The 452804-nt window shown below is 66.4% G+C and carries 399 protein-coding genes, 10 tRNA genes, 3 rRNA genes, 1 other RNA gene, 4 pseudogenes and 9 riboswitches (2 of these 426 cut by a window edge); of the genes and pseudogenes, 183 read left to right on the forward strand and 234 right to left on the reverse strand.

Translation table 11 applies throughout. From position 1 onward, the window contains the following. On the reverse strand, positions 1–835 hold the 5' portion of the coding sequence (locus AC6JAM_RS04590) for an ABC-F family ATP-binding cassette domain-containing protein (protein ID WP_497934162.1). It extends 833 nt beyond the left edge of the window; 835 of the gene's 1668 nt are visible here — the first part of the coding sequence; it begins with the start codon at positions 833–835; its stop codon lies beyond the left edge, outside the window. A 250-nt stretch (positions 836–1085) separates the two neighbouring features. Between AC6JAM_RS04590 and AC6JAM_RS04595 the strand changes: the two genes are divergently transcribed. Continuing rightward, positions 1086–1817: a hypothetical protein gene (locus AC6JAM_RS04595; RefSeq protein ID WP_144601281.1), complete on the forward strand. Its 732-nt coding sequence runs from the start codon at positions 1086–1088 to the stop codon at positions 1815–1817. Then, on the forward strand, positions 1814–2551 hold the full coding sequence (locus AC6JAM_RS04600; RefSeq protein WP_497934163.1) for a hypothetical protein: 738 nt from the start codon (positions 1814–1816) through the stop codon (positions 2549–2551). The genes AC6JAM_RS04595 and AC6JAM_RS04600 overlap by 4 nt, the downstream gene beginning before the upstream one ends. A gap of 212 nt (positions 2552–2763) precedes the next feature. Here the strand turns inward: AC6JAM_RS04600 and AC6JAM_RS04605 are convergent, their stop codons facing one another. The 10 genes from AC6JAM_RS04605 to AC6JAM_RS04650 form a co-directional block, all read right to left on the reverse strand. Beyond that, complete coding sequence (locus AC6JAM_RS04605) at positions 2764–5796, reverse strand: alpha-mannosidase (RefSeq protein WP_497934164.1); 3033 nt, start codon at positions 5794–5796, stop codon at positions 2764–2766. Positions 5797–5920: 124 nt separating this feature from the next. Further along, positions 5921–6799 (reverse strand): formate dehydrogenase accessory sulfurtransferase FdhD, encoded by an 879-nt coding sequence (gene fdhD, locus AC6JAM_RS04610; protein WP_495635317.1) that lies wholly within the window; start codon positions 6797–6799, stop codon positions 5921–5923. A 50-nt stretch (positions 6800–6849) separates the two neighbouring features. After that, a complete protein-coding gene (locus AC6JAM_RS04615) occupies positions 6850–8343 on the reverse strand; it encodes a molybdopterin molybdotransferase MoeA (protein WP_223993883.1) in 1494 nt (497 codons plus the stop codon). After that, on the reverse strand, positions 8340–8636 hold the full coding sequence (locus AC6JAM_RS04620; RefSeq protein ID WP_018769556.1) for a DUF6457 domain-containing protein: 297 nt from the start codon (positions 8634–8636) through the stop codon (positions 8340–8342). The genes AC6JAM_RS04615 and AC6JAM_RS04620 overlap by 4 nt, the downstream gene beginning before the upstream one ends. Next, complete coding sequence (gene mobA, locus AC6JAM_RS04625; protein ID WP_223993881.1) at positions 8633–9307, reverse strand: molybdenum cofactor guanylyltransferase; 675 nt, start codon at positions 9305–9307, stop codon at positions 8633–8635. Before mobA ends, AC6JAM_RS04620 begins: the two co-directional genes overlap by 4 nt. Before the next feature lie 95 nt (positions 9308–9402). After that, the gene (locus AC6JAM_RS04630; protein WP_018769554.1) at positions 9403–9903 is read right to left on the reverse strand and encodes an HNH endonuclease; all 501 of its coding nucleotides are present in this window, start codon (positions 9901–9903) and stop codon (positions 9403–9405) included. A gap of 268 nt (positions 9904–10171) precedes the next feature. After that, a complete protein-coding gene (locus tag AC6JAM_RS04635; RefSeq protein WP_018769553.1) occupies positions 10172–10939 on the reverse strand; it encodes an NlpC/P60 family protein in 768 nt (255 codons plus the stop codon). Positions 10940–11102: 163 nt separating this feature from the next. Beyond that, positions 11103–11780, reverse strand: coding sequence for a C40 family peptidase (locus AC6JAM_RS04640; protein ID WP_134165666.1), 678 nt, complete (start codon positions 11778–11780; stop codon positions 11103–11105). A 70-nt stretch (positions 11781–11850) separates the two neighbouring features. Beyond that, a riboswitch (cyclic di-AMP (ydaO/yuaA leader) is annotated at positions 11851–12030 on the reverse strand. A 128-nt stretch (positions 12031–12158) separates the two neighbouring features. Continuing rightward, entirely contained in the window at positions 12159–12980 is an 822-nt protein-coding gene (locus tag AC6JAM_RS04645) for a M23 family metallopeptidase (protein WP_134165667.1), read from the reverse strand. Positions 12981–12992: 12 nt separating this feature from the next. After that, positions 12993–13217, reverse strand: a riboswitch (cyclic di-AMP (ydaO/yuaA leader). 125 nt (positions 13218–13342) lie between these two features. After that, on the reverse strand, positions 13343–14044 hold the full coding sequence (locus AC6JAM_RS04650) for an iron-dependent transcriptional repressor DtxR (RefSeq protein WP_018769550.1): 702 nt from the start codon (positions 14042–14044) through the stop codon (positions 13343–13345). 293 nt (positions 14045–14337) lie between these two features. On the opposite strand from AC6JAM_RS04650, the gene serC reads away from it, so the two are divergent. Next, positions 14338–15468, forward strand: a complete 1131-nt coding sequence (gene serC / locus AC6JAM_RS04655) for a phosphoserine transaminase (protein ID WP_056389141.1) — start codon at positions 14338–14340, stop codon at positions 15466–15468. Between the two features lie 79 nt (positions 15469–15547). Here the strand turns inward: serC and AC6JAM_RS04660 are convergent, their stop codons facing one another. Both AC6JAM_RS04660 and AC6JAM_RS04665 read right to left on the reverse strand, forming a co-directional pair. Further along, a complete protein-coding gene (locus tag AC6JAM_RS04660) occupies positions 15548–16096 on the reverse strand; it encodes a DUF3027 domain-containing protein (protein WP_144601287.1) in 549 nt (182 codons plus the stop codon). A 7-nt stretch (positions 16097–16103) separates the two neighbouring features. After that, complete coding sequence (locus AC6JAM_RS04665; RefSeq protein ID WP_018762148.1) at positions 16104–16487, reverse strand: cold-shock protein; 384 nt, start codon at positions 16485–16487, stop codon at positions 16104–16106. A gap of 226 nt (positions 16488–16713) precedes the next feature. Here AC6JAM_RS04665 and AC6JAM_RS04670 point away from each other — a divergent pair, with 226 nt between their 5' ends. Genes AC6JAM_RS04670 through AC6JAM_RS04680 form a run of 3 tightly spaced genes read left to right on the forward strand, consistent with a single transcriptional unit; the run spans position 16714 to position 21091 of the window. Next, positions 16714–16947: a hypothetical protein gene (locus tag AC6JAM_RS04670; RefSeq protein ID WP_144601288.1), complete on the forward strand. Its 234-nt coding sequence runs from the start codon at positions 16714–16716 to the stop codon at positions 16945–16947. Between the two features lie 10 nt (positions 16948–16957). After that, on the forward strand, positions 16958–19432 hold the full coding sequence (locus AC6JAM_RS04675; RefSeq protein WP_497934165.1) for a helicase-associated domain-containing protein: 2475 nt from the start codon (positions 16958–16960) through the stop codon (positions 19430–19432). A gap of 12 nt (positions 19433–19444) precedes the next feature. Further along, the gene (locus AC6JAM_RS04680; RefSeq protein ID WP_018769544.1) at positions 19445–21091 is read left to right on the forward strand and encodes a DNA repair helicase XPB; all 1647 of its coding nucleotides are present in this window, start codon (positions 19445–19447) and stop codon (positions 21089–21091) included. A gap of 19 nt (positions 21092–21110) precedes the next feature. On the opposite strand, the gene AC6JAM_RS04685 is transcribed toward AC6JAM_RS04680, so the two are convergent. Further along, complete coding sequence (locus AC6JAM_RS04685) at positions 21111–21980, reverse strand: FHA domain-containing protein (RefSeq protein ID WP_224084287.1); 870 nt, start codon at positions 21978–21980, stop codon at positions 21111–21113. 5 nt (positions 21981–21985) lie between these two features. Continuing rightward, the gene (locus AC6JAM_RS04690) at positions 21986–22243 is read right to left on the reverse strand and encodes a hypothetical protein (protein WP_018769542.1); all 258 of its coding nucleotides are present in this window, start codon (positions 22241–22243) and stop codon (positions 21986–21988) included. Positions 22244–22488: 245 nt separating this feature from the next. Here AC6JAM_RS04690 and AC6JAM_RS04695 point away from each other — a divergent pair, with 245 nt between their 5' ends. The 4 genes from AC6JAM_RS04695 to AC6JAM_RS04710 all read left to right on the forward strand — a co-directional run bounded on the left by AC6JAM_RS04695 (position 22489) and on the right by AC6JAM_RS04710 (position 25681). Continuing rightward, complete coding sequence (locus AC6JAM_RS04695; RefSeq protein ID WP_497934166.1) at positions 22489–22989, forward strand: DUF427 domain-containing protein; 501 nt, start codon at positions 22489–22491, stop codon at positions 22987–22989. Positions 22990–23062: 73 nt separating this feature from the next. Beyond that, positions 23063–23773 carry a response regulator transcription factor gene (locus AC6JAM_RS04700; protein ID WP_018769540.1) on the forward strand — a complete coding sequence of 237 codons (711 nt, stop codon included), beginning with the start codon at positions 23063–23065 and terminating at the stop codon, positions 23771–23773. A gap of 2 nt (positions 23774–23775) precedes the next feature. Continuing rightward, positions 23776–25287, forward strand: coding sequence for a sensor histidine kinase (locus tag AC6JAM_RS04705; protein ID WP_488315051.1), 1512 nt, complete (start codon positions 23776–23778; stop codon positions 25285–25287). Between the two features lie 106 nt (positions 25288–25393). After that, entirely contained in the window at positions 25394–25681 is a 288-nt protein-coding gene (locus AC6JAM_RS04710; RefSeq protein WP_497934167.1) for a WXG100 family type VII secretion target, read from the forward strand. 25 nt (positions 25682–25706) lie between these two features. Here AC6JAM_RS04710 and AC6JAM_RS04715 read toward each other — a convergent pair whose 3' ends face one another. Beyond that, a complete protein-coding gene (locus AC6JAM_RS04715) occupies positions 25707–26828 on the reverse strand; it encodes an RNase H family protein (RefSeq protein ID WP_497934168.1) in 1122 nt (373 codons plus the stop codon). Positions 26829–27120: 292 nt separating this feature from the next. Between AC6JAM_RS04715 and AC6JAM_RS04720 the strand changes: the two genes are divergently transcribed. Beyond that, positions 27121–28431 carry an ABC transporter substrate-binding protein gene (locus AC6JAM_RS04720; protein WP_018769536.1) on the forward strand — a complete coding sequence of 437 codons (1311 nt, stop codon included), beginning with the start codon at positions 27121–27123 and terminating at the stop codon, positions 28429–28431. A gap of 150 nt (positions 28432–28581) precedes the next feature. Here AC6JAM_RS04720 and groL read toward each other — a convergent pair whose 3' ends face one another. From groL to AC6JAM_RS04745, 5 genes are all read right to left on the reverse strand, one after another. Next, on the reverse strand, positions 28582–30216 hold the full coding sequence (gene groL / locus AC6JAM_RS04725) for a chaperonin GroEL (protein WP_018769535.1): 1635 nt from the start codon (positions 30214–30216) through the stop codon (positions 28582–28584). 290 nt (positions 30217–30506) lie between these two features. Further along, the gene (locus tag AC6JAM_RS04730; RefSeq protein WP_497935911.1) at positions 30507–31820 is read right to left on the reverse strand and encodes an ABC transporter substrate-binding protein; all 1314 of its coding nucleotides are present in this window, start codon (positions 31818–31820) and stop codon (positions 30507–30509) included. Then, entirely contained in the window at positions 31820–32026 is a 207-nt protein-coding gene (locus AC6JAM_RS04735) for a cold-shock protein (protein WP_134165653.1), read from the reverse strand. Before AC6JAM_RS04735 ends, AC6JAM_RS04730 begins: the two co-directional genes overlap by 1 nt. A 53-nt stretch (positions 32027–32079) precedes the next feature. Further along, entirely contained in the window at positions 32080–32718 is a 639-nt protein-coding gene (locus AC6JAM_RS04740) for a LytR C-terminal domain-containing protein (RefSeq protein WP_056389168.1), read from the reverse strand. A gap of 51 nt (positions 32719–32769) precedes the next feature. Next, positions 32770–33099 carry a DUF3263 domain-containing protein gene (locus AC6JAM_RS04745; protein ID WP_018769531.1) on the reverse strand — a complete coding sequence of 110 codons (330 nt, stop codon included), beginning with the start codon at positions 33097–33099 and terminating at the stop codon, positions 32770–32772. 140 nt (positions 33100–33239) lie between these two features. Between AC6JAM_RS04745 and AC6JAM_RS04750 the strand changes: the two genes are divergently transcribed. Both AC6JAM_RS04750 and AC6JAM_RS04755 read left to right on the forward strand, forming a co-directional pair. Next, on the forward strand, positions 33240–34010 hold the full coding sequence (locus tag AC6JAM_RS04750) for a uracil-DNA glycosylase (RefSeq protein WP_018769530.1): 771 nt from the start codon (positions 33240–33242) through the stop codon (positions 34008–34010). 14 nt (positions 34011–34024) lie between these two features. Beyond that, on the forward strand, positions 34025–34864 hold the full coding sequence (locus tag AC6JAM_RS04755) for a siderophore-interacting protein (RefSeq protein WP_018769529.1): 840 nt from the start codon (positions 34025–34027) through the stop codon (positions 34862–34864). On the opposite strand, the gene AC6JAM_RS04760 is transcribed toward AC6JAM_RS04755, so the two are convergent. From AC6JAM_RS04760 to AC6JAM_RS04770, 3 genes are all read right to left on the reverse strand, one after another. After that, positions 34861–36348, reverse strand: a complete 1488-nt coding sequence (locus AC6JAM_RS04760; protein WP_018769528.1) for a threonine/serine exporter family protein — start codon at positions 36346–36348, stop codon at positions 34861–34863. The genes AC6JAM_RS04755 and AC6JAM_RS04760 overlap by 4 nt on opposite strands. Positions 36349–36382: 34 nt before the next feature. Then, positions 36383–37699, reverse strand: coding sequence for a peptidoglycan bridge formation glycyltransferase FemA/FemB family protein (locus tag AC6JAM_RS04765; RefSeq protein WP_134165655.1), 1317 nt, complete (start codon positions 37697–37699; stop codon positions 36383–36385). 132 nt (positions 37700–37831) lie between these two features. Beyond that, on the reverse strand, positions 37832–38965 hold the full coding sequence (locus AC6JAM_RS04770; protein ID WP_497934169.1) for a lipid II:glycine glycyltransferase FemX: 1134 nt from the start codon (positions 38963–38965) through the stop codon (positions 37832–37834). 121 nt (positions 38966–39086) lie between these two features. Between AC6JAM_RS04770 and AC6JAM_RS04775 the strand changes: the two genes are divergently transcribed. Continuing rightward, the gene (locus tag AC6JAM_RS04775; protein ID WP_495635680.1) at positions 39087–39632 is read left to right on the forward strand and encodes a tryptophan-rich sensory protein; all 546 of its coding nucleotides are present in this window, start codon (positions 39087–39089) and stop codon (positions 39630–39632) included. 46 nt (positions 39633–39678) lie between these two features. Here AC6JAM_RS04775 and AC6JAM_RS04780 read toward each other — a convergent pair whose 3' ends face one another. From AC6JAM_RS04780 to AC6JAM_RS04795, 4 genes are all read right to left on the reverse strand, one after another. Next, entirely contained in the window at positions 39679–41118 is a 1440-nt protein-coding gene (locus AC6JAM_RS04780) for an L-serine ammonia-lyase (protein ID WP_497934170.1), read from the reverse strand. 143 nt (positions 41119–41261) lie between these two features. Further along, the gene (gene gcvT, locus AC6JAM_RS04785; RefSeq protein ID WP_497934171.1) at positions 41262–42410 is read right to left on the reverse strand and encodes a glycine cleavage system aminomethyltransferase GcvT; all 1149 of its coding nucleotides are present in this window, start codon (positions 42408–42410) and stop codon (positions 41262–41264) included. Positions 42411–42421: 11 nt separating this feature from the next. Further along, positions 42422–45280 (reverse strand): aminomethyl-transferring glycine dehydrogenase, encoded by a 2859-nt coding sequence (gene gcvP / locus AC6JAM_RS04790; protein ID WP_497934173.1) that lies wholly within the window; start codon positions 45278–45280, stop codon positions 42422–42424. A gap of 53 nt (positions 45281–45333) precedes the next feature. Continuing rightward, positions 45334–45441: riboswitch (glycine riboswitch) on the reverse strand. 26 nt (positions 45442–45467) lie between these two features. After that, positions 45468–45565: riboswitch (glycine riboswitch) on the reverse strand. Positions 45566–45658: 93 nt separating this feature from the next. Beyond that, a complete protein-coding gene (locus AC6JAM_RS04795) occupies positions 45659–46195 on the reverse strand; it encodes a TetR/AcrR family transcriptional regulator (protein ID WP_142068613.1) in 537 nt (178 codons plus the stop codon). An 85-nt stretch (positions 46196–46280) separates the two neighbouring features. Between AC6JAM_RS04795 and AC6JAM_RS04800 the strand changes: the two genes are divergently transcribed. Continuing rightward, on the forward strand, positions 46281–47840 hold the full coding sequence (locus AC6JAM_RS04800) for an MFS transporter (RefSeq protein ID WP_497934174.1): 1560 nt from the start codon (positions 46281–46283) through the stop codon (positions 47838–47840). Positions 47841–47921: 81 nt separating this feature from the next. Here AC6JAM_RS04800 and AC6JAM_RS04805 read toward each other — a convergent pair whose 3' ends face one another. Further along, positions 47922–48401: a Dps family protein gene (locus AC6JAM_RS04805; RefSeq protein ID WP_018772030.1), complete on the reverse strand. Its 480-nt coding sequence runs from the start codon at positions 48399–48401 to the stop codon at positions 47922–47924. Between the two features lie 221 nt (positions 48402–48622). Between AC6JAM_RS04805 and AC6JAM_RS04810 the strand changes: the two genes are divergently transcribed. Beyond that, complete coding sequence (locus tag AC6JAM_RS04810; protein ID WP_018772031.1) at positions 48623–50179, forward strand: APC family permease; 1557 nt, start codon at positions 48623–48625, stop codon at positions 50177–50179. Between the two features lie 79 nt (positions 50180–50258). On the opposite strand, the gene AC6JAM_RS04815 is transcribed toward AC6JAM_RS04810, so the two are convergent. From AC6JAM_RS04815 to araB, 7 genes are all read right to left on the reverse strand, one after another. Further along, a complete protein-coding gene (locus AC6JAM_RS04815; protein ID WP_018772032.1) occupies positions 50259–50804 on the reverse strand; it encodes an AMIN-like domain-containing (lipo)protein in 546 nt (181 codons plus the stop codon). 159 nt (positions 50805–50963) lie between these two features. Further along, positions 50964–51266, reverse strand: coding sequence for a DUF4193 domain-containing protein (locus AC6JAM_RS04820; protein WP_026266196.1), 303 nt, complete (start codon positions 51264–51266; stop codon positions 50964–50966). Positions 51267–51358: 92 nt separating this feature from the next. Continuing rightward, positions 51359–51562: a hypothetical protein gene (locus AC6JAM_RS04825; RefSeq protein WP_018772034.1), complete on the reverse strand. Its 204-nt coding sequence runs from the start codon at positions 51560–51562 to the stop codon at positions 51359–51361. A 107-nt stretch (positions 51563–51669) separates the two neighbouring features. After that, positions 51670–52683, reverse strand: a complete 1014-nt coding sequence (locus AC6JAM_RS04830; RefSeq protein ID WP_018772035.1) for a LacI family DNA-binding transcriptional regulator — start codon at positions 52681–52683, stop codon at positions 51670–51672. Positions 52684–52731: 48 nt separating this feature from the next. Beyond that, the gene (gene araA / locus AC6JAM_RS04835; protein WP_497934175.1) at positions 52732–54252 is read right to left on the reverse strand and encodes an L-arabinose isomerase; all 1521 of its coding nucleotides are present in this window, start codon (positions 54250–54252) and stop codon (positions 52732–52734) included. A 56-nt stretch (positions 54253–54308) separates the two neighbouring features. Next, positions 54309–55025 carry an L-ribulose-5-phosphate 4-epimerase gene (locus tag AC6JAM_RS04840; protein ID WP_488315067.1) on the reverse strand — a complete coding sequence of 239 codons (717 nt, stop codon included), beginning with the start codon at positions 55023–55025 and terminating at the stop codon, positions 54309–54311. Then, a complete protein-coding gene (araB, locus tag AC6JAM_RS04845) occupies positions 55022–56776 on the reverse strand; it encodes a ribulokinase (RefSeq protein WP_156400198.1) in 1755 nt (584 codons plus the stop codon). Before araB ends, AC6JAM_RS04840 begins: the two co-directional genes overlap by 4 nt. A gap of 266 nt (positions 56777–57042) precedes the next feature. Here araB and chvE point away from each other — a divergent pair, with 266 nt between their 5' ends. From chvE to mmsB (AC6JAM_RS04860), 3 genes are all read left to right on the forward strand, one after another. Beyond that, on the forward strand, positions 57043–58170 hold the full coding sequence (gene chvE, locus AC6JAM_RS04850) for a multiple monosaccharide ABC transporter substrate-binding protein (RefSeq protein ID WP_142068633.1): 1128 nt from the start codon (positions 57043–57045) through the stop codon (positions 58168–58170). Positions 58171–58276: 106 nt separating this feature from the next. Continuing rightward, positions 58277–59806, forward strand: coding sequence for a multiple monosaccharide ABC transporter ATP-binding protein (gene mmsA / locus AC6JAM_RS04855; RefSeq protein ID WP_056391196.1), 1530 nt, complete (start codon positions 58277–58279; stop codon positions 59804–59806). 4 nt (positions 59807–59810) lie between these two features. Continuing rightward, complete coding sequence (mmsB, locus tag AC6JAM_RS04860; RefSeq protein ID WP_018772041.1) at positions 59811–61085, forward strand: multiple monosaccharide ABC transporter permease; 1275 nt, start codon at positions 59811–59813, stop codon at positions 61083–61085. Between the two features lie 77 nt (positions 61086–61162). Here the strand turns inward: mmsB (AC6JAM_RS04860) and AC6JAM_RS04865 are convergent, their stop codons facing one another. From AC6JAM_RS04865 to AC6JAM_RS04885, 5 genes are all read right to left on the reverse strand, one after another. After that, positions 61163–62416, reverse strand: coding sequence for an MFS transporter (locus AC6JAM_RS04865; protein ID WP_056391193.1), 1254 nt, complete (start codon positions 62414–62416; stop codon positions 61163–61165). Positions 62417–62455: 39 nt separating this feature from the next. Next, a complete protein-coding gene (locus AC6JAM_RS04870) occupies positions 62456–64636 on the reverse strand; it encodes an elongation factor G-like protein EF-G2 (RefSeq protein WP_497934176.1) in 2181 nt (726 codons plus the stop codon). Positions 64637–64721: 85 nt separating this feature from the next. Beyond that, complete coding sequence (locus AC6JAM_RS04875; RefSeq protein WP_134166099.1) at positions 64722–65147, reverse strand: ChaB family protein; 426 nt, start codon at positions 65145–65147, stop codon at positions 64722–64724. Positions 65148–65215: 68 nt separating this feature from the next. Then, positions 65216–65292: transfer RNA gene (locus AC6JAM_RS04880), tRNA-Thr, on the reverse strand. A gap of 149 nt (positions 65293–65441) precedes the next feature. Further along, on the reverse strand, positions 65442–66329 hold the full coding sequence (locus AC6JAM_RS04885; RefSeq protein WP_497934177.1) for a DsbA family protein: 888 nt from the start codon (positions 66327–66329) through the stop codon (positions 65442–65444). 178 nt (positions 66330–66507) lie between these two features. Between AC6JAM_RS04885 and otsA the strand changes: the two genes are divergently transcribed. From otsA to AC6JAM_RS04905, 4 genes are all read left to right on the forward strand, one after another. Continuing rightward, complete coding sequence (otsA, locus tag AC6JAM_RS04890) at positions 66508–68010, forward strand: alpha,alpha-trehalose-phosphate synthase (UDP-forming) (protein WP_497934178.1); 1503 nt, start codon at positions 66508–66510, stop codon at positions 68008–68010. Further along, positions 68000–68833 carry a trehalose-phosphatase gene (otsB, locus tag AC6JAM_RS04895; protein WP_056391189.1) on the forward strand — a complete coding sequence of 278 codons (834 nt, stop codon included), beginning with the start codon at positions 68000–68002 and terminating at the stop codon, positions 68831–68833. The genes otsA and otsB overlap by 11 nt, the downstream gene beginning before the upstream one ends. A 218-nt stretch (positions 68834–69051) precedes the next feature. Then, positions 69052–70134, forward strand: a complete 1083-nt coding sequence (locus AC6JAM_RS04900; protein ID WP_018772048.1) for an ABC transporter ATP-binding protein — start codon at positions 69052–69054, stop codon at positions 70132–70134. Positions 70135–70317: 183 nt separating this feature from the next. Further along, positions 70318–71736, forward strand: coding sequence for a DUF4032 domain-containing protein (locus AC6JAM_RS04905; RefSeq protein ID WP_018772049.1), 1419 nt, complete (start codon positions 70318–70320; stop codon positions 71734–71736). Between the two features lie 3 nt (positions 71737–71739). Here the strand turns inward: AC6JAM_RS04905 and AC6JAM_RS04910 are convergent, their stop codons facing one another. Beyond that, positions 71740–73110 (reverse strand): FAD-binding oxidoreductase, encoded by a 1371-nt coding sequence (locus AC6JAM_RS04910; protein WP_497934179.1) that lies wholly within the window; start codon positions 73108–73110, stop codon positions 71740–71742. 177 nt (positions 73111–73287) lie between these two features. Here AC6JAM_RS04910 and AC6JAM_RS04915 point away from each other — a divergent pair, with 177 nt between their 5' ends. Further along, positions 73288–75021: a glycoside hydrolase family 13 protein gene (locus AC6JAM_RS04915; RefSeq protein ID WP_497934180.1), complete on the forward strand. Its 1734-nt coding sequence runs from the start codon at positions 73288–73290 to the stop codon at positions 75019–75021. A gap of 2 nt (positions 75022–75023) precedes the next feature. Next, positions 75024–76109, forward strand: a complete 1086-nt coding sequence (locus AC6JAM_RS04920; protein ID WP_056391180.1) for a LacI family DNA-binding transcriptional regulator — start codon at positions 75024–75026, stop codon at positions 76107–76109. On the opposite strand, the gene AC6JAM_RS04925 is transcribed toward AC6JAM_RS04920, so the two are convergent. The 7 genes from AC6JAM_RS04925 to AC6JAM_RS04955 form a co-directional block, all read right to left on the reverse strand. Continuing rightward, complete coding sequence (locus AC6JAM_RS04925; protein ID WP_478222328.1) at positions 76106–76633, reverse strand: SRPBCC family protein; 528 nt, start codon at positions 76631–76633, stop codon at positions 76106–76108. The genes AC6JAM_RS04920 and AC6JAM_RS04925 overlap by 4 nt on opposite strands. 131 nt (positions 76634–76764) lie before the next feature. Beyond that, positions 76765–76881, reverse strand: a 5S ribosomal RNA gene (gene rrf / locus AC6JAM_RS04930). A 172-nt stretch (positions 76882–77053) separates the two neighbouring features. Beyond that, positions 77054–80182 (reverse strand): 23S ribosomal RNA (locus AC6JAM_RS04935). A 516-nt stretch (positions 80183–80698) separates the two neighbouring features. Further along, a 16S ribosomal RNA gene (locus AC6JAM_RS04940) occupies positions 80699–82221 on the reverse strand. The 16S, 23S and 5S rRNA genes sit together here, the layout of an rRNA operon. 458 nt (positions 82222–82679) lie before the next feature. After that, positions 82680–86384, reverse strand: coding sequence for a 1,4-alpha-glucan branching enzyme (locus AC6JAM_RS04945; protein WP_223993859.1), 3705 nt, complete (start codon positions 86382–86384; stop codon positions 82680–82682). A 1-nt stretch (position 86385) separates the two neighbouring features. Then, complete coding sequence (treS, locus tag AC6JAM_RS04950) at positions 86386–88179, reverse strand: maltose alpha-D-glucosyltransferase (RefSeq protein ID WP_018771179.1); 1794 nt, start codon at positions 88177–88179, stop codon at positions 86386–86388. Next, positions 88176–90218: an alpha-1,4-glucan--maltose-1-phosphate maltosyltransferase gene (locus AC6JAM_RS04955; RefSeq protein ID WP_134165860.1), complete on the reverse strand. Its 2043-nt coding sequence runs from the start codon at positions 90216–90218 to the stop codon at positions 88176–88178. The genes treS and AC6JAM_RS04955 overlap by 4 nt, the downstream gene beginning before the upstream one ends. A gap of 192 nt (positions 90219–90410) precedes the next feature. On the opposite strand from AC6JAM_RS04955, the gene glgP reads away from it, so the two are divergent. Continuing rightward, positions 90411–93029, forward strand: a complete 2619-nt coding sequence (gene glgP, locus AC6JAM_RS04960) for an alpha-glucan family phosphorylase (protein WP_208324298.1) — start codon at positions 90411–90413, stop codon at positions 93027–93029. A gap of 63 nt (positions 93030–93092) precedes the next feature. After that, positions 93093–94880, forward strand: a complete 1788-nt coding sequence (locus AC6JAM_RS04965) for a thiamine pyrophosphate-requiring protein (protein WP_497934183.1) — start codon at positions 93093–93095, stop codon at positions 94878–94880. Positions 94881–94934: 54 nt separating this feature from the next. On the opposite strand, the gene AC6JAM_RS04970 is transcribed toward AC6JAM_RS04965, so the two are convergent. From AC6JAM_RS04970 to AC6JAM_RS05005, 8 genes are all read right to left on the reverse strand, one after another. Beyond that, positions 94935–95291 carry a barstar family protein gene (locus AC6JAM_RS04970; RefSeq protein ID WP_018771183.1) on the reverse strand — a complete coding sequence of 119 codons (357 nt, stop codon included), beginning with the start codon at positions 95289–95291 and terminating at the stop codon, positions 94935–94937. A 7-nt stretch (positions 95292–95298) separates the two neighbouring features. Beyond that, positions 95299–95787 (reverse strand): guanyl-specific ribonuclease, encoded by a 489-nt coding sequence (locus AC6JAM_RS04975; RefSeq protein WP_018771184.1) that lies wholly within the window; start codon positions 95785–95787, stop codon positions 95299–95301. A 5-nt stretch (positions 95788–95792) separates the two neighbouring features. Continuing rightward, positions 95793–97898, reverse strand: coding sequence for a glycogen debranching protein GlgX (glgX, locus tag AC6JAM_RS04980; protein WP_134165807.1), 2106 nt, complete (start codon positions 97896–97898; stop codon positions 95793–95795). Between the two features lie 90 nt (positions 97899–97988). Then, positions 97989–98978, reverse strand: a complete 990-nt coding sequence (gene rlmB, locus AC6JAM_RS04985; protein ID WP_018771186.1) for a 23S rRNA (guanosine(2251)-2'-O)-methyltransferase RlmB — start codon at positions 98976–98978, stop codon at positions 97989–97991. A 105-nt stretch (positions 98979–99083) separates the two neighbouring features. Next, positions 99084–100541: a cysteine--tRNA ligase gene (cysS, locus tag AC6JAM_RS04990; protein ID WP_478222333.1), complete on the reverse strand. Its 1458-nt coding sequence runs from the start codon at positions 100539–100541 to the stop codon at positions 99084–99086. Positions 100542–100550: 9 nt separating this feature from the next. Then, a complete protein-coding gene (gene ispF, locus AC6JAM_RS04995; RefSeq protein ID WP_018771188.1) occupies positions 100551–101051 on the reverse strand; it encodes a 2-C-methyl-D-erythritol 2,4-cyclodiphosphate synthase in 501 nt (166 codons plus the stop codon). Positions 101052–101059: 8 nt separating this feature from the next. Further along, positions 101060–101842, reverse strand: coding sequence for a 2-C-methyl-D-erythritol 4-phosphate cytidylyltransferase (gene ispD / locus AC6JAM_RS05000; protein WP_056389214.1), 783 nt, complete (start codon positions 101840–101842; stop codon positions 101060–101062). Between the two features lie 108 nt (positions 101843–101950). Further along, positions 101951–102433 carry a CarD family transcriptional regulator gene (locus AC6JAM_RS05005; protein ID WP_011690592.1) on the reverse strand — a complete coding sequence of 161 codons (483 nt, stop codon included), beginning with the start codon at positions 102431–102433 and terminating at the stop codon, positions 101951–101953. A 272-nt stretch (positions 102434–102705) separates the two neighbouring features. Here AC6JAM_RS05005 and AC6JAM_RS05010 point away from each other — a divergent pair, with 272 nt between their 5' ends. Continuing rightward, positions 102706–103305, forward strand: coding sequence for a hypothetical protein (locus AC6JAM_RS05010; protein ID WP_495635679.1), 600 nt, complete (start codon positions 102706–102708; stop codon positions 103303–103305). Positions 103306–103391: 86 nt separating this feature from the next. Here AC6JAM_RS05010 and AC6JAM_RS05015 read toward each other — a convergent pair whose 3' ends face one another. Both AC6JAM_RS05015 and AC6JAM_RS05020 read right to left on the reverse strand, forming a co-directional pair. Beyond that, positions 103392–104072, reverse strand: coding sequence for a response regulator (locus tag AC6JAM_RS05015; RefSeq protein WP_026266060.1), 681 nt, complete (start codon positions 104070–104072; stop codon positions 103392–103394). Next, positions 104069–105301 (reverse strand): sensor histidine kinase, encoded by a 1233-nt coding sequence (locus AC6JAM_RS05020; protein ID WP_497935914.1) that lies wholly within the window; start codon positions 105299–105301, stop codon positions 104069–104071. The genes AC6JAM_RS05015 and AC6JAM_RS05020 overlap by 4 nt, the downstream gene beginning before the upstream one ends. Before the next feature lie 205 nt (positions 105302–105506). Between AC6JAM_RS05020 and phoU the strand changes: the two genes are divergently transcribed. Then, positions 105507–106169, forward strand: coding sequence for a phosphate signaling complex protein PhoU (gene phoU / locus AC6JAM_RS05025; RefSeq protein ID WP_018771193.1), 663 nt, complete (start codon positions 105507–105509; stop codon positions 106167–106169). A gap of 72 nt (positions 106170–106241) precedes the next feature. On the opposite strand, the gene AC6JAM_RS05030 is transcribed toward phoU, so the two are convergent. Then, positions 106242–106988 carry a phosphoglyceromutase gene (locus AC6JAM_RS05030; protein WP_018771194.1) on the reverse strand — a complete coding sequence of 249 codons (747 nt, stop codon included), beginning with the start codon at positions 106986–106988 and terminating at the stop codon, positions 106242–106244. 99 nt (positions 106989–107087) lie between these two features. Between AC6JAM_RS05030 and AC6JAM_RS05035 the strand changes: the two genes are divergently transcribed. After that, positions 107088–107942: a class I SAM-dependent methyltransferase gene (locus tag AC6JAM_RS05035; RefSeq protein WP_497934187.1), complete on the forward strand. Its 855-nt coding sequence runs from the start codon at positions 107088–107090 to the stop codon at positions 107940–107942. Here the strand turns inward: AC6JAM_RS05035 and AC6JAM_RS05040 are convergent. Together AC6JAM_RS05040 and AC6JAM_RS05045 are read right to left on the reverse strand one after the other, a co-directional pair. Continuing rightward, positions 107927–108280: a DUF2516 family protein gene (locus AC6JAM_RS05040; protein WP_026266062.1), complete on the reverse strand. Its 354-nt coding sequence runs from the start codon at positions 108278–108280 to the stop codon at positions 107927–107929. The two genes, AC6JAM_RS05035 and AC6JAM_RS05040, sit on opposite strands and share 16 nt — an antisense overlap. A gap of 9 nt (positions 108281–108289) precedes the next feature. Then, entirely contained in the window at positions 108290–109480 is a 1191-nt protein-coding gene (locus AC6JAM_RS05045; RefSeq protein ID WP_497934188.1) for a trans-sulfuration enzyme family protein, read from the reverse strand. 135 nt (positions 109481–109615) lie between these two features. Here AC6JAM_RS05045 and tmk point away from each other — a divergent pair, with 135 nt between their 5' ends. The 7 genes from tmk to AC6JAM_RS05080 all read left to right on the forward strand — a co-directional run bounded on the left by tmk (position 109616) and on the right by AC6JAM_RS05080 (position 117027). Next, complete coding sequence (tmk, locus tag AC6JAM_RS05050) at positions 109616–110290, forward strand: dTMP kinase (protein WP_018771198.1); 675 nt, start codon at positions 109616–109618, stop codon at positions 110288–110290. After that, positions 110287–111450, forward strand: a complete 1164-nt coding sequence (locus AC6JAM_RS05055) for a DNA polymerase III subunit delta' (protein ID WP_134165811.1) — start codon at positions 110287–110289, stop codon at positions 111448–111450. Before tmk ends, AC6JAM_RS05055 begins: the two co-directional genes overlap by 4 nt. After that, a complete protein-coding gene (locus AC6JAM_RS05060) occupies positions 111447–113012 on the forward strand; it encodes an alpha/beta hydrolase (RefSeq protein WP_478222334.1) in 1566 nt (521 codons plus the stop codon). Before AC6JAM_RS05055 ends, AC6JAM_RS05060 begins: the two co-directional genes overlap by 4 nt. A 105-nt stretch (positions 113013–113117) precedes the next feature. Next, a tRNA-Thr gene (locus AC6JAM_RS05065) sits at positions 113118–113190 on the forward strand. A gap of 493 nt (positions 113191–113683) precedes the next feature. Continuing rightward, positions 113684–115660 carry an APC family permease gene (locus AC6JAM_RS05070; protein ID WP_134165815.1) on the forward strand — a complete coding sequence of 659 codons (1977 nt, stop codon included), beginning with the start codon at positions 113684–113686 and terminating at the stop codon, positions 115658–115660. 282 nt (positions 115661–115942) lie between these two features. After that, a complete protein-coding gene (locus AC6JAM_RS05075) occupies positions 115943–116089 on the forward strand; it encodes a hypothetical protein (protein ID WP_186447769.1) in 147 nt (48 codons plus the stop codon). Then, positions 116086–117027: a polysaccharide deacetylase family protein gene (locus AC6JAM_RS05080; protein WP_261377377.1), complete on the forward strand. Its 942-nt coding sequence runs from the start codon at positions 116086–116088 to the stop codon at positions 117025–117027. The genes AC6JAM_RS05075 and AC6JAM_RS05080 overlap by 4 nt, the downstream gene beginning before the upstream one ends. A 110-nt stretch (positions 117028–117137) precedes the next feature. Here AC6JAM_RS05080 and AC6JAM_RS05085 read toward each other — a convergent pair whose 3' ends face one another. Continuing rightward, complete coding sequence (locus AC6JAM_RS05085) at positions 117138–118379, reverse strand: NAD(P)/FAD-dependent oxidoreductase (RefSeq protein ID WP_497934189.1); 1242 nt, start codon at positions 118377–118379, stop codon at positions 117138–117140. Positions 118380–118501: 122 nt separating this feature from the next. On the opposite strand from AC6JAM_RS05085, the gene AC6JAM_RS05090 reads away from it, so the two are divergent. The 3 genes from AC6JAM_RS05090 to AC6JAM_RS05100 all read left to right on the forward strand — a co-directional run bounded on the left by AC6JAM_RS05090 (position 118502) and on the right by AC6JAM_RS05100 (position 120946). Further along, positions 118502–119506, forward strand: coding sequence for a hypothetical protein (locus tag AC6JAM_RS05090; protein ID WP_224084278.1), 1005 nt, complete (start codon positions 118502–118504; stop codon positions 119504–119506). Between the two features lie 62 nt (positions 119507–119568). Continuing rightward, the gene (locus AC6JAM_RS05095) at positions 119569–120660 is read left to right on the forward strand and encodes a hypothetical protein (protein WP_134165819.1); all 1092 of its coding nucleotides are present in this window, start codon (positions 119569–119571) and stop codon (positions 120658–120660) included. 100 nt (positions 120661–120760) lie between these two features. Continuing rightward, the gene (locus tag AC6JAM_RS05100; RefSeq protein ID WP_018771206.1) at positions 120761–120946 is read left to right on the forward strand and encodes a hypothetical protein; all 186 of its coding nucleotides are present in this window, start codon (positions 120761–120763) and stop codon (positions 120944–120946) included. Between the two features lie 218 nt (positions 120947–121164). Here AC6JAM_RS05100 and AC6JAM_RS05105 read toward each other — a convergent pair whose 3' ends face one another. From AC6JAM_RS05105 to AC6JAM_RS05150, 10 genes are all read right to left on the reverse strand, one after another. After that, on the reverse strand, positions 121165–122010 hold the full coding sequence (locus AC6JAM_RS05105; protein ID WP_224084277.1) for an aldo/keto reductase: 846 nt from the start codon (positions 122008–122010) through the stop codon (positions 121165–121167). 117 nt (positions 122011–122127) lie between these two features. Continuing rightward, the gene (locus AC6JAM_RS05110; RefSeq protein WP_018771208.1) at positions 122128–122571 is read right to left on the reverse strand and encodes a hypothetical protein; all 444 of its coding nucleotides are present in this window, start codon (positions 122569–122571) and stop codon (positions 122128–122130) included. A gap of 7 nt (positions 122572–122578) precedes the next feature. Then, entirely contained in the window at positions 122579–123205 is a 627-nt protein-coding gene (locus tag AC6JAM_RS05115) for a bacterial proteasome activator family protein (protein ID WP_018771209.1), read from the reverse strand. Between the two features lie 91 nt (positions 123206–123296). Further along, the gene (locus tag AC6JAM_RS05120; RefSeq protein ID WP_018771210.1) at positions 123297–123500 is read right to left on the reverse strand and encodes a YbdD/YjiX family protein; all 204 of its coding nucleotides are present in this window, start codon (positions 123498–123500) and stop codon (positions 123297–123299) included. Then, positions 123500–125797: a carbon starvation CstA family protein gene (locus AC6JAM_RS05125; RefSeq protein WP_056389249.1), complete on the reverse strand. Its 2298-nt coding sequence runs from the start codon at positions 125795–125797 to the stop codon at positions 123500–123502. Before AC6JAM_RS05125 ends, AC6JAM_RS05120 begins: the two co-directional genes overlap by 1 nt. Positions 125798–126023: 226 nt before the next feature. Next, entirely contained in the window at positions 126024–126308 is a 285-nt protein-coding gene (locus AC6JAM_RS05130) for a DUF1540 domain-containing protein (RefSeq protein ID WP_018771212.1), read from the reverse strand. 93 nt (positions 126309–126401) lie between these two features. After that, a complete protein-coding gene (locus tag AC6JAM_RS05135; protein WP_497934192.1) occupies positions 126402–129266 on the reverse strand; it encodes an ABC transporter permease family protein in 2865 nt (954 codons plus the stop codon). Further along, a complete protein-coding gene (locus AC6JAM_RS05140) occupies positions 129266–130003 on the reverse strand; it encodes an ABC transporter ATP-binding protein (protein WP_056389255.1) in 738 nt (245 codons plus the stop codon). The genes AC6JAM_RS05135 and AC6JAM_RS05140 overlap by 1 nt, the downstream gene beginning before the upstream one ends. Continuing rightward, positions 130000–130605 carry a PadR family transcriptional regulator gene (locus tag AC6JAM_RS05145; RefSeq protein WP_018771215.1) on the reverse strand — a complete coding sequence of 202 codons (606 nt, stop codon included), beginning with the start codon at positions 130603–130605 and terminating at the stop codon, positions 130000–130002. The genes AC6JAM_RS05140 and AC6JAM_RS05145 overlap by 4 nt, the downstream gene beginning before the upstream one ends. A gap of 123 nt (positions 130606–130728) precedes the next feature. Beyond that, complete coding sequence (locus AC6JAM_RS05150; RefSeq protein WP_018771216.1) at positions 130729–131712, reverse strand: NAD(P)H-quinone oxidoreductase; 984 nt, start codon at positions 131710–131712, stop codon at positions 130729–130731. Positions 131713–131820: 108 nt separating this feature from the next. Between AC6JAM_RS05150 and AC6JAM_RS05155 the strand changes: the two genes are divergently transcribed. Continuing rightward, positions 131821–131908 (forward strand) — tRNA-Ser (locus AC6JAM_RS05155). 93 nt (positions 131909–132001) lie between these two features. On the opposite strand, the gene AC6JAM_RS05160 is transcribed toward AC6JAM_RS05155, so the two are convergent. Next, positions 132002–133930 carry an FAD/NAD(P)-binding protein gene (locus tag AC6JAM_RS05160; protein ID WP_134165827.1) on the reverse strand — a complete coding sequence of 643 codons (1929 nt, stop codon included), beginning with the start codon at positions 133928–133930 and terminating at the stop codon, positions 132002–132004. Positions 133931–134014: 84 nt separating this feature from the next. Here AC6JAM_RS05160 and AC6JAM_RS05165 point away from each other — a divergent pair, with 84 nt between their 5' ends. From AC6JAM_RS05165 to AC6JAM_RS05175, 3 genes are all read left to right on the forward strand, one after another. Then, positions 134015–136258: a prolyl oligopeptidase family serine peptidase gene (locus AC6JAM_RS05165; protein ID WP_018771218.1), complete on the forward strand. Its 2244-nt coding sequence runs from the start codon at positions 134015–134017 to the stop codon at positions 136256–136258. A gap of 189 nt (positions 136259–136447) precedes the next feature. Then, a tRNA-Ser gene (locus AC6JAM_RS05170) sits at positions 136448–136536 on the forward strand. 205 nt (positions 136537–136741) lie between these two features. Next, on the forward strand, positions 136742–138223 hold the full coding sequence (locus AC6JAM_RS05175; RefSeq protein WP_497934194.1) for an MFS transporter: 1482 nt from the start codon (positions 136742–136744) through the stop codon (positions 138221–138223). Here the strand turns inward: AC6JAM_RS05175 and AC6JAM_RS05180 are convergent. Next, complete coding sequence (locus AC6JAM_RS05180) at positions 138147–140351, reverse strand: RecQ family ATP-dependent DNA helicase (protein ID WP_497934196.1); 2205 nt, start codon at positions 140349–140351, stop codon at positions 138147–138149. The two genes, AC6JAM_RS05175 and AC6JAM_RS05180, sit on opposite strands and share 77 nt — an antisense overlap. A 140-nt stretch (positions 140352–140491) precedes the next feature. Between AC6JAM_RS05180 and AC6JAM_RS05185 the strand changes: the two genes are divergently transcribed. The 4 genes from AC6JAM_RS05185 to AC6JAM_RS05200 all read left to right on the forward strand — a co-directional run bounded on the left by AC6JAM_RS05185 (position 140492) and on the right by AC6JAM_RS05200 (position 144178). After that, positions 140492–141910, forward strand: coding sequence for a phosphomannomutase/phosphoglucomutase (locus AC6JAM_RS05185; protein WP_497934198.1), 1419 nt, complete (start codon positions 140492–140494; stop codon positions 141908–141910). A 6-nt stretch (positions 141911–141916) separates the two neighbouring features. Further along, positions 141917–142414 (forward strand): hypothetical protein, encoded by a 498-nt coding sequence (locus AC6JAM_RS05190; RefSeq protein WP_497934199.1) that lies wholly within the window; start codon positions 141917–141919, stop codon positions 142412–142414. Between the two features lie 15 nt (positions 142415–142429). Next, positions 142430–142879, forward strand: a complete 450-nt coding sequence (locus tag AC6JAM_RS05195; protein WP_497934201.1) for an RrF2 family transcriptional regulator — start codon at positions 142430–142432, stop codon at positions 142877–142879. Positions 142880–143017: 138 nt separating this feature from the next. Then, positions 143018–144178, forward strand: coding sequence for a globin domain-containing protein (locus AC6JAM_RS05200; RefSeq protein ID WP_497934203.1), 1161 nt, complete (start codon positions 143018–143020; stop codon positions 144176–144178). Between the two features lie 90 nt (positions 144179–144268). Here the strand turns inward: AC6JAM_RS05200 and AC6JAM_RS05205 are convergent, their stop codons facing one another. Beyond that, complete coding sequence (locus tag AC6JAM_RS05205) at positions 144269–146101, reverse strand: phosphoenolpyruvate carboxykinase (GTP) (RefSeq protein ID WP_497934205.1); 1833 nt, start codon at positions 146099–146101, stop codon at positions 144269–144271. 277 nt (positions 146102–146378) lie between these two features. Here AC6JAM_RS05205 and AC6JAM_RS05210 point away from each other — a divergent pair. The 5 genes from AC6JAM_RS05210 to AC6JAM_RS05230 all read left to right on the forward strand — a co-directional run bounded on the left by AC6JAM_RS05210 (position 146379) and on the right by AC6JAM_RS05230 (position 151432). Continuing rightward, positions 146379–146455: transfer RNA gene (locus tag AC6JAM_RS05210), tRNA-Arg, on the forward strand. Between the two features lie 76 nt (positions 146456–146531). After that, positions 146532–147986, forward strand: a complete 1455-nt coding sequence (locus AC6JAM_RS05215; protein WP_497934207.1) for a dihydrolipoyl dehydrogenase family protein — start codon at positions 146532–146534, stop codon at positions 147984–147986. Positions 147987–148053: 67 nt separating this feature from the next. Continuing rightward, positions 148054–148755: an ABC transporter ATP-binding protein gene (locus tag AC6JAM_RS05220; protein ID WP_497934209.1), complete on the forward strand. Its 702-nt coding sequence runs from the start codon at positions 148054–148056 to the stop codon at positions 148753–148755. Next, entirely contained in the window at positions 148752–150788 is a 2037-nt protein-coding gene (locus AC6JAM_RS05225; protein WP_497934210.1) for a YhgE/Pip family protein, read from the forward strand. Before AC6JAM_RS05220 ends, AC6JAM_RS05225 begins: the two co-directional genes overlap by 4 nt. Next, on the forward strand, positions 150785–151432 hold the full coding sequence (locus AC6JAM_RS05230; RefSeq protein WP_018771229.1) for a TetR/AcrR family transcriptional regulator: 648 nt from the start codon (positions 150785–150787) through the stop codon (positions 151430–151432). Before AC6JAM_RS05225 ends, AC6JAM_RS05230 begins: the two co-directional genes overlap by 4 nt. Positions 151433–151925: 493 nt before the next feature. Here AC6JAM_RS05230 and AC6JAM_RS05235 read toward each other — a convergent pair whose 3' ends face one another. Beyond that, on the reverse strand, positions 151926–152930 hold the full coding sequence (locus tag AC6JAM_RS05235) for an EamA family transporter (protein ID WP_497934211.1): 1005 nt from the start codon (positions 152928–152930) through the stop codon (positions 151926–151928). 72 nt (positions 152931–153002) lie between these two features. On the opposite strand from AC6JAM_RS05235, the gene AC6JAM_RS05240 reads away from it, so the two are divergent. Then, positions 153003–153932: a LysR family transcriptional regulator gene (locus tag AC6JAM_RS05240; RefSeq protein ID WP_497935916.1), complete on the forward strand. Its 930-nt coding sequence runs from the start codon at positions 153003–153005 to the stop codon at positions 153930–153932. Between the two features lie 24 nt (positions 153933–153956). Here the strand turns inward: AC6JAM_RS05240 and AC6JAM_RS05245 are convergent, their stop codons facing one another. From AC6JAM_RS05245 to AC6JAM_RS05255, 3 genes are all read right to left on the reverse strand, one after another. After that, positions 153957–154484 carry a SixA phosphatase family protein gene (locus AC6JAM_RS05245; RefSeq protein ID WP_026266065.1) on the reverse strand — a complete coding sequence of 176 codons (528 nt, stop codon included), beginning with the start codon at positions 154482–154484 and terminating at the stop codon, positions 153957–153959. Between the two features lie 131 nt (positions 154485–154615). Then, entirely contained in the window at positions 154616–155482 is an 867-nt protein-coding gene (locus AC6JAM_RS05250) for a winged helix-turn-helix domain-containing protein (RefSeq protein ID WP_056389294.1), read from the reverse strand. A gap of 568 nt (positions 155483–156050) precedes the next feature. Next, the gene (locus AC6JAM_RS05255; RefSeq protein WP_497934213.1) at positions 156051–156740 is read right to left on the reverse strand and encodes a hypothetical protein; all 690 of its coding nucleotides are present in this window, start codon (positions 156738–156740) and stop codon (positions 156051–156053) included. A gap of 523 nt (positions 156741–157263) precedes the next feature. Between AC6JAM_RS05255 and AC6JAM_RS05260 the strand changes: the two genes are divergently transcribed. From AC6JAM_RS05260 to AC6JAM_RS05285, 6 genes are all read left to right on the forward strand, one after another. Beyond that, positions 157264–158004, forward strand: coding sequence for a response regulator transcription factor (locus AC6JAM_RS05260; RefSeq protein WP_018771234.1), 741 nt, complete (start codon positions 157264–157266; stop codon positions 158002–158004). A 13-nt stretch (positions 158005–158017) separates the two neighbouring features. Further along, positions 158018–159493 carry a sensor histidine kinase gene (locus tag AC6JAM_RS05265; protein ID WP_144600268.1) on the forward strand — a complete coding sequence of 492 codons (1476 nt, stop codon included), beginning with the start codon at positions 158018–158020 and terminating at the stop codon, positions 159491–159493. Positions 159494–159648: 155 nt separating this feature from the next. Continuing rightward, positions 159649–160995 (forward strand): bifunctional glycosyltransferase family 2/GtrA family protein, encoded by a 1347-nt coding sequence (locus AC6JAM_RS05270; protein ID WP_018771236.1) that lies wholly within the window; start codon positions 159649–159651, stop codon positions 160993–160995. Then, positions 160992–163133: an ArnT family glycosyltransferase gene (locus tag AC6JAM_RS05275; protein ID WP_056389299.1), complete on the forward strand. Its 2142-nt coding sequence runs from the start codon at positions 160992–160994 to the stop codon at positions 163131–163133. Before AC6JAM_RS05270 ends, AC6JAM_RS05275 begins: the two co-directional genes overlap by 4 nt. A gap of 6 nt (positions 163134–163139) precedes the next feature. Further along, entirely contained in the window at positions 163140–165203 is a 2064-nt protein-coding gene (locus tag AC6JAM_RS05280) for an ArnT family glycosyltransferase (protein WP_497934214.1), read from the forward strand. 207 nt (positions 165204–165410) lie between these two features. Beyond that, positions 165411–165571, forward strand: a riboswitch (cyclic di-AMP (ydaO/yuaA leader). A gap of 5 nt (positions 165572–165576) precedes the next feature. Beyond that, a complete protein-coding gene (locus AC6JAM_RS05285; RefSeq protein ID WP_018771239.1) occupies positions 165577–166290 on the forward strand; it encodes an aggregation-promoting factor C-terminal-like domain-containing protein in 714 nt (237 codons plus the stop codon). Positions 166291–166376: 86 nt separating this feature from the next. On the opposite strand, the gene AC6JAM_RS05290 is transcribed toward AC6JAM_RS05285, so the two are convergent. The 3 genes from AC6JAM_RS05290 to AC6JAM_RS05300 form a co-directional block, all read right to left on the reverse strand. After that, the gene (locus AC6JAM_RS05290) at positions 166377–166802 is read right to left on the reverse strand and encodes a VOC family protein (protein ID WP_223993820.1); all 426 of its coding nucleotides are present in this window, start codon (positions 166800–166802) and stop codon (positions 166377–166379) included. A 61-nt stretch (positions 166803–166863) separates the two neighbouring features. Beyond that, positions 166864–167499, reverse strand: coding sequence for a uracil phosphoribosyltransferase (upp, locus tag AC6JAM_RS05295; RefSeq protein WP_018771241.1), 636 nt, complete (start codon positions 167497–167499; stop codon positions 166864–166866). 12 nt (positions 167500–167511) lie between these two features. Beyond that, positions 167512–168315 (reverse strand): phosphatase PAP2 family protein, encoded by an 804-nt coding sequence (locus AC6JAM_RS05300; RefSeq protein ID WP_043425400.1) that lies wholly within the window; start codon positions 168313–168315, stop codon positions 167512–167514. 55 nt (positions 168316–168370) lie between these two features. On the opposite strand from AC6JAM_RS05300, the gene tadA reads away from it, so the two are divergent. Further along, on the forward strand, positions 168371–168877 hold the full coding sequence (gene tadA / locus AC6JAM_RS05305; RefSeq protein WP_134165856.1) for a tRNA adenosine(34) deaminase TadA: 507 nt from the start codon (positions 168371–168373) through the stop codon (positions 168875–168877). Here tadA and AC6JAM_RS05310 read toward each other — a convergent pair. From AC6JAM_RS05310 to AC6JAM_RS05325, 4 genes are all read right to left on the reverse strand, one after another. Then, a complete protein-coding gene (locus tag AC6JAM_RS05310; protein ID WP_018771244.1) occupies positions 168874–169977 on the reverse strand; it encodes a glycosyltransferase family 4 protein in 1104 nt (367 codons plus the stop codon). The genes tadA and AC6JAM_RS05310 overlap by 4 nt on opposite strands. 2 nt (positions 169978–169979) lie before the next feature. Beyond that, on the reverse strand, positions 169980–170375 hold the full coding sequence (locus AC6JAM_RS05315; RefSeq protein WP_018771245.1) for a 6-pyruvoyl trahydropterin synthase family protein: 396 nt from the start codon (positions 170373–170375) through the stop codon (positions 169980–169982). 7 nt (positions 170376–170382) lie between these two features. After that, positions 170383–171417 (reverse strand): zinc-dependent alcohol dehydrogenase, encoded by a 1035-nt coding sequence (locus AC6JAM_RS05320; RefSeq protein WP_497934216.1) that lies wholly within the window; start codon positions 171415–171417, stop codon positions 170383–170385. A gap of 271 nt (positions 171418–171688) precedes the next feature. After that, positions 171689–173209: an HNH endonuclease signature motif containing protein gene (locus AC6JAM_RS05325; protein ID WP_497934217.1), complete on the reverse strand. Its 1521-nt coding sequence runs from the start codon at positions 173207–173209 to the stop codon at positions 171689–171691. A 149-nt stretch (positions 173210–173358) separates the two neighbouring features. On the opposite strand from AC6JAM_RS05325, the gene AC6JAM_RS05330 reads away from it, so the two are divergent. Further along, a tRNA-Ser gene (locus AC6JAM_RS05330) sits at positions 173359–173448 on the forward strand. 233 nt (positions 173449–173681) lie between these two features. On the opposite strand, the gene AC6JAM_RS05335 is transcribed toward AC6JAM_RS05330, so the two are convergent. Together AC6JAM_RS05335 and AC6JAM_RS05340 are read right to left on the reverse strand one after the other, a co-directional pair. After that, the gene (locus AC6JAM_RS05335) at positions 173682–174599 is read right to left on the reverse strand and encodes a hypothetical protein (protein WP_497934218.1); all 918 of its coding nucleotides are present in this window, start codon (positions 174597–174599) and stop codon (positions 173682–173684) included. A 755-nt stretch (positions 174600–175354) separates the two neighbouring features. Further along, positions 175355–176275 carry a tyrosine-type recombinase/integrase gene (locus tag AC6JAM_RS05340; RefSeq protein ID WP_497934219.1) on the reverse strand — a complete coding sequence of 307 codons (921 nt, stop codon included), beginning with the start codon at positions 176273–176275 and terminating at the stop codon, positions 175355–175357. Between the two features lie 440 nt (positions 176276–176715). On the opposite strand from AC6JAM_RS05340, the gene AC6JAM_RS05345 reads away from it, so the two are divergent. Beyond that, positions 176716–177033, forward strand: a complete 318-nt coding sequence (locus tag AC6JAM_RS05345; protein ID WP_497934220.1) for a hypothetical protein — start codon at positions 176716–176718, stop codon at positions 177031–177033. A gap of 383 nt (positions 177034–177416) precedes the next feature. Here AC6JAM_RS05345 and AC6JAM_RS05350 read toward each other — a convergent pair whose 3' ends face one another. Then, positions 177417–178454 carry a DUF6414 family protein gene (locus tag AC6JAM_RS05350; protein WP_497934221.1) on the reverse strand — a complete coding sequence of 346 codons (1038 nt, stop codon included), beginning with the start codon at positions 178452–178454 and terminating at the stop codon, positions 177417–177419. A 363-nt stretch (positions 178455–178817) separates the two neighbouring features. Between AC6JAM_RS05350 and AC6JAM_RS05355 the strand changes: the two genes are divergently transcribed. Next, complete coding sequence (locus tag AC6JAM_RS05355; protein ID WP_497934222.1) at positions 178818–179789, forward strand: DUF6602 domain-containing protein; 972 nt, start codon at positions 178818–178820, stop codon at positions 179787–179789. 492 nt (positions 179790–180281) lie between these two features. On the opposite strand, the gene AC6JAM_RS05360 is transcribed toward AC6JAM_RS05355, so the two are convergent. Next, positions 180282–180587: a helix-turn-helix domain-containing protein gene (locus AC6JAM_RS05360; RefSeq protein ID WP_497934223.1), complete on the reverse strand. Its 306-nt coding sequence runs from the start codon at positions 180585–180587 to the stop codon at positions 180282–180284. Positions 180588–180855: 268 nt separating this feature from the next. Between AC6JAM_RS05360 and AC6JAM_RS05365 the strand changes: the two genes are divergently transcribed. The 5 genes from AC6JAM_RS05365 to AC6JAM_RS05385 all read left to right on the forward strand — a co-directional run bounded on the left by AC6JAM_RS05365 (position 180856) and on the right by AC6JAM_RS05385 (position 187179). Beyond that, positions 180856–181491 (forward strand): hypothetical protein, encoded by a 636-nt coding sequence (locus tag AC6JAM_RS05365; protein ID WP_497934224.1) that lies wholly within the window; start codon positions 180856–180858, stop codon positions 181489–181491. Between the two features lie 723 nt (positions 181492–182214). Beyond that, complete coding sequence (locus AC6JAM_RS05370) at positions 182215–182889, forward strand: helix-turn-helix transcriptional regulator (RefSeq protein WP_497934226.1); 675 nt, start codon at positions 182215–182217, stop codon at positions 182887–182889. 459 nt (positions 182890–183348) lie between these two features. Further along, a complete protein-coding gene (locus AC6JAM_RS05375; RefSeq protein ID WP_497934227.1) occupies positions 183349–184086 on the forward strand; it encodes a sensor histidine kinase in 738 nt (245 codons plus the stop codon). Beyond that, entirely contained in the window at positions 184083–185063 is a 981-nt protein-coding gene (locus tag AC6JAM_RS05380; protein WP_497934229.1) for a DUF8320 family protein, read from the forward strand. Before AC6JAM_RS05375 ends, AC6JAM_RS05380 begins: the two co-directional genes overlap by 4 nt. A 1717-nt stretch (positions 185064–186780) precedes the next feature. After that, positions 186781–187179, forward strand: a complete 399-nt coding sequence (locus AC6JAM_RS05385) for a hypothetical protein (RefSeq protein ID WP_497934230.1) — start codon at positions 186781–186783, stop codon at positions 187177–187179. A 31-nt stretch (positions 187180–187210) separates the two neighbouring features. Here the strand turns inward: AC6JAM_RS05385 and AC6JAM_RS05390 are convergent, their stop codons facing one another. The 17 genes and pseudogenes from AC6JAM_RS05390 to AC6JAM_RS05470 all read right to left on the reverse strand — a co-directional run bounded on the left by AC6JAM_RS05390 (position 187211) and on the right by AC6JAM_RS05470 (position 206218). Then, positions 187211–188611 carry a deoxyguanosinetriphosphate triphosphohydrolase family protein gene (locus AC6JAM_RS05390; protein ID WP_497934231.1) on the reverse strand — a complete coding sequence of 467 codons (1401 nt, stop codon included), beginning with the start codon at positions 188609–188611 and terminating at the stop codon, positions 187211–187213. Positions 188612–188757: 146 nt separating this feature from the next. Further along, positions 188758–189006 carry a hypothetical protein gene (locus tag AC6JAM_RS05395; RefSeq protein ID WP_497934232.1) on the reverse strand — a complete coding sequence of 83 codons (249 nt, stop codon included), beginning with the start codon at positions 189004–189006 and terminating at the stop codon, positions 188758–188760. A 199-nt stretch (positions 189007–189205) separates the two neighbouring features. Then, positions 189206–189694, reverse strand: coding sequence for a hypothetical protein (locus AC6JAM_RS05400; RefSeq protein WP_497934233.1), 489 nt, complete (start codon positions 189692–189694; stop codon positions 189206–189208). A 122-nt stretch (positions 189695–189816) separates the two neighbouring features. Then, a pseudogene (locus tag AC6JAM_RS05405) lies at positions 189817–190197 on the reverse strand (alcohol dehydrogenase catalytic domain-containing protein); the annotation flags it as partial. Between the two features lie 176 nt (positions 190198–190373). Next, complete coding sequence (locus AC6JAM_RS05410) at positions 190374–190910, reverse strand: GNAT family N-acetyltransferase (RefSeq protein ID WP_223993809.1); 537 nt, start codon at positions 190908–190910, stop codon at positions 190374–190376. A gap of 49 nt (positions 190911–190959) precedes the next feature. Beyond that, positions 190960–191709, reverse strand: coding sequence for an SRPBCC family protein (locus tag AC6JAM_RS05415; RefSeq protein ID WP_223993808.1), 750 nt, complete (start codon positions 191707–191709; stop codon positions 190960–190962). A 266-nt stretch (positions 191710–191975) separates the two neighbouring features. Beyond that, on the reverse strand, positions 191976–194255 hold the full coding sequence (locus AC6JAM_RS05420; RefSeq protein WP_497934234.1) for a gluconokinase, GntK/IdnK-type: 2280 nt from the start codon (positions 194253–194255) through the stop codon (positions 191976–191978). Between the two features lie 28 nt (positions 194256–194283). Further along, the gene (gene manD, locus AC6JAM_RS05425; protein WP_478222362.1) at positions 194284–195513 is read right to left on the reverse strand and encodes a D-mannonate dehydratase ManD; all 1230 of its coding nucleotides are present in this window, start codon (positions 195511–195513) and stop codon (positions 194284–194286) included. Positions 195514–195578: 65 nt separating this feature from the next. Continuing rightward, complete coding sequence (gene uidB, locus AC6JAM_RS05430; RefSeq protein WP_018772185.1) at positions 195579–196967, reverse strand: glucuronide transporter; 1389 nt, start codon at positions 196965–196967, stop codon at positions 195579–195581. Between the two features lie 198 nt (positions 196968–197165). Further along, on the reverse strand, positions 197166–198515 hold the full coding sequence (locus AC6JAM_RS05435; protein ID WP_018772184.1) for a mannitol dehydrogenase family protein: 1350 nt from the start codon (positions 198513–198515) through the stop codon (positions 197166–197168). A gap of 77 nt (positions 198516–198592) precedes the next feature. Beyond that, positions 198593–199996, reverse strand: a complete 1404-nt coding sequence (gene uxaC / locus AC6JAM_RS05440) for a glucuronate isomerase (protein WP_497934235.1) — start codon at positions 199994–199996, stop codon at positions 198593–198595. Between the two features lie 3 nt (positions 199997–199999). Beyond that, positions 200000–200905 (reverse strand): sugar phosphate isomerase/epimerase family protein, encoded by a 906-nt coding sequence (locus AC6JAM_RS05445; RefSeq protein WP_223993800.1) that lies wholly within the window; start codon positions 200903–200905, stop codon positions 200000–200002. A 3-nt stretch (positions 200906–200908) separates the two neighbouring features. Beyond that, positions 200909–202072 carry a Gfo/Idh/MocA family protein gene (locus tag AC6JAM_RS05450; RefSeq protein WP_056391229.1) on the reverse strand — a complete coding sequence of 388 codons (1164 nt, stop codon included), beginning with the start codon at positions 202070–202072 and terminating at the stop codon, positions 200909–200911. Then, positions 202069–202917, reverse strand: a complete 849-nt coding sequence (locus AC6JAM_RS05455) for a sugar phosphate isomerase/epimerase family protein (RefSeq protein ID WP_056391232.1) — start codon at positions 202915–202917, stop codon at positions 202069–202071. Before AC6JAM_RS05455 ends, AC6JAM_RS05450 begins: the two co-directional genes overlap by 4 nt. A gap of 2 nt (positions 202918–202919) precedes the next feature. Further along, positions 202920–203843, reverse strand: a complete 924-nt coding sequence (locus tag AC6JAM_RS05460; protein ID WP_018772179.1) for a carbohydrate ABC transporter permease — start codon at positions 203841–203843, stop codon at positions 202920–202922. Next, positions 203840–204850 carry a carbohydrate ABC transporter permease gene (locus tag AC6JAM_RS05465; protein WP_018772178.1) on the reverse strand — a complete coding sequence of 337 codons (1011 nt, stop codon included), beginning with the start codon at positions 204848–204850 and terminating at the stop codon, positions 203840–203842. Before AC6JAM_RS05465 ends, AC6JAM_RS05460 begins: the two co-directional genes overlap by 4 nt. 6 nt (positions 204851–204856) lie before the next feature. Then, positions 204857–206218 (reverse strand): ABC transporter substrate-binding protein, encoded by a 1362-nt coding sequence (locus AC6JAM_RS05470; RefSeq protein WP_223993798.1) that lies wholly within the window; start codon positions 206216–206218, stop codon positions 204857–204859. Positions 206219–206436: 218 nt separating this feature from the next. On the opposite strand from AC6JAM_RS05470, the gene AC6JAM_RS05475 reads away from it, so the two are divergent. Beyond that, entirely contained in the window at positions 206437–207489 is a 1053-nt protein-coding gene (locus tag AC6JAM_RS05475; protein WP_223993796.1) for a LacI family DNA-binding transcriptional regulator, read from the forward strand. A gap of 165 nt (positions 207490–207654) precedes the next feature. Here the strand turns inward: AC6JAM_RS05475 and AC6JAM_RS05480 are convergent, their stop codons facing one another. After that, positions 207655–208914 carry an FAD-dependent oxidoreductase gene (locus AC6JAM_RS05480; protein ID WP_497934237.1) on the reverse strand — a complete coding sequence of 420 codons (1260 nt, stop codon included), beginning with the start codon at positions 208912–208914 and terminating at the stop codon, positions 207655–207657. Further along, positions 208907–210193, reverse strand: a complete 1287-nt coding sequence (locus AC6JAM_RS05485) for an MFS transporter (RefSeq protein ID WP_497934238.1) — start codon at positions 210191–210193, stop codon at positions 208907–208909. The genes AC6JAM_RS05480 and AC6JAM_RS05485 overlap by 8 nt, the downstream gene beginning before the upstream one ends. 48 nt (positions 210194–210241) lie before the next feature. Here AC6JAM_RS05485 and AC6JAM_RS05490 point away from each other — a divergent pair, with 48 nt between their 5' ends. The 8 genes from AC6JAM_RS05490 to AC6JAM_RS05525 all read left to right on the forward strand — a co-directional run bounded on the left by AC6JAM_RS05490 (position 210242) and on the right by AC6JAM_RS05525 (position 219972). Next, positions 210242–211048: an IclR family transcriptional regulator gene (locus AC6JAM_RS05490; RefSeq protein WP_018772173.1), complete on the forward strand. Its 807-nt coding sequence runs from the start codon at positions 210242–210244 to the stop codon at positions 211046–211048. A gap of 109 nt (positions 211049–211157) precedes the next feature. After that, on the forward strand, positions 211158–212288 hold the full coding sequence (locus AC6JAM_RS05495) for a cupin domain-containing protein (protein WP_497934239.1): 1131 nt from the start codon (positions 211158–211160) through the stop codon (positions 212286–212288). Next, positions 212288–213112 carry a fumarylacetoacetate hydrolase family protein gene (locus tag AC6JAM_RS05500; RefSeq protein ID WP_497934240.1) on the forward strand — a complete coding sequence of 275 codons (825 nt, stop codon included), beginning with the start codon at positions 212288–212290 and terminating at the stop codon, positions 213110–213112. Before AC6JAM_RS05495 ends, AC6JAM_RS05500 begins: the two co-directional genes overlap by 1 nt. After that, entirely contained in the window at positions 213112–213864 is a 753-nt protein-coding gene (locus AC6JAM_RS05505; RefSeq protein ID WP_223993785.1) for a maleylpyruvate isomerase family mycothiol-dependent enzyme, read from the forward strand. Before AC6JAM_RS05500 ends, AC6JAM_RS05505 begins: the two co-directional genes overlap by 1 nt. A 235-nt stretch (positions 213865–214099) precedes the next feature. After that, positions 214100–215698, forward strand: a complete 1599-nt coding sequence (locus AC6JAM_RS05510) for a PucR family transcriptional regulator (protein ID WP_478222368.1) — start codon at positions 214100–214102, stop codon at positions 215696–215698. Continuing rightward, complete coding sequence (locus AC6JAM_RS05515; protein ID WP_018772168.1) at positions 215695–216651, forward strand: glutaminase; 957 nt, start codon at positions 215695–215697, stop codon at positions 216649–216651. The genes AC6JAM_RS05510 and AC6JAM_RS05515 overlap by 4 nt, the downstream gene beginning before the upstream one ends. Positions 216652–216698: 47 nt before the next feature. Then, on the forward strand, positions 216699–218216 hold the full coding sequence (locus AC6JAM_RS05520) for an amino acid permease (RefSeq protein WP_224084268.1): 1518 nt from the start codon (positions 216699–216701) through the stop codon (positions 218214–218216). Between the two features lie 40 nt (positions 218217–218256). Next, positions 218257–219972, forward strand: coding sequence for a thiamine pyrophosphate-dependent enzyme (locus tag AC6JAM_RS05525; RefSeq protein ID WP_144601243.1), 1716 nt, complete (start codon positions 218257–218259; stop codon positions 219970–219972). A gap of 59 nt (positions 219973–220031) precedes the next feature. On the opposite strand, the gene AC6JAM_RS05530 is transcribed toward AC6JAM_RS05525, so the two are convergent. Continuing rightward, entirely contained in the window at positions 220032–220379 is a 348-nt protein-coding gene (locus AC6JAM_RS05530) for a hypothetical protein (RefSeq protein ID WP_018770854.1), read from the reverse strand. Positions 220380–220594: 215 nt separating this feature from the next. Here AC6JAM_RS05530 and AC6JAM_RS05535 point away from each other — a divergent pair, with 215 nt between their 5' ends. The 7 genes from AC6JAM_RS05535 (at position 220595) to AC6JAM_RS05565 (ending at position 230904) form a co-directional block, all read left to right on the forward strand. Further along, positions 220595–220804, forward strand: a complete 210-nt coding sequence (locus AC6JAM_RS05535) for a hypothetical protein (RefSeq protein ID WP_497935917.1) — start codon at positions 220595–220597, stop codon at positions 220802–220804. 150 nt (positions 220805–220954) lie between these two features. Next, positions 220955–221587, forward strand: coding sequence for a hypothetical protein (locus AC6JAM_RS05540; RefSeq protein ID WP_497934241.1), 633 nt, complete (start codon positions 220955–220957; stop codon positions 221585–221587). A gap of 83 nt (positions 221588–221670) precedes the next feature. Next, positions 221671–222441 carry a YcnI family copper-binding membrane protein gene (locus tag AC6JAM_RS05545; RefSeq protein ID WP_497934242.1) on the forward strand — a complete coding sequence of 257 codons (771 nt, stop codon included), beginning with the start codon at positions 221671–221673 and terminating at the stop codon, positions 222439–222441. A 101-nt stretch (positions 222442–222542) separates the two neighbouring features. Then, entirely contained in the window at positions 222543–223196 is a 654-nt protein-coding gene (locus AC6JAM_RS05550; RefSeq protein WP_497934243.1) for a DUF4232 domain-containing protein, read from the forward strand. 90 nt (positions 223197–223286) lie between these two features. Further along, positions 223287–224894: an FAD-dependent oxidoreductase gene (locus AC6JAM_RS05555; protein ID WP_497934244.1), complete on the forward strand. Its 1608-nt coding sequence runs from the start codon at positions 223287–223289 to the stop codon at positions 224892–224894. 165 nt (positions 224895–225059) lie between these two features. Next, positions 225060–230081, forward strand: a complete 5022-nt coding sequence (locus AC6JAM_RS05560; protein WP_497934245.1) for an ATP-dependent helicase — start codon at positions 225060–225062, stop codon at positions 230079–230081. Beyond that, a complete protein-coding gene (locus AC6JAM_RS05565; RefSeq protein ID WP_134165137.1) occupies positions 230074–230904 on the forward strand; it encodes an Fpg/Nei family DNA glycosylase in 831 nt (276 codons plus the stop codon). The genes AC6JAM_RS05560 and AC6JAM_RS05565 overlap by 8 nt, the downstream gene beginning before the upstream one ends. A 22-nt stretch (positions 230905–230926) precedes the next feature. Here AC6JAM_RS05565 and yczE read toward each other — a convergent pair whose 3' ends face one another. Further along, a complete protein-coding gene (gene yczE / locus AC6JAM_RS05570; RefSeq protein WP_497934246.1) occupies positions 230927–231562 on the reverse strand; it encodes a membrane protein YczE in 636 nt (211 codons plus the stop codon). A gap of 61 nt (positions 231563–231623) precedes the next feature. On the opposite strand from yczE, the gene yczR reads away from it, so the two are divergent. After that, complete coding sequence (yczR, locus tag AC6JAM_RS05575) at positions 231624–233105, forward strand: MocR-like transcription factor YczR (protein ID WP_497934247.1); 1482 nt, start codon at positions 231624–231626, stop codon at positions 233103–233105. A gap of 151 nt (positions 233106–233256) precedes the next feature. On the opposite strand, the gene AC6JAM_RS05580 is transcribed toward yczR, so the two are convergent. Continuing rightward, complete coding sequence (locus AC6JAM_RS05580) at positions 233257–233949, reverse strand: SRPBCC family protein (protein WP_497934248.1); 693 nt, start codon at positions 233947–233949, stop codon at positions 233257–233259. Continuing rightward, positions 233946–234584 carry a helix-turn-helix domain-containing protein gene (locus tag AC6JAM_RS05585; protein WP_497934249.1) on the reverse strand — a complete coding sequence of 213 codons (639 nt, stop codon included), beginning with the start codon at positions 234582–234584 and terminating at the stop codon, positions 233946–233948. Before AC6JAM_RS05585 ends, AC6JAM_RS05580 begins: the two co-directional genes overlap by 4 nt. Before the next feature lie 110 nt (positions 234585–234694). Here AC6JAM_RS05585 and AC6JAM_RS05590 point away from each other — a divergent pair, with 110 nt between their 5' ends. After that, positions 234695–235669 (forward strand): RluA family pseudouridine synthase, encoded by a 975-nt coding sequence (locus tag AC6JAM_RS05590; RefSeq protein ID WP_497935919.1) that lies wholly within the window; start codon positions 234695–234697, stop codon positions 235667–235669. Here the strand turns inward: AC6JAM_RS05590 and AC6JAM_RS05595 are convergent. Next, positions 235641–236209 (reverse strand): annotated as a pseudogene (locus AC6JAM_RS05595) (macro domain-containing protein). The gene AC6JAM_RS05590 and the pseudogene AC6JAM_RS05595 sit on opposite strands and share 29 nt — an antisense overlap. On the opposite strand from AC6JAM_RS05595, the gene AC6JAM_RS05600 reads away from it, so the two are divergent. Then, positions 236208–236867 carry a DedA family protein gene (locus tag AC6JAM_RS05600; RefSeq protein ID WP_018770839.1) on the forward strand — a complete coding sequence of 220 codons (660 nt, stop codon included), beginning with the start codon at positions 236208–236210 and terminating at the stop codon, positions 236865–236867. The pseudogene AC6JAM_RS05595 and the gene AC6JAM_RS05600 overlap by 2 nt on opposite strands. On the opposite strand, the gene AC6JAM_RS05605 is transcribed toward AC6JAM_RS05600, so the two are convergent. The 3 genes from AC6JAM_RS05605 to AC6JAM_RS05615 all read right to left on the reverse strand — a co-directional run bounded on the left by AC6JAM_RS05605 (position 236864) and on the right by AC6JAM_RS05615 (position 240754). Next, complete coding sequence (locus tag AC6JAM_RS05605) at positions 236864–237169, reverse strand: hypothetical protein (RefSeq protein ID WP_056392155.1); 306 nt, start codon at positions 237167–237169, stop codon at positions 236864–236866. The genes AC6JAM_RS05600 and AC6JAM_RS05605 overlap by 4 nt on opposite strands. A gap of 124 nt (positions 237170–237293) precedes the next feature. Beyond that, positions 237294–240101 (reverse strand): phosphoenolpyruvate carboxylase, encoded by a 2808-nt coding sequence (gene ppc, locus AC6JAM_RS05610; protein WP_134165142.1) that lies wholly within the window; start codon positions 240099–240101, stop codon positions 237294–237296. A gap of 113 nt (positions 240102–240214) precedes the next feature. Further along, positions 240215–240754: a hypothetical protein gene (locus AC6JAM_RS05615; protein ID WP_018770836.1), complete on the reverse strand. Its 540-nt coding sequence runs from the start codon at positions 240752–240754 to the stop codon at positions 240215–240217. A 132-nt stretch (positions 240755–240886) separates the two neighbouring features. Here AC6JAM_RS05615 and AC6JAM_RS05620 point away from each other — a divergent pair, with 132 nt between their 5' ends. Then, a complete protein-coding gene (locus tag AC6JAM_RS05620; RefSeq protein ID WP_497934251.1) occupies positions 240887–241747 on the forward strand; it encodes a DUF1684 domain-containing protein in 861 nt (286 codons plus the stop codon). On the opposite strand, the gene AC6JAM_RS05625 is transcribed toward AC6JAM_RS05620, so the two are convergent. After that, a complete protein-coding gene (locus AC6JAM_RS05625; protein WP_134165143.1) occupies positions 241744–242949 on the reverse strand; it encodes an acyl-CoA dehydrogenase family protein in 1206 nt (401 codons plus the stop codon). The genes AC6JAM_RS05620 and AC6JAM_RS05625 overlap by 4 nt on opposite strands. After that, on the reverse strand, positions 242946–243740 hold the full coding sequence (locus AC6JAM_RS05630; RefSeq protein WP_056392160.1) for an SDR family NAD(P)-dependent oxidoreductase: 795 nt from the start codon (positions 243738–243740) through the stop codon (positions 242946–242948). The genes AC6JAM_RS05625 and AC6JAM_RS05630 overlap by 4 nt, the downstream gene beginning before the upstream one ends. A 124-nt stretch (positions 243741–243864) precedes the next feature. Here AC6JAM_RS05630 and AC6JAM_RS05635 point away from each other — a divergent pair, with 124 nt between their 5' ends. Further along, positions 243865–245163 carry a glycoside hydrolase family 76 protein gene (locus tag AC6JAM_RS05635; protein WP_497934252.1) on the forward strand — a complete coding sequence of 433 codons (1299 nt, stop codon included), beginning with the start codon at positions 243865–243867 and terminating at the stop codon, positions 245161–245163. On the opposite strand, the gene AC6JAM_RS05640 is transcribed toward AC6JAM_RS05635, so the two are convergent. Beyond that, positions 245160–246800, reverse strand: a complete 1641-nt coding sequence (locus tag AC6JAM_RS05640; RefSeq protein WP_497934253.1) for a glycoside hydrolase family 32 protein — start codon at positions 246798–246800, stop codon at positions 245160–245162. The two genes, AC6JAM_RS05635 and AC6JAM_RS05640, sit on opposite strands and share 4 nt — an antisense overlap. 125 nt (positions 246801–246925) lie before the next feature. Beyond that, entirely contained in the window at positions 246926–247534 is a 609-nt protein-coding gene (locus tag AC6JAM_RS05645) for a YdeI/OmpD-associated family protein (protein WP_497934255.1), read from the reverse strand. 125 nt (positions 247535–247659) lie between these two features. On the opposite strand from AC6JAM_RS05645, the gene AC6JAM_RS05650 reads away from it, so the two are divergent. From AC6JAM_RS05650 to AC6JAM_RS05680, 7 genes are all read left to right on the forward strand, one after another. After that, entirely contained in the window at positions 247660–248418 is a 759-nt protein-coding gene (locus tag AC6JAM_RS05650; RefSeq protein ID WP_497934256.1) for a VOC family protein, read from the forward strand. Positions 248419–248427: 9 nt separating this feature from the next. Continuing rightward, entirely contained in the window at positions 248428–248967 is a 540-nt protein-coding gene (locus AC6JAM_RS05655; RefSeq protein ID WP_018770827.1) for an NUDIX hydrolase family protein, read from the forward strand. An 88-nt stretch (positions 248968–249055) separates the two neighbouring features. Continuing rightward, on the forward strand, positions 249056–250051 hold the full coding sequence (locus tag AC6JAM_RS05660; protein WP_018770826.1) for a DUF6707 family protein: 996 nt from the start codon (positions 249056–249058) through the stop codon (positions 250049–250051). Positions 250052–250123: 72 nt separating this feature from the next. After that, the gene (locus AC6JAM_RS05665; protein WP_056392168.1) at positions 250124–250852 is read left to right on the forward strand and encodes an SRPBCC family protein; all 729 of its coding nucleotides are present in this window, start codon (positions 250124–250126) and stop codon (positions 250850–250852) included. Between the two features lie 51 nt (positions 250853–250903). Next, on the forward strand, positions 250904–252199 hold the full coding sequence (tgt, locus tag AC6JAM_RS05670) for a tRNA guanosine(34) transglycosylase Tgt (protein WP_478222381.1): 1296 nt from the start codon (positions 250904–250906) through the stop codon (positions 252197–252199). A gap of 22 nt (positions 252200–252221) precedes the next feature. Further along, on the forward strand, positions 252222–252971 hold the full coding sequence (locus AC6JAM_RS05675) for a dienelactone hydrolase family protein (RefSeq protein ID WP_134165149.1): 750 nt from the start codon (positions 252222–252224) through the stop codon (positions 252969–252971). A gap of 163 nt (positions 252972–253134) precedes the next feature. Next, on the forward strand, positions 253135–254073 hold the full coding sequence (locus AC6JAM_RS05680; protein WP_268002566.1) for a type IV toxin-antitoxin system AbiEi family antitoxin domain-containing protein: 939 nt from the start codon (positions 253135–253137) through the stop codon (positions 254071–254073). A gap of 122 nt (positions 254074–254195) precedes the next feature. Here the strand turns inward: AC6JAM_RS05680 and AC6JAM_RS05685 are convergent, their stop codons facing one another. Then, positions 254196–254867 (reverse strand): queuosine precursor transporter, encoded by a 672-nt coding sequence (locus AC6JAM_RS05685; RefSeq protein ID WP_497935921.1) that lies wholly within the window; start codon positions 254865–254867, stop codon positions 254196–254198. A gap of 65 nt (positions 254868–254932) precedes the next feature. On the opposite strand from AC6JAM_RS05685, the gene AC6JAM_RS05690 reads away from it, so the two are divergent. From AC6JAM_RS05690 to AC6JAM_RS05705, 4 genes are all read left to right on the forward strand, one after another. Next, positions 254933–255589: a TetR/AcrR family transcriptional regulator gene (locus AC6JAM_RS05690; protein WP_018770820.1), complete on the forward strand. Its 657-nt coding sequence runs from the start codon at positions 254933–254935 to the stop codon at positions 255587–255589. A gap of 22 nt (positions 255590–255611) precedes the next feature. After that, positions 255612–256523, forward strand: a complete 912-nt coding sequence (locus AC6JAM_RS05695) for a TIGR01777 family oxidoreductase (RefSeq protein WP_497934258.1) — start codon at positions 255612–255614, stop codon at positions 256521–256523. Then, on the forward strand, positions 256520–256930 hold the full coding sequence (locus AC6JAM_RS05700; RefSeq protein WP_018770818.1) for a hypothetical protein: 411 nt from the start codon (positions 256520–256522) through the stop codon (positions 256928–256930). Before AC6JAM_RS05695 ends, AC6JAM_RS05700 begins: the two co-directional genes overlap by 4 nt. Before the next feature lie 71 nt (positions 256931–257001). Next, on the forward strand, positions 257002–257859 hold the full coding sequence (locus AC6JAM_RS05705) for a hydroxymethylpyrimidine/phosphomethylpyrimidine kinase (protein WP_268002562.1): 858 nt from the start codon (positions 257002–257004) through the stop codon (positions 257857–257859). Between the two features lie 93 nt (positions 257860–257952). On the opposite strand, the gene AC6JAM_RS05710 is transcribed toward AC6JAM_RS05705, so the two are convergent. Together AC6JAM_RS05710 and AC6JAM_RS05715 are read right to left on the reverse strand one after the other, a co-directional pair. Next, on the reverse strand, positions 257953–259701 hold the full coding sequence (locus tag AC6JAM_RS05710; RefSeq protein WP_268002561.1) for a pyruvate dehydrogenase: 1749 nt from the start codon (positions 259699–259701) through the stop codon (positions 257953–257955). 162 nt (positions 259702–259863) lie between these two features. Continuing rightward, positions 259864–261255: an MFS transporter gene (locus tag AC6JAM_RS05715; RefSeq protein WP_497934259.1), complete on the reverse strand. Its 1392-nt coding sequence runs from the start codon at positions 261253–261255 to the stop codon at positions 259864–259866. A 231-nt stretch (positions 261256–261486) separates the two neighbouring features. Here AC6JAM_RS05715 and AC6JAM_RS05720 point away from each other — a divergent pair, with 231 nt between their 5' ends. From AC6JAM_RS05720 to AC6JAM_RS05730, 3 genes are read left to right on the forward strand one after another with little or no spacing between them, the layout of a single operon-like run. Further along, positions 261487–262158 carry a response regulator transcription factor gene (locus AC6JAM_RS05720; RefSeq protein ID WP_497934260.1) on the forward strand — a complete coding sequence of 224 codons (672 nt, stop codon included), beginning with the start codon at positions 261487–261489 and terminating at the stop codon, positions 262156–262158. Then, positions 262155–263606: a sensor histidine kinase gene (locus AC6JAM_RS05725; RefSeq protein WP_018770813.1), complete on the forward strand. Its 1452-nt coding sequence runs from the start codon at positions 262155–262157 to the stop codon at positions 263604–263606. The genes AC6JAM_RS05720 and AC6JAM_RS05725 overlap by 4 nt, the downstream gene beginning before the upstream one ends. Beyond that, on the forward strand, positions 263590–264612 hold the full coding sequence (locus AC6JAM_RS05730) for a TAXI family TRAP transporter solute-binding subunit (protein WP_497934261.1): 1023 nt from the start codon (positions 263590–263592) through the stop codon (positions 264610–264612). Before AC6JAM_RS05725 ends, AC6JAM_RS05730 begins: the two co-directional genes overlap by 17 nt. A gap of 140 nt (positions 264613–264752) precedes the next feature. On the opposite strand, the gene AC6JAM_RS05735 is transcribed toward AC6JAM_RS05730, so the two are convergent. Then, positions 264753–266264, reverse strand: a complete 1512-nt coding sequence (locus AC6JAM_RS05735) for a helix-turn-helix transcriptional regulator (protein ID WP_056392189.1) — start codon at positions 266262–266264, stop codon at positions 264753–264755. A gap of 149 nt (positions 266265–266413) precedes the next feature. On the opposite strand from AC6JAM_RS05735, the gene aceA reads away from it, so the two are divergent. Further along, on the forward strand, positions 266414–267730 hold the full coding sequence (aceA, locus tag AC6JAM_RS05740) for an isocitrate lyase (RefSeq protein ID WP_018770809.1): 1317 nt from the start codon (positions 266414–266416) through the stop codon (positions 267728–267730). A gap of 217 nt (positions 267731–267947) precedes the next feature. Further along, positions 267948–269600 (forward strand): malate synthase A, encoded by a 1653-nt coding sequence (aceB, locus tag AC6JAM_RS05745; protein WP_497934262.1) that lies wholly within the window; start codon positions 267948–267950, stop codon positions 269598–269600. A gap of 206 nt (positions 269601–269806) precedes the next feature. Here the strand turns inward: aceB and AC6JAM_RS05750 are convergent, their stop codons facing one another. Further along, the gene (locus AC6JAM_RS05750; protein WP_018771875.1) at positions 269807–271000 is read right to left on the reverse strand and encodes an MFS transporter; all 1194 of its coding nucleotides are present in this window, start codon (positions 270998–271000) and stop codon (positions 269807–269809) included. Between the two features lie 130 nt (positions 271001–271130). Here AC6JAM_RS05750 and AC6JAM_RS05755 point away from each other — a divergent pair, with 130 nt between their 5' ends. Together AC6JAM_RS05755 and AC6JAM_RS05760 are read left to right on the forward strand one after the other, a co-directional pair. Then, entirely contained in the window at positions 271131–272090 is a 960-nt protein-coding gene (locus AC6JAM_RS05755) for a D-2-hydroxyacid dehydrogenase family protein (RefSeq protein ID WP_056392191.1), read from the forward strand. 14 nt (positions 272091–272104) lie between these two features. Then, complete coding sequence (locus AC6JAM_RS05760) at positions 272105–272638, forward strand: GNAT family N-acetyltransferase (RefSeq protein WP_056392192.1); 534 nt, start codon at positions 272105–272107, stop codon at positions 272636–272638. 31 nt (positions 272639–272669) lie between these two features. Here AC6JAM_RS05760 and AC6JAM_RS05765 read toward each other — a convergent pair whose 3' ends face one another. Next, positions 272670–274838 (reverse strand): amylo-alpha-1,6-glucosidase, encoded by a 2169-nt coding sequence (locus AC6JAM_RS05765; protein WP_056392194.1) that lies wholly within the window; start codon positions 274836–274838, stop codon positions 272670–272672. Between the two features lie 57 nt (positions 274839–274895). Further along, positions 274896–275957 carry a glycosyltransferase family 4 protein gene (locus AC6JAM_RS05770; RefSeq protein WP_056392196.1) on the reverse strand — a complete coding sequence of 354 codons (1062 nt, stop codon included), beginning with the start codon at positions 275955–275957 and terminating at the stop codon, positions 274896–274898. A gap of 213 nt (positions 275958–276170) precedes the next feature. Between AC6JAM_RS05770 and AC6JAM_RS05775 the strand changes: the two genes are divergently transcribed. Then, positions 276171–276869 (forward strand): DsbA family oxidoreductase, encoded by a 699-nt coding sequence (locus tag AC6JAM_RS05775; RefSeq protein WP_056392197.1) that lies wholly within the window; start codon positions 276171–276173, stop codon positions 276867–276869. Positions 276870–276904: 35 nt separating this feature from the next. Next, a complete protein-coding gene (locus AC6JAM_RS05780) occupies positions 276905–277591 on the forward strand; it encodes a TetR/AcrR family transcriptional regulator (RefSeq protein ID WP_134165163.1) in 687 nt (228 codons plus the stop codon). An 18-nt stretch (positions 277592–277609) separates the two neighbouring features. Here the strand turns inward: AC6JAM_RS05780 and AC6JAM_RS05785 are convergent, their stop codons facing one another. Both AC6JAM_RS05785 and AC6JAM_RS05790 read right to left on the reverse strand, forming a co-directional pair. Beyond that, positions 277610–278272, reverse strand: a complete 663-nt coding sequence (locus tag AC6JAM_RS05785; protein WP_056392200.1) for a LytR C-terminal domain-containing protein — start codon at positions 278270–278272, stop codon at positions 277610–277612. Further along, positions 278265–278564, reverse strand: coding sequence for a type II toxin-antitoxin system VapB family antitoxin (locus AC6JAM_RS05790; protein ID WP_026266165.1), 300 nt, complete (start codon positions 278562–278564; stop codon positions 278265–278267). Before AC6JAM_RS05790 ends, AC6JAM_RS05785 begins: the two co-directional genes overlap by 8 nt. A gap of 148 nt (positions 278565–278712) precedes the next feature. Here AC6JAM_RS05790 and AC6JAM_RS05795 point away from each other — a divergent pair, with 148 nt between their 5' ends. Together AC6JAM_RS05795 and AC6JAM_RS05800 are read left to right on the forward strand one after the other, a co-directional pair. Next, a complete protein-coding gene (locus tag AC6JAM_RS05795; protein WP_018771866.1) occupies positions 278713–279642 on the forward strand; it encodes a hypothetical protein in 930 nt (309 codons plus the stop codon). 95 nt (positions 279643–279737) lie between these two features. Continuing rightward, positions 279738–281363 carry a stealth family protein gene (locus AC6JAM_RS05800; RefSeq protein WP_018771865.1) on the forward strand — a complete coding sequence of 542 codons (1626 nt, stop codon included), beginning with the start codon at positions 279738–279740 and terminating at the stop codon, positions 281361–281363. Positions 281364–281380: 17 nt separating this feature from the next. Here the strand turns inward: AC6JAM_RS05800 and AC6JAM_RS05805 are convergent, their stop codons facing one another. Together AC6JAM_RS05805 and AC6JAM_RS05810 are read right to left on the reverse strand one after the other, a co-directional pair. Beyond that, entirely contained in the window at positions 281381–282310 is a 930-nt protein-coding gene (locus AC6JAM_RS05805; protein ID WP_018771864.1) for a phosphodiesterase, read from the reverse strand. Between the two features lie 159 nt (positions 282311–282469). Further along, positions 282470–282982, reverse strand: coding sequence for a glutathione peroxidase (locus AC6JAM_RS05810; RefSeq protein ID WP_018771863.1), 513 nt, complete (start codon positions 282980–282982; stop codon positions 282470–282472). Between the two features lie 65 nt (positions 282983–283047). Between AC6JAM_RS05810 and AC6JAM_RS05815 the strand changes: the two genes are divergently transcribed. Then, entirely contained in the window at positions 283048–283758 is a 711-nt protein-coding gene (locus AC6JAM_RS05815; RefSeq protein ID WP_497935990.1) for a hypothetical protein, read from the forward strand. Positions 283759–283832: 74 nt separating this feature from the next. On the opposite strand, the pseudogene AC6JAM_RS05820 reads toward AC6JAM_RS05815, so the two are convergent. Continuing rightward, positions 283833–284687: pseudogene (locus tag AC6JAM_RS05820) on the reverse strand (M23 family metallopeptidase); the annotation flags it as partial. 102 nt (positions 284688–284789) lie between these two features. On the opposite strand from AC6JAM_RS05820, the gene AC6JAM_RS05825 reads away from it, so the two are divergent. Further along, positions 284790–285725, forward strand: a complete 936-nt coding sequence (locus tag AC6JAM_RS05825; protein WP_478222400.1) for an oxygenase MpaB family protein — start codon at positions 284790–284792, stop codon at positions 285723–285725. 80 nt (positions 285726–285805) lie between these two features. Here the strand turns inward: AC6JAM_RS05825 and AC6JAM_RS05830 are convergent. After that, positions 285806–285890, reverse strand: a tRNA-Ser gene (locus tag AC6JAM_RS05830). 391 nt (positions 285891–286281) lie between these two features. On the opposite strand from AC6JAM_RS05830, the gene ffs reads away from it, so the two are divergent. The 3 genes from ffs (at position 286282) to recR (ending at position 290517) form a co-directional block, all read left to right on the forward strand. Further along, an RNA gene (ffs, locus tag AC6JAM_RS05835) (signal recognition particle sRNA small type) lies at positions 286282–286378 on the forward strand. 21 nt (positions 286379–286399) lie between these two features. Further along, positions 286400–289825 (forward strand): DNA polymerase III subunit gamma and tau, encoded by a 3426-nt coding sequence (locus tag AC6JAM_RS05840; RefSeq protein ID WP_497934263.1) that lies wholly within the window; start codon positions 286400–286402, stop codon positions 289823–289825. Positions 289826–289917: 92 nt separating this feature from the next. Further along, positions 289918–290517 carry a recombination mediator RecR gene (recR, locus tag AC6JAM_RS05845; protein ID WP_018771859.1) on the forward strand — a complete coding sequence of 200 codons (600 nt, stop codon included), beginning with the start codon at positions 289918–289920 and terminating at the stop codon, positions 290515–290517. 32 nt (positions 290518–290549) lie between these two features. Here recR and AC6JAM_RS05850 read toward each other — a convergent pair whose 3' ends face one another. Further along, the gene (locus AC6JAM_RS05850; RefSeq protein ID WP_497934264.1) at positions 290550–291683 is read right to left on the reverse strand and encodes a hypothetical protein; all 1134 of its coding nucleotides are present in this window, start codon (positions 291681–291683) and stop codon (positions 290550–290552) included. Positions 291684–291929: 246 nt separating this feature from the next. Here AC6JAM_RS05850 and AC6JAM_RS05855 point away from each other — a divergent pair, with 246 nt between their 5' ends. Beyond that, positions 291930–293288, forward strand: coding sequence for an aspartate kinase (locus AC6JAM_RS05855; protein WP_018771857.1), 1359 nt, complete (start codon positions 291930–291932; stop codon positions 293286–293288). Positions 293289–293372: 84 nt separating this feature from the next. Here the strand turns inward: AC6JAM_RS05855 and AC6JAM_RS05860 are convergent, their stop codons facing one another. Further along, entirely contained in the window at positions 293373–293588 is a 216-nt protein-coding gene (locus AC6JAM_RS05860; protein WP_018771856.1) for a hypothetical protein, read from the reverse strand. Between the two features lie 118 nt (positions 293589–293706). Further along, positions 293707–293949, reverse strand: coding sequence for a hypothetical protein (locus AC6JAM_RS05865; RefSeq protein WP_018771855.1), 243 nt, complete (start codon positions 293947–293949; stop codon positions 293707–293709). 77 nt (positions 293950–294026) lie between these two features. On the opposite strand from AC6JAM_RS05865, the gene AC6JAM_RS05870 reads away from it, so the two are divergent. The 4 genes from AC6JAM_RS05870 (at position 294027) to AC6JAM_RS05885 (ending at position 296396) form a co-directional block, all read left to right on the forward strand. Beyond that, positions 294027–294515, forward strand: a complete 489-nt coding sequence (locus AC6JAM_RS05870) for a MarR family winged helix-turn-helix transcriptional regulator (RefSeq protein ID WP_018771854.1) — start codon at positions 294027–294029, stop codon at positions 294513–294515. Between the two features lie 78 nt (positions 294516–294593). Beyond that, positions 294594–295157 carry an SSI family serine proteinase inhibitor gene (locus AC6JAM_RS05875; RefSeq protein ID WP_018771853.1) on the forward strand — a complete coding sequence of 188 codons (564 nt, stop codon included), beginning with the start codon at positions 294594–294596 and terminating at the stop codon, positions 295155–295157. Then, positions 295135–296067, forward strand: coding sequence for a hypothetical protein (locus tag AC6JAM_RS05880; protein WP_056392205.1), 933 nt, complete (start codon positions 295135–295137; stop codon positions 296065–296067). The genes AC6JAM_RS05875 and AC6JAM_RS05880 overlap by 23 nt, the downstream gene beginning before the upstream one ends. After that, positions 296064–296396 carry a subtilase-type protease inhibitor gene (locus AC6JAM_RS05885; RefSeq protein WP_056392206.1) on the forward strand — a complete coding sequence of 111 codons (333 nt, stop codon included), beginning with the start codon at positions 296064–296066 and terminating at the stop codon, positions 296394–296396. Before AC6JAM_RS05880 ends, AC6JAM_RS05885 begins: the two co-directional genes overlap by 4 nt. 92 nt (positions 296397–296488) lie before the next feature. On the opposite strand, the gene AC6JAM_RS05890 is transcribed toward AC6JAM_RS05885, so the two are convergent. Together AC6JAM_RS05890 and AC6JAM_RS05895 are read right to left on the reverse strand one after the other, a co-directional pair. After that, positions 296489–299620 (reverse strand): S8 family serine peptidase, encoded by a 3132-nt coding sequence (locus AC6JAM_RS05890; protein WP_497934265.1) that lies wholly within the window; start codon positions 299618–299620, stop codon positions 296489–296491. A 261-nt stretch (positions 299621–299881) separates the two neighbouring features. After that, positions 299882–300067, reverse strand: a complete 186-nt coding sequence (locus AC6JAM_RS05895; RefSeq protein WP_018771849.1) for a hypothetical protein — start codon at positions 300065–300067, stop codon at positions 299882–299884. A gap of 269 nt (positions 300068–300336) precedes the next feature. On the opposite strand from AC6JAM_RS05895, the gene purS reads away from it, so the two are divergent. The 3 genes from purS to purL are packed head-to-tail and all read left to right on the forward strand — an operon-like array spanning position 300337 to position 303669. Beyond that, complete coding sequence (purS, locus tag AC6JAM_RS05900; RefSeq protein WP_015935902.1) at positions 300337–300588, forward strand: phosphoribosylformylglycinamidine synthase subunit PurS; 252 nt, start codon at positions 300337–300339, stop codon at positions 300586–300588. 1 nt (position 300589) lies between these two features. Beyond that, a complete protein-coding gene (gene purQ / locus AC6JAM_RS05905; RefSeq protein WP_018771848.1) occupies positions 300590–301363 on the forward strand; it encodes a phosphoribosylformylglycinamidine synthase subunit PurQ in 774 nt (257 codons plus the stop codon). After that, positions 301360–303669 carry a phosphoribosylformylglycinamidine synthase subunit PurL gene (gene purL / locus AC6JAM_RS05910; RefSeq protein WP_268002550.1) on the forward strand — a complete coding sequence of 770 codons (2310 nt, stop codon included), beginning with the start codon at positions 301360–301362 and terminating at the stop codon, positions 303667–303669. Before purQ ends, purL begins: the two co-directional genes overlap by 4 nt. 74 nt (positions 303670–303743) lie before the next feature. Here the strand turns inward: purL and AC6JAM_RS05915 are convergent, their stop codons facing one another. The 4 genes from AC6JAM_RS05915 to AC6JAM_RS05930 are packed head-to-tail and all read right to left on the reverse strand — an operon-like array spanning position 303744 to position 305317. Continuing rightward, positions 303744–304037, reverse strand: a complete 294-nt coding sequence (locus AC6JAM_RS05915) for a DUF503 domain-containing protein (protein WP_018771846.1) — start codon at positions 304035–304037, stop codon at positions 303744–303746. 14 nt (positions 304038–304051) lie between these two features. Continuing rightward, entirely contained in the window at positions 304052–304372 is a 321-nt protein-coding gene (locus AC6JAM_RS05920) for a putative quinol monooxygenase (protein WP_018771845.1), read from the reverse strand. After that, positions 304369–304911 carry a DUF1990 domain-containing protein gene (locus AC6JAM_RS05925; RefSeq protein WP_268002549.1) on the reverse strand — a complete coding sequence of 181 codons (543 nt, stop codon included), beginning with the start codon at positions 304909–304911 and terminating at the stop codon, positions 304369–304371. The genes AC6JAM_RS05920 and AC6JAM_RS05925 overlap by 4 nt, the downstream gene beginning before the upstream one ends. Beyond that, on the reverse strand, positions 304904–305317 hold the full coding sequence (locus AC6JAM_RS05930; RefSeq protein ID WP_268002548.1) for an MmcQ/YjbR family DNA-binding protein: 414 nt from the start codon (positions 305315–305317) through the stop codon (positions 304904–304906). The genes AC6JAM_RS05925 and AC6JAM_RS05930 overlap by 8 nt, the downstream gene beginning before the upstream one ends. Positions 305318–305362: 45 nt before the next feature. On the opposite strand from AC6JAM_RS05930, the gene AC6JAM_RS05935 reads away from it, so the two are divergent. Then, complete coding sequence (locus tag AC6JAM_RS05935) at positions 305363–306391, forward strand: isopenicillin N synthase family dioxygenase (protein WP_497934266.1); 1029 nt, start codon at positions 305363–305365, stop codon at positions 306389–306391. Here the strand turns inward: AC6JAM_RS05935 and AC6JAM_RS05940 are convergent. The 10 genes from AC6JAM_RS05940 to AC6JAM_RS05985 form a co-directional block, all read right to left on the reverse strand. Then, on the reverse strand, positions 306388–306813 hold the full coding sequence (locus AC6JAM_RS05940; protein ID WP_018771841.1) for a CoA-binding protein: 426 nt from the start codon (positions 306811–306813) through the stop codon (positions 306388–306390). The genes AC6JAM_RS05935 and AC6JAM_RS05940 overlap by 4 nt on opposite strands. 37 nt (positions 306814–306850) lie before the next feature. Next, the gene (locus tag AC6JAM_RS05945) at positions 306851–307819 is read right to left on the reverse strand and encodes a hypothetical protein (RefSeq protein ID WP_497934267.1); all 969 of its coding nucleotides are present in this window, start codon (positions 307817–307819) and stop codon (positions 306851–306853) included. Next, the gene (locus tag AC6JAM_RS05950) at positions 307816–308367 is read right to left on the reverse strand and encodes an RNA polymerase sigma factor (RefSeq protein WP_497934268.1); all 552 of its coding nucleotides are present in this window, start codon (positions 308365–308367) and stop codon (positions 307816–307818) included. The genes AC6JAM_RS05945 and AC6JAM_RS05950 overlap by 4 nt, the downstream gene beginning before the upstream one ends. Before the next feature lie 296 nt (positions 308368–308663). Then, positions 308664–309035, reverse strand: coding sequence for a YegP family protein (locus AC6JAM_RS05955; RefSeq protein WP_497934270.1), 372 nt, complete (start codon positions 309033–309035; stop codon positions 308664–308666). 187 nt (positions 309036–309222) lie between these two features. Further along, positions 309223–310512, reverse strand: coding sequence for an adenylosuccinate synthase (locus tag AC6JAM_RS05960; protein ID WP_026266160.1), 1290 nt, complete (start codon positions 310510–310512; stop codon positions 309223–309225). A gap of 238 nt (positions 310513–310750) precedes the next feature. Then, positions 310751–311842 carry a M14 family zinc carboxypeptidase gene (locus tag AC6JAM_RS05965; protein WP_497934272.1) on the reverse strand — a complete coding sequence of 364 codons (1092 nt, stop codon included), beginning with the start codon at positions 311840–311842 and terminating at the stop codon, positions 310751–310753. Between the two features lie 167 nt (positions 311843–312009). After that, positions 312010–313737: a choice-of-anchor G family protein gene (locus AC6JAM_RS05970; protein ID WP_134165177.1), complete on the reverse strand. Its 1728-nt coding sequence runs from the start codon at positions 313735–313737 to the stop codon at positions 312010–312012. Beyond that, entirely contained in the window at positions 313734–314450 is a 717-nt protein-coding gene (locus AC6JAM_RS05975; protein WP_497934273.1) for a hypothetical protein, read from the reverse strand. Before AC6JAM_RS05975 ends, AC6JAM_RS05970 begins: the two co-directional genes overlap by 4 nt. Positions 314451–314463: 13 nt before the next feature. Continuing rightward, positions 314464–315078, reverse strand: a complete 615-nt coding sequence (locus AC6JAM_RS05980) for a S24/S26 family peptidase (RefSeq protein WP_488315133.1) — start codon at positions 315076–315078, stop codon at positions 314464–314466. Between the two features lie 18 nt (positions 315079–315096). Further along, a complete protein-coding gene (locus AC6JAM_RS05985) occupies positions 315097–315792 on the reverse strand; it encodes a SipW-dependent-type signal peptide-containing protein (protein ID WP_134165179.1) in 696 nt (231 codons plus the stop codon). Positions 315793–316048: 256 nt separating this feature from the next. After that, positions 316049–316152, forward strand: a riboswitch (SAM riboswitch). A 13-nt stretch (positions 316153–316165) separates the two neighbouring features. Here AC6JAM_RS05985 and AC6JAM_RS05990 point away from each other — a divergent pair. Together AC6JAM_RS05990 and AC6JAM_RS05995 are read left to right on the forward strand one after the other, a co-directional pair. Next, positions 316166–317374, forward strand: coding sequence for a cobalamin-independent methionine synthase II family protein (locus AC6JAM_RS05990; RefSeq protein WP_497934274.1), 1209 nt, complete (start codon positions 316166–316168; stop codon positions 317372–317374). Positions 317375–317575: 201 nt separating this feature from the next. Then, a complete protein-coding gene (locus AC6JAM_RS05995; protein WP_134165181.1) occupies positions 317576–318205 on the forward strand; it encodes a uracil-DNA glycosylase family protein in 630 nt (209 codons plus the stop codon). Between the two features lie 12 nt (positions 318206–318217). Here AC6JAM_RS05995 and AC6JAM_RS06000 read toward each other — a convergent pair whose 3' ends face one another. From AC6JAM_RS06000 to AC6JAM_RS06015, 4 genes are all read right to left on the reverse strand, one after another. Then, positions 318218–318358 carry a hypothetical protein gene (locus tag AC6JAM_RS06000; RefSeq protein WP_166673119.1) on the reverse strand — a complete coding sequence of 47 codons (141 nt, stop codon included), beginning with the start codon at positions 318356–318358 and terminating at the stop codon, positions 318218–318220. Positions 318359–318553: 195 nt separating this feature from the next. Beyond that, the gene (locus AC6JAM_RS06005; protein WP_018772228.1) at positions 318554–318976 is read right to left on the reverse strand and encodes a DUF3151 domain-containing protein; all 423 of its coding nucleotides are present in this window, start codon (positions 318974–318976) and stop codon (positions 318554–318556) included. Further along, positions 318977–319996 (reverse strand): class II fructose-bisphosphate aldolase, encoded by a 1020-nt coding sequence (gene fbaA, locus AC6JAM_RS06010; protein WP_018772229.1) that lies wholly within the window; start codon positions 319994–319996, stop codon positions 318977–318979. A gap of 122 nt (positions 319997–320118) precedes the next feature. Continuing rightward, positions 320119–320793: a TrmH family RNA methyltransferase gene (locus tag AC6JAM_RS06015; RefSeq protein WP_018772230.1), complete on the reverse strand. Its 675-nt coding sequence runs from the start codon at positions 320791–320793 to the stop codon at positions 320119–320121. 40 nt (positions 320794–320833) lie between these two features. On the opposite strand from AC6JAM_RS06015, the gene AC6JAM_RS06020 reads away from it, so the two are divergent. Next, on the forward strand, positions 320834–321676 hold the full coding sequence (locus AC6JAM_RS06020; protein ID WP_018772231.1) for an HAD-IIA family hydrolase: 843 nt from the start codon (positions 320834–320836) through the stop codon (positions 321674–321676). Between the two features lie 2 nt (positions 321677–321678). Here AC6JAM_RS06020 and AC6JAM_RS06025 read toward each other — a convergent pair whose 3' ends face one another. The 5 genes and pseudogenes from AC6JAM_RS06025 to AC6JAM_RS06045 form a co-directional block, all read right to left on the reverse strand. Then, the gene (locus AC6JAM_RS06025; protein ID WP_018772232.1) at positions 321679–322719 is read right to left on the reverse strand and encodes a thioesterase domain-containing protein; all 1041 of its coding nucleotides are present in this window, start codon (positions 322717–322719) and stop codon (positions 321679–321681) included. A gap of 69 nt (positions 322720–322788) precedes the next feature. Next, complete coding sequence (locus AC6JAM_RS06030) at positions 322789–323409, reverse strand: hypothetical protein (RefSeq protein WP_026266219.1); 621 nt, start codon at positions 323407–323409, stop codon at positions 322789–322791. An 82-nt stretch (positions 323410–323491) separates the two neighbouring features. Beyond that, positions 323492–324265, reverse strand: a complete 774-nt coding sequence (locus AC6JAM_RS06035; RefSeq protein WP_056392235.1) for a GAF and ANTAR domain-containing protein — start codon at positions 324263–324265, stop codon at positions 323492–323494. Positions 324266–324375: 110 nt separating this feature from the next. After that, entirely contained in the window at positions 324376–324960 is a 585-nt protein-coding gene (gene pyrE, locus AC6JAM_RS06040) for an orotate phosphoribosyltransferase (RefSeq protein WP_196804802.1), read from the reverse strand. 48 nt (positions 324961–325008) lie between these two features. Beyond that, positions 325009–326268: pseudogene (locus tag AC6JAM_RS06045) on the reverse strand (FAD-dependent oxidoreductase); the annotation flags it as partial. 75 nt (positions 326269–326343) lie between these two features. Between AC6JAM_RS06045 and nadE the strand changes: the two are divergent. Further along, positions 326344–327198 carry an NAD(+) synthase gene (gene nadE / locus AC6JAM_RS06050; RefSeq protein WP_018772237.1) on the forward strand — a complete coding sequence of 285 codons (855 nt, stop codon included), beginning with the start codon at positions 326344–326346 and terminating at the stop codon, positions 327196–327198. Positions 327199–327312: 114 nt separating this feature from the next. On the opposite strand, the gene AC6JAM_RS06055 is transcribed toward nadE, so the two are convergent. Further along, on the reverse strand, positions 327313–328107 hold the full coding sequence (locus AC6JAM_RS06055) for an IclR family transcriptional regulator (protein WP_478222410.1): 795 nt from the start codon (positions 328105–328107) through the stop codon (positions 327313–327315). Between the two features lie 165 nt (positions 328108–328272). Between AC6JAM_RS06055 and AC6JAM_RS06060 the strand changes: the two genes are divergently transcribed. Genes AC6JAM_RS06060 through AC6JAM_RS06075 form a run of 4 tightly spaced genes read left to right on the forward strand, consistent with a single transcriptional unit; the run spans position 328273 to position 332405 of the window. Then, positions 328273–328989 (forward strand): CoA transferase subunit A, encoded by a 717-nt coding sequence (locus AC6JAM_RS06060; RefSeq protein WP_497934275.1) that lies wholly within the window; start codon positions 328273–328275, stop codon positions 328987–328989. 46 nt (positions 328990–329035) lie between these two features. Then, complete coding sequence (locus AC6JAM_RS06065; RefSeq protein WP_235509820.1) at positions 329036–330493, forward strand: short-chain fatty acid transporter; 1458 nt, start codon at positions 329036–329038, stop codon at positions 330491–330493. Positions 330494–330525: 32 nt separating this feature from the next. After that, on the forward strand, positions 330526–331215 hold the full coding sequence (locus AC6JAM_RS06070; RefSeq protein ID WP_134165185.1) for a CoA transferase subunit B: 690 nt from the start codon (positions 330526–330528) through the stop codon (positions 331213–331215). Then, complete coding sequence (locus tag AC6JAM_RS06075; RefSeq protein ID WP_497934276.1) at positions 331212–332405, forward strand: acetyl-CoA acetyltransferase; 1194 nt, start codon at positions 331212–331214, stop codon at positions 332403–332405. Before AC6JAM_RS06070 ends, AC6JAM_RS06075 begins: the two co-directional genes overlap by 4 nt. Before the next feature lie 54 nt (positions 332406–332459). On the opposite strand, the gene AC6JAM_RS06080 is transcribed toward AC6JAM_RS06075, so the two are convergent. Then, the gene (locus tag AC6JAM_RS06080) at positions 332460–333038 is read right to left on the reverse strand and encodes a GlcG/HbpS family heme-binding protein (protein WP_056392243.1); all 579 of its coding nucleotides are present in this window, start codon (positions 333036–333038) and stop codon (positions 332460–332462) included. A gap of 197 nt (positions 333039–333235) precedes the next feature. Between AC6JAM_RS06080 and AC6JAM_RS06085 the strand changes: the two genes are divergently transcribed. The 5 genes from AC6JAM_RS06085 to AC6JAM_RS06105 all read left to right on the forward strand — a co-directional run bounded on the left by AC6JAM_RS06085 (position 333236) and on the right by AC6JAM_RS06105 (position 336741). After that, positions 333236–334465 carry a sensor histidine kinase gene (locus tag AC6JAM_RS06085; protein WP_186447832.1) on the forward strand — a complete coding sequence of 410 codons (1230 nt, stop codon included), beginning with the start codon at positions 333236–333238 and terminating at the stop codon, positions 334463–334465. Beyond that, entirely contained in the window at positions 334462–335088 is a 627-nt protein-coding gene (locus AC6JAM_RS06090) for a response regulator (RefSeq protein ID WP_056392244.1), read from the forward strand. The genes AC6JAM_RS06085 and AC6JAM_RS06090 overlap by 4 nt, the downstream gene beginning before the upstream one ends. Positions 335089–335220: 132 nt before the next feature. Then, positions 335221–335424 carry a cold-shock protein gene (locus tag AC6JAM_RS06095; RefSeq protein WP_009357211.1) on the forward strand — a complete coding sequence of 68 codons (204 nt, stop codon included), beginning with the start codon at positions 335221–335223 and terminating at the stop codon, positions 335422–335424. Between the two features lie 149 nt (positions 335425–335573). Further along, positions 335574–335903 carry a hypothetical protein gene (locus AC6JAM_RS06100; protein ID WP_018771687.1) on the forward strand — a complete coding sequence of 110 codons (330 nt, stop codon included), beginning with the start codon at positions 335574–335576 and terminating at the stop codon, positions 335901–335903. Between the two features lie 55 nt (positions 335904–335958). Next, positions 335959–336741 (forward strand): MerR family transcriptional regulator, encoded by a 783-nt coding sequence (locus AC6JAM_RS06105; protein WP_497934277.1) that lies wholly within the window; start codon positions 335959–335961, stop codon positions 336739–336741. 19 nt (positions 336742–336760) lie between these two features. Here the strand turns inward: AC6JAM_RS06105 and AC6JAM_RS06110 are convergent, their stop codons facing one another. The 4 genes from AC6JAM_RS06110 to AC6JAM_RS06125 are packed head-to-tail and all read right to left on the reverse strand — an operon-like array spanning position 336761 to position 340414. Beyond that, positions 336761–337444: a DedA family protein gene (locus AC6JAM_RS06110; RefSeq protein WP_018771689.1), complete on the reverse strand. Its 684-nt coding sequence runs from the start codon at positions 337442–337444 to the stop codon at positions 336761–336763. Between the two features lie 27 nt (positions 337445–337471). Then, on the reverse strand, positions 337472–338248 hold the full coding sequence (locus AC6JAM_RS06115; protein ID WP_018771690.1) for an enoyl-CoA hydratase: 777 nt from the start codon (positions 338246–338248) through the stop codon (positions 337472–337474). After that, the gene (mmsB, locus tag AC6JAM_RS06120; RefSeq protein WP_497934278.1) at positions 338245–339261 is read right to left on the reverse strand and encodes a 3-hydroxyisobutyrate dehydrogenase; all 1017 of its coding nucleotides are present in this window, start codon (positions 339259–339261) and stop codon (positions 338245–338247) included. Before mmsB (AC6JAM_RS06120) ends, AC6JAM_RS06115 begins: the two co-directional genes overlap by 4 nt. Further along, positions 339254–340414, reverse strand: coding sequence for an enoyl-CoA hydratase/isomerase family protein (locus AC6JAM_RS06125; RefSeq protein WP_497934279.1), 1161 nt, complete (start codon positions 340412–340414; stop codon positions 339254–339256). Before AC6JAM_RS06125 ends, mmsB (AC6JAM_RS06120) begins: the two co-directional genes overlap by 8 nt. Positions 340415–340575: 161 nt before the next feature. Here AC6JAM_RS06125 and AC6JAM_RS06130 point away from each other — a divergent pair, with 161 nt between their 5' ends. Next, the gene (locus AC6JAM_RS06130) at positions 340576–341382 is read left to right on the forward strand and encodes an exodeoxyribonuclease III (protein WP_026266132.1); all 807 of its coding nucleotides are present in this window, start codon (positions 340576–340578) and stop codon (positions 341380–341382) included. 34 nt (positions 341383–341416) lie between these two features. After that, positions 341417–342307, forward strand: a complete 891-nt coding sequence (locus AC6JAM_RS06135) for a DUF8083 family protein (RefSeq protein ID WP_018771694.1) — start codon at positions 341417–341419, stop codon at positions 342305–342307. 4 nt (positions 342308–342311) lie between these two features. Here the strand turns inward: AC6JAM_RS06135 and AC6JAM_RS06140 are convergent, their stop codons facing one another. The 5 genes from AC6JAM_RS06140 to AC6JAM_RS06160 form a co-directional block, all read right to left on the reverse strand. Continuing rightward, positions 342312–343364 carry a LacI family DNA-binding transcriptional regulator gene (locus AC6JAM_RS06140; protein ID WP_018771695.1) on the reverse strand — a complete coding sequence of 351 codons (1053 nt, stop codon included), beginning with the start codon at positions 343362–343364 and terminating at the stop codon, positions 342312–342314. A 125-nt stretch (positions 343365–343489) separates the two neighbouring features. Beyond that, positions 343490–343738 carry a hypothetical protein gene (locus AC6JAM_RS06145; RefSeq protein ID WP_497934280.1) on the reverse strand — a complete coding sequence of 83 codons (249 nt, stop codon included), beginning with the start codon at positions 343736–343738 and terminating at the stop codon, positions 343490–343492. Further along, the gene (locus AC6JAM_RS06150; protein ID WP_018771697.1) at positions 343735–344634 is read right to left on the reverse strand and encodes a carbohydrate ABC transporter permease; all 900 of its coding nucleotides are present in this window, start codon (positions 344632–344634) and stop codon (positions 343735–343737) included. Before AC6JAM_RS06150 ends, AC6JAM_RS06145 begins: the two co-directional genes overlap by 4 nt. After that, positions 344631–345668, reverse strand: coding sequence for a carbohydrate ABC transporter permease (locus AC6JAM_RS06155; RefSeq protein ID WP_026266134.1), 1038 nt, complete (start codon positions 345666–345668; stop codon positions 344631–344633). The genes AC6JAM_RS06150 and AC6JAM_RS06155 overlap by 4 nt, the downstream gene beginning before the upstream one ends. A gap of 7 nt (positions 345669–345675) precedes the next feature. Then, a complete protein-coding gene (locus AC6JAM_RS06160; protein WP_018771699.1) occupies positions 345676–346968 on the reverse strand; it encodes an ABC transporter substrate-binding protein in 1293 nt (430 codons plus the stop codon). 140 nt (positions 346969–347108) lie between these two features. Here AC6JAM_RS06160 and AC6JAM_RS06165 point away from each other — a divergent pair, with 140 nt between their 5' ends. Next, positions 347109–348911, forward strand: coding sequence for a glycoside hydrolase family 13 protein (locus tag AC6JAM_RS06165; RefSeq protein WP_488315142.1), 1803 nt, complete (start codon positions 347109–347111; stop codon positions 348909–348911). A gap of 84 nt (positions 348912–348995) precedes the next feature. Here AC6JAM_RS06165 and AC6JAM_RS06170 read toward each other — a convergent pair whose 3' ends face one another. The 9 genes from AC6JAM_RS06170 to AC6JAM_RS06210 form a co-directional block, all read right to left on the reverse strand. Then, a complete protein-coding gene (locus AC6JAM_RS06170) occupies positions 348996–349607 on the reverse strand; it encodes a hypothetical protein (RefSeq protein WP_134165193.1) in 612 nt (203 codons plus the stop codon). Further along, positions 349604–350242 carry an Asp23/Gls24 family envelope stress response protein gene (locus tag AC6JAM_RS06175; protein ID WP_224084256.1) on the reverse strand — a complete coding sequence of 213 codons (639 nt, stop codon included), beginning with the start codon at positions 350240–350242 and terminating at the stop codon, positions 349604–349606. Before AC6JAM_RS06175 ends, AC6JAM_RS06170 begins: the two co-directional genes overlap by 4 nt. After that, positions 350239–350619, reverse strand: coding sequence for a hypothetical protein (locus tag AC6JAM_RS06180; protein ID WP_018771703.1), 381 nt, complete (start codon positions 350617–350619; stop codon positions 350239–350241). The genes AC6JAM_RS06175 and AC6JAM_RS06180 overlap by 4 nt, the downstream gene beginning before the upstream one ends. Beyond that, the gene (locus AC6JAM_RS06185) at positions 350616–350807 is read right to left on the reverse strand and encodes a membrane protein (RefSeq protein ID WP_018771704.1); all 192 of its coding nucleotides are present in this window, start codon (positions 350805–350807) and stop codon (positions 350616–350618) included. The genes AC6JAM_RS06180 and AC6JAM_RS06185 overlap by 4 nt, the downstream gene beginning before the upstream one ends. Then, positions 350804–351253, reverse strand: coding sequence for an Asp23/Gls24 family envelope stress response protein (locus AC6JAM_RS06190; protein ID WP_026266136.1), 450 nt, complete (start codon positions 351251–351253; stop codon positions 350804–350806). Before AC6JAM_RS06190 ends, AC6JAM_RS06185 begins: the two co-directional genes overlap by 4 nt. 198 nt (positions 351254–351451) lie before the next feature. Next, a complete protein-coding gene (locus AC6JAM_RS06195) occupies positions 351452–353047 on the reverse strand; it encodes a glycoside hydrolase family 68 protein (RefSeq protein WP_497934281.1) in 1596 nt (531 codons plus the stop codon). A 693-nt stretch (positions 353048–353740) separates the two neighbouring features. Beyond that, positions 353741–353816: transfer RNA gene (locus tag AC6JAM_RS06200), tRNA-Phe, on the reverse strand. Positions 353817–353864: 48 nt separating this feature from the next. Then, positions 353865–353938, reverse strand: a tRNA-Asp gene (locus AC6JAM_RS06205). Between the two features lie 91 nt (positions 353939–354029). Continuing rightward, a tRNA-Glu gene (locus tag AC6JAM_RS06210) sits at positions 354030–354102 on the reverse strand. Between the two features lie 164 nt (positions 354103–354266). On the opposite strand from AC6JAM_RS06210, the gene AC6JAM_RS06215 reads away from it, so the two are divergent. From AC6JAM_RS06215 to AC6JAM_RS06235, 5 genes are all read left to right on the forward strand, one after another. Next, entirely contained in the window at positions 354267–355283 is a 1017-nt protein-coding gene (locus AC6JAM_RS06215; protein ID WP_018771707.1) for a PHP domain-containing protein, read from the forward strand. 89 nt (positions 355284–355372) lie between these two features. Next, the gene (locus AC6JAM_RS06220; RefSeq protein ID WP_497934282.1) at positions 355373–356347 is read left to right on the forward strand and encodes a DMT family transporter; all 975 of its coding nucleotides are present in this window, start codon (positions 355373–355375) and stop codon (positions 356345–356347) included. Between the two features lie 9 nt (positions 356348–356356). Further along, positions 356357–356785 (forward strand): metallopeptidase family protein, encoded by a 429-nt coding sequence (locus tag AC6JAM_RS06225; RefSeq protein WP_497934283.1) that lies wholly within the window; start codon positions 356357–356359, stop codon positions 356783–356785. 10 nt (positions 356786–356795) lie between these two features. Next, on the forward strand, positions 356796–357716 hold the full coding sequence (locus tag AC6JAM_RS06230; RefSeq protein WP_134165195.1) for a cation diffusion facilitator family transporter: 921 nt from the start codon (positions 356796–356798) through the stop codon (positions 357714–357716). 192 nt (positions 357717–357908) lie between these two features. Then, positions 357909–359399: a C40 family peptidase gene (locus AC6JAM_RS06235; protein WP_497934284.1), complete on the forward strand. Its 1491-nt coding sequence runs from the start codon at positions 357909–357911 to the stop codon at positions 359397–359399. Between the two features lie 79 nt (positions 359400–359478). Here AC6JAM_RS06235 and AC6JAM_RS06240 read toward each other — a convergent pair whose 3' ends face one another. The 5 genes from AC6JAM_RS06240 to AC6JAM_RS06260 form a co-directional block, all read right to left on the reverse strand. Next, a complete protein-coding gene (locus AC6JAM_RS06240; protein WP_056392266.1) occupies positions 359479–360363 on the reverse strand; it encodes an ABC transporter permease in 885 nt (294 codons plus the stop codon). Beyond that, the gene (locus tag AC6JAM_RS06245; RefSeq protein ID WP_497934285.1) at positions 360353–361423 is read right to left on the reverse strand and encodes an ABC transporter ATP-binding protein; all 1071 of its coding nucleotides are present in this window, start codon (positions 361421–361423) and stop codon (positions 360353–360355) included. Before AC6JAM_RS06245 ends, AC6JAM_RS06240 begins: the two co-directional genes overlap by 11 nt. A 45-nt stretch (positions 361424–361468) precedes the next feature. Next, positions 361469–362584 carry a LolA family protein gene (locus tag AC6JAM_RS06250; protein WP_018771714.1) on the reverse strand — a complete coding sequence of 372 codons (1116 nt, stop codon included), beginning with the start codon at positions 362582–362584 and terminating at the stop codon, positions 361469–361471. A 60-nt stretch (positions 362585–362644) separates the two neighbouring features. Beyond that, positions 362645–365488: a PEP/pyruvate-binding domain-containing protein gene (locus AC6JAM_RS06255; protein ID WP_497934286.1), complete on the reverse strand. Its 2844-nt coding sequence runs from the start codon at positions 365486–365488 to the stop codon at positions 362645–362647. Positions 365489–365551: 63 nt separating this feature from the next. Continuing rightward, complete coding sequence (locus AC6JAM_RS06260) at positions 365552–366592, reverse strand: universal stress protein (RefSeq protein ID WP_224084250.1); 1041 nt, start codon at positions 366590–366592, stop codon at positions 365552–365554. 428 nt (positions 366593–367020) lie between these two features. On the opposite strand from AC6JAM_RS06260, the gene AC6JAM_RS06265 reads away from it, so the two are divergent. After that, complete coding sequence (locus AC6JAM_RS06265; protein WP_018771717.1) at positions 367021–367659, forward strand: NAD(P)/FAD-dependent oxidoreductase; 639 nt, start codon at positions 367021–367023, stop codon at positions 367657–367659. Between the two features lie 49 nt (positions 367660–367708). Here the strand turns inward: AC6JAM_RS06265 and AC6JAM_RS06270 are convergent, their stop codons facing one another. Next, entirely contained in the window at positions 367709–368362 is a 654-nt protein-coding gene (locus AC6JAM_RS06270) for a copper resistance CopC family protein (RefSeq protein ID WP_018771718.1), read from the reverse strand. Between the two features lie 111 nt (positions 368363–368473). Between AC6JAM_RS06270 and AC6JAM_RS06275 the strand changes: the two genes are divergently transcribed. Further along, positions 368474–369913, forward strand: a complete 1440-nt coding sequence (locus AC6JAM_RS06275; RefSeq protein WP_056392274.1) for an NCS2 family permease — start codon at positions 368474–368476, stop codon at positions 369911–369913. Positions 369914–369945: 32 nt separating this feature from the next. Here AC6JAM_RS06275 and AC6JAM_RS06280 read toward each other — a convergent pair whose 3' ends face one another. Further along, positions 369946–371250, reverse strand: a complete 1305-nt coding sequence (locus tag AC6JAM_RS06280; protein ID WP_497934288.1) for a cation:proton antiporter — start codon at positions 371248–371250, stop codon at positions 369946–369948. Between the two features lie 229 nt (positions 371251–371479). Between AC6JAM_RS06280 and hutG the strand changes: the two genes are divergently transcribed. Further along, positions 371480–372469, forward strand: coding sequence for a formimidoylglutamase (hutG, locus tag AC6JAM_RS06285; protein WP_497934289.1), 990 nt, complete (start codon positions 371480–371482; stop codon positions 372467–372469). A 19-nt stretch (positions 372470–372488) separates the two neighbouring features. Here hutG and AC6JAM_RS06290 read toward each other — a convergent pair whose 3' ends face one another. Continuing rightward, entirely contained in the window at positions 372489–373157 is a 669-nt protein-coding gene (locus tag AC6JAM_RS06290; RefSeq protein WP_018771722.1) for a response regulator, read from the reverse strand. Beyond that, positions 373154–374734 carry a sensor histidine kinase gene (locus AC6JAM_RS06295; protein WP_018771723.1) on the reverse strand — a complete coding sequence of 527 codons (1581 nt, stop codon included), beginning with the start codon at positions 374732–374734 and terminating at the stop codon, positions 373154–373156. Before AC6JAM_RS06295 ends, AC6JAM_RS06290 begins: the two co-directional genes overlap by 4 nt. A 309-nt stretch (positions 374735–375043) precedes the next feature. Between AC6JAM_RS06295 and AC6JAM_RS06300 the strand changes: the two genes are divergently transcribed. Genes AC6JAM_RS06300 through AC6JAM_RS06315 form a run of 4 tightly spaced genes read left to right on the forward strand, consistent with a single transcriptional unit; the run spans position 375044 to position 378546 of the window. Next, complete coding sequence (locus tag AC6JAM_RS06300; RefSeq protein ID WP_018771724.1) at positions 375044–376054, forward strand: Bug family tripartite tricarboxylate transporter substrate binding protein; 1011 nt, start codon at positions 375044–375046, stop codon at positions 376052–376054. Next, positions 376051–376554, forward strand: coding sequence for a tripartite tricarboxylate transporter TctB family protein (locus AC6JAM_RS06305; protein ID WP_018771725.1), 504 nt, complete (start codon positions 376051–376053; stop codon positions 376552–376554). The genes AC6JAM_RS06300 and AC6JAM_RS06305 overlap by 4 nt, the downstream gene beginning before the upstream one ends. Beyond that, positions 376555–378093 (forward strand): tripartite tricarboxylate transporter permease, encoded by a 1539-nt coding sequence (locus tag AC6JAM_RS06310; protein WP_018771726.1) that lies wholly within the window; start codon positions 376555–376557, stop codon positions 378091–378093. A 57-nt stretch (positions 378094–378150) separates the two neighbouring features. After that, complete coding sequence (locus tag AC6JAM_RS06315; protein ID WP_018771727.1) at positions 378151–378546, forward strand: universal stress protein; 396 nt, start codon at positions 378151–378153, stop codon at positions 378544–378546. A gap of 2 nt (positions 378547–378548) precedes the next feature. Here AC6JAM_RS06315 and AC6JAM_RS06320 read toward each other — a convergent pair whose 3' ends face one another. Continuing rightward, entirely contained in the window at positions 378549–379430 is an 882-nt protein-coding gene (locus AC6JAM_RS06320; RefSeq protein WP_056392281.1) for a fumarylacetoacetate hydrolase family protein, read from the reverse strand. A 207-nt stretch (positions 379431–379637) separates the two neighbouring features. Here AC6JAM_RS06320 and AC6JAM_RS06325 point away from each other — a divergent pair, with 207 nt between their 5' ends. Continuing rightward, positions 379638–379898 (forward strand): hypothetical protein, encoded by a 261-nt coding sequence (locus tag AC6JAM_RS06325; protein WP_144601200.1) that lies wholly within the window; start codon positions 379638–379640, stop codon positions 379896–379898. A 70-nt stretch (positions 379899–379968) separates the two neighbouring features. On the opposite strand, the gene AC6JAM_RS06330 is transcribed toward AC6JAM_RS06325, so the two are convergent. From AC6JAM_RS06330 to AC6JAM_RS06345, 4 genes are all read right to left on the reverse strand, one after another. Then, positions 379969–380214 (reverse strand): hypothetical protein, encoded by a 246-nt coding sequence (locus tag AC6JAM_RS06330; protein WP_018771730.1) that lies wholly within the window; start codon positions 380212–380214, stop codon positions 379969–379971. 162 nt (positions 380215–380376) lie between these two features. Continuing rightward, positions 380377–381969 carry a histidine ammonia-lyase gene (gene hutH, locus AC6JAM_RS06335; protein ID WP_056392285.1) on the reverse strand — a complete coding sequence of 531 codons (1593 nt, stop codon included), beginning with the start codon at positions 381967–381969 and terminating at the stop codon, positions 380377–380379. A 3-nt stretch (positions 381970–381972) separates the two neighbouring features. Continuing rightward, positions 381973–383670: a urocanate hydratase gene (gene hutU / locus AC6JAM_RS06340; RefSeq protein WP_497934291.1), complete on the reverse strand. Its 1698-nt coding sequence runs from the start codon at positions 383668–383670 to the stop codon at positions 381973–381975. Positions 383671–383809: 139 nt separating this feature from the next. Further along, a complete protein-coding gene (locus AC6JAM_RS06345; RefSeq protein ID WP_497934292.1) occupies positions 383810–384652 on the reverse strand; it encodes an IclR family transcriptional regulator in 843 nt (280 codons plus the stop codon). A gap of 334 nt (positions 384653–384986) precedes the next feature. Between AC6JAM_RS06345 and AC6JAM_RS06350 the strand changes: the two genes are divergently transcribed. Both AC6JAM_RS06350 and AC6JAM_RS06355 read left to right on the forward strand, forming a co-directional pair. Then, on the forward strand, positions 384987–386474 hold the full coding sequence (locus AC6JAM_RS06350; protein WP_497934293.1) for an amino acid permease: 1488 nt from the start codon (positions 384987–384989) through the stop codon (positions 386472–386474). A gap of 48 nt (positions 386475–386522) precedes the next feature. Further along, positions 386523–387158 carry a LysE family translocator gene (locus tag AC6JAM_RS06355; protein WP_497934294.1) on the forward strand — a complete coding sequence of 212 codons (636 nt, stop codon included), beginning with the start codon at positions 386523–386525 and terminating at the stop codon, positions 387156–387158. Between the two features lie 143 nt (positions 387159–387301). Here AC6JAM_RS06355 and AC6JAM_RS06360 read toward each other — a convergent pair whose 3' ends face one another. Continuing rightward, positions 387302–388165 (reverse strand): SDR family oxidoreductase, encoded by an 864-nt coding sequence (locus tag AC6JAM_RS06360; protein ID WP_488315147.1) that lies wholly within the window; start codon positions 388163–388165, stop codon positions 387302–387304. 139 nt (positions 388166–388304) lie between these two features. Between AC6JAM_RS06360 and AC6JAM_RS06365 the strand changes: the two genes are divergently transcribed. Beyond that, a complete protein-coding gene (locus AC6JAM_RS06365) occupies positions 388305–388691 on the forward strand; it encodes a winged helix-turn-helix transcriptional regulator (RefSeq protein ID WP_018772206.1) in 387 nt (128 codons plus the stop codon). A 167-nt stretch (positions 388692–388858) separates the two neighbouring features. After that, positions 388859–389125, forward strand: coding sequence for a hypothetical protein (locus tag AC6JAM_RS06370; RefSeq protein WP_018772205.1), 267 nt, complete (start codon positions 388859–388861; stop codon positions 389123–389125). Between the two features lie 22 nt (positions 389126–389147). On the opposite strand, the gene AC6JAM_RS06375 is transcribed toward AC6JAM_RS06370, so the two are convergent. Both AC6JAM_RS06375 and AC6JAM_RS06380 read right to left on the reverse strand, forming a co-directional pair. Next, positions 389148–389897: a 3-hydroxybutyrate dehydrogenase gene (locus AC6JAM_RS06375; RefSeq protein ID WP_018772204.1), complete on the reverse strand. Its 750-nt coding sequence runs from the start codon at positions 389895–389897 to the stop codon at positions 389148–389150. 63 nt (positions 389898–389960) lie between these two features. Continuing rightward, positions 389961–391340 carry an MFS transporter gene (locus AC6JAM_RS06380; protein ID WP_018772203.1) on the reverse strand — a complete coding sequence of 460 codons (1380 nt, stop codon included), beginning with the start codon at positions 391338–391340 and terminating at the stop codon, positions 389961–389963. 127 nt (positions 391341–391467) lie between these two features. Here AC6JAM_RS06380 and AC6JAM_RS06385 point away from each other — a divergent pair, with 127 nt between their 5' ends. Next, entirely contained in the window at positions 391468–392364 is an 897-nt protein-coding gene (locus AC6JAM_RS06385; protein ID WP_018772202.1) for a LysR family transcriptional regulator, read from the forward strand. Here the strand turns inward: AC6JAM_RS06385 and AC6JAM_RS06390 are convergent. The 11 genes from AC6JAM_RS06390 to AC6JAM_RS06440 all read right to left on the reverse strand — a co-directional run bounded on the left by AC6JAM_RS06390 (position 392361) and on the right by AC6JAM_RS06440 (position 404361). After that, entirely contained in the window at positions 392361–393272 is a 912-nt protein-coding gene (locus tag AC6JAM_RS06390) for a spermidine synthase (RefSeq protein ID WP_497934295.1), read from the reverse strand. The genes AC6JAM_RS06385 and AC6JAM_RS06390 overlap by 4 nt on opposite strands. A 32-nt stretch (positions 393273–393304) precedes the next feature. After that, positions 393305–394837 (reverse strand): D-glycero-beta-D-manno-heptose 1-phosphate adenylyltransferase, encoded by a 1533-nt coding sequence (gene rfaE2 / locus AC6JAM_RS06395; protein WP_497934296.1) that lies wholly within the window; start codon positions 394835–394837, stop codon positions 393305–393307. Further along, positions 394834–396291: an aldehyde dehydrogenase family protein gene (locus AC6JAM_RS06400; RefSeq protein ID WP_497934297.1), complete on the reverse strand. Its 1458-nt coding sequence runs from the start codon at positions 396289–396291 to the stop codon at positions 394834–394836. Before AC6JAM_RS06400 ends, rfaE2 (AC6JAM_RS06395) begins: the two co-directional genes overlap by 4 nt. A gap of 95 nt (positions 396292–396386) precedes the next feature. Then, positions 396387–397103, reverse strand: coding sequence for an SDR family oxidoreductase (locus AC6JAM_RS06405; RefSeq protein ID WP_018772198.1), 717 nt, complete (start codon positions 397101–397103; stop codon positions 396387–396389). 44 nt (positions 397104–397147) lie between these two features. Next, positions 397148–398563 (reverse strand): D-glycero-beta-D-manno-heptose 1-phosphate adenylyltransferase, encoded by a 1416-nt coding sequence (gene rfaE2 / locus AC6JAM_RS06410; protein WP_497934298.1) that lies wholly within the window; start codon positions 398561–398563, stop codon positions 397148–397150. Continuing rightward, positions 398560–399270, reverse strand: coding sequence for a D-sedoheptulose-7-phosphate isomerase (locus tag AC6JAM_RS06415; RefSeq protein WP_495635177.1), 711 nt, complete (start codon positions 399268–399270; stop codon positions 398560–398562). The genes rfaE2 (AC6JAM_RS06410) and AC6JAM_RS06415 overlap by 4 nt, the downstream gene beginning before the upstream one ends. Continuing rightward, positions 399267–400532, reverse strand: a complete 1266-nt coding sequence (locus tag AC6JAM_RS06420; protein WP_018772195.1) for a glycosyltransferase — start codon at positions 400530–400532, stop codon at positions 399267–399269. Before AC6JAM_RS06420 ends, AC6JAM_RS06415 begins: the two co-directional genes overlap by 4 nt. Then, positions 400529–401563: a glycosyltransferase gene (locus AC6JAM_RS06425; RefSeq protein ID WP_497934299.1), complete on the reverse strand. Its 1035-nt coding sequence runs from the start codon at positions 401561–401563 to the stop codon at positions 400529–400531. Before AC6JAM_RS06425 ends, AC6JAM_RS06420 begins: the two co-directional genes overlap by 4 nt. After that, positions 401560–402648: a glycosyltransferase family 9 protein gene (locus AC6JAM_RS06430; protein ID WP_018772193.1), complete on the reverse strand. Its 1089-nt coding sequence runs from the start codon at positions 402646–402648 to the stop codon at positions 401560–401562. Before AC6JAM_RS06430 ends, AC6JAM_RS06425 begins: the two co-directional genes overlap by 4 nt. Next, a complete protein-coding gene (locus AC6JAM_RS06435) occupies positions 402648–403184 on the reverse strand; it encodes a D-glycero-alpha-D-manno-heptose-1,7-bisphosphate 7-phosphatase (protein WP_018772192.1) in 537 nt (178 codons plus the stop codon). The genes AC6JAM_RS06430 and AC6JAM_RS06435 overlap by 1 nt, the downstream gene beginning before the upstream one ends. A 229-nt stretch (positions 403185–403413) precedes the next feature. Beyond that, complete coding sequence (locus tag AC6JAM_RS06440; protein WP_488315153.1) at positions 403414–404361, reverse strand: sigma-70 family RNA polymerase sigma factor; 948 nt, start codon at positions 404359–404361, stop codon at positions 403414–403416. 151 nt (positions 404362–404512) lie between these two features. On the opposite strand from AC6JAM_RS06440, the gene AC6JAM_RS06445 reads away from it, so the two are divergent. Next, positions 404513–405553 (forward strand): NAD-dependent epimerase/dehydratase family protein, encoded by a 1041-nt coding sequence (locus AC6JAM_RS06445; protein ID WP_497934300.1) that lies wholly within the window; start codon positions 404513–404515, stop codon positions 405551–405553. A 56-nt stretch (positions 405554–405609) separates the two neighbouring features. On the opposite strand, the gene AC6JAM_RS06450 is transcribed toward AC6JAM_RS06445, so the two are convergent. Then, on the reverse strand, positions 405610–406326 hold the full coding sequence (locus AC6JAM_RS06450) for a hypothetical protein (protein WP_144601192.1): 717 nt from the start codon (positions 406324–406326) through the stop codon (positions 405610–405612). Between the two features lie 187 nt (positions 406327–406513). Here AC6JAM_RS06450 and AC6JAM_RS06455 point away from each other — a divergent pair, with 187 nt between their 5' ends. The 5 genes from AC6JAM_RS06455 (at position 406514) to AC6JAM_RS06475 (ending at position 410509) form a co-directional block, all read left to right on the forward strand. Beyond that, a complete protein-coding gene (locus tag AC6JAM_RS06455; protein WP_223993596.1) occupies positions 406514–407503 on the forward strand; it encodes a hypothetical protein in 990 nt (329 codons plus the stop codon). Then, positions 407503–407934: a phage holin family protein gene (locus AC6JAM_RS06460; protein WP_026265945.1), complete on the forward strand. Its 432-nt coding sequence runs from the start codon at positions 407503–407505 to the stop codon at positions 407932–407934. The genes AC6JAM_RS06455 and AC6JAM_RS06460 overlap by 1 nt, the downstream gene beginning before the upstream one ends. Then, positions 407931–408593, forward strand: a complete 663-nt coding sequence (locus tag AC6JAM_RS06465; RefSeq protein WP_134164841.1) for a DUF3618 domain-containing protein — start codon at positions 407931–407933, stop codon at positions 408591–408593. Before AC6JAM_RS06460 ends, AC6JAM_RS06465 begins: the two co-directional genes overlap by 4 nt. A gap of 104 nt (positions 408594–408697) precedes the next feature. After that, positions 408698–409927, forward strand: a complete 1230-nt coding sequence (locus AC6JAM_RS06470; protein WP_223993591.1) for a YihY/virulence factor BrkB family protein — start codon at positions 408698–408700, stop codon at positions 409925–409927. A 324-nt stretch (positions 409928–410251) separates the two neighbouring features. After that, complete coding sequence (locus AC6JAM_RS06475) at positions 410252–410509, forward strand: hypothetical protein (RefSeq protein WP_018772209.1); 258 nt, start codon at positions 410252–410254, stop codon at positions 410507–410509. A gap of 99 nt (positions 410510–410608) precedes the next feature. Here AC6JAM_RS06475 and AC6JAM_RS06480 read toward each other — a convergent pair whose 3' ends face one another. The 5 genes from AC6JAM_RS06480 to AC6JAM_RS06500 form a co-directional block, all read right to left on the reverse strand. Next, on the reverse strand, positions 410609–411385 hold the full coding sequence (locus AC6JAM_RS06480; RefSeq protein WP_488315157.1) for a glycosyltransferase family 2 protein: 777 nt from the start codon (positions 411383–411385) through the stop codon (positions 410609–410611). After that, positions 411382–412761: a PIG-L family deacetylase gene (locus AC6JAM_RS06485; RefSeq protein ID WP_497934301.1), complete on the reverse strand. Its 1380-nt coding sequence runs from the start codon at positions 412759–412761 to the stop codon at positions 411382–411384. The genes AC6JAM_RS06480 and AC6JAM_RS06485 overlap by 4 nt, the downstream gene beginning before the upstream one ends. Beyond that, positions 412755–413843 (reverse strand): acyl-CoA dehydrogenase family protein, encoded by a 1089-nt coding sequence (locus tag AC6JAM_RS06490; RefSeq protein WP_497934302.1) that lies wholly within the window; start codon positions 413841–413843, stop codon positions 412755–412757. Before AC6JAM_RS06490 ends, AC6JAM_RS06485 begins: the two co-directional genes overlap by 7 nt. Before the next feature lie 55 nt (positions 413844–413898). Beyond that, on the reverse strand, positions 413899–414588 hold the full coding sequence (locus AC6JAM_RS06495) for an O-methyltransferase (RefSeq protein WP_497934304.1): 690 nt from the start codon (positions 414586–414588) through the stop codon (positions 413899–413901). 86 nt (positions 414589–414674) lie between these two features. Beyond that, positions 414675–414998, reverse strand: coding sequence for a thiamine-binding protein (locus AC6JAM_RS06500; RefSeq protein ID WP_497934305.1), 324 nt, complete (start codon positions 414996–414998; stop codon positions 414675–414677). A 124-nt stretch (positions 414999–415122) separates the two neighbouring features. Between AC6JAM_RS06500 and AC6JAM_RS06505 the strand changes: the two genes are divergently transcribed. Together AC6JAM_RS06505 and AC6JAM_RS06510 are read left to right on the forward strand one after the other, a co-directional pair. Continuing rightward, a complete protein-coding gene (locus AC6JAM_RS06505; protein ID WP_144601442.1) occupies positions 415123–415782 on the forward strand; it encodes a TetR/AcrR family transcriptional regulator in 660 nt (219 codons plus the stop codon). Positions 415783–415879: 97 nt separating this feature from the next. Next, positions 415880–416104 carry a hypothetical protein gene (locus AC6JAM_RS06510; RefSeq protein ID WP_018772216.1) on the forward strand — a complete coding sequence of 75 codons (225 nt, stop codon included), beginning with the start codon at positions 415880–415882 and terminating at the stop codon, positions 416102–416104. Positions 416105–416185: 81 nt separating this feature from the next. On the opposite strand, the gene AC6JAM_RS06515 is transcribed toward AC6JAM_RS06510, so the two are convergent. The 7 genes from AC6JAM_RS06515 to AC6JAM_RS06545 all read right to left on the reverse strand — a co-directional run bounded on the left by AC6JAM_RS06515 (position 416186) and on the right by AC6JAM_RS06545 (position 421033). After that, positions 416186–416566: a hypothetical protein gene (locus AC6JAM_RS06515; RefSeq protein WP_488315161.1), complete on the reverse strand. Its 381-nt coding sequence runs from the start codon at positions 416564–416566 to the stop codon at positions 416186–416188. Between the two features lie 81 nt (positions 416567–416647). Next, the gene (locus tag AC6JAM_RS06520) at positions 416648–416785 is read right to left on the reverse strand and encodes a hypothetical protein (RefSeq protein WP_223993586.1); all 138 of its coding nucleotides are present in this window, start codon (positions 416783–416785) and stop codon (positions 416648–416650) included. A 233-nt stretch (positions 416786–417018) separates the two neighbouring features. Beyond that, the gene (locus AC6JAM_RS06525) at positions 417019–417330 is read right to left on the reverse strand and encodes an AzlD domain-containing protein (protein ID WP_018772219.1); all 312 of its coding nucleotides are present in this window, start codon (positions 417328–417330) and stop codon (positions 417019–417021) included. After that, the gene (locus AC6JAM_RS06530; protein ID WP_497934306.1) at positions 417327–418127 is read right to left on the reverse strand and encodes an AzlC family ABC transporter permease; all 801 of its coding nucleotides are present in this window, start codon (positions 418125–418127) and stop codon (positions 417327–417329) included. Before AC6JAM_RS06530 ends, AC6JAM_RS06525 begins: the two co-directional genes overlap by 4 nt. Continuing rightward, entirely contained in the window at positions 418124–418681 is a 558-nt protein-coding gene (locus AC6JAM_RS06535) for a DoxX family protein (protein ID WP_497934307.1), read from the reverse strand. The genes AC6JAM_RS06530 and AC6JAM_RS06535 overlap by 4 nt, the downstream gene beginning before the upstream one ends. Positions 418682–418740: 59 nt before the next feature. Continuing rightward, the gene (locus AC6JAM_RS06540; protein ID WP_497934308.1) at positions 418741–420126 is read right to left on the reverse strand and encodes a CoA transferase; all 1386 of its coding nucleotides are present in this window, start codon (positions 420124–420126) and stop codon (positions 418741–418743) included. A gap of 7 nt (positions 420127–420133) precedes the next feature. Next, positions 420134–421033 (reverse strand): glycerophosphodiester phosphodiesterase, encoded by a 900-nt coding sequence (locus AC6JAM_RS06545; RefSeq protein WP_018772223.1) that lies wholly within the window; start codon positions 421031–421033, stop codon positions 420134–420136. A gap of 49 nt (positions 421034–421082) precedes the next feature. On the opposite strand from AC6JAM_RS06545, the gene AC6JAM_RS06550 reads away from it, so the two are divergent. Next, on the forward strand, positions 421083–422444 hold the full coding sequence (locus tag AC6JAM_RS06550; RefSeq protein ID WP_156400176.1) for a DUF445 domain-containing protein: 1362 nt from the start codon (positions 421083–421085) through the stop codon (positions 422442–422444). 215 nt (positions 422445–422659) lie between these two features. On the opposite strand, the gene AC6JAM_RS06555 is transcribed toward AC6JAM_RS06550, so the two are convergent. The 3 genes from AC6JAM_RS06555 to cycA form a co-directional block, all read right to left on the reverse strand. Then, the gene (locus AC6JAM_RS06555; RefSeq protein ID WP_497934309.1) at positions 422660–423409 is read right to left on the reverse strand and encodes a LamB/YcsF family protein; all 750 of its coding nucleotides are present in this window, start codon (positions 423407–423409) and stop codon (positions 422660–422662) included. Then, on the reverse strand, positions 423393–424193 hold the full coding sequence (locus AC6JAM_RS06560) for a hypothetical protein (protein WP_026266216.1): 801 nt from the start codon (positions 424191–424193) through the stop codon (positions 423393–423395). Before AC6JAM_RS06560 ends, AC6JAM_RS06555 begins: the two co-directional genes overlap by 17 nt. 172 nt (positions 424194–424365) lie before the next feature. Next, complete coding sequence (gene cycA / locus AC6JAM_RS06565) at positions 424366–425907, reverse strand: D-serine/D-alanine/glycine transporter (RefSeq protein ID WP_223993577.1); 1542 nt, start codon at positions 425905–425907, stop codon at positions 424366–424368. 50 nt (positions 425908–425957) lie between these two features. After that, positions 425958–426053: riboswitch (glycine riboswitch) on the reverse strand. Beyond that, a riboswitch (glycine riboswitch) is annotated at positions 426054–426152 on the reverse strand. Between the two features lie 291 nt (positions 426153–426443). Further along, a riboswitch (glycine riboswitch) is annotated at positions 426444–426544 on the forward strand. Positions 426545–426704: 160 nt separating this feature from the next. Between cycA and gcvP (AC6JAM_RS06570) the strand changes: the two genes are divergently transcribed. The 6 genes from gcvP (AC6JAM_RS06570) to lipA all read left to right on the forward strand — a co-directional run bounded on the left by gcvP (AC6JAM_RS06570) (position 426705) and on the right by lipA (position 435277). Next, complete coding sequence (gcvP, locus tag AC6JAM_RS06570; RefSeq protein ID WP_497934310.1) at positions 426705–429578, forward strand: aminomethyl-transferring glycine dehydrogenase; 2874 nt, start codon at positions 426705–426707, stop codon at positions 429576–429578. Between the two features lie 9 nt (positions 429579–429587). After that, positions 429588–430736 carry a glycine cleavage system aminomethyltransferase GcvT gene (gcvT, locus tag AC6JAM_RS06575; protein ID WP_224084231.1) on the forward strand — a complete coding sequence of 383 codons (1149 nt, stop codon included), beginning with the start codon at positions 429588–429590 and terminating at the stop codon, positions 430734–430736. A gap of 49 nt (positions 430737–430785) precedes the next feature. Next, positions 430786–431169: a glycine cleavage system protein GcvH gene (gene gcvH, locus AC6JAM_RS06580; protein ID WP_018772259.1), complete on the forward strand. Its 384-nt coding sequence runs from the start codon at positions 430786–430788 to the stop codon at positions 431167–431169. After that, a complete protein-coding gene (glyA, locus tag AC6JAM_RS06585; protein ID WP_497934311.1) occupies positions 431166–432488 on the forward strand; it encodes a serine hydroxymethyltransferase in 1323 nt (440 codons plus the stop codon). The genes gcvH and glyA overlap by 4 nt, the downstream gene beginning before the upstream one ends. Positions 432489–432776: 288 nt before the next feature. Continuing rightward, positions 432777–434216 (forward strand): L-serine ammonia-lyase, encoded by a 1440-nt coding sequence (locus AC6JAM_RS06590; protein WP_497934312.1) that lies wholly within the window; start codon positions 432777–432779, stop codon positions 434214–434216. 47 nt (positions 434217–434263) lie between these two features. After that, positions 434264–435277 (forward strand): lipoyl synthase, encoded by a 1014-nt coding sequence (lipA, locus tag AC6JAM_RS06595; protein WP_144601432.1) that lies wholly within the window; start codon positions 434264–434266, stop codon positions 435275–435277. Positions 435278–435302: 25 nt separating this feature from the next. Here lipA and AC6JAM_RS06600 read toward each other — a convergent pair whose 3' ends face one another. From AC6JAM_RS06600 to AC6JAM_RS06610, 3 genes are all read right to left on the reverse strand, one after another. Further along, positions 435303–437648, reverse strand: coding sequence for a glycoside hydrolase family 65 protein (locus AC6JAM_RS06600; protein ID WP_018769663.1), 2346 nt, complete (start codon positions 437646–437648; stop codon positions 435303–435305). 140 nt (positions 437649–437788) lie between these two features. Further along, complete coding sequence (locus AC6JAM_RS06605) at positions 437789–438526, reverse strand: HAD family hydrolase (RefSeq protein WP_497934314.1); 738 nt, start codon at positions 438524–438526, stop codon at positions 437789–437791. Between the two features lie 218 nt (positions 438527–438744). Then, positions 438745–439362 carry an alpha/beta hydrolase gene (locus tag AC6JAM_RS06610; RefSeq protein ID WP_056391027.1) on the reverse strand — a complete coding sequence of 206 codons (618 nt, stop codon included), beginning with the start codon at positions 439360–439362 and terminating at the stop codon, positions 438745–438747. Between the two features lie 172 nt (positions 439363–439534). Between AC6JAM_RS06610 and AC6JAM_RS06615 the strand changes: the two genes are divergently transcribed. The 5 genes from AC6JAM_RS06615 to AC6JAM_RS06635 all read left to right on the forward strand — a co-directional run bounded on the left by AC6JAM_RS06615 (position 439535) and on the right by AC6JAM_RS06635 (position 444341). Beyond that, on the forward strand, positions 439535–439792 hold the full coding sequence (locus AC6JAM_RS06615; RefSeq protein ID WP_018769660.1) for a DUF6458 family protein: 258 nt from the start codon (positions 439535–439537) through the stop codon (positions 439790–439792). 267 nt (positions 439793–440059) lie between these two features. After that, on the forward strand, positions 440060–440866 hold the full coding sequence (locus AC6JAM_RS06620) for a DeoR/GlpR family DNA-binding transcription regulator (protein WP_056391029.1): 807 nt from the start codon (positions 440060–440062) through the stop codon (positions 440864–440866). After that, on the forward strand, positions 440863–441900 hold the full coding sequence (locus AC6JAM_RS06625) for a 1-phosphofructokinase family hexose kinase (RefSeq protein ID WP_018769658.1): 1038 nt from the start codon (positions 440863–440865) through the stop codon (positions 441898–441900). Before AC6JAM_RS06620 ends, AC6JAM_RS06625 begins: the two co-directional genes overlap by 4 nt. Positions 441901–441902: 2 nt before the next feature. Further along, positions 441903–443999, forward strand: a complete 2097-nt coding sequence (locus AC6JAM_RS06630) for a PTS fructose transporter subunit IIABC (protein WP_056391033.1) — start codon at positions 441903–441905, stop codon at positions 443997–443999. A gap of 66 nt (positions 444000–444065) precedes the next feature. Further along, a complete protein-coding gene (locus tag AC6JAM_RS06635) occupies positions 444066–444341 on the forward strand; it encodes an HPr family phosphocarrier protein (protein WP_018769656.1) in 276 nt (91 codons plus the stop codon). 142 nt (positions 444342–444483) lie between these two features. On the opposite strand, the gene AC6JAM_RS06640 is transcribed toward AC6JAM_RS06635, so the two are convergent. From AC6JAM_RS06640 to ku, 3 genes are all read right to left on the reverse strand, one after another. After that, complete coding sequence (locus AC6JAM_RS06640) at positions 444484–444915, reverse strand: SRPBCC domain-containing protein (protein ID WP_497934315.1); 432 nt, start codon at positions 444913–444915, stop codon at positions 444484–444486. 3 nt (positions 444916–444918) lie between these two features. Next, on the reverse strand, positions 444919–445761 hold the full coding sequence (locus tag AC6JAM_RS06645) for a class I SAM-dependent methyltransferase (protein WP_018769654.1): 843 nt from the start codon (positions 445759–445761) through the stop codon (positions 444919–444921). 131 nt (positions 445762–445892) lie between these two features. Next, complete coding sequence (ku, locus tag AC6JAM_RS06650; RefSeq protein WP_056391040.1) at positions 445893–446990, reverse strand: non-homologous end joining protein Ku; 1098 nt, start codon at positions 446988–446990, stop codon at positions 445893–445895. Positions 446991–447030: 40 nt separating this feature from the next. Here ku and AC6JAM_RS06655 point away from each other — a divergent pair, with 40 nt between their 5' ends. Further along, a complete protein-coding gene (locus AC6JAM_RS06655; RefSeq protein ID WP_497934316.1) occupies positions 447031–449574 on the forward strand; it encodes an ATP-dependent DNA ligase in 2544 nt (847 codons plus the stop codon). Between the two features lie 125 nt (positions 449575–449699). Here AC6JAM_RS06655 and AC6JAM_RS06660 read toward each other — a convergent pair whose 3' ends face one another. Continuing rightward, positions 449700–449957, reverse strand: coding sequence for a hypothetical protein (locus tag AC6JAM_RS06660; RefSeq protein WP_018769651.1), 258 nt, complete (start codon positions 449955–449957; stop codon positions 449700–449702). Positions 449958–450394: 437 nt separating this feature from the next. Here AC6JAM_RS06660 and AC6JAM_RS06665 point away from each other — a divergent pair, with 437 nt between their 5' ends. Together AC6JAM_RS06665 and AC6JAM_RS06670 are read left to right on the forward strand one after the other, a co-directional pair. Beyond that, complete coding sequence (locus AC6JAM_RS06665) at positions 450395–451984, forward strand: MFS transporter (protein WP_497934317.1); 1590 nt, start codon at positions 450395–450397, stop codon at positions 451982–451984. Between the two features lie 208 nt (positions 451985–452192). Continuing rightward, positions 452193–452804 carry the 5' portion of an FUSC family protein gene (locus AC6JAM_RS06670; protein ID WP_497934318.1) on the forward strand. Its footprint extends 504 nt past the window's final position, so 612 of the gene's 1116 nt are visible here — the first part of the coding sequence; its start codon is at positions 452193–452195; the stop codon falls past the right edge of the window.

The raw sequence follows: 452804 nt of genomic DNA on the forward strand, positions 1-452804 counted from the left end.
CCCGCTGCGTCCGTGCCCGCGAGACCAGGTCTGCCTTGGTGGCGGCAAACTCCTCGTACTTCTCGCGGGCGTGCCGCCGCATCACCGCGCGCTCCTCGAGGAAGGCGTCGTAGCCGCCGTCGTAGACAGCCACACTGTTCTGTGCCAGGTCAAGTTCGACGACGCGGGTCACGCAGCGCGCCAGGAACTCGCGGTCATGGCTGACCAGCACCACGCCGCCGCGCAGCCCCGTTACGAAGTCCTCCAAGGTGGCCAGCCCCGCGAGGTCGAGGTCGTTGGTGGGCTCGTCCAGGAGCACCACATCGAAGCGGCTCAGCAGGAGGGCCGCCAGGGCCACCCGGGCGGCCTGGCCGCCCGAAAGACCCGTCATCAGCGCATCGGCGCCGGCGTCCAGCCCGAGGTCTGCCAGCACCGCCGGGACACGGTCGTCCAGGTCAGCGGCGCCGGAGGCCATCCAGCGGTCAAAGGCACGGGCGTAGGCGTCATCCGCCCCCGGAGCGCCGGAACCGAGTGCTTCCGCGGTGGACTCCATGTCGGCGGTCGCTTCCGCGCAGCCGGTCCGGCGGGCAATGTAGGCCGCCACTGTTTCGCCGGCAATGCGCTCGTGCTCCTGTGGCAGCCATCCAACGAAGGCATCGGACGGCGCAAGGTTGACCGAGCCCTGCTGGGGCTGGTCGACACCGGCCAGGAGGCGCAGCAGCGTCGATTTACCGGCACCGTTGGCACCCACCACGCCCACCACGTCGCCGGGGGCAACCGTCAGCGAGAGCCCGGAAAAGAGCACCCGGTGGCCGTGGCCACCGGAGATGTCCTTTGCAACAAGGGTTGCAGTCATCGAATCGTCCTTTCGCCGCTGCCCGGACAGCCGCCGACGGCCGGCAGAGGCGGCGAAAACCGGGCCGCGGCGCCGCTGGGGCTGCAGGACATAGAAGAACCCGCTGGTCCGGACTTGGGGGGTGTACGGACCAGCGGGCTCGACCATCAACTATAGGCGAAGGTGGACCATGGGCAAAATCGGCGGCACGGCCGGGGCGGGGACGGCACGGTAAAATCGTCCTCACCACCCGTTCTGCAGAGAGCACTCCATGACCCTTCCTGCCAAGGCGTTCCAGCGCTGGCTGCAAGGCATCGCGCCAGATGCCAGCACTGCAGACGTCTGCAGGGTCTCCGGAATCAAGCGGACCACGCTGGCCCAGCAGCTGGTCCGGGGCAAAGTCTCCGTGAGCACGGTGGTCAGCATCAGCCGCGCGTACAACATCAACCCCGTCGACGCACTGTCTGGGTTTGACGCCTACAGCGCCCTGGGAAGCCCGCCGCGTCCACCCACCCGCAGCGAGCTGGTCAGCCAGATTTCCACGCCGGACCTCCTGCGGGCGCTCCTGGCCCGCCCCGCAATGGACGCGGCCCGGGGAGCAGCCTCTCCCGCCCTCACTCCTGCCCCGCACGCCACCTCCGTGAAGAACTGGGTCGATGCCGTAGACGACGGCGAGGTCCGGCACCGCGTGTCCGCCTCCACGGGAGTGGCGCCGCAAAACTATTCCGCCCAGTTGACCGCCAACCGGCTGTCCCCGGAGCTCGCCTTAGCGACGGCATTGGCGGCCGGAGTGGGACCCGCCGGCGGACTGGTGGCCACGGGAATCATTACGGAGGAGGAGGCCGGCTGGCCTCCCGGTGCCCGGCAGGCGGCGCTGGACAGCCTCACCGACGGAGAACTCACAGCCCTTGCTGGAGACCGGCTTCAGGCAATGGGCAAAGTACTGCGCCGCCAGGAGCAGGACCAAGCGCAGACAGAAAAGATTTGGGAGAACCTGGGATGATCGAAACCCTTCAATGGAGCACGCTGGCCATTTGCGCCCTTATTGCGGTGGCCCGCGTCCCCAGCACACTCAGAGGAGAAAACCGCTCCCTTTTCGGCATCTTTGCCTTGATGACCTTGGCCATCCTGTTGAGCATCCAGGGGCCGTACATCGTCATCGACCAGGCGCTGGGCGGGATCAACCTGGCAAACCTGTTGCTGCGCTTCGTCATTTTCGGCGCCATCTTCTTCATGGGTATCCGCATTTCCAGGGGCTTCGGTGCCGGCAGTGCCTACCGTCTCATAACCGGAAGGGCCGGCATCATCGTCCTGCTCGCTGTCTCGGCTGTCGTGATTTCACTGTTCTTCTCCATGGACACCGCCGGGTCATCGGCAGGACTAAGCGCCATCTCGGGTAAGGATGCGCGTCATTTCGCGCTGGTTGAGTACTACGGTGCGGCTGGACGCGCCTATCCCGCCTTCGTCGCCCTGGTCCTCGTGCCGGCCATGGTGCGGGCAGTGCGGGAACGGCTGCCGGTCCTGGTACGCATCGCCGCTGCGTTACTGGCCCTGGGCGGAGTGGCGGTGGCCCTTACGCTGCTCTTCCCTCTTATCCCGCCCAGCCTCGGCCAGATAGAATTCATCATCAACTACACGGCCGTGCTGTGCTTCGTCGTTGGGCTGGCCCTGATCTGGGCCTCGAGGGTGGTTAACCGGCGGACTGCGGCACGCCGGAGGACATCTACCGAAATGTGACCTTCGTGAGCTTTCACAAAATCATTAGAATGTGAAACAATCATGAATGTGTGAAGGCGGGGCTGCCAAGCGTTTTCGAACGGGGATAAATTCCAAAGCGCAGGCCGCCCCGGGGGCCTTTGCACGCATTGGGGGGATGAGTGGTGGCGGATCGTTGGGGACCGCCCCCACTCAGCCTATTTAAGGACCCTGGCCCCCAAGGGACACTGATCCTATTTCCTGGCAAACCTCAATGTCACCAACTGGAACGGCCGGAGCGCGAGCTCGGCACCGGTATCTGCCGGAACAATTCCGGGCGCCTCGGCGGCACGCTCCAGGAGATCCGTCGACACCACGCCATTGACAGGGAAGTTGGCTGTGAGAGTTCCCACGGACCGCTGCCCCAACGATTCATAGAGCCGGACCACCACATCGCCCGACCCGTCCTGGGCCAGCTTCACCGCTTCAATGACCAGGGCCGGATTGCTGACGGAGAAGAGCGGCTCCACCGCGGTGCCGCCGCTGACCAGCCGGGGCGCCAGGTTGGTGCGGTACCCTTCCTGGACGGCGGCCGCAATGTCAGCACCTGGGCGGACGGTCACCGTCAACTCCTGGTGTCCGCGGTCGGCGTCGGGGTCGGGGAACTTAGGAGCCCGCAGCAGGGACAGGCGCACCGTAGTGGTGGTTCCGCCGTCGGATTCCCTGATGCTCCTGCCCACGTCGTGGCCGTACGTGGAGGAGTTGGCCACCGCCACCCCGTAACCGGGCTCCCCCACGTGGATCCACCGGTGGGCACAGATTTCGAACTTCGCGGCTTCCCAGGAGGTGTTGGTGTGGGTGGGCCTGAAGACGTGGCCGAACTGTGTTTCGGCAGCTGACCGGTCTGCCCGCACGTCGAGGGCAAAGCCGAGTTTCAGCAGCTTTTCGCGCTCCTGCCAGTCCACGGCCGTGGTGATTTCCAGTGACGGGCTGCCGGGGGCCAATGTGATGCGCTGGGTCAGCGGCGAGCTCCCTGCCAGCCGTTCCACCACCACCACGGCGCTGCCGTCTGCATTGGCCAGCCGGACCGACTCCGCGTGGACCAGCGGAGTGACATTGCGGCGGTAGAACTCGTCGATGTCCCAGGCGTCCCATTCGTTGGGGGTGTCGCGGTGCAGTTCCAGCAGGTTGCCGCGCTGGCCAGGGGCGATGGCCTCTCGTCCGGTGGCGTAGTCACGCAGGGACGCGAGGAGTCCATCGGCGTCCACCTCGACCCGGATAATCCCGTTGTCCAGGATGTAGCCGCCGTGGTGTGGCGTGGCGAGCACCGGCCCAGGGAGCGGCGTTGGTTCCGCTGCCGCAAGGGCGGGCACTCCATTCCTTGCGTGCGGCGCAGCGTTAAGCAGGAACTGCCGGTCCCCGGAGCCCAGCATGGCGGCAGCTGCCTGGCTGATGATTGCTTCAAGCGCCTTTTCGATGGCCTGGTAGTTACGCTCGGCGTCCTGGTGGACCCAGGCAATGGAGCTGCCGGGAAGGATGTCGTGGAACTGCTGCAGCAGTACCAGTTGCCAGAGCCGCTTGAGCTCGGCATCCGGATAGTCGTATGCGCCGGCCGACCGGATTGCAGCCGTGGAACACCACAGTTCCGCTTCACGCAGCAGGTGCTCGCTGCGCCGGTTGCCCTTCTTGGTCCGCGCCTGGCTGGTGTACGTGCCGCGGTGCAACTCCAGGTACATTTCGCCCACCCAGACAGGCAGTGCCGGGTAGTCTTCCTCGGCCTGCCGGAAGAAACTCTCCGCAGAGCCGATCCTGACCCTGGGCGATCCCTCCAGATTCGCGGTGCGGGCAGCCGCCGCAAGCATTTCGCGGGTGGGTCCGCCGCCGCCGTCGCCATAGCCGAAAGGCACCAACGACACCGTTCCGCGGCCGTGGTCCCGGTAGTTGCGCTCGGCGTGGGCAAGGTCCCTGCCGCTGAGGTCCGAGTTGTAGCTGTCCACTGGCGGAAAGTGGGTGAACAGCCGGGTGCCGTCGATTCCCTCCCAATTAAAGGTGTGGTGCGGCATCCTGTTTGTCTGGTTCCAGGAGATCTTTTGGGTAAGGAACCAGCGGCTGCCCGCGGCTTTCACGATCTGGGGCAGGGCGGCACTGTATCCAAACGAGTCCGGGAGCCACGCCTCCCTGCACTCAATGCCGAACTCCGCCAGGAAGAAGCCCTTGCCCTCCACGAACTGCCGCGCCATGGCTTCGCCGCCGGGCATGTTGGTATCCGATTCCACCCACATGCCGCCGACGGGCACGAACTGGCCTGCCCGGACCTTTTCCCGGATCCGGCTGTACAGCTCCGGGTACAGCTCCTTGATCCATGCCAGCTGCTGCGCGGACGAACAGGAGAAGACAAAATTCGGGTCTTCATCCATCAGTGCCACCACGTTGGAGAACGTCCGGGCGCATTTGCGGATGGTTTCACGGACCGGCCAGAGCCAGGCCGAGTCGATGTGGGCATGGCCCGTGGCAACCAGTTGATGCGCGGATGCGTAGGCGGGGCGGGCAAGGACTTCGGCGAGCTCCTGCCGTCCTGCCGGCGCGGTCCCGGCAACATCGTCAGGGTCCATCACGTCCATCATGCGTTCGAAGGCCCGGAGGATCTCATGGCGGCGGGGAAGCTCCAGGGGGAGTTGTTCCATGAGGCCGGCCAGCGTCCACACGTCCTGCTGGAGTTCCCACACGCACTGGTTGAGTTCAGCGATGGCGATGTTGCCCAGCCGGTACTGGGGTGCTCCCCCGGCGGTCGCCTTGTCTCCCAGCGGGGTGGCGGCAAAGGTCCAGCCTTGCGCCATGTCCGGGTTCGCGGCCGCCTCCACGTAGAAGTCCACGGCCATGCCGCCGCCCAGCAGCTTCAGGGGAATGTACTGGTTGCGGGGTGAGATGGCCTTGATGATGGTCCCGTCAGGCCGCCAGGCGATGCCCTCGCACTGAAACCCGGGCGCTTCGGTGGTGAACCCAAGATCCACCACCACCTCCACGGTGGTTTCCGGGCCGCCGCCCCAGGATTCCGGCACCTCCCCTTGCAGCCGGAGCCAGGTGGTCCCCCACGGCCGGCCCCAGGCGGAGCCGTGCTCCTGCGGCTGGAACTCCTGCCGCATCGCTTCGAGCGCGGGGACCGGTTCACCGGGGGCCTCCCAACTGCTCAGGGCAAGCGGGACCGTCCGGCTGTAGACGGCAGGGGCGATGCGCTCGCGCACAAACCTGGCCAAGCGGACTTCCGTGATCCTGCGGTCGTCATGCAAAATAAGTCCTCTTTAGGCTCGGGGCTGGATCATCGCGTCCATTCGATGGACAAATCTACCCTCCGGCAGCATTGCATCCAACCCCCTGCCCGGGGCAGGCACGTCCCAGCCTTGCATTGACCCCCTAGCCACTGGGCACGGCTGGTGCAGGGCGCAGGATCCGCGAGACCCCGGCGTAGACGTTAAAACTGGTGTGCCGGCTGAAACCCGCCAGCGTCAAGCCGTTCGCCTCGGCCAGTTCCACGGCAAGACTGGAAGGGGCACTCACGGCAGCCAGGACGGGAATGCCCGCAAGGGATGCTTTCTGGACCAGCTCGAAGGACGCCCTGCCAGATACTTGGAGGACGGTTCCGGTAAGAGGCAGGAGGCCCTCGCGCAGTGCCCAGCCCACCACCTTGTCCACGGCATTGTGGCGTCCCACGTCCTCACGCAGGCACAGGAGCTGCGGCTCGCCGTCGTCATCGATCCTGAACAGGCCTGCCGCGTGCACGCCGCCGGTGTCCTCGAAGACACGCTGGGACTTCCGCAGCATCCCCGGCAGGGCGGCCAGGACTTCCGCGTCCACAGTCAACGGGTCCGTCCGGGGGCTGAAGTGGGAGGACTTTTGGACAGCTTCGATGGAGTCCGTTCCACAGATGCCGCAGGAGCTGGACGTGTAGACGTTGCGGCCGGTGTCGGGAACTGGCACATCCGGCCGCAGCTGGGCCTCCACCACGTTGAATGTCTGGACACCGTTCTCGTCCTCGCCGGCACAGAATCGCAGCGAAACCAGCTGTTCGGGGGCCCATATGACCCCCTCGGACACCAGGAATCCAGCCACCAGGTCAAAGTCGTCCCCCGGGGTTCGCATGGTGACCGAATAGGAAAGCTTTCCCAGCCGGATCTCCAGCGGTTCCTCGACGGCGAGGACGTCTTCGCGGTGGCGGACCGGGTACTCCAGGGCTCCCGGCGAACCGTCCAGGACATACTTGTGCACCTTGCGGCGCTGGGTTACGCGTCCCATGTTCCACCCTGCTTGTTCATTACTCCATCATGGCACCAACAGGGGCCGCCTCAGCCCAGGAGGGCGCTCCAGTCCACGGGTCCGCTGGGTGCCGGCTTACCCTTGGGCTGGCCTGTCCGTGCGGCACTTCTTGGCTTGGCTTTGGCCGGGCCGTCCTGGGTAGGAGGTATTGGCGGCCCCCATGGCAGGGCGAACGCGGGCACCGGCTCGCCGAGCTGCACGCCGTGCGGTGGCACTACCAGCACACCGTCCGCGGCGGCGAGCCCGCGCATCATCCCTGGCCCCGTATGCTGCGCCGGGGACGCCATGCCGTACAGCAGCCGGAACGGCATCAGCCGGGTACGCCCGGGGTCCGGCTCGATCATGGTCCCGCACGGCACCTCCTCCACCGCCGGCATGGGACGGTGCCCCAGTGCGGCCAGCAGCGGGGCCCCCACAGTGGAAAGGGCCATCATGGCCGCGAGCGGGTTGCCGGGAAGCCCCAAAACGAAGCGTCCGTCGGGCAGTTCGGCGAGCACGGCGGGGTGGCCGGGCCGCATGGCCACGCCATCGATGATGAGCCGGCCGCCGAGTTCGGCCACTGCCCTGCGGAGGTGGTCCGTTCCCGAGCGCCCGGTGCCACCGGTAGTAATGACGACGTCGGCCGGCAGGTCCGGCGCGTCCGGCACGTCCGGCAGTACGTCTTCGAGCGCCGAAAGCCATTCGTCATAGGAGTCGCCGATTCGCTGCTGCCCGCCGGGTATGCCGCCCAGCATGGCGACGACGTCCGGCAGCTGCGGGCCGAAGGTGTCGCGGACCTGGCCCGGGGCCGGCGTGCCGCGTTCCACCACTTCGGACCCTGTCAGGACCAGGCGCACCACGGGCTTTCCCTGGACCTGCACATCGTCGTAGCCTGCCAGCGCGGCAAGTGCCAGGTGGGCGGGATTGAGCTCCACCCCCGCCTTGACCAGGATGTCCCCTTCCAGGGCTTCCTCCCCGGCTTTCCTGATGTGCTCTCCCGCGCGGGGCTCGCCCGGGCGGGCCTTGCCTCCGGTCATCAGGAGTGGGAGTCCTTCATCGTCCTGGCCAAGGACTGCGCTCTCGGTGCGAAGAACTGCCTTGCCGCCTGCAGGAATCAGGCCGCCGGTGGCGATGGGGCTGGCCTGGTGCGGTGCCAGCCGGGTGCCGGGTTCCACCGGGATCCAGGGGCCGCTTCCGTTGACTACCCAGCCGTCCATGGCCGAGGACGCATAGTGGGGCATGTCCTGGAGGGCCACAATGTCCTGGTCCAGTTTGCGGTCCAACGCGATACGCAGTGCCACTGGTCCGGGAGGAATGGGGGTTGCGGCGTCGAACGCCGCCTGCCGGGCCTCTTCCCACGTGTGGGCGGCATGGTGCTGGCCCGCATGCCCTGCTTCCGCCGTCCCGGCTTGGACTGCGCCGGAGTCAGTGGTTCCGGGTTCAGTGGGTCCGGGTCCAGTGGGTCCGGGTCCAGCTATGCCGGCCGGCCCTTCCGCTTCGCTGCCAGGTGGCGCTTCCGGATCGCTTTGGGGTTCAGCGGTCATTCGCCGGGAGTCCCGGCGGCAGCCTCAGCCTCGTAGTCCTTTGCCAGGGTGCGGGCAACGGCCAGGGCCGCATCCATTGATTCAGCGTCCATCTCCCTGCCGGGAGCCGAAGCCAGGCCCGCAGCGAACCCGGCGATGAAAGTGGTGAGCGGAGCGGCTGGCCGGACCACAGCATGGGCGGCGACGCCCGCAAGCGCCAGCACCGCGTTGACGTCCACCTGGACGTCCTCAAGCTTGTACGCCTGGAGAAGTGCCCTGCACCACTCTTCCAGAGTTTCGTCCTGGCTCTTCACGAATTGCCTCCCACGTTTGCTCCGCCCGTCTGCCGGTCCTGGCGTTCGCTCTGGTTCCCGGCGGCAATCCCCAGCGCGGCAGCGTCATCCCAGGTATCCACATCGGAGGTGGACCCGGCAGGGACTGTGACAAGCTGCACGTCCAGATTAGCAAGGAGCGACCTGACAGAGCCGTTGACCAGCGCCCCGCGGGCAGCGAGGTCCCTGCACGCCTTTGTTAACTCAGGCGTGCGGTAAAAACCCACCAGTGGCTGTGGGCGGTCGCCTTCGGCAGCCATGACATTTGCCGGGTCGGCCGCCGTGGACATCTGCAAAGCTTCCTGAAGCGCTGCCACCGCTTGGGATGCCAGCGGCATGTCGCAGGCCAGCACCAAGAGGTAGGGCGCACCCTCGCCGATGTCCGCCAGCGCATCCAGCCCGGCCGCTATGGCTGCCGCCGGGCCCGCGAAGTGCGGCTGCTCCCTGCAGCTCAGCAGGTTGGGAGGCCAGATTGGCAGGGAAGCCATCTCGCCCACAACTGCCACATGCCGGGCCCCCGCGGCGGCAGCGACAGCGCGTTCGAGGAGGGTTTGGCCTTGGAAGACGAGCGACTGCTTGGGTACGCCGCCCAGCCGCGATGACCTCCCCCCGGCCAGGATCACGGCATCAAAGGCAAGCCCGTTCACTTCCACTCCCCCAGCCTAGCGACCGGCAGCGTAGGGGCCGCACTGCGGGTCAGAACGTCCGGCGCACCGGAGCATCACGGCAACTCAGGCAGCGCGGGGTGTCAGGCGGCGCGTTCCGGAAGCAGGAAGGGGTCCCAGGCCGGCGTGGGCTTCTCCAGTTCCTTGATCTGCCAGATGGTTCCGTGCGGCGGTTCGGGCACGAACCGCAGGGTCCATCCCATCTCCGCTGGAGTGTGGTCGCCCTTGACGTTGTTGCAGCGCAGGCAGGCGGCCACCAGGTTCTCCCACGAATCGGCCCCGCCCCGGGACTTGGGGTGAACATGGTCAATGGTGTGCGCCGCTTTCCCGCAGTAGGCGCATTTATGCCCGTCGCGCCGGAGTACGCCCCTGCGGCTGACGGCCGTGGAGTGGTTGTACCGGGGCCGGATGTAGCGGTTGAGGAGGATCACGGACGGGCGGCCCAGAATGTCAGTAGGGCCCACCACGGGGTCGTCACCTTCGGCCACCACACTTGCCTTGCCTGTGAGCACAAGCACCAGCGCCCGGCGGAAAGTAATAACCGCCAGCGGTTCATATCCAGCATTCAGAACGAGAGTGCGCATGCACTTACCTCTTCACGGCCGCACCCGTCAGGGGCACGAGGGCCGGCTGCCCTCGGCATGTCCGGGCTATGGATCGACATCACAAGAGTAAACAAAGAAGTGCAGAATCGGGTAATCGCCACTCTGGAGCAGGACAACGGCTGGACACCGCGGGAGGGTCGGCCGCGGGCGGCGCGGGCCGATTAAGCGCGAAGGACCCCCACCGGGATGGCGGGGGTCCTTGGGGGCATTGCCAGGCCTGCGGCCGTTCAGGCCTGCCTTGGGATGCTTAGTTGACGCGGATGAACACGGGGCCGGAACCCACGTTTGCGCTGAAGACCACAGTCTGGTTTCCGTTGTAGCCGCCGTGGACTGCCATGCCGTTTCCGGCGTAGACAGCAATGTGGGCCATGCCCGCGCCGCCGTCAGCGTAGTAGATCAGGTCGCCCGGCTGCGCTTCGGCTGCACTCACGGTGCGGCCCAGGGACAGGTAGCCGGCGGGCCAGTCATGGAAGTGGATGCCGACGGCGGCCAGCGAGTTGGTGACCAGCATGGTGCAGTCCTGCATAACGCCGAGCTGGGCGTAGGCGGCCGAGAGGATTGCAGCGCCCTTGCCGCTGGCGGAAGCCTGGGCAGCGGGAGCGGCCGGAGCAGCAGCGGTGGCAACCTTGGCGGTGACCTTGGGAGCCGCAACGGGCTCGGCGGCAGGAGCAGCTTCCTGCACCTCGACCTGGGGCTCAGGCTCGGCGACGGGAGCCGGCGTGGTGGTGACAGCGGGCTTCTCGTAGCTGATGGCGATGGTGGAAGCCGCGGAAATCGGGGCGTCGATTGCGGATTCAACTTCCAGTGCGGACGCCGGAGCGGAATCACGCTTGACGTTGGCGTCGGCAGCGTTGGCCGCGATGCCGCTGGTCAGGACCAGGCCGGAAGCGGCAGCGATAACCGCAGCCTGGCGGCCCATGCCGCCTGCGTTGTCGCTGACGGCCTTTGCAATAACAGCGATCGAGTTGGTTTTGGTGACCTCGGCGCGATGCCGTGCGGTGGCACGAGTCGTCATCAGTTCTCTCTTTCGTTTTTCCCTCAAACCGCTTGTAGGCAGGCGAAGGTTGTTGGACGCGCCGGCATCTTGGGGGTACGTCGGCGCGTCCCGAACGGGGATGTGGTTTCTAGCGAAAAAGCCTTGGGCAAAGAAATAGCCCTTGGAGCGTTAAGCCCAAGAACTAGTTGCCGTAGTGGTAGTACGAGGAGGTGCCAGTGGCTGCAGGCGAGTGGAGCAGCGTGCCCTGGGAGGGGTTGAGTGCGCTGATCATCATGCCGTTGCCGACGTAGATGCCGACGTGCGCGCCACCGTTCTGGACAACCAGGTCACCCGGCTGCGGGGTGGAGGTGGGAGTCATGATGCTCCACGCATTGGTGCGGGGGATGCTGATTCCGGCCTGGGCGTAAACCCACTGCACGAACCCGGAGCAGTCCCAGCCGGTGACCGGGCTGGTGCCGCCCCACACGTAGGAGTGGCCGATGCCGGTGTAGGCGATGGCAGCGATGCCCGAGGTTGCCGCAGCGGATACGGTCTCCGCCGTCTTGGCGGCCGGAGACGCCTCCTGGCCTGCAGTGGTGGCGCGGTTCGCCGAGGCCGTGGACTGGGTACGCACCGCTTCCACCTTCGGAGCAGCGGTGGTCTTGACGACCGGACGCTCGAAGGACACCGTGGCCGTGGGTGCGGCCGTGACAGCGAGGGCTGCCTGGGACGAGCCGGACTCGGTGGAGGCAGAGACACCGGCCGTGGTGTCAGCTGCCGTGGCGGGCAGGCCCATGCTCAGGATGAGGCCGGAAGCCGCTGCCACAACGGCAGCCTGGCGGCCTACGGTCCCGGCATTTGCACTGACGGCCTTGGACATGGCGTCCAGGGGGTTGGTGCGAACCGTTTGCGCACGGTGGCGCGCAGAATGATGGCGTGAAGACACGAAGGTAGCCTCTCCCAATGCCTGCGAGGTGAGCTGTCGGATTCGGATGGGAGTCACCCGGCCACGCTGCTTCCTGGGAAGCTTGTGACTTAACCCCAAGGCCTTCTGAACATGAAGGCCAAAATTGGTTCCCCCGCCCCTGCCAGACGATGAAATGCGAACGGACCTTGAGCGGTGGCAGAGTTAGGCAATCCACTCAAGAGCGTCAACTTCGGAAAAGTTGACGCGAGTTAGACGGTACAGCAGTTTTGCTTCAATGTCACATTCAGGTCACGGCGCGTCGCGGACATGTGAGAGCGGGCAACCATTTGGCTACAGCCAGCCCATGGGATCGACAACTTCGCCATTGACCTGCACCTCGAAGTGGAGGTGGCAGCCAGTGGATGCGCCCGTGGTACCGCTCAGTGCCACCACGTCCCCGCGGGAGACGGTCTGGCCCACCTTGACGTTGAAGGACGAGAGATGGTTGTAGGTGGTCTCCAGCCCGTTGCCGTGGTCAATGACCACGCGGTTTCCGCCACCGAACTGGTGCCAGCCGGCAAAGGTCACGGTACCTGTCGCGGCGGCCAGGACCGAGGTCCCGCACTGCGCCACGAAGTCCTGGCCCCGGTGGAAGTCTCCGGAGCCTCCGGTGATCGGACTGACCCGGTAGCCGAAGGGGGAAGCGGTGGTGAGGGAGGCGAGGGGTGCAGCCAGGGTGCCGGCCGAAGCGGCACGCGTGACGGAGCCGGCGGACTGGGCGCTCAGGAGTTGCTTCAGCTTCCCGTCCGGGTCGGCCTGGGTCACCACGGCCGACCGGCTGAAGTCGATCTGTGCTCCGACATCGGCCGAGATCTGGGGCTGGGGGCTGACGGCGGACGCGGCCATGGGGGCACTGCCGGCGGCATCCGTGGCCATGACGGGACTCGTGGCGGGCACCGTGACCGTCAGCACCAGGCCTGTGGCGGCAAGGGCAATGCCGGCTTTTTGGCCAATACCGCTGGCGGCGGCAAACTCCGTCATCTGCCGGAAGGGACCCCGGCGGCGGCGCGCGTCACGATGCAGGTCGCGGGGGCGCTCCGCTGCGACAACTTCGGCAACCCGGGGTGCCGAAGGGGGGCCGGCCGCGCGGCGGCGGCCCCGGGAGGTCTGCATGGTCAAGAAGGGTTCCTCTCTGGAAGAAGCCTGCGGAGTTAGCTGTCGGATTCGGGTCAGAGAGATCAAAGACCCGGTCCGCCTTAGGCAAGCTTCTGCACAGGGGGTATTCCCGGAAGAATCCTTCACTGGAGAGGCTTGCTGCTGACGGACTTCACCCCAAGGCAGTCCCCCGCTGCCGCTTGTGGTTCCCCCGCCTCTGCCAGTAACGACTCGTGCACCTGGCCCGCTGGCAGAGCTCGGCTCCGGATCAGGTAACGCTTATGTATCAACGCTTGGTTCCACTATAGGGGCTTAAGACCCTAGGTAACAATTCCGTTACCTTTGCGTGGTTGCCCCTCTGTGGGGTATGGGCGCCCCGATCAGGGCTGGCTGATGGCCACAAAGACGTGGGCGGCAACCTCGGGCGGCAGCTCCAATGCGCCTTCGATTCCAGGGACCCGCACGGAGATGTATTCGCCCACGCGTTCCAGCGCCACGGCGGCACCCGGCCGGATACCGCCCTCGTCCAGCTGCGCCAGCAGTTCCGGTTCCACCTGGATCGGCTCCGCCAGGCGGCTGATGGTCACTCCGGAGGCGGGCCCGTAATTCTTCATCGCTTCCACCAGGCTGATGGCGCCGTCGGCAAAGCCGGGCCCCGCCTGGCCGCCCAGCGCCGCAAGGCCAGGGATGGGGTTGCCGTACGGCGACTCGGTGGGGTGGTCCAGCATCTCGTAGATGCGGCGCTCAACGCGCTCGCTCATGACATGTTCCCAGCGGCAGGCTTCGTCGTGGACGTAGGCCCAGTCCAGGCCAATGACGTCTGCCAGCAGGCGTTCGGCCAGCCGGTGCTTCCGCATGACCTCCGTGGCGCGCTTGCGGCCCGTGTCCGTGAGTTCCAGGTGCCGGTCGCCGGATACGACCACCAGCCCGTCCCGCTCCATGCGGCCGATGGTCTGGGAAACGGTGGGACCGGAGTGGCGCAGACGCTCGGCGATACGGGCCCGAAGGGCAACGATGTTTTCTTCCTCAAGCTCCAGAATGGTCCTGAGGTACATCTCCGTAGTGTCGATCAGATCCGTCATCCAGCTCAGCTCCTCGAGCGCAGTACCTTGCGTTGTCCCACCGTATCGCCTCTTCGCGCAAAGTAGTCCGGGGGAAAGCTTAGCCTATTTTGACTTTGTCCGAATAGCCGCGCCCCGAGGGGCTGCGCGGGGACGGCACGTCTCACTGTCCGGACTATGACGGGCCTGGCTCCCGCCCCCGGCGGCGGTTCAGGCAGAATGGGAATGGCCCGCAGCGCAGCCACCGGCGCTGCCGGCCACCGACCGCCCGCCCTTCCGGACCAAACTTTTGTCCCCGCCGAATTGGAGCACCTGTGAGCGACACCAGCATCACGATCCCCGCCGACCTCCTGCCCCAGGACGGGCGGTTCGGAGCCGGCCCGTCAAAGGTCCGGCAGGAGCAGATCGACGCGCTGGCAGCAGCTTCCAAGACGATCCTTGGCACATCGCACCGGCAGGCCCCGGTCAAGAACCTGGTCGGAGCGGTCCGTGAAGGGCTGAGCCAGTTCTTCCGCGCCCCGGAAGGCTACGAGGTGGTCCTCGGCGTCGGCGGCTCCACGGCTTTCTGGGACATCGCGAGCTTCGGCCTCGTGGAGAAGAAGGCCCAGCACCTGTCCTTCGGTGAGTTCGGGTCCAAGTTCGCCGCCGCCACCAACAAGGCGCCCTTCCTGGAAGCCTCCTCCATCATCAAGTCCGAGCCCGGCACCCGGCCCGCAGCCAAGGCCGAGGCCGGCGTGGACGTCTACGCCTGGCCGCAGAACGAGACCTCCACCGGCGTCGCCGCCCCCGTCAAGCGGGTAGCCGGAGCCGACGAGGGATCACTGGTCCTCGTGGACGCCACATCGGCGGCCGGCGGACTGGACGTGGACGTTGCCGAGAGCGATGTCTACTACTTCGCCCCGCAGAAGAACTTTGCCTCCGACGGCGGCCTCTGGCTTGGCCTGTTCTCCCCCGCAGCGCTGGAACGCGCCGCGCGCATCAAGGCCAGCGGCCGCTGGATCCCGGATTTCCTGGACCTGCAGACCGCGATCGATAACTCCCGCCTGAACCAGACCTACAACACCCCGTCGCTGTCCACGCTGGTGACGCTGAATGCCCAGGTCCAGTGGCTGAACTCCAACGGCGGCCTGGACTTCGCGGCTGCACGGACGGCCGATTCAGCCGGCCGCATCTACAGCTGGGCGGAAGCGTCCGGCTTCGCCACCCCGTTCGTGGCCAAGCCCGAGGAACGCTCCAACGTGATCGCCACGATCGACTTCGACGAATCGATTGATGCCGCCACCGTGGCCAAGGTCCTGCGCGCCAACGGCATCGTGGACACCGAGCCTTACCGGAAGCTGGGCCGCAACCAGCTGCGCATCGCCACCTTCGTGGCCATCGAGCCCAGCGACGTCTCCGCCCTGCTGGCCAGCATCGACTACGTGGTGGGCGAGCTGCGCAAGTAACCCGAGCTGCGCAAGTAACCACAGTTAAAGCACGACGGCGCCGCCCGGGTTTCCCCCGGACGGCGCCGTTTGTTTGTGGTCAGGAAGTCCTTGTTTCGGCGTCAGGCTCCGCGCCGTCGTCGGCCGGCCCTTCATCCCCGGGTTCCCGCTCCGCTGCCCGAAGCCCATCCGGGGTCCCCTGCCCGGGCTCCTGCTGTTCCGGTTCCTGCTGTTCCGGCTCCTGCTGCTGTTCGTCCTCGGGACGGACGCGTTCGGCCCACGGCACCCACTCCGGGGCCAGGACGGAGTCCCCGGACGGCAGCAGGCCCAACTCGTTGACCGTGACCACCTTGGAGCGCGAGTTACGGGTCAGTACCGCATACCACTGCCAGCCCACATAGCCGGGCAGCCGGGATTCGAACAGGTGCGTGACCAGCCGGTCGCCCTCGCTCTTGGCTGCCAGGTGCGGCCCGATGGTGCCGGCCGGAGTGATGCCCTCCACTGCAGCCCGGGCGGTGTCCACCGCCGCGGCCAGGAAAGCATCGGGCTTGCCCGTGCGCCACACGGGCACGCCTGCCTTGCGCTTGGGCTGGGTCTTGGCAGCCTGCTCCTGCACTGGCGTGCCCGGCTGATCAGGTTGGGGGTCCATGGGCAGCCTAAACGTCCAGCTCGTCGGCAACCTTACGCAGGGCGGCAGCAATGGCCTTGCCCTTGTTGCCGTCCGGGTACTTGCCCTTGGACAAGGTTCCGGACAGGTTGTCCAGGACGGTCACCAGGTCCTGAACCAGCGGGGCGAGGTCCTTCGCGCTGGGGCGCTTGGCCTTGGCGATGGACGGGGTCTTGTCCAGCACCCGCAAGCCCAGGGCCTGGGCGCCCTTGCGGCCGTCCGCAACCCCGAACTCCACCCGGGTGCCCGCTTTCAGTTCCGTCACGCCCTCGGGCAGCGACGACTTGGGCAGGAAGACCTCCTGGCCGTCTTCGCCCGCGAGGAACCCAAAGCCCTTGTCCTTGTCATACCACTTGACCTTGCCGGTAGGCACGTAATCAACCTTCTTCGTTCTGCTGTCATGAGACACGGCCGGCTGCCACCGCGTCCGCATTGTTGTGCGGGTTCAAGGTATGGCCAGCGCAAACCGTGTTGGTCTGTATCCTTCAAGGTTATCCTGCCGCGTGCCCTAATCACGCTTCCGGCCGCACCGTTCCGCCCCGGGCGCAAGCTCCCGGTGCTTTCACTTGCGGCGCTGCTGCCGCTGTAGCGTTACGTCCATGACTCCCTTGCGTTACCGGCGGCCGCTGATGGTCCTCGCCGCTGTTATAGCCGTGCTGTCCCTCATTGCTGTGGGAACTGTGATGGCGCTTGCCTTCGCCAACACGGTCGCCCCCGCCTGGGTCACCTACTCGGCCCTTTACGGCCTGCCGGCGGCCTTCATCCTGATGCTCCTGGTGGTCCTGGACGGCGTTGCCGCCCGGCGGCGGGCGGGGAAGCGGGAGCCGCGGTAACGTTGGACTGATGTCCCTCATTCGAGCGCTCGGCAAGGACCTGGAGGCGCGCAGCGACGACTCGTTGCGCGTGTTGTTCGCCGCGCGGCCGGACCTCATTTCCCCCTCTGTTCCGGACTTCGCCGCGCTGGCGGCGCGTGCCAGTTCACGGGTCAGCGTCCAGCGTGCGCTGGAGCGCCTCACCCGGCCGCAGATGCAGGTGCTTGAGACCCTCCATCTGTGCACCAACACGGACACCGGGCACAGCGCCTCGGCGGAGGGCCTGCACCAGTTGATCCGGGGTTCATCCCTGGCCGTCATCGAACAGATCATGGACACCCTGCAGGAACTCGCTTTGGCGCATCCTGCGGTCCCCCCGCATGGCGCCCCCGCCCAGGCTGCCGGGCACCACTACTACCTCCCTGTCGGCTCCCTCAAGGATGTGGTGGGAATCTATCCCGCCGGGCTGGGCCGCAGCTACACGGAGCTGGTCCGCCTGCAGCCGGCCTTCGCCCAGCGGGTTGTCCAGCTGGTCTCCGAACTGCACCGCGGTGGATTCGCGATCCACGATGCCAGCACGCCCATGGAGGCGGCGCTGGCGCTCCAGCATTGGACCTCCTCCCCCGAGGCACTGCGGGACATCCTCGCCAACGCCCCGGAACGGACGACGGCGTTGCTCGCCAGGTTCCGCAACTGGGCCATGGGTGCCGTCCCCCAGGCGCAACGGAAAGCGTCGGTCACCACGGAGGGTGCCGACGTCGGGCCCGTGGACTGGCTCCTTGCGCGCGGGCTGCTGGTTCCGCTGGATGCCGCCCACGTGGAGTTGCCGCACAGCGTGGGGCTGGCCCTGCGCGGCGGGGCGATCATCGACGACTTCACCCTGTCCCCGCCGGTCCCGGAACTTGGCCGGACCACCGCGGCGCTGCGCAGGAATGCAGCGCTCAGCGCCATCTCGGAAACCCTGCGGCTGGTCTCCGAACTGCTGCATGCCGTCAGGGAGAACCCGCTGGCCACGCTGCGCAGCGGAGGCGTGGGGATACGCGAGATGCGCCGCCTGTCCGACCAGCTGCGCGTCGACCAGGGCGTGACGGGCCGGCTGCTGGAGCTGTGCGGCCTGGCGGGCCTGATCCGCCTCGACGTCGACTCGTCCTCATGGGTGCAGCCGCCGCAGCTGGAATGGCTGGTACTGCCGAGGCAGGAACAATGGCTGTGGCTGGTCAACGCCTGGCTGGCCAGCGAGCGCGTGCCATCGATGGTGGGCCAGCCCATGAACACGGCAGCGGCAGCACCATCCCGGGGACCGTCAGGAGCCACCATCCCGGCGTTGTCCGCCGGTGCGCAGCGGCCTGACGCCCCGGTGGTCCGCAAGCGCATCCTGGAGATCCTGCACGAACTCACGCTCGAAGCTGCAGGACCGGACGGCACCGTGCCCGTGCTGGATGCCGCCGCGGTCCTGCAGCGTGCGGAATGGTCCCAGCCGCGGATGGCCCGGCGGTTCAGTTCCCTCATCCGGGGAGTCCTCGCCGAGGCGGAGATGCTGGGCCTGGTGGGCTCAGGTGCGCTGAGCCAACTCGGAAGCGCGTTCGCCGAAGACCAGCCCGATGCTGCCCTTGCCATCCTTGGCGAGCACCTGCCGGCAGCCCTGAACCATGTGCTGTTGCAGGCAGACCTGACCGCCGTTGCCCCCGGCTACCTCGCTCCAGCCCTGACCGAAAAGCTCCTGGTCATGGCGGACGCCGAGGGGCAGGGCCCGGCCACCATCTACCGCTTCTCGGCGACGTCCATCAAACGGGCACTCGATGAGGGCTACGACGCCGCAGGCCTGCTGGCGTTTCTCCGGGAACACTCCGCCACCGCTGTCCCCCAGCCGCTGGAGTACCTGGTGGAGGACACGGCCTCCCGGCACGGCCAGCTCCGGGTGGGCCAGGCCGCAAGCTTTGTCCAGAGCGATGATGAAGCCGCACTCCGCGAGTTGCTGGCGGGGCCCAAAGCGGCGCAGCTCGGCCTGGCCCGCCTTTCCCCCACGGTCCTCACGTCGTCGGCACCGCCCCGCGAACTCGCCGCCGCACTTCGGAGCCTGGGCCTGTCCCCTTCTGTGGACGGCGTCGAACCCGCCGCCCACGTCCGCCGGTCTTCCGTACCGCAGGAAAGCCTGCGTCCCGTCTATACCGCCCCGCGGATGGCGCCCGCGGCGGAGGAGGTTGACGCCCAGCTGGACGTCCTGCGGCGGCCGGGCCCCGCCGTCGGACACCACCCCGGTACCGCCGCCGGCGGCGAGGCAGCAACCCAGCTGGGGCTTGAGGCACTGCAACGGGCCATCCGGCTGAAGCAGCGGATCCACATGAACGTGGTGGACAATCTGGGGAATGCAAGCCTGGAAATTGTTGTTCCGCTTTCTGTGAGCGGGGGCCGGGTCCGCGTGTTCGATCCTGCCAAGGACACCGAGCGGGTCCTGTCCGTCCATCGCATCATCGACATTGAGGCCGCAGAGGAACTGCGCCAGTAAAGGATTCCCCGCGTGACCGACGGACCCCTGATCGTCCAAAGCGATAAAACCATCCTCCTCGAGGTGGACCATGAGCTGGCCACCGAGGCCCGGCACGCCATTGCGCCGTTCGCCGAGCTGGAGCGGGCGCCCGAGCACATGCACAGCTACCGGCTGACCCCGTTGGGGCTGTGGAACGCCCGGGCCGCCGGGCTGGATGCGGAGAAGGTGCTGGATGCGCTGCTGAAGTACTCGCGTTTCCCGGTTCCGCATTCGCTGCTGATCGACGTCGAGGAGACCATGTCCCGGTATGGACGCCTCCGCCTCGAAAAGGACCCGCGCCACGGACTGGTCATGCGGACCGATGACTACCCCGTGCTGGAGGAAGTGATCCGGGCCAAAAAGATCGCACCGCTGCTGGGTCCAAGGATCGATGGCGAGACGGTGGTGGTGCATGCCTCCCAGCGTGGGCAGCTCAAGCAGCTGCTGCTGAAACTCGGCTGGCCGGCGGAGGACCTGGCCGGTTACGTGGACGGCACGCCGCACCTGATCTCCCTCAACGAGGACGGGTGGAAACTGCGGCCCTACCAGCGCCTGGCCAGCGAAAACTTCTGGGCGGGCGGCAGCGGGGTGGTGGTGCTGCCCTGCGGCGCCGGCAAAACCCTGGTGGGGGCCGCGGCCATGGCCACCGGTTCCACCACCACACTGATCCTGGTCACCAACACCGTGGCCGCCCGGCAGTGGAAGGACGAACTGCTCAGGCGCACCTCCCTTACAGAGGAGGAAGTGGGCGAATACTCCGGCGCCCTGAAAGAGGTCCGGCCGGTGACCATCGCCACCTACCAGGTGCTCACCACCAAGCGCGGCGGCATCTACCCCCACCTGGAACTGGTGGACGGCCACGACTGGGGACTCATCATCTACGACGAGGTCCATCTCCTGCCCGCACCGATCTTCAGGATGACGGCCGACCTGCAGGCCCGCCGCCGCCTTGGGCTGACCGCCACCCTGGTCCGGGAGGACGGGCGCGAGGGCGAGGTGTTCAGCCTGATCGGACCCAAGCGGTATGACGCACCCTGGAAGGACATCGAGTCCCAGGGCTACATCGCGCCGGCCGACTGCGTGGAGGTCCGCGTCGACCTGCCAAAGGACGAACGCGTGGCCTACGCCATGGCCGACGACGCGGACAAATACCGGCTGTGCGCCACCTCCGAATCCAAGACACACGTGGTGGAGCAGCTGGTGGCGCTGCACGCCGGCGAGCAGCTGCTGGTGATAGGCCAGTACATTGACCAGCTGGACGATCTGGGCGAGCGGCTGCAGGCACCGGTGATCAAGGGCGATACCTCCGTCAAGGTACGGCAGAAGCTCTTTGACGCGTTCCGCGCCGGGGAGCTGCAGACCCTTGTGGTGTCCAAGGTGGCCAACTTCTCCATCGACCTGCCGGAGGCCTCGGTGGCCATCCAGGTCTCAGGCTCCTTCGGCTCGCGGCAGGAGGAGGCGCAAAGGCTGGGCCGGCTGCTGCGGCCCAAGAAGGACGGCAGGGCGGCCCGCTTCTACTCACTCGTGGCACGGGACACCCTGGACCAGGAGTTCGCTGCCAGGCGCCAACGGTTCCTGGCCGAGCAGGGGTATGCCTACCGGATCATGGACGCCAAGGACGTGCACGCCGCGGACTGACCCGCAGCGTGCACGCCGTTCACGTCACGCCCTCGGAACTGTCGCGCTCCATGGTGCCCGTTCTGGGATCGAACTGCGGGCGTTCGTAGGCCAGTTCCCCGCCGCTGCGGCCGCCGTAGGGACGGCCGTGGTCCGCAAATTCCTCCCGGAAGAAGGCCAGGCACCATTGCCCCATCTGGATCCTTGCCCCGGTCCGCAGGACGGATGGTCCCGTCCGGGAGACGCTGCCGCTGACGGGACCGTTCGGTACCAGGACGTATTCATCCTGCCCGTCGTGCCTGATTTCGGCGTGCAGCTCCGCCAGGCCCTCGAGCCGGACGTCCGCGCCTGCGCCGCTCCCTATCGTTGTAACGTCTGCCGTGAGGGCCACCTCCCGCGGAATCTGCCCGGTCCAGGTGGCGGCGTCCTGGACAAAGATCAGCCGCGGCCGGCCACCGCCCCTGGCGTAGTGGGTGGTGGTGATGCGGCGGGTGATCTTCCGCTGGACAGTGGGCACCAGCGGCAAGGGCGTCGACGGCGGCAGCAGCCGCATTCCTTTGGGCCTCCGCCTGCCCTGGCGGACCAACGGCAGCAGGGAGCCGAGTTTGCCGAGCTTGATGTGGGGGGAACGCGTGACCAGCCGCTGGGAGGCAGGGCTGGCCACGTTGCCCAGGCTGAGGATGTTTCCGCCGGGGCCGGCCACGGTGATGCTCACCCCCTTGCGGGCCAGCAGCTCCGCCAGCGGTTTGATCTCCTCCAGGGAGGGCAGCCCGCCGCCGGTCAACGGCGCCAGGCCTTCCAGGGACACTGTTACCTCGGTGCCGGCGGCCCTGGCGCTGCCCGAGGTGACGGCACCGGACTCGTCCGTGTAGGAGAAGTCCAGATCAACGTCCAGACGGTACTGGGGCATGTCCGTCAGCCGCGGTTCGCGTCCGACCCGGCGGCATCCCTGTCGCTGGTGGTGACGCGCAGGCCGCCGTTGAGCTTCCATGTGGCGCGCGGCGCGTCCGGGCCGATGTCGCGTGGAACTTCAATGGTCATATCGACGAACTGGTAGTTGATCGCAGCACCCTTGCCGGTGAGATAGGACCACATCTCCTCGGCAAGGTCTGCCCAATCCCGGATGCTGCGTTCGTTTACAGCTGCGTTTTCAGAAGCACTCAGGTCAGTCATGATGGTCTATCCCCTTCGATGGGCCAGGAACTATCGGGTTACTACCGTTGTTGGCGCGGGACCACCAGGGACGGGACGAGGCGGCAGCCGGTGATCCGTTGGAACGCTGGTGCCGGGCTTGACCGCCCGGCAAGCATCACTGTATTCCCGGCCGCAGGGCGGGGGAAGATGCGGGGCGCGGAACGTTCTTGCCGTGAATTGGGTTCCCTGGTGCGTAACAGCGGTCTGCGACGCACACTGGAAGCATGAGTCCACGAATCATTCCCGCGGTCCCCGGGCCAGGCCAGGAATCGGTCTGGGACTACCCCCGCCCGCCCCGGATCGAACGCAGCACGGAACGCATACGCATCGTCCTTGGAGGCGAGGTGATCCTTGACACCACCGACTCGCTGCGCGTTCTTGAGACCAGCCATCCACCGGTGTACTACGTCCGGCAGTCAGCATTCGTCTCCGGCGCGCTGGAGCCTGCTGCCGGCAGCAGCTTCTGCGAGTTCAAGGGCGCGGCCAATTACCTGACGGTGCGCGGCGGGGGTAAGGAGGCGGACGGCGCTGCCTGGTCCTACCCCGAGCCGGCGTCCGGGTTTGAGGCGCTCGCCGGGCGGGTGGCCGTCTACGCCGGGAGGATGGATTTCTGCGAAGTTGACGGGGAACGGGTGCAGGCGCAGCCGGGCCGCTTCTATGGTGGCTGGATCACCAGCCGCGTGGTGGGTCCCTTCAAAGGCGAGCCGGGAACAATGGACTGGTAAGCCCAAGCGGGCCTTCATCATGCTCACAACGAATATCCAGACAACTCCCAGAGACTGGGAGCATGATGGGAACATGAACAAGAACGGTCCAGAAGCCAGGCTGCTCGTCGTCGACGATGAACCCAACATCCGCGAGCTCCTCTCCACGTCATTGCGGTTCGCCGGCTTTGAAGTGGTCTCCGCTGCCAACGGGCGCGATGCCCTCGCCGCGGCCGACACGCACGCCCCTGACCTGGCCGTGCTGGACGTCATGCTGCCTGACATGGACGGCTTCACCGTGACCCGCCGGCTCCGTGCCGCCGGGAAGCACTTCCCGGTCCTCTTCCTGACCGCGAAGGACGACACCGAGGACAAGGTCACCGGCCTCACCGTGGGCGGTGACGACTATGTCACCAAGCCCTTCAGCCTCGACGAAGTGGTGGCCCGGATCCGCGCCGTCCTGCGCCGGACGCAGCCCCTGCTGGACGACGATGCGGTGATCCGCGTTGACGACCTCGAACTCGACGACGACGCCCACGAGGTGCGGCGCGGGGGCACTGTCATCGAGCTCTCCCCCACGGAATTCAAGCTGCTGCGCTACCTCATGCTCAATCCCAACCGGGTGCTGTCCAAATCGCAGATCCTGGACCATGTGTGGGAGTACAACTTCAACGGCGACGCGTCCATCGTGGAGTCCTACATATCCTACCTTCGGCGGAAAGTGGACATCGACCCGGAGGCGCCGGCCCTGATCCAGACCAAGCGCGGCGTGGGCTACGTGCTCCGGACGGCTGAAAAGCGCTGACCTTGCTGAAGCGGTGGAAGTCGGCCTCGCTCAGGTCGCAGCTGGTGGCCATGATCATGGCCCTGCTGATTGTGGCCCTGACGGTGACCGGAGCGGTCACACTGACGCTGCTGCACAGCTATCTCCAGGGGCAGGTGGACGACAAGCTGAATGCCGCCGTCGACTCTGCCCGGAAACAGCGCTCGTTCACGCAGTTGCAGGCGCCCAGCTCCATTCCCACCGACTATTCGCTGATGCTCTTCGCCCCGGGTGAGCAGCCGTACACCTTCGGCGGTGATCCGGACGACCACCCGGACATCAGCGCCATCTCCGTGGAGCAGGCGCAGGCACGCGGGCTGGTTCCCTTCCAGGTCCGTGGAACGGACGGGGAAAACTGGCGGGTGGTGGCAGTGACCGTCCAGAACGGCCAGACCACCGCAGTTGTGGTCATCGGCCTGCCCCTGGAGAGCGTTGACGATGTCCTCAAGCATGCCACTCTGGTGGTCACCGGGGTGGGCCTGTTGACGCTGCTGCTGGCCTCGCTTATTGCCAGCTGGACCGTGTCGAGGTCCTTCCGGCCGCTGGCCCGCGTGGAGAAGACTGCGGCAGCGATTGCCGCCGGTGACCTCTCCCGCCGTGTGGAGGTGGAGAACCCTGCCACCGAGCTGGGCCGGTTGAGCAGCTCGCTGAACGCCATGCTGGCGCACATCGAGACCGCGTTCGCTGCACGGACCGCCTCAGAGGCACGGATGCGCCGCTTCGCCGCCGACGCGTCCCACGAACTGCGCACTCCCCTGGTCACCATCCGCGGGTTCTCCGAGCTGTACCGCCACGGCGCCCTGGCGACGGACGAAGACGTGGCCACAGCCATGGGTCGGATCGAAAGCGAAGCCAAGCGCATGGGTTCGATGGTTGAGGACCTGCTCCTGCTGGCACGCCTCGACGAACAGCGGCCGCTGCAGCAGAAGCCCGTGGACCTGCAACTGATTGCGCACGACGCCGTGGTTGATACCCAGGCCAGCGACCGGTCCCGGCTGATCACGCTCACCGGGCTCGACGGCGGTCCGGCGGCACCGGCCCCGGTCCTTGGGGATGAGGCCAAGCTGCGCCAGGTGGTGGGCAACCTCGTGGGCAATGCCCTGCGCTATACCCCGGAGGGCAGCCCCATCGAAGTCGCCGTCGGGGTCCGCGGGACGGACGGCGAAGAACGTTCCATCATCGAAGTCCGGGACCATGGGCCGGGTATCTCGGAAGAGGACGCAGCCAAGGTCTTTGAACGCTTTTACCGGGCTGACACGTCCCGGACCAGGGAGACGGGCGGCAGCGGCCTCGGGCTCGCCATCGTGGCGGCCATCGTGGGGTCGCACGGCGGTTCGGTAAGGGTGGAAAAGACCGACGGCGGCGGCGCCACGCTGGTGGTGAGCCTTCCGCGGCGTGAGGATTCCGCCCGCACTGGCGGCGTGGACGGGCAGGAAACCACCGCCCGCAGTGCCGCAGGGGCCAAGGGCAGCGACGGGTCGGTTATCCACATATAGTCCTCCGGCCATGGCTGCCGCCCGGTTCTGCTCCATAGGCTCGTCCCAGCAGCCCGGATCCGCCGGGCGCGGGGGCGCTCCGCCCGCCGTATCGAAAGGCACAGCCATGAGCATTATTTCCGTCGACACCGAATTACTGCAGCTGAAGTCCGCGAACGTCCAGGCCACCGTGGACCGGATCAGCGCGGACGTGCACGCAATGAAGCGTGGCCTCGACGAACTGCAGGGATCATGGCGCGGTGCAGCGGCCACCAACTTCCAGGCGCTCATCACCGAATGGACCATCACCCAGGGCCGGGTGGAGGCGTCGCTGGCGTCCATCAACGCGGCCCTGACCTCTGCAGCGGCCACGTATGCCCAGGCGGAGCAGGGAAACACGCAGCGGTTCAGCTGACGCCCGTGTGAGCTGAACGGTTCGCCTACGCTTCCGGCGTTCCCTGATGGAACCGTAGCCGCCACCGGCCGCCGTCGAGGACCCACAGCGAGCTGCGCAGCGTGGTGCCTGAGCGGGCGAAACTGCGGTAGGTCAGCAGGACCGCGCTGGTGCCGATGCGGTCAGCGCCCAGGATTTCGATATCGGTCCGTTCACCGGGATCCTCTTCGAGGGCCATCATCATGGCGTCCCGGGTCCAGACCCTTCCCGAGCTGCCAATCTCCATGAAGTCCGGGTGCAGCAGGACAGCTGTCCGGCCGATATCCCCCCGCACCAGTGGGCCCAGCAGCTCACGTTCGAGCTCTTCCACCAGCGCCTCAGGCGGGATGGCGCCGGCCTGTTGCGTTGCCTCGGCCATGTCAAGGGCGTCGCTGTCCAGTTCGCTGAACAGGTCAAGTTCATCGAAGGCCGGGAGCGGTTCAGGGGTGGCGCGCGGCCTGCCGGCGCCCGCGGCCGGTGCGCCGCCGCCGGCCCCTGGTACCGGGCGGCCAGGAGCAGCGGTCGGGATGTCCAGGGTGGCGGGCGGGAAGCCAATACCGGAGGGCTGCCCGTCGGCGGCATGTCCGGAGCCGGATGGGGTCGCAGCAGGTTGGTGTGCGGCTGCGTGGTGTGCAGCTGCGTGGTGCGCGCCAGGGTGGTGTCCGCCGGGGAACCCGGGCCCGGACCTGGCTGCCACGCCCTGCTGGTACGCCGTTGCCGCGGCCCTGGCCCGTTCGTCCGCAGCCTCGTTCAGTTCATGGCCGGCGTGGCCCTTGACCCACTCAAATGTGTAAACCCGGCCGGCCAGCTCGCGGTCGAGTTCCTTCAACAGTTCCACGTTCAGGACGGGTTTTCCGTCTGCCTTGCGCCAGCCCTTGCGCTTCCAGCCCGGCATCCATTTGGTAATTGAGTTGATCACGTACTGGCTGTCGCAAAGGATGCGCAGGTCCTCACCGGGCAGGTGGGCGGTGGCGCGCAGGAGGTCAAGGACAGCCATCAGCTCACCCTGGTTGTTGGTCCCGTGCGGCCAGCCCCCGGCCCGCCAGCAATCGTCATTCACATACCAGGCCCAGCCGGAAGGACCGGGATTTCCCAAGGCCGAACCATCAGCCGCTGCAATAATCGTCACCAAACCATCCTGCCAGAAGCCACCGACATTGGACCGACGCCACAGCATCCCAGCCTGGCCGGGCTGCCGCACCCCTTCGGTGCCCCGGCAGCGGGCTGTGCGAATGGTCGTAAGCGCAACTTTGACGGCCGAAGCGACAGGGGTTGGGAAAACGCTTACCGAAACTTCTTGACGTGAGCATGCCGGGCGCGACACAATCACTTCATCACTCGAGAAAACGGTTTCTGATCTTCGCCGGTCAGCGCATCACGGCGACCCCGGCGCACAAGGAGCCCATCCGGAAGGAACATCAATGACGATTCCAGTCGTAAGCCGGCGCCGCTTCCAGCTGGGCGCGGCCGCGCTGGCACTCTCCATCCTGGCCACCGGCTGCGGGGCCCCCGGCGGTTCAGGCGACAACGGCCAGGTGACCTTGCGGTTCGCCTGGTGGGGCAATGAATACCTGAACGCACAGACAAACAAGGTCATCGCGGCCTTTGAGGCATCGCACCCGAACATCAAGATCAAAGCGGAGCCGGGAGAATGGTCCAGCTACTGGGACAAGCTGGCAACGAAGACCGCCGCCAACGATGCGCCCGACGTCGTCCAGATGGACCAGAAATACATCGCCGAATACGGCGGCCGCGGGGCGCTGATGGACCTGTCCAGGCAAAACGGCATCGATACCTCAAAACTGGACAAGGAAGCGCTTGCGTCGGGCCAGTACGGCGGCGCCCAGTACGGGTTGAGCACAGGCCGGAACGCCTATGTCATCATGGCCAACACGAAAGTGTTCCAGGCAGCGGGAGTGCCCGTGCCGGACGACAAGACCTGGACGTGGAAAGACTTCGTGGACACGGCGGCGAAGATCAGCGCAGCAGGTGACGGGAAGAGTTACGGGGCCGCTTATGGCAGCAACGAAGCCGACCTGATCATCTGGCTGCGCCAGCACGGCGAGAATCTGTACTCAGGGGACGGCAAGCTCGACTTTGAAGCCGCGACTGCAGCGTCCTTCTGGGAACGGATCAAGGAACAGCGCGACTCCAAGGCCAGCCCGGCGGCCACCGTGGCAACCGAGGATGCAGGGGCAGGACTGGAGGAAAGCCTGTTCGGAACAAACCGGGTGGCCATGGCCTGGTGGTGGACCAACCAGCTTGGTTCCCTTGAAGCCACCACCGGCAGCAGCATAAAGATACTGCGGGCCCCCAGCGTCGACGGCGCCTCGGCCGGCAATGGCATGTACTACAAGCCCACCATGTTCTGGTCTGCATCCTCCCGTTCGAAGCATTCCCAGCAGGCCGCGGAGTTCATCAACTACCTCACCAACAGTCCGGAGGCGGGTGCCATCCTGATGACCGACAGGGGCGTCCCCACCAATCCGGACATCGTTTCGGGCATCACCCCGCAGCTTAAGCCGGCTGACACCACCGTGGTTGGATTCCTGAAGGACATAGCCCCGGACATCAAGGACGCACCGCCTGTCCCGCCCGTGGGTGCAGGGAGCGTCCAGAACGTCATCAGGAGGTACACGGATGAAGTGCTGTACGACCGGATGACCCCGCAGGCCGCGGCGGAAGCCTTCAAGAAGGAAGTCCAGGGGATGCTGGATTCGGCCCGGAAGTAACTCCCCTCCCACAGCTCCTTGTCCGGGCGGCCAAGCCGGCACAGGCCGCATCCGTGGCCGGGAACAAAACCTCCGGCACAAAAGTGCGGCCCCCTCGCAAACGAGGGGGCCGCACTTTGCGGTTGGCGGGAGAGGTCCCGGCAGGAGGGCTTAGAAGCCGCCCATGCCTCCCATGCCGCCCATGTCGTCTCCGCCTGCGGGGGCGGCGTTCTTCTCCGGCTTGTCAGCCACCACTGCTTCGGTGGTGAGGAACAGGCCAGCGATGGAAGCCGCGTTCTGCAGGGCAGAGCGGGTTACCTTGACGGGGTCGTTGACGCCGGCAGCCAGCAGGTCGACGTATTCGCCGGTGGCTGCGTTCAGGCCGTGGCCTGCGGGCAGGCCGCGGACCTTGTCCACCACGACGCCCGGCTCGAGGCCGGCGTTGAAGGCGATCTGCTTCAGCGGGGCGTCGATGGCAACGCGGACGATGTTGGCGCCGGTTGCTTCGTCGCCGGAGAGCTGCAGGTTGGCGAATGCCTTGGCACCGGCCTGGATGAGGGCCACGCCGCCACCGGCCACGATGCCTTCTTCAACTGCAGCCTTGGCGTTGCGGACTGCGTCCTCGATGCGGTGCTTGCGCTCCTTGAGCTCAACCTCGGTGGCGGCACCGGCCTTGATGACTGCAACGCCGCCGGCCAGCTTGGCCAGCCGCTCCTGCAGCTTCTCGCGGTCGTAGTCGGAGTCCGAATTCTCAATCTCGGCGCGGATCTGGGAAACGCGGCCGGCGATCTGGTCGGCGTCGCCGGCACCTTCAACGATGGTGGTCTCGTCCTTGGTGACAACAACCTTGCGGGCCTGGCCCAGGAGTTCCAGGCCGGCGTTCTCCAGCTTGAGTCCAACCTCTTCGGAGATGACCTGGCCGCCGGTGAGGACGGCGATGTCGGCCAGCTGGGCCTTGCGGCGGTCGCCGAAGCCCGGAGCCTTGACGGCGACAGACTTGAAGGTGCCACGGATCTTGTTGACGATCAGGGTGGCCAGGGCCTCGCCCTCGATGTCCTCGGCAATGATCAGCAGCGGCTTGTTGGACTGCATGACCTTTTCCAGGACAGCAACCAGTTCCTTGACGTTGGAGATCTTGGAGTTGACGATCAGGATGTACGGATCCTCAAGGACCGTTTCCTGGCGCTCGGCGTCCGTGACGAAGTAGGCGGAGATGTAGCCCTTGTCGAAGCGCATGCCTTCGGTGAGCTCGAGCTCCAGGCCGAAGGTGTTGGACTCCTCGACCGTGATAACGCCTTCCTTGCCCACCTTGTCCAGGGCTTCGGCGATGAGGGCACCGATTTCGTCGTCACCGGCGGAGATGGAGGCGGTGGCCGCGATCTCTTCCTTGGTTTCGATTTCCTTGGCGGAAGCCAGGAGTTCGCGGGTGACAGCCTCGACGGCCTTCTCGATGCCGCGCTTGAGGGACAGCGGGTCGGCGCCGGCGGCAACGTTGCGCAGGCCTTCCTTGACCAGGGCCTGTGCCAGGACGGTGGCCGTGGTGGTGCCGTCGCCGGCAACATCGTCGGTCTTCTTGGCAACTTCCTTGACCAGCTCAGCGCCGATCTTCTCGTAAGGATCGTCCAGCTCGATCTCCTTGGCGATGGAAACACCATCGTTGGTGATCGTGGGGGCGCCCCACTTCTTTTCGAGGACGACGTTGCGTCCACGCGGGCCGAGGGTGACCTTAACGGCGTCGGCGAGGGTGTTCAGGCCACGCTCAAGGCCGCGGCGTGCCTCTTCATCAAATGCAATGATCTTGGCCATAACGGCAGTAGTCCTTTCGGGACAGTCGTTAAGAATGAACCTTCGCTGCAGTGCCCGCGACGGACGATCCTTTGACGGCGGCCTCTGTATGCCTCCGGGAGGGGATCTCACTGAAGTGAGGTGTTTCTTTCGCTCCTCGTCCGGTGCCCCGCGCCGCCGGCCGGAACCAGGCTTTGCTTTAGCAGTCGGTACGTCAGAGTGCTAACTCAATAATTAGCACTCCCCAGGTGAGAGTGCAAGCGAAAAGACGCCGGACGGGCGGGTAGGGGCAGCGGCTTCGCCCAGGGCGATCAGCTTGAATGTCCGGCCGTCTCCCGGCCGGTGGGGGTGGGGTTGTTCTCGGGGCCGTAGGTGAATACGGAGAAAACGGCGGTGGTGATATCCCCGTTGGAGTCGAAGGCAACCGGTCCTGACTCGCCGTCGTAATTGATGTCCGGATTGGCAGCAAGGCCGCCCAGGCACTCCTTGTACGTCAGGCACGGGGCGGGCGGGACCGTTGCCCCCGGGGCAGGTGTCCCTGCGGAGGGCATCCCCTGGGATGTGGTCCTGCCTGATGCGGCGCCACCCGAAACCGGAACCAGGTTGGCGGCGATGGAGCGTCCGGCATCGTCCTGGGCCCTTGCCGCCGCCAGGGCCGCCAGGGTAACGGCGTCGTAGGTTTCAGCAGCATACGAGACGTCCTTCAGGGAAGGATCAACGGCCAGGAGCTTTCCCTGGAAGGCGGCGGTGGGCAGTTGGCCCGGGACGACGGCGCGGGCGCCGTCCAGGGTCCGGGAGGCGAGCCCTGATCCGTAGCGGGCAAAGGCGCCATCGCTGAGGAGAACTTTTGAACCCCTGAGGCCGGAGTTGTTCAGCTCGGCCAACGCGCCCTGCGCCCCTTCCCGGGCAACCAGGACCACGGCGTCAGGGCTGGCCTTGGCTGCGGAGCGTGCGGCTTCGGCGGCGGCGCCGGGCTTGAAGGCGGCTCCGGGCAGGACCGTCAGGCCGGACTGTTGCGCGGCTTTCGTGACGGCAGCCGACAGGTCCTTGCCGTAGGCACCTTCCTGGTACACCACGGTGATGCTGGCGGCCCCGGCGTCCTTGGCGAGTTTGGCCAGCACAGGACCTTGCGCGACGTCGGCCGCGGCCGTGCGGAAGTAGTAGCCTCCGCTGGCGATCCCGGAGAGGGCGGCAGCGGTGTTGGCCGGCGAGATGAGGGGTATGCGTGCGTGGGACAGGATGTCCACGGCGGCGGCCGCGTGGCTGGAATCGGTGGGTCCAATGACCACGTCCGCCTTGGCGGCCACCAGGTCCTTGGCCTGGCCTGCGGCTTCCTGGTCCGGATGCGCCAGCAGCAGCTCCACCGGCCGGCCTTTGTGTCCGCCGGCGGCGTTGATTTCCTGGACGGCCAGCTTGGCGGCCGCCAGCTGGGGCGCATTAAGGAAGGCATTGCCGCCGGTGTTGTCCAGGATCAGGCCCACCCGGAGGACGCCATCGCCGGAGGCTTCGACCGGGTCCACCCTGGCGTTGCCGCCGGCGCCCGAACATGCTGTGACCGCGAGGACTGCCCCCAGGGAAACGGCCAGCGCCGCTCGGCCGCGGACCGGGAAACGGTAAAACGGCATCACTGGGCGGGCCGGACGTTTTCTGCCTGGGGACCTTTTTCGCCCTCCCCGACTTCCAGCTGCACCCTCTGCCCCTCATCCAGTGCGCGGTAGCCCTCCCCCTGGATCGCGGACCAGTGGACAAAAACGTCATCACCGGAGCCGTCAACGGTGATGAAGCCATAGCCCTTTTCAGCGTTGAACCATTTGACGGTTCCCAGTGCCATGATGAACAACTCTTTCCGTTGGGGTTATGCAGCCGTGGGCGGAGCGGGTGCGGCTAGCGGTATCCGGGGCCAAGCACCACCACGAGCGGCACCTGGAATTCGGTGCTGTTCACCACGGTGGGGATGTTGAGCAGCCCGGCAAGCGCCTGTGCGTTTGCCAGTTGCTGGGGGCCGGAGTAGAAGATCACGGAGGATTTCTGCGGGGCGCCGGACCAGTTGCCTACCTGGCCGAGGCGCCATCCGTCCGCCTGGACGGTTCCGGCCACCCGGCTGGCCAGCCCTGCCGTGCCTGCCGCGTTGTAAACCGCCACTGCCTGCGTCCTGTCGACGGCTGCCTCCCGGGTGGCGGAAGGTGTGGCCTGGGGCTCCGGGTCACTGCTTTGGGTTGGTTCAGACGAAGCAGACGGAGACGGCGAAGCAGGAGGCGCGGATGCCTGCGTGGCCGATGGAGTGGTTCCGGTTCCGGCCAGCGGAGCTGACTCCACGCTCGCCGATGCCTGGCTCGCGGTGGCGCTGAATCCCAGCTTGGGAAGGATCAGGAAGGACACCAGCCCTATGGCAAGGGCCGCCATCCCCACTACCAGGATGGGCCACAGCCGCACCCGGGACGGGGCCGAGGCCGTCCGGTGGACACCTTGTCGCGACGCGGCCTCCGGGACCTTGTCGAATTCATCGCGGGCGTATCTGGTCATGGTGGAAGGACATCCTTGTTGATTGCGGCTGTTGTCCCGGCCTGGGGGTTGTTAAGCGTCGGATCCCAGGCGCCGGGCAGTGCGCGCACGGTGGCGCGACGTACGTAGTCTACGCAATCTCTTCACCAGCATGGGATCGTGTGCCAGCGCATCCTCGCGGTCGATCAGTGCGTTCAGGAGCTGGTAGTAATGGGTCGCGGAGAGGTCAAAGAGGTCGCGGATGGCCTGCTCCTTGGCCCCTGCGTACTTCCACCATTGCCGTTCCAGGGCCAGCATCTGCTGTTCGCGCTCGGAGAGGGAGGACTCACGGAGGGTGAAATCCGCCAAAAGGGACTTCCGTGGATCCTGCTCCGGCAGGTGTTCCCGGGCCGGTTCCGCCACGGCACACTCCTTCGCTGGTTACGGTAAATGTCTTACCCTCATGCTACCGGTCGAATAACACCGGTGTCATTCGCGCCCCGCGCCTGCACCGGCCCGGTGCCGCGGGCGGGCGTCCCCCGACGGCCTGCAAGAATGGAACGATGTTTGAATCGGATGCGCTGTTCGAGCTGCAGCAGGACCCGGCGGACGGCACCCGCTTCGCTGACCTGGCTGACCTGCCCCTGGCGGAGCTCATGGCGCCGGACTGGGCCGCGGCCCTGCAGGGAGTGGAGGGCAAGCTCCGGTCGGTCCTGGCCTTCCTGGCTGCCGAAGAGGCGGCCGGGCACCAACTCCTGCCGCCGCCGTCGAACGTCCTGCGCGCCTTCCGCCAGCCGCTCGCCGACGTCAAGGTCCTCATCGTGGGCCAGGACCCCTACCCCACCCCGGGGCACGCAGTCGGGCTGTCGTTTTCCGTCGATGCCCGCACGCGCCCCCTCCCCCGCAGCCTGGTGAACATCTACCGCGAACTCGAATCGGACCTCGGCATTCCGCCGCGCGTCCATGGCGACCTGTCGGCATGGACGGAGCAGGGCGTGCTGCTCCTGAACCGGGTACTCACGGTCAGGGCAGGATCTGCTGGGTCCCACCGGGGCAAAGGCTGGGAGGACATTACGACGGCGGCCGTCACCGCCCTGGCATGCCGCCGGGCCGCGGATGGGTCCAGGATGCCTTTGGTGGCGGTGTTGTGGGGCAAGGGGGCGGAGGGCCTCCAGCCGCTGCTGGCAGGCGCCCCCGCCGTCATCAGCCCGCACCCCAGCCCGCTGTCCGCCTCTCGCGGGTTCTTTGGCTCCAGGCCATTCAGCCGGGTGAACCAACTGTTGCGCGAACAGGGTGCAACGGCCGTAACCTGGGAACTCCCGCCGTCGCCCTAGCTTAGGCTTGCCTTATGAGCACCGTCCCCGCCGCCACCAGCGCCACGAAGAAGAGCCGCCCCCAGGTCACCCTGACCGTGCTGCGCAAGGAACAGCTGTCCCCGCACATGGTCCGGATCGTGGCCGGCGGGGAGGGCTTCAGCGACTTCGCCAACAACGGCTTCGTGGACCGGTACGTGAAGATCGTTTTCCCGCAGCCCGGGGTTGACTACCCCTCCCCGCTGGACCTGTGGGCCGTCCGGGAAACCATGCCGCGCGAGCAGTGGCCGTTCACCCGCACCTATACGCTGCGCTGGGTAGATCCGGAGGCGAGCGAACTCGCCATCGACTTCGTGGTCCACGGCGACGAGGGCCTGGCGGGTCCATGGGCGGCAGGGGCACAGCCGGGCGAGACACTGACCTTCACCGGACCCGGCGGCGCCTACAACCCCAACCCCGAGGCCGACTGGTACCTGTTCGCCGGTGATGAGGCAGCGCTTCCTGCCATCGCCGCATGCATCGAGGCCCTGCCCGCGGAGGCAACCGGGCTTGCCTTCCTGGAGGTAGGTTCCGAGGCCGACATCCAGTCCGTTTCCGCCCCTGCCGGGCTGGAGATTACCTGGCTGGCCCGCAACGGCACACCGGCAGGTGCCAGCGACCTGCTGGTCAGGGCGGTGGCGGAGGCCGAATGGCCCACCGGCACCGTGGATGTGTTTGCACATGGCGAACGCGGCTATATGAAGGCCCTCCGCGAAATCTTCTTCAAGCAGCGCGGCCTGGACCGCCGGCAGGTGTCCCTCTCCGGTTACTGGGCGCAGGGCCGCGTGGAGGACGTGTTCCAGGCCGAGAAAAAGCTCCCGGTCGGCCAGATCTAGCGGCGGCGCGCCCGGCGCCGCTCGTTGCTTGCCAGGCTGCGGGTCAGGGGCCGGGCCAGCACGTCGCCCAGGACGATCCCGCCGGCCGTTCCCAGCACGATGGCACCGGCGCTGAGCATTCCTCCGGCGCCGGCCAGGATCTCGGACTCCTCAACGGTGAGGACGTACATGGACCGGAATATCGTGAGGCCGGGCAGCAGGATCAGGGCTGCGGGAACTGCCACCACCAGCTGCGGCGCACCCATCCGCAGCGCCACCACCCGTGCCAGCAGGCCAATGACGACGGCGGCCATGGCAGGGGCGAAACGGTCCCCGATGCCCAGCAGGCCGCAGCCCAGCAGCACCAGGTAGCCCGCCACGCCTACGGCTGCGGTTGGCAGCAGGAGCTTCCAGGTGGTCTGTTCCGTAATGCCGATGGCCATCACGGCGGCGGCTACGAAGATGATGAGGACCCACAGATCGTAGGCGGGCGGGAAGGTCTGGGTAACGTCGATGCGCTGCAGCCCGGTCAGCTCCCCCACCACGAAGGCAACAGCGATCCCTGCCACGATGGCGCCGAACGTCAGCAGCGTGGACAGGAACCGTCCGGCCGCCGTCACCGGGAAGCCGTTGATGGCATCCTGCACGGAGGACACCAGGCGCCCGGTGGGAAGGAGCAGCAGGATGCCGCCCACCACCACGATGGACGGCGATGCGGTGAGCCCGAACTGCCAGAGCAGCAGCGCCAGCATGGTGACCACGAAAGAGCAGCTGGCGGTGATGAAGAAGTCCGGTACGCGCCAGCGTCCCAGCTGCCGGGCCAGCAGGCTGATGCCGATATTGGCCACGAACGCAACTGCCGAGGACACCGGACCGCCGCCCAGCACGCCAACGAACACGGCGGCGAAGATGCCGAAGGCGGCCGTGACCATCCAGCGCGGATAGGGTTTCGGGCTGGTGATGGCCTCGTTCAGCCGGCGGATCGCCTCATCCCGGCCCACGCCGCCGGCCACGATGTCCGTGACCAGTTGGTGCACCTTGGCCAGGCCCGCATAGTTGTTGGTCCAGGAGCGCACCACGCGCAGCAGGGCGATCGGCGTCTGGTCCTTGGGTGCGTAGTTGATACCCACGGACTGGTTGGTGATGTCCACCTCGATGTTTTTCAGCCCCAGGGCCGCGGTGACGGCAATGATGCTGGTTTCCACTTCCAGGGCGCCGGCGCCATACCGGAACATGGTCTCGGCCAGGTGCAGGGCGAAATCCAGGGTCTTCCGGGCGGAGGTGTCCACGCCACCCACCTGGATGGTGGGGTTGGCGTAGGGACTCCCCGCCAGCCGGTCCACGATGCTCAACGGGGCGGTTGGTGGATTCTCGCCCTGCACCAGGCGGCGCAGCATCCTCTTGGCGGCAGCGTCCTGCCGAAGCTGCGCAGGGGTCAGCGGTTCAGTCTTGGGCAGGCCGTCAGTCTTTGGCCTGTGCCCTGGCCGTTCGTGCCGTTCGGTCATGCCCGCTTCCTCCCTGTACGCGGTTTATGGACGGTCAGGCTGCACGCTTCAGCGGCAACTTGCCCAGCAGCGTGCGGGCGGCGGCCGCAGCGGACCTGGCGAGCCTGTTGGCATGGAAGACGGCGGGCCGCACCGGCACGACGAAGTCTCCCACCAACTGGACCACTTCGCCGCCAAAGCCCTTCTTGAATTCGTAGCCGCCGTGGCCTTCCTCGTCCTGGCCCGAGATGCCGAAGGTGCCGTAGAAGTTGTACCGCGGGTATCCCTTCTCGAGGGCATGCAGCATCATTCCCCAGTACAGGGAGGTTGCGCCGTTGAAGTAGATGTAGTCCTGGACGGTGCCGCCGATGACGCACACCACCTCATCGCCGTAGCAAACGAAGTGGATGGCTGCCACGGTGGCCGTCCCCACGGAGTCGGGGAACCTTTCGATGTCCTTCAGGCTCCGCTCGTAGCTGTCCACCAGGTCCTGTACCACTTTGAGCCGGTTGGCCTTCTTTTTGCTGCCGGTCTCCTCCACCTCACGGCGGAGATCTGCTGCGGTGGCTGACTCCGTTGCCAGGCGCTCAGTGATGGATTTCCGGTAGGCCGGGATGTCGATCTTCGCCATCATCAGCTTGGTGAATTCCGGGGTGGTAGTCCGGAGCAGGTGTTCGTAGTAGGCGCGTTCGCGGTAGACGAATCCTTTTTCGTCACCGGCCCGGCTCAGGGCCCCGTAGAAGTCGTCCAGGGTGTCCAGGGTGGCCTGTTCCAGGAAGACGCCGTTCTTTTCCGCTTTGCGGATGGCTTTGCGCGTCCGGTAGCTGGTGCTCATGATCAGTTCTTCGGCGTCCTGGATGCCCACCAGGTTCTTGATGAACATCCAGTTGACGTTGACGAAGTTCATGTCCAGGCCCTGGTGCTCGAACCCCAGCCGTTCCAGGTCGGCCACCAGGGGCCGGTTGTCCTCGACGTCGGGGTGCTCGGCGCCGTCGGCGTCCCGGGCGATGTACCTGACGTTCGGCGAGATCCGCAGTTCAGCGGCTTTGCGGCCTGCCGCGTGCTTGCGGAGAAGCTCGACGACGGCGCCCACCAGGTTCCGGTCCGTGTAGTCCATAAGGGGGCCCTTGGCGCATTCACAGACGGTGTAGCCGAGGCGGTTTGTGGTGTAGTTGAGCTTTCCTGCCGCCACGAGTTCCCCGTTGCGCCGGACCCCGAAGAGTTCCACCTGCTGGCCGCGTGCTCGCTGGAAACGGGCAAAATCAATGGACTGTAGGAAGCTGTTCTGCGGGTGCTTCAGGGCGAAGGCCTCAAAGTCGGCGTCGCTGAGGTTGGCGTATTCAAGCCCGGTAGCGGCGGAAACTGGATTCAAGGGGTGACCTTCTTCTGGACTCTTCGCGGCCTGGTGGGCGCGCGATGGGCGGGCGGTGTTCGGGGCGGCCGGCACGCGGGCGTGCTGGCCCGGCGGGGGTCGCGGGAGCTTTGCGGGTCTGGCGGCTGCAGGTCAGTAGAACTGCTGGCCGGTCCGTGCGGTTTCAATCCGGCGGAAGATCTTTTCGCCGCCTTTGACCCAAAGCCGGTGCCGCAGCGGGGACAGGACGTAGTCGTGGCAGCCCACGAAGTCGGTCACTGTCTTGGTGAAGCTGGTCTTGAACATGCCCATTCCGTAAAGGTTGTGGGTCTTGTCCTTGATGCGCGCAGCTGGAGGCGTGCCGCAGAAGTCGTACTCGGTGCAGCCGAGTTCCTGCATCCGGCGGATGGCCGCCCACTGGACCAGGTGCGAGTCACCGTACTGTTTGCGGTTCTGGGTGGAACCGCCGTCCTTGTAGGTTGCCTTGGCACCGTAGTTGATGACGAATGCGCCCACGCTGGGCTTTCCGTCCTCGTAGGTGAAGAAGAAGTTGCCCTGGCCGCGGTTGCTGAACTCATCCCAGAACTGTGCGTAGTAATCGTAGCTGCGCAGGGGCATGGATCCCTTGGCGCTGACGGTGTTGACCATCAGGTCGTACAGGGCGCGGTAGGTTTCAGGTCCGGGTTCCTGCCGGACCACCTGGCAGCCTTCGCGTTCGGCACGCCGGATGGCATTGCGGGCGCGCGAGGAGATGGCTTTGAATACTGTCTCTTCGGAGCCGGAGATATCCAGCAGGGCGGTGGAGTCGTTGGACTGGATATTGGGCGCTTTCACCAGGTTGGCCGCGCGCAGTTCCTTCTGCACCTCGTCGGAGTCGATAATGTCCGGTTCCACTTTGATGGTGAAGACATTCAGCTTCCTGCCGCGGACAAACGCGGCAACGGATTCAAGGACGGGGCCGAGGTCCGCTGCATCGGCCAGGTCGGGGCCCTTGATCAGGTACCACAACCGTCCCAGGACGGGGAAGCTCTTCTCCAGCACCAGGTTGTAGCTGGAGTTTCCGGGGCTTTCCAGCACCAGGAACCGGACTTTCCAGCCGCTTCCGTTCTTGACCGATGCATAGGCGGCGGACTGCAGCATATTGCCGCCGTTCGGATTGGCCGTGACGTGCTTGTCCCAGTTTTCAATTTCCTCGGCGGTGGCAAAACGTGCGGTGAATTGTCGCAAGGGGGCCTTGTCCAATCGGGTCTGTGCGCGGTTTCGGTAGTTCTGGGTGCGTGCGGACATGCAGCCTCAAGTCTAAAGCCTGATGTGCTTCCGGCTTTTCGCCGACCGGCGGTGCACGGGCGGCATCCGGGTTCAGGATGCCCGCTTGACGCCGCTGTTGGCGGTCAACAAGGGTGTAGGCATGAGGCCGGATGGGGAAGAGACTACAGCCCGCACGGGGAGCGACGGACAGCCATACAGCGCCGGGGTGCAGGTGGCCGCGCTTATCGGATTCCTGGTGGCGTCACTGTTGGTGGCGGCGCTGGGCGGCCTGGCCTCGGCGGCCAATGTCTCCGGCTGGTACGCCACCGCAGACAAGGCGCCCTGGTCCCCGCCCAACGGCGTGTTTGGTCCCGTCTGGACCGTCCTCTATGCGGCAATGGCTGTCGCAGCGTGGCTGGTCTGGCGCCGGCGGACCAGCAGGACACGCCCGGCAATGGCCGCCTACGCCGTCCAGCTGGTCCTCAATCTTGCCTGGACCCCCGCGTTTTTCGCCCTTTACCCCGCCCTTGGCACGCCGGCCCTGTGGCTGGGGCTGGCCATCATCCTTGCCCTGATCGCCGCCGTCGCAGTAACCGTTGCGTATTTTGGTCCCATTAGCCGCACGGCCGGGCTGCTCCTGCTGCCCTACGTGTCATGGCTGGTGTTTGCGGCCAGCCTGAACTGGTGGGCCGCGGCGCATAACTAAGCGATGGTCTCCGCGTGGCCTGTGGCGTCGCGTTGCCAGGTGGGGATCAGCATTCGACGACGCTGACGGCGAGGCCGCCCATGGCGGTTTCTTTGTATTTGGAGGACATGTCCTTGCCGGTTTCGCGCATGGTGATGATGACTTCGTCCAGGGACACGCGGTGGGTGCCGTCGCCCCAGAGCGCCATTTTCGCGGCGTTGATCGCTTTCGCGGCCGCGATCGCGTTCCGTTCGATGCAGGGGACCTGGACCAGCCCGCCGATCGGGTCACAGGTCAGGCCCAGGTTGTGTTCCATCGCGATTTCCGCGGCGTTCTCCACCTGCGCCGGGGTCCCGCCCATGACCTCGGCCAGGCCCGCGGCCGCCATCGAGGACGCCGACCCCACCTCGCCCTGGCAGCCGACCTCGGCCCCGGAGATCGAGGCCTGTTCCTTGTACAGCACCCCCACCGCGCCCGCGGCCAGCAGGAACCGCACCACCACAGCGTCCCGGTCCTCCTGGGTGGCCTTGTCCATGCCCGGGGCGAAATGCAGGGCGTAGAACAGCACCGCGGGGATGATCCCGGCCGCCCCGTTCGTCGGGGCGGTGACCACCCGCCCGCCGGAGGCGTTCTCCTCATTCACCGCCAACGCCACCAAATTAACCCACTCCTGCCAATACCTGGCATCGAACGGGCCCGCGTCCCACGCCGCATCCGTCTCCTCGACCGGGCCGCCCGCGGATTCCTTCTTCAACCGGTCGTACCAGTCAGGGGCGCGGCGGCGGACCTTCAACCCGCCCGGCAGCACCCCCGCCCGCCTCAACGAGGCGGCCACGCAGCCCTCCATCACCGACCAGATCTGCAGCAGCCCCGCCCGGATCTGCTCCTCGTCCCGGGAGACTTTTTCGTTCACGAGCATCACATCGGCGATGCCCAACCCGGTCGCCGCGCAGTGCCCCAGCAGCTCCGCCGCGGTCCGGAACGGCAGCGGCAGTTCCTGTTTGGACGCGTCCAGTTCCTGCTGCGCCGCGTCCTCCTCGCCCTCCCGGACGATGAACCCGCCACCCACCGAGAAAAACGTCGCCGCATGCAGCACCTCCCCGGCCGCATCAGTGACCGTGAACGTCATCCCGTTCGTGTGCCGCGGCAACACCGTCAACGGCCGCAGCACCATGTCCTTCACCCCGTACGGCAAGGCCACAGCACCGGCCAGGTTCAGCACCCCGGTCTCCGCGATCGAGGCCAGCCGCTCCTCCACCTCGGCGGGCAGGATCAACTCCGGATGGAACCCCTCCAACCCCAACAAAACGGCGGTCATCGTCCCATGCCCATGACCCGTCGCCGCCAACGACCCATACAAATCAACCCGCAACCCCGCCACATCACCCAGGACACCCAGGCCCTTGAGCTCCTCAGCGAACACCGCAGCAGCCCGCATCGGCCCCACAGTATGCGAAGACGAAGGCCCAATCCCGATCGAAAACAGGTCAAAGACACCAACAGCCATAACGGGGTATTTCCTAACTAAATCTGGTTCGGTTGCCGCTCAACCCACTTCCTGTACGTCCTGTCAGCCTCGACACACCGGTCCATGCGCACCAGGGGCCGGCAGAGCCGGACCCGAAGCCCGGCCACGGTGCGGTACAGGGCTTACTTTTGGCGTTTGTAGAACGGGAGGTCGACGACTTCGAATGGCTCCGCCTTGCCACGGAGGTCCACGTCGAGGGCGGTGCCGGGTGCCGAGTATTCGACGTCGACGTAGGCCATGGCGATGGGGTAGCCAAGGGTGGGCGACGGCTGGCCGGAGGTGACTTCGCCAACCGTGGCGCCGTCCTTGAGGACGGGGTAGTGCGCGCGTCCGGCGCGGCGGCCCTGGCCTTTGAGCCCCACGAGGCGGCGGCCGGAGGTGCTGCCGGCTCCGGCTTCCTTTTTGGCGGCCAGGGCGGCTTTGCCGACGAAGTCGCCTTCCTTGGAGAGCGCGACGACGGGGCCGAGGCCGGCGGCGAACGGGTCGCCCTGCAGCGACAGTTCGTTGCCGTACAGGGGCATTCCCGCTTCGAGGCGCAGGGAGTCACGGGAGGCGAGGCCTGCCGGGGTCAGTTCCCTGTCGTCGGCGACGGCGATCAGTGACTGCCACAGCGCGGGGGCATCGTCGTTGCCCACGAAGATTTCGAACCCGTCCTCACCCGTGTACCCGGTGCGCGCAAGCAGGAGTTCCTTTCCGGCGCCGCCTACCAGGAGCGGCACGCTGACGGCGGCGTAGTACTTCAGCTCGGTGACCAGTGCGTGCTGCGCGGCCGGGACCAGGCGCAGCAGGAGTTCCTGGGCCTTGGGGCCCTGGACGGCGATCAGCGACGTGCGGGCTGAGGCATCCTCCACTACAACATCGAACCCGGCGGCCCGTTCCTGCAGGGCAGCGGCTACCACGGCGGCATTGCCCGCGTTGGGCACCACCAGGAAGACGTCGGTACCATCCTGCGCGGCAGGGCGTCGGTACGTGATGAGGTCGTCGACGATGCCGCCGTCCTCATTGCAGATCAGCGAGTACTTTGCCTTGCCCACGGCCATGGCGGAGATCTTTCCCACCAGGGCGTAGTCCAGGAACGCGGCGGCGCCGGGGCCGGTCACCCAGACCTCGCCCATGTGGGAGAGGTCGAACAGGCCGGCGGCCCTGCGCACGGCATGGTGTTCAGCAAGCTCCGAGCTGTACTTCAGCGGCATCTGCCACCCGCCGAAGTCCGTGAAGGAAGCTCCAAGCTTCTTGTGCTCGTCGAAAAGAGCGGTGTATTTCTCGGTCATGGCGCCGGTCCTTAGTTTTCGAAGTCTTCCAGCGGCGGGCAGGAGCAGATCAGGTTCCGGTCCCCGGCGGCGCCGTCGATGCGTCCCACGGGCGGGAAGTACTTGTCCTGCTTGTGGTGGGCAGGGAACGCCGCCTGCTCCCGCGGGTAGGCGCGGTCCCAGTCAGAGCTGACGACGGCGGCCGCCGTGTGGGGTGCGCGGCGCAGGGGTGAATCCGCTACAGCAAAGTCGCCGTTGGCCACCTGGTCGATTTCCTTGCGGATGCTGATCATGGCCTCGATGAAGCGGTCGATCTCGGCCAGGTCCTCGGACTCGGTGGGCTCCACCATCAGCGTGCCCGCGACAGGGAACGAAAGGGTGGGGGCGTGGAAACCGAAGTCGATCAGCCGCTTGGCCACGTCCTCGGCCGTGACTCCCGTCTTCGCCGTGAGTTCGCGCAGGTCCAGGATGCACTCGTGCGCCACCAGCCCGCCTTCACCGGTGTACAGGACCGGGAAGTATTCGTTCAGGCGGGACGCGACGTAGTTGGCCGCCAGCAGCGCGGACTTGGTGGCCTCGGTCAGGCCCTCACCGCCCATCAGCTTCACGTACGCCCACGAAATCGGCAGCACACCGGCCGAACCGAACCGGGACGCCGAGATCGCCACACCGTGCCCGGCTTCGTGCGCCGCCTTGTTCGCGTCGCCCGGCATGAACGGTGCCAGGTGCGCCTTGGCGGCAACGGGCCCGACGCCGGGTCCCCCGCCGCCGTGCGGGATGCAGAAGGTCTTGTGCAGGTTCAGGTGGGACACGTCCCCGCCGAACTGGCCCGGCTGGGCCAGCCCTACCAGGGCGTTGAGGTTGGCGCCGTCGATGTAGACCTGGCCGCCCGCGGCGTGCACAGCGTCACAGACTTCGCGGACATCCCCATCGTAGACACCGTGGGTGGAGGGGTAGGTGATCATGATGGCCGAGAGGACGTCCTTGTTGGCCTCGATCTTGGCCGTCAGGTCGTCGTGGTCGATGGTGCCGTCGGCAGCCGTGGCCACGACGACCACCTTCATGCCCGCGAGCACGGCGGAGGCGGCGTTGGTGCCGTGCGCCGAGGCCGGGATCAGGCACACGTTGCGCTGCTGCTCGCCCCGGGAATGGTGGTAGCCGCGGATCGCGAGCAACCCGGCGAGCTCGCCCTGCGAGCCCGCGTTGGGCTGGATGGACACCTGGTCATACCCGGTGATCGTGGTCAGGTCCGCTTCCAGGCCGGCGATGAGTTCGCGCCAGCCTTCGGTCTGGGAGTCCGGGGCGAACGGGTGGATCGAGGCGAACTCCGGCCAGGAAATGGCTTCCATCTCGGCCGTGGCGTTCAGCTTCATCGTGCATGAACCCAGCGGGATCATGGTGCGGTCCAGCGCCAGGTCGCGGTCCGAGAGCTTGCGGATGTAACGCAGCAGCTGGGTTTCAGACCGGTGCGTGTTGAAGACCGGGTGCTGCAGGTAGTCGGAGGAACGCTCGACGGCGGCCTCCAGCCCAAAGCCCTGGCCCTCGCCCTGGACCTCGGCAACCGTGGCGCCAAAGACGTCGGCAACCTGGGCGACGATGGCCGCCGTCGTGGTTTCATCGAGGGCGATGCCTACGGTGTCGGCGTCGACGCTGCGCAGGTTGATGCCCCGCGCCTCGGCGTCGGCGATGATGCCAGCAGCCCGTCCGGGGACCCGGACCGTAAGGGTGTCGAAGAAGCTCGTGTGCAGCACCTCGACGCCGGCGGCCGCAAGCGAGGCCGCCAGGCTACGGGCGTGGCGGTGCGCCGTTTGGGCAATCGCCTTCAGTCCGTCGGGGCCGTGGTAAACGGCGTACATGGACGCAACGATGGCCAGCAGCGCCTGGGCGGTGCAGATGTTGGACGTGGCCTTCTCGCGGCGGATGTGCTGCTCGCGGGTCTGCAGGGCCAACCGGTAGGCAGGCGTGCCGGCGTCGTCCTTTGACACCCCAACCAGGCGGCCAGGCAAGGAACGCTCCAGGCCTTTGCGGACAGCCATGTAGGCGGCATGGGGGCCGCCGAAGAACAGCGGCACGCCAAAACGCTGGGCTGAGCCGACGGCAATGTCCGCGCCCTGCTCGCCCGGAGGTGTGATCAGTGTCAGGGCCAGCAGGTCCGCAGCGACCGTGACCAGCGCGCCCCGGTCCTTCGCTGCAGAGATCACCGCGGACTGGTCCCACACGCGGCCGGAAGCGCCGGGCTGCTGCAGCACGATCCCGTTGATGTCGCCCTCGGGCAGGCCCTTGGACAGGTCGGCGACCTCCACCTCGAAGCCGAGCGCCTCCGCACGCCCCAGCACGATGGCGATGGTCTGCGGCAGCACGTCGATGTCCAGGACGGTCTTGCCGTCTGCCGCGGGCTTGGTCTTGTTGGCGCGGCGCATCAGCAGCACGGCCTCGGCCACGGCCGTTGCTTCATCCAGCAGCGAAGCGTTGGCGATGGGCAGGCCCACAAGGTCCTGCACCATGGTCTGGAAGTTCAGCAGCGCCTCAAGCCGGCCCTGGGAAATCTCCGGCTGGTAGGGCGTGTAGGCGGTGTACCAGGCCGGGGATTCCAGGATGTTGCGGCGGATCACCGGTGGAGTCACGGTGTCGTAGTAGCCCTGGCCGATCAGCTGCACCGCCGTCTTGTTCTTGGCGGCAAGCTTCCGCAGTTCCGTGAGGACTTCAACCTCACTGAGGGCGTCCTGCAGGCGAAGGGCGGTGTCCTGGCGGATGACCTTGGGAACCGCGGTGTCCACAAGGGAATCGACCGAGTCGTAGCCTACGGCTTTGAGCATGGTGTCGACGTCGGCCTGGCGGCGCGCGCCGATATGGCGGTCTACGAAAGTGGTGGAGGCTGGGGTAACCGACACGAAGGAACTCCATTTACTCAGGCGGCGAAGGGTACGCCACAGCTATTCGGGTTCCTCCCCGCTCTGTATTGGACCTGAGAGTTTCCGCGTTCCCTGCCTGGGCAGGACCCGCTTGCACCGTCGGTGAGCACAACAGTCCCTACCTCTCCAAAAGAGAATAAGACTGCCTGCTGCTTTCCAGAGGTGCCTCGCCGCGGCGGTACGGGGGCCTGCGAGATTCCTGGGGAGGATTTGCTCCTACGGCGCCTGCCTGTACTTCCGGCAGAACTCTCCCGCCGCAGATCAAAGGCTATTCATTTGTTGGATCATGAAGGCCGGTGACAGCCCTCACAACTTTCTATTGTCCTACGCGGCAACCCCTCCCGGCAAATGACGGAGCTACCTGCGGAGCCGTTCCAGCGCGGCCAGGAGTTCCTCCACGTCAGCGGCCGCTCCCCCAGCCGGCGCAGGGGCCACGGACAGCATGGCGTTGAAGTACAGGCCGTCCCCCATATAGAGGACTGCCTTGGCCAGCCCAGGTCCCACATCCGCAGCAATTTCGTCCAGCCAGCGCTGCTGGATGGCCGCGAAGCGGCGCCGCGTCTCCTCGTGGGCCACCTCTGCAAGCCGGGTGGCGGCCACGATGGCACGGTCCAAAGGGGTATCCGCCCAGACCGAGGAACGGATGAAGTAGGCCGCGGCGCCTTCAGCTGCCGACGCCATGGCATCGGCATCCTCGCTCGCCAGGCCCTCCAGGCGGTCAAGCAACACGGCAATCAGGGCTTCCTTGTTGGGAAAGTGGTAGAGGAGGCCGCCTTTGGATACGCCGGCCTTGCGAGCCACGGCATCGAGGGTGGCCGCCCGCTCACCCACTTCAATCAGCAGGGACTCGAAGGCGTCAAGGACCGCGTCACGGGCAACAGGCTTTCGGGGCATGCCCTCCATCATGCCCTCCCCCGTGCAGGAATGAGGAAAACCATCGCATTTTTAAACTATACCGTCCGGACGGTATAGTTATCTCATGACCACTTCCATCGAGAGTTCGGCAACCGGGCAGGCAAGCAGCACTTCCGTGCGTCCTCCGTGGCGCGACTGGCTGGCGCTGGGGCTCCTGATGTTTCCCGTGCTGCTGGTGGCGGTGGACAACACCGCACTGACGTTCGCGCTGCCGGCCATCGCCCGGGCCCTGGAACCCACGGGCGTGCAGCTGCTGTGGATCGTTGACGCCTACCCCCTGGTGCTGGCCGGGCTGCTGGTATCAATGGGAAGCCTCGGCGACCGGATTGGGCGGCGGAGGCTGCTCATCCTTGGCAGCATCGGCTTTGCCGCGCTGTCCGTTGCGACGGCTTTTGCGCCCGCGCCGGAATGGCTCATCGCCGGCCGCGCCGCCCTGGGATTCTTCGGCGCCATGCTGATGCCGTCCACCTTGTCGCTGATCCGCAACATTTTCCCCGAGCCCAATCGCCGCAGGCTGGCCGTCGCCATCTGGGCCGCCGGATTCTCCGGCGGCGCGGCCCTGGGTCCGATCTTCGGCGGCTGGCTGGTGGAGCACTTCTGGTGGGGTGCCGTCTTCCTGGTGGCGGTCCCCCTCATGCTCCCCCTGCTGGCGTTTGGACCGGCCCTCATCCCGGAATCGAAGGATCCGGCACCCGGCAAGGTGGACATCCCCAGCATCCTGCTCTCCATGCTGGTCATGGTGCCCGTTGTCTACGGGATCAAGGCAGTTGCCACCGAAGGTCCAGGGGCGGCAGGTCTGGGCGCCATCGCCTTCGGCCTGGCCATGGGGGCGGTGTTCGTGCAGCGGCAGCAGCGGCTGGCGCACCCCCTGCTGGACATGTCCCTGTTCCGGAACAGGGTGTTCAGCATGGCCATCAGCGCCAACATCCTTGCCTTGTTCTCCTTCAACGGCTTCATCCTGTTCCTCGCCCAGCACCTCCAACTCCTCGAGGGAATGACGCCGTCCGCAGCCGGCGTTGCCATGATCCCGGCACTGGCCGCCACGGTGGTGGCCGGCCTGGTGGTGGTGCCGCTGGTCCGCAAGATCCGCCCGGGATACGTGGTGGCTGCGGGGTTGGCGTTCAGTGCCACCGGCTACACCATGGTGGCATTCGGGAATCACGACGGCGGCCCCTCGCTGCTGCTGGCAGCCCTGCTGGTCCTTGCACTGGGCGTGGGTACGGCCGAAACCATCTCCAACGACCTCATCCTCGGGTCCGCGCCGCCGGAGAAGTCAGGCGCTGCCGCGGCAATCTCCGAGACCGGCTACGAGGTGGGGTCGCTGCTGGGCACGGCGGTACTGGGCTCCATCCTGACGGCGTCCTACCAGCAGAACCTGCGGCTGCCCGCAGGCCTTGACGGCATGCTGCCCGGCTCCTCCCTGCACAGCGCGAGGGAAACACTTGCCGGCGCAGTGGAAGCAGCAAACCTGCTGCCCGCTTCCCTATCGGACACCGTCCGGGACGCTGCGGCGTCAGCGTTTGATTCCGGCGTGCACATCACTGCGGCAATTGGGCTGGTACTGATGGCGACGGCGGCAGTCCTCGCCGCCGTCGTGCTGCGGAAGGTGCCGAAAGCGGCCTGACCAAGCGAAACAAAAAGGGCGCCTGGTACCGGATCAATTCCGATACCAGGCGCCCAAAGGGTCCAGGCGGGTGACTGCCGGCTACTTGGAGTCGGCGGCTGTGACCTTGGCGGTCGGCTTCATGTTTTCAGCCTGCACCATCCAGGCAAACTGCTCCAGCCGGGCAATGAACTCGTGCAGGAGGTCCGCGGAGGTGGGATCCTCCTCGTCCACCTCGTCATGGACTTTGCGCATGGTGCCCACGGCGGCTTCCATGGCGGCAACGATCCGCTCGATGGCATCCGTAGTGCTGATCAGCCCCTCAGGGAACTGGGCCAGGCTGGTGGTTTCGGCAACGGTGGAGCTGCGGCCGTCCGGGAGTGCATGCAGGGCGCGCATTCGTTCGGCTGTGTCGTCGGCGAACTGGCGGGCAGCGTCGACGATCTCATCAAGCTGCAGGTGCAGGTCGCGGAAGTTGGTGCCCACGATGTTCCAGTGCGCCTGCTTGCCCTGGACGTGCAGTTCGATCAGGTCGGCCAGGACAGCCTGCAGATTGTTGGTCAGTGTCGGTGAAGCTTTCATGCGTCCTCCTCAAGTGGTCCAATACGGCCGACGCTACCAGCCGAGCACCTAGCGGCGGCAGGGCTTTCGGCAATTTCTCAGTGAGCTTACTAATTTGGAAAGGAAGTCATAAACGAATGTGATTCATATTGCGTCTTGCATCACAGGTCCGGCACCCCCATACTAAATGAACGCCATTCATATAGTGACCTCCGTCTCACAGCCTTCCAGAAAGTGGTGCCATGACAGAGACAATCCGCACCAGTACGGCCAAACCCGGTCCGCACGCCCACGCCCCGTCCGCGGACGGCGTCAGCGCCAAAGGCCTCAAGGGCGGGCAGCTCGGGCTCCTCGCCGTCGTCGTCCTGGGCATTTCAACGATCGCCCCCGCCTACACCCTCACCAGCGCACTCGGACCCACCGTCAATGAAGCCGGACTCCAGTTGCCAGTCATCTTCCTGATCGGGTTCATCCCCATGATCCTGGTCTCGCTCGCCTACCGGGAGCTCAACGCCGACTCCCCGGACAGCGGCACAACCTTCACCTGGGTGACCAAAGCCTTCGGCCCCTGGGTCGGCTGGATGGGCGGCTGGGGCCTGCTGGCCGCCAACATCATCGTGCTGTCCAACCTGGCCGGCGTCGCCGTCGACTTCTTCTACCTCTTCCTGTCCCAGCTCACCGGCTCACCGGAACTGGCAGACCTGGCCGGCAACAAAGCGTTGAACGTCCTGACCTGCTTCGTGTTCGTGGCGCTGGCTGTTTGGGTCAGCTACCGCGGGCTGCACACCACCAAGGTGGTGCAGTACGGCCTGGTGGGCTTCCAGCTTCTGGTCCTGGGCCTGTTCGTCGCCATGGCCTTCGCCAACTGGTCCACGTCCGAAACGGCCATCCCGTTCAGCTGGGACTGGTTCGACGTCACGAAGATCGAGACGTTCGGCCAGATTGCCGCCGGCATCTCGCTGTCGATCTTCGTGTACTGGGGCTGGGATGTGTGCCTCACGGTCAACGAGGAAACAGCGAACGGCCAGAAGACGGCCGGACTGGCCGGCACCCTGACCGCCGTCATCGTCCTGGCCATCTACCTCCTGGTCAGCATCGCCACCATGATGTTCGCCGGCGTCGGGGACACCGGCAACGGCCTGAACAACGCCGACAACCAAGAGAACATCTTCACGGCCCTGGCCTCCCCCATCATGGGCCCCTTCGCCATCCTGATGTCCCTCGCCGTGCTGTCCAGTTCCGCGGCCTCCCTCCAGTCCACGTTCATGTCGCCGTCCCGAAGCCTGCTGGCAATGGCGCACTACGGCGCCCTGCCTGAACCGTTCAGCCGGATCAGCAGGAAGTTCGCGACGCCGGGCTACGCCACCATCGCCGCCGGCATCCTGTCCGCCGGGTTCTACGCGGTGATGCACGTGGTCAGCGAAAACGTCCTGAATGACACCATCCTGGCCCTGGGTCTGATGATCTGCTTCTACTACGGCCTCACCGCGCTGGCCTGCACCTGGTACTTCCGCCACAGCCTGTTCAACAGCACCCGCCACTTCCTGCTGCGGCTGGTATGCCCGGTGGTGGGCGGCGTGGGCCTGTTCGTGGTGTTCGTCCAGACCGCCGTGGACAGCCTGGCGCCGGAGTTCGGCAGTGGTTCCGAGGTCTTCGGCGTGGGCCTGGTGTTCATCCTGGGCATCGGCATCCTGGCCCTGGGCGCCGTCGTCATGCTGGTCATGTCCCGCACGCACCCCGGCTTCTTCCGCGGCGAAACCCTCAAGCGGGACACCCCCGCGCTGGTAGTGCCGGAATAGATCGCTGAAGGCCGCCACAACGCTGCCTAAACGAAAAAGGTGCCGTGCCCCCATCAGGGGCACGGCACCTTTTTCGTTTTCACCAGTAGTGCGCCACGTCGATCACCAGGCGCGAGCCCGGACCGGGACCGGCCAGGGTGAAGACCCGGAACGGCAGGCGGGCCCGGACGCCCAGACCGAGACTTGTGTACCCCTCGAAGCTTCCGGCCGAAACCACCTGGCGGAACGTCTGGTAGCCGGCCACGTTGCTGAGTTCAGCCTTGTCCGCCGGGTTGTAGGTGGGGTTGCCGTTCTGGTCGTAGGACGGCGCCTTGATGCTGATATGCAGGCGCGCGCCGCCCCGTACCGGGATGAAGGCCCCGGAGCCTTCCTGCTCAATCCGCGGCACATACTGCACCGTGTAGGACACGGCGGGCCCGTTGAGGTCCACCACCAGCCGGTCGAAGCAGTAGTGCTGCCCGGTCCGGACATTGGTGACCGATGCGGTCCCCGTATCCTGCCCGGTCTTCGCAAGGGAGCCCCATGTGAGGCCGCAGTAGGGCGCCGCCGAGGCGGGCGCCTGGACCACGATTCCCAGCCCGGAAGCCAACAGGATTGCCGCGAGCCAGGTGAGGAACTTCTTCATAGCAGTGCCATCCACGACTAAAGACCATTGGATGCTTCCAGCGTAGGAGTGTCCGGACCGGGAAACGAGGGGGCATTTTGATAACGACGGCGTCCGGGGACAAAGCAGCGCCGGCCACCTCGGGGAGGTGGCCGGCGCCGGCAAAAATCAGGAAGACACTCAGCCTTCGCAGTCGCGGCAGTACTTCAGGCCGTCCTTTTCACGGGCAACCTGGGAGCGGTGCCGGACCAGGAAGCACGACGAGCAGGTGAACTCATCGGACTGCTCGGGAACCACAATGACGGTCAGTTCCTCATTGGACAGATCGGCGCCGGGCAGGTCGATGCCTTCAGCGGTGTCGTTCTCGTCGACATCGATAACCGCGGTCTGCGCGTTGCCGCCCCGTGACGCCTGGAGGGCCTCGAGAGAGTCGGCCGGCGACTCTTCTTCCTGCTTGCGTGGAGCATCGTAATCGGTAGCCATAGCGTGTTCACTTTCGTTGCTGCGCAGCGCCATTTCAGGCACCTCAGTGCAGCAGTTTAGGGCATTATCGCGCTACCGGCGCAATAGTGTGGCTAAGCAGACATTCTGCCGCTTCCGCCCGCTGTTCCTGCATGCCCGGACCGGGCCTGGTCGGCACCGAGGGACACTCCGCTCAAGGCCGGAAGCCAGCCCCACCGGGTGGCGTCGGCCATGGCGCCGGCGGCACTGGACTCAGATTCGTAGGTGAAGGTGTCCAGCAGCCAGTCGCGGAGCCGGATGAGCAAGGTAGCCGTCATGCACTGAAAACTACGCAGCGATTGTTGTGGCCAAGTTTCGCGCCGGTCTCCCCCGGATTAAATCAGCTGCCGGCAGGATCTCCGGCCGGATTCGGCAGGCGGGTTCTTCAGGCGGGCGGTGCCGTGCTGCTGCGCAGGACGAGTTCCGGCTCCACGACAAGTGTCCGGGGTCCTTCCGCGCCGCTGAACGCCGTCAACATCATCTGCATGCACCGCCGGCCCAGTTCCTCGAAGTCCTGCCGGACCACCGTCAGCGGCGGACTGAAATAGCCGGCCTCGGGCTGGTCGTCGAAGCCCACCACGGACACGTCCTGCGGCACTTTGATGCCGGCCTCGGTCAGGGCGCGCAGGACTCCCAGGGCCATCTGGTCGTTGCCCACGAAAAGGGCGGTGGCCCGGCGGGTGGCCGCGATCCGCCGGCCGATGGCGTAGCCGCTGCCGGCGCTCCAGTCACCTTCGATGATCAGGTCCGCCTCGAGTCCTGCGGAGGCAAGGGTGGACCGCCAGCCGTCGGCACGCGCCACGGCATCGATCCAGTCCTGCGGGCCCGCGACGTGCCCGATCCTGACGTGCCCCTGCCCAATGAGGTGCCGCACGGCGAGTTCGGCCCCGCGGCGCTGGTCCACCCTGACGCCGCCAACAGTGTCATTCCCCTCGGGTCCAACGGCCACCACCGGGACCCCGATGGGAAGTTCCGCCAGGGCGGCCAGCGTCTCAAGGTGCGGAACGATCACCACGATGCCGTCCACCGACTGGTCCAGGAAGTGCCTGACGGCGTCCAGGATCGCGTCCCGGCTGACCTCCCGCAACGCGGCGACGCTGACGAAATATCCGGCGTCCCTCGCAGCGCGTTCCACGCCCAGCAATGTATTGGCAGGACCGTACTGGGAGAGCTCGCTGCCCAGGACCCCTATGGTCTGCGAGCGCCGGGTGACCAGGCTCCGGGCTGCGGTGTTGCGGCGGTAGCCGAGCCGGGCTATCACCGCTTCCACTTTTTCCCGCGTCCCCGGGCTCACGTTGGGGTGGTTGTTGACCACCCGTGACACGGTCTGGTGTGAGACCCCGGCCAGCTCCGCCACGTCCTCAAGCCTCGGCAGCCGGCGTGGTTTGCCGTGCGTCACGGGTTTGTTGTCCGTGGCGGGCGCCGGGAGCTCAGCCGTGCCATTGGATCAGATCCCGCCTGCCAGCTTGTAGTAGGCGGCGTTCCAGTTCAGGTCCTTCTTGAACTGCCGGATGGTGGTGTCGTCGTCAATGGTCAGCAGTTCGGTTTTGGCGATCTCGGCGAAGTCCTCGAACACGTCCATGCCCACCTGGGTGGAGAGCACGGTGTGGTGGGCTGCGCCGGCCGTGAGCCAGGCTGCTGCGGAGGTTGCGAAGTCCGGCTTGGGCTCCCACAGGGCGCGGGCCACGGGCAGGTTTGGCAGCGGCTGGTCCAGGGGAACGACGTCGACGGCGTTGGCTACCAGGCGGAAACGGTCCCGCATGTCGGACAGGGCGACGACGACGCCCGGGGAGGCATCGGCGTCGAACACCAGGCGGACCGGGTCCTCCTTGCCGCCGATGCCCAGCGGGTGGATTTCCAGGCGCGGCTTCGACGCCGTGAGGGAGGGGCAAACTTCCAGCATGTGGGCGCCCAGGATCTTCTCGGACCCGGGCTCCAGGTGGTACGTGTAGTCCTCCATCAGGGAGGCACCGCCGGGCAGGCCGGCACCCATCACCTTCGCGGCGCGCACCAGGATGGCGGTCTTCCAGTCGCCTTCGGCGCCAAAGCCGAAGCCGGCGGCCATGAGCCGCTGGACCGCAAGGCCGGGAAGCTGCCGCAGGGCGCCCAGGTCCTCGAAGGAGGTGGTGAACGCGGCGGAGCCGTTGCCCTCCAGGAAGCTGCGCAGGCCCAGCTCGATCCGGGCGCCGTACCGCAGCGATTCATGCCTGGCCGCGCCTGCGCGGAGCTCCGGCACCACGTCGTAAAGGTCCGCATATTCCGCCACCAGCGCGTCGACGTCGGCCTCCGCCGCGCCGTGCACGGCGTCCGCGAGCTCGTTGACGGACCAGGTGTTCACGGCGACGCCGAAGCGCAGCTCCGCCTCGGTCTTGTCGCCTTCGGTGACGGCGACGTTGCGCATGTTGTCCCCGAAGCGTGTCAGCTTAAGGGTGCGGACGGCGGCCCAGCCGGCGGCGGCGCGCTGCCAGGAGCCCACCTGGCGTGCCACCTCGGGGTTGGAGACATGCCCGACGACGGTCTTCCGGGCGATGCCCAGGCGGGACTGGATGTACCCGAACTCGCGGTCGCCGTGCGCGGCCTGGTTCAGGTTCATGAAGTCGAAGTCGATGTCCGCCCACGGCAGGTCCCGGTTGGCCTGGGTGTGCAGGTGCAGCAGGGGCTTACGCAGCAGGTCCAGGCCCTGGATCCACATCTTGGCCGGGCTGAACGTGTGCATCCAGGCGGTCACACCGATCACCGAATCATCGGCGTTCGCCTCCAGGGCGGTGCGCCGGATGGCATCCGAATCGGTGAGGACCGGCTTCCAGACGATCTTGACCGGGACGGCGGAATTGGCGTTGAGCTGGTTGGCGATCTCCTGCGACTGGGCGGCCACCTGCTTGAGGACCTCCTCCCCGTACAGGTGCTGGCTGCCGGTGAGGAACCAGACCTCGTAGCCGTCGAGGGAGGTGCTTGCTGCGGTGCTCATGGATTCTCCTGGGAAGTTGTGTAATGACGGCGCCGTGGATTACTGGCCTGTGTTGTTTATTGGCCGTAGACGTTCTGGTAGCGGGCATAGAGGGAGTCGATGGAGCCCTGGTCGATGGGCAGCGGTTCGCCCAGCTGGCGGGAGATGTGGACGGTGCGGGCCACTTCCTCGCACATCACGGCGGCCTTCACCGCGGAGCGGGCGTCCTTGCCGATGGTGAAGGGGCCGTGGTTCTGCATCAGGACCGCCGGTGAATTGGAGTTCTTCAGCGTCTCCACGATCCCGTGGCCGATCGAGTCGTCCCCGATCAGCGCGAATGGGCCCACCGGGATGGAGCCGCCGAACTCATCGCCCATCATGGTCAGCACGCACGGAATGGCCTCCCCCCGGGCAGCCCAGGCAGTGGCGTAGGTGGAGTGGGTGTGCACCACGCCCCCCACCTCCGGCATGTGCCGGTACACGTAGGCGTGCGCTGCGGTGTCCGACGACGGCGACAGCGGCGGGTTGCCCCAGTCCACGGTCCCGCCGCCACCGACGTTGGTGCCCCTGACGGGCATGCCGTGCAGGTCCGTCACGATCATCTGCTCCGGGGTCAGGTCCTGGTAGGCGACCCCGGAGGGCTTGATAACCATGAGGTCGGTGCCCGGCACCCGGGCGGAAACGTTGCCTGCGGTCCACACCACCAGTTCGTAGCGCGTCAACTCAGCGTGCAGGGCGCACACGTCCTCCCGGATCCGGGCGATGGTTTCCAGGATCCCGGTGTCGGTGCTCATGCGGAGACCCCCACGGCAGGTTCGGCGGCGGAGCCGGGCAGGCTGGCCCGAGCGGCTTTGCGCTGGATGGCCTTGAGCCGGTGCATCACGTCATTGCCGCCGCGGCCAAAGTAGTCGTGCAGTGCCTTGTATTCCTGGAACAGTTCCTCGTACGCGGCAACGTTTTCCGGGATCGGCGTGTAGACCTCGCCGGGTTCGGCGCCCATGGCGGCGGCGGCTTCCCGGATGTCCGCGTATTCACCCGCGGCCACGGCGGCGTGGATGGCCGATCCCAGGGCCGGGCCCTGCTCCGAGCCGATAGTGGACAGCTGCAGGCCGGTGGCGTCCGCGTAGATCTGCATCAGCAGCCTGTTCTTGAGCAGGCCACCGGCCACGATGAATTCCCTGACCGGAACCCCGGCGTCGCGGAACGCGTCCACGATGGTGCGGGTTCCGAAGGCCGTGGCTTCCAGCAGGGCACGGTAGGTGTCCTCGGGCCGGGTGGCAAGGGTCTGGCCCACCACGATGCCGGACAGCTCGTGGTCCACCAGCACCGAGCGGTTGCCCGAGTGCCAGTCGAGCGCGATCAGGCCGTGCTCCCCGATGGCCTGCCGCGACGCCAGTCCGGTGAGGTACTCGTGGATTCCCAGCCCCGCGTCCCCGGCAGCCTCATGGTATTCGGGCGGGACGCCGTACCTGGTGAACCAGCCGAAGATGTCCCCCACACCGGACTGACCGGCCTCGTAACCCCACAGGCCGGGCACGATGCCGCCGTCCACTGCCCCGCACATTCCCGGCACTTCACGCAGTTCGCTGCCGTTCATCACATGGCAGGTGGAGGTGCCCATGATAGCCACCAGCTGGCCGGATTCCACGGCCTTGGCAGCAGGGGCAGTGACGTGGGCGTCAACGTTTCCCACGGCCACGGCGATGCCCTCCGGCAGCCCGGTCCAGGCTGCAGCCTCCGCCGTCAGGGTCCCTGCGGCGTCCCCCAGCCGCCCGATCGTGTGCTCCAGCTTGGAACTGACAAAGTCCTTGAAGTCCGGATTCAGGGCGGCCAGGAAATCCTCCGAGGGGTACCGCCCGTCCTGGTAGATGCCCTTGTAGCCGGCGGTGCAGGCGTTGCGGACGTAGCGGCCGCACAGCTGCCAGACGATCCAGTCGGCCGCCTCCACCCAGTGGTCCATTTCGGCGTAGGCCTCCGGGTCCTCTTCCAGCAGCTGCAGGCCTTTGGCGAATTCCCACTCGGACGAGATCAGGCCGCCGTACCGCGGAAGCCAGTCTTCGCCGCGTTCGGCCGCCAGCCGGTTGATCCGGTCGGCCTGCCCCTGGGCGGCGTGGTGGCGCCAGAGCTTCACGTAGGCATGCGGGCGGTTGGCATAGCCCGGCAATTCGTTCAGCGGCGTGCCATCGGCCTTCACGGGCACCATGGTGCAGGCGGTGAAGTCGGTGGCAATGCCGACGACGGCGGCCGGGTCGATCCCCGCGTCAGCCACCGCGGCAGGAACGGCGGTGCGCAGGACGTCCCGGTAGTCGTTGGGCACCTGAAGCGCCCATTCGCCGGGAAGCCGCGTGCCGTCGTCGCCCGCCACGTCACCGGGCAGGGAGCCGGTCACCACCGCATGGGGATATTCATGGACGGCGCTCCCAAGCTCCTTGCCGTCGCGGACCCGCACCACCACGGCGCGGCCGGACAGGGTCCCGAAGTCCACGCCGACCACGCAGTGGTCGTGGCGGGGGTCGGAGCTGGAAGTAAATAGCGCATCTGGCATGGGGTTGCCTCCATCCGGGAGGCAAGCGGCCTCATTACCGGTTTTGTAGGGTCAGGGTCGAGCTAAGTGCTGCAGCAAGTGTGAACGCTAACAAAGAAGAAGTCAACGCCATCGAAAGATTTCGGAGTTTCCGGGAGAAGGCTCTTGTTAGCGTTCACAAATCAGTCTATATTGAACCGACACATCAACCATGTGGCCAGGACCGGGAGCACCGTTGCTTCCCGGCCCAACAACACTTCGCGGCAATGCTGCCGCGGAAGGAGATTATGGTGAGAATCAAAAAACTCATGGGCGCGGTGGCCCTTGTCCTCGCCCTGACCGTGGGAGCCACCGGTTGCGGCTCCCGTGGCGGAACCAGCGAATCCAGCGGCGCAGCGAAGCCCAGCGACTCGCTGGTTGGCATCTCGATGCCAACCCAGACATCTGAACGGTGGATCGCCGACGGCGCCAATGTTGAGAAGTCCCTGAAAGACCTCGGCTACAAGACGGACCTCCAGTTCGCCAACGACGACATCCCCACGCAGGTCTCGCAGATCGAAAACATGCTGACCAAGGGCGCCAAGGCCCTGATCATCGCTGCCATCGACGGCACCACCCTGACCGACGTCCTGGCCAAGGCCAAGGAGCAGAACGTCAAGGTCATCGCCTACGACCGCCTTATCAACGGCACTCCGAACGTGGACTACTACACCACGTTCGACAACTACACCGTGGGCGTCCAGCAGGCCACCTCGCTGCTGACCGGCCTGGGGCTGGTCGACGCGAGCGGCAAGAAGGTGGACGGCAAGGGCCCCTTCAACATCGAACTTTTCGCCGGAAGCCCGGACGACAACAACGCCAACTTCTTCTGGACCGGCGCCATGGACACCCTCAAGCCCTACATGGATGCCGGCACCCTGAAGGTCCCCAGCGGCCAGACCAAGTTTGAGCAGGCCGCCATCCTTCGCTGGCAGGCACCCGTGGCGCAGAAGCGCATGGAGGACATCATCACCTCCGCCTACAGCTCGGGCACCAAGCTGAACGGCGTCCTTTCCCCGTACGACGGCCTGTCCATCGGCATCATCTCCGCCCTCACCAGCACCGGCGGCTACGCCAAGGGAAGCCTTCCGGTGGTCACCGGCCAGGACGCCGAAAAGGGCTCCGTGAAGTCCATCGTCGCGGGCGAGCAGTACTCCACCATCTTTAAGGACACCCGCCAGCTCGGCGCACAGGCCGTCAAGATGGTCGACGCCGTCCTCAAGGGCCAGGAACCTGAAACCAACGACACCAAGACCTACAACAACAAGGTCAAGGTTGTTCCGGCCTTCCTGCTGAAGTCCGTGATCATCACCAAGGACAACTACAAGAAGGAACTGATCGACTCGGGTTACTACACCGACGCCGACGTCAAGTAGTCAGCGTCCGGGGGCTGTGGCCGGACCTCCATCCGGCCGCAGCCCCGCCCGCAACCTCCTGCAGCAGCAGGACGGCCAAGCTTCGACCAGTCAGTGGGAATTGACGATGAACACACCCATTCTTCAAATGCGAGGAATCACCAAGACCTTCCCCGGCGTGAAAGCGCTGCAGGACGTCACCCTCGATGTGAACCGTGGAGAGGTCCACGCCATCTGCGGCGAAAACGGCGCCGGCAAATCAACGCTCATGAAAGTGTTGTCCGGCGTCTATCCACACAACAGCTTCGAAGGGGAAATCCTCTTCGAAAACGAACCCTGCAACTTCTCCAGCATCTCGGACAGCGAGAAGCGGGGCATCGTGATCATCCACCAGGAACTGGCGCTGAGCCCGTACCTCTCCATCGCTGAGAACATCTACCTTGGCAATGAACAGGCCACCAACGGATGGGTGGACTGGCGCAAGACCAACCTGGAGGCAGCAAAGCTGCTGGCCCGCGTGGGCCTCGACGAAAACCCCGTCACCCCCGTCCAGCACATCAGCGTGGGCAAGCAGCAACTCGTGGAGATCGCCAAGGCGCTGTCCAAGGAAGTGAAGCTGCTCATCCTGGACGAGCCCACGGCCGCCCTCAACGACGAGGATTCCGGCCACCTGCTGGACCTGATCCTCCATCTGAAGGGCCAGGGGGTCACCAGCATCATCATCAGCCACAAACTCAATGAAATCCGCAAGGTGGCCGACGCCGTCACCATCATCCGGGACGGCAAAACCATTGAGACCCTCCGGCTCGATGAAGGCCAGATCACCCAGGAACGCATCATCCGCGGCATGGTGGGCCGCGACCTGGAGAGCCTGTACCCGGACCGCGAGCCGAACATCGGTGAGGAAGTCCTCCGGATCGAGGACTGGTCCGTCCGGCATCCCCAGGACCACAGCCGCATGGTGGTCCGCAACGCCAACCTGCATGTCAGGAAGGGCGAGGTGGTGGGACTTGCCGGGCTGATGGGCGCCGGGCGCACCGAACTCGCCATGAGCGTCTTCGGCCGAACCTACGGCACCGCAATGTCCGGCAAGGTCTATAAGTACGGCGAGGAAATCAACACCTCCACCGTCTCCGACGCCATCCGCCACGGCATCGCCTACGCCACCGAGGACCGCAAGCACTACGGCCTGAACCTCATCGAGGACATCAAGCGCAACATCTCCCTTGCAGCGCTGCGCAAGCTCGCCAAACGCGGCTTCGTGGACAAGAACCAGGAGACCGTGGTGGCCAACGGCTACCGGAAGAGCATGAACATCAAAGCGCCCTCGGTGGCCGCCATCACCGGCAAGCTCTCCGGCGGCAACCAGCAGAAGGTGGTGCTCAGCAAATGGATGTTCTCCGACCCGGACGTGCTCATCCTCGATGAACCCACCCGCGGGATCGACGTCGGGGCAAAATTCGAGATCTACACGATCATCGCCAAACTGGCGGCCGAAGGAAAAGCCGTGATCGTCATTTCCTCGGAACTTCCCGAACTCCTGGGCATCTGCGACCGCATCTACACCCTCGCCGCCGGCCACATCACCGGCGAAGTCCCCATCGCCGAGGCCACCCAGGAGACCCTGATGCACTACATGACCAAAGAGAAGGAATAGCGAAATGTCCGCCTTACGAGAATCGCTCGGATTCCTCACCAGCCGCCTCCGCCAGGTTGGCATCTTCGTTGCCCTGATCCTGATCGTCCTGCTGTTCCAGGGGCTGACCGGCGGGATCCTGCTGGAACCGCAGAACGTCACCAACCTGGTGGTCCAGAACAGCTACATCCTCATCCTGGCCATCGGCATGGTGATGGTGATCATCGCCGGGCACATTGATCTTTCCGTCGGATCCGTTGCCGGGTTCATCGGCGCGGTGGCCGGCGTCATGATCGTGCACTGGGGCTGGCCGTGGTGGGCCGCAATCCCTGCCTGCCTGGTGGTGGGTGCCCTTGTGGGCGCCTGGCAGGGCTACTGGATCGCCTATGTGGGGATCCCGGCCTTCATCGTCACGCTGGCGGGCATGCTGATCTTCCGCGGACTCACGCTCATCACCCTCAAGAACCAGCAGATCACCCCCTTCCCCGCCGAACTGCGGGCCCTGGGCGGCGGTTTCCTTCCGGACATCTCCGGCGGCACCTCCGTCCTGGAATGGCTCACCGTCATCCTGGGTGTCGGCGCTACGGTGGCACTGCTGATCCAGGCCCTCAAGGAGCGCAGGATCCGCAGGAAGTTCGATCTCGAAAGCGAACCCCTGGTCTGGTTCGTCATCAAAACCGCCTTCACGGCGCTGCTCATGCTCATCATCACCTTCCTGCTGGCCTCCTACCGCGGCACGCCGATCGTCCTGGTGGTCCTGGCGGTCCTGGTGATCGCCTACACCGCCCTGATGAGCAACAGCGTCTTCGGGCGGCACACGTACGCCATCGGCGGCAACCTCCACGCCGCTGAACTGTCAGGCATCAAGACCAAGGCCGTCACGTTCCGGCTCTTCGTGAACATGGGCGTGCTCGCCGCACTGGCAGGCCTGGTCTTCACCGCGCGGCTCAACTCGGCGCAGCCCGCCGGTGGAACAGGCTTCGAACTGGACTCCATCGCCGCGGCCTTCATCGGCGGCGCCGCCGTTACCGGTGGCATCGGAACAGTCGCGGGAGCCATGATCGGTGGCCTGATCATGGGCGTGCTCAACAACGGCATGTCCATCCTGGGCCTGGGCACCGATTACCAGCAGCTCATCAAGGGCCTGGTACTCCTTGTCGCCGTCGGCTTCGACATCTTCAACAAGAACCGCAGCGGCGGCGGTGGTGACCTCGGCAAGCGGTTCAAGCTGAAGACTACGCCCCCGCCCGCCGAGGAAAAGCCGACGCCGGCGGCCAGCGAAACCGTGGGCGTCAAGTAGCGGCTACCGCGGCCGCGGCGCTGCTCCGTGCAGACCCGGGCCTTGGACGACGCGTCCGGGGCCCGGGTCTTTGCGGCTCAGGGCGCTGCCGCGAGCCCGGTAGCAACATCTGCCGGCGAGCGCCGGCGGCGGCTGAGGAGGATGAAGGGTGCCGCCAGCAGCTGCACCGCGCCGCCCAATGCGAGCGATGCCGGGTAGCCGTAGAGGTCTGCGGCCCTGCCGAGCGCCGGCTGCACCACCACTCCCCCACTGGACCCCATGAGCGAGGCGAAGCTCAGGACGGTTGCCCGCTGTTTCGAGCCGATCATGTCGTTCAGGTAGGCCTGGCGCACGGGGGTTCCGGCGGAAGCCACCACGGCCCAGAGTGCCAGGAGCACCAGTGCCAGCCAGAAGATGCTGGTGGCCAGGAGCACCACCAGGACCACCGAGCTGGTGATGGTTGAAATGATCAGGACGGTGGTGCGCCGGCGGACCAGTTTCCGGACCAGCGGAGCCAGCCAGCCGCCCAGGATGTCCGCGCCGGCAACAATGGCCGCTGCCAGGCCTGCGATGGCGTAGGCCCTGGGATCTCCGAAAAGCTGCAGCAGGTAAGGCTGGAGGGCATAGAAGACATAGAATCCCACGCCCTCGGTGAACGGCGCAGCCAGCATCATGTACCTCACCGGCGGGTTCCGCAGGCCGCCGTCCAGCGAGGCGCGCAGGACAGCCCGCGTGGCCTGCACCGGGTGGGCCGAACGCTCCGGGGTGAAGCCGACGTCGTGCATGAGCAGGAAGGCCACCGCGAACATTGCCACCAGCACCGCGACGCGCAGCAGGAACGGCACGCCCAGGTTCGTTGCCTGCGCGATGACGCCGCCGGCCACTGACCCTGCCAGCATGGCGATCCCGGAAACCATCTGGCCGCGGCCCAGGACCGCTTCCAGGCCGCCGTCGTAACCGGAGAAGTGCAGGGCGTCCACCAGCCAGGCTTCCACTGCCCCCGAAAAGAAGGTGAAGCCAAGCCCCAGCAGCGCCGACACCCCGGCCCACCACCAGAACGGTGCGGACAACTGCCACAGCAGGTAATAGAGGTAGGTGGATCCTGCCAGGGTTACGGTGCCCAGCAGGAAGGAGGTCCGGCGCCCCCAGCTGTCCGCGACTACCCCGGTGGGAACCTCGAAAAGCACCATCCCGGCAGTGAAGAAGGCGTTTGCAGCGAAGGCTTCCAGGTTGGTCAGCCCGGCGTCGAGCAGGAACAGCGTATTGATGCCCCAAATGAACGACGCCGCAAGGGTGTTGCCCAACGTCAGCGTCAGGTATACGGTCTGGATCTTTCGTGCTGCGGCGTTCACCGGCGGCCGTTCCCTGTATCTGTTCCTGCCATGGCGGGCTCAGGATGGGCTGTAATTCGGGGGTACGGGGTCATGGCGCAGGTACTGGCGGCGGAAGCGCCCGGTGCCGGCGGTCAGCGCCCGCAGTTCCACCGCATACCGCAGGAGTTCCTGGTCCGGGACTTCGGCGCTGATCTCCGTGAGGCCCTCACCGGAAGAGGTGGTGCCGGTGAGGCGTCCCCGCCGGCCGGACAAATCACTCATCACTGTGCCCACATGTTCATCGGCGACCGTGATGGAGACGGATGACACCGGCTCCAGCAGCTGGATCCTTCCTGCTGCCGCGGCCTCCCGGAGCGCCAGCGCCCCGGCCGCCTGGAACGCCGCATCCGACGAATCCACGCTGTGGGCCTTGCCGCCCACCAGGGTGACCCGCAGGTCAACTACGGGAAAGCCCGCGGCGACGCCCTTGTCCATTTGGGCCCGGACGCCCTTCTCAATGGACGGGATGAACGTTCCCGGGATCACGCCGCCCACCGTCTTGTCCACGAACTCGAACCCCGCGCCGCGCTCCAGCGGTTCCACCTCGATGTCGCACACGGCGTACTGGCCGTGTCCGCCGGACTGCTTGACATGGCGGCCGTGGCCGGAGGCGGCTGTGGCAAAGGTTTCCCGCAGCGGCGTCACCACGTCCACGGTGTGCAGTTTCACTCCCTGTTCGCGCAGCCTGTCCAAGACCACCTCCGCGTGCGCTTCGCCCATGCACCAGAGGACCAGCTGATGCGTTTCGGCGTTCCGGTCCACCCGCAAGGTGGGGTCTCCCGCCGCTATCCGGCCCAGGCTGCGGGCCAGCGCGTCCTCGTCGCTGCGGGAATCGGCTTCCACGGCAACCGGCAGCAGCGGCTCAGGCATTTCCCACGTGGCGAGCAACAGCGGGCTTTCCCGGGCGGAAATGGTGTCGCCGGTTTCGGCGCTGCCCAGCTTCGCCAGGGCACACATGTCCCCCGCCACGCAAAAGGGGACGGGGCGAAGGGTGGCACCCAGCGGTGAGTAGATATGGGTCACCCGTTCATCGGTGTCATGGTCCTGGTGACCCCGGTCGGCCAGGCCGTGGCCGCCCACGTGGACCGGCGAGTCTTCCCGGAGTGTGCCGCTGAACACCCGCACCAGGCAGATGCGGCCCAGGAAGGGATCGTTGGAGGTGCGCACCACCTCGGCGGCGAGGGGGCCGGACGGATCGCAGGACAGGCTTCCGGCCGGTTCCCCCGCGAGGTCGGTGGTGTCCGGCAGGCTGCGCTCCCCTGGCGGCGGAAAGGCGCGGACCAGCAGGTCCAGCAGTTCGGCGGTCCCCAGCCCGGTGACGGCGGACGTGGGCAGCACGGGAAAGAACGAGCCACGTGCGACGGCGGTTTCCAGGTCTGCTGCGAGCACTCCGGTGTCGATGTCCTCGCCTTCCAGGTAGCGGTCCATCAGCGTTTCGTCTTCGCTTTCGGCGATGATGCCCTCGATGAGTGCGCCCCGGGCAGGCCCGGCAGCCGCGAGTTCATCCGGCGTGGCGGCCCGGACTTCAGGGGTTGCCTCGCCGGAGGAGTAGTCCGTTACCTCCCGGGACAGCAGGCCCAGGAGGGACAGCGGCCCGGCGGCCTCCTCTGCTGAGGGCAATGGGACACACAGCGGCAGCACGCCGTCGCCGAACGCTTTGCGGCAGGCGGCCAGGGCGCCGTCGTAATCTGCCCGCGGGTGGTCCAGCCGGGTGATCACGACGGCGCGTGGCAGCAGCATGTGCGCGCACTCGCCCCACAGGGCGGTGGTGGTGGCGTCGATTCCGTCCACGGCCGACACTATGAAGAGGGCAGCATCGGAGGCGCGCAGCCCCGCCCGCAGCTCACCAATGAAGTCGGGGTAGCCCGGTGTATCCAGGAGGTTCACTTTTGTCTCGTCCACCATCAGGGGCACCAGGGACAGGGTGACGGAGCGCTGCTGGTGAACCGCGGCGGGGTCCGAGTCGCTGACCGTGGATCCGTCGGCGATGGAGCCTTTGCGCGTGATCATGCCGTTGGCTGCCAGCAGCGCCTCGATCAGCATTGTTTTCCCGGCGCCCGAGTGACCCACCAGGGCCACGTTCCGGATCCGCGCCGGGTCCTGGGCCGCGATGCCGGTGGCTTGGTCGGCGCGCTTTGACTCAGGCCCGTTCCTGCCGCCTCCCGCCCGCGCTGACTCCTTGGTGCTCTTCACCGACATTGGAACCTCCTGGCATCATCGCCGACCCGACCTGACGTGTCCCTCTGATTCGACACCTTGGACGGCAGGACGGCAAGAGCACAGGCTATTTGCTGCGGGCTTTGCGGGTGGCGGCGTCGTTGGCCTTCTGGATGGCCTTGACCAATTCACCCTTGTCCATCTTCGAGCGGCCTTTGACGTCCAGTTCCCTGGCCAGTTTGTAGAGGTGGTCCTTGGACGCATTGGCGTTGACTCCGCCCGCGGTGGGTTCGGAGGAGCGGATGCCCTGTTCTGCGCGCTTGTCCGACGGGCCCCTTTTTTCCTTGGGCTCCCAGTGGTCGCCCACCTTCTCGTAGCTGTGCTTCAGGGATGCGTATGCTGCGCGGGCCGCCCGCTGCTCATCCTGGTCGTACGACTCAAGGGCGGAATCATAGGTCTTGGCGAATGTGTCCTGCGCCTTTTGCTCAGAACGCTGCAGGGTGGAAGGAAGTTCTTCCTTGCGGGCATGATCGTTCTTGCCGGTCTTGGGCATGGCACCCATCCTCCTTTAGTCAGCACGCTGATTATGTGGATGGATCCAGCTTAAACCCGGAGGTTGAATGGAGCCCCCTGTCGGATTCGAACCGACGACCCCCGCTTTACAAGAGCGGTGCTCTGGCCAACTGAGCTAAGGAGGCGCGCCCCTGCGGGCGTGCACCGTGAAGGCGCTAGATAAGGTTAGCCCAACTCCCGCCGGGCGTAAAAACGCCGGACTACCGGCGGTGAATGCGGCAGGGGCCCGCCCCGGAAACGGTCCGGAGCGGGCCCCTGCCCTGGCTGGGAATCCTTAGCCCTTGGCGGCGATGGCTGCCTGCAGGAAGTCCGGGAACGGCGTCTGCGCGCTGTCGCCCTTGCCCCACTGCTTGCCGTCCACGAACACGGTGGGCGTACCGGTGACGCCGATGGCCGCGGCCTCCTTCGTGGCGAACTTCACGAACGGGCGGTAGGTCTTGTCATCGACGCAGGAACCGATGTTGACACCCATGTCGGACGCCATCTTCTTCAAATCACTGTCGGAAAGGCCTGCGCTTCCTTCCGCCGGCTGCTTGGCGAACAATGCGTTGACGAAATCGGAGTACTTCTCCGGGGATTCGTTGACCACGCACGCTGCTGCGTTGGCGGCCCGGGATGAGTAGTTGGTGGTGGACCGGCTGTCCAGGAATCCGAGGGCCCGGTACTCAACGGTGATCTTGCCTTCGTTGCGCAGCGACGTGAGCTGGTCGTTGTACTGGGTCTCGAAGTTCTTGCAGATGGGGCAGATGAAGTCGATGTAGAGGACCACCTTGACCGGCTTGCCTGCCTCCGCTTCGGCGCCGGGAGCCACTACCTCGGCGGGCGCCGTCTTCGGCGCTTCCCCCAGGGAGGCGGCATCGACCGTGGCCGGTTCCGACTTGGCCACATCCGTATTGGCCAGCAAAGTGACGCCGCCATGCACGTTGGCGTTGGCAGGCGTGGGGCCCTGGTCCGCTATGGGGGCGTTCTGCTTGAGGCTGTTCGTCACCACCAGCGCCACCACCACCAGGATGGCCACCACTGCCGCCACGATGCCCCAGCCGATAAGCAGCTTGTTGCGCTTGTCCTTCTTCAGCTGCTCTTCCCTGATCAGGCGCGCCTTTTCCCGCGCCTCCGCGGTTCGCTCAGCCTTGGACTTACGTACTTCGTTTGCGGGGCTCATGAGTTCCTTGGGTCGGTCGACGTAGGGGGACCACTTCGTGGCACTCCAACATTTTAGGGGAGAAAGCTGAGCGCTTGCGGTTTCAACCATTCCACCGGCTTGACCAACGGACGAATAGCCCCGATGATTCCGTCCGGCTAGGGTGGCTAAGAGGCACAAGCAACCCCAGGGGGCAGCAATGCAAACACCCGTCCAGGAAAAACCCGCCGGCAAAGCAACGGCGTGCAGCTCCGGTCCCAGCCATGCCGGCCATACGAAGTACGACTTCATGGTGGTCTCCAACAGGCTGCCTGTTGACCGGGTCGCGGCAGGGGATGCCGGTGATGACGAGTCTGGCTGGCGCCGCTCCCCCGGGGGACTGGTGACCGCCCTGGCCCCCATGATGACCAAGACAGACGGCGCCTGGGTCGGATGGCACGGCGCGCCGGACGAGACTGTCAAACCCTTCAGCCACGGCGGCATGGACCTCGTCCCGGTCCAGCTCAGCAACGACGACGTGGAGCTGTACTACGAGGGGTTTTCCAACGCCACCCTCTGGCCGCTCTACCATGACGTCATTGCCCCGCCGGAGTTCCACCGCACCTGGTGGGACGCCTACCGAAGGGTCAACCGCAGGTTCGCCGACGCCGTCGTACAGCATGCGGACCAAGGCGCCACCGTGTGGGTGCAGGATTACCAGCTCCAACTGGTGCCCCGCATGCTGCGCGAGGCGCGGCCGGACCTGCGCATCGGATTCTTCAACCACATCCCGTTTCCTCCGCCGGAGATCTTTGCCCAGCTGCCGTGGCGCCAGGCCATCATCGACGGACTCCTCGGCGCAGACCTGGTGGGTTTCCAGCGGCCCAGCGATGCCGGAAACTTCATGCGCTCCGCACGCCGTTTCCTCGGTGCCAGCGTTAAGCAGCAGCAGGTCCACGTAAAGGGCCAGGACGGGCAGGTCACACACATTGCCCGGGCACAGGCCTTCCCCATCTCCATCGACGTCAAGCACATCAGCGAGTTAGCCGCCAGGCCGGACATCATTGAGCGCGCCCGCCAGATCCGCCAGGATCTGGGGAACCCGAAGACCATCCTGCTCGGCGTCGACCGACTGGATTACACCAAGGGCATCAGGCACCGGCTTAAAGCCTTCGAGGAGCTCCTGGCAGACGGCAAGCTCTCGGTTGGAGACGCCACCCTGATCCAGGTGGCCAGCCCCAGCCGCGAACGCGTCGAGCAGTACCGGCTCCTGCGTGAGGAGGTGGAGGGCACGGTGGGCCACATCAACGGCACCTACGACACCATCGAGAACACCGCCGTCCGCTACCTGCACCACAGCTACCCCGTGGAGGAGATGGTGGCGCTGTACCTTGCCGCCGACGTCATGCTGGTCACGGCCCTTCGGGACGGCATGAACCTGGTCGCCAAGGAATACGTCACGGCGCGCACCAACAACGACGGCGCGCTGGTCCTCAGTGAGTTCGCCGGCGCAGCCGACCAGCTCAAGCAGGCACTGCTGATGAACCCGCACGACATCGACGGCCTCAAGAGCGCCATCATGCGTGCCGTGGAGATGCAGCCGCGGGAGTCCGGCCGCAGGATGCGGGCCATGCGGAAGCAAATCCTCGAACACGACGTGGACCACTGGTCCGCCGACTTCCTGAACGCACTGAACGAGAAGGTGGTCCGCGATGACTCCTGACGGCCACACCAAGGCAGCGCTGGCACTCACCCCAGAACTGCGGGAAGCGCTGCACCGGATCGCCGGGACCGGGCACCTGCTGGTGGCCATGGACTTTGACGGGACCATGGCCCCGATCGTGGGCCGTGCCCAGGATGCGCGGCCGCTTCCACGCTCAGCCGCGGCGCTCGCGGGGCTCGCCGTGCTTCCACGCACGACGACGGCACTCATCTCCGGGCGCGCCCTCGCCAGCCTGCGGGAGGTGGCGTCTCCGCCCGTGGACACCCTGCTGATTGGCAGCCATGGGGCCGAAGCCTGGCTTGGGCCGGGCTCCACGGAACTGACGCTGGACGACGGCCAGAAGACCCTCCTTGAAGAGGTGCGCGCCGAGTTGGCGGCTATCGTCGCGGAGGCGCCTGGCACGTCCCTGGAATACAAGCCCGCCGGCGTCGTCCTGCACACCCGACTGGCTGCGGATGACGTGGCCGAGGACGCGGTGTCAGCAGCCCGGTCGGTGCTCCAGGAGCGAAAGGGCGTCTTCCTCAAGGAGGGCAAGCGCGTCCTGGAGACCTCCGTGGTCAATGCCTCCAAGGGCGAAGGCGTCAGCTTCCTGCGGCAGGCCACCGGGGCCACTGCCGTGCTGTTCGCCGGTGATGACGTGACGGACGAGGACGCTTTCGGCCGGCTTGAACCAGGCGACGTAGGGGTCAAGGTTGGCCTCGATTTCACCCAGGCCCAATACCGGGTGGAGGCGCCTGTCCATATCGCGGAGCTGCTGGAAGCCCTGCTCCAGGAGCGGAGCATCGCCGTCGCCGAGGAAGACCCCCAGGCCGCTTCCGGATAGCCCGTGGCAGGAAGCACATGTGACATCCGTAACATTTGCGGTAAAAGAAGCAACTTCTGGCATACTCTTGGGTGTGATGTGGCGCACAACAACCGTGCGGCGTCACGTGGTGCTCCGCGCAAAGCCGCGGAGCATTTTGTGGGAACACAACTGAATAAACATGAACCATTCACAACGGATCGTCCGGCACGTACCTGCCGGTGAAGGGATTGATAACTGTGGCTACAGTTACTTTTGATAACGCTACGCGTCTGTACCCGGGCACAGATAAGCCCGCCGTCGATAAGCTCAACATCGACATCGCCGATGGCGAATTCCTGGTCCTCGTTGGACCCTCCGGCTGCGGCAAGTCCACCTCCCTGCGCATGCTCGCAGGCCTGGAGGACGTCAACGCAGGCCGCATCCTGATCGGTGACCGTGACGTCACCGATGTTCCGCCGAAGGACCGCGACATCGCGATGGTTTTCCAGAACTACGCGTTGTACCCGCACATGACTGTGGCCGACAACATGGGCTTCGCCCTGAAGATCGCCGGCGTCTCCAAGGAAGAGCGCGCCGAGCGCGTCCGCGAAGCCGCAAAGCTCCTTGACCTTGAGCAGTACCTGGACCGCAAGCCGAAGGCACTCTCCGGCGGCCAGCGCCAGCGTGTTGCCATGGGCCGCGCAATCGTCCGTAACCCCCAGGTCTTCCTCATGGATGAGCCGCTGTCCAACCTGGACGCCAAGCTCCGTGTCCAGACCCGCACCCAGATCGCATCCCTGACCCGCCGCCTGGGCGTCACCACCGTCTACGTCACGCACGACCAGGTCGAGGCCATGACCATGGGCGACCGCGTCGCCGTGCTGAAGGACGGCCTGCTGCAGCAGGTGGACACCCCCCGCAACCTCTACGACCGGCCCAAGAACGTGTTCGTTGCAGGCTTCATCGGCTCCCCCGCCATGAACCTGCTGGAACTTCCCGTCGTCGACGGCGGCGTCCAGTTCGGCGGCACCGTCTACCCCGTGCCGCGCGACGTCCTCGAAGAGGCACACGGCTCCACGGTTACGCTGGGCAGCCGTCCCGAGGACCTGGAAACCGCTCCGCACGGCGAAGGCCTGAAGGTTGAGGTGGATGTCGTTGAAGAGCTCGGCGCCGACGCCTACGTCTACGGCCACACCACGCTGGACGGCAAGGACCACGACATCGTGGCCCGTGTCGATGGCCGCCGCCCCCCGATGAAGGGCGAGGTCATCTACGTCCGTCCGCAGTCCGGCCATGTGCACCTCTTCGACACGAAGACCGGCCTGCGCCTGGGCGACTAAACTCCCCACCGGCACCCTAACCTCGCTTCGCTTCGGTCAGGGAACCCTGCCGGCGTGGGCCCACCCACGCGCGTTACTGACGGCGGTCCGCACCTTTTCGCAACGGTGCGGGCCGCCGTCGGCCTTTAACCATGGCCGCCCAGGATTTACCGTCCCTGCCCTGAGTACGGAAGAATTGAGCCCATGACCGAGGAACACAGCGCCCAGTGGCATGACGAACCCACAGACTATGCCCAGGTGGGTAAGCTCCCGCGGTTCGTGGCCGCCAGCGCCGACGAGAACAAGGCCGCTTCGGTAGCCTCCTCGCTGAGCATCACCGCCGCAGCGGCGGATCCGGAGCTGCTGGACCTGCCCTGGCACATCGCCCTCGAGGAGTGGCCGGCGCAGTACCTGGCCGCACTCCCCCGGGGCATCTCCCGGCACATCGTGCGCTTCGCCCACCTTGGCGGCTCGGTGATTGCCATCAAGGAAACCTCCGAGCATGTGGCCCGGCACGAGTACCACATGCTGCGCAAGCTGGCCCGGCTGGACGTCCCCTGCGTGGAGCCCGTGGCCGTGATCACCGGCCGCACCACCCCTGACGGACGCCCGCTCAACCCCGTCCTGGTGACCCGGCACCTGAAATTCTCCATGCCGTACCGCGCACTGTTTTCGCAGATGCTGCGCAAGGACACCCTGACCCGCCTCATCGACGCCCAGGCGCTGCTCATGGTGCGGCTGCACCTGATCGGGTTCTACTGGGGCGACGTCTCGCTGTCCAACACCCTGTTCCGCCGCGACGCCGGCGCGTTTGCCGCCTACCTGGTGGACGCCGAAACCGGTGAGCTCTACCCCGACCTCTCCACCGGCCAGCGCGAATACGACCTTGAGATCGCCAGGGTGAACATCGCCGGCGAGCTGATGGACCTCCTGGATGGCGGTCTCATCGAGGAAAAGGTGGACCCCGTGGCCACCAGTGAGCTGATCATGGACAGCTACCGGCGGCTGTGGGCCGAGCTGACGGAGAAGGAATCCTTTGAGCTGGGCGAACGCTGGCGGGTGAGCGCCCGCATCCGGCGCCTGAACGAACTCGGCTTCGACGTCGAGGAATACGCCATAAAGACCACCCAGAACGGCTCCACCATCCAGCTCCAGCCCAAGGTGGTGGACGCGGGGCACCACCAGCGGCGGCTGCTGCGGCTTACCGGCCTGGACGCCCAGGAGAACCAGGCCCGCCGCCTCCTCAATGACATGGACTCCTTCCGGGCGGACAACAACCCGGACATGGATGAGGAATACAGCGCCCACCTGTGGGTCAGCCAGATCTTCGAACCGATCGTGCGCGCCATTCCCCGGGACCTGTCCGGCAAACTGGAGCACGCCGAGGTGGTCCACGAGGTCCTGGAGCACCGGTGGTACATGTCCGAGAAGCAGGAGCGCCACATTCCGCTGGCGGAAGCTGTCCAGTCCTACATCGACTCGATCCTCCGGCACCGCCGGGACGAGGCCGCGATCATGCTGAACCCTGATACCGAGCTGCTGAAAATCCTTGAGGTGGAGACCGAGGAGTCCCGTTACGGCGAAGACGAATCGGTGGACGAATACCCGGATTCGGACGACTGAGTCCTAGATCGCCTTACCGGGGTTGAGGATCCCCGCGGGATCGAACAGGTCCTTGATCCTGCGCTGGAGCTCCCGCACCGGTTCCGGCTGCTCCTGTCCCAGCCACCGGAGCTTGTACTGCCCTACTCCGTGCTCACCGGTGATGGTGCCGCCCATCGCCAGCGCCGCGGTGATGGACTCGTCCAGTGCCGCCTGCAGCCGCTGCATGGCTGCGGAGTCCACGTTTGCCCCCTGCCGGTCGATCCAAAATGTGGGGTGCAGGTTGCCGTCACCCGCGTGGGCCACCACCTTGAGGTGTACCTGCTGCCTGGCGGCCATGGCTTCGAGTTCCGCGACGTAGTCCACCAACCGGGAGCGGGGAACGGCCACGTCCTCGCCTACACGGTACTCGTCGTCCACCTCCGTCCCCCTGCTGTGCCGGCGGAGTTCCACCAGGCGCTCCGCCTCGACGCTTGCCTCAGTAGTCACCGTTGCCCCGCCGGCGCGGAGGACCTGGCGCACAACCTCCGCTTCCGCGGCGGCGCCAAACCCGTCGGTCTGGACCAGCAGGAGTGATTTTCCGCGGGCGGTGAGGTCGGAGCCGTGGATGTCGTCGAGCTGGGCCAGGGTACCGCCGTCGAGCAGTTCCATGATTGCCGGCTGGACGCGTGCCTTGCCTACGGCAAGGACGCCTGCGGCAGCCATCCTGAAGTCCGGGTAGAAGGCGGCCACGGTGTGGACTTCCCGTGGCAGGTACTTCAGGCGCACGGTGATTCCGACGACGACGCCCAGGGTTCCTTCGGATCCCACGAAGAGGCCCGTCAGGTCATAGCCCGCCACGCCTTTGAAGGTTTGGTGGCCTGTGTGGATGAGGGACCCGTCGGCCAGGACCACATCCAGTGCCAGGACCGAATCCCTGGTGACCCCGTACTTGGCGCAGCGCAGGCCGCCGGCATTGGTGGCCACGTTCCCGCCGATGGTGGAGCTTCGGAAACTGGCCGGATCGGGGGCATACATGAGGCCGTGCGCTGCTGCGGCTTCGTTGAGGACCGCGTTCACCACGCCGGGCTCCACCATGGCTGTCTCATCGTCTGGGTTCAGGGCGAGGATCCGGTTCATCCGCTCCAGCGAAAGGATGATGCAGTTCCTGGTGGCATGGGCACCACCGGAAACGCCTGTACCCGCACCCCGGGGGACAATGGCCACTCCGCTGCCGGCGCAGGTTTTCACCACCGCCTGCACGTCGGCCACTGATTCGGCGAACACCACCGCCAGGGGAAGCTGGAAATCGATGACGGGGGCCTGGTCGATGGCGTACCGCCGGAGCGAGACCTCGCTGACATCCAGCTGTCCCGGCGCCAGGATGGCCTCCAGCTCGTCAACGATGCTTCCCACAAAGCCTCCACCCGTCGTCGGACATGTCTACCCAGTCTAGGGCGTGCGACGCTCCGGTCTTCTGGATATGCCGGCGTGCAATCGCTTCCAGTTGTTGGACTGCAGAGCCTCGAAAGTTCGTGCAGAATTAGGCGAAACATATATGGAAGCGTTTTCATTTATCGCCCGTCCGCCGCTATGCTGGCTTTCATGTCTGTCGATACTGTGACCCAGGACACCTCAGCTGCCACTGGCCCCCTGACGCTCATCCACGCTGCCGATACCGCTCCCGGCTGGTGGCGCTCTGCCGTGATCTATCAGGTCTACCCCCGGTCATTCCGGGACCTGAACGGTGACGGCGTGGGAGACCTCGCGGGAATTACCGAGGAACTGCCGCATCTGGCGGACCTGGGTGTCGACGCTGTTTGGCTGTCACCCTTTTACCGTTCCCCCCAGCGTGACGCCGGATACGACGTCAGCGACTACTGCGACGTTGACCCGATCTTTGGCACACTCGCCGACTTCGACGTCATGATGGCCGAATCCCACCGCCTGGGCCTGCGGGTCATCGTGGACCTGGTGCCCAACCACTGTTCGGACCAGCATCCGGCGTTCCAGGCAGCCCGTGCGGCACCGGCCGGTAGCCCCGAACGGGACATGTTCATCTTCCGTGACGGCACCGGGCCTGACGGAGAGGAGCCACCGAACAACTGGCAGTCACACTTTGGCGGATCTGCCTGGACACGGGTAACAGACGCCGACGGCCGGCCGGGCCAGTGGTACCTGCACCTCTTTGACTCCTCCCAGCCGGACTTCAACTGGGACAACCCCGCCGTCCACGCCGAGTTCGAGCGCGTGCTGCGTTTCTGGTTGGACCGCGGCGTGTCCGGTTTCCGGGTGGACGTAGCCCATGCCCTGGTCAAGGCCCCGGGCCTGCCCGCCTGGGGCGGCCGGGCCGATGGCGGCAACAGCGACGGGTACCCCGGCCACGAGGCACCCATGTTCGGGCAACCCGGCGTCCACGACATCTACCGCAACTGGCGGCTGATCCTGGACGAGTACGGCCCGGACCGGATCCTCTGCGCCGAGGCAAGCGTGGACCTTCACCGGCTGGCCCACTGGGTCAGGCCCGACGAGATGCACCAGGCGTTCAATTTCCCCTACCTCCATGCGGGCCTGGACGTCTACCGGCTGCGCTCGGTCATCACCGATTCCCTGACCGTCCTTGACGGCGTCGGCGCCCCGAGCACATGGGTGCTGTCCAACCACGATGTGGTCCGCCATGCCAGCCGGTTTGGCTACAACGGCCATGGCCCACGGCACGGCGACGGCATCGGGGCGGCCGATCCCCAGCCGGATGAGGAACTCGGCCGGCAGCGCGCAGCTGCTGCCTCGCTGTTCATGCTGGGACTGCCCGGTGCCGCCTACCTCTACCAGGGCGAGGAGCTGGGGCTGCCGGACGGCATCGACATCCCCAGCCACCTGCGCCAGGACCCCACGTTCGCCCGGACCGGCGGGCAGCGGCTTGGCCGTGACGGCTGCCGGGTGCCGCTGCCCTGGCGTGCCGGAGAACAACACCTGGGCTTCGGTTCGGGAAATGAACCATGGCTGCCCATTCCCGCTTCCTTTGGCGGGTTGGCGAGGGACCTGCAGGCGGAATCGCCGTCGTCGCACCTGTCCCTCTACCGCGACGCCCTGGCACGCCGCCGCGACCTGGACCTGGGCCGGGGATCCCTGTCCTGGGCCGAGGACTGGTGCACCGGGTCCTCGCTGGGCTACCTCAACGGCACTACGCTGGTGGTTATGAACCTGAACCACGAGCCGCTGGAGATACCTGCGGGCCGCGTCCTTATCCGCAGTACCACGTCCGGCACGGAAGGACTGCTGGCTTCGGGCGAAACCGCCTGGATCCGCATCACAGCAGCAGGCTGACCATGGCGGGCATCAAAGAAGTTGCCAGCCGGGCCGGCCTGTCCGTGGCCACCGTCTCCAGGGCGCTGAGCGGCAAGTCCAACGTCTCCTCCAGGAGCCGCCGCCTTGCGCAGGAGGCGGCACGGGAACTCGGGTTCGTCCCCTCTTACCACGCCTCCAGCCTCGCCTCCGGGCGGAACCACAACATCGGCCTGGTGGTGCCCAACGTCCAGCGCTGGTATTTCTCTTCGGTCCTGGAGGGCGTTTCGGAAGCCCTCCTGGACGCCGGCTACGACCTGACGCTGTACAACGTGGGAGAGCAGCCGGAGCACCGCAGCAGCATTTTGAACGACTTCCTGCTGCGGAAACGCCTGGACGCCGTCATTGCGGTGGCGCTGGTACTCAGCGAGGAAGAGATCGGCCAGCTGCTCGCCGTGCACCGTCCGATTGTGGGCATCGGCGGGGCGCTGCGGGGCGCCTCGACCATAAGGATCGACGACGAAGGCCTGGCCATGATGGCCACCCGGCACCTGATCGGGCTGGGCCATACCCGGATCGCGCATGTTACCGGGGATGCGGCCTTGAACCGCGACTTCAACCTTCCGCAGCTGCGCCAGAAGGGCTTTGCAGCGGCTATGGCAGCAGCCGGGCTGACGGTGCGGCAAGAGTGGCAGGCCACGGCCGACTTCACCATCCAGGGCGCGTACGCGGCGGGCCGCCGGCTCCTGGGCACCTCCGCTGACCGCCCCACCGCAGTCTTCGCCGCGTCCGACGAGATGGCCGTGGGCATCATGCTCGCCGCCCGGGACTTCGGCCTTCAGGTCCCACAGGACCTTTCCGTCGTGGGGATTGACGGGCACGAACTTGCAGAGACCTTTGGGCTGACCACCATCAGCCAGGATCCACGCGGACAGGGAAGGCTGGCGGCTGCCACGGCTTTGGCCCTGCTGGACAATGCGGGTGGAAGTTCCGAGGGCGCAGGTTCCGACGGCGGAGGTTCCGACGGCGGCCTGGCGGCGGATGGAGCGCGGGACCAGGAATACCCTACGGAGTTTGTGATCCGGAACAGCACCGCCGTGCCGCCGGACAAGGCCGCGGGGCGGGGCTAGGCCACGCCTCCAGGCGAGCTGTCCTCTGCGGCGTCCCCGGCGCCCATGAACCGCGCATACTTGTCCAGGATCCGGGGCCACGCCTCCGCGTACTCTTGACGCGCGGCGGCAGGATCCTCGGCGCCTTCCCACCCTTCATGGAAGACCCGGACTTCAGTTCCGCCGCCGAGGGCGCGGAACGCCACCAGGAGCTCGGTGGACCACAGCGCCGTAGTGCCGGGATGCCAGGTGGCATGGAAGGACAGGGGCGGCTGCCAGTCATCAAGGGTTCCCCAGATACTGGTGCGGCCGTCATCGGCTGTTTCGAGGATGAGGTTCTCTTCAAACTCCACGTAGGAGCCGGCACCATAGACACCGTGCTGCTCAAGGGGCCACCAGAGGTGGGTGTGCTCCGTGAAACCAACGAAAGCCCGGGCCACGGGACCGGGCACGACTACGGTGTTGACCACCGGTTCCAGCGGCTCAATTGCCCGCTGTCCGGCTTCTTCGAAAGGGTCCTGCGGGTGGCTGAAGATGCTGCTCATGAGGGACTACTCTACCCCCGGGCAGCGGTGCCCGGGGGTAGAGTCCGCCCGGAGGCAGGGCATCCTCTTTGTGCTGTTCGGTTAAAGCAGCAGGGCCCTGACATTCCTTGTCAGGGCCCTGCTTAATGTCTGTCCGGCGGTGACCTACTCTCCCACACCCTCCCGGGTGCAGTACCATCGGCGCTGTGGGTCTTAGCTTCCGGGTTCGGAATGGGACCGGGCGTTTCCCCCACGCTATGACCGCCGTAACCCTTGTACCCGCCCGCCCGGTGTTTTTTTCGGGGGTGGGAAGTTTGGTGGTTACAACATTGTGGTGTTGTTATTCAGTTGTGGTGGTTCCGTGCCGTGACAACCCGTGTGTTGGGGGGTTGTTGGTTGGGAACCACATAGTGGACGCAAGCAGAGTTTGTATGTATCTGTGTGGTGTAAGTTGTTGGCCTATTAGTACCGGTCAGCTTCACGAGTCGTTAGTCCTCGCTTCCACATCCGGCCTATCAACCCAGTGGTCTGGCTGGGGGCCTCTCACACCCGAGGGTGTATGGAAATCTCATCTCGAAGCGAGCTTCCCGCTTAGATGCTTTCAGCGGTTATCCCATCCGAACGTAGCTAATCAGCGGTGCACTTGGCAGTACAACTGACACACCAGAGGTTCGTCCGTCCCGGTCCTCTCGTACTAAGGACAGCCCTTCTCAAATTTCCTGCGCGCGCAGCGGATAGGGACCGAACTGTCTCACGACGTTCTAAACCCAGCTCGCGTACCGCTTTAATGGGCGAACAGCCCAACCCTTGGGACCTACTCCAGCCCCAGGATGCGACGAGCCGACATCGAGGTGCCAAACCATGCCGTCGATATGGACTCTTGGGCAAGATCAGCCTGTTATCCCCGAGGTACCTTTTATCCGTTGAGCGACGGCCATTCCACAATGTACCGCCGGATCACTAGTCCCGACTTTCGTCCCTGCTCGAGATGTCTCTCTCACAGTCAAGCTCCCTTGTGCACTTACACTCGACACCTGATTGCCAACCAGGCTGAGGGAACCTTTGGGCGCCTCCGTTACTTTTTAGGAGGCAACCGCCCCAGTTAAACTACCCATCAGGCACTGTCCCTGACCCGGATTACGGGCCGAAGTTAGATGTCCAAAGTGACCAGAGTGGTATTTCAACGATGACTCCACCCGAACTGGCGTCCGGGCTTCAACGTCTCCCACCTATCCTACACAAGCCACTCCGAACACCAATACCAAACTATAGTAAAGGTCTCGGGGTCTTTCCGTCCTGCTGCGCGTAACGAGCATCTTTACTCGTACTGCAATTTCGCCGAGTTTATGGTTGAGACAGCGGGGAAGTCGTTACTCCATTCGTGCAGGTCGGAACTTACCCGACAAGGAATTTCGCTACCTTAGGATGGTTATAGTTACCACCGCCGTTTACTGGGGCTTAAATTCTCAGCTTCGCCTTGCGGCTAACCGGTCCTCTTAACCTTCCAGCACCGGGCAGGAGTCAGTCCGTATACATCGTCTTGCGACTTCGCACGGACCTGTGTTTTTAGTAAACAGTCGCTTCCCCCTGGTCTCTGCGGCCCCGATCCCCTCCACACCGCAAGGGTGTATCAAGGTTGGGGCCCCCCTTCTCCCGAAGTTACGGGGGCATTTTGCCGAGTTCCTTAACCATAATTCTCTCGATCGCCTTGGTATTCTCTACCTGATCACCTGTGTCGGTTTGGGGTACGGGCGGCTAAAACCTCGCGTCGATGCTTTTCTCGGCAGCATAGGATCACCAAATCCCCCCAAACGGGGGTCCCATCAGATCTCAGGCACCATGAGTGGCGGATTTGCCTACCACTCGCCCTACATCCTTAGACCGGGACAACCATCGCCCGGCTCGGCTACCTTCCTGCGTCACACCTGTTAATACGCTTGCCTCCCGGGATCAGGTCCTGCGCTCCACCAAAACCCTCACACCACAAGGGCGCTCGGGCAGGCTTCGGGCAGTTAGTATCCCCCGCTCAGCATGGGCGGTTTTTCGCCGGTACGGGAATATCAACCCGTTGTCCATCGACTACGCCTGTCGGCCTCGCCTTAGGTCCCGACTTACCCAGGGCAGATTAGCTTGACCCTGGAACCCTTGATCATTCGGCGGACGGGTTTCTCACCCGTCTTTCGCTACTCATGCCTGCATTCTCACTCGTGTAGGCTCCACCGCTGGTTTACACCGCGACTTCACCGCCCACACGACGCTCCCCTACCCATCCACACGCCTGAACCACAAGGGCTTAGCTAAAATGTGAATGCCACAACTTCGGCGGTGTACTTGAGCCCCGCTACATTGTCGGCGCGGAATCACTTGACCAGTGAGCTATTACGCACTCTTTTAAGGGTGGCTGCTTCTAAGCCAACCTCCTGGTTGTCTGGGCAACTCCACATCCTTTCCCACTTAGCACACGCTTAGGGGCCTTAGTTGGTGGTCTGGGCTGTTTCCCTCTCGACTATGAAGCTTATCCCCCACAGTCTCACTGCTGCGCTCTCACTTACCGGCATTCGGAGTTTGGCTGACGTCAGTAACCTTGTAGGGCCCATTAGCCATCCAGTAGCTCTACCTCCAGCAAGAAACACGCAACGCTGCACCTAAATGCATTTCGGGGAGAACCAGCTATCACGAAGTTTGATTGGCCTTTCACCCCTACCCACAGCTCATCCCCTCCATTTTCAACTGAAGTGGGTTCGGTCCTCCACGACGTCTTACCGTCGCTTCAACCTGGCCATGGGTAGATCACTTCGCTTCGGGTCTAGATCACGCCACTCACACGCCCTATTCAGACTCGCTTTCGCTACGGCTGCCCCACACGGGTTAACCTCGCGACGTAACACTAACTCGCAGGCTCATTCTTCAAAAGGCACGCCGTCACCAGAATCAGACTGGCTCCGACGGATTGTAAGCACACGGTTTCAGGTACTGTTTCACTCCCCTCCCGGGGTACTTTTCACCTTTCCCTCACGGTACTGGTCCGCTATCGGTCATTAGGGAGTATTTAGGCTTATCAGGTGGTCCTGACAGATTCGCACGGGATTTCTCGGGCCCCGTACTACTTGGGATACTCTCACAGGCGGTACAAACACATTACGGTTACGGGACTAACACCCTCTCTGGCCGGCCTTTCAAAACCGTTCACCTATGCGCGCACATCACACCCCACCAGCCCGGCAGAACTGGTATGGAAAGTCCCACAACCCCGACCATGCAACGCCCGCCGGCTATCACACATGGAACGGTTTAGCCTGATCCGCGTTCGCTCGCCACTACTAACGGAATCACTATTGTTTTCTCTTCCTGCGGGTACTGAGATGTTTCACTTCCCCGCGTTCCCCCCACGCACCCTATGTGTTCAGGTACGGGTCACCGAGTCACTCGCGCGCTCGGCGGGGTTTCCCCATTCGGACACCCTGGGATCACAGTCCGGTTATCGACTCCCCCAGGCTTATCGCAGATTCCTACGTCCTTCTTCGGCTCCTAATGCCAAGGCATCCACCGTGTGCTCTTAAAAACTTGACCACAAAGATCAAAAACATTTCTCGAGAGAACCACAGAAACCAACCACACCCCAACACCCAAAGGGCATCAACAGCGCAGCCAGATCCAGGTTCATTAATCTTGGAAATTGCTTCTTATACAAGATGCTCGCGTCCACTATGTAGTTCTCAAACAACAACCCCACACCACACACCCCACACACCCACAACAGGCGCACGGAACGTCACGGCAGGGAAACCAGAAACAAACAAACCCGACAAGGAACCACCACGACCAAAGCCGCAGCAACCCCTCCCCGGTCCTGTTGCCTCAGGACCCAACAGTGTGCCAAACACTAAACCACGCATCCCCGCGCCCACCGTTCCAGAACCATCACTGGCTCGTACTAGACAAGACAAAAAAACACGCAGCCGCTATTTGTTGATATTCCACCCATGAGCACCCGCCACGGAACAATCGTCCATGCTGCGGGCTTGCTTCCTGACAACCCCCCACACCGGCATTCACCAGCACAGAAGAGTTGGAGGTGCTCCTTAGAAAGGAGGTGATCCAGCCGCACCTTCCGGTACGGCTACCTTGTTACGACTTAGTCCCAATCGCCAGTCCCACCTTCGACAGCTCCCTCCCACAAGGGGTTAGGCCACCGGCTTCGGGTGTTACCAACTTTCGTGACTTGACGGGCGGTGTGTACAAGGCCCGGGAACGTATTCACCGCAGCGTTGCTGATCTGCGATTACTAGCGACTCCGACTTCATGGGGTCGAGTTGCAGACCCCAATCCGAACTGAGACCGGCTTTTTGGGATTAGCTCCACCTCACAGTATCGCAACCCTTTGTACCGGCCATTGTAGCATGCGTGAAGCCCAAGACATAAGGGGCATGATGATTTGACGTCGTCCCCACCTTCCTCCGAGTTGACCCCGGCAGTCTCCTATGAGTCCCCACCATCACGTGCTGGCAACATAGAACGAGGGTTGCGCTCGTTGCGGGACTTAACCCAACATCTCACGACACGAGCTGACGACAACCATGCACCACCTGTAAACCAGCCCCAAAGGGGAAACCACATTTCTGCAGCGGTCCGGTTCATGTCAAGCCTTGGTAAGGTTCTTCGCGTTGCATCGAATTAATCCGCATGCTCCGCCGCTTGTGCGGGCCCCCGTCAATTCCTTTGAGTTTTAGCCTTGCGGCCGTACTCCCCAGGCGGGGCACTTAATGCGTTAGCTACGGCGCGGAAAACGTGGAATGTCCCCCACACCTAGTGCCCAACGTTTACGGCATGGACTACCAGGGTATCTAATCCTGTTCGCTCCCCATGCTTTCGCTCCTCAGCGTCAGTTAATGCCCAGAGACCTGCCTTCGCCATCGGTGTTCCTCCTGATATCTGCGCATTTCACCGCTACACCAGGAATTCCAGTCTCCCCTACATCACTCTAGTCTGCCCGTACCCACCGCAGATCCGGAGTTGAGCCCCGGACTTTCACGGCAGACGCGACAAACCGCCTACGAGCTCTTTACGCCCAATAATTCCGGATAACGCTTGCGCCCTACGTATTACCGCGGCTGCTGGCACGTAGTTAGCCGGCGCTTCTTCTGCAGGTACCGTCACTTACGCTTCTTCCCTACTGAAAGAGGTTTACAACCCGAAGGCCGTCATCCCTCACGCGGCGTCGCTGCATCAGGCTTTCGCCCATTGTGCAATATTCCCCACTGCTGCCTCCCGTAGGAGTCTGGGCCGTGTCTCAGTCCCAGTGTGGCCGGTCACCCTCTCAGGCCGGCTACCCGTCGTCGCCTTGGTAGGCCATTACCCCACCAACAAGCTGATAGGCCGCGAGTCCATCCAAAACCACAAAAGCTTTCCACCAACCACCATGCGATGGAAGGTCATATCCGGTATTAGACCCAGTTTCCCAGGCTTATCCCAGAGTCAAGGGCAGGTTACTCACGTGTTACTCACCCGTTCGCCACTAATCCACCAGCAAGCTGGCATCATCGTTCGACTTGCATGTGTTAAGCACGCCGCCAGCGTTCATCCTGAGCCAGGATCAAACTCTCCGTTGAAGTAAAACAAAAACAGACACAACCACAACCACCGGAAATAACGGCAGAAACAGCTGCACAAAATTTGAAACCAGCCAAAAACACCATGCACACCACGGGGTGGCGGCACAGCACAATCAACCAATTACATACATAATCGGTATCAACAAACTTGGCACACTATTGAGTTCTCAAACAACAGACACACCCGGCACCACCCAAACCAACGTCCAGGCTCGCTCCGGAGCAACTTTCCAAACTTACCGGCTGATCTCTCTCGTGTCAAACCGGCGTCCGCGACCATCCTCAGCGTTAGCTTGGGGGGTTCGGTTTTCCGTCTGACTCCGTGGAGCAGCGCGGAAATAAACTCTACCACCACTCATTACGGATCGCCAGTCCGCTGCCGGAGGGCGTCCTGCGGGCAGCCAAAAGGCCCGGAACCACGCGGATTCCGGGCCTTTCGCTTACTGCATCTGCCGTTATTTCTTCCCGTCGGCCTGGTCAGCCGATGCGGCCCCGGGCTTGAAGTAGGACGCTCCCAGCGGGGGCAGCGTGACAGTAAGGGTGGCCGGCTGGCCATCCTGTCCCTCGTTGGTGGCCTTCAGCTCTCCACTGTTCAGCACACCCGATCCGCCGTAGGTGGTGTGGTCCGTATTAAGGACCTCGATCCATGCGCCGGCCGTGGGAACTCCAAGGGTGTAGCCGACGTGCGGCGTACCGGAGAAGTTGATGGCGCAGACGACCGGGTTGCCGTCGGCGTCCCATCGGATGAAGGACAGGACGTTACGGTCGGCGTCTCCCCCGTTGATCCACTGGAAACCCGCAGGAACGTTGTCCTGGGTGTAGAGGGCGGGTGTGGCAGCGTACAGCTCGTTCAGGTCCTTGGTCAGCAGCTGCAGTCCGCGGTGCGCGGGGATGTCCGCGAGCCACCAGTCCAGTCCGTGCTGCTCAGACCACTCCGCTTCCTGGCCAAACTCGGTCCCCATGAAGATGAGCTGCTTGCCGGGGTGCGCCCACTGGTAGGCAAAAAAGGCGCGGAGGTTGGCCAGCTGCTGCCAGCGGTCGCCCGGCATCTTGCGGAGCATGGAGCCCTTGCCGTGGACAACTTCATCGTGGCTGATGGGCAGCAGGAAGTTCTCCGTGAAGGCGTAGACCAGGGAGAAGGTGACCGTTCCGTGGTGCCACTTGCGGTTGAAGGGATCCTCGGAGATGTACTTGAGGGAGTCGTGCATCCAGCCCATGTTCCACTTCAGGCCGAAGCCCAGGCCACCGTGGCTGGTGGGAGCGGTGACGCCCGGGAAGGCCGTCGACTCTTCCGCGATCATGACGGCGCCGGGGTGTGTCTTGTAGACGGTGGCGTTGACTTCCTGCAGGAAGGAGATGGCTTCCAGGTTTTCCCTTCCGCCGAAGCGGTTGGGCCGCCACTGGCCTTCCTGGCGGGAGTAATCGAGGTAGAGCATGGAGGCCACAGCGTCCACACGCAGGCCGTCGATATGGAACTCCTCCAGCCAGTACAGCGCGTTGGCCACCAGGAAGTTCCGGACCTCGGTGCGGCCGAAGTCGAAGATCAGGGTGCCCCAGTCCGGGTGTTCCCCCAGCGCCGGATCCGCGTGCTCGTAAAGAGGCTCGCCGTCGAACTGGGCCAATGCCCAGGAATCCTTGGGGAAGTGTGCAGGCACCCAGTCCAGCAGCACGCCGATGCCCGCCTGGTGGAGGGCGTCCACCAGGTAGCGGAACTCGTCGGGATGTCCGAACCTGGACGTGGGTGCGAAGTAGGAGGTGACCTGGTAACCCCAGGAACCGCCGAACGGATGCTCCGCGACGGGCATGAATTCCACGTGCGTGAACCCGAGCCATTTGACGTACTCCACCAGTTCGTCGGCGAGTTCACGGTAGCCAAGGCCCAGCCGCCAGGACCCGAGGTGCACTTCGTAGACGCTCATGGCCGAGTTGTGCGGGTCCCGTTTGGCCCGTGCTTCCATCCATTCGTCGTCCTTGAAGGCGTAGGAAGGTTCCACCACCCGGGACGCCGTCAGTGGTGGCACCTCCGTGCCGAAGGCCAGCGGATCGGCCTTTTCGACCCAGTAGCCGCCCCGTGTCAGGATCTCGTACTTGTAGCAGGCACCTGCCGGGACGCCGGGAATGAACACTTCCCAGACACCGGAGGAACCCAGCGACCGCATGGAGTTTTCCCGTCCGTCCCAGGCGTTGAAATCGCCCTTGACCCGGACGGCCTGCGCGTTGGGGGCCCAGACGGCGAACGACACACCGTTGACGTCCCCAAGCGATGATTTGTAGTGCCGCACGTGGGCACCGAGAACCTGCCACAGTTTTTCGTGCCGGCCTTCACCAATGAGGTGCAGGTCCACTTCGCCTACGGTGGGCAGGTAGCGGTAGGGCTCATCAATGGTCACCGGGTCCTTGCCCGGGTAGGTGACCGAGAGCCGGTAGTCGGGAACGTGGCCCTGGTCCTGCGGATCCAGGACCGCAACCCAAACGCCGTGTGCCTCGTGTTGCATTGGCACTTCACCGGCTTGGGTGACCACGGTGATCGCTTCGGCAAGATGCTTCACGGTGCGGATGGTGACATGCCCGTAGTCGTCCAGGTGCGCGCCCAGGACGGAGTGGGGGGCGTGGTGTTCACCGTTCGCGATCCTGCCCAGGGTGCCTTCATCCACGTGCAGCGGCACCCCCGGCTGGTCAGTTCGTGCTGAGCCTGTCATTTTGTTACCTTCCGATGCTGCACCGGCCTGATCGCCGGCACCGTTACCGCTTAGGAGCCGCCTGGAGGCGTTTACTGGAATCGCCACCCAGTCGGGCCTGTTACGCATTTCATAAACAACTTCGTACAGCGCCTTGTCCAGCCACAATGCCACAAACAGGGGCGAGGTCCGGTCCACCGTGCCGGGAATGACCCCCGCGTACCCGGCAAGGAAGGCATCGGCGCAATCGTCGACCCAGCTGTCCGGGACCTGTGCACCTTCCTGCTCGCGCTGCGCCGCACCGGCCGCGTAGTCGAAGGAGCGCAGCATTCCCACCACGTCCCGGAGTGGTACGTCCGGGACGTTCCGTTCGGAGATGGGCCGCAGGGGCTCGCCCTCGAAATCCAGGATGGCCCAGCGCGATTGGTCGCCGGATTGTCCGGTCACGAGGAGGATCTGGCCCAGGTGGAGGTCGCCGTGGATGCGCTGCAGCGGCCCGGCGGGAACCTTGTCCAGGCCGGCCAGCAGGGCGTCCAGAGCGTCATCGTAAGGCCCGACGGCGGCACGGGCTTCCGCCCAAGCAGCGCGGACACGCTGGGCAACAGCAGCTCCTGGCGCCTTTCCGGGTTCGGGCTCGGCTGACTGCCCCAGTGCCTCCGCCAACCGCTTGTGCACCGTTGCGGTGGCCGCGCCCAGGGCGCGGGCTTCTGCCGTGAAGTCGGTGCCGGAGCGGGCGGCGTCAACCGCCAGCCGCCAGGCGTCGCGGCCGCCGGCGAGGAACTCGTGGGCCACCGCAAGCTCACCTTGGACGTAGCGGCTGCTTTGTCCGGCGTTACCGGATTTTCCGAGCCACTCCCCGCGGACCCAGCCCAGGGTGGCGGGGACTTCCGCTGTGCCGGCCCTGGTCAAGGCAGCACCGACTTCAATCTCCGGGTTGGTCCCGTCCGACAGGACGCGGAAGAATTTCACCATGGCGGCAGATTCGCCGTCGTCCACGATGACTGAACTGTTGGACTGCTCCCCCGAGAGCACCTTCACCACGCCCTTGGCAGTGGGCAGGCGGTGCGGCCCTTCCACCCGGAATCCGGTGGCACTGCCGCTCGCGGCCTTCGACCCGTCCCGGATGAGGTCGAGCCAGGCGCCTACGAAGTCGGGGTCGTGGACAGCGTCGTAGACCCAGGGACGGGTTGGATCCATTCCCGCGGCTTCGCCTACCAGCGCCCGTTCCATGCCGCCGGCCGGTGCCGGGCGGAAGCTCAAGGGGACCTGGACCACGGCGCTGCGCGGGCCGCCGTCGGGCCCCTCCATGGTGACGTTGAGGAGGAATACGGCCAGCGCGGCGTGCCCGGTGGGATCCTCCAGGCCCAGGCTGCCGGCCTGGGAAATGGCGAAATCGGGTGTCTTGACGGGGAACCATCGCTGCTGCGGCAGCCATTCCTTGAGCAGCGCGGTCAGGGCGGGAGTGAGGATTGGCTGGTTCATCTCAGTTCTCTATCGACAGGATGGGCATGGCCTGGGTGAAGGGCGACGACGGATTGGACCCCGCCGACCGCATGCGGAGCCAGAAGAAGTCATGGCTTCCGAGGGTCAGGGTGAGGGTGCCGTCATCGCCGATGCCGGGGAAGATCTGTCCACCGAAGACGTCGCGCAACCCGCGCCCGGCATATTCCGGAATGCGCAGCGTGGCGGCGACGGGGTGCTGGGAGAGGTTGAAGGCGCACAAAATTATTTCTCCATCGACGCCCGCAGGGTTGCTGTCCGGCAGTTCACGGAGGTAGGCCAGGACGGCGTCGTGGTCCGCCTCCACGTGCTTGAACCCGCCCAGTCCGAAAGCCGGGTGGTTCTTGCGGACGCTGAGGATCTGCCGGGTCCAGCGCAGCAGGGACCCGGAGTGGGCAGCCTCCGCTTCGACATTGGCCATGCCGTAGTTGTAGACCAGCGACTGGATGGGCGGCAGGTACAGCTTGCCGGGATCCGCATGGGAGAAGCCGGCATTCCGGTCCGGGTTCCACTGCATGGGGGTGCGGACGGCGTCGCGGTCCTCAAGCCAGATGTTGTCCCCCATGCCGATCTCATCCCCGTAGTACAGGAAGGGGCTGCCCGGAAGCGAGAGCAGGAGGGCATTGATCAACTCGATCTCGGCGCGGGAATTATCAAGCAGCGGTGCCAGCCTGCGCCGGATGCCGATGTTCGCCCGCATCCGGGGGTCGGGGGCGTACCAGCCCAGCATCGCCGCGCGCTCATCGGCGGTGACCATCTCCAGTGTCAGCTCGTCGTGGTTCCGGAGGAATGTTCCCCATTGCGCGCCCTCGGGGATGTCGGGGGTGTCGCGCATGGTTTCGATGATGGGAGCGGCCTTCTGGTCCCGCAGCGCGTAATAGAGGCGGGGCATGATGGGGAAGTGGAACGCCATGTGGCATTCGGGTTCCTCAACGGTGCCGAAATACTCCACCACTTCGGTGGGCGGCTGGTTTGCCTCGGCAATGATGACGCGGCCGGGATAGCTTTCGTCCACCATGGCCCGCAGCCGGCGGAGGAACTCGTGGGTGGCCGGGAGGTTCTCGCAGTTGGTGCCCTCTTCCTCAAAGAGGTAGGGGATGGCGTCTGCCCGGAAACCGTCGATCCCCTGGTCCAGCCAGAACCGGACAACGTCGAAGACGGCGTCGATCACCTTCGGGTTTTCGAAGTTCAGGTCAGGCTGGTGGCTGAAGAACCGGTGCCAGAAGAACTGCCGGCGGATGGGATCGAACGTCCAGTTCGATTCCTCGGTATCGACGAAGATGATGCGCGCGTCCTGGTACTTCTCGTCCGTGTCGCTCCAGACGTAGAAGTCCCCGAAAGGGCCGTCCGGGTCCTTCCGCGATTCCTGGAACCACGGGTGCTGGTCGGAAGTGTGGTTCAGGGGCAGGTCGATGATCACCCGGACGCCGCGGGCATGGGCTTCTGCCACGAGGCGCTTGAAATCGCTGATGGTGCCGAATTCGTCCAGGACGGAGTTGTAGTCGGAGATGTCGTAGCCGCCGTCGCGCAGCGGTGACTGGAAGAACGGGGGCAGCCAGAGGCAGTCAACGCCCAGCCACTGCAGGTAATCCAACCGGTCGATGAGCCCGGAGAAATCCCCGGACCCATCGCCGTTGGCATCCGCAAAGGCCCTGACAAGTACTTCATAGAACACGGCCTTGCGGTACCACAGCGGGTCATGCTGGAGGCCAGGGGCATTTAGCTCGAACGTGCTCTTTGGGGTGAAGTGGCCGGAACTTTGCGGATTAAAACTCACGAATGCATTCTCCTCACGCTCAGGATGTGGGCCGGTTCCACGTGCGGGTCGAGCCGCACATAGTTGTACTCGCCCCACTCCCAGCTTTGGCCGGAGATCAGGTCGTCAACGTAGAAGCCGCCGCCCGGGGTGCGGTCCTGCGGATCGAGCTCCAGGGCTGCCAGGTCCAGCACCACGCTGCTTTCCTTGGTGACATGCGGGTCCACGTTGACCACCACGATGATGGTGTCCTTGGTCCCGTCGGGAAGGGTCTTGTGCTTGGAGTACACCACCGTGGATTCGTCCGTGCTCTGGTGGACCGTCAGGTTCTGAAGGTCCAGCAGCGCCGGGTGGTCACGGCGGATGTGGTTCAGCCGTGTGATGTACGGTGCCAGCGAGCGCCCGGACTCGGCTGCGGCGTCCCAGTCGCGGGCCTTGTACTCGAACTTCTCGTTGTCGATGTACTCCTCGGCGCCGGGCCGGGCCACATGCTCGTACAGTTCGTAGCCGGCGTAGACGCCCCAGAGCGGGCTTCCGGTGGAGGCAAGGACCGCCCGGATCCGGAACGCGGCGGGGCCGCCGTACTGCAGGTATTCGGTCAGGATGTCCGGGGTGTTGACGAAGAAGTTGGGGCGGAAGAAGGCCGGGGATTCGTGGCTGACTTCGTCGAAGTACGCCTCGATCTCCTTCTTGGTGTTGCGCCAGGTGAAGTAGGTGTAGGACTGCTGGAAGCCGGCCCTGCCCAGTGCGTGCATCATGGCGGGGCGGGTGAACGCTTCGGCGAGGAACACCACGCCCGGGACCGTTTTATTCACTTCGGCAATAAGCCATTCCCAGAACCACACCGGTTTGGTATGCGGGTTATCCACCCGGAAAATCTTTACGCCGTGGCTGACCCACAACAGGACAATCCGCAGAATTTCCCGGGAAAGCCCTTCAGGATCATTATCGAAATTGAGCGGATATATGTCCTGGTACTTCTTCGGCGGGTTTTCGGCGTAGGCAATGCTGCCGTCCACCCGGGTGGTGAACCATTCCGGATGGGACTCCACCCAAGGGTGGTCCGGGGCTGCCTGAAGCGCAAGGTCCAGGGCAACTTCCAGGCCCAGTTCGTTGGCCCGCGCCACGAAGGCGTCGAAGTCCTCGAAGGAACCGAGGTCGGGGTGGATGGCGTCATGGCCGCCCTCCTTGGCTCCAATGGCCCAGGGCGAGCCGGGATCATTGGGGCCGGCAACCAGGGTGTTGTTGGGTCCCTTGCGGTGCTGCACGCCGATGGGATGGATGGGCGGCATGTACAGGACGTCGAAGCCCATGGCGGCCACGGCGTCGAGCCGCCTTGCCGCGGTCCGGAAGTTTCCTGACGTCCAAGCGCCCGTGTTGTGGTCCTTGACCGCGCCTTCAGAGCGGGGGAAGAACTCGTACCAGGCGCCGCGGCCGGCGCGGTCCCGCTCCACCAGGAGGGGGAACTTCTCGGAAACCGTCACCAGTTCCCGGATGGGCTGCCGGGCCACGATGTCAGCGATTTCCTGGCTGAACCCTGCCCCGAGCCGTTCCTCGGTGCTGCGGGACTGGTCGGCCAGGACGTCGGAGGCGTGCCGCAGCGCTGCCCGGTCCACCTCGTCCCGGAAGTCCTCGGTGGACGCTTCGCCCAGCAGTTTGGCACCTTCGGTAAGCATGAGTTCGACGTCGATCCCGGCGTCGATCTTCACCTCGGCGTTGTGGTGCCAGGTGCCGTAGCGGTCGTGCCAGGCTTCGATCACAAAGGACCAGTTCCCGGTTTCCGACGGCGTGAGCACGCCTTCCCAGCGGTCCGTTCCCATGCCGCGTTCCCCGCGGGGCGGCGCGAGCCGCACACGCTGGCGCTCCGCGCCGGAGGGGTCCAGGAGCACGGCGCTCACACCGAGCTGGTCATGCCCTTCGCGGAAGGCGGTGGCGCCCACCACGATGGCTTCGCCGGGCAGGGCTTTGGCCGGAAACTTGCCGCCCTCGACGACGGGCTGCACTGCGGTAATGGGAAAACGCCCGAACCGAAGGCCCTCCGTGATACGGCGCTGGGGCATTTTGGTGGATGCGGCACTGGTTCCTGAGTTAGTCGTCACAGGCTCGACGTTAGCGAGAAATGGCCAGGATTGCTAAGCGTGCTCACTAAAATTCCTCGCGCCGCGGCCCAATTTCTTCACGCCCCTGTCATTTACCCAAAAGAAACCGAAAGCTGGTTCCAGCCGCGCATGTTGTCGATTAGTGTGACGCAGGTGAAGGCAATCCGCAGGTTTACGGTCCGTACAGTCCTCCCCGAGCCCATCCGGCCCCTGGCCAGGCTGGCCAGCAACTTGCGGTGGTCCTGGCACCGGCCCACGCGGGAGCTTTTCGCGGCACTGAACCCGCGCCTCTGGGAGGAAAGCGGGCAGGATCCCATCGGCTTCCTGGGAATGGTCAGCCGCGAGGAATTCCAGCGGCTCGCCGCGGACCAGTCAGTGGTGGACCGGGTGCGGGCTGCCGAAGAGGACCTCGACCGGTACCTTGAGGAGCCCCGCTGGTACCAGGGCCTGGGCCCGGACGCCCCAGCCTCCATCGCCTACTTCTCCCCCGAGTTCGGCATTACCGAGGTCCTCCCCCAGTATTCGGGCGGCCTGGGCATCCTGGCCGGTGACCACTTGAAGGCTGCCTCGGACCTGGGTGTTCCCCTGATCGGGGTGGGCCTGCTGTACCAGGCGGGTTATTTCAAGCAATCACTCTCGCGCGATGCCTGGCAGCAGGAGACCTACCCGGTCCTGGATCCGGACGGGCTGCCCCTGACCTTGCTCCGCGAGCCGTCCCCCGACGGCAACGGCAAGGCCCTGCAGATCTCACTCCCCCTCCCCAACGGAAGGCGGCTGCTGGCACACATCTGGCGTGCCGACGTCGGACGCGTTCCCCTGCTCCTGCTGGACTCCAACGTGCCGGGCAACGACGATGCCGCCCGCAGCATCACGGACCGGCTGTACGGGGGCGGCGGCGACCACCGGCTGCAGCAGGAACTCCTGCTCGGCATGGGCGGCGTCAAGGCCCTGCGCGCTTTCCAGAAGCTGACAGGCTGCGCCGCACCGGAGGTGTTCCACACCAATGAAGGGCACGCCGGGTTCCTTGGGATCGAACGCATCCAGGAGCTGATGTCCGGTGAACAGGCCCTGAGCTTCGACGAAGCACTGGCCGCGGGGCGTGCCTCCACGGTGTTCACCACGCACACGCCCGTCCCGGCAGGCATTGACAGGTTCGAAATCAACCAGATCAGCCACTTCTTCCAGGCCGGCCTGGCTCCCGCGGTGCCGCTGGACCGGGTCCTGGAACTGGGCAGGGAAAACTATGCGGACGGCAACCCGTCCGTCTTCAACATGGCGGTGATGGGCCTGCGCCTTGCCCAGCGCGCCAACGGCGTGGCCAAACTGCACGGCGAAGTGTCCCGCGGCATGTTCTCCGCCCTGTGGCCGGGCTTCGACCACTCCGAGGTGCCCATCACCTCGGTTACCAACGGCGTGCACGTGCCCACCTGGGTGGACAGCCGCATCTCCAAACTGGCCCGCGACCAGTTCGGCAGCGAGGCGGAAGCGCTGGGCAAATGGGACCTGGCCTACAACGTCAGCGACGCCGATGTCTGGGCGCTTCGCCGGGAGATGCGGGCTGCGCTGGTGGAGGACGTCCGCCGCAGGCTGCGCGCTGCCTGGAAGAAGCGCGGCGCGGCCGACGCCGAGCTGGGCTGGACGGACAGCGTCCTGGACCCGGATGTGCTGACCATCGGTTTTGCCCGCCGGGTGCCCACTTACAAACGGCTCACCCTGATGCTGCGCGAACCTGCCCGGCTCAAGGCCCTGCTGCTGCACAAGGAGCACCCCATCCAGCTGGTCATCGCTGGAAAGTCGCACCCTGCCGATGATGCCGGGAAGAAAATGATCCAGGACCTGGTGCGCTTCACGGACGATCCCGAGGTGCGGCACCGTATCGCGTTCCTGCCCAACTACGACATCGCCATGGCCAGGACCTTGTTCCCGGGCTGTGACGTCTGGCTGAACAACCCGCTGCGGCCGCTGGAGGCCTGCGGGACCTCCGGAATGAAGGCGGCGCTGAACGGCTCGCTGAACCTGTCCGTCCTGGACGGCTGGTGGGATGAGATGTACGACGGCGAGAACGGCTGGGCGATTCCCACCGCCAACAACGACGCCTCCCCCGAGGAACGCGACGACATCGAGGCGGCGGCGCTGTACGAGCTGCTTGAAACGCAGGTGGCACCGCGCTTCTACGGGAGCACGGTATCCGAGGGGGCAGGAGCTGCCGGGCCTTCGACCACCAGGAGCGAGAAGGTCCCCACGCACTGGGTGTCCATGATCAAGCACACCCTGTCCCACCTGGGTCCGGCCGTTTCCGCGGAGCGCATGCTCCGCGACTACGTGAACATCCTGTACCGCCCCGCCGCCGAAGCCGGCCGCAGCGCCACCGCCAACTCCTATGCCCAGGCCCGTGCCCTGGCGTCGTGGTCGGCCAAGGTCCGCGGGGCCTGGCCCCAGGTGCACGTGGAGCACGTGGATTCCGTGGGTGTGTCCGAGGATCCGCAGATCGGCGACACACTGCAGGTCAACGCCTACATAGCGCTGAATGCCCTCACCCCCGAGGATGTCTGCGTGGAAGTGGCTTATGGCCGGGCCGAAGAGAACGACGCCCTGGCAGACATCACCATGATGGAGCTGCAGGTGAAGGAGGACCTTGGCAACGGACGGCACCTGTTCAGCGGTTCGCTGGTGATCGACCGCTCCGGACCGTTCGGATACACCGTCCGCGTACTGCCCCGGCATGAAGCACTGGCCTCCAAGGCGGAGCTGGGGCTGATCGTCAACGCTTAGCCCGCCGCTCCGATGGGTACGGCTCCTGGGCAGGCAGGGACCAACCCGACGCAGGAGGGCGCAATGACCGAACGTACGGTAGCGGATGTGATCGTGGAGCGCCTCACCACGTGGGGTGTGGGGCGGGTCTTCGGCTACAGCGGGGACGGCATCAACGGATTCATGGGTGCCCTGCGCCGCACCGATGGACGGGTTGAGTTCGTCCAGGCCCGGCATGAGGAGTCGGCGGCCTTCATGGCCGTGGGCCATGCCAAGTACACGGGCGGAGTGGGCGTGGTGACCTCCACCCAAGGCCCCGGCGCCGTCCATCTGCTCAACGGGCTGTACGACGCGAAGCTGGACGGCGTGCCGGTGGTGGCCATCGTGGGGCAGCAGAGCCGCACCGTGCTGGGTTCGGCCTACATGCAGGAAATCGACCTCAACGCCTTGTTCAACGACGTCGCCTCCCAGTTCGTGCAGCTGGTGAGCGCGCCCGAGCAGGTGCCCATGGTGCTGGACCGTGCCTTCCGGACGGCGAAGGCAACCTCCTCCCCCTGCGTGGCCATCATTCCGCATGACGTGCAGTCCGCGCCTGCCCCGGAGCTGGAACAGCAGCACGGCATCGTTGTCACAGCCCCCTCCTGGAGTGCTGCGGCCAAGAGCCCCCGCGGGGAAGACCTGGCCGCCGCAGCTGCCCTCCTCAATTCCGCAGAGAGGGTAGCCCTCCTGGTGGGCCAGGGTGCCAGGCACGCCGGCAAGGAAGTGGTTGCCGTGGCGGAAAAGCTTGGGGCCGGCATCGCCACCAGCCTCCTGGGCAAGCCCTACGTGGATGAGAACCTGCCCTTCGCGGTGGGAACCATGGGGCATCTGGGCACCACGGCCAGTGCCCACCTTCTGGGCAATTGCGACGCCCTCCTCATAGTGGGTTCCAACGACCCCTGGACCGAGTTCTACCCGCCGCCCGGGGCCGCGCGCGCCGTGCAGATCGACATTGACGAGAAGAAGATCGGCAACCGCTACCCCGTGGAGGTGGGCCTGGCGGGAGACGCCGCGTCCGCCCTGGAAGCCTTGAACCAACGGCTGGAACACCGCCCACGCACCCAATGGCGTTCAGATGTGGAGGAGGCCGTCAGCCGGTGGCGCATCCTCTCGGCAGACCGGGCTGCAGTTGCGGCGAGCCCCATTAATCCTGAACGTGTGGTGCGTGAGCTTAACGGCAGGCTGCCGGAGAACGCCCAGCTGAGTGTCGACGTCGGAAGTTGTGTTTACTGGTATGCCCGTCAACTGGTGCTGCCCCTGAACGTCCCGGCGCACCTGTCCGGGACGTTGGCCAGCATGGGCTGCGCCATCCCTTACGGGATTGCCGCCAAGCTGGCGCATCCGGACCGCCCGCTCGTGGCCCTGGCCGGGGACGGTGCCATGCAGATGCTGGGCGTGGCCGAGCTGGTCACGGTGGCGCACAGGTGGCGCCAGTGGCAGGACCCACGGTTCGTGGTGTGCGTCTTCAACAACCGGGAACTTACCGAGGTCACGTGGGAGCAGCGTGAGTCGGAGGCCGAGCCGAGGTTTGCCGCAAGCCAGGAGCTTCCCGATTTTCCGTTCGCCGGCTACGCGGAACTGCTGGGTTTGAGGGGCATCCGGGTGGAGGACCCGGAGCAAATCGCAGACGCCTGGGACCAGGCCTTCGCCGCGGACTGCCCCGTGGTGATCGACGTACTGACCGACCCCGAGGTCCCGTTGCTTCCGCCGTTCCCGGCCGGGCGCCAGAAGGCGGAGAGCATGCGGAAAGGGCTGTCAGCGGAGGACGACGGCGGCCGGGCCTCTGCGCTGCTGGACACCTATGCCGCGCACGAGGAGCGACCGGAGGGCTAGCCGCGTGTGCCCGGTCCCTTGGGGAGGAACGGGACTTTCAGGACGGGAGCCGGGTCAGAGCATGACGGCGGTGACGGCAAGGTCATTGCCCGCGTACCGTTCGGCGTCCTGCAGGATTTCGCAGATGATCCCGAACGACCTGTCGCTGCGGAACGGGGCAGCCACCTGCCACAGGACCGTGACGGGTGGGTTGCCATTGTCGGTGATGCTGTCCGCGAAGTCGTGGAGCGAGTCGTTCAGCGCGTCCAGGTTCACGCCATAGTGTTCGGGAAAATCCAGGACCTCACCGAAGGTTTCCAGGACGGCACGTTTGCTGTCCGCGGGTGGGACCACCACGCTGCGCCGGCCGGCATCCGCCACCTGTTCCTGCAGCTCTTCCAGGGTCCAGGTGTCGCCGGAGAAGATTCTCATGGTTGCGCTAGCTGCCTTCCGCTATGTACTTGAACGTTGCGTAGTGGTCACTGGTGTAATATTTCTCCCCGCCGTCACCGGCCACGATGCGCCGCGCGCCCCGGTCCGGTTCGCCGGGGGTGGGGACGGTGTACTCGCGGTAATAGCCACGGTTCCGGACCGGCAGGACCCGCTCGAAGTTGCCGAACACCTGCTGGTCCTGGCTGTACTGGAACGGACCGCCCGCCCGGATCAGCCCCAGCACCCGGCGGCCCTCCACGGGAAGGGCAGACTCCCTGATCTCCGGCAGGCTGGACGGGTTCGCGCCCCGCTGCGGCGGGGACTGCTTCGCTGCCGGGGACGTTGCCGCTCCGCCCGGTGTGGGGGTGCGGCTGGAAGCAGTTTCCGGCGTCGTGCCTTCCGTCTGCCGGCCCAGCAGCCCGGCACCGCCGAACGCCACGATGGCCAGCACTACCAGCACGGCCAGGAGCAGGGGGAGGATGGAGCGGTTCCGCATGTGAGCTACGTGCGGTAGATGCTGATGGAGTTGGCCTCGGCCAGGTCGGTTTCCCCCGAAGCCACCTGGATGCCTTGCCGCTGCTTGTGGCGGGGCGAGGTGGTCAGCCGAAGCTCGAACAGGCTTGGATTCTTCCTCCCGGCGTCCGGCAGGGTGACCGTGACGTCCGAGGCACTGCCGTTCACTACCACCAGGCCGGCCAGTTCGCCGCCGTCGTCACCCAGCAGGAGCTGCATGACGCGGTGGTGCGGATCGTTCCAGCGTTCAGCGGACATGGGCTGGCCGTGCTGGTCGAACCAGTAGAGGTAGGACTGCTCGTCCCGCACCGGGAAATCATGCGGCTGGGCAGCCAGGAACTCCTTGCGCAGGCGGATGTACCGTTTGGTGCTGCGCAGCATTTCGTGCGCTTCCGGCGTCATGGTCCAGTCAAGCCAGGTGATGGCATTGTCCTGGCAATAGGCGTTGTTGTTCCCCTGCTGCGTCCGGGCGAGCTCGTCCCCGGCGGTGATCATGGGAACCCCCAGCGAAACCATCAGTGATGCCATCAGGTTCCGCCGCGACTGCGCCCGCCGGGCGAGGATCACACCGTTCTCGGTGGGGCCCTCCACGCCGTGGTTGTAGCTGCGGTTGTCCCCGTGCCCGTCCCTGTTCTCTTCGCCGTTGGCCTCGTTGTGCTTGCGGTCGTAGGACACGAGGTCGTTCATGGTGAAGCCGTCGTGGGCGGTGACGAAGTTGACCGATGCCAGGCGTGACCGGCCGGACGCCTGGAAGAGGCTGGCGGAACCGGACAGGGCGTCGGCGAGTTTGGCCATGGTCCCGCCGTGCCCGCCAGTGTCGATGGCGGCACGGTCTGCCAGCCAAAAGGTACGGACGGCGTCCCGGAAGTGGTCGTTCCAGTCCACCCATCCGGGCGGGAAGCGGCCTGTCTGCCAGCCTCCGTAGCCAATGTCCCAGGGCTCGGCAATCAGCTTGACCTCGGACAGCACGGGGTCGGCGGCGACAGCGGTGAGGAAAGGATGTTCGGGGTCGAATTCGTTCGCGGCGTCCCGGCAGAGCGTGACGGCCAGGTCGAACCGGAACCCGTCAATGTGGTATTCGTCCACCCAGTACCGGAGGGAATCGGTCACCAGCTGGACCACGCGCTGGTCCGCGAAGTTCAGCGTGTTGCCGCAGCCCGTCGTGTCGATGTACCTGCCGTGACCGTCCACGCGGTAGTAGGTGTCCTCCCCCAGTCCGCGGAAGCTCAGGACCGGTCCGCCCGGGCCGGCCTCGGCGGTGTGGTTATAGACGACGTCGAGGATGACCTCCAGCCCGGCCTCGTGGAGTGCCTTGACCATGGCCTTGAACTCATCCTGGACAGCCTGCGGGCCTTCCTCCCGGGCGGCCCGGGTGGCGTACCCGGGGTGCAAGGCGAAGAACGCAGCGGTGTTGTACCCCCAGTAGTTGGTCAGTCCCAGGTCCTGCAGGTGCGGCTCATCGACGTGGAAGTGCACCGGCAGGAGCTGGACGGAGGTAACGCCCAGGCTGGTCAGGTGCTCCACCACGGCTGGGTGGGCCAGGCCGGCATAGGTGCCCCTCAGCTCTTCCGGCACGTCGGGATGGAGCATGCTCTGGCCACGGACGTGGGCTTCGTACACGATCGTGTTGCGCCAGGGAAGGCGCAGGCGTTCGTCCGACCCCCAGTCGAAGTCGGTTGCGGTCCGGACGCTGGTGAGGACGCCGTCGCGCTGGTCCACTCCCCGGCCATAGGGGTCCAGGAGCAGGGGCTGGCTGCCGGAACCGTTCCCATTGCCTGCAGGAAGCCCGGAGGGCAGGGTTTGGCGGTCCGGCGTGGGACAGAAGCCGTAGTGCGATCCGTAGGGCAGGTCCTCGACAATGCCGTGATGGACGCCGCGCGTAACGTTGGGCAGCGTCTGGACCCGCCACTGGCCGCCCGGAGGGCAGTACACGATGTCCAGGCTGGACACCCCGGGGGCAAGGCAGGCGACGTTGGCGCGCGCGCCGGCGTGGTGGCGGGTACCGCCGGAATCAGCGCGCGGAACGCTGACACCGAGGGGAACAGCCGAGGAGGCATCCATGGCGGAAGCAGTGTCGAAGAGCGGCATGACCATCACCTAAATAGTAGCCGCCAGCGGCACCTGACCTGCCCGTACGCCACAGCGGCGCCGGGTAACCATCCCGGGATACCGGGCTGGAAGTACTTACCCCGCCGCGCGTTGGCGGGAGACCTCGTACAGCGAGATGCCCACGGCCATCGACGCGTTGAGTGACTCCATGGCGGAATCGATGGGGATGGAGACGATCTGGTCGCAGTTCTCACGGACCAGGCGGCTCAGGCCCTTGCCCTCGGAGCCCACAACGATGCACACCGGTTCTTTGGCCAGGGTGAGGTCAGGCAGCGAAACGTCGCCGTCGCCGTCGAGCCCCAGGACGAAGATGCCCATGTTCTTGAACTGCTTCAGGGCGTTGTTCAGGTTGGAGGCGCGGGCCACGGGCACGCGGACCGCCGCGCCGGCGCTGGTTTTCCAGGCCGAGGCGGTGACGCCCACCGAGCGGCGCTCGGGCACGATCACGCCGTGGCCGCTGAAGGCGGAGACGGAGCGGATAATGGCACCCAGGTTCCGGGGGTCCGTGATGCCGTCCAGTGCAACGAAGAGCGGCGCGTTGGCGACGTGCCCCTTCTTCCACTTCTCCACAGTTTCCTCGGCCAGTTCGTAGGCGTCCTGGTAATCGTAAGGCGGGATCTGCAGCACCAGGCCCTGGTGGACGGCGTCGTCCGTCATCCGGTCCAGTTCCGCCTTGCCGGTTTCCATCAGCGGGATGCCGCGTTCGGCGGCGAGCTTCAGGGATTCCTTGACGCGGTCGTCCATCTCGATGCGGATGGCAACGTGCAGTGCTTTGGCAGGGATGCCGGCGCGGAGCGCTTCTACGACCGAATTGCGTCCGGTCACCACTTCCTCGGTGGCACGGCCCTTGGGTCCGGACTTGGCGGCACCGGCACTGCGGGCACCGGTTCCGCGCTTGGCAGCGGAGCGCTCGGCCAGCTGCTTGGCTTTGTGTGCCTTGTGGTACGGACGGTCCTCGGCCTTGGGCGTGGGGCCCTTGCCCTCGAGGGCCTTGCGGCCATGGCCACCGGTTCCGATGGTTGGGCCCTTCTTCGCTTTAACCGATCGGCGACCATTGTTGGCCATGATGTTCCACCCTTGATTGTGTTGACTGAATCTGCCTACCAGTCTACTGACCGAAGAAAAATCGGCGGCGCCGGCAAGCGATCCGTCCCCTGGGGCGGGTAGGGATCAGTCCCGCTTGAGGCTCCACGTGGCGCCGTCCGGGCCGTCTTCCACCACGACGCCGGCCTGGTTGAGCGTGTCCCGGATGGCGTCGGAGGCGGCCCAGTCCTTTTGGGCCCGGGCAGCCGCGCGGGCGGCAAGCTGCGCTTCGACCAGCACGCCAAGGGCCTCGGCCTCCCGGGTTGCCGCGGCAGCGGAGCCTTCGACTGCGTTCAGCCCCAGGACCCCGAGCATGTCGTGGACATGGTGCAGCGCCTGCCGGGCGTCCTCCAGCCGGTCCTCAGTGAGGGCGGTGTTTCCGGAGCGGACGGTGTCATGGAGTACTGCCAGCGCCTGGGGGACGTTCAGGTCGTCATCCATGGCGCGTTCGAACGCCTCGGGAACAAGCCCGTCCGCGGCAAGGGTGTAGGTTCCGTCAGAGGAAAGTGCACGCACGGCCCGGCTGATGAAGCCGTCAATGCGTTCGACGGCGGCCGCGGCCTCCTGCAGGGAGGTGGGCCGGTAGTCCAGGATGGAGCGGTAGTGCGCCTGGCCGAGGTAGTAGCGCACCACCCGCGGCGACGCGAGTTCCAGCATCTCCGCGGGGCTGATGGTGTTGCCGATGGACTTGGACATCTTTTCGCCCTGGTAGGTCACCATGCCGTTGTGCATCCAGAAGTTGGCGAACGGGTGTCCGGCCGCCTGTGACTGCGCCATCTCGTTTTCGTGGTGCGGGAAGCGCAGGTCCAGGCCGCCGCCATGGATATCGAATGCGGTACCCAGGTACTTGGTGACCATGGCCGAGCACTCAAGGTGCCAGCCGGGCCGTCCTGCCCCCCAGGGCGAAGCCCAGCTGGCGGTGGCCGGCTCCCCTTCTTTGGAGCCCTTCCACAGCGCAAAGTCGCGGGGGTCCTTCTTGCCGCGGGGGTCGGCGTCGGGCGCTGCCTGCATGTCATCGATGTTCTGCCGGGTCAGTGCGCCGTATGTGTCCCACGAACGGACGTCGAAGTACACGTCCCCTGAATCATCCAGGGCAGGATAGGCATGGCCGCGGTCAATGAGCTGCTGGATCAGGGCATGCATCTCGGGGATGTGTCCGGTGGCCCGGGGTTCGTACGTGGGCCGGGAGACGCCAAGGGTGTCGTAGGCCTTCAGGAATTCCTGCTCGTAGCGGTACGCCAGCGCCCACCATTCCTCCTGAGGCACTTCGCCCACCTCCGGGCTGAAGTCCGGCGCGAACGAAGCCTCGGACTTGGCCAGGATCTTGTCGTCGATGTCCGTCACGTTGCGGACGACCGTGACGCGCAGGCCCCGGTACTCAAGCCAGCGGGTGAGCTGGTCAAAGGCGATGGCGGAGCGGATGTGCCCCACGTGCGGCATGCCCTGGACGGTGGCGCCGCAGTAGTAGAGGCTGACCTTGCCGTCGACGATGGGGACGAAGTTCCGGACTTCGGCGGAGGCGGTGTCATAGAAGCGCAGGGTCACCGCTCCAGACTAGCTGATGGGCTGGGGCTGCTGGGGGTACACCAGCGCGGTGGCCACCGCCGAAATGCCTTCCCCGCGTCCGGTGAATCCCAGGCCGTCGCTGGTGGTTGCCGTGACGCCCACAGAGGCGCCTGCGGCTTCGCTGAGGACCTTTTGGGATTCTTCCCTGCGCGGCCCGAACTTGGGCCGGTTGGCCACGAACTGCACCGCAACGTTGCCAATTTCGAACCCGGCTGCCCGGACAATCCGGGCGGCTTCGGCCAGGAGGGTGGCGCCGGATGCGCCGGCGAACTCCGGGCGGTCGGTACCGAAGTGGGTGCCAAGGTCGCCGATACCGGCGGCCGAGAATAGGGCGTCCGCGGCCGCATGGGCGACGGCGTCACCATCTGAGTGCCCGGCGAGGCCCCGTTCGCCGGGCCATAGGAGTCCACCGAGCCAGAGGGGCCGGGGCGAGTCTTCCGGCGCGTAGGCATGGACGTCGATTCCCACCCCGGTGCGCGGCAGAACCATCTCCGCGCTCATCCTTCCACCCACCGGGCGCCGAGCGGGCCTTCCAGGAGCCCTTCCGCGAAGATCAGGTCAAGGGGCGTTGTGATCTTGAGGGACTGCGTTGATCCGCGGACGGCATGGACGGGGGTGCCGAGCATCTCCACCAGCATGGCGTCGTCGGTGACGGCCGCGGACTGCTGCTGGTCCAGGGACTGTGCGGCCTGGTGCGCCTGCAGCAGCGCGCCGATCCGGAAACCCTGGGGCGTCTGCACGGCCCGGAGCTCCTGGCGGCGGGCTGTCCCCGTGACAACTTCGGGTGCAAAGGCCGCGTCCTCCCCGGTAGTGGCGGCCACCGTTTTGACGGTGTCTACCACGGGCAGCGCCGGAATGACGGCGGCAGCGCCGGCGGCAAGGGCATCGGAGACGCGGTGGAAAACGGATTCGGGCGTGAGCGCGCGGGCGGCGTCGTGGACCAGGACCGCCTCGATGCCGTCCATCAGTGCCGAGATGCCTGCGCGGACGGAGTCGGCCCGGGTGGCTCCGCCGTCGACAATCGTCAGGAGTGGACCACCATCGGCAAGCTCGCCACGGAAGTCGTCACACAACTCCCGCAGGCCCTGGTCACCGGCAGGCAGCGCCACGCACACCTGGCTGGCCACTCCTGACGCGACAATGCCCCGCAGGGCATGTATCAGGATGGGCTCGCCGCCGAGCGGAACAGCGGCCTTGGGCATGCCGTAGCCGAGGCGCTGCCCGGAACCGGCGGCCACGAGGATGACGGCCGTGACCAGGCGCGTGGGTGATTCACTCATGCGGACTAGCCTACGACGCCGCCACTGCGGTCAGGCGGCTTGGACACCGGCGGGTGATGCCAAAAAAAGAAGCCCCGGCGGCACTTGCGTGCCGCCGGGGCTAAATTCTTAGGAAGCCAGGACCTCGTCGAGAACGCTTGCAGCCTTCTCCTCGTCGGTCTTTTCAGCCAGCGCCAGTTCTGAAATCAGAATCTGACGGGCTTTGGCCAGCATACGCTTCTCGCCTGCGGAAAGGCCCCGGTCGTGATCCCGGCGCCACAGGTCGCGAACGACCTCTGCCACCTTGATGACGTCACCGGAAGCAAGCTTCTCCAGATTTGCCTTGTACCTGCGTGACCAGTTGGTGGGTTCCTCGGTGAACTCGGCGCGGAGCACATCAAACACGTGCTCCAGGCCTTCCTTGCCCACTACGTCCCGGACCCCAACAAGGTCAACGTTCTCTGCTGGAACTTCAATGGTCAGATCACCCTGAGCCACCTTGAGCTTGAGATACATCTTCTCTTCGCCCTTGATGGTGCGCATCTTGATTTCTTCAATCTTCGCAGCACCGTGGTGAGGGTAAACTACTGTCTCGCCGACCTCAAATACCATGTGGACATTTCCCCTTTCCCGCAGACCAGTTTATCACGATTCAGGCATATGACCGGCCGGAGAAAGGGCCTCCAACCGCGAAAATACGCGGAAAATGGGCCCAATCAACCCCCTTCACCCCCTTGACGGATGGGAGGATTAGTGCATCAGGTGAGCGCTCCCACAGTGGATGTGACACCGCCGAATCCTCGTTTGCCCCTCAATGCGGATAGGCTATGGGCTGAAAAAGACTTCAAATTTCTCGAGGAGTACGTGACGTGCGTTCCACTGCGATGAACCGGGCCCAGCGCGGCAAACTGGCACTGACGGCTGCTGCCCTTGGCGCCAGCCTGCTGACCGCGGGCTGCGGTTACATCACGCCCCAGCAGACCAGCCATCAGTACTCCGCCTCGGACGGCATCCGCGCGGACCTCGGTCCCCTGCAGTTGCGGAACATCCTGATTGTTTCCACCGGCGAGGACAAGCCCGGCCGCCTGATCGGCGCCGTTTACAACTCCTCTTCCAAGGACGTGAAGCTCACGGTCAACGGCGCCAAGGGCTCGCAGACCGAGGTACCGGTGAAGGCCAACTCGTACACGCTCCTCAACGAGAAGTCCGACGAAGCCATCCTGAGCACCACTGGTGGCCAGCCCGGCTCCCTGGTGGACGTCAAGATCAGCGAGAACGGCACCAACGTCAGCAACACCGTCAAGGTTCCCGTCCTGGACGCCACGCTGGAGGAGTACAAGGACTACGTACCTACGCCGAGCGCTTCGGCAACGTCCTCGTCGTCCGCTTCTTCGTCCGCCACCCCCTCTGCCGGCGCAACCTCCAGCGCCACGTCGAGCGCCTCCGCCCCGGCTACTGCCACCGCGACCGCCACGAGCCGCTAAGCAGGCGCCGGAACCCCGGACACAAAAGGGAGGAGCCCACTGGCTCCTCCCTTTTGTTATGCCTGCTGACGGAGTCCCGGTACGGCCTACGGCTCGAATTTGTACCCAAGGCCGCGGACGGTCACCAGGTAGCGGGGAGCGGACGGATCGGGTTCGATCTTGCCGCGGAGGCGCTTCACGTGGACGTCAAGGGTCTTGGTATCGCCCACGTAGTCGGAGCCCCAGACGCGGTCGATGAGCTGGCCGCGGGTCAGCACCCTGCCCGAGTTGCGCAGCAGCATCTCCAGGAGCTCGAACTCCTTCAAGGGAAGCAGGACCTGCTGGCCGTCCACGCTCACCACGTGCCGTTCGATGTCCATGCGGACCGGACCGGCCTGGACGGTTGAGGAAATCAGCTCCTCAGGCTCCCCCTGGCGCCGCAATACCGCCCGGACGCGGGCCACCAGTTCACGGGAGGAGTAGGGCTTGGTGACGTAATCGTCAGCACCGAGTTCCAGGCCCACCACCTTGTCGATTTCCGAGTCCTTGGCGGTCAGCATGATGACGGGGACGCTTGAGCGCTGGCGGAGCTGCCGGCACACCTCAGTGCCGGAGAGGCCCGGGAGCTGCAGGTCAAGCAACACCAGGTCGGCGCCGTTACGGTCGAATTCGGTGATGGCATCAAGGCCGTTGTCCACCACCTCCACCTCGAACCCTTCTTTGCCCAGCAAATAGGACAAGGGATCGCTGAACGACTCCTCGTCCTCGACAATCAAAATCCTGCTCAAGCGCTGGCTCCTCGATCTGTTGTGCCGGCGGCGCGGGGTAGGTGGGTAAGACTGGGTTTTTCCGGCGCCTGTGCCGGTGCTTCCGGCCCGGCCGGCGCGTCCTCGCCGTCCTGGCCTTCCATTTCGGGCAGCCGGAGGGTGAAGGTGGACCCCTGCCCGGGCTGGGACCAGAGGGTCACTTCGCCGCCGTGGTTGGACGCCACGTGCTTCACGATGCTCAGGCCCAGGCCGGTACCGCCCGTCTGGCGGGAACGGGCGGCGTCCACCCGGTAGAAGCGTTCGAACACGCGTTCCTGGTCCTCAGGGGTCAGCCCCTCGCCCTGGTCCGTCACCGAAATCGAGACTACGCCTTCCCTGGAACGTACACCGATCCCCACCCGGGTGTTGTCGGGTGAATAGCGGATGGCGTTGTCGATAAGGTTTCGCAGCGCCGTCACCAGCAGGTCCTGGTCACCGAAGACCTTGCCCTCGGTGCGGCCGCCCACCACGATGCTGATGTTCTTGCTTTCCGCGGGAAGCTGCGACCGGTCCACGGCTTCGGCGATGACGGCGTTGATGTCCACCGGGCCGCCCTGCTGGGTCACGCTGGCGCCCTGCAGACGGGAGAGTTCGATGATGTCCTGGACCAGGGCGGCCAGGCGGGCGGATTCCTTGTGCATGCGCTTGGCGAAGCGGCGGACAGCGTCAGGATCGTCGGCGGAGGATTCGAGCGCCTCGGCCAGCAGCGAGATGGCACCCACGGGGGTTTTCAGTTCGTGGGATACGTTGGCGACGAAGTCGTTGCGGATCTCTTCGGTGCGCGTGATCTCCGTCCGGTCATCGGCGAGGAGCAGGATGTATTCCTCACCCAGCATGGCCGCCCGCACCTGGACGATGATGGTTCCCTTGCCCAGCGGCCCCCTCGGGAGTTCGAGCTGCTTTTCCAGGATGACGCCGTCCCGCCGGACTCCCGCGGTCATGTCCAGGAGTTCCCTGTGGACCACGGTGTGCCCGCGGACCAGGCCGTACGCGTACGCTGCGGGGCTGGCCCGGACCACGCCGTCCACGTCGTCCAGCACCACAAAAGCGCGTCCGACGACGGCGAGCACCTCCGCTGCGCCGGGCGGCAGTGCCAGCTCCCCGGCGTCGATCTCCAGCAGCTCGCGCTGCTTCTCGCTGACCCGGTAGGCAAGCACGCCGAACGTGCCAAGCGCCAGGCCGATAAGGCCGGCAACCAGACCAATGAGCATAGGATCCACAGCTCCACTTTATGCTCTTGCCCTAAGCCCCCTGCCGACTTCCGGCCTATCCGGCCAACGGTTCAACTAACGTTCATCTGTGTGGGCATAATCGTTTACCGGGCGATGACAGAGTTGGTGGTCAGAGCGCCTAATGGCGACACGATTCCTGCTGCCCTGCAGCGGCCGGCGGGAGTTCCAAGGAAAGGACGCCTACGTGCGTAAGGTTTTTCAGGAAGAGCTCACCCAGGTCGGTGACCAGCTGGTGGAGATCTCCCGACTGGTCAGCGAAGCGATCAACAAGGCCACTACCTCGTTCCAGGTAGCGGACGTGGACCTCGCGCAGGATGTCATCGCCGCGGACGCGCGCATCGATTTCCTGCAGAACAGCCTCGATGAGCGGGCCATCGACATTCTGGCACTGCAGGGTCCTGTCGCCAGCGACCTGCGCATGATCGTCGGTTCCCTGCGGATGAGCGCGTCCCTCGAGCGGATGGGCGACCTGGCCCGCCACATCGCCCAGCTGGCCCGCCTCCGCTACCCCTCCACGGTGATTCCGGAGTCCATGACGGAGACCTTCAACCGGATGGCCGAGCTCGACCAGGAGATCGCCGACAAGCTGACCGTCCTGCTTGAAAGCCGCGACCTCGAGGTGGCCAGGGACATCCTCAAGGCCAACACGGCGATCAATGACCTGCACCTGAGCGTCTTCAAGGCCATCGCCGCGCCTGAGTGGCACGAGTCCCCCGCCACCACCGTGGACGTGGCCCTCGCCAGCCGCTACTTCGAGCGCTTCGCCGACCACGGCGTCTCCGTCGCCCAGAAGGTGACCTACCTGGTCACGGGCGCATGGCAGCCCACCGGGACAGAACACAGCTGACACCCAAGCTGCCGGACGACGGCGGGCCGGTCACCTGAGGTGACCGGCCCGCCGTCGTACGGGTTTAATGTCCTATTTCTTGCCCTGGTTTGCCACTGCCAGGATGGCTTCTTCGGCAGCTTCGGGGTCCAGGTACGTTCCGCCGGGCTTGACCGGCTTGAAGTCCTCGTCCAGTTCGTACACCAGCGGGATGCCGGTGGGGATGTTCAGGCCGGCGATGGCTTCGTCGCTGATGCCGTCGAGGTGCTTGACCAGGGCACGCAGCGAGTTGCCGTGTGCGGTCACCAGGACCGTCTTGCCTGCCTTGAGGTCCTCCTTGATGTCCGATTCCCAGTAGGGCAGGAGCCGCACCAGGACATCCTTGAGGCACTCGGTGCGCGGCAGGGCATCGCCGAGTCCCGCGTAACGGGGGTCGTGCGCCTGGGAGAACTCGGAGTTGTCGTCGAGGGGCGGCGGCGGGGTGTCGTAGGAACGGCGCCATTCCATGAACTGCTCTTCGCCGTATTCGGCGAGGGTCTGCGCCTTGTCCTTGCCCTGCAGCGCGCCGTAGTGGCGTTCGTTCAGGCGCCAGTCGCGCTTGACCGGAATCCAGCCGCGGTCGGCCTTGTCCAGGGCGATGTTCGCGGTGTTGATGGCCCGCTTCAGCAGGGAGGTGTAGAGCACGTCCGGAAGGATGTTGTTCTCCACCAGCAGCTCACCGCCGCGCGCTGCTTCCGCGCGGCCCTGGTCGTTCAGGTCAACGTCCACCCAGCCGGTGAACAGGTTCTTTGCGTTCCATTCGCTGTGGCCGTGGCGCAGCAGAATCAGCTTGTAAGTCATGATTTTCATCCTAGCCGAGCAGTGTTGCCGCCCGCCCAGCGTTACAAGCCAGGCCGCGGTGGGGCCCGCTTCCCCCAGGGCCAGGGATAGGGTTGTGCGGTGGTTCAAAAGGCTGAACGGGTGAACTCCCCGCAACTATCCGGCAGGACATCCGCCGCCCGGCAGGGCCGTCCGGTGGGCAACGTCACCCGCGGCACCACCAACCCCAACCGGATGCGCCGGGTGGACCGCTGGCTGGCCGGACCTCAGGCCTGGCGCCTGCGGTCGGCGGCTGACCCGCTCGTCATTGACCTGGGCTACGGCGCAACACCAGCCACCGCCGTCGAACTCCATGAAAGGCTCGCCGCTGTCCGGCCGGACGTGCGGGTCTGCGGGATCGAGATCGAACCGGAGCGCGTCCGCGCTGCGCTTCCGCTGCAGCGGCCCGGGCTGACCTTCCACCTGGGCGGCTTCGAGCTGCCCGTTCCCGGCCATCCTGTCCTGGTCCGCGCCTTCAATGTCCTGCGGCAGTACGAGGAAGCTGATGTCCGGGGCATCTGGCAGCTGGTGCAGGGCAGGTTGTCGCCGGGCGGCATATTCGTGGACGGCACGTGCGACGAGATCGGGCGGCGCGTGGCGTGGGTGACCCTCGACCGGGTCCGTCCGCTGTCGCTGAGCATCTCGGTCCGTTTCGGGAGCTTCGACCTGCCTTCGGACGTGGCCGAGCGGCTTCCCAAGGCCTTGATCCACCGCAACGTCCCTGGCGAACCTGTTCATGCCTTCATGCAGGCGATGGACCGCGCATGGCTTGGGAGCGCGCCGCTCGCCTCGTTCGGCAACAGGCAGCGCTGGGTCGGCATGTGCCGGGCCCTGCGCGAGGCCGGGTGGCCGGTGCAGGACGGGCCGGCCAGGTGGCGGCTGGGCGAGCTGACGGTGGACTGGGCGGCCGTGGAACCTGGTTACCAGGGGCCGTAGGGGCCCATGTTGCGGCTGCCGCCGCGGCCTGCGTCCTTCACTGCGGGACGGACGTCGGCCAGGTAGACGGAGGCTGCCACCACGGCGGCGAGCCCGAAGAGGCCAAGGGTGCTGATAATGCCGCCACCGGCGCCGAACAGCGAAATGATGCCCACCAGCAACGCACCGCCGGTGAGGGCAAGCCAGAACGTCTTGGTCCGCTTGCCCGTGGCTTCGAAGGCGTTGGCCCGGTGCCTGGCACAGTCCACGAACGCCCACAGTTCAAGCCCCAGGGCCACCAGGCCAAGGATAAAGAACACTGCCTGCTCTACGTACGCGATAATTATTCGACCGTCCACAAGCCCAGCCTAGCCCTCCAGCGTGTCCAGCGCCTGCTTCAGGTCAGCCCACAGGTCCTCAACATTTTCCACCCCGACGCTCAGCCGAACCAGGTTTTCGGGGACGCTGGCTGGTTCCGCCGAGTGCCGGCGCCGCCGTTCGATCAGGGATTCGACCCCGCCCAGGGAGGTGGCCGGCAGCCAAAGCTCCAACGCCTGCACCAGCTTGTCCGCGGCGTCGGCGCCGCCCAGGCCCGCCGTGGGTGCCACCTGGACACAGATAATGGAGCCAAAGCCCTGCATTTGTTCCTTGGCGCGGGCATGGCCGGGGTCGGAATCGAGCCCGGGGAACCGGATGGAATCAATGGCGGGGTGGGCGGCGAGGCGTTCCGCCAGGATCATTGCCGACTCCTGCGACCGTTCCACGCGCAGCGCGAGGGTCCGCAGACCCCGCAGTGCGAGCCACGCTTCGAAGGGACCCGCGATGGCGCCGTGGATGATGCGGTGGTGGAGCAGCGACGACCGGATGTCCGGATTGGAAGTAACCAGGGCGCCAAGGACGACGTCGGAGTGCCCGGCGAGGTACTTGGTCACCGAGTGGAGGACGACGTCGGATCCGAGCTGCAGGGGCTGCTGCACCAGTGGCGTGGAAAAGGTGTTGTCAGTGACGACGATTGCCCCGGCTGCATGGGCGGCCTCAGCGACGGCCGGCATGTCCGCTATTCCGAGCATGGGGTTGGTGGGGCTTTCCAGCCACAGCATGGCCGCGGCTTTCGCCGACGGGCCTTGCGGTGCCAGGGCATCCTTGACGGCGTCCGTGTCGGCAATGTCCACGGTCCGGAGTTCGATGAACCCTTTTTGGGCAAGTTCCGTCGCCATCACCAGGGAGCCGGAGTAGCTGTGGTTGGGCATGACCAGCACGCGGCCGGCAGGGATCAGGGACAGCGCGGAACTGACCGCCGCCAGCCCCGACGCGTAGAGCAGTCCGGGAAGGGCAGCTCCTTCAAGCTGGCCGAGGGCCTCCTCAAAGGGATCCCAGGTGGGGTTGGAATAGCGGCCATAACCCCGGTCGCCGTCACCCAGCGGACCGGTACCGAAGTAGGTGGAGGAAAGCGTGATCGGAGGATTGACCGGCTGGTCCCTTTCCCGCGGCGGACGCCCGGCCGCCACCACCACGGTCTCGGGTGAAAGGGAAGCGGCCTGGTGCTCGGAAAGACTCATGGTGAAAAGCGTACTGTTCCTGCCGGATCCGCCGGAAAGCGGTGTCGTTTTGTGGACGGCTGCCGTTCACCGGACTGCCGCCTTCGAGGTAGCGACGGATCGGGAAAAGTCGGTACCCCTCGGTAGGCTTGAGAAGTGAACAAACAGAGGGCCGGCGTATTCATCGCGTTCGAGGGTGGCGATGGTGCAGGCAAGTCCACCCAGGCCGGCCGGCTTGCGGCAGCATTGGAGTCCCTGGGCTACACCGTGCTGCGCACCCGGGAGCCCGGCGGCACCCCGGTTGGCGAGAAGCTGCGGTCGCTTGTGCTGGACCACGGCAATGGTGACATCGACGCGCACACCGAGGCCCTCATATTTGCGGCTTCCCGGGCCGCGCACGCCACCCAGGTAATCCGCCCGGCTCTTGGCCGCGGTGAAATCGTCCTGACGGACCGGTACATCGACTCCTCGGTGGCCTACCAGGGTGCCGGCCGCAACCTGGGCCTGGACGCGGTGCGTTCCCTCAATGAGTGGGCCACATCGGGCCTCCAGCCCCACCTCACAGTCCTTTTGGACGTTGACCCCCAACTTGGCCGCCGCCGCCGAACTGCCGGCCAGGCAGCGGAAGACCGCCTGGAATCCGAGGCTGACGAGTTCCATACCCGGATCCGGGAGGCCTTCCTTAGCCTTGCTGCGGACCGCCCGGAGTCGTACCTGGTCCTCCCGGCCCACCTGCCGGTGGAAGACCTTGCCGCTCAGATCCTCGCCCGGGTGGAAACCCTCCTTGCCGTTCCTGCCGCCGCAGCAGCCACGGACGGCGGTGACTCATGACCGTCTGGGATGACCTCCAGGGCCAGCCCGCCGTCGTCGAACAACTGCGCCAAGCCGCCAGCGGCGAAAGCCTGACGCACGCCTGGCTGTTCACCGGTCCGCCGGGGTCCGGCCGCTCCAATGCCGCCAAGGCGTTCGCGGCCGCACTGAACTGCGACCAGGAGGACGTGGGCCAGCGTGGCTGCGGACAGTGCCAGGCCTGCCACACGATCCTGGGTGAAACGCATTCGGACGTGACCTTCGTGCGCACAGAGAAGGTCACCATCACTATTGACGAGGCCCGCGAACTGGTGGCAACCGCCGGCAACCGGCCGTCGTCCGGGCGGTGGCGGATCATCGTGGTGGAGGACGCCGACCGCATGGCCGAGCGGACCACCAACGTGCTGCTCAAGGCCATCGAGGAACCCACGCCGCGGACCGTGTGGATGCTCTGCGCGCCGTCCCCGGCCGATGTCCTGGTGACCATCCGGTCCCGCTGCCGAAGCGTTGCCCTGCGGCTGCCGCCCGCGTCGGACGTGGCAGCGCTGCTGGTCCGGCGCGACGGCGTGGACCCTGCCCTTGCGGAGCAGGCCGCCCGCGCTGCCCAAAGCCATGTGGGCATCGCCCGGAGGCTGGCCAGGGATCCGGCGGCAAGGGAACGCCGCCTGGAGACTGTCCGCTTCCCGCTGGGGCTGCGCGGCGTAACAGCGGCGGTCATGATGGCGGACAAGCTGGTCAAGATCGCCACTGCGGAGGCCAACAGCTCCAACGAGGAACGCGATGCAGCAGAGAAGGCCGCACTGCTGGCGACGCTGGGAGCACCGGAAACCGGCGCCCTCCCCCCGGCCATGCGCAGCCAGCTCAAACAGCTCGAAGACGACCAGAAGCGGCGGGCCAAGAGATCCATCACGGACTCCCTGGACCGGACCCTGACGGATTTATTGTCCTTCTACCGCGACGTCCTGATCATCCAGCTTGGGAACGCCGTGGAGTTGGTCAACGTTGAGCTGAGGAGTGAGCTGGAAGAGTTCGCAGCCCGCTCTACGCCGGAAGCCACGCTGGCCCGCATGGACGCCATTAACAAAGCCCGTGAACGCATCACCACCACCAACGTTGCCCCGCTGCTGACCATTGAGTCCATGGCTGCCAGCCTGATACAGCCCTCCAAGGAGACCCGATGACTGCCCGCCCCCTGCCCGCAAGCCGCAGGTCCCTGACGGTCGCTGTCCGCGCCGCCGCAGCAATGGCCGTGGCCGTTGTCCTGGCCTCCTGCAGTCTCCTTGGTGGCGACAAGAACCCGCCGGAAGCTGCCACGGCAAAGGCTGACCCCTCCATCGTGGCGTCTGCTCCCGCAGGGCTGGAAAAGTTCTACTCGCAGCAAATCGTGTGGGAGCCCTGCGAAGGGGAATTCCAGTGCGCCAAGGTGAACGTGCCCATGGATTACGCCAATCCCGGCGGCGACACCATCCAGATCGCAGCGCTCCGGGCACCCAGCACCGGTAAGAAGACCGGCAGCCTCCTGGTCAATCCCGGCGGCCCGGGCGCCTCCGGTTACGACTTTGTCAAAGACGCTGCCGGAACCCACTTTTCAGCGGCTGTCCGCAACGCCTACGACCTCGTGGGCTTCGATCCGCGTGGCGTGAAGCGCTCCGCTCCGGTCACCTGTGCCACGGACGCCGAACGCGACGCCGCCCGGGCCAAGATCTACGCGTACGAAACCGATGCCGGGCTGGCGGCGGCACTGGCTGACAGCAAGGCAATCGCTACCCAGTGCGCGTCACAAACAGGCCCCGTCCTGGGCCACATCGACACCGTCAGCGCCGCGAAGGACCTGGACGTGCTCCGCGCGGTTGTGAACGACTCCAAGCTGAACTACCTGGGGTACTCCTACGGCACGTTCCTGGGCTCCACCTACGCCTCGCTTTTCCCGGACAACGTAGGCCGGATGGTCCTCGATGGCGCCCTCGATCCGTCAATCAGCAATGAGGACCTGACCAGCGGCCAGGCCCGGGCCTTCGAAAAGGCGCTCCACAGCTACGTGGCCAGCTGCCAGAAGCAGACCAAGTGCCCCCTGGGCGGTGATGTCGACTCCGGCGTTCAGCAGATCCGGGACCTCATTGACTCCATACGGCAGACACCCCGCACGGCCAAGGACGGGCGGCTGGTCAATGCAACCCAGTTCGTCAGCGGCCTGATCACCCCGCTCTACAACGACCAAAGCTGGCCGGCCCTCACCCAAGCGCTGGAGGCCGCCGTCTCCGGGGATGTCAGCCTCATGCTCCGGCTTGCCGATATCGGTGCCGACCGGGCCCCCGACGGCTCCTATACGTCCAATTCGGCGCTCGCTTTCAATGCGGTCAACTGCCTGGACTACCCCATGGTTTCGGACGCCGCGGGCATGCGGGCGGAGGAAAAGCGGCTGGAACAGGATTCACCCACCTTGGGCTACTTCTTTGCCTACGGCGGAACCATCTGCGCAGACTGGCCGTACAAAAACGTCCGCACGCCGGCGGCGGTGGAGTACAGCGGCGACTCCCCCATCGTGGTCATCGGCACCACCGGCGACCCCGCAACCCCCGTTGAATGGGCAGCGTCACTGCGCAAGCAGCTGGGGAACGCCTCCCTGCTGACCTGGAAGGGTGAAGGACACACCGCGTACGGCCGGGCCAACAGCTGCCTGGAGGATTCCGTGGACAACTATCTGGTCAGCGGCAAGCTGCCGGCCGACAATACGGTGTGCTGAGGGTCGCAGCAGCGTCACGCCGGCCATTTTGACCGGGGCGGCGGGACTCTATTACAGTTGACTCTTGCATGAAGCGCCCGGTTCGTCCGGGGGATTTGGTGCGGTGCTTCCTTAGCTCAGTCGGTAGAGCGTTTCACTCGTAATGAAAAGGTCATCAGTTCGATTCTGATAGGAAGCTCGGGATAAACCCCGGACAGCCCCTGTTTTCAGGGGTTTCCGGGGTTTTTCGCTGGTTAAGCGGGTAGTACTGCCTGAGGGCAGGGCACATGATGGGAACCCCTCCCGGCCACGATCCAAAGACAGTGCTGGCCGCCCGGAACGTGCGCCAAGCAGGCCCTGGACGTCAGTCCGCCAGGGCTATTGACGGGAGCGAGCTGCCGCTGAAACCACCACAACGCGCCGTTCTACGCCTACTTCGCACGAACCGGGGGCGTTCCCCGAAAACTGCTGCAGCGACTTTGGCGCGAACTCCACACCTGACCATCTGCTCATGGTCGGCGGGCCAATCACCGACACTGCGCAACCCGTCCCGGACCAGCCGCCGCCGCTGTGGGACATGCCCAATGGACGCCCCGTAACCCCAGTTCCACGTACAGACCCGGACTAGAATTGGCCCGTTCGTGCGCTTCGATTCGTCGCCGACCACCCTGGTCATCAATAGAAAGTCCTCAATGACACCCCCTTCTGACCACCCGGTTCCGGCCCAGGTCTCCCTGAAGCAGGACTCAAGCCTGGACCAGGCTCCCCTGGTCCGCTGGCTGCTCGCCAACCAGGTGGCCCCCGCCGGCCCGGAGGCCAAGGAAGACCATAAACCCAACGCCTGGTGGAAGGTCATGTGCCTGACCGGAGTCGACTACTTCTCCACCTTGTCCTACCTGCCCGGCATCGCCGCCCTGGCTGCCGGCGCCCTCTCCCCACTGGCCACGTTGTTGATTGTGGCCCTGACGTTGCTGGGGATGCTTCCCATGTACCGCAGGGTCGCGCAGGAAAGCCCCCACGGGCAAGGATCGGTGGCAATGTTGGAGAAGCTGCTGCCGTTCTGGCGCGGCAAGTTCTTCGTCCTGCTGCTCCTGGGCTTCGTCGCAACCTCCTGGATCATCACGATCACCCTCTCCGGCGCTGACGCGACCGTCCACCTGCTCGAGAACCCGCTCATCCCCGAGGCCCTCAAGGGCAGCGCCGTCATCATCACCGTGATCCTGCTTCTGATCCTCGGCGGGGTGTTCCTGCTCGGCTTCAACGAAGCTGTAGGTGTGGCGATCCCCCTGGTGGCCATCTACCTGCTCCTCAATGCCGCCGTTGTGGTGGCTGGGTTCCTCCACCTGGCCGCGGATCCGTCGCTGGTCAGCGGCTGGACCGACCGGCTGTTCTCCAGCGGCGGCGGCCCGATCGGGCTGGTCAGCCCTGCCATCATCGCCTTCCCGCTGCTGGTCCTGGGCCTGTCCGGCTTCGAAACCGGCGTCTCCATGATGCCGCTGATCAAGGCCACGGGACGCACACCCGAGGAAGCGATGGCCTCCCGGGTCAAAAACACCCGCAAGCTGCTCACCACGGCCGCCCTCATCATGAGCGTCTACCTCATGTCCACCAGCTTCATCACAACGGTCATGATCCCCGCCAAGGAATTCGAGGAGGGTGGACAGGCCAACGGACGCGCCCTCGCGTTCCTCGCCCACGACCTGTTCGGAGCCGGGTTCGGTACCGTCTACGACATCTCCAGCGCCCTGATCCTCTGGTTCGCCGGCGCGTCCGCTATGGCAGGGCTGATCAACATCGTGCCGCGGTACCTGCCCGCCTACGGAATGGCACCGGAATGGGCCCGCGCGGTCCGCCCCGTGGTGTTGGTCTACACCGTCCTGAGCATCGGCATCACCATCGCGTTCCGCGCTGACGTGAACGCCCAGGCCGGCGCGTACGCCACCGGGATCCTGGCCATGATGGTCTCCGGGGCGGTCGCCGTCACGGTCTCGGCCCTCCGGCGCCGGAGCAGGGCCGGGGCCGTCGGCTTCGGCATCCTGACCCTGATCCTGCTGTACGCCCTGGGCGACAACGTCCTCGAAAAACCGGACGGGATCGTCATCTCGGCGTTCTTCATCGCCGGGATCATCGCGGTCTCGCTCATCTCGCGGGTCACCCGCTCCACCGAACTGCGCGTGGACACCATTGAATTCGATGAGGCCGCCCGCCAGTTCATCACAGACTCGATTGCCTTCGACGGCGAGCTGCACATCATCGCCAACAAGAAGCAAAGCGGTGACAAGGCTGAGTACGCCGAGAAGGAGTACGAACAGCGGGGGCTGAACCCGGTTCCGGGCCCAGCCGACGTTATCTTTCTCGAGGTCGAGATCTCCGACCCGTCGGACTTCACGCACACGCTCCGGGTCGAAGGTCTTGAAGTCGAGGGCTACCGGGTGCTTAGGGTGAAGTCCCCGGCCGTGCCAAATGCCATCGCGGCGGTCCTGCTGGCGATGCGGAACTCCACCGGCGTGAAGCCGCAGTGCTATTTCGAGTGGTCCGAGGGAAGCCCGGTGGCGCACCTGATGCGTTATCTTTTCCTCGGGCAGGGTGACACCCCGCCGCTGGTGCGGGAGATCCTCCGCGAGATTGAACCCGACCAGGCGGCAAGGCCAGGCATTCACGTCGGCTGACGAGCGCGGCGCGGAGGCCAAGCCGGTGTCCGCAGGATTGAACGTGAAGGGGGCGCTCCGGCGTCCCCTACCGGCCGCCGAACCTGGTCAGCTACCTTCAGGGCCGCCCTGACAACCGCTCCTGTCCGGGCCGCCCAGGGAAGGGAACTCAGGAACGGCCTGCCCCGAACCGGGACGCCGAGCTGCCACCGCCAGGCCCGGATCCGCACTTTATTACGCCCGCCACCCCGGGTGCAGTGCGAGGTTCAGGGAACGGCAAGAAAGCCAAGGTATCCTCCCCACATGACCACCCGCTTCCAGGCTGCTGTTCCGCGCGCCGCGGCACATGCAAGCAGCTTCGGCCACCTCCTGCCGTACACCCCCGGAGGCCCGGCCCGGCGGGGCAGGACAAGCGCCCACTTCGCGGCGTTGGGGGGATCCCAGGGGTGAACCAGCACGCACCCCGGCACATGAACCAGGACGGGAAAGGACCCGCCCGCAGGACCATCCTCCTGGCAGCCGTGCTGACGTTGTCGGCCGCCGTGCCCGACCTGCAGCCGCAACCAGGGCACCCTTCCGCGGCACAGGACACGTCCGCGGACACCGCCAACGGTCCGGCGGACGGCTCCGCGCCGCTGTCGCATACCGGCTCCGACGGCGACGGGCCGGCATCCAGGACGCCTGCAGGCACCGTGCCCGCCCGGGCACAGATCATCGAAACCTATGCGAAGCGCCAGGCCCACTACTGGGGTCTGGAGGCACCCGGCGTCCTAACGCGGCTGCCGCCCGGATCACAGGGCATCGCCCTCACCTTCGACTTTTGCGGCGGTCCCGGCGGCAGCGGTTACGATCAGGTGCTGATTGATACCCTGCGCCAACGGCACGTCCCGGCAACGCTGTTCCTGAATTCGCGGTGGATCACAGCCAACCCGGCCACGGCCCGTCAGCTGGCAGCGGATCCGCTCTTTGAGATCGCCAACCACGGGACGTCCCATAAGCCGTTGTCCACCGCCGGCAACACGGCCTACGGCATCCCGGGCACCAGGAACGCGGGGGAAGTCTATGACGAGGTCATACCCAACGACGGCGTCCTGGCCGGCATCACCGGCAAGCGTCCCCGGTACTTCCGCCCGGGCACCGCGTACATGGATGACATCGCCGTGGACATCCTGAATACCTTGGGCGTGAAGCCGGCAGGCTTCAGCATCAATGGCGACGGCGGCGCCACCTATCCCGCCGCCGTCGTCGCCAAAGAAGTGGGAAAGGCCCGGGCCGGAGATGTGGTCATCTGCCATGGAAACCACCCCAACGGCGGAACGGCGGAAGGCGTGAAGCAGGCGGTGGACAAGCTGCTGGCAGCAGGAATCTCCTTCACCCATCTGCCCTGAGCATGCCTCCGCAGCTCCCCCGGCCGGGTAGGTGCTGATCCATACGTTAGCGAACGCAGGACCCCGTCGATGCGCGATGGCGGGCGCCACCTTCCGGGTTTCGCCGGGAACTAATCCGGCCTGCCCACCACCACCTGGGCCGGGCTGTGGGTGATGTAGCCGTTGGCCCAGGAGAACAGCGCCCTGACTTTCTGCTGGAATCCGGGCAGCAGGGCCAGGTGGACCGCCAGCCAGGACACGAACGCCAGTGGGCCCTGCAGTTGCAGGCGGCGGCGCCCCAGCTCCGCGACCGCTGCGCCGCGTCCCACCATGGCCATATACCCCTTGTCCCAGTACCGGAAAGGCTGGCGCACACCGCCGGTAAGGTCTGCATAGATATTGCGGGCCGCCCACTTGCCTGATTGCTGCGCAACCGACCCGAGCTGCGGCAGTTTGTTTCCAGTGGCATCGGTGATGTTGGCGGAGTCCCCCAGCACGTACACGCCGTCAAAATCAGGGACTGTCAGATCGGCCTGCACGTCCACCCTGCCGCCCTTGCCCTGTTTCAGGCCGGACCCGGTAATGATCCGGCCGGCCTGGAGGCCACCGGCCCACACCACCACCCGGCCGGGAATAACGGTGCCGTCCTTGAGGGTCACGCCGTCCGGGCGGACCTCACCAACAGGCTGGCCCATGTGCAGCTGTACGCCCAGCTTGGTCAGGCGGTCCCGCGCATACGCCTGCGACTTTTCGGAGAACGCGGCAAGGACGTTCGGAACCATATCCACCAGGTGGACATGGCACCGGGCAGCCAGCCCCGGCGAGAAGTATTTGGGCACGATGTATTTGACGTTCTCCGCCAAGGCGCCTGCAGTTTCCACACCAGTGGGACCCCCGCCCACCACGACCACGTCGGCTTCCGCCCCGGGCTCGCGGTCAGCTTCGTCCAAAACAGCAGTGATCGCGGCGCTCAGGCGCGTTGCGTCCGCCACCGAGTACAGCGGGTAGGCGTGCTCTTCGGCGCCCGGGGTGTTGAAGAAGTTCGGTACGGCCCCGGTGGCGATGACCAGGATCCTGGCCCGGTAGCTGGAGCCGTCTGCGGTGGTGACGGTGCGGTTGGCCGCATCGATAGACGTCACCTCCGCGGTGAGGACGCGGACATTGTTGACCTTGCGGAACTCCGACCTGAGCGGCCGGGTGACCGCCGAGACGCCAATCTGGGATGCAGCCACCTGGTACAGGAGCGGCTGGAACTGCTGGTAATTGTTGGCATCGAGCAACAGCACCCGGACGCCCTTGCGGCCCAACTCCTCAGCCGCCGTCTTTCCGGCGAATCCGCCGCCAACCACGATGACCTGGTATGAATCGTCCATTCGTGCAACTTACCCCTCCGGGCCGATGAGTAACAGAGTGCCGAGGCCACTGGCAGGGCGGCCGGCGTCCGGCGCCCGCCGGGACCGGACGCCGGCGGGAGCACGGCACCTAAGATGGCGGCATGGAAGACGAAGCCCTGGCGGACATTGCGGACAGGCTGTACGGCGGGACGCTGGACGACTTCATAGCGGCCAGGACCGCCGCTGCGAAGGACGCCGGGCGGCAGGACAAGGAACTGGGGGCAGCGGTCCGCGCCCTGCCGAAACCATCCGTCGCCGCGTGGGCGCTCAACATGCTGGCACGGCACCGGCCGGACGTGCTGGCCGCGCTTCGCGGACTTGGCGAGCGCATGCGGGCAGCGCAGAACTCGCTGGATGCGCCCGCCCTGCGCGAACTGGGCCGGGAGCGCCGCACCATGCTGGCTGACGCCGTCGACGCTGCCCGGTCTGTGGCCCAGGAGCAGGGCCGCTCCATCAGCGACGCGATGGCCGCCGACGTTGAGGAGACCCTGCGGGCACTGACGGCAGACGAGCGTGCGGCGGCTGCGGTGGGCAGCGGCCGGCTGCTGAAAGTCCTGTCAGCCGACGGCATCAACGACGTCGACCTGGACGGGGCGGTGGCCCTCCCCGGGCTGCTCCCGGCCGCGCCGGCCACCGCCCGCGCAAGTGCTCCCCCGGCTCCAAAGACGAAAACGGAGGCGCAGGCAGCGGGGCCAAAGGCAACAGCGGCAAAGACACGCACGACGGCGGAGCACCACACCCAGCCAAAGCCCGCCAAGCCCCGGCTTGAGGCAGTGCGGCAGACTCCCCGGCCGGCCTCGCCGCCGGCGCTGGAAAGGGCCAGGGCCGCGCTGGCCGAGGCCCAGGCCGCTGAAGAAGAGGCCTCCCGGCTCGCGGGCGAGCTGCAGGACCGGGAGGAGCAGACACGTGCGGAAATCGCGTTACTGCAGCAGGAAACGGCTGAGCTTCGAAACCGGCTCAAGGCCGCCGAGGAAAGCCTGGACCGTTCCCGGAAGCGGCTCGCCGCCACCACCGCAGAAGCGAAACAGGCGGTCCGGGCGGCCGACAAAGCCAGCCGCACGGCCATGCTGGCACAGGAACGCGTACTCCGCCTGGCCAGCACCTGAGGGGCGCCAACTACTTGGCATGCCCTCTCGCCCCGGGCATCGGCGGGACCTACTGTGGAGCTATGGACGCCGCAGCAGCACACGCCTTTGCGATCCCGCCGGTATCGGTTCACCGTCCCACCACGGCCGTGGAAGACGCCGTCACCCTCGCGGCCGGCGTCTGGCTCCTCACGGGGACCTACGTTGACGGCTGGGCGCACAACAACCTCCGCGGCCTGGAGACGTTCTTCACACCGTGGCACGCGATCCTCTACTCAGGCTTCGCCGCCTGCGCCCTCTGGATCGGCGCCTTGACCTGGCGCCGGCACGCCCCGGGGACGAGGTGGCGGGAAGCAGTCCCTGCCGGCTATGGGGCAGCCGCCGCCGGCGTACTCCTCTTCCTTGCTTCCGGGCTGGGCGACTTCGCCTGGCATTCGGTGTTCGGCATTGAGCAGAACATCAGCGCCCTGTTCAGCCCGTCCCACCTGGGTCTGGCTACCGGCGGCTTCCTCATTCTTGGTGCACCTTTCTCGGCAGCGTGGCACTCACCTGCCCGGCCGTGGGCCCGGCTGGTGCCGGCGTTCGTGAGCGCGATGCTCGCCGGCATGGTTGCAGCTTTCATCCTGCAGGAGTTTGCGGTCTTCTCCCGCCATGGCCTCATCCAGACGTACTCCGGCCCCGCCGGGACCCAGCCGGCGGTGACGGGTCCAACGTCGTCGAGCATCATGGTCTCCTTGGCGACATTCCTGGTCTCGACGTTCGTGCTCTTCGTTCCCATCCTGTTGCTGTCGCTGCGGTGGCGGCTGCCGGCCCTGGTGCCGGCGGCGATGGTGCTGGTCCCCTCCGCAGCCCTGCAGATCATGGTGGCCCTTCGGGATGCCTGGCTGTTGCCGGCTGCCCTGGCCGGTTCACTCCTGGTAGGAGTGGTGTGGGCGGTGGCGCGGCCGGTCCCGGACAGTCCCGCGCGGCTCCTGACCGCGGCAGGCCTCTCACCTGTCGTCTTCTGGGCCCCCTATTTCGCTACTGTGGCGCTTCACGACCGGGCGCTCAGCTTCCCGCCCGAGATATGGAGCGGAACCCTCACATGGAGCGGGCTGGCAATGCTGTCCGTGGCCGCACTCGTGCTGAAGGTGCGGGCCACCGGCGCCGCAGTCCCGGATCCACGGGCCCTTTAGCCCGCCAGGTGCGCGGCCTGGCTTCAGCCGGGTTGGCAAATCCCAACAACACGCGGCGCTGCTTCCGGTGAATGTCAGACCCCGGTTGCACACTGGATTTATGGAAAACCAAGCCGTACAGGAATTTCACGTAACGTACTTCGACGCCGACTGCGGCCGGGCCCGCTCCGAGTATTTTGACACCCTCGAAGAGGCCGAGCGCTTCGCCTCCCGGCACTGCCACGGCGAAGACAGCTGGGCCGTGGTGGACGCCGTCACCGTGGAGCACGTCCGAATCGCCGCCTGACCGGTTCAGCCAAAAACCCCGCGGTCCACTGCCCAGGCCAGCCGCGGCCCAGCTCCGCCAACCAGGGTGCAAACCAGGCAGGACAGCCACGCCGGTTACGGGCGCCAGCCTCGCATTAAAGCCGTCAGCCCGCGCTGCCTGGCGGTTGCCGGCAGCACGGGCTGACGTTGGTTCGGCGGAGGTCCCCGGCCGGTTGGGCCGGCACCGCCGGTCGCGGGTTACGCGAAGTCGGAGACCGCGGGATCGGGTCCGATGCGGCCCTCGCCGCCGGCGGTGCGGTCCAGGTTGTTGATGGCTTCAACGTCCCCGGCGTCCAGGGAAACCTCGAGTGCCGCGAAGTTCTCCTTGATGCGGGACTCAGTCACGGACTTGGGGATGACCACGTTGCCGATGGCCAGGTGCCACGCAATGACCACCTGGGCGGGAGTCGCCTGGTGCTTGGCAGCGATCGACGCAACAACAGGGTCCTGCAGCAGTTCCCCGCCCTGGCCCAACGGGGACCATGCCTGGGTCAGGATGCCTTTTACTGCTCCAAATTCCCGCAGTTCACGCTGGCTGAAGTAGGGGTGCAGTTCGATCTGGTGGATGGCCGGAACCACTCCGGTTTCATCGATCAGGCGCTGCAGGCCCTCGGCGGTGAAGTTGGAGACACCGATGGACTTGACCCGGCCGCGCTTCTGGAGTTCGATCAGCGCCTTCCACGTGTCCACGTATTTGTCCTGCTTGGGCTGCATCCAGTGGATCAGGTAGAGGTCCAGCGTTTCGAGGCCAAGCCGGTCCATGGATTCCTCGAAGGCGGCGAGGGTGGATTCGTACCCCTGGTCCGCGTTCCACAGCTTGGTGGTGATGAAGATCTGTTCCGGTGACAGGCCGGAGCCGGCGATTGCACGGCCAACGCCTGCCTCGTTGCCGTAGATCTTCGCCGTGTCGATGTGCCGGAAGCCGGCTTCGAAGGCCTGGCGGACAACCTTTTCAGCCACGCCGTCCTCAACCTGCCACACACCATAGCCGAGCTGGGGGATCGTGTTTCCGTCGTTGAAAGTCAAGGTAGGTGAAGAAGTCATCTCTTCATCCTGCCAAACGTCCCCCGCTTCAGGCTCCCGTTTGGTTCGATGTCAGCCACACGCGTAACCGCGATATTTACGTCCCAAACCGGGAATATTTGCGCGGCACCGGTCCAGCTACTCCCCGCGAAGCTGCCTCTCGGCGTCGTTCACCTGCTGGAACACCGCCTCAGCCCGGCGCCGGACCGACACCGCACCAACCGGTACCGGCCCCACGGCGAGCCGCAGCATTGCCGCCGCCTCAGCCGTGGTGGCCAGCGAATTGCCCGCCTTGGAGAGGGACCTGTGGACGTCCGCAAGGCCGGCCGGTATGTCCAGGCCGTCACTGGGCGCACGCCGCTGCGCTTCCATGCATACCGTCCGGACACGCTGCAGGAGGCCGGCCAGTTCGTTGGCGATATCCACCAATTCCCCGTACAGCTGGTCGTCCTCCACCCCTTCGAGCACCTGGTGGAAGCGGTCAAGTCCCCGCTGGAAGCGGTCGTGCGCGCGGCGCCACAACCCCTTGCCCAGTTCAACATCATCCTTGCGCCCCTGCCGTGCGGCGCTGAAAAAGCCCAAGCGGAGCCTACAGGTACTGCCCGGGACCGTGGTCCGGTTCGTCACGCTGGTTGGGCCGTGCCTGCGCCCCCGGCCGTGCTCCGGCCGGGGCGCGCTGCGGCTCGCCGTTTTCGCCGATGACGACGCCGGGCGCAATCATGGTGCCTGGCGGCAGCTGACGCAGCTGCAGCTGCGCGGCGGCGTGTTCGCGGGCGGCGTTCTGCGCCGCGATGGCGGTCTGGATCCCGTGGAACAAGCCCTCAAGCCAACCCACCAGCTGCGCCTGGGCGATCCGGAGCTCGGCGTCGGAGGGCGTGGCGTCGTCCGAGAAGGGCAGGTTGATCCTGTCCAGTTCTGCCACCAGCTCCGGCGCAAGCCCGTCCTCCAGCTCCTTGATGGAGCGGGCGTGGATGGCGGCCAGCCGGCCCCGCGCAGCGTCGTCAAGCGGCGCGGACTTCACCTCTTCGAGAAGCTGGCGGATCATGGTGCCGATCCGCATCACCTTGGCAGGCTCGTCCACCAGATCCTGCAGGCTGCTGCCCCTGGGCTTGCCGTCCGCGGCGGACGGAATCTGCACGGGGTCCTGGGTGTCGTCAACGGGAGTGCCTTCTACCGGGAGGTCCTCAGCTGCCTGAGTGTCGTTGGGATCGCTCATGCGTTCATACTCTCACGGCCCATCCGCCCGGAGTCCACCCGTGAACGCCTGTGGCGGGCTTGTCCGCTGCCGGCTCAATCAGCAAGCCCAATCAGCAGCACCTGCCCTGCGGGTTGTTGTCCTGGCGGTCCGTACGGTCCCGCCAAAACTCGCGTTCGCTGAGGGGCTCCTCCTGGTGCCCGGCTGCCCTGTGGTGCTCGAGGTACTTAGTGTAGGCGTCCGCGCCCATGACGCCGCCCAGGTAGCGGGCGAACCCGCGGAAGCCATTGGCCACCAAAGCCACACCGGTGCCCATCAGTGCCTGGCCCGTTCAAGCCGTGCGTCTGCGGGCACCCTGTCCCACTCGGCTGCCAACTCACGTTCGGCCGTCGTCGGCACCAGTCCGGCGGGGGCGAAGACGCGCGAGGGAACCGCCGGGTCCTCGTTGTCCGTGGTGGCAGTGCCGGCCGCCCTGTCACGGAATGCCTTGACCGTGGCCAGCACCGCCGTGGCAATCACGATGATGCTCAGCACCACGAAGATCACGGACAGCCAGCCCTGGATGGCCGTGTTGCGGACCACAGCTTCCATGGCGGCCACGGTCTTGGCGGTACCGAACTCGGTCTTGCCGTCCGCCAGCGCCTTGCTGAAGGCGGCGTTGTTCGCGAAGTACCCCACGGCAGGGACGGGCGAGAAGATCTTCAGGTAGCTGGCGGTGATGGTGACCACGGCGGCGAAGGCCAGCGGCAGGGCAACGATCCACAGGTACTTGAAGGTGCCGCGCTTGGCGACGATGGCCAGGCATACAGCCAGCGCGATGGCGGCCAGGAGCTGGTTGGCGATGCCGAACAGCGGGAACAGGGTGTTGATGCCGCCCAGCGGATCGGTCACGCCCATCAGCAGCACGGCACCCCAGGCAGCCACCATGATGGCCGTGCAGAGCCAGGCCCCGGGCCGCCAGGAGGCTTCCTTGAACTTGGGGACGAAGTTGCCGATCGAGTCCTGCAGCATGAAACGTGCAACGCGGGTGCCGGCATCCACGGCGGTGAGGATGAAGAGCGCCTCGAACATGATGGCGAAGTGGTACCAGAACGCCATCATGGCCGTCCCGCCGATGAACTGCTGCATGATGTGCGCCAGCCCCACGGCCAGCGTGGGTGCGCCGCCGGTGCGGGAGACGATGCTCTGCTCCCCAACGTTGGCGGCGGTTTCGCTGAGCAGGCCGGGGGTGATGTTGACGCCGCTCAGGCCCAGGCCGTTGACCCAGGTGGCTGCCGTTTCCACGGTGCCGCCCGTCAGCGCCGTGGGGGCATTCATGGCGAAGTAGAGGCCGCGGTCAATCGAGATGGCTGCCACCAGCGCCATGATGGCCACGAAGGATTCCATCAGCATGCCGCCGTAGCCGATGTACCGGGTCTGCCGTTCCTTCTCCACCAGTTTGGGGGTGGTGCCGGACGAGATCAGGGCGTGGAAACCGGACAGCGCACCACAGGCGATGGTCACGAACAGGAAGGGGAACAGTGCGCCGGAGAACACGGGCCCGTTCTCGCGGCCGGCGAATTCGCTGAAGGCCGGGACGGTGATTTCGGGCCGGACCACGATGATCGCCAGCGCGAGCATCACGATCACGCCGATCTTCATGAAAGTGGAGAGGTAGTCGCGCGGAGCCAGGAGCAGCCATACGGGCAGGATCGCAGCAATGAAGCCATAAACGATCAGGCCCCAGGCGATGGTGACCTTGTCCAGGTGGAACACGGTGGCGCCCCATTGGGTCTGCGCCACCAGGCCGCCGCCGATGATGGCCGCCATCAGGAGGACGAAGCCGATGATCGAGACCTCCATGACCTTGCCGGGGCGCAGGTAACGGAGGTAGACACCCATGAACAGGGCGATGGGGATGGTCATGCCCACCGAGAACACGCCCCACGGGCTTTCGCCCAGGGCATTAACGACGACGAGCGCCAGGATGGCCACGATGATCACCATGATGAGCAGGGTGGCGATGAGGGCGGCCGTGCCGCCGATGACGCCAAGTTCCTCGCGGGCCATCTGGCCCAGCGACCGGCCGCCGCGGCGCATGGAGAAGAACATGACCAGGTAGTCCTGGACGGCCCCGGCAAGGACGACGCCGAGGATGATCCAGATGGTGCCGGGCAGGTAGCCCATCTGCGCCGCGATGACCGGCCCCACCAGAGGGCCGGCGCCGGCAATGGCGGCGAAGTGGTGGCCGAACAGGACGTTGCGGTCGGTGCGGACGTAGTCCTTGCCGTCTGCCTTGTATTCGGCAGGGGTGGCGCGCCGGTCGTCAGGCTTGGTGATGTAGCGCTCGATCACCTTCGAGTAGAAGCGGTACCCGATGAGGTAGGTGCAGACGGAGGCAAAGACGAACCAGATGGCATTGACGGTTTCCCCGCGGACGATCGCCAGCATGAACCAGGCCACCCCGCCGAGGAGGGCGATTGCTGCCCAGAGCGCGATCTTGCCTGGCGTCCACCTCCGGTCTTCGGCGTCGAGCCGTGCCTCGTCCACAGCGGGCGGGGGAAGATTCGGGTCAGTCGCCAACCCGCCCTCCGCCCGGGATCCGTTGTTCCGCTGGTCAGGCATTCCGGCCATGTCTCCTCCTTGAGAGTTTTCCCTCGTTTGCTACTGGGCACCCTACCAACGCCGATCCTGCCAAAAGGGTCCGACGGCGGCGCGGCGCCGGCCTGTGCGGCGAGCGGCGGCAGTCCGGCGCTGAATGAGCGGTGACGGACGTACGACGGCGGGCTGCGGCAAAAGCGAAGGCTCCCGTCCGGATTCCGGACGGGAGCCTTCGCCCTTCGCATGGCGGCAGGGACGGTCAGGCGTGGGCGTAGGTGAGGCAGTCGGCGTTGTCGGCTCCCGGCCCGACGTGCACCTCCGGGGCGTTGCACATCAGGTGGTCGTTGTGGACGCACTCGGCCCGCTGGCAGGCTCCCACGTCGGCGAGGACCTTGGGCAGGCCGCCGTGGATGCCGGTCTCGATGAACGTGGCACAGGATGCGTGGTCCTGGCTTCCCCCCACGGTGATGGCATGGGCCGTGCAGCCTTCATGGTCGTTGAATGAACAACGGGTGACACTGCAGTCGGCAACATGGGTCGTCATGAAGTTCCTCCGTAAGTTCCACCGCCCGGGCGGGCGGCTCGTGCACCTACGGTAGGCCTGATCCCGGTGATCAAAAAGACCCAATACTTTGACCTAATGCCCCTCCGCCAGGCTGCGCCTGGACAGGGGCAGCCCGGACCGGGTGAAGGCCCAGGCGAGCGCTGCCGCCGTCAAGGGCACTGCCACCAGCAGCGCGGACAGGTGCAGCCAGGGAACCTCGAGGGCTGTCCGCATGTCCGTGGAAAGGACCAGCAGGACCGCTGGCACCGTTCCTGCCAGCGTCCCCAGAACGGCTCCAACGCCGCTGGTGAACAGTCCCTGCGACCCGGCAAGGGCCTTGCGCAGCCTTGGCGAGGCCCCGACGCCGGCGAGGACCGCATGGTCCTTCCGGGCATCAGCCATGGAGAGTCCTGTCGTAATGCCCGCCGCGCTGAAGGTGATCAGCGCAGCCGCGGCCACGATGGACCAGGTGATCCACTGGCTTACCTGCGAAACGCCCGGTTCCGCCTGGAAAGTCATGCCCGGCTGCCCGTAGACGGCGGCGGCCGCAGCGGAGGCCGCATCTGCCTCAGCCTCGGAGGGGTAGGCAGAGAGCTGCACGAGCAGTCCGGCCGGGGCCGCGCGGAGGTCCAGGCGTTCGGCGGTTTCCGGCGAGACAACGCCGTAGTAGGGCACCGGGACAGCCGGTTCAAGCACTGCCGCGGCAAGGGAGTCGCTCCTGACGGTTGAGGGGACGGTGCCCGGCCCCGAGGATGCCGGCTCTTGGGTCCGTACGTCCTTTCCCTCGAGCAGTACCCTTCCATCACTGACGAACACCGGGTTCGTCACCACCATCCCGCCGGCGTCCAGCACCGCCGTTGCCTCGGCGGTGGCGCTGCGGCCCAGCGCCGCCCGGATCTCCTCGCCGCCGCCCACCAGGATGGCCCGGCCGGACGGTTGTTCGCTGACCATGGAACCGCGGCACCGCCAGTCGCCCGGGTCCAACACCCTTCCCTTGGGAGTCCTCGGGCATTCATTTGCCTGCGGCCTGGCAAGCGAAAACAGCAGGCAGTTTGACGTATCCGTGCGCGCCGGCAGTCCGGGATCAGCCGGGCCCTCGGGGCAGTTGCGCAGGCTCTCCGGCGCCGTGATCACGTGCGTCGATTCGACGGTGCCCAGGGCATCTGCCACCGCAGAGGAGAGCTTAGGGACATCCACCCGGACGGCCGGCTTCCTGCTGCCATCGGCCGACGCCGGCGGGTCCACCACCAGCGGCAGGTACGCCTGGTTTTCCAGGGCGCCCCAGTAATGTGATTCCCGCATCCCTGCCTGCTGGCTGGCGGAGAGCACCAGGGCGGCGCTTGCCAGGGTGGCGGCGGCGAGTACCGCGGCCACCGCGGGAACGCTGCGCCCGCGGTTCCGGGCCGAATCACGGGCCGCCATCCGGAGTGACAGCGGCATCCACTGGATGCGGGAGGTCAGGCGGAGGACCAGCCAGCCGGTCAGCAGCACCAGGGCAACAACCGCCAGCACGGCGCCGAGGATGAGCACCGTGACCACCAGCGGCAGTTGCTCCGCCAGCCGGTCCGGATCGTTGGTGGACCGTCCCAACAGCCAGCCCGCCGCCAACAGCCCGGCAGCGAGTACCAGCACCCCGGCGCCGGCCAGGGGTGCCCGCCGCGGCTTCGCGGAGGGTGCCCGGCCGGCTTTGAGGGCACCCAGCACCGCCTGACGGGAAACCTGGCGGGCAGGTACCATCGCCGCGATGGTGCAGGATGCCAGCCCCATGGCCATGGCGGCGAGTGTCAGCAGGAAATCCGGATGCAGCCCTGCCAGCCGTGCCGAGCCGTGCAACCGGACCACGTGGACGACGACGGCAGCGGCTCCCAGCCCCACCGCGGCTCCGGCGGCAACGGCAACGCCGCCCAGCCAGAGTCCACCCGCGGTGACAACAGCGCGGATGGCGGGGCCTTCCGCACCCGAGGATGCCAGCAGTGCCAGCTCACGCACCTGCTGCCTGGCGCCCACGGCGAAGGCAGCACCGGCCAGCAGGCCCACCTCCAGCAGCGCCAGGGCGCCGATCAGGCCGAACCCGGCGTAGACAGCCACCGCTTCCGTGGAATCATCCCGGGGCACGGAACCGGCAACGGTCCGTTCCTCCCGGGACGGCGGGTCCAGCACCACGCTGCGGGACAGCACGCCCACGCCTTTACTGTTGGCTTCCATGACCTGCGGCCAGGTGACCGGCTCCGGACCCACCAGGTAGTAGGACACGGACTGGCGGGTCTGCGGTCCCTTGGCAAGGTCAGAGGGTACCTGTCCTGCCTGCAGGTACAGGAAGCTGGTGCCGTCCGGGAGGCCGGCATCGCGAATGGTGCCCACCGGCACGAAGGTGCCTGCCGACGTCGTAAATTCCTGTCCGAAAGTGAGGTGGAAGCGCGTCATCAGCCCGGGCGACGCCAGCACCTCCGTGCCGTCGCGCGGGGGCCGGCCCGCCAGGAGGCTGAACTTTCCGGTGAAGGCCGGATTGAGGGCATCCACTTCGCGGCCCTGCAGCGAAACAAGTGCTTCCCCCACGCCGGTGGTCAGCTGGAGCAGGCGTTGCGGCAGCACATCGTAGCCCGCGGGAATGGCGTCAAGCGGGTCGGTCCGCCGGAATTCAGGATCGAACCGGCCGGTGCTGGAGGCGACCACACCGTCATTGAGCGGGTCCTGGAGGGAGTCCGCGCTGGGAACGGGCAGGACGCTGAACCTGGCCTGGGTGTTTCCCAGTTCGTAGGTGACGATTTCACCCGGCGTCCGCTGTGAGCTCTGGTAGAGGGTGGCGGCACCCGTCATCCCGGCCACGGGCAGCATGATGAGCAGGATGATGAGGAGGGACCGCCCCTTGTGGCGGGTGATGTCCCGGCGCGCCAGCCGCAGGGCAACCCGAAGGCTGCTCCGGCGGCTTGTGGGCGCCGGAGCAAGGTCCACCGGCATCAGAGACCGGCCTGGGTGAGCAGCATGGTGGGATCGTGCATGGCGGCGGCCTGGTCGATGATCCGCCCGTCCCGAAGGAAAACCACGCGGTCCGCCCAGGCGGCGTGCCTGGCTTCGTGGGTGACGAGCATGACGGCCGCTCCGGCGTCGGCACGGGCCCGCAGGACCTCCATGACCCCTTGGCCCGTTGTCGAATCCAATGCACCTGTAGGTTCATCGGCCAGGATCAGCCGCCGCTGGCCCACGATGGCCCTGGCGATCGCGACGCGCTGCTGCTGGCCGCCGGACATCTGGTCCATGAACCGGTCCGCCAGTTCGGGAATCCCCACTTGCCGCAGCGCATCGGCGGCCTGCCGGTGCGCTTTCCTGGTGGAAGTTCCGTCCAGTTCCAGCGGCAGCGCCACGTTCTCCGCGGCGGTCAGCGTGGGAACCAGGTTGAAGTCCTGGAAGACGTACCCCACGGCCCGGCGGCGCAGCCGGGCCAGTTCGTTCAGGCCCAGCCCGGCCAGCGGCGTGGACTCAACGTAGACAGCGCCCGACGTCGGCCGGTCCAGTCCGCCGGCAATGGCCAGAAGGGAGGACTTGCCGGAGCCCGACGGGCCCATGACCGCGACGAACTCCCCAGCTGAAATGGTGAGGTCAACGTCGCGGAGGGCGGCGACCGCCGTCGCGCCGTGCCCGAAAGTCCTTCCCACCCTGGCGAGTTCAAGGACCTGCTGCGGCCCCTGCACGCTCACCGGCGGATGTCCGCGTTGAGCGGGGTGTCTTCCGTGGCCCCGTTGGAGGATTTCCGGGCTCCAATTGCCGCCGTGGCCTGCGCCTGCTGGACCATCCTGGCCTCGCAAAGGTCCAGCCAGCGGACTTCCGCTTCGGTCTGGAAGATCAGTGAATCGAGCACCAACAGCCAGGCAGTATCCGTGGCCCGCTGGTTTGCCGCCGTATCGCGGCGCGCCCTGGTGTAGTCCTGCAGGGCGCGGATGGACGCCACGCGCTGGGCCTGGATGATGGCCTGGACATCGACCCCGGGCAGGGTAACGGCGAGCGCAAGCTTGATGGCGAGCTCGTTGCGTGGTGGGCTGTTCCGCTCCACGGGGGCGGCAAACCAGTTCCGCACCTCGTCCTTGCCGGCAGGGGTGATGCTGTACACCACGTGCCCTTCGCCGTCGTCGCCCTCCTTGGCCACCAGGGCATCGCGCTCCAGCCGGTCAAGTGTGGTGTACACCTGCCCGATATTCAGCGGCCACGTGGCCCCGGTGCGGTTCTCGAACTCGACCCGCAGCTGGTAGCCGTAGCGCGGCTGGTCCTGCAACAGGGCAAGGAGGCTGTGGCGAATGGACATTGTGCTCCCCCGGGCTGGTTCCAACCGGTATGCACGAGCCCCCAAGACCCGTGCATACCGCGTATAGGCAGCCTAGCCCCGACTGACGCCCCGGCGCAATACCGGGTATGCAACCGGGGGTTCCTACATGACCAGGAGGACCTTGCCCACGTGGTCGCCGCTGTCGAAATAGCGGTGGGCTGCCGCTACCTGGTCCAGCGGGAAGGTCTTGGCGACCAGCGGACGGATCCGGCCGTCAGCCACCAGCGGCCACACGGCGTCCCGCACCGCAGTCATGATGGCACCCTTTTCCGCTACCGGCCGGGGCCGCAGGGCGGTGGCCACCACGGCTGCCCGCTTCTTCAGCAACAGGCCCAGGTCCAGCTCCCCCTTGGTGCCGCCTTGCAGGCCGATCACCACCAGGCGCCCGTAGTCGGCCAGGGCCTCCACGTTCTGCTTGAGGTACTTGGCCCCCACCACGTCCAGGATGACGTCCGCCCCGTAGCCATCGTTCTGCCGCCGCAGGCTCTCCGGGAAGTCCTCCTCGGCGTAGTTGATGGCGATGTCAGCACCAAGGAACGCCTTGGCGGTGCCCACCTTCTCGTCAGTGCCGGCAGTCGTGGCCACCTTGGCGCCAAAGGCCTTGGCAAGCTGGATGGCCATGGTGCCGATCCCGCCGGTGGCGCCGTGGATGAGGACGGTCTCCCCCGGCTGCAGCTGCGCCGTCATGATCAGGTTCGAATAGACCGTTGCGGCCACTTCCGGCAGCGAGGCCGCTGTGACCAGGTCCACCCCGTCCGGCACCCGCAGTACCTGCTCGGCCGGAACCGCCACCTGCTGGGCATAGCCGCCGCCGGCCAGCAGGGCCACCACCTTGTCCCCCAACGAAAATGGCTTGCTGACGCCAGGGCCAAAGCCTGCGATCCGGCCCGAAACTTCCAGCCCGGGGATCTCGGAGGCACCGGGAGGCGGCGGGTAGAAACCCCGGCGCTGCTGGACATCGGCCCGGTTCAGGCCCGCAGCCACCACGTCAATGAGCACTTCGCCCTGGCCAGGCACCGGCGCATCCACGTCCCGGACTTCCAGCACTTCCGGGCCGCCCGGTTCCGATATGTAGACGGCTTTCATGGACCTCTCCCGTTCCTGACTCAAATCCTGGCTGCAACAAGTGTGCACCGGGCACCTTCCCGCTCCTGTTTTGTTGCAGGCAAGTGCCTATGAAACACTACTAGCTGAGGAAGGTTGTCCGAGCGGCCGAAGGAGCTGGTCTTGAAAACCAGTGTGCGGTAACCCCGTACCAAGAGTTCGAATCTCTTACCTTCCGCACTGGAAACCCCTGGCAGCCGGCACCGGCCGCCAGGGGTTTTGTGTTTTGGGCGCTGCTGCCTTACCGGTCAAGCGTGACAGGGAGTTCGGGTCAGCGTCGCAGGATGGCTGCCGCGATCTCGTCTGCATCCCTGAGGGTGCGCTGGCCGCTGCGGTAGGCGGGGCTGCCCGGCTGGAGGGCTTCGGCCGCGATGGCCGTGCCCCACTGGGTGGAGGACAACTGGAGGCCCAGCACGTACAGGTTTTCCGTCACGGACCCGTTGGAGGCAAGTGGGCGGTACGGGTGGGGCTCCACGTCCAGGCCCGTGGACTCGACGGGGGCACCTTCTGCGGTCATCATGAGCCGTGGACGCACCAGCCCATCGGACAGCATCTGCTCCAGGACCGGCGAATCATTGGCCGACACCCTGTTGCCCGGCGCAAGGGCCTCCACCATGGTCCGTGCCAGGACCGGCGGACCGGCAACCCACGGCGAGGAAGCCGTGAACATCGCGGACTGCCGGTCCACGCCGAACTTGGGGTCGGGTCCAACGAAGCTGACCACCCCTGCCCTGGCCAGTGCGGCGAGCTGTTCGGCGCGCAGCGCCGGCGGCCCGCTGGCAAGGCCTTCCACGAAGGATTCAAACCAGCCGCGCAGCCCGGCGACCCATGATTCATCGGTGATGCCGCCGTCGGCCACCGCCGTTTTGAGGAGGGCCCGCCCGTGGTGCAGGGCGCCGATGGCCATCTTGACGGGGTCGTCCTCGCCGAGCGCGGACCGGCGTGCATCGTCCAGCAGGAACTCCACCACGGCGGCATCGTGCTCGCGCCGGGACGCGAAGGAGCGCCCCGCCAAGGGGGCCGCGAGGCCCGGTAGGTCCAGCCGGTGCCGCGGACCAACGTGGACGGCCAGGACGCTTTCCACGGCGTCTTCCCAGTTGGCGGCGGTGTGGGCGTGCGGCTGCAGGGCTTCCTCCAGCGCTGCCAGGAAAGCCGCCGCATCGGGGACAGCCCCCGGCTGCGAGCGCACCAGGGTTGAGTAGTACGCCCAGAGGGCATCGCGGTGCAGCAGGGGCCACAGGTCGTGGTCGAACGAGGGCCGGATTCCGGCCTTGGCCAGCCGCTCCAGGGCGGCTTCGGTGAGGTAGCGGAGCGTGATGGAGGTGGCGTAATAGCCGTTGAGGGCTGCTTTTGCACGGTAGGGGGTTCCGCGCCGGGACGCCGCGATGATCAGGGGTTCCTGGCCGGACGGTTCGTACTCCAGGCGGCTTCCCGTGGACACGAACTTTCCGCCGCGGCCTTCGGTGAGTTGCCCCATCGTGTCGAAGAAGTTCAGGCCCATCCCGCGGACCAGCACGGGTTTCCCCGCGGGAATCCGTGTCCAGTCCACGTCTGCGGGCACGGCAGGGGGAAAGTACTGCAGGCCCAGCTGCTCGGCCGCGGCGTGCAGGCCGCGCTGTTCCGGATTCAGCCGGGACGGGATGTGCCCCAGGGCGAGCACCACTGCGTTGGCGCGGAGGGCAGCCCCGGCGGCCAGGCCGACGTCGAACATTCCGTCCCCCACCGGACGCACGGACACAGCCGACGTTTCGTGGAATTCGACCGTGACGCCGTTGGGAGCTTTGGCCAGCAGCTCCTCCAGCATGCACTTCAGGTAGCGGCCGTACAGGGCGCGGCTGGGGAAGTCATTGGACCCCAGCACCGCCAGTTCCGCCCGCTCCTCACCGGTGAGGGCCGGCAGCGGATCCCGCTGCTGCCGGGCACGCCACTGGTCGAACGTGGTGCCGGCCACGGGCGCCGGCAGCGACGGTTCCTGGGGAACCAGCGTGGGGTAGAAGGATTGCGTATTCATGAGGAACAGCCGTGACTGGCCGGGCTGCCACACGTGCCCCGGGCCCGCCGGGTAGGGGTCAACCACGTCGATGTGCAGCTGTGCAGGGCCTCCGGCCGCGGCGGCGTGGGCGAGCAGCCGCTCGAGCACGCTGGTGCCACGGGGGCCGCCGCCGATAATGACGGCCCGGTTGCTCTGCGATAATTCCACGGCATCCAGCGTACGGGCTGAAAGCGGAGGATGTGCCGGACGCTTGACTTGCCAGCCTTGGGGGATGTTGTTTGGATGGGGCGCATGACCACCACAGCAGCTGATCAAGCCTCCGCTCCCGGCCCCGGCCAGGACACCTCCGGCACCGCATCCCAGGGAACTGCGCCCGTGCCCGTCGACGAGAATGTGTGGCTGGAGGACATCTACGGCGAGGAACAGCTGGCCTGGGTCAGGGAGCAGAACTCCCGGACCGAGGACCTGCTGGAGGACGCCGGGTACGCCGAACTGGAGACCAGCATCCTGGAGGTCCTGGACTCCACGGACCGGATCGCCATGGTGGGCAAGCGGGGCGAGTGGTACTACAACTTCTGGAAGGACAGCCAGAACCCCAAGGGCCTGTGGCGGCGGACCACCTGGGAGAGCTACCTCACCGATTCCCCCGATTGGGACGTCCTGCTGGACGTGGACGAGCTGTCCCGGACCGAAGGCGAAGAGTGGGTGTTCCACGGCGCCACGTTCCTGCGCCCCGCGGCCGGAGCCCCCTACCGGCTGGCGCTGCTGGCCCTGTCCCCCGACGGCGGCGACGCGAACCGCTACCGCGAGTTCGACGTCGAGGCGCGCGGCTTCGTTGACCCCGCCCGGGGCGGGTTCGACCTGCCGACGGCGAAGGGCAACGTGTCGTGGCTGGATGCCGACACACTCCTGGTTTCCTCCACCGCGGAAGGCCTGCCCAAGACCGCGTCGTCCTACGCCCGCACAGCGGTGACCCTCAAACGCGGCGGTTCCCTGGCCGCTGCCCCGCGCCTTTTCGACGTGCCGGAGGACCACATGATGGCCGTCGCGGCGCACGATTCCACACCCGGATTTGAGCGCACCTTCGCTGTTGACTACATCGACTTCTTCAACCGGACCAACTTTGTGCTCCGGGACGGTGACTGGACGCCGATCGATGTGCCCACCGACGTCAACGTCAGCGCGCACCGGGAATGGCTGCTCTTCCGCCCGCAACAGGACTGGGTCCTCGACGGAACCACCTACCCCTCCGGCGCCCTGCTCGCCGCAAACTTCGAGGACTACCTCGCCGGGAGCCGGCAGCTCACCGTGCTGTTCACCCCCGATGACCACACATCGCTGCAGTCCTGGAGCTGGACCCGCAGCTTCCTGCTGCTGAACCTGCTCAGGGACGTTTCCTCGGAAATCCGGGTCCTGGATCCATCCAGGCCCGCCGGCACCACGGACTGCGGCTGGGCGGCCACCCTCCTTGACGCCTGCCCACCGCTGCATGACGTGAATGCCTACGCCGTGGACGACGAGGACGACGGACCAGCCGACGGCGGCGCCGGCGACGACTTCTGGCTCGTCGCCACGGGTTTCACCACCCCCACCACGCTCATGCGCGGCACCCTGGAGCACCACAGCGCCGGGACGTCCGGCGTGGTGGGCCGGCATGCGGCAATCAAGGCCTCGCCGTCGTTCTTTGCCGACACTGACTATGAAGTGGAGCAGCACTTCGCAGTGTCCGACGACGGCACCCGGGTTCCGTATTTCCAGATTGCTCCGCGGGGGCTGGCTTTGGACGGGCAGAACCCCACCCAGCTGTCCGGCTACGGCGGGTTTGAGGTTTCGCGGACGCCGTCCTATAGCGGCACGGTGGGCCGGGCATGGCTGGAGCGGCGGACCACGCTGTCCGGCGGCGACGGCGGGAAGGCGCCCCACTCCCGCGGCGGAGTGTACGTGGTGGCGAATATCCGGGGCGGCGGGGAGTACGGGCCCGCCTGGCACCGGGCGGCACTGAAGGAAAACCGGCACCGGGCCTACGAGGACTTCGCGGCCGTGGCACGGGACCTCATCTCCCGCGGCGTCACCTCGCCCCGACGCCTGGGCTGCGTGGGCGGCTCCAACGGCGGCCTCCTGGTGGGCAACATGCTCACCCGGTACCCCGAACTGTTCAGGGCCGTCTCCTGCGGAGTGCCCCTGCTGGACATGCGCCGCTACACCAAGCTCTCCGCCGGGCATTCGTGGATCGCCGAGTACGGTGACCCGGACGTTCCCGAACAGTGGGAGTACATCAGGACCTTCTCGCCCTACCACCTGCTCAAGGACGCGGTGGAGTACCCGGAGACCTTCATCTGGACAGCAACCTCCGATGACCGGGTTGGCCCCGTGCAGGCGCGGAAGATGGCAGCCCGGATGCTGGCCATGGGCATCCCCAACGTCTGGTTCCACGAAGCCCTGGAGGGCGGCCATGCCGGCGCCTCGGACAACCGGCAGGCTGCCGCGCTGCAGGCCCGCAGCCAGCACTTCCTGTGGAAGGCGCTGGCAGGCTGACCGGCGTGGGCCCCTGGCTGGCTGTCCGGAGGGCCGGTTCCGGCCTCCCGGAAATCCGCATCGTCCGCCCCGGGCAACGATTGCCATAGGACGCCGGGGCCCCGGCCGGCATGCCCGCGGCCGTGGCGGGGACCGTTTTGCACTGCATGGCCGGATCTGCGTATCCTTGGTGGGCTAGGAATAGCAATTGGAGACGTGCCAGAGCGGCCGAATGGACTTCACTGCTAATGAAGGGTCGGGGTTAAACTCGACCGGGGGTTCAAATCCCCCCGTCTCCGCGTTTGGCCCCGGTCCTGGACCGGGGCCTTTTGCGTTTCAGGGTGCCCCTGGCCAGTCCTAAGCCCGTTCGCGAATCAGCGCCTTGAAGGTTCGGAAACGCGAACAAGCTTCTGATACGCCGGGCGTGGGCCCGGTCCGCGGAAAACGCTGTCCGGTAGCCGGACGCTGGGCGCGCAGGCTTTGCCGCAGTGGCAGGATTAGCGCATGGCGGCACGCAGCAACACAAACCAACCGGATGTGGGCCGGGCGGCATGGAATCCACGCCTGGCGCTTCTGGTGGCGGCAACGTTCTTCATGGAATTCCTGGACGGCACGGTCCTGACCACGGCCATTCCCAGCATTTCGTCGGACTTCGCCATCCCCGCCGCCGACGTCAACATCACCATGACCGCGTACCTGCTGACGGTAGCCGTCGGCATCCCCATCAGCGGCTGGCTGGCGGAGCGGTTCGGCGCCAGGCGGATCTTCTGCGCGGCCATCGCCATCTTCACGCTCGCTTCCCTGGCCTGCGCCCTCAGCCAGGACCTTGCCACGCTGACGCTAAGCCGCATCGCCCAGGGCGTTGGCGGGGCCATGATGGTGCCGGTGGGAACCCTGGTGGTCCTGCGCGGAACGCCGAAATCCGAATTACTGCGTGCCACCGCCTTCCTGGTGTGGCCCGGGCTCCTGGCACCCGTCCTCGCGCCGCTGGTAGGCGGCGCGCTCACCACGTACCTTTCCTGGCACTGGATCTTCCTGGTGAACATTCCCCTTGGTGCCGCCGCGTTTGCCGCCGCCCTGCGCCTGGTCCCCCCGGCTCCGGGAGATCCGCACCGGCGGCTGGACTGGCCCGGAATGGCCCTGACCACGGTGGGGGTGGGCGCACTCGTGGCCGGTCTGGAACTGGCCAGCAGCCATCCTGAACTGCCTTGGGCCGGGATCAGTGCCGCCGCCGGGGTTGCCGCTCTGGCCGGGGCCGTGTTCTGGATGCGCAGGACTCCCCATCCGCTGTTCAACCTGCAGGTCTTCCGCACCCGGACCTTCCGGGCCATGGCCACCGGCGGGTTCATATACCGGGTCACCATCAGTTCAGTGCCGTTCCTGCTGCCCCTGATGTTCCAGACCGGGTTCGGCTGGTCTCCCCTGCATGCCGGGGCGCTGGTGGCGGCCGTGTTCATTGGGAATATCGGGATCAAACCGGCCACTACCCCGCTGATCCGGAAGTTCGGTTTCAAGGCAATGCTGGTGTTCGCCTCGCTGGCCTCCGCCGTCACCTTCGCCCTCTGTGCCCTGCTGACACCGCAGACCCCTGAGGCGTTGATGTTCGTGCTGCTGGTGTGCAGCGGGGCCTTCCGCTCCATCGGTTTCTCGGCTTATGCCTCCGTGCAGTACGCCGACATCCCGCCGGCACAGCTGACCTCCGCCAACACGGTGTCGGCCACCCTGGTACAGCTGGCCACCGGCTCGGGTATCGCGGTGGCAGCCCTGCTTATCCGGACCTTTGACGGGCTGGCCCTCGGACCGCAGGACCCCGCCGGGCCCTTCCGCGGCGCTTTTGTGGCAATGGCCGTCCTGATGCTGGCCAGCACCGCGGACAGCATCCTGCTCCCCCGCCATGCGGGGGCAGCCGTCAGCCGGCCTGGGCCAAAACCAGGGGAAGCACCGCTCCCGCCCCGGCCTGCCGAAGGGCGCGCCCCGCGACGGTGAGGGTCCACCGGCTGTCGGCGAGGTCGTCAATCAGCATGACCGTCTGGCCCTGGACGGACTGAAGGGCGGCTTCGAGCTCCGGGCCCACCACCAGCCTGTCCCACACGCCCGCCAGCCGGTATGCGCTGTTTCCGCCGCGGCCGCCGGTGGGACCGCCGTGCGCCGGCTGCAGATCGCCAAGGTAGGGTATCCGCCCGATCTCGGAAATCCCCCTGGCCAGCGAGCCCACCAGCTGCGGTTTGCTGCGGGACGGCATCCCCACAATGGCGGCCGGCCTTCCCGCGCCGCTCCAGCCCGGGTTCCGGGCATCGCCGGTCCCCCATTCACGCAGGACCTGCACGCACGCCTGGAGCATGCCGGGATCGACCGGCCGGTCCTCCGCGCCGGCGGCAAACAGCTCCCGCAAGGCACCACCCCACCCCAGGTCCGTCAGCCGGGCCAGGACACGCCCCTCCGAAAGGCCCTCTGCCGGCTTGAGTTTTCCTTTCACCGGTACTCCCAGCCGGTCCATCCCGCTGGGCCACTGCAGGCGCGGTTCAAGGACGCCGCCGGCCCTGCTCAGGGTCTGGCCGGCCGCCGCCGTGGCATCGGCTGCCACGTCTGCCGGGAACCACCGGCCGGCGCAGTTGTCGCACCGCCCGCAGGGACGGGCCGTCTCGTCATCCAGGACCGAGGTGATGTACTCCATCCGGCAGCCTGCGGTGTCCTGGTAGATCACCATGGAGTCCTGCTCGTCCACCCGTGCCTCGGCAATGCGCCCGTAGCGTTCCGCATCGTAAACCCAGGGCTGGCCGGTGGACCGCCATCCCCCGCCCACCCGTTCCACCGCACCGTCCACGGACAACACCTTCAACAGCAGCTCGAGCGGGGTCCGGCGAAGGTCCACCCTGGCTTCCAGCGCCACCGTTGACAGGGCAGTTCCAGCCTCAGCCAGGGCAGTCAGCACGGCTCCGGCCTTCTCCTGGGACGGCATGGACGCGGTGGCGAAGTACTGCCAGATCTCCCGGTCCTCTGCGCCGGGGAGCAGCAGGACGTCTGCGTTGGCGGCACCACGTCCGGCGCGCCCCACCTGCTGGTAGTAGGCGACGGGCGAGGACGGCGCACCGAGGTGGACGACGAAGCCAAGATCGGGCTTGTCGAAGCCCATCCCCAGGGCGGACGTGGCCACCAGCGCCTTGACCTGGTTGTCCTTGAGCAACTGTTCGGCCCGTTCACGGTCCGCGGGATCGGTCCGTCCGGTGTAGGCGAGCACGGTGTGCCCCGCCTCTGACAGAAGGCGGGCGGTGTCCTCGGCCGCGGAAACGGTAAGGGTGTAGATAATCCCGCTGCCAGGGAGATCGGCCAGGTGGGTCAGCAGCCAGCCCAGCCGTTCCTTGGAGTCAGGGAGCGACAGGACTCCAAGCCGCAGCGAGTCACGGCCCAGGGAGCCGCGGATGGTCAGGACTCCCTCACCGAGCTGCTCTTCGATATCGTGCACCACGCGTGAGTTGGCCGTGGCGGTGGTGGCCAGGACCGGGACGGAATCCGGCAGCCGCGTGATGAGGTCCGCAATCCGGCGGTAGTCGGGGCGGAAGTCGTGGCCCCAGTCGGAAATACAGTGGGCTTCGTCGATCACCAGCAGGCCGGTCCGCCGGAGCAGTTCGGGCAGCTGGGTCTCGCGGAACGCGGGATTGGTCAGCCGCTCCGGCGAGACGAGGAGGACATCCACCTCATCGGCGGCCAACTGCCCGCGCACGGCGTCCCACTCCAGCTGGTTGGCGGAGTTGATGGCGACGGCGCGCACCCCTGCCCGGGCGGCGGCAGCAACCTGGTCCCGCATCAGGGCAAGCAGCGGCGAGACGATCAGCGTGGGCCCGGCACCCCGGCGCCGCAGCAGCAGGGATGCCACGAAGTACACAGCCGACTTGCCCCAGCCGGTGCGCTGCACCACCAAAGCCCGCCGCCCGCCGTCGACCAGTGCCTCAATGGCCTCGAACTGCCCGTCATGGAAGACCGCGTCCGGGTGACCCACCAGGCCCCGCAGGACCTCAAGCGCTTCGGCATGGGTGGCGGTGCCCGGTGTGCCGGGAGCTGCCATGTCTGCAACGGCGGTAGCGGAAACTGTGGACGTGTACTGGTTATCGGCCATTGGTTCAGTATCCCAGCACCCTCCGACACCCTGCACAGCCGGCGGCTGCTATGTGGAAACCTGGCCGCATAGCGGACCTGTTACGAAAGAGCTCCCCAATCCACATTGGCCGGAAGCCCTGCCCACGTAAGATAAAGCCCGTGACTAGCGAACAGACAACGACATTTGACCTTTCGGCATCCTTCAAGGCCTACGACGTCCGTGGGATTGTAGGCGAGTCGATCACCGCCGAAATCGTCGAAGCCGTGGGGGCCGCGTTCGTGGATGTCCTGCAGCTCGAAGGCCAGACCATCGTGGTGGGCGGGGACATGCGCCCCTCCTCCCCCGAGTTCACCAAGGCCTTCGCCAACGGAGCGGCAACCCGCGGTGCCAACGTGGAACTGCTGGACCTGATCTCCACCGATGAGCTGTACTTTGCCTGCGGGTTCCTCAACCGCGCCGGGGCAACCTTCACCGCCAGCCACAACCCCGCCGAATACAACGGCATCAAGATGGCCAAGGCAGGCGCCGTCCCCATCTCCTCCGAAACCGGCCTCAAGGACATCCAGGCCCTCGCGGAGCAGTACCTCAATGCCGGGTCCATTCCCGCAGGCGGCACCCGGGGCCTCATCAGTGTCCGCGACGTGCTCAAGGACTACTCCGAGTACCTCCGCAAGCTCGTGGACCTTTCCGCGTCCCGCCCCCTGAAGGTGGTGGTGGATGCCGGCAACGGCATGGCCGGCCTGACCACCCCGGCCGTCCTGGGCGACGCCCTGCTGCCCAAGCTGCCTTTCGACATCGTTCCCCTGTATTTCGAACTGGACGGTTCCTTCCCCAACCACCCGGCCAACCCGCTGGAGCCGGAAAACCTCCGCGACCTGCAGGCCGCGGTCATCGAACACGGTGCGGACATCGGCCTGGCCTTCGACGGCGACGCCGACCGCTGCTTCGTCATCGACGAGAAGGGCGAGCCCGTCTCCCCGTCGGCCATCACCGGGATGGTGGCCCGCCGCGAGATCGCCCGCGCCAAGGCCCAGGGCGAGGAAAAGCCGGCCATCATCCACAACCTGCTGACCTCCCGCGCCGTCGCCGAACTGGTGGAGCACGACGGCGGCCGCGCCGTCCGCACGCGCGTTGGCCACTCCTTCATCAAGGCAGTCATGGCAAAGGAAGGCGCAGTGTTCGGCGGCGAGCACTCCGCGCACTTCTACTTCCGCGACTTCTGGAACGCTGACACCGGCATGCTGGCCGCCATGCACGTCCTGGCAGCCCTGGGCGAGCAGCACGGCCCGCTGTCCGAACTGGCCCGCGAATACGAGCCGTATGTCAGCTCCGGCGAGATCAACTCCGAGGTGGAGGACAAGCCGGCAGCAGTGGAGCGGGTGCGCCAGGCCTTCGCTGACGAGGACCTCACCATCGACAACCTGGACGGCAGCACGTTCACGGCCAACGACGGCAGTTACTGGTTCAACCTGCGCCCTTCCAACACCGAACCGTTCCTGCGGCTCAATGCCGAGGCAACGGACCGGGCCACCATGGAACGCATCCGCGACCGTGTGCTGTCCCTGGTGCGGGCCTAGCATCGGATGGCTGACCACACTGCGCGGCCACTGGACGGGTCCGGCGGGCAGGAAAGCTGGCGCGAGTCCGTCTCCGAGGCCACGGCAACTGACCTGGAGAATCTCCTGGGCACGGGCGTCAGCGCGGCCCAGGAGCAGCTCCAGCGCAACGGCGGCTTCCTGCCTTTCGCGCTGACCGTCCAGAACGACGGCGAGGTGCGGCTGGTGGCCGTCTCACCTGCTGATGCCGCCGACGGCGCGGACGGGGACTTCGACGCGGATGCCATGATCCACGACCTGCAGGCCCTCCTCCGCCAGAACCGGGACGATTTCCGCGCCGCCGCGGTGGTGTGCGACATCCTCCTGGTGGAGGAGGATTCGGACGCCATCCATGTGGCCGCCGAGCACCGCGACGGATCCCTGTTTGCGGCCGTGCTGCCATATTCCGCCAACGCAACCACCCAGTCCTGGGAATTCGGTGAGCTGGGCGCCGATGCCAGCGAGCCCGCGATCTGGGTGGACTAGACCGGTCCTGCAGCCATGAAGATCAATGCCTTCGCCGACGTCAGCCTGCGAGCACTCATGGTGCTCGCAGCCGTTCCGGACGGCACGCTGCTCACCACGCAGAGCATCGCGGATTCGGTGGGCACGCCGTACAACCATGTCAGCAAGGCCATGGCCAAGCTGCGGAGCATGGGCCTGATCGAGGTTGTCCGGGGCCGCTCCGGCGGTTCACGGCTCAGCCATGCGGGCCGCATCGCCACGGTGGGGCAGATCCTGCGGCAGCTTGATACCCGCACCGATCCTGCCGATTGTGTTGCGCCTGGCGGCAACTGCCCGCTCATCAACGAGTGCAAATTGCGCGTCGCCTTGGCCCGTGCGCGCGAAGCATTCTACGCGGAACTGGACTCCGTGGTGATTGGGGAACTCCCCCACGCCCGCCAAATGGCCCCGGTCTTCCAAATGATCGGACTCCGGCCGGGGCTTTAGCCCGCCTATCCGAGCGCAGGCTCCCGGTTTGATTTCAAACTTCTACAAGGTGTAGAACTGAGGCAGAAATACTCGTATTTCAAATATGAGTTTTCCTCCGGCCGGACGAAGGCCCCGGCCATTACCTCAGGAGTTCAGATGCTCTCGGACAAGTCCCGCCCCGTCATTGAGGCCACCCTGCCGCTGGTCGGTTCCAGGATCGGATCCATCACCCCCAACTTCTACGCCCGCCTTTTCACGGCCCACCCCGAACTGATGGATGGCCTGTTCAGCCGCTCCAACCAGCGCTCCGGCAACCAGCAGCAGGCCCTCGCCGGAAGCATCGCCGCGTTCGCCACCCACTTGGTGAACAACCCGGGCACCCTGCCGGAAACCGTCCTGTCGCGCATCGCCCACCGGCACGCCTCCCTGGGCATCACGGAGCCGCAGTACCAAGTGGTCTACGAGCACCTGTTCGCCGCAATCGCCGAAGACCTGGCCGAGGTGATCACTCCCGAAATCGCCGAAGCCTGGACCGAGGTGTACTGGCTCATGGCGGACGCCCTGATCAAGCTCGAAAAGGGCCTCTACGCCGCGCAGGCCAACGACAAAATGTGGACGCCCTGGCGGGTGGCAGCCAAGGCACCGGCAGGAACCGGGTCCATGACCTTCACGCTGGAGCCCGCCGACGACACCCCCGTCACCCCCGCCCTGCCCGGCCAGTACATCAGCGTCAAGGTGGCCCTCCCCGACGGACTGCGCCAGGTCCGCCAGTACTCCCTCTCCGGCGATGCCGGCACCAGCCGCACCTTCACCACCAAACTGGACGACGGCGGCGAGGTCTCCCCCGTCCTGCACCACACCGTCCAGGTGGGCGACGTCGTCGAGATCTCCAACCCCTACGGCGAGATCACGCTCAAGGAAGGCGACGGCCCCGTGGTCCTCGCCTCCGCCGGCATCGGCTGCACCCCCACCGCTTCCATCCTCCGCTCCCTCGCCGAATCCGGCTCCGACCGGCAGGTCCTGGTGCTGCACGCCGAAAGCACCCTGGACAGCTGGGCCCTGCGCAGCCAGATGACGGACGACGTCGAACGCCTGGACGGCGCGGAACTGCAGCTGTGGCTGGAGAAGCCGGCGGAGGGCGCCCGGGAAGGGTTCATGTCCCTGCGCGAAGTGGACCTTCCGGCGGACGCCTCCCTCTACCTCTGCGGCCCCCTGCCGTTCATGAAGAACATCCGCAATGAAGCCATCAACGCCGGCATCCCGGCCACCAGGATCCACTACGAGGTCTTCGGCCCGGACATTTGGCTCGCCAGCTGAAACAGACACACGACGACGACGGCCCCGCACCTTTTCGGAAAGGTGCGGGGCCGCCGTTGTTGCATCCGCGGTACGCGAATCCGGCCGCTGCTAGTGCTTGGCCATGCGTTCCTTGAGGGACTCAAGCTCGGCATGCAGCGCATCCGGCAGGGAGTCGCCGAACTTCGCGTACCACTCCTCGATGGAGGCCAGCTCGGCGTCCCATTCCTCGCGGTCGACGCGGACGGCGTCCTCGACGTGGGCGTGGGTGAGGTCAAGGCCGGTGAGGTCCAGTGAATGGCCGGCAGGCACGAAACCGATGGGGGTTTCCACGGCGTCCGCCTTGCCTTCGATCCGCTCGATGGCCCACTTCAGGACGCGGGCGTTGTCACCGAAGCCGGGCCAGGCGAATCCGCCGTCGGCCGTGCGCCGGAACCAGTTCACCAGGAAGATGTGGGGCAGGCGCTCCGGGTTGGCCTTCCCAGAGACACTGATCCAGTGCTTCAGGTAGTCGCCGGCGTCGTAACCGATGAACGGCAGCATGGCCATCGGATCGCGGCGGAGCACGCCCACCTGTCCGGCGGCAGCGGCCGTGGTCTCGGAGGAAAGGGTGGACCCCATGAAAATGCCGTTGGTCCAGCTCCGTGCCTCGGTGACCAGGGGAACGGTGGTCTTGCGGCGGCCGCCGAACAGGATGGCCGAGAGCTCCACGCCGTCGGGGCTGTAGTATTCCTCGGCGAGCATGTCCACCTGCGAGATGGGGGTGCAGAACCGGGAGTTCGGGTGGGCGGCGGGACGGCCGGAATCGGGGGTCCACGAGTTGCCCTGCCAGTCGGTCAGGTGCGCCGGCACCTCGTCCGTCATGCCCTCCCACCAGACACCGCCGTCGTCGGTCAATGCCACGTTGGTGAAGATGCTGTGGCCCTTGGCAATGGCGCGCATGGCATTAGGGTTGGTGCCCCAGCCGGTGCCGGGGGCGACGCCGAAGAGGCCGGCCTCCGGGTTGGTGGCGCGCAGCTCGCCTTCCTTGCCGATCCGCATCCACGTGATGTCATCGCCAAGGGTTTCGACTTCCCAGCCTTCAATGGTGGGGTCGAGCAGGGCAAGGTTGGTCTTGCCGCAGGCCGAGGGGAAGGCCGCGGAGATGTAGTAGTTCTTCTTCTCCGGCGAGGTGAGCTTGAGGATGAGCATGTGCTCGGCCAGCCAGCCTTCGTCACGCGCCATGACCGAGGCGATGCGCAGGGCGTAGCACTTCTTGCCGAGGAGGGCGTTGCCGCCGTAGCCGGAGCCAAAGGACCAGATGGACCGCTCTTCGGGGAAGTGGACAATCCATTTGTCGGGGTTGCAGGGCCACGGCACGTCGTCCTGGCCGGGGGCCAGCGGGGCGCCAAGGGAGTGCAGGGCGGGAACGAAGAAGGCGTTGGTGGCCGTGATCCTGTCCAGGACCTCGGTGCCGATGTTCGCCATGATGCGCATGGAAGCGACAACGTAGGCACTGTCGGTGATTTCCACGCCGAACTTGGGGTCCTCTGCGTCGAGGTGGCCCATGACGAACGGGATGACGTACATGGTGCGGCCGCGCATGGAACCGGCGAACAGCCCGCGCAGCTTCTCCTTCATCTCCCGCGGTTCCATCCAGTTATTGGTGAAGCCGGCGTCACGCCGGTTTTCCGAGCAGATGAAGGTCTGTTCCTCGACGCGGGCGACGTCGGCGGGATCGGAAAACGCAGCGAAGGAGTTCGGGAAGAGGTCCTGGTTGAGCCTGGTCAGGGTGCCGGCAGCAACAAGCTCGTCGGTAAGGCGGGTGTTTTCCTCTTCGGACCCGTCAACCCAGTAAATGCGGTCCGGCTGCGTAAGCTCAGCAACCTCTTCGACCCATGCCAGCAGGCCGGCATGTGTGGTGGGTGCTTTCTCAAGCAGCGGCTTCTGCGCCAGATCGCCCATTGCAGTTCCCTTCCTCGGGTTCATCGGTGTGAGCTAAATGCTATGGTCCGGACCAGTGGAGTTTTTGGGGAGCTTGACTGACATCTCCGGTCACCAAAAGTGAATTCCGCGGAAAATCAAGGAATTATTCCCGCAAAAACGCCGATTAAGTGACAAAGGTCACCTATACCGGTCTAGTTGCGGAGATTACAGTCGGTTCGATTTGGCACTACGGGCCCTGCTCGCGTAAAGTAATTCGAGGTTCGGGGAGAGCGGTTCTTCTCCCGGGACACGGAATGCGCCCATAGCTCAGCTGGATAGAGCGTCTGTCTACGGAACAGAAGGTCAGGGGTTCGAATCCCTTTGGGCGCACCAACAAGGTCCGCACCGGCTCGCCGGTGCGGACCTTTTTTGTGCAGCCGGGCCCGTGATCCCCGGCTAGGCTTTGCACATGATGCCCGACGCCGCTGAGCGCGAATTTGATGTTGTTGTTATCGGCGCAGGCGCCGTGGGGGAAAACGTGGCCGGCCGCGTTGTGGAGTGCGGGCTCACCGCCGTACTCGTGGAAGCGGAACTGGTGGGCGGCGAATGCTCCTACTGGGCCTGCATGCCATCGAAGGCACTCCTCCGGCCCGGCACCGCGCTGCACGGAGCACAGACGACGCCGGGCGCCAAGGAAGCAGTCACCCGTACCCTCGATGCCGCGGCCGTCCTGGAACGCCGAAACTATTTCACCTCCAACTGGCAGGACGACAGCCAGGTCTCATGGGTGGAGGACACCGGCATCGACCTGGTTCGCGGCCATGCATGGCTGACCGCCCCCAGGGCGGTGGAGGTGGCAGGCCTGGACGGTACCCGCCACCTGCTGCGGGCGCGGCATGCCGTAGTACTCGCCACCGGCTCCACCCCCAACACCCCGCCCATCGACGGTCTGCAGGATGTACAGGTCTGGGGAACCCGTGAAGCCACATCGGCGGCCGAGGTTCCGGAGCGCCTGGCAGTATTGGGCGGCGGCGTGGCCGGCGCCGAACTGGCCCAGGCCTTCGCCCGCCTGGGCTCCAGCGTGACCCTGGTGGCGCGCAGCGGGCTGCTGGGCAACTTTCCGGAGGAGGCCGCGGCACTGGTTGCGGCAGGACTGCGCGCGGACGGCGTCGAACTCCGCTTGAACACCGCCACCAAGCGCATCAGCGAGAACGGCGACGGCACCCTCACCGTCAGCCTGGGCGACGGAACCGACGTCACGGCCGAGAAGGTCCTGGTCTCAACGGGCCGGCATCCGGCCCTCGAAGGCCTGGGCCTGGAGAGCGTCGGGTTCGAGCCGGACGGCTCCGGGCACCTTTCGCTCACCACGGACACCTCCGGCCTGGTCCAGGGAACCCCCGGTGACGAACCCTGGCTGTACGCGGTGGGAGACGCCGCCGGCCATAACCTTTTCACCCACCAGGGCAAGTACGAGGCGCGGGCCACCGCTGACGCCATTGCCGCACGGGCCAGGGGCGAGCTCAAGGGCACGCCCGGCGAGTGGACCCGCTTCGCCCAGACGGCCAACCAGCACGCCGTGCCCAGCGTCGTCTTCACGGACCCCGAGCTGGCCAGCGTGGGACGCACCTTGCAGGCGGCCAGGAAGGCCGGGTACAGCGCATCCTCGGTGGAGCTGCCCATCCAGGTGGCCGGATCGTCGCTCCATTCGGAGAACTACGAAGGCTGGGCCCAGCTGGTGGTTGATGAAGACCGACGGGTCCTCCTTGGCGCAACGTTCGCCGGCCCGGACGTGGCGGAACTGCTGCACGCGGCCACGATCGCCGTGGTGGGCGAGGTGCCGCTGGACCGCCTGTGGCATGCCGTCCCCTCCTACCCCACCATCAGCGAGGTGTGGCTCCGGCTGCTGGAGAAGTACGGCCTGTGACACTTATTTGAACTGACCAGTCAGTTCGGTTAGCCTTGATGCAGACCATTCCTGCGAAAGGCAAGCCTTGCTCTCAGCACTCCAGCTCCATGCCAAAGGACGCCGGGACCCGCTGCTTCCGCCAACCTCGCTGGCCGTGGGCCGCGGCGAACTGCTGCTCGTTACCGGTGACCGCCAGGACCAGCGCACCGCTTTGTCCCTCCTGCTCAGCGGGAGGATGAAGGCTTCGGGCGGCCAGGTCGGCTGGGACAACAGTTCCCGGACCAAGCCGCTCCGCCTGGCAGCGGCCCTGGTGGACTCCCCCGGCGTCAATGAACCTGAAGAACACCTCAGCGTCCGCGACCTGGTGACCGAGGACCTGGCCCTGATACCCCGGCGCTACCGTGGGGCATTGCTCAGCGGCCCGTGGCTCAAGGTCAACCGGTTCGAGGACATCGCGGGCCTCTGGACGGAACAGCTTGAACCCCGCCGGCGGCTCGAACTCCTCACGGCGCTGGCCCTGGCCAACCCCCGCACGGACCTGCTGGTGGTGGATTCCCCGGACCGCCACAGTGCAGATGAGCTCACCTGGCTGCCGCGCCTGCAGCAGCTGGCGTACGACGGCGGGCGGCCGCTTGCCGTCGTTGCGGCCGTCAGCGCCGTCCCCGGCTCATGGGAGGGGCCCGTCGCCGCCATCGGCAACGCCGCCCCGGAGCCGGCCCCTGCCGCGGAAGCCGGGCCGGACCCGGAAAACCAGGAAACCCCACTCGAAACAGAGGTTGCCAAGTGACTGTCCTGCGGCTGGCCCGCTCCGAACTCAAGCGCATGACCGGCGGCCTGCTCCCCAAGCTGACCATTCTGGCGCTGACCATGGTCCCCCTCCTCTACGGCGCGGTGTACCTCTACGCGAACTGGGATCCGTACGGCCACCTCAACAACCTGGACGCAGCCCTGGTGGTGGAGGATGCGGGTGCAACCACGGCGGACGGCAGCCGGCTTGAGGCCGGAACAAAAGTGGCGGACAGCCTGGTGGAAGGCAATGTCTTCCACTGGGTGCCGGTGGCCAGCTCCACGGAGGCCGACGCGGGTGTGAGCAGCGGGCAGTACGCCTTCGCACTGAAGATCCCCAAGGAGTTTTCGGCCAACCTGGTATCGCCCGGCAGCTTCGACTCGGCCAGCCAGGCCATGTTGAACGTGACCACGAACGACGCCAACAACTACCTCCTGAGCACGATCGTGGACAAGCTGACCACTGCCGTGCACTCCAGTGTCGCCAAGGAGGTGGGTGAGGAGACCGCCAACCAGCTGCTCACCGGGTTCGGCACCATCCACTCCAAGATGGTCCAGGCCGCGGACGGTGCCACCCGGCTGGCAGACGGCGTGGCCACGCTCAGGGACGGAACGGTCACCCTCCACGAGGGGACCTCGGCCCTGAGCAGCGGGGCGGACCAGTTGTACGCCGGCCAGCTGAAGCTGCGGGACGGCGCCAACCAGCTGACCGACGGCGCGGGGCAGCTCAGCAGCGGACTGTCAGTCCTGAAGGACAAGACGGCCACCCTGCCAACCGATACCCAGACCCTCGCGTCCGGCGCCGCCCAGGTGGCTGCCGGGAACGCCCAGTTGAACGCCAAGGTCCAGGATGTGGCGGCGCAGCTGGAGGCAGCGGACCAGGGACTGCGCTCCCGGGTGGTGGAGTCCAACAGCAGGCTCGTCGCCTCGGGCGTCCTGACGCAGGAGCAGGCGGACAAGGTGCTGGCGGATTTCGACGCCGCCGCGGCATCCAGCCCCGTGGCAGCGGCCAAAAGCAGGATCCAGACGGATGCGGCCCAGGTCCAGCAGCTGGCCAGCGGTTCCGAGGCGGTCAGTGTCGGCGCAGCCCAGCTGGCAGCCGGGATGCCGGCCCTCAGGGACGCGATCGCGCAGGCCTCGGCAGGGGCTGACCAGCTGCACACGGGCGCTGCCGCGCTGGCAGCCGGTGAGCAGTCCGCCGTCGACGGTGCCGCCGGCCTTGCGGACGGAGCACGGAAGGTGGATACGGGGGCGGCGCAGGTGTCCGACGGAGCGGCCCAGGCCGCGACGGGGTCCGGTACGCTCGCCGACGAGATCGGGAAGGGCGCCGGCCAGGTCCCCAACCCGGACGATGCCCAGAAGAGCAACCTGTCCCAGGTCATGGCCGATCCTGTGGCGGTCAGCAACGTCTCGCAGGCCAAGGCCGGATCGTACGGTGCGGGGCTGGCGCCGTTCTTCCTCACGCTCGCCCTGTGGATCGGGATCTTCATGCTGGTCCAGGCCATGCGCCCCATCACCCAGCGGGCACTGGCCTCCAACGCGCCGTCGTGGAAGATCGCGTTGGGCGGCTGGCTTCCCTTCCTGCTGGTCTCGGTGGTGCAGGCGTCGCTGCTGACCCTGGTGGTGGACGTGGCCCTGGGCCTGGACCCGGCGCACCCGGTCCTGATGTGGCTGTTCATGCTCGCCGCTGCCATGGCGTTCAGCGCGCTCATCCAGGGTGTGGTGGCGCTGCTGGGTTCGCCGGGCAAGCTGGTGGTGCTCATCCTGCTGGTCCTGCAGCTGGTGTCATCCGGCGGCACGTTCCCGTGGCAGACCACCCCGCAGCCGCTGCACGTGGTGCACCAGGTCCTGCCCATGGGTTACGTGGTGACCGGGATGCGGCACCTGATTTACGGCGGTGACCTGTCCATGATTGCCCCCACGCTGGCGGGCCTGCTGGGCTACACCCTGCTGGGGGCGGCCATGTCCACCCTCGCAGTACGCAAGAACAAATACTGGACGCTCAAGACACTGAAACCGGAGATCGCGGTATGAGCACCGAACCCACGGCCGCGGGCAAAGGGCTCCGGCCCGCCCGCACCAACGCCACCCGCCAGAAACTGTTCGATGCCTCCATGGAGCTGATCGGCGAGCGCGGCGCGGCCAGTGTCACGGTGGATGAGATCGCAGCGGCGGCCGGGGTCTCCAAGGGCACCGTCTACTACAACTTCGGCAGCAAATCGGAGCTGATCGCGCAGCTTCTGCGGCACGGTGTGGACATCCTCAAGGCGCAGCTGCTCGAGGCCGCGGACAGCGAAGGCACCGGCCGGGACCCCTTGCTGGCCATGGAAGCGATGATCGGCCAGGCCATGGATTTCATGGCCGAATACCCTTCCTTCGCCCGCCTGTGGGTCAGCGAGAACTGGCGGATCCCCAGCGAATGGCAGGGCACCTTCTCGGTCCTGCGCCGCGAGCTCCTGGAGGTCATTGGCCAGGCCGTGGAGAGGGTGGCCAAGGCCTATCCCGTGGACGAATCGGTGTCCCGGGGCAGCCTGGAGACGGCCATCTTTGGGGCCTGCTTCGTGGTGGGCCTGGACCGGCAGACCTACAACCCCGAGCGCACCCGTGACCAAAGTGTTGCAGCAATCATGGCCATCATGCGCGGCTACGTCCTCAAGGAGCCGGCTCCTCGGGGATGATGGAGCACATGCGCCATACGGGGAAGAGCGGAAAGTTCGCGGTCATCTGCGGCGTCGTCGCTGCGGGGCTGCTGGTACTCACGGCGATGACACTGGCCGAACCGGTCTTCCTGGCTTTCCTGGGCGTCCTGGGGCTGGCCTACCTCGGCGCGCTTGCCGAGATCCTGGTCAGGCGGCGGCGGTTTGCCCTGCTGGCCGCGGGCGCCGGGACCGCCATGGCACTCGGCTTCTCCCTGGCGTTCGTCAGCACGTGGGAGCTGGCGTTCAGCGGCCAGTCCTCATTCCTGGGCACCCCACTCCCCACGGACGACCCCGACAACTACTTCCTGGGTGCCGCCTGCGCCCTTGCCGGAACGTTCGGGATCCTCTTCCTGGGTGCCTTATGGCCGGGAAGGGGCCAGGCAATGCCGGCCCGCAGGCCTTCCTCCGCCAGGCGCGGAAGTCCCCAGGCAACGCGCCCCTCCGCGCGCTCAGGCAACCAGGCCTCCGCCCCTCAGCGGGCCTCCGTCACCCGTAGACCGTCCGGCGGCTCTTCGACCGCCGCCAGGCGCCCGTCGTCGTCCGCCTCCTCCTCAGCCAGGCCGGCACCCAGGTCCGGGAGCGGCTCCGCTTCCCGGCGCTGACGCCGCCTGCCTGCACCGGTGAGCACCGCCGTCGCCACCCCGCCCAGGAGGAGCAGCCCGCCCGCCAGCTCCGTTGGCGACGGCACTTCCCCGAGCACCAGCCACGCAGCACTCATGCCCACCACGGGGACCAGCAAGGTGAACGGAACAACAGCCGACGACGGGTGGCTGGCCAGGAGCCGGTTCCAGATTCCGTAGCCCACCAATGAGGCGAAAACAGCGGTGTAGAGGGCGCTGAGCATGGTTGGCCCCTGGAGATTGGACAGCGAGTCCCACACGGCGCCCGGCCCGTCAACCACCAGCGACAACGCCCCCAGCGGCAGTGGCACCACAGCGCCGGACCAGACCACCAGCCCCAGGCCGGAGGCAGCCCTGGCCTTCCGGGCAATGACGTTTCCGGCTGCCCAGGACAGTGCCGCCGCCAGGACGATGACCAGCGGCAGGAGCGGTGCCACGGCGCTTCGTCCCACGGCCACCAGGGCGAGTCCTGCTACCCCCAGCCCGACACCCGCGAGCTGGCGTGCGCTGGGCCGCTCATGCAGGAACCCGGCGGCGAGCAGGACGGTCAGGAGCACCTGTGCCTGAAGCACCAGCGAGGCAAGACCGGCCGGCATGCCGAGCGCCATGGCAAGGTACAGAAGGCCGAACTGGCCGGCGCTCATGAAAAGTCCGACGCCGATAATGGCCTTCCAGCCCACGTCCGGCTTCCTGACGAAGAAGATCCAGGGGACAACCACCAGGACGAAACGCAGCGCGACGAACAGCAACGGGGGAAAATTCCGGCCGCCTGCGTGGAGCCCGATGTCGATGGCCACGAAATTCAGGCCCCACAGCAGGGCTACAAGGACGGCAAGGAGGGATTCGCGCAGGCTCACGCTCCCACTCTGGCAGGGGTATCAATGAAGCACCAGCGCGTAATTCAGCACTGGATCGTGTACGTTTTCTTCATGATCGACATCGGGTCGCTGCGCGCCCTTGCGGCAATCGAGCAGCATGGGACGGTTATTGCGGCGGCGGAAGCCATGGGATTCAGCCCGTCCGCCGTGTCCCAGCAGGTGAAGAAGTTGGAGAAAGAGGGCGGCTTCGCCGTCCTGGAACGCCGCGGCCGCGGGGTTCTGCTCACCGAGCGGGGGCTGGCCCTGGCAGCATATGGGCGGCGCATCCTGGCAGAGCTGGAGGAGTTGGAGTCCACGCTGCTGGCAGACCCGGCGAAGCCCAGCGGCAGCCTCCGCATCGTTTCGTTTTCCACTGCCTGCCGCGGACTGCTGGGGCCTCTGCTGGCCCAGGTTGGGCAGTCGGGGGCGGCGCTCGACATTTCCGTCCTGGCGGAGGACCCGCGCGAGGCCGTGGCCAGGGTAGCCAACGGCGAAGCCGACCTGGGCCTGGTGCACAACTGGAACTCCGTGCCGCTGGTGATCCCTGAGCACCTGGCGCTGGAGTGGCTGTGCGAGGACGTGGCCGATGTCCTGGTCCACCGCGGGCATCCACTCGCGCTTAGGGCAGAAGTTGACCCTGCCCAGCTTGTCGACGAGCGCTGGATCAGTACGCCGGCCGGCGCGATCTGCAATGAAGCGCTCCTGCGGATCTTCGCCGACCTGGGCCGGGTTCCGGACATCAGGGTTTACGATCCGGATTTTGCCACGCACATCGCTTTCGTGGAGCAGGGCGTGGCGGTTGCCCTGGTGCCCCGGCTGGGACGCCCGGCGCTGCCTCCGGACGTCGTCGCAATTCCAGTGGTCAATCCGGTCCAGGCGCGGCAGGTGGGGCTGGTCCATCGCAGGACCATGACGGCCAGTCCGGGCATCAGGCACGTCGCGGCGCTGCTGCGCGGCATCGCGGCGGATGGGCCAGGAGCCGGTGAGGCTGGGAGCCAGTGAGCCCGGTAGCTGGTGAGGCTGGGGCTAGTGGGCCCGGGGCACCTTGAAGCGGGTGATCCGGGCATCCTGCCCATCGAGTTCCGCCCACGTTTTCTCCGTCTCCAGGACCGTAAGCGCATTGGTGGGAAAGCGGGTGGCGGCGTCCATGTAGGCGTCGTGGTCGGAGTCGCGTGAGGCGAGGTGCATGGCCAGGTCCTGCACGCCGGGCAGGTGCGCGATCACCATCAGGGTGGTCACGGTGTCCGGCACGTGGTTGACCACGGTGAGCATCCGGAGGGCCGAGGCCGCATACAGGCCGTCTTCCAGCTTGGGCGTCGGCGCTTTGTCACCGAGTTCGGAGCAGACCCAGGTGCAGGTCTGCCGCGTGCGCAGCGCGCTGGAGCACAGGATGAAGTCCGGGACGATGTTGTGCTTGAGCAGCCAGCGGCCGGCCAGCGGCGCCTCCCTGTGCCCGCGCTCCTCGAGCGGCCGCTCATGGTCGGCCACCCCGCCGGGCCAGTCGGCCTTGGCGTGGCGCATGATCACAAGGCGTCGGACATGGTGCGAACTCATGGCCCAAGCCTAGCCCCAGCAAAAGCAGAGGGCGCCCGCAAATACAGGCCTCAGCAACAGAGAACCGCACCAAAGCATGCCCACAGTGACACAAGGACCCCCAGAGGGCGGGCGCCTCCCGTAAAGAGGAACTAGATCGAGTACTCCGGAGCGGCCCAGACAACAACTTCCGGGTGCTCGTAGAACCGGTAGCCCTGGCCGCGGACGGTGCGAACGGTGTTGGCGAGGCGGCCCAGTTTAGAGCGGAGGCGGCGGATGTGGACGTCGATGGTGCGCTCGTTGGGAACCTCTTCGGCGTTGCGCCAGAGACCTTCGAGCAGTTCGTCACGGCCCACGGTGCGGGTTCCGTTTTCGACGAGGTAGTTGAGGAGTTCGAACTCCTTGAACGTCAGGTTCAGGGATTCGCCGTCGAGGTGGACTTCGCGGCGGGCGAGGTCGATGAGCACGCCGGAGGGGCGCGGTTCCTGCGGCTGGGCAGGGCGCGGGGTTTCCGAGCGCTGGCGGGAGTTCACGGTGGGGTCGCCGAAGGTGGAACGGACGACGTCGAGAGCGGAACCGGGGGTGCCGGCCGGGGCTACTGCGACGGCGGCGTAGCTTTCGGCGCCGGAGACCAGCGACTGGGCGTATGCGCGGATTTCCTGCGCGAGCTTGGCGATGGAGGTTCCGGCTGCTGCCGCGGTCTCCTCGTCGATGCCCATGTAGAGGACGAATCCGCGGGCGACGTTCTCGTTGGCGACAGGGCGGACCTGGTTGGCGCCGGGAACGACGGGGGTGGGAGCGGTCACCGGCGCGGAGTCTGCGGGATGTACGGCGCGGAGCTGCCCGTATGAGTTGGGGTTGTATCCCTGCGGGGCGAAACCCTGGCCGGGGAAGCTGCTTCCGGGAGTGGAGGGAGCGAGTGCCGGGCGCGGGCCGAAACCGGGACGAAGGCCGGAGGGCTGGCCTGCCTTGGCGGCGTTACGGACTGAGATGTGGACGTATCCGGATGCAACTGACATGAAATGCTTACCTCAATGTGAAATGGCCGTTTTCGCGGCTCGAATGCTGGCTTCCCCGTCACAGGAACCGGGGATGGGCGCCCGACGCTGGGCTTGGGGGCGAATGCCTAAGAACTTCGTTGGGTGGGAAGGTCAGGCGTGCATTCGACAACAGCGCATGTCGGCAGCAGCGGATGTGCTGGGCCAATATTCTGCGGCTGCAGGTGCTGTTGAGTTCTTGTTCACATTGGAAGTGTGCAGCGTAACAATGCCAACTTGCAAGTAACAATGGACCAAATCGTCCGCATTGTGAGACGAACCGCAGGATTGTGCGGTAGATCACTATTTCGGAAGAGGGATTTATTTTCGATGCTTATCCGGTGAACGGCCTTCTATCTACCAGTTTGCAGAACATTATTCGCTCGAATCAGATTTGACCGAATCTCTCTGAAATTCAACCGTTTGACATAGAATCGGCTGGACAGGCTCCTCTCCTGTCCAGCCGACGTTCCCTCTCCTCCAGAATTTTTTTGCCGCGGGACCGTCGGGTGCCCGGGCCCACATGGTTCGCCCCGTTCGTCTTTGCGTGTCAGTTACTGCTTGCTCCGGAGCCCGGAGTGGTTGCCGTGCCGGATGTTGCCAGCTGGATGGTCTGGGCGGTGTAGGTGTCCGAATCCTTCACGGCCGTCACCCGGACGCCCGCTCCCGTGGTCACGTTGGACATGCTGAGCGTGCTGCTGGTGGATGCACTGCCCCGCTGCCGCATTCCCTGCGTGACCTGCACGCCGGAACCGACCGCATAGGTACGGGAGAAGCCGTCCCCGCTCTTGACGGTCAGGGAGGTCGCGGAAACCTCCGTGACCGTGCCTGTCTGGCCCGCCATGGTCACGTAGGTCGAATCCTGGAGGACCACGTATTCGGAGTGGACGGCAGCGTTCAGGCCGGCCGCTCCCATCCCCAGGCCACCGGGGCCGCCGTCCATGCCCATTCCGCCGTCCATGCCCATGCCGCCGTCCATGCCGCTTTGGCCGCCGGGGCCCATCATGCCGCCCTGTCCGGTCATGCCGCTTTGTCCTCCCGGGCCCAACTGGCCCGCGGCACCTGTGCCCTGGCCGTTGTTCGCGGACGCCGCAGTGGCACCGTTTCCGGCAGCGTAGGCGCCGGCACCGGCCGCGGCGCCCACAACCACCGCCACGCCGCCTACCAACAGGCCCTTCTTCGCGGTCCAGTTTCCTTTCCCGGAACGGGAAGACGTGCCGGAGGCGTACGGCTGCGGCACGCCCCACCCACCGCCGGCGTTTGGCGCCTGGCCAGGTGCCGCCGTCGTTCCCCAGCCTGCGGAAGGCGCAGCGGAAGCGGATGAACCCCAACCCTGCACAGGCTGCCCCTGGGGTGATCGGGCCGGCTCCCCGCGGCCGCTGGTACTGCCTGTGGGGACACCCCATCCTGTGGCTGCCCCATCGCGGTCGGTGCCGTCGGCTGCCCCGCCCCAGACTGGAGCCGGCTGGGGCGCGTGTCCTGATGCGCCGGGTTGCCCCGATGCCCCGGGGACGGCGCGGTCATCTTGCTGATCCATGGCTTTCTCCAAGAAGTTGAAACTGATGGTGGTGATGCTGTTGTTCCAACAGGGTCTGCCGCCATGCTGTGCGGCGGCTGTGCGGCAGGCCAAGCCTGCCTGTGACCTTCGGGGCCGCATTCCCAGGGCAGAGCTTGCGTTGGGTTCAGGTGGCTAGGCTGGACCTCACAGCTGGAGCACAGCAACGGCAAAGCGTCGGCAAACCGACAGATCGGAGAGTTGTCCCATGGCATCCCCGCACTCCATGACCAACAACCTTCCCCAGCTCACCCACCCGGACGGGTCGCCGATCCGTGCCCTGGTGGTGGATGACGAGCCGAGCCTGTCCGAGCTCATGAGCATGGGCCTGCGCATGGCGGGCTGGTCCGTGGCCGTGGCAGCGGACGGTCCCACTGCCGTCAAGCTCGCCAAGGACTTCCACCCGGATGTCCTGGTGCTGGACGTCATGCTGCCGGGGTTCGACGGCGTGGAGCTGCTGGGCAGGATCCGCGCCTTTGCGCCGGAGGTGCCTGCGCTCTTCCTGACGGCCAAAGACGACGTCCAGGACCGGATTGTGGGACTGGCCGCCGGCGGGGACGACTACGTCACCAAGCCCTTCAGCATGGAGGAAGTCCTGCTGCGCCTGCACCGGCTGGTGCAGCGTTCCGGCGTGGCCGCCATGGACACTGCCGAACTGGTGGTCGGCGACCTGGTGCTCAATGTGGACACCCGTGAAGTCACCCGTGCCGGGGAAGGGATCCAGCTGACGGCAACACAGTTCGAGCTCCTCCGGTACCTGATGGAAAACCCCAAGCGCGTGGTCAGCAAGGCCCAGATCCTGGACCATGTCTGGGATTACGACTTCGGCGGCCAGGCGAACATCGTGGAACTGTACATTTCCTACCTGCGCAAGAAGATCGAAGCCAACCATCCGCCGATGATCCACACCGTGCGCGGAGCAGGCTACGTCATCAAGCCCGCAGACTAGCCAAAGGAAACGCGTGTCTCTTTCCGGTGTCCCCCGGCCCACCGGCCGGTCCTGGTTCAACCCGTCCACCTGGCACCTCCGCACCCGCCTGATCCTGCTCTCCATGGCGCTCCTGGTGGCCATCTCCAGCGCCATCGGCGTGGTCAGCTACGCCTCCATGGATGTGGTCCTGACCAACCAGCTGGACTCGCAGCTGATGCTGGCCTCCCGCGGACGGCCGCCGGAGGGCAACCCGTCCGGCCGACCGGACCCCCTCGATGCCCGGGGCCAGAGTGTGGGGACGCTCAACGCACGGGTGGTGGGCGGCCAGGTCAGCCGGGAGGCGGGCTTCCTGTCTTCCGATGCCACCCGCACGGCGCTGACTTCCGCCGATGTGGCCACCCTGCAGGCGTTGCCCCGCAATGGCCTTCCCGTGGACCGCAAGCTGTCCAACGGCGATTACCGGCTGATGGCCACGGCCACCCCTTACGGCGACGTGGTGATCACCGGCCTGCCGCTGGCAACGAAACAAAGCACCGAGGCCTCGCTGGTGCTCACGATGGTGCTGGTGTCACTGGGCGGCCTGGTCGTGATCGGGCTTGCGGGCACTGCCTTGATCCGCCGGACCATGCGTCCGCTGGAACAGCTGTCCGACGTCGCCACCAAGGTCTCCAAACTGCCCCTCGACGCCGGCGAGGTGGCGCTTGCCGTGCGCGTACCGCCGTCCGCAGCGCATCCCACCACCGAGGTGGGCAGCGTGGGCCATGCCCTGAACCTGATGCTGGACAACGTCTCCAGCGCCCTGGAGGCCCGGCAGCGCAGCGAGATGAAGGTGCGCCAGTTCGTTGCGGACGCTTCCCATGAGCTCAGGACGCCCCTGACCGCCATCCGCGGGTACACCGAGCTGATGCGCATGACCGAGACCTTTACCGAGGACGGCCGGAAGTCACTGGGCCGCGTCCAAAGCCAGTCCGAGCGCATGACCGCGCTGGTGGAGGACCTGCTCCTGCTGGCCAGGCTTGATGAGGGCAAGGCAACCGAAACCACCGATGTGGACCTTACCCAGCTGGTGGTGGAAACCGTCAGCGATGAAAAGATCATGGCCCCGGACCACACGTGGCAGCTGACGCTGCCCGATGAGCCCGTCACGGTCCGCGGGGATGCCACCCAGCTGCACCAGGTGCTGGCCAACCTGCTGTCCAACGCCCGGAAGCACACACCGGCCGGCACCACCGTAACCACCGGGTTGATGCGCTCGGCCGATGGGAGCGTGGTGGTGACGGTTACCGACGACGGGCCCGGCATCCCCGCCGAATTCCAGGGCAACATCTTTTCGCGCTTCACCCGGGCCGACGCCGCCCGCTCAGGCTCAGAAGGCTCGTCGGGCCTGGGCCTGTCCATCGTCGAATCCATCGTCATGGCCCACGGAGGCACGGTGGAACTGGTGTCCCGGCCAGGCAGGACCGAGTTTGCGGTCCGCCTTCCCGTGCCCGGACCCGCCGCCGCCTGACCGCCACACACGCACAGGGCGGTGGCCACTGAAGGCCAAGCCCGCGCCAACTGCACTGCGCCAGTTGCACAGCGCCGGTTGCACAGCGCCAGTTACACAGGCACATCACAGGTTGCGCCTAAAGCCCTCAAATCCGGCGGCGCCACTGTTGATCCATGACTCTCACCGACTCCACTTCAGGAACCCTGCCGGACGCCGCGGTGGCCCCGGCGGGCCTTCCTTCCCGCGGACATGCCGCGCGGCGCGCACCCGTGGACACCCGTACCACCGTCCCCGTCCTTGACGTGACCATTCCCGTTTTCAACGAGGAACGTGACCTTGAGGAATGCCTTCGCCGGCTCCACGGGCACCTGCTGGATACCTTTCCACACAGCTTCCGGATCACCGTGGCGGACAACGCCAGCACGGATGGAACCCTGAAGATCGCCGAGCGGCTGGCCCGGGAGTTCCCTGAGCTCGTGGCGGTCCACCTGGATGAGAAGGGCCGCGGCAACGCCCTGCGCAAAGTGTGGCTGGCCTCCCCGTCACCGGTGCTGGCCTACATGGACGTGGACCTTTCCACCGACCTCGCCGCCCTGCCGCCGCTGCTGGCGCCCCTGATTTCCGGGCATTCGGACCTCGCCATCGGCACCCGGCTGACCCGCAACTCCCGCGTCGTCCGCGGGCCCAAGCGGGAGTTCATCTCACGCAGCTACAACATGATGCTGCACTCGTTCATGGGCGCGCGGTTCAGCGACGCGCAGTGCGGGTTCAAAGCCATCCGCGCCGACGTCGCCCAGCAGATCCTGCCCTACACCGTGGACAACTCCTGGTTCTTCGACACCGAGCTTTTGGTCCTCGCCGAACGCTGCGGCCTGCGTGTCCATGAGGTCCCCGTTGACTGGATCGACGATCCCGATTCCAGCGTGGACGTGGTACGCACAGCACTGGCCGACGTGAGGGGAATGGCCCGGCTCACCCGCGACTTGGTCTACGGTCGCATCCCGGTCCCGGAACTGCGCGCAGCCCTGGCACGGGGTCCGATCCCGGCGTCCTCGCGGTCCGGTGAGCAGACACGCGGCAGCAGCCTTTTCGGCCAGCTGGTCCGGTTCGCCGCGATTGGCGCCGCCTCAACCCTGGCGTACCTCCTGATCTTCGTGTTCTGCCGGGGATTCATGGACCCGCAGTTGGCCAACTTCCTTGCACTGCTGATCACCGCCGTGGCCAACACTGGCGCCAACAGGCGCTTCACGTTCGGCATCCAGGGCGGCAACCCGGTCCGGCACCACTTCGAAGGGCTGATCGTGTTCGGCATCGGCCTGCTGCTCACCTCCGGAGCACTCGCCTTTGTACACCGGACGACGACGCCTGACCGGTGGGTGGAAGTCCTCACCGTTGTGGCGGCGAACCTGGCAGCCACGGCGGTCCGGTTCCTGCTGTTCCGGCTCTGGGTGTTCCGCGGCAACCACGGCAACCGGACCACCAAAGACGCCCCCACTTCGACAGAAACGGCAGCATCATGACCTCCACCATTTCGCCGGCGGACGCCGGCTCACCCGCCGGCCGGCAGCCGTCGCCATCCGGCCACGCTGCCTCCTCCCCCGGGGCGGCCGATACCGCACCCCGCTGGACCCGCTACGCCTTCGGTGCGCAGCCCCGCTGGGTGAGGCCTTCCGCCGTGGGGCTCCTGGCAGCCACGGCGGTCCTGTATCTGTGGAACCTGGCAGCAACCGGCTACGGAAACTCCTTCTATGCAGCCGCCATCCAGGCCGGCACCAAGGACTGGACGGCGTTCCTTTTCGGCTCGCTGGACGCAGGGAACGCCATCACGGTGGACAAGCCGCCGGCAGCACTCTGGATCCCCGCCCTCGCAGGGCGCATCTTCGGTTTTTCACCACTGAGCATGCTGGTGCCGGAAGCACTCATGGGGGTGGCCGCCGTCGGGTTCCTCTACTTGGCCGTCAAACGCGTCTCGGGACCTGCCGCAGGCCTGCTGGCCGGCGCTGCCCTGGCGCTGACGCCGGTGGCTGCGCTCATGTTCAAGTTCAACAACCCGGACGCCATGCTCACCCTGTGCCTGGTGCTTGCTGCCTACTTCACCACCCGCGCCATTGAGAGGGCGGGTTGGAAGTGGCTGGTGGCCGCCGGCGCCGTGGTTGGCCTGGCATTCCTGACCAAGATGCTGCAGGGCTTCCTGATTGTTCCCGCGCTGGGACTGGCCTATCTGTGGGCCGCACCCACGCCGGTGGGGCGCCGGCTGGTGCACCTGCTTGGCGCGCTGGGCGGAATCGTCGTGGTTGCCGGCAGCTACATCGCCCTGTTCCAGCTGACACCGGCCTCCGAGCGGCCGTACATGGCAGGGTCCAGCACCAACAGCTTCCTTGAACTGACGTTCGGCTACAACGGACTGGCCCGTCTCACCGGTTCCGGCGAGGGCATGCCCGGCGGGGCCGGGGGTGCTGCTGCCGGCGGTCCCGGAGGCGGCTTCGGCGGCGGCAACGCCGGATTCGGCGGGGCGGCCGGGCTGCTGCGGATGTTCGGCACCAGCTTTGGCGGTGAGGTCTCGTGGCTTCTGCCCGCCGCCCTGGTCCTGCTGGTGGCAGGCCTCTGGTTCACGCGCCGGGAAGTACGCACCTCCCCGGGCCGCGCGGCCCTGATCCTGTGGGGCGGCTGGCTCGTGGTCACCGGAGGTGTCTTCAGCTTCATGAGCGGCATTGTCCATCCCTACTACTCAGTGGCACTGGCGCCGGCGATCGCAGCGCTGGTGGGCATAGGCGCAGTGGAGCTCTGGCGTGGCCGCAGCTACTGGCCGGCCCGGATCGTCCTCGCCGTGACCGTCCTCGGCACCTCTGTGTGGTCGGCAGTCCTGCTGGGCCGCGACACGTCGTGGCTCCCCTGGCTGCGGGTCGCCATCATCGTGCTCGGCGTCCTCGCCGCCGCCGCAATCCTCCTCCGCCTCGATGCACTGGGCACCTCAAAACCGGGCACCTCGAAACTGGGCGCCTCCGGACGGTTCCGCCGGGCCGGTGCGGCCGCCGTCGTCGTCGTATCCCTCCTGGCCGGCGGTCTTGGGACAGCGGGGTGGACCCTCGCCACCGCTGCTTCCGCCCACTCCGGTTCCATTCCGACGTCGGGCCCGGCGGGTTCGTCCGCGGGTGGCTTCGGCAACCGTGCCGCTGGATTCGGCGGCGCACGGGCTGACGGCAGGGAGGCCGCCACTGACGCTGCCAACGGCGCGGGTGGACTCGATCCCTTCGGCGGCATCGACGGCGCAGCCGGCCCCGGCGGTACCGGGGGCGCCGGCGGCGCCGGGGGCCCGGGCGAAGGATCCGCAGATGCGGCGGTGGCGGCACTCCTGAAGGCCACCACCACGAAGTGGTCCGCGATCGTCTCCGGCGCCAGCCAGGCAGCCAGCCTGGAACTCGCCACGAACACCAACGTCATTGCCCTGGGCGGTTGGAACGGCGGGGACCCCTACCCCACGCTCGCCCAGTTCCAGGACATGGTGGCCAAGGGCGAGATCGGCTACTTCATCCAAGGCGGTGGCATGGGAGGCGGCGGCATGGGTGGCCGCGGCAATTCAGAGGTGGCCGCCTGGGTCCAGGCCAACTTCCAGGCCCAGACCGTAGGCAACTCCACCGTGTACCAACTCACCAAGTAGGACTCAATGGCCAGCCACTACCCAGTGTCCGTCCACACTGCGTCGGTCCACACCGGACACCCTGCCGGTGCTCCTGCCGCCGCGCATCATCCTGTCCCGGCCCGCTTCCGGCCGGACCCGCGGGCGCTCCGGCGGCGGCTGGAACTGGCAGCGGTGCTGGCCGGGACCGCCGTGCTGTACTTGTGGAACCTTGGAGCATCCGGCTGGGCCAACGCGTTCTATTCCGCCGCGGCCCAGGCCGGATCGCAGGACTGGGCGGCCTGGTTTTTCGGCTCCTCCGACGCCGCCAACGCCATCACGGTGGACAAGCCGCCGGCGTCGTTGTGGGTCATGGGGTTGTCCGTCCGGATCTTCGGCCTCAGTTCCTGGAGCATCCTGGTCCCCCAGGCGCTGATGGGCGTCGGCACCGCCTGGCTGCTCTACCTGGCCGTACGGCGGGCCGCGGCGCCTGCCACGGCCGATCCACGGCTGGCGCACCGCGCAGGACTGATCGCCGCAGCCGTCCTGGCCCTCACCCCCGTTGCCACGCTGATGTTCCGCTTCAACAACCCGGACGCCCTGCTGGTGCTGCTCATGACGGCAGCCGCCTACGCGGTCCTCCGTGCAGTCCAGGAGGACCGGTTGCGCTGGCTCCTGCTGGCCGGAGTGTTCCTGGGCTTCGGCTTCCTGGCCAAGCAGCTGCAGGTCCTGCTGGTGGTTCCGGGATTCGCCATCGCCTACGCGCTGGCAGGCCCGCACAGGCTCCCGCGGCGCCTGCTCCGGCTGGCCGCGGCGGGAGCGGCCATGGTGGCCTCCGCCGGGTGGTGGCTCCTGGCGGTGGAGCTGACGCCGGCCGGCCTGCGTCCCTACATCGGCGGATCGCAAAACAACTCCATCCTGGAGCTCACGCTGGGTTACAACGGGCTGGGCCGGCTGACGGGCGACGAGACCGGCAGTGTGGGCGGCGGCAACGGCTGGGGAGATCCCGGGCTGCTCCGGATGTTCAACAGCGAGTTCGGCGGCCAGATCGCGTGGCTGCTGCCGTCCGCCCTGATCCTTGCGGCGGGCCTGCTGTGGTTGGGCCGGCGGGCACCGCGGACGGATGCGGTCCGCACCGCCGTCATCATCTGGGGCTTGTGGGTGCTGGTGACGGGCCTGGTCTTCAGCTTCATGGCGGGCATCATCCACCCTTACTACGCCGTGGCGCTGGCGCCGGGGATCGCCGGGCTTGCGGGGCTGGGCACGGTCCTCCTGTGGCAGCACCGGCAGCAGCCACCCGCCGCACTCCTGCTGGCCGCAGCGGTGGCCGCGGCCGCCCTGATGGCCTTCCAGCTGCTTGGCACCACGTCCGCCTACGGCGCGGGGCTGCGTTGGCTGGTCCTTTCCGGAGGCTTGGCGGCCGCAGCGGGCGTGGCGTTCGGCAGGTTCCTGCGCTGGCGTGCCGTGCAGCGGACGACGGCGGCGCTCGCCATTGCGGCGTCGCTCACCGGGCCGCTGGCGTACTCCCTTTCCACGGCGTCGACAACGCACAGCGGGGCGATAGTCAGTGCCGGGCCGTCGTCGGGCTTCGGCCCTGGCGGGACGGGCCCTGGCCGGACCGGCCTTGGCGGGACCGGGACAGGCAGCACCAGGCAGCCAACAACCCAGGGAAGCACGGCCCGCCAGCAGGGCGCGTCCGGAGGAACACTTCCCGGCGGAACCGCTGCTGCCGGTGGTCGCGGAGGCGGGGCCTTGGGAGGCCTCTTGGGCGCCCCAACGCCGTCCGCGGAACTCGTGGCAGCACTCAGGAATGGCGCCTCAGGCTACACCTGGGCAGCGGCAGTGGTGGGTTCGAACAACGCTGCCGGTTACCAGTTGGCAACGGAACTGCCGGTCATGGCGGTGGGTGGGTTCAACGGCACAGATCCCGCCCCTACCTTGGCGGAGTTCCAGGATCTGGTGTCCCAGGGAAAGATCCACTACTTCATCACAGGCGGAACCATCCGGGCCAGTACCGGTTCGGACGCTGCCGCCCAGATCGCCCAGTGGGTGGCGAACAACTTCACGGCGCAGAGCATTGGCGGCACCACCGTCTACCTGTTGGCTGGGTAACGGGAACTGTAACGGTCGGCGCGCTGCGCTCATGAAATGGGGCGGCCATACCCCAATGGGACCGAGGTTACGAACGGGGAATCCGGCAAATCAACGCGCTGAGGATCGTGACTTCCGTTACCTAAATGTGACTTTCGCGTGCACTTCCTGTAGCGTCGATTGGGTGCGGCCCCCGTTCGGGCCGCATATCCCGGGTCGACGCCAAGCTCTGCCGCTTCCCCGGATTCCGATTGAGCTACGGCAGAGGCGGGGGACCCACCGTCCCGGGCATTGAATGCCCTTGGGGTTAAGCCAGTACGTGATCTTTCCGTACGGCCGGATGCCCTCATCCGAACCCGACAGCTAACTCCGCAGGTGTGAGAGGCGATCAATCATGTCCAAAAACACGGCAGAAGCACGCCTGCTGCAGGCCAAGGCTAAACACAGGGCCGCGCAGCAGGCCAAGAAGACCACCCTGGGCCAGCGCGCCGCCGTCCTTGCAGCATCGTGCGCGGTGCTGGTGGGGGTAGGCGCGGCAGGACAGGCCACCAGCAGCATGACTCCGGTGTCATCCACCGCGTCCAACCCTTCCACGTCGGCGTCCGACGCTCAAATGAGCATCGAGAAGAGCGAGATCCGCTCCAACCCGGCAGCAAGCCCCGCGCCCGCTGCCATCAGCGTGGCACCGCAGGCAGCGGAACCGGCCCCCGCAGCGGCACCGGCAGCACCCGCAGCGCCTGCCCCGGCCCCGGCGCCTGAGCCCGCCCCCGCACCTGAGCCGGCTCGCGCCGTCGCGGTTAACGATCCTGCAGGCGCCCAAGCGTACGCCGCCAGCCAGCTGGGGGCGTTTGGCTGGGGACCGGACCAGATGCAGTGCCTGCAGACGCTGTGGACCAAGGAGTCCGACTGGACCACCACGGCCACCAATTCCAGCAGCGGGGCATACGGCATCGTCCAGTCCCTGCCCGCTGAGAAGATGGCAAGCGCCGGCGCGGACTACCTCACCAACTACCGCACGCAGATCAACTGGGGCCTGGACTACATCAAGAAGAGCTACCAGTCGCCCTGTGGTGCCCTGAACTTCCACCTGGCCCACAACTGGTACTAGGCACTCCTCCCCCCGGCGGCAGCGATGCCGGGGGAACTGCACCAAAGCGGCGGGCCGCATCATCATGATGCGGCCCGCCGCTTTGGTTAACCAGCGCCCGGTCCGGCGCCCTGTCCGGTGTTCCCGCCAGCGCCCTGCCCGGCGTTCCGCCACGGGATGTACTGGACAGCCCACTTGTTTCCGTCCGGATCGGCGAAGTACACGAAGTGGCCCCAGTCCTGGACGTCCACATCGCTGACATCCACGCCGTTGCTCTTGAGCTGGTCATGCGCCGCATTGATGTCGTCGACTACCATCTGCAGGTTGGAGCCCGTGCCGGGCGGGGCGTCGACGAGTCCTTCGCCGATGCAGATGGAGCAGGCCGAGCCCGGCGGCGTCAACTGCACAAAGCGGATGGAGTCCGACGGCCGCTCGTCGTAGTCGGCGTTAAAGCCCACTTTGTTGACGTAGAAGTCCTTGGCACGGTCAACGTCGGATACGGGGACAAAGACAAGCTCGAGTTTCCAGTCCATCCGCACAGGCTAGCGGCGGGACACCCGTTGGGAAAGAGCCCGTTCAAACAGGGCAGCAGCGCTACCCGGCGATGCCGTAGAGGCGGTCGCCGGCGTCGCCCAGCCCGGGGACAATGTAGGACTTCTCGTTGAGCTTCTCGTCGATGGAGGCCAGGACGATGTGCACGTTGGCCCCTGACAGTTCCTCCTCCAGCCGCGCCAGGCCCTCGGGGGCGGCCAGCAGGCAGATGCAGGTGACATCGGAAGCGCCGCGCTTGAACAGGAACTTGATGGCTTCGCGCAGGGTTCCGCCCGTGGCCAGCATGGGGTCCAGGACGAAAACCTGGCGGCCGGTGAGGTCCTCCGGCAGGCGCTCCGCGTAGGTGATGATGTCCAGCGTCTCCTCGTCCCGGGCCATGCCCAGGAAACCCACTTCAGCGGTGGGAACCAGCTTGGTCATGCCTTCCAGCATTCCCAGGCCGGCGCGCAGGATGGGAACCACCAGCGGGGTGGGCTTGGTGAAGGCGGTGCCGACGGTGGTGCTGACGGGCGTCTCGATGGTGACGGGCTCGGTGCGGACCTCCCGAGTGGCTTCGTAGGCCAGCAGGGTCACCAGCTCTTCCGTCAGCTGGCGGAAGACCGGCGACGGCGTGTTCTTGTCCCTCAGGACAGTGAGCTTGTGGGCGACCAGGGGGTGGTCAACAACGAGAGTGCGCATCCCCCAAAACTATCACTCGGCGCTGCCCTTCCCGCGTCCGGAGTGTTCGCCGTCGTGCAGTTCCTCGGCCACCACGTCCCGGACGATGGGACGGTCGAACGACGGCGCTGCCCCTGCGTGCTCGCGCCTTCGGACCAGGTGGAACAGCCGGTGGGCCAGGATAACGATTGCCACCCAGGCCAGGCCCAGGATCCAGCCGGCCATAACGTCCGTGAGCCAGTGGTGGCCCAGGAAGACCCGGCTCAGGCCCATGGCGATGATGAAGATCGAGCCGGCGGTGATGGCGGTAACCCGGACCCGCATGGTGTGGAACTGAAGGCAGATGAGGTAGATCACCAGACTGATCACCACGGTGGTATTCAGGGTGTGTCCGCTGGGGAAGGATGGCGAATCCTCGTAAGGGGGGACGGCGTCCGCATGGTCGGGCCGGGTACGGCCCACCAGCTTCTTGCCGAACGTGGTGGCGGTGACGGACGCTGCCGCTGCACCGCCGATCAGGACCAGCGGACGCCAGTTCCGGCTCAGGAAGGTCAACCACGCGGTGAGGATGCTGGCCAGGATGGGCATCCCGATGCCGCCGCCGATGTTGGTGAAACCGGTGACAAAGGAGTCAAGGCCGGGGCTGCGGAGGCCTTCGGCAAAGGCAAGGGCAGGCTTGTCCAGGTTGGCCAGGCCAGCGGAGTCCACCACATCGTCGTAGACCTCTGCCCCAAGCAGCGCCAGGGACACGATGACCACACCGCCCACAAGGATGGTGAGGATCAACGCCGCATAGGGTTTGAACCAAATACCCAATCGGTCCCGAAGAGTGTCCATGGTGCCTCCCGGCATCGGCAAGTAACCTGACTAACCCCGAAACTATCATTGAGCCATGCCCTTGCCCGAAAAGAAACACGAGGCCTGGATGGGCCTTGCCCTGGCGGAGGCCCGCCGTGCGCTCGACACGGAGGACGTGCCCATCGGCGCCGTAGTGATAGGGCCCGACGGCGACGTTCTGGGTTCGGGACGCAACCAGCGGGAGGAGCTGGGCGACCCCACAGCCCACGCCGAGGTGGTGGCCATCAGGGAGGCGGCCGGACGGCTGCGGGAACGGGCACGGCTCGGCGGCGGCCAGGGCGACGGGTGGCGCTTGTCCGACTGCACACTGGTGGTCACCCTGGAACCCTGCGCCATGTGTGCGGGCGCGATCGTCCTGGCGAGGATTCCCCGGGTTGTGTTCGGGGCCTGGGATGAGAAGGCCGGCGCTGCGGGATCGGTATTCGATATCCTCCGCGAGCGCCGGCTGAACCACTGGGTTGAGGTGTATCCCGGGGTCCGCGGGGAAGAGTGCGCTTTACTGCTGCGCGAATTTTTCGCCGCCCACCGGAGCAGCCTCTAGCCCTGCCGCTCCCCGTGTCCGCCGGGTCCCTCCAGGAGGGCCAGCACGTCCTGCGCTGTTTCGCTCCATCCCGGCAGCCTGGTCCGCGCATCAAGCGCAGCTGAACGCCATTTTTCCCGGGTCTTTCCATCCACCAGCCAACCCCGCAGGGCATTGGCCAGGCGGCCGGGACTCTCCTGTCCGCCGTCTGGAAGGGTAAGCACTGCCCCCGGAAGGCGGGGTTCGCCGTCGGCCGTTCCCAGCCCGCCCATGCCAAGCGCCTCCACCGCCCCGGTCCCGGCACGGACCAGAACAGGAATGCCGTGGGCCAGGGATTCGGTGACGGCCATGCCGAAAGCCTCCAGCCGCGACACCAGCAGGGTCAGGTCCGTCCGCGCCCATTCGGCCTCCAGGGCTTCGCCAATGAGCTCGCCGGTGAGCTGCACCCGCCGCTGGAGCCCGTGGGCAGTAATGGCAGCCCGGACCTCCCGTGCGTAGTCCGGGTCCGCCTGCTCGGAGCCCACGAACGACGCAGTCCATTCAAGGTCCTGGATCCGGGCCAGGGCATGCACGGACAGCAGCTGGTCCTTGTTGGGCAGCAGCGCGGCGATGACCGCCACGTGCGGCGGCCTGGATCCTTGGGCCAGGGGTGCGGGGTTGACGCCGGGAAGGACAACGGTGACCCGGGAAAGCCCCCTTTCCAGGAGGAGGGATGCAGACGACGTGCTGGTGCAGATCACGCCGGTTGCCGCACGGAGGGCTCTCGCTTCGCGTTCCAGGGCTGCAGCCCCGGAGCTTTCCTCAACGGGCATATGCACCAGGACCCATGTTTCCCCGCCCGCCTTCGCGGCGTATTCGAGTTCATCCGGGGCACCTACCGCCACCAGGCCGTCCACGATGGCCACTGCGTCCCCGTGGTGTGCCTCAGGTTCCCATGCTCCGAGGAGGGTGCCCAGCCGGCGTCGTTCCTTGGCGCCGGCGTCCGGCCAGTTGCCCTCCACGGCAACCACCTCCACCTCCGCGCCCCGTTCCTGCAGGCCCGCAACCAGGCGCGCGTTGTAGACGTTGCCGCCTGAGCTGTGGCGGATATTGCCGGGAACCAGCAGCCGGATGGGACGCATTGCTACGCGGTGAGGTCCAGGGAAAAGGTGGCCCAGGCGTCAGGATTCTCGCGCAGGGTGACCTCCAGTCCTGCGAGTTCACGGCCGTCGTCGTTGTCCTTGATCTCTGCGGCCACCTTCCGGGCGATGTACTCGGCGAGGGCTTCCGTGGTGCTGAGCTTGCCCTCGAAGTCCGGGTGCTCGTCCAGGTTGCGGTAGTTCAGGCCGGCGAGCACCTCCTCGATGATGGTCCCGGCGGCGCCGATGTCCAGGACGATCGCGTCGGCATTGAGGGCGCGACGGCGGAAGGCCACCTCGGCGACGAAGGTTGCACCGTGCAGGCCCTGGGCGGGGCCGAAAGCCTCACGGGGAAGGCTGTGGGCAATCATGAAGTGGCGGCGGATGGTCAGGCTGAACATTGTTACCTCAAGTCTTTGGGGGTGTGGGTGGCTGGCTGGGCGCGGGACTGCCGGCAGGGTATTCGACGACGTGGCACAGGGCTTCCAGGCTGCCGTCCGCCAGGCTCTGGACCACGCCAGGCAGGTCCTCGAACCGGGACGATCCCGTCAGGAACGCGTCGAAGACGGGGTCCTTGAGCAGCGATACGGCCAGGTCCAGGCGGTCCGCATTGGTGCGCCTGTGGCGCCGGGAACGCGCCACCATGCCCACCTGGCTCGCCCTGATGGACAGCCGCCTGGCGTGGAAGTCCTCCCCCAGCGGCACAGTGACCTCACGGTTGGCATACCAGGACATTTCGATGATTTCGCCTTCATCGCCGGCGAGCTGCAGGCTGCGCTCCAGGCCTTCCTGCGAGGCCGAGCAGTGGAACACGATGTCGCAGTCCGCCAGGGCGTCATCGGGGTGTGCGAAGTCCACGCCCAGGGTGTCCGCGAGCTTTTTCCTGCCCGGATCGAGGTCCACCAACTGCAGGCGCTGCAACGGGAAGGTGCGCAGCAGCGTAGCCACCATGCCGCCCACCAGGCCGGCTCCGACAACGGCAATCCGGTCGCCCAGCCGAGGCCCGGCTTCCCACAGGGCGTTGACTGCGGTTTCCACCGTGCCGGTGAGGACCGCCCGCCGGGATGGAACGCTGTCGGGAACCCTGGTTAGAGAGGTCACCGGCACCACATAGAGGTCCTGATGCGGATTCAGGCAAAAGACGCGCCGGCCCTTCCACTCCTCAGGACCTTCCTCCACGACTCCCACCGAGAGGTAGCCGAATTTCACCGGCCCTGGAAACGTTCCCTCCTGGCGTGGGGCACGCATCTCTTCCGCGACACGTGGCGGCACGGCTCCGGCGTGGACCACCATTTCGGTGCCCTTGCTGATGCCGGAGTACAGGGCACGCACCAAAGCTTCGCCCGGCCCCGGCGCGGGCACTTCTTCGGCCCTGAGCTCGCCGTGTTCCTTGGCGGTGGTCCAGTAAGCGGTTGCGTGGATCGGAGTCTGTGAATTTGTCATCTTGCTGATGAATCTAACCGGACGCGCGGTGGCGGGGAAAGTCCGACGGCGGATGGCGGGGTTTGGTGCCGCGCGGCGGCGTCCGTGCCAGCCCTTCTTGAGGAGCCTTTGCTGGGGGCGGGTAGGGCGTCAGGAGGTGCAGGTGCAGGTGCAGAGGGCGGCGGGGCGTGGACCTGCCGGAACATGTGCGGACGGGCAGGGGCCCGGGCGGACGTGCCGCAACTTGCGCGGGCGGACCGGACTGAAGACGCGGCAGTGCAGCAGCTTCGGCTTAGACGCCGAGGTGTTTAAGCAGTGCCTCCTCGAGGAGGCTTCGTTCGCCGGGCAGGAACCCGGGTGGCCACTTTGGTGGTTCCCAGTCCTGGTGTTCGCTTGTGTAGTGGCGGCCGGTGGGCGAGGTCCAGCCGGGTGGTTCGTTCGTGCTGGCCGGGGTGGGTTTCCAGGCGGTGGTGTGCCGGAGCCGGTGGTGCCTCGGGCAGGGCTGTCCCAGGTTGCTGATTCCGGTGGTGCCGCCGTGGTGCCAGGCGAGGAGATGGTCGGCCTCCGTGTCCAGGGAGGTGTTGCTGCAGCCCGGGAACGGGCATTTCCCGTCCCGCATCCGCAGCCAGGCCCGCATCGCCCTGGGAACCCGGTAACTCTTCCGGCCAATCTCCAACGGCGCCCCGTCCCGCGGATCCACCAACACCCGGTAAAACGAGCCCGCCCCGTCCGCGACCAGTCGCCGCGCCATCGACGCCGGCACCGGACCATACCCGTCCAGCATCGCCGGTTCATCGGTCAGGCCCATCAGCGCGAACACCGGAACCGTAACCAGGACCTCGGCGCGGACCGATGGCAAGCGTGCCGGCCCGGCGCCGTCAGTGCCACCGGCACCGGCGCCCGGCCCCGCAGCAGCCACGACGCCGGCAGTGGCACTGGCACTGGCACTGGCACTGGCACTGGTGAGGCTGGTGCTGCCGCCCCGGGTGTTGCCGCTGCCGAGGATCGCTGCGGCGAAACTGTCGGCCCGCAGCTGGGGCATGGTCCTGTCCTCGCCCGGCCCTTGCAGGCCCCGTGCGGCAACGGTGAGCCGGTTCCACCCAGACATGGCCTGGTCCGCGGGCAGGTAGGCGCCCAGCCACGCCATCCCGTCCCGGTCCGGCCGGAACTCCACCCGCCGCTCCGCCACACCCCTGGCGTGCCGCTTCTCGATCGATTCGGCGTGGTGGCGTTCCCGCCAGGTCCGGGCCTTGACCCGGAACCGGTGCGCCGGCAGCTCCCCAACCGGGCAGCCCCGGGCGGCATCCTGTGCTTCAGGGTCCAGGAAATGCGCCTCCAACGCCGCCGCCCCCGCCGCATCAAGGCTCGCCGTTTCGTCGGCCATCACTACCGCGTGCTGCCACGACAGGGTCCCGGACTGCAACGCCTCCAAAGTCCGCGGCAAGCTGCTGGTCAGGGCGTGGGACGTGGCCAGGAACGACGCCGTCGCCCGCGGACCCAACGCCAGCACGCACCCGATCTCCGCCGCGACCGCCATCTCCTGCGCCACCACCGGCACGTCCGGCCCCGCCACAGCATGCGCAGCCTCCGCGTACGCCACCGCAGCCTTCGCCTTCACCCCCGCAACCCGCGCCTCCACCTCCCGGGCCCCGGCAAGAATCTCCAGGCAGCCATCGGCCAGACCGGCCAGCGGATCAGAACCCGCATCAGCATCCGCGAACGCCTCCAGACCCGCCCCGTCCACCTCAGCCTGAAGCACAGCAAGGGCAGCACGGATCTCCTCGAACGTCCTCACCACCGCCGCCTTCCCCATAAACCCATCATGGCAAGGGGGTCCGACAATTATGATCCTGCTCCAACGCCCATCCCCCAGGCAGCGCTGGGTTGGATGAAACCCTCAATAGGCACCCACTGTGCGTCCGTTTGGGGATGCAGGCCATGCTCCGGTACCCTATTGAGGTTGGTGACGTGTCCGAGCGGCCGAAGGTGCAACACTCGAAATGTTGTTTGGTGTAAAAGCCAACGTGGGTTCAAATCCCACCGTCACCGCCATAGGAGGTTTTACGAATCCTCCAGCATAGTGATTACGAATTCCCTCGGGGCAGCAGCCCCGGGGGTTTTCGGCTTCCAGGGGTACGGGATGCGGGCGCAGTTACTCCGGGAGATTCTCCCGCAGCGTGTAGCACTACCCAATTGGTTGGGCGGCAACACGCATACAGTCTCTTTTTTGCATGGGTATGACCTCGACATCTTCCAACGTCGAGGTAAATGGTTGCGGTGGCTTGTTAGCCGGCTTCCCGATCTTCGATGGTTCGGGTTCGGCGTTGGCGGGATTGTTTCGGTTCTGGACCGAAGTCCCAAGCTTCTCCTCCCCAAAGGTTCTGCACGCGCCGCCTGAAACTCCAGTCCCGGACAATCCGGAAGTTGAGTGAGGCTAGGGTGACAGCGAGGAGCAGCGCGGTGCGTGCTCGCGAAAAGACTTTCGTGTAGCCGCGGCGCCAACTGAGCTTGTTCGTTCGGACGTCGGCGTTGAATGACTCAACGGCGTTCCTTGAGCCGTATAGCTTGCACCAAGCTGTTGTCCCGAAGAGGGGCCACTGGGATTCGCGTGCGTGCTCGTCGGGTGTCAGTGTGAGTGTCCCTGCGCAGCCGCAGGGTTCACCTGGGATGCAGTCGGTTTCGGGGTTGTCGTAGCTCAGCCGCATTGAGTGGCCATTGTTCGGACAGCGCAGCTTGTTCGCGTTTACGGGGCCTTTGAATCTTTGATGCCCGTTTTCAGGGTTTTGAGCTCCGTGGGGGTGGTAGGCGTAGTGGCTCCGCTCGTCATAAAGCTTTGCCCTTCTTTCACTTTCCTCGGCACTGATGTTCCCTGCTGCTGGTGACGGAATGTCAACTAGCTTTTCGGGGATCGCCGTTGTGAAGAGGCCGCCGTCGATGAAGATCGTGTCGGGATGCGGGCTTGCCCCTTGACCACGTTGCATTGACGCTAGATCCATAACCTGACGGAGCTCCCGTTTCCAAAGAGGCAGTTGCCAATTCACGGCTTTCAACATTGAGTAGCCGCGGTCGGCGTAGATTGTGGTCAGCTGGTATCGATCCGCGGATGTTGTCCGCAGTATGTCCAGCGCGTCCAGGGCAGCGGTTGCTCGGCTGGAGCCGGCGGGTACCAGGTTGAAGGTTCTGAGCACGCGCGGGGAATCCACGGATCCTTTCGGGCACGCGTCTACCCCAAAGTGGGCTTCGTAACCGAGCGAGGTACATTTCATTGGGGTGGTTCCCTGTGGCAGTTTTTTTACCGAAGCGGGCGTCTGGATCTGCTGAGGTCCATGCACGCTCCCCTTTTGCTTTGGACTTGCCTTTGGCTGGCTTTGCTGTATTTGCAGGGGTGTGGGCGCTGTCTTCCTTGACGTCGGTCCACTTGGGTGTCGCATAGGCTTCAACGCCCGTTCCGTCGATGGCTACGCCCTTCGGCGCAAGCACAGATTCGGGTGTGGCTGCGCTGAGCATGAGATTGATTAAGACTTCCAGGGAGGTCAGCTGCTCAGATGGGTAGTGCCTGCCTTCCAGCAACTCCCCCGTTGTCGGGTCGGCGTAGGGCTCCTGATCCGGGGACAGCGTACGCAACTGCTTGATGAGCGATTCTTGGGATAACCATACGTTTTTCGTGGTAGCCCTCCCGACGATCCCCAGTTCATCTTTCTGCGCAAGGGTTAGCTGTTGCAGTTCCTGGGCGATGGCAGAAACATGAAAATGGCTTGGCTGGCGCAGTCTGTGGTGGTACATAGCGCCGAAAAGAACCGCCTCGTAGGGAATCTTCCTCTTTGGGCCCGGACGTGAGGCTTCGCGTTCTAAAACCTTGGCGGGGATTCTTAGCCGTCGAACCCACTGCAGTGTACTTTCGTAGACTTGGTTTGCCGTTTCCCAAGGCGGGTTGTCGAGGTAGCGGACGTCGATCGCTTCAGTCATGGAATGTGGCCGCCTGTGTGAACCACTGTTCCACGTCGCGGAACTGAATGTAGGGAACCAGATCAATGAGGGACTTCGTTCCTTGTAGTCCCGACATGTAAAGGACCTCGGCAAGGTTGCATCCGCTTCGTAGCATCCGAAGCATCCACGTCGTCCGCAGCCGGTTCGTTGTCGGTCTCGTGATTCCTGCGTAATGGGGTGCGCGAAGAACACGGTCCAAACGCTCACGCATTTCCATGCCGTCCACGGGTGCGATGAAAGGCTCCCCCGGATGCTTCTCTCCGATTGCCAGAAGCAGATCGACGTAACGCTGGTGCATGGGGACTTTGCGGGCTCGATCGCCTGGAATGTCCAGCGTGAAGACGTCGCCATTGAGGACCAGGTTCTCCTGTCCAACGCTCAGATACTCTTTTGCCTGAAGGCCGGCGCCGAGTCCCAGGCATAGCTGGGCCAGAGCAACCCGGGTCTTGAACGGCGTACTCTGTTGGGACGCCATCTGAAGGAACCGCTCAACTTCCGCCTCAGTGTACGGGGGTTGGAGCTGGCTCATAGTGAACTCTCGCCCAAGCGGCACCCACGGAGCCTTCTTAGTCACCTCGCGTCCGACTTTCGCCAGTGCCGCCCGCCGTGTAGCGCGGGAGCTGGGAACCAGGTGAGCGGTTTCTTTTTCTATGTACCGCTCGACTCTGGATGGCGTAAAGATGCGCTCGACGTCTAAGGGAGAACCAGCCTCATACGCAGAGTGCACATAGTAGGCGACCGCCTGGATGTACACCCTTACCGTCACTGGGGAAAGGTGATCCATCCTTTGCGCGACTTGGCGAACGAAGGGCCCGATTTCGTCCCAAACCTCGCTGGGTCCACTGCCGAGGCGCGGCTTGTAGTCCTCAATTACCTTGGCCGCTTCACTCACAACCGGCTCCACAGTTGGATCGAAGGCTTATGGAGCGCGCTGTCGACTGGGGGTGTCCCCCTAGCCTGAAAGCGAAATAGGTAAGCGAAAACCGCTTGTTCTGGAAGGGCTTATTGGGCGCACAGAAACCACGCGTTGCTTGCCACTCCGAAAGTGGGTAGCATTGAGAACGTCCCCGACTAGAGACGTTTACCTGAGGGCTCCCGGAAGTTGCGCGCCAACGCATCTTTGATATGGGAGCCTTCAGTCTTTTCTGTGCCGCCTTCGGGCGGCTTTTCATGTGGCGGGTCCTAATCCTTCCTTTGCCGATTTGAGTGCAGAAACACTACACACACCTTTGCAACTCGACAAAAAGTGTGTAATACTACACGAGTGAGTTGTGCCCTGTCAAATGGACACTACCATGAGTTCATGTCTTGCGGACTTAATGGACGGACCTGATGAGCACAGCAAAATACGCTCCCAAGCTCTACGCAAAAAATCCCCTGGAGTTTGGGAAAAAGCCCGATATCGCCTGGATTGCTGTTTCGTCAGCCCGCGAAAAAGACGAACTCGCCGCCTCAAAAATGCAACACGAATTCGCCTACAAGGTGCGTGCGCGAGCGGCGGAACTGGGGCTGACGCTTGCTAAGTACTCCTCCATGTCATCTCTCACCTATGACCGCAACGTGAAAATCCTCAGAGGCGAAGCTCTCATGCGCCTGGACTATCTGACAGAAGCCGAACGACTTATCGGAAACATCGTCACTGCTCAGTAGGTCGCACCGACACCCGATCCAACCTGAAGCTGATTGAAGGCAAAGGCTAACCTGCTTGTGCTGGCAGCAAATGCGGACCCGTCAAGTTCTGGTTGTACACTGCAACAGCGTGGAAATTAGTGCCCGGTTCAGCCGGGGCATCCGCATCCCATCTGCCTGGATCACGCGGGCGAGCCCTGTACGACCGGCCTACACGTACATAGGACTTTCGACTGATGGCGTTGCTCAATTCTCTGCTCGCAGCCCTCGTCAGCTGCTGTAGCGTCGTATCACCGAAAGACTCGCTTTGCTGGCAGTGCCAACGGCAGGACCGCCGGCCTGCTCTCGTTGCCAGCCCCGGTCGAGGGTTAACGCAGTCATCGGCCAGAGATTTTGGTACAGACTCAGATATAGATAGCGACGGGGACTACCTTGAACGAAGATCCGTCAACTCTCGCGGAGATCCGGGGGTCGAAAGCGAGTTCTCCGGTGACTCGGGCCTTCTTGATGCCGGCGTCGAGTTTCTCTTGCATCTGATCTATCAGCGTATCGATGCTTTCAGCTGGGATCGAACTAAGCAGCTTATTTCTTTCGAGGGCAGGACGATCGCGTTCAATTTCTGACGTTACTTTACCGAGGACTGTGAAGCGTCCATCTAGAATCCTGTCCGTATCTTCCACGGTGAAGTTTGATCGATCGCACATTGTGATGGCCGTTACAGCCTCCTGATCATCTGGCCCCAATTGGCCGAAAAACTCTTTGGTCTCATCACTCCGGAAGTCAGTTCTGACAGCTCGTGTCACAGCCTCCGCAAGCTCAGTTTGTGTCTGAACCCGAACATTGGTCTTTTCGAAATAGGCTTGGCGAGAATCGTAGTTGCCCCAGTCTTGGTCGTTGACGAACGCTTCCATCGCCGTTTGTTTGACCTGATACCTGACTATTGCCGAGACAAGTTCCGGCGTGAGCACATCAAGGAAAACAGCCATTTGGTCCGGTAAAAATTCTGCCGTGTATTCCACGAAGTCCCCGACTTTGAGCTTCGAAGCTTCCGAAAGGCTCGTGACTGTCTTCAACAACCCGAAACTTCTCAATGACTCGCGAACAACGTGAAGATAGTAGGCCTGCGTATACTCCCATACCGACGTGCGCTTCCCGGAAGTGGAATCTGTATGGGAGTTTCCGGCAGCCGCCGCAAGCCTGCTGGCTACTTCGGCGCTGGAACCGAACCAGCCCACCCGGCCCTTAACCTCCCCTGTTCCTTCCACAGACCTTGTCGAGGCACTTTGACTGGTTCCACCGTCTTCAACGGTGTCACCGGTAACCAGCGGCTGACGGAATAGCTGCTGCAAGATGCCACTGACGTGGTCAGGGTTCTGATAGATCGTCACCGTAGGGACCGCAGGCATCGACACGTCCTGCTCGGACTTCTTCGTATTGGCCATGTATCCCCCGTCGGCTACCTTGTTATGCACAGCGTACCCCGCAGGCTTTCACCACCCCTATTTTTTCAACTGACACAGGCGTTGGCCACGGCACCTTTCACAACGGACGCTGACCAGAGATGGGATTTGCTCGGCTCGAATATCTGCTAGACGTGCCTCCATCTCTGCGATCCCATCAGGTACAACCCTTCGTGATTGTGAGTCTGCATGGCCAAGCTCGTAGAAAGAATCTCCACCGGGCGACGGGAATCGATACCTTGAGCCTTGATCGGATCGTTTGACAGGCATGCTGCTGGCCCGTGCCATCCCCTCGGGGCTCCGCGGGACCCGGCCGTATGCCTAGAATCTGGAAGACTGATTGATATGGGGCACGCACATCACAAATGGCTTTTGGCAGCAGGTCGGGACATCCAGCGAGATTATGAGGAACTGTACGCGAAAGCGGCGGAGTCCGGCAGGACACAAGAAGTGGGCCATGGCAACGAAATGCTTTGGCAGAGGTTCCTTGAAAACTGGCTCCCCCCGCAGTACGAGGTAGGTACACGGAAGTACATCATCGGGCCCAATGACCCAGATGCCCAACCATTCGAAACAGACATCGTGATCTTCAACCCGGGATATCCGAAAATGTTGCGTCAGCGACATGAAGTGATGTCGGGGGGCATAGCGGCGGCTTTTTCGACGAAGCTTACTCTAAGGCCGGAGGGATTGGACGAAGCGGCAACCCAGAGTGTCCTTCTCCAACGAGTTGTGTCGCGCAACGATGGCCATGCGCGCACAGAATTATGGAAGCCATATGTGTTCGGTGTGCTTGCAACGTCGCATTCTTGGAAATTTCCTGCTTCCAGGCCTGAAGACAACATCAACGAGCGTCTTTACGCAAATGATCTTGAGCACGTCAAGCACCCGTCCGAGAGCATTGACCTAGTGTGCGTGGCCGACTTGGGAACGTGGACCAGGACCCTTTATTACCAGGAGCATCTTGGTGCAGCAGGTGAAGAGGGCACGGACGCAGCTTGGTGGAACCCTGCTTCCTGTTGGCACGGGGAAAGTATCACGACATCCCACACCCATGTGAGTTCCAGCGATGAAGTAACGCCTTTGGCGCTGTTCCTCTCTGCCCTCTACAGCTTGATGTCTTGGCGCAACCCGGATCTAGGCGACATCGCCGCTGACTTTAGAAGATCGAACAACTTTCCACGAGCTGAAGGCCTGTCGCGCATGTGGCCTGCGCACGAGGTTTTGAGTCAGGAAGCGCTCATTAAAATGAGGGAAACACCCTACGAAAATCACAATGGCCTTGACTCGAAACTTCAAGGTACGGTCTGGTCATAGGCGCAACGGCATGCTGTTCGATTTGATCGTCGCACAGGCCCAGGTGAACATTCCGCTCGCCGGCAAGGATTTATGGCTCACTATGACGTTGTGAAACCCGAGAACGACATCGGCCACGGCGTGGCCCGCCCAAGTCGCCGAGTTTCTGTAGCAAGGGTATAAGTCTGCGATGCGACTGGCGAGCGGGTTATATGCATTAAGGCTTTCCCAACGCGATATAGCGCCCTGCCCAGCTACTCCCTCGTGTCCCGGCGGGTACCGCGGTCTGTGCGTGTTGACCTCCAGGTGCAGCCAGCGCGATTGCCAGTTCCAGCTTGAATGCGGACAGCTCCTCAGTGCGTTCGGCTCTTCAAGGGTATGGCAGCGAACCACTCAAAGAGCTGGATACGAAACTACTAGAACTAACTCAAAACGGATGTCAGTCTGCGAACACCTGCAAGGACACAGGTACGCGAAGGTACTCGAAACTTACTCTAAACAGTGTGAGCCCACTTATCGATTGGCCGCCCATGAAGCTCGAGGGTCGCGTTGACTGTTTCCAGACCAGACGACTAGGCCCTCGTCCTGCAACGCTCGAAGCTGGCGAAGCGTTGTAGGACGGGATTGCTGCAGCGCGTCTGCGATCTCGCCGGTACCAAGTGCATGCTCTGATTGCTCCAAAAATTGGAGGGTGTCTAGGGACCGTTTGGGCAGCCGCGCCATCACATCGGAAGGAATGCGAGCTACCGCCCTGAGTATCAGTTCTACGGATTCGCTTCGCACTGGTGAGGTAGCCGGGCGTTGGCCTTCGGCAACCATGCCGAAAGCTGGGCGTTGAAGTCCTCCGGTGCGCCGAACGTCTGATCGGGAACATCGTCACCAACTCGCCCTCCTGTGCAAGCCCGTCGCCTTCTCCTCAGCGCCAGCAGTCAGGCCGCAAACACTAGGACCGCACTAGTGACGTCCGGTTTGCACTCGTCTCCGAGCGCCAGCCCGGACCCAGCCCTTCTCCCGGCCACAGTTCCGGGCATGGCTTCCCGACGATGCAATGCACAGCAAAGACCTCAGACGACCCTAGAGTCATGTAGTGAACGAAAATACTTACACGCCACAACGCTCTGACCAGCAGTTCAAACTGCCTGATGACAGCAAAAGCGTCTGGGTATATCTGCCGGTCGCGGCGCTCATAGCTGTCGTCTTCACCGGTGTACTGAATCATCCTGACGGTGACACCAAAGTGCAGGCCCTCACCGTTCTGGGGCTAGCCTGGATCTCCGTCATGGTCTCCTTTTGCTGGGCGTTCAGCCTGACGCGGGCGAAAACCTCGGCGGTCAACTATGTGAAAGGAACAACCACCTCTCGAAGTATGGTTTGGTTTTGGGCGATATTCGGCGGCATATCGGTAGCAGGAAGCATTTCAGATATCGGTACCGAATCTTTCATGCCGCTCTGGGAACCGACAATTTGGACATTCGCTGGTCTGGGCTCCGTCTTGCTAACAGCAGGCCCCGGCTACAAGGAGTTCCGTGAGGCAATGGCCAGCACGAACTTGGAGCAAGAGTCACCGCGGGAAGCGGCGGGAGGCGACACCCGCCCTAGCGATGAATCACAAGTTCTCAGCCTTCAACCACGACATCGGCACATGAGCGTTTTCGCCGTCGTGGTCGCAGCCGCGCTCGTCTGGAACGGGTTAAGGGCCGTGAAACACCTGTCTCAGGACTAACTGGCAGACCGCACACCGCTGGGAGACTAGCCCCGGGCCGCCAGCGCCAGCGCCTTCGTTTCCTGGTGGACTAGCAATTGCCACACCGGTTGGCCTCTTCTTTGAGTAACCCACCAGCACGCTCACTGCGAGGAACCCTTCGGGCGATTAGAATTGCCGGAAACCGCGATGGCTGGGGCATCGCCGAGCGGAGGAGGAACATCATGGTCTTCAAAGTCGGCGACAAGGTGCTCGCACATGTGGATATAAAGACGCAAGGAAAACCGCACGTAGTCCGGACCAATAGAGGCGTAGTCCTTGCAGCCTCAACTTCTGGCCTTTTCACGCCTACAACCGTCTATGAGGTCGCCTTCAATTCGACCGTTCCAGAGGCTAAAGGCTTTCCTGTCGTTATTTCTGGCGTCAGAGATCATCAGATTACGCCGCCCCCAGACTACTAAAGGGCGAGTGCAATGACCGCTCCTTTTGCCTTGCGTCGCACGTGCGAGCACGCGTCACGACTTGGGCGGCGGCTGTGCCGGCTGTATTCACCCGCAAACCGGGCCGCTCGCTCAAGTTCACCGGATCCTGACCGTACTGCGAATCCATCGGATCTGGCAGCCCAAGGCCAGTTGCATAAGATGCGTGCCCGGCGACAGCCCACAATTGCGGTGGCCGCTGGCAGCGAGTAGCCGGACCCTCAACGTAAAAGTCATGTCGGCCTGATAGCGAATGGTAAGAGACGTGGATCCGAATGTGATTCGTGCAGGGATAATTGATGACCACGAGGCGATAAGGATTGGTCTCGCTCACGCTGCAATCCGTGAATCTCCCGAACACATGCCTCCTGTGAGCATCAAGGGCGTCGCGTCAACGGTGGACGCGTTTTTGGGTGCCGGTCCCGATATCTGTGACGTAGTCGCCCTGGATCTCTCCTTAGCCGACGGTTCAAAGCCGGGAGAAAACGTTAGACGCCTCGTCGAGGCTGGCTACAAGGTGCTCATCTATACGCTCGGCGATGATGTTCGGTCCCTTCAGCTGGCACTGGCCAGCGGAGCGATGGGAGTTTCACGCAAGTCCGAACCGATGGCTGAAACGTTATCCAAGCTCAGAAGGGTGGCGGCCGGTGAGTCGATCGATAACCAGGAATTGGCGGCCGCCATCGAGACCGATTCGGGTTTCGCGGCGAACTTATCTGCACGGGAAGCCGAGTGCCTCGGCCTGTATGCCACAGGGTTCTCCCAGTACCAGGTTGCTCGGCGCATGAACGTTGCTTCAGGTACGGTCAAGAAATACATCGACAGGATAAGAGAAAAGTACGAGGAAGTGGGTCGTCCGGCTGGGACGAAAATAGAGCTATATCGTCGGGCCGTGGAAGACGGAGTCTTGCCGCCCATATTGCCTGGACGGAAGGAGTAGGGTGCCGAAAGGGCCCCCCTCCGGGGCGTCGGCAAAGGCGACGGAGAGGTTGCTGGGGAGCGGAATCAGTGCGTTCTCACTGGTTTTGCTTGTGCAGGCACTGGGTCTCGTTATCGCCCAAGTTCAGGGGACAGGTTCGTGGTGGGTTGCCATTTTCCTGTATGGGGTCCTTAGCGTTTTTGTCTGTTCAGTAATCGCCTCAATTCATGGTCGGTCGCATAGAACCACGCACGTTCTGTTGCTCGTTTTGGTATTGGTGGAGTTTACGCTTTGGCACGTTGCTGCACCGTCTGACCCCCCGCCTGAAATCGGCACTCCATGGTTATGGGCGGCCATAATGTGAGCGCCGTCTGGGTAACTTTCGTTGCAGGCACGACTACGGGATGTCTTTGCGCTCTCGCAACTGGGGCAGCATTTATCGTCCTCCGCACTACCGCTCCGGTCGAGTGGACATCGAGGGTGTGGGCAGGGGAAGACACGATCTTTGCAACCATCCTGGCACTAGTCATCTGCTCGGCCATCGGCATCCTCCGACAAGCTGCGGTCAGACTGGACGATGCCGCCGACGAGGCCATCCGGCGATACACGTTGGCCGCGTCCGCGACAGCCCTAAGTCGGGAGCGGCTACGACTTGACGGACTCCTCCACGACAGCGTGATGGCTGCGCTGCTAACTGCGGCCAATTCTGGGTCCATTGATGAGTACGACGCCAGCTCACTGTTGGCTCGGGACGCCCTCGAACGTCTTGACCTATATGGAACTGGTGCCGAGAGCAGCTCCTTCGAAACAATAACGGACTTGGTCGCGCGGATACGCTTTACTGTCGACGACGGCGACGGCGATCTTACAGTCTCGGTCACCTGCGACTCACCAGCGAATGTCACCCTTCCCCCCGCAGTGGCCAGGGCGTTGTTCGAAGCCACAACAGAGGCCGTCCGCAACACAACTCGCCACTCGGGAGCACGACACTGCTGGATAAACGTCGTGGCACTAAAGCACTCCGACCAAAGTCAAATCCGCGTTCAGATCAAGGACAACGGAAGGGGCTTCGATGAATCCTCGGTCCCGGACCGCAGGCTTGGTATCCGTGTTTCAATCCTTGGCAGGCTTCATTCCGTGGGAGGATCCGCGACGGTCAGATCCATGCCGGGCACCGGAACGGAAATTGACCTCGTGTGGGAAGGAGCCTCGACGTGATTGCTACAAGCGCAGCACGGATGTTGACCGTTCTGTGCGCACTCTTTTCAAGTGTTCATATCGTCGTAGGGCTGCTCAGCCTTGACAAGGTGAGCAGCCCTTGGCCTTCCCTTGCAGCGATGGCGCTCTACGTAACGGCTACGGTCATTGTTCTTAGGCCCGCGCCTCAAGTACTCCCCATCTGGCGGGCTGCTACAGCCGTTGGAAGCGTCATCCTCATGGCCTTATTGGTTGACAGTGTCTTACCCAAGGTCGTGTGGCCCGGCTATGCCGCCTGGCACACCGCGGCGTCGTACACCCTGTTAGTTGTGACAAATCTTCGCGGGAGGGTTTTCCTCTCGTGGGTTGGGGGCGTGTTGTCTGTTGCTATGACCGTCATCTGGTCTTCCGGAGCCGCTATTGGATGGATCGGTGGCATGTTGATGAGTATTGCGACGATCGGATGGCTGGCGGTGGCCACCGGGGTCAACCACTTCCTGCGCAACAATGACCGGCTGATCACACAATATGCAACTGACGCCCGAACCTCTGTGGACCGCTATGCCGCAGAGCAGGCCCTCGGGGTTGCCCGAACACAATGGATGGATCACATTCGAAGCGTCGCAGGCCCCGCACTAGAACAGATCTGCAGCCCTGGTCATATTCCCGACGAAGTAGCGCGCCAGGAATACACCCTTGTCGAAGCCCGGCTGCGGGATGAAGTCCGTGGTCGCAGCCTTGCCACAGACAACGTCCTGGCTGCCGCTGAAAAGGCCAGAAAACGGGGGGTGACCGTTCACCTTATCGACGACGGTAAGGAGGAGCTGTCTCCAGGTCTTGTTGCCCGGGCCTCTGAAAAGGTCATCACAGTGCTTGACCAAGCCGAGACAGGGACCGTTACTGTCCGCATCAAACCCGTGAGTGGGTCTTCCGCTGTGACTATCTTTGCCTCCTCTTCCGAGAACTCCGACGAGCCGACCTTGGTGGAAATTTTCTGATTCGAAGAGCCTGGCCCGGCCGGCGCCCAAGCATGGGCTTACGTACGCACTTCTGCGGACAATCCGCCCCCAAACGGCTTTCGGACCTTCAGTAAGCCGCCGCCCACTCGTACCATCAATCAAATCACGGGCCGGACAAACAACATCCGTAGCTGGAACGGATGATAAACAGCTCCCTCGTCCTCCCGGATCTGAGACCTCCACGGGTCTCAGAAAGCATGACAGCGGCCGCCAATACCGCCGTCGACGCACGGACTTCGGTCCGCTAATCATCCCTGGCGCCGGTGCCAAACGGCCCTTCTGAAGGAAGCAACATGAATGACAAAATCGCCCAGCCGTCATTATCCAGCAATAGCTTCGTCCCGAAATTCAAGAAGCGGATCAGGCTAGTTGCAACACTTGGGATGACTTCCGGAGCTCTAGTGGCAGGAACACTCAGCGCCTCCGCACCCGCATCCGCATCCACGTACCTGGGAGGCGTGGACATGCAACGGGCCTGCTCCGTCCAGTATCCATTGTTCGGCTTACGATCAGTCGTAGTAAACCCCAATGACGCGTACTCGTGGCGCTGCGCTCAGCTGCCTTGGTGGCCCTGGGGTTACACGTACGGCATTGATGTGAACCGTGAGTGCGTAACTCAATACGGGCCCGGAGCTTATCCAGGTCTGTGGAACCGGTACAACCCGTACACGTGGTTCTGCCAACGATAAGTACGGACTTCCCACCAGAACTGGACATCAAGCAGTACGAGGCGTGACGCGGCACTGTGGGAGCAGCTCGTGCCTTCCCCAGGCATAAGTCACCTTCCGGCTCTCGAAATCTTTGCCGCTTGGACCGCGCGAGGAATTCGAGACGTTCCCGTAGCGATCACTTATCGCTACGTGGCAGGTCGCCGCGGACGCATAGCCCCTAATTCCAACGAGCCTCACTTTTAGTTTTTCCGAAGAAGGAGATTTTTCGAAATGAGTACCGACTGCTCCACCCGCAAAAATACGTCAATTCGCCGAACGGCTGCACTAGTAGCGTTGGCGTCCGCGGCATTACTGACACCTGTCGTAACTGCCGCTCCTGCCCTCGCCTGGCCGGGGAGCGCTACCGTGACAGTGACCGGCAAATCCGGCTGCTGGGAACAGGGACCACAGCAGGCGACGGTGTACGGCGAGCTCAACACACAGGGACACACATCGGTCCAGTACGGCATGCCAGCCCGATATAGCGTTACTTTCACTAATGTCCCCAGCGGCGGAGGGTGGGCCTGGTTCACCGTCCATTGCAGCGTTGGCGGCGATCACAACGCATGGGTCCGGGTGTACCGACCACTCTTGGGCAGTACACTTACTGTCAACCTCTGACGTCGCGGCCCCGACAGCTCGAACTGGTAGCCGCAGCGGGAAGAGACTACCCACAGGTGAGGCTGTGACGAAGGCTGGACCGCCACCACGCACTCAGTAGCAGCATCACCACCAAAGCGTAGTCTCTAATCCCTCTCTGACACGGGGAGTGGGGTGCAATCAGTACCGAAAGCCCCCACTCCCCTACTATCGACCTACAGGCTGGGTTCCAGACAGCCGATGAAGTTGTTCGCCGCAGTACCGGTCTGGCAATCAGGACCACCGCCTCCCAACAAGGCCCTTTAGGTTCCTTTAGGATTTTTAGGTTTGGGACGGCCTGTTGTGGGCCCCGAAATGGGGACAGGAGCCCACGCTACTCTTTTGACATGGCCATCAAAACATTTACGGCACCTGCAGCCGCCACGCTGATCCGGCGGGAGTTACAGCGGGGAGACGTCGATTTCGCCATACGAACGATGTTGGCAACACTTCAACAGTTCCGGATTGCCTCGGAAGCTGAGCGACGCGAATTCTTAGAACCTCCCGGATCGACAGGGTCGATGCGCTGGGACACCCTGTTCGCTGCACTTGTGGGCATGGAATGCGACGGGCTCACCATCCGCCGCCCCCTCTGGACGCGACCCGACCCGCTACCCGAGGAATGGGTCGTCACAGCGTCCAAAAACCCCACGGCAGCATGGGTGGCCCGTACAAAGGATGGCACGCCCGCCGAGCTCGCACGCCTCAATATCTGGATTCACGTCCGTGACTTGGTCACTGTCTAAGACCAAACGTTGCCCGGGCGGTGAGCATTCATTAGCGAACGAGCGCGAGCCCCGGAACTTCAACGCCGCGAATCCAACTCGACCTCGCGTAGCACTCCTGATCCGAAAGGCTACAAATGTAGTCTGCGATTGCCCGGTAATGATCGGGCGTGAGGTTCGCCGGCAGCCGCTGCCCAGCTTTTCCTGCCGATTCCAGGTAGTCGGCCAGTGGCTGCGGTAATTCAGCAAACAAGGGCTTCGACTCCACCCAGTCACACAAGCCGTTGAAAAGCTCTGTTAACACGGACCGCTGAGCTCTCTGAATGAGACCAATTTTGGGTGTGTCGACGACATAGCGCCTTGTGATCGTCTTGAGGCACTGCATGAGATGCCATGCCTGACTTTCAAGGTAGACGCTTGGCCCGCCGGTCCAAGGCGGTTCGGCAGTAACACGAATAGAGTCGAAGAACGATGCGATCTGCACGGACATCTTGGTTTGCAGCTTGTTCGCCTGCAGACGGCCACCCCGGTAACGACCCTTAAATCCGCCAGTTTCCAGCAGCAGTCTTGTCGCTTCCAGCTTCTCTACGTAAAGGCTCTTATCAAAGAACTGCGGGTAGCCACTCTGAAGCTTCAAGGCAGCAGCAACAAAAGGGTTCCGGCTGGACGGCCCTACGTCGCTAAGTGAAGTTTGAGGCAGGTCAGCCGTGGCCTGCTCCAAATCCCTAACCACTTCGTCGAAATCTATAGCGTCTTCCTGATAGAAGTCCTCAAGGTCGTGGATTGCGTACGTGATGTCGTCAGCGAGGTCCATGATGGACCCCTCCAACGACTGCCTGGCGCCGCGAACATCCGAAGCGGTGCAACCCATGACCCGGTTGAACTGGTCCATGTCCGACCGGTACGCACCAAACTTCGGAGGAACGGACGCGGCCTTTTCGGCATCGGCCCCGTCGAGCAACTTGTCGTCGGGGCACACGAACGGATACTTCAGGATCGCTGCCAGCGTCACAGCGGTGAGGTTAAGTCCGGACTTGGGTGCATCGAGTCGGCGGGTGTCGAGGCGCGTCACAATTCGGAACGATTGAGCGTTACCTTCAAAGCCGTCTTCAACCCCCCGGCTCCTCAGCAGTTCGTTGAGTACAACTTCGCCGACGTGACCAAACGGCGGGTGTCCAAGGTCGTGGGCAAGACCTGCAGTCTCTGTGGCTGATACGTCCAGCCCTCCGAATCCGGCAACTACTCGCCCAATGTCGTCATCGGCCAGGGCTTTTCGCGTGATGTGCTCTGCGATCTCGCGGGAGACCAGTGCCACCTTTTGCGAGTGGGATTCACGTGAGTGGAGCCTGGGGGTGTCGAGGTTAGGCGAAACCACTTGGGTGACGCCCGAGAGCCGGCGCAGGAACGACGAGTAGCTTATGCGGCCGCGGTCCTTCTCCGTTTCCGTGCGCATATCGTGCTCGCTGGATCTGCTGTTCAGGAGCCTGCTGTATCGAGCTGTCTTCTTTTCGGTTACTACAAGCGAGCCGTCGGCCAGCCTATCCAAACGAGGCCGCACGCGGCTCCCCCCAATCGTCGTGGACTAAGCGTCCTAAGCAGTTACTGCGACACCGCGGTGATGTAAACGCCGCTGTTCGGGACGGACAACGCGTGAGTTGATTCCCCGTAGACCACTCCGTAGTCGACCTCGTCCACTGTGGTCTTCAGTTGCTGGGCCGCTTGAATACGAGAATCCTTCAGCAGCATCCTTCCACCTTGAGCTTTGACGATGCCGGAGATGACATCTGAAATGTGCTTCATGCGTGCCACTTGCTCGTCAACGGTGAGGTCTTCCAGCCTATCGGTCATTGCACTCCTCAACAATTTAGGGGCATACGGCCCCGTGAACCTTCCGTGCTGCAAGCTCCGAAGGTTCTGCCTATCCGGTGGCTACTACGTGACCATCATAGATCCCCGAACGTGTAACGCGGGACGCGGAGCGCCGTTTCGTTCAGGGAACGAATATCGTGTTTATGGCAGCAGGGAACGGGCCCTGATACATGAGGGGTCAGTCGCTGTCCTGGGCGTTTTCCTGCCCGTCACTCGCAAGTCCAGGTTCGGCAATCACACCAGGGTCAGCGGGTATTTTTGGCCCCTTCGCCTCAGGCTCCTCCTTTACAACCGCTTCCTCCACAGCGGGCACGCCTGGCTCCGCCTCGTCAGTCTTTTCTTCCGCAGCGGCTTTAGCCTTCGCTTCCACGGCATGCTTGAGCGGATGCTTCGTGTAGTTGGCGATCCACTGGCTGGGAAGGCAACCTTCCTTCGCCAAGAGCTCAAGCACAGTCAACTCGTCCGGACCGTCGCCTATAGAACGCGCAGTAGCCCAAACTTTTTCCAGACGCGATAGCAGCGTTCCCGGTTCGTGAAGAGGCAGCAGGAACACGTTATCTGCAACCACAGCTCTGGCGCCCGGATCAGCGCTTTTGTGCGGCGTTACGAAACAAGCAAAAGACGCCTCCGGAACTCGTTCGCCGCGCTTGGTAGAAGTGAACGTCAAATGGGAGGTTGCTTCTCGTGCATGACGCGCCGAGACCCTGCCCGCCGGTTTCGCTTCGCTTTTGGCTTCCCAGGCAACCCAAAGAAGGTCACCAAAAATCCAAACAGCGTCGGGTGCTGCCTGTCGGCCGCATGGATCACAACTTGCTCGGCAAAGGAACCCCAATGGGTGAAGCCTGGCTGCTGCTGCTCCGGGCAGACCTGCGCGTTGCCGCCGAGGCACCATTCGCAGGCGCCGCAGCCTTCCACAAAGGGTGCGGTCACGCGGTCGCCAACCGTCCATCTGGTCACACCCGAACCAACCACGGCCACAACGCCGGCGAACTCATGGCCTGGAACGTGCGGCAGAGCGATGTCGTCGTGGCCTACCCATGCGTGCCAGTCACTGCGGCATAATCCGGTGGCCACGACGGTGATCACCACACCGCCGGCAGGCGCCTCCGGGGCGTCGACCTCGTGAACCGCCAGCGGCCCGGCAATGCTGTTCATGACAATCGCGCGCATAGTGTCCTCCAGGCATCGAATTCGTCCCGTCCTGTTCAGCCGGGAGTCCGGCGACATCTTCGCACGCGGCGATGGTGCATCGAACTCCCTCCCCTGTGTCCTGCCGCGAAGCCGCACATGCTGGCCAGCCACGGATGCTGCCGGGAGCATTGGCGTCACTGCCGGTCTCCGCAGGATTAGAGAATCCGCTGATACATCCGGTGGTCCTGCCACCTGCCGGCTATCCGGAGGTAGTCGGGGGCCGTGCCGTAGGCCACGAAGCCATTCTTTTCCAGCACTCTTTGCGACGCCGTGTTGTGCACCAGGGTTGCTGCCTCGAGTCGGTGAAGTCCCAATGCAGCCTGTGAAATATTGACGGCCGCCGCTACTGCCGCCGTCATAAGCCCTTTCCCTTGGGCTGTGCGGGAAATCCAGTAACCAACGTGCGCGTTCTGGAATGCGCCACGCACGATTGAGCTGAGGGTCAGCAGCCCGACGATACCGTCATGTTGTGCCAGCACCATGGGAAGTGCCGTGCCCGAATCGAGTTCAACAAGCCGCCCTTCAACCACGTCCCGCTGGCCCTGGACGGTGTAGAACTCCTCAGGCCGGACAGGCTCCCACGGGGCGAGATATGACCGGTTCTCCTGAAACGCCGCTGCCAGCGCCTCTGCGTCCGACGCCCGGACGGGACGGAGCACAACACCTTCGGCAATCACACAGGAAAAGTCCACTGCTTCACACTACGCCGAGCCCATATAGGCGCCCACGTCCAGGACGGCGTCACTGCGGGGTCGACAACGGCGGACGCCCCTGCGCTTCCGTCTCGACGCGCTTTTTGATGCCCAGGAGCATGGCGCGGTCCATGACCAGGTAGCCGGGTCGAAGAAGGAAGTCCGTCACACGAAGCCCGGCAGGGCGTCCCGGGCCCGTGCGCGTCCTGAGCAGCAGCCTGGTACCGGCAGCACCTGCATCGTGGAGGACGAACTGCCAGGTTCCTGTCACTTTTCCGGGCGGGGCACCAGGGCTTGAGTCCAGAACAAGGTGTCGGCCCTCCTCCAACTCCACCACGCGCGGCCCGCGCCGGCCGCCCGGGTAACCTTCCGGCGTGAAGGCGATGATGTCCCCCACCTGCAGGTCCTGCCACTCCGGATGAATGCGGTCCGCGTTCGTAACACCCAGGTGCAGCAATCCGTTCTCCATCGCCGTGTAGGAATACAGCCCCGCCCGGTCCACACCCATTTGCACTATCCAGGGCCACACCTGGTCGGGACGGGCGGAGACAGTGACCGCCATGGTCTGGATGTCCTCGGGATCGGGAATCAATTCGTCCCCCGGAAGGGGCATTGTTCTTTCGGGCTCCGTGGTTCCCCATGTCCCCAGGGCACGCGGCACGAGGGCGTGCGTGAGAAACCCGGCAGCGGCCGCAGCACCAAGGAATCCGGAAAGCCGGCGGCGGGAAGGGGTGGATGAATGATTCGTGCCTGTCTTCGGCCGAATGAAGGCCAGGACATCCGACGCCGTGCTGCTCATGGCACGCCTCCCTTTGGTTGAGGTGGTTCCGCGATGCCTTGCAGCCTACAAACCATCATCTGGGCGCCACAGAGTCCAAGGCCCCCCTTGCGGCCGCCCTGCAACGACTGACGTCCCATTCAGGCAACTGCCTGGCAACCACCCATCACGAAGTCATCAGGCAGTGCGCCGAAGAACGTGGCGGTCTCCGGAACCCAGCCCTGGCCTTCCGGGCATGAAGGAGGCGCCACCGCTGTTGCGGCGGCGCCTCCTTCTTCAGTACCTGCTCAAAGCCGGGTGTCGAACGACCCGCAAAATACGTTCTCGTTGAACGTTCCCTGGAACGCGGACTTGCCCTGGATCTTCTCCACCGCGGCACGGATGGCTTCCCGAGTCCCGGCATGCGCGTGGATTGCCGTCTTCACCATGGGCACGTCAATCAGGTGGTTCGGCTGGTTGAGGGACACGAACACCGTGGGCACCTCCGTGACGTACCACGGGATCTCGGCTGCCATCGGCGAGGACCACTTGATCCGGATGGCGGCCTCCTGGGCGAAGCCCTTGACGTTGGCAAAGACAAATGCGGCGTCGTACTTTTCCGCGTAGTCCCCGGTGGCTTCCTCGGAGATGACGGACATGAAGTTCACCCCGGTCTCCCCCGCCGCCTCGCGCTGTTCAGCCGTCCGGTACAAGAACACTTCGAAGCCGGCGGCCTCCAGTTCCTCCTTCACCACGTCCAGGTAGGCCAGCGGATCTGCCCGCGTGAAGTCGGCGCCGCCGGAAATGCCGTACAACCGGATCCGCGGATGAGTCCCGGGGGTAATGGGCAGGTTCCCTGCCGTGTCCTTGACCAGTGTGACGGTCTTGTCGGCGATCTCGGCCGCAATCGCCCGGTGCGCCTGACTGCCGATCACGGCCAGCGCCTCGGCCGGCGGCACCAACTGGTCAGCGGATTTCAGGTGCAGCCTCAAGGATGCCTTCAGTCCGAGGATCCGCCGCAGGGCGTCGTGCAGCCGCTGCTCGGTGATGACCCCAGACTTGTATCCGTCCAGCATGTACTGGAAGTCCTCGGCGGGGTTCCGGAAGAACAGGAACATGTCGCAGCCGGCCGCAATCGTTGCCGGAACCAGGTCCTTCCGCTTCATCGCCTGCGTCAGGCCCACCATCTGCGAGGCGTCGGTGAGGACCAGGCCATTGAAGCCCAGTTCGCCGCGCAGCAGGTCCTGCAGCAGTTCCGGGGACAACGTGGCCGGCAGGATCCCGGCATCAGGAAGACCCGGCCGGAAATGCCGCGAGACCTCCGGCGCCCCAATATGGCCCACCATGATGGACTGCACGCCGTGCGCGATCATCTCCCGGTACACGTGCCCGTAGGTCCGGTTCCATTCCTCGTACCCGAGGGTGTTGTAGGACGTGACCACGTGCTGGTCCCGCTCGTCGATGCCGTCGCCCGGGAAGTGCTTCATGGCGCAGGCAGTGGGTGATTCGCTGATGCCGTCGAAGTACTCCTTGGCGCGCTCCACCACCACCTCGGGCGTATTGCCGAAGGACCGTGTGGAAATGACGGTGTTCCGCCAGTTGTAGTGGATGTCCACGATCGGCGCGAAGGCCCAATTGCAGCCCAGGGCAGCCGTCTCCACGCCTGCCACCTGCCCCATCTGCCGGGCGATGTTCCTGTCCGGGTGCGAGCCTGCCTGCAGGTGCGTGGATACGAACGTGCCGTCGTCGCAGCTGCCGGCCCCGCCCATCTCCGGGTTGGAGGCAATCAGCAAGGGAATCCGGGACTTGGACTGCGCGTAGCGGATATGTTCCTGGACGGCGGCGGACGGGCCGGGCCGGTACCGCATGCCGCCCACGTGGTAGTTTTCCAGCACCCCGTCGAGGTATCCGGGCGAGTAGTCGTTGTTGTGGTTGATGAACAGCTGCCCGATCTTTTCCTCGAGCGTCATGGCACCAATGGTGCCTTCCACCCAGGCGATCGCGCCGGCGTCGAGCATGAATGGCGCTGCCGCAAGGTCGACGTCGAACTGGCGCGGCCTGGTGCCCGCGGCCCCCTTGGCAGGAGGTACGACGGCGGCAATCCCCTTGAGTGCCTCCGCCACCACGTCCTGAACGGGTGCGGCGATGTCAACCACCACGCCGCGCTCGTCTTCCTGCAGAGGTTCCAGTGTGGCGAGTTGGGATTCCAGCAGCGCGGGAGGCATGAAGTGCCCGGTCCGTCCCTCGGTCCGCGCCTTCAGAACCTCCTTGCTGCCGTCCAGGTGCAGGAAGACGGTGTCCGGGGCCTGTTCCCGGATGGCGTCCCGGTATCTTCGGCGCAGGGCAGAACACGCCAGGACCAGCCCACCGTCGCCCGCAGCCGCCAGCTTGCTGCCCACCGTTGCGAGCCATGGCCAGCGGTCCTCGTCCGTCAGCGGTGTGCCCGCAGCCATTTTCGCGACGTTCTCCACGGGGTGGAGGGAATCGCCGTCAACGAACGGGACGCCCAGTTCGCGGGCGACGAGGTCACCGATGGTGGTCTTGCCGCAGCCGGAGACGCCCATGACGATAATGCGATGTTTGATCATTGTATGGTCCTTGCCAGTCGTGGCGGTCTTACCAGTCGTGGACGGTGCCGTCGACGAGCCGGTTGTAGGGCAGGTAGGCCTGCTGGTAGGGGTAGGCCGCGGCGGCTTCTTCGTTGAATTCGACGCCGATGCCCGGCTTGTCGCCCGGGTGCAGGTACCCGTCCACGAACGTCATGGACTGCTCGAAGACCTCGTTGGTCTTGGCCGAGTGCTGCATGTACTCCTGGATCCCGTAGTTATGGATCGCCAACCCCACGTGCAGCTGCGCCGCGAACCCCACCGGGGAAATATCCGTCGGACCGTGGAAACCGGACTTGATCTGGTACTGCGCCGCGAAATCCATCACCTTCTTCAACGGACTGATCCCACCGAAGTGCGTGGACGCCGCCCGCACATAATCAATCAACTGCTCCTTGATCAGCGTCTGGAAGTCAAACACCGTATTGAAGATCTCCCCGATCGCCAACGGCGTGGTGGTGTGCTGCCGCACCAGGCGCAGCCCCTCCTGGTTCTCCGCCGGCGTGCAGTCCTCCAACCAGAACAAGTCATACGGCTCCAGCGCCTTGCCCAGCTTCGCCGCCTGGATCGGCGTCATCCGGTGATGCCCGTCATGCAGCAACGGCAACTCCGGCCCAAACTCGTTCCGCACAGCCTCGAAGACCGTGGGCAGGTGCCGCAGGTACGCCCGGGTATCCCAGTCCTCCTCCTGCGGGAACGCACCCCGCCCGGCAGGCTCATAGTCATACCGCTCCCCCGACGCCTGCGCCTGCGCCGCAACCCCATACACGGCCTTGATCCCCGGGATCGCCGTCTGGATCCGGATCGACCTGTACCCCAACTCCAGATGCTCCCGCACCGAATCAAACAACGACTCAATATCCGCACCCGAAGCATGCCCATACGCCCGCAACCCGTTCCGCGACGCACCACCGAGCAACTGGTACACCGGCAACCCGGCCACCTTGCCCTTGATATCCCACAACGCCATATCCACCGCAGCGATCGCCGCCATCGTCACCGGACCCCGCCGCCAATACGCACTCCGGTACAGGAACTGCCACGTATCCTCAATCCGGTGCGGATCCTTGCCAATGAGCAACTGCGCCACGTGTTCCTTCAGGTAGGCGGCGACGGCGAGCTCGCGGCCGTTCAGGGTGGCGTCGCCAATGCCCGTCACGCCCTCGTCCGTGGTGATCCGGAGGGTCACGAAGTTTCGGGTGGGGCTGGTCACAAACACTTCCGCGGCAATGATTTTCACAGCTGGTCCTTTCGGAGACGGTCGGTCGGAGGGGGCGTTGTGGCGTGAAGGAGTGTTTTCGGTGGTCAGTGGAGTTCCGCGTGGGTGGCGGCCTGCCGGCTTGTACCGGCGGCGGCTACAGCCTGGCGGGCTTTGATCTCGGCGACGATTTCCGCGTGGGCAGTGTCAGTGAGCCTGTAGAACTTCATGATGGCCATGCCCAGCCCACAGAGGACCAGGGGCACCAGTCCTGCGGCAAGCTGCAGCCCTTGGATGGTGGCCTCGCTTTGGCCGCTGTCCGACCGGACGTAGCCGGCGCTGGCAATGGCGTAGGCCATGACGGCTCCGCCCAGCGCCTGGCCCATCTTCCGGGTGAAGGAGAAGAGGGAGTAGATGATGCCTTCGGTTCGGACACCCGTACGTGCTTCGCCATACTCCACAGTGTCCGCCTCCAGTGCCCACACCACGATGTTCATCATCTGCACGCCCAGGAGGCTGATGACGAGCCCGGTGAAGGCCAGGTAGGTCAACGAGTGCGGGGCCAGCATGACCACCAGCGAACCGAGCACCACCAGGCCTCCGGCTGCCAGGTACAGGGCCTTCTTCCCCCAGCGCCGGACCATGGCCGGCGTGAGCACGATGACCACCACGGCCAGGACCACGTTGATGACGGCCATGGGCTGGGCAAGGCTGACATTCTGCAGCACGTCCCGCAGGTAGTAGACCTGGATGGTGGACAGCCCCGTGCTGGCGGTAAGCATCAGCAGGGATGAAATGCAGAGCATGAGCAGTGGACGGTTGCCCTTCAGGGTGGCCAGGGACTGCTTGAAGGTCACCTTGGGAACCTCGCGGTGGACCACTTCCCGGGTAGTGAAGACGGTCAGCAGGTAGAGCGCCATGCCCACCACCACGAAGGCAATGGTCAGCGTGGTGAAGAGTGGCTGCAGCTGCGCGGCACCCTGTTTGGTGAGCGGCGTGATGAAGAACAGCAGGCCGGAACCCACAACGAGTGAACCGCAGGAGCGGGCAGCGCCCAGTTTGGCACGCTCCGCCGGCTGCTGCGTCATGGCGCCGGCCAGCGAGCCGTACGGGATATTGACCATGGAGTATGCCAGGCCCAGGCCGGCGTAGGTCAGGTAGGCATACGCAAGCTTGCCGTCATGGCTCCAGTCCGCCGGGACGGAGAAGGTCAGGGCACTCATGATCAGCAGGGGAAGGCCACCGAAGAGGATGAAGGGGCGGAACTTGCCCAGCTTCCTGTGGAAGGTGCGGTCAACGATCCGGCCCGCGAAGATGTCCGCAAAAGCATCAAAGACGCGCACCAGGAGGAAGAGGGTGCCTGCTGCCGCCGCTGAGATACCGGCGACGTCCGTGTAGTACAGCAGGAGGTAGGTAGTGGAGAGGGTGAATGCAAGATTGTTGGCAAGATCCCCCGCGCCATAGCCGAGGATGCTGAGCTTGGTCAGCCTGTTCATTCTGAGAGTCCTAACGCGTCATTGCGGTGGTGGCCAAGAGAAGAAGTGCGGGCCGCGTGGGCGCGCCGGGTGTTGCTCCGGCAGTAATACTAACGAAACGGCAAACCCAGTGGCAACCGGTTGCCAAAAATTGCCATAATTTCGTTTCACACAAAATCTGCCCGGCACGCGCACGTGCCGGGCAGATTTGACTCATGATTATTCGGAAGCGGAACGCCCGGCAGCGGTGCCGCACAGGCTTTCCACCAGTCCCACCACACCGGCATCCCCTGCCAAGGCAGGGTCGACAACTGCCAGCAGCGCCTTGGTTCGCTCAGTGCCTGGCAGCCGGTTGGCGGCTGTCACGGCCTGCTCCAGAGGGTCGTGGAACGGGGACGCGGTGGCACTGTAGTCCATCCATGCGGCAATCATCAGCGCCGCCGCGGCACCGGACCGTCCGGCGGCGCGTTCAGCCTGCAGCACCGGGACAGCGCGCATCCGAAGTTTGGTACTGCCGTCCATGGCAATCTGGGCCAGGTTATGGGCGATCCTCGCGTTGCTGAAACGGGCCAGGAGAGCCTGCCGATACTCGGGTATCCGCAGGTCGGCGGGGCCGGCAAGGTTCGTTTCTGCTTCGTCCCAGAAAGCCTCCACTGCCCGCCTGCACCAGGGGTCGGCCAATGCCTCCGCGACGGTCGCATGACCCCGCAACTGGCCCGCATAAGCCAGCAGTGAGTGTGCGCCGTTCAGCAGCCACAGTTTCCGGTTCTCGTAGGGTTCGATGTCCTGGACGAACAGGGCACCTGCGTCCTCCCATCGCGGGCGGCCCGCGGGGAAGTCCCCGCTGAGCACCCAGCTTGAAAAGGGTTCAGCCACCACCGGGGAATTGTCCACGTAACCGCAGGCTTCCCGGACGACGGCGAGGTCCCCTTCCGTGGTCCTGGGCGTGATCCGGTCCACGGATGTGCTCACGAAGCTGACATTGCCCGTGACCCACGCGGCGAATTCGGAATCCCAGGCCCCGGCAAACCCCGCCACTGCCTGCCGTGCCACCGTGCCGTTGTTGGACAGGTTGTCGCAGCAGACAATCGCGATCGGCCCGGAACCGGCTTCCCGGCGGGCGGCGAGCGCAAGCACCAGCCGTCCCAACGGCGTGGTGGGCCGTCCGCTGCCGGAACCCAGCAGCGCAAGGTCGGCGGCGACGTCGGGCGCCTTGGTGTCCAGCTTGCCGTCCGCACCCAACCCGTAGGCGGCCTCGGTGATGGTCAGCGTTACCAGGGCGGTCTCCGGTGCAGCCACGAGGGCGGCAAGCCGCTCGATGTCCGCACCGTCCAGGGCCTCCACGATGCTGCCCATGACAGTAAAGGAGTCGCCCTCGTCTGCGCGTTCCACCAGCGTGTAGAGACCATCCTGTTCAGCCAGGGCAAGGGCCGCATCCGGCCGGCGGCCAGTGAAGGCGGCGATCCCCCAGCCGGCGGAATCTGATGCCTGTTGGGTGTACCAGGCCTGGTGCGAGCGGTGGAAGGCGCCCAGCCCCAGGTGGACAATGCGGACCGGCGCCTTGGGCACCTGACGGAGCGTCCGGTTCAGCCGTGGAAGCTCCGCAGTGGGCGGCGTGGCCGACGGAGGGGACGTAAAGGGGGCACTCACAGCTTGAACACCCGGCGGGGTGAGGCGTCCACGATGTCCACGATCAGTTCGTGCGCGCGCTCTTCGGTGACCCGGTGCTCGGCCACGAGCCGCGCCAGGAAGGAGGCTTCGATCCGCCGGGCCGTGTCGTGGCGGGCCGGGATGGAGCAAAAGGCCCGGGTGTCATCGATGAAGCCGGAGGACCGGGAGAAGCCCGCCGTCTCCGTCACGGCAGACCGGAAACGGAGCATGGCGTCCGGCGCATCCAGGAACCACCACGGCGCTCCCAGGTACACCGACGGGTAGAACCCGGCCAACGGGGCAAGTTCCCGGGAGAACACCGTCTCGTCGAGCGTGAAGAGGACCAGGTGGAAGTCCTTGGCGGTCCCGAAATCCTGCAGCAGGGGCCGGATGGCCTCGGTGTAGTTGACCGCCACAGGAATATCGTGGCCGGTATCCGCCCCGAACGCCTCGAACGTGGGGGCATGGTGGTTGCGGAAGGATCCGGGGTGGACGGTCATCACCAGGCCGTCCTCCACGGACATCCGCGCCATCTGGTAGATCATGTGCGCTTCGAAGGCTTCCCTGTCAGCTGCATCCGCCTGGCCGTTGCGCCCGCGCTCAAAAAGCCGCTCCGCCTCGGCGTCGTCCAGCTTCAGGGTGGCAGGAGTGAAAACGCCGTGGTCGGCCGAGACGGCGCCCCGCTCCACGAAATGCCTGCGCCGGGCCTCAAGCGCCTTGATGTACCCGGCGTAACCCGAAGCGCCATCCCCCGCCGAAGCGATCAGGCGGTCCACGTTGTCCCGCCAGGCCGGGTGCGCCATGTTCAGGTACTGGTCGGGGCGGAAGGTGGGCAGGACGCGCCCGGCAAAGGATGGGTCCGCGTGCAGCGCGGCGTGGCTGTCCAGTGAGTCCAGGGGATCATCCGTGGTGGCCAGCACCTCGATGTTGAATTCCTTGAACAGCTCGCGCGGCCGGAAGCCCGGCTCAGAGAGCTTGGCCTGCAGGGCGTCGTAAAGCCGGTCCGCGTTCTCCCGGGACGGTTCCTCCGCCAGGCCGAACACGTGGGCGAACTCCTGCCGGATCCAGTAACCGGATGCCGTTCCCTCAAAGGTGGGCCAGGCGGCACAGAAGTGGCGCCAGCCCTCCCGTGACGCGGCGGGTTGGCTGCCCAGCCCCAGCTGGTCCATGGGCACCCCGCCGGCGTGGATCAGCCGGGTGACGTAGTGGTCCGGGGTGACCAGCAGGGCAGCCGGGTCCGGGAAAGGGGTGTTCTGCTCGATGACCGCAGCGTCCACGTGCCCGTGCGGGGAGATGATGGGCAGCCCTTCCACAGTTGTGAACAGTGACCGTGCGATGCTCCGGACACCGGGATCAGCCGGCAGCAGCCGGTCGGGGTGTTCCGCAATCGGCGTTCCCACGGGTCATCGCCTCCCTGCGGGGACGGAAAGTCCCGCCAGCGCGGCCGCGGAGCGGAGGTAGTCAAGGTTATCTGCCGTCCGTTCAGCCAGCGGGAGTTCGGTGGAGAAGTCCTCCACCGTCACCCAGCCGTCATAGCCATGGGCCGCTAGTGCCTTGAAGTACTCCAGCACGCTGCCCTGGCCGGAACGCAGCGGCGCCCACTCGTTCCGGAAGATGGCGGCACCGGAGTCGTCGGTTTTGCCGCTGTTGACCCAGACGGCGTTTTTGACGTGCACGTGGGCCAGGTAGTCGCCCAGGAGCTGGAACGCGGGGAGGTAGTCCTCCTGGCCTTCGATCAGCAGGTTGCCGAGGTCATGGATGACTCCCACGTGCCGCGGATCAAGTCCGTCCAGCAGCCGCAGCGCGGACGAGGCCGAAGCGGTGATGGTGCGGTGGTGCAGTTCCACGAGTGCCTTCACGCCGTGGTGGGCAGCCCGTTCGGCGATCCACTCGAAGTCACGGCGGGCACCGGCAAACAGCTCAGGGTACGGGGTACCGCTGGCCGGTTCGTTCCCCCAGACGGCCGTTCCCAACGGAGGGGTGGTCACCCGGACCTGCCCGGCGCCGAGCCTGGCAGTGGCGGCCAGCATCCGGTCAACGTCCGCATGGTTGTCGCACCGTGCGTATCCCCCGATGCCGGAGAATTCCAGGCCCGCGCCGGATGTGAGGGCGGCAATCCGGTCCAGGTGGTCCTCCATGCCGGTGAGCGGGACGGTGGCCTTGTTGCCGGCCCAGAAGCCCGGCTCGGCAGCGTCGGCCTGGTCGGTGATCCGCCACTCAATGCCATCCCAGCCCTGCCGGGCCAGGTGCTGCACTGCTTCGTCGGGGGTCCATTCGGGGGTTGATGCGGTAAATACTGAAAACTTCATGGCTCAGGCGCTTTCTGCCGAAGTGCCGCCGGTGCGGACTTCGAGGTCGTTGTACTTGCCGGCCAGGACATCGTCGAAGAGGACGGGCTGGCCAAGCGTGGCCGAAACGTAGACGGAACGCACCGCGGCGAGTGCGTTGACGGCGTCGCTGACGGTGACGCCGGCCTGCCGCCCACCGGCGATGGCGCCCAGGATGTCCCGGTACTGCCGGACGTGGCCGGCCGGATACACGGTGGGGTCCGCGGCCTTGTAGTCCTCCTCGGGGTATTTGGCCAGTTCCTCTTCCGCCTGGTTGCCCCCGCCCTGAAGGCCCATGTCCGCGGACTCGCCGCCCGCGTCCTTGCTGTGGAAGTACTGCAGCCGGTCGTTGTCCACCACCGCCGAGCCCTCGGACCCCATGAGCTGGACGCGTACGGTCAGCCCCGGGTAGGCAGCGGTGGTGGCGTGCAGGACGGCCAGGCCGCCGTTTTCGAAGGTAATGGTGGCAACGGCGGTGTCTTCCACCTCGATGCGTTCGTGCGCAAGCCTGGCGGTGTGCGCATGGATCTCAACGGGGCGTCCCATGAACCACAGCAGCAGGTCCACCGTGTGGACGCCCTGGTTCATCAGCGCACCGCCGCCGTCCATGGCCCAGGTGCCGCGCCAGTCGCCGGAGTCGTAGTACCCCTGGCTGCGCCACCAAGCCACGGAAGCGATGGCGGACGTCAGCCGCCCGAAACGTCCTTTGGCCACAGCGTCGGCAACGGCGACGCTTGACTGGTCAAACCGGTGCTGGCTGATCACCGAGGCAACAATCCCCTTGCTGGCCGCTTCCTTGGCTGCGGCTTCGATTTCCTGGGCCCGGGTGAGGTCAACGTCGAGTGGCTTTTCGATCACCACGTGCTTACCGGCGGCCAGGACTTCCAGGCCCTGCTGGATGTGGAGGCCGCTGGGGGTGGCCAGGGCCACAAGATCGATGTCCTCAGCCGCAAAGGCCTCCGCCTGTGTGCTGTAGAGCGCCGGCCTCTGGCCGCCGCGCTGTTCGATAAAGTCCGCCAGGGCCTCGGCGGCGGCCGGGATGGCATCCACCAGTGCCACGATCCGGGCTTCCGGAAATGCCTCGAGGGCTACGGCGTGGGTGCGCCCGATGACGCCGCATCCGGTGATGGCTACGTTAAGGGTGCTCATGCGGTCTGGACTCCTGCTTCTGCGGTGACTTTTGCAAAGGCGCGTGCTGCGATGCCGAACGCGGTGGGGCCGGAGAAACCGCCCAGTCCGTGGGCACCGGCGAGGTGCGGCTCCAGGGAGGCGAAGCCCTGGTACCCGTCTGCTTTCAGCGCCTCCACGGTGCGGAGCACATCCCCGTCGCCTTCACCTGCCGGCACCACGTGGCCGTTTTCGAACAATGCGTCCTTGACCTGCAGGTACTCAAGGTGCGGACGCAGTTTGGCGTATCCCTCATCGAAGGGCTTGACCCCCACCTGGACGAAGTTCGCGGCATCCCATGCCACCTTCAGCGCGGGCGAGTTGACGGTTTCGATGATGTCCAGGACGCGGTCTGGTACGTCGCCGAAAATGTCTTTCTCGTTCTCGTGCAGCAGGATCACGCCCGCTTCCTCAGCCACATCGGCGAGCGCCCGCATGCGTTCGATGACGGCATCGCGGATGGACTCCACCTGCACGGACTCGCCGTAGTAGAAGGAGAAGATGCGGATGTACCTGGCGTCCAGGACCTTGGCGGCGTTGACCGCCCGGCGCAGCCGTTCCACTTCGTGCTCCACCGGCAGGCTGACGTCCACCTTGCCAATGGGGGAAGCGACGGCGGAGACCTTCATGCCCTTCTCCGCCAGCAGGGACGCCAGGGACTGGAGCTGTTCATCGCTCAGGTCCACGATGTTGGTGCCCCAGGCGCTGCGGACTTCAATGTGGTTGGCGCCGAGGGCCTGCAGCACTGCTATCTGGACCGCTGGGTCGTCGTCGATCTCGTCGCCGAAGCCTGACAGCTGCCACGTGACCTGGGTGGTCGAAACCATGGTTATTTAACTCCTCCGGCGGTGAGCCCGCCTACTAGGTAACGCTGGAAAATCAGGTAAAGAATGACCACAGGAGCGGCGCAAACCAATGCCGCCGCCATCATCTGGCCGTAGAACGGAATGGCGCCGCCTTCCTGCGAAGCACCAAAGATTTGGAGTGCGACGGCGGCCGTCTGGCTTTCCGGGCGGGTCATCACCGAGGCGAACAACACGTCATTCCAGCCCAGCAGGAAGGCGAAGATGCCTGAAACCACGATGCCGGGCCAGCTCAGCGGAAGGATGATCCGGAACAGGACGCCAAGGTGGGACGCGCCGTCGATCCGTGCTGCTTCTTCAAGTTCCTTGGGAAGTCCGCGAAGGTAGGTGACCATCACCCAGGTGGAGAACGGCATGGCGAAGGTGAGGTAGGTCACGAACAGGCCCCACTGGGTTCCGATCACCTGTATGCCGAGGTAGGTTGCCGCCGAGGAAAACAGGACGAAGACCGGCAGCACCATGAGGGTTCCGGGCACCGACTGCAGTGCCAGCAGCCCGCGGAGGATGGTCAGCCTGCCGCGGAAGCTGTAGCGGACCAGGACGAACGCAGTGGAGATGGACATCGCTGCGGAGACCACCGCGGTTGCTCCCGCCACCAGGACGCTGTTGGTGAGGCCGGTGGCCAGGCCAACGCTGGTCCAAATCTTCGAGTAGTTATCGAATGTGACTGAGGACGGCCAGAACTCGCCATTGGCCACCCCGATGTCCGAGTTCACCGAAGCCAGGAAGATGTACAGCACAGGGATCAGGACAAGTGCGCCGAGGAATACCAGGATGATGACCAGCAGGGGGCCCGGAAGGAGCCGGAGCACCTCATGCTGGCGGTGCGAGCCCGGACGGTCAACATCAACGGTTGACGCACTCCGCCGGGTGGCTGTCGTGGTGCTCATTTCTTCGCTCCTGGTGTTTCGGCGTCGTCAAGCTTGACGGCACGGAGGTAGACGAACAGCGGAATGGCGATCAGCACCAGGGAAATGAAGGCCATTGCGGCGCTGAGTCCAAAGCGGAAGCTCTGGAAGCTGGTGACGTAGGTCAGGATGGGGAGGACTTCGACGTCGGCCGGCGCAGGGACGCCGAACAGCACGAACGGGAGGGTGAAGTTGTTGATGTGGTGCAGCATCCCGATCAGGAAGGCCAGAGCCAGCGGGCCCTTCAAGTACGGGAACACCACGTACCGGAGCTTGTTCCACCACAGCGCACCGTCGAGTGCCGACGCTTCGTGCACCTCATGGTCCACCGACTGCAGGCCGGACAGGGCCAGCAGGTAGATGAACGGCCACGATGCCCAGATCTGGACCAGTACCAGCGTCCAAAAGGTCTGCGGGCCGTTGAGCCACAGCCCCACGTGGATCCCCACGGTGGCCAAGGCCTCGTCCACGATCCCGCCGGGCTGGAGCATGGTGCGCCAGACGGTGGCCACCACGAAGGATGGGAGGACGTACGGGATGAGGAAAACCGAGCGGATCACTGCCCGGCCCTTGAACGCGTTCTGCGTGGCCACCGCGGCGGCGATGCCCAGCGGCAGCGTCACCACCATGGCCAGCAGCGAGTAGCTGACACTGAGCCAGACGGCGTGCAGCAAGGGCGATGCCGTCACCGCTTCAACGAAGTTTTCGGCTCCGATGAGCGGCGCACTGATCCATTTCCGCAGGGTGTACTGGTCCAGGTTGAGGACGGACATGTAGATGCCCAGCAGCAGCGGGACCACGATGATGATGATCATCAGGACCCCACCCGGGATCAGCATCCAGAGCGGCCGGTTGCGTTCGCTCATTCCCTTGCGGCGCAGGCCGCCCTGGTGGCCGGGCTGTTGCCCGGCGTCGTGTGAATCGCGGGGCGCCCGGCCCGCGGCGGAATCCACCGCAGGCCGGACTTCATGAGAGGCGTCGGTTGACATCAGAACCTATCCTTTGGAGGCCCGGTCCAGGGAAGCCTGGCCCTTGTTCTGGGCGTCCTTGATCCTTTGTTCGAGTGCTGACTCGTCCACCTTGCCCGCGGCCAGGTCCGGGATCGACTGCACGGTGACGTTGAGGAGGCCGAGCTGGATATCGCCCCAGGCGCCAGTGAACGGTGTGGCCTTGGACTTGGCGGCGGCGTCAGCCACCGGCTTGAGCTTGGGGTCTGTCAGAGCGGCCAGGGCTTCGGCGTTTGCAGGCAGGTCGCCGAAGGTCTTCTGGTAGTTCAACTGCTCGTCCTTGGAAGTGATCAGTTTGATGTAGGCGAAGGCAAGGTCCTTCTGCTTGGAGTAATCAGCCACCACCAGGTTGTCGCCCGAGAGGATGCTGGCGGCCTCGCCATCGGACTTGGACTGCGTCTCGCCCGGTGCGACCGTGGGCATCAGGGCGTACTCGTACTTCCCGGCAACTGCGGACTTGTCCAGGGTGGGGATGGAGCTGGAAGTGGTCATCATCAGGTAGCCGGCCTTGCCGCTGGCGAAGGCCGCCACGGCGTTGCTGTTGCTCCAGCCGACGGAAGCAGGGTCAACGACCTTGTCCTGGGTCAACCAGCCGAAGTAGGTCTGGTAGGCCTTCTTGACGGTGGGGTCGTCCATCTTGAGCTTGTTACCGTCGACCAAGGGGTTTCCGGCCTGGACGGACATGGCCCAGATGAACTTCCAGGGGTCATAGTTGTCCTTGTAGCCCGTGGCGATGCCATAGGTATCAGCCTTGGTCATCTTCTTGGCCTGGGCTGCGAGCTCGTCCCAGCTGGTTGCGGGCTTGTCAATGCCGGCCGCGGCGAGCAGGTCCTTGTTGTACGCCATCACGAACGGGCGGCTGACGAAGGGGATACCGGCCTGGTGGTCCTTGTCCGGGCCGGAAATACCGAGGGCAGCCTGGTTGAAGCGGTCCTTGCCGCCAACCTTCTTCCAGTCGTCATCCGAGAGGGTGACGAAGGCCTTGGTGGCATAGGCCGTGGGGGTGAAGGTCGTGCCGAGTCCGTAGACATCCGGCCCCTGGCCGGAGACCACGGAAGTCTGGATGCGGGTGAGCTCGTCGTTGGCCGAGGCGAAGGTTTCAAACTTCACGTCGGCCCCGGTTTCAGCCTTGAACTTGGCTGCAATATCGCTCTGCCACTGTTTCTGCTGCTCGGGGTATTGGCTGAGAACGCCAGTCAGGACGTTCAGCGTCTTGCCCGTCCCGTCCACTTTGCCGTCCGCATTCGTGGACCCTCCCCCGCCAGTCCCGGAACCCGAACCGCAACCGGTCAGGGCCAGTGCTGCAGCCGTAACAATCGCCGCAAGCCCAGTAGTCGATTTAAACCTCATTGTTTTTCTCCTCTAGGACACCCACATGGCCACATCCGTCCTGTGGCGGAAATCACTGCAGGCGACTCGAATGCCAGTCTAGGAAGGATGCAACAACTCCGGCAAGCGGTTGCCAAAAGTTGCCAAAAATGGTGGGATTAAGGCTACAGAGTCAGGGGCCTCGCCGGCGTTAATTGTCGACGGCGGTTCGTCCAGCCAGCGAGGAAAGGTCCAGCGTTATGGCTGATCTACCCGTCGAAGCCACCACGCGCGGTGCGCTAGACCTTAACGCCAGTGCAAACCGGCCGCCCACCATCCGCGACGTGGCGGAACTGGCCGGAGTGGCCACCTCCACGGTGTCACGTGCCCTGTCGCGGCCGGACCGGGTCAATGCGAGGACCCGGCAGCGGATCGAAGAGGCAGCCGCGGAGCTGAACTACGTGCCGAGCTCCCAGGCGCGGGGACTCAGTTCGGGGCGCACCAACGCCGTGGCGGTGCTGGTGCCCGATATCACCAACCCGTTCTATTTCGACATCATCCGGGGCACGCAGCACCAGCTCAAGGCAGCCGGTTACACCCAGCTGCTGGTGGACACTGAAGAATCCAACGAGGTGGAACTCGATGCATTGCACAAGATGCGCAAATCCGCCGACGGTTTCATTCTCGCTGCCTCCCGCCTGACGGACGCCCAGCTGGCGGAGGTCTCGCGGACGCAGCCCCTGGTCACCTTCAACCGCGCCTCCACCAGCGCTCCCACGGTCATGATCGATACGCCGTCGGCCATCATCCAGGCCCTGGAACACCTGGCCTCCCTGGGCCACCACAAGGTCTGCTACGTCGCCGGACCACCCACGTCGTGGTCAAACCAGATGCGGTGGAAGGTCTTCGAGGAGGACGCGAAACGGCGCGGTATGGAGGTCCACCGGATCGGGCCCTACACCCCGAAGACGACGTCGGGGGCTGCCGCGGCGGACGCGGCGGTCAGGACGGGTGCCACTGCCTGCATCGTCTTCAACGACCTGTTGGCCATCGGCATGCTCCAGCGCCTCCAGGCCCGCGGCATCCGCGTCCCGGAGGACATGAGCATCATCGGGTCCGATGACATCTTCGGCGCGGACTTCTGCAACCCGCCCCTGACCACCATTTCAAGTCCCATCGAGCAGGCCGGCCGGGTGGCGGTGTCCATGCTGCTGGCCCAGCTCAACCCGCTGGCGGGAAGAGCCGCCCGGCAGCTGGCGGTCATGCCCACCCACTTGACCATCCGGGAGTCCACAGGCCCTGCACGACTATAGGAAGGCGAGGCTCATTTCCCCCCAGACGTCCGCGGCGGGCGATGGCGTCAACGACTTCCTGCCTGGAATGGCCCCGCTGGCGCGGGTCCAGGTGGGGGCCGCTCCGGCGGGGGTACGACGGCGGCAGCCACCCGCCGTCGTACGCCCGCCCTGGAAAATCAGTGCTTAGGCTTCCACCAGCCTGGCCCCGGCCGGAACCCCGGCCGGAACCTCCGCGGGAACGCCCGGCTCACCGCGCCCGTACAGCCAGTCGTTGTACTGGAAGTTGTTGTCGCCGCGGCTCTTGAACAGCATGTTCCGCAGGATGCGTGCCACGCCGCCCACGTGCCAGGACTCGCCCCAGATCCGGGCGGTGCGCTGCACTCGGGCCGTCCGCGCGGCGCGGGCTTCGTTGAACTCGCGGAAGGCAGCTTCCCAGGCGCCGGCGTCGATGCCCTCGGGCGTGAAGACCTTTTCGCGGGCCACGTCCTGCAGGACTGCCGCGTCCTCCAGCGCCTGGCAGGCACCCTGGGCCAGGTACTGCAGCATCGGGTGGGCGGCGTCGCCGATGAGTGCCATGCGGCCGGAAACCCAGTTCTCGATGGGGTCGCGGTCGTACATGGGCCAGCGGATGCCGGTGGCCAGGTTCTTCAGGGCTTCCTGCACGGCGGGGACGCAGTCCTTATAGGCTGCCTCGAGCTCGTCCACGCCGCCGTACTGCTCTTCGCCGCGCTCGAAGGACGGGGACTTGAACACCGCCACGGTGTTGAGCAGCTGGCCCTTGCGCAGCGGGTACTGGACCAGGTGGCAGTCCGGTCCCAGGTAGACGATGACGTCCTCCAGGTCCGCGGCCGGGGTCTCCTCGGTGATGGGCACGGTTCCGCGGTACGCCACGTAGGCCGAATTCACCGGACCGTCATTGGCAACGGTGCCGCGCAAGGTGGACTTGAGCCCGTCCGCAGCCAGGATGGCGTCGGCTTCAAAGACCTCGCCCTTGGCGGCGTAAGCGCGGCCCCGGTCGCCGTCGGTTTCCACCTTCTGCACCAGGACGTCGTTCACCAGGGTGACGCCGGCTTCCTGGCAGGCTTCGAGCAGGATCCGGTGCAGGTCGCTGCGGTGGATGACGACGTAGGGGGCGCCGTAGCGCTCCTCGAACTCACCGCCCAGGGTCTGGCGGGTCAGCTCCTCGCCGGTGATGGCGTCGCGGAACACCAGGTGCTTGGGCTGGACGCCAATTTCCAGCGCCTTCTCCAGCAGGCCCCAGCGCTTCAGGACGCGGGATGCGTTGGGGGCCATCTGCAGGCCCGCACCCACTTCACCGAAGGCCGGTGCCACTTCAACCAGGGTGACGTCGGCGCCGTTTTCGCGAAGCGCCAGCGCTCCGGCAAGCCCGGCCATGCCGCCGCCCACCACGAGGACGTCGGTGGACGCTTTGACGTTAGACATTGGAAACTCCTACTGCTGTTGATTTCTTGATTTTGATGCCGACTGCTGCGAGCAGGACTGCTGCTGCGGCGGCTGCTCCGGCAAACGCCAGGAAGTTTGAGTTGACGCCCAGGCCCGCTGCGAGCAGGAGCCCGCCGGCCTGCGGTGCGGCCACTGCCCCGATGCGGCCCACGCCGAGTGCCCAGCCAAGGGCAGTACCGCGGAGGTGTGCCGGATAGTGGCTGGCCACGGCCGCGATAATCAGGCACTGGGTGCCGTGCGTTCCCACGCCGGCAAGCACCAGCATGAAATAGACGACGGCGACGGGCGGCCCGGACACCAGGACCACCAGGGCGACGGCGGCCACCGCCGCTGCCGCAATCGCCGTGGGAATGGGCCCGAACCTTGTGCCGGCCCAGGCGGTCAGTACCGAGCCAGCCACGGCGCCCAGGTTGAGCGCCAGCGCGAACGTCAGGGCGGAGCCAAGGTTGTACCCGGCCAGCTGCATCAGGTTGGGCAGCCAGGTGCCCAGCCCGTACCAGGCGAACAGGGTCACCAGGGTTCCGATGGCAAACAGCAGGCTGGTGCCAAGGTAAGGCGCCCGGAGCAGGGAGCCGAATCCCACGGACTCCTTCGCGGTGCTACCGCCGGTTGTCTTGGGTGCCAGTGTTTCCGGCAGGTAGCGGAACCCCAGCGGGATCACTACCACCAGGGCGACGACGGCCACGAGGAACATGATGGGCCAGCCTAAGGCCGGAATCAGCGGAATGCCCACCAGCGCGGCGAGGGAGCCGCCGATGGGAACGCCGGACATCATCAGGGTGGCGATGGTTGACCGCCATTTTTCCGGCACGAGTTCGGCCACCAAAGCGTTGGCTGAGGGCACCAGGCCCCCCAGTCCGATGCCGGCCAGCAGGCGGAGGCCGCCGAAGACCGGCGCATTGGGGGCAAAGGCGCAAAGGATGGTGAACGCGGAAAACACGATGGCGCAGCCGATGATGGTGCGCCGCCGGCCCCAGGTATCGGACATACGGCCGGCAAAGACCGCTCCAATCATCATGCCGACAAAGGCCATGGACCCGATGGTCCCGGCCGTGGCCTTGGTCAGGCCCCAGCCGGTGTCGCTGATGAGTGAGCCCTGGACGGTGCCGTAGACGATCAGGTCGTAGCCGTCGAAAACGACCAGCAGCCAGCACACCAGGACGGCAAGTACGGAACGCCGGGGGAACCCGGAAAGGCCTGCGCCCGAGCTGGGGGCGGCCGTGCGCTGCGGCGCTGCAGCGGAAGTTGTGTGATTCATCCCACCACTGTGCTGGCAGTCATACCAGCGCGCCCATATTATTCTGTCATGCAGAATCTTCCTGCCCGGCGGAAGCCCACCTACTCCATCGAAGCGGTGGATAACGCCCTGCAGCTCCTCCAGCTCCTGCGGGACGTCGGCAGCCTGCGGCTCAAGGACGCTGCGGCGGAGCTCGGCGTGGCGCCGTCCACGGCACACCGGCTCCTGGCCATGCTGGTGTACCGGGGCTTCGCGGTCCAGGATGAAACGCGCCGGTATGTGCCGGGCCCCGCGATGGGCGCCGGCCCGGCGGGCTTGAGCTGGACACGCCAGCTGCGGGACATCTCCCGGCCACACATGGAACTGCTGTGCGCGCGCACCAACGAGACCGTCAACCTCATGATCCGGGTGGGCACAAAAGTCCGCTTTTTGGACACGGTGGAAAGCACCAACATCCTGCGCGTCGGGGACCGGCAGGGGACCCTGCTCCCCGCGCATAAAGCCTCGGGCGGGAAGGCCATCCTGGCGGAGCTCGATCCCGCCGTGCTGGAACAGCTGTTCCGCAGCCCCAACGCGGAACTGGGCGGAGACTACATCCCGGACGCCGACTACCCCGCGTTCCTGCGCGAGCTTGAGTCCGTCCGCGCCAACGGATTTGCCGCCAACTTCGAGGGTACCGAGGAGGGCATCAGCGCCTTCGGGATGGCCCTGCACAACGGCAAGGGCATGGTGGTGGGCGCCCTGAGCGTGGCCACTCCCGTGGCACGGTTCCGGCCCCTGTTCGACGCCGGGCTGGTGGGCGTCATGATGGAGACCCGGCGCCAGCTGGAAATAGACATCGCGGCCAATCCGGCGGACGGGGCAGCCGGAAGCTGACCGGCAGGGCCGAAGGAATTCTGCATGCCAGAATATGCTGGGGATCACAGCAGATCTTCCCTAGGGTCGAATCCACGTCGCAGTCAGTCCGCACGCAAGGAGAAGGCCAGTGTCGATCAGCGCTGAAAAACAAACGCACGAATCCGTGGCGCAGGAACACCACGTTCCCGGGCCCACCCCGGAGGAGGCTGCGCAGCTTGAGCAGCTGTACCGGGATTTCGATAAGGAAAACCTGATTCCGTTGTGGACGGAGATCGCGGACCTGATGCCCATGGTCCCGTCCCCGAAAGCAGTGCCGCACGTCTGGCGCTGGAATGACCTGTACCCCCTGGCCGCCCGCGCCGGGGACCTGGTGCCGGTGGGCCGCGGCGGGGAACGGCGCGCCATTGCGCTGGCCAACCCGGGCCTGGCCGGCACGCCTTACGCCACCCCGACGTTGTGGGCGGCCATCCAGTACCTGGGCGGCCGTGAAACGGCCCCGGAGCACCGCCACTCGCAGAATGCGTTCCGGTTCGTCGTCGAGGGCGAGGGCGTGTGGACCGTGGTGAACGGGGACCCTGTCCGGATGTCCCGCGGCGACTTCCTGCTCACCCCGGGCTGGAACTTCCACGGCCACCACAACGACACCGACGAGCCCATGGCGTGGATCGACGGGCTGGACATCCCGTTCGTGCACTACGCGGACGCCGGGTTCTTCGAGTTCGGCACCGAACGCGTCACCGACGAGGCCACCCCGGACATCTCCCGCTCCGAGCGGCTCTGGGCCCACCCCGGACTCCGCCCGCTCTCGGGCCTCGATGACACCACCAACTCCCCCATCGCGGCGTACCGGTGGAAGTACACCGACGCCGCCCTGCGCGAACAGCTGCTCCTCGAGGACGAGGGCCACCCGGCCACCGTGTCACAGGGCCACGCCGCCGTTCGGTACACCAACCCGACCACGGGCGGGGACGTCATGCCCACCATCCGGGCCGAGTTCCACCGCCTGCGGGCCGGCGCCTGGACCGAGACCGTCCGCGAGGTGGGCTCCAGCGTCTGGCAGGTCTTCGAAGGCACCGGATCCGTGACCCTGAACGGCGAAACCAGGGTCCTGGCCAAGGGCGACCTGTTCGTCGTCCCGTCCTGGCAGCAATGGTCCCTGGAAGCCGGGACTGAGTTTGATCTGTTCCGGTTCAGCGACGCCCCCATCTTCGAGCGCCTGAACTTCAACCGCACCTACATCGAAGGACGCACCAAGTAATGAAACTCCTCACCCTCCGCACTCCCGACGGAACAAAGGCCGCACGCCAGGACGGCGAGACCCTCACCGAAGTCCCGGGCTTTTCCGATGTCGGGGCACTCCTGCAGGACCCCAACTGGGAAACCATCGCCAAGGATGCCAACGGCGCAACACACGCGTTCGACGGCGCCGACCTCGCCGCCGTCGTGCCTTCCCCGGGCAAGATCATCTGCGTGGGCCACAACTACCGCAACCACATCAAGGAGATGGGCCGCGAGGTCCCCGAGTACCCCACCCTGTTCGCCAAGTACGCCGAGTCGCTGATCGGGCCCAACGATGACCTCGCGCTGCCGCAGGAATCGGACACCGTGGACTGGGAAGCCGAGCTCGCCGTCGTCATCGGCAAGGCCGGCCGGCGCATCCCGGAGGCAGAGGCTGCCGGGCACATCGCAGGGTACTCCGTGCTGAACGACATCAGCATGCGCGACTACCAGTTCCGCACCATCCAGTGGCTGCAGGGCAAGACCTGGGAGAAGTCCACCCCGTTCGGCCCGGCCCTGGTCACCAAGGACGAATTCACCCCCGGGCCGCTGATGACCTCGGCCGTGGATGGCGACGTCCAGCAGTCCACCCCCACCAGCGACCTGGTCTTCACCCCGGAATACCTGGTCTCCTACATCTCCACCATCATCACCCTGAACCCGGGCGACGTCATCGCCACCGGCACCCCCGGCGGCGTGGGCCACGCGCAGGACCCCAAGTGCTACCTGCAGGAGGGCCAGGTCCTGGTCACCACCATCGAGGGCCTGGGCCAGCTGACCAACCGCGTGGTCAAGGAAGCCTGATGGTTGCCCGGCACGACCAGGCCAGCGACCCCGTGCTGCTCGAGGGGCTGCTGCAGGCCCGGCGCGGCACCGCGTTCTTCGCCCGCAAGCTCAACGAGCTTCCCGACGCGGAACTGGACGGGGGCTCGCTGCTGCCCGGCTGGACCCGCCGCCACGTTGTAGCCCACGTGGGCTACAACGCCAGGGCCATCGCCCGTCTGGTCGAGTGGGCGGCCACCGGGGTGGAAACACCCATGTACCCTTCCGTTGAGGTCCGCAACCACGAGATCGACTTCGGGTCCACCCTCAGTCCCATCGCCCTGCGGAACCTGTTCGACCACTCCGCCGTGCACCTGAACGTCGAATGGCGCGACCTGCCCGCCGCCAACTGGCACCACAAGGTCAAAACCGTCCAGGGCAGGACCGTCCCGGCCGAAGAGACCGTGTGGATGCGCACCCGCGAAGTCTGGGTCCACGCCGTGGACCTGGACAACGGGGCCACCTTCAAGGACATCCCTGCACCCGTCCTGGAACGCCTGCTCAAGGACATCACCGGCGCCTGGCATGCGCGCGGCACCGACGCCGGGCTCCTCATCACAGTGGACGGCACCGGCTTGTCGTTTGGGGACACCGCCGCCCTGTCGCCCACCGTGGTGTCCGGTTCACTGGCCGCCATCGCCCAGTGGGCCGCGGGCCGCGGCACGGACGGAACCACGGCGAAGCGCGACGGCGAAGCAGCTACCCCGGCGCCGCCGGCACCGGCCTGGATCTGACAGGCCGCCGTGGCACCCGCCACAGCACCGCACCAGAGGCGGGCCAGCACCGGCTGGCCCGCCTTTCGGCGTTCCTGCCCGCATGTCCCGTCACGTGCGGTGCGTCGCCTCAGGCTGGAGCCTAAAAAGGATCCCCTGGACTTGGAGGAGGTTCCATAAAATCAGCCCAGGACGCTGGATAGCATGAGGTGACCGGACAGAGCCGTCCGGTGGGATCGACGCAAAAGGACAACCCATGGCCGCGGTTACGGTGGATGACATCCTCTCGGATCTTCCCCTCGGCTTCGCCAGCCTCATCCTTCGCCCGGCCCCCTCGGCGACGGACATCGAACGGTTCCTGATCGTCGACGCCGACGATGAAGCAGCCCAGGCCGGCAAAGCCTTTGTCCTGCTCATCGGGGTCCGTGGCCGTTCGGCGCTGCCTGCCCTCCGGCGCCTCCTGAAGGACCCGCCCCCGGTGGTCGCCGTCAAGGGCCAGCGCGAAGACCTGGCGGAAGCGGAAGAACTCCTCCGCGCAGCCGGATCGGGACTGCTGCTGGTGGATCCGGCAGCAGACTGGGACCGCCTGCTCTCCATTGCCAAGGACCGGATCCAGCCGCGCAGCTACCAGAGCGAAGTGCTGACCCTGCTCGAGGAAGACCTGTTCGCGATCGCCCAGACCACAGCGCGGCTCACGTCCAGCCACGTGCTCATCGAGGATGCGGCCAACAAGGTCCTTGCCTACTCCACCGTCACCAATGACATCGACGAACTCCGCAAGGCTTCCATCCTGGCCCGGCGCGGCCCCCGCAAATACGAACTGCTGCTCAAGGATCTTGGCGCCTACCGCGAACTGCACCGCACCCGGCAGCCGGTCCGGGTACCCGCACGGCCCCAGGACGGGCTGCGGGAACGGGTGGCCATCGCGCTCTTTGCCGGCGAACGGATCATGGGCTACATCTGGCTCCAGGAGACCGGAGCCGGCTTCGGCCCGGACGTTGAGTATGTCCTCACGGGATCCGCGGCACGCGTCTCGGCCGAACTGATCCGGTACCGCAACCAGCAGTCCGTCCATATGCGGGAGGACCGGATTGTTCGGATCCTGTCAGGTCCCGCGGAGGCCGCCGCCAGCGCGCACAGCGGAAAAATCCCTTCGGAACGTCCCGCCGCCCTCATCCTCATCGGCATGTCCGACGCCGACTCGCGCGCCGACGACGCCGCACTCAAGCACGGGGAACTTGCCAATCTCGCCTCCATCCACGCGGCCGCGTACAAGCCCACCGCCGTCGTGGGCCAGTTCAAGGGTGACACCGCCATCATCGTGCCTGACCTGCAGTCCAGCACCGCGGAATCGGGGCTGCGTTCCCTTGCCGAGGCAATCGTCCGGGATGCCCGCAAGCACCTCGGCATCAGTCCATTCGCGGCCGTGGGCCCCTTGGTGCCGGACCTGTTGTCCCTCCATACGGTGACCGGGGTGACGGAGGCGCTGCTGGCCTGCGTGGGCACGGCAGAACCCGGCACGGTTGCCGCGGTGGGCGATTTCGAAGCGGAAATCCTCTACCGCGAGGCGGTGCGGAACTTCCACACCTCACCGTTCCGCCACCGCGGCCTGGCAGCGCTCCTCCAGGAGGACGCCGAACTCGCCGACACCCTCCGCACGTATTTCGATGCGTCCTTCGACGTCGCCGAATGCGCCAGGCGGATGAACCTGCACAAGAACACTGTCTACTACCGGGTGGCCAAAGCCACCCGGGTGACCGGCCTCGACTTCGGCAGCCCCAGGGATTCCCTGGTGGCGCTGCTCCACCTCCAGGAGTGGGCCTCCACTTCCTACGACACTTCAGGCAGGAAATGACCACAACACTCGGCGCACCACCCCTGGACATCCTCCTCGAGGACATCGTCCGGCGTCACCGTCCGCGGAAGGAAACGGGTGCAGTACCCCGCAACATCCCCTTCCTGGCCAAGGTCCCCTTCGACCGGTTTGGCATTGCCGTCGCCACCACGTCCGGTGACGTTTTTTGCTCCGGTGACGCCGATGTCCCCTTCTCCATCCAAAGCATCTCCAAGGTCTTCACCCTGGCCATGGCGCTGCAGGGCGGCCGGTCCGCCCGGCTGTGGTCTCGGGTGCTGCGCGAACCGTCCGGAACAGCCTTCAACTCCCTGGTTCAGCTCGAGGCCGAACATGGCATCCCGCGCAACCCCTTCATCAATGCCGGGGCGCTGGTGGTCACCGACCATCTGATGCAGGAGACGCCCGACGCCGCCGCGCACCTCCTGCGGTTCCTGACCGGACAAGCGGGTCACCAGGGACAGGCGGACAGCCGGGGACAGGGGCCGTTCATTGACGAGGCAGCTGCCGCCGGTGAACTGGCCGGCAGCAGCCGCAACCTTGCCCTGGCGCATTTCCTGAAGGACTTCGGGAACCTCACGCAGCCTGCGGAATCAGTGGTGGAGAATTACGTCCGCCAGTGTTCGATCATGATGACCTGCGCGGAGTTGGCCAAGGCCGGCCTGTTCCTTGCCAATGACGGACAGGGAGCCGCCGGCACCGTGTTGTCCCGGAGCGAGGCCAAGCGGATCGGCTCCATCATGCTGACGTGCGGCATGTATGACGCCGCCGGCGAATTCGCCTACCGCGTGGGCCTGCCCGGAAAGAGCGGGGTGGGCGGCGGAATACTGGTCATCGTGCCGGGCCAGTGCGCCATCTGCGTCTGGAGCCCGCGCCTGGATGCCAAGGGCAATTCCCTCGCCGGCACGGCAGCCCTTGCCGACCTCTCCGACCGCACCGGCTGGTCAGTTTTCTAGTTTTTCCCATCCAAGACAGATCTTCCCCGGATCGAAAGGAAATACCCATGCCCAACAACCCCAATGACGAGGTTGGCTTCGACCACATAATTGATGGTGGTCACGCGCATGCGTCCGAGACCTCCCTGCACGCGGAGGACAAGGGTTACCACAAGAACCTCAAGCCCCGGCAGATCCAGATGATCGCGATCGGCGGCGCGATCGGCACCGGCCTGTTCCTGGGCGCCGGCGGCCGGCTCAACGCCGCGGGCCCGTCCCTGGTCATCGCCTACGCGGTCTGCGGGTTCTTCGCGTTCCTGATCCTGCGCGCCCTGGGCGAACTGGTCCTGCACCGGCCCTCCTCGGGCTCGTTCGTCTCCTACGCCCGCGAATTCTTCGGCGAAAAAGCCGCGTTCGTCTCCGGCTGGTTCTACTGGATCAACTGGGCCACCACCACCATCGTGGACATCACCGCCGCCGCCCTCTACATGCACTTCTTCGGCAACTACATCCCCTGGATGGCCGACGTCCCCCAGTGGGCCTGGGCACTGACCGCCCTCATCGTCGTCCTGGCCCTGAACCTGGTCTCGGTCAAGGTCTTCGGCGAAATGGAATTCTGGTTCGCCCTGATCAAGGTCGCCGCCCTGGTCGCGTTCCTCATCATCGGCACCTACTTCGTCATCTTCGGCACCCCCGTGGACGGCCAACAGGTCGGCATCAGCCTCCTGTCCGACAACGGCGGGATCTTCCCCAACGGCCTGCTGCCCATGATCATCCTCATGCAGGGCGTCCTGTTCGCCTACGCCTCCATCGAACTCGTCGGCACCGCCGCCGGCGAAACCGAAAACCCCGAAAAAATCATGCCCAAGGCCATCAACTCCGTGGTCTTCCGCATCGCCGTGTTCTACGTCGGCTCCGTGATCCTCCTGGCCCTGCTGCTGCCCTTCACCTCCTACCAAAAAGGCGTCAGCCCCTTCGTGACCTTCTTCGGCTCCATCGGCGTCCAGGGCGTAGACGTCATCATGAACCTCGTCGTCCTCACCGCCGCCCTGTCCTCCCTGAACGCCGGACTCTACTCCACCGGCCGGATCCTGCGCTCCATGTCCGTCAACGGCTCCGCCCCCCGCTTCGCCTCCCGCATGAACAAAGCAGGCGTCCCCTACGGCGGCATCGCCATCACCGCCACCGTCTCCCTCCTCGGCGTCCCCCTGAACTACCTCGTCCCCGCCGAAGCCTTCGAAATCGTCCTGAACATCGCCTCGGTCGGCATCATCATGACCTGGGCCACCATCGTCCTGTGCCAAATCCAACTCAAACGCTGGGCCGACAAAGGCTGGGTCACCCGCCCCTCCTTCCGCATGTTCGGCGCCCCCTACACCGGCTACCTCTCCCTGCTCTTCCTCATCGGCGTCCTCATCATGGTCTTCATCGACTCACCCCTGACCATGCTCGTCACCGCCATCGCCTCCATCCTCATGGTCGCCGGCTGGTACGCCTGCCGCACCCGCATCCGCCAAATCGCCGAAACCCGCGACGGCTACACCGGAAAGTCCCCCGTCATCGCCAACCGCACCCCCATCTCCTGACCCCATCCCTTCCGCCAACCTTCCGAGCCAAAGAAAGAACATGACACCAGAGCCGCAGCCCACCCTGACCTCCTCCCCCACCCGGCCCGCCGCCGTCGTCCATCACCAGGACACCGTGGCGCCCGCCCTGAAATCCGCGGGGCACGTGATCGTTGACTCGCTGGTGGCGCATGGCGTGGAACGCACCTATGTGGTTCCCGGCGAGAGCTTCCTGGATGTGCTGGACGGCCTGCACAACTCGAAGATCGAAACCATCGTCTGCCGCCATGAAGGCGGTGCCGCGTACATGGCGGAAGCCGACGGAAAGCTGAACCAGCGCCCGGGCGTGGCGATGGTGACCCGGGGGCCCGGCGCGGCCAACGCCCACGTAGGGCTGCACACCGCCTGGCAGGACTCCACGCCGATGCTGCTCTTCGTGGGCCTGATCCCGTTTGCCCACCGGGACCGCGAGGCGTTCCAGGAATTCGACATCAAGTCCTGGTTCGACACCGGCGCCAAGCGGGTGATGGTCCTTGACCACCCGGAACGGGCCTCCGAGATAGTGGCGGAGGCCATGTTTGCGGCAATGAGCGGCCGGCCCGGGCCCGTAGTGGTGGGCCTGCCCGAGGACGTCATCCGGCGGGAGGTCAGCCCTGCGCTGCATCCTGCGATTCCCGTGGCCGCAGGCGGGATGGGCAGCGCTGATGCGTCAGCCCTGGAAGCGGCGCTGGCGGAATCGTCCAAGCCGCTGTTCGTGACCGGCGGCAACGACTGGACGCAGGAGGCCGCGGACCAGCTCACCGCCTGGCTGGAACGGCACCACATCCCGGCCGCGGCGGAATGGCGGACGCAGGGAACAGTGCCCTTCGATTCGCCGTCCTACGTGGGACCGATCGGCTATGGCCGGCCGCGCCCCACTTACGACCTGCTGGAGGAGACCGACCTCCTGGTCTTCGTGGGAACGGTGCCGGGCGACGTCATTACGGACGGTTTCGTCTGCCGGCAGGACTGGAACAAGGAAAATTTCCTGGTCACCGTGGACCCGTCGCTGCGGGGAAGGTCCGGCCCGGTGTCGCGGCAGATCCTGGCCAAACCGGAAGCGTTCGTGCGCGGCCTGGAGGGCATCAGCCTGCCCGTGAAGGAAGAGTGGAAGGCCTGGACGGCCAGGATGCGCGCCGAGCAGGAGCGCTTTGCCACGCTGCCTCCTGCTGCCCCGGCGGCAGGGCAGGCCCGGATGGACACCCTGATGGCCAACCTCGTCCCCCGGCTGCCGGAGGATGCGATGGTGACGTTCGGTGCAGGTGAACACACCAACTGGGCGCACCGGTATTTCCCCACCCGCCGCTACGCGTCCATGATCAGTGCGCGGAACGGGTCCATGGGCTACTCCGTCCCCTCGGCCATCGCAGCGTCCCTGGCCGAACCGAAGCGGCGCGTGGTCACCATCGCCGGGGACGGCGAATTCCTCATGAACGGGCAGGAGCTGGCCACGGCTGCCCAGTACGGGGCCACCCCGCTGGTGGTGGTCATGGACAACCAGGAGTACGGCACCATCCGCACGCACCAGGAGCGGCACTATCCCCGGCGCGTCTCCGGTACCCAGCTGAAGAACCCCGACTTTGCGCTGATGGCCAGGGCTTTCGGCGGATTCGGGGTCACGGTGACCGAGGACCGAGATGTCCCGGCAGCGCTGGATGCAGCCCTGGCAGCGATTGACCGGGACGGCGTATTCGCCCTCATCCATCTCGTGGTGGAGCAGCGGGTCAAGGCGTACTAGGCCAAGGGGAAGGCCGGCACGAAAGTGCCGGCCTTCTTCCTTGCTCTTGCTGCGGGCGGTTAGAGCCGGTCCGTCCGGTCCTCGCCACCCTTGTGGCCGGCCCCGCGGAGGTTTTCCTGGACTTTGCCGAACAGGTCCTTGATGGTGGATTCCGCGTTGGTGATGACGTCCACCGGCACAAAGACCTCATGGGTCAGCGGCAGGTCATATTCGTCCTTCAGGTGGGTGCCGTTTCCAACCCCCGTCAGCGACAGGTAGACCATGGCCTCAGTCCGGGCGATGCCCGCGAGCTTGCCGAACACAACCGTGAACTCGTTCGGTTTGAAGCTGATGGTCTGCCCGATGTGGCTGCGGCCCAGTTCCCCGGCGGTTACGGCCTTCTCCGACTGGCTTCCGGTGTAGTCCATGAACTTCTCCTTCGATCGCCAACACGTATGCAGGCAGTCTAACCCTGCCGCTCCATGCCGGCACAGGGTCTCTGCTGGAGGGATGCACAACAAGGGACCGGAACCCGTGGCCATTCCTCCATTGAGCCGCGCCGTGGCGCAGCGGTTTGATGGCATCACCGGGGCCGCAGCAGCCGCCCCGGCCAAGCCTCTTCAAAGGAATATCCGTGACTTCAATGACGAGCCGCGTAAAGAGCCCTGTCCGCTGGGACGCCGTCCAGGTCGGCGACAGCGTGGAACTCAGGAGGGATGGGCACGCCGCCTTCAGCGGCCTGGTGGATGCCCGGACCGATGACGGCGACGTGGTGTGGGTGGCAGCCCCCGCGGGAGGCCGGCGCTTGTTCCATATCGCCGACGGCTACGACCTGGCAGGGGTGCCGGCATGACGGACTGCCCGGACGATTGCCCCTACTGCACCGGGCCGGAGACTGACTAAGGGGCCGGTAGAATCTTGAGGGTCCGGGCACCGGCTCCGGACCCGTAGGCGGAACCGGCCCTGCACCCTGCAGTGCCGGCGGACAACAGGAGGAGCAGCCGTGCGTGGTTCCCTCCCGCAGGTCCCTTTCCACCTCCTCCGTGCCTCGACCCTGGCCGCCGGCACCCTGGCCCTCGCCGGCGGCGCCCACGTGGTTGGCGGAGGCCGCCTTCCGGCCCCGGGCATCCTCCTGGCCGTGCTGGCCCTGACAGCACTGGCCAGCACGGCCGCAACCCGCCTTCGGCTGGCGTTTCCGGCCATGGCCGCGCTCCTGGGCGGCGGCCAGCTGGCCCTGCACGAGCTTCTCACCGCCTTTTCCGCTCCCCTTGAGAGCGCAGCAGGTGCGCCGGCGGCGGCCCACCTGCACCAGGTCCCCCTGGCCGGGTTCGCAGCGTTCGCTCCCCTGGCGGAGCACCTGAGTCCCGCGAATCCCGCGCTGGCACCACTGATGCTCGCAGCGCACGCGGCGGCCACGCTGGGCTGCGCCCTCCTCCTCGCCAAAGGCGAAGCTGCCCTGTGGGCACTGGCCGACTGGCTGCGGCCCTTTGCCGGCCTTCCCGGGCCGGTGGCACCTGTCCCTGCCGTCCGCCTCAACGGACTGTTCAGGCACGTTCCCTTGCACCGCTCCCCCTGGCGCAACGTCCGCCAGGACAGCCGGCGCGGCCCGCCTTCCGCCGTCGTGCTTCCCTGCTAAAGCCCCGCACCGGCCTTCCGCCCGGCGTCGGGGTACACATTTTGCACGCCCTGAATCAGTGGTGTGCGCCAGAAAGGCAACCCATGACAACCCCGTTTTTTCGCCGTACCCTGACCGCATCCGCAGCCGCCGCAGGCTCAGCCGTTCTCCTGCTCGCCGCGGCGGGCGGCGCCTCAGCGCATGTTGGCGTGACCCCGGACAAGACCGGCGCCGGTTCCTATGCCCTGCTGACGTTCGGCATTCCGCACGGCTGCGGCACGTCCCCCACCACGAAGGTGGCCATCACGCTGCCCCCGGAATTGAATGACGCCCAACCCACGGTCAACCCCAACTGGACAGCGGAAAAGGTGACCGAACAGTTCGCCGAACCCCGGAAGCTCCCGGACGGAACCGCCATCACGCAGCGGACCAGCCAGATCGTCTATACGGCCAAGACGCCGCTGAGCCCCGAACTGCGCGACGCCCTGGTCCTTTCCGTGCACCTGCCGGACATGGCCGGGACAACCCTGAACTTCCCCACGCTGCAGACCTGCGAAAGCGGCCAGACCGACTGGTCCCAGGTCGCCGCTGACGGCCAGGACCCCCACGGGCTGGAAGCCCCCGCCCCCTCGCTCACCATCACGGCGGCGGACAGCGCGGACGCCCACGGCGCGGCAGGAGCTGCCCACGGCACCGGACAGGCGGCGGGGACGGACAGCGGCGCGGAGGCGCGCAGCTGGACCGGGCTTGCTGCCGGCGTGGGCGGACTGGTCCTGGGCGGGGCGGCACTGCTGCGGAGCAAGGGCAGGCTCCGCGCGCCGGGCAGCAACACTGCCGCCGGCACGGCCGGCCGGGAGCCGGCCGGCAAGCCCTAGGGTCGTAATTGGTGCCCGGATCATCACGATCCGGGCATCAAATTGCCCCTACTGCAGGTGGCATCGTTGACGCGGGCAACGGCTACCGCGAAGGTGGTCCCATGAGGTCTCAGAAAATTTCCCAGGGGTTTGCCATGACGACGGCGGCCGCAGCGGCAGCGCTGCTGCTCACCGCGTGCGGTCCAAGCCAGCCGCAGTCCCAGACTACGACGGCGCCCGCCACCGGGCAGGCCAGCCAGTCCCCCTCGCCGACCGCGTCAACGGCGCCTCCGGCGTCCTCGGCGCCGGCCACGTCGACGCCGGCTTCCCCGTCCCCCGTCAGCCCTGCCGGCACTCCGGGCCTGTGCAAGGCGGCCGGGCTCACGGCGGCCACGGATCCGTCCGGTGGCGGCGCTGCCGGCAGTGTCTACATGAAGCTCAACCTCACCAACAGCGGCTCCGAGCCGTGCATCCTCAGGGGCTTCCCGGGCGTCTCCCTGGTGGCAGCCGCCGCCGGCGCCCCCATTGGCGCCCCCGCCACGCGGGATGAGTCCGCAGGTGTCGTGGACGTTCTGCTGGCCCCCGGCCAGATGGCCACTGCGGTGCTGCGCTACACGCAGGCAGGCAACTACATGGACTGCTCCCCCGTGGATGCTGCCGGCTACCGGATCTATCCGCCCGAGGACACCGATTCCCTGTTCCTCCCGCAACCTACCCGGGCCTGCGGCAACGCAAACATCACACTGCTCAGCATTGGAGCGTTCCAGCCCGCCTGACCCCGGGACCTGACCCAGGAGGGAACCGGGAATGGAGGGAGGCACAAACTGGCCTGCGAGGGCCGTGGACCGTAGGCAGGTTGGACTGGCATGACGTCGATTTGGCTGGACCGCAGGGATCCCTTCATTTCTGATCCGTTTGAACCGGACACCAGGTATGACACGGTGGTGGCGGGGGCCGGCCTCACCGGCCTGGTCGCCGCACTGCTGCTGGCCCGCTCCGGGCAAAGCGTACTGGTACTGGAGGCCCGCCGGCCGGGGGCCGTGACCACCGGCAACACCACTGCAAAAGTAACGCTGCTGCAGGGCACGTTCCTGTCCCGGCTGGCCCGCCAGTATTCGCAGAAACAGGTGCAGGCGTACGTGGACGGAAACCGGGAGGGCCAGGCCTGGCTGCTGCGCTACCTGGAGGAGCACAACGTGCCCTTCCAGCGCCGCACCGCTTACACCTATGCTGCGTCAGCACAGGGAACGGAAAAGCTGCGGGAGGAGGTCAGCGCCGCCACCACTGCCGGGCTGGACGTGGATTACGTCCGCGACGCGGGTTTGCCGTTTCCCGTCCACGGGGCCGCCCGGCTGCGGGACCAGGCCCAGATCAACCCGATGGAGGTCCTCGACGCACTGGTGGCGGACATCCGCCGCCGTGGCGGCCGGATCGTCAGCGGCGTGCGCCTCCGGGACGTCACCGGTGATGCGCCCTCCGCCGTCAGGACCGACCGTGGCAGTGTCAGGGCGGACACGGTCGTCCTTGCCACTGGAATCCCCGTCCTGGACCGCGGCCTCTATTTCGCCAAGCTGAAGCCAAGCCGCTCCTACGCGGCGGCCCTTGCCCTGCAGGAGGACCAGGCACCTCCGCCGGGCATGTATATCTCCGTTGAGCAGCCCACGCACTCCCTTCGCGACTATGAGGTGGACGGCCGGAACCTGCTGCTTGTGGGCGGTCACGGCCATCACGTGGGGCGGACGGACTCAGAGAAAGCGCACCTCACCGGGCTGCTCGACTGGGCGGGCCGGCATTACCCCGGTGCGGTCACCACGCACACGTGGTCGGCACAGGACTACATGCCCACCAACCTCATGCCCTTCTTCGGAAAGCTCCCGCGCGGCAAGGGCCGGATCTACTTCGGCACCGGCTACAACAAGTGGGGAATGACCAACGCCGTCGCCGCCGCGCTGGGCATCTCGGCGGACATCCTGGGCGGCCAGGTGCCCTGGGCGGACACGATCCATCACCGCATTACATCGCCGGCAGGTGCGTTGTCCGCCGTGGCGCTCAACGCCGGCGTTGCCGCGAGGATGGCCTCCGACTGGGGGAAAGTGACCACTGAGGGCCGCAGGATTGACGGCCTCAAACGGGGAACCCGCGGAGCCACCGTTCCCGCAGCGCCTGCCCCCGCAACACCTGATACCGCAGGCCCGGCCGCCGGGACACCTGGTCCTGCGGGTGCTGCTGCCGCCGTCCCGGCTGAAGGCCAGGGCAAGGTCTACCGCGAGGGCAACCGGCCGGTGGCTGTATCCACCGTGGAAGGAACCACCTGCAGGCTCTCGGCGGTCTGCACGCACCTGGGCGGCATCCTGCACTGGAACGACAACGAACAGACGTGGGACTGCCCCCTGCACGGGTCCCGCTTCACGAACCAGGGCAGGTTGCTTGAAGGCCCGGCCACCAAGGACCTGCCGGAGTCCGAAACTGTTTGAACAGGAATTGATCAGCTATTGAACAGGGATTTGCCGGCCGAGGCCCTGCAGGGCTGCCGTCTGCCTTGGCCGAAATCCCGGGGGTGGACGGGGTGATGTTCGGCTTCGGGCGGAACCCCGGCCGCCCGGGAGTCGGGTGTCAGTGCCTTGCGGCATGATGGAGGCATGAACCAGGAACAGCGTCCTGCCGGCAGCAGTGTTTCCGGTGCGGCCGCCCCCATGGGCCAGTTCAGCCGGCCCACCAGGGACTGGTTCCTTGGCGCGTTTTCCGAGCCGACTCCTGCGCAGGCCGGGGCCTGGAACGCCATCTCCTCAGGATCGCATGCGCTGGTGGTGGCCCCCACCGGCTCCGGAAAGACCCTCGCGGCCTTCCTCTGGGCGCTGGACAGGCTGCTCGCCTCGGCGTTCCAGGCCCCTGATCCCGCCGCTGCCGAAGCGCCCGCAAAAGGCAAGCGGGCCCGGGCGCCAAAGCGCAAGACCCGTGTCCTCTACATTTCGCCCCTTAAGGCTTTGGGCGTTGACGTGGAACGGAACCTGCGGTCCCCGCTGATCGGCATCACCCAGACGGCAAAGCGGCTGGGACTTCCCGCCCCGCTGATCACGGTAGGGGTCCGGTCCGGGGACACTCCCGCTGCGGACCGCCGGACGCTGTTGACCAACCCGCCGGACATCCTCATTACCACCCCGGAGTCGTTGTTCCTCATGCTCACCTCCAAGGCCCGCGAAACCCTTGCCGAGGTGGACACCATCATCATTGACGAGGTCCACGCCGTGGCCGGGACCAAGCGCGGGGCCCACCTTGCCGTGTCCCTGGAGCGGCTGGACGCGCTGCTGCCCAAGCCTGCGCAGCGCATCGGGCTTTCCGCCACGGTGGAGCCGCGGGAGCTGGTGGCCCAGTTCCTGGCCGGTTCAGCCCCCGTGGAGATCGTCGCCCCGCCGGCCAGGAAGAACTGGGACCTCACCGTATCGGTGCCCGTGGAGGACATGTCGGACCTGCAGGGCGCGGCAGGGGCGTTCGACTCCGGCCCGGCTTCCGGGCTGCAGCCGCAGGCTTCCATCTGGCCGCATGTGGAGGAAAAGATCGTGGACCTGGTGCTGGCCAACCAGTCCACCATCGTCTTCGCCAACTCCCGGCGGCTTGCCGAACGCCTCACGGCGCGGCTCAACGAGATCTACGCCGAACGCCAGCTGATTGCCGTCGGCGGGGGCTGGGACGATCCCGGCCCGGAAGGGCAGGCCGGCGCGCCCGGCACGCCGGGGGGACCGCCGTCGGGCATTCCCGCTTCAACCGCCACCCCTGCGCACATGATGGCCCAGGCCGGCAGCTCCGCGGGCGCTGATCCGGTCCTGGCCCGCGCCCACCACGGTTCCGTGTCCAAGGACCAGCGCGCGCTCATCGAGGACGACCTCAAGTCCGGGCGGCTGCGCTGCGTTGTGGCTACGTCGTCCCTGGAACTGGGCATCGACATGGGTGCCGTGGACCTGGTGGTGCAGGTGGAGTCGCCGCCGTCCGTGGCCAGCGGCCTGCAGCGGGTGGGACGCGCCGGGCACCAGGTGGGCGAGATTTCCCAGGGCGTCCTTTTCCCCAAGCACCGGGCAGACCTGGTCCACACAGCCATCACCGTGGAGCGGATGCTGGGTGGCAAGATCGAGCGGCTCAGCATCCCGGCCAATCCGCTGGACATCCTGGCCCAGCAGACCGTTGCCGCAACCGCCCTGGGCAGCATCGACGTGGAGGAGTGGTTCAGCACCGTCCGGCGCTCGGCGCCTTTTGCTTCCCTCCCCCGGTCAGCATTCGAGGCGACCCTCGACCTCCTGGCGGGGCGCTACCCGTCCGACGAGTTCGCCGAGCTGCGGCCACGGATCATCTGGGACCGCAACGCCGGCACCATCGAGGGGCGGCCCGGAGCCCAGCGCCTGGCCGTTACGTCCGGCGGCACCATCCCGGACCGCGGCCTGTTCGGCGTCTACATCATCGGCACCGAACAGGAGGGTGCTGCCTCCCCCTCCGGGGACGGCAAACCGGCGCGCGCACCAAAGGGCGGCCGGCGCGTGGGCGAGCTGGACGAGGAAATGGTCTACGAGTCCCGGGTGGGCGACGTCTTTGCCCTGGGCGCCACCAGCTGGAAGATCGAGGACATCACCCACGACCGCGTCCTGGTCTCCCCCGCGTTCGGGCAGCCCGGAAAGCTGCCGTTCTGGAAGGGCGATTCGCTGGGCCGGCCCGTGGACCTGGGCCGCGCACTTGGCGCCTTCGTCCGCGAACTGTCCGCGTCCGACGCCGGCCCTGCCACCGAGCGCTGCAAGGCCAGCGGCCTGGACGACTTCGCCGCCAACAACCTCATCCAGTACCTCAACGAGCAAAAGCAGGCCACCGAGGTGGTCCCCAGCGACACCACCCTGGTGGTGGAGCGGTTCCACGACGAACTGGGCGACTGGCGCGTGATCCTGCACAGCCCGTTCGGCATGCCGGTGCACGCGCCCTGGGCATTGGCTGTGGGGCAACGGCTGCACCAGCGCTACGGACTGGACGGCTCCGCCATGGCCGCCGACGACGGCATCGTGCTGCGGGTGCCCATGATGGAGGACGAGCCGCCCGGCGCCGAGCTGTTCCTCTTCGATCCCGAGGAACTCGAGCAGATCGTCACGGCAGAGGTCGGCGGCAGCGCCCTGTTTGCCTCGAGGTTCCGGGAGTGCGCCGCCCGTGCGCTGCTGCTGCCCCGCCAGACCCCGGGCAAGCGCCAGCCGCTGTGGCAGCAGCGCCAGCGGTCGGCCCAGCTGCTGGACGTGGCCAGGAAGTACCCCACGTTCCCCATCGTGCTGGAAACAGTGCGCGAATGCCTGCAGGACGTCTACGATCTGCCGGCGTTGAAGGACATCGCCGCGTCCGTGGAACGGCGTGAGCTGCGGATCCTGCAGACCACCACCCAACAGCCCTCGCCGTTCGCCAAGTCCCTCCTCTTCGGTTATGTGGCCCAGTTCCTCTATGAGGGCGATTCCCCGCTCGCCGAACGGCGGGCCGCCGCCCTGGCCCTGGACTCCACCCTCCTGAACGAGCTGCTGGGCCGGGTGGAACTGCGCGAACTCCTGGACGCCAAAGTCATCGAGGCCACCGAACGCGAGCTGCAGCGGCTGGCCCCGGACCGGCGTGCACGGGGCATGGAGGGCGTCGCGGACCTCCTGCGGTTGCTGGGCCCGCTGACGGCTGGGGAAACGGCGGCACGGCTCCAGGGTTCACAGCCGGCAGGGGACGCAATCCAGGTGCCCGAGCCCGGTGACGCTCCGCCAGTCGAGGCTGCGGCAACCGTGCAGGAGGCGGCGGCCCACCTGGCCGCGCTCCAGCGCGCCAACCGCGCCATCAAGGTCAACATCGGCGGGGTTGAACGCTTCGCCGCCGTGGAGGATGCAGCCCGACTCCGCGACGCCATTGGCGTTCCGCTGCCCATGGGCGTTCCGCTGGCCTTCATCGAGCCGGTGGCCGATCCCCTGGGCGACCTTGTCTCCCGGTATGCCCGGACCCATGGGCCCTTCACCGCTGCCGAAGCCGCTGCCCGGCTGGGCCTCGGTGTGGCTGTGGTGGGTACGGCCCTGAAACGCCTGGCAGCGGATGGACGCGTGGTGGAGGGGGAATTCCGGCCCCACGTCACCCCGCCCGAAACCGCGCCGCCGGAGGCCGGCGAACCTGCCGGACCACCGCCAGCCGATGAAGCCGCCAGCGCTCCCGTCCCCGACGTTGCGCACACTATCGCCAGCGAATGGTGCGACGCCGAGGTGTTGCGCAAGCTCCGCCGTCGTTCCCTGGCCGCGCTGCGTGCCGAAGTGGAGCCGGTGGACGCTGCCGCCTACGGACGCTTCCTGCCCGCGTGGCAGCATGTCAGGACTCCCGGCGGCGGCCGCGGCCAGCCCTCGCTGCGCGGCCTGGACGGCATCATCACCGCCATCGACCAGCTCTCAGGGGTGCCCGTCCCCGCGTCAGCCTGGGAGCCCCTGGTGCTGGCCACACGGGTATCCAATTACCAGCCCGCGATGCTGGATGAACTGATGGCTGCAGGTGAAGTCCTGTGGTCGGGGGCCGGGGCGCTCCCGGGAAACGATGGCTGGATCAGCCTTCACCTGGCGGACTCGGTGGAACTGACCCTCAACCCATCGCCCGAGTTTGAACCGGGGGACGCCGGCCAGCGGCTCCTGGACCACCTGCGGAACAACGGCGGCGGGTACTTCTTCCGCCAGCTGACCGAAGTGGCGGGCGGCATGGACGCCGTGCTGAGCGACCAGGAGGTGGTGGCTGCGCTGTGGGACCTCGCATGGGCCGGCAGGATCACCGGTGACACGTTCGCCCCGGTCCGGGCCTTGATCGCGGGAGGCCACCCGGCCCACCGCCAGGTGGCAAGGGCACCACGTGCCAGGGCGCCGCGGCTCAGCCGGCTGGGCCGCTCCCACGGCACCGGCCTGATGGGCTCCCCCGGGCTGGCCGGCGGCCGGTATGGAACGCAGGGTGCCGCCACTCCGCCCACCGCCGCCGGGCGGTGGGCGGCGCTTCCCGAGCCTGAACTCGATCCCACCATCCATGCCCGCGCCACGGCGGAACTCCTGCTGGACCGCTATGGCGTGGTCACCCGGGGCTCGGTCATGGCCGAACAGATCGTGGGCGGCTTCGGCCTGATGTACAAGGTCCTGGCCCGGCTGGAGGAGGCGGGCCGCTGCCGCCGGGGGTACTTCATCGAACATCTTGGTGCCGCCCAGTTCGCTGTTCCGGCGACCGTGGACCGGCTCCGCTCCTACTCGGAAGACACGGAGCTGGCGAAGGCCGAACCGGTGGCCCTGGCCCTCGCCGCCACCGATCCCGCCAACCCCTACGGTGCGGCCCTCCCCTGGCCCGCGCTGCAGGACGACGCCGGAACCGGCCACCGTCCCGGCCGGAAGGCCGGCGCGCTGGTGGTCCTGGTGGACGGTGCGCTGGTCCTGTACGTCGAGCGTGGCGGGAAGACCCTGCTGGCCTTCAGCGATGACGAGGCCGTCCTGGCGGCGGCGGGTGCCGCGCTGGTGGGGGTGGTCACCCGCGGTGCGGTGGACAAGCTGATCATGGAGAAAGTGAACGGGCACGGCATCCTGGACACCCCGGTGGCCGCTGCCCTCAGCTCCGCCGGCGCCTACTCCACCCCGAAGGGATTGAGGATCCGTGCCTGAGGGCGATTCGGTTTGGCGGGCCGCCCGCCAGCTGCACCAGGCTTTAGCCGGACAGACGCTGCTCGCCTCGGACTTCCGCGTGCCCCGGTTCGCCACCCTCAACCTGGCCGGCTGGACCGTTGCCGAGGTGGTTCCCAGGGGCAAGCACCTGCTGATGCGGGTGGTCAGCCCGGAGGACAAACGGCTGACCATTCACTCGCACTTGAAGATGGAAGGCGCCTGGCAGGTGTATCCGCCTGGCGGAAGGTGGCGGAAGCCGGGATTCACCGCCCGGTGCGTGCTCCGCACCGCCGTGGCAGACGCCGTCGGCTTTTCCCTTGGCATTGTGGAAGTGGTGGCCACAGCCAATGAGGACTCCATCGTGGGATTCCTCGGCCCGGACCTCCTGGGCCCGGACTGGGACCCGGACGAGGCGGAACGGCGCATCCGTTCGCGCCCTGAGGTGCCGGTGGGGGTTGCCCTGCTGGACCAGCGGAACCTCGCAGGCATCGGGAACATTTACCGCTGCGAAACGTGCTTCCTGTCCGGGGTGCATCCCGCCACGCCGGTTTCCGGGGTCACGGACGTGCGGACCCTGATGACCGATGCCAAACAGCTTCTGGAAGTGAACCTCGGGCCCGGCCGCCGCGTCACCATCCTGAATGCCCGCGGCATGCCGGTGGGCAGGATGGCAGGCAGGCCCGGCTACTGGGTGTACGGCCGGGAACGCCAGCCCTGCCTGAAATGCGGCACGCCCATCCAGCGCGGACTCCTGGGCAAGCCAAACGGCGAGGAGGAGCGGGACATCTACTTCTGCCCGAAATGCCAGCCCGTACCCAGTTGATCTTTAGGCGCAGGTGGTCCTGTCAGGCGCAGCCCTCCGGAGCCATAGCGGTCCGTGCCTTGCCGTCGGTCTTCGGAACGGCGGCAGGAACCATGAAGCGCGGCAGCAGCACGTGGACCAGCGGACCAATGGCCAGGGCGTAGACCACCGTGCCCACGCCCACCGAGCCTCCCAGCAGCCAGCCGATGGCCAGCACGGACACCTCAATCAGCGTGCGCGACAGCCGGACTGACCACCCGGTCCGGCGCGCCAGTCCCGTCATCAGCCCGTCGCGGGCACCCGGCCCGAAACCGGCCCCGATGTAGCAGGCCGAGGCCACACCGTTCATCAGGACGGCCCCGGCAAGAAGCCCGGCCTGGCCGGCCACGTGGGATACGGCAGGAATCAGGGCCAGGCCGACGTCCGCAAATACGCCCACCAGGACCGCGTTGCAGAGAGTGCCGAAGCCGGGCATTTGCCGGAGCGGTATCCAGAGCAGCAGCACCAGGAAACTCACAGCGATGACCACCACACCGATGCTCAGACCCGTCCGGTTCGCCAGCCCCTGGTGGAACACGTCCCAGGGGTCCAGCCCCAGCCCGGCGCGGATGAACATGGCCAGGGAGATGCCGTACATGGCGAGGCCGGTGAAGAGCTGGAGGAGTCTGCGGGTCATCATGCAAACAACCATTCCATGCAACTGGCATTGGAATACATAGCCAGTTTGAGATACTGGCTACATGTCCACCACCTTGAGCGCCACCGCCCTGTCCCGCCTGCTTGGCACCTGGAACAACGGCACCGGCCCGGCCTACCGGGAACTGGCCGATGTGGTTCGGCTCCTGATCCTGGATGGCCGTGTGGCCCTGGACAGCGCGCTGCCCAGCGAACGGTCCCTTTCGGCAGCCCTCGGCATCAGCCGGACAACCGTTACCGCCGCCTACTCCAGCCTCCGGGAACAGGGCTTCCTCAGCAGCGGCCAGGGCAGCCGCGGCAAGACGCGCATCCCCGAACTCACGCCGTTCGGCCGGGCGCTTTACGGTCCGCAGCCGCGGCCGGCCGAACCGTTTACCGCACCTGGCCTCACCGCACCGGAAGGGTTGATCGACCTTGCCTATTCGGCCCTGCCTGCCAGCGGCGAGGTGGTGCACCGGGCCTTCGCCGCGGCATTGACGGAGCTTCCCGCCCTGCTGCCGGGATTCGGCTACGACGCCCTGGGATTAATGCCCCTGCGCCAGGCGATTGCGGACAGGTATTCGGCAGCCGGGGCGCCCACCCAGGCAGGCCAGATCATGGTGACGTCCGGCGCGCAGCATGCCCTGACCATCATCATCCGCACGTTGGCAGGCCGGCAGGACCGGGTCATGGTGGAACACCCCAGCTACCCGCACGCGCTGGATGCCATCCGGGCGGCCGGCTGCCGTGCCGTCCCGGTGGCTTTCACGAAGTCCGGCTGGGACCTGCCCGCCATGGAGTCGGCCATGGCCCAGCAAAAGCCAAAGCTCGCCTACCTGGTCCCCGACTTCCACAACCCCACGGGCATGATCATGCCGGACGCCCAGCGCCGGCGGCTGGTCCGCGCCGCCGCCGCTGCCGGAACCGTGCTGGTGGCGGACGAGACACTCCGTGAACTGAACCTGGACGGCGTCGCCACCACTCCACTGGCCGCCTTCGGCAGCACGGTGGTGTCCATCGGATCCCTCAGCAAGTCGCATTGGGGCGGCCTGCGCACCGGCTGGATCCGGGCCTCGGAAGCGATGATCCAGCGGTTTGCCGCGGCACGCACCACCCTGGACCTGGGCGGACCCGTCATGGAACAGCTCGCCGCCGCCCACCTGGTGCGGGCCCTGGACGAACCGCTGCCCGCGCTGCTGGAGACCCTCCGCGGCAACCGGGCAGCACTTCTCGGCCTCCTGGCCGAACATCTGCCCACCTGGCGCACCACGCGTGCAGCCGGCGGCCTGTCCATCTGGTGCCGGCTTCCCACGCCCATCAGCACGGCAATGACAGTGCTCGCGCCGGACTTCGGGGTCAGGCTGGCGGCGGGACCCCGGTTCGGCATCGGCGGCGCGTTCGAACGCAACCTGCGGGTGCCGTTCGCCCTTCCACCGGACAAGCTCGAAACGGCGGTGCTGGCGCTGCGCGCCGCCCAGGACAAGCTGGACTCGGCTCCCCAGCTGCGGCGCTCGCTCACCCGTGCCCCCGCCGTCGCCATCGCCTGACCCGGGCCCGGACTGGCCGCCGTCGGAATCGCCGGAACCGCCGCGACCGGCCGCCAGCGGAATCGCCGGAACGGTGCCAAATCGCCGGAACGGTACGGCGATCCCGCACCGTTCCGGCGATTTGGAGCGCCACACAGAACGTTAGGGGCAGTTACGCGTACACGCGCTCCAGGAAACCGCCCCAGGCCTTGGCCGTGGTCGCGGAATCGGCGGTGCCGCTGAAGTCGTGCACGGTCATGCCAACAGGGGCACCGAATGCGTTGCGGCCGAAAAACCGGTAGAGGGCGTCCGGGGTGCGCACGCCCAGGAAGTGCTCATTGGAGAAGTCCACCTCGCCTGTCAGCCGGCCCACGCCGTCGAGCTCCACATCCACCGCAGCGCCCTGCCCGGCCGCGCCGGCACGCAGCGCTTCGCGAAGCCGGATGAAACCATCGGGGGCCTGGGATGCCGCCGGTGCCTGGACGTCCGTAAACACCACAGGCCTGCCGTCGAAGTACTTCAGATACTGGCCCAGCGTGTGCAGGTAGAACTCGGTGTGGCGGCTGGCGCCGTCGTACTGCTGGTCCCAGTTGTCCGCGAAGATGCCGCTGTGGACGTAGTGGAGCCGGGCCCGGCCGCCGTCCAGCGGTTCCAGCACATGTTCCAACTGGTTGAACCAGCCGTCGGGCCCGTCCATCCGGGAGACCAGGTGGTGCGGGTACTCCTCCACCGTCCTGACGTCCGGCCACTGGTCCGTGGGGAACATCCATGCGGGCGTTCCATTGGTCACCGCTTCCCACACCCGCTCGGGCGTGCCGGGGAGCTCCGTGTCGTAGACGATTTCGAAGTTGCGGTTGTCGGTCATTTGTCCTGCTCCTTGCCTGGATGGGATTCGTTGGTTGCCGTGGGGGCACCGGTTTCTTTAAGGGCCGGGTGCAGCGCCACGACGAGCCGGTGCCGCCGCCCCCGTGGTGACGGGGCGCTGTCGTGATACTTGTCCACCAGCCGGGTGACCTCGGTGCCGAGCTCCTCGGCGAAGGCTGCCCGGTCCGCGGCGGTGCGGAACGTGATCTCGCCATCAATGGCGAACGTAGCCAGCTTTTGCCGGGCAGCGGCGGCGCCGGCAATCAGCTTGCCCACCTCCTGGACCATCCGGCCCGCGAGCGCCAGCAGCCAAAAGGCGGAGAAGCGGTCTGCAAACCGTCGCGGGTCCGGGGACACCTCATTCAGCGCGATAGGTGAGATGAGGTAGGACGCCGCCGTGGCCTGCAGGACCCGCTCGGTCACATTGCCCTTGCGGCGTTCCTCCACCAGTTCCACCAGCCCGTGCCGCTCCAGCGCCTTGAGGTGGTAGTTCACCTTCTGCCGGGGCAGGCCGACACGGACAGCCAGCTGCGTGGCGGAAGCCGGCTGGACCAGCTCGCGCAGGATCCGGGTGCGGATGGGGTCCAGGGATACCTCGGCCGTGGCCGGGTCCTCGATGACTGCGATGTCCTGCATGCCTCCACTATCGCAACCGACAACTTTTATTGTCAATAACTTTTTTATCGTCGGTGGAGGCTGGACCCAGCCCCGGAGGGCCACGGCCGCCCCGGTAGAATGGGCGGGTGATGCAATCCCCCCTTCCCGTGCGCGACGGCGTGAACGCCACCCGCCTGCGCCTTCCGGAAGAGGGTCCGTGGCACACCGCAATGGACTACATGATGCACCGCTGGGGACATATCGATCCGCAGGGCATCGAGGACAGGTTCGACGCCGGCGAGATCGTTGGCGAGGGCGGCGTCCCCCTGGACCGCGCCACTCCGCTGCAGGACCACACCTTTATCTGGTACTACCGCACGCTGCCGCCGGAGACGCGGCTGCCCGTGGAAATCAGCATCCTCCACCAGGACAACCACCTGCTGGTGGTGGACAAGCCGCACTTCCTGCCCACCACCCCGGGCGGCACGTACATCCAGGAGTCGGCCCTGGTGCGCCTGCGCAACCAGTTGGACCTGCCGGACCTGATCCCCATGCACCGGCTGGACCGGATGACCGCCGGCGTCCTGCTCTTCTCCACCAACCCTCAGACCCGCGGCAGGTACCAGGTGCTTTTTGAGAAGCGGCAGGTGCAGAAGGAATACGAGTGCGTCTCGGCCGCTGAGCCCGCGCCGGGACATCCCGCCGTCGACTTCCCCGTGGTGGTGCGCAACCGGATGACCAAGTCGCGCAGCTACCTGCTGGCGGAGGTCATCGACGGCGAGCCGAACGCGGAAACCAGGATTGAGCGGCTGGAAACGTTCGACGGCGGCCCGGCGGCGGTTGCCGCGGGCACCGGTGCCCGCGGCAGGCCGCGCCTGGCCAGGTACCGGCTGGAACCGCACACCGGAAAGACCCACCAGCTGCGGGTGCACATGGCCTCACTGGGGCTGGGGATCGTGAACGACGCCTTCTACCCGGACCTGCTGGACAAAGCCCCGGACGACTACGCCAGACCGCTGCAGCTGCTGGCACGCGGCATACGGTTCGTGGATCCGATCTCCGGCCGGCCGGTGGAGTACCGCAGCAGCCTGGAACTCAGCGAAGCGGCCCCAACACGTCCCTGAACACCGCCTCCACGTCCGCGGTGTGCAGCACAAACTCCACCAGTTCCAGGCCGCTTGCCGGATGCGAGGCCCGGAAACCATCAACGGCCTCCAGCGCCGCCTGCGCCACCGCCGCAGCCGGCCACCCATAGGCTCCGGCCCCCACGGCCGGGAAGGCAAGCTCCCCGGCTTCCAACCTGTCGGCCAGCCGCAGGCTTTCGCTGAAGCAGGACACCAGGAGCGCACGGTTGGTCTGTCCGGCGCGGCGGTTGGGTCCCACCGTATGGATCACCCAGCGGGCCGGCAGCCGGAACGCCGGCGTGGCCACGGCGGCCCCGGTCTGCAGGCCGTGGCCGGCGTGGCCACGGCGGCCCCGGTCTGCAGGCCGTGCGGCAGCGCCGTGACACGCAGCTCCCGGCACGATGCCAGCAATTCCGGCCCGGCGGCCCGGTGCAGCGCACCGTCCACTCCCCCGCCGCCCAGCAGCGAAGGGTCGGCGGCGTTCACCACCACGTCCACCCGCCGCTGCGTAATGTCGCCCTGCAGAACCGAGATCCGCATGCCGCCAGTTTCCCAAGTGCGGTACCTTGTGGCAATGGACTTCGGCGGCATTGACAGCTGGGGGGCGGCCCTTTATTTCTGGGTCATCCCGGTGGTGATCGGCGACGCCATTTTTCCGCCCATCCCGTCGGAGATGGTGGTGATTACCGGAGGCGCGCTGTCCGCCGACGGCCGGGCCAACGTGTTCCTGGTGCTTGTCCTGGCCGCCCTGGCCTCCTGGATGGGAGACATGGTGGTGTTCCAGCTCTTCCGGCGGCGGCTGAGCCATGTGCTGGACCGCTGGAAATGGGGCCGCCGCGTCCACGCCGGCATCCACGCCGGACTGGCCAAGGCGGGCCGTTCATCCACCTACGGCACCATCATCGGGGCCCGGTTCATCCCCGGCGGCAGGCTGGCCACATCGGCCGCCTCCGGGATCGCGAACGTCTCCGTGCGGGGCTTCAGCCTCTGCGCCGGGCTGGGGGCGGTCCTGTGGGCATGCTGGCTGGTGGGGCTGGGCTACTTCACCGGTTCGGCCACCAAGCTGCCGTTCTGGGCCAGCTCACTCATCGGCGTGGCCGTTGGCCTGGTGATCGGCGCCGTCGTGGGGATCATCGTCACCCGGCGGCGCGGTGACCGGTCGCCGGTGGAGGACGAGCCGATCCCCGACGCAGGCTAGACGGGCAGCCACTTGCCGCGGCTGCGCCGCAGCACGCTGAGCGAGCCTGTCAGCGCAACGCGTTCGACGGCGTCGCGCATCATGGCTGCCGACTCCACCGCCTGCCGGTTCTCGCCGCTGTACCCGCTGGCTTCGACGAGGAAGCGCAGGTTCAGCTGCGGCACGCCGCCGGCGAGCTGGAGCTGGTGCGCCTCCACGTGGTGGCGGGTGCCCAGCGCCTCCACGGCCGCGTCCATGACAGCCTCCGGCGGATTGCCCGGCCGCAGCCCGGTGATCTTGAGGCGGGTCTGGAAGGAAGGCATGCCTCCAACCCTATCCACACCCCCGCTCACATCCTGCTCCTGGACCCGAAACGCCCGCCCACCTTCCGGACGGGAGGTGGGCGGGCGTTCCATGGAAAGCCGCCAAACGTGAGCGGGCGTGTGCCTAGCCGGTGTTGCGGAGGCCCGCCGCCACGCCGTTGACGGTGATCAGCATGGCCCGCTGGAGGCGTTCGTCGATTTCCGCTCCGCTGATCCCGGCTTCGGTACGGATGCGGCGCAGGAGTTCCACCTGCAGGTAGCTGATGGGGTCCAGGTACTGGTCGCGGATTTCCAGCGAGCGCTTCAGCGTGGGCTGCGCGTCCAGGAGCAGGTTCTCGCCGGTCAGCTTCCGGACCTCGGCAACGGTGAGCTCATACTCGTCCCGGATGCTCCGGAACAGGTGGTGCAGCTCCTCCGGGACCAGGGTGGCCACGTAGTAGCCGGCGATGTCCATGTCCGTTTTGGCGAGCGTCATTTCCACGTTGGACAGCACCGAGCGGAAGAAGTGCCAGTGGTCCATCATCTCCACCAGCTGGGCGGAATGTCCGGCCTCGCGGGCGGCCTTGAGCCCGGAACCGACGCCGAACCAGCCGGGCACAATCTGGCGCGACTGGGTCCAGCCGAACACCCAGGGGATGGCGCGCAGGCCGCCGAGTCCGGCGCCGGAGTCGGGGCGCTTGGAGGGGCGGGAGCCGATGTTGAGGGAACCCAGCTGCTCCACCGGAGTGGAGGCCATGAAGTAGGCGGGCAGGTCCGGGTGGTCGATCAGCTTGCGGTAGCGGTCGAAGGCGGCATCCGAGATGGCCTCCATGACGTGCCCGTAACGCTCGCGCTGGTCCTCCGAGGTCCGCGGATCGCGGTGCAGGGCCGAACCCTGCAGCACGGCGGCGAGGGACAGCTCCAGGTTTTCCCGGGCAAGCTCGGGCAGGGAGTACTTGTCGGAGATGACTTCGCCCTGCTCGGTGAACTTGATTTCGCCTTCCAGGACGCCGTTCGGCTGGGCCAGGATGGCGTCGTAGGTGGGCCCGCCGCCGCGGCCCACGGAGCCGCCGCGGCCGTGGAACAGGCGGACGCGCACCCCGTGCTTGGCGGCCACGTCGCGCAGTTTGCGCTGGGTCTTGTGGATCTCCCACTGGCTGGTCATCACGCCGGATTCCTTGTTGGAGTCCGAGTAGCCCAGCATCACTTCCTGGATGTCCCCGCGCAGCCGCACCAGTTCGCGGTAGGAGGGGTCGGACAGCAGCTGGTCCACGATCTCGGCCGAGGCGCGCAGCTCCTCGACGGTCTCCAGCAGCGGCGCGAAGCCGAGCTTGGCGTAGGGCTTGTCGCCAAAAAGGTTCACCAGGCCGGCTTCGCGGGCCAGCACGGCGGCGGCCAGGACGTCGTCGGCGCCGCGGGTCATGGAGATGATGTAGGTCTCGATGACGTCCGGGCCGTACATGCGCAGGGCCCGGCGGATCTCGCGGAAGACGTCATAGGTTCCGTCCGCGGCGCCGTCGAGCTTGATCGGGTGGCCGGACAGCGGGCGGCGGGAGGCCAGCTCGGAGCCCAGGACCTCGAAGCGTTCCTCGCGGCTAAGTTCGGCGTAGCGGAGTCCCGGGCCGCCGATCCGGTCCATCAGCTGCCCCACGGCGTCGTGGTGGTGGTCTGCGTGTTCGCGGATGTCCAGGGTGGCCAGGTGCAGGCCGAAGGAGGCGATAGCGCGGCGGACGCGGGCCAGGGACCCGTCCGCGGCCAGGGCGGCGGAATGGTTGCGCAGCGACAGTTCCAGCAGCTGCAGGTCTGCCATGAGTTCATCGGTTGCGTTGTAGTCGCGGCCGTGCTCGTGGTTGGAGTTTGCGGCCACCCGCTTGCCGGTGTTGATGAGCTTGGCCTTGATGCAGGTGAGCTTCAGCCGGTACGGCTCCTGGGCGTTCAGCTCCAGGACCCGCTTGTCCAGGCCGGGCAGCCTCTTCAGGTCCTCATCGATGGACTTCAGCAATGCCTCGTCCGCGCCTGCCAGTGCCGTGGAGTTGGACAGGATGGAAATCAGCTCATCGATCATGCCGATGCTGATCCGGATGGCGCTCTGGTTCTGGATCTGCAGGATTTCGCGGGTCACGGCGGCGGTGACATTCGGGTTGCCGTCGCGGTCGCCGCCGATCCAGGAGCCGAACCGGATGGGGGCGTCCTTGGACGCCAGGGTGACGCCGTGTTCGCCCAGGAGCTCGGAGAGCTCGGACAGCATCTCCGGCATGGCATCGGTGAGGATGCCGCCCAGGTAGTAGATGGCGTTCCGGGCCTCATCCACAGGGGTGGGCCGAACCTGGCGCAGCTCGTCGGTCTGCCACATCTGGTCGATGATCTCGGCCAGCTTCCGGTCCTGCCGGCGGCGTGCGGTGGACCCTTCGGCGGTGGGCTGGGCCAGGACGTCGGAGAGCTTGCGGATCTTGTCCAGGACGGAGCGGCGGGAGGCCTCGGTGGGGTGCGCCGTGAAAATGGGGCGCACGTCCAGCCCGTTGACCACTTCCTGCAGCACCCCGGGGCCGGCCTGGGTGGCGATCTCCGCCACAGTCTTGGCCAGCCAGCCGTCCTTCTCGGCCCGGGTCCGCAGGCCGCGAACGCGGTGGACCTGCTCGGCGGCGTTGGCCAGGTGGAAGTAGAACGCGAAGGCGCGCACCAGGTCGGTTGCCTGCTCGATGGGCAGGGATCCGAGCAGTTCACGGACCTGGGCAACGACGTCGTGCGCGCTCCAGGGGCCGGTGGCATGTGCACCGCCGCGGGCTGCTTCCTTGGATTCCTTGGTCAGGAGCCGGACCTGCTCCACCAGGTCCAGGAGTTCGGGTCCGTGCTGGCGGACCAGCGATTCCCCCAGAAGGGTGGAAACGCGGCGGACGTCCGCGCGCAGTTCGGAGGCGAGATCTGTTTCGGGCGCTGTTGCAGTGTGTGCCATTGAAGCAATCTTTCGAGGGTTATGGACTTGGCTCGTACACTGCGCTGGATACTGTGAGCCACGTTACTAGCTAAAGATGCTACCCCCGGTGCGGTGCAGCAGTGGAATCCGTCTCAAAAGATGTCGCGGTACCCCACATGGCGCTTCACGGCGTCCAGTTCCACGCGGAGCTGCTCCACCTCGCTGCGCCAGGCGGCATCGTCAGCCTTACGACGGCGGGCCCTCCCCGCCTGAACGGCGGCGGCCGCCAGCCCCACCGGCACCGAAACGGCCAGGGCCCAGCCGGCGGCTGCGAAGAAGTCCAGGGCCACAGGCAGCGCAGCGCGGAAGTCGATGAAGTCGTTGACCCCGCCGGCCATGCCCGCCAGGGCCCCATCAAGCGGCTCCAGGAACCGGCCCACCACCGGGGTCCCGGAAAGCGGCGGCGGAACGAGCTTGGCTTGCGCGTCCCCGCCCCAGCGCCCGTCCGCCAGGTGGTTCAGGACGTAGATGCCGGCGCCAACATTGGCTGCCATGAAGACGACGACGGCGGCGAGCGCGGCGAGGTCGGCCCGCCTGCGTCGCCATGCCAGCACCATGGCGCCGGCAACCAGCGCCGCCAGCCACGTAAGCGCCGCCAGCCACTCCCGATTCACTCCGGCAAGGATGTCCACCCCTCCATTCAACCCCGGCGGACCACCGTGCAGCTGGAATCCGGGATGCCCAGCGGGTTGCCGGCGTCCGTCCGGCGGAATGAACCGTCCATGCCTGCGGTTGTAGCGGGGGCAACGCAACCGGAAGGAACCATGGCCACCACCCCAGCCACCCCCGCTAACGCCCCCGCCGCCAAGGTCGAGCGCTGGCAGCGCTTCCGCGCCAGCCGGGACAAAGCCCTGGCAGCGCCGCACGGCTGGCTCACCCTCACCTCGTTCCAGTGGCTCGAAGACGCCCCCGCCGCCGTCGACCTGGCCCCGGGCCTGTGGTCCACGGACCCCGGAGGCACCGCGGCGTTCCTCACCGCTGCTCCGTCGGACGGGCTCACGCTGGTAGAGACGGGGGAAAAGGTGGACGGCACGGTGTCCGCCGTCCTGGCGGACGAGGAGTCGCTGATGTGGGTGCAGTTCGGCGGCCCCAATGGGGACCAGGTGGTGGTGGAACTGGCCATGCGCGGCGGGCGGTACGCCATCCGCACCCGGGACTCTGCATCTCCGGCCTTCACCGGGTTTGACGGCGTCCCCACCTACCCGTACAACCCGGGCTGGGAGGTGGCGGGCCGGTTTGAGCCCTACCCGGCCCCGGTGGACGTGCCGATCAGCACCGCGAACCCCCTGGTGGACGGCGTGCACCGCAGCGTGGGGGAAGTGGTGTTCAGGCTGCCCGGCAGCAACCATGAGTTCCGGCTCCAGGCGGAGGAAGAGAAGCTCGGCGCCCTGACCGTCACGTTCCATGACGAGACCAACGGCGACACCACTGACGAATGGCGGAAACTCTCCATGCCCAGGCCCCGGCACGATGCCTCGGGCAGGGCGACCGTGGTGCTGGACTTCAACCGGGCCATCAACTACCCCAGCGCCTTCACGCCCTACGGCACCTGCCCCATGCCGGTGAGGAACAACAGCCTGGACATCCGGGTGGAGGCAGGCGAGAAGCAGCCGTACCCTGCCTAGGAGATGGCGGAGATCCCGGTGATGGCCCGGCCCACGATCAGGGTGTTCACCTCGAACGATCCCTCGTAGGTGTAGATGGCCTCGGCGTCGGCGAAGATCTTGGCCATCCGGTAATCGGTGACGATGCCGTTTCCGCCCAGGATGGAACGGCCCAGCGCCACGGTTTCCCGCATCCTGGCACTCAGGTAGGACTTGGCCAGCGCCACCTGCGGCATGTCGGCAGCACCCTGGTCCTGCAGCCTGGCGATCCCGGCCATCATGGCCATGCTGGCCACGGCGTTGCCCAGCATGGTCACCAGCTGCTGCTGGATCAGCTGGAAGTGTGCCAGCGGGCGGCCGAACTGCTCGCGTTCCACGGCGTACTGCCGGGCGACGTCGAACGCCGCCAGCTGCTGGCCCACCGTCTGCCAGGCCACCATGATCCGCGAGCTGCGCAGCAGTTCCTTGGTGTCCTCGAAGCTGTTGATCCCGCTGAAGCGGTCCGCCTCCGGTACCCGGACCTCCCGGAACACGATGTCCGCGTTCTGGACAGTGCGCAGCGCGATCTTGTTCTCGATCCTGCTCCGGCTTACCCCCGGCAGGGTGGCGTCCACGACGAAGCCCCGCACGGAACCGTCCCCCTCGTCCCGTGCCCACACCAGCATGTAGTCGCAGAATGTCCCGTTGCCGATCCACCGCTTGGCGCCGTTGAGCACCCAGGTGTCGCCGCCGTCGTCCGGCTCCCCGGTGCTGGACGATATCCGCCGTGCCCGCGTCTCCATGCCGCCCGCCACGTCGGACCCGTGCAGGGGTTCGGTGAGGGCGAAGGCGCCCGTGGTGCGCAGCTCCGAGGCGTCAGCCAGCAGCCGCTGCTTCTGGTCCTCGCTGCCGAAGGTGTGCAGGGACTCAACGAAGAGATCGTGGTGGACCAGGAAGAAGGTGGCGATGGAGGTGTCCACCCGGGTCATCTCCGCAATGACCAGCCCGGCGAACAGGTGGCTGTAGCCGCGGTGGGCGGGCGTGCTCAGTTCCAGCGCAGCCAGCTTGGGCAGGATGTGGGCGGGGAACTCGGCCTTGTTCCACCAGTCCCCGGCGTACGGCGCCACTTCGGCGGCCAAAAAGTCCCGCAGCTCGGCCAGCTTGTTCCTCTCGGCCTGGCCCAGCAGGGATTCGACGGCGAAGAAGTCCGCCGCGGGCAGCTGTGACACGTCAGGCGCGCTCATTTCGGCCCCATCCGGATGGCACCGTCAAGGCGGATGGTTTCGCCGTTCAGCATGGCGTTGTCCACGATGTGCGCCACCAGGCTGGCGTACTCCGCCGGCTTGCCCAGCCGGGACGGGTGCGGAACCTGGGCGCCCAGCGAGTCCTGGGCCTCCCGGGGCAAGCCGGCCATCATGGGGGTCTCGAAGATTCCCGGCGCAATGGTGACCACGCGGACCAGCGAGCGCGCCAGCTCCCGCGCGATGGGCAGCGTCATGGCGGCCACCGCCCCCTTGGACGCGGAATATGCAGGCTGGCCGATCTGCCCTTCAAAGGCCGCCACGGAGGCGGTGTTGATGATGACGCCGCGCTCCGGGCCGCCCAGCGCGGTGACGGCAGGCTCGGTGGCCACCATCGCCTCGGCCGCCAGCCGCAGGACGTTGAAGGTGCCGATCAGGTTCACCTGGATGACACGGCTGAACGTTTCCAGCGGCAGCACGCCGTCGCGTCCCAGGACCTTTCCGGGGGTGGCGATCCCGGCGCAGTTCACCACGATCCGGAGCGGCCCCATCCCTGCGGCGGTCCCGACGGCGGCCCGCACGTCCGCCTCGCTGGTCACGTCAGCGGGGGCGAAGACGGCGGACTGGCCGGCTTCGGCCCGGCCGTTGAGTTCGTCCGCGGCTGCCTGCCCGTTGGAGGACGGGAGGTCAACGAGCACTACGGAGGCCCCGCCGTCGAACAACCTCCGCGCCGTGGCAGCTCCCAGCCCGGAGGCACCGCCTGTCACCAGTGCGACGCAGCCCTTGATGTCCATACATCCTCCTTGATGCGTGTCCCCATGCCGCGGCGCGGCCTCGAGCAACAGTTAATGAATGTTAACTGAAATGCGCCACCGCCGCACGCGCCCGGGCTGCGTGTGCCCCGTTAGGGTGGACGGCATGACCTCCAGCAGCACCTCCTTGACCGCCTGGCAGGACAGGGCGAACCACGCGGCCCAGTCGGTGACCACGCTGTTCGGCCGGAAACTGCTGTTGCTGCCCGGAACCCACCTGGGCGCCGTGCTGTGGCAGGGCAAGCACCCGGCGGGGCAGGACCAGCCTGCGGCGGAGCAGGGACAGGAGCCCGGCGGCCGGCGGCTGGGACGGTGGCTCGCGGCGCTCCGGCGCGTCCGGCCGGCCGCGGGCCTGGTCCTCCCGTGGCACTACTGGTGGCAGGCCCATTACGTGGACTGCCTGGTGGATACCGGCCGGCGGGAGCTGGGCGGCGGAGCCACCCCCGCGGCCCGGTTCAACGGCCCGGACCGGCCCAGCGCCGGACGCCTGGCCTCGCGCCTGGTCACCGGCATCAGGCTGCGCAACGCCCTGACCTTCGTGAACAGCTACTACGACGACATGGCGTGGCTGGCGCTGGCAACGCTGAGGCTGGACGGGCTGGCTGAGGAGACACGGCGCCCCGGCCGCCGCCGCAACGCCACGGTCCGCGCATCGCTGACGCTGCAGTTCGACGCCGCATGCACCGATGACCTGGGCGGCGGCACGTTCTGGAGCAAGAAGCGGGACTTCAAGAACACCCCTGCCACGGCCCCCGTGGCGTTGTTCTACGCCCGCACCGGGCAGCGCGGCAAGGCGCAGGCGCTGCTGGACTGGCTGGACGCCACCCTCTTCGACCGGGACCAGGGCCTGTACCTGGACGGTGTGCGCCCGGACCCCGCCGGCGGCGTGGTGGTGGAACGCGCCGTGTACACCTACAACCAGGGTCCCGTGCTGGGGGCCCTCCTGGAACTGGGCGGCGACGCCAACCTCGCACGGGCGGCAGCCCTGGTGGACGCGGTAAACATGAAGCTCACGGCCGTGGACAGCCCAGTGCTCCGGTGCGAAGGAACGGGCGACGGCGGCCTCTTCACCGGGATCCTCTGCCGCTACCTGGCGCTCGCGGCAGCCGACACCCGGCTGCCCGCAGCCACCCGTGCCACGGCTGCCCGGCTGGTGACGGACACCGCGGAGGCGTTCTGGTCCGGCCGGCGCTCCGTCGGCGCCGGGGAGGCCAGGGCACGGCTTGAAGGCACCAGCATCTTCTCCATCCATGCCGCCCACCCGGCCGCTGAGGCGTATCCCCCGGGCGCCGCCGTCGAGCTTTCCACGCAGCTGCAGGCGTGGATGACGCTGGAGGCTGCCGCGGCAGTTGCCGCGGCAGTCACCGCGGCAAGTCCCGACGGCAGCGCGCCAACCGCTGGCTAACGGATGCCGGCCAGGGGCGTGACGGTGCCGGCCCCAAGCAGCACCCCGCCGTCGGCCGCCAGGCGGGCCTCCCTGGGGCCCGCGGGCGGAAACACCAGGGAGGTCAGGGACTGCCCGCCGACGAAGACCTCGATCGATGAGCGGTCCACGTATGCCGTGAGGTGCACCGTGTCCCCCGTGGGCCGGAGCTGGACGGAACGCGGCTGCCGGTACTCGGTGTCGGCTGCCGGGTCGGCGGCCTTCCGTTGGCCGCCTGCCACCGTGTCACCGTCGCGGGCCACATAGGCCCGCCCGGCAGTGAAGTCGTAGCCAATGGTGGCGTAGGTGCTCCCGCCGCTTTGCAGGAGCAGCCGGGCTTCACCGGTCCCGTTCCCGGGTTTCTCCAGTTCGACGTCGACCTTGAAGGCGCCGCCCTCGGGAACCGGCAGCGGCTGCCCGTCCCCGATGCTGCCGGCCTGCAGGTGCGCCGGGTCCCCCTCCAGCGACCGGAGCCCGGCGGTGGGCGATGACGCCAGCACCGGGCGGCCGCCCTCGGAGGTGAGGCTGATGTCCCGCACCACCGAGGCGGCCCCCTGCCAGTCCTTTGTGGGCAGCTGCCGGGCGTAGGCCCAGTTGTTCATCCAGCCGATGGCGTGCCGGGAGGCCGTCCGCCGGCCGTCGTCCAGGCGCGGATCCTCCCAGGTGACGGCCGCGTAGAAGTCCGGGCCGCCGTCGAGCCACTGATGGCTGCCCTCGGGGGTGAAGGCCTTGCCGTCAAAGCCGCCGGTCCAGTAGGCCAGCCCCGTGCTGCGGCCCTCGGCGGAGCCGTTGGCGCTCGCCGCCAGGACCCAGGTGCGCTTGGCGGGGTCGCCGTCGACATCCATTTGGAAGAAGTCCGGGCACTCCAGGATGCCCAGCCCGTCCTTCTGGAAACCCGACACATAGGTCCATTGCAACAGGTCCTTCGAGGTGTAGAAGCCGATCTTGGAACCCTCGGCAAGCAGCATCAGCCACTGGTTGTTGGCGTCGTCCCGGACGATGCGCGGATCCCGCCAGTGCTCGGCGCCGGGGTTCTCCATCACGGGGTTTTGCCCGTAGCTTTGGAAGCTGTAGCCCTTGTCCGTGGAGTAGAACAGGGACTGGCGCTGGACGCCGTCGTGCTGCTGGGTGAGGACGGCGACCACCGCCCCCTTGCCGAACCCGGCCGTCCCCTCGGTGTCCACCACCGCGGATCCGGTCTCGATGTCGCCCAGGCCATTGCGGAACTTCTGGATGGCCACGCCCTCGTTCTTCCAGTGCACCAGGTCCGTGCTGGTGGCGTGGAACCACTCGGTGCCGTTTCCGTCCGGGTAGTCAGCGTTGTAGAGGTAGTAATAGTGCCAGACGCCGTCCAGGAGGAAGGGCCGCTGGGGATCGTTCATCCAGCGCTGGTCCGGGCTGAGGTGGTAGGCGGGGCGGTAGCCGGGATCCTGAGCCGGAGAAGATTCCGTGGGTGCGGCCGTGGGCTGCCCGGCCGGCCGGCTGTCGTCACGCTGGGCATTTCCCACGAGCACCAGCGAACCGGCCAGGGCCAGGGCTGCAACCGCGGCCACCACGGACCACAGGAGGGGCCGCCGCCGAAGGGCTGCAAACGCGGTTCTGAAAAAGGTGGATGGCATGTTGTGTCGATCCGTCGCTGAACGCACAAGTGCCGTCCCCCGGGTTCGGGGAACGGCACCAGCGCAAGTGAACCGTCAATTTTACCGGCCCGGCGCCCGGGAACCGAATCCCGGAGCGTCATGAACTATTGCCGGTCCTGGCCGGCAGGGCGCTTCTTCTGCGGAAACGGGGTTTCGCCCCGGGCCAGCATCTCCACGAACCCCGCGATCCGGCGTTCCCGGGTGGCTGCCTGCTTGGCCGAATTGGTCCGGTACACCAGGGCGAACAGGTTGGTTTTGGTGAGGACGTCGAACATCGCCTGGGCCTCGGGGTTCGCGGCAATCGCGGCAGCCAGGTCTGCCGGAACCTCCACGTCGGCCTGCCCGCCGTACGCTGCGTCCCAGCGGCCGTCCGCCTTGGCCGACTCCACCGCCGCCCTGCCGGCGTCGGTCATTTTCCCCTCCTCTTCCAGGCGCGCAACGTGCCCCACGTTCCGGGCGGACCAGACGCTCCGCGGACGCCGCGGCGTCATCCGCTGGAAGGAGCTTTCATCATCCCGGCGCCGCAGCTGCCCGTCGATCCAGCCAAAGCAGAGTGCCTCGTCCAGCGCCGCCGGGTAGTCCAGGCCGGTTACCGTGCCGCCCTTCTTGTGCAGGACCAGCCACACTCCCGGGCTGGTCCTGTGGTTTTCTTCCAGCCATGCACGCCAGGCGGCAGCGTCAGGTACCAGCAGTTCCTCGAGGTCATCGGCCATGGCCCCATTCTGCCCGGAGAATCCCAGGCCACAAGCCCTGTGTGCGCCGGCGCTTCCGGTGGCATCATGGCCATACAGCAGCCGTCACCCACTGCCGCCCGTCAACCAGCATCAAGGACAATGCCATGCTCCGAGTCCGTCCCGTCCACTTCACGTCCCGCATCGAGCCCTGGAAGCAGTTCCTCACCGCCCTGGGAATGGTCCAGACAGAGGACGACGGCGGGTGGCAGGTCTTCGACTCCGCGTCAGGCCGCCTGGCTTTGCACGGCGCCGAGGCAGGGTCCGGCCAGGACGGCCGCACCGTGTTTGGGGTGGAAGTGGGCGACGTGGCGGAGTTCGCCCGCCGCACCAACCTGTCCGCCCAGGAGGGCGGACCGCAGGCGGACGGAACGCAAGAGGAACCAACGCAGCCGGCCGAACTCGTCGCAACGGACCACGGTGAGGCCTGCCGGGTCACCGCGCCGGACGGATTCAGCTTCCTGGCGGACAAGGCCGTCCACGGCGCCCAGTGCGCCGATGCCGATCCCGCACTGGCCGTCGCCGGCGTCTGGTACACCCCGGACCCGGAGGCAGCCATCCGCACCCTGCTGCACGCCGGCGCCCGTCCCCGGCCGGTGCCGGACAACGACGAAACCGCCGATTTCACGGCCAAGAACGGCGGCGTCCTCCTGGTGCGCCCGGCGTCGGGGCCCCCGCGCTCAGGCCTGGGCTTCGAATACGACGGCGGGCTGGAACCGTTGCGGGAGCGCCTCGCCGGTGCCGGTTTCCCGGCCAGCCTGACCGAGGAAGCCTTTGGGAGCACTCTTCACGTTGACAATCCGGACGTGGGCAGCCCCAACGCGCCCGCCACGCTCTGGATCTCCCAGCACCGCCCCATGGGGTAGAACTTAACCATGAACGTGCGCACACCTGACCCGAATCCCGGCTGGCTCTCTGAAGAAGACCTCTTTGAGGCCCGCGGGCGGCTGCCCATGGTGTACGTGGAGGCCGTGCCGGTCAGGCTGGATCCGCTGGGATACGTCAACGAGGTGGGCACGCTGCTGCAGGCCGACGCCGACGGGACCATGGTGCGGTCCCTGGTCTCGGGCCGGGTCATCTACCGCGAAACCATCCGCGCCGCCCTGCTGCGGCACATGGAGAAGGACCTGGGCCCCCTGGCGTTTCCGCAGCTGCCGCTCAGCCCCGTGCCGTTCACGGTGGCCGAATACTTCCCGGCACCGTCCCAGACGGGGTTCACCGACGAGCGGCAACACGCCGTGTCCCTGGCCTACATCATCCCGGTCACGGGCGAGTGCGAACCCCGCCAGGACGCCCTGGAACTGACATGGATGACCCCCGAGGAAGTCCTCAGCCCTGGCGTCCAGATGGAGTTCGCGGGCGGCCGCGGCGGCCTCATCCGGCAGGCCCTGGCGTTCGCAGGTGTGGGCTTCTGACATCCGCGCCGGGACCTGGGGGTCCCCGGTTTTAGGCGCCCGCCTTTGTAGACTGTAGGGCGGACCGCAAGAGAACTTAAGGACTCCCATGACCGAATCACCAGCCGCCAGGCACCACCGTGAACAGCAGGCTGGATCTCTGACCACCGGCACCCACATCCTCCTTCCGGACGGCCACCGCACCGCCGAAATCGACCAGGTGGAGCTTGAGCGGGACGATTTCGGCTCCCCGGCACTGGTGCTGGCAAGCCTCTCCGGCGGCGGGACGCTGCGGGTCGCCATAGGTGCCACCGTCACCGTTGTGGACGGAACGCACGACGACGTCACCCAGCTGCCGCTGCCGGCTGACCTCCCGGAAGCCACACCCCCGGTGGAAACCGCCGGGACCGGGCCCATCACCGTGGCGCCCGCCGTCGTCGTACCTCCCCTGCCGCCGGTACCGCCCGCGGCGACCGGACCCAGCGAGGAGGAACTCGCCCTCATCCCGGCTCCGGCCGGCACCCCTGAGTCCGTGGTGGAAGCCGCCGCCGAGGCCCACCCGGATGCCGAGGGCGTCCTGCTCCTGGCCGACCGGCTCTCCAAGGGCGTCAACTTCAAGTCCGGAAGCTGCCTGAAGGACCTTACCGACCTGGCGCACGAATTGTTCATCACGCTCAAGGATGCCGACGGGGCTCTGGCCGTGGCTGACCTCCTCACCGTGCTGCCCTATGACGGGAACCCCGGCCGGTGGACCTCGGTGGAGGCCTCCCTCGCCCTGGCCAGCTACATCTGCCGGCAGGACGGCCAGGACGAACGCGCCGAGGTCTACGAGAAGCTGATCCGCACCCCGGAAAACCAGGAAACGGATGCGTTCAAGGCACGCATGGCCGCCAAGGTGCGGCAGCGCTCACTCAACGAACCCAACCTGTACGACAAGGAAATCTTCCGCTCCATCGACAACTCCAACCACGATGCCGAGCGTGAATGGCGGTTGCTGCGGCTGGAAAGCCTGCTGTTCCTGCGGGCCCACGGCGGCTCGGAAACCATCGGGATGCCCGAGCTGGAACGCCGGATCAGCAATGAGCTGGAGGCTGTCCGGTCCTGACCGCAGGACCGGCTTCGGGGCGGGGGAAATTACCCCTACCCGGGGCGTAGCCGGAGTTGTACATTCGGGGCTATGACCAACAATCTCAGCGTAGTGATCAACGCCGACGCGCCGCAGGTCTGGACCATGCTGCGTGAACCGTCCAAGGTAGCCCAGTGGCACGGCTGGCAGGCCGAGGACCTGGAGTCCGAGATCAAGGAGATCTACTTTTCCAGCGACGTGGAGGAATCCGCGGACCATACCAGCCTCACCGTCCACGGCGGGGACACGTTCGAGCTTCACCCGGTGGCCGGCGGAACCCGGGTCAGCGTCACCCGCGGGGCCATGGATCACGACTCCGAGTGGGCTGCCTGGGACGAGGACATCACCCAGGGCTGGCTGACCTTCCTGCAGCAGCTCCGCTTTGCCCTGGAACGCCACCCGCACGGCAAGCGGCACACCCTGTTCCTGCACCTGACAGAGGGGAAGGGCTCCGCGATCGAGAAGCTGGGGCTGGCCGACCTCCCTGCCCCGGGCGAGCCGTACCAGGTCACCTTGGATACCGGAGAGGAAATCAGCGGCAAGGTCTGGTACCGGACCAGCCACCAGGTGGGACTCACCGTGCACGGCTACGCAGAGCATGGCGAGGGGCTGCTGGTGGTGGCCGACCATCCCGCCATCAAGGACGTCCGGGCAGAGGGTGAAGGGTCGCTGGTCATCGCCTCCACCTACGACCTGGGCGCCGGCAAGGTTGACGCCATCCGGTCCGCCTGGGATTCGTGGCGCTCCAGGAACTACCCGGACTCGGAACCGGTCAGCTGACGGCGCCGGCTGGTTTATTGAGGCAGCGCCAATTGCTGGCACACTGGTACCGTGCCTGCCGATCCCGCCTTTGCCCTGCCTGATACCCGGTCACAGTTTTCCTTCACGGTGGGCACCCGCCTGGCGGAGACCTGTCCGCCCGCTGCCGCCCGGACGGCTGAAAACGGCGGGGAGTTCCTGGGCCGCACCGGCACCATCACCACGCCGCACGGTGAAATCCAGACGCCGGCGTTCATCGCCGTCGGGACCAAAGCCACGGTGAAGTCCGTACTGCCGGAATCCATGGCAGACCTGGGCGCCCAGGCGCTGCTGGCCAACGCCTACCACCTGTACCTGCAGCCGGGGCCGGACATCCTGGACGAGGCCGGCGGCCTGGGTGCCTTCATGAACTGGCCGGGCCCCACCTTCACGGACTCCGGCGGATTCCAGGTGATGAGCCTGGGCTCCGGGTTCAAGAAGGTCATCGACATGAAGACTGTGGCCGCCGCGGGCGCGCCCGGACCGGACGATGCCGTGGCCCCCGGCAAGGAACGCCTGGCCCATATCGACGACGATGGCGTCTGGTTCAAGAGCCACCTCAACGGGGACCGCCACCGGTTCTCCCCCGAGATCTCCATGCAGGTCCAGCACCAGATCGGGGCGGACATCATGTTCGCGTTCGACGAGCTCACCACGCTGCAGAACTCACGCGGTTACCAGGAGGAGTCGCTGGAGCGCACGCGCCTGTGGGCGGAGCGGTGCCTCGAGGAGCACTTCCGCCTCACGGAGGCACGGGCCGGCAAGCCGTACCAGGCACTGTTCGGCGTGATCCAGGGCGCCCAGTACGAGGACCTTCGCCGGAAGGCCTGCCGGGACCTGGGTGCCATGCCGTTCGACGGGTTCGGGATCGGCGGGGCGTTGGAGAAGGAGAACCTGGGCACCATCGTGCGGTGGTGCAACGAGGAACTGCCGGAGGACAAGCCACGCCACCTGCTGGGGATCTCCGAGCCGGATGACATTTTCACGGCCATCGAAAACGGTGCCGACACCTTCGACTGCGTCTCCCCCACCCGGGTGGCCCGGAATTCCGCGTTCTACACCCCGGACGGCCGGTTCAATCTCTCGGGCGCCAAGTACAAGCGCGATTTCGGGCCGCTGCAGGAAGGCTGCGACTGCTACGCCTGCGCCAACTACTCGCGGGCGTACATCCACCACCTGTTCAAGGCCAAGGAGATGCTGTCCGCCACCCTGATCTCCATCCACAACGAGCGGTTCGTGGTGAAGATGGTGGATGACGCCCGGCTGGCCATCGCGTCCGGCACCTTCTTCGATTTCAAGGCGGAAACCCTGGGCCGGTACTACTCCTAGGCACGTCCGCTAGGCTGGCCGGATGCTCATTGATATCCCTGCCGCGGAAGGTACTGCAGAGGCCTTGGTGGCCCGCCCGTCCACCGGAACCGGTCCTTTTCCCGGCGTCATCCTTTACATGGACGCCTTCGGCCTGCGCCCCCGCATCCAGGAGATGGCCCAGCGCATCGCCGACTGGGGCTACGTGGTGCTGGCCCCCAACGTTTTCTACCGGGACGGAACGGCCGCCGAACTCGCCCCCGCCACGGACATGACCACCCAGCAAGGCCGGGAAGCGGCGGGCAGGGCCGCCTTCCCGCGGATTGGCCGCCTGACTCCTGACAAGGCGCTGCCGGACATCGACGCGTGGATTTCGGCGCTGGCGGCACTGGACGGCGTCGCCCCCGGCCCCATCGGCACCGTGGGCTACTGCATGGGCGCCCGGCTGGCTGTGCGCACCGCCACCTCCCACCCTGAAGTGGTGGCTGCCTGCGGCGGCTTCCACGCCGGCGGACTGGCCACTGACGAGCCGGACAGCCCGCACCTTGGGCTCGGGAAGGCACGGGCCCGGTTCGTGTTCGGCCACGCGGACCATGACCGGAGCATGGCTCCCGACGCCGTCGCCCGGCTGGGCAAGGCGCTCCAGGCTGCGGGGCTCGAGGCGTCCAACGTCATCTATGAAGGGGCGCCCCACGGGTACACGATGGCGGACACGTCGGCCTTCCACCCTGATGCCACCGAACGCCATTTCCGTGAGCTGCGTGCCCTCCTGGACGGGACACTGAAGGGCTGACCCGGCCGCCGTCGAACTCGCCGGAAAGCTGCCGGATCGCCGGAACGTTGCGGCGAGCCGGACGAGTTCCGGCGATCCCGGGAGGCAGGACGGTCCTGGAAGGTTTTCCACATGACGACGGCGGCGCCTTCCTGAGCTGTCGCAGCGGCAGGATCCTGTCGGGATGACACCCCAGCCGCCAGTCCGCCTCCCCTCCCTTCCGAGCACCGGCAACCTGTGGCGGACGGGGCAGTTGCATGAGAGGGGCCTCAATTCCCGGGCCATCAAGGCATTGGTCCTCCACGGGAAGCTGGTACGTCTTCGCCACGGCTGCTACATCCGCGCTGAGCTGTGGGAGAAGCAGACAAGTCCCGTCCGCAGCAAGCAGTTGATTCGCGCCCACGCGCACGGGACGCTGACCAGGTCTGCGGGCGGCTATGTGTACAGCCATACCTCTGCCGCCCGGCTGCACGGTCTGCACTTGTGGGCAGTCGATGACACGATCCACCTTCTGCTGCCGGGGAACCCTTCCAGCGAGCGGCTCGGCAAGGATGTCCGTGGCCATACCCGGCCGTGGACAGCGTCGGAGGTGGTAACCCTCGGCGGCCTCAGGGCGACCTCGCTGGAGCGGACGGTAGTGGATTGCGCCATGATGCTGGGTTACCGGCAGGCCCTGGTGCTCACCGATCACGCCCTCCGGCTTGGGGCCGACAAAGCCCTCCTGGAAAGCATGGCCGAGGGCCTGGAGGGACGCCGCGGGGTCCGGACTCTCCGGCGCGCCCTTACCCACGCAGATCCACGTTCGGAGTCAGCTGGTGAAACACTAACCCGCGAACTCCTGACGCGGCTGAAACTTCCCCTGCCGGAGCCTCAAGTGTTGGTAGCAACACGTGCCGGCCGGTACCGGCTGGATTTCGCCTGGAAGGATAAGAAGGTGGCACTCGAATTCGACGGGAAAACGAAGTACTTCGACTATGGGCCAACGGCTGAGGTGCTGTTTCAGGAGCGGCAGCGCGAGAAGGCCCTCACCGAGAATGGCTGGACTTTCCTTCGCCTGACATGGGCCGACCTTTTCCGTGAACATGAGTTCAAAGCCCGTGTCCTTGCCGCACTTGGGCGGTAGCCACGCCGCCGGAGCGCCAAATCGCCGGAACGGGACCAGGCCGCCGGTAATTTCCGGCGATCCGGCAGCTTTCCGGCGATCCCACGCGATCAGCAGTTGGAACGTACGACGCCGGGCGGCAGCTATGCGGCGTTTGTCACCGCTTCCGCGGCGTGGCCCGCGACGCCGTAACTGGGCTCGCGACGCTTGACCCAGTTGATGACCAGCGAGGTCACGGGGACGAAGAGGAACTCCACCACGGTCTTGTAGACGAAACCCACCAGCACGTAGTTCACGAAGCTGCCGGGGTCGGCGATGCCGATGACGGGTGCGGCGATGCTGCAGAAGATCAGCGTGTCCACAAACTCCCCGGCGCCCGAGGATCCCATGAGCCGCGCCCCTAGGGACTTCTCCCCGGTGCGGGCCTTCATCCGGACCAGGATCCAGGAATTGATGGTCTGCCCCGCCAGGAATGCCAGCAGGGAGGCCAGGACGATTTGTGGCACGGGGCCAAGCGCCCCTTCCAGGGCGGACTGCTTGGCGGCACCGTACTCGTCGTCGAATCCGGGGAGCGCAATGACTACCCAGTAGCAGAGGGAAGCGAAGACGGACAGCGCAAATGTGGTGAAAATGGCTTTGCGGGCCACCTTGAAGCCGTAGACCTCACTGATCACGTCGCCGAGGATGTAAGCCAGCGGGAAGAGGAAGAAGCCGCCGTCGGTGACGATGGGGCCGAACGCCAGCACTCGTGCCTTTCTCGCACCGGGCCGCGTGGCAAAGCTCCCCAAGGAGAAGTTTTGATTAGCACCGGACAGTTTTTGAACATGTTCAACTACTGTGGCACAGTCCTTTTGAACATGTTCAAAGAATGGGGATGCCGATGGCAGCGAAGAGCGAACAGACCAGGCAGCTGGTGGCGGACACGGCGCTGCGCATGTTCCGAGATATCGGGTTCGAGAAGACCACCATGCGCGCCATCGCCGCCGGGGCAGGCGTCTCCGTCGGCAACGCCTATTACTACTTCGCGTCCAAGGATGACCTGGTCCACGAGCTGTACATCCAGGTGCAGGCAGAGCACGCGGCGCGGGCCTCGGAAGCGTTGGACGGGACCGCTTCCCTGACTGAGCGCCTGAAGGCCACGCTGCATGCCGGCCTTGACGTCATGGCCCCTTACCACCGGTTCGGTGCGGACTTCGTTGCCACCGCAATCCGGCCAACATCACCGGTGAACCCCTTCTCAGCACGGTCCACGCCTGCGCGCGAGGCCTCCCTGGACATCTTCAGGCGCACTGTGGATGGGGCCCGGCCCGGCGTACCGAAGAAACTGCGGACCGACCTGCCGGAGCTGCTGTGGCTCTGCTACATGGGCATCACCCTCTTCTGGGTCTATGACGCCTCGGAGAGCCAGAGGCGGACCAGGAGGCTGGTGGACGGCGCGGCCCCACTCATTGCCCGCGGTCTCGCTCTGGCCCGCATCCCGGGAGTCAGCAAGGTGTTGGACGACGTCCTGGACCTGGGCCGCAGCATCCGCGATTAGAGAAGAAACATTGGGGGAAAAGATGGGCTGCACAAAGACCGTTGTGGTGGCGGGGGCTTCCGGCTTCATCGGCACGTACCTTCGCCGGCGCTTCCAGGAAGACGGATGGACCGTGCGCACCATTGGACGCAAGGGAGCGGGCAGCGCCGCAGCCGGATGGGATGACGACGCCGGCATGGTGCGGGTGCTCAACGGCGCCGGGCTGATGGTGAACCTCGCCGGACGGTCCGTCTCCTGCCGCTACAACCGGCGGAACAAGGCGATCATCATGGACTCGCGCGTGGCCACCACCCAGGCGCTCGGGCGTGCCATCGCACAATGCCCGGAGCCGCCGTCGACCTGGTTGAATGCCAGCACCGGCACCATCTACCGCGATGCCAGGGACCGCCCCCAGCCTGAAACCGACGGCGAGCTTGGCTCCGGGTTCTCCGTGGACGTGGCCAAAGCGTGGGAGGCCGCCCTCGCGGCGGCCACCACGCCGGCCACCCGGAAGATCCCGCTGCGGATCGCCACCGTGCTGGGCCGCGGCGGCGGCGCGCTGGCGCCGTTCGCCAACCTGGCGCGGCTGGGCCTGGGCGGCCACATGGGCGACGGCAGGCAGAAGTTCAGCTGGATCCACGTGGAGGACCTGTACCGCAGCATCCGCTTCCTGCATATGCGGACCGACGTCACCGGACCCGTTAATGTGGCGTCGCCGGACGTGGTGAGCAACCGGGAAATGATGCGCCTGGTGCGGCGCGCCTACGGCGCCCGCTTTGGGCTCCCCACCCCTGCGTGGCTCCTCCGTGCAGGGGCCGTCCTGATCCGCACCGAAACCGAGCTTGTGCTCAAAAGCAGGTGGGTCCAGCCGCAGAAACTCCTCGACGCGGGCTTCGTCTACAGCCAGCCGGAGCTGGGCCGGGCACTGCTCCAGATCGCCAAGGGCCGGGAATGAGCCGCCCGCTCCGCGTCACCTTCGGTCCTGGCGCGTTCCTTCCCGGCGCGGGCCTTACGGTCCTGGTCTTCGGGTTCCCACTGGGGGTCCCCGGCTATCTCTACGGAACGCTCGCCGCACTGCTTCTGGGAATGCCCCTGGCGCTGGCTGCCGGGATTTGCATGCGGACCGTCCGCAACCAGCTGCTGCACGTCCTGGCCGTCGGCGTGGCAGGGCTGGCAACCGGGATGCTTACGCTCATGTTCATCACAGGCAGCCACTGGTCCGCGATGTGGGGCATGGTCCTATGGACGGGGTGCTGCGCGGCGCTGGGGCGGGCAGCTGTGTCCGGCCTCGTCACAATCCATGACGCGCCCGCGCGGGAACCCGTGGCTGCGCAGAAGCCCGGCCCACCGCTGGAACCCTGACCATATGACGTCCCGGCGCCCTGTACGGCACCACAGGGAAAGCGTCCGACGGCGGGTGGCAGGATGGGTGCATGACTTCCGCTACCCCTGACGCAACGCTGTCCGCCGCCGGCCCCGCCGTCGTCCTCACTATCGCCGGCTCCGAAGCCACCGGCGGCGCCGGCGCGCAGGCGGACCTGAAGACCTTCCAGGAACTGGGCGTCTTCGGCATCGCCAACCTGACCTGCATCGTGTCCTTCGACCCCAAGGACAGCTGGAACCACCGCTTCGTGCCGGTGGACCAACAGGTGATTGCCGACCAACTGGAGGCGACGACGGCGGCGTACGGTCCGGCGTCGGGCGCCCCTTCCGCCCTGGACACCGTGAAGATCGGCATGCTGGGCAGCCCCGCGACCATCAGCACGGTGGCGTCTGCCCTGCAGGAGAACAGCTTCGCCAACGTGGTCCTGGATCCGGTGCTGATCTGCAAGGGCCAGGAGCCCGGGCACGCGCTGGACACGGACCAGGCCCTGAAGGCGCAGATCCTGCCGCTGGCAACGTTCGTCACGCCCAACCACTTCGAGGCGGAGTCCCTGTCCGGCCTGGAAATCACCGACATCGAGTCGTTGAAGGCCGCCGCCGTCCGCATCCACGAACTCAGCGGCGCGGCAGTTCTTGCCAAGGGCGGGGTTCGGCTGGAAGGCCCGGACGCCGTCGACGTCTTCTACGACGGCGAAACCCTGGAAGTCCTCACCGCCCCGAAGGTGGGCGAAGTTGCCGTCTCCGGTGCCGGCTGCTCACTCGCCGCGGCCGTGACCGCGGAGCTGGCCAAGGGCGCCAGCCCGCTGGAGGCTGCACGGACCGCAAAGGACTTCGTCACCGCCGGCATCCGCAACCGCGTAGCCTCCGGCGCCCCGTTCGACGCCCTCTGGCAGGGCGGCGTCCGGTAGAACCGATCTCCCCGCGTCGGGTTCGCCGGAAACCCTCGAGATCGCCGGGAATTTGCGGCGAACCCGGCAGTTTCCGGCGAGCTCGACGTGTGGCTAGCGCCGGGGGATGTTGCGCAGGTTGCTGCGGGCCATGCTCACGGCCTCGCCCGCCCCGCGGTTCAGGACCACCTTGGACATGGCGGTGGCGAATCCGATCACCTGCGAGCCGGAAATCTTGGGCGGGATGGACAGCGCCTTGGGATCGGTGATCAGCTCCACCAGTGACGGGCCCGGGTGGGCGAAGGCCTCCCGGTACGCCGACTCGATCTGCGCAGGATCGGTCACCCGCACGGCATGGAAGCCCAGGGCTTTGGCCACGGCCGCATAGTTGGCGTCCGGCACGTCCACGCCGAAGTCGGGCAGCCCGTCCACCAGCATCTCCAGCTTGACCATGCCCAGGGTGGAGTTATTGAACAGCACCACGTTGACCGGCAGCTTGTACGCGGCCGCGGTGATCAGCTCGCCTAGCAGCATGGACAGCCCGCCGTCACCCGAAACCGAGATGACCTGGCGGCCCGGGTTGGCCAACTGGGCCCCGATGGCATGCGGGAGGGCGTTGGCCATGGAGCCATGCAGGAAGGACCCGATCAGCCGGCGGGTGCCCAGCGGGTTGATGTAGCGCGCGGTCCAGACGTTGCACATGCCGGTATCGGCCGTGAAAATGGCGTCCTCCGCCGCCACCTGGTCCAGCAGCGAGGCCGCGTACTCCGGGTGGATGGGCTGCTTCTTCTCCACTTTGCGGGTGTAGGCGCCCACCGCCTTGTTCATCAGCCGGTCGTGCTTCTTGAGCATCTGGTCCAGGAACCGGCGGCTCTTCTTCGCCTTCACCAGCGGCAGCAGTGCGCGCAGGGTGGGGAGCACCTCGCCGTGGACGGCGATGTCCACGTCCGTCCGGCGGCCCAGCCGGTGCGCCGCCCGGTCCACCTGCGCGGTCCTGGTGTCGGGCAGGAACTGGTCATACGGGAAATCCGTGCCGAGGAGGACCAGCAGGTCCGCGTCCTCGATCCCCTCCGCCGCGGCACCGTAGCCCAGCAGCCCGGTCATGCCGATATCGAACGGGTTGTTGTACTGGACAAAGTCCTTGCCGCGGAGCGAGTGCCCCACCGGCGCCTTCGCCAGCTCCGCGAGCGCCATCAGCTCGCTGTGGGCGCCTTCCACGCCGGCACCGGCGAAAATGGCCACCTTCCCGGCGTCGTTGATGGCGTCCGCCAGCGACTGGACGCTTGCCGGGTCCGGGACCAGGCTGGCCGGCCGGAACGTGGCGGGAAGCGGCGTGGGTGCCGTGGCTTCCAGGCCGGCGATGTCACCTGGAAGGGTCACGACGGCGACTCCGCCGAGTCCCAGCGCGTGCTGGATGGCGCTGTGCATCACGCGGGGCGCCTGCTCCGCGGTGCTGACCAGCTCCGAATACACCGAGCACTCGTTGAACAGCCGGTCCGGGTGGGTCTCCTGGAAGAAGCTGCTGCCGATCTGCTTGCTGGGAATGTGCGAGGCGATGGCCAGCACCGGCGCGCCGGACCGGTTGGCGTCGTAGAGGCCGTTGATCAGGTGCAGGTTCCCGGGGCCGCAGGATCCGGCACAGACCGCGAGCTTGCCGGTGAGTTGCGCCTCTGCAGCCGCGGCAAAGGCGGCCGCTTCCTCATGGCGGACGTGGATCCAGTCGATGCCGCCCTTCGCGGCGCCACCCGTCTGGCGGACGGCGTCCACGATCGGGTTGAGGCTGTCACCCACAATCCCGTAGATCCGCTGCACGCCGGCAGCCTGGAGTTGTTCGATGAGCTGGGTGGCAAGTTCCTTGGCCATGGGTGCAGACTCCCGCGTTTGTGGTGGTGGCTGACATGGCCCAATATAGTCCGCCCACCTGGGCTGGCACCTGACGGGCATGCAGAGGAGGCGTACGACGGCGGCCTGGCAGCCGCCGTCGTACGCCTCCTTGGGGAGCTGGCCCCCGGGTGCCGCTAAAGGCTACCGTCCGGCACCCACGCGCTCTTCGCCGTCGGCCGCGTTGGATGCCCATGCGTGGCCCTGTTCGGCGTCAAGGTGCGTGGCCTTCTTGTTCTTCAGGGCGAAGATGTAGACCACCAGCGAGATGGCGATCGCCACCGTGACGTACGTGAAGAAGAGGTCCTCCCGTCCGGACTTCTGGAAGGCGGCGCCGATCAACGGCACGGTTCCGCCGAAGAGGGAGTTGGCGATCGCGTAGCCCAGGCCCACGCCCAGGGCACGGATGGAGGCCGGGAAGAGCTCGGCCTTCACCAGGGCATTGATGGAGGTGTAGCCGCCCACGATCAGCAGGCCGCCCATCATCAGCAGGAACGCGGTGAATGGATCCTTGGTGCCGGCCAGCGTGGACAGCAGCGGCCAGGTGAACAGCACACCGGTGATGCCGAACCAGAGCAGCAGGGGCTTGCGGCCCACCTTGTCCGAGATGATGCCGTAGACGGGCTGCAGCAGCATGAAGATAAACAGGGCCCAGAAGTTGATCACGGAGGTGTCGGTCTTGGCGATGCCGGACGTATCGTTCATGAACTTCAGGATGAAGTTGGTGTAGGTGTAGAAGGCCACGGTGCCGCCAAGGGTGATGCCAATGCAGACCAGCAGCGGCTTCCAGTAGCCGGTGAACAGCAGCTTCATGGTGCCCGGCTGGGCCTGGCCGGCCACGGCGGGAGTCTTTGCGGCGTTGATCTGTTCGGCGGAGACGGTCTCCTCCATGGAGCGGCGCAGCCACAGGACAACAAGGGCCGCCACGCCGCCGATGGCGAACGGGATCCGCCAGCCCCACTCGTTGAGGTCGCCCTTGGGCATGGCGTTCTGCAGGATCACCAGGACCAGCAGAGCCAGCATCTGGCCACCGATCAGGGTGACGTACTGGAAGCTGGAGAAGAATCCGCGCCGCTTAGTGGTGGCCGCCTCTGACATGTAGGTGGCGCTGGTGCCGTATTCACCGCCCACCGAGAAGCCCTGGATCACCCTGATGAGCACCAGCAGGATCATGGCCCACAGGCCGATCACGTCCTGCGTGGGCAGCACCGCGATGGCGAATGAGCCGGCGGACATCATGGTGACGCTGAGCGTGAGCGCCGCCTTGCGGCCCTTGCGGTCCGCGTACCGGCCGAAGAACCAGGCGCCGATGGGGCGCATGAGGAACGACGTCGAGAACACGGCCATCGCTTCGAGGCCCGCCTGGAGCTCGTCCTTGGAGTTGAAGAAGTGGGCCTGGAAGTAGGCGGCGAAGACGGTGTAGACGTAGAGGTCATACCATTCCACAAGGTTGCCGGCGGAGCCCTTCAGGATATTGCCCACGGCCCGTCGGGTCTGGGCTGCCTCCGATGGGGGTGCGGTCTGTTGGGTGCTCATCGGCGAGTTCCTCCTTGTAGTGACGGCGGCCTCCGGCAGCGGAGGGCCTCATCCACGGTATGGGTGATCCACCGCACAACCAACGTCGTGGGGCATTTCCTAACACTTCCTTAGGATTCGGCGCCCGGCCCCGCTGTTCTGCCCGCTGCAGCCGGGCAAATCGGGCCGGCACGCGGTAATCTCACCAAGCGGGGGTGAACCGGACACCGCACTACAGCAAGGAAGATGGCCATGGACGTGCTGATCGTCGAGGACGACGACGCCATGGCCGGTGCCCTGACCGCCGCCGTCGAAAGCGCCGGCCATCACCCGCGGCGGCTGTCCCGGGGTGCGGACGCGCTGCTCTCGCACCGGAACTTCCAGGTGATCCTCCTGGACCTGGGGCTTCCGGACATGGACGGGCTGGAGGTGCTGCGCAAGCTGCGGCAGGTCACCGACGTGCCCATCCTGATCCTGACCGCCCGCGACGACGAACGCAGCGTGGTGCTCGGGCTCCGCTCCGGCGCCGACGACTACCTGGTTAAGCCCGTGAAGCTGGTGGAGCTGCTGGCCCGGATTGAAGCCGTGACGCGGCGGGCGGGACGGAGCCGCGGGACACCGCAGGAGGACGTTATTGTCCTGGACGACCTTGCCATCGACCTCAACCGGCGCACCGCATCCAAGGGCGGTGACCCGCTCCCCCTCACGGCCACGGAATTCGAACTCCTCGCACTGCTGGCACGGCATGCCGGCTCTGTGGTCACGCGTGAGCAGATCCTGGACGCCCTGTGGGGCGATGCGTTCCTGGCCTCTTCCCGGTCCCTGGACGTGCACCTCACCGGGCTGCGGGCAAAACTGCAGAAACCCGGTTTCATCATCAATGTCCGCGGGGTGGGCTACCGGGTGGAGGCGGCCGGCGCATGAGGCTCCGGGTGCTGGGCGTCCTCAGCGTGCTCTGCCTGGTGGTGGTCTTCCTGATTTCGGGGACCATCCTGGGGTCCGCCTCCCGCGAGCTGACGCAGGAACTCCAGATCAACCGGGCGGCGTCCCTGAACCGGCTGGCGCAGGTCGCTTTTGATGCCGCAGGCGACGGCGACACCGTGCGGCTGCAGCGGGAGATGGACACCTATTCCGGGCTTTACGGGGAAGGAATCGTAGTACGGGTCCAGCAGGACATCCTGGCGTCAGGCGGCCTGGATGCAGGGCGGTCCGACGTGCAGGATGCCCTGTCCCTTGCCCGGCTGAACGTGAGCAACACATCCCTGGAACCGCTGGAGCCCTTCGGCTCCAGTTCCCGCGTCATCTTCAGGCCCTTCGGCAGTGCCAGCCAGGTCCTGGGCGCCGTGGTCCTTGACGTCCGCGCCGGCACGGCGCAGCAAAAGCTCCGGGAGCGGTGGCTCGCGGTGGGTATCGCTGCGCTTGCCTTGGCCGCCGTGCTGTTGGTGGGCGCCGCGCGGGTCACCGGCTGGGTGCTGCGGCCCGTCCTGCGGCTGGACTCAGCGGTACACGAGCTGGAGCGGACCGGGCGGGCCGGGCGCCTCCCGGACGACGGACCGCCCGAACTGCGGGAACTGAGCCGGTCCTTCACGGCGATGGCACGGACCGTGAGCGCCAGCATGGCGGCCCAGCGGCAGCTGATTGCGGACGCGTCGCACCAGCTGCGGAACCCGGTGGGGGCACTCCGGCTGCGGCTGGACCTGCTCCAGCTCGAGCTGAAGACCGCCCGCGAGCACGACGCCGCCGAGCGCGCCCTGACGGAGCTTGAGCGGGTGGAGGAGATCCTGGACGGGGTCCTGAAGCTCGCCGCCGCGGAGCACAGGGCATCCGAAGGGTACCTGCGGGCGTCCGGCACTCCCGCAGACCATGCGGCCGCCCAGCCCGTGGACCCGTTTCCCATCCTCCAGGGGGAGCTGGAGCGGGCAGCACCGCTGGCGGAGCAGGCCGGTTGCCGGCTGGTCCTTGCCGCGGCGCCGCAGCCGGCGGCACTGGTTGCCTGCCACCCGGCAGAACTGGCGCAGATGGCCGGCGAACTGCTCAACAACGCCATCAAGTACGCCCCGGGTGCCACCGTCACCGCTGCCGTGCGGACGGAAAAGGACGCGGTGGTGGTGGAGATTTCCGACGACGGGCCGGGGCTTTCGGAGTCCGAGCGCGCCTCGGCTGCCACCAGGTTTTGGCGGTCTCCGAGGCACTCTTCGGTTCCGGGGACCGGACTGGGCATGACCATTGTGGGCGAGCTTGCCGCCGCGAACGGGGCCCGGCTGGTGCTGGCCGAAGCGGCCCCCCACGGTCTCGCGGCCCGGATCCGGTTCCCCACCCCATCGGCGGCCCAGCTGGCAGTTGGGTCCGGCAGGGATGGTGCCCGTGCGTGAACCTGGCGCCCCGGGCGGTGCTGCCGCCCACCCACGGCGGCGTTCCGTGCTCAAGTCAGCCCTCGCCGTCGGACTCTCCGCATGCCTGCCGCCTGCGCTCAGTGCCTGCACCGGCGGGGACCGGCCGGAGAGCCTCATTGTGGCGGGCGGCGAACCGGGCGGTTTCTACCTTGAGTTCGCAACCCTGCTGGCCGCTGCCCTGGAACGCCACGGATTGGCGCAGCACGCCAGGGCCGTGACCACCGGGGGAAGCCTGGACAACATCGCGGAACTGCGGGCTGGGCGCGCCGCGTTTGCCGTTGCCCTGGCGGACGCTGCGGGCCAGGAGCCGGGCCCTGATGCTGCCGGGATCGCCGCGATCGGCAAGGTGTACGAAAACTATGTCCACTGTGTAGTGCGGAAGGACAGCGGCATCCGGGACATCTCCGGTCTGGCCGGACGCCGGGTTGCCGTGGGCCAGCCCGGCTCCGGCACGTCGCTGACCACGCCGCGGCTGTTCGAAGCGGCGGGACTGGGTACCTCAACGGGTGCCGCGGCGCCCCCGGCCGGAAGCGCCGCCGTCGAAAACCTTGGCCTGAACGACGGCATCGCCGCCCTCAAGGCAGGGGCCGTCGACGCCCTGTTCTGGTCCGGTGGCGTTCCCACTGCCGCCATCGCCGCGGCACAGCAGGAGGTGGCCCTGGGCCTTCTGGACCTGTCCGGCCTGCTGCCGGAACTGCGGCGGCGGTACGGCGGCATCTACGACCGCGTGCTCATCCCGGAGGGCAGCTATCCCGGAGTGCCGGCGGTGTGGACGGTGGGCGCTCCCAACCTGCTCCTGTGCCGCCGGGACCTGGACAATGCCACCGTGGAGCGGACGGTGCAGCTGCTGGTGCATTCGGCCGCCGAGCTGATCCCCCAGTCCAGCCTGGGCGTGCAGTTCCTCAGCGCCGAGAGCCTCATCAACACCGCCGGGGTCCCCCTGCACCCGGCCGCGGCGGACGCGTACCGGGCGCTGCACGGCTAACCAAACGCCCGCTCACATTTGGCAGCACTTACGGCGACGCCCGCTCACGTTTGGCAGCACTTACGCCGACGCCCGCTCACTTTGGCCAAGAAAGTGAGCGGGCGTTCAGCGACAAGCTGCCAGAAGTGAGCGGGCGTTGTTCAGCTCCCCGAGTGGGCCTGCAGGAAGCTGTACACCTCGGTTTCGTCCACGCCCGGGAAGGCTCCCGGAGGCATGGCGGCGAGCAGGTGCGAGTGCGCCCGCGCTGAGGGCCACGCGTTGCCGGCCCACTGCGTGGCCAGTTCGGCTGGTGGCCGCTTGCAGCAGGTGGGATCCGGGCAGTTGGATGTGGCCCGCGCAGTGGTCTCCCGGCCGCGGAACCACTTCACGTGCTGGTACGGGACCCCGATGCTCAGGGAGAACTCCCCGGCGGCCGAGCGCTCGGTACGGGCGGTGCACCAGTAGGTCCCGGACGGCGTATCAGTGTACTGGCTGTACGCGCTGAACTTGTCCGGCACGTCGAACACCGCCCTCGACGTCCACGCCTTGCACGACGGCTGGCCCTCAATGGCGCCGGTATGGTCCTGGGGGAAGTTCACGCCGTCGTTCTCATACGCCTTGTAGATGATGCCGCTCTGGTGTGTCTTCTGGAAATGCGTGGTGATGCCCAGGTGCTTGGTGGCCAGGTTGGTGAACCGGTGCGCGGCGGTCTCGTAGGACACAGCGAACGCGTCCCGGATGTCCTCGACGGCGATTTCCTTGGCCGCCTTGGCTTTTTGCAGAAATTCCACGGTGGCCTGCTCGGGCAGGAGCAGGGCGGCGGCGAAATAGTTGGTGGCCACCCGCTGGGCCAGGAAGTCGCCGTAGTTCCGGGGCGTTTCGTGGCCCAGGACGTAGTGGCCAAGAGCCTGGAGCAGCACGGAGCGGGGGTCGTGGTCCTGCCGCTGGCTCTGGGTCAGGTAAATTCTGCGGTTCTTCAAATCCGTCACCGAGCGGGTGGAATGCGGCAAATCACCCACGTGGTGCAGGGTGAAACCGAGGTGCGCGGCGATATCTGCGATGACGTGCTGGCTCAGCGGACCGGTGGTGTAGCCCACCTCCTTGAGGACCTTCTGGGCCTCGGCTTCGTACTCCGGAAAGTAGTTCCCACGTTCCCGCATCATGGCCCGCAGTTCCCCGTTGGCGCGGCGGGCTTCCTCGGGGGTGGCCACCTGCTCGTTCATCTTCCGTTCGAGCTCATGCAGCAGCCCCACCTGGGCCTCCAGCACATCCAGCGGCAGCCTTGAGCTGATGCGGATTTTCGGCAGGTCCAGGGATTCGTAGAGCGGACCGCGCTGGTACCGTTCCAGCTCGATTTCCAGGGCGGCGCGGCGGCTGGGCGGCTCGGCCCCCAGCAGCTGGTCGATGGTGACATTGAGCGCCCCCGCGAGGTGCTGGAGCAGGGTCAGCTTGGGTTCACGTTTGCCGTTTTCGATCAAACTGAGCTGGCTGGGAGCGGTGCCGACGGCGGCGCTCAGGTCATCGAGCGTAAGCCTGGCTTGTTTGCGCAGATGGCGGACGCGGCGACCCAGGGCAATGACGTCCAGTTCCGGGGCGGCGGTGGACGACGGCTGGGAAACGTCCCTGTTCCAGCTTGAAGGTGACATTTCTGAAGAATACGTGAAGAACTGCATTTCTTTCCACCCTTTTTCTCTAGAAAGGGGGTTGGAAGTGCTGAAAAGTAGTTGCTACGGAAAGAAACACCGCACCGGAAAAGCCGGTGTGAACCGCAACGGCGCGGTTCCCACCTACCCCATCCGGAGCTCAATCAAGGAGATCAACGATGACTGCAGCATTTGAGCCCACCCAGCAGACGCCCGAACAGCAGGCCGCCGCCCTGGAGCTCGAGTGGGCCGCCAACCCCCGCTGGGAAGGTGTGACCCGGGACTACTCAGCCTCCGACGTCGTCCGTCTCCGGGGACGTGTCTCCGAAGAGCACACCCTGGCCCGCCGCGGTTCGGAGAAGCTGTGGAAGCAGCTCACCGAGGAGCACAAGACCGGCGGCTACACCAACGCCCTTGGTGCCCTGACGGGCAACCAGGCCGTGCAGCAGGTCAAGGCAGGCCTGCGTGCCATCTACCTCTCCGGTTGGCAGGTGGCGGCCGACGCCAACAACTCCGGCCACACCTACCCGGACCAGTCGCTCTACCCGGCCAACTCCGTTCCCACGGTGGTCCGCCGCATCAACAACGCCCTGCTCCGGGCGGACCAGATCGAGTTCTCCGAGGGCATCCAGACGGTCGAGGACTGGATGGTGCCGATCGTCGCCGACGCCGAGGCCGGCTTCGGCGGCCCGCTGAACGCCTACGAACTCATGAAATCCATGATCCAGGCCGGCGCGGCCGGCGTTCACTGGGAGGACCAGCTCGCCTCGGAGAAGAAGTGCGGCCACCTCGGCGGCAAGGTGCTGATCCCAACCCAGCAGCACGTCCGCACCCTGAACGCCGCCCGCCTGGCAGCCGACGTCGCCGGCACCCCCACGGTCGTCATTGCCCGCACCGACGCCGAGGCAGCCACCCTGATCACCTCCGACGTCGATGAACGCGACCAGGAATTCATCACCGGCGAGCGCACCGCCGAGGGCTTCTACAAGGTCCGCAACGGGATCGAACCCTGCATCGCCCGCGCCAAGGCCTACGCCCCGTACTCCGACCTGATCTGGATGGAGACGGGCACCCCGGACCTGGAGCTGGCCCGCAAGTTCGCCGAATCCGTCAAGGCCGAGTTCCCGGACCAGATGCTCTCCTACAACTGCTCGCCGTCCTTCAACTGGCGCAAGCACCTGGACGATGCCACCATCGCCAAGTTCCAGCGCGAACTCGGCGCCATGGGCTTCACCTTCCAGTTCATCACCCTGGCCGGCTTCCACGCCCTGAACTACTCGATGTTCGACCTCGCCCACGGCTACGCCCGTGAAGGCATGAGCGCCTACGTCGAGCTCCAGGAAAAGGAATTCGCCTCCGAATCCCGCGGCTACACCGCCACCAAGCACCAGCGCGAAGTCGGCACCGGCTACTTCGACACCATCTCCACGGCGCTCAACCCCAACGCCTCCACCCTCGCCCTGGTCGGATCGACCGAAGAGGGCCAGTTCCACTAACGCTTACGACGGCGGCGCTTCCGTCCGGCCTTCGGACCGGCATCGCTCTGCCTGCTATTCCCCACGTCCGGCCTTGGGCTCGTAGAACTCGCCGAGGCCGGACGCAGGGCCCCTTTTACGCAGGCTGCCGCGACACCGGCTCCTCGGCCTCGTGCCTCAGTCGCCACCCTGCTGCTACCCGCCGTCGAACTTCCCTTTCGTCTTTAAGGAGACTGAAATGAACAGCTTTACTGACAGCTTCACGATCAATGGCATTACCTTGACCGCCCAGCCCATTTGCCGGCAGGACGAGGTGCTGACTCCGGACGCCCTCTCCTTCATTGCCAAGCTGCACCGGGCCACCGCTGAGCGGCGGCAGGAGCTGCTGCAGGCACGGCGGGCACGGCGGGCCGACATTGCCGCCGGGGCGGACCCCCGCTTCCTGCGGGAGACCGAGGAGATCCGGAATGATCCGTCCTGGCGGGTGGCTCCCCCGGCACCCGGGCTGGAGGACCGCCGTGTGGAGATCACCGGCCCGGTGGACAAGAAGATGACCATCAACGCCCTGAACTCGGGCGCGAAGGTGTGGCTCGCGGACATGGAGGACGCCTCCACCCCCACCTGGCGGAACGTCATCAAGGGCCAGCTGAACCTCACCGACGCCCTGGAACGCCGGATCGACTTCACCAGCGAAGAAGGCAAGGAATACAAGCTCCGCCCCGCCGGTGACCTGCCCACCATCGTGGTCCGCCCCCGCGGCTGGCACCTGCCGGAAAAGCACATGCTCATCGACGGCCAGCCCATCGCCGGCGGCATCGTGGACTTCGGCCTGTTCTTCTTCCACAACGCCCGCCGCCTCCTGGCGCTGGGCAAGGGCCCGTACTTCTACCTGCCCAAGATCGAGAACCACCTCGAAGCCCGGCTCTGGAACGACATCTTCATCCTGGCCCAGGACCTGCTCGGCATCCCGCAGGGCACCATCCGCGCCACGGTGCTCATCGAAACCATCACCGCGGCCTTCGAAATGGAGGAAATCCTCTACGAACTGCGCGACCACGCCTCGGGCCTGAACGCCGGCCGCTGGGACTACATCTTCTCCCTGATCAAGAACTTCCGCACCCGCGGCCCCCGCTTCGTCCTCCCGGACCGCGGCCAGGTCACCATGACGCAGCCGTTCATGCGCGCCTACACCGAACAGCTGGTCAGGGCCTGCCACAAGCGCGGCGCCATGGCCATTGGCGGCATGGCCGCGGCCGTTCCCAACCGCAAGGACCCGGAAGCCAACGCCAACGCCCTCGAAAAGGTCCGTGCGGACAAGACCCGCGAGGCCAACGACGGCTTCGACGGTTCCTGGGTAGCCCACCCGGACCTGGTGCCCGTCTGCCGCGAAGTCTTCGACGGCGTCCTGGGCAACAAGCCCAACCAGCTGGACCGGCTCCGCGAGGACGTCACCCCCGATGACCGCGCCCTGATTAACGTGGCCGCCACCACCGGCACCATCACCGAGCAGGGCATTCGGAACAACATCGAAGTGGGCATCCGCTACATCGAGTCCTGGCTGCGCGGCAACGGCGCGGTGGCCATCCACAACCTGATGGAGGACGCCGCCACCGCCGAGATCTCCCGGTCCCAGCTCTGGCAGTGGATCTACGCCCGGGCCATCACGGACCACGGCGAGATCATCAGCCACGAATGGGTGGTGGAACTCCTGGACGAGGAATTCGCCCGGCTGGAGCGCTTCGACGGCGACCGCTTCGAGGACGCCCGGGACATCTTCGAAGAAGTAACGCTGGCCCGTGAGTTCCCGTCCTTCCTCACCCTCCCCGCCTACGCCCGCTACCTCACCGAGGCCCGCGAAAAGGCCACCGTCGAGGAGCTGGCCGCAGCCTAGCCAGGGACCAGCACCACACACTTCCGTCCGCCGGGCCGGCACGCCCTCCGCAACAGGCCCCCCGAAATCCGGGGCGCCGGCCCGGCGACGGAGCAACCGCCACACCCCCGCTCACTTGGTGCGGGAAAACCAAGACGCCCGCCCGCTTTCCCAAAGAAAGTGGGCGGGCGTTTGAGTGGCGGAACGTTCGACGGCGGACGCCCGCCTCAGCGCCCTTTCGGCACCTTCCGCACAGACAGGGTAGTGCTGACGAAGAAGGCCAGTACCGACACCAGGATGACCAGCAGTGCGGGAGTCCATGATCCCGAGCTGTCGTGGACGAAGCCCACCAGCGGCGGGGCCACTGCGGCGAGGCAGTAGCCCAGGCCCTGGACGGTGGCGGACATCCGGCCGGCGGAAGCCTGGTCGCGTGCCAGCTTGATGATGGCGATGAAGATCAGGGTAATGCCGCCGCCCTGCGCAATGCCGCCGGACGTGGACCACAGCCACCAGAGCTCAGGCAGCAAAAGCAGCCCGAGGGGAACCGCCAGCCACAACGTACCCAGGGTGACCGCCACCGCCGTCGTACTCATGTATTTGGCCGCGAAGGGCACGCCGAGGCCGCCCACGATGGCCAGGATCTGGAAGATCGAGGACGCGGCGCCCGCCTCGGACGTGGACATGGCGAGCTCGTCGTGGAGGTAGCTGGGCAACCATGCCGTGACGCCGTAGTAGGAGAACGCCTGGCCGCCGAAGCCGGCCGTGAGGCCGAAGGTGGTCCAGCCCGAACCGGCCGCCCGGGGCAGCGGCGCGTCCCCGCCGTCGTCCCCCGATACCAGGAACGCCGTCCGCGGTCCCACGGCCAGGACCCACACCACCACCGCGGCGACTGCCAGGACGGCGACGGCGGCCAGGGCCAGCCTCCACCCCGTCACGGCCGCCAGCGGGGCCATGGCCACCGAGGTCAGGAAGGACCCGATATTCAGGGCGGCGGTGTAGATTCCCATCGCTGTCCCCTGCCGGCGCGGCGCAAAATCACGGCGGATGATCAGCGGCACCGCGATGTTCCCCACGGTGATGGCCAACCCGATGACCACCGTGCCGGCCACCACCAGCACCGGGCCCCCGGCGGAGCGCACCAGCACGCCCGCCAGTACGCCCAGGATGGTCAGCGTGACCGCGAACTCGGCCCCGAATTTCCGGGCGGCCAGGGACGCCAGCGGAGCCGCGAGCGAGAAGCAGAGCACCGGAATGCTGGTGAGCAGTCCCAGCAGGACCGGCGAAAAGTGCAGTTCCGCCTGCATGGGGTCCACCAGGGGCGCGACGGCGACGAAGGGGCCGCGGAGGTTCAGCGCCAGCAGGCCGATGCAGGCCAGCAGGACCCAACTCTTCGGGACACGGGAGAGGACGTGGCCGCTCACAGGGGCAAAATCGGGAATGGGCGTGGATTCATCACTCCCATTGCTATCATGCCCGGCGTGACGGGAGTTTCAGGCACCCTGCCATACGATGAACGTGACCCAAGGACGTAGGACACCGCGAAGGACAGCCATGACGCACCGCCTTGCCATCCTCGACGACTACCAGGACGTGGCCCACGGCTTCGCCGACTTCGCGGCCCTGGAGGCGAAGGATGTCACCGTGACGTCCTACCGGGAGCCCTTCACATCCCCGGATGCGCTGGTGTCGGCGCTGGCAGACACCACCATGGTCATCGCGATGCGCGAACGGACGGCCTTCCCCCGTGAGGTGTTCGAAAAACTGCCGGCGCTTGAGCTGCTGGTCACCACCGGGATGGCGAACGCCTCCATCGACCTGGCGGCAGCTGCTGAACACGGGGTGACGGTGTGCGGTACGCCGGGTTCGCCCTCCGCTGCGCCGGAACTGACCTGGGCCCTGCTGCTGGCTATCGCCCGGCACCTGCCGGCGGAGGAAAACTCGCTCCGGGCGGGCACCTGGCAGTCGACGGTGGGGGTGGAGCTCGCCGGCAAAACCCTGGGCATCGTGGGTCTGGGGAAGATCGGCCGGCGGGTGGCCGCCTACGGGCAGGCGTTCGGCATGGACGTGGTGGCCTGGAGCCAGAATCTCACGGCTGAGGACGCCGCACAGGCCGGCGCCCGGCTGGTGTCCAAGGAGGAGCTCTTCACGGCAGCCGACGTCGCCACCCTCCACCTGCGGCTCTCCCCGCGGTCCGAGAACACCGTGGGCGAGGCCGAGCTGCGGCTGCTGGGCCCGGACGGCATCCTGGTGAACACCGCCCGCGGCCCGCTGGTTGACCAGGACGCGCTGGTCACGGCGCTGAACCAGGGGTGGATCCGCGGCGCCGCCCTGGACGTCTTCGACCAGGAGCCCCTTCAGGCCGGCCATCCGCTCCTGGCCGCGCCGAACACCGTGCTCTCCCCCCACCTGGGCTACGTCACCCAGGAAAGCTACCGGCTGTTTTACGGCGGCGCCCTTGAGGACATCACCGCCTGGCTCGCCGGCGCCCCCATCCGGACCCTCACCGCCTGACCTGGAAGAAACGCATGACCCACACCATCCGCAGGGCAACAACGGACGACGCCGGCCCGCTCGCCGCCCTGGCTTCCGTCACCTTTCCGCTGGCCTGCCCGCCGTCGTCGTCACCTGCCGACATCGCCGCGCACCTGGCCAACACGCTCAGCGAGGAACACTTCAAGGGATACCTCGCGGACCCGGACACCACCATCCTGGTCATCGACGCGGACGGCCGGCTCAACGGCTACAGCCTGCTGGTGGACCGGCCAGCCGCGGATCCGGATGTGGCGTCCGTCCTGACCCTGCTGCCGTCCGTGGAAATCAGCAAATGCTACGTCCACCCGGACTACCACGGACTGGGCGCCGCCGCCGAACTCATGCATGCCAGCCTGGCGGCTGCCGCAGCGTCCGGCGGCGCCGGGGCATGGCTGGGTGTCAACAGCCAGAATGCCCGCGCCATCCGCTTCTATGAAAAGTCCGGCTTCCGGAGGGTGGGTACCAAATCCTTCCGGCTGGGCAGCACAGTGGAGCATGATTTCGTGCTGGAGCGCGCACTGCCGTAGCGGTCCAGGTCCTTGATTAGCAGCGCCGCTGTCAGTGCAGCCTGCTGGCGTTCGCGCCGGCGCCCACCCTTTCCACCGGGTAGGCCAGCGGCGGACGCGGTTCGTCCAGGAGTTTCAGCCCCGGCGGGAGACCGTCGATGGTGCCGGTGGATCCGGCGGCGCTGATGGTCACCCGGCTGCTGTCCAGCAGGACGTTTTCCGCCCGGAACGAGCCCACGGACTCCGGCAGGATCGGTGCGAGGTGCACCACCCCGCGGGTGAAGACGGGGTCGAACCGGAGCAGGATCCGGGCGAGCTGCACCGGCGCGGCCGCAGCCCAGGCTTGCGGTGAGCAAGCGGTGGGATACGGAACGGGGCCGGGAAATTCGCCGCGGTCAAAGCCGCAGAACAGTTCCGGCAGCCGGCCGTCAAAGTGCTCGGCAGCGTCGAGGATGCCCAAGGCCACCCGCCTGGCTTCGTCCACGAATCCGTAGCGCATCAGCCCGGTGGCCACCAGCGCGGTATCGTGTGGCCACACCGAGCCGTTGTGGTAGCTGACGGGGTTGTAGGCGCCCATGTCCGACGCCAGCGTGCGGATGCCCCAGCCCGTGAACATCTGCGGGGACATCAGGTTCTCCATGACGGACGTGGCTTTGTCCTCGTCCACCACCCCCGTCCATAGGCAATGGCCAATGTTGGAGGTCAGCGCATCAACATGCCGCTTGTCCTTGTCCAGTGCCACCGCGAAGTACCCCTTGTCCGGCAGCCAGAACTTCTTGTTGAACTCCTCCTTGAAAGCTGCCGCCTTTCCGGCCCAATGCTGTTCCAGCCCCGAATCGCCGCTCCAGTGGGCCAGCAAGGACCTGCCCAGGTAGGCGGAGTACACATAAGCCTGGACCTCGCAGAGGGCGATCGGCGCCTCCGCGATGGTCCCATCCGCGAAGTTGATCCCGTCCCAGGAGTCCTTCCAGCCCTGGTTCACCAGGCCATGGTCGTTGGGACGAAGGTATTCCACAAAGCCGTCGCCGTCGCGGTCGCCGTACTTTTCGATCCATTCCAGGGCCCGGTCCGCGTGCGCCAGCAAGGGCTGGATCGCATCCCGGGAGAGCCCCCACCGGCTCAACTCGCCCAGGGTGGAGACGAACAGGGGGGTTGCGTCGACGGTGCCGTAATACGCGGTGCCGCCCAACGACAGGCCGGCGGTGACACCAAGCCTGACCTCGTGCGGTATGCGGCCGGGTTCCTCCTCTGAGTCCGGGTCAACCTTCTTCCCCTGGATCCCGGCCAGGGTCTGCAGCGTGCCCAGCGCAAGGTTCGGGTTGACCATCAGGCTCATGTAGGAAGTCAGCAGCGAATCCCGTCCGAACAACGCCATGAACCAGGGCGCACCTGCGGCTACGGCCGCGCGGTCGGGGTGATGGGCGTCGAAGATCCGCAGGGCACCAAGATCGCTCTGGCTCCGGTTGAGCACGTTCTGGAAGCTTGCGTCCTCGACGCTGATCCGCGGGACGTTCTCTTCCCAGGCCAGATGCCGCCGCACACCTTCCCGGTGGTGCGGAAGCTGCCCTTCCTTGAAGGGCTTTTCCGGCGCCTCCCCGTTCACCAGCGGCACCACAATCACGCTGGTGGCCCATTTGCCCCGGGCAGGGACGGTGATGTGAAAACGCAACCCGTCCGTGTCCACCTCTGCACCCCGTGCCCCGATGGCGGAGCCCCGCTGCTGGCCATGCCGTGATGCCTCGATGATGAGCTTTCCATCCACCACGGTGCGCGTTGTATCGTCCGGGCCGGTGGTCCGCCCGCCCTTAACGTCGAAGAGATCGGCCTGATCCGCATCCACGAGGAGTTCGATGTCGCACTCAACAGGCTCCGCCGCGTAATTCTCCAGGCTGATGTCATCCTGCAGGCCGGGCCCGATGTGGCGGACCTGACGGACCACCAACGGGCTGTCGAACCTGCCCCCGGGCCACGCGGCACGGCCAACGAACGTGGCCTCGAACGGATGCGGCCGCTGGGCAGACAGCGGCTCCCGCATCGAGCCGTTGATGCGCAGCACCCAGCGGGAGATGATCCGGGTGTCCTGGAAGAACGCGCCGTTCGTGCCGGCGTCTGGGCTGATGTCACCGGTTCCGGCCGATATGCAAAACGAAGAACCCTCCAGGACGGTGACGGCGCCGACGTCCGACCCGGAGGCCTCGTTGTCTTCGTTCCAGGCGGTCATGAAGGACTCCCTTCTCAGGCGATTTGCTGCCGGGGAGCCGGAAGGCCGCCCGCCCCCTTAACGATTTTGGTGCACGGGCGCGGCATCCGGAACCCCTCCGGGCAATCTGCCCGCCAGCAGTTCATCAAAGAGCCTCAGGTGCTGCGCCACCATCCGTTGGGCATTGAACCTCTCCTCCACTGATGCCCGGCACCGTTCCCTGCTCAAGCCGGCTGCTGCCTCAACGAAGCCGGGCAAATCCTCTGTCTGCCCCAGGAAGCCCGTCCGGCCATGCTCCACGATCTCGGGCGCTGAACCGATGCGCGTCCCGACGACGGGAGTGCCCGTGGCCAGCGCCTCGATCATCACCAGGCCGAACGGTTCGGACCACTGGATGGGGTTGAGGAAGGCCGTGGCCTCGCCCATCAGGCGGTACTTGGCGGCATCGTCCACTTCCCCCACGAAATCCTCGTTTGGGCCCAGCATGGGCTCGATGACCTCCCGGAAGTAGCGGACCTCGTCCTTCTCCCGCATCTTGACCGCTATCTTCAGGTGCATGCCCACCCTGCGGGCGATCGTGATGGCCTCAAGCAGCCCCTTGTCATGGCATGCGCGCCCCACGAAGCACAGGTAACCGCCGCGGCCGCTTCCCACCGGGACAGTGGAAACGTCCATGCCGTGATGGATCACCTGGGTGACGGGAACCTCGGGAGCGTGTGAAGCCTGGTCGCGGGAGATCGCCACGATTGCCACATCCGGCGCCATGGCCCGGTACAGGTCCTCTGCCTGCTTGTGGAGCGGGCCGTGGATGGTGGTGACCACCGGAACCTTGGCCGGACGGTGGGCGTAGAGCGGGCCGGCGAGCGTATGGTCGTGGATGATATCCACGTCCTGCAGCCCCTTGTAGGCCCGGATCACGTGGCTGAGTTCGGACATGGTTGAGCCAAGCTCGTCCCGGGACGCCGGCCGCATGCCCGGCACCAGCGGCACGGGGCATGTGCTTTCGGAAGGGGCGGCGAGCAGGACCTGGTGTCCGGCGGCCGCGAAGCCACGCGCCAGGGTGTCCACCACCCTTTCGATGCCGCCGTAAGTCAACGGAGGGATGGGAATCCAGGGTCCCGCAATCAGTCCAATTCGCATGTCTGGCCTCCAGGGAAGGGGCCCGAGCTCCCCAGCCGCCAGGCGCATCAACCCGCGGGACCGTTGGGGTCCCGTGGTGTTCTCATTTTGTTTGGCGTCTGCTTCACCTAACTCCGACTATTGCCCAGGATTGCCCCGGCCACAAGAGCGGATGTGTGCCATCTCATAAGGCGCCGGCGGAATGGCCGCAGGCGCGGCCCGGTTGTGCAAGGCATGAAGATTGAGATCTGGTCTGACGTTGCCTGCCCGTGGTGTTTCATCGGGAAGCGCCGGTTCGAGGCGGCCCTGGCAGCATTCCCCCACCGTGACGCCGTTGAGGTGGTGTGGCGGAGCTACCAGCTGGATCCCACCCTGCCGGAACACTACGACGGGACCGAGCTGGAGTACCTGAGCAGCCGCAAGGGCATGCCGTCACGGCAGGTCGCGCAGATGTTTGAGCACGTGGCGGAGCAGGCAAAAGGCGAAGGCCTGGACTACCGCTTCGACAAAGTGGTGGTGGCCAACAGCTTCACCGCGCACCGCCTGATCCACCTTGCAGCGGCGCACGGCCGGCAGGATGCGGCCAAGGAGCGCCTCCTGAGCGACCACTTCGAGCACGGCAAGGACATCGGCAGCCGGGAATACCTGTCCTCCCTCGGCAACGATCTTGGCCTGCCGTCCGATGAGGTGGAGGAGCTCTTCACCACGGACAAGTACACGGACGAGGTCCGGTTCGACGTCCAGGAGGCACAGGGCCTGGGCATCAGCGGCGTGCCGTTCTTCGTGATCGACCGCAAGTTCGGGCTGTCCGGAGCCCAGCCGGCGGAGACGTTCACCGCCGCCCTCGCCCAGGCCTGGCAGGCTGCCAACCCGCTGGTCCTGGTCAACTCCTCCGACGGCGGCGCCTGCGGCCCCGACGGCTGCGCGGTGTAGCGCCTTTTACTGACACATCGCGGTAAAGTGTCTGCATGCCCAGGATTTCAGCGGCCAGCAATGCCGAACAACGCGCGGACACCCAGCGGCGCATCCTCACCGCTTTTGGGGAACTCCTCTTCACCCATGGCCTCCCGGGGTTGACCATGACAGACGTGGCCAGGCATGCCGGGGTGGGCCGCACGGCCGTCTACAACTACTACGCAGACATCGAAGAACTCCTGATCTCCTACGCCCTGGATGAGACCGAGAAGTTCCTTTCCGACCTGCGTGAATCGTTGGCCCGGCTGGAGAACCCCGTGGAACGGCTGGCCCTGTACGTCCGCGCCCAGGTGGTTGACCTCAGCCGCCGCCACCTCCCGCCCGGACCTGCCATGGGGGCGGTGCTGTCGCCGTCGTCCTTTGCCAAGCTCTCGGACCATGTAGGCGAGCTGAGCGTCCTGTTGCAGGACATCCTGCGCGACGGCATGGAGCAGGGGTACCTGCCGGTGGCGGACGTGGGCCAGCAGTCCCAGCTGATCCTGGGGACCCTGTCCTCCAGTGCGGCCAGGGGCAGCGACGAGCCGGCCGAGCTGGAAGCCCGCGTGGCCAGGACGGTGCGCTTCATCCAGTTGGGTGCGGGTGCGCGGTTCGACGACGACGGGCGGCCCATCCGGGTGGCGCAGCTTCCGCCAGCGGCGCAGCTTCCGGCAGTGGCGCAGCTTCCCGCAGTGGCCGGCTAAGGACCGGCTGGCTGGAGGTCAGGCCGCGGGGGTGACAGGCAGTCTGTTGGTGTCCGCTATGCGCCGGCTTTCCCGGGGGCAGCTGAGCTTTCCCGGCGTCTGGTCCACCAGATCCGGCGGGACCAGTGCCTTGTAGTCCTGCGCCAGGATCACGTCCACGCTGGCGTCGGTCCTGCCGTCCTGGAAGTAGTCCGACCCCGGCACGTTGCGCTGCACGGTGAATGCCGCCGACTGTCCGCCCGCACCTGACACCACGGCCGCCACACCCCGGTAGCCGGCGTTGGTATTCGAGACGTTCCCCACCACGAACTTCCGCGCCAGGAACTCGTCCGCCACCGAGCGCGCCAGCCCGGCCCTGGTGGTGGAGTTGTAGACGTTGAGGTTGATCTTGTCGTTGGGTACGTAGTCGAACATGGAGGCCGGGCAGGAGGAAACCGGTGCCGGGGCGGGCTCGGCGGCGGGGATCTTCAACCGGCCGTTGATGATGGCCATGGCAATGATGATGCCTGCGGCGATCAGGCCTGCCAGGAGGACCAGCACCACCCCGTGCAGCACGCGGCGGCGGACCCGGGCGGTCTCATCGGCATCCGCGGCCGCTTCCATGGCGGCGCGCAGCTCAGGGCCGGAAACAACATGGTGGCCATGAAGGACACTCGGGTCCTTCGGCCGCCCCCTAGCCATCGAGCACCAGGACCCGGGCGTGGATCGCGGTGCGCTGGTGCAGGGCGGTCCGGACCGCGCGGTGCAGGCCGTCCTCGAGGTAGAGGGTCCCCTTGTACTGCACTACGTGCGGGAACAGGTCGCCGAAAAATGTGGAATCCTCCGCCAGCAGCGCTTCCAGGTCAAGGGTGCGCTTGGTGGTGACCAGTTCGTCCAGCCGGACCGGTCGCGGCGGCAGCGACGCCCACTGCTTGGGGGTGCTGTAACCATGGTCGGGGTAAGGGCGGCCCTCGCCCACAGCTTTGAATATCACCATGCCACAGTAGGCACCGCGCTGCCCCAGCGAAAGTGGCAGGGCGGACCGGCGCCAGGTTGTAGCCAAACAGTGACCATATGCCATGCGCCCCGGCCGTAGGGCGGACACACAGCGGCAGCGCCTGCCGTGCTGACAGAATGGAACCATGACAGTATCCGAGTCCCCTGCCGCGCCCGTGCCCGGAATCCGCCAGCCGTCCGCGCCGCCGCTGGCGCTCCTGCTTGACGTGGACGGCCCCGTGGCCAGCCCGCTGACGCGGGACGTCAAACCGGACATCATCCTGGACCTGGTGGCGCTGGCCGCAGCCGGCATCCCCGTCATTTTCAACACCGGCCGTTCCGACGCCTTCATCCGCGAGCAGGTCATGGAACCGATGATCGCCGCCGGCATTCCAGCCGGAACTGTCATCCATGCCGTCTGCGAAAAGGGTGCGGTCTGGTTCAGCTACACCTCTGCCGGCCCCGGCCCCATCCACGTGGACCGGGAGCTTGCCGTTCCGGCGGCGTACGGCGACGACATCCGCCGGCTGGTGGCGGAGGACTATGCAGCCCACATGTTCTTCGACGAAACCAAGCGCGCCATGGTGTCCGTGGAGCAGCACATCGATGTGCCCAGCGCGGACTACCTGGCCGAGCAGAAGCTCTTCGACGCCGAGGCCATGGCGCTCATGGGGCGCCACGGGCTGGGCGTTGTCCGCCTGGACCACCACGCACCGAACTCCGACGACGAGGTGGACTACCGCGTGGACCCCACCATCATTTCCACGGACATCGAGTCGGTGCGGCTGGGGAAGGATCTTGGCGCCAGCCGGGCGGTGGAGCTGCTGGCGGCCCAGGGCATCACGCCGCAGGCGTGGCGGACGGTGGGCGATTCCCGCACCGACTACGCCATGGCGGACTGGCTGCACCATAACGACCACCCGGTGAAGCACGTGGATGTGCGGCCGGCGGACGGTGTGCCGGCCAAGCCCTATCCGGTGCTGACCGCAGCGGACCTCGGGCTGGAGGAAACAGTGATCCACGACGACGCCGGCGGGGCCTTCCTGCGCAGCTGGCGTGAGGCGCTGGACGCCTGAGCCCCCTGCCGGGCCGCCGTCGAAACGTCGCCAAGGGGCTTCAACCGGGCCCCGAAACCTTCCGTTACTCCAGCAGGACTATCATGCAGTTAAGAATGCCCACTTCCACCAGCTCGGAGACAACCATTACAGAAGCACCGGTCCAGGACGAGGTCTACTACGGCGGCCAGGCGTCCGTGGAGGAACAATTTCACGCCGAGATCACGTCTCCGGCGGCAGAGCAGCGGCTCAGGCACCGCCCCGATGTCATCCGGCACAAGGGCCGTTTTGCCCTGATCAATGACACCAGGACTCCGTACCAGGCCATGGTGGAGGACCTGCTGTTCCTCCGCAATGTCCTGGCGAACGCGGGCCTCAACTATCTGCTGGTCCGTGGCAACAACGACCGCCCTGTCCTGGCCCTGGACTGGAAGGACCGGAAGAAGCTCCGGGCCGCCCTGGTGGAGGCGTGCCGGGACGAGCCCTTCTATTCCATGACCGTGGACGCCAAGAAGAAGACGTCTGTCCTGGTGGCCGACGGGGAGCTCTCGCCCAACCGGCAGGGCCGCATCTTCCGCCTGTACCGGCCCCGGGTGGAGCCGGTGGGCGGCTTCGAGTTCGGCGCCTCTGCCGGGGTGCAGATCGAACTCTGGTCCTTCGAGGGCGAGGAACTCATCCTTCCCATCGAAAACTCGCTGACCCGCAGGACCCTGCTGCGCCAGGACGCCGTCCGCGGCACCGTGGAACGCTACGGCCATACCTGGCCCACCATCGAGAACATGTTCGCCGACCACGCAAGCGACATCAGCTTCGACATCGACCTCGTCTTCTCCTGGGTGGACGGAAGCTCCCCGGAATACATTGCTGCCCGCCGCGCGCAGCAGCAGGGCGTCGTCCTGGGCGAAGGTGACGACCACGAGGCCCGGTTCCGGCAGATCAATGAACTCAAGTACGCGCTGCGGTCCGTGTACATGTTCGCGCCGTGGATCCGCCGCATCTTCATCGCCACCGACTCCCCCGCGCCTGCCTGGCTGGCAGAGCACCCGTCGGTCACCATAGTCCGCAGCGAGGAGTTCTTCGCTGACCCCTCCGTGCTGCCCACCCACAACTCCCAGGCCGTGGAGTGCCAGCTGCACCACATCGAGGGGTTGTCCGAGCACTTCCTCTACTCCAATGACGACATGTTCTTTGGCCGCCCCGTGGGCCCTGACATGTTCTTCACGCCCGGCGGCATCACCAAGTTCATCGAGGCGGAAACCAGGATCGGCCTGGGTGAGAACGCCGCTGAGCGCAGCGGGTTTGAGAATGCCGCCAGGGTGAACCGCAAGCTCCTGTGGAACCGGTTCGGCCGGATCACCACCCGCCACCTGGAGCACACCGCCGCGCCGCTGCGGCGCAGCGTGGTGGCCCAGATGGAGGAGGAGTTCCCCGCGGAGTTCAGCAAGACGGCAGCCAGCCGCTTCCGCGCTGCGGACAACATCTCCGTGACCAACTCGTTCTACCACTACTACGCACTGCTCACCGGCCGGGCCGTTACACAGACAGCCGCCAAGGTCCGCTACGTTGACACCACCATGCGCTCAGGGCTGAAATACCTGCCCAAGCTGCTGGCCAAGCGGAACATGGACTTCTTCTGCCTGAACGACGGGAGCTTCCCGGAGATCAGCGCGGACGAGCGCGCCGAAGTGGTCACGGACTTCCTGGAAAGGTACTTCCCCATCAAGGCGCCCTGGGAGAAGTAGCCCGGTCCAGGCTGTAGTCACCGCCTGGTGGACGCTCCGAGCTTGGCGTTGCCGCGCTGCTTGGTGGTCTCCGGGATCCGGATCCCCGCAGCCTCCAGCCGCCGGGCCGTTTCCTCGGGTGACACGTACTCGCCCACCGTTGGTGAAGCGCCCAGCGGGACCACGGAGTGCACGATGGTGTGCTCGTAGACGTGCACCAGGTTGAAGGCCTGGCCGCCGTCCTGCCCGCGCGTGCCTCCTACCGGGACGTTCAGGTCCTGGGTGTAGCAGGAGGCGGAAGCGACCGAGACGGGGACGCCGGCGAAGCTGGCCGTAGTGGAGTAGTGCAGGTGGCCGGCCAGGATGGTGCGGACGTCCGAGTTGCGGACCACTGCCTCCAGCGAGGCCTGGTCGCGCAGTTCCACAAGCACGGAAAGGTCAAGCACGGACGGGACCGGAGGGTGGTGGAGGGCCAGGATGGTGCCGTCCGGGGCAGGGGTTTCCAGCTGCCGGGCCAGCCAGTCCAGCTGGGCGCCGCTCAGTTCGCCGTGGTGGAAGCCCGGCACAGTGGTGTCCAGCGTGATGACGCGCAGCCCATTGATGAAGTAGCTGTGGTCCACCGGCTCGTCGCTGCCGGGCTGGTCGAGCAGGCCCTTGCGGAAGTTGGCCCGGTCATCGTGGTTTCCCATGGCCCAGATGACCTGGGCGCCGAGCTCCTTGCAGGCAGGGTCCACAATGGCCCGCAGTTTCACGTAGGCCCGGGGATCGCCTTTGTCAGCGAGGTCGCCGGTGAAGATGACGGCTTCCGGCCTTGCGCCGGATGCTTTGACTTCGTCGAAGAGCTGGATGAGCCTGGCTTCGCTGTCGACAGTTCCGTAGAGGGGGTCTGGACCTCCCAACAGGTGGGGATCGCTCAGGTGGAGTAGGAAGTGGCGTGGCCGGGGGTGTTCGGCCTCGATGTGCTCCATTGCTACCTCTATGGTCGGTGGGAAGCCGTTCTTCCCTTGTACCCTTCAGTAATATTTATCCAATCAGACATTTGGCAAACTTGGGGTAAATCGCCGGAGCTGATGTGGAAAAAGTTGGAAGAACTGCGCTTTTGCAGACCCGGTTCGGCCAGACCGCGTTTATCCGAGCTCCTGCTCGACCGCGTCGATGACCTCGGCCGAGTCCGGTTCAACGGTGGGGGCAAAGCGGGCCACCACCTCGCCGTCGCGGTTAACCAGGAACTTCTCGAAATTCCACTTCACCAGCCCCGGCAGCAGCCCCGTTTTGAACTTGGTGAGCTCGGTGTAGAGCGGGTGCTGATTCCTGCCCCGGACATCGGCCTTGGCGGTGAGCGGGAACGTGACCCCGAAATTGCGTTCGCAGAACTCCGCGATGTCGCGGTCGGTTCCGGGCTCCTGCCCTGCGAACTGGTTGCACGGAACGCCCAGGACCTCGAATCCGCGGTCCCGGAACTTCTCGTAAAGGGCCTCCAATCCGGCGTACTGGGGGGTGAAGCCGCAGTTGGAGGCCACGTTGACCACCAACACCACTTTTCCCTTGAACTGGCTGAAGTCCGTCCGGGTGCCGTCGTTGAGGACCAGCGGGATGGGATACAGCGGCGCATGCCGTCGGGTCTGCGGAAGGTTGCTCATATGGACAGTTCGTTGCCGACGTCCCACCGTACGGGTCCAAAGTGAAGATTTCCTAGGCCGGCGGGGTGGTGGCCGTCGCGCTTGGCGTCATGGTTGACGAGGTGGTTGCCGTGGGCTCGGGTTCTGCCGGCGGAAGCGCCAGGGTTGGGGTTGGCGTGGGGCTCGGGGTCGGGGTCGGGGTCGGGGTTGGTGTCGGTTCGAGGGTTGTCTGCGCCGGGCTCGGGGTTGGGGCCGGTTCGAGGGTTGTCTGCGCCGGGGTTGGGGTAGCGGCCGCTGGAGCGGTGGGCGATGGTTCAGTCGGCGTCGGAGTTGGACCAGGGTCACTGGGCGACGGCGACGGCGTCGGGCTGGGTGAGGCCGTCGGAGTTGACGTTGAAGTTGCCGGGTCAGTCGGCGACGGCGTCGGGCTGGGCGAGGCAGTTGGATCACTCGGCGAGGCCGTCGGAGTTGCCGGGTCCGACGGGCTGGGCGAGGCCGTCGGAGTTGCCGGGTCGGTCGGTGACGGCGACGGGCCGGGCGCGGGGTCCGTGGGCGACGGCGACGCGGCACTCCCCGAAGGTTCAGCGGGTGGCGGGGCCGTCGACGTCAATTGCGCGTCAGGGGGCGCAAGCACTACACCCGTCGCCTCCGAGGGCGCAGGTGCCGGTGCAAGCGGCAGGAGTGGCGGGAAGGGTGAAACCTGCAGCCCGGCAGCGGGGATTTCTCCGCCCGGATCCACCCGGAGGGGGATGGTCCAGCTGATCCTGCCGGCAGACAGCCCCTGGCCGGGCGCATAGGAGACCATGTCGGCAGGAAGGGCCCAGTTCATAGTGCGGGGCTGCAGGAAGCTCCATCTGAGGGGGTTTGTATACCGCCCGTTCAGGATGGCCTCGAAATGCAGGTGGCAGCCCGTGGACCATCCGGTGGTACCAACGCGCGCGATGACTTGGCCTGCCTGCACTGTATCGCCCGTATGGACGCCGATGGACTCAAGGTGGTTGTAGGTGGTGATGAGGCCGTCGCCATGATCGATCTCCACACGGTTGCCGCCGCCCCAGGGATGCCATCCGGCCGCGCGTACAACACCGGCGTCGGCTGCGTGGACGGGCATGCCGCAGGCCGCTGCATAATCCTGGCCCAGGTGGAAATCACCAGCAGTCCCGCTGATCGGGCTGACCCGGAAGCCGAACGGCGAACTCGGCTCGAGGAGCTGAAGCGGGGCCATCAAAAAGCCGGCTCCGGGCCTGCCCGTGCCCGCCGGCCCTACTGTCAGGGCCGCCGGGGCATCTGCGCCCGTACTTCCTATCGCCGTATGTGGGAAAGCCAGGGTGACCAGAGGACTGGACAGGATGGCCGGCGGAAGGGCGCCGGCGCCGACCTGGTCCGACGCCGGCGGACCGGGTTCCCTTTGCGCTTCCTCGATGCTGTTCCCGCCGGATGTTCCGCCGGGGACTGCAGCACCCTCGGTCCCGGTGCCCGCAACTGATCCCGTCCACTGCACGGGCCCTGCCGGGCCGGCAGAAAGGTTGACGGCATAAACGGACGCCGCCAGCACCCCCGCCGCGGCGACGGCGCGTGCAACGGGGGGAAAGCTACGCTGGGCCGGCTTTCTGGTGCCGGGCGCTGGATTCTTGCCCAAGTGACTGACTCCACGTCGTGGCCTGCCGCCCGTTGTCTCGACGGTATGTCCCATGGGACCACAGCACCGCAGGGGTGGAAACCCCATGGGTGCACATTGCGGGTTTTTTGCGGGCGTTAGGGGGTTGGGAGTTTCCGCTGCTCAGGAGGCTGGTCGCGGTGCCCCTGCAGAAATGGGCAACAATGTCTCATGCGCAATGTCCTTCGTACATGGCAGGACGAAATCAAGAAGACCTTTTCAGGGAAGGCTGATGCACCACCGGACTGGTCGCTGCGGCTGGCGGAAGGCGACGACGCCGGCTACCACCTGCCCGGCTCGGCCGTCTGGGCAGTCCATGGCTCCATGACGCCGATCGTTGGCGGGATCCGGACACTGCTCATGCAGTCGCTGCACCCCGGTGCCCTGGCGGGAGTGCACGAACACTCCAACTTCCGGGAAGACCCCTTGCGCCGGCTGGCCAACACCATCCGGTGGATCTTCACGGTGACATACGGCTCAACGGCGGCCGCCGAGGAGGCAACACGGCGTGTCCGCCGGCTCCATGAGCCGGTCCAGGGCACCTACAAGGACAACGACGGCGGCACACGCACCTACAGTGCCAACGACTCCGGGCTGGCCGGCTGGATCCATATCGCCTTCACGGATGGCTTCCTGGCAGCCCATAAGATCTGGGGCGGACCCATTCCTGGCGGCCCGGACGCCTACGTCCGGGAGTGGGCCCAGGCCGGGCGGCTGATGGGAGTGGACAACCCGCCGCTGACCGAGGCGGAGATGCGCGGCCAGCTGGACCAGTGGTACACGCAGGGCGTCCTGCGCGCGGACGACAGGGTGAAGGAAACGGTTCAGTTCATCCGCAACGCTCCGCTGCATCCCCTGCTAAAGCCCGGTTACCGGATCCTGTTTGCGGCCGCCGTCTACAGCTTGGAACCCCGGTACCGCCAGATGCTCGGGCTTTCCGTTCCACGGCTGGGCCCCTTCCCCCTGCCCGTGAGGCTGGGCACAAAGGTGGTGCTCGGCGTCGTCCATCTTGCCCTGGGCGGGCTTCGCCGGCGGATGGGTCCCAGCGAACTGGCTGCGAGGCAGCGCCTGAGGCGGCTGGGCGAGCCTTTGGCGGACATGGCCTAGGGGGTCCACGACCAGGAGCCCATGACGGCGGAAACGCAAGAACCCGGCCCCGGAATCACCGGGGCCGGGTTCTTAACCGGCGGAGAATGGGGGATTTGAACCCCCGAGGGCGTTAACCCAACACGCGTTCCAGGCGTGCGCCATAGGCCGCTAGGCGAATTCTCCAACTGCTTCTGAATCAAAAGCAGGTATTAGATTACCTGAACTTTTCCGCATCGCCCAATTGGGCTGTTCGGAGCAGGATTTCCGCGCTCCCCTGCCCGTGCCCGGAGACGCCTGCGCATCGCCCTTAAGCTGGAAATGGACGCCCCCAACGCGCCCATTCCCCGATGCACCGTTGAGCTGCCGGGTCCGTCCCGTTCAGCCAGGCCACGCAGCTCACAACCTTGAGATTGCCCCAATCGGTGTACATACCAATGATCGCGGCTGCCGGCGGGATAAGCAATGAAGACCGCCGTCTGAATAGCTTCCGGCACTGTGTTGTTCCCCAGAAGCGGGCTCCGGGCAGCAGGCGACGGCCGATTCGAGTCGAGCCGGATGTTCGGGTAAAGTAGCTCGCGGCCCCTCATGTGGCGTCATCCTGTTGAACTCCCCCAGGACCGGAAGGTAGCAAGGGTAGACGGGCTCTGGCGGGTGCATGGGGGGTCTTTACTATTCCCCCACAGGGCGGCATGATGTCGGCCCGGATTGGTAGGGTTTTCTCTGTGACAGTTACTACCGCCCTGTACCGCAGATACCGTCCCGACTCGTTCGCTGACGTTATCGGGCAGGAGCATGTCACCGAGCCGTTGATGACGGCTTTGCGGAAAAACCGGGTCAACCACGCCTACCTCTTTTCCGGCCCCAGGGGCTGCGGCAAGACCACGTCCGCCCGCATCCTGGCACGCTGCCTCAACTGCGCCCAGGGCCCTACGGACACCCCCTGCGGAACCTGCCCCAGCTGCGTCGAGCTGGCCCGCGGCGGTTCCGGTTCCCTTGACGTCATCGAGATTGACGCGGCGAGCCACGGCGGTGTTGACGACGCGCGGGACCTCCGCGAGCGCGCCACCTACGCCCCGGTGCGGGACCGCTACAAGATCTTCATCATCGACGAAGCCCACATGGTCACCTCCGCCGGGTTCAACGCCCTGCTGAAGATCGTCGAAGAGCCGCCGGAACACATCAAGTTCATCTTTGCCACCACGGAGCCGGACAAGGTCATCGGAACCATCCGCTCCCGGACCCACCACTACCCCTTCCGGTTGGTGCCGCCCGAGCCGCTGATGGCTTACCTTGAGCTCCTGTGCCGCCAGGAAAACGTTCCCGTCGCCCCCGGCGTCCTGTCACTGGTCATCCGCGCCGGCGGCGGCTCCGTCCGTGATTCGCTCTCCGTCCTGGACCAGCTCATGGCAGGCGCCGGACCCAATGGACTGGACTATGAGCTCGCCGTTGCACTGCTGGGCTACACCCATGCCTCGCTGCTGGACGACGTCGTGGAGGCCGTGGCCGCCTCCGACGCCGCCACAGTCTTCCGCGCCGTGGACCGGGTCATCCAGACCGGGCACGATCCCCGCCGGTTCGTGGAGGACCTGCTGGAGCGCTTCCGGGACCTGATCATTGTCCAGGCCATGCCCGAAAGTGCGCACGCCATCCTTAGGGGAATGCCCGCGGACCAGATCGCCCGCCTGCAGAACCAGGCCCACAACCTTGGCGCCGCCGAACTCTCGCGGGCCGCGGATGTCACCAACACGGCCCTGACCGAAATGACCGGAGCCACGTCCCCGCGGCTGCACCTTGAACTGCTGTGTGCCCGGATCCTGCTGCCCAGCTCGGAACAGAATGAGCGCGGCATGGCGGCCCGCATTGACCGGGTGGAGCGGCGGCTCAACTACACAGGGAACGACGTCACCGCTCCGGCGGCCCAGGCTGCTCCCGCAACGGCAGTGCCGGCAGCCGCACCTGCCGCCGCCACCCCGGGCACCTCCTCGCCCGAGCCCCTGCACCCAGCGGTGGCGGCCGGCCCTTCCGTTCAGGCGGCACCACAGTCACAGGCCCAAGCCCTCCCCACGCCATCCGAACCCACCCGGCCCGGCGCTGCCGAGTCCACTCCGGCCCAGGCCGCGCCCGCCCGGCCTGGCACTGACGCGCCCCGGAGCCCGCTGACACCGCCGCGGGTAAGCACCAATGACTGGCCTGTCGAGGACCCGGCGCGCCTCGGGACACCGGAGCGCCCCGCCGCCGCACGCACCGGCCAGGCAGCGCCCCAAAGTAACGCAGCGCCCCAAAGCAATGCCGTGCCGTCCAGCAGCGCAGCACCGCAAGCCAATGCCGCGCCGCCAAGCAACGCAGCAACGCCAGCCATTGCCGCATCCCGGTCTCCGGAGGACCGGCAGGCTTCCGCCCAGGCAGCGGTGCCGCCGCCGCACCAGGAGGCGCCCGCCAGGCCCGCCCCTGCGGCTCCCGCGGCCATGGGTGACGTGGAGGTCCTCCGCAGGGCGTGGCCGGATGTCCTGCAGGTACTGTCCAAAATCAAGCGCAGCACCTGGGCCCTCGTTGAGCCCAACGCGCAGGTCAGCGCCTTCGACGGCAGTGTTGTGACCTTGTCCTTCACCACGCCGGGACTCGCGGGCGCCTTTGGGAGGGCGGACCACTCGGACAACCTGCGCCAGGCCATCCACAAGACCGTCGGCATCGACTGCCAGATCAACGCGGTTTCCGGCGGCACCAGCCAAACGAGCTCTGAGCCAAACCCAAAAGTGCCGTCCAGCCCGGTGGTTCCGGCCACTTCAGCTGACGTTGCCTGGGGGCTTGCTCCTGCCCCCGCGCAGCCTGTCCCGCCGGCGCAGGCTCCCACAGCCGCCCCACCCGCGGCTCCGGCGGGCGGAAGCCCTGAGAGCCCCGCCGCTGCCCGGAACCCGGTGCCTGCCCAAGGTCCCGCTGTTGGCAGAAGCTCCGGGAGCACAGCTGTTGCCGCAAGCCCGGAAGCCGTACCGGAGGGGACTCCCGCTGTGGCCGGCTCTCCAGGCGCAGGTCCGGTGACCGACGCCGGCGTGCGCGGCCACGGGGACGCACAGCCCTCCCGTCCCGGCGCCCAGGGCCCGGGAACAGCCGCCGGCACCTCAGGCCCGGACGCCGGCCAATCCCCATACCCGTCAGCGGGTGGCGACTACTCCTACTCCGACGACGACTGGGGCCCGCCGCGGGATGAGGACGCTCCCCCGCTGGATGAGGAACCCCCGATGGACTGGGTGCCCGCCACGCCGTCCGGCAACCGGGCAACGCCACCACCCCCCGAGGTGGGCGGCAGCCAGGAACCGTCAGGCTCCCGCGGTGACGCCGCTGCGCGCCCCCGGGAGGCAGCAACCAGTGGTTCCACCCCGGACAGCGTTGCCCAGCCCGGCAGCACAGATGCGGGTCCGGCCCACGATCCCTGGACGCGGGCTGTGGAACAGGCCCCCGGCATCTGGGTTGTCGGAGACAAGAGCAACGTGGGTGCCAACCCCGCACCCGGCTCTGTACCCGACAACATCGGAACACAGGCCGACGTTCCGCATTACGCCCCTGCAACAGCCCAGGTACCGCCCTCCATCCCCGTTTCACCCGCGGCCGCGGCCCCTGCCCCTGCCCCTGCCCCTGTCGCAGCAGCGGGATGGGGTTCGGGCACGAGTACGGGTTCCATCGCAGGTTCCGCCCCGGGGGCAGTCTCCGGCCCCGGTCGCGGCGCGCCCGCCGCGGGATCCTACCCGGCGCAGTCCCCCGCCTCCGCTCCCGCGCCGGAATTCGCCATGGCCTCGGCGGCAGCCGCCCCGGTGGCCAAGGCAGCGGTTGCGCCCTCCCGTCCCCAGCCGGCGGCGGCTGCACCCGTGGCCGGACGGACTGAAACGCGGCAAAGCCTCTACCAGCGGCTGTCCAACAGCCCAGAGGCTGAGGCAGGACGGGCGAAGGCACCGGCCAGGGCCGCGTCCGCACCCAGCTCCTATGTCCAGGACGTGCCCAGCGCCGACGATGAAACGATCGAGGAGTCCGGCGTCTTCGGCCGGGCTGCCGTGGAACGCATCCTGGGCGGAAAATTGATCGAGGAGCGGTCGCTGGACGGAAGCCCGGTCACGCCACGCTATTGACGGCCGGCAAGGTCGACCGCCGGCGGGCAGCCCCGCAGCCATGACCAACTGAGTGTTCCACCCGCCATCCACACCAAACTAAAGAGGGAAACGTGTACGAAGGTGCTGTCCAGGAGCTGATCGACGAGCTCGGACGCCTTCCGGGGGTGGGCCCCAAGTCCGCACAGCGGCTGGCGTTCCACATCCTTGAAGCCGACCCCCAGGATATGAAGCGGCTGGTGGAAGCAATCACCACCGTCAAGGAGCGGGTCAAGTTTTGTACGGTCTGTGGCAATGTCACGGAGCAGGAACTGTGCAACATCTGCCGCGACCCGCGCCGTGATCCCGCGATCATCTGCGTGGTGGAGGAATCCAAGGATGTCCTGGCCGTGGAGCGCACCCGTTCGTTCCGCGGCAGGTACCACGTGCTGGGCGGTGCCATCAATCCCATCGCCGGCGTGGGACCGGAACAGCTGCGGATCCGCGAGCTGCTCACACGGTTGAACGACGGCGAAATCCAGGAAGTGATTATCGCCACCGATCCCAACCTTGAGGGCGAGGCAACGGCTACTTACCTGGCCCGCATGCTTAAGACGATCGGCATAGCCGTCACCCGTCTTGCCTCCGGCCTGCCCGTGGGCGGTGACTTGGAGTATGCGGACGAAGTCACCCTGGGCCGCGCCTTCGAGGGCCGGCGCAACGCCCTGGGCTGAGCGCAGGCGCCCGGTTTTCCGAAGCACGCCCTTCAAGCCGGATCACCCGGTGCCCCGTCGCGGCGCCGCGCTGCGCGGTAACCTCCCGCCACGATTGCGCCGGCTATCGCCGCCTGGCCAAGGAGCCCCATCCCGGGCAGGGGCGCCCGGGGCTCGTCCCGGCTGCGCGGTTGCCCCTGCACGCATGGCACCTGCATCCCGTCCGCAGCTTCCTGAATCGCTGCGGGCACCCATCCCAGGACCTGGCCGGCGCGGTCTGCCTCCGCCCCAGCCATCAGGAACAGGACGGGCGGGCTCAGCGCCGGGAGCCACATCAGACGCTCGGTGTGGTAAACCTCGCTGATGCCGGCCTCGATCTCGGAGCATCGGAAGGCCACGTGGGTTCCGTCGCGCGCCCGTTCGACATTCAGCGCCACCGTGACACGTTCCTCCGCCCGGACCAGGGGCAACAATCCGATGGCTGCGGCCGGGGCCCCTGCCACAAAGGCCAAGGCCAGCAACCCGCCGGCGGCATTCGCCAGGCGCGGACGTCCAGCCCATGCGAAGAGCCCGGCGCCCATGGCACCAAACACCCCGCACTCCACCAGGACGACGCCCGCAGAAACGGCCGCCACTGCCCCCGAAGCGTCCGCAATCCAGGCCTGCACCAGCAGTACACCGAGAACAACAGCTGCCAACACCAGTCCCCGCAAAGCCGTGGCCAGCAGTACCGCCAACAGGGCAAAACCTCCGGTACGCCCCCTCATGCCGCGGAACCTGACCTCCGCGCGCACGCCCCAGGCAACAGCGGGCAAAGTGGCGGTCGCCGGCATCAGGGCTGACGCCAGCGAGTAGACCAGCAGGGGAAAGACCTCCGGACCGGCCCCGCCGCCCAGGGGCGCAAGCAGGACCACGGAGCCGGCAGCAGCCCACGTGCACAGGACCGCGGCCGCCACCGTAAACCAGAACCGGATGGTTGTCAGGCTGACCAGCCAGTCGGCCAGTCCCTTGACCAGGCTTGTCCTTGCGAAGCCCGGGCGTGGAGACCCGGAACGGCCGGTATCCAGGCCCTCGTTGGCGCTTTCCCCGCCGCGCTTATCCGCGTCCGGGCCGATCGGCTCAAAAAGCGGCTCCTGGGGCATTCCTGCAGTTGGCTGCGGGTCGTCGGCCACTACGGAATCCTCCATATCTCCAAAGGACCCCCGGCCCTGTGCCTGCCAAGGTCCGGGCTGCGGCCCGTGAAGCCGGGTAACTGGTCCCATCGTGGTCCACCACCCCGGGCCTGTCCATAGGAACCGTGTCGTGGCCGGTATGTGGTCACAATTCAACGCCGCTCCGGGCGCGGCGATAAACTGTCGGAGGAAAGTCGCGCCGTCCCGGCGTCAGGCTGCCTGGTTTCCCAGAACTCCAATTGATCCAATGAAGGTACGCGCATGAGTACGCCCACTGCCGAAGTGCACAACGCAACCCAGCCCCAGGTGGCCCCCGCCGCCGGCGCGGTGACGAAACAGCTCATCGTGCAGAAATTCGGCGGGTCCTCCGTTGCGGACGCCGACGGGATCAAGCGCGTGGCAAAGCGCGTCGTGGATGCCCAGGAAGCCGGCAACGAGGTAGTTGTAGTCGTCTCAGCCATGGGTGACACCACTGATGAACTCCTGGACCTCGCTGCCCAGGTGACCGACTCCGCCCCCGCCCGCGAAATGGACATGCTCCTCTCGGCCGGTGAACGCATCTCCATGGCCCTGCTGGCTATGGCCATCAACAAGCTCGGCGCCTCCGCCCAGTCCTTTACCGGATCGCAGGCAGGCATGATCACCGACGGAATCCACGGCAAGGCCCGGATTATCGACGTCGACCCGCACCGCATCCGCACCGCCCTGGACAAGGGCCACATCGCCATCGTGGCAGGCTTCCAGGGCATGAGCCGGGCCACGAACGAAATCACCACGTTGGGCCGCGGCGGCTCCGACACGACGGCGGTGGCTCTGGCGGCTGCCCTCGAAGCGGACGTCTGCGAGATCTACACCGACGTGGACGGAATCTTCACCGCCGATCCGCGCGTGGTCCCGTCGGCACAGAAGATCGACACCATTTCCAGCGAGGAGATGCTGGAGCTCGCCGCCTCGGGTGCCAAGATCCTCCACCTGCGCTGCGTGGAATACGCCCGCCGGTTCGGCGTCCCCCTGCACGTCCGTTCCTCATTCAGCCAGCATGAAGGCACCTGGGTCATCCCCAGCGCCGACGACAAGATCACCACTCAAGAGGGAGTTGCCTTGGAGCAGCCAATCATCTCCGGCGTTGCGCATGACCGTTCCGAAGCGAAGGTCACCGTGGTCGGCGTCCCCGACATCCCCGGCAAGGCCGCCGCAATCTTTCAGGTCATCGCCGACGCACACTCCAACATCGACATGATCGTCCAGAACGTGTCCACCCATGGCACGGGCAAGACCGACATCTCCTTCACCCTGCCCATCGTTGAAGGCGCGGACGCCCTGGCCGCACTTCACGCTGCCCAGGACCAGATCGGTTTTGAGGCCATTGAATACAACGAGCAGATCGGCAAGCTCTCCTTGATCGGTGCCGGCATGCGCTCCCACCCGGGCGTCTCCGCCACCTTCTTCAAGGCGCTGTCCGACGCCGGCATCAACATCAACATGATCTCCACCTCGGAAATCCGCATTTCCGTGGTGACCCACGCCGACCTGCTGGATGAGGCTGTCCGCGTGATCCACAAGGCGTTTGGGCTGGACACTGAAAGCGAAGCGACGGTTTACGGCGGCACCGGCCGCTAAGGACTCAACGAAAAAGCCGGGCTGCCTCTCCTCCCACGGGAAAGGCAGCCCGGCTTTTTGGTCTTACCGTGCGCCTGGACAGGTTTAGCTTTCGCGTTCCAGGTCTTCGCGGCGCACCGCGTAGTGGTGGCCGGTTGAATCGGTCTCGACCACGAAGTGCGAGAGTTCCTCTTCGGAGGCCTGTTCGAACTCATCATGCTTGTGCACTACAGGCGCATCGGCATCCAGCCGGGTGGCGGGACCAAAGACAAAGCGCAGCCTGTCAGTCAGGCTCATGAAACCGCTGAGGACATGTGCCACTGTTTTCCACCCCCTTCCCGGACCTCGGGCGAAAGTGCAGCAGGCTCCGGCAGGAGCCAGTGCCCTTATTTTAGACCCGGGGCAGGAAAAAGGCGCCTGTTCGCGGCGGAACGGGCTGCTAGCGCAGGGACCGGTCTTCGGGGTTCCGTGGCACCACGTAAGTGCTGCCGTCCGGCCTGGTGATGGTTTCCCACTGCTGGGTTTCCGCCTGGCGCTGGACCAGCAGCCGACGGTTTTCTTCGGTCATGTCGTGCGCCAGCGCGGTGCGGCTGGCGGGGCCGAAAACCGCCCGCAGCTTGCCTGTGGCGCGCATGAAGCGCTGGGAAGCATTGCCCTTGCCTGCGGACTTATCCCTGCCCATGAAGAGGCTTCCTTCCACTCACTGTTCACCTCCAACAAATGTACACTAATGATTAGTGCACTAACAATGGAGGACGTATGACCGCCGCAGCAGAAGCGCAAACGGAAGAACACTCTGCAGAAGGGCCATCCGGGGTGCAGGAGGACGACCTGCTGCTGGAGCACCAGCTCTGCTTCGCCCTCACGGTGGCTGCCCGCAGTGTGGTGGGGGCCTATAAACCCGTGCTCGAGAAGCTCAACCTCACCCATCCGCAATACCTGGTGATGCTCTGCCTGTGGGAAGACAGCCCGCGGACAGTAAGGAACATCAGCGAGGCCCTTGCCCAGGAGCCGGCCACCATTTCCCCGCTCCTCCGGCGGCTGGAGGCAGCGGACCTGCTCACGCGGCACCGGGCGGACGGAAACGAGCGCGCCCTCGCCGTCGAACTCACGGCCAAGGGTGCCGCCCTGCGGCAGCAGGCGCTCAAGGTACCGGGGACCATGATGGAGCGGCTCGGGCTGACCCGGGAGCAGGTGACGGAACTGCACGCGTCCATGATGGGCCTGATCGCTGCGACGTCCCGTTAAGTGCCGGCAGGACCCGTCCCGGGCACGTCGGCAGGGCGTCAAGCGACTAGAATAACCAGACCAAGGAGAGGAAGCCTGATGCGTAGTTTCCGCATACTCGCAACGGTCCTGGCAGTTGGCGCCGGGCTAATCACCGGTTGCAGCGGCACTCCTGACAATGGCACGTCCGCCTCACCTGCGCCCTCCACCTCCGCAGCCGGAAGCTCATCCGCCGGCTCCCCTACTCCTTCCCCGGACACCGAAACGTCGGTACCGGCTCCCGCCCCCACCACGTCGCGGCCAAGTGCCGGCCCGGGGCAGGGAAACGCTGAACTCGCCATCACGGTGGTGCCGTCCCAGGGCGCGGATGAACTCGACTACACCCTGGTTTGTTCCGCCGGCACCCCTGCCGCGGAAAGCAGCCACCCCAACGCTGCCGCGGCCTGCGCAGCGCTGAAAGCCAACCCAGCCATCCTGTCCCCGGCGGCCCCGGGAACTTCCCAACCCTGTACCCAGCAGTACGGCGGCCCCCAGAAGGCAACCGTGACGGGCATGGTTGACGGTGTTGCCGTGGACTCCTCCTTTGCCCGGACCAACGGATGCGAAATCAGTGCGTGGGACGCTGCCAAGGACGTGCTGGGTGCCGCCGGTGGAGCCTCTTAAGCTCCTGGCGGCAGACAACGCCCAGGCGAGGGAAGAAGCCCACCTGCAGCGCGTGAGCCGCTACGCCGATCCCTACCTGGCCCGACGGTCCGCTGGCCAAAAACACCCGGTGGAGGATTTTCTCTTCACCTATTACACGCAGAAGCCGGGCCAGCTGAAGCGCTGGCACCCCGGCGCCGGAGCGGTCCTTACCGGCGCCCAGGCAGCCACGCGGCTGGGGTGGAAGCATTACAGGATGCTCGACGACGGCGAGCTCGCCTCCCTGGGGCTGGCCGCGGGAAGCACCGCGGCCACCTTCGATCGGCGCGCCTTCCTGGCCGACCGCAAGGATGCCGTGGTCTTTGCCGGCATCATCCTCCGGGGGACGGCGGCCAGGCCGGCACAGTTCGGCTGTTTCGGCCTCCACGAGTGGGCCATGGTGTACCGCCAGGACAAATTCGACCTCCGGCATGAGTATCTGCAGCTGCGGCTGGGAGCGGCCGGCACCGACCGGGTGGTGGAGGAGAACAGGATCCGCTGCACCCATTTCGATGCGTTCCGCTTCTACACCCCCGACGCCATCCCGCTCAACGAACACTCCCCCAGCCGGGACACGCAGCGCCACATGGAACAGCCGGGCTGCCTGCACGCCAACATGGACCTTTACAAGTGGGCGTACAAGCTGCTGCCTGCGCTGTCCAGTGAACTGGTCATGGACTGCTTTGAACTGTCCTGGCGGATCCGGGCCATGGATATGCAGGCTTCCCCGTACGATCTGGCTGGCTGGGGCTATCCGGCCATCCCCATCGAGACGCCGCAGGGCAAGGCCGCCTATGTCGAGCACCAGCGTGCCTTCGCCACGGAAGCGGGGGCCCTGCGGGAACGGCTCGCCGCGGAAATCGGGGCCGTGTCGGACGGAGCGCCGCATTGATCGACCTGACCATCCGAATCCGCGAGGCCCCCGATGCGCCGGAGCATGTGTTCCGGCTGGTAGCCACGGATGGCGCCCCCGCAGCCGGGACCACCCTGCCCCGACCTGGAGCAGCCCTCGCCGCCGTGGAGCGGTTCGGTGAAGGCATCTTCTTCCCCAAACCTGGTCCTCCCAAGCTGTGCACCCAGCAGTACGGCGGCCCGCAGGTTGCCACGGTCACCGGAACTTTCCATGGGCGCCACGTCAACTCGACCTTTACCCGCAACGACGGCTGCGAGATCGCCCGATGGAAGGCCATGGCACCTTTACTGGGCGGCACAGCCACTTAGCCTTCCGCTGCCTGGCCTTCCCGCCGGCAGGAACGTAAAAAGGTCCCGGGCGGCCTGATAGCCGCCCGGGACCTCCCCCCATGCCTTCCGGATCAGGTTGCGGGTACCGCCTGGGCCAGGTCAAGCCGGGGAGCGCCGGCCGGGGCGGGGGCAGCGCCCTGTCCCACCTGCACGTTCACCCAGGTTTTGATGCCGTTGCTGCCAAGGCTCAGCCGGGAGAGGTAGGAGCCCTCCTGGAGTCCGGTCCAGCTCAGGGTCGCCGAGGTGGCGGTTCCGTTCGGCGCCACGATGGGGTTTGGGTTCACCGTGAGGTTGCCCGCGTCACCGGCGAAGGTCACAGCCTGGACGGATGCGGTGGCCGGCCCGTTGTCCGGCGTGGCGTAAAGGTTGGCCACCACATAGTAGGTGCCCGCCCGCGGCGACTCCAGGTCCAGGAATTCACTGGCCGAGGCAGTGGCCACCTGGGTGGCCGTCAACCCGCCCGACGCGTTCGGTGCGTAGACCACCATGTCCCAGTCGACGTCGTTCGACTGTGCCTGGATGCCCAGCCGCGCAAACGAGGCACCGGCCGGCACCTTCACCTGGAGCAGGGCGTTGTGCGCGTCATTCGTGGCCGCGTACTCGCCCGGGGTCTTGGTGATGGCGGTCTGGCTCAGTGGTGCCAGGCCCTCCACGCCGACGGCGATGGGGTTGTCGGAGCCGGATACGAGCTCCATCGTGCCGCTGCCGGTGCCCGTGGCCGAGCTGAAGGAGAACGACGGGGCAATCTGGGCATCAACAGGACGGATGGCAATAGGGGACGTAACCGTCCGCGGGCCCTTCCAGGTGAGGCTTCCAGTGCTGAACTTGCCAACCGGTCCGCTGACGTTCCGGATGGTGACGGTGACTTCACGGGTCTGGCCGGCCCTGGCGAAGTTCAGCGCCTTGGGTTCGACGTTGACGTTGAAGCCCGGCATGTTCACCTCGGGGTGGTACATGCCCGGGACCAGGGCGGTCAGCTTGCGCTTCACCTGGACTTCGCCCACCAGGCTGCCCAGCGCGATGGAGGGCAGGTTGAGGTCGCGGGCGGCAATGCTGCCGGCCTGCGGCGCTCCGGTGTCAACGCCCTGCCCGTTCAGGAAGCCGAGCCAGTCCTGGATCCCGGAGTCGTAGACCAGCCCGGGATCAAGGACGCGGGTGGAATCGATGTGGCCGGCGCCGCCCTGGAAGGGGTCGGTGTTGGGCGAACCGTCGGCATTGACCAGAGGGTAGGCGGTGGTCATCATGGCGGACTTAACCATTGCCGGGGTCCACTTCGGCTGCTTGCCCAGGACCAGGGCACCGAAACCGGCGATGTGCGGTGCGGCCATGGAGGTGCCGGACATGAACCCGAACTGGTCGCCGTCGTTACCGATCGTGGAGACACCGGCCAGGACGTTGACGCCCGGGGCGGAGATGTCCGGCTTGAGCAGGTCGCCGCCGGATGCCAGGGTGGGCCCGCGGGACGAGAAGCCCGCGATTTGGGGTGCCGCGGCTGGTGGCAGGCCGGTCAGGTCGCCCTTGACCAGGCTGACGGTCAGCGCCGGATTGGCTTCCAGCTTGGACTTCAGCTCCAGGCTCTTGGGGGCATTGACGTGGACAGTTGGAACAACGTGGTTGTCTGCGTCCTCCGAGCTGCTGGTGAGGTTCACCAGGATCATGCCCACGCCGCCCTTGTCCAGGACCTCCTGGCTCTTGGCGGTGCGGTCCACCACGCCGCGGTCGCAGACCACAACCTTGCCGGCCACCTTGGAGCCGTCAAGGGTCCCCGGGCCGCAGAGGTTCGGGTTTGCCGCACCCGCGGCCGCGGCGGCCGCGGCAAGGACAACGGGCTTGTCCGCCACTTCCGACTTCATAATGGACGCTCCGCGGTACAGGGAGCCGTCGGACACCTTGACCGTTCCCAGCAGGTCGCTGGGGAAGGTGGAAGCAGCCACGGTGGTCAGCCACGGTGAGGCATGGTTCACGGTGGAGGCCGCAGGGCCGGAGTTGCCGGCCGAAGCCGAAACGAAGACACCTGCGGAAGCCGCGTTCAGGAACGCCAGCGCCACGGGATCGGTGGTGCTGTTGTTATTGCCCGATATGGAGTAGTTCAGGACATCGACGCCGTCCTTGATGGCTGCGTCCACGGCCTCGACCGACGCCGAGGAGTAGCAGCCGCCCGTGTCCGGGTTGGTGTCCTCCCAGCAGACCTTGTACACCGAGACTTTGGCTGCGGGGGCCACTCCCGAGCTCTTGCCGAAGCTGGTTCCATCGATCACCTGCTCGACATTGGCATTGCCCGCCGCCGTGGTGGCGGTGTGGGTGCCGTGGCTGCCAACGTCCACCGGGGAAATCTGCTCTTCCGGGGCACGGTTTCCCGGCGCCACGTACTGCAGGAAGGAATCGGCGAAGTATCGGGCGCCGATGACCTTGGTATTGCAGAGCGAGCCGTCAAACCCGGCCCCGGTGCCCTCGCCTTTTTGGCATTCCCCTTCGAAGGTGGTGCCGTCCGCTTTGAGCATGGCAATCCTGCCATCGCCGGTGCGGTACGGGACGCCCACCTGCGGGTCACCCTGCAGTGGCTTCACGGGTTCGCCCTGCAGGAAGGGGCTGTCCGGTGCGTACCCCGAGTCGATGACACCCACCACAACGCCCTTGCCGGCGTTTGCCTGGCCGCCGAACTGTTGGGCCCATGCGCCGTCCGGGCCGGTGAGCTTGAGGAAGTCGGTGGTGGTGTAGTCAGGCTTGTTTTCGACGTCGGGTGAAACCACCAGGACGCGGTTGTCCTTGGACAAGGCTGCCGCCTGCGTTGCGGTCAGCTCGGCAGTGAACCCGTTCAGTGCTGCGGTGTACTGCTTTGCGGGGCTGACACCCTGCGCCGCTGCGACTTCACGCTGCTGGTTGCGAAGGTGGGCGTCGTAGGCCTTGTAGTTGGGGCTGCCGGCGTCGAGCTTCCTGCCCTGCTGGGGCTTGGTGGCTCCCAGTCCGGCAACTCCCCCTTCGTACGCCGCGGCAGCCGGGCCGGCCAGCACCACGATGTACCGGCCGTCCTTGAATTGGCTGTCCTTCGCAGTGGAGGAGGCATTTTCCGTACCTTGGCCGCCGGGTGCCGCCGACGCGGGACCCACGGCCATGGAGCTAAGGAGAAGGGGCAACCCGACGGCCAGTGCGGCCGCTTTCCGGAGGCCCCCAGCCCGCGAGGGGCTCTTTCCAGTTGATTTCACGTGCAACCCTTTCACGATGTACCGCCCAGCCTTGGTGGACAGCCCGAACGACTGGAACTGCAGAGGGAATTACAGATTTTGTAATTTGCTGAGACCAGACTGTTCACAGGGTACAGACTGAGAGCACGATATGACATAGGGCACATTCGAGAATTTTCCGCTTGTCATACGGGGTGGGGCGTTGGCCCGCAGGACCCGGAAACAGGCATGGAAAAGGGCGCCCCGAAGGACGCCCTGGCAAACGAGAGACCGCAGGCGAAACTACTGGCGGGGAGTGCGCACCACGTCACTGATCCATTGCCTGGTTTTTTCATCCACAGGACCGGCTACCCGCGTCTCCCGGGCCAGGCGGTCCGCCTTCACTTTTTGAAACACCATCCTGCCCAGGCCGGCGAACACGGCCGCGGCGACCATCGGCAACAGCACGGACTTCGAATTTTCTCCCATTCAGCAACTCTAGTGAACGCCCTCCGGCAACTCCATAACCCCGCCCAGGGGCGCCCCCGTCCCCGGTTCATTCCCGGCCGCCCGGCTGCCCAGGAGGCCGGATGCAAAGGGGTGCGCCCGGCCCGGTAGAATGGTAAGGCAAGCTCGCGGAGCGCCCGACCTCATGGTGAACCAACGCAGGTGACCAACAGTCCCCCCAACCCCGGTACGGCGTGAGACGGCACCACTCCGCTGCGCCCTTACCCAAGCTCACGCACAGGAGTTGCCGGATGCCCCGGATCGTTGTTGACGTCATGCCCAAGCCCGAGATTCTGGACCCGCAGGGGAAGGCGATCGTCGGCGCTCTCCCCCGGCTGGGCTTCACCAGCTTCAGCTCTGTCCGCCAGGGCAAGCGTTTCGAACTGACGGTCGACGGCGAGGTGACCGAAGAAATCCTGGCCCAGGCCCGCGACGCCGCCGAGACCCTCCTGTCCAACCCCGTGATCGAAGATGTCGTCAACGTCGAGGTCGTCGAGGCCTGACATGACTGAACTCCCCCTGATCGGCGAAGCCGTCGCAGTCGCGGCGGAGCCGCGCCTCGCCGGCGCCCGCATCGGCGTCGTTACCTTCCCCGGCACCCTTGATGACCGCGACGCCGCCCGCGCCGTGCGCCTTGCGGGCGGCACCGCCGTCGAACTTTGGCATGGCGACAGCCAGCTCGGCGACGTGGATGCCGTGGTCATCCCCGGCGGCTTCTCTTACGGCGACTACCTCCGCGCCGGCGCCATTGCCCGCTTCGCGCCGTTGATGTCCAAAATCATCGACGCCGCCAACTCCGATGCCAAGCTGCCGGTCCTCGGCATCTGCAACGGCTTCCAGATCCTCACCGAGTCGCACCTGCTGCCCGGATCGATGATCAAGAACGACCACCTGAAGTTCCTCTGCCGCGACCAGGTGCTGCGTGTCGAGAACAGCAACACTGCGTGGACCCTGGACTACCAGGCGGGCCAGGAGATCACCATCCCGCTGAAGAACCAGGATGGCCAGTACATCGCGGACGAGAAGACCCTGGACGCCCTTGAGGCTGAGGGCCGCGTTGTCTTCCGCTATGTGGGCTTCAACCCGAACGGCTCCCGCCGCGACATCGCCGGCATCTCCAATGCCGCCGGCAACGTGGTGGGCCTCATGCCGCACCCCGAACACGCCGTGGAGCCGGGCTTCGGGCCCGAATCGCTGGACGGCATCGGCGGTTCCGACACCGACGGCCTGGGCTTCTTCACCTCCGTCCTGAACAAGATTGTGGGAGGCGACAAGTGACCACGGAAACCACCAAGAAGTTCAATATCGACACCGTCGAGCACGCCGCGAAGACTCCGGACACGGAACTGCCCTGGGCCGAACTCGGCCTTAAGCAGAACGAGTTCGACGAGATCGTCAAGGTCCTGGGCCGCCGCCCCACCGGCGCGGAACTGGCCATGTACTCCGTCATGTGGAGCGAGCACTGCTCCTACAAGTCCTCCAAGAACCACCTGCGCCAGTTCGGCCAGAAGGTCACCGAGGAAATGAAGAAGGACATGCTGGTGGGCATCGGCGAAAACGCCGGCGTGACCAACCTGGGGGACGGCTGGGCCGTGACCTTCAAGATTGAATCGCACAACTCGCCGTCGTTTGTTGAGCCCTACCAGGGCGCGGCCACCGGCATCGGCGGCATTGTCCGCGACATCATCTCCATGGGCGCCCGCCCCGTGGCCGTCATGGACCCGCTGCGCTTCGGCGCCATCGACCACCCGGACACCGCCCGCGTCATGCACGGTGCCGTTGCGGGCATCGGCGGGTACGGCAACTCCCTCGGCCTGCCGAACATCGGCGGCGAAATGGTGTTCGACTCCGTGTACCAGGGCAACCCGCTGGTCAACGCCCTGGCAGTCGGCGTCATGCGGCACGAGGACATCCGCCTGGCCAACGCCTCCGGCAAGGGCAACAAGGTGGTCCTGTTCGGTGCCCGCACCGGCGGCGACGGCATCGGCGGCGCCTCGGTGCTGGCCTCCGAGTCCTTCGACGACACCAAGCCCTCCAAGCGCCCCGCCGTCCAGGTGGGCGACCCGTTCGCCGAGAAGGTCCTCATCGAGTGCTGCCTGGAGCTCTTCAAGGGCTCGCTGGTGGAAGGCATCCAGGACCTTGGCGCCGCAGGCATCTCCTGCGCCACGTCCGAGCTGGCCTCCAACGGCGACGGCGGCATGCAGGTTGAGCTGACCTCCGTCCTGCTGCGCGACCCCACGCTGACCCCGGGCGAGATCCTGATGTCCGAGTCCCAGGAACGCATGATGGCCGTTGTCACCCCGGAGAACGTGGAAGCGTTCGAGGCCGTGATGGACAAATGGGCCGTGGAGTACTCCTGGCTGGGCGAGGTGACCGATACCGGCCGCCTGATCATCACCTGGGAAGGCGAGGTGATTGTCGACGTCGATCCCCGCACCGTGGCGCACGACGGCCCGGTCTACGACCGCCCGTTCGCCCGCCCCGAGTGGCAGGATGCCGTGCAGGCGGACACCTTCACCGGTTCCGTGCAGGACGCCGGCCGCCCGGCCGCCCCCGCTGAGCTGGCAAAGGCCGTCACCGAACTGGTGGCGTCACCGAACATGTGCTCCAAGTCCTGGATCACCAACCAGTACGACCGCTACGTGGGCGGCAACACCTCCATGGCGTTCCCCGACGACGCCGGCGTGGTGCGCGTGGACGAGGAAACCGGCCTGGGCGTTGCCCTGGCCACCGACGCCAACGGCCGCTACACCTACCTGGACCCGTACCACGGCGCGCAGCTGGCACTGGCCGAGGCCTACCGCAACGTAGCCACCGCAGGCGCCATCCCCATGGCCGTCAGCGACTGCCTGAACTTCGGCTCCCCCGAGGACCCGGACGTCATGTGGCAGCTCGCCGAAGCCATCCGCGGCCTGTCCGACGCCTGCATGGTGCTGGGCATCCCTGTCACCGGCGGCAACGTCTCGCTCTACAACCAGACCGGCACCACGCCCATCCACCCTTCCCCGGTGGTGGCAGTCCTGGGCAAGCTCGACGACGTTGCGCGCCGCACGCCGTCGGGCTGGCGTGAGGATGGCCAGGCGATCTACCTGCTGGGCACCACGGGCGCCGAGCTGGACGGTTCCGAATGGGCCAACATGCGCGGACACCTGGGCGGACAGCCGCCGAAGGTGGACCTCGAGGCCGAGCGCGCGCTGGGCGAGATCCTGATCAACGCGTCCCGCGACGGCATGATCGACTCCGCCCACGACCTCTCCGAAGGCGGCCTCGCGGCTGCCCTGGTGGAGTCCTCGCTGCGCTACGGCGTGGGTGCCCGGATCGCGCTGCAGGACGTCATGGACCGGGACGGCGTGGACCTGTTCACGGCCCTGTTCTCCGAGTCCCAGGGCCGTGCCGTTGTGGGCGTCCCCCGCTCCGAGGAAGTCCGCTTCACGGACATGTGCACCGCCCGCGGCTTCACCCACACCCGCATCGGCGTGGTGGACGCGGCCAGCGGCAAGCTGGAGATCAACGGCGTGGAGGGCCTGTCCCTGGACGCGCTCCGCGAAGCCCACGAAGGGACCCTGCCGAAGTACTTCGGCTAGGCCCCACAGAACGCGGACGGACACTCAAGCCCATAGAGAGGGCTTTGGGTGTCCGTCCGCATTTAAGGACCGGTTCAGTCCTCGCTGTGCAGCTCCCGCTGCCGTGCACTGAGCAGCTCGAACTCCGGCCGGGCTGCCACAAAACGTTCGACGGCGGCCAGCACCTCCACGAGATGGGCCCGGTCAGCTGCCACCAGGCCAACGCCGACCTGCGAGCGCCGGTACTGGGCATGGTCCCCGACTTCGGCGACTGACACCTCGAAGCGGCGTTTGAGCTCGGCAAGGAGCGGCCTGACGACGGAGCGCTTTTCCTTCAGGCTCTGCACGTCCCCAAGGAGGATGTCGAACTCGATCCAGCCGATCCACATGGCCGCCCCTGTCTTTACTCGATGGTGAGCTCACCCATCAGGTCCCAGCCTTCGCCGTCCAGCTGGCGGCTGATGATCCTGGGTGTTTCGGCGAGTGCCTGGGGCATGTCGGCCATGGCCTTCTTGAAGTGCCCGCTGTTGACATGGTCTCCCGCGGCGTCGTCCTTGAACGCTTCCACCAGGACGAACTCGTTGGGATCGTCCACACTTCGGGACCAGTCGAACCACAGGTTGCCCGGCTCCTCCCGGGTAGCCCGGGTGAAGTCTGCCACCAGATCGAGCCAGCGCCCGGACCAGTCGGGCTTGACCTTGAACTTGACGACGATAAAGATCACTGGGATGTTCCTTCCGCGGCGAGGGTGCGTGCCCCTTCAATGTACCGGGAAGTAACGTAGCGCTGTGCCGCGCGGGTGACCAGGCCGCCGGCGGCGTAGAACCAGTTGGCAGGCCTGCTGAAAGCACGGATCCGCAGCCACACCTCTCCGTGGCTGTTGATCTCCACCTCGAAGGATTCCTCGCCACGGGCGGGGTGGCCGGGCAGCGTCCCGTAGCCAAACCCGGCGGATTGGGGAACACCGTCCGGTGCCGGCTCCCGCGCCCACACCACCTGGCAGGGCGCGGGCAGGCGGAAGGGCCCGACGCCGAAACCGCTCACCACGTGTGCCCCGGGCACCGCCCTTGGCGAGTCTGCCCGCACCGTGAGGCCAGCCCTCCGCTGCAGTTCCCAGCCCAGGATGCCGTCCGCCACGCGCCGGTAGACGCCAAGGCCGGTACCCAGGCGGGCTTCCTCAAGGACGCGGTCGTACCCCACTGGCGCGACGCCGTGCTCCGTGCCGCCAATTCCCGGATAGCCAAGTCTTCCCGCGTCAATCATCGCCGCCTGCCCTTTCGAGGCGTGCCCACCCCAGTTGCTCCTGCTGCTTCCGGCTCAAGCCTGACACCACAAGGTCGTAGGAGTCCTCCACCATGTCCCGGATCATCCCGTCCGGCAGCGACCCGTCGATGCGCACACCATTCCAGTGGGTCTTGTTCATGTGCCACGCCCCGGTGATTGCCGGGTGTACCGCGCGCAGCTGCACGGCCAGGGCCGGCTCGCACTTCAAGTTCACGTAGAAATCGCGTTCGTCCATGGACGACAGGGCAAACAGTTTAGCCTCGTGCCGCGCTCCCCCGGCAGTCCCGGCACGGACCTTGAAGACCGAAGTCTCCGGTCCGAACGGATAATCCTCATAGGCTCCGGGAAACGAAAGGCAGATCTTCCGCAGCGCACTTGGGTCCATAAGGGAAGCCTATAAAGCAGACCTGCGTGGTGCTAGTCTGCGAACATGTCACGCGACCAGGGAGCCATACCTGTTCTGGACCTGCGTGCCGCCCGGCGGGCCGACGGCACATTCAGCCCGGAGTTCATCGACCAGCTGCGGCACGCCACCCACGACATCGGGTTCTTCCAGGTCACCGGTTATGGTGGCCGCCCGGGACAGGCCGAAGAGCTCCTGGACACTATTCAGCGCTTCTTCGACCTGCCCCTTGAGGAGCGGATGAAGCTGGACAACCGCCTCTCCCCCCACTTCCGTGGTTACACGCGCATGGGCACCGAGGTGACCCAGGGCCGGGCCGACGCTCGGGAGCAGATCGACTATTCACCGGAGCGCGAGCCGGTGCGGGACTACCCGGACAGCCAGCCTTACTGGCTGCTGCAGGGTCCCAATCTCTGGCCCGATGAAACATTCCCCGAGCTGAAGCCTGCTGCCATGGAGTGGGCGGAGCTGATGTCCGGCGTGGGCATGGAACTGTTGAGGGCGATCGCCGTTTCGCTCCAGCTGCCGGAGGACTACTTCGACGGGCCCTTCCGGGATTCACCGGCATGGATGGGCAAGCTGGTCCACTACGTGGGCGGCGTGGTGGAAGCGGCCGGGGACCAGGGCGTTGGCTCGCACGCGGACTACGGCTTCGTAACCCTCCTGCTGCAGGACAACGTGGGCGGTCTGGAAGTGCTGCCGCCCGGAACCACCCAGTGGCTGCCTGTGGAGCCCCTGCCGGGGGCACTGGTGGTGAACCTTGGCGAGATGCTCGAAGTAGCCACGGAGGGATACCTGGCGGCGACCATCCACCGCGTCCAGGCACCGCCACCGGGCGTCGACCGGTACTCGGTGCCGTTCTTCTGGTCGCCGCGGCTCGACGCGGTCATCGAGCCCGTCCCCCTGGCACCCGAGCTAAAGGCGGCTGCCCGGGGTATCACGGACAATCCGGACAACCCGCTCCTGGCATCGTTCGGCCTCAACATGCTCAAGGGCCGGATGCGGGCACACCCGGACGTGACCGAACGGCACTATCCGGAGTTGATGAAGCGCTAAAGGTTGTACTTCCAGGCAAGCTGCGCCGGACACAGATTCATCACCACGTCCAGCCCCGCCGCCTTGGCACGTTCCGCCGCTGCCTCGTCGATGACCCCCAGCTGCAGCCACACGGCTTTCGCCCCGGCGGCAATGGCCTGGTCCACCACGCTGCCCACCTTCTGCGAGTTCACAAAGCAGTCCACGACGTCGATGGGCTGCTTATCCGCCGGGATGTCGCCGAGGGTGCGATAGCCGGGTTCGCCGTGGACAGTGTCGCCGTTCAGGTTGACGGGGATGATCTCCATGCCGAGCCGGTCGCGGATCATCAGCGAGACGTCGTAGGCGGAGCGCCACTCATTGGTGGTGAGTCCGACGATGGCCCACCGGCCCTTGGTTCGCAGAAGGCGTTCGATGACTGCGGGATCGTTCGTGTGGCCCATGGGATCAGCCTACGCTGCCCGTCCTGTCATGCTTCAGCTACTTCAGCGGGGTGGCGGCCTTGGGGCCTGTGCCCTGCGACTCTGAACCCTCTGCGCCCTGTGTCCCTGGTTCCTGCGTCCCTGGGTTTTGTGGCTGGCCTTGGCCCGGCACCCGGCCGGTGGTGGCAGCGGAACCGGCCGCCTTCTGCGCCGTCCCGGCCGGGTCCACGCCGCCTGCCACAGTAGCCGGTGCCGGCGCCCCGGCCTTGCCCGGTCCGGCCGCAGCCGGATCCGCCGGGGTTCCCGCCGGCACAGCCCGTCCGCGGCCATCCATGCCGCCGACGGCTCCACCCACTGCAGCAGCCCCGGGTTCGGCCCCGCAGTTCCCTGGACCTGTGCCGGCGTCGTGCTTGGCGGGGCCGGCACACGCCGGCGTGCGGGTGCCGCCGAACAGGCCGGCAGGATCGCGCAGGAAACGGGACGCACGGTGTGACGCGTCCGCAGCCCCAGCCGGTGCGGCAGCTGCGCCGGACTGGGTGACTTCCCCTTCCGCGGCCACGTCTGGCCCGCCGTCGGTGGAGGAGGCGGCCGACGCGGCGTCGGTCGTATGGTTCCACGGCATCCATTCCGTCAGCACGTGCTCAATGGGGCTGCCTCCGGGAGCGGTGGAGCTGGCGGCTACTCCGCCAACGCCCAGCCCCATTCCCGCCACGAGGACCAGGCCCAGCGCGGTGGGGCGGTGCCGACGGCGGCGGCGGCGCGCCAGTTCATCGTCCGGCCGCGCACCCCGGTGGGTACCCGGCTGCTCAACCCGCTGCTCACCCTCGAGATTCCCGGAAGTGGCGTCTTCTGCCGGACCTCCCGCTGCCAGCATCGCGGCAAGCTCGCCGGTGGGCGCGGGTACGGGCAGTGAGGCCAGGGCGCCCAGTGCGACCAGGGTGTCACGGAGTTCCGCATCCTGGGCTGCACCGGCGTCCTGGAGCATGTCGTCGACAAGGGCGATGAGGTTATCCGAAGCGGACGTCATGGCGTGAAATACTCCTTCACTGCCGCAAGTTCCCGAAGTTTCAGCAGCGCGCGCCGCTGGAGCTGTTTCACGGCACCGGCGCTCTTATCGATGGTTTCCGCGGTCTGTTCCACTGTCAGGCCACCCACCAGGCGAAGCAACAGCACGTCCCGCTGGTCCTGCGGCAGCCCGTCCAGCAGCCCGAGGACTTCCCGGGGTGAGATGCGCTCCAGCGCCAGCTTTTCCGCTGAGCTGTCCTGGCGCTGGTCAAGCTCTGGCTCGAACGGCAGTTTGAGCGGGCTTCGGCTTTGGCGGCGGTGGTCGTCCACCATCCGGGCATGGGCAACGGAGAAAATGAAGGTACGCAGCCCCGCATCCCCTCCGCGGACACTGTCGAGCCTGGGCAGGACGGAAAGAAACACTTCCTGCATGGCGGCCTCCGGATCCTCGACTCCCCGGGCGGTGAGATAGCCCAGCACCTGCGACGCGTACGTCTTGTAGACGAGGCTGAAGGCAGCGGTCCCGGGAGTTGGCTGGTCCGGAGCCTCGTCTGTCTGTGCATCGGTCACTGACGTAGTGCTTTCCGTCAAAGAGGGAGTTGGCAAGGTGAACGCTCAGTACATCCGGAACGCTGCCCCTACTTTACCCTTCAGTAACAACCGCTGCCGGAAGCGCCACGGCGCCGGGTAAGCGGGCCGTTGCGGGCTCCCGGCACCTGAAGCCGGCTGGGCGGAAAACAAAAGAGCCGGTCTGGAACGTGATGGGGGACAGGTTCCAGACCGGCACTTCATAGGGGTAATCGCTGCGCACCCCCAAAGGGTTACGCGATTTCAAAAACTTTTCTTTGGCAGCCGTTCCGCGGCTGTCAGCGGGCAGCTGCCCTGGTCCACCGGGGCGGCGTCGCCTGCCTGCGCGATGCCTTGGCCAGCGCGAAAAAGTGCAGCCTGGCGGGCAGGCGCTCGTCGCTACAGACAGGTACGACGGCGGAGGGCAGCTCCGCGGGAACGGCGGCGGCTGCCGCTACGGGCACGGTTGCGGGACGGGATACGGCCCCGGCGGGACAGAGGTCGGTGACCAGGCCGGTGCCGGCGCACTCACGCACGGCAGCGATCCCTGCCGCCAGGGCCTGCTTGTCATGGTACGGCCCGGAGACAGCCACCACTGCGCCATCCGGGGCCAGGAGCCGGAACCGGAACAACGAATCAGCGTCAATGAATGCTTCAAATTTTCCGGCCATGACGATCCTTCCTTGGGCACCAGGGGGTACTACCGAGTCTTGCCGGTACGCGTGCAGCCTCACAAGACCGTGCGCGTTAAGCCTGTGTAAATTGCTTTTCCACCCGGGGCCGAACGTCCCGGGACGCACAAGCGGCAGGCCACCCGCAAAGGTGGCCTGCCGCCGTCGTCATGCTGCCCTGGGGGTGTCAATCGTTGATGAGGTCGTTCACCACGATGGTCTGGTCCCGGTCCGGGCCCACGCCGATGGCGGAGAACCGGGTTCCGGAGAGCTTCTCAAGGGCCAGCACGTAATTCCGGGCGTTCTCCGGCAGGTCCGCCAGGGTGCGTGCCCCGGTGATGTCCTCGGTCCAGCCGTCGAAGTACTCGAAGATGGGCTTGGCGTGGTGGAACTCGGTCTGCGTCATGGGCATTTCATCGTGCCGGACGCCGTCCACGTCGTAGGCCACGCACACGGGAATCTGTTCGATGCCGGTGAGCACGTCCAGCTTGGTGACGAAGTAGTCCGTGAAGCCGTTGACGCGGGAGGCATGCCGGGCCAGGACGGCGTCGTACCAGCCGCAGCGGCGCGGGCGTCCGGTGTTGACGCCGAATTCGCCGCCGGTCTTCTGCAGGTACATGCCCATCTCGTCGAAGAGTTCCGTGGGGAACGGGCCGGCGCCAACGCGGGTGGTGTAGGCCTTGATGATGCCGATGGAGCGCGAGATGCGGGTGGGCCCGATGCCGGAGCCAACCGACGCGCCGCCGGCGGTGGGGTTGGAGGAGGTCACGAACGGGTAGGTGCCGTGGTCCACGTCCAGGAACGTAGCCTGGCCGCCTTCCATCAGGACCACCTTGCCCTCGTCCAGCGCGGTGTTCAGGACCAGGGTGCTGTCGATGACCAGCGGACGGAGCCGCTCGGCGAAGGACAGGAAGTAGTCCACGATCTCGTCCACCACAACGCTGCGGCGGTTGTAGACCTTGACCAGGAGTTCGTTCTTCTGGCGCAGCGAGCCTTCCACCTTCTGGCGGAGGATGGATTCGTCAAAGACGTCCTGGACGCGGATGCCCAGCCGGGCCACCTTGTCCATGTAGGCGGGGCCGATGCCGCGGCCGGTGGTGCCGATGGCGCGGCTGCCCAGGAAGCGTTCGGTCACTTTGTCCAGGACCTGGTGGTACGGGGCCACCAGGTGGGCGTTGGCGGAAACCCGCAGCTTCGAGGTGTCCGCACCGCGGGCCTGGAGCCCATCGATTTCCTGGAAGAGGGCTTCGAGGTTCACCACGCAGCCGTTGCCGATGATGGGAACAGCGTTGGGGCTGAGAATGCCTGCCGGCAGCAGCTTGAGTTCGTACTTTTCACCGCCTACGACGACGGTGTGCCCGGCATTGTTGCCGCCATTGGGCTTGACGACGTAGTCAACACGGCCGCCCAAAAGGTCGGTGGCCTTGCCTTTTCCTTCGTCGCCCCACTGGGCTCCTACGATCACAATTGCTGGCATGGGATCCTCCCCCATTCGTTCGGGCTGCCCGGGTCCAGCCATCTGGTGGCGGGCCCATGCAGCGCCGTTCATGAGAATGCCCCGAACATACCGGCCTTCGCACAGCCGCAGCACGGCACGGCGAAGCAAGAGTTCCGGGGCTCTTACCACCCAAGTTTAGCCGATGGGGCACTTTGTCCACTGTTGTGGCCCGCCGCGGCCCTTTCGCAAATATGGGCCGCGGCGGGCGCCGGGCCTCCTACTCGTCCTCGGCCTCCCCCGAGGGCCGGGACGTCTGCTCGGCGAGCGTGTCCCAGAAGGAGGTGTCGGCGTCGGCAATGGATCCATCCGCGATGGCCGCGGCGGTGGAGGCCAGCGTGGTGACCGTCTGCTTGATCAGGTAACCATTGCTCCGCTGCCCCAGCGCGTAACCATCCAGGTAGTGGTCGGACATGCCGCGCATCTCGAAAAGCAGGGTGGCAATGCCGTATTCCACGGAGATGCCGTTGCGGCTGATGGTCTCGGCGCTGCCGCCCTGGTACCTGCCCAGGTGGCCCCAGCCGGTGGAGTCAACGTTGTTGAAGACAACGGCGCCGAGCCGCTTTGATTTCTCGACGACGGAGGGGTCGGCGTTCGGGGTGGTGGGGTACAGGATGGAGCCGGAAACCAGCTTGCCGTCGCGCTCGGCGCGGGTGCCCTGGTGGTGCAGGTCGATCATGTAGTCAATGCGGTACTTGCGCATCACGTTGTTGTGCAGCGCCTGGGTCTCCGGCTGGACCTTGGCCACATGGTCCCGGTTCAGGTCCACGCCCTCCGCGTTGTAGCGGGTGAGGTGGCGGTCCCCCTTGGCAAGGTAGTCGTCCAGGGAGAAGTTGACATCCCCCATGGCACCGTCCGCGTTGAGCATGGGCACGATGAGGATGTTCACGCCGTCCAGGATGCCTGCCGACTTGCCCGTGCCCAGGTGCTTGACGAACTCGAAGGCACCCTCGGTGGTGAGCTGTTCATTGCCGTGCTGCTGGGTCAAATACAGGATGGTGGGCTTGGCCGGGTCCGATGTGTACTTGACCAGGTGGATGTCGCGGCCTTTGACGGTCTGGCCGATGACCTCCAGCTCCATGGCGGGCTGGCGCGCATCCTGGTCCTTCAGGAACGAGACCATCTGGTCGTAGGTGGCCAGCTTCGACGTGGTGATCTGGCCGTTGCCGTCGTAGGAAGGCCCTTCGCCTACGGCGCCGGCCAGGGGCGCCGGACCTGCTGCGACGACAGCGAGCGACAGGGCGCCTGCGGCGGCGAGGGCCTTGAAAGAAGACAGGGATATTTTCACGTGCGGTACCTCTTTCGAGTGCATTGAGTGGGTCCAGCCGCCATGTCCCCCATCGCGGACTGTGACAAAATCCAAGCAATAATGCGAAATTCTGTCAATTAATTTGACAGTCGTATTTAATATCGGAAGCACTTCAAAACAATGCCAGTAACGATTGAAATGCCGAAAAAGTTCCCGCGCGGACAGCAAAATCACGAAGGCCGGTAATTTACCGGCCCAGCGGAAGAAGTGCCAAGCGAAAGACTCAGTGGTTCCGGATCATTAATCACGCCAATCCTTACAGCCGACACTTTGTATTCCCCTGCTTTGGCTGATACGTCAGCGGGTTTTACCCCGGCCCAGGGTTTGTCAGGTTGGACGTTTACGTGGACGGAGACGAGGGAGCTGATCGACGACAGCAGGTTGCCGACGGCTGTTCCCGCATCAACGACCAGCGCATCGATACCCGCCCCCACCTGCGGCACCAGGCCTGCTGTGAAGATCGTCGCTCGAAGGGCGTCCTGAATCACGCCATTGGCACCGTTGGTCAGAGTGCTGAGGATGATGTTCAGAAGGGTTCCGCCGATTCCGAGCCCCAGCAGCTTGGAGGTGACGAGGGGTGGAGGGGCCGTACCGGCCAGGAAGTCATTCAGCTTCAACGGGCCGGTAGCAACGACAATCTCGGCCACCGGCACGCCCAGGGTGCCCACCACAGTCACAACAGAGCGGGACTCGATTGTGGCCTCACGTATGGCCGCAGTCAAGGCATCCGCAACTCGAATCTCCCACTGGTTCAGGAGCTGGGTGACTTTGGCAGTGGCCTTCCCCGTCACGGTGCTGTCCAGGACCGTGTGGTTTGCCACTTGACGGTTAAGTCCCAGCGTCCCATCGGTGAGCGCTGCAATGTCTATCCGGACGGTACCGGCCGCGAGGTCGACAGCGACCGTATTCTCATTGTCGACCAGCGTCTCTTCCATGAGGGCGCGCACTGCGCCAAGGCTGGGAGCTGACAAAGTGGCCGTTGTGGAGGCCGAACTGTCCAGCAGTCCCAGAACAGGATCAAGCAAGGAGTTCAGGCCGCTGGAGATTGCGGTGGTCAAGGCACCGGGGGCAACCAAAGCCGTCAACTGGTTCGGCACATCGTCGAGCTGGGATTCTCCGCTCCTGCTGAGAGCCCCAATCGCAGGGACGCTGGTCCTTAGGTTGAGGCTGGCGATACCGTACTCCCGCGCAACGGCGGGAGTTGCAGCCAGCGTAGGCCAGCCGTTGATCAGGTCGCACGCTTGGACCGATGCGGAGGACGCCACGGCCCCGACGTCGAGGGTGACGCCGGCAAGCGACCCGGGCACGACGTTGCCCAGCGAGATCGTGGCAGCCTGCGGCGCAGTGTTGGCTCCGGTGGCCGTCCCGCCCACGTCCACAGCCCCGGACTGGTCAGTGACGAGCCCGGCGGCAGCGCGGGTTTGTCCGCTGTCCTGCGCCTGCGCCCACTGCGTATAGGTGCCCAGGCCACCAACCGGGAGCCCCAGCCCCAGGCCCGCCGTCACCGGATTAGCGCCAAGGGCCGTGACAGGCAGCTTGCTGATGAAGGCGTCCGGAACGCCTGTCACCGGAGTAGCCGTGAGAGGCAGCGGTGACACCGCACCGTCGACGTTGGTGACTGTGAGACCCTCAACTCCGGCTACGGAATTCAGGTCTGTGCCCAGCACGCTCCCCGTGAGCTGGGTGGCCGATGCCTCGCCGCTGAAGAGCGTGTTGGTGGCGCAGTCCCCCGGAGAGCCGACGCCTACGCTGCCGGCGGCCCATTCGTTGTCCACCCACGCCGCCGTGGTGACCGTAGTGGTTGCCGCCAGGCATACCGCAGCCGCCGCTGCTATCGCCAGGGAGGTGCGCGGGTTCCTGGCCGCGCGGTGGAGGAGGTTCCTGCGCGGAGATGTCATGATGTTCTCCCGGTCCGGGCCCTGGTTCGGCGGCCGGCAGCTACGGCCGCCGCGCCCAGCAGCAGGAGGCCGCAGCCCGCGAGCAGTCCCTGGAGCACCGCCGTCCCTGTGTTCGCCAGCGGTGCTGGCGGCCGCTGCCCCGGCGGGGTCACGGCGTCGTCAATGCCTGCAGCGGTGACCCCAATGCCCAAGGTCAGCGACGTGTCCGGTGGATCCTGCGAACCCGCGGGCCGGTAAAGGATGAAGCGGAGGTAAGGTGAGGGGCCGCCGCGCAGATCCCGCAAGGGAACCAGCACGTCCTGACGGTGTTCGGCCAGCGTCACCGGCGCTATGCGCGGCGTGGAACCGATGGGACAGCGCAAATCCCCGCCCAGGCCGCTGCTTCCCTGCCAGGCGACGTCGCATTCGTCCACGGAAACCAGGTAGGTCCCTGTGCCGGCAAGCCCACCGTCCGCAGTCACCTGCAGCGTCGACTCACCGCTGGGCTGGTCCACCGAAATGCCAATCTGCCAACTGAAGGACTCCCCTGCTTGAAGCGCAGGAAGGGCCAATGGATACATCGACGAAGAAAGGGACAGGAAGCCTGCCGCTCCTGTCTCCGGAACCGGAACCAATGGTTCGTCAGCCACCGCTGCGCCGGGCGCAGCGGTGGCCAGCAAAACTGCGATAACCCCCGCGGCTCTTGCGACGCGCCTGAAGCTGGCTCCCGCCATGTCATTTACGACCTTACTGTTGTGGTTTCGCCGGGGGTTCGTCGTCGACCTCCGCCTGGCCAGTTGCACCGTGTCTCGGCCAGTAGGCCCATGTCACCAGCACGGTCACAGCGAGCGTTGCTGCACCCAGGAACTCCGGCCCCCGTGAAGCCATGACCCAAGCTCCTAAGCCGGGAACGGTGATCAGCACCTTCTGCGCCGTGGCCACCTCGTAGGGCAACGGGTCATCCGAAGTGTTAGCGTCGCCGCGAAGCCTTAGCGACGCTGTGGCCCCCTCCACACTGGGCGGGTCAACTGCCACCACGCGGTGGGTCACCAGGGCGGTCGCCGCATCCCGGCGGACCGACACGACGTCGCCCGGGACGAGATCCTTGGCGGTGACCTGCACGGTCAGGGACAGCGCACCGACTGGATAGAGCGGCTCCATCGATCCCGTACGGAAAACGACGAAGGACGCTTTGAAGAAAAGGCCGAGGACCAGGGAGAGGATGCATGCCAGTCCCAGCAGGGCAACGACGGAAAGCAATACCTCCCTGAACCCCCGGGCCACGCTTCCCACACCCGGCGGGAGCCGGGTTCCGGACGGCACGGCCGCCGCCCGGAACCCGGACTCACGCCTGGCGGACATCCGAAGCACGGGTGGCGGCTACGACTGGCCTACGGTGCTGCTGAAGGTCCACAAGGGGGTGGTCCGCAATCCCTGAAGATCAACGCTTGCATTCGAAGGGAGCGTCATTGCGAAGCAAAGACTCACAGGTGTGCCCGCAGCTGCGTCCGTAGCTCCGGCCGGAAGGTTGATCGGAGTGTCCGAACGGGTGTTCAGGGTCGAGCCAACAGGAACAAGATCAGTTCCATTGGAGGAGAAGTTGGTGGCGTTGCAAAGGTCCTTGTCCACCTCCTTCTTCAGCTGGTACCGAAGAGCACCGTACAGCGCTGCAGAGTTGGTGGCTGAATCAGTTCCGTCGAGCCGGGCAGCCCCCGTCAGCGTGGCCACCAATGATTGGGACTTGTCGGAAGCCCGCAACTGCATCGGGGCGTAGACCGTCGACCCCGGCACGAGATCGTCAGCATTGACGCTGAATGTCAGGGCTCCACCGGGAGCAGTCGGCTCGTCAGCCCAAACCGCCTCGCTTGAAGTACCGGACCACGTGTTCTGCTGCATGTGGTAGACCTTGGTACCCGGGCCGCCGCCGTTCCCGCTCTGGCCGAAGACCCACTCGTTGTCCGTCCACGCAGCGAGAGTGAAGGCTGCGCCGATCCCCAAGACAAGGCCGCCGGCAAGAATAGCGCGGACTTTATTAGCCTTTTGCGAGCGCGGCTTAGCGCTGGTTGATTCAACCATGATTTCCCCCAAATTAGAATTAAACCCCGAACGGTAGGAACCGGGACACGGGTATGGGGGATTATCGGTATTTCCCCCAAAAGACCGATGTTTCTACATCATCATTACTTACTAATTAAAGTCAAGTCGGTGTATTAAATGTTATCAACTGTCGCTTTCTCCGGCGGAATCGTGCGGACGCGCTCCGACGGACGCTGCCGCGCCACATTATGAAACCGAGTTGCCCCGCCGCCACGCTGTCGCTTTAGGTGGGAGTGGACCATCCGGAGCGGCCGAGAGACCTGGCTCAATGACGCCGCAGCAACCACGTCCCGGCAGACTCCTGCCGGCCGAAGGTGCTACTGCCAGGACCGATGGAAAGGAAGATTCCAGCATGTCCCAGAACACCGACCATATCCGCGTGACCCACGCCGGTTCATTGCCCCGCACCCCTGAACTCATTGCGGCCAACGCCGCCAAGGAAGCCGACGGCATCACGCCGGAATTCCTGGAACTCCTCGAAGCCTCCGTAGTGGACGTGGTGCAGCGCCAGAAGGACCTTGGCATCGACATCCCCAACGACGGCGAGTACGCGCACACCATGTCCAGCTCGGTGGATTACGGGGCGTGGTGGAATTACTCCTTCGCCCGGCTCGGGGGCCTTGAGCCAACCACCGTGGACCGCTGGGCCGAGTCCGGCGTCCGCCGCTCGTCCCCCGGAAACGTTGTCCTGACCTCGTTCCCGGACCGGCGCGACCGGCAGGCCTTCAACGAGGCCTACAGCGATCCCGCATCCGGCATCCTCACCCACCGCAGGAGTGTTGCCCAGCCCAAGATCGCCGGACCGCTAACCTACACGGGCCAGGACCTGGTGGCCTCGGACATCCGGAACCTGAAGACCGGGCTCGCCGCCGCAGGCCTCACGGATGGCTTCGTGGCCTCCCTCTCCCCCGGCTCATGCGCGCGGGTAGCCAACGAGTACTACAAGAGCGACGAGGAACTCGTCTACGCCTGCGCTGATGCCATGCGGGAGGAATACAAGGCCATCATCGAGGCCGGCCTTACGGTGCAGCTCGATGATCCGTCCCTGGCCGAAAGCTGGGACCAGATCAATCCCGAGCCGTCCCTGGACGATTACTTGAAGTTCATCCAGCTGCGCGTCGAAGCGACCAACTGGGCGCTGCGCGGGCTGCCGCAGGAGCAGATCCGGCTGCACGTGTGCTGGGGATCCTGGCACGGCCCACACACCACGGACATCCCGTTCGCCGACATCATCGGCTCTGTGCTTCAGGTCAACGCCGGCGCCTATTCCTTTGAAGCGGCAAACGTCCGCCACGAACACGAATGGCGGGTGTGGGAGGACACAAAGCTCCCCGAGGGCAAGGTGATCATCCCGGGCGTTGTTTCGCATGCCACCAATGTGGTGGAGCACCCGGACCTGGTGGCGGACCGGATCGTCCGCTTTGCGGACCTCGTGGGCCGCGGGAACGTCATTGCCTCCACCGACTGTGGCCTGGGCGGCAGGGTGCACCCGCAGATCGCCTTCGCCAAGCTGGAGGCACTGGGTGAGGGTGCCCGCCGCGCCTCGAAGCGCCTCTTCTAGCCGCTCCCGCACCGACGCGCCGGCTGTGCCTTCCATCACCGGAAGGGGCGGCCGGCGTTTCGCTTGCCTGGGCTTGCTAAACTGGAGTAGGCCGACCAGGAGTTGGTCCACCCCAATCAACCGCCACTGATGTGCCGTGCCGCCGTGCGCCCATGTCCGTGGCGGCAGCAACGCCAATCCCCGCAGGAGATCCAGCACTTCATGACAGCCCTGGCACCCGAAACATTCCACGAACAGCTCATGAGCCGCCGCTACGAACCCAGCGTTGCCGCCGTCAACGAACTGTGTGATTCCCTGCAGGAGGCCAAGCCCGGAACCGTGGTGCCCTACGTGGACCCCATGCACGACGTGGAGGAATGCCGCATTATCAGCCTGTTCTCCAACATCGGCGAGGTGGATCCGTCCGGGTTCATCACCCCCGGCGACCAGGACGCTGTTACCCGCATGCTGGGGATCCAGTGGAAGCTTGGCCTGCGCCCGGAGTTCGTCATGCCGTGGAACGTCCACCCCTGGCACGTCCCGGGCGAACCCAACGGCAAGTTCACTCCGGACCAGATCCAGTCAGGCCTGAAGCCCCTGCTGAAGTTCCTGGCCCTGGTCCCCCGCGCCTCGGTGATCGTGGCGCATGGCACCGAAGCCAACCGCCTGGCCAACCTGCTGTTGAAGACCGAGGTGCCCCTCCTCTGGCGCCGCGGCCTGAAGACCTACAAGGTCCGCTCGCTGAGCGGCCGCGCCTTCGCCGGTTCCCCGGCCCGCCAGGAGGAGTACCTGGAGGACATGCGCACTGCCTATGCAGACGCCATGGCCCGCACGGGTATTGCCAAACCTTAAGACCTGCGCCGCTCAGCCTGTGGCATCGGACTCGGTAAACGAAATTCCCGGGGCCGATTCGTCTTCGGCTTCAACCCAGGTGGTGAAGTCGGCGTACGACATCCACGAGTAGTAGTCACAGAACCTGAGACGCGCTTTCTCCTGCTTTCCCACGCTTCGCGCAGCTCCTCCTTTCCGCCCCTGGCCCTTCGATTCTTTTAACCGAAACGAGGGACGGCGCATTCCAGGCCGGATACGACGGCGGGCGGTCACCTTCTCATTGAAAGGTGACCGCCCGCCGTCGTTCGCAGCCCGAACCCCTCCCTGGCAATCTGCACCAGGAAACAGTGCGGGCGTGGGCCCAGGGAGTTATTCGCCCTCGATGGCTGCCTTTGCCGTGGGGTCGGAATCGTTCAGGAACTTCTCGATCCGCTCCGGCTCTTCAGCCTCGCCGATGGCCGACGAGGCCCGGCCCAGGGAGTAGAGGGCCCGCAGGAACCCGCGGTTCGGCTCATGCTCCCAGGGGATGGGCCCCACGCCGCGCCAGCCGTTGCGGCGCAGCGCATCCAGTCCACGGTGGTAACCCACCCGGGCATAGGCGTAGGAGTCGATGGTGCGGCCTTCCGTCCACGCCTCCTCAGCCAGGACGGCCCACAGGAGCGAGGACGTTGGGTGCTTCGCCACCAGGTCCAGGGCCTCCTGGCCGGCCTCAAGCTGCGCGTTCACCTCGGTTTCGGCAGGCAGGAGAGTGGGCTCCGGCCCCATCAGGTTCCGGCGGAACTCGTCCGACATCTAGAAGGTCTTTCCGGCCGAACCGAGCTGCTTGGTGGCTTCCACCACGCGGGCCGCCAGGCCGGCTTCGGCGGAGGCGCCCCAGACGCGGGGGTCGTAGGTCTTCTTGTTGCCCACTTCGCCGTCCACCTTCAGGACGCCGTCGTAGTTCTTGAACATGTGGTCAGCCACCGGACGCGTGTAGGCGTACTGGGTGTCGGTGTCGATGTTCATCTTGATCACGCCGTAGGAGACGGCGTCGGCGATTTCCTGGTCGGAGGAGCCGGAGCCGCCGTGGAACACGAGGTCGAACGGGTTGTCCTTGCCGATTTTGGCACCCACCTGGGCCTGGATGTCCTTGAGGATCTCCGGGCGGAGCTTGACGCCGCCGGGCTTGTAGACGCCGTGGACGTTGCCGAAGGTCAGGGCCGTGATGTAGCGGCCGTTTTCACCGGAGCCAAGGGCATCGATGGTGGCCAGGGCGTCCTCAACGGTGGTGTACAGCTTGTCGTTGATGGCGTTTTCCACGCCGTCCTCCTCGCCGCCAACGGTGCCAATCTCCACTTCGAGGATCATCTTGGCGGCAGCAGTGCGGCCGAGCAGTTCGCGGGCGATGCGCAGGTTTTCCTGGAGGGTCTCGGCGGAGCCGTCCCACATGTGGGAGTTGAACAGCGGGTTCCGGCCGGCCTTGACCTCAGCCTCCGAAGCAGCCAGCAGGGGCAGGACGAAACCGTCCAGCTTGTCCTTGGGGCAGTGGTCAGTGTGCAGGGCGACGTTGACGCCGTAGTTCTTGGCTACCTCGCGGGCGAAGGCTGCGAAGCCCAGGGAACCGGCAACCATGTCCTTGGTGGATGCGCCGGACCAGTAGGCCGCACCGCCGGTGGAAACCTGGACGATGCCGTCGGACTCCGCCTCGGCGAAGCCGCGGAGCGCTGCGTTGAGCGTCTGCGAGGACGTGACGTTCACGGCCGGGTATGCGAAGCCGCCCGCCTTCGCGCGGTCGATCATTTCGGAGTAGATCTCTGGGGTTGCAATGGGCATGCTGGCTCCTCTGCTGAGTTTCGTCTGTGGGTGGAAGACCCTCAAGTAGACCGCTTACGGCTAGGCACCATCCTAGCCATTCCCGGACCACGAGGGTGTTTCGGGTCACCGCTCAGTAACACTCAGACGTGCTGGTTGAACACGTGCCGCCGGATCCAGGCGTGCATGGCGATGGCGGCTGCCGAGGCGGCGTTGATGGACCGGGTGGAGCCGAACTGCTCGATGGACAGGGTGGCGGCGGCGGCCTGGTGGACTTCGGGGGTCAGGCCCGGGCCCTCCTGTCCGAAGACCAGCACGCAGTCGCGCGGCAGCTCGTAAGTCTCCAGGGGAACCGAGTCCGGGAAGATATCGATGCCGATGATCGCCAGCCCCTCCCCCTGCGCCCACTGGACGAAGTCCTCGACCGTGGGGTGGTGGCGGACGTGCTGGTAGCGGTCGGTGACCATGGCGCCGCGGCGGTTCCATCGCCGCCGGCCGATGATGTGCACCTCTTTGGCGAGGAAGGCGTTGGCGGTGCGCACCACCGTGCCGATGTTCAGGTCGTGCTGCCAGTTCTCGATGGCCACGTGGAAGTTGTGCCGCCGGGAATCGAGCTCCGCCACGATCGCTTCGTGCTTCCAGTAGCGGTACTTGTCCAGGACGTTGCGGCGGTCCCCGTCGGCAAGGAGGTCAGGGTCCCAGTGGTCGCCTTCGGGCAGTTCGCCTTCCCAGGGCCCGACGCCGACCTCCGCCTTTGCGGGCTCGGCCTCCCCGGGCTCGTGGCGGGGTTCGTCTGGCAGGCCGGGCGTTTGGTTCACCCCTCAACACTAGACTGGAGCACTGGAGCATTCATCACCGGTGGAGGTAAACGTGGCAGAAGAAGACCAGGTAGCAGCAAACCCCGCGGTTTACCGCAGCGGCCAGGAGATCGAGTGCTGGCTGACGGACATGGACGGCGTCCTGGTCCACGAGAACCAGCCGATCCCCGGCGCCGCGGAACTGATCCAGCGGTGGGTGGATACGTCCAAGCGCTTCCTGGTGCTGACCAACAACTCCATCTTCACCCCGCGCGACCTTGCCGCCCGCCTGCGTTCCTCCGGCCTGGAAATTCCGGAGGAAAACATCTGGACTTCGGCGCTGGCCACGGCGCAGTTCCTCAAGGACCAGGTGCGGGGCTCAGAGTCCGGCAACCGCGCCTACACGATCGGTGAGGCGGGGCTCACGACGGCGCTGCATGAGGCCGGCTTCATCCTCACCGACCAGAACCCGGACTTTGTGGTGCTTGGCGAGACGCGCACGTACTCTTTCGAAGCCATCACCATGGCCATCCGGCTGATCCTTGCAGGTGCCCGGTTCATCGCCACCAACCCGGATGCCACCGGCCCCTCCAAGGACGGCCCCATGCCCGCCACCGGTGCCATCGCGGCCCTGATCACCAAGGCCACCGGCCGCGAGCCGTACATTGTGGGCAAGCCGAATCCCATGATGTTCCGCTCCGCGATGAACCAGATCGATGCACACTCCGAGACCACCGCCATGATCGGTGACCGGATGGATACGGACATCATCGCCGGCATGGAAGCGGGCCTGCACACCGTCCTGGTCCTCAGCGGCATCACGCACAAGGATGACATTGCCGCGTATCCGTTCCGCCCCAACCAGGTGCTGAACTCCGTGGCGGACCTGAAGAACCAGATCTAGGACTAGAAGATGCTCACCCGGGAGCCGCCCCGGGGCAGCGGGAAGAACCCGTCCAGCAGTTCCGTCACCAGGGGCCGGTAGACCTGCGGATTCCAGCCGGGGCTGGCGTGGGCGGGTGCCGCGCCGGTGGTCTGCAGGTTGCTTGAGACCATGTTGTCCTTGAAGACCACGGCCCAGGTTTCCGCCGCGGTTTCGTAGTCGACCGTCCTGTCCTTGGGGTTCCCGATATAGGCCATCTTGGCCGTGCCCAGCTTCCCGGCGAACTGGCTTCCCTCGAAGTGGTAGATATACGCGGACTCGGTCTGGATCAGGACGCTGGAAGGTGCGATCGGGGACAGCTGCTCCAGGGTCTGGTCCAGGACCTGCCGCCAGCTCCGTTCGTCCTTGTGGATGATCCGTTCACCCAGCTCATACCCACCGCGCAGCGTGGACGGGAACCTGACGCCGCGCTCGTAAAGGAACACCACGCCGTCGAACCAGCTTTGGTCCAGCACGTCGTGCGCACTGTAGGGACTGGAGTCCAGGAGGATGAACTGCACCTGGACTCCCTGCAGGGCAAGGAGTCGGGCAGCCACCTGGGTGGCCAGCATCCCGCCGAAGCTGTGCCCGTAGAAGAAGAGCTTGGTGATCTTCTCTTCGGCAATGTAGTCGGTGATCGCGTTGACCACCTCCGTGATGTTCAGCCCCAGGTTGGAATATCCGACGGCGGCGAGCCGGGCGCGCTTGTTCAGCGCCCCGCGCAGGGTGTTGAGGATCCACTGTGCCTCTTCCCAGCTGGTCTTGTACCCCGGGAACAGGAACCAGCTGGCATCCGGGTAATAGGCGTCCGCGAAGTCGTCCGCAACGCTGAGGATCCTGGTGGTCCGGCGCTGCGACTGGACCTCGCGGGTCACCAGCATGTCGGCAGCCAGCAGCCCGGACGCCCCTGCACCCGCCAGGAACGTGCGCCGCGAAAAGCGTTTCAGCGCAGCCGCCTCCGCCAGCAGCCGGGCGTGGGAAACCCCGCGCCCGCCCTGCGGACTTACCTCCCCCTCATACGGCACACTCCTACCGTAAACCCACCCAAACGTACCGCCGCAACGGGCGGGGGTAACCGTTCGGTGACGCTGGGGTCAGCAGGCGGCCTGGCCCTCCGCGGCGGGGATTGGGGACGTGGGTTCCTGCCGGCGGCGATGGATCTCCAGGCCGATGTCGTTGTAGCGGCCCAGCAGGTCGGCACTGTCCTGGGTGTTTGGATTGTCGAGCAGCGCGAAGAGCGCGTCACTGGCCGCAAGGAGCTCCTCGTTGGAGTATTCCGTAAGGGGCGGCCCGTACAACTCCTCGATCCACATGACAGGAAGGTGTGGATACTCCCCGGCGAAGCGGCCTCCGGGGAACAGCTCACGGACGTCGCCGTCCAGGGGAAGTGGCTGCTCGCCGGATGGCCGGTTCAAGGAAGCATTGTGGGCAGCGGGTACCAGCTGCAGGGAAACGCCTGCACCACAGGCTCCCGGCAGCGCGTTGGCATCCAGCGCATTCAGGTCGCTGCGCAGGCCGGCCAGCGCGGTTGACTCCACCAGGTCCGCCATTGAGAGGTCAACGCAAATATGGCAGCGGATGCCCATTCGCCGGACACGGCGGATGATGTGGACCAGGTGGGGGCGGGAACCGCTGTCAAGGCTCCCCCGGACTTCAATCCGGACGATGTCTGCAGGGACATCAAAATTAACAACTGCGTCTAATGCTCGGTCCATAGGTACTCCAAAAGAGGTCTATGGCCGACGGCTCAACCTCCGCAAGCCTAACCTCCGCGGGAGCCCCTGCACAACCCAACCCTTAGGAACGGGCCGCGCGGATTACCTTTCCCGGCTCCTCATAGTGCGTCCGGGCACCGGCTCCGCCCACTGAGTCCACCAGGGACTTGGCGATGTCCCGCAGCTTGGTGTTGCTGTTGCTGGATGCCTCGGTGAGGATTTCGACGGCAGCCGCCTGGCTGCAGCGGTTCTGGGCCATGACAATGCCCACGGCGATGTCGATGATGGTGCGGGACTCCAGCGTGGCCCGGAGGTTCGACGCGCTGTCCGCATGCAGGGAGAACCGGACGGCAAGGCGCAGGGCCTGCGAAATTTCACGGGTGAAGTCCCGGGCCCTTGCCGTGGCCCGTCCTTCGAACTTCCGGGGAACATCGGAATAGAGGTTCAGGGCCGCCTTGGCCTCGCCCTGCAGGGTGAACGGGAGGGAAAGCACCGAACGCAGGCCATGGGCGGCAACGGCCGTTGCGTAATCGGGACCCCACCGGTTCTCCTCCAGCAGATCGGGAACGTGGACTTCGCGTTCCTCCTCCGCAGCAGTCAGGCAGGGGCCCTGAGACAAGGAGTACTGGATTTCGTCCACTTCCCGCGCCGAATCGCTGCTCCACCCGATGGTGGCCGCCTTGCGGTCACGGAGCAGGGTGATGCCACACAGGGCGTCGTCACCGTCGCCTGCCATCTGGTGGGCGGAGAAACGGGCCAGTTCGTTGAGGAAGTCCTCAAAATCAGCGCTTTCCAGGATGAGGTTCTGGACCTGGTCGGTTGCGCTCAAAGGCTGTTCTGGGGGGAGCAAATGCATGATCTCCAAGCAACTGAAAAGTGATAAAGGACATCATAAAGCAGCGCCAACAGCCCGGCCAACGGCCAGCATACTTGTTCCCAGGCGATTTCCCGGGTCCGCAGCAGGACCTAGGACAGCCCCAGCTCGTCCTTGCTGAACGCAAACAGGTATGGAACGCCGGTCTCGGCTTCGATTTTTTCCTTGGCACCGGTGTCACGGTCCACGATCACTGCCACCGCAACCACGTTGCCGCCGGCCTTCCGGACGCCTTCCACTGCCGTCAGCGCGGAACCGCCCGTGGTGGAGGTGTCCTCCAGGACCAGCACCTTGCGGCCTTCAACGGAGGGGCCCTCCACCTGGCGACCCATGCCGTAGGACTTCTGGGCCTTGCGGACCACGAAAGCATCCACGGCACGGCCGGCATCAGCGGCAGCGTGCATCACTGCAGTGCCCACCGGGTCAGCACCCATGGTGAGGCCGCCGGCGCACTCAAAGTCGATCCCGGCGTCGTCCGCCAGGGCGAGCATGACCTGGCCCACCAGCTTGGAGGCCTCGTGGTGCAGGGTGATGCGGCGGAGGTCGATGTAGTAGTCAGCCTCGGCCCCACTCGAGAGGATCACCTTGCCGCGGACCACGGCGAGTTCCTTGATGAGTTCGAGCAGGCGGGCGCGGGCAGCTGCGGTGTCTACCGCAGTGTCAGAGGGCGAAGTCATGGGCTCAAGTTTAGTGGGTGGGCGGACGGTGAGTGGGCGGGCAAAGCCTGGCGCGTGCTCGGGGCGGGGCCCGAAGGCGATGACGCGCGGCAGGACACGCCTGACCACGGGGTTGTGGCGCAGGATGAAGAAGACCATCCGCGTGATGGAGAGCGTAGTCCGGGCACCATCGCCGGCCAGGGTCGCCCCGGACAATCTCCCGGCGAAGAGCGGAACAAAAACCACCCTGTGCATGATGCGCTGCACGGTTTGGACCACCACTGTAGGCATGCGCCGGCGGCGCTGGATTGCCGCGAGGGTCCTGGCCCGCACGTGGCCCCGCCGCAGGTCCGGGGCCAACCGTTCGGCGGCCGCCACTGCATCCTGGATGGCCAGGTTGATGCCTACGCCGCCGGCCGGTGACATCGCGTGGGCTGCATCCCCGATGCACAGGAATCCGTCGGTGTACCAGCGCTGCAGGCGGTTCAGCTTAACGTCCAGCCAGTGAAGGTCGTCCAGGCTGCGAATGGAGTCGACGCGGTCGGCGAGATCCGGACGAAGTGCCGCCACGCGCTGCCGGAACCGTTCCACGCCGCCGGCCCTGATCCCGGCATCCGAGCCCTTGGGGGCGAGGTACCCCAGCTGGTAGTAGTCGGTGCGGTTCAGGGCAATCATGGCGTCCCCGTCACCCAACGACGGCACCACACCCGCCACTTCGCCCTGCTCGGAAGCGTGGCGCGGGAGCCTGAACCACCAGGTGTCGAACGGCACCGGGTACTCCCTGGTGCGCATTCCCGCCGCCTCCCGCAGCACTGAATGGCGCCCGTCCGCGGCCACCACCACATCTGCATGCAGCACGTGTTCCGCCCCCGGCCCGGCCCCGCCCGTGGCCCTGTAGCGCACTCCGGTGACGCGGCCGCCGTTGAACTCCAGGCCGGTGGCCTCGCTCTCCATAAGCAGGCTGAACGTCGGTTCCGCAGCGGCCGCCGAGGCGAGGAAATCCAGGAAGTCCCACTGCGGCATCATGGCCACGTAGTTGTACGGGGGCTTCAAAGAGTCGAAGGCCGCCAGGGTGACCAGGCCGGCGCCGGGGACCGGAACAGCCACGTTGTTCAGCCTGCTTTGGGGCAGGCTGCGGAATCCCGCGCCCAGGCCAAGTTCGTCGATCAGGCGGATGGTGGAGGCATGCACCGTGTCGCCGCGGAAGTCGCGCAGGAAGTCGCGGTGCTTCTCCAGGACGGTCACCTGCACTCCGGCCCGGGCCAGCAGCAGTCCCAGCATCATTCCCGCGGGGCCTCCGCCCACCACGGCACACCCTGTCCGCTCCATGCAGTTACGCTACGCCGCGCAGGGGCCGCCCGGAACAGTTGAGGGTTGTTGACAGTGCTGGCTAGGCTGGACAACATGCGCGAACTCCAGGCCAAAATCATTGAAGAAATGGGCGTTCAGCCCCGGATCGATCCCGCGGGGGAGGTACGCAAACGCGTCACGTTCCTCAAGGAATACCTGAAGGCAACCCACACCAAGGGCTTTGTCCTGGGCATTTCCGGTGGCCTGGATTCATCCCTGGCGGGCAAGCTTGCGCAACTGGCGGTGGATGAGCTTGAGGCCGAAGGCGTGGAAGCCAATTTCGTGGCCGTCCGCCTTCCCTACGGAGTGCAGCACGACGAGGAAGATGCCCAGGCAGCCCTGGACTTCATCAAGGCCAAGACGGAATGGACGTTCAACATCTCCGCCGCCGTGGACGGTTTTGAAGACGAGTTCGAAAAGACCGTGGGCTCGGAGATCTCCGATTTCCACAAGGGCAACACCAAGGCCCGCACCCGGATGATCGCCCAGTATGCGCTGGCGGGCGAGCACAACTACCTGGTGGTTGGCACCGACCACGGCGCCGAGTCCGTCACCGGCTTCTTCACCAAGTACGGCGACGGCGGCGCGGACATCCTGCCCCTGTTCGGCCTCAACAAGCGGCAGAACCGCGCCCTGCTGGCTGAACTTGGAGCGCCGGCGCGCGTCTGGGAGAAGGTACCCACCGCCGACCTGCTCGATGACCGGCCAGGCCGAACCGATGAGGACGAACTGGGCCTCAGCTACGACCAGATCGACGACTACCTCGAAGGCCGCGAGGTTCCGGACGCCGTTGCCGACTCCATCGAACAGAAGTACCTCCGGACCCGCCACAAGCGCACCGTGCCGGTCACCATCTTTGACACGTGGTGGAAGGACCAGGGCCCCGAGGAGCCCCGCGTGGGCCTCTAGGCAGCCTCGCCGGACTTCCCCACCTTTGGGGAGCACGTCTTCGGGGAGAACGACGGCGGGCGGCACCGGAAGGTGCCGCCCGCCGTCGTCGTTCGCGGCCAGAGCCGGGGAGGCTCAGCGGGGCCGCCGCCCGCCGCCGCCGCCCACGCCAAGCTGCTGCGTAATCCGGTGCGCCTCCGCCATCAGGAGGCCGCCGAGTTCCTCCTGCCGTTCCGGCTTGAAGCGTGGTTCGATGCCCGTCAACGACAATGCCCAAGCCGGTTTCCCGGAGCGGTCAAACACCGCCGCACCCATCCCCCAGCTTCCCTCCAGGACCAGGCCGGGGTTCACCGAATAGCCGGCCAGCCGGGTGCGGGCCAGGTTCTTCCGCACCAGTTCGGGAGTATGGTTCCCGGCGAACTCGCCCGCGTGTTCGCTCCAGCGCCCCAGCATTTCCTCCTGCTCGCTTTCCGGCAGGAAGGCCATGATGGCCGTCCCGGCCGACGCGACGCCAAGGGGGAACCGGACACCCTCGTGCAGGACGAAGGAGCGGACCGGGAAGCTGCCTTCCTCACGCAGCAGGCAGACCGTCCCGGCGCCGCGGCGGATGGAGAAGAAGGCGCTCTCGCCCGTGGCCTGCGCCAGCCGGCGGAGGCTGGGCCGGGCGATGTCCTCCAGGGGAAACCGCGCCGAAGCCACCGAGCCCATCAGGAGGATCTCGGGGCCCAGCACCCAGTTCCCCGTCACGGGATCATGGTCCAGCAGGCCTTCCGCGGCCAGGGACGTCAGGAGCCTGTGGACCGTGGGACGGGTAAGGCCGGATTCCCGCACGAGGTCCACCAGGGGCATTCCCTCCGAGCTCCTGCCCACCAGCCGCAGCAGGCCGGCGATCCGCGTTACCACCTGCGCGCCCTGCACCTGCATGGCCATGAACCCTCCTAATGTCCACAATATGGATACACGCCATCGTACTGTCCACACTGTAAATAGGCCACGCCGTGGTCCTTGACAGGCGCAATAATGCGCCCGTAGTCTCCAGACTCAGATCCCCGGCATCCACTTAGTGGACACCACCGTGCTCAACGAGGAGACGACATGAAGAAACTCCAAGCTTCCGCCGCCAGCGCCCTGGAAGGGGCCCTGCAGGACGGCATCACCCTCGCCGTAGGAGGATTTGGCCTGAGCGGCATTCCGGCCGACCTGATCGAAGCTGTGCGTGATTCCGGCGTCCGGGACCTCACCGTGGTGTCCAACAACATGGGCGTGGACGGCAAGGGGCTGGGCATCCTGATCGAGGCGGGCCAGGTCCGCAAGGTCATCGCGTCCTACGTCGGCGAGAACAAGCTGTTTGCCGAGCAGTACCTTGCCGGCAGGCTGGAGGTGGAATTCACTCCGCAGGGCACCCTGGCCGAGCGGCTTCGCGCCGGCGGCGCCGGCATCCCTGCCTTCTACACCAAAACCGGCGTGGGCACCCTGGTTGCCGAAGGCAAACCGCACAAGGTGTTCGACGGCGAAACGTACGTCCAGGAGCGGGCCATCCGGGCCGACGTCGCGCTTGTCCGTGCCCACACCGCTGACACGGACGGCAACCTCATCTACCGCTACACGGCCCGGAACTTCAACCCCGTAGTGGCCACAGCCGGCACACTGACCATCGCCGAGGCGGAAGTGATCGTGGAGCCCGGCCGGCTGGACCCGAACCACGTTGCGACCCCCGGCGTCTTCGTCCAGCGGCTGGTGCAGGCGTCGGACCGGGTCAAGGACATCGAGCAGCGGACCGTCCGGCAGCGCGCCGGCCTCGTCTCCGCCTGACCGGCCTCCGACGCCGGCCACCCCAACAACGGAAGAACATCACTCAATGGAGAGAAACACCGCCATGGCCACCAGCCAGCTCGACCAACCGGACGTCCGCCAGAAGGGCTTGGCCCTGATGGCTGAAAAGCTGGCCGGATGGACGCAGAAGTGGTTCCCGGACGCTTACATCTTCGCCCTGGCAGGCGTGCTGCTGGTGGCCATCGCAGCACTCGCCATCGGCGCCTCTCCCAAGGCAGTGGTGGACTCCTTCGGAAACGGCTTCTGGGACCTCACCGCCTTCACTTTGCAGATGGCCATGGTGGTGCTGACCGGCTACGTGGTGGCCACCTCGCCGCCCGTGGCCCGGTTGATTGACCGACTGGCGCAGGTGCCAAACTCCGCGCGCGCCGCCGTCAGCTTCGTTGCCGTGATGTCCATGTCGGTGTCGTTCGTGAACTGGGGTTTGAGCCTGATCTTCGGCGGCCTCCTGGCGCGTGCCGTGGCCCGCCGGGCGGATCTGCACGTCGACTACCGGGCGCTCGGGGCAGCGGCCTTCATGGGGCTGGGCGCCGTCTGGGCGTTGGGCATGTCTTCCTCCGCGGCCCAGCTCCAGGCCACAAAGGCCTCCATTCCCCCGGCGCTGCTGAAGATCACCGGCGTCCTGGACTTCGGCACCACCATCTTCACCTGGCAGTCCCTGCTGACCCTGGTCATCCTGATGCTGCTGACCACCGTCATTGCCCACTTCTCCGCCCCCACGGGCGGCGCCGTCAAAACCGCGGCAGACCTCGGCGTCGACCTTGATGACCAGCCCGAACCGCCGGCCGAAAAGTCGCGCCCCGGCGAGTGGCTCGAATACAGCAGGGTCCTCCCCGTCCTGGCCGGGGTTCTGACGCTGGGGTGGCTGGTGTCCCAACTCCTGACCCTGCCCATCCTCAGCGTGGTCAGTTCACTGAACGGCTACCTGCTGGTCTTCCTGATGCTGGGGCTTGTGCTGCACGGAACCCCGCGCAAATTCCTCCAGTCCGTGACCAAGGCCGTGCCCGCAACCGCAGGCATTTTGGTCCAGTTCCCGCTCTATGCCGCGATGGCGGCCATCCTGACCAAGGCCACCGGCGCGGGCGGCCTCTCGGTGTCGGAGCATCTGGCCCATTTCTTCACCAGCATCGGCGGCAACGGGGCGTTCGCGGTCATCATCGCCATCTACACGGCACTTCTTGGCATGTTCGTTCCGTCCGGCGGCGGAAAGTGGCTGGTGGAGGCACCGTACGTCATGCAGTCCGCCACCGACGTGAACATGAACCTCGGCTGGACCGTGCAGATCTACAACATGGCCGAGGCCCTGCCCAACCTCATCAACCCGTTCTTCATGCTGCCGCTGCTGGCCGTCTTGGGCCTGCGCGCCCGGGACCTGGTGGGCTTCACGTTCCAGCAGTTCCTGTTCCACCTGCCGGTGGTCCTGCTGCTCGCCTGGCTGCTGGGAATGACGTTCGAGTTCGTGCCGCCGGTAATACCCAACTGAATTACAGCCAAGACGACCAAAGGAGAAAACCCATGGGATGGACCAGGGATGAAATGGCTGCGATTGCGGCCGAGGAACTGAACGACGGCGACTACGTAAACCTGGGGATCGGCATCCCCACGCTGGTGGCGAACAACCTGCCCGAGGGCGTGCGGGTGGTGCTGCAGAGCGAGAACGGGCTGCTGGGCATGGGCCCGTTCCCGTACGAGGGCGAGGAGGACGCCGACCTCATCAACGCCGGCAAGCAGACCGTCACGGTCCTGCCGGGCGGCAGCATCTTCGACTCCGCCACCTCGTTCGGCATGATCCGGGGCGGGCACGTCAAGGTGGCCATCCTGGGCGCCATGCAGGTCTCCGGCAACGGCGACCTGGCCAACTGGACCATCCCCGGGAAGATGGTCAAAGGCATGGGAGGTGCCATGGATCTGGTGGCAGGAACACCGCGCGTGGTGGTCCTCACCGAACACAACGCCAAGGACGGCACCGCCAAAATCGTCCGCGAATGCACGCTGCCGCTGACCGGGCTCAGCTGCGTGGACCGGATCATCAGCGACCTCGCCGTCTTCGACCTTCACAAAAAGGACGACGGCGGGCGGCAGCTCACGCTGACCAGGCTGGCACCGGGGGTCACCGTGGAGGACATCCGGGAGAAGACCGAAGCCGGCTTTGAGGTCGCCCCCTCCCTCGATCCAGCCACCACCTTGGAAGGAGCCTCGGCATGAGCCTCAAAAAGCAGTTCGGCAAGGATGTCCTGATCACCGGCTGGGGTCACAGCAGGTTTGGGAAGCTCACCGACGACACCCTGGAATCCCTCATCGTCCAGGTGGCCACGGACGCCATCAGCAGCGCAGGGATTGAGCCGGCCCGGATCGATGAAATCTACGTGGGACAGTTCAACTCCGGCATGATGCCGCTGGCGTTTCCATCCTCCCTGGCGCTGCAGGTGTCACCGGACCTGGCCAACGTCCCGTCCACCCGCGTGGAGAACGCGTGCGCCTCGGGCTCGGCGGCCTTCCAGCAGGGCACCAAGGCACTGCTCGCCGGAACCGCCAAAACGGTCCTGGTGATCGGCGCCGAAAAGATGACCCACGCGGGAGCTGATGTGGTGGGCGCCGGGCTGCTGGGCGCCGACTACGACATGGCCGGCAGGCCCTCCACCACCGGGTTCACCGGACTCTTCGCGGAAGTGGCCAGGCACTACGCCAAACGCTACGACGCTGACGGGAAGCTGGGCGACGTCCTGGGTACCATCGCGGCCAAGAACCACCGCAACGGCGTGGACAACCCGTACGCCCAGCTCCGCAAGGACCTCGGCGAGGAGTTCTGCCAAACCGTCTCGGACAAGAACCCCATGGTGGCCGATCCCCTGCGCCGGACCGACTGTTCCCCCGTGTCCGACGGTGCCGCCGCCGTCGTGCTGTCCACTTCGCCAACCGGAGGCCTCACGGCACCGGTACGGCTCGCCGGCTTTGGCCAGGCCAACGACTTCTTCCCCGCGGCGCGCAGGGACCCGACGGCGTTCGAAGCCACGCGGGTGTCCTGGCAGCGTGCCCTGGCGATGGCCGGCGTCGGGATTGAGGACCTGGACCTGGCCGAAGTCCATGACTGCTTCACCATCGCTGAGCTGCTCATGTACGAGGCCATGGGCCTGACCGAACCCGGCCAGGGCGCCCTGGCGCTCCAGGAAGGCTTGGTCTACAAGGACGGGAAACTTCCCATCAACATCTCAGGAGGCCTCAAGTCCAAAGGCCACCCTGTGGGTGCCACCGGCGTGTCCCAGCACGTCCTGGCGGCCATGCAGCTCACGGGCACCGCGGGCGACATGCAGCTCCCGGCCCCGCGCCGGGCAGCCGTGCAGAACATGGGCGGCGTGGGCATCGCCAATTACGTCAGCATCCTGGAGGCCGTGTAACTGTCCGGGGCCGGGCCGCCGTCGTGGGCTGCTTTCACGACGGCGGACCGCAGCCTATTTCGCAGTGCCTGCGATGGACTCGGCGCCGGCAGTGGCGCACGCTTCGTCAAGGGCACCATCGGGCGCCCCGCCCACACCGATGCCGGCCACGGAAACGCCGTTAACCTTCAGCGGGACTCCGCCTGCCAGGAACAGGGTGCCCGGCAAGTCTGCGATCGAGGGGCCATTGCCATTGATGCGCTTGGCCAGCTCGCTGGTGGGGGTGCCGAAAGCTGCTGCGGTGTAGGCCTTTTCCTTGGCGGCCTCAATGGTGTGCGCCGCGGCATTGTCTCCCCGCAGCAGTGCTTGGACGGTGCCGAAGCGGTCAACGAGCGCCACCGTGACGAACGGCAGTTTGTCCGCCTGGCACTTGGCGAGTGCCGCGACGACGGCCTGGGCGGAGGCTGTGGCGGAGATACGGTTCTGCTGAACCACAGTCTCCGGCGCCGGCTGCACGTCAACGGCGGGCACGACGGCGGGCGCTTCAGTGCCGCTGACGCGGCCAGTGCCGGCGTTGGCGGCTGCCGTGGCTCCGGCCGTGACCAGGATTGCTGCGGCTGCGGCGGCTGTGAGTGCCTTGTGGGATTTCTTCATGGTGCGTTCCTTGGGTTGGTAGGTGTGCTGTTGCCGGTTTCCATCCTTCTCGGCAGCGGTTGGCGTGGCATCGGGCCTTCGGCTGCCCCTTGCTGGCCCGAAAGGCCAGCCGTATCAGCCAAAAGGCTGAGGAACCCGGCAGGCGTGGAGCCCTAGCATGGAAGGCAGTGCTTCCCACCACGAGATCCGGATCCCGCATGCCTGCCAAAGATTCCACCCCGGCCACCGGCCTGGCGGCCGCCGTTGCCGCCGGGGGCGCCGGGGGCGCGTCCCGTCCGGTGCCGCCCACCCCCAAGGGCCGCCTGGGCAGCATTGAGGCCGCCGTCCATCTGGGCTTCGCGGTGCTCCTGGTGGCATCGGTGGTGCGCTATGTCATGCGGCATTCCCCTTCCGACAACGTCCTGGTCCTGGGACTCGCCGCCGCCGCCTGCCTGCTGTACGCCGTCGTGGCCCTGCTCTCGCTGCGGGACCGGCACAGCGCGCCGTGGATGGTCGCGTTGGTGGCTGTCTGGGCGGTCCTGGTGGTGGCAGCACCGAGCTTCGCCTGGTGTTCCTTCGCCCTCTTCTTCCTGTGCAGGAGTGCCCTGCGCGGTGCTGCGTCCTACGTCCTGGCGGGCGGCATCACCCTGGCAACCGCGGCCGGCCTGTTCCGGCTGGGCAACGGTACGGACCTTGCCATGCTGTTGGGGCCTGTGGCCGTAGGCGTCATGCTGACGCTCATCTATGACCGGATACAGCACGACGCCGAGGAGCAGCGCCGCCTGCATGCGGAGGTCACCCAGGCCCAAGGCCAGCTGGCGGCCAGTGAACGCCGTGCCGGCACCATCGCCGAACGGGAGCGGGTGTCCCGGGAAATCCACGACACCGTCACCCAGGGGCTCGCCAGCAGCCTGCTCCTGCTCGAAGCCGCGGGGCGTGGTTGGCCAAGTGGCGCCGCGCAGCAGGATCTCCACCAGGCCACCAGCCTGCTCCGCACCAACCTGGCGGAAACCCGGAGCCTGGTCCACGAGCTTGCTTCCCCCGGGCTGGAATCAACGCCGCTGCCGGAGGCGCTGCTGCTGGCTGCCCGGCAATACCTGCCGGAAGCCACCCTTGTGGTGACAGGAGCCCCCAGGCAAGTCTCACCGGACATCCGGCACGCACTGCTGCGGGTGGTGCAGAGTGCGGCCTCCAACACCGCGCTGCACGCTGCGGCTTCAGTCGCTGCCCTGACGGTGGGCTTCCTGCCGGACGCCGTCACCCTGGACATCTACGACGACGGCGCCGGTTTTGATCCGGCGGCGGCAGCTCCGCCGTCGACGGCCGGAGGTTACGGCCTGCGGGCCATGCGGCAGCGGGTGGAGCAGCTGGGTGGCATATTCTCGATCCAAAGTGCCCCTGGCGAGGGGACCATCGTGGCGGCGCAATTGCCGTTGGAGGGCGCATGAGCAGCATCACGGTCCTGCTGGTGGACGACCACCTTGTGGTCAGGAGCGGGCTGCGCGCGTTGCTGGGAACCCAGCCTGACCTGGCGGTTGTGGCGGAGGCATCCTCGGGAGAGGAAGCGTTGCAGCTGGTGCATGCGCACCTCCCGGCTGTGGTGGTGATGGACCTTGCCATGGGCCCTGGCATGGATGGAATCGAGGCCATCAGGCGGATCCGGGATCTCAACAGCGGGCAGGCAATCCTGGTTTTCACCACCTACGACTCGGATGCCGATATTGTCCGCGCAGTCGATTCCGGCGCCATGGGCTACCTGTTGAAGGACGCCGCCCCGGAGGAAATCTTTGCCGCCATCCGCGGCGCGGTTCAGGGCAGGAGCGTGATGAGCCCGCCGGTGGCCTCGCGGTTGTTCCAGCAGCTGCGCAACCCCGAAGAAGTCCTCACCCCCCGGGAGGCAGAATTGCTCAGTTTGCTCACTGAAGGCCTCAGTAACCGGGAACTCGGGCGGCGGCTTTTCATCTCCGAGGCCACCGTCAAAACCCACCTGGCGCACATCTACGCAAAGCTCGGAGTGGATACGCGGGCGGCCGCTATTGCCACCGCGATACGCCGTGAGGGCATGCGGTAACCGCGGTTTATGGCCCTTACCCTTGCACCCGGGCCCTGTGCCCCGTACGTTTGGGACTGCGGGGACTAACTCCCGCGCACTCCGGGATGATTCCCCGGGGAGAGAATCAGAGTCACATGAAGGAATGCAGCCATGGCAACAGGCACAGTTAAATGGTTCAACGCCGAAAAGGGTTTTGGCTTCATTGCCCCCGATGACGGGTCCGCTGACGTTTTCGCCCACTACTCGGCAATCGCAACCAGCGGCTACCGCTCACTGGACGAGAACCAGAAGGTCGAATTCGATGTGACCCAAGGCCCCAAGGGCCCGCAGGCAGAGAACATCCGCCCGCTCTAAGTCTTCGGCGGCCACCGGCACCTGCCGGGACCCCATCCAGCGGCCCCTCCAGCTCAGGTTGGAGGGGCCGCTGCTTTTATGTGGGGGTTTTGTGGGGCACGCGTTCCCGGGGCCAGTCCTCCGGTTTCCCCTTTTGGGATAATTGATCCATGACCGGACAGGACCAGGACAGGGACAAGGATCCGTGGGAGGAGTTTGACGCTCTGGGGCCCGCTGCACCGGACCGCGTGCCGGGCCAGCCCGGCGGGGAGCCCTACGGTTTCGGCTTCCGCACCGGGGTACGCAGCGCCCGGGTGGCGGTCGGCTTTGCCGTTTACGCCCTGGCGCTGGGAACCATCCTGGCCCTGACCGGGTGCATTGTGTTCATCAGCCGGCAGCAGTGGCTGCTGGCGGGCCTCATGCTGGTGATCGAGGCAGTGTTTGTTTTCGCTTTCACGCGGCTGGTGGCCCAGGCCAGGCGCCGCCGGCAGGCGCGGTGACAATTTCAAACCTTGACCTTGACCTTGACGCAGCGTCAAACCCTAGGCTCGGAGCATGGAAGACATCCCCGACACTGGCACGGACTGGTCCATCCAGGACGTAGCCAGGATGGCCGGCACCACCAGCCGCACGCTGCGCCACTACGATGACATCGGCCTGCTGAAGCCCAGCAGGGTGGGCAGCAACGGTTACCGCTATTACGACGGCGCCGCCCTCCTCCAACTGCAGCGCATTCTCCTGCTGCGGGAGCTGGGCCTGGGCCTGCCGGCCATCGCGGAGGTCTTCCACCAGCAGGCTGACCCGGTCACCGCGCTCACCCGTCATCTTGAGTGGCTCGGACAGGAGCAGCAGCGGCTGGCACGGCAAATGCAATCCGTGCGGCGAACCATTGAAACAGTAAGGGCAGGAGGCCAACTGATGGCAGAGGACATGTTCGACGGCTTCGACCACACCCAGTACAAGGATGAGGTGGAGGAACGGTGGGGCAAGGAGGCCTACGCAAAATCCGACGCGTGGTGGCGCGGCATGGCTTCGGACGAAAAGCAGGAGTGGATGTCCAAGGTGGAAACCCTTGGCAACGACTGGAAGGCTGCCGCCCGCTCCGGCGTTGCTGCGGACGGTCCCGAGGCCCGGGAACTGGCAACGCGGCACGTCGACTGGCTGAGGTCCATCCCCGGGACTCCGGCCGCCGGAAACAGCGGGAATGTCAAGGGATACGTCCTCGGGCTGGCGGACATGTACGTGGAAGACCCGCGCTTCGCCGCCAATTACGGCGGAGTGGAGGGGGCGGGCTTCGTTCGGGCGGCCCTTCGCAGTTTTGCGGAGAAGTATCTGTAGGGCAGAGGCGGAAGGCAGCCTAGCGGCTGGTCTTGGAGCTGCCGGCGCCCGCCCGATCAGTCTTGGCGCGCCGGGTCCGCCGGACCACCAGCAGCACCACGGCAATGGCCAATCCGGCGTAGACGGCATAGTTCAGGAAGCGTGAGTACTCCTCGATCAGCCTGTATTGGGTGCCCAGCAGGTAGCCCAGGCCGATGAGGGCGCCGTTCCACAGCCCGCTGCCGGCCAGGGTGAACAGGGTAAAGGTGGCAAAGGGCATGGCCGCCGCCCCCGCCGGAAGGGAGATGAGGCTGCGGACGCCGGGCAACAGGCGGCCGAAGAAGATGGATGACCTGCCGTGGCGGCGGAACCATCCTGCCGCGTGTTCGAAGTCTTCGCGGTCCACCAAGGGCAGTTTGGACAACCACCGGATGGACCGCTCCAGCCCCAGCTTGGCGCCGAGCCAGTAGAGAAACAGCGCCCCCAGATAAGCGCCAAGGGTGCTGGTGGCAAAAACGAGGAAAAGGTTCAGGGAGCCCTGCTTGGCCAGATATCCCGCCAGGGGGAGGATCACCTCGCTGGGGATGGGAGGCACCACGGTTTCGGCGAGCGTAAAGCCCCCCACGCCCCACTCCCCCAAAGTGTCGATGGCCCTCGCCGCAAACCCGACGATTCCGGTGAGTCCCTCAGTGGGGCTGGCTGCACCGGTCAAGATTGTCCACATACGCCCGTCCCGTCCCCTGCGCCCGGGTTACCGGTGCTTGAATTCCGGCTGGCGCTTCTCGGCGAACGCCGCCATGCCTTCCTTTTGGTCCTCCGTGGCGAACAGGGAGTGGAAGAGCCGCCGTTCGAACAACACCCCCTGGGCCAGCCCGGTTTCAAAGGCGGCATTGACAGCTTCCTTGGCAGCCATCGCCGCGGGCTTGGACTTGGCGGCAATCACCCCTGCCACCTTGAGTGCCTCGGACACGACGTCCGCCGCCGGAACCACACGGGACACCAGCCCGCACCGGTCGGCTTCCTCCGCCTCGATGAACCTGCCGGTGAGGATCATGTCCATGGCCTTCGCCTTGCCCACGGCCCGGGTGAGCCGCTGCGAGCCGCCCATGCCGGGGAGTACGGCGAGGTTGATTTCCGGTTGGCCGAATCTGGCGTTGTCCCCGGCAATGATGAGGTCGCACATCATGGCCAGTTCGCAGCCGCCGCCCAGGGCAAACCCGGACACCGCAGCGATGGTGGGAATCCGCAGCCGGGCAAAGTCCTCCCAGCCCCGGAACCAGTCGGCGGCATACATGTCCATGTAGCCCTGGTCCGCCATTTCCTTGATGTCGGCTCCGGCCGCGAACGCTTTGCCCGAGCCGGTGATCACCACGGCACCCAAACCGGGATCGGAATCCATGGCGGTAACGGCGGCCACCAACTCCTCCATGGTGGCCTTGTTCAGCGCGTTCAACGCCGACGGCCTGTTGAGGGTTACCAGCCCTACCCTGCCCTGCTGCTCCACCAGGATGTTGGCGTACTCCGTCATTCGGGGCTCCCGTCGTCGTGTGCTGTTGTGGTCCCTCGCCGGCCCGGCATTTCCGTGCCGGTGCTCTCCCCCGCCACCGGCTCTTGCTGCCTCGCTGCATGCTGCCCGGAGGCGTCGCGGATGTCCGTGATGATGGCCGAGAAGTCGCGGCCCGCGCCGCCTTCCGCGGCAAACCTATCGTAGATCCGGGCGGCGAGCGCTCCCATCTGTCCCGCCACCCCTGTGCTGTCCAGGGCGTTGACGGCGAGGTTGAGGTCCTTGGCCATGAGCGCTGCGGCAAAGCCCGGCTGGTAGTCCCTGTTGGCGGGGCTGGTGGGAACCGGTCCGGGCACCGGACAATTGGTGGTCAGCGCCCAGCACTGGCCGGACGCGGCGGAAGCGACGTCGAACAAGGCCTGGTGGGTCAGGCCCAGCTTTTCGCCGAGCACGAAGGCCTCGCTGACCGCAATCATCGAGACGCCCAGGATGAGGTTGTTGCAGATCTTGGCCGCCTGGCCGGCTCCGTGTCCGCCGCAGTGCACCACCCGCTTGCCCATGACCTCCAGGAGCGGCCGCACCGCCTCAAAGTCAGCCCCGTCGCCGCCGGCCATGAAGGTCAGGGTGCCTGCTTCGGCCCCCACCACGCCGCCGGAAACGGGGGCGTCAACGGAGCGGTGGCCTGCTGCGATGGCCAGGCGGGCGGCGTCCCTGGCCTCGTCGACGTTGATGGTGGAGCAGTCCAGGAACATCGTCCCCGCCGGCGCCGCTGCCAGCAGCCCGGGTCCGTCTGCACCGCCCACGTAGGCGTCCAGGACGTGGCGGCCGCTGGGGAACATGGTGAGGACAACGTCGGCACCGGCCAGCGCCTCCACGGCGCTCCCTGCCACCGGAATACCCTGTGCACGGGCCGACTGCAGGGCTTCAGGGACCACGTCGAAACCAGCAACCCGGTAACCGGCGCGGACCAGGTTCAGGGCCATGGGACGCCCCATGTGTCCAAGGCCCAGGAAGGCCACACTGCTCTTGTCAGTCATGGTCCGTCTCCTTCATCTGCAGGTCGGGGTTGGAGTGCGGTTCAAGCCGGGGGTGCAGCTCAGACGGGACATGGAGGTCCAGTTCCCCGCCGTCCAGGGGCTGGAAGAACCCCTCCACCTGGGGGGGAAGCACCTCGGCCAACGTGGCAGGTTTCCACTGCGGGTTCCTGTCCTTGTCCACTACCTGGGCGCGGACTCCTTCGCGGAAGTCCGGTGCGGCCAGGAAGCGGATCCCGGCCCGGTACTCCTGGGCCAGGGCCTCATCCAGGGTCAGGCCGGCCGCGCGGCGCAGCGACGCCAAGGTGACCGTGACCGAGGTGGGTGACTTGGCTTCGATCGTGGCGGCGGCTTCCGCGGCATCGTCGCGTCCGGGCCCGGTCCACGCCCGGAGGCGCCGGACAATCTCTCCAGCATCGTCCGGGGCGTAGCAGGAGTCGATCCATTCCCGCTGCCCGGCCAGCATGGAGGCAGGGGGCTGCCCGGCATAACGGGCGACGGCGTCTTCCGGGCTTTCCTTCTCCAGCGCAGCCACGAGGCGCGGCAGGGCGTTCGACGGAACGTAGTGGTCGGCAAGGCCCAGGAACACGGCATCCCCGGCTGCCAGGTGTGCTCCCGTAAGCGCCGCGTGGGTTCCCGCCTCGCCTGGTGCGTGTGAAAGCAGGAAGGTCCCGCCGACGTCGGGCGCGAAGCCAATGGTGGTCTCCGGCATCCCCATCCTGGTCCGCTCGGTGACCACCCGGACGTCCCCGTGCGCGGAGATGCCCACCCCGCCGCCCAGGACCAGGCCGTCCATGAGGGCGACGTACGGCTTGGGGTACCGGGCAATCAGCGAGTTCAGGCGGTACTCGGTCTGCCAGAAGTGGGCCGTCCTGTTCCCGCCGTGCAGCATGTCCCGGTATATGGCCACGATGTCCCCGCCCGCGCACAGGCCCCGCTCCCCGGCGCCCTGGACCAGGACGGTGGCCACGCCGTCGTCCCCTGCCCATGCGGTGAGCTGCCGCAGGAGCAGCTCCACCATTCCCGCGGTAAGTGCGTTGACGGCCCGGGGCCGGTTGAGGGTGATCACGCCCAGCCGGCCTCGGCGTTCAAAGAGTACGTCCGCGCTTCCGTCCCCTGCCGCGTTGTCCGTTGTGCTGTCCTTGGCTGCGGTCATCGGCTGGGTGCTCCTTCGCATGGTGGCCGGATGAGTGATCCAGGTCATTCTGTTGCGAATATACCCGCCCCTTCACGCCCGGAACCAACCACGGCGGATCGCGGCCGCGGGGACGGCCAAGGCTTTACCCGCCCTGCGGCTGCCAAGGTAAGTTAGGAACCGTGAAGATAGCTACCTGGAATGTGAATTCGCTCCGTGCCCGCGCCGACCGTGTTGAAGCCTGGCTCCAGCGCAGCGACTGCGACGTCCTGGCCATCCAGGAGACCAAGTGCAAGGACGATAATTTCCCCTGGGAGCTCTTTGAACGGATGGGCTACGAGGTGGCCCACTTCGGGGTGAACCAGTGGAACGGCGTAGCCATCGCCTCCCGGGTGGGGCTTGAAGACGTGGAGCGGACGTTCCTGGACCAGCCCTCGTTCGGCAAGGCGGGCAAAGATCCCGTGCAGGAAGCCCGCGCCATGGCTGCCACCTGCGGCGGCATCCGGGTCTGGAGCCTCTACGTCCCCAACGGCCGTTCGCTGGACGACGAGCACATGCCGTACAAGCTCAAGTGGCTGGAAAGCCTCAAGACGCACGCCCAGGCCCTGGTCACGGACAACCCCCAGGCACAGGTGGCCCTGATGGGTGACTGGAACATCGCGCCCTTCGATGACGACGTCTGGGACATCGACCTGTTCATCCGGAACCGCGCAACGCACGTCAGCCCGCCAGAACGGGAGGCGTTCCACGCGTTCGAAGCTGCCGGCTACGCCGATGTGGTGCGCCCCTACACGCCGGGCCCCGGCGTCTACACCTACTGGGACTACACCCAGCTGCGGTTCCCCAAGAAGGAGGGCATGCGGATCGACTTCATCCTGGCCTCCCCCGCCTTGGCCGCGCGCGTCACCGGGGCCTCGATCGACCGCGAGGAACGCAAGGGCAAGGGCGCTTCGGACCACGCTCCCGTGCTGGTGGAACTGGCGGACTGATGACTGCATCCTGGACCCATTCAAGGAGACCGTAATGACGGGAAACCTCTATCGGGGCCAGGCCGGCCTGCCATTTTCCTCAACCCTGCGCGTCTACGAACCCCTGGAAGCCTTTCCGGAGGACCAGCGTCCGGCCATCAAGGCCGCGGGGGCCCGGGCGGTCCCGCGTGCCGCCGTCGAAAACGCTGAACTGCTGGCCTCGCTGGGCCGCATCACCCGCTCCGGCGGGGACCCCTTCCCCACGGGGCGCACGGACCTGGTGCGCGTCACCACCGTGCCGGCCCCGGAGGGTGGAGCGCCCGACGACGGTGCTGACGCCGACGCCGAGCCCGTCCTCCTGTACTGCCCCAGCCAGCTTGTCCTGCGCGCCGGACTGGCGGCCAACGCCTTGATGGAGGGAATCCATGGCCCCCTGGCCGAGCTGCTGATCCCGGAGGAGCAGCGTGACCGGCACCAGGAACGGATCGACCAGGTGAAGGCCCGGGACGGATCCATCCGGGTACATACGCGGGCGTCAACCTGGGGAATCCCGTTCAGCTGGTTCTCGCTGTTCATGGAGTCGGACCGCAAGGATGTGGTGGAGGCCGCTGGGCGCATCCTCACCGTTCGGGTCTGGGCGCCCATCACCGATGCCCTGGAACGGGCCCGCTACGCGGTGGCCAACCTGGCCCTCGCCGCCCCGGACCTGGACATGCTTGACGACCTGGCGCAGCTGACGGAGTGGCTTGAACTGTTCCACGTCAACTCCATGGTGGAACTGGACTACGGCGCCGTGGCAGACAAGGTCTACCCGGACGAATCCCCCATGGATATCAGGCTGGGCATCGAGTGCCTGGCGGAGGGTGACATGACCGGGGCTGCGGCCGCCTACCGCAGGCTCGCGTCCCGCTGGATCCCCATCCGGCAGCTGGCCCGCGCGTCCTGACGCGTCAGTTCCTGGGGGGCGCTGTGGTGCGCCGGATGATGAGTTCATGGGGCGCGACGGCTGAGTGGACGGATCCGATCTCGCCGTCCAGTTCGTCCAGGAGCATCTTGGTGGCCAGCTCGGCCTGCTCGTCGGGACGCTGCCCAACCGTGGTCAGACCCATGGCATCGGCGAAATCATGGTTGTCGATGCCCACCACCGACAGTTCGCCGGGGACGTTGACGCCCAGGCGGTTGGCCTCGAAGATGACTCCCATGGCCATCTCGTCCGAGGCGCAGAAAATTGCCGTGGGCTTCTGTCCGGGACGGGACCACAGGCGGCGGAAGGCTTCCTGTCCGCTGCGGACCGTGAAGTCCCCCCATTCGTCCCATTCCGGCCGGGTGGGCAGGCCGGCCGCGGCCATCACGTCCTTGAACGCCAGGATGCGCACCCGGGGGACGTCGAAGTTCAGGTCGGTTTCGTCGTCGCCATGCAGCAGGGCAATATCCCGGTGGCCCAGGTCGATCAGGTGCCGGACCGCTGTTGAGGCGGCGGCGTAGTCGTCGATGCCGATGTAGGGGCATTCCTCCACGTGGCCTCCCACCACTACCAGCGGAATGTCGATCTTCTGCAGGTGCTCGATCTCTTCGTGGCTGAGCGCCATACATAGAACCAGCAGGGCGTCGATCTGCTTGTAGACCATGGTCTTGCTGAAGAGCCGCTCACGGTTGCTGCCGTGGCCGCCGAGGTTGAACAGGGAGAGGTTGTAGTGCCGGGCATGCAGCTCGCGGTCGGCGCCCTCAATTGCTTTGGAGAAGAACCAGCGGCTGACGAACGGGGCCAGGACACCGATGGTCTTGGTCCGGCCCGTGGCCAGGCCGGAGGCGGAGGACGATGCAACGTAGCCCAGGTTTCCGGCCACCTCCAGGATTTTTTCCCGGGTGGCCGGCGAGACCCGGGGCAGGCCGCGTACAGCCCGGGAGACAGTTGCTGTTGAGACTCCGGCGGCTGCCGCCACGTCCTCGATGCTGACGCCGTTATGGCCGCCCCGCTGGGACCTTTCCGTTGTCCGTGCCACCGTGTCCCCTCTTTAACTCCTCTTCGGCGTGGGGCCGAAAGGCCCTGCGTTACGCCCGCCCTGTATTTTCCCATTCCACGGCGAGGCATTGATAACTATGGCGGGGAACCGACGCATGGGCTCCCTTACCTGCGGGCCGGCAGCTTTCGGCGCAGGCGAACCATTCCATACAGCGCCAGCAGTGCTGCCAGCAGGCCCAGGGCCCAGCCGAGGGCCGGTTGGGCTGTGACTTCCATCCACACGGTTACCACCAGGAGGACAAGGGCCCAAAATGCGAGGAAGCCGATAATGATGTCGAAGTCTTCGCCCGAGCGGACCATACGGCTGCGGTTTCCCGCCCCCGGAGTGCGGGGGCGGGAACCGTTGGGCGTCACTTGACCGCACCAGCCGTAAGGCCGGCGACGATCTTGCGCTGGAACACCAACACCAGGATCACCAGCGGGATGGTGACGATGGTGCCCGCGGCCATGATGGCCGTGTACGGGATCTGGTTGGGCTGTGCACCGGCGAAGTTGGCAATGGCCACCGTCACCGGCTGGGTTGCGTCGCTGGACAGCTGGCTGGCGATCAGGAACTCATTCCACGAGGAAATGAAGGCCAGGATCGCCGTGGTGAAGATTGCCGGCGCTGCCAGGGGCATGATGACCTTGCGGAAGGCCTGTCCCTGGGTACAGCCGTCAACGCGCGCCGATTCTTCCAACTCCCAGGGCATTTCCCGGAAGAACGAGGTCATGGTGTAGACCGTCAGCGGGAGCACGAAGGAGATGTTCGGGATGATCAGCGCCTGGTACGTGCCCATCCAGCCAATGTTGGTGAACAGCTGGAAGAGCGGGGTGATCAGGGCAACACCGGGGAACATGGAAGCTCCCAGGATGAAGCCGAGCACCAGGAACTTGCCCCGGAAGTTCAACCGGGCCAGCGCGTAGGCGGCGAACACGCCGATCAGCAGGGACACGAGCGTCACCACGCCACCAATGAACACACTGTTGAGCAGCGCCTGGCCGAACCTGTTGCCGAATGACGTATCAAAGGCGGTCCTGAAGTTGTCCAGGGTCACGTGCGTGGGAAGGATCGACGTGTCGTAGGTGAACCCGACCTCGCGGAAGGCGGTCACCACCATCCAGTAGGCCGGCGCCAGGCACCAGAGCAGCACGATGGCCGCGCTGATGTAGGTCCTGCCCTGCGCCCACTTTTCCCGGTTTTGCGCAGCCTTGCGGCCCTTGTCCTGCCTTGCCCGCAGCGCCGAGGCGTCTGCCGTTGCCGTGGTCATTTCTTCCCCTTTCCTGTGGCGCCGCTCTGTTCAACGACGTTTGCCCCGAGGAAGCGGACAAAGATGAAGGCCACAAGGAAGATGATGATGAAGGTGATGGTGGACAGTGCGGCCGCCGAGTTGAAGCCTTGCCTGATCTGGTTAATGACCAGGATGGACAAGGTGGTGGTGTTGTTGGCGCCGCCGGTGAGGATGTAGGGCAGGTCAAACATGCGCAGTGCATCCAGGGTACGGAACAGGATCGCCACCATGAGCGCCGGCTTAACCAGCGGCAGGGTGATCAGCCGGAACCGCTGCCATGCAGTGGTTCCATCCACCTTGGCGGCCTCATACACTTCAGCCGGGATCATCTGCAGGCCTGCCAGGATCAGCAAAGCCATGAACGGCGTGGTCTTCCAGACGTCAGCGATGACCACAGCCCACTTGGCCGGCCACTCGCTGCCCGTCCACAGGATGGTGGTGTTGAACAGCTTGTTGGCGATGCCCTCGAAGGCGAAGATGAAGAACCAGAGCTTGGCCGTCACGGCGGTGGGGATGGCCCACGGCACCAGGACAGCTGCGCGGACCAGGCTGCGGCCGCGGAATTCGCGGGCCATGATCATGGCCATCCAGAAACCAAGCACCGTTTCGAACGCGACCGTGACGACGGTGAAGAAGAATGTTGTGGCGGTGGCGGACCAGAACTGGCCGCCCAGGGTGCCAGGCGGGCAGGCGACTGTTCCGCCTGTCGGCGCCGAACACTGCTGCGCGAGCCAGTTCACATAGTTCTGGATGCCTGCCGGGCCACCCGCGGTGAACAGGCCGGTGGCTGGGTCAAGGCCGGCGTCCTTCTGGAAGGACATGACGATGGCGCTGATGATGGGGTAAACAATGACAATGCCCAAGGCAATGATGGTGGGAGCGAGCAGCCAGGATGCCCAGCGTCCTTGGCTGGCGATCCTGTTGTCCTCCCCCACACCCTTGGGCGCGTGATGGACGGGGGTACCGCCCGACGCCGGTGCTTTGACCGGCGTCGGGCCTAGTTCGGTTGCCATGGCAGAACTACGATCCCGCACCGGCGGATTCGATGGACTTCTGCATGTCAGAAAGTGCGGTTTCCACGGGCTTTTCTCCCTTAATTGCGGAGTATGCGTTGTCTTGGATTGCCTTTGTCACGGCCGGGTAGAACGGCGTCACGGGACGCGGCACGGCGTTCTCGATGGACGTCTTCAGGACCGGCAGGTAGGGCAGCTTGGCTACAAGTTCCTGGTCGGTGTACAGCGATCCAAGGACCGGAGCCAGCGAGCCCTGCGTAGCGTAGAACTTCTCGCTCTCGGCCGAGGTCAGGAACTTCACGAAGTCCAGTGCAGTGGCCTTGTGCTTGGAGTACACGCTGATTGCGGTGTTGTGGCCACCCAGTGATGATGCACCGGGGCCGCTCTTGCCCGGAAGGGCAGCCATGCCGAACTTGTCCTTCACAGCCGACGAGCCTTCAGTGCTCATGAGGCTGTAAACGTAGGGCCAGTTGCGCAGGAACAGGAGCTTGCCGCTCTGGAACGCCTGGCGGCTGTCCTCTTCCTTATAGGTGATTGCTTCCTTGGGGATGTTGCCGTCCGCGTAGGCCTTGGCGAGGTTCCCCAGGCCGGCCTTGGCTTCAGCGGTGTTCAGGCTGGGCTTGCCGTCCTTGTCCAGGACTGAGCCGCCGGCGGAGTTGATGGCTTCGGCCGCGTTGACCGTGAGGCCTTCATACTTGCTGAACTGTCCCGCGTAGCAGCCGATGTTGTTCTGCTTGGCGATGGAGCACATGCCCATCATCTCGTCCCAGGTCTTGGGCGGATTGGGTACCAGGTCCTTGCGGTAGAAGAGGATGCCGCCGTCGGAAGTGCGCGGTGCAGCGTAAAGCGTGCCCTTGTACGTGGCACTGTTCACGGTGGCCGGAAGCATGGCACTCGTGTCAACCGCCATCTTGTCCTTCAGCGGCTGCAGCCAGCCCTTGGCGGCAAACTCTGCCGTCCAGACGACGTCCACGTCGGTGACGTCGTAGTCGGACTGCTTGGCCTGGAAGTGCTGGACGAGGTCGTCGTGCTGCTGGTCTGCCTGGTCGGTCTGTTCCTTGAAGGTGACCTGCTCATCCTTGTGGGCCGCATTCCACTTATCGATGAGGGGACGGATCACATTGTTGTTGTCCTTGCCCTGGACGAAGGTGATCGGGCCGCGGGCATCGAGGTTGGCGTCAGCGTCACTGCCTCCACCGCCGCCCGTGGTACCCCCTCCACCTCCGCCGCCGCAGGCGGACAACGTAAGGGCCAGGATGCCGGCAGTGGCCGCCGGAAGCAGGAATCTCGGGGTTTTCATTAGCTTGAAGCTCCTCGCTGAGTGACAAGTAAGTCGACAGTGCGCTTGCTAGGTGAGGTTGATGTGGTGACCATCACACTAGTAAGGTGACTGTCGGGAATGCAAGCGTTTACATCAAAAAGTTATCAGAGGGGAACCAAATGCCCGACCCAACCGTTCCGGCGCCCCGCCAAATGCCCTCCTGGTGGACAGACGCCGTTGTCTACCAGATCTATCCCCGGTCGTTTGCCGACGGCAACGGCGACGGGATGGGCGACCTTCGCGGTGTCCTGGACCGGCTCCCCTATCTTGAAGGGCTGGGAGTGGATGCCATCTGGCTGTCCCCGTTCTACAAGTCGCCGCAGGCCGACGGCGGTTATGACGTAGCGGACTACCGGCAAGTGGACGCGCTTTTCGGGTCGCTGGCCGACTTCGACGCCATGTTGCAGGAAGCTCACCGCCGCGGACTGAAGGTGATCGTGGACCTGGTTCCCAACCACACCTCCGATGAGCATGCGTGGTTTCGGGAAGCGCTGGCGGCGGAGCCGGGAAGCCCGGAAAGGGACCGGTACATCTTCCGGGACGGCAAGGATGAGGTGCCGGGGTCCGGGGATGGCGGACGGGCGCCCAACAACTGGAAGTCCGTCTTCGGCGGCCCGGCCTGGAGCCGCGTGGCCGAAGCCGACGGGTCACCCGGACAGTGGTACCTGCACCTCTTCGACACCAAGCAGCCGGACCTGAACTGGGAGAACCCGGAAGTGCAGGAGGAAATGCGTTCGGTGCTGCGTTTCTGGCTGGACCGCGGCGCGGACGGCTTCCGGGTGGATGTTGCCCACGGCCTGGTAAAGGAAGCGGGTCTTCCGGACTGGGATGGGGTGGCGGCGATGGTGGAAGGAACCTCCGCTCCGCGCCTGGAAAGCCACCTGCCGGGCGACGCCCCGCATGCCCACACCGATGCCGAGGAACCGCACCGGGCCGTCTCCCCGATGTACCCGCCGTCGCCGTTCTTCGACCAGGACGGGGTCCATGCCATCTACCGGGACTGGAACCGGGTCCTGGCCGAATACGGCGGTGACCGGATGATGGTGGCCGAGGCCTGGGTGGAACCTGCCGAGCGCCTGGCACGGTATGTCCGGCCCGATGAGATGCAGCAGGCCTTCAACTTCGATTTCCTGTTGGCCGGCTGGGACGCCGAACGCATGGCCGACGCCATCGACGCATCCCTGGCAGCGGCAGCATCCGTGGGTGCTCCGTGCACGTGGGTCCTCAGCAACCACGACACCGTGCGGCACAGCACCCGGTTTGGGCTCAAAGATCCCACTACTTTCCCCAAGGGCATCGGCGCCGCGGACGAACAGCCCGACGCAGCCCTGGGACTTGCCCGGGCCCGGGCCGCCTCACTGGTCGCGCTGGCGCTTCCGGGCTCGGCATACCTCTACCAGGGCGAGGAGCTGGGCCTCCCGGAGCACACCACCCTTCCCGACTCGGCCAGGCAGGACCCTACCTTCTTCCGGACCGACGGTGCCGAGATCGGCCGGGACGGCTGCCGCGTCCCGCTGCCGTGGGCAGGGGATCAACCCGGCTTCGGTTTCTCCGGAGCACTGTCAGGGGAAGCTCCCGAGCCCTGGCTCCCCCAGCCGGAAAGCTTCGGCCCCCTGGCCGCCGATCAGCAGGACGGCGAGGAGGGCTCAACGCTGGAGCTTTACCGTGCCGCCCTTGCATTCAGGTCAGCCCGGCACCTGGGCAGCGGCAGCGTGGAGTGGACGGACGAACACGCACCGGACAGTGGACTGTTGGCGTTCCGGAACGGGGAGGTGGTGGTCCTGTCCAACATGGGCTTCGCCTCGGCCCCCGTGCCCGAAGGCTATGCCGTAGTGCTCTCCAGCGGTCCCGAACCGGCCGACGACTGGACCGGGATGACAGAGGTTCCTGTGGACTGCACCGTGTACCTGCAACGGATATAGCTGCAAAGGATGAAGCGGGCAGGTGCCGCTGCGCAACTGGCGCAGCGGCACCGCGGGCGCGGCAGCCTACGGTTGGCAATGGGTTCAGCGGACCCGCTCGGCCCGGCTGAAGCGGGTCCGCGCGCCCGCCCCGATGTGGATAAGGACAGGAATTTCCTTGCCCACCACAGCTTCCATCGCGTCAAGCAGCCCGGCGACCTCCACTGCCAGCAGGTGCGGTGCCACGCCCTGGCGCGGCAGGAGACGCACCTTCAACGCGGGAGAGCCCTTGACGTCGTAGGTGGTGACGGTGGCACCGGCCAGGTCCGGCCGTCCCTCGAGGGCGTGCCGCAGCGCTTGTTCCGCCACCCCGCCGCCGATCCGGACGTCGCCGGGCGTGTCGCCGGGATCGTATTCGGCGGCCAGAAGGTTTGACCGGCCCTTTCCTTGCTGGGCAATCCAGGCAACCATGAGGCCCATCAATGCCAGCAGCGCCAGTGCCACCACAATCCACAGCCAGCTTTCCGGCCGGCCGGGGAACCGGGTGGCGTCAAAGAGCCGGTTGATGCCGCTCCACACCCCGGCGGACCAGGAGTGCCACCAGGAGGCAACCGGAGGAACGGTCGCCAGCAGCAACAGCAGGACGCCCGCCCCCAGGAGGATCAGGCCCAGCAGGGTGAGCAGGATGCGGTTGAGCAGCGCCGGTGTGCTGTTCACGCTCCGATCACCCCCGAAGGAGTGACATTGACGCGGGGAACAGGCGCCGGTTCCAGCAGCATCTGGTCCAGCTCGTCGCGGACGGCTTCAAGCACCCTGTCCTGGTCCACAGGTACACCGGAGGTGGGCCGCACGTTCACCAGAACCTGCCGCTGGGAGACAATCACCATGACCTGTTCAGGCGTGACGTTGGCGGCCAGCCGTGCCCGGCGGGCGAGGGAGGAAGCGATGACTTCGTCGTCCACCACCACCGCCGGAAGCCCTTCCTCCCGTCCGCCGGCCAGCAGATGGCGGGCGCGCTTTCCCGGGAGGATGCCGCTGAGGAGGAAGATCAGCCCCACCATGGCGAGCACGCCGCCGATCGCGGCAAGCAGCAGCGGCGAGGTTCCGGCGGGAAGATCCACGATGCGCTGCGCCGCCACCTGGGGCTCAATCAGCCACGCGGGCTGGCCCACGGCGTGCACTCCCGATTCGAGGACGCCGTAAGCGGCCAGCACAAGCACAAGGGCGGCGGCAACAACCGACACCACCGCCCGCGGGGAATGGGTCTCGCGGTACACCACCCTGCGCATGTCCGGTCCGTTGCTTCTGCGCGGTCCGCTGTTCACCGGGCGGCTTTCCACACTGCTGCTCACCGTACCCGCCCTTCTGTACTGATCCTTGCCCCGCTGATCCGGATGTCCACGCGGCTCAGCCGGGAACCGCTCAATTCCGAGACCGTTGCCAGGATGCTTTCCTTGGCCCTGACGGCGCGGTCCCAGATGGACCCGCCGAGTGCGTCCACCCGTGCAGGGTTGGCCACCACGGACTGCAACGGCGGGACGCCGATAGGGGTGACGAGGGACAAAGCCAGCAGGCCGTCGTCGTCCGTCCAGTCCGCCCGCACGTCCTGGGCGTCGACGCCCAACGCCTGGGCCGCAGCAGCCTTGGCGAGGCTGGTCAAGGCCTGGGTGCTGATCCGGTTATGGCCGCTGAGCGCCTGCCCACGCACAACGGGCGCGGGCGAGCTCATGAGGACGAGCGCCGGCCGGTGATGGCATCGAACACCCCGCGCAGGTCCAGCTTCCCTTCGGCGGCACGGCCCAGGAGCGCTCCGATTGCCATGAAGAGCAGGGAGACGAGGAAACCCCACAGTCCGAACTGCAGGGACATAAACGCCACGAAGGCGCCAATGGCGGTGCCTGCAATCGTGAGGCTCACAGCAGCGCCTCCCGTTCGGGAGCAGACGGCGCGGTTGTTTTGACCGGCGGCGGAACGTAGACATCCGCGATCTCGACGTTCACCTCGATGACCTGCAGCCCCACCAGTTCCTCAACTGCGCGGTACACGGCGGCGCGGACATTATTGGCCAATGCATGCAGCGGTGTGCCGTAGCTTGCCACCAGGGTGATATCAACAGCTACCTGCGTTTCGCCCACTTCCGCGTGGACGCCCGCAGCGTGGTCAGAACTTCCGACGGCGTCGCGGATCGCGCCCAAGGCACGGGACGGGCCCGAACCCAGGGAGTAGACCCCGGGAACCGCCCGCGCGGCGATTCCCGCCACCTTTGCCACGGCAGTCTCGGAAATTATCGTCCGGCCCGGCCCCGGAGCCGGGCTTCCGGAAGGACGGTTTGGCACCACGGGTTGTGGGTTCTGGTATTCCATCAGGCACTCCCCCTTCTGTTGTTTCCACCCTATCCCCAGGGTGCGGCACATGCGCTGGAAACTCTGCGGCCCGCCGACCGGCCTGGACTTAAAGGACCCAGGCGGGAACGCCCCCAAGGACATTCCCGCCTGAGCGGTGCCGCCTGTGTCAGCGGCGGTGCGGCAGAAGCCGCGGTCTATTCAGCTGTGCAGGCTGTCCTACTTGTAGAGGCCTTCGCCGCCAACCCTGACGTTGGTGGGCAGGTAGCCGAACGGGCCGAGGCCGTTCTGGCCGAAGCTGCGGTCCACCTGGGTCACGCCGTTCCTGAAGTTGATCTTGACAGTGGGTGACAGCGATCCGCCACGCACGCCGTTGACGTTGTCGATGAACGACTGCACGAGTCCGCCAGGCTGCACGTAGTGCGAGTATGCCTGGAACTGGCGACCGTTCTGCTGCCCGGAGATGGTACCGCTTGGGTTGTTGGCCGGCAGGTTGAGGTCGGTGGGTGAACCGAGGGCCAGGCCGCTGTTGTTCACCGGCTGGTAGTCCGAGCGCACGCCGTCACCAACAAAGCCGTAGACGCCGTCGGGGCCGCGCATGCCGGCCGCGTAGGTGAACTGGTGGCTGATCGTGTACAGGTAGTACTTGTTCTTGCCGTTTTCATTCTGGATGAAGATCTGCGGACGTTCCGTCTGGTCGTTGACGCAGTTGGCCGAAAGGATCGGCGGCAGGAAGGACCACTTGGTGAGGTCCTTGTTGTCGGCTACAGCCAGGCCCACATTGGCGGTCTGGTAGTTTGCGCCGCTGTTCTGGACGTCGCCAACGCTTTCTGCCTGGGGGTCGCCCGGCTGGTAGCCGAGGTCCTCACCCTTGCACTGGTAATCGCCGCGGGTGCCGGCGGTGTTGCCTTCGAAGACCATGAAGGTCTTGCCCGGGTGGGCGGGGTCGGCGAACGTGTACGGGTCCCGGAACGCGAAGCCCGGGTTCTGCGCCTTGGTCTGGTACATCTTTCCGTCCGGTTCCAGCAGCTTGGTGTGCTCGAAGCCGTCGAAGCTGACGCCGTTCTTGTCAGCGTGGATGTTGCCCAGGGCCTTGGCGATGGCAGCGTCAGGAGCGATCCCGCCGCCACCTGCGTTCCGCTCGGCCACGTCGTGGAAGGTGGTGGCGGTGTAGAAGACGTTGACGTGGTCGCCCTGCATGAGGCGGGTGGAGCCGGACCATTCGGTGTTGCCGATGGAGGTGTTGTCCAGGAAGAGATGGCCACCGTAGTTCCACTTGTCCTTGGCGGGGTCGGCGTTGGTTTTGCGGAAGAAGTAGCCGATCCGGGCGTTCCAGTGGCGCTGGTCGAAGCCGTAGCCGGCGTGGCGGTCGGCAACAAGGGAGAAGATGACGTCCCAGCCCTTGTAGCTGATCTGGTTGGCGTTTTCATCCGTCAGGGACCAGGTGTCCCAGACCCAGACGTCGTCATTCATGGCGGGGAAATCCTGGGGGATCTCCGGCATGGTGACGGCGGGACTCATGGAGTTCTGGCCGGGAGCCACCGTGGGATCGCTCTGCGCCATGATCTGCTTGGCGTCTGCGCGGGTCCACTTGGAGGTGAAGTCCGACGCCGGGTCGAAGGCCTCCTGCGTGTGCTCGGTGGGGAGGGCGAAACCGGGAGTGGGGGCCGGCAGCTGCCCGACCGTCGGCGGGTCCGACGGCTCGTTGGCTTGGGCAGAGGGGACGGCCAGGAAGGCCGAGGCAGCAACGGCTGCGGCCAGTGCTGCGGCGGCAGGGCGCCACCGCAGCAGCCGGTGTTGGGGGTGCTTGTGCATTTCTTGCTCTTCTCGCGGAGTTGTAACTGTTCGTGGAAGACGGGCATGTGCCCATGACCCCGAAAACAACCGCGGCCCGGTAACACCTCAGGCGTCGCCGGGGACGCCGTTGTGCTGGGGGGATCAGGACCTGGGTGGGGCCCTGCGGCCGATGGAAAGCATGCTTTCCCTCCGCCGCGCTCCACGCTAGAACGGGCGCCGGATGCAGTTCAAACCCTGTTTCACAGCCCAAAAACGGCTACCGCCGAGTAGGGTGCAAGCGCTTACGCAAGCCAACGCGCGCGCGTGCCACATCGGTTTGGCAATAATCAAATGTTGCAGGGCGGCGCGATTTTTTCCTGGCAAGACAAGCGATTTGTTGCGCAGGCCACGCCGCCGCAGTCCGCTCGTCCTGGTGGCGCCGGGCACGCACGATCCCTAAAGGCCGGCCCACCTGAGCATGACGCGCACATTCGCCGGCGCCGCCCATATTCCGTATCGATACGCAAATGTGGGCTGCGCAGGCGACCAAGGGTGTCGGTTTCGATTTTGCGTGCCAATGCCGCGGTTGGTGCGCCGGAGGTGAGGCGGGCGCCGGACAGTTGCTCCGGGGCCATCCACCTGGACAAGGGCACGGAACGCACTTGAAGAGCGGCTGGCCAATGGCGGTTAAATGAAGAAAAGCACCAGTTCCGAAGAACTGATGCTTCCCAGTGGTGGCTCCGACCGGCGTCGATCCGGTGACCTTTCGATTTTCAGTCGAACGCTCTACCAACTGAGCTACAGAGCCTAGGTGACTAGTCACCATGACAGCCGGAATTTCTTCCAACAATCAGAGCGACCCTGACGGGACTTGAACCCGCGACCTCCGCCGTGACAGGGCGGCGCGCTAACCAACTGCGCTACAGGGCCTTGCGTTTCTTGCTTTCGCAGTATCTCTACCGCTTTTTTCAAGGCTTCCAGCCTACCAGACTTTTTTAGCCTGTTTGACCAGTTCCTTGCGTACCCCCAACGGGATTCGAACCCGTGCCGCCGCCGTGAAAGGGCGGTGTCCTAGGCCGCTAGACGATGGGGGCCAGAACCCGTTCGGAACAAAATAAAAGGCGTCAAGCGAGGCTTTCCGTCTTTGTCCTTTGCGTTTCTCCGAACTGGACTCTAAAACTATAGGGCCTCCGCAGGAATTATCCAAAATCGGCGAAAAACCGCGCCGTTGGGCCGCCGCACGGGTCAAGATGGACGGATGGATGCCGTCGCAGCGCTCAATGAGATTGCTTTCTGGCTGGAGCGCGGACGCGCCGCCACCTTCAAGGTCCAGGCCTTCCGCAAAGCGGCGGCGGCCATCAGCCCCCTTGGCCCTGAGGAAGTAGCCACCCGGGCCCGGACCGGCCGGCTCAAGTCCATGAAGGGCATCGGCGACCGGACCTACGCGGTGATCCGGCAGGCTGTGGACGGCGAGGTCCCCGACTACCTGGCCGACCTCCGGGAGAAGGGCGCCCAGCCGCTGGCCTCCGGTGGGACGGAAATCCGTGGGGCATTGAGGGGCGACCTGCACAGCCACAGCGAATGGTCCGACGGCGGCTCCCCCATTGAGCTGATGGTGGCGGCAGCGGAGGTGCTGGGCCGGGAGTACCTGGCATTGACCGACCACTCCCCCAACCTCACCATCGCCAACGGGCTGTCGGCCGGGCGCCTGCTGGACCAGCTGGACGTGGTGGCAGCGATCAACAGCAACGGCGGGAACACCCGGCTGCTGACCGGGATCGAAGTGGACATCCTGGAGTCCGGCCAGCTGGACCAGGAGCCTGGGCTGCTGGACCGCCTGGACATTGTGGTGGCGAGCGTTCATTCGAAGCTGCGCGCGGACAGGAAGACCATGACCGCCCGGATGCTCGGCGGCATCCAGGACCCGCACACCAACGTCCTGGGCCACTGCACCGGGCGGCTGGTGGAGGGCACCCGCGGAACCCGGCCGCCGTCGGAATTCGACGCCGCGGAAGTGTTCGCCGCTTGCGCGGAGCATAACGTGGCCGTCGAGATCAATTCCCGACCGGAACGGCAGGACCCGCCCGATGCGCTGATCCAGCTGGCGCTGGACGCCGGCTGCCTGTTCTCGATCGACAGCGACGCGCACGCACCAGGGCAGCTGGATTTCCTGCAGTACGGTGCCGAGCGGGCCGCCCGCAACAACGTGCCTGCCGAGCGGATCATCACCACCTGGCCGGCGGACAAACTGCTGGCCTGGGCCGGTTCGAAGTAGGCCCTGGAAGGCGCAGGCACGGTTACCACCGCTGCCGACATGGCCGATTTCCGCCAGCCCGGCGTCCGATCCGGCCGTAGATTTGTCCCATGCCGCCAACCAGCCCCGCCCATGAACCCCTGACGTCCGCCACTGCAGCAGGAAAGCCCGTGAAGGCCCTCGGCGTGGCGGCCATGGTGGTCACGGTGGTCCTGTGGGCCTCAGCGTTCGTGGGCATCCGGGCCATCGGCCCCCACTTCTCCCCCGGCCCGCTGACCCTGGGCAGGCTGGCGATTGCCGCCGTCGTGCTGGCTTTCCTGGTGGTGCCGCAACTGCTCAGGAGCCGGATGCTGCCGCGGGGACGGGAATGGCTGCCCATCCTCGCCTATGGCGTGATGTGGTTTGGTGGCTATAACGTGGCGCTGAACGCCGCCGAGCACATCCTTGATGCCGGCACCAGCGCCCTGCTGATCAACGTCAACCCCATCCTGGTGGCCATCATGGCCGGCATCTTCCTCAAGGAAGGCTTCCCGCGCTGGCTGCTCATCGGCAGCACCGTGGCTTTCGCCGGCGTAGCAATGATCGCCCTCGGCTCCGGACAGCCACGGACGGGGGAAAGTTCGACGGCGGAACTGGCCGGAGTGGCGCTTTGCCTCCTTGCCGCGGTGCTCGCCGCAGTCAGCGTCATCATCCAGAAGCCGGTGGTGCGGAAGTTCCCGGCGGCGCAGGCAACCTGGTTTGGCATTGTGGTGGGGGCAGTGTGCTGCCTGCCGTTCGCCGGGCAGTTGGTGTCCGAGGTGCAGGCGGCTCCGCCGCAGGCCACGCTGGGGCTGGTGTATCTGGGGGTGTTCCCCACCGCCATCGCCTTCACCACCTGGGCGTACGCGTTGTCACTGGTGGACGCCGGGAAGCTGGCCGCCACCACATACCTGGTCCCCGGCACCACGGTCTTCATCTCCTGGCTGCTGCTTGGTGAAATCCCCTCGGCGTTGGGACTGGTGGGTGGGCTGGTATGCCTGGTGGGGGTGGGGCTCACCCGGCGGCGGAGCCGGGTCCACGGCGCCCCGCGGCCGCTTCGGCGCTAAAGTCGGGGTATGCCAGCCAGCCTTCCGCCGGGACTGCCCATCATTCCCGACGGCCCGCACGAACCGCCGGAATTCAGCATGTCCCCTGACGAGTTCGAGGCAGCCGTCCAGGATGCCCTGGACAGCATTCCGGACAGGCTGGCCCGGGCCATGGACAACGTGGCCGTCTTCATCGACGACGACTACGTGCCGGGGCCGGGGGAAGATCCGGACACCGTGCTGCTGGGACTGTACGAAGGGGTTCCGCTGACGGAACGCGATTCCTGGTGGGACGCCGGTTCGCTGCCGGACCGGATCACCATCTTCCGCGAACCCATCCTGGAGATCTGCGGTTCCAGGGACGATGTGATCCACGAGGTGGCCGTAACGGTGGTGCATGAGATCGCCCACCACTTCGGGATTTCCGATGACCGGCTGCATGAGCTGGGCTGGGGCTAGCCTTGTAAGCATGGGACACGACCACAGCCACAGCCATGGGATCACCGCCACGGGGCGGCACCGGAAACGCCTTGTGGCCGTCCTGGGAATCACGCTTGGCGTGGTGGTCATCCAGATCATCGGGGCTGTGCTGTCCGGATCGCTGTCCCTTCTCGCCGATGCGGGACATATGCTCTCGGACGCGGCAGGTGTCACCATCGCGCTCCTGGCCTCCTGGATTGCGGGCCGCCCGGCGAGCAACCAGCGGACGTACGGCTACCAGCGCGCTGAGGTCCTGGCCGCCCTCGCCAATGCGCTGATCCTGATCGTGATCTCCGTGGTCATCTTCACGGAGGCGGTCCGCCGGTTCGGTGCGCCGCCGGAGGTGCAGACGGACATCATGCTGTTTGCCGCCGTCCTCGGTGCGGTGGCCAACCTGGTTTCGCTCGTGATCCTGCGCACGGCACAGGATGAGAGCCTGAACATCCGCGGCGCCTACCTGGAAGTCCTTGGCGACCTCCTTGGTTCCGTGGCCGTCATCATCGCGGCCGCAGTGATCATGCTGACCGGCTTCCAGGCGGCGGACACCATTGCCTCCGTCCTGATCGCGCTGATGATCCTGCCGCGGGCGTGGAGCCTGCTGCGCGATGTGGTGGACGTCCTCCTGGAAGCCAGTCCCAAAGGGGTGGAGGTGCAGATGATCCGCGAGCACATCCTTTCGGTGGCCGGTGTGACGGATGTGCATGACATCCACATTTGGACCATCACGTCCGGCGTCCCCGTCTTCTCTGCCCACGTTGTGGTGGAGGACGGGGTGCTCAATGCCCGCGGCGCCGACCAGTTGCTGGACAAGCTCATCACCTGCCTGGGCTCCCACTTCGATACCGACCACTGCACCTTCCAGCTGGAACCTGCCAGCCACTCCGAGCATGAGGCGCACCAGCACGCCTGACCCCGGCCGACCACGACACACCGGACCAAAACCGCCCCTAATGACACTGTTGTGGTTTATGTTATTGGTGTGACTGCTGTTGCTAATGTGCAGAGGGTCACGTAACCTCGGACTGCTGGGGGCAGCTGAGGGGCATCGTCGTGCCGCATCCAGAACCTCACTCCCGGCCTTAACGTTGCGAGGTCTCTGCAGATGGCTTTATCCGGATCCGGCCGCAGGACCGCCGTGCTGTGCGCCGCCGTCGTCCTTTTTGCATCCGCGGCAACGCCGGCAGCCGCTGTACCGGCGCCGTCCGCTCCACTGGCCGTTCCGGCGTCGCCTGACATCCCTTCGCCGGAGGACATCGCCGCGGCTAAGGCCAGTGAGGCCGCCACGGCGGACCAGGTCGGCGCCATCGAGCGCATCCTTGCCGACGCGTCCGCAGCCCAGCAGGCAGCCTTTGCCGTGGCCATGCAGGCCAACAACTCGTACAGCGAGGCACTGGTGGAGCTGCAGCAAAGGACCGAAGCGGCATCCGTTGCATCAGCCAAAGCCTCGTCCGCCCGTGAACAGCAGGACAAGACCCGGAAGCAGGTTGGGCAGCTTGCCGGGGACCTGTACCGCAACGGCGGCCTGAACCCGACCCTCGGAACCATTGCCAGCGGCAGCGAGAGCCTGCAGCAGGCAGCCACGCTCGAGGCCTTCTCGGCCAGCCGCAGCCGGGCCTTCGAAGCGGCGGACACCGCGGCCACCGCCTACCGGTCCCTGACGGCAGCTGCCGACGACGCCACCAAAGCCGCAGACGACGCAGCGAAGACCGCTGAACAACGGAAGTCCCAGGCGGAACAGGCCAATGCCGCGCAGGCCAAGGCCGTGGCCGACGCGAAAGCGCAGCGGACCATCCTGGTGGACCAGTTGGCGCAGCTCCGCAACACCACTGTGGCCCTTGAATCGGCCCGCGTGGATGCCCTGGAACGGCAGCGTGAAGAGGCGCGGCTTGCCGCCCTGTCCGCCGCCGCAGACAAGGCCGCCCAGGAAAAAGCTGCGCAGGACAATGCCGCCCAAAACCAGGCAGCACAGAATCAGGCAGCGAACCAGAACAGCCGCGGGCAGGAACTGGCCCCGGCGGCTCCGGCAGCGCCTGCCCCGGCTGCTCCCGCCCCCGCCGCCCCTGCGCCTGCCCCGGCTGCACCCGCCCCCGTTCCTGCTCCGGTTGCCCCCGCACCCGCACCCGCACCCGCCGCACCAGCACCCGCACCCGCTGCACCGGCACCCGCACCCGCCGCGCCTGCACCGGCGCCTGCCCCTGCCCCTGCCCCTGCCACCGGCTCGGGCACCTACGAGGCAGCCATCACCGTCGCTTTGGGAAAGGTGGGCGCGCCGTACTTCTACCAGTGGGGCGGTACCGGTCCCTACGGCTTTGACTGCTCCGGGCTGGTGCAGAACGCCTTCGCCGCAGCCGGCAAGTACCTCCCCCGCACAGCTTCACAGCAATATGCCGCCGCGCCGGTCCACGTCCCCATTTCGCAGGCCCGCCGCGGCGACCTGCTGGTCTGGGGTTCGGCACCGAACTTCTACCACGTGGCCATCTACCTCGGGAACGGCCAGGTGGTGCAGGCACTCAACCCGCAGGAAGGCATCACCGTGTCCACCATCAGCTCCATGGTGGGCATGGACCTCTACCCCTACGCGGCCCGCTACTAGGCGGCACGGATGAATTGTGCGGTTGAACTGTGCGGTTGAACGGTGCGGTTGACTTCCACGGATAGATTGCTTGACTGCCTCAGCTCAGGATGTCCTTGGTGACGAACCGGCCATAGGCGAGCGCCCCGAACACTGCCATATACCCGGCCTGCAGGAGCGCATTGCTGGCAAAGGAATCCCACACCAACGGCTGACGCAACATGTCACCGAAACCAAGCCAGTAGTGGCTAAAGAGCCAGGGGTGCAGCCACTCCAGCTGCGGAAGCTGGTCAAGGACCTGCGAGACCACCGAGACCACCACGGTGGCGGCCATCGCTCCCACCGGCACCACTGTCAGCGTGGACAGGAAAAGCCCGATCGCCGAAAGGCCGGCGAGTGACACCGCCAGGTAGGCAGCGATCAGCACGATGCGCAGGGCAGCTTCGGACGGCTGGACCACCCCGCCGGACAACAGTGTCACGGGACCCACCGGGAAAAGTGCCGCGCCAATGGCAGCGCCGGCAAGACCGACGGTCAACGGGGCCACGATACAGAAGGCCAGCGCGCCCGCGTACTTGACCAGGAGGAGCCTGACCCGCCCGGCCGGTGCCACCAACAGGTACCGGAGGGTGCCCAGGTTCGCCTCCCCGGCGATCGTATCCCCCGCCACCACACCTACCGCGAGCGGCATGAACAGCGGCACGGAAACCAGCATGGCGGTGAAGGCCACAAACAGGCCGTTCTGGGTGATCCGGTCAAGGAAGGCGGGTCCCCGCCCGGGCGGGACCGCGGAAGAGACCTTCACGGCAACGGCAATCAGGACCGGAATGGCAGCGAGCGCCAGGAGCAGCGCCCAGGTCCGCCGGCGCCCGAACAGGACCTTGAGCTCCGACCCCAACAGGGACAGCCCGGAACTGCGCGGCACTGCGGCCGGCCGGGCTGTTCCGGCAGCCTCCGGAAGATCCGCGGGAACACTACTGGGCAACGTCGAATCCTTCCCCCGTGAGGGCAACAAAGCGGTCCTCAAGGCTTTCACGCTCGACGGCGAATCCCCGGACCCGGACGCCGGCCTGGACCAGGTGCGCCACGACGTCCTCGGGAAGCACCGCGGGCGGCTGGGCACCGTCCACCATGGCCGCAACGATCGTCTCGCCGTCCGGCCGCGCCCGCGCGGGTTGAGCGGGTCGGGGTTCAGTGGGTCCGGGTTCAGTGGGTCCGGGTTCAGTGGGTCCGGGTTCAGCTTGTCGGGGTTCAGCTTGTCGGGGTTCAGCGTGTCCAGGTTCCGGTACCAGCCCCAGCCGCGCGAGGACCTGCCGGGCCGCACCGCCGTCGGGCGTTACCATCCGGAGCCGGGTGCTGCCGGCCTGCCGCAACTCAGCCAGGGGCCCCTGTGCCACGAGCTTTCCTGCGCTCATGACGGCAGCGTGGGTGCACATCTGGTCCACCTCGGCCAGCAGGTGGCTGGACACGAAAACGGTGGTGCCCTCATGCGCCAGCGACCGCACCAGGTTCCGGACTTCCCGGGTGCCCTGCGGGTCCAGCCCGTTGGTGGGTTCGTCCAGTACCAGCAGGTCCCGTGGCGACAGCAAGGCGTTGGCGATGCCCAGCCGCTGCTTCATGCCCAGGGAGTACGCGTGCACCCGTTTGCCGGCGGCGTGCTCCAGGCCCACGCGCTCCAGCGCCCGCTGCACCCTCGCTTTGCGTGTGGCGGGCACGGTGTGCGGGCCCGCGGCGTCGAGCCGGTGCAGGTTGGCGGCGCCGGACAGAAAAGGGTAGAAGGCGGGGCCTTCCACCAGGGCGCCCACGCGCGGCAACACATTATGGAGCTTGCCGGGCATCTCCTGGCCCAGCAGGTGAACCGTCCCCGCGGATGCGGCCGCCAGGCCGAGCAGCATCCGGATGGTGGTGGTCTTGCCGGAGCCGTTGGGCCCCAGGAAGCCGAAGACACTCCCGTGCGGGACGGCCAGGTCCACGCTGTCGACGGCGGCCTGCCGACCAAAGTGCTTGCTGAGTCCCCGGGTCTCGATCGCCAACCCCGCGCTCACCGGGCCGGCCCCCGTCCGGCCAACACTCCCCCGTCCACCCAACACTTATTGGGCCGCTGCTGCTGCGGCCTGCAGCCGCTCCGGCGGCACCATTCCTGCGAAGATCCGGCCGTCGTCCGTGACCAGGACGTTGAGCAGGGCGGTGGAGAGCAGCCGGCCGCCGGGGACGGCAACGGCGGCCTGGGACAGCAGCGGGTCCTGCAGCAGCGACTCGGCAGCGGCAGCAGACCCACGCGCCGTGCCCACCACGGTCTCCCATCCGGCGCCGGTTACGGAAACGTCTTTAGTGGCACCGGGATGCATGCCGTCGGGGCTGTGCATGTCTGCGGGCTCATGGGGCTTGTCCGGAACGGGAAGTTCCTTGACCGTGCTGCCCGGAGGCGGGGTAAAGGTGAAGACGGACTGGTCAGGAGCCTCCAGCGAAAGGCTGGTGAACCCGGAACGGAACGCCGGGGTGTCCGCTCCGCGTGCGGTCACCTGCACGGACAGGGGCATGCCGTTTTCACCGTCGACGGCGATGGCCACCTTACCCACCAGGGTCGCGTCGGTGCGCGGCTCAATCAGCAGGTTGTAGGCAGCCCGTCCTGCGACGGAAACGTCCGGCCCCACCGAAACGGCCGTGGTCGGTTCAACCTTGGACAGGAAGCGTTGTGCCAGGTCGCCTGGCGTCGGCATCCCACCTGCCCACTGATGGTCCTTCGCCCGGGATGGATCCTGGGCATGCTCCGGCAGGGTCAAGTGTGCGGCTGTGTTGTCCTTCGACGAATAGAACCAGACGTCGCTGCCGTGGCGGACCACGTCACGTTCAGCCAGTTGGTCCATCACCTGCACGCGGGCGTTGTCCTTGCCGTCCAGGTAGACGCGCGCGGTGTGCTTGCCGGACAGCAGCTCAATCACGGATGCGGCACTCCCCGCGGCCGCGGGACCGGATGGTTTCCCGGTGGCGGGCAGCTCCGGAAGCCCCAGGTCGGCGGACTGCTCCACTGTCCCTGAGAACGTGTGCACCTGGTGGCTTGCCGCCAACTCCAGGACCTGCGCCGGCGTCTTGGCCGGAAGTGGGTTGCTGGCACCGGCCGGAAGGGAGCCGGCCAAGGCGCCCGCAGCGATCGCCAGCGGAGCCGCGACGGCGGGCAGCCACCGCAGCCATGCCCGGCGGTTCATTATGCTGTTTCGTTGCGACGGTCCGCTGGAATCCAGCGTGTTGGAGCCCATAGGTAAAGACTACGCCGGTGCAGGTGGATCGGTGTCACCCGCAGCGCCCCCATCCTGCTGCCGGCCGGGCCGTTCCGGCACTACGGTGCCCGCACCGCCGTCGACCGTTATTTGTTGGCCGGTCCTGATCAGCCCGGTAGCGTCCGCGACTCCGACCACCGCAGGTATCCCGTACTCCCTGGCCACAACTGCGCCGTGGGAATTGGCTCCGCCCATTTCCATCACCAGCCCGCCCGCAGTGAGGAACAGCGGCGTCCAGCCGGGGTCCGTGGAAGGGGCAACCAGGATTTCGCCCGGCTCAAGCCGGGCTCCCACGGGATCCAGGATGACGCGCGCGGCAGCGGTCACTGTTCCTGCCGAGGCTGCGCTGCCTGTCAGCATTCCTTCCATGGTGACGCCGACGGCGGTGCGCACCGCTTCGGGTTCGGTTCCATCCGAGAGCAGAACCCGGGGAATATGCCGGCGCCTGAGCTCCTGGGCGTAATCCTCGCGGCGGCCGGCCACGAGTGCGCGAAAGTCCTGGACGGGCGCTCCGCCGTCGGCGTCCACGGACAAGGCCTGCCTGGTTTCAACCAAGTCCAGGAAGAACACGTCGTCCTGCTGTTCGATGACGCCCGCCCGGGCCAGCTCCCCGCCCACCAGCAGCAGTTGCCGGCGGACTTCCCCGAGGCCGGTCACCAGCTGGTACTTTGGCAGCTCGCGCAGGCCGGCGAACAGCCGTGCCCTGTGCAGCGCGGCACGCACCAGCCTTCCCCGGATCCTGCCGCGGGCGGCGGCGCGGGCAACGAGCCGGTCCACCTGCGTTTCCGCGTCCTCCACGGCCTTGCTGAACTGTGCGTCAGGCGCCAGGGCCGGGTCCTCGAGCCTGAGGTAATTGGCGAGGATGCCCAGGATGTGTGCCGGCTCTTCGGACCATCGCGGCAGTCCAACGTCGATTTCGCCCACTGCCCGGTGGCCGTACTCGTCCAGGAACCGGGTGAGGCCCGCATCGAGGCGTGCGGGCAGCTGTCCGGCCTGGTACGCGGCTGCCAGGACGGTGGGATCGCCTGCCATGAGTTCGGTTCGTGATTGAACGTCTTCCCGGATTTCCTTGGCAAGGTGCCACAGCTCCAGGTCCATTTCGGTGGTGATGTTGTTGGGCAGGCCACGGATCACGGGCTGCAGCTCAGCCCAGGCATTGCCACCCAGCAGTCTTCCCGCAACGCCGAGCATGGCGAACCCCAGGGCGGGAAGGGGAAGAATTGCCGGAACAATCGGGAACAGGCGCTGCCCAAGGAGGGATTCGGCGTGGTCAAGGCGTGCCGGCGCGCCGGCACTGTCTTCGGAGCCCAGGGATGCCTCGAAGTCGCGCGTGAAGCGGTCCAGCCGCCGGAGCGCTGCCCGGGGCCGGACCAGCGCCCGGAGAAGCGTGGCGGGAACCTTGGCGCGGGCTGCGACGGGAACGATGTGATGCAGCAGCCCGAAAGGCGTCCTCGTGGTCACCGAAAAGGCGGGATCGTCGAACAGTTGCCGCATGACCGTTGCTGTCCGGGCCTCCATGATGTCGAAGACGCGGGGTACAAGGCGCCGGCCCACGGTGCTGCGGATGGGAGTGGTGAAGTCGACGTAGATCCGCTGCCCGGCCTCGGCATAGGGCGACGGTCCGCCACGGGGGTCCGGAACAGGGAAGCCTGCAGCCTGGGCGATGGAGGAGGCGACGAGCCGCAGCGCCGCAAGGCCCATGGGCGTCAGCGGGCGGGTAAGCCCCTGGGCCAGGCTGAAACAGAGATACGCCCTGGTACCGCTTGCGGCGGGGCTGCCCTGGGGGACCCTGCCCGCGGCACCGTTGCTCTCCGGGACGGGGTAGAGGGTGGTGATCGGCCTGGACTGGGTGAGCCACAGGGCCCCGGTACGGTCGATGGCCCACTCGGTGTCCTGCGGGGCGCCGAAATGATCCTCGGCCTCGAGGCCAAGGCGCGCCAGTCCAGCCAGTTGGCTGTCCGTCAGGCAGGCAGCATTGCTGGTTGCGGGAACCTTCAGGGTTTGCGTCCCGCCACCGGGAAGGGGGCGTACCGCCACGCCCTTATCTCCCAGTTTCCGTTCCAGGACCCTTCCGGTCAGGGCGTCCACCACGAAGTGGTCCGGATTGACGGCGCCTGAGACGACGGCCTCGCCCAGGCCGGGACTGGCATCGATAACGATCTGCCGCCTGCGGCCGGTCAGGGGGTTCGCCGTGAACATGACGCCGGCAGCGTCCGCGTCCACCATCCGCTGGACCACCACCGCGAGCGCAACGCCGGCCGGATCGATCCCCAGGCTTGCCCGGTAGGCGGTTGCCCGGTCCGTCCACAGCGACGCCCAGCAGTTGCGGACGGCCTCAAGCAGGGCAGGCACTCCGACGACGTTGAGGTAGGTGTCCTGCTGCCCGGCGAAGCTGGCGAATGGCAGGTCTTCTGCGGTGGCCGAGGACCTGACCGCTACCGGAACATCGGGTCCCAGGGCCGCGTACGCCTGTTCCACCTCGCGGGAAACCGCCGCCGGAAGCGGAAGTGCCAGGATCGCGGCACGGGCTGTTTCAGCCAGCCCTGCCACGTCATGCGGTTCCGTAACGCCGGACCGGGCGGCGTCCCCCAGGGTGGCATAAACCCCGGCCAGCGCGGGAGGCAGGGAGTCGGGGGCGCCGGTTGCCTGCCGGTATGCAGCGGTAGTGAGGCAGAAACCCTCCGGGACCGGCAACCCTGCGGACAACAGCTCTCCAAGGTTGGCTGCCTTGCCACCCGCCAAGCCCAGCATTCCGGCGTCGAGCCGGCGCAGGTCCAGCACCAGCCCGGCGTCCGTGCTGGTGCCGACTTTTGACAGCCCTGGCTGCTCCATGTCCCAGATGCCTTATCCGAGCGGCGGTATTCCGGGGATGCCTTGCTGTTTGTCCGGTGCCGGCTAGGCGGCGTCGCCGAGGATCGGACCGAACCGCGCACGGTCCGCCAGGCGGGGGTCTTCCCGGTCCGGGACCACCATGACCGGGCCCTTTGCATGGTGCAGGACGCCATCGGACGTTGAGCCCAGAAGCATTCCGGTGAAGCCCCCGCGGCCGCGGGTACCCACCACCACCAGTTCCACGTGCCGGCTTTCCTCCACGAGCACGTCCACCGGCGAACCGTCCTTCAGCTCGTAGTCAGCCCGCAGGTGCGGGTAGTGGCTGCGGAGCCACGCCATGCCGGCCTCCAGGGTGACCCGGATATCGTCAAACAATGCCTTCCGGTCCATGGGTGCGGGAACCCAGGCCAGGGAACCGCTGTACTGGGGGACGGCACAGATCACGCGGAGCGAGGCACCCAGCCGTTCGGCCTGGTCGGCTGCTTCGAGGACGGCAACGCGTGCCTGCTCGGAGCCATCGACGCCGACCACCACCACGTTCTCCACCAGCCGGTGGCCGGACTTGGCCTGCTCCGCCTTGACGCGGCGGTCCTCGGTGGTTTCACCGAGCCGGTCCGAACAGAACAAGGGGACCGTCACGGTGGGGCATTTTGCATGGGCAGGCAGGGCACTGCTGACCGATCCCAGGAGGCGGCCCACGAAGCCGCCGCGGCCGCGGGTGCCCACCACCAGGAGTTGCGCGGTTTCGGAGATTTCCAGCAGGACTCCTGCTGCGTCGCCGTTCTCTACGGAGGAACTGACATCAATGTCGTAAGCGGAAACCTTTTCAACAGCCTGCTTGGCGATGGCCTCGGCACCTTCACGGATGACGGAATCGTCCACCGTGGCATAGCCTCCGTCCAGTCCGGACGCGGCGAAGATCGGCACGGAATAGGCGGTGACGATATGGAGCGGACGACGGCGGCGCTGGGCTTCCCGCGCGGCCCACACCAAGGCGCACTGGCCATGGTCCGAACCGTCCACGCCCACCACGATGCCGTGGGGAGCGGGTGACGCACCACCACCGTCCCGGGCCTGGTCCGGGTGCAACTCTCGTGAGCCCATGGGGGCCGCCTCCTCGCGATACGCCTGATGTTGCGGCTATTCTGCCAGAAAACGGACCACTCCCCGTGCATCCCGGCCCCCAGCGGCACCGGCAGGAAAAGGGCCGTTCCCGATTCCCACTATTCTCCGTCCCCCAGGGCTTAGCAAGCCTGTTCAGGGGCGGGTAGGCCGGGTTATCCACAGGCCCTCCGGAGCGGCTGGGAAAGCGCCTTCATGTCATCAGAAACGTTTTCCTCATTGGGCTATCCACGGCCGCATTTGTTCTGTAGTCTTCAGGACATTGTTGGTCCGGGACGCCAACCGCAGCTTCCTGCGCGCACTGTCCCGGGCCATGCGCTGCGGCCGTACTTGGGGGTAACGGGACGCGGGCCGGCGAGGACGCCGGCACCTGCCGAAAGCTTCGAAGGAGGGAAACTGTAGTGTCAAGCATGCCTGGGGATGCCCAGACCGAACAGACCACCACTGTCATCATTGGCACGGGCCTGTCCGGGCTTGCCGTGGCCGCAGAACTGCGCCGCCACCGCGTGGCCTCCATTGTGGTGGACGGGCTGGACATCCTCGGCGCCGGGCAACCCGCAAACACGTCATCGCTGCAGCGCTGCGACGCGGCGGACAGCGACACCCTCCGGGAGCGCAACGAGATCCTGCGCCATTTGCGCAATTACGCCACAAGCCACAGCGTGGACGTCCGGAACACAACCCGCGCGGTCCAGCTGACCATGCTCCAGGGACCCGGGCACGGCGCCGCTCCGCAATGGCAGGTGCACACCCCCACCGGCATCCTGGTGGCCGACCACATCGTCCTGACCAGGTGCGCCCACAGCCAGCTGCGGCGCATGCTCAACGACTTCGGGATCGCCGTAGGCCGGAACGTGGCAGCGGCCATGCGGGCCATTGGCATCTACCTGGTGGGAGTGGGTGAGCTGATCACGCCGTCGCCCAAGGAAGTACTGCGCCAGGCCAAGACGGTGGGCCAGGCCATCTCCGCCAAGGTCAATCCGGGCAGTGGCCACCCGTCCGGCGGCGCCTTCCCGGCAACGGGCAGCTTTGCGGTGCTGACCTGCTGACAGCCCTGCCCGCCGCCAGGCCGGAGCCGGCCGGCACCCCCGGGCCGGGCTACCCCCGGCCGTCCTCCCCGGCATCCATGCCGTCCCCGTCATCCCCGTCGCCTGTGAGCCGGCGCCGGGCCAGGACACCGAGGGCCACCAGCAGCCCCACGGCAACGGCCGCAAAAATCACGATGCTCCACTGGAAGGGCTCGCCGGCATTGGCAGGCACGGACGGCTCCTCCGTAACCCCGGGCTGTGCTGTACCCATTCCCGGAACTGCACCCGCCGCCGTCGGACTGGCCGGGCCCGCCGTTGCGGACGGGTCGCCTGTGGCCGCGGTGAAAGTGAATGTGCCCTCAATGGGGTGCGAGTCCGAACTGACCACGCGCCATGCCACGGTGTACTTCCCCGCGGGGCCGCCTGGCCGAAGCTTTTGGGTGGCCACGTTGTCCACGATCTGCACGGACCCCTCAGCCCATTCGGTACCGCCGGCGTCCTTGACCGAGAACGACGAGCCGATGCCCAGCGGCTTGTTGCTGAAGGTCACCGAAACCTCGCCGGGCGGCGCCGGCAGCGCCGCACCCTGGGCCGGGCTGGTGGACTCTGCGGCATCATGGGCGCTGGCCGGGCCCGCCAGGCCCAGCATCGCGGCGGCGAGGACAACGGAGAGGACGAAGAAACCGGGCACAAAGCCCAGCAGTCGGCGGCGGACGTGGCGCATGTTTGGGCTGCTCCTTGTGTTGGCTTCCTTACAGACTAGGCGCATTTGCCGGCCCATTCCCTGCCGCCCCCTTAGGATGCAGGTATCCCCACACACTTCCCCGGAGGACTAATGCTTAAGCAAGGCTCTGCCCTGGACCGGTATTTCAGGGTCACCGAGCGCGGTTCCAACCTTTCCCGCGAGATCCGCGGCGGGTTCGCCACCTTCTTCGCCATGAGCTACATCGTGGTGCTGAACCCGCTGATCCTGTCCGGTCCGGACTCGAACGGCACCACACTGGGCTTCACCGCCGTGGCCGCCGTGACCGCGTTCGTGGCAGGCATCCTGACCATCCTGATGGGCGCCTGGGGCCGGCACCCCTTCGCGCTGGCCACCGGCCTCGGCGTGAATGCCTTCGTGGCCGTCACCGTGGCCACAAACCCGGAACTCAGCTGGCCGGACATGATGGGCCTGGTGGTCCTCTCCGGCGTCACCATGCTGATCCTGGTCCTCACCGGCTTCCGGACCGCCGTCTTCAAGGCCGTGCCGGACGGCCTCAAGACGGCAATCGTGGTGGGCATCGGCCTGTTCATCGCCCTGATCGGGCTGGTCAACGCCGGATTCGTGCGGCGCATTCCGGACGTTGCAGGCACCACGGTGCCCGTTGGCCTTGGCTTCGAAGGCAAGCTGCTGGGCTGGCCCACGGCCGTGTTCGTTTTCGGCCTGATCCTGACCATCGCCCTTGTGGTGCGCAAGATCAAGGGCGCCATCCTGATCGGCATCATCACCTCCACCGTGCTGTCCGTGATCCTTGAGACAACCCTGCACATCGGACCCAGCTTCGACGGCAAGAACTTCAACCCCCAGGGCTGGTCCCTGGTGGCGCCGGCGTTCTCCGGCTGGGCCGCCCCTGACCTGTCCCTGATCGGCAAGGCCAATCCCTTCGGCGCCTTCGAACACCTCGGCTTCGTGGCCGCCACCCTGCTGGCCTTCGTAATCCTGCTCAGCATCTTCTTCGACGCCATGGGCACCATGGTGGGCCTGGCCAACGAGGCCGGGACGGTGGACGAGCACGGCAACATTCCCGACGTCGACCGCGTGCTCCAGGTGGACGCACTCGGCGCCATCATCGGCGGCGGCGCTTCCGTCTCCTCCAACCAGATCTATGTCGAGGCCGGCGCCGGCATCGGCGAAGGCGCCCGCACCGGTATCGCCTCGGTGGTCACCGGCCTGCTGTTCCTGGTGGCCATGTTTTTCACCCCGCTGATCAACCTGGTGCCGTTCGAGGCCGTGGCCCCGGCGCTGGTAGTGGTGGGCTTCATGATGGTGTCCCAGGTGGGCAAGATCGACTGGCAGGACTGGGGCATCGCCATCCCGGCGTTCCTGACGTTCACCCTGATGCCGTTCACCTACTCCATCGCCAACGGCCTGGGCGCAGGCTTCATCGCGTACGTCCTGATCCGCACCGTCCAGGGACGGGTCAAGGACATCCACCCGCTGATGTGGGCCGTGGCCGCGGCGTTCGCACTGTTCTTCGCCATCGGGCCCATCGAGGCCGCACTGGGCATGTAGCTAGACCCCTGTATAGCTGCACAGGCATGCAGCTATACAGGGGTGTTCGGCGCGAGTCCCTCGTCGCCGGACACCGCCAGCGCCTTCCTTTCGCGCAGCCGGTCCAGCCGGTTCATGAGGGGCGAGGTGGTGGCGCCATGGATCACGATGGACAGCGCCACCACCAGCCCGATGAAGGACCAGAGCCAGTGTGCCTGGTCCGTGAAGTGGCCTTCGCCCAGCGCAAAGGCCAGGTAGTACACCGACCCGATGCCGCGGATGCCAAAGAAGGAGAGCGCCACGCGTTCCCGCGGCCCGGTCTTGCCGCCCAGCAGGCCCAGCCAGCCGGCAAGCGGCCGGACCACCAGCAGGAATGCCAGCGCCACCAGCATTTCCCCCAAGCCAATCCCTTCAAGCAGCCCACGGGCGATTGCACCGCCGAGCAGGACCAGGATCACCACCGTCAGGAGCCGTTCCAGCTGCTCCACGTAGGAGTGCAGCACCCGGTGGTAGCCGTGGGTGCGTTCAGCTGCGCGGATGGTCACGGCGCAGACGAAGACCGCGATGAATCCGTAGCCCGCCACCATTTGCGTCAGCCCATAGGCCAGGAACGTCGCCGCCAGGGCCACGAACCCCTCGGAGTGGTTGGACAGCCTGAAGCTCTCCGCATGGGCGGAGAAGAAGACCCTTGCCAGCAGCTTGCCGGTGAGGAAGCCCACCAGCAGCCCGATGGCCAGCCGCCACAGCACGTCCAGCCCGAACCATTCGCCAAACCAGGCAGTTGGGCTTGCCCCGGCGACGCTGATGGCAATGGCCAGGTACACGAACGGGAAAGCCAGCCCGTCGTTCAGCCCGGCTTCCGAGGTGAGTCCGAACCGGACCTCATCCTCCTTGTCGGTATGGCCATCCTGGTCCGCGGGCTCGCCCACCTGGACTTCGGACGCGAGGACCGGGTCCGTGGGGGCGAGGCTGGCGGCCACCAGCAGGGCCGCGCCCAGCCCCAGGCCCAGGAACCACATGCCCAGCAGCGTCAACCCCAGGATGCACAACGGCATGGCGATGCCCAGGAGCCGCCACGTGGTGGACCAGCGCTTGCGTCCCACCGGCCGGTCCAGGGCCAGTCCGGCGCCCATCAGCGAAATGATCACGCAGACCTCCGCAAGGTGCATGACAAAATCGCCGTGCTCCACCGGGTTGGGGTCCGGCAGCGATGGAATCAGCGCGAACGCCCCCATCCCGGCACCAAGGAAAACCATGGGCATGGACAGCGGCATGTCGCGCAGCAGCTTGGGCAGGACCGCGGCGATGAAGACGGCGATGCCTGCCGCGGCAAAGAGGATGTCTGGGGCTTCGAACATGGGGAAGGCTCTCCAGCCTGGAATGGTTGCGTGGATCCGGAAGCGGACACGCCACGCTTCGATGGGGCGGACTGCTCTCACCATAACCCCTGCACCCGGCATATCCCCGGCGCAGTAAGAAGTCCGGGTACCTGGAAGCCGGGTCCTGGAGTTAGGGGGTTCTTGGATCCCGGACAGGACGACGGCGGCGTTGCTGGTTTTCGTGCCCCGCATGCGGTGAGCTTGAGTCATGTCCCTCCAGCTCCCCGCCGTCGATGTCCCGCCCCAGCCCTGGACCGGGAGGTTCGACGGCGACGGTCCCGGCCACCGCCGATGGTGGCAGGCAGTTGACGCGCTGGACAGCACCACGGCGGGTGCGGGGGACCGGATGGGTGCGCCGGGTACGGGGGGTACGGCGACCGGCAGGCCCGTGGCCCTGCTGGGCTTCGCCAGCGACGAGGGCGTGCGCCGGAACAAGGGGCGCACCGGAGCGTCCGCCGCCCCCGCAGCCTTGCGGAAGGCGCTGGGCCCGCTCGCTTTCCACCTCGACCGGACGGTGGCTGACCTCGGCGACGTGGCGGTGCCGGGGGAAGACCTGGAAGCCGGGCAGGAACGGCTTGGCCGCGCAGTGGCGGCCCTGCTGGACGCCGGCCACCAGACCGTTGTCCTGGGCGGCGGCCACGAAACCGCCTACGCGAGCTACCTCGGCGTCAGCGCCTCGTCGGCGGTCCGCAACGGGCAGCGGCTTGGTGTCCTGAACCTTGACGCCCACTTCGACCTCCGCGACGAGCCGGTGCCCAGTTCCGGGACCCCGTTCCTGCAGATGGCCCATGCGGAAGCGGACGCCGGGCGGGAATTCCGCTACGCCGTCGTGGGCATCTCGGAGCCGAACAACACCCGGGTCCTGTTCGACACCGCCCGGACGCTGGGCGTTCGGTACCTGCTGGACGAGGACTGCGACGCAGAGAGGGTGCGGGACTTCGTGGACGCCTTCCTGGCGGACATCGACGTGCTGTACCTGACCATCGACCTGGATGTGCTGCCCGCGGCCGTGGCGCCCGGGGTGAGCGCGCCCGCGGCCTACGGCGTGCCGCTGCCTGTTATTTCCGCCGTGTGCCGGCAGGTGGCGCGGAGCGGGAAGCTCCTGCACCTGGACGTTGCGGAGCTGAACCCGGCCTTCGATATCGACGGCCGGACCGCCAAAACCGCAGCGCGGCTGGTGGACACGCTGCTGCGCTGAAAGACGCCGCAGCCCGGAATCAGGCTCCCTTCAGGACGTACCGGCGCTCCGGCCGTCCCACGCCGTACTTGAGCCGCACCTCCAGGGTGCCTTCGTCGTGCAGGTATTCCAGGTAGCGGCGGGCGCTGACGCGGGAAGTGCCCAGTTCCTGGGCCACTTCTGCGGCTGACACGTCACCGGCGGCAGCGTTCAATGCCGCCTCCACCAGCTTCAGGGTCTCGATGCTGCAGCCCTTGGGGAGCGGACGTTCGGCGCGGTCCAGGCCGAACACCCGGTTGACGTCCGACTGCTCGGCCACGTCCTTGGACGCGTCAAGGCCTTGGTAGGCATTGCGGTAGTGCTCCAGCCGCTCCTGCAGGTCCGTCTGCGAAAAAGGCTTGATCAGGTAATGGACAATGCCGCCCCGGAGCGCCTTCCGCACGGTCTCCACCTCCCGTGCGGCACTGATGACCAGCACGTCCAGCTCCGGTGCCACCGCTCGCAGGCGCTGCATCAGGTCAAGGCCGTTGATGTCCGGAAGGTGGATGTCCAGCAGCACCAGGTCCGGCTGGAGCCGTTCGGTTTCCGCCACGGCCTGGGCCCCGGTGTGTGCCGCACCCACCACGGCGAAGCCCGGCGTGCGCTGGATGAAGCCGGCATGCACCTTGGCCACCATGAAGTCGTCATCGACGATCAGGACCTTGATCATGGCTGGGTACTCCCTCGTTTCAGCACGGCGGTAAAGACAGCCCCATTATCGTTGGCCACCGCCAGGTTCCCGCCACTGCGGCGGCACACCACCCGGGACAGCGCCAGCCCGAAACCGCGGCTGCCGGCCGGGCCCGGTTCCTTGGTAGTGAAGCCCTGGCGGAAGATGTGGTCCGTGGAGCTGCCGGGAACGCCGGGACCATTGTCCCGCACCGTCACCACGACGTCTTTCCCTGCCTTGCCCTCCACCCGCACCGTGACGGCTCCCTGCGGAAGCCCGGTGACGGCGTCGAACGCGTTGTCCACCAGGTTCCCCACCACGGTGGTGAGGTCCCGGGACAACTCGTCATCAACGGGGTCCAGCACGGAGTCGGGGTGCAGCTGCAGGGCCACGCCCCGTTCGGTGGCGAGGCTGGACTTGGCGATCAGCAGGGCAGCGAGCGCGGGATCCTTGATCCGGCCGGTCACTTCGTCATTGAGCCGGGTCCGGTCCACGGTGGCACCGTTGACGAACTGGACCACGGAGTCGTACTCGCCGATCTGGATCAGGCCGGAAATGACGTGCAGCTGGTTGGCGAACTCGTGCGCCTGGGCCCGCAGGGTGTCCGTGGCAGTGCGGGTGGTGCCGAGTTCCTGCTCCAGTTCGGAGAGTTCCGTGCGGTCGCGAAGGGTTGTGACCGAGCCGATGACCCGGCCGCGGGACTGGATGGGCACCCGGTTCATCACCACCAGCCGGTCCCCCACCAGCACCAGCTGGTCAGGCCCGGGCTGGTCCCGGGTGAGGACTTCCTTGAGGGCGGGTTCGACGGCGAGGCCCGCCACGCGTTTGCCCACGCAGTCGGGCGGGAGTCCGAGCAGGGCGCGGGCGCTGTGGTTGGCCACCGTGATCCGATCGTGCAGGTCCAGCGCAACCACACCCTCCTTGAGGCCGTGCAGCATGGCTTCACGGTTCTCCACCAGGCTGGTGATTTCGCTGGGTTCCATGCCGAGAGTCTGCCGTTTGACCCGCCGCGAGAGCAGCAGGGAGCCGGCAATGCCCAGGACGCTGGCGACGCCCAGGTACGTGAGGAGGTTGGGGACGGCGTCGCCCAGCCGCTCGAGCACGGTGGGATAGTTGCGGCTGATGGAGGCGATCCCGATCATGCGGCCGGTATCGTCCAGGACCGGGACGTGGGCGGAGAGGAGCGGGGCCGGCGTGCCGCCCACCACTCCGGTCCAGGCCCTGCCTTCCATCACCCGGCTGGCGCCGAGCTCCAGCGGCTCGCCCAGCAGGCTGGGGTCCGAGGACGCCACCACGGTGCGGTCCAGTTTCGCGAGCGCGACCCGGGAGGAGCCCGAGACGATCCGGACGGATTCCGCCACCGACGGCAGGACGGCCCCGCCGCGCGGTTCGGCGTCCGGGAGGAGTTCGCGCACCACGGGGTTGCCGCCCAGGGCTTCCGCGGCCGACAGGGCACGCCTGCCTTCGATCCGTTCGAAGGCGGCCGCGGACTGGGCCAGGGAGATGGCCACCACGCCCACCAGGACGGCCAGGACAATGAGCAACTGCAGCAGAAGGTACTGCCCCGCGAGGGACATTCCTCGTCGTCGAGTCACAATGGTCTTCCTGGAGTTGCTGGTTGGGCCGGGAGTTGTCCGGCGGGTTTGGCTGGCCCCTTATGCGCGCAGCAGCGCGGGCCCAGGGCCGGGGTTGGTACCGGGAACTATATCCCAAAGCCCGCGGCCGGGCCGTTGTGGGGGTTTGGAAACGTGAACGCAATGAACACAACTTTCTCTGCGTACACAAGAGTGATCGGCGTCACGGCCGCCCCTAGCATCGGAACCACAAGGCATCGGAACCGCAAGGCAGCCGATGCCGGTCAGATTTGTTCGAGAGAAGAGGAACACATGCGCCAGATCCGCGCATTGCGAATTGCCGCCGTTGCCGCCGGCATCGCCCTGATGGCCACCGGTTGCGGTGCCACCAGCAAGAGCTCCACCGGTTCGGAAAGCTCCGGCGCCGCCGCCGGACCCATCACCGGCCTGCAGATCATGGTCCCCAACACCCCCGGCGGCGGTTACGACACCACCGCCCGCGCCGCCGCGAAGGTTCTCGACGACGAGAAGATCTCCACCAACACCGAGGTCTTCAACCTCGCAGGGGCCGGCGGCACGGTGGGCCTGGCCCGCGTGGTCAACGAGAAGGGCAACGGCGATCTTGCCATGCTCATGGGCCTGGGCGTTGTCGGCGCCAGCTACACCAACAAGTCCGAGTCCAAGCTGACCGACACCACCCCGCTGGCCCGGCTGATCGAAGAGCCCGGCGCCATCATGGTCAGCAAGGACTCCCCGTACAAGACCATCGATGACCTGGTGAAGGCCTGGAAAGCCGATCCCGGTTCCATCGCCGTGGGCGGCGGCTCCTCCCCCGGCGGCCCGGACCACCTGCTGCCCATGCAGCTGGCCGGGGCCGTGGGCATCGACGCCACCAAGGTCAACTACGTTGCCTACGACGGCGGCGGCGACCTCCTGCCCGCAATCCTGGGCAACAAGCTGGGCTTCGCCGCTTCCGGCGCCGGCGAGTACCTGAAGCAGATCGAATCCGGCGAGGTCCGGGTCCTGGCCACCAGCGGCGAGAAGCGCCTGGACGGCGTGGACGCACCCACGCTCAAGGAATCCAACATCGACCTGGTGTTCACCAACTGGCGCGGCGTCGTGGCCCCTCCGGGAATCAGCGACAAGGACAAGGCATCCCTGATCGCAGCCCTGGAAAAGATGCACGGCACGGCCGGCTGGAAGGAAGCGCTGAAGACCCACAGCTGGACCGATGCCTTCATCACCGGTGACCAGTTCAAGACCTTCCTCACCGAGCAGGACAAGCGGGTGGCGGACGTCCTCACCAAGCTTGGGTTGGCGTGACCTCCCTGACCACAGGCCTCAAAGGCCGCTCCGAGCTGGGAGTTGCACTCCTGCTCGGGGCGGCCGGCGTCCTGGTCTTCCTGGATGCCAACGGCCTGGTAACCCCGTATTCGAAGTCCGACCCGGTGGGTCCCAAAACCGTTCCGTTCATCGTGGCCGGAATGCTGGTGGTCTGCGCCGTGCTGCTGGCCGTCAACGTCCTGCGCGGCGGCAAGGGCGAGGCTGAGGGCGGCGAGGACGTCGACCTCACGCACCCCGCCGACTGGAAGACCGTCCTGCCGCTGGCCGGCGCCTTCATCCTGAACATCCTGCTGATCGACTGGGCCGGCTGGGTGATCTCCGGAACCGTCCTGTTCTGGGGCAGCGTCCTGGCCCTCGGCAGCCGCCGCTACGTCCGGGACGGCGCGATCTCCGTGGCCCTGTCCCTGTTGACCTTCTACGGCTTCTACCTCGGCCTGGGCATCGCGCTGCCGGCCGGCCTCCTGGAAGGAATCCTCTAAATGGACGTCTGGTCCTCCCTGATGGACGGCTTCGCCACCGCCCTGACCCCCATGAATTTCCTGTACGCCGTCATCGGCGTCGTCCTGGGCACCGCCGTCGGTGTCCTCCCCGGCCTGGGCCCGGCCATGACCGTTGCCCTGCTGCTCCCCGTCACCTATGCCCTGGAACCCACCAGCGCCTTCATCATGTTCGCCGGCATCTACTACGGCGGCATGTACGGCGGTTCCACCACCTCGATCCTCCTCAACACTCCCGGCGAATCGTCCTCCGTGGTCACCGCCATCGAGGGCAACAAGATGGCCAAGGCGGGCAGGGCGGCGCAGGCGCTTGCGACGGCGGCCATCGGCTCGTTCGTCGCCGGCACCATCGGCACGGCGCTGCTGGCCGTCTGCGCGCCGATCGTGGTGAAGTTCGCAGTGAGCCTTGGTGCACCCAGCTACTTCGCCATCATGGTCTTGGCGCTGTTGGCGGTCACGGCCGTACTCGGTTCGTCGCGCTTGCGCGGCTTTGCTTCCCTGGGCCTGGGCCTGGCCATTGGTCTTGTGGGCATGGACTCCGTGACCGGCCAGCGCCGCCTCACCTTCGGCCAGCCGCTCCTGGCGGACGGCCTGGACATCGTGGTGGTGGCCGTGGCCATCTTCGCCGTGGGAGAGGCCCTCTGGGTGGCCGCGCACCTGCGCCGTACCCCCCTGCATGCCATTCCCGTGGGCCAGCCCTGGATGGGCAAGTCCGACTGGAAGCGCTCCTGGAAGCCCTGGCTGCGGGGGACCGCCTTTGGCTTCCCGTTCGGCGCACTGCCGGCAGGCGGCGCCGAGATCCCAACCTTCCTCTCCTATGTCACGGAAAAGCGCCTCAGCAAACACCCCGAAGAGTTCGGCAAGGGTGCCATCGAGGGCGTTGCCGGTCCGGAAGCAGCCAACAACGCGGCGGCCGCCGGCACCCTGACCCCCATGCTGGCACTGGGCCTGCCCACCAACGCCACCGCCGCCGTCATGCTCGCCGCCTTCACCAGCTACGGCATCCAGCCGGGCCCGCAGCTTTTCGAAAGCCAAGGGCCCCTTGTGTGGGCGCTGATCGCCAGCCTCTTCATTGGCAACCTGCTGCTCCTGCTGATTAACCTCCCGCTGGCACCGATGTGGGCGAAACTCCTGCAGCTGCCCCGCCCCTACCTGTATGCCGGCATCCTGTTCTTCGCCACGCTGGGCGCCTACTCGGTGAACCTGCAGGCGTTCGACCTGGTGATCCTGCTGGTCCTGGGCGCACTGGGCTTCATGATGCGGCGCTTCGGGCTTCCCGTCCTGCCGCTGATCCTCGGCGTGATCCTGGGTCCGCGGATCGAAGGGCAGCTCCGCAAGACCCTGCAGCTGAGCGCGGGTGACCCGGCAGGGCTCTTCAGCGAGCCGATCGCCGTCGGGATCTATGTCATCATTGGCCTCATCCTGCTCTGGCCCTTTGCCTACAAGCTGTACCGGCGCAGCCGTCCGGACCGCAGGCCGCTGGTTCCCGCCAATTCGGGCGCAGCTGACTACAGCGACTGAGCAGGCCCGCCCCGTCGCCAGATCCCACTACCCGCATCGAGCAGAAAAGGAGACTCCATGACCGTCGTTGTGGGATACGTCCCCACCCCCGAGGGCGAAGCCGCCCTCACCCAGGCCATCACCGAGGCCAGGAAGAGCAACAGCACCCTGGTGCTGATCAACTCCTCAAAGGGCGAAGCACCGGTGGACAACCGCTTTGCGCAGGACGGCGACATCCAGGACATCGAGAAGCGGCTGGCCGGCCAGGGCATCGAGTACCTGATCAAGCGGCCCGTCCGCGGCCATGATGCCGCGGCCGAGGTGCTGGACGCCGCGGAGGAGCACAACGCCGAACTGATCGTGATCGGCCTGCGCCGCCGCACCCCGGTGGGCAAGCTGATCATGGGCAGCACATCCCAGCGCATCCTGCTGGAGGCGGACTGCCCGGTCCTGGCGGTAAAAGCGGGCCAGTAACCCTAGGCTCTGACGGCCGCCCGTGCCCGGAACAACTCCTGGCGCTGGCGGCCCAGGCCGTCCACCTCTACCTCCACCACGTCGCCCGGCTGGAGGTAGGGGAAACGGCCGCTGAGGGCCACACCCTGCGGCGTCCCGGTCAGGATCACGTCACCCGGTTCAAGCCGCATGTACTGGCTGCAGTGGTGGACCAGTGAGGGCGCATCAAAGATGAGCTCCGATGACGACGAATCCTGGCGCGGCTCACCATTCACCCAGCTGCGCAGCCGCAGGTTGCCGCCGTCGATCTCCCCCGCCGGAACCAGCCAGGGGCCCAGGGGCGTGGACCCGGGAAGGGATTTCCCCTTGGTCCATTGCCCCGCCGCTCCCGGCAACTGGTATTCCCGCTCGGAGAAGTCGTTGGCGGTCACATAGCCGGCAATGCACTTGGACGCCTCGTCGACGGACCCGAGGTAGCTGGCTTCGCTGCCGATCACGATGCCCAGTTCCACTTCCCAGTCATATTGGGTGGAGTGCGGCGGAAGCGGGGCGGGGTCGCAGGGTCCGGTGACGGTGTTGCTGGGCTTGAGGAAGACGACGGGAACCGTTGGCGGTTCGGCACCCGATTCGGCGGCATGGGCGGCGTAGTTCATCCCGATGCCCACCACCGAACCGGGCCGGGCCACGGGGGAACCAACCCGAAGCGCAGCGGCGCCCGCCAAAACCGGCAGTTCCCCGGCCTCCAGTGCATCCCGCACCCTGTCCAGTCCGCCCCCGGCAAGGAACTCCCCGTCCACGTCGGCGGTGAGGGGCAACAGGCTGAAATACCGGTCGATGCCGTCCGCCGGGGAAACCAGGACCGCAGGCTGCTCGCTGCCGCTTTCGCCCAGGCGCATGATCTTCATACCGAATTCTCCTCAAGCCGTATCGATCGGGTGCTTCCAGGGCCCCTGGGCCCCGAGATCCATGGTCGTTGATTCGCTGCGATCCCGCGAACGGACGCCATTGTGACTGCACATCCAGCGCCCGAAAGGACAGTCATCTGACATCTAACCGGAGCAGTCGGTAGAATGGTTGAGCCATCTTGGCACGAAACACAGAAAGTGCAGTACATGACTACAGCCACATTGGAGCGGATCCCCACCGCCGCCAAGCCCACCGAAGGACCTGCTTTGCGGTCCATCAGCCTGGAGTTCTCCAGCGCCAGCGAGGTCCACGCAGGACTGGAAGAGGCGGTGGCCGAACTGATTGGGGTGGCAGCGAAGGATGCCGAGTGCGGCATCCGCGTCACCAGGCTGCACCCGGGAAGCTACACGGTAGCCCTGGACGCATCAGTACCTTTCGGCGAAACGTACGAGTCCTTCGCGGTCTGACCACGCCTACAAAAAATCCCCGCACGCCATACGGCAGTGCGGGGATTTTTTGTTGCTGCTTGCGGGACTGCTAGCCGCGGCGGACCTCCACGCCGTCGGACTTCAGGAAAAGCTGCTTCTCCGCGGGGCCTGACGGACCGGCCGGAACCAGCCAAAGGACGTTGCCGCTTTGGGACACCTCTTCCACCTCCCCGGCTGCCACCACATGCGCATGCTTGATGATCTCGACGCGGTCCCCGGCCTTGAGGGCCTTCCAGTTGGATACCGCGGCGGAATGGGCATTGCGCCTGGACAGGACTGCCCCACGTGCTTTCATTTGAACTTCTACCCCTTTGTATCGTTCTGCTGCCACAGCTTCTTTGATGTGACTTTCACTACATCTTCAGTTCTACTACACTCCCGGCGCCACGGTGGGCCGTGGCGCCGGAAATTCCACCTTTCGGACGGACGGTCAGTAGGCGCTGAAGATTCTTCGGTATCAGGCGAGCGGCCCGACGGCGGATTCGGCTGCCCGGAGCACGTCACCTGAGGCGACCAGGCGGTCAGCCGCTTCCAGTTCCGGCGACAGGAACCGGTCCGTCCCCGGCCCCTCCACCACCCCGCGGAGCGCGGCCACGACAGCGGTACCCGCGGGCCCCGGCGTCAGGACCCCGCCCGAGAGCTGCGAGCGGATGTCCAGCGCCCGCGCCGAGGTCACCAGTTCGATGGCCAGGACGCGGCGGAGGTTTTCCACCGCCTTGCGCAGCTTGCGTGCCGCATGCCAGCCCATGGAGACATGGTCCTCCTGCATGGCGGAGCTCGGAATCGAGTCCACGGAGGCCGGAACGGCAAGCCGCTTGTTGTCCGAAACCAGGCCGGCCTGGGTGTACTGGGCGATCATCAGCCCGGAGTCCACGCCGGGGTCAGCGGCGAGGAAGGCGGGCAGGCCATGCGACCGGGCAGGATCCAGCATGCGGTCGGTCCGGCGTTCAGCGATGGAGCTGAGGTCGGCGACGGCGATGGCCAGGTAGTCCAGGACGTATGCCACAGGCGCGCCGTGGAAGTTGCCGTTGGAGCTCACACGCCCGTCGGGAAGGACCACGGGGTTGTCGATGGCTGCCGCCAGCTCCCGGGTGGCCACCAATTCGGCGTGGTCAACGGTGTCCCGGACGGCACCGGCAACCTGGGGGGCGCAGCGCAGCGAGTAGGCGTCCTGCACCCGGGAGTCCCCCACCCGGTGCGACGCCACGATGGGAGAGTCCGACAGCACGCGGAGCATGTTGTCCGCGCTTGCCGCCTGGCCCGGGTGGGGCCGCAGCGCGGCGTGCAGTTCGGGCAGGAATACCTGGTCGGTGCCCAGCAGCGCCTCGACGCTGAGGGCGGCGGTGATGTCCGCCGTCGACAGCAATTGGCGAAGATCGGCGATGGCCATCAGGAGCATGCCCAGCATGCCCTCGGTGCCGTTGACCAGGGCCAGGCCCTCCTTTTCGGCGAGGGTGACGGGCTCGATGCCGTGTTCTGCCAGCAGCTCAGCGACAGGCCGCTCTCCCCGCCCGCCGTAAGTCACGCCGTCGGGCCCTTCCGCTTCCCCTTCGCCCATCAGGACCAGGGCGCAGTGGGACAGTGGCGCCAGGTCACCGGAGCAGCCCAGCGAGCCGAACTCGCGGACCACGGGGGTGATGCCGGCGTTGAGGACGTCCACCATGGTCTGCAGGACCACGGGGCGGACGCCGGTGCGGCCGGAGGCGAGGGTCTTGGCGCGCAGGAACATGATGCCGCGGACCACTTCCCGCTCCACGGCCGGCCCCATGCCCGCAGCGTGGCTCCGGATGAGGGACTTCTGCAGCTGGGTGCGCAGTTCATTCGGGATGTGGCGGTTGGCCAGGGCACCGAACCCGGTGGAGATGCCGTAGGCGGGGACGTCGCTGGCGGCGAGGTCATCGATGTGGGCGCGCACCTTGGCGACGGTTTCCAGGGCGTCCGGCGCGATGGTCACCTTCGCGCCGTGGCGTGCGACGGCGAGCAGATCCCCGGGCGTGACGCCGACGGACCCGAGGGTGACGGTCAGCGGTTCGTGTGTCGTAACAGTCATTTTCTACTTGCCTTCATTCATGGGGATGCGGACGCCGCGTTCCCTGGCGACGTCGAGGGCGCGTTCGTAGCCGGCGTCGGCGTGGCGGATGACGCCCATGCCGGGGTCGTTGGTGAGGAGGCGCTCGAGTTTCTGCGCGGCGAGGTCGGTGCCGTCGGCGACGGAAACCTGCCCGGCGTGGATGGAGCGGCCGATGCCCACACCGCCGCCGTGGTGCAGGGACACCCAGGTGGCGCCGGAGGCAGTGTTGAGCAGGGCGTTCAGCATTGGCCAGTCGGCGATGGCATCGGAGCCGTCCGCCATGGCCTCGGTCTCGCGGTACGGGGAGGCGACGGAGCCCGAATCCAGGTGGTCTCGCCCGATCACGATGGGAGCTTTGACCTTGCCGTCCTTGACGAGCTGGTTGAAGAGCAGCCCGGCCTTGGCTCGTTCGCCGTAGCCGAGCCAGCAGATGCGCGCCGGCAGGCCCTCAAACTCAACCCGTTCCTGGGCGGCGTCGATCCAGCGGTGCAGGTGCTTGTTCTCCGGGAAGAGCTCCTTGATGGCCTCGTCAGTCACGCGGATGTCCTCGGGGTCACCGGAGAGGACCACCCAGCGGAACGGGCCCAGACCCTCGCAGAACAGGGGACGGATGTAGGCAGGGACGAAGCCAGGGAACTCGAAAGCCCGGGCGTAACCACCCTTGCGGGCCTCATCGCGGATGGAGTTGCCGTAGTCGAACACCTCGGCGCCGGCGTCCTGGAATTCCACCATGGCCTGGACGTGCTTGGCCATCGAGGCCTGGGCCTTCTTGGTGAAGCCTTCGGGGTCGGCCGCGGCCTCGCGGTGCCATTCCTCCACCGTGATGCCCTCGGGCAGGTAACTCAGCGGATCGTGCGCGGAGGTCTGGTCCGTGACGATGTCCACGGTGAGCTCGCCGGCGTTGTGGCGGCGCAGGATCTCCGGGAAGACCTCGGCCGCGTTGCCCACGTAGCCCACGGACCAGCCGCGGCGCTCTTCCTTGGCCTTGAGGACCTTGGCGATGGCGGCGTCGAGGTCGGTTTCCACCTCGTCCAGGTAGCGTTTGCCGGCCCGCCTGCGCAGGCGGGTCTCATCGACGTCGACAATCAGGCAGGCGCCCTCGTTCAGGGTGACGGCGAGGGGCTGGGCGCCGCCCATGCCGCCGCAGCCGCCGGTCAGGGTCAGCGTGCCGGCGAGGGTGCCGTTCTCGTCCCCGGTGAGTTTGCGGGCGATCGCGGCGAAGGTCTCGAAGGTGCCCTGCAGGATGCCCTGGGTGCCGATGTAGATCCAGGAGCCGGCGGTCATCTGGCCGTACATCATGAGGCCCTCGGCCTCGAGCCGGCGGAATTCGGGCCAGGTTGCCCAGTCGCCGACGAGGTTGGAGTTGGCCAGCAGCACGCGCGGGGCCCACTCGTTGGTACGGAAGACGCCCACCGGCTTGCCGGACTGGACCAGCAGGGTCTCGTCCTTTTCCATGGTCTCCAGGGTGCGGGTGATGGCATCGAACGCTGCCCAGGAGCGGACGGCGCGGCCAGTGCCGCCGTAGACCACCAGGTCGTCCGGGCGCTCGGCGACCTCGGGATCCAGGTTGTTCATCAGCATGCGCAGCGGCGCTTCGGTCTGCCAGGACTTGGCGGTGAGCTCGGTGCCGCGGGCTGCTTTGACCGGGCGGGCCCCGGTGGTGAAATCGGCGGGTGCCATGATGGGCTCCTTTTCTTGGTGTCTGAGGTTTCGAAGAAGTTCTGTATCAACTAAAGCCCTTTGAGGACGGGCTTCACAGCGGTTTTAGCGGGGTGCTGTCCGGTATTTCAGACCAGCGCCGTCAGTTGTTTGGCTGCGCTCATTTGACCGGGCGGCCGTGGATGCGGACCGAGAGTTCGTCGGCTACTTTCTGCACCCGGGCCGCCAGTACCGGCCACTCGTCAGCAGGCAGTTTGTCCTCCAGGAAGGTGACCGCGACGGCCGCGGTAGGCCACCCCAAATGGTCGGTGACCGCGGCGGCAATGGAGCCGAAGCCAGGGGTCACCTCGCCGTGTTCGGTGGCGTAGCCCCGCTGGCGGACCTGGTCCAGGTGCGAGGACAGGGCGGAGTACTTCATGATGGCCCCCTCCACCTCGTGCCGCGCAGTGAAGGCAGCAGCGTTGGGGTACAGGGCGCGCACCTGGGATTTGGGCAGGGCGGCAAGGATGGCCCGGCCGCTGGCAGTGAGGTGGCTGGGAAGCCTGACACCGACGTCGGTGACCAGGGACGGGCGGTTCTTGGCCCGCTCCTCCACGATGTACAGGACGTCGCGGCCGTGCAGGACGGCGAGGTGGGCGCTCTCGCCAAGCGCGTCCACCAGCGAGGCAAGCAGTGGGCGGCCCAACCGGGACAGCGGCTCCTGGCGCGAGTACGCGGAGCTGAGCTCGAAAGCGCTGATGCCCAGCCCGTAGCGCTGTTCCTCGTGCAAATGGAGGACGAAGCCATTGGCCTCCATCACCCCCAGCAGGTGGTAGACGCTGGAGCGGGGCAGGTCCAGGCTGGACGCGATCTGCGACGCCGCCATGGGGCCACGCCGCGAAGCCAACAGCTTGAGGATGCGCAGGGTGTTTTCTGCGGCAGGAACTTTTGACGTTGCCTTGACGGATGCCCGGGGCGCCTGGTTCCCGGCGCCCCCTGTTTCGGCGCTTAGTGCAGTGCTCATCGGCTGGAAGGGTCTTTCTGGCTAGCTCTGTCCGGTATCCCGTACTTAAGCTTGCGCCCCTTGAGATGTCGTTTGAACCCCGTTCGGAGTCACCGTGTCTGAAATACCGGACATTCGCTCCGTCGTACGCCTTATCGACACGCATATCCCTTTTCGCGCCCTAAATATCCGGCGCGAAAAGTAAGATGCGCAGCGCCAAATGATATCCGCAGCGAAAGGGCGCTGCGAACAGTCTGAAATGAAAGACAGCAACCCGCCGTGAGCCTGATCACGGTGCCTGCGAAAATGGTCTGCTGGTTAGCGGCTCCCCTCCCAATGACGAGAAGGTATTTGCATGCAACCAGCTCCAACCCCAACCCGGACCAAAACCGCGGCGGAAACGCACAAGCCAACTGCCGGCGTGGGGCATGTCCTCAACCGCGGGCTGAACGTCCGGCACATCCGCTTCATGGCGCTGGGCTCGGCGATCGGCACCGGCCTCTTCTATGGCTCAGCCTCCGCCATCCAGAAAGCCGGGCCGGCAGTTCTGCTGGCCTACATCATCGGCGGCGCAGCCGTGTTCATGGTGATGCGCGCCTTGGGCGAAATGGCCGTGCGGCACCCGGTATCGGGTTCCTTCAGCCAGTACGCGAGCCGGTACCTCGGCCCCCTCGCCGGCTTCGTGACCGGCTGGACGTACGTTTTCGAGATGGCCATCGTGGCGATCGCCGACGTCACGGCCTTCAGCATCTATATGGGCTTCTGGTTCCCGCAGGTGGACCGCTGGATCTGGATCCTGGCCGTCATCTGCTTCCTCGCCGCGCTGAACCTGCTCAGCGTTAAGGTCTTCGGCGAACTTGAGTTCTGGTTCTCGCTGATCAAGGTGGCGGCCATCATCGCCATGATCGCGGGCGGTGCTGCACTGATCGTGTTCGGCTTCCAGGGCGACGGCACTGCCGTGGCTCCGGGACTGGGCAACCTCGTTGACCATGGCGGATTGTTCCCCAACGGCTTCGAAGGCCTCCTGGCATCGTTCGCCGTGGTGATGTTCGCGTTCGGCGGCATCGAGACCCTGGGCATCACGGCCGGCGAGGCGGCTGACCCCAAAAAGGTTATCCCAAAGGCCGTGAACACTGTGCCCGTGCGCGTGCTGCTGTTCTACGTCCTCACGCTCGGAGTCCTGATGAGCCTCTTCCCGTGGGACCAGGTGGGCACCAGTGGCAGCCCGTTCGTGCAGATCTTCAGCGGCCTGGGCATCCCGGCGGCACCGCACATCCTGAACGCCGTGGTGATCACGGCCGCGCTTTCAGCCATCAACAGCGATATCTTCGGCGCCGGACGCATCCTTTTCGGGCTTTCCAGCCAGGGCCATGCACCGGCCGCCTTCGGCAAGGTCTCCCGGCACGGCGTCCCGTGGATGACCGTGGTCATGATGGCGGGAATCCTCCTGGTGGGAGTGGTCCTCAATGCCGTTATTCCTGAGGATGTGTTCCTGGTGATTGCCTCGATTGCCACCTTCGCCACCGTTTGGGTCTGGGTGATGATCCTCGCGTCCCATGTTGCAATGAAGCGGGAAATCGCCCGCGGGGGCCTGCCGGCGTCGGAATTCCCGTCGCCGTGGTGGCCCGCCGCCTCCGTCCTGACCATCGCTTTCATGGTGCTGGTGATCGCCATCCTGGGCGCGTTCGAGGACACCCGGATCGCCCTGTACGTGGGCGCGGCATGGCTGGGACTGCTGGTGATGGCCTACTGCCTGTGGATCAAGGGTGACGGCCGACGCCGGGCCCACCTTGAGGACGAGACCTCGCCGCTGCCGGTGGTCGGGGCAGGCACGGGCAGCTAAGCCGGAATCAGCCGGCTGCGGACGCCCGTACCGGAGCTACAATCAGCCATGGTTCCAATGTCCAACCTGGTGGCATTCGCCCTGGCGTCCGTAATCCTGATCGCCGTCCCGGGCCCCAGCGTGCTGTTCGTCATTGGACGTTCCCTCGCGCTGGGGTGGCGCGGCGGCGTCCTTACCGTCCTGGGAAATGCCACGGGCCAGGTGGTCCAGGTCATCGCCGTGGCCCTTGGCGTGGGTGTGGTGGTGGCCGAGTCCGTGCTTCTTTTCAGCATCGTGAAGCTGGCAGGTGCCGCTTACCTGGTTTTCCTGGGGATCCGGACCATTGTCCGCCGGGGGCACGGTTCCCGGCGGCTTGCGCCGCCGCCGGCCTCCACTCCGTGGACGTTGGTGCGCCAGGGGGCGGTGGTGGGCGCCACGAACCCGAAGTCGGTGGTGTTCTTCGTGGCGATCCTGCCGCAGTTCGTGGACTACCCTGCCGGCAACATTCCGTTCCAGCTTGCACTGCTGGGTGCTGTCTTCCTGCTGATCGCGTTGGTCTCGGACAGCGTGTGGGCGATCGCGGCGGGGTGGGCGCGGCTGTGGTTCGTCCGCTCACCGCGGCGCGTCCCCGCGGTGGAGGCGGTCGGCGGGGCAATGATGATCGGCCTCGGCGGAACGCTGGCCCTAACCGGATCCAAAACCTAGGACTGCACCTGCCCTGGCAGGAGTACTGAAGCAAGAAGTGCCCGGTCCCCGAACGGACCGGGCACCTCTTGTTGTGCCCCGTTAGGCCGGCGCCTGTCAGGCCACTGCCCTGTCAGTCCAATGCCTCGTTTGGCCGGCGCTCCCTAGCCCGCAGCAGCGGCGGCCCGTACCGCCTGGCCGAGGGACGTCGTCGGGCGCCCGATCAGCCTGCGCAGGTCGCCGGTGCTGACCAGGAGATCGCCGCGCGCAATGCCCAGGTCCGAATCAGCCAGGATCCCGGCAAAAGCCTCGGGAACACCCACACCGGTGAGCAGGCCAACGTAATCCTCGGTGGGCAGGTTGTTGTAGCGGACGGGTTTTCCGGTGGCTGCAGTGATCTCGGACGCCAGGTCCGCCATGCTGAAGGCCTCGTCGCCGCCCAGCTCGTAGACCTTGCCGGCCTGGCCATCGGCCACCAGGACCGCTGCTGCGGCGTGGGCGTAGTCGGCCCGTGCGGCCCCGCTGACCTTGCCCTCTCCGGCACTGCCCGCGAGCGCTCCCTGGGCCAGGGTGCCCGGCAGCTGTTCCGTGTAGTTCTCCAGGTACCAGCCGTTGCGCAGCAGGACGAAGGGGACGCCGGATTCGCGCAGCAGCGCCTCCGTGGCCTTGTGCTCATCCGCCAGCAGCATGCCCGTGGTGTCCGCATTGGCGATGCTGGTGTAGGCCAGCAGCTCCACGCCTTCGGCCTTTGCGGCGTTGATCACGGTGCGGTGCTGTTCCACCCGCCGACCCACTTCGCTGCCGGAAATCAGCAGCACCCGCCGGGCGCCCTTGAGTGCTTCGGCCACGGAATCAGGGTCGGCATAGTCCATGTGCTGCACGCGTACCCCGCGCGCGGAAAAGTCTGCGAGCTTCTCCACCGACCGGCCCGCGGCCACGATATCCGCGGCGGGTACGCCCCGCTCCAGGAGGGCTTCAAGAACGTGGCGGCCCAACTGTCCGGTGGCGCCTGTAACAACAATGCTCACGGTGGTTCCTTTCGGGAGTTTTTCTCTGTCAGAGGGCACAACCATGGCCAGTAGGCAGAACTTCCCAACAGAGAGTACGCACTTTGAAGTAAGGTACTAACCCAAAAGTTAGGTACCCGGCTTTGGGTAAGCTGGAGGCATGGAAACAGCACCTCACGCGTCGCCCCTCCCGCAGGCCTTTGCCGACGGCGTGTTCCCCGCCGGGTGCCCCAGCCGGACCCTGCTGGACCACATCACCAGCAAATGGGGAGTCCTGATCCTGCTTTCCCTGTCCGAGGGTGAGCAGCGCTGGAGTGACTTGCGGCGGCGGGCCGAGGGAATCAGCGAGAAGATGCTGGCCCAGACATTGAAGACCCTGGAGCGTGATGGCCTGGTCAGCAGGAACGCCCAGCCGGTCATTCCGCCCCGCGTGGATTACAGCCTCACGGAGCGGGGCTACGAATTGAGCGCTCTCCTGGTGCCTTTGGTTGCGTGGGCATTCGACAACGCCGAGGACATCATCAACGGAGCCGGCCTGGGCAGGTAATGCCCCCCTCAGAACTTGAGTACCTGTTACTGATGTTGCTGATGTGATTAGCGCCTAGCGTGGGCGTACGGTGGCGGCCGGAATGGGAGGACCATCCTCCGCTGGGAGCGTTCGGCCAACCAGCACCGTTAGCGGGCGGCAGACTGCCGCCTGGAGGAGTTGGTCACATGGCCAGGGACGACTACGCACAGGATTTTTCCCGCCTGGGCCAGCCCGTCAGCGTGGGTGAAGCGCTGGGACAGGTCCTGGGACTGATGTTGGAGGCCTTCAGTCCGCGGTCCCCTTACCGGGTGGGTGACACCGTCATAGGCGACGACCCCTTCAGCGGCAGGCGCGAAGGGGTCGTCGTGTGGCGGGACCGGCGTTCGGTGGGGGTGAAGACGACCTACGGCGTCTTCTTCTTCGACCACCGGCTGGTCAAACCCCTGGAATAGGAGGCGCGGGGCCCGACGGGTGCTACCGCGCGGACCAGCCCCCATCCATGGTGTAGCTGGCGCCGGTGACCATTCCGGCGTCCGCGGAAGCCAGCCAGGCCACCAGGGACGCCACTTCTTCCGGCTCCACCAGGCGCTTGATGGCCGCCTCGGTGAGCATCACCTTGGCCAGGACCTCGGATTCGGGGATGCCGTGAACCTTGGCCTGGTCGGCGATCTGCGACTCCACCAGGGGCGTGCGCACGTAGCCGGGGTTGATGCAGTTGGACGTGACCCCGTGAGCCCCGCCTTCCAGCGCCGTCACCTTGCTCAGACCTTCCAGGCCATGCTTGGCGGAAACGTAGGCGCTCTTGAACGGGGAGGCCCGGATCCCGTGCACCGACGAGAGGTTGATGATGCGGCCGAAGTTGTTCGCGTACATGTGTGGCAGCGCCGCCCGGATCAGCAGGAAGGGCGCCTCCAGCATGAGGGTGATGAGCCGGCGGAAATCTGCCGGCTCAAAGTCCTCGATGGGGCTGATGCGCTGGATACCGGCATTGTTCACCAGGATGTCGCAGTCCAGGCTGAGGGTGGCCAGGGCGTCAACGTCCAGCAGGTCCACGCCCCACGCGGTGCCGCCCACCTCATCGGCGAGCGTCGCCGCCGCGGCGGCGTCGACGTCGGCCACCACCACTTTCGCTCCCCGCGCGGCAAGTGCGCGCACGCACGCCGCCCCGATTCCGCTGGCACCGCCGGTGACCAGCGCCTTGCGTCCATTCAACGTGTCCTCCATTGCAGTTCTCCTTTTGTACGCCTACGCGGTCCAGCGGGTTCCATCGGTCCAATGGTGGCCAGGTCAGCCGTGCGTGGGGCTGAGCAGTCCCTCGCGGGCGGCGTCTTCCTTGTCCACGTCTTCCAGGGCAATGCCCTTGGTTTCCTTCAGGCTCAGGACGGCCACGGTTGTGATGGCGCAGGCCACCACCAGGTAGATGGCGGTGGGCACCCATGAGCCGGTGTCCTTGAGCCACTGGGTGGCCAGCAGCGGCGCCAGGGAGCCGGCGAAGATGGACGTGACCTGGGAACCCAGGGAGGCTCCGGAGTACCGCATGCGGGTGGGGAACATCTCGGCCATGATGGCCGGCTGGCCGGCGTACATGAGGCCGTGCAGGCACAGTCCGATGGTCACCGCCAGGACAATCACCACGGCGTTCCGGGTGTCGAACATGGGGAAGGCGAAGAACGGCCAGGTGGCACCCAGGATGGCTCCGGCGAGGTAGACCGGCTTGCGGCCGATCCGGTCCGCCAGGCGGCCGTACTGCGGGATGATGGCGAAGTGGATGACGTGCGCGATCAGCAGTGCCAGCAGCAGTGATGACGTGTCGTACTTGTGCACGCTCTTGAGGTAGACAATCGCGAAGCTGACCACCAGGTAGTACATGATGTTCTCCGCGAACCGGAGGCCCATGGCCTGGAAGATGCCCTTGGGGTACTTGCGGACCACCTCGAACACGCCGTAGCTGACGGCCTGTTCCTTTTCCACCAGTTCCTTGGCTTCGAGGAAGATGGGGGATTCACTGACGTGGGTACGGATGTAGTAGCCCACGAAGACGATCACGGCCGAGAGCCAGAAGGCCACGCGCCAGCCCCAGCCAAGGAAGGCCTCGCTGCTGAGGGTGGTGGACATGATGTACAGCACCAGGGTGGCCAGCAGGTTGCCCACCGGGACGGCGGCCTGGGGCCAGCTGGACCAGAAGGCGCGGGTCTTGTTGGGGCTGTGTTCTGCCACGAGGAGGACTGCTCCGCCCCATTCGCCGCCCAGCGCGAAGCCCTGGATGAACCGCAGGGCCACCAGCAGTGCGGGGGCCAGGTACCCGATGTCGGCGAAGCCGGGGAGGCAGCCCATCAGGAACGTGGAGACGCCGATGATCACGATGGTGAGCTGCAGCGTGGGCTTGCGGCCCAGCTTGTCACCGATCTGGCCGAACACGATGCCGCCCAGCGGGCGTGCAATGAAGCCCACGGCGTAGGTGAGGAAGGCCTGGATGATCCCGTCGAGCTCGTTTCCGGTGGCGGGGAAGAAGTACTTGCCGAAGACCAGGGTGGCGGCGGTGGCGTAGAGGAAGAACTCGTACCACTCCACCACCGTCCCCACCATGGAGGCCGCGACGATCTTCTTCAGTCCTGATCCTTTGGGTGCATGCCCGGCCTCGTTGGCGGGGCGCTGCTCTACGCTCATGGTTTCTCCTAGTGTCCACATTGACACGCGCTGTGATCTCCAGCACAAGTGACTCAGATGAGTATTGCTGCACAAACCAGGCACTTCAATGCCCAAAGCGGCACGAAACGTGTGCACAATTGCAGATATGAATGCGAACCCCGATGACCTGCTGGTCCTCCTGGCAGTGTCCCGCTCGGCCAGGTTCACGACGGCGGCCCAGGCCCTGGGCTTGAACCACACCACGGTGTCCCGCAGGATCGCCGCCCTTGAGAAAGCGCTCGGCGGCCGGGTATTGTCCCGGGCAGCAGGCGGCTGGGAACTGACGGAGCTCGGCGAACGGGCCGTGCGGGCAGCGGAACAGGTGGAAGCGGTGCTGGGCACGCTGGGACCGGCAGGCCAGGCACCCGACCCGATTACCGGCGTCGTACGCATGACCGCCACCGATGGCTTCAGCGCCTACATTGCAGCCCCAGCGGTGGCGCGCCTGCGCCGGGACCATCCGGGCCTCAGCGTGGAAGTGGTGACCATGACCCGCCGTGCCCTGCAGCAGCGGTCCGGCCTGGACATCGAGGTGGTGGTGGGCGAGCCGCAGGTGCACCGGGCGGAGGCCATCCGGCTGGGTGAATACCGGCTGGGAATGTACGCGTCCCGCGCCTACCTGGCGGAGCACGGGACACCGGCCACCGTGGCTGAACTCAACGGGCACCCGCTGGTGTATTTCGTGGATTCAATGCTGCAGGTGGATGACCTTGACGCGCCGCGGCGGCTGGTTCCGGCCATGCGCGACGGCCTCACCTCCACCAACGTGTTCGTGCACGTGGAGGCAACCCGGGCCGGGGCGGGGGTCGGGTTCCTGCCGTGCTTCATGGCGGACCTGCACGATGACCTGGTCCGGCTGCTGCCCGACGAGATCGGCGAACTGCTCCCCTACTGGCTGGTCCTGCGCCCGGATTCGCTGCGCCGGCCCGCGGTTGCCGCGGTGGTGCAGGCCCTCCGGGAACGGATGGCGGATTACCGCGAAGCGCTCCTGGGCCGGGCTTAGGCTTCCGGGGGCGCCGGCGGGTCGTGGCGGACTGCCGCTCCGGCGGCGAACGCCCGGACCTGGGCGTCGTCCCAGAGGTGGGCCGGGACGGCTCCGCCCAGGAGCCTGCGCCGCAGCTGTGGGTCGTCCACGATGGGCGAGTCGCTGCCGACCATCACCATGTTTCCGTAGCGACGGCCCTTCAGCATGGCGGGGTCGGCAATGATCACCGTGTGCCGGAAGGCTGCCGCAATGGTGGCCGCGTCCTCCCGCGCATTCCGGAGGTCGGGGGCATCGCCGGAGTTGGCCACGTACAGGCCGCCCGGGGCCAGGACCCGTTTGACGTGCGCATTGAATTCGGCGGTGGTCAGCGGGCGCGGGGTGTGGGCGCCGGCGAAGACGTCGCGGATGATGAAGTCCCGGGTGCCGGCCGTCAGGGTCTCCGTCACGGCGCGGGCCTCCCCTACCCGGATCCGGAGCAAAGGCGCCTTGGGAAGGTCGAACCAGTTGCGGACATGCTCCGCGAGCTTGCCGTCCAGTTCCACCACCACCTGGCGGGCGTCCGGGTAGGCTGCGGCGAAGTAGCGGGCCATGGAGCAGGCGCCGCCGCCCAGGTGCAGCCCGCGCAGCTTTGCCGACGATGCGTCCGACGGCGGCCAGCGGGATTCAATGAGCGCCGCCATCCACCGCATGTACTCGAAGTCCAAAAACAGGGGATCGGCGAGGTCGATGTGCGAGCTCATGACCCCGTTGATCTTCAGGAGCCAGCCCGTGGAGTTGTCCTGGTCCGCCACCAGCTCGCAGTCACCGGTATCGATGTAGTAGACACCCTCCACCGGACCACTCTGGCGGGAGCCCGCAGGCACCTCCACCACGCCTGCAACCGCACGGATGCTGTTCCGGCCCCCTGACCTTCCGCGTTTTGCCATTACCCGTGCCACGCTTCAGTCATGCTTCAACCTTAGTTGGTAGGCACTGCGCCTTCACCGTCGCGGATCCGTTTCACCACGGCGGTGGTGGACCGTTCAGCCACGTAATCAAGGATGGCGATCCGGCCGCCGTACTCTTCCACCGCAGGGGTCTCCTCCAGCATTTCCGGCGTGTAGTCCCCGCCCTTGGCATAGACTTCGGGCCGGAGCCGGCGGATCAGCGGGGTGGCCGTGGGGGTATCGAACACTGTCGCATAGTCCACGCAGCTCAGGGCCGCCACCACGGCTGCACGGTCCGCCATGGTGTTGATGGGCCTGCCGGGGCCCTTGAGCCGGCGCACCGAATCATCACTGTTCAGTGCCACCACCAGGATGTCGCCCAGCTGTTTCGCCTGGTTGAGGTACCTGGTGTGGCCGCTGTGCAGCACATCGAAGCAGCCGTTGGTCAGCACGATCCGCTGGCCCTGGGCGCGGTGTATTTCCATCTGCCGTTCCAGTTCGTCCGCACTCAGGGCGGTATCGGCGAAGGCCTCCAGGTACCGGCTGAGCTGGGCGGTGCTGCACACAGACGTGCCGGGCTGGTGGACCACCACGTCGGCGGCCGACTGGGCCAGGTCCAGGCTGGCGGTCAGCGGCAGCCCGGCGGCACGGGAGAGCGTCAGGGCCGCCACGAAGGTGTCCCCTGCCCCGGATGCCTGCTTCTCCGCGGCGGGCCGGGCCCACGTCCGGTGCCGCACGCCGTCGGGCATCAACAGCACGGTTCCGTCCCGGTCCAGGGTGACCACCACGGCCCGGGCGCCGGTTGCCTGAAGCAGGGCCGCGGACTCCGCGGACACCGCCTCCACCCGCGCCTGCCCTTCCGGCAGTTTCCGGTCCAGAAGCCGGGCGGTTTCCTGCGCGTTCGGGGTCACCAGGTGGGGCTGCAGGGCAGCCCAGGGGCGCGGATCATGGGCGTCGACCACCACAAGCGGACGGTTTTCGCCGGCGATGTCAGGTCCCAGGACGCGCGCCAGTTCCGTGCTGACAGGGTCCGCCACCACGCCGGTCCCGTAGTCGCACACCAGCACGGCGTCCTGGCGTTCGACGGCGGCACGCACCGAGGCGGCGAGCGCGGCCAGGGCGTCGGCCGGGACAGCGCCGGCCGAGTCGTCGAGGCGCAGCATCACCTGGCCGCCGCTGCTGATCCGGATCTTGGTGGTGGTGACCATGTCCGGGTGGGTGTGCAGGTGCCGGACGTCGATGCCGGCGGCGGCAAGCTGCGCACGGAGGTCTTCGCCGGCGTCGTCCGAGCCGATGATTCCGGCTACCGAGACCTTTGCTCCCAGGGCGGCCAGGTTCATGGCGGTGTTGGCCGCGCCGCCCGGGACCGATTCGCGGGACTGGATGTCCACCACGGGGGCGGGCGCTTCCCGGCAGAGCCGTTCGATGCTGCCGCTCCACCAGCCGTCGAGCATCACGTCGCCGATGACCAGGATGGAGGGTTGTTCCGCGGCGAGCCGGCCGGGGAGCCAGTCGGACAGTGCCCGCTGGGTGGACAGGTCGATGGATTCCGGGGACGCGTTCACGGCAGGTCCCGGTCGTCAGTGTTGATGATGGTATCCGGGCCGTCGCCGGAACCGGCCGCCGGCGGGGCCGCGATGTGCACCACCTTGACCTGGCTGAATTCGTCCAGGAGCTCTGGCCCGTAGCCGAACCCGGCCCCGCTCTCGCCGCGCGGCTGGGCTGCTCCGCCGGGGGCGCCGCCGAACACCTCGTTGACCTTCACCGTTCCCACGGGCAGCGCAGCCACCGCCTGCTGGATGTGCGCGAGGTTGCTGCTTAGGACGGTGGCCGCCAATCCATACCTGCCGCTGCACGCCAGGCGCAGGCCGTCGTCGAACGTGTCCACCACCTGCACCGGAGCCACGGGGCCGAACGTTTCCTCCGCCATCACCTGCATGCTTTCGGTACAGCCGAGCAGGACGGTGGCCGGGTAGAAGGAACCCGGGCCGGCCGGGAGGGCACCGCCCTCCACCGCGCGGGCGCCCTGGGCCAGGGCCTCGGCGACGTGGGCGTGGACGGCGTCGCGCATCCGCAGGTCCACCAGCGGCCCCACGCTGCCGCTGCTGTTCCGGAGCGCTGCCTCGGCCTCCAGGGCTTTGCAGAACTCGGCGGCAATGTCCCTATGGACGTAGATCCGTTCCACGGAGGTGCAGATCTGGCCGCTGTTGCTGAAGGCTCCGATGGCTGCCTGCTGGGCAGCCCACCCGGGATCCACGTCGCGGTCCACCAGCAGGGGGTCGTTGCCACCGTTTTCCCTGATGACGTGGGCGCCGGTAAGGGCTCCGGCCTGGGCAATGCGGGCGCCTGAGGCGCTGGACCCCACGTGGGCTATGACGTCCACGGCCTGCGACAGCGCCGCTCCCACCCCTGCGCCACCGGAGAGGGTCTGGAATACCCCGGCAGGGAAGGCCGGCGCCAGCACTTCGCCCAGCGCCTCCCCAAGCCGCGGGCACCGCTCGCTGGGTTTGTGGATGACCGTGTTGCCCGTGGCCAGCGCGGCGCCGATCAGCCCGCAGGCAACGGCAACCGGATCGTTCCAGGGGGTCAGCAGGACGGCCACGCCGCGCGGTTCGGCCAGCGTGTAGTCGGAGGCGAGCCGGTTGCCGCGGAGGCTGTGGCCACGGTGGACCGGGCCAAGTTCCGCGTACTGCTCCAGGGTGGAAACCCCGGCGGCGATGCCGGCCAGGGCCTCATCCTCCGGCCGGCCGGTTTCGCTGGCGTTCAGCCCCGCGAGCTCCCGCGCGGCTGCATCAAGGGCTTTGGCGGCTGCCCGCAGCGCGGCGCCCCGTTCGGCCGGTGCGGTTGCGGCCCACGCTGCTGCACCGCTGCGGGCCACACCCACGGCGTGGTTGATGGCCTCGGGCGCCGCTTCGGGCACCGTCCAAAGCACTTCACCGGTTCGCGGGTCCTGGATGGTGATGCCGGAGCCCTGGACTGTCTCATGGCCTGCGGATGTTTCGGTGGCTGTGGTGGGCATGGTGTTCCTCCCGCCTTTCCGTGCTGGATGTGTCGGTGCTGGATATGTCGCTTGTGCAAACTGCGGATGGCAGCGTAGTTGTGGCCGGCGGCGGCTTAGGGCCAGGAGCCCTCTTCCTCGTGGCAGATCAGCATCTCGCGCACCTCGCAGCCGGTGGGCTGGTTGAGTGCGAACAGGATGGCCTGCGCGGTGTTGGCGGGGTCGTTGAGCCGGGAGTCGTCCTGCGGCTTGTACTGCTCGGTGCGGTCGTCGAAGAACCGGGTCTTCATGCCGCCGGGGATCATGGTGGTGACGCCGATTTCGCCGCCGGTTTCCGCGGCCAGTGCGTGGCTGAACCCCACCACGCCGAACTTCGAGGCGCAGTACGCGGTGGCATCAGCCACGGCGCGCTTGCCCAGGGTGGATGCCACGGTCACTACGCGGCCGTGGGTTTCCTTGAGGTAGGGCAGGGCGGCGCGGACCACGGAAACGGTGCCCATCAGGTTGACGCCGATGACCTTTTCCCACTCGTTGGCTTCGACGTCGGCGAGCTTGCCGCAGCGGTCGATTCCGGCGGCGGTGACTACGGCGTCCAGGCCGCCCAGGGTTTCGGCGGCTTCCAGGACAGCCTTCTCCACGGCAGCGCGGTCGGCGACGTCCACTTCGAACGCCTTCACCCCGGAGACGCTGCTGATGTCGCGGTCCAGGACCACCGGGGTGCCGCCTGAGCGGAGGACGGCGTCGACGACGGCGGCCCCCAGTCCGGAGGCACCTCCGGTGACCAGGACGCGGCCGGGGTTGGTGGGTGCGGTTGCAGTTGGTTCTGCTGTCATGGTGTTCCTTTCAATGGGGAAAACAAGTCGATGGGCAGGGAGGTTCAGCTGACCTTGGCGAGTGCGTCCGCCAGGCCGGTGGTGGAGCGGGCCGGGTGGAAGGGGACGGTGAGGCAGCGGCCGCCCCAGCTTTCCACCAGGTCCGTCTCGGGCAGGCGGGCGCCCTTGTAGTCGCCGCCCTTGACCCAGATGTCCGGACGCAGTCGGTCCAGGACGGCTTCCGGTGTGTCCTCGTCGAAGACCATCACGGCGTCCACGCATTCCATCGCCAGGAGCAGCTCGGCCCGGTCATGCTGGCCGATGATGGGACGCTCCGGCCCCTTGAGCCGGCGCACCGAATCGTCGGAGTTGAGGCACACGACCAGGCAGTCCCCCAGCTCCCGGGCTGCGGTGAGTGACCGGACGTGGCCGGCGTGGATCAGGTCGAAGCAGCCGCCGGTGGCAACCACTTTTCCGCCGTTTTCACGGACCGAACGGGCCAGGAGCAGTGGTTCGGTGGTACGCCGGCCGGGCGCCTGAGCCGGCCCGCGATGTCCGGGGGCGGCATCTTCCCCACCGGCATCGGGCAGGGCCGACACTCCTCCGGCGGCCAGGAAATCGGCGGCGTCATGGACCGCCAGGGCCGCCGCATCCGGCAGGTCGCGGCCGGCCAGGAGGTGCACCGCCAGGCTGGCTGCCAGCCGGTCGCCTGCCCCGCAGGGATCGCCGGCCTCCACCCTCGGCGCGGGAACGGAACGGGCGGCGGTACCGCCCCGCTGCAGCAGCACGGCCCCTTCCTCGCCTTTGGTCACCAGCACCGCCTGGCTGCGCCAGCGTTCCAGCAGGACCCCTGCCACGGCTGCGGCTGGGTCTGCGGAATCCGCCTGGGCGGAGCCCTTCCCCGGACCGGACTGCACCGCCTTGGTGGCCTCGGAAATGTTCGGGGTCACCACGGTTACGCCGGGCACAGGTTCGGGCCCCGAGGGATGCGGGTCCCAGATGACCGGCACCCTGTCCGCGAGCCGGGCCAGCACGTCGCGCAGCTGCGGGTTGGCTGCCAGTCCCCGGCCGTAGTCCGCCACGATCACCACGCCGGCTTTTTCCACGGCGCGGAGCATGGCGGGGCTGACCTCCGGGACCGGCGTCTTTTCACAGCCCTGGTCGAAGCGGACCACCGGATGGGAACCCGCCCGGACCCGGGTCTTGACGGGCGAGGGATAGCTGCTGCTGCCCGCGACGAGCCGCACGCCGGCCAGCTGCGCACGCAACTGGCTGCCGGCGTCGTCGTTGCCAAGGACCGTCACCAGCGTGACGGGCCAGCCGTCCTGGGCCAGCATGCGCGCCACCAGGCCTGCGCCGCCGGCGCGGCGGCGGACAGCCGAAACGTCCACCACGGGAACAGGGGCGTCCGGGCTGAGCCGGGTGGCCTCACCGGAAAGGTCGACGTCCAGCATCACGTCTCCCACGACGACGATCCTCATGGCCGGCCACCTCTGGGGAACCCTGGGACCACTGACGGGGTGTGCCGGGCAACCTCAAGGTCGAAGGCCCGGCACACGGCATGCAGGGCGATCAGGTGCCCTTCCTGGGCGTTGGCGTTCCGGGCGTCGATCATGACGGCCTGGTCGCAGACGTCCGCCAGCGGGTTGGGGCCGGAGCCAGTGAGCGCCCAGGTGGTCACGTTGAGCCGGGAGGCCGCTTCCGCGGCGCGCAGCAGGTTGGGGCTCTTGCCGCTGGTGGACAGCAGCATCAGCACGTCACCGGAGCGGCCATGCGCGCGGACCTGCCGGGAAAAGACTTCGTCGTACCCGTAGTCGTTGGCGATGGCGGTGACCGCCGATGACTCCGCGTGCAGGGAAATGGCGGAGAACGGGACCCGCTCGCTGTCGAACCGGCCCACCAGTTCGGCGGTGAGGTGTTGCGCCTCCGCGGCTGAGCCGCCGTTGCCCGCGGCCAGGAGCCGCTGGCCGCGCAGCAGGCGCTGTGCCAGCTCCACGCCCCAGGCAGCCAGCCGGCCCGACTGGCTGCGGAGCGAATCAAGCGCCGGAATGACGTTGTCCAGGTGGGTGCGGACGGCCTCGGCGCTGGCGGCATCCACGAACGTGGCGCCCGGGAGCACAGCGGGCAGGGCCGGTGCTGCGGTCAGGGTACGGAGGTCTGCTTCACGCAGGGACGATTCAGCAGTCACAGGGCGGCTCCTTCCATCGGTACGATCCCGGCCGAAACGCTGGCCGGGGCACCGGCCATGGCCAGCTGGTATGCCTTTTCGGTTTCCGCTGCCACCCGGTCCCAGGAGTAACGGGTGCGCGCGCGCCGCTCCCCGGCCTGGCCGAGCTTCGTCCTGAGGGCGGGGTTTTCCAGCAGCAGTGACAGTGCCGAAGCAATGGCTTCAGGGTCCCGCGGCGGGACGTGCAGGCCGGTGGTGTGGTCAACCACCGTGTCCCGGAGGCCGCCAACCGCTGCTGCCACCACCGGAATGCCGCATGCCATGGCTTCCAGCGGCACGATGCCAAACGGTTCATACCAGGGTGCGCACACCACGGCATCGGCACTGCGGAAGATGCCGGGCATCTCCGCGCGGGACACCTGCCCCTGCAGGGTCACGTGTTCAGACACGCCCAGCCCGGCGGCGAGGTCCAGCAGGCGCCGGATTTCGGGGTCGGCGTGCATCACGTTCGTGTCGCCGCCCCCGCCCACGATCAGGAGTTCGACGTCGTCGAATCCCGCCGCCTTGAGGTACGGGAGCGCACGGATCACCAGGTCCACACCCTTGCGTGGCACCAGCCGCCCCACAGACAAGATCCGGTAGCGGCGCTTCCTGGCTGCCACCGGCCCCTCTGCAGAGAAGAAGCCCAGGTCCACGCCGCAGGGTGCAATGGAGATCTTGCCGGTGGCGATACCCATGGCCTTGAGCTCGAAAACTTCGTCTGAGCAGGTGGCGATGATCCGGTCGGCAGCTCGTCCCACGCCGGGTTCCAGCCAGCGGCGTGCCTCCGGGCTGGTGTCCTCCGCGCCCTGGTGCCTCCGCTTGACGGTGCCCAGCGCATGGAACGTTTGCAGCATGGGCACGCGGTATCCGGCATCGGGCCGCCTGGCCGCCTCCAGGGCTGCCAGGCCGGACATCCAGAAGTGGCCGTGCACCACATCCGGCGGCCGATGCCCCCAGTCCCTGGCCACGCCGTCCGCGAGGTCGCCCATGTAGGGCAGCAGCTGGTCCTTGGGCACGTGGCGGGCGGGCCCGGCGTCCACGTGGACCACTTCGAACCGGCGCCCCACCCGGACCCGTGCGGGAAGCTCCGTTGCGTCCCTGCGGGTGTAGACGGTGACGTGGTGGCCGCGCTTGGCAAGGGCCTCGGACAGCGCGGCAACGTGTACGTTCTGCCCGCCTGCATCCACCCCGCCCAGTGCCGCCAGCGGACTGGCGTGTTCAGAAATCATGGCGATCTTCATGGTGTCTTCCTCTCCCGCGCCGGAACGAGGATCCGCTCGTCCGGCCGCTCGTTAACGGGGTGCCGCGGACGGTTCCGCAGATCCGCCAGGAGCTCATCCCAGCGGTCCTGGAACTTGCCCAGGCCGTAACGCTCCAGCGCCGCCTCCCGGGCGGCAACTCCCCGCCGTCGGGCTTCATCCGGATTGGCCACCAGCCGCGCCGCGCAACGGAGCAGCTCGTCGACGTCGGCCGAGACCACGCCGGCTTCCTGCGGCACGGCACGTGGGGCCTCGGTGGTGGCAAGCACCACCACCGGCATGCCCAGGTGCATGGCTTCCAGGAGGGACAGCCCCAGCGAGGTCCAGCGCATGGGATGGACGTAGACCCGGCAGCGGGCAAGTTCCCGGTGCAGGTCCCGGGTCTTCAGGTCGCCCCGGGACGTCACGCGTGAAGCCTCGATTCCGGTGGCTGCCGCCAGGCCCTCTGTCTTCATGCCGAACACCTGCAGCGGCGCCACCGACGCGAAGGCCGGCAGCAGGTCGGTTCCTGTGACCCGGCCGCGGCGGACCGGTTCGTTGACCACTACCCCCAGTTCCGGCAGTTCACCGGTATAGAGCTGGCCAGGGTCCGGGATTCCGTGCTCGATCACCGTGGTGGGAGCAGAGCCGTTGTCCCAGGCCAGGCGGTTGAAGTGGGTGACGTGGACCACCGGGATGCTGGTTTGGTCCGCAAGCGGGTGGCTGGTGTCCGGGAAGTTGCCTTTGGGCGTGTTGTGCTCCACGAACACGGCCGGAAGGTCGACGCCGGGCATCCGGCCCAGGGTTCGGACCACCTCATCGATCTCTTCCGGGCGTTGGAGGACGACGGCGTCCACGGCGTCAGGGTGGAGCGTCGCCAGGTCCACCTCCCGCACTGATTCCGGCCAGTCCCTGCCGGCGCGGCCCAGGCCCCATGCGCCGCCTCCGGGCAGGACGGGAAGCAGGTACTCGTGGCGGCCGCGGACAAAGGCGTCCGTCCAGGAACCGTGGACATGCCAGAGCAGGATTCTCATCTGTTGCGGGCCTTTCTACGGGTGCTGACATGGGTGCTGAAGGAGCTCACTCCGCTGATCAGGCGTTCCACCGCTGCCACCACTTCCTCCGGCGATACGGAGTCGAGGCAGGGGTGGCCCGGGACGGGGCAAAGCCGGGCGCGGGACATACGGCAGGGTGCGTTCTGGTCCCCGAGGAGTTCCAGGGGCACGCCATAGGGCGCCCACCGGATGGCCGGGACCACAGGGGAAAACAGGCACGCCACGGGTGTGCCCACCGAAGCTGCCAGGTGGGCCGGTCCGGTGTTCCCGCTGACCACCGCATCGGCTCCGGCCATGACGGCGGCCATGGTGGGCAGGTCGGTGCGCCCGCCGAGGTCCACCGCAGAGGGGCCGGCCACCGTGGCGGTCAGCGACTCCTCGCCGGGTCCGCCGGTCACCACCACCCGGTACCCGGCACCCTGGAGGAGTTCGACGGCGGCGGCATGGTGCAGCGGGGGCCACGCCCTGGCGGGAACAGCGGCTCCGGGGTGGACCACAACGTACGGTTCGTCACCCACCAGGCCCGTCACGTCCGGACCGGACTTCACGCGCAGCTTCCCGTCATCGCCCGCGGGAAGTCGGAAACCTGCGGCCTCGGCAATGCCCAGTGCCCGCTCCGCCTCGGGCTGGTCTTCGGGGAAGTCCTCCCCCGGCTTGAGGCGGACATCCAGCAAGGAGCCGGCGTAGTCAGTGGAGGCGCCGGTGATGCGTTCCACTCCTGCCAGCCGCAGCAACAGGGCCAGCGGCAGCGGCGACTGGTGGAAGGACGTGAGGATGACTGCTTCGGTGATCCGGGAATTGCGGACATACTCGATCAGCCGGTCGGCGTGCGGCCCGGTCATCCCGGGCGCCGGGTTCATGATCCAGGGACTGTCCCAGCTGTACACCTCAGCGGCGCCAGGGAGCATCGCGGCCGCAGCTTCACCCTGCCTGCCGCACAGCATCACCACGTGGTTGGTGCTGCCGCCGTACTGGGCACGGCCGTTGGCTACCGCCCGCACGGCCGGACCTGCCAGCAGGACATCGCCCATGCTGTCCAGCCGGGCCACCAGGACGCGCCCCATCAGGGCGTCCCCTGCAGCAGGCCGACGGCGGACGCCAGGTCGGAAGCAACCAGCCGCGCCGCAGCCACCTCCTCGGCACGGGTCACGGGGGTGGGAACCAGGACTCCGGTGGCGCCGGCCGCTTCGGCAGCACCGACGTCGGCGCCAATGTCCCCAATCAGGGCGGCCTCCGAGGCATGGATGCCAAGTTTGCGGCAGGCGCTGTGGACCATCCCCGGAGCGGGTTTCCGGCATGTACAGCCGTCCTGCTCCGCGTGGGGGCAGACTTCCCACACGTCAAAAGGTCCCAGCAGTTCTTCCACCCGGGCGTTGACTCTTGCCACGTCCCCGGCCGAGATCAGGCCGCGGGCAATGCCCGACTGGTTACTGATCACGCCGGTGGCGATACCCTCCGCCCGCAGGCTGTCCAGCACGGCCTTGGCGCCGGGCATTGGCCGTACTTTGCCGGGGTCCCCGTTGTAGGGCACATCGATCACCAAGGTTCCGTCCCGGTCGAACAGGACAGCGCGGAGCTTGGATCTTTCAGAGCTTCCCATGACCAAACAGTTCCCTCCTGCTGATGCTCCTAAACAGGGCCACGGCCTCTTTCAGCCGCAGGAGCGTGTTTCCTTTCGGCGGCTGAACAGGCAAGATAGGATGCCTGTTGCTGCAGGCACTCCCTCCGGGGCGCTTCGCAGCCCCTCCCGGCAGCCGGCGATGATGTGCTTCCGCGGCCGCCACCCGCCGTCGTCCGTTGACTGCGCGGGTCCGGTCGAAGGCCGGGCTTTACCTGGTCCCCGCACCGCCGAAGCGGCGGCCGGCACCTGCGCCGGTGTGCCCGTTCCGGGCACGGCGGAAAGGCGCGGGGTGGTTGGCTGTCCGGCCTGCCGGCACAACCCGGGATGAGGTCCCGTTGCCGGCGGCATCCTCCGGCGCGCCGAACTGGGCGCCGGCCTCCAGGCGCCGCTGCAGTTCCACCAGCACCTTGGCCAAACGGCGGGACACCTGCATCTGGGACATCCCCAACCGCTTCCCCAGCTGCACCTGCGTCTCCTCACAGAAGTAGCGCCGGTACAAAAGCTCCCGGTCCGAGTCATCCAGGTCCTGCATGGCGTCCCGCAGGCAGGCGAGTTCCTCAAGCCGTTCCAGGGGCGTCTCGGGGCTTGCCAGGACGTCGCCGATGGACGGGGCATCCGAGTTGGGGTTCGCGGCGTCAAGGGAGTCCGGGTGCATGCTGCTGGATGCCGAGATGGCCTCCTGCACCTCAGCCGGGTCGCTTCCCAATTCGCTGGCCAGTTCGGCGACGCTGGGATTCCGGCCCAGGGATTGGGTCAGTTCCGGCTCTGCACGGAACAGCCGCGTCCTCAGGTCCTGGATGTGGCGTGGCGGGCGCACAACCCAGGTCCGGTCGCGGAGATACCTCTTGAGTTCGCCCGTAATGGTGGGCGCGGCGTAGGCCGGAAAGCTCTCGCCCTTGGCCTGGTCAAAGCCGCGGGCCGCTTTGACCAGGCCAAGGTAGGCCACCTGGTTCAGGTCTGCCCGCTCCCGGCCGCGGGCCTCAAAACGGGCGGCCAAAGCCTCGGCGAGGTCCAGGTACCGGAGGACCAGTTCGTTTTCAAACGTTTCCCGCAGCCGTCCTGAGGTTGCGGGAGGAGTGGGTTGTTGTGCCGGTTCGGGCTGTTGGCAGCGGACAGGGGCAGCGTCCACGGCAAATGCGGCAAAGGATTCGGGCATGAGTGTTGGTTTCCCTCGGTCTGGTTCCGAAAGCCTGCGGCAAGACTTAGAAGCAGCAAATCATAAGGTTGCTTATAAAACAATGCTTCTCCGCTGTAGGCTCGTCCTGAAGGGCCCGCAACCAGTCCAAGCGTGCAAAGGAGTCGTTGGCATGCGCATTGCCATCACCGGGGCCAGCGGAAACGCGGGAACAGCACTGCTGCGCAACCTGCAGGGCCACGTCGCCCGAAAGCCCGGGAGCCTGCAGTTGGTTGGCATCAGCCGGAGGGTGCCTGACACGTCCCGGGACCCCTACAGCGGCGTGCAGTGGCACAGCCTGGACGTGGGCCTGGAACAGGACAGGCCGCTGCTCGAGAAGGCGCTCGAAGGGGTTGATTCCGTCGTCCACCTGGCGTGGCAGATCCAGCCGAACCGCGATTTGCCCCTCCTGCACCGCACCAATGTCACAGGCACCAGGAATGTCCTCGACGCTGCCGGAAAGATGGGCGTCAAACAGGTTGTCTGCGCCTCGTCCGTCGGCGCCTACAGCAAGGCGGACAAAGACCGGCGCAGGGACGAGTCCTGGCCCGCCACCGGGATGGCCGGATCGCATTACAGCCGCCACAAAGCCGAGCAGGAAAAGCTCCTTGACCAGTTCGCCGCCGCTGAACCGGAGATTTCGGTCGCCAGGCTGCGGCCGGCCCTCATCTTCCAGGGAAACACAGGGAGTGAAATTGGCAGGTACTTCCTGGGAAGGGTTCTTTCGCAGCTCGTACCCCGCAAACCCTGGGTTCCATTGCTGCCGGTCCCGGACAACCTGGTCTTCCAGGCCGTGCACGCGGACGACGTGGCAGAGGCCTACTGGCGGGTGGTGGACCAGCGGGCCAGCGGAGCCTTCAACATCGCCGCCGAGCCGGTTTTGACCCCGCAGGAACTGGGCCGCATCCTGGGCGCCAAGAGGATCCTCCCCATCCCCATGCGGCTGCTTCACGCCGTGGTGGACTTGACGTGGCGGGCACGTATCCAGCCCACGGATTCCGGATGGGTGGAGATGGCGGCGGGCGCGCCCATCATGGACACCAGCCGCGCACAACGGATCCTGGGGTGGGAACCACGGGTGTCATCAATAGACGCCGTCAAGGAAGTCCTCGCTGGCATGGGAACGGGGGAAGGCGTTGGCCCTTCCCCCGTCCTCAAGCCGCGGCGGCCCTAGCGCTTAAGACCCCGGGCTCAACCACTGCGGCCGCCGCCTGCGGCCGCTTGCGGACCTTAGATACGCGGGTTTTCCCTGCCGCGCGCATCACGTCCCGTGGGGGTGTCTGGATTTTCCGAACTAGTTGGATTTTCCGAAGTGCCCGTATTTCCCGGGGTGCCAGTCTCATCGCGATGACGCCTCCGCTCGGATTCGGCGCCAGTCATGCCCACCGGCATATCCGACTCGTTTCCGCCGTCAATCGTGCCGCGGCTGCCGCGGCCGTCATGTGGCAGGTCGGCATGTCGGCCCTCCACGTATCCCGCGTCCCCGCCCGTAGCCCGGCCGGCACCAGCGTCGGCAGGTCCACGCCCGTCATGGCCGGCATTCCCGTATTCCGCCTGGCGGCCGTCTGGGCCCGCCGCCTGGTCCCGCCGGCCATCCCGGCCGACGTCGGGATCGAGCTCGTCCGCCTTCCGGGTGTGGCTGGCTACGTCGCCACGCAGGGCCTGCGCCTCATGGGCCCGCTGCTCGGCTTCCTGCCGAAGGCGCGCCGCGTCGACCTGTGCCTGTTCGGCGTCGGCGCGTGCCCGGGTGGCCTTGGCTTCCCTCTCGCGGGCGTCGATTTCCATGTTCTCGGCTTCACGCCGGATCTCTGCCGCCTTTTCCCGGTGCTCCTGGTCCCGCTTCTGCTGGAGGGCCTTCCGGCGCTTTCCGCCGGCCAAAAGGAGCACCACGATCAGTGCAATGACAACGATGGCAACTATCACCCAAACCCATGGAGCTGTATCCATGTTTCCCACCACTTTCCACTTCGTTGTGACCGGGCAGGCCCTCGCCATTCCGGCTGACATTTTTGGAACGGTTATAACTCGCTTAGCAAGGGTACTTACTTTTTATTAGTAACCATGCTTATCATTTTACGGCCAGTATTGCTGGTTCTTGATCAACAACCGGCCTTCTTGGAAAGAGAGAGCGAAGATGACAGAGAACCAATGGCCCGAGGACCCCGCTTACACGACTCCTCCGGGCAGCACAGGAATCCCCGGTGAACGGGAGGCCACCACCTTCCCGTCAACCGCCAGCCCATACGCGGGCGAGGCCGGAACCGGCTACCCCACCACCGGTGACACCTCTGCGTCCTCGCGCAAAGACGCTGCCAAGGAAGAAGCAGCCGATGTGGCCCGGACCGCTGCCGGATCCGCCCAGAATGTAGCGGAGACCGCCAAGGGCGAGGCCGCGAATGTGGCCCATGAGGCCAAGCTCAATGCCCAGGACCTGCTCCACCAGGCCAAGTCGGGCCTGACCACCCAGGCCGGCACGCAGCAGCAGAAGGCCGCCGAGGGCATCCGCAACATTTCCAGCCAGCTGCACAGCATGGCCAGCGCCCCGGACCAGCAGGGCATGGCCAGCGACCTTGTCCGGCAGGCAGCCGAGCGGACCTCCTCCATTGCGTCCTGGCTGGAGAACCGGGAACCCGGTGACCTCCTGAACGAGGTCCAGCGGTACGCCCGCAACAATCCCGGCACGTTCCTGCTCCTCGCCGCCGGCGCCGGTGTCCTTGCCGGACGCCTCACCCGCGGCCTCACCGCAGGCGCCCCCGACACTTCATCCACTTCTGCCGGCACCAGGACATCCGGCCTGTCCGGCCAGTACTCCGGCACCCCCTACGGTGGCCAGTACAACCAGACAAGCCCCGTTGCCGGCGGGACCGTTCCTCCGCCTCCGGTCCAGCTCCCCGGCCCGGCCACCACTACGGCCGGTTACGACGGCGGTGCACCGGGCAGCAGCTATCCGGAGGCAGCGGGGCCGGCCAGCGGCCTGGACAGCCCGCAGCTGGTGGAAGAACCGTGGTCCGGAAACCAGCTCTCGGACGATCCGCTGCGTGACCGCGCACTCGCCGACGATCCCATGGCAAACGACCCCCTCACGCAGGACCGCAGCCGGGGCGGCCAGACGGGTGGCCTGTAATGAGTAGCCAGATTCCGGAAATGCCGCCGAGTGCGGCGCATGTGAAAGCGGACAACGCGTCCCTGGGCGAGCTGCTGGGCGACGTGACCCGGGACCTGTCCACCCTGATGCGCCAGGAAGTGGAACTGGCCAAGGCCGAACTCAAACAATCCACCTCCCGCGCAGGGAAAGGCGCCGGCATGCTCGCCGGCGCCGGCGTCGGCGGACACTTCGTCCTGCTCTTCCTCTCCCTGGCCCTGATGTGGGCCCTGGGCGCCATCATGCCCCTGGGCTGGTCCGCTCTGATCGTCGCCGTCATCTGGGCCATCATCGCCGCTGTCCTGGCCTCCATCGGCCGCAAGGAACTCAAGCAGATCAAAGGCCTGCCCCAAACCGGGGAAACCCTCTCAGAAATTCCCCCAACCCTAAAACCAGGTGAGGTAAACCGATGAGCGAAAACCCTGACGTCATCCGCGCAGACATAGAAGCCACCCGGGCACGCCTGGGCACCAACGTGGACGCCGTGGCAGACAAGGTCACCCCGTCCAACATCGTCCACCGCCAAACCGACAAGGTCAAAGACGCCGTCACCGGCGTCAAGGAGAAAATCATGGGCGCCGCAGACAACGCCACCACCAGGGTCCACGACACCACCGCCACCGGCGCCGGGCACACCACCAACGCCATGCACACCGCCGGCGACAGCCTCCACCAGGCAGGCGACACCGTCTCGACCAAACTCAGCGACGCCGGCCACGCCGTCTCCGCCGCCCCGGACCAGGTCAAAGCCAAAACCGCCGGCAACCCCCTCGCCGCCGGCCTGATCGCCTTCGGCGCCGGACTCCTGGTCTCCTCCCTGATCCCGGCAAGCCAGAAGGAACGCGAAGCCGCGGACCAGCTCAAAACCGCAGCCCAGCCCCTGGCAACCCAGGTCACCGACGCCGCCAAAACCATGGCCCAGGACCTCAAGGAACCAGCCCAGGAAGCCATGGAAAACGTCAAGGCCACCGCCACCGACGCCGCCCAAAACGTCAAACTCGAAGGCCAACAAGCCGCCACCGACGTCAAAGACCGCGCCACCGACGCCAAAGACCACGTCCAAAACACCTGATCAGTCCAGCACCGCACCGTAAGGCAATAGTTTCGTTCGGCAGGCCGGCACCGCCACTCCGCGGGCCGGCCTGTTCGTTTCGCCCCTGATTGAGAGGACACCCCATGGCCACTCACGACGATTCCGAGACCAGTACCGCCAAGGCGGGCCAGGCTCCGGATCCAAACGACGCAAGGAAACCCACCAGCCCGAGGGACTTGGACAAACCGTCCTGGAAATACATCACCAGGAAGACCCTCCGGGAGTTCAGCAAGGACCAGTGCCCCGACCTGGCAGCAGCCCTGACCTACTACGCGGTCCTGTCGCTGTTCCCCGCCCTGCTGGCACTGGTCTCACTTCTTGGCCTCTTTGGCGATCCCCAGAAGACCACTAATGCCTTGCTGGAAATCGTGCGCGGCTTCGCTCCTGCCGAGACCGTCAATACGATCAGCGGTCCCGTCTCGGAACTGACGAGTGCCCCGGCGGCCGGGCTCACCCTGGTGATCGGCCTTGCCACCGCCCTGTGGTCGGCATCCGGCTATGTTGGCGCCTTTGGGCGGGCGATGAACCGGGTTTACGAGGTGGATGAAGGGCGCGCCTTCGTGAAGCTCCGTGGCACCATGCTGGCCGTCACCCTCCTGGCCGTGGTCATCGTGGCACTGTTGGCCGGCATGCTGGTCCTCAGCGGGCCGGTCTCCGAGGCCGTGGGCGGGCTCATCGGCCTCAGCGGCCCGTTCCTCATGGTCTGGAACATCGCCAAGTGGCCCGTCATGATCGTCCTGATCATCGCCATCATTGCTGTCCTCTACTACGCCACGCCCAACGTCAAGCAGCCCAAGTTCCGCTGGATGAGCATGGGCTCCGGAATCGCGCTGGTCGTGTTCCTGATCGCCTCGCTGGGCTTCGGCTTCTACGTGGGTAACTTCGGCAACTACAACAAGACCTACGGCGCCTTGGGCAGCGTGATCATCATGCTGCTCTGGCTCTGGATCCTGAACATGTCCCTGCTCTTCGGTGCTGAGTTCGACGCCGAAGTCGAGCGGGGGCGCCAGCTCCAGGCCGGCATCAAGGCGGAGGAGACCATCCAGTTGCCCCCGCGGGATACCAAAAAGAGCGAAAAGATGCAGCAGCAGATTGAGGAAGACATCAAGCACGGCCGTGAACTCCGGGAGAAGTACTCCTCGGAGAACGGCGGTAACGGCTCCGCCGACAGCCAGGACGGGCAGCCTGCCGGCAATGGCCAGGACGGCGGCCAACACGGTGAGCGGCACCGCGACAGGGTCCGCGAGAAGGTACAGCACCGCGCTGGCAACGGGGAGTCCGACGACGACGGCCGGCCAAGCGGGAAGGCGTAGCGGGCGCGGTCCGGCTACCGGAAGAGGGACTAGGCAGGACCTTCAAGATGGAGGAAAATTCATCTTGGAGGTCCTGTTGAGGTTTCCCGGGTGGCATGCGGCCCGGGGCAATGCGGGGCCGGCGGTGAGATGGCCTCTTCTGAGACCGAGGCCAGTCCCCCCAGTCGCCGTCGGCCCCCTCAGCCTCCCCCCGGGGGTCAGGCCCTGACTGGACAAAGCGCAGTGAACTGCAATACTTTCTTGAATACCTCGCCGGGATCCTTTGGAGACCGGCAGGTCCGCTGAAGCAGACGGCGGCACCACGGTCAACCCTTATGAGCGGACATGCCTGCTACCCATTTTGAACAGTTTCTTTCCGAAGCAGTTGTCGCGGACAGGGAGCCAGGCCTGGGCCTGGGACGCGACGAGCTGTACGGCCTCTACACCAGCTGGTGCCTCCTGCACAAAGCTGAACTGCAGCCGCCGGCTGCGCTTTGGGAAGCCATGCACGATGCCGGGATCAACCCGGACAGCAACAACCTTTCCATGACCGGACCCGCCGCGGCGGACTACATCGTAGCCAGCGCTCCGGACTTGGTATAAGGCCTGCACGCGGAACCTGCGTCCGCACCGTAAAGGGCTGTTGCCGGAAGGCAGCAGCCCTTTCTGCATCCCATGCTGCCCCGCCGTTGAGGGTCCCGGCTATGGCTGGGCCAGTGCCAGGAGGTAGGCGGCAAACCCCCGCGGCGCCCGCCCCACGGTCCTTCCGGAGGTGAGAACCCGGGTTGTGTCCGTGGCAACCATGCTCGCCCCGCTGCTGCGAAGCCGGTCCACCAGAGCCCGGTCCTCATCGAAATCAACCCCGGGAAACCCGCCTGCCGCAAGGTAGGACGAGGCACGCACCCCAAGGTTGGCACCGTACACGTGGGGGTGGTTCTCCGTTGGAACATGCCGGGCATGCCATCGGGCAGCGAGGTGGTGGGGCATGCCGTGGCCATCAGGCTCCACAGATCCAAGGACGACGTCGGCGCCCCCGGCGGCCAATTCCAGTTGGCGCACCAGCCAGTTTTCCGGAACGCAGGAATCGGCATCCGTGTTGGCCAGCCAAACGTGCCGCAGCGAAGAACCTGCCGTGGATCCACCCGCAGGAGAACGCCTGGTTGCGTTCTCCAGCGCGGCTTCGGCCCCTGCCTGCCTGCTCTTGCCCACGCTCCGGAAGTCCACCGGCAGGACCATGTACCGCGGGTCCTCAGCAGCGAAGACCGCCGCCACCGCAGCGGAGCCATCCGTGCAGCTGTCCAGGACAACCACCACCTGCACGCGTACGCCGGTAAGGTCCGACTCGGCTTGGTCTGCCGCGTCACGGGCTGCGGTCAGCGCACGCTTAAGGTGTTGCTCCTCGTTGTGCGCGGGAATCACCACCGCAACTTGCCGGATGCTGTTGGCAGCGCTGCTTCCCCCTGAAGCCGTGACCGTCATGCCGACGCTTTGTGGCCGGGGGCCACCATGAGTTCCAATACGAAGTCCCGTTCCTGGTACAGTCCTGCGGTCCGCCAGCCCAGACGCTGCCGGGCCATCGCGTGGACGGTGTCGCCGTCGAGTTCCCAGCCTGCAATGGGATGCCGCCAGTGGCACAGGAGCAGGGTTCCGCCCGGGTTCAGGGACGCTTCGATCCGGTCCCACAGTTGGCCCAGCTCACCCGCGGACAGGTAGTAACCAACCTCCGAAACCACCACAAGGTCAAAAGTTCCGCCCGGCCATGCCCCGGGGACGACGCAGTGTTCAACCCGGACCCCGGGGCAGCCTGCAAGGTGCTGCCTGGCCCGGTGGACCGCGGTTCCACTGGCATCCACCGCCAACATCTTGCGGCACCGGGCAGCCAACCCGGCTGTCAACGTCCCGATGGAGCAGCCCACTTCCAGGCCGCTTTCATAGGATTCCTCCGGGAGGGCAGCAAGGGTGAGCGCCCGCTTGCGCCGCTCGTACCAGCTCCCGGTGTAGTTCCAGGGATCCGTGGAGCCACCATGCACGCCGTCGAAGACCAGTTCCGCGTCATCGCTAGAATGCGCCTGCGCGGATGCAGTGGGCGCCGGCGTCCAGGCGAAGACCTCAAAGGGGCGTGAGAAGTGCGCCAGGAATTGCCCGCTGAGGAGTGTTTCGTCGCCGGGAAGCGGAGACAGGGGCTGCACCTGTGTTGCGTGCTCCGCCATGGCCCGCCTTTTAGCCGCCCGGGCCGGTTCATCCAGGTGGAATCGCAGCCATGACCGCCATTCCGGCACCTGGGGTGCGGCCCAGTGCCAAAACCAGATGGGGTATTCCAGCAGCGCGTGGCCGTCCTGCCGCGCAACTTCTGCCGCCGCTGCACCGAGCGCATCGTGGTCACCATGCCCGTCGGCCCGGTACGGTGCCACGAGGGCCAGCCGGTCGGGATCACCGGGAAGCCGGCGGGCGGCCTCCCGGACAGCCTTGGCGATGGTTTCGGCATGCTCTCCAAGTCCGCGGTCCGGCAGCCCGAGGAATGCCCAGCGGTCCGCCAGGCCCAGTGCGGCCAGGGCCGCTGAGAATTCAGCCAGCCGGGTGTGGGCCAGCTGTTCCGGGGAGGTGGTGGGCGAATCCGGGTGTGACCCCTCCCCTGCCGTGCACAGCAGGACGTCCACCTCGGCTCCCAGCGCCGCCAGGGAGGCCATCAGCCCACCGGCCCCCAGTGTCTCGTCATCCGGATGCGCCGCCAGGACCACGAAGCGCATGCCGGCCAGTTCGGCGGGGTCAAGCGGCAGCTCGGGTGCTGCGTCCAGGCCGCTCACGGCCCAGGCGGCCTCGCCGGTTCCCTGGTCAGCGTGCGAAAAGGTCACCACGGGCAGTCCCCCTTGAGCGCAAGCCGGCCCAATTGGGCATCGTCCCGTGCCCCGTGATGCTGCCGGACGTAGAGTGCCAGGTCGGCCATCCTCTTGGCGTACGGCCCGTCAAAGGCAAGCGGACCTGGACCCCGGTTGGAAGCCACCAGGGAAAGGACGCGTTCGACGGCGGCCGCAACAGTTCCGCGGACCCGCTGGGCTTCGCTCCACGCGCTGTGGTTGCCGGCGGAGCCGAGGGTGCCGGCATCGATGCCCGCTGCGGTCCGGGCAAGATACTGCAGGGCAGCCGAGAGCGTGCGGTCCACCTCTCCGAGCGCCGCAAGTGCCACCTGGTCGGGCTCCCGCCCCGCTTCGGCCCCTGCCAGCAAGCCGTTGCGGAAGTCCCGTGCCACGCCCACTGCTCCCCCCAGCCAGCAGGCAGCCACGCCTATCCCGCCCCAGGCGAAGCCAGGCCGGCTGTGGTACCAGCCGGTACCACCCAGGGGGCTCGCCGGGACCTGGTCGAAGTGAACTGTTCCGCTGGGGATTTCCTGGAGCCCGCGCGCGATCCACTCCGGTTCCTCACATGCCACGCCGGGATGGCGAAGATTGACCGCGAAGGCCGCCCTGCCGCCGTCGTCCGTGTGGGCGGTGACCACCGCGCAGTCCAAGGCCGCGGCGAGGGAACACCACGGCTTGGACCCGCTGAGGGTGGTGCCGGCACCTGCGGAATGCGCTTCGAGCCGGGCACCCGGTGCCTCTGCGGCGAAGACGCCCCATGCGGCATCGCCGCTCCCGTCCGGGAACGGGTGTCCGGGCTCAGCTGCGTGGGCAGCCTGGGCAAGAATGGCGACGGCGTCGAGGTGCGGCTCAAGCACCCGGGCCGCGGCCACATCGGTGGCAGCCACGGAAGCCAGGAGTTCCCACAACAGGGCGGTCCGCCCCTCACCGGGCAGCGGCCACGTCCGCCCGGCCTCGACGGCAAGGGCCAGCAGGGCAGGGACGTCACCCGTTGCGGCGCCGACGGATTCGACCAGCGGAACCCATGGCGAAAAATCTGCGGGCGTGGAGTCCAGGAGTACAGGAGCAGGTGCCGCGTGCAAAAAGCCCTCCCTCTACGATGCCCGGCACTGCGCCGGACGCATCTCCACAGCTTACTTACTGTTTTTGCGGGAGGATGCGCGCCAGCGCGAACCCGTCCCACCCCTTGGAACCCACCGTCTGGATGACAGTGGCGTCCAGGCGCGGGTGGTTGCCGAGCAGCCGGAGTGCGTCGATGATTCCTGGCCCGTTGACCGGGTCCATGTCCGGGTCCAGGACGGCCCCTTCCCAGATCGTGTTGTCCAGGACCACCACCGCACCCGGCCTGCCCAGCTTGACGGCCCAGTCGAGGTAACGGCTGTTGTTTTGCTTATCGGCGTCGATGAAGATGAAGTCGAACGGCTCCCTGTCCTCTTCCTCGAGGGCAGCCAGGGTTTCCAGCGCGGGGCCCAGCCGGATTTCCACCCTTTCACCCAGGCCGGCGGCGTCGATGTTGGCCCACGCCACTTCTGCATGCTGCGGCAGGTATTCGCAGGTGACGAGCTTGCCGTGGTGGGGAAGGCCGCGGCCCATCCAGATGGTGCTGTAACCCGCCAGGGTCCCGATCTCCAGGATGCGGTGGGCGCCGGACAACTGGACCAGGAGCTTCAGGAGCTTCCCGGCGTTTGGCGCCACCTCAATGGCCGGCATGCCGGCGTCAGCCGCAGTGCGGATGGCCTGCTGGACCGCCTCGTCCGGATGCACCACAGTGCGGGACAGGAACTCCTCGGTGGCAATCCATTCCGGCCGGGGTTTGTGCTCGAACATGGGCACAGTTTGGCACGCGGCGTTCCGGCGGTCCAGACACTTCAGCCGGGCCCACGCCAGCCCCGGCGCGGAGGCTCAGGACAGGCTTAGGACTCCTGGGCCAGGGCGTTTTCGAGGCGGTCCACCTTTGCCGTCAACTCGCCGCTGTAACCGGGCCTGATGTCGGCCTTGATCACCAGTGAGACGCGGCTGCCGTAGCGTCCGACCGCCTCGGTGGCGCGCTTTACGACGTCGAACACTTCATCCCACTCACCCTCAATGGTGGTGAACATGGAATCGGTCTGGTTGGGCAGCCCGGATTCCCGGACGATCTTCACGGCGGCTGCAACGGCGTCGTGCACGGACGCATCGTTTGGCCGGAAACCTTCGCTGGGAACGCCTGACGGAGCAACAGAAAATGCAAGCAACATGCCTCCAAGTTTCGCACGCGGTCCCCGGACTGCCGCAGGCCCAAACGCGGGAGCGCGCCGTCACATAAGCTCCTACCCCGGAGTAACCATGGTGGCCGAAGACTCCGTTGCTACCCTTTTGGGCATGAGCCTCGCAGTCGCCCGTAAGCCCCTCCGCGCAGACGCAGCGCGGAACGTGGACAAAATCATCACGGCGGCGCGCCAGTGCTTCCGGGAGTTCGGCCCGGAAGTACCGCTCCAAACCATCGCATCCACCGCGGGCGTTGGCCCCGCAACCCTGTTCCGCAACTTCGCGGACAAGGAAGAACTGGTCCTGGCGGCACTGAACCGGCAGCTCCGGCTTACCGTGGATCCCGTCATGGACGGCGCCCTGGCCGATATCGATGCCGCTGCCGGGCTGCTGCGCGTGCTCGAGGCCCTGATGGCTGCGGCAAGCGACGACGCCAACCTGCTGTGCGCTGTGGCGGGCCGGCGCGAACTCCTCACCGGCATTACCGGGTCCCTCATGGAGTCGATCAGCATCCTTTTGGTGCGCGGGCAAGGCCAGGGAAGCCTGCGCACGGACATCACCATGACGGACATGTTCCGGCTGCTGGCCATGCTGATCGGCGTTGTCGACACCATGGAGCCGGGCTCCGATGCATGGCGCCGTCCGCTGGCACTGGTCGAGGACGCCATCCGTACGGTCCGCCCGCCACGCCCGCTTCCCGTGCTGGTGCCCGTCCCTGCTGCCGCACCCGGCATCCCCGGGGGCACCATTGTCGGCACACAACACGTGCAATAAACTCAGAGCGGGGTTAGGCAGCCAGCCTCGAATAGTCCGAGATGGAGCGACCCATGGAACTTTTCCTGCGTATCCACCCTGCAACCGCCGCGCTGCGATGACCAGATCAAAACTCTTCCACTACCTCACTGACGCCCGCGGGCCGGAAGAAGTCCTCCCTGCGCTGACAACCGCGGAACTCGTCGAATTGCTTGACGCCCTGTACCAAAACCTTGATACCCCCGAGCCCGAGTTCGGCGCGCAGGTGTGGTACGAGATGGGCGTGGAAGAAAGCTGCCGCAGGTCGGTCTCGCCCGACGGCGCAGCCCACGGCGTGGCGTAGCTACCGCTGTATCGAGCCCCTGACAGCCGGCCGGCGCTGCCCGGCTGTCAGGAGTGTTTCCCCGGTATCGGGAGCGTTCCGTCAGGGATTTTCCCCGTTTTCTCCAGTGCCGGTTTCTCCGCCTTGGGTGCCGGGCCGGGGCTGTTCTGATGGCTGTCCTGGCTCAGGATGCCCGTGTGACTGGGGTTCGTGGTCATGGTGCTCATGGAACTCGTTGGGGATGTGGTGCTTCGCCTCCATCAGGTGCTGCTGGAGTTTCTCCTCGGCATCCCGGCGCCGCCGTGCAGTGTCCCGTAATTCACGCGTTGCCTCGGAGCCGCGGGGGTCCAGGTAGGCGGGCCGCAGCTTGCCGGTTTGCTCAGCGGCAGGAATTCCGGCGCTGCGCGCTTCCCCAGCCTTCCCTTCGGTGTCCTCTGTGCCCTGGCCGTCCTGCGGCTTATCAGGCCGTGACTGTTCGTCCATCTCGATTCCTCCTTTGGTGGCCGCCTGGTGTGGGCTGCATCTCCTCCAGTCCACCACACCTGGCCCCGCGATGCTGGCCCGCTAGGCGTTGCCCGCGTCTGCCCGCTTGCGGAGTTCCTGACGCACCAGGGCCTGCAGCGCTGGAACGGACGACGACGGGTCCAGGTCGAATGCCTCCCGGAGCCTTTGGGCGAGAATTTCCAGGTCCTCTTCCGGCACGTCCGAAAGGCGGGAAAAGCGCCTGAAGAAGCGTTTGGCTGGGAGGCCTGCCCGCCGTCGGGCGTCCTTGTGGCGGGGTCTGCCCGCCAAGCCGCCTGCGGGATACAGCTGATTTTCCATGGTCGCCGTTCGTAGGAATGCCATGGCCAACTGCATAAGCCGATTTCATAGTACAGCCGCCGCCGGGCCGGGGAAGTGACCCGCATCACTAATTTATGCAGACGCCTGCCAAACTAGCTCCAGCCCAATGCCCTCAGCAGGGCAGCGGTGCCGGCCCCGGCGATGACCACCACCAGGAAGGGTGCGCGGAACGCCAGCGCGAGTGCGGCCGCGGCAAGCGCCCCCAGCCTGGCGTCAGCCGCGAGTCCCTGGCCAGACACGACGGCATTCACCACGGTAAGGGAGGCCAGCAGGCCGATGGTCATGGTGCCCGCAACCCGGGATGTGCGCGGGTCCTCGAGGAACCTGGCGGGCACGAAGTAGCCAACGATCTTCCAGGCGTACGCCAGCGCGCAGGCAAGAAGCAGCCAGATCCACAGGCTCATGCGCCTGCCCCCGGATCCGCGCCTTCGCTCCCCTGCGCACCCGGATACGGGCGGCTTGCGTCCTGCTGCCGGCCAGGGTGATGGTCACGGTGTCCGCCATAGGGCTCGACGTCCGGCTCAAGGCCCTCGTCGCGCCGGCCGTGGCTGAACCAGCCCACCAGCGCGGCCACCAGGGCGGCCACCAGGATGGGCACCCCCGCCGGCACGAAGGGAACGGCGACAACGGTGGCCACCGCACATACCACCGCGATGGCAATGGGTTCGCGGCCCTTAAGCCGCGGCCAGAGCAACGCCAGGAAGGCGGCCACCGCGGCTCCGTCGAGCCCCCATTGCTTGGGATCGCCCAGTCCGCTCCCGGCGAGCGCGCCCACGGCGGTGAAGAGGTTCCACAGCACGTAGACGCCGATCCCTGCAGTCCAGAATCCGCGCCGCTGCTCGGCCGGGTCCGTCTGGCCCGTGCTGGTGGCCGTTGATTCGTCGATGGTCAGCTGCGCGCCGACAAACTTACGCCAGCCGGTGGGCCGCAGCAGTGCGTTCAACTGCATGCCGTAGATGCCGTTGCGCATGCCCAACAGCGTTGCTGCGCTCATTGCGGCGATGCCCGAACCTCCACCTGCCACCACACCAATAAACGCGAACTGCGAACCACCGCTGAAGAGGAGCAGGCTCAGGGCCATGGTCTGCCACAGGTTGAGCCCGGAGGTCACTGCGAGCGCTCCGAAGGACACCCCGTAAAGGCCGGTGGCGATGCTGATGGAAATCCCCACCCTGACCGCCGGCGAGGCCAGGAGTTTCACACCCAGCCTCCAGGTTTGCGTGCCTTTTGGATGGGCTTCCGGAGGCTCCAGGCCCAGAGGATCAACGGTGCCTGGAGCGGCAACCGCACGGTGTGGATCTTCCGCCGGCGGGGCGTACCCTGCGGACCGTAAGCCTTCGCCAGTGCGTCAGCGTGTCCCGCCAGGAATGCGGTAAACATCGCTGTGAGGGCGGTGGCGGTCAGCTTCCGGGTGGGCGGGAGGAGGATTCCGACGGCGGCGGCCAGCTCCAGCAGTCCGCTCACGGCGATCCACTCATCCCGGGACAGGACGGCCAGGGGATGGTTGGGCACAGGATGGTTGGGCACCACAGTGTGGGCCGCACCGGGTTCCGGATCCGGTTCCGCGTCCCGGCGGCAGAGGTAGTCCGGAACGACGTCGCGGTAGAAGCCGGGATCCCTGAAGTGCTTGCCCGCACTGGCCAGCAGGAGGGCTCCCATGGCAGCCGCGGACAGGGTCTGAACGGCGGGGCCCTGAAGGGAAAAGTTCGGTACGGACAAGCCCCTGACTGCAGGACCGGACCAGGGAAGAGGCATGGAACCACTCAATCACAGCCACGGTGGCCGCCAGAAACCGGCCTGTGAGGCAAGGTCCCTCAATTCCAGGCGGGCGGAGAGCTTCCATACGGGGGCGGCGGGGACAGGTAGTCCACCGGCCGGCCCGCGTCCAGCAACGGTGGACCGACGTAGCGGAGCTGCCCGTAGGTGCTGTCCATGGAGTTGTAGCGGGGTCCGGGTAGCTCTGCCGGGCCGTCAGTGACCCCTGGTTCGGTGTCCCCTGCTTCGGTGCCCATTGGAAGGGAAAACAGTTCCTCGGCGGTGCGGGCAAGGGACAGGTGCGCACAGGCACCCATCCCAGCCGCCCGGCGTCGGTCCAGGAGGCGTACGGCCGCCGCAGCCACCCCGTATCCTGTGGCGTGGTCCAGCGCCTGGACAGGCAGGGCACCCGGGCGCCACCCGCCGTCGTCATTGTCCTTCCCGTACACGTGCGCGATTCCGCAGGCGGCCTGGACAATGCTGTCAAAACCGCGCATACCGCTCCATGGCCCGGCGCTCCCCCAGCTGTTGAGGGTGACCACCACCAGCCCAGGGTGCGAGGCCAGCAGTTCCCGCGGGTTGAGCCCGAAACGGTCCAGGGCGCCGTGCCGGTAACCCGTGACCACGACGTCGGCGCGGGCCAGGAGCTGCTGGAGGCTGTGCTGGTTCTGCGGAAGCCCCAGATCGGCTTCCGCGCTGCGCTTGCCGAACGCGGTGTCCACGAACTGGTCTTCGATTTCCGGGAAGGCTGGCGGGTCGATCCGCAGGACATCGGCTCCCAATGCTGCAAGCAGGCGGGTGGCCACCGGCCCTGCAATCACCCGGGTCAGGTCCAGGACCCGCAGCCCCTCCAGCGGCGGTTTGTTGCCGCCACCGATGCCCTCGCCGCCTGCCGTAGTAGCCGCCGCGGCAAAGTCCTGCAGTCCCAGACCGGCCGTGGTGCCGTCGGTATGCTCCACGGCAATCCAGGGTCCGGATCCCGCCGCCCGGCCCATGCCGGACGCAAGCCATTCGTCACGCGTCCTCACGGCCGCAGCGATCCCGCCGTGGCCCTGGATGGCGGCCTCAGCCTCAAGCGCCGCCATGGAACGAAGAGCCTGTTCCGCCCCTTCCGCGGAGGCGGCTCCCAAGGCGCGCAGCAGCCGCTGCTCGTGGTGCGGGTAGTTGGCGTGGAGCCGGATCCAGCCATCGCGGGTCTGCCGGAAGCCCGACAGGGGCGCGAAGCCCTGTGGCTTGCGTCCGGCAATCCGCAGGTGGCCGAAGGAATCGAAGGCAGCCGCGGTAAGCGCCGGCGTAGTGCTGAACCGGCCGGGCGTGCGCGCATACAGGTTCAGCGCTTCCGCCGCGGCTCCCACCGAGTACAGTGCCAGGCCTTCGACGTCGAGGGCGCCGCCCCACCAGCGTCGGGGCGAATACGGGAACGGATTGACGTGGTGCGCGTCCACGTCCGCCCTACTTTCCCTGCGGAGAGGCTGCGTGGAGCTGGTCCAGGACGCGGGCCGGCACGTTGGTGGTGATCTCGTGGATGCCCAGCTCCTGGCAAAGTGCCACATCCTCCGGGGAGTCCACGGTCCACACCCGGAAGCGCCGCCCGGAGTCCAGCCATCGGCGGATTGTGGCCGGGCGCTCCCTGACGTAGTCGATGCCGGGGCCGGCCATTCCTACTTCCCGGTCGTCCAGGATCCGTTCACCCTCCAGCTGGGTGGCCTTCATGAGGTTGGCGACGGCGCTCCCCGTAATGAGGCCCAGGCCCAGCCCGCCGCGGATCTCATGGATGGTGAGGTCGTCCACCAGTTGGCAGATGTATTGCGGCGGGACGGACTGGAGCAGGTGGCGGACCGAGTCCGGGCTGAAGCTCATGAAGGTCACGGCCACGTTGTCCACGGTGGAGCTTTGCGGGTCCCAGCCCTCGCTGCGGAGCACCTCCAGCACGCGGTCCTCCAGTTTGAGCTGGTAGGGACTGGGATGCTTGAGCTCGATGGCGAGTTTCACCGGGCGGCCCGCCCCGCGGAGGATGTCCAGCAGCTCCGGGAGGGTCAGCAGCTGTTCCGAACGTGCTCCATACTCTTCGGGAATGCGGACCCCCTTCCAGGATGAGAAGTCCAGCTGGTGCAGCTCGCGCAGGGTCCGTTCAGCCACCGGCCCGGTCCCGTCCGACGTCCGGTCCAGGTTGGCGTCATGGAGCAGGACCAGGTGCTGGTCCCGGGTGAGGTGGACATCGCACTCCACCCCGTCGGCCCCGTCAGCCAATGCCTGCAGGTAGGCGGCCCGGGTGTGTTCGGCGTATGCGCCGCTGGAACCACGATGGGCAAAGACCAGCGGCCGCTGCGGCACTGACTCGTCAATTGTCATGGACACACGGTAGCCGACCGGCCCCCGCCTTCGGGGCTAGGCTTGGCACATGCAGGTGAACTCTGAGGCAACTACTGGGCCAACCACGCAGGATCCCCCCGCCGAGGCCGCACAGCAGGTGCGCCCTGGCACTGTGGCGGCAGGCGCCGTCGTAAGCCGCCAGCCCGGTGCCGGCGACGCCGAGAAAGCGGCAGCGCTGCGGAAGATGAAGCTGCTGGCGCTGAGCCTGCTGATCGCCATGGCCGTGATTTTTGTCTTTGCGTTCGCGCTGCAGAAGGACTACCCGTGGCTGCAGTATGTGCGCGCGGCGGCCGAGGGCGGAATGGTGGGCGCGCTGGCCGACTGGTTCGCCGTGACGGCCCTGTTCAAGTACCCCATGGGCATCAAGATTCCCCACACCGCCATCATTCCCCGCCGGAAGGACCAGATCGGGGCCTCGCTGGGCGAGTTCGTGGAGACCAATTTCCTCTCCGAGCAGGTGGTCCAGGAGAAGTTGGCCAGCGTCAACATCGCGCGGCGGGCCGGCGTTTGGCTGGCCGGCCCTGGTGGTGCCGAACGCGTGGCCAAGGAGGGAGCCGCCGTTATCCGCGGCGCCTTCAAGGTTTTGAATGACGACGACGTCCAGGCCGTCATCGAGGGCATGGTGCGCAAGCATCTGCTCACCCCGCCGTGGGGACCTCCCGTGGGCAGGCTGGCGGAGCGCATCTTCCATGACGGGCACCATCACACGCTGGTGGACCTGCTGGTGGACCGCGCGGCGGACTGGGTGGACGACAACCACGAAACCGTCACCCGCCTGGTGTCCGACCGCTCCCCCACGTGGGTTCCGCAGTTCGTGGACGGACTGGTGGGCGACAAGGTCTATATCGAGATCCTGAAGTTCGTCCGTGCCGTCCAGGCTGACCCCCGCCACCAGGTGCGGCAGTCAATCGACAAGTACCTCAACGACCTGGCACAGGACCTGCAGCATGACCCCGCGATGATTGCGCGCGCGGAAGACATCAAGGCGCAGGTCCTGGGCGACCCCGAAGTGCGCGAACTGGCCTCGCGGACCTGGGGAACGGTCAAGAACGCGCTGCTGGGCGCCGTGGATGATCCGGACAGCGAACTCACCATCAAGTTCAAGGCTGCGGTGCGCGATTTTGGGTCACGGCTCGTGGACGACCCCGAACTGGCCGGGAAGGTCAACGCATGGATCGGTGACGCCGCCGGGTACCTGGTCCGCACCTACCGTTCGGACATCGCAGGCGTTATTACGGACACCGTGGCGCGGTGGGATGCCGAGGAAACCTCGCAGAAGATCGAGCTCCAGGTGGGTAAGGACCTGCAGTTCATCCGCATCAACGGCACCGTGGTGGGGTCCCTGGCCGGGCTGGGGATTTTCACGGTGGCGCAGCTGATCTTTGGGTAGTTTTCCGCTGCTGTAGGTCCCGGGTGGACTTGGCGCTGCGCATCTTCCTTTTCGCTGCGGATTCATCTTGGCGCTGCGCATCTTCCTTTTCGCTGGGGATATTTGGGGTGCGAAAAGGAATGTGCGTGTCGATAAGGCGTACGACGGCGGCAGGGAGGGCTGGAGTGACGCTGGAATTGTTGAAAGAAGTCGGCCCGCCGTACGGCTGCAGGCTCCTACGCGAAGGACTCCAGTGCGACGCCTGCGTCCTCAAGTCCTGCCCTGATCCGGGCCGCCATTTCTACGGCGTCAGGGGTCCCACCGTGAATGCACAGGGAGTCGGGCCGTACCGCAATTACGGATCCGTCCACGGCAACCACTTCGCCTTGCGTGGCCAGGCGGACGGCCCGTTCGACCACCGCATCGACGTCGTACAGGACGGCATCGTCCTCGGAGAGCGGCACCAGGCTGCCGTCGGCGAGGTAGGCACGGTCGGCGAAAGCCTCAACGAACACCGGGTGCCCGGCTTCCTTGGCCTGCTTCAGCAGCTCCGAGCCCGGGAAGCCCAGGAACGGAAGGCCTGGATCGTAGGCGTTGACCGCAGCCACTACGGCGGAGGCCTGCTCGGCGTCATGGATCGTGGTGTCGTACAGCGCTCCATGCGCCTTCACATAGTCCACGGAGGCGCCCACGGCATGCGCAACCCCGTCGAGCGCGCCCAGCTGGTACAGCACGTCCCCGAAGAGCTCGTCGAAGCTCATGCCAAGCATGCGGCGCCCGTAGCCGGCCAGGTCCCGGTAGCCCAGGTGCGCACCGACGGTGACATCAAGTTCGTACGCGGCCCTGCAGCTGTCGAGCATGGTGACGGGATCCCCCGCGTGGAGGCCACAGGCTACGTTGGCGCTGGTTGCCAGCTGGAGCATCGCCGGATCGCCTCCCGCGGTCCAGGAGCCGAATGATTGGCCTACGTCAGCGTTGAGATCCAATGATGTTGCCTTCCAGCGTCAGGTTGTCCGGCCCGGCAGCGGAAGTCAGCTCCCCGGGAATGGTGTCCGGCATCGGCCCGAACGCCTCCCGGGCATTCTTGGCCACCGCACGGCCCATCACGAGGTTACCGGCTCCGCCGACAACGGCCCCTATGCCGAACGGGAGGGCCCGCCCGAACAAGGCAGTCCCTTGGCGCTTGAGCAGGTTCTTGAGGAAGGCATGCTGGATCCTCTTCCGGACGCTGCCGAAACCCGGCACCACCATGGATTTGGACAGCGCGTTGCCCCAGGTGTTGGTGGCGCCGCCGGATGCCTGGCCGCTGAGCGTGCCCAGCAGGGCGGTGCCCTCCTCGCCGAGCATGATGGCCATGACCATGGTGCCGGCCTTTTCCGGGTTGGTCAGACGGATGCCGTGCAGTTCAGCCAGCGATGTTGCGTACAGGGCTGTGGCTTCCAGGAAGCCAACGGTGGCGGCTGCGGAAAGTCCCAGCGACGCCACGGTTCCAACGCCGGGGACGACGGCGGTGGCACCCACCAGGGCTCCCCCTCCGGCAACAGCCCGCAGGTAGTCGCGCTCTGCGATGTCCGCCAGCTGCGCGGCCGTCGCCCGCGGATGCCTCTTCTGGAGCCTGCGGATGTAGCCAACCACCAGGGGCCGCTGGATCTGCACTGCTTTCAGGAGCATGTTGTGGACGCCGGGCTTGGGCTTGCCCTCGGCGTCAAACATTGCGTTGTGGGCGGTTTCCTGTGCGATGCGTACTGCGGGGTTGCTGCGCCGGGCCATGGTCACCTTCATTCAAATCGACCTGCAGCGGCTAGGCTGCCGTGCCTTTCCATCCTATGTGGATAGACACTAAGCATGCTTAACTTCCGGGCCGTGGCTTCGTCCGGCGGGCTGCGGCGGCAGGATGCGGTACCTGCACCTCACCGCCGCCGCTGCAACCCGCCGTCGGACGTTACTTCCCGGCCTGCTGGACCTCGCGCCCCGCCGCCCCGGCGTCCTGGCCGCCGCTGCGCGCGGCAGTGGCCTGGTCTGCCTGAAGCTCGGCACGGAAGACCTCGAAGCGGGCCAGGTGGGCGGGACGGCGCCGCAGAATGGCCCAAGCCACGCCCAGGATGACGAACCAGATGGGGGTTACCAGCAGTGCAACGAGAGTGTCGGGCTGGGTGGTAAGGGCCCAAAGGACGAAGGCGAAGAATGCGTACACCACCCACACGGCGGGAATGCCACCGGGCATCTTGAACTTCGACGCCGCATGCAGGTGCGGCCGGCGGCGCCGGAAGGAGATGTAGCTGGCGAGGATGATCGACCAGACGAAGACGAAGCAGACCGCAGACACGGTGGTCACCATTTCAAAGGCCATGCCAACATCCTGGCCGGCATACATGAGTACGACGCCGGACAGCAGCAGGACGCAGGACAGGAACAGCGCGTTGCTGGGCACCTTCCTCGTGGAGAGCCGGCTGAAGATACCGGGGGCATCGCCTTCCTGGGCCAGGCCGAAGACCATGCGGGACGTGGAGTAGATGCCGGAGTTCGCGGAGGACATCGCCGAAGTCAGGACCACCAGGTTGACCACCGTGGCCGCGGCGCCGAGGCCGGCCAGGGAGAACATCCCGATAAAGGGGCTGTGGCCGGCGGCGAACTGGGTCCACGGGGTGACCGCCATCAGGATGACCAGCGCACCGACATAGAAGAGCAGCACGCGGACGGGGATGGCGTTGATGGCCTTGGGCAGCGTGCGCTCGGGGTTCTTGGCCTCGGCGGCGGTGGTTCCCACCAGTTCGATGCCTACGAAGGCGAAGACTGCGATCTGGAATCCGGCCACGAAGCCCATGAACTCATTGGGGAAGAACCCGCCATGGCTCCACAGGTTGGTGAAGCTTGCGGTGCCCGCGTCGCTCTGGAAACCGGTGAAGATCATGAAGAGTCCCACGATGATCAGGGCTGCGATGGCGACGATCTTGATGAGGGCGAACCAGAACTCGGTCTCGCCGAACGCCTTGACGGTGGCGAGGTTCAGCAGGAGCAGGATGCCCACCGTGGCCAGGCCCGGGATCCAAAGTGGCAGCGCCGGCCAAAGTTCCTTTGAGTACCCTGCAATGGCGATGACGTCCGCGATTCCGGTGATCACCCAGCAGAACCAGTACGTCCAGCCGGTGAAGAATCCGGCCCACGGCCCCAGGAGATCGGCGGCGAAATCACTGAAGGACTTGTAGTTCAGGTTGCTGAGCAGCAGTTCACCCATGGCCCGCATGACGAAGAAAAGCATAAAGCCGATGATCATGTATACGAAGATCACGGATGGGCCGGCCGCGGAGATGGTCTTGCCGGAACCCATGAACAGGCCCGTGCCGATCGCGCCGCCGATGGCGATGAGCTGGATATGCCGGTTGGTGAGCTGCCGCTCCAGGTGGGGAGGCTCGCTGCGGGCTGCCGTGGCAGCGCCTTGGCTGCGGGCTGGTTCGCCGTTGGACGTGGGGGGATGAATCGCCATGAGGAACTCCATCGATAAAGCGGCTTTTGGGTGCCGCAAAAGATTTGGTTCCTCCCCGCTCTGTAGTGGACCTGAGAGTTTCCGCAGCAAAAGCCGCTTGCACCGCCGGTGAGCCAGGGTCATGCCCGGCTGCTTTCCAGAGTTGCCTGTCCGCGGCGGTACGTGGGCCTGAGAGTTTCCTGGGGAGGGTTTGCTCCTACGGCGCCTGCTGGATGTACCCGGCAGGGCTCTCCCGCCGCAGGTCGAAGGCGTATTCAGTTGGAAGCCGCAGGCTTTTTGGGCCACGGCCGGTCATGCAATGGGACAGGCACCGACTGGTGGGCTGCTCCGGATACGCTGAGCCAGCCACCGGCGGCGCCATTCCCGGGGTTCAGTGTGGTGTCCGTCACGATCGAATGTCAAACCCCTCCCGACACAAGCGGGGAAGAACGGCGTCACGTGCCCCTCGAGCCCCGCACGGAAGCCGCCCGATTTGCCACGGACGGGTCTATCCCGGTACCTTGTGAGCCGAATCACCCACATTTGAATAAGCCTTTCGAGCTGTGACGGGAGAGTCCTCCCGGCGAAACACCGGTCAGGCGCCGTAGGAGCAAATCCTCCCCAGGAATCTCTCAGGCCCCCGTACCGTCACGGCGAGGCGACTCTGGAAAGCAATCAGGCTTCTGCCTGGTTCACCGACGGTGCAAGCGGTCCCCTGCCAACAGCAGGCAACGCGGAATCTCTCAGGTCCAATACAGAGCGGGGAGGAACCCATCCCACGCCGTGCCACGTTCGGCCGGCCAGATCTGGAGTTCCTCATGACGATTCATTCGCATCCAACATCGTTTGTTGACCGCCATATCGGCGCGCGCCGCCAGGCCGACATCGACACCATGCTCAAGGCCATCGGCTACGACAGCCTGGATGGCCTGGTTGACGTGGCCGTCCCCGCGCCCATCCGCCAGGAAACTGCGCTCAAGCTGACCGACGCCCTCAGCGAGGTTGAAGTCCTCACGGAACTGCGGAAGCTTGCCGCCAAGAACAAGACGGCAGTCCAGATGATCGGCCAGGGCTACTACGACACCGTGACTCCGCCGGTGATCCGCCGCAACATCCTGGAATCCCCGGCCTGGTACACCGCCTACACGCCCTACCAGCCGGAGATTTCCCAGGGCCGGCTTGAGGCGCTGCTGAACTTCCAGACCATGGTGCAGGACCTGACGGCGCTCCCGGTAGCCAACGCTTCCTTGCTGGACGAGGCAACGGCGGTGGCCGAGGCCGTGCTGCTGATGCGCCGCGCCAACAAGTCCAAGGCAGCGAAGGACGGCAAGACGGTGCTCGACGCCGACTGCCTCCCCCAGACCATCGCCATCGTGCTGGGCCGGGCGGAGGCGCTCGGCTTCGAGGTGGAGGTCGCCGACCTGTCCAAGGGCCTGCCCGACGGCGACATCAACGGCGTCGTGCTGCAGCAGCCCGGGGTCTCCGGCCGCGTGTGGGACCAATCCGCCGTGATCGCCGCTGCCAAGGACCGGGGCGCGCTGGTCACCGTGGCTGCGGACCTGCTGGCCCTGACACTGATCACACCTCCGGGCGAGCAGGGGGCGGACATTGCCGTCGGCTCCACCCAGCGTTTTGGCGTGCCGCTGTTCTTTGGGGGGCCGCACGCCGCCTACATGGCCGTCCAAAAGGGAATGGAACGTACCCTCCCGGGCAGGATCGTGGGCGTCTCCAAGGACAACGCCGGCACGCCTGCCTACCGGTTGGCCCTGCAGACCCGCGAGCAGCACATCCGCCGCGAGAAGGCCACGTCCAACATCTGCACCGCCCAGGCGCTGCTGGCCATCGTGTCCTCCTTCTACGCCGTTTACCACGGCCCCGACGGCCTGAAGGCGATCGCAGAGACCGTCCACCACAAGGCCAGGGTCCTGGCAACAGCACTCACGTCACTGGGCCGCGAACTGGTCACGGACTCCTTCTTCGACACCCTCACCGTCCGCGTTCCGGGCAAGGCCGCCAAGGTGATCACCGCCGCTGAAGCCCGTGGCATCAACCTGCGCTTCATCGATCCGGACACGGTGGGCGTCTCCGTTGATGAGACGACGACGGCGGCAACACTTTCCGCCGTCGCCGTCGCCTTTGGCGCCGGTCCGGTGGGTGACGCCCAGGGATTCGAACTGCCCGACACTATTTTGCGTTCCTCGGCCTACCTGCAGCACCCGGTCTTCAACACGCACCGGTCTGAAACCCAGCTGCTGCGTTACATCCGCAAGCTCTCGGACCGCGACCTGGCGCTGGACCGCACCATGATCCCGCTGGGTTCATGCACCATGAAGCTGAACGCCACGGCCGAGATGGAAGCCATTTCCTGGCCGGAGTTCGCCTCGATCCACCCGTTCGCCCCGGACTCCCAGACCGAAGGCTGGCGCGAACTCATCGCCGGCCTGGAAGCGGACCTGACCACGATCACCGGGTATGACCAGGTGTCCATCCAGCCCAACGCGGGCTCGCAGGGCGAACTCGCCGGGCTGCTCGCGATCCGCGGCTACCACCATTCCCGGGGCGAGCAGCAGCGCAACGTGTGCCTGATCCCGGCCTCGGCGCACGGCACCAACGCCGCCTCCGCCGTGCTCGCGGGCATGAAGGTGGTCGTCGTGGCCACGGCTGCCGACGGCACCATCGACCACGACGACCTGACGGCCAAGATCGAGGCCAACAAGGACGTCCTCTCGGCCATCATGATCACCTACCCCTCCACCCACGGTGTCTACGATGGGGATGTCCGCGAAGTCTGTGACGCTGTGCACGCCGCGGGCGGCCAGGTCTACATCGACGGCGCCAACCTCAACGCCCTGGTAGGGCTGGCCCAGCCGGGCCAGTTCGGCGGGGACGTGTCCCACCTGAACCTGCACAAGACCTTCTGCATCCCGCACGGCGGCGGGGGACCCGGCGTCGGGCCCGTTGCCGCCAAGGCGCACCTGGCACCGTTCATGCCGGGCGACGCGAACAAGGCGGCGCACGAAGCCGGGCACGGTGTGGCGATCTCGGCGTCCCGGTTCGGTTCGGCCGGCGTGCTGCCGATTTCGTGGGCGTACGTGAAGCTGATGGGCGGTGAGGGCCTGACCGAGGCCACCAAGTCCGCGCTGCTGGCGGCCAACTACGTCGCGTCCCGCCTGAACGAATACTTCCCGGTCCTCTACACCGGTGAAGGCGGGCTGGTGGCGCACGAGTGCATCCTGGACCTGCGCGAACTCACGGCGAAGACGGGAGTCACGGCCGAGGACGTGGCCAAGCGGCTGATCGACTTCGGTTTCCACGCCCCCACCCTTTCGTTCCCTGTCGCGGGCACGCTGATGGTGGAGCCCACCGAGTCCGAGGACCTGGCCGAGATCGACCGCTTCATCGAGGCCATGATCACCATTCATGGCGAGATCCAGCAGGTGGCCAGCGGCGACATCACCCTGGAGGCATCCCCGGTGCGCAACGCACCCCACACGGCCGCCGCCGTCGTCAGCTCTGACTGGGACCGCGCCTACCCGCGGGAGCAGGCGGCCTTCCCCGTTGCCTCGCTCCGCCAGGACAAGTATTTCCCGCCCGTCGGCCGGATCGACGGCGCCGCCGGCGACCGGAACCTGGTCTGCTCCTGCCCGCCCCTCGAAGCGTTCGAGGACAGCACAGCCGAATTTGAGAACTGAGGACTTCCAATGACTGAGAACTACACCGCTCTTTTCGAGCAGCACAAGAAGGCCGGGGCCTCGTTCACGGACTTCGGCGGGTGGCAGATGCCGCTCAAGTACGAGTCTGAACTCGCGGAACACCATGCCGTGCGCAGGGCGGCCGGCCTGTTCGACCTCTCCCACATGGGCGAGGTCTGGGTGACCGGCCCCGACGCCGCCGCCTTCCTGGACTACGCCCTTGCCGGCAAACTGTCCGCGGTGGCCGTGGGCAAGGCAAAGTACTCGCTGATCTGCAACGCCGATGGCGGCATCATCGACGACCTCATCACCTACCGCCGGCCATCCCCCGAAGAGGGCGTGGACAGGTACCTGGTGGTGCCCAACGCGGGCAACGCCGCAGTGGTGGCCAAGGAACTGCTGGAACGCGCCGCCGCCTTCGACGTCACTGTGGAGGACGCCTCCGCCAACACCTCGCTGATCGCCGTCCAGGGACCGAATTCCGAAGCGATCCTCCTGACGCTGGTCCCGGCCGAACAGCACGCACTGCTCACCGGGCTCAAGTACTACGCCGCCGTCGAGGTGGGCATCGCCGTCAACGGTACGGTCCAGGACCTGCTCGTGGCCCGGACCGGCTACACCGGCGAGGACGGCTTCGAGATCTACGTTCCCAACCTGGACGCCCCCGCACTGTGGGAGGCCCTGCTCCAGGCCGGCGAAGGCTCCGGCCTGGTTCCAGCCGGACTGGCCGCACGCGACTCGCTCCGCCTCGAAGCCGGGATGCCGCTCTACGGCAACGAACTCTCCCGCCACGTCAACGCCTACGCGGCCGGCCTGGGCCCCGTGGTGTCGCTGGCGAAGGAGAGCGGCTTCGTAGGCAAGGACGCCCTGGCCGCCATCAAGGCCGCAGGAGTCGGTTCAAGCATCGGGCAGAAGCTGGTGGGCCTCAAGGGTGCCGGACGCCGCGCTGCCCGCGCCCATTACCCCGTCCTCAAGGACGGCACCCTGGTGGGCGAAGTAACCTCCGGCCAGCCCTCCCCCACCCTCGGATACCCCATCGCCATGGCCTACGTCGACGTTGAATTTGCTGAAGTCGGGACCGTCCTGGACATCGACCTCCGCGGCAAGCCCGAGCGCTTCGAAGTCGTCCCCCTCCCCTTTTACAAGCGCCAGAAGTAAATCGATTTCGCCCAACCACCACAGGTTTTGAAGAGAAGGAAAGTAGACAATGAGCAAAGTTGTTTCTGAACTGAAGTACTCCGCCGAGCACGAGTGGGTTGCTGTTGACGGATCCGGCCCCGCGGGGATCGGGATTTCCGCCGTTGCTGCCGACGCCCTGGGCGACATCGTGTACGTGGACCTCCCCGAGGTCGGCTCCACCGTGACGGCCGGCGAGACCTGCGGCGAGGTGGAATCCACCAAATCCGTCTCCGACCTCTACGCCCCCGTGACCGGTGAGGTCACCGAGATCAACGACGGCGTGGTCACGGACCCCGCCCTGATCAACAGCGATCCCTACGGTGCGGGCTGGCTCTTCAAGGTGGCCGTTACCGAGGAAGGCCCGCTCATGTCGGCAGAGGAATACGCAGCAGCAAACGGCGGCGAGCTGTGAGCGCCCCGGCAGAAGTGGGCGCCTTCGAGCAGGTGGCCTCCCCAAGCCTGAACGCCGACCTGTCCATCCTGGACCCTGAGGTTGCCGCGAAGATTGACGACGAGCTTGGCCGCCAGCGCGACGGCCTGGAGATGATCGCGTCCGAGAACCACACGGCCGCTGCGGTCATGCAGGCCCAGGGCTCGGTCCTGACCAACAAGTACGCCGAAGGCTACCCCGGCAAGCGCTACTACGGCGGCTGCGAGCACGTGGACGTCATCGAGCAACTCGCCATCGACCGGGTCAAGGACCTCTTCGGCGCCGGGTTCGCCAACGTCCAACCACACTCCGGTGCACAGGCCAACGCCTCCGTCATGCACGCCCTGATCAAGCCCGGCGACACCATCATGGGCCTCAACCTGGCGCACGGCGGCCACCTGACCCACGGCATGCGGATCAACTTCTCCGGCAGGCTCTACAACGTGGTCCCGTACCAGGTCCGCGAGGACACCCACTCCATCGACATGGCAGAGGTGGAACGGCTGGCCCAGGAGCACAAGCCTCAGCTGATCGTGGCCGGCTGGTCCGCTTACGCCCGCCAGCTGGACTTCGCGGAATTCCGCCGGATCGCCGACTCCGTGGGGGCCTACCTGATGGTGGATATGGCGCACTTCGCCGGACTGGTGGCGGCCGGGCTGCACCCGTCGCCGGTGCCGCACGCCCACGTCACCACGTCCACCACGCACAAGACCCTGGCCGGTCCGCGCGGCGGCATCATCCTGACCAACGACGCCGACATCGCCAAGAAGATCAACTCGGCTGTGTTTCCCGGTCAGCAGGGTGGCCCGCTGGAACACGTGATCGCCGGCAAGGCCGTGGCGTTCAAGATCGCGGCGTCCGAAGAGTTCCGCGAGCGGCAGGAGCGAGTCCTTGCCGGTGCCCGCCTCCTGGCGGAACGCCTGGTCCAGCCGGACGTCACCGCCAAGGGCATCAGCGTGATCTCGGGCGGCACCGACGTGCACCTGGTCCTGGTCGACCTGCGCAACTGCGACCTCGACGGGCAGCAGGCCGAAGACCGGCTCGCCGCCATTGACATCACCGTCAACCGCAACGCCGTTCCCTTCGACCCCCGCCCGCCCATGGTCACCTCAGGCCTGCGCATCGGCACGCCCGCACTGGCCACCCGCGGGTTCGGCGAGGACGCCTTCCGCGAGGTTGCGGACATCATCGCCCAAGCTTTGATCGCCGACGCCGACGCCGACCTCTCCGGTCTGCGTCACCGCGTCGAGGTCCTGGCTTCGGCGCACCCGCTCTACCCGGGCGTGGCACCCCTGTCCTAAGGGATCGTGATCGCTAACGGGCCCGGCGGACCGGACATTTTCACGCCTGCTGCTCCTTCGTCGCTTTGACGCAGGCTTTCGAAAAGTCCGGCTCCGCCGGCCCCTCGTGGGCATGTCGCCTTGGTGACAGACCCTCGGAGTGGGCGGGGCATCCGGCAGCGTGCGTCTAAGGGAGCGTCACGTCCGCTTAGCGGGCGTCTTCGCGACCGAGCATGCAGAGGATGTCCTGCCCGCTCCACCCCAGCCCGGCCACACCAACCGAACCACAGTTTCAGTAAGGATTTAGTTATGGCAGTCGGAGTCTTTGACCTGTTTTCGATCGGGATTGGGCCTTCGTCTTCGCATACTGTGGGGCCGATGCGGGCTGCTGCGGTGTTCGCTGAGGAGCTCAAGGGCCTGGGTGTCCTGGGTGATGTGGCGGGGTTGCGGGTTGATTTGTATGGGTCGTTGGCGGCGACGGGTCATGGGCATGGGACGATGACCGCCGTTTTGTTGGGGTTGGAGGGGTTCCATCCGGAGTTGATCCTGCCCGCCGAGGTGGAGGAGCGGCTGGCGTCGATCGCGGAGACCGGGGTCCTGAACCTGGCCGGTGCTGTGGCCTTGCCGTACGGGGTGAAGGACATGGTGCTGCGGCCGTTGACGGTGTTGCCGCGGCACACGAACGGGATGACGTTCACGGTCACTGATGCGGCCGGGGAGGTGCTGCATGCGGCGACGTTTTTCTCGGTGGGTGGCGGGTTCATCGTCCGGGAGGGCGAGGAGGACGCGGCGCAGCAGGAACTGGACGCGTCCAAACAGGAACTGCCGCTGCCGTTCCGGACCGCGGCGGAGCTGCTGGGGCACTGCGCGGTGACCGGGCTGGGCATCGCCGACGTGATGCTCGTGAACGAAAAAGTCTCCCGGGACGAGGAGCAGATCCGGGCGGGGCTGCTGCAGATCTGGTCGGTGATGGAGGGCTGCGTGGCCGCCTCGTTGAGGCGGGAAGGGGTGCTGCCGGGCGGGTTGAAGGTCCGCCGCCGCGCCCCTGACTGGTACGACCGGTTGAAGAAGGAATCCGCGGGCGCCCCGGTCGAGGAGACGGATGCGGCGTGGGACGCGGGCCCGTTCGATGCCAGGTATTGGCAGGAGTGGGTTAATTTGGTGGCGTTGGCGGTGAATGAGGAGAACGCCTCCGGCGGGCGGGTGGTCACCGCCCCGACGAACGGGGCGGCCGGGATCATCCCCGCGGTGCTGTTCTACGCCCTGCATTTCGCCCCGGGCATGGACAAGGCCACCCAGGAGGACCGGGACGCTGTGGTGGTGCGGTTCCTGCTGGCCGCGGGCGCGGTGGGGGTGCTGTACAAGGAACAGGCCTCGATCTCCGGGGCCGAAGTCGGCTGCCAGGGCGAGGTGGGGTCGGCGTCCTCGATGGCGGCCGCGGGCCTGGCCGAGGTCATGGGCGGGACCCCGGCGCAGGTGGAGAACGCCGCGGAAATCGCGATGGAACACAACCTGGGCCTGACCTGCGACCCGATCGGCGGGCTGGTCCAGGTCCCCTGCATCGAACGGAACGCGATCGCGGCCGCGAAAGCGATCAACGCCGCGAAAATGGCGCTCTGGGGCGACGGCACCCACCGCGTGTCCCTGGACGAAGTCATCATCACCATGCGCGAAACCGGCAAGGACATGTCCTCCAAATACAAAGAAACCGCCATGGGCGGCCTCGCCGTCAACGTCGTCGAATGCTGACCGGCAACAACCTGCCGCGAATCCCCAAGCAAGCAAAGGAAACAACCATGACATTGGCACCTGAAGGCCGGAAGATGCTGCGGATTGAGCAGCGCAACGCTGCGGTCCCGGTGGAACGCAAACCGGAGTGGATCAAGGCCAAGGTCCAGATGGGCCCGGAATTCGTCCAACTCAAGAACCTGGTGAAAAAGGAAGGCCTGCACACCGTCTGCGAAGAGGCCGGCTGCCCCAACATCTTCGAATGCTGGGAAGACAAGGAAGCCACCTTCCTGATCGGCGGCTCCGAATGCACCCGCCGCTGCGACTTCTGCCAGATCGACACCGGCAAACCCTCACCCCTGGACCGGTTCGAACCCACCAAGGTGGCCCGCTCCGTCCAATCCATGCAGCTGCGCTACGCCACCGTCACCGGCGTCGCCCGCGACGACCTGGAAGACGAAGGCGTCTGGCTCTACGCCGAAACCGTCCGCAAAATCCACGAACTGAACCCCGGCACCGGCGTGGAACTGCTCATCCCGGACTTCTCCGGCAAACCCGAGCACATCAAGGCCATCTGCGACTCCGCCCCCGAGGTCTTCGCGCACAACGTCGAAACCGTGCCCCGGATCTTCAAGCGGATCCGCCCCGCGTTCCGCTACGACCGCTCCCTGGACGTCATCACCCAAGGCCGGAACCTGGGCATGGTCACCAAGTCCAACCTCATCCTGGGCATGGGCGAAACCCGCGAAGAAATCAGCGAAGCACTCCGCGACCTCCACGCCGCCGGCTGCGACCTGATCACCATCACCCAGTACCTGCGCCCCAGCGAGCGGCACCTGCCCGTGGACCGCTGGGTCAAACCCCAGGAATTCGTGGACCTCCAGCACGAAGCCCAGGAAATCGGCTTCCTCGGCGTCATGTCCGGCCCCCTGGTCCGCTCCTCCTACCGCGCCGGCCGGCTCTGGGCCACCGCCATGCGCAAAAAAGGCCGCGACATCCCCGCCGAACTCGCCCACATCGCCGACGGCATCCAGGACTCCGGCACCACCCGCCAGGAAGCCGCCACCCTCCTGGCAGGCTAAGGAGCCCCTGCACGCACCCGTGAACCTAGCTTCTGCCGCGCACCACGGGAATGCTCGCCGTCGGTGGTCCGCTCGGGAAGACCGTGGGCTCCGGCTCCGGGATGCGCTCCAGGTGCACCTGCACGGGCTGGCCCGTGACCATCAACCGCTGGCCGCGGACGTCCACCTCCAGGGGTTCGCCCTCCTGGACCGTGAGCGTAATGGCGTCGGCAGAAAGCCGGACCAGCAGCAGGCGGCCGCGGATCTTCAGGTGGAAGGCAAGCCCTTCCCACTGTCCGGGCAGGCGCGGATCGAAAAACGGGACCGGGCCCTGGTCGCGCAGTCCGGCGAAACCGCACACCAGGGAACTCCATACGCCGCCTGTGGACGCGATATGCACGCCGTCGATGGTGTTGCCGTGGGTGTCGTCGAGGTCGATGAACACGGCGTTGGTGAAGTGGTCCAGGGCCTCCTTGAAGTAGCCCACCTCGGCGGCCATGATGCCCTGGACGCAGGCGGACAGGGTGGAGTCGCCCGTAGTGATGGGATCGTAGAAGTCGAAGGCGCGCTGCTTTTCCTCCGCCGTGAAATCCTGCCACTGCAGGAACATGGCAAGCACCGTGTCGGCCTGCTTGAGGACCTGGTGGCGGTAAATCACCAGCGGGTGGAAGTGCAGGAGCAGCGGATACTTGGACCGCGGCGTGGTCCAGTCCCAGGCCTCCAGGGTCATGAAGTCATTGTCCTGGGAGTGCACCTGCATCCGCTCGTCGAACGGAAGCTGCATCCGGCTGGCCGCGGCTTCCCACATCTGGCGCTCTTCGTTGGTGATTTCGGCATGCTCAAGCGCGGCGGCGGCACGCAGGTTGAAGCGGGCCATCACGTTTGTGTACAGGTTGTCGTTCACCACGGCCGTGTACTCATCAGGGCCGGTGACGCCGTGGATATGGAAGAGGCCGTCCTTGCCGAAGAAGCCCAGGGAGATCCACATCCGGGCGGTCTCGATCAGCAGCTCGGCACCCATTCCTTCCCGGAAGGCGGCGTCGCCGGTGGCCCAGAGGTACCTGTTGGTGGCAAAGGCGATGGCGGCCGCGATGTGGAACTGCGCGGTGCCGGCGGCGTAATAGGCGCTGGCCTCGAGCCCGTTGATAGTGCGCCACGGGAAGAGGGCGCCGTCAACGCTCAGCTCCTTGGCGCGGATCTTGGCTTCGGGCAGCATGCCGTGGCGGAACTCCAAAACCTGCCGGGCGCCGTCGGGATTGGTGTAGGTGAGGTACGGCAACAGGTACACTTCCTGGTCCCAGAAGTAGTGCCCCTCGTAACCCGAGCCCGTCACGCCCTTGGCAGGGATGCCGGCAACATCGGCGCGCGCGGTGGCCTGCGCCAGCTGGAACAGGTTCCACCGGATAGCCTGCTGCAGGCCGGGCCCGCCGCCCTCAACCACAATGTCCGATGTGGCCCAGTAGCCGCGGAAATGGGCTTCGCTCTCGGCAAAGATGTCATTCACCGGGCGCAGCGCCTCTTCGGCCACTGCAGCTGCGTCGACGTCAGGGTCCTGCACCGTGCGGCCGGCGGCGTAGCTGACGCTCTTTTCCAGCCGGAACGGCTCGGCGGCATCCACTGCCAGGACGTACCGGACGCTGCTGTCATCCTGGTCCACCAGAGTCTCGAACGGCTGGTGCCCGGGGGACGTCCAATGGTCAACCGCGATCCCCACGCGCTGCTTTGATTCGGAGGCCTCCCAGGACAGGCGCAGGGAGCCATCGCCGCCGTCGAGCCGCACGGGCAAAAGCACGCGCCCGGCGTGGCGGCCCGCGCGGCGCGGATCATGCACGGAGTGGTCTTCCACCGGCTGGTCCTGCCGGTTGATGACGGAGGAGGTGACGTCCAGGGAGACCTGGCGGTCCGTGGCAACGTCAAGCGAAATACCAAGGCTGCCGCGGGAGGCGAAGCCAACGGCCCGCCGTTCCGTGGTGGTCACCACGGCGCCGGACCGGCATTGCCAGGTGATGCGGCATTCGTAGATGCCGGTGCAGAAGTCGATGCTGCGCCGGTAGTCGACGACCTCGGATTCGGCCAGGCTCAGGCTTTCCCCGTCCACCACCACGGTGAAGTTGTTGGCGTCCGGGATGTAGAGGATGCGCTGCCCCGTCCGGGCGAACCCAAACGCATTCTCGGCGTGCTTGATGTCCCAGATTTCGTGCAGCCCGTTGATGAAGCTGCCCGGGAGTTCGGCGTCGGCCGCAGCCCAATGGGCACCCCGGATGCCCAGGTGCCCGTTGCCCAGGGCAAACAGGGTCTCAAGCGTTCCCGCGTTTTCGGATTCATGGCGCGTTTCAACGAGCTGCCAGGGGGTGTCGGGGAACCGTTCGCGGTCCGCAGTGATCAGTGCCATGGTCGGGGTCCTTTTGGCGATGCCGTGCGGGCGGGCGGGCCGGCACGGAGTATTCGGGGGAATGCGGTATTCGAATTGGTGCTGCCGGGGAAGCAGCAGGGGTTGCCCGGGGGAAGGCAACGGGGTTTCTGGCGGCGGGTTTAGGGAAGAAGTTCCTGGAGGTCGTTGACCACCAGGGTGGCTCCGGCATCGAGCAGCGTCTGCCGCCCTGCGCCCCGGTCCACGCCAATGACCGAGTGGAACGATCCCGCGTGTCCGGCCTGCACGCCGGACACGGCGTCTTCCACCACCACGCACCCGGAGCTGGCCAGGTCCAGCAGCTTGGCTGCGTATTCGTAGGTGGCCGGGCTTGGCTTTCCGGGGAGGCCACGCTCTGCGGCCACCACCCCGTCCACTACGACGGCGAAATGGTGGCTGAGTCCGGCGGCCTTCAGGACGGCGGGGGCATTGCGGGAGGAGGAGACGACGGCGACCTTGAGTCCGCGCTCAAGCGCAGCCTGGAGGAAGCGCACCGAGCCTTCGAACGGTTCGACGCCGGCGCTCACGATGTCGTTGAAGATCGCGTTCTTCCGGTTGCCCAGGCCCTGGACCGTGTCATTGGAAGGGTCGTCATCCAGCGGGCCTTCCGGCAGCGTGAGTCCCCGGGACGCCAGGAAGTCGCGCACTCCGTCAAAGCGGGGCTTGCCGTCGATATGGTCGAAGTAGTCGCTTTCGCTGTAACCGGAGACCCCCGGCTGCGAGGCCAGGTATCCGTCGAACAGTTCCTGCCAGGCACGCTCATGCACAGTGGCCGTGGGCGTCAGCACCCCGTCCAGGTCAAACAGGATTGCTGCCGCGCCGGTCCAGGCGGCGGTATCAGCTGCAGTTTGTTGTGTCATCAGCAGTGCGGTGTCCTCTCGGGTTGCGGACTACCGGCCCTGCCGGGACAGCCTGAAGGAAGGTGCTGCCGGCGCATTTGCGCACAGCATCGCTTCCTTGCCCGCCCACTGCAGGACCGATCATGGCCGTAGACGAGTGTAAGCGCTTGCAAATTTGACTTGCAAATGTTTTTTTAGCCGTTCACACAACTGCCCACGGCCATGCAGCAGCATAGGGGTCAGCGCAGCACGTAATGGCGCAGGAAGGCGCTGACGTCCACCATTTCCGCCTTGGACATGGCGTGCCCCATCCCCGGGTAGGTGCGGGCAGTCAACAGCGTGTTCTTTTCGAGCCATTCGGCGGTGTAGGCAACGGCGTCTTCGTTAATCACCAGGTCCGCCTTGTCCCGGCCCCAGAAGAACGGCGGCTTGGCCTCGAACGAATCCATCACGGAGAGGAGCTCGTTGTTGAGTACGAAGCCGGACAGCCCCACGACGGCCTTATAGTCTTCGGGATGCAGCCGCAGGAGGGTGCTGGCCATGGCCATGCCCTGGGAGTACCCCATGAGGCTGACGCTGCTGTGCCGGTCCTTGACGGAACTGATCCAGGCGTGCACCGCGTTGGCGGCCGAGATGACGTCCGCAAAGTCGTTGGCCAGGAAGTAGTCGAGCAGGAACCAGCCCCAGTGGTCGCCGATGGGCATGGGGGCCCGCAGTGCCGCGAAGGTGAACTCCTGCGGCAGGTACTCGAACAGGCGCACCATCCGCGACTCGTCCGTCCCGTATCCATGCATCATCACCAGTAAGGGAGTGCCGGCGCGTTGCCCTTCCGGCCTGGACCACACAACTGTTTCCACCGGACAAGCCTAGCCATGGAACCGCGCCGTCCCGGGCGGGTCGTTGAATCCGGAATCACAGGGAGGTAGCGTGACGCTTGACAGACAGCAGGCTTAGCTTTCGAAGTGTACGCACCACCTTTCCGTCAGGCCCTACCAGCGCCGCGCAGGACGCGGCCCTAAGGAGCAAGTCATGAGAATCGGCTCGTCAATCTTCCTCATCGCCCTCGGCGCCATCCTTGCCTGGGCCGTTGCTCCAGGACTGATTCCATTCGTGGACCAGCAGCTGGTGGGCTACATCCTGATGGCCGTGGGCGTGATCGGACTGATCGCTTCGCTCATCCTCGCTTCCCCCGGCCGCAGCCGCCGCGTGAGCGAGTCCCGCTCCGTCATTGACCCCAATACCGGCGAGCGCATCACCCGGCACGAAAGCCGCGACGGCGGCGTCTAAGCAAGGCGCAATTCGGGGCAGGTGCCCGGAGAGGCGGCGATGAAAACCCGGAAAGCCGGGCTGGACAGAACCTGTCCAGCCCGGCTTTCGCCATTCCCGGCACCTCCCCCCAAGAAACGCAAATATTGTTTCATGTTGGTTTCCATTGACAAACCAACAGAAGCAAAGATAAAGTCAAGTAACTCAACATCGATGTGATGCCAGTCACGTCGAAGTCGGGAACCCGCAAGGCAACAGATACAGCAGGACCTACGCAACGGAGGGTACGTGTTCGCCGAGGAGCGCCAGCAAAAGATTGCCGAGCTTGTCGCCGGCAGCGGCCGGGTCAGTGTGACCCTGCTGGCTGAGCGCTTCAGTATCACCACCGAAACAGTCCGCCGGGACCTTGCAGCCCTGGAAAATGCCGGCACTGTCCGCCGAGTCCACGGCGGCGCGGTAGCGGCAGACCGCTTCAGCACCACCGAGGAAAGCGTTACCGACCGGGCCATCCAGCGGCCGGACCAAAAAATCCGGATTGCCGAAGCCGCCCTGGCCCTGATCCCCCGGAACTCGTCCGCCAGCGTCCTCATGGACGGCGGCACCACCACCGAGGTGCTGGCAGACATGCTGGCGCGGCGCACCGCCGTCGAACCTTCCGACGGGAACGGACCCCACCACGAACTGGTGGTCATCACCCACGCCGTCCCCATCGCCAGCAAGCTCTCCAACGTCCCCGGCGTTGCCCTGCAAATCCTGGGCGGCCGGGTCCGCGGAATCACCCAGGTGGCCGTGGGACAGGCAACCGTGAACGCCGCCGCCCGCATCCGCCCCGACATAGCGTTCATCGGCACCAATGGCATCCACGCCACTTTTGGCGTCAGCACTCCCGATCCTGAAGAAGCAGCCGTCAAGGCAGCCTTCGTCCAGTCGGCACGCCGCATTGTGGTGCTGGCCGACTCCTCCAAGCTGGACACGGAAACCCTGGTCCAGTTCGCCTCCCTGAAAGATCTGGACACCTTGATCACAGACAGTGAACCCGGACCTGAGCTCGCAGCCGCCCTGGAAGATGCCGGCGTAGACGTGGTGGTCGCATGATCATCACCTTCACGGCCAACCCCAGCCTTGACCGGACCGTCGCCCTCCCGGGCCCGCTGGAAAGGGGTGAAGTGCAGCGCGCCGTCTCCGTCCGCCAGGAGTCCGGCGGCAAGGGCGTCAACGTCTCCCGTGCACTGGTGGCTTCCGGCCTGGAGTCGCTTGCCGTCCTCCCCGGGGCGGACAGCGATCCCGTCCTCGCCGGCCTGCGTGAAAGCGCAGTTCCCTTCGTCTCGCTCCCCATCGATGAGCCGCTGCGCACCAACGTGGCGCTCACCGAGCCCGGCGGCGTGACCACCAAGATCAACGAACCCGGCCCCGTCCTGGGCGCCGACCAGCAGGAAGCCCTCGTCAAGCTGCTGCTGGAAAGCTCCCGCGGTGCCAGCTGGGTGGTCCTGGCCGGCTCGCTGCCGCCTGGATTCCCGGACAACTTCTACGCCACGGTGGCCCGGCGGATCCGGGAGGCGGGCAACGGCACTGCGCCGCTGATCGCCGTCGACTCCTCCGGGGCGCCCCTGGCCGCCGCGTTGACTGGCAACGGCGCCTCTGACGCCGGAACCAGCGGCGGACCAGGCACCGGCGGCGGAACAACCACAGGTTCCGGGAAACCGGACCTCCTCAAGCCCAATGCCGAGGAACTGGCGGAGCTGGCCGCAGCCGCCGGCTTCGCCCCGGCCTCCGGTGACGAACTGGAAGCGGACCCGGCTGCTGCCGCGGCCGCCGCAGCCGCCGTCGTACGTTCCGGTGTGGGTGCTGTGCTGGCAACTCTCGGTTCCAAGGGAGCTGTCCTTGTTACGGCCGACGGCGCGTGGCTGGCCACGCACCCGCCGGTCGCCGCGGTCAGTACGGTAGGCGCGGGCGATTCCGCTCTTGCCGGCTACCTGCTTGCCCACGGCCGGGGCGCCGCCCCTGCCGACTGCCTTCGCCAGGCGGTGGCCCATGGTGCCGCCGCTGCCTCCCTGCCGGGTTCCACTGTTCCGGCAGTAAACCAAACCACCCCGGATGCCGTAACCATCACGGCCCTTCGAAAGGATTGACAGTGACCCAGCTCATCACCACGGAACTGGTCGAGCTCGACCAGAACCTGGGCAATGCCCCCGAAACGGTGATCCGGCATCTGGCAAGCAAGGTAGCTGCCGCCGGACGCGCCTCAGAAGTCGAAGGCCTGTTCGCAGACGCCTTCGCCCGCGAGCAGAAGACGGCCACCGGAATCCCCGGCGGCATCGCCATCCCGCACTGCCGCTCTGCAGCGGTCACCGTGCCCACCCTGGCCATGGCCCGGCTCAACCCGAAGGTGGACTTCGGCGCCAAGGACGGACCGGCAGACCTGGTGTTCTTCATTGCCGCTCCGGACGGCGCGGACCAGGAGCACCTGAAGCTGCTGTCCAAGCTGGCACGGTCCCTGATCAAGAAGGACTTCACCGCAGCCCTCCGCAACGCTTCATCGGAAACGGAGATTGTGGAACTGGTCGAAGGCGCACTGGCTGACAAGCCGGCCGCACACGCCGCACCCGCCCCCGCTGACGCAGTCCCGGTTGGCGCCGGCGTCGGTTCAACCGGTTCCCCGGCTGCTGCCGGTGCGCCCGCAGGGGCATCGGCAGGTTCCGCCGGCAAGGGCCCGAAGCGCCTCGTCGCCGTCACCGCATGCCCCACCGGCATCGCACACACCTACATGGCGGCCGATTCCCTCGTGGCAGCCGCCAGGGAAGCAGGCGTGGACCTGCAGGTGGAAACCCAGGGTTCCTCCGGCGCCAAGGCGCTGGACCCCGCCGTCATCGCCGCGGCGGACGCCGTGATCTTCGCCGTGGACGTTGACGTGCGCGGCAAGGAGCGCTTCGCCGGCAAGCCCGTCATCAACGCCCCCGTGAAGCGCGGCATCGACGAGCCGGACAAGATGGTCCAGGAAGCGCTCGCCGCAGCCGACAACCCCAATGCCCGGCGCGTCCCGCACTTCGGGGCTGAGGAGCAGGCCGAGCACGAGGCTGAGGAAAAGGGCGAGCACATCGGGCAGAAGCTCAAGAAGGCCCTGCTCACCGGTGTCAGCTACATGATTCCGTTCGTGGCAGGTGGTGGCCTCCTGATCGCCCTCGGCTTCCTCATGGGCGGCTACCTGATCACCAAGTACGCAGACAACATCGTGGTCCAGAACAGCCTCTTCAACCTGCCCACCGAGTTCCCTGACAACGCCTGGGGCCCGCTGGGCGCCTACCTGGGCGCGGTGCTGTTCAAGATCGGTGCGCTTTCACTGGGCTTCCTGGTCCCGGCGCTGGCCGGCTACATCGCCTACGCGATCGCTGACCGTCCGGGTATCGCCCCCGGCTTCGTTGCCGGTGCAGTGGCCGGATTCATGGGAGCCGGCTTCCTCGGCGGTATCGTCGGCGGCCTGCTCGCCGGTTACATCGCCCACGTGGTGGGCCGCCTGCAGGTGGCCCGGTGGCTGCGCGGCCTGATGCCGGTGGTCATCATCCCGCTGCTGGCATCCCTGGTGGCTTCCGGCCTGATGTTCGTCATCCTTGGCGGACCGATCGTGGCCATCACCAAGGGCCTGAACGCGTGGCTGTCGGGCCTGACCGGCGCCGGCGCCATCGCCCTGGGCGTAATCCTGGGCCTGATGATGTGCTTCGACCTCGGCGGACCGGTCAACAAGGTTGCCTACTCCTTCGCCGTCGCCGGCCTGGGTGCAGCAACCATGGACAACCAGGCACCGTGGCAGATCATGGCAGCCGTCATGGCGTCCGGCATGGTTCCCCCGCTGGCCATGGCACTGGCCTCCACCGTCCTGAACAAGAAGCTCTTCAGCCTGGCTGAGCAGGAAAACGGCAAGGCCGCCTGGCTGCTGGGGGCCTCCTTCATCTCCGAAGGTGCAATCCCCTTCGCCGCAGCCGACCCGCTGCGCGTCATCCCCGCCAGCATGCTGGGCGGGGCCGTGACCGGAGCCATCTCGATGGCGGCGGGCGTCGGGTCCAAGGCGCCCCACGGCGGACTCTTCGTGTTCTTCGCCATCGACAACTTCCTGATGTTCGTCGTCTCAATCGCCGTCGGTACGGTAATCACCGCGCTGTCGGTCATCGCCCTGAAGCGCTGGGCAGTCAAGAAGACCGTTGATACGGTTGAACCGGTTCCCGTAACCGTCTGAACCGGCTTAGCCGCATACCCCACCGGCCGCTGAACCCTCAGCACGCCGAAAGACTAAGGAGCAACAATGCCAGAACGCACCGCAACCGTCGCCAGCCGCGTGGGCCTGCACGCCCGCCCCGCCGCCATCTTTGCAGAGGCAGCCGGCGAGTACGACCTGGACATCACCATCGCCCGTGAAGGCGAGCCGGTCGACGAGGCGATGGACGCCGCCAGCATCCTGTCCCTTATGAGCCTGGGCGCGTCGCACGGCGACGTGGTGGTGCTCCGCGCCGAAGGTGCCGGTGCGGACGATGCGCTGGACCACCTGGTGCAGATCCTGGAAACGGACCACGACGCCTAGCAGCAGCCACGCTGCCTGAGGGCAGCACACAAGCCGGCGGCCGCCGTCGGATGTTCCCCCATTGGAAGAACATCCGACGGCGGCCGCTTGGCTTTTAAGCGTTGGGCACCCCGGTTAAGCGTTGGTTCCAAGGGAGGGCGGGTCAGCGGCGTTCAGCGAGCGCCTTGACGTCGGCCAGGAGCTTGTCCCACATGGCTTTCGAGTGCGCGGCGGCTTCCTCGGTGGGGTTCCTGTCCTGGGCCAGTGTCAGCCGGGTGGCGCCGCCCTGGTCCTCGAGCGTCCATTCGAGTGTGTGGTAGTTGTCCGGCTCGTCCTCCTGGCCGGACAACGGGCTGAAATGGGTGTGGACCAGTTTCCGTCCCGGTTCAACCGCCAGGATTTCGCCTTTGTCCTGGTACGCCTTTCCTTCCCACTCGCCCTGCCAGGTGATGGGGCTTCCAACGTTCCAGTCGGTCTCCAGCGTGGTCCCGAACATGAACTCCTTTACGGCAGCCGGGTCCGTGATCACCTCCCACACCCGCCCAGGACTTGCGTTGATGGTGCTGGCGGACGTTGCCACATGGTTCTCCGCCATGGCTCAGGCTTTCCTGGCCGTGAAGAGCAGGTACTCCCATTCCATCTGGAAAGGCACGTCGCCGTGGGCGTCGCCGAACGAGTCCGCCAGTTCCGTGAGGGCCTGGTCCAGTGCCTTGACCTTGTCCTGGTCCTCGCCCAGTGATTTGTACACGGAGATCATGGGGCCGTAATGGGACTTGAAGTACCTGACGAAGTCCGCGGGCTGGTGGAAGCTCTTGACCGCCAGGTTCTGCTTGCGGGTATGGATTTCGGTAACCCTGTCGCCCAACAGTTCGCGGACATGCTCCTCGCTCCCCCACAGCGGCGCCGGCTGCGCACCCGGCGGGGGCGGTGGAGCGAACGGCTTCATCGCGGTAAACATCTGCCCGATGAACCCTTCCGGCGTCCAGCACAGCAGCCCTATGGACCCTCCCGGCTTGCACACCCGGAGCAACTCGTCGGCCGCCGCCTGGTGGTGCGGCGCGAACATGACGCCGATGCAGGACATCACAGCGTCGAACTCGGCATCGCCGAAGGGCAGGGCTTCGGCGTCCCCTTCCTGCCACTCCAGGCTGACGCCGCGGTTCGCGGCTTCCCGGCGCCCCGCCTCGAAAAGCTCGGGGGTGAGGTCGCTGGCCACCACTTTGGCACCCATCATGGCTGCGGGAATGGCTGCATTGCCGGTTCCTGCCGCCACGTCGAGGACCCGCTGGCGCGGCCTGATACCGGAGGCTTCGACGAGGACGGCGCCCAGTTCCAGGAGCATCTCATCGGCGAGGGCCGGGTAGTCACCTGACGCCCACATGGCCCGGTGCTTCTTCTTCAGCTCCCGGTCAGCGTCCATCACGTCGGTCTGGTTGTCCATGTCCGTGCCCCTCTACGTGTCCGTTCAAAATGGGCGACAGCACACTGTTGGCACAGCGGAGGCTGCGATGCGACTCATTGTGGACGCGATACAGGCCGCTGTAAAGGCAGGATTGCGGCTGGGCGCCCGGGTCAGGCAGGCTTGCGCGCCCTGGTGGCCTTGGCCGCAGGCTTTTCTGCGGTCTTGGTTCCAGTGGACTTGGTGTCCGTGGACTTGGCCGCTGATTTAGACGCTGTTGATTTGGAGGCGGTTGATTTGGCTGCACCCGATTTGGCGGCCGTTGACTTGGAAGCCGTCGATTTGGCTGCGCTCGACTTGGCGGCAGCGGTTTTCGGAGCCGGGGACTTCGCGGACGCTTTCCGCGCCGGTTTGGCGGGCTCGGCCTCCTCCTCCCCGGTATCTGCTTCGTCGTCGGAAGTCCCCGTGGCAGCGGCCTCGCCGCCGCCACGCTTCCTGTCCAGGCTCCGCTTGAGGGCCTCCATCAGGTCGATGACCTCGCCCTTGCCGCCCTCACCGGCTTCGACGCCGAAGGTCTCCTCCGTGTCCAGCGATTCACCCTGTTCGAGCTTGGCCTCGATGAGCTGGCGGAGCTGCACCTGGTACTCGTCGGTGAAGGACGTGGGGTCGAAATCGGCAGCCATCGACTCCACCAGCGCCGCGGACATGTCCCGTTCCTGGGCGGAGATCCTGATGTCGGCGTCCAGGGCGGGAAAGTTCGCCTCCCGTACCTCGTCGGGCCAGAGAAGGGACTGCAGCACCAGCACGTCGTCCTTGATCCGCAGGGCCCCCAGCCGGGTTTTCTCCCGCAGCGCGAACTGGACGATGGCCACCCGGTCCGTGTCCTCCAGGGCCCGGCGGAGCAGCACGTAGGCCTTGGGCGACTTGGAGTCCGGCTCCAGGTAATAGCTCTTCTCGAACATCATGGGTTCGAGCTGCTCAGACGGGACGAACTGCACCACCTCGATCTCGTGGCTGTTCTCCGCGGGAATGGACTTGAGTTCATCCTTGGACAGGACCACCGTGCGGCCGTCCTCCTCGAACGCCTTCTCGATGTCCGAGTAGTCCACCACCTCGCCGCACACTTCGCACCGGCGCTGGTAACGGATCCTGCCGCCGTCGGCATTGTGAACCTGGTGCAGACTGATGTCATGATCCTCAGTGGCGCTGTAGACCTTGACGGGCACGTTGACCAGCCCGAACGCGATGGCACCTTTCCAGATGGCTCTCATTCATACAGTCAACATCAGAGCGGGCCGGAGGTGAAGCCCCGTGGCCGGGAGTAGGGAACGTGTCCGGGTAGCGGGGCGCGAACTGACGCTGACCAACCTGGACAAAATCATCTATCCGGAGACCGGCACCACCAAGGCGGACGTGCTGGCCTACTACGCCGCGGTGGCCCACGTCCTGATCCCGGCGGCGGCCAACCGTCCCGCCACGCGCAAGCGGTGGGTCAACGGCGTGGGCACCGCGGACAAGCCGGGTGAGGTGTTTTTCCAGAAGGACCTGGAGGATTCAGCGCCGGGCTGGCTGCCACGGGCGGCGATCACCCACAAGGACCGGACCATCTACTACCCGTTGGTCAACGACGCCGCCACCCTGACCTGGTTCGGCCAGATCAACTCGATCGAAATCCACGTACCGCAGTGGCGGGTGGATTCGCATGGCAACCAACTCAACCCGGACCGGCTGGTGCTCGACCTGGACCCGGGCGAGGGGGCCGGGCTGCCCGAATGCCGCGAGGTGGCCCTCCTGGCGCGGTCCATCCTGCAGGATGTGGGCCTGGACCCGGTGCCGGTCACCAGCGGCAGCAAGGGCATCCACCTCTACGCGGCGCTGGACGGGACGCAGACCTCTGAGCAGATCTCCGCTTTCGCCCGGGAACTGGCCCGGGCCCTTGAAGCGGACCACCCGGACCTCGCCGTCAGCGACATGAAGAAGTCGCTCCGTGCGGGAAAGGTACTGGTGGACTGGAGCCAGAACAACGCCGCGAAGACCACCGTGGTCCCCTACTCACTGCGGGGCCGGCCCACGCCCCTGGTGGCCGCACCACGGACCTGGCGGGAAATCGCATCCCAGGGGCTCAAGCACCTGGACTACCAGGAGGTCCTGCGCCGGGTGCGCGACGGCAAGGACCCTTTCGCCGCCGTCGTCAATGCCGGGGCCCGTGCCGCAGCCGGCGCTGCGGAAGGCGCTGACGGCACTCCCGACGGCGGCCCCGGCCAGGGGGAGGCATCCCACGACGGCGATCCCCGCCTGGGCAGGTACCGTTCCATGCGCGATCCCAAGGCAACGCCTGAACCCTTCGCGGGCATCCCCGCCGGTGGCAACAGTTTTGTGATCCAGGAGCACCACGCCAGCCGGCTGCACTACGACCTCCGGCTGGAACACGAGGGTGTCCTGGTGTCGTGGGCCCTGCCCAAGGGCATTCCGGAGTCCGGGGCCAAGAACAACCTGGCAGTGCAGACCGAGGACCATCCCATGGACTACCTCACCTTCCACGGCACAATCCCCAAGGGACAGTACGGGGCGGGCGTCATGACCATTTGGGACACCGGCACGTACGAACTGCACAAGTGGATCAACGGAAAGGAAGTCATCGTCACCCTGACCGGGTCGGAGGGCGGCGGCCTCGGCGGGACCAGGAAGATCGCGCTTATCCATACGGGCCGCGGACAGGGCAAGGACGCCGAAAGCCAATGGCTGGTCCACCTGATGGACCAGGAGCATCAAGGCGGACGACGGCGGCACGCGGCCCCGGCAGCGACGGAGCCGTCGCAGGAAGCAGGCGCAGTGGACCCTGCACCGGCCGCCGCGCCTGCTGAAACTGTGGACCCTGCCAACGGCGCTCCCGCAGACCCACTGGAATACCAACCCATGATGGCCACCTCCGGGAACACCAGTGACCTGCAGGGCAGCGCATGGCAGTACGAGCTCAAATGGGACGGCGTCCGGGCCATCCTGGTGGCAGACCGGGAGAGGGTCCGGATCTTCTCCCGCAACGGCAACGACGTCAGCCGCACCTATCCCGAGTTCACGGACCGGGCCTGCTGGCCGGAGCACCCTTTCGTGGCGGACGGTGAGATCATCGCCGTCGGGCCCGGGGGGAAACCCGACTTCGGCCTGCTGCAGGGACGGATGAAGCTGACCCGGGCCGCCGACGTCGCCAAAGCCCGCACCACCATCCCGGTCCAGCTGATGCTGTTCGACCTGCTCTTCGACAACGGAGAAGACCTCCGGCGCAAGCCGCTCAGCACCCGGCGGCGCCGGCTGGAGGAATTCTTCCGCCCGTCCGGCTGCCCCGTGGAACTCTCCATGGTGCTGGACGAACCTGTGGACCTCCTCATGGAAAGCGCGCAGGAGCTTGGGTTGGAAGGAATCATGGCCAAGCGGACGGACAGCCGCTACGTGAGCGGCCAGCGGACCCGGACGTGGATCAAGCTCAAGACAGAACAGACCCAGGAAGTGGTGGTGGGCGGCTGGCGGCCGGGAAAGGGCGGACGCCAGGACACGGTGGGGTCGCTGCTGGTGGGAATTCCCGACGGCGACAAGCTGCAATACGTCGGCAGGGTGGGCAGCGGTTTCAGCATGCGCGAACTCACGGAACTGCGGCAGACGGTGGAGCGGCTTGGCCGGAAGACGTCGCCGTTCCATGACGTCCCCCGCCCCGACGCCGCCGACGCCCGCTGGGTCTCGCCGGAACTCGTGGGCGAGGTGACCTACGGCGAATGGACCGGGCAGGGCAGGCTGCGGCATCCCCGGTGGCGCGGCTGGCGCGTGGACAAGGACCCGGCCGAAGTGGTTCGGGAAGCCTGACCCGGGTTTTCGACGCGCCAACCACCCCACGACGCGCAAATTACCTGACGCCCGCCAGATTTCGGGGGCGCCAGGTAATTTGCGGGTCGACGGCGGTTTTAGGTGCCGGTTACTTTAGGTGCCGGTTACGAGGAGTGCGGCATCTGCGGCCGGCCGGTGCGGTGGACGGCGGTCACGGCCGCCTCATGTCCCATCCGGCCATGGCCGGCAGCCCGGTCCTTGGGATGCCGGCGCTTCCCGTAGCCGTCCGGCCATCCACTTTGCTGCTCCATCGGGCCGGTGCCCATGACCGCAGGGCCCGGGGCCACCGGCGCATCCATGGCCGCCGCAAGGTGGTCCGCCACCTCGGGGTTGATATGGAACTGGTTGGACTGTTCACCCATTGTGGTTCTTCCCTTCTTTCCTTCGTTCTTCCTTGAAACGAAACGCCAACGAAAAGCGTCCGGGCGCGCGCGGACTGTTACCCGGAAAGAGGTGTGTTCATCGCTCTACCATAGGCATGCCACGGGGTCCTGTGAACCCCCTCCAAAGGCCGTGGCCCCGGTCACTTTCGCGGCCGCCATCACCCAAAAATGGGACCTGAAACGGTTCCGGACGGAAAATTTTTGGTAACACCGCCGTTGATCAGCGTGCTTCCCAGTAATGGCGCGGGAAAACGCGGCACAAAAAATTGCGGAATCCACCCCTGGAGTGGCCCAAAAGGGCGGACTCTACGCCATTGAACTGCCGGCGCGCTACAGAAATCCCGTAAAATTGAAGGCCTGCCCAGAGCGGGGCAGCTACAAGTCGCAAGCAAATGACCTCCATAGGAGTTGCCCAAATGCCCACAGACCGAAGCAGGACCGACTCTCCAGCAGGCGCCAGGAACGCCAGCGGAACAGACCCGGCAGCCCCCGTGGCTGCCAAGAAGCCCAGGCTGCTGCCGCGCCGCCGGCTCAAGGAATCAGATGTCAACGTGGTGGACCAGCCCATGCTCAAAAAGGCACTCGGCGGAACCATTGTTGGCAACACCATGGAATGGTACGACGTAGGCGTCTTCGGCTACCTCATCACCACCATGGGGCCGGTATTCCTTCCCGAGTCCGACCCCACCACCCAGACGCTGTTCCTGCTGGGAACCTTCGCCGCCACCTTCATCGCCCGCCCCCTGGGCGGCGTCATCTTCGGCTGGCTGGGCGACAAGGTGGGCCGCCAAAAGATCCTGGCCACCACGCTGATGATCATGGCGGCAAGCACCTTCGCCGTCGGCCTCCTGCCCGGGTACGCACAGATCGGACTGTGGGCCGCCGCGCTGCTGGTGCTCCTTAAGGTCGTCCAGGGCTTTTCCACCGGCGGCGAGTATGCCGGTGCCACCACGTTCGTGAGCGAATACGCGGCCGACAAGCGCCGCGGCTTCTTCGCCAGCTTCCTGGACCTGGGCAGCTACCTCGGCTTCGCCATTGGCGCCGCCCTGGTTTCCGTCCTGCAGCTTACGCTTGGCCAGGACACCATGGAGGAGTGGGGATGGCGCATCCCGTTCCTGGTGGCAGGTCCGCTGGGCCTGATCGCCGTCTATTTCCGGAGCAAGATCGAGGAATCGCCGCAGTTCCAGGCAACCCTTGATGCCCAGGAAGAAAACGCCAAGAATGCATCCGCCGGAGACACCGCAACGGCCAAGGGACCTGTGGGCATCGTCAAGGCCTACTGGCGCCCCATCATCGTTGCCATGGTGGTGGTGGCCGCTGCCAACACCGCCGGTTACGCCCTCACCTCCTACATGCCCACCTACCTGACGGAGTCCAAGGGCTACGACGAAGTCCACGGCACGCTGCTCACCATTCCGGTGCTGGTGGTCATGAGCCTGTGCATCCCGCTGACCGGCAAGCTGTCCGACCGGATCGGCCGCCGTCCGGTGCTCTGGATCGGCGCCGTGAGCACCATCGTCCTGGCTGTTCCGGCATTCATGCTGATCGGCATTGGGCAGATCTGGTCCACCCTTGCAGGGCTTTCGCTGATTGCCTTCCCGGTGACCTTCTACGTGGCCAACCTGGCCTCGGCCCTGCCGGCACAGTTCCCCACGTCCAGCCGCTACGGAGCCATGGGCATTGCCTACAACTTCGCCGTGGCCATCTTCGGCGGGACCACGCCGTTCATCGTGGCAGCCCTGATCAGCGCCACGGGCAACGACATGATGCCTGCCTACTACCTCATGGCAACCTCCCTGGTGGGCGCCATCGCCATCTACTTCCTGAAGGAATCCGCCAACCGTCCCCTGCCGGGCTCCATGCCCAGCGTGGACACCCAGGCGGAGGCGAAGGAACTGGTGGCCACCCAGGATGAGAACCCGCTGATCGACCTGGATGAACTGCCGTTTGAAACCCAGGACGGCATCGACGCCCAGGCTGGCCGGAAGGTTCCGGCGGGAGCATAATCCCGCCGGCCGCCCGGGCACTCTTGTAGCCCACGCTCACAGGCCCGTCCCGCGTGTTTCCTTGGGGGAAGCACGCCGGACGGGCCTTGGCGTTCCTGCCGGATGTCCAAGTGTGACTGCCGGCAATATGACTCCGTCCGGTGCCGGTGATACGTTCCCAAAGGCCCCCGGGCCGCTGCAGGACAACAGGACAGGACAGGTCGGGAAAATGAAGCGCGTCATGGAACAGGTCCGCGCGCTGCACCGGCTTGAACCTGCCAACAACGACCATCTTGCCGCCCTGCGCGTGGCCCTCAGCGTGGCGGTCCCGTCGCTGCTCCTGCTGGCCGCGGGCCGGACTGACCTCATGATCTACGCCGTGTTCGGCGCATTGACCGGCATGTACGGCCGGTCAGAACCCCACCAGCTGCGGCTCCGGCATCAGGGCCAGGCCGCCCTGGTGCTGCTCACCGGGGTAGCCGTGGGGGTGACGCTGTCCATCAACCACATCCACTCTTGGTGGCTGGTGGCGGTGGAAGCCACGCTGGCTGGAGTGGGCTCGGTGTACTCGGACCGGGTACACCTGAAACCGAACGGGCCTTTCTTCGGCATCCTTGCCCTGGGTGCCTGCGCCTCCGTTCCCACCACAGTCCCCTGGTACGCCGCCATACTCATCGCGGGCGGGTCCGCGCTCTTCTCCATACTGATCGGCTTCAGCGGCTGGATGCGCCGGAGGGCCTGGAAACCCGGCGCCACCAGGAGCGTGCCGGCCCGCTCGTCGGCGGGACGGCGCGAACTGGCCGTCCACGCTGCCAGGTACGCCCTGGCCGTCGGTGCTGCC

The sequence above is a fragment of the Arthrobacter sp. GmRoot5-12 genome (assembly GCF_059739365.1).

Coding starts and splice junctions, on each gene's coding strand:
- AC6JAM_RS05730 (WP_497934261.1), top strand. CDS start 263,590: ATGGTGCCCGTGCGTGAACCTGGCGCCCCGGGCGGTGCTGCCGCCCAC.
- AC6JAM_RS05010 (WP_495635679.1), top strand. CDS start 102,706: ATGAACCGGGCCCAGCGCGGCAAACTGGCACTGACGGCTGCTGCCCTT.
- AC6JAM_RS05285 (WP_018771239.1), top strand. CDS start 165,577: ATGTCCAAAAACACGGCAGAAGCACGCCTGCTGCAGGCCAAGGCTAAA.
- hutU (WP_497934291.1), bottom strand. CDS start 383,670: ATGGCACCCGCCGATTTCACCACCGGGGCCCGCCCGGTCAAAGCAGCC.
- AC6JAM_RS06135 (WP_018771694.1), top strand. CDS start 341,417: ATGACGGGAAACCTCTATCGGGGCCAGGCCGGCCTGCCATTTTCCTCA.
- AC6JAM_RS05055 (WP_134165811.1), top strand. CDS start 110,287: ATGACCGTCTGGGATGACCTCCAGGGCCAGCCCGCCGTCGTCGAACAA.
- AC6JAM_RS05875 (WP_018771853.1), top strand. CDS start 294,594: ATGCGTAGTTTCCGCATACTCGCAACGGTCCTGGCAGTTGGCGCCGGG.
- AC6JAM_RS05325 (WP_497934217.1), bottom strand. CDS start 173,209: ATGGGGAAGGCGGCGGTGGTGAGGACGTTCGAGGAGATCCGTGCTGCC.
- AC6JAM_RS06390 (WP_497934295.1), bottom strand. CDS start 393,272: ATGGCAAAACGCGGAAGGTCAGGGGGCCGGAACAGCATCCGTGCGGTT.
- AC6JAM_RS06030 (WP_026266219.1), bottom strand. CDS start 323,409: ATGGACCGAGCATTAGACGCAGTTGTTAATTTTGATGTCCCTGCAGAC.
- AC6JAM_RS04645 (WP_134165667.1), bottom strand. CDS start 12,980: ATGCAGACCTCCCGGGGCCGCCGCCGCGCGGCCGGCCCCCCTTCGGCA.
- AC6JAM_RS04905 (WP_018772049.1), top strand. CDS start 70,318: ATGACCGAGGAACACAGCGCCCAGTGGCATGACGAACCCACAGACTAT.
- AC6JAM_RS04690 (WP_018769542.1), bottom strand. CDS start 22,243: ATGACTGACCTGAGTGCTTCTGAAAACGCAGCTGTAAACGAACGCAGC.
- AC6JAM_RS04770 (WP_497934169.1), bottom strand. CDS start 38,965: ATGTCCGCACGCACCCAGAACTACCGAAACCGCGCACAGACCCGATTG.
- AC6JAM_RS05795 (WP_018771866.1), top strand. CDS start 278,713: ATGACAGTATCCGAGTCCCCTGCCGCGCCCGTGCCCGGAATCCGCCAG.
- AC6JAM_RS05805 (WP_018771864.1), bottom strand. CDS start 282,310: ATGGAGCACATCGAGGCCGAACACCCCCGGCCACGCCACTTCCTACTC.
- AC6JAM_RS05090 (WP_224084278.1), top strand. CDS start 118,502: ATGGAAGACGAAGCCCTGGCGGACATTGCGGACAGGCTGTACGGCGGG.
- araA (WP_497934175.1), bottom strand. CDS start 54,252: ATGAGCACCGCAGCAAGCACCTCCCTCGACGGCTACGAGGTCTGGTTC.
- AC6JAM_RS06385 (WP_018772202.1), top strand. CDS start 391,468: ATGAATGCGAACCCCGATGACCTGCTGGTCCTCCTGGCAGTGTCCCGC.
- AC6JAM_RS05500 (WP_497934240.1), top strand. CDS start 212,288: ATGAAACTCCTCACCCTCCGCACTCCCGACGGAACAAAGGCCGCACGC.
- AC6JAM_RS05535 (WP_497935917.1), top strand. CDS start 220,595: ATGACGAGCCGCGTAAAGAGCCCTGTCCGCTGGGACGCCGTCCAGGTC.
- AC6JAM_RS04915 (WP_497934180.1), top strand. CDS start 73,288: ATGCTGGCTTTCATGTCTGTCGATACTGTGACCCAGGACACCTCAGCT.
- AC6JAM_RS05245 (WP_026266065.1), bottom strand. CDS start 154,484: ATGAGTTCGCACCATGTCCGACGCCTTGTGATCATGCGCCACGCCAAG.
- AC6JAM_RS06160 (WP_018771699.1), bottom strand. CDS start 346,968: ATGAAAACCCCGAGATTCCTGCTTCCGGCGGCCACTGCCGGCATCCTG.
- cycA (WP_223993577.1), bottom strand. CDS start 425,907: ATGGCGATTCATCCCCCCACGTCCAACGGCGAACCAGCCCGCAGCCAA.
- AC6JAM_RS04635 (WP_018769553.1), bottom strand. CDS start 10,939: ATGACGACTCGTGCCACCGCACGGCATCGCGCCGAGGTCACCAAAACC.
- AC6JAM_RS05760 (WP_056392192.1), top strand. CDS start 272,105: ATGACCCACACCATCCGCAGGGCAACAACGGACGACGCCGGCCCGCTC.
- AC6JAM_RS05725 (WP_018770813.1), top strand. CDS start 262,155: ATGAGGCTCCGGGTGCTGGGCGTCCTCAGCGTGCTCTGCCTGGTGGTG.
- AC6JAM_RS05420 (WP_497934234.1), bottom strand. CDS start 194,255: ATGATCAAACATCGCATTATCGTCATGGGCGTCTCCGGCTGCGGCAAG.
- AC6JAM_RS04810 (WP_018772031.1), top strand. CDS start 48,623: ATGACAGAGACAATCCGCACCAGTACGGCCAAACCCGGTCCGCACGCC.
- AC6JAM_RS05970 (WP_134165177.1), bottom strand. CDS start 313,737: ATGACATCTCCGCGCAGGAACCTCCTCCACCGCGCGGCCAGGAACCCG.
- AC6JAM_RS04825 (WP_018772034.1), bottom strand. CDS start 51,562: ATGACGGCTACCTTGCTCATCCGGCTCCGCGACTGGCTGCTGGACACC.
- upp (WP_018771241.1), bottom strand. CDS start 167,499: ATGCGCACTCTCGTTGTTGACCACCCCCTGGTCGCCCACAAGCTCACT.
- AC6JAM_RS06005 (WP_018772228.1), bottom strand. CDS start 318,976: ATGTCGGACGAGTTCCGCCGGAACCTGATGGGGCCGGAGCCCACTCTC.
- AC6JAM_RS06190 (WP_026266136.1), bottom strand. CDS start 351,253: ATGGAATACCAGAACCCACAACCCGTGGTGCCAAACCGTCCTTCCGGA.
- AC6JAM_RS04720 (WP_018769536.1), top strand. CDS start 27,121: ATGACGATTCCAGTCGTAAGCCGGCGCCGCTTCCAGCTGGGCGCGGCC.
- AC6JAM_RS06645 (WP_018769654.1), bottom strand. CDS start 445,761: ATGGACAACCAGACCGACGTGATGGACGCTGACCGGGAGCTGAAGAAG.
- AC6JAM_RS04885 (WP_497934177.1), bottom strand. CDS start 66,329: ATGAGCCCCGCAAACGAAGTACGTAAGTCCAAGGCTGAGCGAACCGCG.
- AC6JAM_RS05625 (WP_134165143.1), bottom strand. CDS start 242,949: ATGAGCGCGCCTGACGTGTCACAGCTGCCCGCGGCGGACTTCTTCGCC.
- AC6JAM_RS06510 (WP_018772216.1), top strand. CDS start 415,880: ATGACCAGATCAAAACTCTTCCACTACCTCACTGACGCCCGCGGGCCG.
- yczR (WP_497934247.1), top strand. CDS start 231,624: ATGTCCACCACCTTGAGCGCCACCGCCCTGTCCCGCCTGCTTGGCACC.
- AC6JAM_RS06180 (WP_018771703.1), bottom strand. CDS start 350,619: ATGAGCTCGCCCGCGCCCGTTGTGCGTGGGCAGGCGCTCAGCGGCCAT.
- AC6JAM_RS05510 (WP_478222368.1), top strand. CDS start 214,100: ATGGCCGCGGTTACGGTGGATGACATCCTCTCGGATCTTCCCCTCGGC.
- AC6JAM_RS06405 (WP_018772198.1), bottom strand. CDS start 397,103: ATGACAGCAGAACCAACTGCAACCGCACCCACCAACCCCGGCCGCGTC.
- AC6JAM_RS05990 (WP_497934274.1), top strand. CDS start 316,166: ATGTCCCAGAACACCGACCATATCCGCGTGACCCACGCCGGTTCATTG.
- AC6JAM_RS05865 (WP_018771855.1), bottom strand. CDS start 293,949: ATGGGCAGGGATAAGTCCGCAGGCAAGGGCAATGCTTCCCAGCGCTTC.
- AC6JAM_RS04735 (WP_134165653.1), bottom strand. CDS start 32,026: ATGGCACTGGGAACCGTCAAATGGTTCAACGCTGAAAAGGGCTATGGC.
- AC6JAM_RS05775 (WP_056392197.1), top strand. CDS start 276,171: ATGAAGATTGAGATCTGGTCTGACGTTGCCTGCCCGTGGTGTTTCATC.
- AC6JAM_RS04710 (WP_497934167.1), top strand. CDS start 25,394: ATGAGCATTATTTCCGTCGACACCGAATTACTGCAGCTGAAGTCCGCG.
- AC6JAM_RS05995 (WP_134165181.1), top strand. CDS start 317,576: ATGACAGCCCTGGCACCCGAAACATTCCACGAACAGCTCATGAGCCGC.
- AC6JAM_RS06155 (WP_026266134.1), bottom strand. CDS start 345,668: ATGGCAACCGAACTAGGCCCGACGCCGGTCAAAGCACCGGCGTCGGGC.
- AC6JAM_RS05690 (WP_018770820.1), top strand. CDS start 254,933: ATGGCAGCGAAGAGCGAACAGACCAGGCAGCTGGTGGCGGACACGGCG.
- AC6JAM_RS05530 (WP_018770854.1), bottom strand. CDS start 220,379: ATGGACTACACCGGAAGCCAGTCGGAGAAGGCCGTAACCGCCGGGGAA.
- AC6JAM_RS04670 (WP_144601288.1), top strand. CDS start 16,714: ATGACTCCCTTGCGTTACCGGCGGCCGCTGATGGTCCTCGCCGCTGTT.
- AC6JAM_RS05480 (WP_497934237.1), bottom strand. CDS start 208,914: ATGTCTAACGTCAAAGCGTCCACCGACGTCCTCGTGGTGGGCGGCGGC.
- AC6JAM_RS06265 (WP_018771717.1), top strand. CDS start 367,021: ATGCCTGGGGATGCCCAGACCGAACAGACCACCACTGTCATCATTGGC.
- AC6JAM_RS06380 (WP_018772203.1), bottom strand. CDS start 391,340: ATGAGCGTAGAGCAGCGCCCCGCCAACGAGGCCGGGCATGCACCCAAA.
- AC6JAM_RS05755 (WP_056392191.1), top strand. CDS start 271,131: ATGACGCACCGCCTTGCCATCCTCGACGACTACCAGGACGTGGCCCAC.
- AC6JAM_RS05310 (WP_018771244.1), bottom strand. CDS start 169,977: ATGCGTCCCATCCGGCTGCTGGTTCCCGGCAATATCCGCCACAGCTCA.
- AC6JAM_RS05985 (WP_134165179.1), bottom strand. CDS start 315,792: ATGGTTGAATCAACCAGCGCTAAGCCGCGCTCGCAAAAGGCTAATAAA.
- otsA (WP_497934178.1), top strand. CDS start 66,508: ATGCAAACACCCGTCCAGGAAAAACCCGCCGGCAAAGCAACGGCGTGC.
- AC6JAM_RS06260 (WP_224084250.1), bottom strand. CDS start 366,592: ATGGGCTCACGAGAGTTGCACCCGGACCAGGCCCGGGACGGTGGTGGT.
- AC6JAM_RS05810 (WP_018771863.1), bottom strand. CDS start 282,982: ATGAGCAACCTTCCGCAGACCCGACGGCATGCGCCGCTGTATCCCATC.
- AC6JAM_RS06275 (WP_056392274.1), top strand. CDS start 368,474: ATGCTTAAGCAAGGCTCTGCCCTGGACCGGTATTTCAGGGTCACCGAG.
- AC6JAM_RS05355 (WP_497934222.1), top strand. CDS start 178,818: ATGGGGCACGCACATCACAAATGGCTTTTGGCAGCAGGTCGGGACATC.
- AC6JAM_RS04820 (WP_026266196.1), bottom strand. CDS start 51,266: ATGGCTACCGATTACGATGCTCCACGCAAGCAGGAAGAAGAGTCGCCG.
- AC6JAM_RS04875 (WP_134166099.1), bottom strand. CDS start 65,147: ATGCCCAAGACCGGCAAGAACGATCATGCCCGCAAGGAAGAACTTCCT.
- AC6JAM_RS04755 (WP_018769529.1), top strand. CDS start 34,025: ATGAGCACCGTCCCCGCCGCCACCAGCGCCACGAAGAAGAGCCGCCCC.
- AC6JAM_RS06495 (WP_497934304.1), bottom strand. CDS start 414,588: ATGTTCGAGCACAAACCCCGGCCGGAATGGATTGCCACCGAGGAGTTC.
- yczE (WP_497934246.1), bottom strand. CDS start 231,562: ATGATGACCCGCAGACTCCTCCAGCTCTTCACCGGCCTCGCCATGTAC.
- AC6JAM_RS05700 (WP_018770818.1), top strand. CDS start 256,520: ATGAGCCGCCCGCTCCGCGTCACCTTCGGTCCTGGCGCGTTCCTTCCC.
- AC6JAM_RS06535 (WP_497934307.1), bottom strand. CDS start 418,681: ATGCCTCTTCCCTGGTCCGGTCCTGCAGTCAGGGGCTTGTCCGTACCG.
- AC6JAM_RS06355 (WP_497934294.1), top strand. CDS start 386,523: ATGGTTCCAATGTCCAACCTGGTGGCATTCGCCCTGGCGTCCGTAATC.
- AC6JAM_RS04660 (WP_144601287.1), bottom strand. CDS start 16,096: ATGGACCCCCAACCTGATCAGCCGGGCACGCCAGTGCAGGAGCAGGCT.
- AC6JAM_RS06505 (WP_144601442.1), top strand. CDS start 415,123: ATGAGCCTCGCAGTCGCCCGTAAGCCCCTCCGCGCAGACGCAGCGCGG.
- AC6JAM_RS05955 (WP_497934270.1), bottom strand. CDS start 309,035: ATGGCCGGAAAATTTGAAGCATTCATTGACGCTGATTCGTTGTTCCGG.
- AC6JAM_RS05470 (WP_223993798.1), bottom strand. CDS start 206,218: ATGAGGTTTAAATCGACTACTGGGCTTGCGGCGATTGTTACGGCTGCA.
- mmsA (WP_056391196.1), top strand. CDS start 58,277: ATGAACACACCCATTCTTCAAATGCGAGGAATCACCAAGACCTTCCCC.
- AC6JAM_RS05675 (WP_134165149.1), top strand. CDS start 252,222: ATGCTCATTGATATCCCTGCCGCGGAAGGTACTGCAGAGGCCTTGGTG.
- AC6JAM_RS04800 (WP_497934174.1), top strand. CDS start 46,281: ATGACCACTTCCATCGAGAGTTCGGCAACCGGGCAGGCAAGCAGCACT.
- mmsB (WP_018772041.1), top strand. CDS start 59,811: ATGTCCGCCTTACGAGAATCGCTCGGATTCCTCACCAGCCGCCTCCGC.
- AC6JAM_RS05665 (WP_056392168.1), top strand. CDS start 250,124: ATGACCAACAATCTCAGCGTAGTGATCAACGCCGACGCGCCGCAGGTC.
- AC6JAM_RS05800 (WP_018771865.1), top strand. CDS start 279,738: ATGCCCACTTCCACCAGCTCGGAGACAACCATTACAGAAGCACCGGTC.
- AC6JAM_RS04740 (WP_056389168.1), bottom strand. CDS start 32,718: ATGACCAGATACGCCCGCGATGAATTCGACAAGGTCCCGGAGGCCGCG.
- AC6JAM_RS05195 (WP_497934201.1), top strand. CDS start 142,430: ATGAAGATCAATGCCTTCGCCGACGTCAGCCTGCGAGCACTCATGGTG.
- AC6JAM_RS05115 (WP_018771209.1), bottom strand. CDS start 123,205: ATGAGCGATCCCAACGACACTCAGGCAGCTGAGGACCTCCCGGTAGAA.
- tadA (WP_134165856.1), top strand. CDS start 168,371: ATGCCCTTGCCCGAAAAGAAACACGAGGCCTGGATGGGCCTTGCCCTG.
- AC6JAM_RS04840 (WP_488315067.1), bottom strand. CDS start 55,025: ATGAGCACCGACACCGGGATCCTGGAAACCATCGCCCGGATCCGGGAG.
- AC6JAM_RS05100 (WP_018771206.1), top strand. CDS start 120,761: ATGGAAAACCAAGCCGTACAGGAATTTCACGTAACGTACTTCGACGCC.
- AC6JAM_RS05980 (WP_488315133.1), bottom strand. CDS start 315,078: ATGTCCGCCAGGCGTGAGTCCGGGTTCCGGGCGGCGGCCGTGCCGTCC.
- AC6JAM_RS05850 (WP_497934264.1), bottom strand. CDS start 291,683: ATGGAGGATTCCGTAGTGGCCGACGACCCGCAGCCAACTGCAGGAATG.
- AC6JAM_RS05445 (WP_223993800.1), bottom strand. CDS start 200,905: ATGAAGTTTTCAGTATTTACCGCATCAACCCCCGAATGGACCCCCGAC.
- AC6JAM_RS05360 (WP_497934223.1), bottom strand. CDS start 180,587: ATGGTTGCCGAAGGCCAACGCCCGGCTACCTCACCAGTGCGAAGCGAA.
- AC6JAM_RS05940 (WP_018771841.1), bottom strand. CDS start 306,813: ATGGGCCACACGAACGATCCCGCAGTCATCGAACGCCTTCTGCGAACC.
- AC6JAM_RS05655 (WP_018770827.1), top strand. CDS start 248,428: ATGAACGTGCGCACACCTGACCCGAATCCCGGCTGGCTCTCTGAAGAA.
- AC6JAM_RS06500 (WP_497934305.1), bottom strand. CDS start 414,998: ATGTTGCTTGCATTTTCTGTTGCTCCGTCAGGCGTTCCCAGCGAAGGT.
- AC6JAM_RS05945 (WP_497934267.1), bottom strand. CDS start 307,819: ATGACGTCCGCTTCGGATAACCTCATCGCCCTTGTCGACGACATGCTC.
- AC6JAM_RS06280 (WP_497934288.1), bottom strand. CDS start 371,250: ATGTTCGAAGCCCCAGACATCCTCTTTGCCGCGGCAGGCATCGCCGTC.
- AC6JAM_RS05770 (WP_056392196.1), bottom strand. CDS start 275,957: ATGCGAATTGGACTGATTGCGGGACCCTGGATTCCCATCCCTCCGTTG.
- AC6JAM_RS06150 (WP_018771697.1), bottom strand. CDS start 344,634: ATGACCACGGCAACGGCAGACGCCTCGGCGCTGCGGGCAAGGCAGGAC.
- AC6JAM_RS04945 (WP_223993859.1), bottom strand. CDS start 86,384: ATGAACCAGCCAATCCTCACTCCCGCCCTGACCGCGCTGCTCAAGGAA.
- AC6JAM_RS05145 (WP_018771215.1), bottom strand. CDS start 130,605: ATGTCCATTCGCCACAGCCTCCTTGCCCTGTTGCAGGACCAGCCGCGC.
- AC6JAM_RS06075 (WP_497934276.1), top strand. CDS start 331,212: ATGAGCCTCAAAAAGCAGTTCGGCAAGGATGTCCTGATCACCGGCTGG.
- AC6JAM_RS06465 (WP_134164841.1), top strand. CDS start 407,931: ATGAGCGAAAACCCTGACGTCATCCGCGCAGACATAGAAGCCACCCGG.
- AC6JAM_RS06545 (WP_018772223.1), bottom strand. CDS start 421,033: ATGACAATTGACGAGTCAGTGCCGCAGCGGCCGCTGGTCTTTGCCCAT.
- AC6JAM_RS06295 (WP_018771723.1), bottom strand. CDS start 374,734: ATGTCCCTCGCGGGGCAGTACCTTCTGCTGCAGTTGCTCATTGTCCTG.
- AC6JAM_RS05350 (WP_497934221.1), bottom strand. CDS start 178,454: ATGGCCAATACGAAGAAGTCCGAGCAGGACGTGTCGATGCCTGCGGTC.
- AC6JAM_RS04595 (WP_144601281.1), top strand. CDS start 1,086: ATGACCCTTCCTGCCAAGGCGTTCCAGCGCTGGCTGCAAGGCATCGCG.
- AC6JAM_RS06435 (WP_018772192.1), bottom strand. CDS start 403,184: ATGGGAAGCTCTGAAAGATCCAAGCTCCGCGCTGTCCTGTTCGACCGG.
- AC6JAM_RS05190 (WP_497934199.1), top strand. CDS start 141,917: ATGGCTGACCACACTGCGCGGCCACTGGACGGGTCCGGCGGGCAGGAA.
- AC6JAM_RS05005 (WP_011690592.1), bottom strand. CDS start 102,433: ATGGTATTTGAGGTCGGCGAGACAGTAGTTTACCCTCACCACGGTGCT.
- AC6JAM_RS05935 (WP_497934266.1), top strand. CDS start 305,363: ATGTCACGCGACCAGGGAGCCATACCTGTTCTGGACCTGCGTGCCGCC.
- AC6JAM_RS05300 (WP_043425400.1), bottom strand. CDS start 168,315: ATGGACACTCTTCGGGACCGATTGGGTATTTGGTTCAAACCCTATGCG.
- purS (WP_015935902.1), top strand. CDS start 300,337: ATGCCCCGGATCGTTGTTGACGTCATGCCCAAGCCCGAGATTCTGGAC.
- AC6JAM_RS06560 (WP_026266216.1), bottom strand. CDS start 424,193: ATGGCCCGGCGCAGCAACCCCGCAGTACGCATCGCACAGGAAACCGCC.
- nadE (WP_018772237.1), top strand. CDS start 326,344: ATGCGCGAACTCCAGGCCAAAATCATTGAAGAAATGGGCGTTCAGCCC.
- chvE (WP_142068633.1), top strand. CDS start 57,043: ATGGTGAGAATCAAAAAACTCATGGGCGCGGTGGCCCTTGTCCTCGCC.
- AC6JAM_RS06235 (WP_497934284.1), top strand. CDS start 357,909: ATGGCTTTATCCGGATCCGGCCGCAGGACCGCCGTGCTGTGCGCCGCC.
- AC6JAM_RS06325 (WP_144601200.1), top strand. CDS start 379,638: ATGACTACAGCCACATTGGAGCGGATCCCCACCGCCGCCAAGCCCACC.
- AC6JAM_RS06625 (WP_018769658.1), top strand. CDS start 440,863: ATGATCATCACCTTCACGGCCAACCCCAGCCTTGACCGGACCGTCGCC.
- AC6JAM_RS05550 (WP_497934243.1), top strand. CDS start 222,543: ATGAGGTCTCAGAAAATTTCCCAGGGGTTTGCCATGACGACGGCGGCC.
- gcvT (WP_224084231.1), top strand. CDS start 429,588: ATGACTGAGAACTACACCGCTCTTTTCGAGCAGCACAAGAAGGCCGGG.
- hutH (WP_056392285.1), bottom strand. CDS start 381,969: ATGACTGTTACGACACACGAACCGCTGACCGTCACCCTCGGGTCCGTC.
- AC6JAM_RS05460 (WP_018772179.1), bottom strand. CDS start 203,843: ATGAGCACCACGACAGCCACCCGGCGGAGTGCGTCAACCGTTGATGTT.
- AC6JAM_RS05135 (WP_497934192.1), bottom strand. CDS start 129,266: ATGCCGGTGGACCTTGCTCCGGCGCCCACAAGCCGCCGGAGCAGCCTT.
- AC6JAM_RS06065 (WP_235509820.1), top strand. CDS start 329,036: ATGGAGAGAAACACCGCCATGGCCACCAGCCAGCTCGACCAACCGGAC.
- AC6JAM_RS05680 (WP_268002566.1), top strand. CDS start 253,135: ATGACACCCCAGCCGCCAGTCCGCCTCCCCTCCCTTCCGAGCACCGGC.
- AC6JAM_RS06430 (WP_018772193.1), bottom strand. CDS start 402,648: ATGGGGCGCGTCCTGGTGGCCCGGCTGGACAGCATGGGCGATGTCCTG.
- AC6JAM_RS06450 (WP_144601192.1), bottom strand. CDS start 406,326: ATGGATACAGCTCCATGGGTTTGGGTGATAGTTGCCATCGTTGTCATT.
- AC6JAM_RS06345 (WP_497934292.1), bottom strand. CDS start 384,652: ATGAGCACTGCACTAAGCGCCGAAACAGGGGGCGCCGGGAACCAGGCG.
- AC6JAM_RS04695 (WP_497934166.1), top strand. CDS start 22,489: ATGAGTCCACGAATCATTCCCGCGGTCCCCGGGCCAGGCCAGGAATCG.
- aceA (WP_018770809.1), top strand. CDS start 266,414: ATGACTGCAGCATTTGAGCCCACCCAGCAGACGCCCGAACAGCAGGCC.
- AC6JAM_RS06230 (WP_134165195.1), top strand. CDS start 356,796: ATGGGACACGACCACAGCCACAGCCATGGGATCACCGCCACGGGGCGG.
- AC6JAM_RS04870 (WP_497934176.1), bottom strand. CDS start 64,636: ATGTCGGTGAAGAGCACCAAGGAGTCAGCGCGGGCGGGAGGCGGCAGG.
- AC6JAM_RS05490 (WP_018772173.1), top strand. CDS start 210,242: ATGCAGAATCTTCCTGCCCGGCGGAAGCCCACCTACTCCATCGAAGCG.
- AC6JAM_RS05180 (WP_497934196.1), bottom strand. CDS start 140,351: ATGGCCGATAACCAGTACACGTCCACAGTTTCCGCTACCGCCGTTGCA.
- AC6JAM_RS05780 (WP_134165163.1), top strand. CDS start 276,905: ATGCCCAGGATTTCAGCGGCCAGCAATGCCGAACAACGCGCGGACACC.
- AC6JAM_RS06165 (WP_488315142.1), top strand. CDS start 347,109: ATGCCCGACCCAACCGTTCCGGCGCCCCGCCAAATGCCCTCCTGGTGG.
- AC6JAM_RS06110 (WP_018771689.1), bottom strand. CDS start 337,444: ATGTGGACAATCTTGACCGGTGCAGCCAGCCCCACTGAGGGACTCACC.
- hutG (WP_497934289.1), top strand. CDS start 371,480: ATGTCCCTCCAGCTCCCCGCCGTCGATGTCCCGCCCCAGCCCTGGACC.
- uidB (WP_018772185.1), bottom strand. CDS start 196,967: ATGAACAGGCTGACCAAGCTCAGCATCCTCGGCTATGGCGCGGGGGAT.
- mmsB (WP_497934278.1), bottom strand. CDS start 339,261: ATGACTGACAAGAGCAGTGTGGCCTTCCTGGGCCTTGGACACATGGGG.
- AC6JAM_RS05705 (WP_268002562.1), top strand. CDS start 257,002: ATGACTTCCGCTACCCCTGACGCAACGCTGTCCGCCGCCGGCCCCGCC.
- AC6JAM_RS05095 (WP_134165819.1), top strand. CDS start 119,569: ATGGACGCCGCAGCAGCACACGCCTTTGCGATCCCGCCGGTATCGGTT.
- AC6JAM_RS05965 (WP_497934272.1), bottom strand. CDS start 311,842: ATGCACTCGAAAGAGGTACCGCACGTGAAAATATCCCTGTCTTCTTTC.
- AC6JAM_RS06605 (WP_497934314.1), bottom strand. CDS start 438,526: ATGACACAACAAACTGCAGCTGATACCGCCGCCTGGACCGGCGCGGCA.
- AC6JAM_RS06090 (WP_056392244.1), top strand. CDS start 334,462: ATGAGCAGCATCACGGTCCTGCTGGTGGACGACCACCTTGTGGTCAGG.
- AC6JAM_RS06080 (WP_056392243.1), bottom strand. CDS start 333,038: ATGAAGAAATCCCACAAGGCACTCACAGCCGCCGCAGCCGCAGCAATC.
- AC6JAM_RS06425 (WP_497934299.1), bottom strand. CDS start 401,563: ATGAGAATCCTGCTCTGGCATGTCCACGGTTCCTGGACGGACGCCTTT.
- AC6JAM_RS05130 (WP_018771212.1), bottom strand. CDS start 126,308: ATGACGACCCATGTTGCCGACTGCAGTGTCACCCGTTGTTCATTCAAC.
- AC6JAM_RS06115 (WP_018771690.1), bottom strand. CDS start 338,248: ATGACGGAGTACGCCAACATCCTGGTGGAGCAGCAGGGCAGGGTAGGG.
- AC6JAM_RS05870 (WP_018771854.1), top strand. CDS start 294,027: ATGACCGCCGCAGCAGAAGCGCAAACGGAAGAACACTCTGCAGAAGGG.
- AC6JAM_RS05240 (WP_497935916.1), top strand. CDS start 153,003: ATGATCGACATCGGGTCGCTGCGCGCCCTTGCGGCAATCGAGCAGCAT.
- AC6JAM_RS05060 (WP_478222334.1), top strand. CDS start 111,447: ATGACTGCCCGCCCCCTGCCCGCAAGCCGCAGGTCCCTGACGGTCGCT.
- AC6JAM_RS04795 (WP_142068613.1), bottom strand. CDS start 46,195: ATGCCCCGAAAGCCTGTTGCCCGTGACGCGGTCCTTGACGCCTTCGAG.
- AC6JAM_RS05200 (WP_497934203.1), top strand. CDS start 143,018: ATGCTCTCGGACAAGTCCCGCCCCGTCATTGAGGCCACCCTGCCGCTG.
- purQ (WP_018771848.1), top strand. CDS start 300,590: ATGACTGAACTCCCCCTGATCGGCGAAGCCGTCGCAGTCGCGGCGGAG.
- AC6JAM_RS06060 (WP_497934275.1), top strand. CDS start 328,273: ATGAAGAAACTCCAAGCTTCCGCCGCCAGCGCCCTGGAAGGGGCCCTG.
- araB (WP_156400198.1), bottom strand. CDS start 56,776: ATGCCAGATGCGCTATTTACTTCCAGCTCCGACCCCCGCCACGACCAC.
- AC6JAM_RS05590 (WP_497935919.1), top strand. CDS start 234,695: ATGCAATCCCCCCTTCCCGTGCGCGACGGCGTGAACGCCACCCGCCTG.
- AC6JAM_RS06400 (WP_497934297.1), bottom strand. CDS start 396,291: ATGCCCACCACAGCCACCGAAACATCCGCAGGCCATGAGACAGTCCAG.
- AC6JAM_RS04815 (WP_018772032.1), bottom strand. CDS start 50,804: ATGAAGAAGTTCCTCACCTGGCTCGCGGCAATCCTGTTGGCTTCCGGG.
- AC6JAM_RS05525 (WP_144601243.1), top strand. CDS start 218,257: ATGACACCAGAGCCGCAGCCCACCCTGACCTCCTCCCCCACCCGGCCC.
- AC6JAM_RS05030 (WP_018771194.1), bottom strand. CDS start 106,988: ATGACTTACAAGCTGATTCTGCTGCGCCACGGCCACAGCGAATGGAAC.
- AC6JAM_RS06635 (WP_018769656.1), top strand. CDS start 444,066: ATGCCAGAACGCACCGCAACCGTCGCCAGCCGCGTGGGCCTGCACGCC.
- lipA (WP_144601432.1), top strand. CDS start 434,264: ATGACATTGGCACCTGAAGGCCGGAAGATGCTGCGGATTGAGCAGCGC.
- AC6JAM_RS06590 (WP_497934312.1), top strand. CDS start 432,777: ATGGCAGTCGGAGTCTTTGACCTGTTTTCGATCGGGATTGGGCCTTCG.
- AC6JAM_RS06100 (WP_018771687.1), top strand. CDS start 335,574: ATGACCGGACAGGACCAGGACAGGGACAAGGATCCGTGGGAGGAGTTT.
- AC6JAM_RS05250 (WP_056389294.1), bottom strand. CDS start 155,482: ATGTCAGTTGCATCCGGATACGTCCACATCTCAGTCCGTAACGCCGCC.
- AC6JAM_RS05275 (WP_056389299.1), top strand. CDS start 160,992: ATGACCTCCACCATTTCGCCGGCGGACGCCGGCTCACCCGCCGGCCGG.
- AC6JAM_RS06195 (WP_497934281.1), bottom strand. CDS start 353,047: ATGCACAAGCACCCCCAACACCGGCTGCTGCGGTGGCGCCCTGCCGCC.
- AC6JAM_RS05485 (WP_497934238.1), bottom strand. CDS start 210,193: ATGAATCACACAACTTCCGCTGCAGCGCCGCAGCGCACGGCCGCCCCC.
- glgX (WP_134165807.1), bottom strand. CDS start 97,898: ATGGTCATGCCGCTCTTCGACACTGCTTCCGCCATGGATGCCTCCTCG.
- AC6JAM_RS06375 (WP_018772204.1), bottom strand. CDS start 389,897: ATGGAGGACACGTTGAATGGACGCAAGGCGCTGGTCACCGGCGGTGCC.
- AC6JAM_RS06055 (WP_478222410.1), bottom strand. CDS start 328,107: ATGGCCATGCAGGTGCAGGGCGCGCAGGTGGTAACGCGGATCGCCGGC.
- aceB (WP_497934262.1), top strand. CDS start 267,948: ATGAACAGCTTTACTGACAGCTTCACGATCAATGGCATTACCTTGACC.
- AC6JAM_RS06370 (WP_018772205.1), top strand. CDS start 388,859: ATGGCCAGGGACGACTACGCACAGGATTTTTCCCGCCTGGGCCAGCCC.
- AC6JAM_RS04955 (WP_134165860.1), bottom strand. CDS start 90,218: ATGCCCCAGCGCCGTATCACGGAGGGCCTTCGGTTCGGGCGTTTTCCC.
- AC6JAM_RS05630 (WP_056392160.1), bottom strand. CDS start 243,740: ATGGACATCAAGGGCTGCGTCGCACTGGTGACAGGCGGTGCCTCCGGG.
- AC6JAM_RS05125 (WP_056389249.1), bottom strand. CDS start 125,797: ATGGCCGGAATGCCTGACCAGCGGAACAACGGATCCCGGGCGGAGGGC.
- AC6JAM_RS06225 (WP_497934283.1), top strand. CDS start 356,357: ATGCCAGCCAGCCTTCCGCCGGGACTGCCCATCATTCCCGACGGCCCG.
- AC6JAM_RS05320 (WP_497934216.1), bottom strand. CDS start 171,417: ATGACAAATTCACAGACTCCGATCCACGCAACCGCTTACTGGACCACC.
- AC6JAM_RS06420 (WP_018772195.1), bottom strand. CDS start 400,532: ATGAAGATCGCCATGATTTCTGAACACGCCAGTCCGCTGGCGGCACTG.
- AC6JAM_RS05915 (WP_018771846.1), bottom strand. CDS start 304,037: ATGTGGATCGGCTGGATCGAGTTCGACATCCTCCTTGGGGACGTGCAG.
- AC6JAM_RS06660 (WP_018769651.1), bottom strand. CDS start 449,957: ATGGGTGAACAGTCCAACCAGTTCCATATCAACCCCGAGGTGGCGGAC.
- AC6JAM_RS06615 (WP_018769660.1), top strand. CDS start 439,535: ATGAGAATCGGCTCGTCAATCTTCCTCATCGCCCTCGGCGCCATCCTT.
- AC6JAM_RS04600 (WP_497934163.1), top strand. CDS start 1,814: ATGATCGAAACCCTTCAATGGAGCACGCTGGCCATTTGCGCCCTTATT.
- gcvP (WP_497934310.1), top strand. CDS start 426,705: ATGACGATTCATTCGCATCCAACATCGTTTGTTGACCGCCATATCGGC.
- AC6JAM_RS05785 (WP_056392200.1), bottom strand. CDS start 278,272: ATGGCTAGGGGGCGGCCGAAGGACCCGAGTGTCCTTCATGGCCACCAT.
- AC6JAM_RS05165 (WP_018771218.1), top strand. CDS start 134,015: ATGACCACCACAGCAGCTGATCAAGCCTCCGCTCCCGGCCCCGGCCAG.
- AC6JAM_RS05120 (WP_018771210.1), bottom strand. CDS start 123,500: ATGGGCACCGGTGTGGCTTTGGTGGCCAATGGCTTCCGCGGGTTCGCC.
- fbaA (WP_018772229.1), bottom strand. CDS start 319,996: ATGCCCATTGCAACCCCAGAGATCTACTCCGAAATGATCGACCGCGCG.
- AC6JAM_RS05640 (WP_497934253.1), bottom strand. CDS start 246,800: ATGCCATCCACCTTTTTCAGAACCGCGTTTGCAGCCCTTCGGCGGCGG.
- pyrE (WP_196804802.1), bottom strand. CDS start 324,960: ATGACTTCGCCCTCTGACACTGCGGTAGACACCGCAGCTGCCCGCGCC.
- AC6JAM_RS04685 (WP_224084287.1), bottom strand. CDS start 21,980: ATGCCCCAGTACCGTCTGGACGTTGATCTGGACTTCTCCTACACGGAC.
- AC6JAM_RS05825 (WP_478222400.1), top strand. CDS start 284,790: ATGCGCAATGTCCTTCGTACATGGCAGGACGAAATCAAGAAGACCTTT.
- AC6JAM_RS06320 (WP_056392281.1), bottom strand. CDS start 379,430: ATGAAGATCATGCGCCTGGGCGAAAGCGGCAGCGAGCAGCCTGCGGTC.
- AC6JAM_RS05085 (WP_497934189.1), bottom strand. CDS start 118,379: ATGGACGATTCATACCAGGTCATCGTGGTTGGCGGCGGATTCGCCGGA.
- AC6JAM_RS05710 (WP_268002561.1), bottom strand. CDS start 259,701: ATGGCCAAGGAACTTGCCACCCAGCTCATCGAACAACTCCAGGCTGCC.
- gcvT (WP_497934171.1), bottom strand. CDS start 42,410: ATGACCGAGAAATACACCGCTCTTTTCGACGAGCACAAGAAGCTTGGA.
- AC6JAM_RS05230 (WP_018771229.1), top strand. CDS start 150,785: ATGAGCACCGAACCCACGGCCGCGGGCAAAGGGCTCCGGCCCGCCCGC.
- AC6JAM_RS04650 (WP_018769550.1), bottom strand. CDS start 14,044: ATGACGGATCTGATCGACACTACGGAGATGTACCTCAGGACCATTCTG.
- AC6JAM_RS06665 (WP_497934317.1), top strand. CDS start 450,395: ATGCCCACAGACCGAAGCAGGACCGACTCTCCAGCAGGCGCCAGGAAC.
- AC6JAM_RS05415 (WP_223993808.1), bottom strand. CDS start 191,709: ATGAGCAGCACGGCGTCGGATGTCCTGGCCTTCATTCGGCCGAAGACA.
- AC6JAM_RS06480 (WP_488315157.1), bottom strand. CDS start 411,385: ATGACGGTCACGGCTTCAGGGGGAAGCAGCGCTGCCAACAGCATCCGG.
- AC6JAM_RS06440 (WP_488315153.1), bottom strand. CDS start 404,361: ATGCCCGAATCCTTTGCCGCATTTGCCGTGGACGCTGCCCCTGTCCGC.
- AC6JAM_RS06310 (WP_018771726.1), top strand. CDS start 376,555: ATGGACGTCTGGTCCTCCCTGATGGACGGCTTCGCCACCGCCCTGACC.
- AC6JAM_RS05925 (WP_268002549.1), bottom strand. CDS start 304,911: ATGATTGACGCGGGAAGACTTGGCTATCCGGGAATTGGCGGCACGGAG.
- ispD (WP_056389214.1), bottom strand. CDS start 101,842: ATGAGTGAATCACCCACGCGCCTGGTCACGGCCGTCATCCTCGTGGCC.
- rlmB (WP_018771186.1), bottom strand. CDS start 98,978: ATGGCCAACAATGGTCGCCGATCGGTTAAAGCGAAGAAGGGCCCAACC.
- AC6JAM_RS04975 (WP_018771184.1), bottom strand. CDS start 95,787: ATGCGGAACCGCTCCATCCTCCCCCTGCTCCTGGCCGTGCTGGTAGTG.
- AC6JAM_RS06070 (WP_134165185.1), top strand. CDS start 330,526: ATGGGATGGACCAGGGATGAAATGGCTGCGATTGCGGCCGAGGAACTG.
- AC6JAM_RS04630 (WP_018769554.1), bottom strand. CDS start 9,903: ATGCGCACTCTCGTTCTGAATGCTGGATATGAACCGCTGGCGGTTATT.
- AC6JAM_RS05715 (WP_497934259.1), bottom strand. CDS start 261,255: ATGAGCACCCAACAGACCGCACCCCCATCGGAGGCAGCCCAGACCCGA.
- AC6JAM_RS05020 (WP_497935914.1), bottom strand. CDS start 105,301: ATGCTCATTGGTCTGGTTGCCGGCCTTATCGGCCTGGCGCTTGGCACG.
- otsB (WP_056391189.1), top strand. CDS start 68,000: ATGACTCCTGACGGCCACACCAAGGCAGCGCTGGCACTCACCCCAGAA.
- AC6JAM_RS05270 (WP_018771236.1), top strand. CDS start 159,649: ATGACTCTCACCGACTCCACTTCAGGAACCCTGCCGGACGCCGCGGTG.
- AC6JAM_RS06550 (WP_156400176.1), top strand. CDS start 421,083: ATGCAGGTGAACTCTGAGGCAACTACTGGGCCAACCACGCAGGATCCC.
- AC6JAM_RS05635 (WP_497934252.1), top strand. CDS start 243,865: ATGACCTCCAGCAGCACCTCCTTGACCGCCTGGCAGGACAGGGCGAAC.
- AC6JAM_RS05650 (WP_497934256.1), top strand. CDS start 247,660: ATGCTCCGAGTCCGTCCCGTCCACTTCACGTCCCGCATCGAGCCCTGG.
- AC6JAM_RS06460 (WP_026265945.1), top strand. CDS start 407,503: ATGAGTAGCCAGATTCCGGAAATGCCGCCGAGTGCGGCGCATGTGAAA.
- AC6JAM_RS06250 (WP_018771714.1), bottom strand. CDS start 362,584: ATGAACCGCCGGGCATGGCTGCGGTGGCTGCCCGCCGTCGCGGCTCCG.
- AC6JAM_RS05075 (WP_186447769.1), top strand. CDS start 115,943: ATGACCACCCGCTTCCAGGCTGCTGTTCCGCGCGCCGCGGCACATGCA.
- AC6JAM_RS05395 (WP_497934232.1), bottom strand. CDS start 189,006: ATGACCGATAGGCTGGAAGACCTCACCGTTGACGAGCAAGTGGCACGC.
- AC6JAM_RS04965 (WP_497934183.1), top strand. CDS start 93,093: ATGACCGAACGTACGGTAGCGGATGTGATCGTGGAGCGCCTCACCACG.
- ppc (WP_134165142.1), bottom strand. CDS start 240,101: ATGGCACACACTGCAACAGCGCCCGAAACAGATCTCGCCTCCGAACTG.
- AC6JAM_RS05840 (WP_497934263.1), top strand. CDS start 286,400: ATGTCGGCCCGGATTGGTAGGGTTTTCTCTGTGACAGTTACTACCGCC.
- AC6JAM_RS05960 (WP_026266160.1), bottom strand. CDS start 310,512: ATGCCAGCAATTGTGATCGTAGGAGCCCAGTGGGGCGACGAAGGAAAA.
- AC6JAM_RS05720 (WP_497934260.1), top strand. CDS start 261,487: ATGGACGTGCTGATCGTCGAGGACGACGACGCCATGGCCGGTGCCCTG.
- AC6JAM_RS05215 (WP_497934207.1), top strand. CDS start 146,532: ATGATGCCCGACGCCGCTGAGCGCGAATTTGATGTTGTTGTTATCGGC.
- AC6JAM_RS05555 (WP_497934244.1), top strand. CDS start 223,287: ATGACGTCGATTTGGCTGGACCGCAGGGATCCCTTCATTTCTGATCCG.
- AC6JAM_RS05390 (WP_497934231.1), bottom strand. CDS start 188,611: ATGCGCACGGAAACGGAGAAGGACCGCGGCCGCATAAGCTACTCGTCG.
- fdhD (WP_495635317.1), bottom strand. CDS start 6,799: ATGGGACGCGTAACCCAGCGCCGCAAGGTGCACAAGTATGTCCTGGAC.
- AC6JAM_RS05735 (WP_056392189.1), bottom strand. CDS start 266,264: ATGCAGTTCTTCACGTATTCTTCAGAAATGTCACCTTCAAGCTGGAAC.
- AC6JAM_RS05505 (WP_223993785.1), top strand. CDS start 213,112: ATGGTTGCCCGGCACGACCAGGCCAGCGACCCCGTGCTGCTCGAGGGG.
- AC6JAM_RS05045 (WP_497934188.1), bottom strand. CDS start 109,480: ATGAGTCTTTCCGAGCACCAGGCCGCTTCCCTTTCACCCGAGACCGTG.
- AC6JAM_RS06470 (WP_223993591.1), top strand. CDS start 408,698: ATGGCCACTCACGACGATTCCGAGACCAGTACCGCCAAGGCGGGCCAG.
- AC6JAM_RS06515 (WP_488315161.1), bottom strand. CDS start 416,566: ATGGACGAACAGTCACGGCCTGATAAGCCGCAGGACGGCCAGGGCACA.
- AC6JAM_RS05175 (WP_497934194.1), top strand. CDS start 136,742: ATGGCGGCACGCAGCAACACAAACCAACCGGATGTGGGCCGGGCGGCA.
- AC6JAM_RS04750 (WP_018769530.1), top strand. CDS start 33,240: ATGTTTGAATCGGATGCGCTGTTCGAGCTGCAGCAGGACCCGGCGGAC.
- groL (WP_018769535.1), bottom strand. CDS start 30,216: ATGGCCAAGATCATTGCATTTGATGAAGAGGCACGCCGCGGCCTTGAG.
- AC6JAM_RS06215 (WP_018771707.1), top strand. CDS start 354,267: ATGGATGCCGTCGCAGCGCTCAATGAGATTGCTTTCTGGCTGGAGCGC.
- AC6JAM_RS06220 (WP_497934282.1), top strand. CDS start 355,373: ATGCCGCCAACCAGCCCCGCCCATGAACCCCTGACGTCCGCCACTGCA.
- AC6JAM_RS05260 (WP_018771234.1), top strand. CDS start 157,264: ATGGCATCCCCGCACTCCATGACCAACAACCTTCCCCAGCTCACCCAC.
- ku (WP_056391040.1), bottom strand. CDS start 446,990: ATGAGAGCCATCTGGAAAGGTGCCATCGCGTTCGGGCTGGTCAACGTG.
- AC6JAM_RS05280 (WP_497934214.1), top strand. CDS start 163,140: ATGGCCAGCCACTACCCAGTGTCCGTCCACACTGCGTCGGTCCACACC.
- AC6JAM_RS05585 (WP_497934249.1), bottom strand. CDS start 234,584: ATGCAGGACATCGCAGTCATCGAGGACCCGGCCACGGCCGAGGTATCC.
- AC6JAM_RS05290 (WP_223993820.1), bottom strand. CDS start 166,802: ATGGACTGGAAACTCGAGCTTGTCTTTGTCCCCGTATCCGACGTTGAC.
- AC6JAM_RS06300 (WP_018771724.1), top strand. CDS start 375,044: ATGCGCCAGATCCGCGCATTGCGAATTGCCGCCGTTGCCGCCGGCATC.
- AC6JAM_RS05205 (WP_497934205.1), bottom strand. CDS start 146,101: ATGGGCGATCTGGCGCAGAAGCCGCTGCTTGAGAAAGCACCCACCACA.
- AC6JAM_RS05385 (WP_497934230.1), top strand. CDS start 186,781: ATGGCCATCAAAACATTTACGGCACCTGCAGCCGCCACGCTGATCCGG.
- AC6JAM_RS05975 (WP_497934273.1), bottom strand. CDS start 314,450: ATGGCGGGAGCCAGCTTCAGGCGCGTCGCAAGAGCCGCGGGGGTTATC.
- AC6JAM_RS06455 (WP_223993596.1), top strand. CDS start 406,514: ATGACAGAGAACCAATGGCCCGAGGACCCCGCTTACACGACTCCTCCG.
- AC6JAM_RS05315 (WP_018771245.1), bottom strand. CDS start 170,375: ATGTTCAGCCTGACCATCCGCCGCCACTTCATGATTGCCCACAGCCTT.
- AC6JAM_RS06315 (WP_018771727.1), top strand. CDS start 378,151: ATGACCGTCGTTGTGGGATACGTCCCCACCCCCGAGGGCGAAGCCGCC.
- AC6JAM_RS05105 (WP_224084277.1), bottom strand. CDS start 122,010: ATGACTTCTTCACCTACCTTGACTTTCAACGACGGAAACACGATCCCC.
- AC6JAM_RS04805 (WP_018772030.1), bottom strand. CDS start 48,401: ATGAAAGCTTCACCGACACTGACCAACAATCTGCAGGCTGTCCTGGCC.
- AC6JAM_RS05560 (WP_497934245.1), top strand. CDS start 225,060: ATGAACCAGGAACAGCGTCCTGCCGGCAGCAGTGTTTCCGGTGCGGCC.
- AC6JAM_RS06600 (WP_018769663.1), bottom strand. CDS start 437,648: ATGGCACTGATCACTGCGGACCGCGAACGGTTCCCCGACACCCCCTGG.
- AC6JAM_RS05520 (WP_224084268.1), top strand. CDS start 216,699: ATGCCCAACAACCCCAATGACGAGGTTGGCTTCGACCACATAATTGAT.
- AC6JAM_RS05930 (WP_268002548.1), bottom strand. CDS start 305,317: ATGGACCCAAGTGCGCTGCGGAAGATCTGCCTTTCGTTTCCCGGAGCC.
- AC6JAM_RS04925 (WP_478222328.1), bottom strand. CDS start 76,633: ATGAGCAGCATCTTCAGCCACCCGCAGGACCCTTTCGAAGAAGCCGGA.
- AC6JAM_RS04730 (WP_497935911.1), bottom strand. CDS start 31,820: ATGCCGTTTTACCGTTTCCCGGTCCGCGGCCGAGCGGCGCTGGCCGTT.
- AC6JAM_RS06105 (WP_497934277.1), top strand. CDS start 335,959: ATGGAAGACATCCCCGACACTGGCACGGACTGGTCCATCCAGGACGTA.
- AC6JAM_RS05695 (WP_497934258.1), top strand. CDS start 255,612: ATGGGCTGCACAAAGACCGTTGTGGTGGCGGGGGCTTCCGGCTTCATC.
- AC6JAM_RS06350 (WP_497934293.1), top strand. CDS start 384,987: ATGCAACCAGCTCCAACCCCAACCCGGACCAAAACCGCGGCGGAAACG.
- AC6JAM_RS06125 (WP_497934279.1), bottom strand. CDS start 340,414: ATGACCGCAGCCAAGGACAGCACAACGGACAACGCGGCAGGGGACGGA.
- ispF (WP_018771188.1), bottom strand. CDS start 101,051: ATGGTTCTGCCGCGCACCGGGGTGGGAATCGACGTCCATGCCTACGCG.
- AC6JAM_RS06085 (WP_186447832.1), top strand. CDS start 333,236: ATGCCTGCCAAAGATTCCACCCCGGCCACCGGCCTGGCGGCCGCCGTT.
- AC6JAM_RS05070 (WP_134165815.1), top strand. CDS start 113,684: ATGACACCCCCTTCTGACCACCCGGTTCCGGCCCAGGTCTCCCTGAAG.
- AC6JAM_RS06035 (WP_056392235.1), bottom strand. CDS start 324,265: ATGCATTTGCTCCCCCCAGAACAGCCTTTGAGCGCAACCGACCAGGTC.
- AC6JAM_RS04920 (WP_056391180.1), top strand. CDS start 75,024: ATGGCGGGCATCAAAGAAGTTGCCAGCCGGGCCGGCCTGTCCGTGGCC.
- AC6JAM_RS05345 (WP_497934220.1), top strand. CDS start 176,716: ATGAGCACAGCAAAATACGCTCCCAAGCTCTACGCAAAAAATCCCCTG.
- AC6JAM_RS06640 (WP_497934315.1), bottom strand. CDS start 444,915: ATGGCGGAGAACCATGTGGCAACGTCCGCCAGCACCATCAACGCAAGT.
- AC6JAM_RS05150 (WP_018771216.1), bottom strand. CDS start 131,712: ATGAAAGCCGTCTACATATCGGAACCGGGCGGCCCGGAAGTGCTGGAA.
- AC6JAM_RS06095 (WP_009357211.1), top strand. CDS start 335,221: ATGGCAACAGGCACAGTTAAATGGTTCAACGCCGAAAAGGGTTTTGGC.
- AC6JAM_RS04760 (WP_018769528.1), bottom strand. CDS start 36,348: ATGACCGAACGGCACGAACGGCCAGGGCACAGGCCAAAGACTGACGGC.
- gcvH (WP_018772259.1), top strand. CDS start 430,786: ATGAGCAAAGTTGTTTCTGAACTGAAGTACTCCGCCGAGCACGAGTGG.
- AC6JAM_RS05515 (WP_018772168.1), top strand. CDS start 215,695: ATGACCACAACACTCGGCGCACCACCCCTGGACATCCTCCTCGAGGAC.
- AC6JAM_RS05620 (WP_497934251.1), top strand. CDS start 240,887: ATGGCCACCACCCCAGCCACCCCCGCTAACGCCCCCGCCGCCAAGGTC.
- AC6JAM_RS05465 (WP_018772178.1), bottom strand. CDS start 204,850: ATGTCAACCGACGCCTCTCATGAAGTCCGGCCTGCGGTGGATTCCGCC.
- AC6JAM_RS06365 (WP_018772206.1), top strand. CDS start 388,305: ATGGAAACAGCACCTCACGCGTCGCCCCTCCCGCAGGCCTTTGCCGAC.
- AC6JAM_RS05645 (WP_497934255.1), bottom strand. CDS start 247,534: ATGGCCGATGACCTCGAGGAACTGCTGGTACCTGACGCTGCCGCCTGG.
- AC6JAM_RS04970 (WP_018771183.1), bottom strand. CDS start 95,291: ATGAGAATCTTCTCCGGCGACACCTGGACCCTGGAAGAGCTGCAGGAA.
- AC6JAM_RS05895 (WP_018771849.1), bottom strand. CDS start 300,067: ATGGGAGAAAATTCGAAGTCCGTGCTGTTGCCGATGGTCGCCGCGGCC.
- AC6JAM_RS05605 (WP_056392155.1), bottom strand. CDS start 237,169: ATGCCTTCCTTCCAGACCCGCCTCAAGATCACCGGGCTGCGGCCGGGC.
- AC6JAM_RS06330 (WP_018771730.1), bottom strand. CDS start 380,214: ATGAAAGCACGTGGGGCAGTCCTGTCCAGGCGCAATGCCCATTCCGCC.
- AC6JAM_RS05580 (WP_497934248.1), bottom strand. CDS start 233,949: ATGACCGACAACCGCAACTTCGAAATCGTCTACGACACGGAGCTCCCC.
- AC6JAM_RS05450 (WP_056391229.1), bottom strand. CDS start 202,072: ATGAGCACCCTTAACGTAGCCATCACCGGATGCGGCGTCATCGGGCGC.
- AC6JAM_RS05455 (WP_056391232.1), bottom strand. CDS start 202,917: ATGGTTTCGACCACCCAGGTCACGTGGCAGCTGTCAGGCTTCGGCGAC.
- AC6JAM_RS05660 (WP_018770826.1), top strand. CDS start 249,056: ATGACCGAATCACCAGCCGCCAGGCACCACCGTGAACAGCAGGCTGGA.
- AC6JAM_RS05475 (WP_223993796.1), top strand. CDS start 206,437: ATGGCTGATCTACCCGTCGAAGCCACCACGCGCGGTGCGCTAGACCTT.
- AC6JAM_RS04780 (WP_497934170.1), bottom strand. CDS start 41,118: ATGGCTGTTGGTGTCTTTGACCTGTTTTCGATCGGGATTGGGCCTTCG.
- AC6JAM_RS05765 (WP_056392194.1), bottom strand. CDS start 274,838: ATGACCGCCTGGAACGAAGACAACGAGGCCTCCGGGTCGGACGTCGGC.
- AC6JAM_RS06270 (WP_018771718.1), bottom strand. CDS start 368,362: ATGCGCCACGTCCGCCGCCGACTGCTGGGCTTTGTGCCCGGTTTCTTC.
- AC6JAM_RS06255 (WP_497934286.1), bottom strand. CDS start 365,488: ATGGAGCAGCCAGGGCTGTCAAAAGTCGGCACCAGCACGGACGCCGGG.
- AC6JAM_RS04775 (WP_495635680.1), top strand. CDS start 39,087: ATGAGGCCGGATGGGGAAGAGACTACAGCCCGCACGGGGAGCGACGGA.
- AC6JAM_RS04615 (WP_223993883.1), bottom strand. CDS start 8,343: ATGACCGCTGAACCCCAAAGCGATCCGGAAGCGCCACCTGGCAGCGAA.
- AC6JAM_RS04640 (WP_134165666.1), bottom strand. CDS start 11,780: ATGTCCAAGGCCGTCAGTGCAAATGCCGGGACCGTAGGCCGCCAGGCT.
- AC6JAM_RS04675 (WP_497934165.1), top strand. CDS start 16,958: ATGTCCCTCATTCGAGCGCTCGGCAAGGACCTGGAGGCGCGCAGCGAC.
- AC6JAM_RS05600 (WP_018770839.1), top strand. CDS start 236,208: ATGCCGCCAGTTTCCCAAGTGCGGTACCTTGTGGCAATGGACTTCGGC.
- AC6JAM_RS06445 (WP_497934300.1), top strand. CDS start 404,513: ATGCGCATTGCCATCACCGGGGCCAGCGGAAACGCGGGAACAGCACTG.
- AC6JAM_RS06525 (WP_018772219.1), bottom strand. CDS start 417,330: ATGAGCCTGTGGATCTGGCTGCTTCTTGCCTGCGCGCTGGCGTACGCC.
- AC6JAM_RS06475 (WP_018772209.1), top strand. CDS start 410,252: ATGCCTGCTACCCATTTTGAACAGTTTCTTTCCGAAGCAGTTGTCGCG.
- AC6JAM_RS04700 (WP_018769540.1), top strand. CDS start 23,063: ATGAACAAGAACGGTCCAGAAGCCAGGCTGCTCGTCGTCGACGATGAA.
- AC6JAM_RS05545 (WP_497934242.1), top strand. CDS start 221,671: ATGACAACCCCGTTTTTTCGCCGTACCCTGACCGCATCCGCAGCCGCC.
- rfaE2 (WP_497934298.1), bottom strand. CDS start 398,563: ATGAGGATCGTCGTCGTGGGAGACGTGATGCTGGACGTCGACCTTTCC.
- AC6JAM_RS05855 (WP_018771857.1), top strand. CDS start 291,930: ATGAGTACGCCCACTGCCGAAGTGCACAACGCAACCCAGCCCCAGGTG.
- AC6JAM_RS06290 (WP_018771722.1), bottom strand. CDS start 373,157: ATGATCAAGGTCCTGATCGTCGATGACGACTTCATGGTGGCCAAGGTG.